Origin of the sequence: Bacterioplanoides sp. (genome assembly GCF_965219715.1) — a bacterium.
GTDB lineage: Bacteria > Pseudomonadota > Gammaproteobacteria > Pseudomonadales > Oceanobacteraceae > Bacterioplanoides.
In genome coordinates this window covers 2,621,979-3,083,351 of sequence record NZ_OZ244785.1, presented here as the reverse complement: position 1 = coordinate 3,083,351, position 461,373 = coordinate 2,621,979, and the positions used below count along the sequence as shown (strand labels likewise).

The window sequence follows — 461,373 nt, the reverse complement described above, 5'->3', positions numbered from 1 at the left end:
TACCAGCTGAAAAACCACATCCGTTTTAATACGCAGGTCGAAAAAGCGGAAAAAACGGAAGCCGGTTGGCAAGTTAAATTTAAAACCGGCAACGAAGACAACATCCAACAACAAAACTTCCGCTGGCTGGTGTGTGCCAACGGCACCAACTGGCACCCGAATCGACCAAGTTTTAACGGTGAAGAAAACTTCAACGGCGATATCATGCATGCGGTGAATTATCAGGATACTGATCAGTTAAAAGGCAAACGGGTTTTAGTGGTTGGCGCTGGTAACTCAGGCGTGGATATCGCCTGTGACGCGGCCTTCTCGGCAGATCAGGCGTATATCAGTCTGCGTCGTGGTTATCACTTCTTACCAAAGCATATCTTTGGCGAGCCAGTTGACGTATTTGGCTCTAAATCGGGCTGGCTACCCATGTGGGTTCAACAGCAGACCTTTGGTTTGTTGTTACGTTTAATTAACGGCGACCTAAGTCGTTTGGGCTTACCAAAACCAGATCATAAAGTGTTGTCGAGCCACCCGATCGTCAACGGCCAGCTGCTGCATTATCTGCAACACGGGGATATCAGCGCCTGTGGTGATATTCAGCAATTAAACGGTAACACCGTTACCTTCCGCGACGGCAAGCAGGTGGAAGTGGATCTGATTATTCTCGCCACCGGCTACAACTGGCAGTTGCCGTATCTGGATGCTTCCGTTTTCCCGTGGAAAAATAATCGCCCACAAACCTTTATGAAAATTTTTAACCCGCAGCAAAACGATGTATTTATTAACGGCTTTGTTGAAACCAATGGTGGTGCTTACAAGTTATTCGATGAGATGGCGCTGTTGATTGCACACAGTATCGAGGCGCAACGTATTAACGGCCGTGAAGCTGAGAAATTACAGAGCTACATCAACGGCCCTGAACCACAGCTGAGTGGCAGCGTCAGCTATGTTGATAGCCCACGACACACCGGTTACACCAACTCCGATGCCTATCGCGCAGCGATGAAACAAATGCGTGCCCATATGAACTGGCCAGCGGCGGAAGAGTTTTATTCTTCACCAGAAAACGTTTTAACCGCTGCTGCGGTGTAACAGGAACATCCAGATGACAGCTAATAACAATAAAAAGACGGCCTTTATCAGTGGTGCTGCCGGTGGCTTAGGTCAGCAAGCAGCAGCTCTGTTCGACAAGTTGGGCTACCGCTTATGGCTGAGTGATTTTAATCAGCAACAGCTGGATGACCTGAAACAGCGCTACCCGGATGCCATTATCGACCAGACCGATCTGACTGATCCGCAACAACTGGAAGCGCTGTGTCAGGTACTGGAAGCATACTCGGATGAACTTGCCATTGCTTACATCAACGCCGGTATTTCTTTACCCGGTCGGGTCATTGATCTGCAGCGCAATCAGCTCAAAGCTCAGTTGGATATTAATCTAAATGCGGCTGTGTTTCTCATGCATGCCTGCGCGAAAAAAATGGCCGTTCAAAAAAGCGGCCACATCATCGCTACCGCTTCAACCGCTGCGCTGATTTCACTACAAGATGGCGCTCCCTACAGCGCCAGTAAGTTTGGCTTACGGGGATTTTTAATTGCGCTGGCGGCCGAGTTAAAACCCTTGGGCATCAGCGTTTCGGCCTTGTACCCCAATGCCATCGATACCCCCATGTTGCGCTTTGAAGCAGCCAATGGCGGCAGTTCATTAAATTTCCTCGGTGATCCATTAAAGCCAGAACAAGTTATTGCGGCACTGGAAAAAGCATTAAAAGGTAAAAAGCTGGAGTATTTTATTCCGGCCGCCGATAGCCTTACCGCCAGATTGGTCTGCACCTTTCCTGGTCTGCTGAACCGCTTTTATCCGTTGCTGAACTGGCTGGGAGAAAAAGGCCGGAGCAAGTATCTGCGTAGCCTGAAGTCCTGATCAGGCAAAACAAAAAAACCTCTGACGCCTGTGCGCCAGAGGTTTTTTATTGGCCTCGTTTTATCTGGCCGACTATTTAAATACGCTCAGCGGCAAACGCGCGCCTTCAATAATGCCCGATGTACGTACTTCACCGGTAAGCAGCAGGCTCTTACCATCATTGCTCAGTCGCAGCAGCCCCAGGCGATCACCAACACGAGCCTCGGCTGATAATTGTGTACCACCCTTCACATCCCGCAGAATCAAACGATTCAGACCAGTGTCGTTAGCCGGAGAAATTACAGCGATACGATCACTCGATGGAATAAAGATGAAACGACCATTATCTTCCGCCGCGACCTGTTTTTGCCAACGACTGTCCGTCAACGAAACCTTATAAAGTTCGCGACCCGGCAAGTTGCCTTTACCCATTTCAGCCAGGACGTAACTGCCATCCTGACTCAGAGTCATGCCGGTTAAAAGCAGCGCCTCATCAACTGCCTGGGTAATCTTTTGCGCCTGGCTGCCATCCAGATTTACCCGGTAAATACTGCTGACAGCATCGGCGTTGCGGGAACGGTAAACAATGGTTTGGGTTGCTGGAATCTGTGCAATATTCATCGCACCGGAACCATTCGCGGCACCGTATAACAACACACTTTTGTCGTCTCCCTGTCCGCTGATTTGTCGCGCGGTACCGCCGTTAACACTGATCGCTTTTAACACCGCATTGCTACGATTGTTCTCTTTAACCTCGAAGCGATACACCAGAGTTTGCTGGTCTTCACTCAGCCAGAAAGATCGATACGACGTGTTGTGATACACATCATCCACCAGGCGGATGGTTTCGGAGCCATCGATACGGCTTTTGTACAGAATCGAGCGATTGCGTTTCACCGGATCCATCAGGGTGTAATACACCCAGGTTGAATCTTTTGCGATCAGCGGCCAGAAGAAATTACTCGAACTGAAATCAAACATCCGCAGATTATCCGGCGACAACTTTTTATTGTTACTGCCATCGATATCAGCCACATACAGTCGGTCTTCAATACCATCACGCGCAGGCCCGCGACCGGAGTGATACAGCACTTTGCGACCGTCCGGCGTCAGCTGAAACGCGCCCTGATTACCGGTATCAACGGCAACACCACCCTGCTGTTTGGCATTCAGCACCTGAGTTTGGCCAGCTTTGAGCAGGTACAACAAGCCGTTATCAGACGACAAAATAAATCCGCCAGCCACCGGCTTGGCTCGGAAAAATCTGGCCTGGTGCTCGCCGTTGGCAGCAAAGGTAATCGGCTGTCGCTGGCAGTTATCTGCATTAACCAGATACAAAGCAGACTGATCACCCCGCATGGTATTCAATACTAACTGGTCTCCGACTGCAGAAAAAATCAGCGTACCTGAGGAAGTAATGATGTGTTCATCGGACGCCAGACTGACGCTGCATTGGTTGCCTTTATGGTTGATATGTAAGGACACCGGGCGGTAAGTAGAAGAACGGCTGATCAGCGCCACAGACTCCCCTTTGGCACTTTCAATCATCAGCTCAATGTCATCGTCGATCAACTTCGCCATCGAATCGCTGACATTCACCAACTGTGATGAAGTCACATCGTAGCGATACAACAGCTCGCGAAAGTTGAGGTCTGCCTCGAAAGAAAAATAGTAATGATTACCCAGCCAACCCACGGCATTGTTGTCTCCGCCACCCGCTTTTACCTCAGGTGAAATTTTCTTATTCAGGCTGCCGTCCATTGCTGCCAGATAAATCGCTTCCGGAACCGGCTGATCACCATAAACCTCACGGGTTCGGTAACTGATAAAACGTCCGTCAGGGGAGACACGCGTGCGTCGTAGTTGATCAACCCGAGCTGACTCCGATAATCCATTGCTCAGGTGAACTTTATTGCCATCATCGGCAATGGCGTAAAGCTGATAATCTTCGATCAGCAGCAGCCGACCCGCAGCTTTGGAATATTGGACTTCAAGGCCTCCTGTGCTTTCCACACTGCCCAACTTGCTTAATACGCTGGTCTGTTTATCCAGGCGGTAAATGTTTTTATCCGTGCTGGTGAAGAAGAAGTTATCTTCATCATGCTCAGGAGTGCGCAATCTCGAAACAGCCGCATCACCACTGGCGGCAGTCATCGTCGCACTATCCAGTGCAACGCGGTAAATCCGGCTGGCCGTATCCGTATCGGCATACCAGCGAATCCAGGCCTGATTATTATCAATGGCTAACAGCGGGTCCGTCAGGCTGGAATAATCACGGTGATATCCACCAACCTGCTTCTTATTACCGCCGCGAATATCGCTGATAAACAACCGCGCATTGTTGTCTTTATCATCCTCACCGTAATGCAGATACAGCAGCTTCTGACCATCCGGCGTCGCAGCAAACGCAAAACTTTCGTTGTAGCCAAAACTGCTGCCAGAGGTGATATCCGTGGCGATCTGCTGCGAGTCGCTGCCATCGACCGCCACAGACATCAGCGAGTACACCGAGCGGTAACGGCCGTCGACAACCTGCCTTTCGCGAACCATATAAACCACCCGCTGACCGTCAGCGGTTAATACTGGTTTGCGATTCCAGCGAGCACGGGCGTCGTCATAACTGCTCGGGCTTTCGACCGAATGGATATCGTTGGCCTGGCTGAGTCGGGTTGTCTGCTTACTGTTACGATCATAGATATACAGATCATTCAGGTAGGTTTGCTTGCCCTCAACCCGGCGGACGACGGTAAACAACAGCTTTTGATCATTAGCCACTGACCAGGCGTTTTTTACTTCAAGCTCACCACTCAGCACTGTTCGGCCGCTGGCCCGCTCAATCACCAGTTGGTCGGTTTTCGTATCAACAGCGATAAACTCGGTCGCCGTAGCGTTCATTGCGATTAGTTGGTTATCGTTGGCATAAAACGGAACAGGACGAATATCACCCGCGGCGTTCAGTGCCATCAGGTGCAATTCCTCGGCGGCCGATGTAAAACCGCGAACAAATAGCTGATTAGCCCCTTGGGATACCTGGGTAAAGCCATAGGCGGGAGATTGATGGCTCAAGGGTGGATGCAACACCTCCATCTGCTCACTGCCCGGCAACAAACCCGAATTGTCGCCCTCCTTACCACCACCTGACGATGACGAGCCGCCACACGCAGCCAGTAATACTGCCGAGGCGATCGCCCCGGCTCCCAATAAACGTCGCGCTGTCTGACCAGATCCCATCGTTGCCCTCCCCTAAACTGACTAAACTATTAGTTTCAGATTCAGCGCCCATTCAAGCATCAAGGTCAGGTGGACTCCAGTGAAATTAAGACAATTCAGCTGTGACTTTTAACCCAGATCATGGAATAGCGGACAGGTTCTGCCACGGGTTAGAAAGGTTTGGATTTAACAGACAGATGTAATGTGAAAACTCAGCCGCAAGGTTGCTCAGACCAGGCTTCGACACAGCCAAGATCTTCCTTTTTAGCGCGATACATGGCGATATCAGCTTGCTGCAATAATTCCTGACCACCACGACCGTGAATTGGCCAGACAGCGATACCAATGCTGACACCCAGCGTGACTTCCTGCTGCTTCAGCAACATGGGTTGCTGACAGGCGGCGAGGAGTTTCTTCGCCACCTGGTGGGCTTCCGCCGCCTCGGTTTTGGGCAGAACCACAGCAAACTCATCGCCTCCCATGCGACACAGAGTGTCTGATGCGCGCAGTTGTTGCAGCAGTCTGGGGGCAACGGTGGTCAGCGCGTCGTCACCGGCGGCATGCCCCAGCGTATCGTTAATGTCTTTGAAGTTGTTGAGGTCCATCACCATCACAGCAAAAGGATCGGCGCGGCGACCAGCAGCTGCAATGGTGTTCTCCAGCGTAATAAACAGACTCTTGCGGTTCGGCAGACCCGTCAGCGAATCATGCAGCGACTGCTCGGCATATTTCTCGGCGATGTCCTGGATTTTATTGAGACTGGCGAGACTCATACGCGTCACCATAAAGACAAACCAGCCACCACCGGCAAACACACCCGCAATGATCAGACTGATCTCCGGCAACATATCTTTGTTCAGCATGTAATACAGCACATAGAGGTAGCCACCGATAAACCCCATCACCATAAAAAACAGCACGCGCCAGCCCAGCTGCTGTCCGGTGCGATGACGGCATATATCGGTTAACGGGCCAAGGCTGAGTAACAGCCCGAACAGGCCAAAGATAAACAGAAAACTAACGATGATGGACTCCCCCGAAATCGGGTAATACAAGGAGTATAACCAGCCAACAAGGGAGAAAAATCCGAAATAGTTAGGATTTGTTAACCAGCACCCAACTATTTTTGTAACAAGTGATCAATAAAACTAGTTGCTCAGCTCGGCTTCAAGAGCGGCGAATAATTCTTCGATTTTCTCCAGTACCGGATGGCCTTCGACGGCGTACTGCGACGAGTAATCGGCTGCTGTCTGATGCAGCAACTGGGTTTGACCGCCGTTACTGACAAGCGCCAGGCGAATAGGCAGATCCAGCGCCATGGTGATGTCTTTCTGCATCAGTTTCGTGCCCGCCAACGGGTTACCAAAAATCAGTGTGCGCGCTTCCGCCAGTTCCAGCTCGACACCCTGTGCATTCGCCTGATGGTCGATTTCGGCAAAAATGGTAAAGCCTTTTTCGCTCAAAGAGTTGCGAACGTGGGCAACGGCTTCGGCGACGGACAGATTCAGGTTGGTGGTTTTCATAACGGCTACCTCAAAACAATTGAGGTAGTCAGACAGCAAACGTCCCTGTTTGCTTCAAAAAGCGCCGATGATTTTGCGGATCAGACTGTTTCAGTCTCTTTTCTCATAACTTTTTATCGTTTTGTACTTCCTGAGGCACGCGCCAATTAAACACTGAGGCATTTAACGCTTGTTGCTCCAACTTATGCCAAAACAGAGTATAGGAGCCGTCACTGCGCAATTCCGCACTCTCTGTACTGGTGCCGACAGATTCAAGAAGACCTGCACTCTTCTTCGTTGAAACCGTCAGATTCTCAATAAAAGAACGATCATCCTGATTATCAATTAACAACACTTCGTCTTTGTTCAGCTGAACAATATCGGTATAGGGTTTCTTAACACCTTTCAGAAAACCTGTCTGACCATTGGAAATTTCATAGATAAAACTCTTACCGATGCTCCCTTTAGCCTTGATTAACAATGTTTCGTCGAACCAGCCAAAAGAAACTATTTGCTCCGGAATTGTTGACGGCGAAGTTAATTGCTCAGCGAAACTACCATCCAGATTCACGCTGAAGATATCACTGCGACCTTCTCCACTCCGGCCCGCATAAACTACCTTACCGGTATCTGTTACCAGCCATCGGCCTATGCTATCGATTCTGGAAAAAACAGTCGCACCATCAACATTTTCTTTTAATTGGCCAGTAATCTGTTTTGCATCTCCGTTAGTAGTAGAAACAGCAAAGAGGCTAGCCTTACTATTATTGCTACCTTCAAGCAGCAATAACCCACTGCTTTCCAGTAACTGCCAATCATTCAGTACAGTGATGTCTAAATTTGTGGCCAGCTCGGTACGACCATTCTCCTGAAGGTCATATTTAAACACCGATATTCCATCATCCCCCTCACGTAAAGCAGTGAAATATAACCATCGTTTATCGGTACTAAAATGTACTCGACGACTCCAGAAGTCATCCAGTTCTTTGTCAAAGAGTGGAGAGTTTTGTTCAAGAAAAAGAGTGCCACCAGGGTTCAGTTTGCGTGCATTCTTGCCATCATCTCCGATATAGATAAGGTCTGCTGCCAAGCCCGATGCTAGTGAAGAACGTGCAACAAAGAATAACCGACCTTCCTGGCTCAAAAAGTACTCGCTACGCTGAAGTTTAAATTTATTTTGATCCGGGTTGTTCAACTGCTTTGCAGCCTGACCATCTATTCCGATTACAAACAAATCTCCTTTATCGTTGGCCAGCCTCAATTTTCTGTCTCCCCCCAACTCTAGCTTTAACGGGCGTGATAAGGCGCCATTGTTACCGAAAGAGCCCAGCAGACTTCTGTTTTCACAGGTACGGCTATCAAGTCGGCGTAAGTCATTTGACTCCCTTACACCGGATTGGTACATCACCTGATAGAAAATATAATTGCCGTTAGCCTGGACTAAAGCCTCCCTATTGCCATAGGGAATGAATGCACGAGAAGGAGCATTAATCGTACAGCGCTTACCGCTATCCATCCGGTGGCTTTCGAGCCTTACTGCTCCAGACTTATTGTCCTTAATAAAGACTGCATCAACAGCCGAATTTGAAGAAGTTAAAGTTGAAGCGACATACTCAGTGACAAACTTACCCTCCCGGATGGCAACCGGGATAATACTCCCTGAGTTGCGATCAAACTGATACAACGTTTGTTCAGCGCCGTAAGTGAAGAGAACCAGACTCCCCGACCAGGCCAACAGTCTATTATCTGCGGGAAGTGATTTGGTAACTCTGCATCCGTAGGGGTAATTGATACAAGATTTTCGCCATCGATATCAGAGACGTAAAAACGCGATAAAGACAGCGGATTTGATCCGTAACGAGCCTGAATAAACAAGCCCTCAGCTGATGGGATATATTGATAGTGCAGACTACTGAAACCACGCATAACACCCAGGTCGATAACTTTTGTGGTTCCATTTAAAAAAGTCAGTACTGGTTGGAAATACGAAGTGGCCGCAGCCACTTGTTGTTTTTCGTATAAAACTGCATTTATAGATTTAATATACTGCAGGTTCTGATATCGAAATGCGCGATCAGTCGCACCAGCATTGAGAGCAACTAGCGCTCCATCAGACTTAATCTGGTACAAAGTTTCTGGCTCAGCATCTTGACCAAACCGAAGTAGTGTAGAGAAAAATATTTTGCCATCAGCAACGATGGCATTATTAACTTTTTTGTCACCACTAATTTTCATTAAGCCGGAGCCATCCGTGCTCACCTTATAGAGAGCTACCCCAGCCTGAAAAATCACAGTGTTTGTATTCAAATACATGACATTGGATAACTCTGTATCCAGGTCCAGTCCCTGCGATAGTTGCGAAGGTACCGCACCGTCGAGCTTGCTCAACCAGAGCTGGTACTTTCTGTCGTCGGACTGAGTTTGATAAACCACCGACGTTTCATCAGTAGTTAAACGAAAGCCATGTCCTGATTGAATGGGCTTAACCTGGCTCGCCAGTAACTTGTGACTTGTACCATCAGATACGTATAACCCATACAAGGACAATGACGTTTCATGCTGAGCTCGTTTAAGGAACAATACTTGACCATCTGAGTTAACCAATGGTCTTGTCAGAATTGAATGTCGGTTATCTCCAGATACTTCCCCCGATTGCCCCTGATCAATCAGAACCAGTTCTTTGTTTTGCAGAGCATATGAATAAAGATTAGAAGGCCTGTTATTTTCTGACTCAGAGATAAACAGCAGGTATTTTTGATCCTTACTAAACCAGAATTTATCATCAGCAACTCTTTCGGTGCTTATCTGCTCTTGCCCACTGGAGGAGTGGCGATACAGTAACCCCTGCACATCACGGAAGACGCTAATACTGCCATCGTTCGTATAAATCTCCGTGGTGTCTCCACCTGGATCAGGTGCATGCAAAAGCTCCACACTGGCCTGCGGCAGCTGAAGCGTAAAAGCACGTGCCTTATTACTGCCATCAAGCACACCAGACAATCCAACGAGAGGGCTGGTCTGAATTTTCCCGGGGGTCAGAGGGCGAATCTGATATGGCTTCTTGTTCCCAACAAACTCAGAGTTAAGCGCAGTTATACCGGGCTTTGCCGGATAAGGAGCAGATCCAAGATCAACAGTGGTAGCAGGATCCGCTGACCCCGAAGTGGGCGTGGATGATCCCTCGCCGGAACAAGCGGATAAACCCAACGTTAATATCAAAGTGAAGCAGTGTAACAATCCTGAAAATGGTCGCAGCACCATGAAAATCCCTATCTAACGAATGTATAAGCAGCTGAGTAATCTATCACATCAGAGGATTTACAGCCTGCCGGATAGGGTGATACATGGTGTAAAAGCAGAACATATAGATGCTGCATCAGATTGCTAACAAAGGAGATTCGAATTATTTCATGCCAGAAGTGGTTTGCTTCCCAAACCACTCTTGAAAGCATCAATTATTAACTGAGTACTAAGCCGACTTATTACTGTAACTTGCCATTAATCCTGCCGCCGCTACAAACATGCCGCCGAAGATACGGTTCTGTAATTTCTGATGTTGTTCGCTCTTCATCCAGCGTGATAAACCCGACGCCAGGCTGGCGTAACCAATCATCACCAGCACATCAACAATAATCAGGATGCTGCCCATGATGCTGTATTGCAGCACCAGGTTGTCAGCATTCGGATTTACAAACTGCGGGAATAACGCCAGCAGGAATACAGTCGCTTTCGGATTCGTAAGGTTCACAAACGCCGCCTGCCAGAACTGTTTCCCGCTGCTTTCGGTTTTACCGCCCAGCAGCTCCATCTCTAGTGGTGGTTGGGTCCACTTCTGATAACCGAGATACACCAGGTATAAAACACCGAACCATTTGATCAGCTCGAACGCCAGTTGCGACTGAGATAACAACGCACCCAGGCCAACACCAACCAGCACCACCTGAACGCCATAACCCAGCTGCAGACCCATAATCGCAGGCAAGGCGCCTTTAACGCCATAACGCAGGCCAGTGCTCATGGTATTCACCGCACCGGCACCGGGTGACACTGAAATCAGGATGGATGCGGCTAGAAACGCCAGGAATACTTCTAAAGCCATAACAACTCCGCTGGAAAACTTATATAGCTGGATCTGGAAGTGTGAACTTTAGCTCAGGCGACTGTTCTGGTTAAGAGACAGTTTTGGGGTTATGAAGCGGTACAGATGGTGGAGGCGTGAGCCGAATAGCGCTTCTAATCGGCTCACTGGATGAGCCGATTACGGGAATTATTCGGCTCATCTTAAAAATTCCTCATTTGTTCATTTCGTTTATTTCGATTAACCTTCAATCTAACTGTTTCGTTTATTTCGAATAAGGAGGGCTTATGTCAGCCAATCGCGCTAACAATGTCGATAAGCTGCCCAGTAAGGATGACGTTGAAACTGCCCGGGTATCCAGCCGTACTCTGGCAAAATATGCTGATCAATCCCGGGTAAAGCTCAGTATCGAAGGGGGTCAGGGAAAAGATGAACTGATTCTTCCTGGCCCGGCACTGGATCTGTTATTGAATATTCTGGGCGAAATTTCCCAGGGTAATGCAGTTAACGTGATGCCGGTTCATGCTGAACTCAGCACTCAGGAAGCAGCCAATCTGCTGAATGTCAGCCGTCCGCATCTGGTGAAGTTGCTGGAAAGTGGTGAGATCGGTTTTACTAAGGTTGGAACACATCGGCGAGTGTTGGCAAAAGATGTGATCGCCTATAAACAGGCAACCGATGCCAAACGTACTGAAGCTCTGGATGAGCTGGCTGAAATCGCGCAACTCAATGGAATGGGATATGACTAGTGGCCAAATTCACCGTTATCTTTGATGCATGTATTTTGTATCCCGCCGTCGTGCGGGATTCAGCCATGCGGCTGGCGATGACGGGCCTCTTTAAAGCGCATTGGACAGATCAGATTCATGATGAGTGGATTAACGGCCTGAAGCGCGAAAAGGATGAAGAGGGAAACCAGCGAATTCCTGATCATGTTCTGCTTCGCACTCGCGAGCTGATGGATGCACACGTCTACGACGCCAAAATCGAAAACTATGAACATCATATTGAACATGTTCAGCTACCCGATCCAGACGATCGCCACGTAGTTGCAGCGGCGATCAAAGCCAATGCCGATGCGATTGTTACCTACAACCTGAAAGACTTTCCCGCCGAATACTTATTGCAGAACTTCAATCTGGAAGTGATACACCCTGATGATTTCTTTCGTTATCAGTTTGATCTGCATCCAGCTGTCGCCATTGCAGCATTTAAGAACCAATGGCTTGCTCTGAAAAAACCACCTATGGCTCGGGAAGAGTTTTTGGTCAGGTTGAAGACAAACCAGCTAATTCAGACCGCTGGTTTTCTCGAAGGGTATTTATAACTTCAATTCTGAGGGAGCTCGCCCTCACCCTCTCCCCAGTTCGTCAGCCAATCACCGACTTCTTCTGCACTGATCTGGTGGTCCGGAGACTGGCCTTTCTGCTTCAGCTCTTCTCTTTCGACATAATCGTTAATGGCGAGTTGAAGTAGCTCGGAAACACTAAGGTTTTGAGCTTCAGCTAATTGCCTGACTCGTTGTTCCAGATCTTTATCCAGTGTGATTTTGGTTTCCATTACCGGATCTCATTGGGTGAGCCGCTAAAATTTACAGCTTCTTTGGGGGAATGTCGCGCTGGCTTCAGGTTAGGGAGGATGAACTATTTTGATTAAGCGTCAACCATCCGGAAATTCCGGATGGTTGCGAATTGATCAGGTTAAATCTGAGGCCATATCAATTAGGTCCATGTAATCCTGACCTTTAATTTTAAATACCTCATAAAGATTCGAATACAACCTTTTCAAAAAAACATTGGAAGCCGAGTTACTTGCTTCTACAACGTTATGTAAATCACTTGCATAGAAAAGCTTCGACATCTGTAATAGATGATTAAAGTGAAGACTAATCGTTTCTCTTTCATATCTTCTAATAAAGTTTCCAGAGACACTTCTGTGAACAACCCCAAATTCCAAACTTAGATTTAAGTTATTCATGCGATTGCTAATACTTCCATAACTCTGAGAAAAATCCATTGAGTCATGGGAATTTGCACTAAACCCAACAGCTTGGTTTACAAATAATTTTTCATACAACTCCCTACTCGATATCTGCAAGGCAGAGGTCAATGCAATATAAATCCAGACATACTTCTTCCTTTTGTTTTCGGTATTTATTGACGCCCACAATCGCTCTAACCATTGCCCGGTAGTCCTCAAATCAAAGTCATAAACCGATGCCAAATTCGTTAAATTAGTTAGTAGTTGTTGCTCAGTTAAGAGCAGCGACTCGTCACATGTATTAAGAAGTACTTTACTTAAATATTGTTCGTAAGTTGGATGCGATTTTATATATTCCCTTAAGCTTGGTTTTTTCAAAGAAAAGCTTCTGGAAAAGAATCGATATAAATATTTAACTGAGTTAAACCCCTCTCCATAAACAGCTTTGATTGAATGCTGAAGCTGACCTGTATCAGTGGCTATTACAAATACCATACCTTTGATATCAAACAGATGCTTAACCGTTTCTAACAGTTCAATTGCGTAGGTAGGTCGACAGCGATCTAGCTCATCAATAAATACAAACATTGGAAGATCAAGTTCATCGTTTGAATCAACAACTTCCTTTAGCCAGCCTTGAATGGCGTTTTTAAAAAACTCTAATTCGTTCACTTTCTCGGAGTGATCCGCCAGAGCTACTTCAAATACTTTCCCAGCAAAGAGCGAGAAGTCTTCTGCGCCATTAGTATCACTTCCGTCGTACTTTAAGTCGGAAATAGTCTGGACTTCATCGTCACCAAATTTGGTGATATCAATACCAGAAACTTTTTTGGTTATCCCACGCATTAATTCTGGTGCGACTTTTTTGCTAAAGCGCCAGCCTTTCTCTGCAAGGTTTTTAGCCTTTTCAGCTCCACTTTCTGGGGTCTTTGATTTGAGGTAATTAGATATAGCAGAGATTACCGCCAGCAAAGGTTCATCTGAAAAATCATGTTTCCAGGCATCAATATAAACGGCAGGATGGTCTTCCTTGATCGTGTGATACCAACGCTGTAAGAAGTAGGTTTTTCCAGCTCCCCACTCAGCATTGAGATTCATCACATAGTTTTGGTTATCTAACGATGATAAAAAATCAGTGAGAAATTCAGCGTATTTACCACGATCAAGTTTGTCAGAGCCGATGTGAATGTTAGGCAGATCACCTTCAACATCTTCGGAGAAAGGTTTGCTCCAATCAAAATCCATTTCTATTACCTACAGAACTATTAATTAATTAGCCGTAGGTTACGGTAAATCTGCCCATACCGACAAACAAAAAAGGGAGCCATCGGCTCCCTTTCTTATGCTAAGCGTTCGCTGATAAATAATCGCTCTGAATCAGAAATCCAGGTTCGATACATTCAGCGCATTCGCTTCAATAAACGCACGACGTGGTTCAACGTCATCACCCATCAAGGTGGTAAACATCTTATCCGCGCCGATGGCGTCTTCGATGCTCACTTGCAGCATACGACGCGCTTCTGGATCCATGGTGGTTTCCCACAGCTGTTCCGGGTTCATCTCGCCCAATCCTTTATAGCGCTGGATGTTGAAGCCTTTTTTCGCTTCGTTCAGCAGCCATTGAACCGCATCCCAGAAATCTTCGATTTCATGGTGGTTACGATCGCCTTCACCACGCTGGATGTAAGCGCCCGCTTCCAGCAGACCAGACAGTTCTTCGCTCATGCCAGCCAGTTTCTGGTAACCAGAGCCGGAGAAGAAGTCCTGATCCAGGATGTATTCTTTCGGAATACCGTGGGTAATCACGTTGATGATGACTTTGTTGTTGCCGCGCTCTGCGTCAGCACCGGAAGTCACTTCAAAGTGAGAGCCGCTACGGCCAGCGTCCGGCAGGTTAGTAGCCAGCTTATTCGCCCACTCTTCCACCTTGGCAGAGCTGCTCAGGTCTTCCACGGTTAACCGCGGCAGAGTCAGCATCTCGTGTAATGCTTCACGTGGAACAAGGTTGCTCATGCGAGTCACCGTGTCTTGTGCGTCGCGGTAGTCATCAACCAGCTTGGCAAAGGCTTCATCAGAGATCGCTGGCGCGTCTGCATTCGGGTACAGAGCCGCTTTCTCCAGTGCAACGTGGGTCAGGTAGCTTTCCAGCGCTGCTTCGTCTTTGATGTACTGTTCCTGCTTACCACGCTTGATTTTGTACAGCGGTGGCTGAGCAATATAGACGTGACCACGCTCGATGATTTCCGGCATTTGACGGAAGAAGAAGGTCAACAGCAGCGTACGAATGTGCGCACCGTCGACGTCGGCATCGGTCATGATAATGATGGAGTGGTAACGCAGTTTGTCCGGGTTAAATTCTTCGCGGCCAATGCCACAACCCAGTGCGGTAATCAGGGTGCCCACTTCGGCAGACGATAACATCTTGTCGAAGCGTGCTTTTTCTACGTTCAGGATCTTACCTTTTAACGGCAGAATCGCCTGGGTACGACGGTCTCGGCCTTGTTTGGCGGAACCGCCGGCCGAGTCACCCTCCACCAGGTACACTTCGGAAAGTGCCGGGTCTTTTTCCTGACAGTCAGCCAGCTTACCTGGCAGACCTGCGATATCCAGAGCGCCTTTACGACGGGTCATCTCACGTGCTTTACGGGCCGCTTCACGGGCACGGGCAGCGTCGATCATTTTACCAACCAGCTCTTTCGCAGCTTGTGGGTTCTCTTCCAGATATTCTTTAAACAGACGACCCATTTCCTGCTCAACCGCAGGCTTCACTTCGGAAGATACCAGCTTGTCTTTGGTCTGAGAGCTGAACTTAGGATCCGGCACCTTAACCGAGATAATCGCGGTTAAACCTTCACGAGCGTCGTCACCGGTGGTGGCAACCTTGTTCTTCTTGTCCAGGCCTTCAGCGGTGATATAACCGTTCAGGGAGCGGGTCAGCGCCGCACGGAAGCCTGCTAAGTGGGTACCGCCATCGCGCTGTGGAATATTGTTGGTGTAGCAGTGAATGCTTTCCTGGAAGCTGTCGTTCCACTGCATGGCCACTTCTACCGCCATACCGTCTTCACGTTCAGCATTGAAGTGGAAGACTTCGTTCAGGGCGTTTTTGCCTTCGTTCAGGAATTCCACGAACGACTTCAGGCCACCTTCAAACTCGAAGATATCTTCTTTGTCGGCAACACGTTCGTCTTTCAGATGAATTTTCACACCTGAGTTCAGGAAGGATAACTCACGCAGGCGCTTGGCCAGGTAGTCATAGGAGAATTCGGTTTTGGTGAAGGTTTCCTTAGAAGGCAGGAAAGTCACCATAGTGCCGTTAGTTTCAGACACGCCTACTTCTTTCAGCGGGTAATCAGGATCACCGTGGGTGTATTCCTGCTCGTAGATTTTGCCGCCACGACGAATGGTCAGCTTCAGCTTCTCAGATAAAGCGTTTACAACCGAAACACCTACACCGTGCAGACCGCCGGATACTTTATAGGAGTTATCGTCGAACTTACCGCCGGCGTGTAATACCGTCAGAATAACTTCAGCGGCTGAGCGCCCTTCTTCCGGGTGCATTTCGGTTGGAATACCACGGCCGTTATCGGAAACCGATACCGAGTTATCCGGGTGAATTACAACAGTGACCGTATCACAGTGACCAGCTAACGCTTCGTCGATGGAGTTATCTACCACCTCAAACACCATGTGGTGCAGACCTGTACCGTCGTCGGTGTCACCGATATACATACCGGGGCGTTTCCGTACGGCATCCAGTCCCTTCAGGACCTTAATACTCGACGAGTCGTAACTCTGCTCTGACATTGGTGTTCCTCTGTTCTTTTTAGTCTTTCAGGCCTGTATGTACCTGGGCTGAAATTCGACATAACAAATCGGAGAAGTGTAACAAATTTGACGGCACAGTGCTTGTTTTAGGAGGCTTGTTTTAAGCGATATCAGCAGCTTGGATGGGGTTCGTAGGGTTACGCACTGAATCATTGGGATATTGCCTTACGGGGCGCTACAAGTTCATCCCTGAAGGCTAATAAATCACGTCCCTGTAATTTACCCCTGCAGGCAACAACACCAATGCTTCACCGCAACCTAACGCTCAGGACTCAGGGAATTCAGACTGCCGATTCTTCAACAACCACGCCTTGTTCCACGTGGAACATTTTGCTGGCGGTGGGTTGCCAAACGTCCGTGAGCTTCTCTTTATCGATGCTGGTGATAAAGACCTGACAGTCGAGATCTTCCAGCAACTTACATAATGCATGGCGGTGTTTTTCATCCAGCTCAGACGCCAGGTCATCCACCAGATAAATAGTGCGACGTTGGCTCTCTTGCTGGAACAAGGCCCCCTGGGCAATCTTCAGCGCGGAAACCACTGTCTTTTGCTGCCCACGGGACAAAATCTCTGCAGCCGGGAGTTTACCCACCTTGATGCGTAACTCGGCTCTGTGAGGCCCTGATTGGGTGTAACCGATAACTAAATCACGCTCCTGCTGTTTCTCCAGCACATCAGCCAGTGGAGTGTCTTTATCCCAGCCACGGTAATAGGCCAGCTGCACATCAATGCTGTCATCGAGCTGATTCAGGATACGTTCGAATTCCGGCTTAAAACGCTTCAGATAGGTTTGGCGATGTTTATCGATCACTTCAGCACTTTCGATAAAACCGGAAGTCCAGGTTGGCAACCATTCCAGTTCTTTTTGCTTCAGCACCGAGTTGCGCTGTTTCAGCTGTTTACGGAACGTTTTCCACTGTTCCATAAACTTGTGTTCCACGTGGAACACTCCCCAGTCGATAAACTGACGACGCTCTTCAGGAGAGCCGGACAACAGCTTAAAGGTATTGGGGTCGATAATCTGAACCGGCAGCCAGTGTGCGGCTTCCGCCTGGGAAGTCAGCACAGAGCCGTTCAGTTTTAATAAGGTATCGCCACTTTTTAAGCGCAGACTATCCATGGTGCACAAACCACGTTCTTCATCGTCGACTTCGAGAAACATCTCGATGCGATCAGACTCGTGATTCAATACATGCTGAATTTTGGAGGTACGGAAGGATTTTCCAGAGGCCATCAGAGCAATGGCTTCTAACACGCTGGTTTTACCGCAACCGTTGTTGCCGTAGATAAAATTAACGCCCTCGTGGGGCGTTATTTCCAGCGGCTGCAGATTGCGCACACCGCTGACTTTTAATTGCCGAATTGGCATAGAGTCCGAATCCTACAGACGCATTGGCATAACAACATACATCGCATCGCCACCTTCTGGCTCTTCTAACAGCGCAGAAGAGTTAGCGTCGGACAATGTCATTTTCACCTGCTGAGTATCCAGTACGCTCATCACGTCCTGCAGGTAAGATACGTTGAAGCCCATTTCCAGTGAATCACCGTTGTAATCCACACCTACGGACTCTTCTGCTTCTTCCTGTTCCGGGTTATTCGCAAACACTTTCAGCAGTTCTGGTTCCAGTACCAGACGAACGCCACGGTACTTCTCGTTCGACAGAATCGCAGTACGAGCGAATACAGAACGTAATTCCTGACGGTCAGCCAACATTACATTGCTGCCATTTTTAGGAATCACACGACCGTAATCCGGGAACTTACCGTCCACCAGTTTCGAGGTGAAGGTGAAGTTTTCAGTGGTGGCACGCAGGTGGTTGGTGCTCAGCGCCAAAGAAACGCTGGCTTCCGGATCGGTTAACAGCTTAGCCATTTCCAGCACACCTTTGCGTGGCAGGATGATTTGCTGTGCGGTATCCGGACCGGCAATTTCTACCGTAGCAGTCGCCAGGCGGTGACCATCAGTGGATACGGTACGCAGGCCGTTAGCCGTGACTTCGAACAGCATACCGTTGAGGTAATAACGCACGTCCTGCTGAGCCATGGCAAAGCTGGTGCGGTCGATAACACGACGCAGCTTGTTTTGCTCCAGCACAAAGTGCTGCTCGCCAGAGATGTTTTCCACATTCGGGAACTCGGTCGCTGGCAGCGTAGATAAGGTGAAACGGGAGCGGCCGGAGCGTACGTTTACGCGCTGATCGTCCTGTTCGATGGTGATTTCTGCACCGTCCGGTAAGGAGCGGCAGATATCCATCAGCTTTTTCGCGGGTACAGTGATCTCACCTTCCTGGCCAACTTCGTCGAGAGTGACACGACCAACCAGTTCAACTTCCAGATCTGTACCCGTTAAAGACAGCTGCTGACCCTGAACTTCCAACAACACGTTGGACAGTACCGGCAGCGTTTGGCGTTTTTCCACCACGCCGGCTACCAGTTGCAATGGGCGCAGAAGGGCTTCCCTAGAGATAACGAATTTCATGGTTCTCCACTCAGATCTAGGTTGTCAGTGAACGCAGTAAGTTCTTGTAATCTTCACGAACGTCTGCAGTCGTTTCCTGTAACTCTTTGATTTTACGGCATGCGTGCAGAACTGTCGTGTGGTCTCGACCACCAAACGCAGCTCCGATTTCCGGCAGGCTGTGATTGGTCAGTTCTTTGCTCAAAGCCATCGCAACCTGACGAGGTCGGGCGATGGAACGCGTGCGGCGCTTAGATAATAAATCAGACAACTTCAGTTTGTAATACTCAGCCACAATTCGCTGAATATTATCGATACTGACTTGCTTATCCTGCAGAGCCAACAGGTCTTTTAGTGATTCTTTAATAAAAGGAAGAGTAATGTCACTGCCGGTAAAATGCGAGTTCGCAATTACCCGTTTCAGTGCCCCTTCCAGTTCCCGTACGTTAGAACGGATTTTCTGGGCAATAAAGAAGGCTGCGTCGTCTGGCAGGTGCACATTACTCTGCTCTGCCTTCTTCATTAAGATAGCTACCCGGGTTTCCAGCTCAGGTGGTTCAACCGCAACGGTTAAACCCCAGCCGAAGCGGCTTTTCAGTCGTTCTTCCAGGCCATTAATCTCTTTTGGATAGCGGTCACAGGTCAGAATCATCTGCTGCCCGCCTTCTAATAAGGCATTAAAGGTGTGGAAAAACTCTTCCTGGGAGCGTTCTTTACCGGCAAAGAACTGGATGTCATCAATTAACAGCGCATCCAGACCGCGGTAAAAACGTTTGAATTCGTTGATGGCGTTCAGCTGTAGCGCTTTCACCATGTCCTGCACGAAGCGTTCGGAATGCACGTATAACACTTTGGCATTCGGATCTTTGCTTTGCAGATAGTTACCCACAGCGTGCATTAAGTGAGTTTTACCTAAGCCCACACCACCATATATAAATAGTGGGTTGTACGAGCCACCGGCGTTCTCCGCTACCTGACGAGCCGCGGCATGGGCCAGCTGGTTCGATTTACCCTCAACAAAACTCTGGAAGGTAAAGTTGGTATTCAGGAAGCTCTGATGCTGTAGGCCACCTTCTACCTGCACTTCACGCTTGGGTTTTACCGGCTGACGCGGAGCAGGAGCCAGATTACCACTATTAAAAGGTGCAAATGCCGGCGCCTGACTGACAACCGGAGGGGCTTCGTTAAAACCACTGTTGTCTGCCGCTAATAAATCCCCTTGCTGTGGCGCGTTATCGGCCATCGAAGGTGTTTGAGCCACCTGGGAGAAATCATCAGCATCAAAACCGGTTCCGGCCGATGCAGTAGGCTGAGCAAAGGCAAACTCTTCTTTTGCCGGAGCAGGAGCAGGCGCAGGAGCGGGTTGAGGACGCGGAGCCGGCGCACGCTGCGGCTGACTGGCCATTTGTGGACGCTGGAACATCGGGCGCGCCTCGCCTACCACCACATCAACGTGAGTAATCCGGCCGCCATTCAGCTCCGACATAATCTCCTGAATGCGCTGCAGGTATTTATCCTTAACCCAGTCTTTAACAAAACGATTAGGTGCACTCAGGCTCAGCTGGCCGTTGTCGTCGGTGCTGGCAACCAGTGGTCGTATCCATGTGTTGTATTGCTGTGCGGGTAATTCGTGTTGTAACTGACCCAGACAGTCTTGCCACAAACCTGTCACGGCTACCTCAATTATCAATATTTAAGCGAGCCGCATAGTGTACCCAAGGCGAACTGGGTTATCCACAGAGATTAAGAGAAAATTCGTTTGTTGCCGGATTTCTTGTGGATAAGCGCCTTAAAAAACTGCGCATGGAATTGAGGACATCGTGCTGACGAATCCGCGCTGTGTATAAAAGGCCATTTCATACACCAGATCCTCCCAGATAATTCTAAGCTTAAGCGCAGCTAATACCTGACTTATGATTCGTTTAAGGTATTGTTTTATATAGGTTTTTTTTGGTTTTCCACAGAAAGTCGGTCCCTAAGAAATAAAAATAACGAACTTCTATCTTCTTTTCTTCAATACATATTCATTCATATTTTCTTATTCAGAGTGAGACAGAAAAGTAAAAAAACAGGCTTTGAGAAAATTCATGCATTTGAACAAAAATTCACCATTGCTATTGGTTTGCCTTTCTCATACAATTGCCGCCCTCAAAAATTTGGCTATTCACTTAACTAGAGTGACAGTGTTATGAAACGTACTTTTCAACCAAGCGTATTAAAGCGTAAGCGTACTCACGGTTTCCGTGCTCGTATGGCTACTAAAAACGGCCGTCAGGTTCTGGCTCGTCGTCGTGCAAAAGGCCGTCACGTTCTGACTGCTTAATTGCCCGGTTACTCCTGATAACTTCGATCAATGTCCGAGTTTGAGTTTTCCCGACAACTGCGTTTATTAAAACCAGCCGAGTTCAAACGAGTATTTGATAATACGGAGTTACGTGGGAGTACTCCCCAAATGCTGGTGCTTGCATCGGCAAATGGGCTTGATCATCCGCGAATTGGCTTTGTATTGGCGAAAAAGCAAATCAAGCATGCGGTGCAACGTAATCGGGTTAAACGACTTGTCCGCGAGTCTTGCCGATTAAATCAGCATCAATTGCCTGCTGCAGACTTTGTCATTCTGGCCCGTTCCGGGATCACTGAGCTGGACAACCAGCAAATACGTGAGATGATTGACGCCCTTTGGTTCAGATTGAAGCGCCCATCCCATGGCAGACCATCCAACGGCAAACGCAAAAAGCGGCGTTAACCCTATCGCCAGACTTATGCTCGCCTTCGTTGCAGTCTATCGCTACGCAATCAGTCCCTTATTCCCCAGTCGTTGTCGTTATTACCCAACTTGTTCAGCTTATGCCGATGAAGCCATTCGTCGATATGGTGCTTTGCGTGGTGGTAAGTTAGCCTTACAGCGATTGCTCCGGTGCCATCCGTGGGGTTCCCATGGTGTGGATCCGGTACCTGATTTATCCAACCCTCAATCCAACTGTTGTCAACGGAAAGCCTGATCATGGATATCCGCCGTACGGTTATATTTATTGGCTTAGCCATAAGTACTTACTTTTTAATTCTCGCCTGGAACGATGACTACGGTCAGAACGCTCAGGTTAATGCGCCAATCGCGGCGGTTTCTGATGCTCAGGATGCTCCTGTGCCGGTTGAAGCCGTACCTGCAGCAAATGCAGACGCCGGTGCTGATGTTCCTCAGGTGGATGCACCTGAAGTTGCGCCTGAACAAATCGATGTGGCTAAAGCTGACGGTCAGCTGGTTCAGGTAAAAACCGACGTATTACAGGTAACCATTGATCCACGTGGTGGCGAAGTGGTGCAGGTATTACTGCCAGCTTATCCGGCTTCTATTGAACAGAAGGATGTGCCTTTTGTTCTGATGGAAGAAAACAGCCGTCGTACCTATGTTGCCCAGAGTGGTTTATTGGGTAAAGACGGTGTCGATGCTAAAGGTCCTGCGCTGTACAGCGTTGCAGAAACCAACTACGAGCTGGGTGCAGATGCTACCGAGCTGACTGTGGTACTGAGCACGGCAACCGACAAAGGCACGGTCGAGAAAATCTTCACCTTCCGTCGCGGTGACTACCTGATTGATGTGACTTACCGCATCAACAACACCTCAGATCAGAACTGGCAAGGCGTGTTTTATGCACAGCTGAAGCGTGATAACTCGGCTGATCCGTCTGCCGGAAACAGCATGGGTATGCAGTCTTACCTGGGTGCGGCACTGACCACCAAAGAAAACCGTTACGAGAAAATCGGTTTTGACGATCTGACTGAAGCGCCATACAAGTCAGTTCAGCAAGGTGGCTGGGCTGCGATGCTGCAACATTACTTCCTGGCAGCCTGGATTCCGGCTCAGGATCAACCGCATACCTACAACGGCCGTTCGGTTAAAGGTAACAACGTCTTTGGTTTCTACGATGCGCCAACCACGGTAGCTCCGGGTTCTATTGGCGAAGTGGGTGCTTCTTTATACGTTGGTCCTAAAGATCAGAAGCACCTGGCAGAAATCGCTGAATATCTGGATCTGACCATCGACTATGGCTGGTTATGGTGGGTAGCTAAGCCATTGTTTTCAGTTCTCAACTTTATTCAGTCTGGTGAGATCAGCGTTTTTGGCTGGTTTGATATCGATTTAGGCGGTGGTGTTGGTAACTGGGGTGTGGCGATTATTATTCTGACCATCCTGATCAAACTGGCATTCTTTAAGCTGTCTGCTGCGTCTTACCGCTCCATGGCGAACATGCGTAAAGTGGCGCCGAAGATGCAGGAGATCAAAGAGAAGTACGGTGATAACCGTGAGAAGCTAGGCCAGGAAATGATGGCTCTGTACAAGAAAGAGAAGATCAACCCACTGGGTGGCTGCTTACCAATTCTGGTTCAGATGCCGGTATTCATCGCCCTGTACTGGGTACTGATGGAGTCGGTAGAGCTGCGTCAAGCGCCGTTCTTCCTGTGGATTGAAGATATGTCGGTGATGGATCCATACTTCATTCTGCCACTGATCATGGGTGCTTCTATGTTTATTCAGATGAAGCTGAACCCAACACCGCCAGACCCGATGCAGGCGCGTGTGATGCAGTTTATGCCAATCATCTTCACTATCTTCTTCCTGTGGTTCCCGGCTGGTCTGGTACTGTACTGGGTAGTGAACAACATTCTGTCGATTGCACAGCAATATGTGATCACCAAGCAGATTGAAAACAGCTAAACCTTACGGTCAATCGGTGTTTGTTGCGCCGATTAACCGCTAAGCTGGAAAGGCCTCTGAGAGATCAGGGGCCTTTTTTATTGATCAGAAAGCAGACCTCAGATGTTTCGTTATTGGATTTCTACCTTGCTGTTGTTGTGTTGTCTCAGTCTTGAGGCCGAACAAAGTGTAGAGAAAATCACCATTTTGCGCAGTCAGGATGACTGGGGGCCGAACGAGTTTATCGACAGTAACGGCCAGTTAGCGGGTTACCACATTGATTTGATTAAACTGGTGGCAGCCGAGTTAGGCGTTGAGGTCGAGTTTGTTTCGATGCCCTGGAAGCGGGTATTAAACTCAATGCAGGATGGTCTGGCCGATGCCGTCAGCTATGTTATCCACACCCCGAACCGTGAATATTTCCTGATTTATAAACCCGGCAATGTCATCAGCCAGGGCAGTTCCCGCTTTGCTTATCTGAAAGACAGTGGCTTTCACTACGACGGCGATCCGGAGTCGGTTAAAGATCTCAGAATTGGTGTGATCAACGGCTACAACTATGGCAAACAGTTCGAACGTGAGCGGTTTAATCAGCTGATTGAGCTCAATAGTGGTCGCCAGCAATTACAAATGTTGTTGGGAAAACGAGTGGATCTGATCTTAGTGAATATTGAACATCTGAGGTTTAAATTTGGTCACACTGCCGGTTTTGACCAGATCGAAACCGCCGACATCAGCAGCGTCAGTAATGACATCTACCTGGCCTTTTCCAGAAAGCGTGGTCACGACAAACTGGCAGAGCGTTTTGCTCGTGTTATTCCACGTATTCGTGCCAGCAAAGCCTTTAACCAAAAGGTAGAGCGCTATTTCCAACAGCCGGCTGACTGAGCCTGTCGGCCCGCAGCATCGCTTGATGTACAATGCCGCAACTCTTTTATTCAGTCACACCCGGAAATCACTATGACCACTGCTGTTCACCAGGACACCATCACCGCTGTTGCCACCGCTCCCGGGCGTGGAGGCGTTGGTATTATTCGTGTATCCGGTGAGTTAGCACTAACTGTGGCGGAAAAGATCCTCGGTTTTCAGCCTAAGCCACGTTATGCCCACTACGGCCCGTTTACGGCGGCCGATGTCACGGTACTGGATGAAGGCATTGCTCTGTATTTCCCTAATCCGAATTCCTTTACCGGTGAAGATGTACTGGAGCTTCAGGGTCACGGTGGCCCTGTGGTACTGGATCTGCTGTTAAAAGAAGTGGTGGCACTGGGATGTCGTCTGGCGCGTCCGGGTGAGTTCTCTGAGCGCGCTTTCCTCAACGACAAAATGGATCTGGCCCAGGCCGAAGCTATTGCCGACCTGATTGATTCTGCCTCTGAGCAAGCGGCTCGTTGTGCGTTACGTTCGATGCAGGGGGAATTCTCGAAAAAGGTGCACAGCCTGCTCGATCAGTTGGTCCATTTACGCATGTATGTTGAAGCTGCCATCGACTTCCCGGAAGAAGAGATCGATTTTCTCTCTGATGGCAAAGTTTCCACGATGTTATCCACAGTCGACGGTGAATTAAAATCCGTGTTGCAGGAGGCCAATCAGGGGGCTCTGCTGCGTGAAGGAATGAACGTGGTGATTGCCGGGCGTCCAAACGCTGGTAAGTCCTCACTACTGAACGCGTTGGCGGGTCAGGAACGAGCGATTGTGACTGATATTGCCGGTACCACCCGTGATGTTCTGAAAGAGCATATTCATATTGACGGAATGCCGCTGCACATCATAGATACCGCGGGTTTGCGCGATGCACCGGACGAAGTGGAACGTATCGGAATTCAGCGTGCCTGGGCGGAAATCGAGCAGGCCGATCGGGTGTTGTTGATGATTGATTCGACCACCACCGAAACGGACCCTGAAGCTCTGTTACATGCCCTGTACGATGAGCAGGGATTGGCCTCTGAAACCGATTCTTTGCTGGCATCTGGTCGCCTGACAGTGATCCGCAATAAGGCGGATATTTCAGAAGAAAGCATGGGGTTATCCACAACCGGGGATTTCCCGACGATTACCCTGTCAGCCAAACACAATCAGGGCGTTGATGATCTGCGCCAGCACCTGAAAGACGTGATGGGTTTTGAAGCCGCGTCCGAAGGTGGTTTCCTCGCCCGTCGTCGTCATATTGATGCGCTGAATCGTGCCCAGGAAGCGCTGGATTTTGGTCGTCAGCAGCTCGAAGGCATGGCGGCAGGTGAGTTACTGGCGGAAGACCTGCGTATGGCACAACACGCACTGAACGAAATCACCGGTGAATTCACCGCCGATGATTTATTGGGTGAGATCTTCGGCAGCTTCTGTATCGGTAAATAACCGGGCTTAGAGAGATTTTCGGCAGAAAACAAAAACGGGGCTTAATGCCCCGTTTTTTGTTTGCTGTTGTTATCGGCTCTGGCTGATGGTTAAACCGCTTTGTAAGACTGAGCTTCGGCGATCCAGCTTTCCAGATATTCACGGTTATCGTGATCCCACGGATGGAAGCCCGGGCGATAGTAGTCGAGATAGTTCTTAAAGATGCTGCGGGTCAGGCCACCTTTACCGAAGTAGAACTTAAAGCCATCAATCCAGGTGGACGGCTTGAACAGGTTGCCGTCTTTCCATAGGAAGATGCCCTGTACGATGCTGGCGCGCAGACAGAACATAATGGTGACAATCAGCATGTTAAACACGCGGCGGAAGTAACCACCTCCAACGGCCTGGTAAACATCAAAGGCAACCGCTTTGTGCTCGGTTTCTTCGATTGCGTGCCAGCGCCACAGCTGTTTGAAGTTCTCATCCACACCATCTGAACGTTCCGGATTTTCCAACAGATCATGCGCCATAATCGCGGTGAAGTGTTCAACCGCGCAGGTGACGGCTAACCGATCAATCGCCGGAATCCATTTTTTCATCAGACGTTTTTCTTTCTTCTCAAAGGCTTCAACCTTCGAAGCCGGATAACCCATGCTGTCGAGATATTCGTTAAACAGGTGGTGTTCGTGGCCGTGAATCGCTTCTTGTTTGATAAAACCTTTGATCTGCTCCAGCAACTTGGGGTCAGTGACCTTATCTTTGTTGTCACGCACCGCGTCGATAAACATGCGCTCGCCTTCCGGGAACAGGCATGACAACGCATTCATATAGGTGCTTTTAAAGGCGTTGTTGTCGTACCAGTAACGTGGCAGCTGCTTCAGATCGAATTCGAAATGCATCTTACGGCCGGGTATTTCCATATTACGGCTGATCTGTTGGGCGCGGCTGCTCATGGTTGTTTTCCACAGGTTGAAGTGAGGTGAGTACTTTAGTACTGAATGGCCATCTGGCACAGGTTGCAGCAAGACAGTCTTACTCCATCGCGGCTTATTCAGATGGCGCTTGTGAACACGGAATTGTTTATCAGTTTTGCTCAGCTGCCAGTGCTGCCATAGCGTGTTCTATCTGCTGCATCATCGAATCCGGGTTTTGATAATCGATGTTGATCGACGCGATCTGTTGGTGATTGTGCAACGCCAGAGACGGGAAGGAATTGAGCCCAAGCTGACGTGCCTGCTGGACTTCTTGCTCCAGCAATTGATGTTGCTCAATGGCCTGCATCCGTTCGCTGAAGACATCGGCCGCGATGCCAATATCTGTGGCGCATTGGGTGAGAGTATCCAGATCGGACGGGTTCTTTGCCTGCAAATAGTAAGCTTGCTGGATCTGGCTGATCATCGCTTCTTCCTGGTCGAACTGACGAGCCACCATACAGGCGCGGCAAGCAGGATAGGTTGAGCGCCGGGGTTGGCACTGCTGCCAGAAATCGAAGTTAAATTCGGTGCCCAATTGTTGCTGAATGGCGCTCCACACCGATTGCAGTTTGCTCTGCATCTCGACGGGCATTGGCTGATCGTTGTCCGGTGCTAAACCACCCGTGCGATATTCAATGGTTAAGGTCCCCTGCTCTATCAGCGGCGCAAGTTGCTGTTTTAATCTGGCCCAGGTTGGCTTAAATCCCCAGCACCAGCTGCACATCGGGTCGTAACAATAGATCAGTGTATAAGGCATGAGGTGCAACTCCGGTTAAATCAGACGATAACAACAGAACCTGTTGTTGCGAATTTGTTCCCTAACGCCAGCAAAACTCCGGCCGATAGCTATCTTTAGAGAGTAATGTTTGTAGCGGAGTTTCTGTGAAATATCTAACCCTATTCGTTGTTGTACTGCTGAGCGCCTGTATTGCGGAAGACGACAAGAAAGACTCAGTCACCAATAAAGATGGCGAAGACATCAGTTCCCAAACTCAGGATCTGAATGGCTTCTGGTCGGGCCAGTTTAACCAGGCCGGCGATGTCAGGTTCCTGATTTTTAATGGCGATGTGTATGGTTTCGACGATAAAAACGGCTTCGCTGGCACAGTCACATTTGATGCCAATACGCTGGAAGGCAAGTTCACCCTGGCAGGACGCGCTTTTTCTGAGGAAGACACGGCTGCCAAGCAGTTTGTCGCCGAAGGTGGCAGCGCGGTGGATTATGAAATGTCGCCACTGTTAACCACGGTTAAAGCCAAATCGGACACTTTGGTGGGCGATTTCAGCAGTGGCGCCGGCAGTTCGCAGCAAAACGGCACCATTCTGTTAACCAACGATGGTACCTGGCCAAACAATTCATCCTTGTCGTCACTGCAGGGGAAATGGACTGCAACCGGCTTCGAACTGTATGTGCAGCAAGCAACGGATAAATCGGTATTTGAAGGTATTGCGCTGGGCGACAGCGGTGGTGGTTGTACCTTCAGTGGTGATATTACCATTATCGATAAAGATTACGCCCTCTACCGGGTGGCACTACGTGAGCGTAAAAACTGCAAAGGCTTTAATACCACCGCTGCGACGGGCTATGCCGCTGCGACGGGCTATGCCGCTGTGAATAAAGATAAAGAGCTGGAGTTCTACCTTAAGAAAGGTGATGACCAACTATTTATGAAATTCACTGCACCGTCGTCTGGTTCAGATGACAGCAGTGAAACGCCAGCAGAAGGCGGTGATACCCCGGCACCAACCCTAACGCCATAAAATTTATCTTCACACTTGTGGAAAACCTTGTGTTTTCTCAGCTTAAAACCCGGGCAAAGCCTGGGTTTTTTTATGCATAAAGTTATGCTTCAGCCTGTTGATAGTAACTTATCTACAATTGTATACAGCTTTACGCACAGTCTAAGTATTTGTTTTTATTGAATAAGGTAGAAATAAAAACAGTCTGTGGGGAAAAATTAACACAGCAGAAAACGCCATGTGGATAAAGTGGATAACTTTGATGGTTAAAATTTGTTCAATGCTATGCCCTATTGATTGCACTCCTGATATAATGCGCGCCCTTTTCGCTCAGCTGAGTCTATGAAGCAGCTATAAAGTTGGGCGCAAACAACAAGATTTGAGGTGAGTTGTGGATTATCCGGTTCGGTACGATGTGATTGTGGTTGGCGGCGGACACGCTGGTACAGAGGCGGCGCTTGCGGCGGCACGTACCGGTTGTAAGACGTTGTTATTAACCCACAACACCGACACCGTGGGCGTGATGTCCTGCAACCCGGCGATTGGTGGTATTGGTAAAAGCCACCTGGTGAAAGAGATTGATGCCCTGGGCGGCGCCATGGCGCGCGCTACTGACCAGGCCGGTATTCAGTTCCGTACCCTGAACAGCCGCAAAGGTCCGGCCGTTCGTGCGACTCGTGCCCAGGCTGACCGTGCGTTATACCGCACCGCCATTCGTAACATCGTTGAGAACCAGGACAACCTGGATATCTTCCAGGCCTCCTGTGATGACCTGATAGTTCAGGGTGACGGCGTAGGTTCAACCGCTTGTGGTGTGGTGACCAATACCAATATGCGTATTCACGCCACTACTGTGGTGCTGACGGCGGGTACCTTCCTCGGTGGACTTATCCACATTGGGATGGAAAACCACAAAGGTGGCCGTGCTGGAGATCCACCGTCGATTGCTCTGTCTGAGCGTCTGCGTGAAATGCCGTTTAATGTTGGTCGTCTGAAAACCGGTACTCCGGCGCGTATTGATCGTCGGAGTGTCGACTTCTCCGTGATGCAGGAACAACCGGGTGATACGCCGCTGCCCGTGATGTCCTTTATGGGGTCGGTGGACGAGCACCCTGAACAGGTCAGCTGCTATATCACCCACACTAACGAGCAGACCCACGACATTATCCGTAACAACCTCGATCGTTCGCCTATGTATGCCGGTGTGATCGAAGGCGTTGGTCCACGTTATTGCCCATCGATTGAAGATAAGGTGATGCGTTTTGCCGATAAAGACAGCCACCAGATCTTTGTTGAGCCGGAAGGCCTGAACAGCAACGAGTTATACCCGAACGGGATTTCTACCTCGCTGCCATTTGATGTGCAGTTGGATTTAATCCACAGCATGAAAGGTTTCGAAAACGCCCATATTACCCGTCCGGGCTACGCCATCGAATACGATTATTTTAATCCGCAGGATCTGAAGCACAGCCTGGAAACCAAGTTTGTGAACAACCTGTTCTTCGCCGGTCAGATCAACGGCACCACCGGTTATGAAGAAGCCGGTGCCCAGGGCCTGCTGGCGGGAACAAATGCCGCATTACGGGCACTGGAAAAAGACGCCTGGATTCCACGTCGTGATCAGTCTTACATCGGTGTATTGGTCGACGACCTGATCACCATGGGGACCAAAGAGCCGTACCGTATGTTCACCAGCCGCGCGGAATATCGCCTGGTACTGCGTGAAGACAACGCTGATTTACGCTTGACGGAAGTGGGTCGTAATTTAGGTCTGGTCGATGACGAACGCTGGGCGGCTTTCTCTGCTAAAAAAGAAGGCATTGAACGCGAAGCCGAACGTCTGAAAACCACCTGGGTTCAGGCTGGTACCGACGAAGCGAAACAGCTGGAAGAAATGGGTGAAGCCGCGATTGCCCGTGAATATAACTTGCACGATCTGCTGAAACGTCCGGGTCTGAATTATTCACAGGTCGCTAACCTAAAAGGCGAAGCAGTAGCCGATACTCAGGTAGCTGAGCAGGTGGAAATCCAGGCCAAATACGACGGTTATATCGCCCGTCAGCTGGAAGAAATCGAACAACTGCGTCGTTACGAAAACACCAAGCTGCCAACCGATCTGGAATACGATGCTATTGGTGGTTTATCCAACGAAGTAAAACAGAAGTTGCAAACGGTACAACCAGAAACATTGGGTGTTGCTTCACGTATTTCCGGTGTGACTCCTGCAGCGATCAGCCAGATTCTGATTCACCTGAAGAAGCGTAAGCTGGCGAATCAGATGACTGCGTAAGATCTGGAATATTGCACATGATGAAAAATGGCCGGTTAATCCGGCCTTTTTTATGGGTCAAGTAAAGCAGCTCTGTGCAATATAGTGCTCAATACCGACGGTAAACCTGAGGAATGTGCAGTAAATTGCATCTATCAATTTGTTTGTTTAGAGCCAGATTTCAGAAAGTCAGCTGAAATCATTCTGGTTATTCTATATCGAGTGTTACCAAATAGGTTACACTTTGCAAATCAACAAGGAGTGTTGATGGCGATCAAAAGCTTTAAGAGTAAAGCGCTGAAGCGATTCTGGCAGGGAGACCCGAGCAAGGTGCAGCCGAATCACATCGGTAAAATCACCGATATTCTATCTACTATGCATGCAACTCATAATCCCCAGGACCTCAAGGCGGTTTTCCCGTCTTTGGATAGTAAGAAAGGTTCAGGGCTTGGCGTTTTCAGCATCCAGGTAAACGGAAACTGGCGTATTACATTTGAAATTGAAACGGATGGTGCGGTATTAGTGGATTATTGCGACTACCATGGCAAGCAGATCAAAGCGGTAAAATAGGGGAAATTTATGAGTACATCCGAGATGGTTGAAGCCCCGAAGTTTAAGCCTTCCCACCCGGGAGGTGTGTTTAAACGTCAGTTGTTAGAAAGTTATGAACTGAGTATTTCTGAAGCTGCCCGGCGTTTAGGCGTTTCCCGTAAGCACTTAACTAACTTCTGTAATGAACATGTCCCTTGCTCTCTGGATCTGGCTCAGAGAATTGCAGCTGCAACCGGGTCCGGGGTAGCCATGTGGATTAATCTGCAGGCTAACTACGATACCTGGATAGCAGAGAACAGTGAGGCTCCCGAGGTTAAAGCGTTTGCCTGAGCCTGACATTCGGCACATCTGCCCCGCTTCGAATCACCCGGTTTTGATACTCGTCAAAACCGGGTTTTTTATGTCCGCCATACTAGTCTCCTGATTGCTTAAAGAGGTAACGACCATGAGCGGTGAACTACACCTGATTAAAGAGCTGCTGGCAGAACTGGATGACAGCACGGATAAACAGCTGAATCCTCAATATGCGGAAGACTTATTATTCACCGAACTGCTGACCCGTTTAGGCCAGCGTCGTAAAGCATCCGACATTCTGCAGCAGGCGCAATATCATCTGGATAATCTTGATCAAGATGAGTTTGTGGTTACCCGCGGCTGCTGATAACTCTCGGCCTGTGCTGCTTCTGCTCAGCTTAATCAAGTCGTTCTGAGCAGAACGGACACCCCATCTGCACGTTTTTCACTCTTTTCTCGTCCCTTTCTTTCGCTTAAGGTTTACGTTAACGTAAAGGTAACTTTGAGATTGTATTAAGTTGCCTGAGAGAGCTATGAGCCAGACCTACAGCATCCGCGATTTGGCGGATGAGTTTGATATCACCACCCGCACCATTCGTTTTTACGAGGCTGAGGGCATGTTGCAGCCACAACGTGAAGGCCAGACGCGGATTTATTCGCCCCAGGACCGGGTGACACTCAAACTGATTCTGCGTGGTAAACGGCTAGGTTTATCGCTGGCTCAGAGTCGTGAGTTGATTGAAATGTACACCCCGGGCCAAACGCCCGAGGCTAACCGGCCACAGTTGGAAAAGCTGCTGGCGGTGATTGAAGACCGTCGTGCGCATCTGCGTCAACAGTTACACGATATCGAGCGCATGATGGAAGATTTGGATGATGCGGAGCTGAAAGCACGGGAAGCGCTTTCCTGAAACTATCTGCGTTATCACCTGATTAACCGCCTCGCTAATAAGTGCGGCGGAAAAATAAAAACAAAAATCACAATTTAGATTTGGGCAAAACCCAACAGGAGTTTGACTATGAGCGATTTAAATTTCGGCTTAGGCGAAACCATCGATATGTTGCGCGACCAGGTGAACGGCTTCGTTCAGAGCGAGCTGGCGCCAATCGCGGCTGAGGTGGATAAGGAAAACCGTTTCCCCAATGAGATGTGGAAACGCTTTGGTGACCAGGGTCTGCTGGGCATCACCGCAGAAGAAGAATACGGCGGCGCTAACATGGGTTATCTGGCCCATGTAGTTGCGATGGAAGAAATCTCCCGCGCTTCCGCCTCAGTTGGCCTGTCTTATGGCGCCCACTCCAATCTGTGTGTAAACCAGATTTCCCGCAACGGTAGCGCTGAACAAAAAGCCAAATACCTGCCAAAACTGATCTCCGGTGAGCATATTGGTGCGCTGGCGATGAGTGAACCAAACGCCGGTTCTGACGTGGTGAGCATGAAGCTGCGCGCCGACAAACAAGGCGACAAATACATTCTGAACGGCAGCAAGATGTGGATCACCAATGGTCCGGATGCCAACACCTATGTTATCTACGCCAAAACCGATATCGAAAAAGGCCCACACGGGATTACTGCCTTTATCGTTGAGCGCGACTTTAAAGGGTTCAGCCGTGGCACCCACCTCGACAAGCTGGGCATGCGTGGTTCCAACACCTGCGAACTGATCTTTGAAGACTGTGAAGTGCCGGAAGAAAACATCCTGGGTGGTTTAAACCAGGGCGTGAAGGTGCTGATGAGTGGTCTGGATTACGAACGTGTGGTGCTGTCTGGCGGCCCAACCGGCATCATGATGGCCTGCATGGATATCGTGAAACCTTACATCGTTGATCGTCAGCAGTTTGGTAAGTCGCTGGGTCAGTTCCAGCTGGTACAGGGCAAACTGGCGGATATGTATACCAATATGAACGCTTCCCGTTCTTATCTGTATAACGTCGCTGCCGCCTGTGATCGTGGCGAAACCACCCGCAAAGACGCGGCTGGCGTAATTCTTTATACCGCTGAAAAAGCTACCCAAATGGCGCTGGATGCCATCCAGTTATTGGGCGGCAACGGCTATATCAATGACTTCCCGACCGGGCGTTTATTACGGGACGCCAAGCTGTATGAAATTGGTGCCGGTACGTCTGAGATCCGCCGCATGTTGATCGGCCGTGAAATGTTTGAAGAATTGAAATAACCCCAGTACTGCGAGAACGAGGTAAGCGTTATGCCAATCATTCAGACGCGTCTGGATACACATTCACCCGACTACGAAGCCAACCGCGCCCATATGCAGTCGTTGGTTGATGACCTGCGCGATAAGCTCGCCACCATCCGTGAAGGTGGTGGAGAAGCATCGATGCAGCGCCATATCAGCCGTGGAAAATTGCCGGTACGCGAACGTATTCAGCACCTGCTCGATCCGGGCAGTGGTTTTCTGGAAATCGGCCAGATGGCGGCCTTCGAAGTGTACGAAGGTGAGCATGTTCCTGCCGCCGGAGCCGTTGCCGGTATCGGTCGGGTTAATGGTGTGGAGTGCATGATTGTCGGTAACGACGCCACGGTAAAAGGTGGCAGTTATTACCCGCTGACGGTGAAAAAACACCTGCGCGCTCAGGCGATTGCTGAGCAAAACCGCTTACCTTGTATTTATCTGGTGGATTCCGGCGGTGCTAACCTGCCGCGCCAGGATGAAGTATTCCCGGACCGCGAACACTTCGGTCGTATCTTCTTTAATCAGGCCAATATGTCGGCCAAAGGTATTCCACAAATTGCAGTGGTAATGGGCTCCTGTACTGCTGGTGGTGCTTATGTTCCGGCGATGGCAGACGAAGCCATTATTGTGCGTGAACAAGGCACTATTTTCCTGGCGGGCCCACCGCTGGTGAAGATGGCAACGGGTGAAGAAGTGACGGCCGAAGAGCTGGGTGGTGGTGAATTACACACCACAGAATCCGGCGTAGCTGATCATCTGGCGGAAAACGATGCCCACGGTTTGCAGCTGGCGCGTAACGCAGTGGATCGTCTCAATTGGCAAAAGCCACAGCAGATGGATCAACGCGAGTCGGTAGAACCTAAATACCCCGCGGAAGAACTGTACGGCCTGATTCCTCAGGATACCCGCCTGCCTTACGATGTGCGTGAAGTGATTGCCCGCTTAGTTGATGGCTCAGAATTTGATGAATTTAAAGCCCGTTTTGGCACCACGCTGGTCACTGGTTTTGCCCGGTTATACGGCATGCCGGTGGGCATCGTCGCCAACAACGGCATTCTGTTCAGTGAAGCCGCGCAGAAGGGAGCGCACTTTATTGAGCTATGTGCCCAGCGCAAAATCCCACTGATTTTCCTGCAAAACATCACCGGCTTTATGGTTGGCCCGAAATACGAAGCCGAAGGTATCGCCCGTCATGGCGCCAAGATGGTCACCGCCGTGGCCTGTGCCAAAGTGCCTAAGTTAACCCTGGTGATTGGTGGTTCCTTTGGCGCCGGTAACTACGGTATGTGTGGCCGTGCTTATGATCCGAACTTTATGTTTATGTGGCCCAACGCCCGTATCTCTGTGATGGGTGGTGAACAGGCCGCTGGTGTTCTGGCTCAGGTGAAAAAAGACGCGCTGGCTAAGAAAGGTGTTGAATGGCCGGACGACGAAGTCGAAGCCTTTAAACAACCGGTACGTGACACCTACGAAAAACAAGGCCATCCGTATTACAGCTCTGCCCGTCTGTGGGACGACGGCATTGTTGATCCGGCTGACAGCCGCCGGGTATTGGGTCTGGCGTTATCCGCTTGTCTGAATAAACCGATGGAAGACACGCAGTTTGGCGTGTTCCGGATGTAAGGAGGCGGATATGGAACCAAATTCTTTAAACACAGTTGCTTTAAATATCGAAGGCGGAATTGCCCGCTTAACCCTGAACCGCCCGGAAGTTCATAACGCTTTTAACGCCGAAACCATCTCAGAGTTACGCGAAGCGCTGGCCAGCCTGGCAGCGGACGATGCTGTACGGATTTTGGTGTTACGCGGCGAAGGTAAACACTTCTGCGCCGGTGGTGATCTGAACTGGATGAAGTCGCAGAAAGAGGCGTCGCTGGAAGAAAATCTGGCTGATTCTGGTCGTCTGGCAGACCTGCTGGATGAACTGAACTCCTTCCCGAAACCGACCATTGCTGAAGTTCAGGGGGCTGCTTTTGGCGGAGCTCTGGGTCTGATCAGCTGCTGCGATATGGTGGTGGCATCGGATGATGCGCGCTTCTGCCTGAGTGAAGTGAAACTGGGCCTGAGCCCGGCAACCATCAGCCCTTATGTGATTGCCGCCATGGGCGCGCGTCAGGCTCGTCGTTATTTCTTAACCGCTGAACTTATTAATGCCGAAAAGGCATATGAAATCGGTTTGATACATCAAATTGTTTCACGTGAAACGTTATCGGAAGTGACTTCTGGCTGGATTAAAAATCTGCTGAATAACGGCCCACAAGCCATCGCTGCTACCAAACAACTGATTCGTGACGTCAGTAATAAGCCCGTCGACGATGAGTTAAAAAATTACACCTCAGAACTGATTGCCCATCTGCGTGTGGGTGATGAAGGTCAGGAAGGTTTAACCGCATTTTTTGAAAAGCGTAAAGCTTCATACGCAACAGGAGATAAATAATATGTTCGATAAGATCCTGATTGCTAACCGTGGCGAAATTGCCCTGCGGGTGATGCGTACCGCTAAAGCCATGGGCATTCGTACCGTGGCTTTGTATTCCGAAGCTGATCGAAAAGCTCAACATGTTTTAGCCGCTGATGAAGCCGTATGTGTTGGCCCGGCGGCGGCCAGCGAAAGTTATCTGCAAATCGATAAAGTGATCGCGGCAGCAAAACAAACCGGCGCCCAGGCAATTCACCCGGGTTATGGTTTCCTTAGCGAAAACGCGGCGTTCTCCCGCGCCTGTGCCGAAAACGGCATTGAATTTATCGGCCCTCCGGCATCCTCCATTGAAGCCATGGGTGATAAAGCCAGCGCTAAAGCCTTGTTATCCGACAGCGCTGTACCATTAGTTCCTGGCTACCACGGCGAAGATCAATCCGATGATTTGTTGTGTGTCGAAGCCGAACGTATTGGCTTCCCGGTACTGCTAAAAGCCAGCGCCGGTGGCGGTGGTAAAGGTATGCGGGTGGTGGAAAAAGCCGCTGACGTGTTGGAAAACGTCATCAGTGCTCGTCGTGAAGGTTTATCGTCTTTTGGTGATAACCGCCTGCTGATTGAAAAATATCTGCTGAAGCCGCGCCACGTGGAAGTGCAGGTGTTCTGCGATAAACACGGCAATGGCGTTTACCTGTTCGAGCGTGATTGTTCGGTGCAGCGTCGTCACCAGAAGGTGATCGAAGAAGCACCGGCTCCGGGCTTTAATGAAGACGAAGATTTGCGTCGCCGTATGGGGGAAGCCGCCCTCGCTGCTGCCCATAAGATTAATTACGTTGGTGCCGGTACGGTGGAGTTCCTGCTCGATAGTCGTGGTGATTTCTTCTTTATGGAGATGAACACCCGTCTGCAGGTGGAGCACCCGGTTACCGAAATGGTTACCGATCAGGATCTGGTGGAATGGCAGCTGCGTGTCGCAGCGGGCGAAACCTTACCTGTGACTCAGGACCAGTTGAGCGTAAATGGTCACTCGATTGAGGTGCGGATTTACGCCGAAGATGCCGACAACAGTTTCTTACCAGCAATTGGTGATCTAAGCCGCTTGCGCTGGCCTGCCGCCTGTAACTTCGACCGAACCTCCTCTATTCGTGTTGATAGCGGCGTGATCGAAGGTGATACCGTATCGCCGTATTACGATCCGATGATCGCCAAGCTGATTGTCTGGGGCGCCGATCGTAACGCTGCGATTGTTCGTATGCAGCAGGCGCTGACTGAATTGGAAATCGACGGTATTAAAAACAACCGTGACTTCCTGGCACGTCTGATGGCAGAGCCTGGTTTTATCAACGCCGATTTATCCACCGACTTTATTGATCGTCATGAGCTGGATGCCGAGCTGGATGCCGACTGGCTGTTAGGCGCACTTATTGAACTGGCTGCAGTTGAATTAGAGAGTGAAGCTCAGCCTGCGACTGCAACGTCTTCCGATCCATGGAATATCAATGATCAGTTCAGAATGAATCTGAATGCTCGCGAAACGGTTTATCTGAATACCGCTGGCGGTGATTCCTGTGTCGCCAAGGTTCAGCACCAGGCGGATGGCTCGCTTCAAATCGACATCGAAGACGAGTCTTACAGGGTTAACGGCCTGAGCCTGAATAACGCTGTTTTAAGCTACGAGCTGGATGGCAAAATTCAACGTCATAACGTCAAAATCACCGACGACGAAGCCATTGTTTGGTTGGAAAAAGCAACCAAGCGTTACGCTCGTAATGTCTGGCTTGGTGAAGGTGCTGGAGACGACCATGGTGGTTTAACCGCTCCGATGTCGGGTCAGGTGCTGGAAGTAAACGTCAAAGCTGGTGATCAGGTTGAAGCCGGTCAGGTGCTGATGATTATGGAAGCCATGAAGATGGAGCACAGCATTCGTGCCGCCGAAGACGGTGTGGTTGAGCAGGTGTTCTACGGTGCTGGCGACCAGGTGTTTGAAGGTGCTGAGTTGATTGCTCTTCAGGGTGAGGAGTAAACGAATACTGAATGCCAATGGCAACGAACATCGAGTTATCACCCGTTTTTTCAGCCGCCGCTAAATCGGCCGGTCGCAGTGTCCCACTGCTGCTTTGAAAAAACAGCTGACAACTCAACATTCTTGATTCAGCCGATTGAGACTGAAGTTGCTGACAAAAGGCGAAAGGATTTGTCGGTTTAACATTAAAGTCTGGTGACTCGTTGCTTTTTCAAAGCCAGCAACAGGATGTTGCGAGTGCATAGAGATCACAGGGATGTGGCTTTCTATGCACCGACTGAAAAAGTAATGGGTTGTCAGGCTTGGTGTCGAACCCCGAAAGGTTTGCGAATGATGAAAAAAGAAAAAATAAAAATCGTCGAAGTAGGCGCCCGCGATGGCCTGCAAAATGAAAAGCAGGAGCTGTCGGTTGAACTGAAGGTTGAGCTGATCGAACGTCTGGCAGCGTGTGGTTTAACCACCATCGAATCAGGCAGCTTTGTCTCACCGAAATGGGTACCACAAATGGCGGGCAGCGATCAGGTGCTGCAACAACTGAATGCCAGTCCTAAGCGCAGCAAAGCGGTGAAATACGCAGCGCTGACGCCTAACCTGCAGGGATTAGAAGGCGCGTTAGCCGCTAACGCAGATGAAGTGGCAGTATTCACCGCCGCCTCCGATGTCTTCACGCAAAAGAATATTAATTGCACGGTTCAGCAAAGTCTGGAGCGAATTCGCCCGGTGCTGGATCACGCCCGTACCGTCGGTTTGCCGGTGCGCGGTTATGTTTCCACTGTGATGGGTTGTCCGTATCAGGGCGAAGTGGATGTGAATAAAGTTGTCGATGTTGCCCAGGCTCTGCTGGATATGGGCTGCTATGAAATTTCCCTCGGCGACACCATTGGTGTCGGCACGCCAGCCAAAACCCAACAACTGATTCGTACGCTGGCGATGCATTTGCCGATGTCGCAGCTGGCGGTGCATTTCCACGATACCTATGGCCAGGCGCTGGCCAATATCTACGCCGCACTGGAGCTGGGTATTCGTACTGTGGATAGCTCGGTTGCTGGTCTGGGCGGTTGCCCTTACGCCAAAGGCGCCTCTGGTAATGTCGCCACCGAAGACGTGGTGTATATGCTTAACGGCCTGGGTTACGACTCGAGTGTGGATCTGCAGGCGCTGGCACAAACCGGAGCCTGGATTAGTGAACAATTAAACCGTCCGAACGGCAGCAAAGCCGGTCTGGCTATCGCGGCGAATCAATAAGCGGGTAAAGAAACATGACTCAGGATTTATTGTGGCAAGCCAGCACGGAGCGCAAACAAGCATCGAATATGCAGGCTTTCCTCGAGCGGGCCAACAGCGAATATTCCCTTAATCTGAGCAGCTATGCAGAACTGCATCAGTGGAGTGTGGAGCAACGCGAAGCCTTCTGGTCTTTGTTGTGGCGCTACGCTCAGGTGGAAGCCCAGACTCCTTATGACAGCGTATTAAGCAACGGCGATAAGATGCCGGGTGCAAGCTGGTTTGAAGGCGCACGATTAAACTTCGCTGAGAACCTGCTGGCGCCCGCCAACAATTCTGATCTGGCAAATAAAGCCGCTCTGGTTTTCCGCAATGAAGACCCTGATACCCGGGTTGAGATCAGTTACGCCGAACTGTATCTGCAGGTCGCCAAAGCGGCTCGCGCTATGCGTGCTTTGGGAGTGGTTGCTGGTGATCGTGTCGCAGCCTTTATGCCTAACTGCCCACAAACATTGATCGGTATGTTGGCTGCAACCAGCATTGGTGCGGTGTTTTCATCCTGTTCGCCGGACTTTGGTATTCAGGGTGTGTTGGATCGTTTTGGTCAGATCAAACCTAAGTTACTGCTGGCTACCCAGGGCTATTTATACGCTGGTAAAAAGATCGACTGTGGTGAGCGGGTTCAGGCCATTGCTGAATCGTTAAACCTGGATGCTGAGCAATTAATCTCAGTGCCTTATGTTGGTCTAGAGAATGAATTTGCTCAGCCAGAGCAGTCGATCCTTTGGAGCGATTTCTTAAACTCTTCCCTTAATAACGATGCCAGCGATATTGATTTTGAAGCTCTGCCTTTCGACCACCCGCTTTATATTATGTACAGCTCGGGTACCACCGGCGTGCCGAAATGCATCGTGCATGGTGCGGGTGGCACTCTGCTGCAACACAAAAAAGAACTGCTGCTGCACACCGATGTAAAAGCAGATGATGTGCTGTTCTACTTCACCACTTGTGGCTGGATGATGTGGAACTGGCTGGTGTCGGGCTTATCCACTGGCGCAACCGTGCTGCTGTTTGATGGTTCGCCGTTCCATCAGGATGGTGAAGCTAACCCTGAGGTGATGTGGAATATTGCCCAGCAGGAAGGCATCACGATTTTTGGTACCAGCGCCAAATACATCAGTGCGCTGGAAAAGGCTGGTGTTAAACCTGCGGCCTCTCACGAGCATAAAGTTCGCACCCTGCTCTCCACCGGCTCACCGCTGGCTCACGAAAGCTTCGATTATGTGTATCGTGATATTGCGGTTGAATCTGATGGCCAGGCCGACCTGGCGTTATGTTCGATCTCCGGCGGTACCGATATTATTTCCTGCTTCGCCTTGGGCAATCCGTTGTTACCTGTGTATCGCGGTGAACTGCAGTGCTTTGGTTTGGGGATGGACGTTCAGACCTGGAATGACGATGGGAGCAAGTCCAACGTCGGCGAAAAAGGCGAACTGGTATGTGCCCAGGCCTTCCCTTCGATGCCAGTGGGTTTCTGGAACGATGACTGCTCTGAAATACCTTACGGCCAGAAATACCATAACGCTTATTTTGATCAGTTCACGAATGTGTGGGCGCATGGAGACTATGCAGAGGTGACCCCACACGGCGGCCTGATTATTCATGGTCGCAGCGACGCGGTGTTAAACCCGGGTGGTGTGCGTATTGGTACCGCCGAGATTTATCGTCAGGTTGAGAAGCTGGATGAAGTGGTGGAAAGTCTCGCCATCGGCCAGCAATGGCAGGACGATGTCCGGGTTGTGCTGTTTGTCGTTTTATCCAAAGAAGCTCTGGCATCTGGTTTGCAAAACAACGAAATGACTGATGAATTGCGTCAGAAAATCCGTCAGCAGATCCGCGCTAACTGCACTCCACGCCATGTTCCGGCGAAGGTGATTGCGGTACCGGAATTACCTCGTACCATTTCCGGCAAGCTGGTGGAACTGGCAGTGCGCAATGTGGTGCATGGTGATCCGGTGAAAAACACCGATGCTTTGGCCAACCCACAGGCACTGGCGCACTTTAAAGATATTGAGGAGTTAGCACATGACTGATCCTTTAGTCATTGAACGAGTTCAGGACGATGCCGGCAATAACAGCATTGCTCTGATTACTCTGAACCGTCCGGAGATTAAAAACGCGATTTCCGATGCCGATGTGATCGACGCCTTTGATGCCATGGTCGATCAGCTTAATGCGGATGGCAGTGTCAAAGTCGCTGTCTTCACCGGTGAGGGAGATATCTTCTCCGGCGGCGGCAATATCAAAGCGATGAAAAATCGCACCGGTATGTTTGCGGGCGATGTTGAGCAACTGCAGAAAAACTATAAGCAGTTTATTCAGCGAATTCCGCTGGCTTTTGCTCGTCTGCAAGTGCCGGTCATTGCTGCGGTAAATGGCCCGGCGGTTGGTGCTGGCAATGATATGGTGTGTATGTGTGATATCGCCATCGCCAGTAACAAAGCCACCTTCTCCGAGAGTTTTATCAAGCTGGGTATTATCCCCGGTGACGGCGGCGCCTGGTTATTACCGCGCCGAGTTGGTATGCAAAAAGCGATGGAAATGGCATTAACCGGTCGTGCATTTTCTGCCGATGAAGCCTTAGCCATGGGACTGGTATCCCGTGTGGTAGAACACGATCAGCTGGTGGGTAATGCCTTAGGTCTGGCGCGTCAGATGGCGACTAACGATGCCCGTTGTTTACGTGAAACCAAACGCTTATTCCGTGAGGCGCAAAGCCAGACGCTGGAGCAGGCGCTCGATAGTGCCGCAACGATACAAGGCATTTTGCATCACGAACCATCTTTTAAGTTATAAAATCCGTAGGTTGGGGTGAGCTTTGCGAACCCCAGCGATCAAATTTTAAAAAAGAGGTCTTTTTGTTCTCATGTTGGGGTTCGCAGAGCTCACCCCAACCTACACAATTATTTGATCAGGCCCATCTCTGCATCACGGTACAGGCGACCAAATCCCCGGTCACGTTAACTGAGGTCCGGCACATATCGAGAATCCGGTCGACACCTAAAATCAGTGCAATGCCTTCCGCCGGGATGCCCACGCTATTCAGCACTGTCGCCAGAATCACGATACCAACACCCGGTGTTGACGGTGAGCCAATCGAGGCACCAACGGTCGTTACCGCCAGCAATAGAATTTCCTGAATCGATAAATCGACACCAAAGATCTGCGCCAGAAATACCGCGGCAATCACCTGGTATAGCGCTGTGCCGTCCATATTGACCGTGGCCCCCAGCGGCACAACAAATTTAGCCGTGCTGTCGTCGACTTTTAATTCTTTCTGGGCAGTTTGCAGCGATAGCGGCATCACAGCAGCGGAACTGGAGGTAGAGAATGCCAGCAGCTGAGCCGGACGAACCGCTCTGGCAAACGCCAGCACCGGGCGCTGAGCTAAGACTTTTACGATGGTCAGATAAGTTAAATACAGGCAGAACAACCCCAGTAATACGGTACCAACATAAGCCGACATACCCAATAAAACTTCCAGACCGACCTTGATGGAAATTTCGGTTAATAAACCAAATACCGCGTACGGTGCCAGCAGCATGGCCCAGCCGACGACTTTCATGGAAATTTCCTGCACGCCTTCCACCATATCGCGCAGCGCCGATACCCGTTTACGTGGCACGCTGGCCATCGCCAGCCCCATAAAGATGGCAAAAATAACCAGCTGCAACATGCTCTGCTCGTAAATCGCCCGGGTAATATTGGTCGGGATTAAACGCGAAATCTGGTCCGGTAGGGAGACATCCGTTGCCGGTGCTATCGAGGTTGGTACTGCTGTGTTGGTGTTAGCCATTAACGCATCGACATCGACGTAGTTACCCGGCTGAATCACCAGTGCCAGGGTAATACCAATGGTCACCGCTAAGGTGGTGGTTAATACAAAATACGGTGCGATTTTTAAACCGATGGATTTCAGGTTAGAGGTATCGCCGTTGCCGCCCACACCGAGCATAATCGAGCTGATCACCAGTGGAATCACCACCATCTGAATCATATTCAGGAAGATAGTGCCGGGCAGTTTCACCCATTCGGCGATGGAATAGGCGGTTTCTGCGGCGACCGCCTGGCCACCTTCCGGCGACAGCCAGGTACCAAACGCCACACCTAAAATCAGTGCTAATAAAATCTGAATCCACAGTTGGCGCTGTACCAGTTTGGCCAGATGTTCGACGCCCTCTCCTTCGTAGGTTTCCGGTACGTCTTTGTTAAATAACTTCATGAATCGTTTCCCTGGATTATCTGGCGCCATTTTAAGTAGCTGAGTATGGCGTGCGCTTAATCCAGATCAATCGACATAGCAGACAACAAGGTGAAACTGATTGTTGCGATTTGAGAACGGTAGTGAATGGGGAGTGGCAGAAAACGGAGGAAAAAAGCCCCACGGCAAAGTCGCTGTTGAGTGCCGTGGGGTTGAGGTTAAGAGCGAGTTAGGCAGAGAGTTAACGCATTACAAACGGGTTGCTCATCGGTTCGGATGAAGTGTTGATCCAGGTGGTTTTGGTGCGGATGTAATCCTGCACCGCCTGAATACCAGCCTCACGGCCGTAACCTGACTGGTTAATACCACCAAATGGTGCAATCGGAGAGGTCACCCGATAGGTATTAATCCAGCAGATACCCGATTGAATCTTGGCGGATACGCGATGTGCCCGGGCGATATTCTGGGTAAATACGCCGGAGCCGAGGCCATAAACACTGTCGTTTGCCATGGCGATGGCTTCTTCTTCGGTATCAAAAGCAACAATCGACATCACCGGGCCAAACATTTCGTTTTCCAGTGTGGCGATTTTGGTGTTCGGACATTCAACAATCGTCGGTTCGAAATAGTGTTCTGAACCATGTTGTGGTGCACGACGACCGCCGACACGAATGTTGGCGCCCTGCTCAACTGCGGTTTGCAGTGTGCGTTCGATACCTTCGATCTGCGCCATGGTGCACAGCGGTCCAACGTGGGTAGAGCTGTCCAGCGGGCTGCCAATGACGATCTGGCGAGTCTTTTCTTCAACCTTGCTCAGCACTTTTTCCAGTACTGAACGTTGAATAAAGGCACGTGAACCGGCCACACAAGACTGGCCGGAAGCACCGAAGTTACCGGCAATCAGGCCGTTAGCAGCACTTTCCAGGTCGGCATCTTCAAACACGATAATCGGCGACTTACCGCCCAGCTCCAGCGAGGTAACGGCGAAGCTTTCGGCGCTGTTACGCACCACGTGTTTGGCGGCTTCCGGACCACCGGTAAAGGCAAGGCGATCGATATCCGGGTGAGAGGTTAACGGAATTGCACAGTTCGGTGCGTCTCCGGTAATCACGGATACCACGCCATCCGGGAAACCTGCCTGCTGAATCAGCTTGGCTAATTCAAACATCGGCGCGGGTGCCATTTCAGAGGCTTTTAAGATCACAGTACAACCGGCAGCCAGTGCCGGGCCCAGTTTGGCAGCCGTCAGGAACATCTGAGCATTCCAGGGTACTACCGCAGCGACAACACCAATCGGAACCGGTGTGGTGAACACATGCATATCCGGCTTATCGATCGGCAGAGTCACACCTTCGATCTTGTCCGCCAGGCCTGCGTAGTAACGGTACCAGTTGCCAACGTAACGCGACTGGCTGACGGTTTCGGCGGCCAGCTTGCCGCTGTCGATGGTTTCAACTTCACCGATCTTTTCGGCGTTTTGTTCCACCAGTTCAGCCAGGCGGTACAGTAATGCACCACGCTGAGTCGCGGTCATTTCCGCCCATGGACCTTCGGTCAGGTTACGGCGTGCGGCGCTGACAGCACGTTCAACATCGGCGTGGCTGGCGCAGGCGAAGGTCGCCCAGGTTTCGCCGGTCGCCGGGTTGCTGGTTTCCATCACCTGTTGTTCGGAGCCATCAACCCAGTCGCCATCGATAAACAGCTGATAGTGAGGTAATTGATTTGTCATAGTCATTTCCCGTAGCGGATCAGCTGAAGGCTGGCATCACTTCGTCGATAAAGCGTTTCAGAGAAGTCTCTTTCTGCTCACGGCTCATGCCGCTGTCAGACCAGTAAGAAAACTCGTCATACCCCAGGTCTTCGTAGTGCTTCAGACGATCGATAATCTGCTGCGAAGTACCAATCATCAGATCACGACGCATGGCATCGGCGTTGTACATCGGATGAGCATCAATTTCTGCCTGGCTCAGCTGCTGGATCAGGCCTTGGTTAATCGGACGCTCATTTTTGAACCAGGCGCCAAAGTAACAGTAGAACTCATTCAGCTGTTTTGCTGCCTGGGCCAGCTCGGCTTCGTCTTTACCAACATAGGCGTGCTGCAGAATCATAATTTTCGGACGTTTTTTGTAGGTTTCGCAGGCCTGATTAAACTTCTCGATCAGACCTTCGACTTCCTCAATACCCTGCCACAGCGGTGTCACCTGCACGTTACAGTCGTTTTCAACAGCAAACTCATGGCTGTTGATATCACGTGCTGCCACCCAGATTGGCGGACCATCTTCGGTCAGTGGTTTTGGCGCCGAAGTGGTCTTCGGGAACTGGTAATGTTTACCGTCATGGGCGTAGTCACCGGCCCACAGGCCTTTAACCGCCGGCACCATTTCACGCAGACATTCACCTGCCTGCCAGGCATCCAGGTTGTCGGTCATACGCTCGTATTCAAACGAGTACGCACCGCGGGCGATGCCCAGCTCCAGACGACCCTGAGTCAGGATGTCGGTCATGGCCGCTTCGCCAGCCATTTTGATCGGATTCCAGAATGGTGCGACAACAGTACCTGTGCCCAGACGAGCATTCTTGGTGCGGTGTGCCAGATCCACCAGATTCAGAAACGGGTTGGGCGCGATGGTAAAGTTCATACCATGGTGCTCACCGGTCCAGATGGTGCACATGCCGCCCTGGTCGGCCATATCACACAGAGATAAAAACTCCTGATACAGCTGTTCCTGGGTTTGCTGTTCGTTCACCCGTTCCATGTGTGCAAAAAGAGAAAACTTCATGGGGTATCTCCAGAATTATTATTAGTGGATATCACCGGACTTTTCGTCACCGACGTATAAACGGAATACGCCGTTATGTTTTTCGTGCACGTAACGCAGCAGCATGCTTTGCACATCGGCGGAGCAAAACTGGATGTTTTTCAGTTCGTTAATACTGACGTATTCACAACCTTCAGTAACAACATCGTTGTCGGCTACGGCGCGGTAATAGCTGCTGAATGCCTGGGCTTCGGGGTTTTCATACACCGAATATACCGAGCTCACTTTGCAGCTCAGGCCCTTCTCTTTCAGGTATTGCTGAATGGTGTTTTTAGAACCCTGATCTTTGCTGGTGGATACCTGAGGCACGGTGTAACCCTGCTCGGTTTTCTTCAGCAGTAACTGGTTGTTGTGCTCAATAATGGCGCCCACTTTACCAATCAGGTGAGTCAGCTCTTCGGCTTTGTGTTCCATACCGAGGCTGAAGTAACCACCGCGGGAATAACCCAGACCTGGCTTATCATTGGCCGCAAAGTCCTGAATTTCACCAACCAGTAAAATATGGTCGCCCGCTGGAATGGTGTTAAAGGTCGAACAGGAGAAGTGCGCCACGGATCCGGCAATAATCGGACAACCGTTTTCGTCAGCGTGCCATTCGATGTCAGCAAAACGATCGCCCTTAGCGCTGGCGAAGGTGTTGGAAATATCCTGCTGATCTTCCGCCAGAATGTTAATGGCGAAATGTTTGCACTGATTAAACACTTCAAAGCTGGATAACTTATTGGATGGGCAAACCAGCAGTAGTGCCGGATCAACCGAAACCGAAGTAAAAGAGTTTGCGGTAAAGCCGACTTTTTCGCCGCTGTCGCTCACTGCCGTTACAACGGTTACACCCGTCATAAAAGAGCCAAAGGCATTGCGTAATTCGCGGGTATCGATTGTGCTCATACGTTGTTCCTCGCGTGTTGTTCACACTGGTCTGCAAATTCGAGCAGCAGCAGATTAATTTCGACCGGGTGCGTCATTTGCACCATGTGTCGGGAGTCTTTGATCACGGCGTAACGACCGTTGGCACAACGCTGCGCCATTTGCTGCGACATTTCTCCGGAGGAGTTGCTGTCGCCATCACCGGTAATAAAGATCGCCGGTACCGTCAGGGATGCCAGGTCATCATCGGATGGCCCGTCTTCCAGACTGAAAATCTGATAAGCCTGGGCATAACCGGCTGCCGGAGCGATGCTCAGCCACTGGCGGCACAGTTCAGCCATTTCCAGCTCAAGGCCTTGAGGCTCGGTGTTAAACCAGCGCGAAATCGGTGCGCTGACACGATCCAGCTGCGGGTTCTCGACCATCTCACGAGCACGTTGCTGCACCGCCTGGCGGGCTGTATCGCTGCGGCGGAAAATGGCATTCAGCGCAGCCACGCCGTTACACAACTGTGGGTAGCGGCTGGCAAAATCCAGCGCAATCATGGAACCCATGGAGTGACCAATAATGATCACCGGCGCCTGAATATCGGTTTCGATCCACTGGGCGATAGCGTCAACGTAACCGTTCAGTGTGGTTGAGCTGGCTGCTTCCAGCGAGCTGTCACCATGGCCCGGCATATCGACGGCATATACCGTGTGTTGTTTGCTCAGTTGCGGAATCTGGTGCAGCCAGGCTTCAGCCCGCAGGCCAACACCATGAACCAGCACCACCGGAGAGCCGGAGCCGACGCGAAAATACGCCAGCCCGTTGTCCGCCTTAAACCGCTGCAGGGTTGTCAACGTCATGGCCTAACTCCTGAAGTTCCTGATAGCGGTCACCAATACGGTGATGTGGACGGCCAGTGGTTGCACCACCCAATACAACAACGACTTCATCCGGACCCGGTGCATCGTTGATGTTGAATTGCAGGGTCAGGTAGTGGGAACGCTTACCACCGTCGTTCTTATCCATCATAGGTACCATAATCGGCGCGTTTGCCGGACCACGGGTATTGGTGAATGACAGGAAAGACTTAGCGCCGACGGCTTCACGGAAAATATTGCCGAAGTGCAGTGTGTGGATCAGTGCAGAGGCGTGTTCGATCTCACCATTCATACCCACTACGGCTGCTTTACCAAATGCTTCTACCTTTTCAGCACCACCGGCCATGGCAGCAATTTTGTCGGTCAGGATCTGACCTAATACCGGGCCATAGGCTTTTACTTCCGGTTTCAGGTCTTCAACAAAACGTCCGGCCCATGGGTTTTTAACAATGGCTGCGGCAGCAAACATGCGTGCTGGAGTCTCTGCTTCTTTAAAGCCTTCAATAAGTGTCTCTTCTTCAAAGCAGACGATTTTTCTGATTTCAGGTTTCATTTTGTGCTCGCTTCTGTCACATGTCGTTGTACGTTGTATTATGGTATACAATCATATAATCTGAACGCATGCAAACAAAGGTTAAGAAATATAGTAGTCTTGGTTCCTTAAATGCCTAGCGCAGAAAAACACGTAATAACTGTTTAAAAACCGGAATCGATGAGCAATATGTTGAAGGTAAGCCGTCCCAAAACACTGAAAGAGAGCGCCCTGGAATCACTGCGTGATGCTATTACCAGTGAAGTATTTAAGCCGGGTGAACGTCTGGTCGAGCGCACCCTGTGCGAAAGCATGGGTGTCAGCCGTACCGTCGTGCGTGAGTGTATTCGCCACTTAGAGAGTGAGCGTCTGGTGATTGGTGTCGCCAACGCTGGGTTTGCAGTAGCAACCATCAGCGAAGATGAAGTGAAAGAAATTTATGAGATCCGCACCATGCTGGAATGTTCAGCGGTGCAGGCTTGTGCAGAAAAAGCCGACAAGGCTGTGGTCGCCGAGCTGCGGAACCTGCGCAAGGAAATTGCTCAGTGCCTGAAAAAAGAAGACGTTATAGAAGGCCTGAAATTAACCACAGAATTTTATCACCTGATTTTTACCACCGGTGGCAAATACGTCGCCTGGGATCTGGTGGAACGTTTAAATGCACGGATCTCGCGCTTGCGGGCATTAACGCTGAGTACTGCTGAGCGCCGCACTAAAGGTCCGGAAAATTTAAACAGCATGATTGATGCAATTGAAAACAACGATTCTGAGCTAGCCAGAGAAATCTGTATCCGCCATCTGACGGAGGCTGCTGAGATTGCCTACCAATTAAATTAACGAGATACCAATATGGATAAAGCACTGTTTGAACTGGGGTTAAGCAAGCGACAAGCAACCCTGGGTGAAGATTACGTCAATGCGAATCTGGCAAAGGCGGATGAATTTAATTTGCCGTTCCAACAGGCAATGACCGAATGGTGCTGGGGTTTTGGCTGGGGTGACGAAGCCATTGATATGAAAACCCGCTCGTTAATGAATCTGACCATGATTGCGGCCCTCGGCAAAATGCACGAGTGGGAATTGCATCTGCGTGGCGCCGTGACCAATGGCGTAACCGTTGAAGAAATTCGCGCCGCGATTCATGCCATCGCCATTTATTGTGGTGTGCCTCAGGGCGTGGAATGTTTCCGTATCGCCCGGGACGTATTACAGGAACTGGAATTACTGTAACCGGCTCTTGGCTTATTACCGGCTGATTTAACGGTAACCGGGTATGACTGATGACTGCTTGTTGTGCCCGGTTAAATCCCAATATCTGTTCGCCCACGTTGATTAATCAGCACCTGAATACGTTTTATTTAGTGTATTCGGGCGGGTTCGCAGTGCTTTTTTCAGGATAAAACCATGTCCATTTTAAATTTAAACGATAGCGCGTTACTGAAAACCCAGTCTTATATTAATGGCCAGTGGCTGGATGCCAGCAGTGGTGACAGCTTTGCGGTAACCGATCCGGCAACGGGTGAAATCATCGCCCGTGTTGCCGACCTGGGTGCCAGCGAAACTCAACAGGCGATTGCCGCCGCGGACCAGGCATTAGCTGCCTGGAAAAATAAAACCGCCAAAGAAAGATCACAATTATTACGCGCCTGGTACGACCTGATGATTGAACATCAGGAAGACTTGGCGGCGATTATGACGGCGGAACAAGGCAAGGTGATCAGTGAATCCCGCGGCGAAGTATTATATGGCGCGTCTTTTGTTGAGTGGTTCGCGGAAGAAGCCAAACGGGTTTATGGTGATGTGATTCCACACACCACTCATAACCGTCGCTCGCTGGTTATTAAACAAGGTGTGGGTGTGGTCGCTGCGGTAACGCCGTGGAATTTCCCCAATGCGATGATTACCCGCAAAGCGGCGCCAGCGTTAGCAGCAGGCTGCACCATGGTATTAAAGCCTGCAGCAGAAACACCGCTATCGGCGTTGGCTCTGGCTGAATTAGCCGATCGTGCCGGTATTCCTGCCGGTGTATTTAATGTGGTTGTTGGTACCAATGCGGTTGCCATTGGTGGTGAATTAACTGCGAGTCCGATCGTTAAGAAATTTACCTTCACCGGTTCTACGCCGGTAGGCAAATTATTAATGAAGCAATGTGCCGATACGGTAAAACGTACGTCGATGGAATTAGGCGGCAACGCCCCGGTATTGGTGTTTGACGATGCTGATCTGGATAAAGCGGTTGATGGTGTGATTGCAGCAAAATATCGCAACGCCGGTCAGACCTGTATTTGTGCCAACCGGATTTTTGTTCAGGATTCCATCGCTGAAGCGTTTACCCAGCGCCTGACGGAAAAAGTAAATCAGTTTGTCTTAGGAAATGGTTTCGACGGCGCAACCACCATTGGCCCGTTAATTACTGAAAAAGCGGCGGCTAATGTGCATTCCTTAGTTGAAGATGCCAGAAGCAAAGGCGCAAATATTCACACTGGTGGCAATATCGATGGCCAGGGCGATTGTTTTTATCAGCCGACGGTTTTATCCAATTTAAATTCTGAGATGCGCATCAGCCGCGAAGAAATTTTTGGCCCGGTGGCGCCGATATTTACCTTTGCGACTGAAGAGCAGGCGATTGCGATGGCGAACGATACCGAGTTTGGTCTGGCGTCGTATGTGTTCACTAAAGATATGTCACGTATCTGGCGCGTTTCAGAAGCGATTGAATATGGCATGGTGGGTGTTAACGAAGTCGCGATCAGCTCGGAAGTGATTCCGTTTGGTGGTGTAAAAGAATCCGGTCAGGGGCGTGAAGGTTCTAAATACGGCCTGGAAGATTATCTCGAAGTTAAATACATCTGTATGGGTGATATCTGATGCCCTACTGTGATCTAGCGACGGCAGAATAATCGTACGATCGCGCAATAATAAATTCGTTATTGCGCGATTTTTTCATCGCAGTTTTTCCATTGTCTGAGATATAGCAGAAGCGTATTTCAGCCTTTTTATTAATGCATTTCCGCCGAAAATTATCGTTTTTCCGGCTTTTCCCGCCATTTTTTCCGCTTTAAAACCGACCAGATAAGTATGCAGTAATTTGTTCTCTGTGATTGGCATCTTATGGACTAAAACAGGGTTTGCGTGTTCGAGTTGTAGTATGGTATACCATATGACAAGTAGTTAATTTCTGCGATGGTTTGTTGATCTTACGACTCGTAAGTGGGTGCAGATGATCAACACAAATGAACAAAAATAAGAATGGAGCGTGCGTTATGCGGCCCAGTAAGTTGATAGCCAGTCAGGGTGTTTTCCACGGAATTCATCCAGGCATGGGAATCGCGTCAAAAGCCATGGTGCTGGCTTTTGTGTTATTCACCGTGCTGAATGTTGATTTTGCCAATGGCATCTACAGTGATGTCAAAAACTGGATACAAACCACCCTCAACTGGTATTACATTACCGTGGTGAGTCTGGTGTTGTTTTTCTCGGTTTGGGTAACCTTCAGCCGCTTCGGCAGTATTCGTTTGGGGAATGACGATGAAAAGCCGGAGTTTGGATTTGTTACCTGGTTCTCCATGTTATTCAGCTGCGCCATCGGTACCGGCATTTTGTTCTGGAGTATCGCTGAGCCAATTACCCACTTCCAGGGTAACCCTTTTATCGATATGGCCGGTATTCAGGCCAGTACCGCCGAAGCGGCTCAGGTCGCGATGCGTATCACTCTGTTCCACTGGGGTCTGCATGGTTGGGCTATCTATATTCTGGTTGGCTTGGCGCTGGCCTACTTCACCTACCGCCGTGGTTTACCACTAACAGTACGTTCGGCGCTGTACCCGATTCTGGGGGATCGTATTTACGGGCCAATTGGCCATGCGGTCGATTTGCTGGCGATCTTCAGTACCTTATTCGGTACCACCACCACACTGGGTTTGGGTGTGGCACAAATGAATGCCGGTCTGAACCACCTGTTTGATATCGAAATTTCCACGGCGACTCAGGTGGTTCTGATTGCTGTGATTTCGGTGATTGGTACTTTGTCTGCAGTTTCCGGTGTGGAAAAAGGCATTAAATTCCTCAGTGTCTGGAATATCCGCATCAGCGCCATTCTGATTCTGTTCTTCCTGTTTGCCGGTCCGACGGTATTCCTGCTCAGCATGTTTGTGACCAGTGTGGGCGACTATATGTGGAATATGATTCCGATGGGCTTCTGGACCGATACCAAACCGGGTAGCCAATGGCAGGGTTGGTGGACCATTTTCTATTGGGGCTGGTGGTTATCCTGGGGTCCGCTGGTAGGTATGTTTATCGCGCGTATTTCCCGTGGCCGTACCATTCGCCAGTTTATGTTAACCGCGCTGATTATCCCGCCACTGGGTGGCTTTATGTGGATTGTGATCTTCGGTGGTACCGCTCTGCATATGGAACTGTACGGTGTGGGTGGCATTGTTGAAGCGGTGAATAACGACATGACCCTGGCGCTGTATAAAACCATTGAAGCACTGAACGTTGAAGCGTTAACCGTACCAATGGCGGCACTGGCGACGCTGATGATCATCACCTGGTTTGTTACCTCCGCGGATTCCGGCACGTTGGTTATCTGTACCATTCTGTCGATGGGTGAGCGTAACCCTCCACAGCGTTTCCGTATTTTCTGGGGCCTGGGTCTGGGTGCGGTTGCGGCTGTATTACTGATGGCCGGTGGCCTGAAGGCACTGCAAACCGCCTCGATTGCCGCGGCACTGCCGTTCTCCGTGGTATTGCTGGCAATCTGTGTGGCGCTGGTGAAAGGATTAAACGACGAAGCTAACGGCGTTGTTTATGTTCCGCTCCCGGAAGAAGCGCAAGACGATCAGGATGAAACAACGATGGCGAAGTCGCCGGGTTAAATAAAACAGTGCAACCTGCCATGGAATTAGCTGGCAGGTTGCACCTGTTCCTCACTGGGCGTGACTAGTGTTATTCGCCAGCGTGACTAAAGCGCTGGAGCAACAAAGCTGCTGATGATACTCAGGTTCTGAATCCGGCGATCATCTTTAGCGGCCGTATCGGCGACGTTAAATGCCTTGGTGGCATTCGGGAAGTTGGCGATAAAATATTCCGCAACCGCATCCTGCTCACCACCGGTGTAGCTGAAGTTTGATTGCATACCAAAATCACAATTGCTTAATACCGGAAAATCTGGCGCATCGTTGTTGTCAGTGTCCGGGTCACCAAAGCCCACTGAGTTATACAGCTGACGACGGTTAGGCGCAGCCAGTTTGTCGAACGGGTAATCATCGCCACCGTTGGCCAGGAAGTTTAATGTCACCACCTGATAGGTGTTGGTTGCAGCTGCCTGAGCAACACCGCCAGTGTAAAGTGCGGTATCCGGGCTGCCATTGGCATCACTGTCGACCCACAGGTCAGCGATACGTGAGCCCGCTGTCTGTGCCGGGTTGAATGAGAACGAGATGCCACCCACTTGTGGGAACTGCCCTGGGGTAGCGCCATCTGAGGTTGCCGAAACGGCATGTTCCAGCAGCGTTTTCAGCTCGGTACCCGTTACATCAAGTACCACCAGACCATTGTCGAAACGTAATGTGCCACGGAAGTGACCTTCACTTACGTCGCCTGCTGCGGCTGCAACACCGTCGTTAAATGGCGGGAAAAATTCAGTGGTAACACCTGTGGTAACCGCGTTGCCGATTTCCGCACGGATACCACCACCGTTACGCAGCGCCAGTACATTGGTTAATTCATCGCAGTTTTTGGCGTAGGCAATCATGGCGTCGGACGTCAGGTTGCCGAGATTGGTTTCCTGAGTACGAACCTGGCTACGACGGCCTTCAAGATAGACATCGGTATGACCAACGACATTTTCGAACTGGGTTTTAATCACGGTCTGTACCGCGTCGCGGGTTTCAACCACGCGGCTATTGGCGCTACCACCCGACTTATTGACGTTTGCTGCTGTGCTGGCCCAGGCACCATTGATCGCTTCATCCAGTGATGCAGCAATAACATTGCCCTGATTATCAAACGGTACAACAAGACGTCCCAGATATTTGTAATCACCATCGACGTTAACCACCAGTGTTGGCTTGCCGTTCGCATCCGTGGTCTGGAACGGATAGCTCTCAGCAAAGGCATTATCTCCCGGGAACAGGCTATCGGTTGTATCACCCATACGGGTGTTCGAGCCGCCGGCAACAATGATATCGACGTCTTTCAGTTCTTTGGCTAATGCTTTTTCGATGCTGATTTGTTGCATGTGCGACAGCACGATGATTTTGTCTACGCCGTTTGCAGTCAGGGCATCAATAGCTGGTTGCAGGGCTGCCGCCAGTTCTTTAATCGCTTCGGTACTGCCGGCAATTTTCAGATCGCCGACGGACGTAATGTTCGGTAGTTGTGGCGTTGATGCGCCGACCAGACCAACTAATTCACCAGCAACCCGAACCACGGCGCTGGCCGCTACTTTGCCAGCTAGGCTGGTAGCGTGTTCGCCACTTTTACCGATGCTGAAGTCGCTCTCGCCAGTGAAGTCGATATTCGCTGCCAGATACGGGAATTGAGCGCCCGGGAAAGTTACGCCGTTACGGGATTCGCTGGAGATAGCATCTGCCAGTTCGCCCGGGCCCTGATCCAGCTCGTGGTTACCAACGGCTGAGGCAGCAACACCAAACTCATTCATCCACAGGTGATCAACATGACCCGGCTCGTTGCTGCCGGTCATCGCACGAACCGCGCTGTTCTCAGCGGCAAACCAGCGTGGCCCGGGAATGACGTTATCGCCCGAGGAAACAACCAGAGTGCTCTGACCGTATTTATCGTCATTGCGGAAACCATCGACCAGTGCTGAGAATTCGTCGACAGATGCCAGTGCGGTTGCTTCATTGCCATCGACATCGGCGAAGTGCAGCAGCTGCAACCAGAAGCCGTCTTTACACAGGTAGCTGGTGGACTCAATTTCGCTGGCTTCCAGTTTTTTGTTGGCGTTGGCATCAATTCCACTATCAACCTGAACACCGCCAAAGGCACACTGACTGCCAGTACCAATATTGGTGTGGGTAATCAGAGAATTCAGGCCGCTTGAACCGTTGGCTCCGCTGGCGCCATTGCTTCCGTTTTTACCATTTGCGCCGTCTTTGCCATCATCGCTGCCACAGCCTACCAAGGCGGTACACATTGCCAGCGCAAGCGTTGATTTCTTCCAACTCAGAGTATTCATCAGCATTCCTCTCTTCGGATTAACAGTTATTGAGATTGTGATGAACACTGACAAAGCTTTATGACAAACAGTTAACCGTTAGATTGCGGTTTGGTTTAGCCGCCCCTGCCGGGTTATTCAATCGCTGAGAACAGCGGCTTTAGCGGCCTTTTATGCTAAGATGCGCGGCTTTTCGTTGATAGCTTGCGAGCGAGATTTCCATGACAGTGCCTATAGAACAACTGACCGAGCAGATTGCCCGCGGTGCTCAGGCGATGAAGGTCGATTTATCGGTCGAGCAGCTGAATAAGCTCAGTGATTATCTGGCGCTGTTTATTAAGTGGAATAAGGCCTACAACCTGACCGCCATCCGTGATCCGCAACAAATGGTACCGTTGCACCTGCTTGATAGTCTGGTGGTGAACCGCTACGTGCAGGAAGCCAGCCTGATTGCCGATATCGGTACTGGCCCTGGTCTGCCCGGCATTGTGCTGGCGATCATGAATCCGGATAAAGAGTTTATGTTGCTCGACAGTAACGGCAAAAAAACCCGTTTCCTGTTTATGGCAAAAACCGCTCTGGGCCTCGACAACGTCACCATAGTGAACGATCGGGTTGAGGCGTATCATCCGCCGAAACCTTTCGATATGATTGTCAGCCGCGCCTTCGCCTCGTTATACGATATGACCCATTGGTGCCGACATCTGCGCGCCGAAGACGGTTGCTTTATGGCCATGAAAGGTCAGTATCCGGATGATGAAATCGCCGCTATCGAAAGCGACTTCAAGGTGGTGGAAAGCTTTAAGCTGGAAGTGCCGGGTGTTGATGGCGAACGTCATCTGTTACGAATACTGCCGAAATAACGTGCGCTGCATAAAGGAAGATTCCTGTGAGTAAAATTCTGGCGATTGCCAATCAGAAAGGTGGTGTGGGTAAAACCACCACAGCGGTGAATCTGGCTGCATCTCTGGTCGCCACTAAGCGTCGTGTTTTGCTGGTGGATCTGGATCCTCAGGGTAACGCCACCATGGGTTCCGGCATCGATAAGCACGATCTGGAATTATCGTTGTACGACGTATTAACCGGTGGTTGTCGTACCGCTGCTGCACTGCAAAAGGCAGAACCGGCAGGTTACGACTTATTGCCAGGCAATGGTGATCTGGTTGCTGCCGAAGTTGAACTGATGGAAGCCAGCCGCAAAGAGAGTCGTTTACGTGATGCACTGGGTGAAGTTCGTCCGGATTACGATTACATTCTGATCGACTGCCCGCCGTCATTAAATATGCTGACTCTGAATGCGCTGGTTGCCGCTCAGGGTGTATTGATTCCGATGCAGTGTGAATATTACGCACTGGAAGGTTTAAGCGCGTTGTTGCAAACCATCGAATCATTAAAAGAAAGTATTAACCCGAAACTGGAAATCGAAGGCCTGCTGCGCACCATGTATGATCCGCGTAACAGCCTGACCCAGGATGTGTCGGCGCAGTTGACCGAACATTTCGGAGATAAGGTTTATGGCACTGTGATTCCGCGTAACGTGCGTTTGGCGGAAGCCCCGAGCCATGGTTTACCAGCGCTGATATACGATAAAGCTTCCCGTGGTGCGGTGGCTTATCTGGCGCTGGCCGGCGAAATGAATCGTCGTAATAAATAATTGAGTTAAGTGTAAGAAGAATGTCGAAGAAGAAACGCGGATTAGGACGTGGGCTGGATGCCCTGATGGCCAGTTCAAAAGCAGCAGCGGCAGTTGAGCCGGTTGAAGTTGCGATTGAGCCAGCTGCAGAGGTCGCCGCCGATGAAACTGCCTCGCAGACTATCGCTGAATCAACAACGGATTCTGTGAAGGATGGCGAGCTGAGACACCTTCCTGTTGAATGGATTCAGCCGGGCCAGTACCAGCCGCGTAAAGACATTCAGCCGGAAGCGTTAGAAGAACTGGCTGCCTCCATTAAGGCCCAGGGCCTGATGCAGCCAATCGTGGTTCGCCCGATTGCCGGTGGCACACCAGAAACACCAAAGTACGAAATTATTGCTGGTGAACGTCGCTGGCGTGCCTGCCAACTGGCGCAGATGGAATCGGTTCCGGCGTTAATCCGTGATGTGCCGGACGAAGCGGCCATTGCGATGGCGCTGATCGAAAACATCCAGCGTGAAAACCTGAACCCGATGGAAGAAGCGATGGCGTTACATCGCTTACAACACGAGTTCGAATTGACGCAAATGGAAGTGGCGGAAGCGGTCGGTAAAAACCGCGCGACCGTGGCCAACCTGCTGCGTTTAATGAATCTGAACGATGATGTAAAACGCCTGTTGGAGCATGGCGATATCGAGATGGGTCATGCCCGTGCCCTGCTTGGCCTGCAAGGTGGTCAGCAATCCGAAGCCGCCGCTCAGGTGGTGACCCGTGTATTAACCGTACGCCAAACTGAAGCGCTGGTGCGTAACCTGCAGAACGGTGGTGATAAAAACCCGGAGCAGGCGAAAGCCAATCCGGATATTCAGCGCTTGGAGCGTCTGCTGGGTGATCGTTTAGGTGCCAAGGTTGCGATTAAGCACAGCGCTAAAGGCAAAGGCCAGTTGGTGATTAACTACACCAACCTGGATGAGCTGGATGGGATTCTGCGTCATATTCAGTGAATGTGATTTGCCAAATTGCAGATACTAAAAAGGAGCCGGATGGCTCCTTTTTAGTTTTAGTAAACATAATCAATCTTAAAGAACGGCTTAAATTTCTCTTTTTCTGAATCACGAGTTAGTTGATTTTTAAGAGATCCCCATTCGTCGTATTTACTGAAAAATTGATAACCAAATTCTCCCTTAGCATTTCTTTCTGTATATATTTCTGACCGATCAGGCCGGTTTAATTGTATCGATGCTACCCGGTCCAGATTACCGTCTCTGTAGGTTGAGGCTGTTTCCATGTCGCCATACTTGTTGTATGTATATACCGTCTTTTCCGCTTCTTTATTTAAATCAGGCTGTCTAAAGGTCGCTTCTTCAGTTTTATTATCGTGAGAGTCAAATACTCTTGAAACGATAGTATCTATTTTTCCATCGCCATTATAATCTGTTTCAGTTCTGAGGTGGTTGTCGCGTTTGTCACGAATATGCACTATTTGTCTTGTAAGCTGATTGTGTCTGTTCCTTGTCTCGGCAGTTACCGTTCTTCCGTCTTTTGAGGTGATTAACGAAAAGGTTTCGATAACGTTTTGGTTTTTCAGGTCCGTGGTGACAATGCTTGTAGCGACTCCAGAGTTATCTCTTTGATATACATCTTTTCTGTCAAATACATTGTCGCCATCAACGTCGGAAAATTTCTCTGATATTAGTCCGTTTAAATACTCGTATCGGTAATTTTCGATTCTCTTTGGTAAAGTGAACTCCGTATTCCATGGCTCAAAGCTTTGATCTGAGTAACGCAAAGTATTGCCATATTCGTCCATTTTATAGATGGTCTCGGATTCCAGTTCACCGCTGTTAGGGAAGTAAAATTTAAAGGTCATGGATTCTGGATAATTCGCTTCAAACTGACTGATATATAGGATGTCTGTTTTCTTGCCATCTTCGGCGATCACCTGAAGAGTACACTTGCTGTATATCCCTTCCTTCTTTAGCAACAGCTGGATGCGGTTGACTTCTTTGTGCGCAAACCTTTTAGAAGAGCGGCATTCACCACTCATTTCTATCTTGCCTTCGATGGGGCTATAGAACAGGTAGTCCGGCTCGTTGGATGCTGTTTTGTTGATAGCCCGGACTTCGTGTATGCCTTTATTTTTGGACGAGTCACTCCCACAAGCTGTGAGCATTACGCTGGTGAAAATCAGCAGAAGATATTTCATGTCGGTCCCTGATATCAGAATCAGGGCGCATTCTATTTACATTTCAGTTAATAATCGAGTCATGCTGCCTCTCAGGTTAGTGTGACTTCGTATCAAGATACCTCCTTCTTCTCAACATCAATTGACACATTGTCAATTGAGCTTCGCTTGGCTACTATGCGCCATATAACTATTCCTAAATATTCATTCTCATTAAGGAGCTTTTGTTATGAAAAAGCCTGTGTTCCTGCGTGCGCCGCTGGCAGCCGCGATTCTGGCCAGTGCTTCTGCTATTGCAGTGGCTGCCCCAACGGCCTGGAATGGCTCAGTATCGAATAACTGGTTTGAGCTGAAAAACTGGGATGACAACCTGGTGCCAACCAATAACTTTGCGGTGCAAATCAGCAACGGCGATACGGTTCAGTTAAGTGGCAATCAGCCGGCTGAAACCAAGCATTTGTATCTGGGTCTGGAAGGTGAAGGCCATCTGGTCAGCAAGGGTACTGACCTGAACGCCACTGAAATCACTCTGGCCTATATCGAATCTCAGGCAACCAATGCCAAAGCCTCCGTTAATGTTCAGAATGCGGATATTAATGCGCCTGAAGGTATTAACCTGATGAAGGCGACCCACGCCGGTGATAAAACCGTCAGCTTTAAGCACAGTAACGGTACGCTGAATGCGGAAGAGTTTGATCATCAGGCAGATCTGACTAACGTCCCGCAGGCTAATCTTAATACCGAATTAGAGCTGCGTAATGTTGTGGTTAATACCAGTACCCGGGAAAATATCCTGGCTGGTGATACTGATATTGAGCGTGGTTCCAACGGCTCGGTTGTGAATGCTGAAGCCAAAATTGGCTTATATGACGTCACCTGGACCAGTCAGCCAAAGCTGGATTTGGAAATCGGTAGCGATATTCATATTGCGCCGGGCGTGGAAAACTCCACGATAAATTCCAAAGTTGATATGACGGTTGAGCGTTCAAAAATTGTCGGCGATTGGCTGGAGTTTGCTGAGTACACTTCGGCACGCACATACTCTGATAATGTGTCCCGTAATAATAATGTCGACAACCAGGTGAAAGCGGTTTTCCGTGATTCAGATGTCGATCTGAATTTCCGCCTGATTATGGGCGATGTGGGTGCTTATGCTGAAAACAGTGTGGTAAAAGGCCTGGCCGACGTCAGCTTTATTAACAGTACCCTGGATGTGCGTTTTGATATTCAGCTGACCGATATCCGCGTCGAAGATAACTCCCGTGGAGAGGATCGTGCTTTCTTACGGGTTGATAACTCTGAGATCCGCGTGGGTGACCTGGTTGAGGTTGCTTCCTATGGTTCAATTTTGGAAAAAGGTTCGGCTGTACTCGAAGCTGGTGTTTACCTGAAAGATTCTTTGCTGGCGGTTAACGAAACGATTCAGGTTGCTGACGTTGAGCAGGAACTGGCATCAGGTCGTTATTTCTTTTTAAATGCCGATGATTCACTTTCCGGTGAGCTGATTGCCGAGTCTTCTTTAATTACCGCACAAACCCTGGTCGCCGGTTCTGCAGGCACTCGTGGTGTGGTATCGCTGAAAAACAGTTACTTGTCTCTGACCGATACCCAGGATGCCGACAACTCCGGTGACTTTAATTCACTGGACAAAGAAGAAGGTGTTCTGAAGTTGCTGGATGGCAACAAGCTGGTGATGTATGTCGACGGTCGTGAGCGTGCCACTGCCAGCAACGCCCGCAACGGAGAAGGTCTGTATTCTGCCATCGATGCCTTACAGGTAACGCTGGACGGTACGCTGGAAGTGAACCTGGCGGATAACCTGGGTAAAAAAGAAGCCATCATCGATCTGATCCGGGTTGAAAAGAAAACCGGTATTGAGCTGGGTGAAGAAGCCTTTAATGGCATTCAGGGCAACTTCGATAAGGTTGTGATTAACGGTTTGCCGAAAAAAGGTGAAGCGACTTATGCTATTGAGCAGGAAACGGTAGATGGCACCACTTACGATGTTTATCGTTTAAAAGTGGGCGGAGCTTTCTCTTATTACGCCTTTGCTTTCCTGCTGATTATGGCGGGTCTGATGCGTGGTCGTAAGGCAGCGAAGTAACAACTCAGTTAACCATGCTTTATTGAGTTTAAGGGCGTTGATACTTTATTCAGGTATCAGCGCCCTTTTTTGTAGGCTCGCTGTGGAGGGGTCAGCTTGTTGGTTTCGCTGCCAGGGCTATGACCGCATTTTCAATACTGTGCGTAATCAGCTGCTCAAGTGAAAAGTTTGCACCGGAAAGATGTAAATCGGTGCTGGCAGTGAGAATCACACCGTGCAACATACCGCGTAAAAAATACGCCGATTTCAGCGGGTCATGACACTGTTCAGGGTCAATACTTCCATCCTTCACACCATTGGTCAGTGCTTGCACCATAAACGCCATACAGGCACGGGATGTTTCCGCCAGGATATTCAGGGTTTGTAATTCCTGTGGCGACGGCTCACCCGGTAAATTGCTTAATAAAGCACGGGTATCAGCAAACAAGTGGAAGTATTTGGGCGTGTCACGGAAAAAGCCGTAATAGGCGTAACCCAGTGCAGTAATCTGCTGCAGGCCATTTTGCTGTTCATCAAACGCGTCAGCGAAGCGCTGCCTGAGTGTGTCACTGGCGCGCACCAAAATGGCCAGGCATATCTCTGATTTGTCTTTAAAGTAGACGTACATCAGCGCCCGGCTCAGGCCTGCTTGTTTGGCGATGCTGCCAACTGAAACCTTATCGTAATGGGTGATGAAAAATACCCGTTCGGCGGCATCGAGAATGTCTTCCCGACGTTGTGCCTTTTCTTCGGCACTGATCGAACGGCTTTGTTTGGGTTTGCTGGTCATGACGGCAATATATCACAGGCCGTTGATTTTCTGAGTGCCGATCGTGGCTGTAATTGATCGTTAAACTCTACACAGTAATTCCGCGGATGGCGGGCAGTAGAGATGACGACCATTATTCCCCCACTTTTTACACTCTATTCACGCGGTGAATGACACATATCATTCAAATACGACCAATTAACGCCTGTTTACATCCGGTTTCGGTTGATGCCCAAAGGTCGAGCCAATATAATCACGGCGCCTTAAATTTGGGCGTTGCAGATTTTTTGAACAGTGCGAGGCTTTTGTGTCATCGATTTTTCCTCGCCAGGCCGTGTACAAAGTGATGTTTGTACAGTTCGGATTAACCGCATTATCTGCAGTGGTAGCCTGGTTACACAGCGATGTAGCCGCCAAATCGGCGTTATTGGGAGGCCTGACTTGTGCCATCCCCAGCGCATATTTCGTTTGGCGAGCATTCCGCTACTCAGGAGCCCGCATGGCTGACAAAGTGGTTCAGTCGTTATACCAGGGAGAAGCCTGGAAATTTATGCTCACCGCACTGAGTTTTGCCGTGATATTTGTGCGAGTGGAGCCATTGAATGTTCCTGCATTGTTTATTGCTTTTATGACAGTGCAGCTGGGGCACTTAGCCTCCGCAAGAATTACTAATTTATAAACCTTTGGAATTGAGAGTGAACAATGGCTGGTAACTCCCAAGAGTATATCTCGCACCACTTAACCAACCTCACCTACGGCAAATTGCCGGCAGGTTACGTTCGTAAGAACGCTGACGGCACTGAAACTGAGCTGACTACTGACACCTGGACCATGGCTACGAGCGGCAAAGAAGCTCAGGACATGGGTTTTATGGCGTTCCACGTTGATTCCCTGGGCTGGTCTCTGGCAATGGGTATCCTGTTTGCCTGGTTGTTCCGTAAAGCCGCTAAATCAGCGACTTCCGGCGTTCCTGGTAAGTTACAGAACGTAGTTGAAACTGTGGTTGAATTTGTTGATAACACAGTAAAAGAAACTTTCCACGGTCGTAACCCACTGGTTGCACCGCTTGCCCTGACTATCTTCGTTTGGGTATTCCTGATGAACTCGCTGAAGTGGGTTCCGGTCGACATTATTCCTGGCATTGCCCACGCGGCTGGCCTGCCTTTCTTCAAAATTGTTCCGACTGCCGATCCGAACGGTACTCTGGGTCTGTCGTTAGGCGTATTCCTGCTGATTATCTTCTACAGCATCAAAGTTAAAGGTGTAGGTGGCTTCGCGAAAGAGCTGTCTCTGACACCGTTCAATCACCCGATTGCAATCCCGTTCAACCTGTTCCTGGAAGTTCTGGGTCTGCTGACTAAACCTTTGTCTCTGGCACTGCGACTGTTCGGTAACATGTACGCGGGTGAGGTTGTATTTATTCTGATTGCGCTGCTGCCGTTCTACCTCCAGTGGGTATTAAACGTGCCGTGGGCAATCTTCCATATTCTGGTGATTCCGCTGCAAGCGTTCATCTTCATGGTACTGACGATTGTATATCTGAGTCAGGCTCACGAAGATCACTAACAGCGTAATTAACAGACGATTTTAACCCTTTAATTAACTACTTAACTAAACCTTTAGGAGTCTCATATGGAACTCGTTTACATTGCTGCTGCAATCATGATTGGCCTGGGTGCACTGGGTACTGGTATCGGCTTCGCTCTGCTGGGCGGTAAGCTGCTGGAAGGTACTGCACGTCAGCCAGAGCTGGGTCCTCAGCTGCAAACCAAAACCTTCCTGATGGCTGGTCTGTTAGATGCCGTGCCTATGATCGGTGTTGGTATCGCGATGTACCTGATCTTCGTTGTTGCTGGTTAATAGCTTTTGGCTTTGGTGATCACGATCTCTGATCGTGCTCACACACCACACACCAACGAATTCGTAAGAGGTAAATCGCCGTGACTTTAAATATGACCATTATTGGTCAATTGATTGCCTTCGCGATTTTTGTCTGGTTCTGCATGAAGTTTGTCTGGCCTCCACTGACCAGCGCTATGGCAGAACGTGAAAAGAAAATCGCCGATGGTCTGGATGCAGCTAACCGCGCTGCTCGCGATCTGGAGCTGGCTCAGTCAAAAGTGGCTGATCAGTTACGTGAGAGCAAAGAGAAAGCTGCTGAAATCATCGACCAGGCTAGCAAGCGTGCTAACCAAATCGTTGACGAAGCCAAAGAACAGGCACGCGCTGAAGGTGAGCGTCTGGTAGCTGCTGCTCAGGCAGAAGTTGCTCAGGAAGCAAACCGCGCGAAAGAAGCACTGCGTGCTCAGGTATCTGAGTTAGCAGTAGCAGGCGCCGCCAAAATCCTTGCTAAGTCTGTTGACGCTGCCGCTCACGAAGAGCTGCTGAATCAACTGGCTGACGAATTGTAAGCGAGGTTTGGCATGGCTGAATTAACAACTCTCGCTCGGCCATACGCAAAAGCTGCGTTTGCTGAAGCACAAGAGAAAAATGCATTAGATGCCTGGTCTGCGGACCTGAGCGTACTGGCTGCTTTTGCAGCTGACGCTGATCTGGCGAAAGTACTGGTGCACCCTTCTCTGACCGCTGAACAGCAAGCGCAAGCGTTATTAGACGTATGTGGCGACAAGCTGAATGAAGCAGCCAAAAACCTGGTAGCCGTTCTGGCAGACAACAAGCGCCTGGCGCTGTTGCCGGAAGTAGCAGCTCTGTTTGAAGAGCTGAAGGCACAACTGGAAAACACGGTTGATGTTGTAGTAACAACCGCGTTTGAAATGACCGACGCACAACAAAGCAAGCTGGCTGAGTCTTTAAAAGCCAAGCTGAAGTGCGAAGTACGTATGAGCAGCGAAATCGATGAGTCTATCATCGGTGGTGCGATCATCCGTGCCGGTGACCTGGTAATTGACGGCTCGCTAACTGGCAAATTGTCCAAGTTAGCCGAAGCGATGAACTCCTAGTTTGAGGGACGATGCATGCAGCAACTGAATCCATCTGAGATCAGTGAAGTCATCAAAAAACGCATCGAAAGTCTCGATGTGACTTCACAAGCCCAGAACGAGGGCACCGTCGTATCTGTATCTGACGGTATCGTTCGTATTCACGGTCTGGCTGACGCCATGTACGGTGAAATGATTGAATTTGAAGGCGGCGTATACGGCCTGGCAATGAACCTGGAGCGTGACTCCGTAGGTGCTGTTGTACTGGGCGAATACAAAACTCTGGCCGAAGGTCAGACCGCTAAATGTACTGGTCGTATCTTAGAAGTACCGACTGGCGAAGCTCTGCTGGGTCGCGTAGTCGACACTCTGGGTAACCCAATCGACGGTAAAGGTCCGATCGAAACTAACACCTCTGCTCCGGTTGAGCGCGTTGCACCTGGCGTAATTGCACGTCAAGGCGTAGACCAGCCACTGGAAACTGGTTACAAAGCCGTTGACTCCATGGTGCCAATCGGCCGTGGTCAGCGTGAGCTGATCATTGGTGACCGTCAGACTGGTAAGTCTGCAATGGCCATCGATGCGATCATCAACCAGAAAGGTACTGGTGTTAAGTGTATCTACGTTGCAGTTGGCCAGAAGCAGTCAACCATCGCTAACGTAGTACGTAAATTAGAAGAACACGGCGCGATGGATCACACCATCATCGTTGCTGCTGGCGCTGCCGATCCTGCTGCTATGCAGTTCCTGGCACCATACGCTGGCTGTGCGATGGGTGAATACTTCCTGGATCGTGGTGAAGATGCTCTGATCGTTTATGACGATCTGACTAAGCAAGCATGGGCATATCGTCAGATTTCCCTGTTGCTGAAGCGTCCTCCTGGCCGTGAAGCTTATCCTGGTGACGTTTTCTACCTGCACTCCCGTCTGCTGGAACGCGCATGTCGCGTAAACGCTGACTACGTTAAGAGCGTAAGTGGTGTTGAAGGTAAAACCGGTTCCCTGACTGCTCTGCCGATCATTGAGACTCAAGGTGGTGACGTATCTGCATTCGTACCTACCAACGTGATCTCTATTACTGACGGTCAGATCTTCCTGGAGACCAGCCTGTTCAACTCTGGTATCCGTCCTGCAATGAACGCCGGTATTTCGGTATCTCGTGTAGGTGGTGCAGCCCAGACTAAGATCATCAAGAAACTGGGCGGTGGTATCCGTCTGGCTCTGGCTCAGTACCGTGAACTGGCAGCATTCGCTCAGTTCGCTTCTGACCTGGATGATGCAACCCGTAAGCAGCTGGAACACGGCCGTGCAGTAACCGAGCTGATGAAGCAAGGTCAGTACGCTCCGATGAAGACCGCTGAAATGGGTCTGTCTATCTTCGCTGCTACCGAAGGCTTCCTGGAAGACGTTGAAGTGAACAAGATTCAGGCGTTTGAAGCCGCCCTGTTGAGCTATGCAAACAGCGAGTACTCCGAGCTGATGGCACAGATCAATGTTAAAGGCGACTACAACAATGATATCGCTGCCGGTCTGAAAGAGCTGATTGAGAAATTCAAGAGCACTCAGACCTGGTAAGTCCGGTGCTGGTGCGGCCTAGCGGTTGCACCAGCTGGATTCACTAAGAAACGTAGGACAGTCTTATGGCAGTCGGAAAAGAGATTAAAGAGCAGATATCGAGTGTTCAAAGCACGCAGAAAATTACTTCAGCAATGGAAAAAGTTGCTGTAAGTAAAATGCGTCGCGCTCAGATGCGCATGCAAGCGAGCCGTCCATACGCGGATAAAATCCGTGATGTGATTGGTAATCTGGCGAATGCTGCACCTGAATATCGTCACCGTTATATGCAAGACCGCGAAATCAAGCGTGTTGGTTATATCGTGGTGTCTTCCGACCGTGGCTTATGTGGTGGCCTGAACAACAACATGTTCAAGACCGTCGCTAAAGAAGCACAGGACTGGAAAAACAAAGGCGTAGAAGTTGATTTCTGCGCGGTTGGTGCAAAAGCCGGCCTGTTTTTCAACAGTTTTGGCGGCAACGTAGTAGCAGCTAAAGCCCACCTGGGTGATGCTCCTGAGTTAGCCAGCCTGATCGGATCGGTTAAGGTAATGTTGGACGCATACGACGAAGGTAAGATCGATCGTCTGTTCATCGTTTATAACCGTTTTGTGAACACCATGACCCAAACGCCGACTTCAGTGCAGTTACTGCCTCTGAAGGCGAAAGAAGACGATTCACTGAAACGCCAGTGGGGTTACATCTACGAGCCAGCGCCTGAAGATATTATCGAAGGCCTGTTGATTCGCTACGTAGAATCCCAGGTGTACCAAGGTGTAATTGAGAATAATGCCTGTGAACAGGCTGCACGTATGTTAGCGATGAAGAACGCTACCGATAACGCGGGCAGCATGATTGACGACCTGAACATGCTTTACAACAAGGCTCGTCAGGCAGCAATTACTCAGGAAATTTCAGAAATCGTAAGCGGTGCCGCGGCTGTATAAGCCCGGGATTCAAGGTTTAAGATTAAGAGGAACCGAAAATGAGCGGATCTATCGTACAGATCATCGGTGCCGTTATCGACGTGGAATTTCCACGCGACAGTGTACCTAAGGTCTACGACGCCCTGACCGTTGATGGTACTGAAACTACTTTAGAAGTTCAGCAGCAGCTGGGTGACGGCGTAGTTCGTACTATTGCAATGGGCTCAACAGAAGGTCTGAAGCGTGACCTTCCTGTAACAAACACAAACGGTCCTATCTCTGTACCAGTGGGTACTGAGACTCTGGGTCGTATCATGGACGTGCTTGGCCGTCCTATCGACGAATGTGGTCCTATCGGTGAGAAAGAAGTTGCTTCTATTCACCGTGCAGCACCTACTTTCGACGAGCAATCAAACTCCACTGACCTGCTGGAAACCGGTATCAAGGTAATTGACCTGGTTTGCCCATTCGCTAAGGGTGGTAAAGTTGGTCTGTTTGGTGGTGCCGGTGTTGGTAAAACCGTAAACATGATGGAGCTGATTAACAACATTGCGAAGGCACACTCCGGTCTGTCTGTATTCGCTGGTGTTGGTGAGCGTACTCGTGAAGGTAACGACTTCTACTACGAGATGGCTGAATCCGGTGTTGTAGACCTGGAAAACAAGCCAAACTCTAAAGTAGCAATGGTTTACGGCCAGATGAATGAGCCTCCGGGTAACCGTCTGCGTGTTGCTCTGACTGGTCTGACTATGGCTGAGAAGTTCCGTGACGAAGGTAAAGACGTACTGTTGTTCGTTGACAACATCTACCGTTACACCCTGGCGGGAACCGAAGTATCTGCACTGTTAGGCCGTATGCCTTCAGCGGTAGGTTACCAGCCAACTCTGGCAGAAGAGATGGGCGTACTTCAGGAGCGTATTACCTCCACGAAGACTGGCTCTATTACTTCTATCCAGGCGGTATACGTACCTGCGGATGATATGACTGACCCAAGCCCGGCGACTACCTTCGCTCACTTGGACTCTACCGTATCTCTGTCTCGTGACATCGCTTCTAAAGGTATTTACCCAGCGATCGACCCTCTGGCGTCTACTTCTCGTCAGCTGGATCCACTGGTTATCGGTAACGAACACTACGACTGCGCTCGTGGCGTTCAGGGTGTACTGCAGCGCTATAAAGAGCTGAAAGACATCATTGCAATTCTGGGTATGGACGAACTGTCCGACGAAGATAAGCAGCTGGTTGCCCGTGCACGTAAGATCGAGCGTTTCCTGTCTCAGCCATTCCACGTGGCAGAGATCTTCACTGGTGCGCCTGGTAAATACGTGTCTCTGAAAGAAACCATCCGTGGTTTCCAGGGCATCCTGAATGGTGAATTCGATGAACTGCCAGAACAAGCGTTCTACATGGTAGGTACCATCGACGAAGCTATTGAGAAAGCGAAAAACATGTAATTGGGCTGGCGGCTCAATACTCACTGAGTAACGAGTCGCCTCTCTAACTGAGGATACGACTATGGCGATTACCGTCCACTGCGATATCGTCAGCGCCGAAGAGAACCTGTTCTCTGGCCTGGTAGAACGCGTAGTAGCTCACGGTGAACTGGGTGATCTGGGTATTGAACCTGGCCACACAGCACTGCTGACTCCGCTGAAACCTGGTCCAGTCCGCATTGTTAAGCAAGGCGGCGAAGAAGAGGTTGTTTACGTCTCTGGTGGTTATCTGGAAGTACAGCCCAATTGCGTTTCTGTTCTGGCTGACACTGCTGTTCGCGCTGACGACATCGACGAAGCAGCAGCTCTGGAAGCTAAGAAACACGCTCTGCAAGCGATGGAAAATCAAGGTGCAGACTTTGATTACTCCCGTGCGCTTACTCAGCTGGCCGAGGCCGCAGCACAACTGCGTACTATCCAGCAGATTCGCGAGAAACTGGGCAAGCACTAAGTTACCCACGTTTATCACGAATAAAAAAAACCGGCTTATGCCGGTTTTTTTATGTCCAGAAAACAGTCAAGATCATCTGAATGGGCAACGTGGTGTTCAGTTTGGACAGTTTATTAAAATGGCAAATAAATGTTGTTGAGCAACGTCTTTACAGCTATTGAGTGATCTCTTATATTTCCCGTCTTTCAACTTCTCATGGATGAGATGGTAGCTTCATTACTCTCTCATAATGGGTATCGAGGCGATATGTATAGAACTTACTTCCTTCTTGCTCTACTTGGTATGCTTTCAGGTTGTAGCACTACTCCGACTGCAGATAAATATGCTCAGGCACTTGTTGAGCAAGACTTTGAATTATTAAACGAATATGAAATTCAGGGACTGCGGCAGCAAGCTATTTTAGATATAAACTCTTCCTCTTCTAACATAGAAAGCACTAAATACCCTCTGCATGCAGCTATCTCCCTTGGAGATTCTGCTCTTGTTAAATTTTTTATTGAAAGCGGCTTGGATCTTAATAGCTATGATAATTCTGGCGATACACCACTTACGTTAGCTGTAAAGAAGGATAAAAGGGATATTGTTGATCAGTTATTGAATAGCGGAGTTGATATAAATCTAGCAACTAAAGGTGGCTTAACTCCTTTCATGAACCTAGTGAGCTTAGAGGGAGTTGATCACTCTTATGCAGCAAGGCTTATCACCAATAAAACAAACCTTGATATTGTGTCTGATGATAAAACTTTGGCCCAGTATGTTGATGCCGAAGCTCAAGGAGATACCAAAAAGACGTTAACTGGAATTATCAAGGCAAGAAAAATTTCTCGAGTGATTGCTCAGAACGACTTGCTCTTAGCTATTGAACACGGCTCTGCATCGGGAATAGAAAGATTCGTGAGTCAGGGGTTTGATCTGAACTTTAGATTCAAAGGAGGAAGTACTCCGATCACACAAGCGCTTTTGTCTGAAAAGTATGGACTAGTAAGAGAAATAATAAAGCATGGCGCTGATATAAACTACGCCAATTCATCTGGACAAACACCTTTGATATATGCGACATACTATAATCAAAAGAAACTGGTTGAGCTCTTAATAAAAAAGGGAGCTGATTTAGATCTTCAGTCAAATACAGGCTGGACAGCACTTCATTTCACTGCGAACTCTATTGAAAATCAAAGCCATGATGGAAGTGATATAGCCAAGTTACTGATAAAAAACGGCGCGTCTCTAGAGCTTAAAAACAATACGGGTGCTACTCCTCTATTTTTGGCAGCATCCAATGGCCGTATATCAGTACTTAATTTATTTATTAAAAACGGTTCGAATGTTAATGAAATTAAAGATAGCAACGGTCGGACACCTCTAATTGAAGCGATTGATGAAAATCATTATGAAATTTCCAAAATATTATTGGATGCTAAAGCTGATGCTAATAAGCCTGAAAAGAATGGTTGGGCACCGATACACTTTACCGTGAATGGAAGAGGCCAAAAGCATGATGGCAGCCAGCTGATTAGACTTCTCGTTGATCATGGTGCTGATATTAATCAACAGAAGTCAGATGGCTCAACAGCACTTCATCTAGCTGTAAGAAATAATAGAAAAAAAGAGTTAGCTGAGTTTTTGAAGCTTAATGCAAACATGAATATCTCCGATAATGATGGATGGACACCATTAATAACGGCTGTTTCAAAAAACAACTCGAAAATGGTAACTGATCTATTAAAGGCTGGTGCTGATATTAATAAAGCTTCAAATAAAGGATGGAGCCCACTTCACTATACTGTCAATGGAAAAAGCCAAAAGCATGATGGAAGTGACCTTATAAAAATTCTTGTAAGTCATGGAGCAAATATAAACCATCAAAAAGATAATGGTGATACTGCAGTTCACTTGGCTGTAGTGAATAATCGAATAAATGAGTTGAACGTTCTTATGTCTCTAAAAGCAGATATTAATATTCCTGATAAAGACGGATGGACTCCTTTAATCTCAGCTGTCTATTTTAATGACGTAAAATCTATCAAGTCTCTTCTGCGTTCGCGGGCTGCTGTTAATAAAGCATCTAATAAGGGCTGGAGCCCTATTCATTACACTGTAAATTCTGAGGAGAGTCAGAAGCACGAAGGCACCCAGTTAATTAATTTACTAGCAAGTAGCCAAGCAAACATAAATTCAAGAACGGACGCCGGCTATACACCACTAATGCTAGCTGCAGCAAATGGTAGAGAGAAAGAAGCTGAGCTGTTGATAAAGCTGGGAGCTGACTTATCTGCTGTTAACTGGAAGTCGTCTCGCCGCAGTGCTCTTGATTATGCTGTTAGTAATGAAAATTATAACGTCGCTGATTTGTTGAGAAGGAACAATGCAATAAGCGGTCTGGAGGAAGCAAGGTACCCCGCTAGACCTGCGCCGCCTTCACGGCCTGGATATGTTCGCTGCAATACAAGGTGCAATAATGCAGATTGTTACAGAACTTATTCTGACGGCCGGAAAGTTAGATTCAGAGCAAAACAGAAATACAACTCTCTGTCTGGGCAGTATGAGTGGGATTCAGGGAGCTGCTAATACATCTGAGCCCAGACAACTGGGCTCAAATTTTCCGAGATATAAGAGGCTAAGGTCTAGCTCTTAGCTCCTTTAGCCATCAGCATTAATCCGCTGAATCAACTCCCCTAAAACGCTCTCAGCTTTATCGTTATCCACCTGGCAGGTACCGGCATTACGATGGCCACCACCTTCATGCTCTAAGCACAATTCGCCAATATGCGTTTGGTGCGAGCGGTTAATAATCGAGCCGCCGATAGCAAATACCGTGTTTTGCTTTTTCAGCCCCCATAGCACGTGGATGGAAATATTGGTTTCCGGGAACAGGGCGTAAATCATAAAGCGGTTGCCGGCGAAAATCGGATCTTCCTCGCGCAGATCCAGCACTACCAGATTGTTATGCACCGTAGTGCAGCGACGTAACTGATCTTCGAATTTGTCTTTGTGATCAAAGAACAGCTCTACCCGCTCTTTCACGTCAGGTAATTCAAGAATCTGCTCGATGGTGTGGTCACGACAGTAGTCGATTAGCTGCATCATCAGCTGATAGTTACTAATACGAAACTCGCGGAAGCGGCCCAGACCTGTGCGGGAGTCCATCAGGAAGTTGAGTAACACCCAACCTTCCGGGTTCAGAATCTCTTCTTTGGAGAACTGCGCCGAGTCAGACTTATCCACAGCTTCCATCATGTCGTCAGAGATTTTTGGAAAGCGTTCTTTACCGCCGTAATAGTCGTACACCACACGGGCTGCTGAAGGCGCTTTGTCATCGATAATATGGTTATCGTAGCTCTGATCGCCACGGCGTTTTAACTCGGAAGCGTGGTGGTCGAAGCTGAGATGGCAACCTTCGACATAAGGCAGGTTGGTGGTGATATCCCGGCTGGTGATATCAATTTTGCCGTCTTGCATATCTTTGGGATGAACGAACAGGATGTCGTCGATCATACCCAGTTCTTTAAATAAAACGGCGCAAACCAGGCCGTCGAAGTCGCTGCGGGTTACCAGTCGGAATTGCTGCTCAGCCACGTGTCTCTCCATAATCCCTGCTAAAAATGAAACACTGCACAGCTATGTCTGGCGGGCAGCGTTGAATATTTTTAGCTTAGACGAGATTCAGCGACTGGCAGCTTACGCCACCTGACTTATTGCTCGAACAGGCCTTTGTGAGGGAACAGATCATCATACGATGCCGGTTGTTTGGTTGCTTTGGCCTGGAAGCTCTTCATCAGATCAACCGGACGGAACATGCCCGCTTGCCAGGTCGCCATATATTTCAGGCTGTCTTCAACACTGTGATCGCGGCTGTAGTTCAGCATTTCCTTGCAGCCGGTAACGGCCAACGGTGAATTCTGAGCGATTTGTTTGGCGATAGTCATAACGCCGTCCAGCATGGCTTCCTGACTATCGAACACCTGGTTAACGAAACCTAACTGTAAGGCTTCAGCGGCCTGGAACTTACGACCAGTGTAAGCCAGTTCGCGCACGATACCGGCTGGAATCAGTTTCGGCATACGCTGCAATGTGCCGACGTCTGCCGTCATACCAATTTCAGTTTCTTTGATATTGAAGTAACTGTCGGCGGTGCAGTAACGCATATCGGAAGCACATACCAGGTCCAGTGCGCCACCGATGCAGCCGCCCTGCACTGCGGTCAGAACCGGCAGGCGTACCTTTTCCAGAGAGCTCAGGCTGTCCTGTAACTGGAGAACAACCCGGCGCAGATTTTCAGCCATTCGACCCGGGTCGCCAGACATAGGCACGGCTTTGGAATCGGAAAATACGCCCAGATCCATTCCGGCGGAGAAGTGTTTACCAGTCGAGGAAATAACAATGACCCGGGCGTCCGAGTTAGTCTCGATATCACGGATCGCCTGTGGCAGCTCAAGCCAGAAGGCTTTGTTCATAGAGTTCAGTTCCGCCGGTCGGCAGAACTGCAGGTGGGCAATCTGATCGCTGACTTCGATAGCAAAGCAGCTGTAATTAAAGCTGGAGTTGTCGGACGGTTGGGCCATGATCTCTGATTCCTTGTTTATGCACTTATCGTTATGTTTACAGTGTCAATATAGGGAGATCATGGCGCCAGGTCAAAGCGACAAATGTTTCTGTTTATTGCCGCTTCAGAATCATCTGACCAACAAAAGCCCCGCTGGTACGGTGAACGCCGTTGTTAAAATCAGTTTCGTTAGCCTGTGTGGTAACCAGATGGATATTGCGGTCACCGCCCTCTTGATTCGCTGCGGTAAAGGTTTGGCCTTCATCGGTATCGGAATCATAAAGGCGCAGATCCACGGTGACTTCATCCAGCCATTCGCCACTCGGGTACAGGTTGACGTCACGAATACCGACAAACCAGTCCGGACTTGGTGCGATCATGCTGACAGCTGATACCAGTGGGAATTGAGTACTGAGCTTAATCGTCTGGGTTTGTGTACCCGGTGAATTAGTTGCGCCACTGCGAGCGAAAATAGAATCAATATGACCATCAGCCTGCTTGGCGGCAGTCAGCTCAGAGATAAAGGTCGCTGTTGAACCGGTTTCTGCTACCACCTCCAGACCTGCGGTTGTTTTTGCTCCGCCCTGATTTGCCGGACGCCAGATAACCACCTGGCTGTTATGAGTAGCTCCCACCAATGGAGAAAAGTGAGGGTTTCCCGGGAAGTTAGTTGGGAAATCGGTCTGATTCCAGGTTTGTTTAAAAGTCAGTGTGTAGCTAACGGTGCCGCTACCCGGATCAACCTTAGGCGCCGAGCTTTTATTGCTGTCACTGCCACAAGCCACCAGTGTTAAGGCGAAGGCGGATATAGCGAGAGTCTTGCGTACTTTATATTCCATCATGATGTCCCCTGAGCTGCATTTATGCGCATGTTGTCGTTGTGTGTGTTTTGAACAATGACGGGACACAAAGTTCCATCGTTATCCTCAATTGGCCGCATTGCTGATAACCTATTGATCAAATGAATTTATGGTTCAGCTGACAATGCAGGAAATTAATTTATCCCGAGTCGATCTCAATCTGTTTGTGGTGTTCGATGCAATCTATCGGGAAGGCAATCTGACCAGTGCTGCGCAGCAACTGCATCTGTCTCAGCCGGCAGTAAGTCATGCACTTGCGCGTCTGCGGGAGCGTTTTGATGACCCTCTGTTTGAGCGCGCAGGCAAAGGCATGGCGCCAACACCGTTGGCAAAAGCGATCGTGCAGCGGGTGCGATCGGCGCTACAGGATCTTGAGTCGACATTGGGTGAAGGTCTGGCGTTTGAGCCCGCGGAAGCCAGTCGGGTATTTACCCTGGCAGCCCGTGATGTGATGGAATTTACCGCCCTGCCGCCATTAATGGTTCACCTGCAGAAAACCGCACCCAACATTCAGCTGCGCAGTTTGCGGGTGCCGCGCCGGGATATGATCAATCAGCTCAGTCGTGGTCAGATCGACTTTGCTGCGGACGTGTTATTGCCGGTTAACAGTGATATTGAGCATCAGCCACTGGGCTGTGAACATCTTGCCGTTGCAATGCGGTGTGACCATAAGCTGGTGGGCCAGAAGCTCACTATGGAGCACTATGCGAAAGCGCGCCATATTCTGGTTTCCAGCCGTAATGAAGGGCCTGGTGTTGAAGACTTTGCACTGAGCCGGTTGGGTCTGAACCGCGAAATCAGCTTACGCTGTCAGAATTATTATGCGGCGCTGCAAGTGGCTAAAGAAACCGACTTACTGGTGACTTTGCCGTTGAGTTACGCCCGCCAGATGGAGCAGGCTGGTGGTATCCGTATAACTCCGTTGCCGCTAGAGACGCCAGCGGTGGAGGTTCATCTTTACTGGCATCGCAAGGCCAATCGTGACCCTGCGCTGATGTGGTTAAAGCAACAAATGCTGGAGTGTTTACCGAGAGTGATGAGTGATTAAGGTATTTGCAATGGAATAACCACGTTGAGCGATGTATTTGCCGTGGCGTCAATTGTGTTTGAATCACTCCCTAACTGCCCTGATATTGTCATTGTTCCGGTTATCAGGCTTTTACCAATGTTCATATTTATTTTAGATATATTTTGAGTGGTGTCAGAGTAGATCTGTTCGCGGATTGTATCCGAGTTAAGTTCGCTATCACCTTCGTCATAACGGAATAGTATTAGGTCGTTTACCGCCTGGTTTGATCCTCCAATACCAAGCTCAAAGCGCACTTTGCTATCCGCTCTGACAGTTAGCAGGGACGTTCTGCCACGAAAAACAGAGCTGTTTTTGCATTGAGCTAAGCTGTCCGTTAAAAGCGTTTGAGAGATGCAGTAAACATTTTCGTTGTTGTGATTCACCGTCCCATTTTCTGCGCTTAGTGACATGCTTCCTATAGGGCCAGTGTCCGCTGATATCTTTACTGCCTTTGTGAACTGATCGTAATACTCGACGCGCTCGACTATAGAGTTCTCGCCGCTGCCATCAATTGGAATGCCTACCATACGGGTATTGCTTTCAATTTTGAGTGGAGCTTTAAGCGTGACGTTGAATAAATTTAAATCTATTTGATCATTGAGGTTGGTTTTGTTCAGGTCAACAAAGCTATTAAGCAAATGACCACTTGAGTCACGTGCGGCTGTGCATTGAGAGTGTTGTATCTGACCATTTTGTTCCCTGATCACAAACACCATTCGCGTTTGTGACTGCTCGATTTCTTGCTCCCGGCTGTTTGTCGATTTTCTGGTTTGGTTATGTACCAGCAACCAGGTTCCGGTTAAATCAGTGTCAGCGGCAGTAACTTCCTGGCCCTGACGTATCGTGTAAGTGTCGCTGTTCAGAGATGTGCTGAGGTATTCAGTCAGGCTATAAGGTTGAGGCGGTTGGTAATCTGCCTGAGCGTATATACAGTTGCCGTCTATACCGTCGTTATTAACAGGTTTTCCGCCGCCGGTATTGCCGTCACCACCACCGGTATTGCCGTCCCCGCCACCGTTATTGCCGTCCCCGCCACCGTTATTGCCGTCACCGCCACCGTTATTGCCGTCACTGCCACCGTTATTGCCGTCACCGCCACCAGTATTGCCGTCCCCACCACCGGTATTACCATCACCACCATCGTTGCTTGTCGGTGGAGTTTCTTCTGGTTGTGCTGCTGACTTTGTGGAAGAGCCATTACCTGAACAAGCTGTCAGAGCCATAACGGAGGGAATTAATACAGTGAGAGCAAGGCGAGAGAGTTGCACGGTTTTAACCTTTGTTATTGTTTGATCGGTCAACGGCTTAACACAGTAAAACGGCACAAGTGTACTGTAAATGACCGGCTTAAGTCTTTGCTTAACCCTTGCACTCAGGTGCGAGAAAGTCAGCCTGTAGTCTTAATCCAGGTACTGATGAAACAGATGTGCAGCCGATTCGACAATAATCGCATGGCGTTTGGCCAGGCGGTTGTGGTCTTTGTCGTAGCCGCCGCCAATTACAGTGGCAACCGGGATATGGCGTTGCAGGCAGGTACTCAGTACCAGCTCGTCACGTTGTTGCACGCCTTCCCAGCTGATATCCAGATGACCTAACTCATCATCAATCCACACATCTGCACCGGCGTCGTACAGCACGATATCCGGCTGTTGTTCGTCGAGTAACTGCTTCAGGGTGTTTTCAACAATATTAAGGTAGTCATTATCTCCGAGATGTTTATCCAAACCGATGTCGAGATCGCTGGCGGATTTACGGAATGGAAAGTTCTTCTCGCAATGAATGGAGCAGGTAAAAGCGCGTGATTCGTTTTTCAGGATTGCGGCAGTACCGTCGCCCTGATGCACATCCAGATCAAAGATTAAGACTTTGTTAACCTCGCCTGTTTTTAATAGGGATAAGGCAGCAAATGCCAGATCATTCAACAGGCAAAAGCCGGAGCCAAAGTCGCGATGTGCATGGTGAGTACCGCCAGCCAGATGGCTGGCCATGCCATATCGCAATGCCAGCTGCGCAGTTAACAATGTGCCATTGGGTGCCGTGAAAGTACGATCAACCAACCCCTGACTCCAGGGCAAACCAATCCGCCGCCAGGCTTTTTTATTGACCGGGTCAGTGTCGTCATTCTGCTCGTTGATCATCTGCAGATAATCCATATCGTGAGCAATACTCATCACTGCTTTGCTGACTGATTCGGGCTGGAACAGATTGCTGCCGCCGATTAATCCTTGCTGATCGCAATATGCGTGCAGGCGGCGGAACTTAGACATCACAAAGCGATGGTTTTCCGGAAACGGGCAGGAATAATTCGGATGATAAACCAGTGGTAACACGTCGGTTCTCTGTAGGGTGTTAAAGCCGTTATTGTGCGGCGCATGGCCGGAAATTGCATCTGCTCAGGCAAGCTTGTCGGTCTTAGACTAAAGGCCAGTGTGACTGGTCCATAGGCTGTGGTCTGCTATCAGTTGAACAAAAATAACACAGCAGGTGCGACGGCATCTGCTCAGACGGGAGCAGGTTGATGGCGAAGAAGAGTAAAAAGACAGAGAAGAAAGTGGTAACCGAAGCGCCGGTTGAAGATAAAAACCCGGCGATATCACGCTTTGAGAAGGTGTTTTACCGCTTTTTTGCCTGGTTCCCGATTCTGGTTTTACCTGCCATGGTGTGGGATATGATGGCTGCTGGTGATTACGTCATGGGCGGCATTATCGGTTTTATCCACGCGGTTCTGGTGTTCCGCTTTGTGACGGTGGTGAATGTTGCCGGATGGTTTAAGCGCAAAGATGCAGTGTTAAAAACCGGTAGTTAATTTCTGGTTCTGACACCGGAATCAGCTCAAAAAAAGCCCGTTACAGATCGCTCTGCAACGGGCTTTTGTGTTTTAGAGCGCCGGTACTTAACGCTGCGCCAGTGCTTCTTTGGCACGAGCAGAAGCTGCACGCACCTGATTCGGTGCAGTACCACCAATATGGTCACGAGCAGCAACCGAACCTTCCAACGTTAATACGTCGAATACGTCGGCGGTGATTTCGTCCGAGAACTGTTGCAGTTCTTCCAGCGTCATATCACTCAGGTCTTTACCAGTTTCGATGCCGTAAGCCACGGCTTTACCAACAATCTCGTGAGCATCACGGAATGGAATGCCTTTGCGCACTACGTAGTCTGCAAGGTCGGTGGCGGTGGAGAAACCACGCTTGGCGGCTTCGTACATAAATTCTTTTTTCGGCTGCAGGTGCGGCGCCATATCAGCAAAAGCACGCAGGGAGTCACGCAAAGTATCGACAGTATCGAACAGCGGCTCTTTGTCTTCCTGGTTGTCTTTGTTGTACGCCAGCGGCTGCGACTTCATCAGCGTCAGCAGAGAAATCATGTGGCCATACACACGACCGGTTTTACCACGAACCAGTTCAGGTACGTCCGGGTTTTTCTTCTGCGGCATGATGGATGAGCCGGTGCAGAAGCGATCTGGCAGATCGATAAACTGGAACTGAGCCGAAGCCCACAAAACCAGCTCCTCCGAGAAGCGTGACATGTGCATCATGATCAGCGACGCCGCGCTGGTGAACTCAATGGCGAAGTCACGGTCGGATACCGAATCCAGGCTGTTCTCAGTTGGACGATCAAAGCCCAGCAGCTCAGCGGTGTAGAAACGATCAATCGGGTAAGTGGTACCGGCCAGAGCAGCAGCGCCTAATGGCAGGATATTGATACGCTTACGGCAGTCCATCAGTCGGGCGTAATCGCGCTCCAGCATTTCGTTCCAGGCCAGCAGGTGATGACCGAAGGTCACTGGCTGTGCGGTTTGCAGGTGAGTGAAGCCCGGCATAATGGTGTCGGCTTGTTTTTCGGCCAGCTCAACCAGACCTTGCTGCAGGCGAGTCAGCTCAGCGGCAATCACGTCGATTTCGTCACGCATATACAGACGAATATCGGTGGCTACCTGGTCGTTACGGGAACGGCCGGTGTGCAGCTTCTTGCCGGTGATGCCGATTTTGGCAGTCAGCGCCGCTTCGATGTTCATATGAACGTCTTCCAGCTCAACAGACCAGTTGAAGTTGCCGCTTTCGATTTCCTGGCGAACTTCTTCCAGGCCTCGCAGGATATCGTCACGCTCCTGCTCGCTCAGTACGCCTACTTTGCACAGCATTTTTGCGTGTGCCACTGAGCCCTGAATGTCCTGAGCGTACATACGCTGATCGAAGTTTACCGAAGCGGTGTAACGCGCAACAAAGGCGTCTGTTGGTTCGGAAAAACGGCCACCCCAAGATGAGTTGGTTTGGTTCTGATCAGTCATATCACACCTCTAATTGTTCGACGGGCACCTGCTCGTTTGGCAGGCGGACAGCGTTATGGCGGCGGATTATAACCAACCACTACGCATTCTGTCCCTGTTTCACCACCATTTGGTGACAGATACCTTGCGGTAATTGCTGACACATCGGAGACTAAGCCGTTATTCCAACCAGAAATCAGGGATCTCCGTGGCTTTCAGCAATAACGATAAAAAAGCCGAACACGAAAAACAGCAGGACTTGTTAGAAGCGTTTTTTCTGCCCGACCTGTGTAACACCCGGGCGGTGATGTTCCTGCTGATTCTCAGTGAAGCGCTGGTATTGGCGTTAACCCTGATCGAAACCGGATTGCCGCGTTTCTCCTGGCAGCGTTTTGCCATTGTTTCTTTATTTGTGCAGTGGGTGGCGTTGCTGTCGGTGGCGGCTTTGTGTCAGCTGCGGGTGCTGATGTCACGATTGCATGTGGTCAGTGCTTCAGCGTTGGCGATGTTGATTACGCAGGCGGTCACCGTACTGGTCAGCCTGATTGGTGAATATGTCTGGCCGATGGATACTCCGGGAATTGATTGGCCCTGGGTGCTGCGCAATCAGGTGATAGCCGCTATTTTTTCCATGATGGCGTTACGGTATTTCTATGTACAAAGTCAGTGGCGTCTGAAAACCCAGGCGGAGCTGAAATCCCGCCTGGCTGCGCTGCAGGCCAATATCCGTCCTCATTTCTTTTTTAATACTCTCAACACCGTTGCTTCTCTGATTGTGATTGATCCGGACAAAGCTGAACGTATGCTGGTGGATCTGGCGCAGTTGTTCCGTGCGGTATTAAAGGCTGACGACAAGCTGGTACCCATTGCCCAGGAGATTGAGCTGGGACGGCGATATCTGGATATCGAGCAGGTACGTTTGGGCGAGCGTATGACGGTTAACTTCGAACTGCCGCATGAATTACCGGAATTACAGGTTCCACAGCTGTTGCTGCAACCTTTACTGGAAAACGCCGTCTACCATGGTATTCAGCCGGTGATTAAGGGCGGCTCAATCACGATCACTCTGACTCAGAAAAATGGTGGTTGGCTGCTGGAAATCCTTAATTCCAAGGACCCTTCGGTCGCTACCAATCACGGTAACCATATGGCTCAGGCGAATATCCGTGCCCGCCTTGAAGCCATCAGCGACGAGTCGCAGTTGGCTGAGCTGCGAATCGAAGATTTAGGCCAGCAATATTTAGCCCAGCTGTATTTGCCGCAGGTACAGCCGGATGTGGGGGATAACTAATGGGATATCGCGTACTGCTGGTGGATGATGAGCCACTGGCGCGGGAACGACTGAAGCGATTATTACTCGAACACAGCGATTTTGAATGGGTGGCAGAAGCCGGTGATGGCGAGGCTGCCTTATCCTGGCTGCGTCAGCATAAATGCGATCTGGTGCTGCTGGATATTCAGATGCCGGGCAAAACCGGATTGCAGGTCGCGGAAGAATTACAGAGTTTTGATCATGTACCTCTGGTGGTGTTCTGCACTGCTTACGATGAACATGCGCTGCAGGCATTCCGGGTTAAAGCCATCGACTATCTGATGAAGCCAATCGCCAAGGACGATCTGAGCCGGGCACTGCAACGTGCCGTGCAATGGCTGGATCAGCAGCCGGAAGAACAGGAAGACAGCAATGGTTGCCGCACCCATATCAGTGCGCGCACCCATGCGGGTATACAGCTGATTCCATTAGCGGATGTGTTTTATTTCTACGCTGACCAGAAATACGTCAACGTTCACCATGCCCAGGGCGAAACCCTGATTGATGATTCGCTGAAACAGCTGGAAGAAGAGTTTGGTGATCAGTTCCTGCGGGTGCATCGCAGTGCTCTGGTATCACGCCAACGACTGGATCGACTGGAAACGCTGGAGGAAGGTGGGCACACCTTGTTTCTGAAGGGGCTGGAAGAAGGCATCGCAGTTAGCCGCCGCCATTTGCCGTCGGTCCGGCGGGCAATGAAATCGCTGTAAAACACGACTGATTAAATCGCGCCATATATTTGTACGTTCGTCTCGAATTGGCGCAGGCAGGGTTATATTAGCTGGTTATGATATGAACTCGTTTCATTCCTTAGAATGATGTTTATATCAATAAAATAATAACAATAACCCTGTCTGAGGTTCCTTATGAATCCACGTCTTAAATCACTTCTGTCCCTGGCGGTACTCGCGGGGGCCAGCAGCTTTGCCGCTGCAGAAGATAAAGTTTGTTTCTATGAACACCCGGAATACACCGGCGCCGAATGGTGCTATTCGCCGGGTAACGTTGGCTGGATTGGTTCTTCCCGCAACGACAAAATCTCTTCCATCAAAACCTATGGTAATGCCTACGCCGAGATCTTTGAGCACGGCAGTTATGGCGGTAAGCGCACCAACATCATGGGTAACACGTACAAGATGGATGACCTGAACGATGGCATCAGCTCGTTTAAGGTGAAGCTGCGCGCTAATAACGATTTTGTGTGTCTGTTTGAGCACCCGGGCTTCCGCGGTACGCCACACTGTCTGACGGCCGGTCAGTCGGAAGATGATATGAACCATGTGGCTCAGGGTCGTAACAACGCCTCATCGATCACAGTGTCTGGCAACGCAGCAGCCACCATTTATGAATACCCGGGTTTCCGCACGGATAAAAAATACACCACACTGAACCGCTCCAGTTCGAATCTGGATAAACGCCCGGGTAGCTGGGTTGAAGACAATATCGACTCATTTAAGGTGATCAGTCAGGCACCAAGCTCAACCGAAGCGGCAATCGATATTAACGAATCGTTAGCGGCAAAAGCACCAATTCGTCAGGCCAGCATTCTGGCATCGCATAATGCCTTTAACAGCACGGCGTATTTTGGTGGTCAGGCGATTCCTGGGCCAAACCACCGTCGTGCGTTGATTGAGCAGCTCCAGTTGGGTGTGCGTTTCTTCGAACTGGATGTGCGTGGCGGTGGCGATAAAACCAAAGTGTGTCACTCAGTGGATTGTAATTTCTCCAGCTTCACCACCAGTTTGCGTCGCATGCTGGGTGAAGTGGATACCTGGCTAAAAGGTGCCGACGATAACGACGCGGTGTTCTTCTTCCTTCAGGATGATATGGACGGCAATAGCGACGGTTATCGCCAGCTGCAGAAAGACGTCGCCTGGATGGGTGACATCGTCTACAGCGCTGGCAGCTGTCAGAACCTGCCGAAGCCTTTTAAGCTGGACGATATGATTGCCCAGGGCAAACGTGTGTTCTTCTATAAAAGTGGTGGCAGCAACGGCTGTAGCCTGGCGGCAAGTGTTCATGTGAACTTCGAAACCAATATTGGCGTGGCGGGCATTAACATCCATCAGAACCACTTCAATGAAGATCGTCTGCTGCGTTCCCAGGAGTGTCATAACAACTTCTGTAATGACGTGATCAGTGGCCCGGATGCCAAAATTGGTCTGGAAAACGGCGTTAACGGTTTTGGTCTGGATATGCTCGAAGAGTCATCGATTGATAACCAGGGCGCACCGCTGAATGCACAGCTGTGGGCGATTGGTCCGGAAGATACTTACAGTGCTTACGCCAATGGCCGTACCGTACGTTTTACCGTTTCCGGTGATCGTTATATGAAGCTGGCCTGGAACAGCCAGAAGCAGTTTGCTTGTCGTTTAACCAATGGCGACTGGGCGGTAACGACGGCCACCGGTAACGTCTGGGATGGTGGTAGTAAGTGTTCTGCTGAGTTCCCGGGTTCCCGTTACGACGTGCCACTGAGTGCTTATGAAGCTAAGAAGTTACGCGCTAAGCTGACTTCCGGTTCGGATATCCATGTGAACTTCGGTACTTCCAATGGTCGCTGGGTACCGGGTCGCTGGGGTGCGCTGGCTGAGCGTTAATTTGGCCAATCGGTAGCTGAGTTCGCTCTTTAACAGGGTCGTTCTTTAATTGGAGCAGCCCAGACAAAAAAGCCGCGTCAGTAATGACGCGGCTTTTTTGTTGTGCGGTGACATCAGGCGGTTGTTTCACTGCCGGTAACGGCCGACGGTTCAGCACTATTGCTTTCAGCTTCAGCCACACTGCTCTGCGGCAGCAAGGTGTTAAGAATAATCGCGCTCAGGCCACTGACGGTCACTGCCGAACCAAACAGGTTCTGCACCAGTTTGGGCATTTCCTGGAGCAGGTTCGGAACCATCGCAACCCCGAGGCCAAGACCAAAAGATACTGCCATAATCAGCATGGTACGGCGATCCAGCTCCAGCGTTGCCAGAATACGGATACCCGCAGCGGCGATGGTGCCAAACATCACCAGAGTTGCACCACCAAGCACAGGTTTTGGCAGCTGCTGGAAGATACCTCCAATCATCGGGAACAAGCCGAGCACAATCAGGATGCCGGCAACCCAGAAGGCGACATAACGACTGGCGATACCGGTCAGTTGAATCACCCCGTTGTTCTGACTGAAAGTGGTGTTCGGGAAGGTATTAAATACCGCAGCAATCATAGAGTTAACACCGTCGGCCAGAACACCGCCACGAATACGCTGACGGTAGGCGTCGTCATTAATCGACTGACGCGAGATCATCGAGGTAGCCGTCAGGTCACCTGATGATTCAATCGCGGTGATCAGGTAAATCAGGGCAACCGGGATAAAGGCTTCGATATCGAATGAGAAGCCATATTTAAACGGCATTGGCAGTGCAAACCAATCCATGTCCGCCAGTTTGCTGAAGTCGACCTTGCCCATAAAGAAGGCCGCAATAAAGCCAGCGACCAAGCCAAAGAAAATGGCGCCGGAGCGCAGGAAGGGATTGCTGCTCTGATTCATGATGATGATCAGCAGCAACACTGAGCCACCCAGCGCCAGGTTTTCCAGGCTGCCGAAGTCAGGTGCTTTAAAGCCTCCGGCGAGATCCGTCATCCCCACTTTAATCAGGTAAAAACCAATGGTGGTGATGACAATGCCGGTGACCAGCGGGTTAATAAAGGTTTTCAGTTTATGCAGAAACTGGCTGAGGAAAATTTCGATAAAGGCACCAAAGAAACACACACCAAAAATCAGTGACAGTATTTCTTCCGGGCCACCTCCCTTGCCCTTGGCGATAAACCCGGCAGCCAGAACAGCGCCGAGAAACGCAAAGCTGGTGCCCTGAATCGCCACCAGACCCGAGCCAACCGGACCAAAGCGGCGTGCCTGAATAAAGGTACCAACACCGGATACAATCAGCGCCATGCTGATCAGATACGGGATCTCTGCCCCTAATCCCAACACTCCACCAATGATCAGCGTTGGGGTAATAATACCAACGAAGCTGGCAAGCATATGTTGCAGCGCTGCCAGGAAGGCAGCCGGAGCGGGTGGCTTATCGTTTAAGCCGTATAGCAGTTCGGAAGGCGCAGAATCCGACATAAGTATTCTCCAGAGTATTTTGATTTATTGTCTGCGCTGTTATTAGCAATTAGCTGACCAACTGGTTATAATAGTAATGAATAAGTAGTAAGCCATTGATAAATATGGATAAAAGATAGGGTTATAAGCTTTTAGGCGGGAACGCGCTGGGCCGCAGAGGTTGTTACCATCCACCCCGAATCAGGGCAAATTACTGACTAAATGGTTACTTTTGGTGCACAAAAAAGCCGGGGCGGGTATTCCGCTCCGGCTTTGGTTGGTGTTGAAATCTTGCTTACGGCTTCCGTAATCCGAGGATTAACGGATTTCGTACACCGAGGTGGTACCACTGACTTCGTTACCAACAACCAGCAACGGCTTACCACTTGGGCTATCGCCAGCTGAGATAAACAACATGCCTTCCGGCGCCAGATCACCGGCAGCCGCAGCGTTGTTTTCGTCCGCTTCTACGGCGAAGTTACGATCGCTGAAGTATTGAACAAACTCAGGCAGTGCCGGATCGGTGATGTTGTACACCATGATGCCACCCTGACGTTCTAAACCGATGTAAGCAAAGGTCTGATCGCCCAGAGTCGCCAATGCCAGGCCTTCCGGTTCCGGGCCTTTGTTGTCACTGCGGTTATCGATTTTGTTTTTATCGTTACTGGCGTTGAAGTTATCCGGAGCCACTTCTTTTACTTTCTGTTCGAACTGGTCGCCGGAATCGAATACCAGCTGGATGTTGCTGTTCCAGATTGAGAAAGAGCGGGCGCCGTAAGCATAAACTTTATCGAAGTCGCCATCGTTGTCGCTGTCGCCGATGTTATTGGCAACGGTCAGGTCTCCAAGACCGTCCTTGTCACCCAGCTTGGTGCGCATGGCTGAACTGAAAGCCGCTGCGTCCAAGTTCAGGTCTTTCAGATCTGCTTCGTCTTTAAAACCATCGTAGTCACGGCCATCGCCTTCGTTAGCGGTGACGATGTAGGTTTTGCCGTCGTTGGCCATAAAGCTGGCGATTGAATCTGGCTGATACATGCCCCAGATCGGTAACAGTTCGATGTTGGCGGCTTTATCGTTTTTATTGGCGTCGAGGCCATTGCCCGCTTTGCTGTGATCTTTGTAGCCCAGTGGCAGAACCGATGTCACTTCTGCGTCTGCGATATTAACCACGGCAATGGCGTTGTTTTCCTGCAGAGCAACATAAGCCGTTTTGTTATCGCGATCGACGGTGATGTATTCCGGCTCCAGATCCTGGGCCACGCTGGTACCCGCCGGGCCGCCAATACGAACGCCCTTCTCGATCAGGCTTTGTTTATCCTGGTTGAACTCAGAGAAACCGGCGGTACGTACCGTCATATCAGAGACTTTGATGATGGAGACAGAACCTTCCGGGTCGTTGTCGTACGCATCGTTCGGCTCACCTTCGTTGGCACTTAATACGTACTCACCGTTTGGTGTAAAGGTCACCATATCCGGTAATGCGCCGGTTGCTGCAGCGCCAATAAATGCCATGCTATCGCTGTTATAGAAGTAAACCTGGCCGTTGCCCTGCTTGTTGTCGTTTTCAACCGCAACTGCCAGCTTGCCATTTTTTACCGCGACGCTGTTGGCTCCGCCTGCGGTAAAGCCATTTACGCTGGCTGCTTTAACATCGATGGTGGTCAGTTTTTGTGGGTTAGCCGGGTCTTTCAGATCGAGAACGTCGATGGTGGCATCACCGGAATTCACCACAAACAACTTATCCGTGCTGGCGTCGAAGGAAACAATCTCAGCACCGCCATCGTCGTAAATCCCCGACTGATACTGACCAATCTTAGTAATAGCGCCGGTCGCTTTTGCCGTTACCGGTGCTGCCGGCGCGCTCTGAGCACCGTCTTTATTGTCGTTTTTGCTGCTGTTGTTATCGTCACTGCCACAGGCACTTAACAAAGCGCCACTGATGGCCAGAGCCAGTAGTTTTTTACCCATGTCGAAACTCCGCTGATCCGATTGCTTAAAATTGGTTGCAGAGGTTCGCAGTGGAAAATGACAAAAAAATTACTGTTATATTGCGCTATGTAACAATTCGATGGATTGGCGAAATTGCACCAGCTGGTGGCAGGCGTTGACCTTTTACGGCGGTTAAATGCCGAACGAAAAAAGCCGTCAGCACAGTGTGCTGACGGCTTTTATAAACTGATGCGTGGAATCAGTGCTTAGCTGGTGTAACTACCGTTGTGGTAGATTTCCTGCACATCTTCCAGCTCGTTCATCAGGTTGATAAAACGCTCGAAGGCTTCAACGTTATCCGCTGTGATTTCGTGCTCAGCGTGTGGCAGGTAAGTGATTTCCTGCATTTCGAAATCGATGTTTTCATCCATTTCGGTCAGTGCGGTTTTGGTTTTGAAGAATTCAGTTGGCGGAACCTGAACAGAGATCATGCCCTCTTCACATTCGATTTCGCCCACATCGACGTCGGCCATCATCAGGGCTTCCAGTGCCGCTTCTTCGTCTTCACCCGGGAATACAAACATTGCACAGTGTTCGAAGCTGTGGCTTACCGAGCCCTGGGTGCCCAGCTTGGCTTTACACTTGGAGAAAACACCACGGATTTCACCAAAGGTACGGTTCGGGTTATCGGTTAATGCGCTGATCAGCACCATCGCGCCGCCAGGAGCCAGACCTTCATACAGCGCAGGCTGGAAATCTTCACCGGCGCCACCTTCTGCTTTAGCGATGGCTTTTTCGATAACGTGAGTCGGAACCTGGTCTTTCTTAGCACGGTCGATCAGGGAGCGCAGTGACAGGTTGCCAGATGGGTCAGAACCACCGGCTTTGGCTGTCATGTAAATTTCACGGCCGTATTTGGAGTAGACCTTGGTTTTTGCCGCGGCCGTTTTAGCCATCGACTCTTTACGGTTTTGATACGCTCTGCCCATGGGAAATCGTCTGTCCGTTTTGTTCTTTAAAGATAGGGTTCAAAAATCAGCGCTGATTGTAGCGCGACTGCGGGCTGGCTGCGAGTTCAGTTCTCTTGCTCGCTCAGATACGTTACTAAATCCGTACTTTGGTGCATGACCCGGACCAAGGTAACGCTGAATTTATCCGTTTGGCAGATCAGAACATGACGATTACAAAAAGCCATTCTTACGGATGGATTAAATTCGGATCTTAGTGGAAAAGTCAGAGGCTGTGACGCTACGCGATTGAGAGTATTCAGAAGCTCATCAATATATTCATCAGCTTTCTGCCCGCCCCAGTGCCGAGCGGTATAAAGCCAAATATCGAGAAGATCCCGCTCTGCTATGGGGAGCTTATTAATAGTCAGAGGTGTGTTCATGTCGCGCGGCCTCCTGCCGTGCTTTACGTTTAATCTCTTCCATGTTCAACGGAGTTGCCGGGCCACTGTTAAGCCCTTCATCGATTGCTGCCTGAATCTCGGCAATCTGTGACGAACGCTGCTGGTCACGACGAATCAGATCGCGGATGTATTCACTGTCATTAGTGAAGTCTCCGGCAGAGATACGGGATTTAACCCAATCGCTTTGTTGACTGGTTAGCGTAATGGTTTTACGGACGGTGCTCATACATCACCTGTGAGGATAATCATACTATTGGTGCAGTATGGCATATGACTGATCCACTAGGAACCGTACTTATTCGTTCAGAATCTCTTCGCCATAGGTTGCTTGCAAAGCTTTCAGCGCTTTCAATGCGGTTGAAGACATTCCTGATTTAACTTCTGTCTTGTTTGCCCGAGTTAGTAACCCAAGTTGCAATTTATTGTTATGTTCGTATTTATCAAAGAACTTTTCCAGTGAAGACCCTTCACTATTGGTATTTAAATGAATGACATATAGAAGTGCTTCGCATACCACCGTTGCTAGGTTATTTTCTGTTCTATTGCTCAATTGGCTCCTGTCGGTAGCTTCTAACCCAACTTCGAAGTAGTAATAGATTGCGTTGAACTCATTTCCTGTTTCCTGGTTGATTTGGGCCCAGTGCCTCGCCACTTCTTTGGTGTAATAGGTTCTGATTAGTGGCTCAATAATCACTTTGCGGTCATTCAAGGGACAAAGTAACGTTGCTCGAAACATCACATACAGCAGGTGAGAATATTGACCATCCCGATAGAGGTCGTTTAATGAGCATGCGATTACCTCGTGTGCCTTTCGTATGTGATTTGCTGTGAAATCTTCTATTTCATCGGGCCTCAATAACGACTTGGGTAAAACTGCGGGTTGATTGATCAATGAACCAAGAATTTTGTTGAAGAACTCTTTGTATCTGATCGATTTAGTATTCCCTTTGTATTTAATTGCTGCGGCAACTATCGGCAATAATGGCTGGGAAGACTGCCAGTGGTTCTTTTTTAGCCCCTCCAAAAGCTCATCTATGTAATCTGCTTTTAAGTCGAGCGTAGAATCACCTATTAACCCAGCAAATGCAGTTTGGCTGCCTTCTGCAATCTGGTTGAGGCAGGAAATAAATTTTTGGTCACTTGGATAACCCAGAATGCTGCCGCTATTCGCGATCATCGTGTATTTGTTCTGGTTTGCAGCTTTTGTGATTCTTATTCGTTGAATTGACATCGTTTCATACATATCTCGATGGCCATCAGCCAGGTAATAAGCGATTGTTTGTTGGTAGTGGTCGCCGGGATATTCCGACTCTTCGTTCTCTTTTTGACGACGCTTGACTCTATCTCTTTCGATAGTCCCTTCTTCTTTTTTACCGATAAAGAATGGGTCTTCAGGAGTGCCTGATTTGGGTAGATCCTCCTTATACTTCCCCAATACTCCAAGAATCTCGCCATCATGGATGGCTGTTCCATAAAGTAATAGGTCAATTAAATTGACCTCTCCTTCGAGGTTTTGCCAACGCTCAGAAACATATCTGAATACCAACTTTAGTTGGCGAGGGTTGGCTAAGCAGTTTGTCAGTGCATCGAGAAGCTGTTCATTGGTTCCTTTCGAATGAAGGCTTGCGTACAGCTCGTTCACCTCTCTTTCTAATTCGAAATAACGCAGTACATTTGAAGCAGATTCGGGAACGAAGTCTTTTTCCAGCCAAGGGATCACAACAGGTCTTTTTTCTCTTTCAGTATTCAGTGAATAATCGAGACAGAATTTCAGAAACTGCCCGATTACCAAGGGAGATAGGTTGTTCGCAAGCACTTCTGTGTAATCTGCGATACGTGCGACAGCAGGCAGTGGTAATTTTTCTCTTGAACCAGTAAAGATAAACCGAATCGATTCGAATTGAGATACTTGATCCAGTACAGAGGCAACGGAGTTTACTAAAGCCACGACGGCTGGTGACCTATCAATATTTTCAATGACTAACAGAAGCTTCAGGTCTTGAGCTTCTAATAACGTATCAATTCTTTTGAGAACTGTGTGTGGATTATGTTTTGGCAGAAATGGAGTGATCAGTTTGATCCAGGACGAAACCCCGTAAGCAACCTCTAGATAATCATCAGGAACAGAGTGTAGGCTAACGGCTTCCACTCTTTTGCCTATATCGGACACCACTTGCTCGAGGAGTAACTTGATCAACTGCTGCGGATCGTCACCATGCGCCCAGCAGTCAAAATATGAAGTTATCCATTTGTCAGGCTCTTGTTGGCGAACTTTTTTCTCAACTAATTTGATCAGTGTTGTTTTGCCGGTGCCAAATTCACCGAATAAAATCTGGCCGCGCTGTCCAGGCTTTATCTCCTTTGTTACTTGCCTCTGATTTTTAGTCTCGGCTTTAGAGGACGCCACAATGCGTGCTGTCATTCGGTCGACGTAGGGTTGTCGGTTGTAGAAATCAAGTTTCGATGATGGGAGGTCGTCAGTGATCCATTTTTCGAAATCTTTTTCATCACAGCTGTTGAGATTAAGTGTCTCCACCTCCGGAGTTTCGTTACCCGAAGCTTTATCTGAGTTCATGATCACTGTGATTGTATAGCTGCCAATCAAAGTGAATAACAAGAGTGTTGAAGATTGGTTCGGAATCAAAAAAACTTCGTTTGAGATTGCGAACCATAAAGCAACAACTGCGACTACCGCAGAGAAAAATAATGGTGGGTAACTCAGAGTTGCTGAAATGTTAAGAGGGTTGGTGGTATCCAGACCTTCGCGGCGAAGGCGAACCGAAAAAACGCTTTGGATTTGTTGTAATACCCATCCGTTAATCACTGCAAGTGATAGAAGTAGCCAGAGCGGCAAAGAAAGAAAAAAACTGTTGTAGTTGCGAACTAAAAGGTAAAAACAAAGTGCAGCAGTCAAACCGAGTAACAGTCTATCGAACCACCTGATGGCGTTGGTTCTGACCGATTTTGAGAAAGCTTTACCCGAGGTAAAAAAGTTGCGAATGGAAGCTAGTCGTTCTGAGATGCTGACTTTGCTGCTCATGGTGTCCCTTCGGTGAGTGCAAAATCAGCAGTTTATCAGCAAAGATTATTTATCAAACCCTTCATCCAGGTGTTTGTCTTTCAGGCGCACATAGTTACCGGCGCTGTAAGTGAAGAACTTACGCTCTTTCTCTGAAATCGGGCGGGCTTGTTTCGCCGGGTTACCTTTGTAGACGTAACCACTCTCCAGCACTTTGCCCGGAGTAACGACGGCACCGGCGGCAATGATTACTTCGTTTTCAACCACGGCGCCATCCATAATCATTGACTTCATACCGACTAAAACGCGGTCGCCAATGGTGCAGCCATGTAACATCGCCTGGTGGCCGATGGTCACGTCTTCGCCGATGATCAGTGGATAACCGCCGGGGTTAAAGTCGCTGGCGTGGGTGATATGTAATACCGAACCGTCCTGCACGCTGGTGCGGGCACCAATGCGGATATGATGCATATCGCCGCGAATCACGGTTAACGGCCAGACCGAGACGTCGTCGCCCATTTCAACATCACCAATGACCACGGCGCTGCGGTCAACAAATACCCGCTCGCCCAGTTTGGGTTCCTTGCCCTGGTATTTTCGGACGGAGCTTTCGTTAATATCAGCCATGGTGTTCTCTCTTTGTATTCGGGTTGGCAATGTCGTTATGCTTGAATTACTCGCTATTTGACCCAATCTGAATAACAAATGCTATTCACCTTTTTATCTAAGCACCCGGATACCCTTTGATATGACCAACCCGCTGTTAGAAGAACACCTGCTGCCGCCATTTTCGTCCATCAAAGCCGACCAGGTGGTTCCGGCGATTGAGCAACGGTTAAATCAGAACCGTGAGCGAATTAACCAGTTACTGGCCGAGCTGAAAGGCACTACACCAAGCTGGGATTCGCTGGTGGCGCCGATTGAGCAGTGGGATGACGAGTTATCCAAAGCCTGGTCACCGGTGGGCCATTTAAACGGTGTGTTAAACACTGACGAACTGCGTGATGCCTACAATGCGTGTCTGCCGTTGTTGAGCCAATACAGCACAGAGATGGGTCAAAACCGCGATCTGTTTGATGCCTATCAGGCACTGCGTAACAGCGATGAGTTCGGTACCTTATCCACAGCACAGCAAACCACCATTGAGCACGCATTACGTGACTTCCGTTTAAGTGGTGTGGACCTGGAAGGTGATAAAAAAGCCCGTTATGGCGAAATAAAGCAGCGCCTGTCAGAGCTAACCAGCAAGTTTGGCGAAAATGTGCTGGATGCTACCCAGGCCTGGAGCAAAGAAATTGATGATCCGGCATTACTGGCTGGTTTACCGGAAAGTGCCGTTGGTCTGTTAGCACAGCTGGCCGGTGAAGAAGGTAAATATAAGGTCACGCTGGATTTCCCATCTTATCTGCCGATCATGACTTACGCCGACAGCCGTGAGTTACGCCAGGAGGTGTATACCGCGTTTGTTACCCGCGCTTCCGAGCAGGGCCCAAATGCTGGTGAGTTTGATAACAGCACCAATATGGAAGAGATTCTGGCACTGCGTTACGAGCTGGCACAGTTGCTGGGTTTTGATAACTACGCCGAATATTCTGTCGCGACCAAGATGGCGGGTAACGCTGAGGAAGTGATCGACTTCCTTAATGATCTGGCCGCTAAAGCGCGCCCGCAGGCACTGCGTGAATTTGAAGAGCTGGAGCAGTTTGCCCGCGATGAGTATCAGGTGATCAAACTCGAGCCATGGGATGTCACCTACTACGCCGAGAAATTGCGTCAGAGCCGTTACTCTATTTCTCAGGAAGATATCCGCCCTTACCTGCCGATTGATACCGTTGTTAAAGGTATGTTCGAAACGGTTGCCCGTTTGTACGGCATTGAGTTTGAAGAGCAGACTGGATTCGACACCTATCACCCGGATGTACGTTTCTTCCACGTTTTAAAAGACGGCAAGCAAATCGCCGCCTTCTATCTCGACCTGTACGCCCGTGAGAAAAAACGTGGCGGTGCCTGGATGGATGACTGTCGCATCCGTCGTCAGACCGTTGATGGCGTGCAGCTGCCGGTGGCTTATCTGGTGTGTAACTTCAGCCCGGCGGTAGGCGATACGCCTGCGCTACTGACTCACGATGAGCTGACCACCCTGTTCCACGAGTTTGGTCACGGCTTGCACCATATGCTGACCCAGATTGATGTTGGTGCCGTTAGTGGTATCAATGGTGTGGCCTGGGATGCCGTCGAGCTGCCAAGTCAGTTCCTGGAGAACTGGTGTTACGAGCCGGAAGCGCTGGCGTTTATTTCCGGTCGTTTTGAAGCGGATGACAATCACCAGCAAGGCGAACCCTTACCGCAGGAATTGCTGGATAAACTGCTGGCGGCGAAGAACTTCCAGAGCGCGATGATGATGATGCGCCAGCTGGAATTTGCCTTGTTCGATTTCCGTATGCACCGCGAATACAGCCGCGAAAATCCAATTACACCGGATCAGATTCTGTCTCAGGTACGGGATCAGGTTACCGTTGTTCCAGTGGTTGAATTTAATCGCTTCCAGCACAGCTTCAGTCATATTTTTGCCGGTGGTTATGCGGCGGGTTATTACTCCTATAAGTGGGCTGAAGTGCTTAGCGCGGATGCTTTCTCGAAGTTTGAAGAGGATGGCATCTTTAACCGCGATACCGGCCTGAGCTTCCTCAATGAAATCCTCAGTCAGGGTGGCAGCCGCGAAGCCTCTGAGTTGTTTGAAAACTTCCGTGGCCGCCAGCCATCGGTGGAGCCGTTATTGCGTCACTCCGGTATTGAGTTGGAGGAAATCGCCTGATGGAATACCAACCAAAGAAAAAGCCAAGACGTTTTATCGCTGGAGCGGTTTGCCCGAAGTGCTCCGAAATGGACCGCACCGTGATCTACAGTAACGATGACGGTGAGGAAGTACGCGAATGTATCAGCTGTGGCTTTATACAAACGTCATCTGAGCAAGCCGCTGAAGATCAGGCCCGTCAGGAACAGGCTGAAGGTCTGGCGACACGGGTTACTCCAGTCGGCAAGGCGGTATTAGACGATGATGAAAAGCCACTGAAAATCATAGGGTTAAATGAATCTAATAAGTAATTATTAGACTTTTCGGGGTTGTTGTTAATTACATAATTAAACTTGTGTTCAAACTAATAACCCAGTAATCTGCTCAACAATGCTACGGCGCTGTTGACTCAGTCTGAAGCCTCTATCAGAGCGACTGATCAGCAAAACCGATACAGCACCCTAATCTGACCGGAGTCATTCCGGTCTAAAAAAAGCCCCGCTAACCAGGACGGTTAGCGGGGCTTTTTTGTGGCCATTAAACGCGTATTTTTTTGGTTGTGATTGGCTTCACTTTTTACAGATTTCACAAATCTTTTTGGGCGTATCCGCTAAGCTTAAAGAATGACAATTGAGGGTGAAATTTATGCTGTTAAGTCGAATGCTTTGGCTGTGCATTTTGCTGACAGGGACGCTCGCAGTACAGGCGCAACAAACGATCACTATGGGTACCGGCATCTCGATGCCGCCTTACGTTATTGCTGCCAAAGACCGCGGAATTGCGGTGGATCTGTTTCGTGCCGCGATGGAGCAGGTCGGAATCAAGGTAAAAATTGCGTACGACGACAACGCCAACGTGCTCGATTCATTTAATGATCGAGCGCTGGATGTGATTTTTGTCGCGAACCGTGAGCTTGCCCCAAATGCTTATTTTTCTGATCTGCCGCTGGTGGTGTTCCACAATCAGGCAGTTGCTCTGGAAGGTGGGGATGTGAAGCTGGAGCAGATTCGCGATTTACGTTATTACCGCCTGGGTGCTTTCCGTCTGGCAAATAAGCTGTTGCCGCCACCTTATGCTGCAACCAGTGAGCGAGCGGTGGATTATCGCGAGTATGTGCAACAGATCGAACAGGTACAGGATCTGTTCCGAAAGGATCGGCAAGTGCTGGTGATTGATTCAACCATCTTTCGCTATTACCTGAGTCAGTTACGTCGCCAGAATCCATCGAGTGAAATGTATCGCCAGCAATATAAGTATTTCGACCTGTTTCCGAAGTCGCGCTACTTTGCGGTATTTCACGATCCGGATATGAAAAAAGCATTCGATGAAGGGTTTGCCAAAATCCGTAAAAACGGCCGCTATGAACGTATTTTACGTACTTATCAGGCGTTGTTATCCGACTATCTTTTCCGCTAATCATTTTACCGGCACAAAAAAAACCGCGATCTCGGTTTTGAGTCGCGGTTTTTTCTGAAGCTTGCCTTGCCGCTACCGCTTATGGGCAGTACAAGGCTGAGTCATCTGTTACTCAGATGTCTTCGATAGACTTCAGTGGGTAGTTTGCAGGCAGTGGGCCAGCAGATACACCTGTGTCGATTGCAGCTTGTGCAACGGCAGTCGATACAATACCCAGCAGACGAGAATCGGTCGCTTTCGGGATGATGTAGTCTTTACCGAATTCCAGAGAATCCAGCTTGTATGCATCCAGAACTTCCTGAGTTACCGGCTCTTTCGCCAGCTCAGCCAGTGCTTTAGCAGCAGCCAGTTTCATTTCTTCGTTGATGCGCTTAGCACGTACGTCCAGAGCACCACGGAAGATGAATGGGAAGCCCAATACATTGTTCACCTGGTTAGGGAAGTCAGAACGGCCAGTTGCCATGATAGCGTCTGGACGAACTTCTTTAACGATTTCAGGCATGATTTCAGGAACAGGGTTCGCACATGCGAATACGATGGCGTTATCAGCCATAGTTTTGATCTGTTCGCCGGTAACCATGTTAGGACCAGACAGACCCAGGAAGATGTCAGCACCTTCGATAGCGTCATCAACGGTACGCTTGTCAGTATCAACAGCGAACGCTTGCTTGTACTGGTTCAGGTCATCACGGCCAGAGTGGATAACACCCTTACGGTCACACATGAAGATGTTTTGTGGGTTCATACCCGCCAGGATCAGCAGCTTGGCACAAGAGATAGCGGCAGCGCCGGCACCCAGAACGGCCATTTTAGCTTCTTCGATCTTCTTGCCCTGAATTTCCAGAGCGTTCAGAACACCAGCAACGGTTACGATAGCAGTACCGTGTTGGTCATCGTGGAATACCGGGATATCACACTGCTCGATCAGAGTGCGTTCGATTTCGAAACACTCAGGAGCTTTGATGTCTTCCAGGTTAATACCACCGAAAGTGTTAGCAATACGACGAACAGTGTCGATGAAAGCCTGTGGGCTTTCAGATTCAACTTCGATGTCGATAGAGTCTACGCCAGCGAAACGTTTGAACAGCAGAGACTTACCTTCCATCACTGGCTTAGAAGCCAGAGGACCCAGGTCGCCCAGACCCAGAATCGCAGTACCGTCTGTAATCACAGCAACCATGTTGCCCTTAGCGGTGTACTTGTAGGCGTTCTCAGGATCTTCTGCGATGGCTTTTACCGGCTCAGCAACGCCTGGGCTATAAGCCAGAGACAGGTCGCGGGCGGAATTAGCAGGGGTAGTCAGCTCAACGCTGATTTTACCTGGCTTAGGATTCGCGTGGTAATCGAGAGCAGCTTGTTTCAAATCTTCTGACATAGTACTCGTCCAGTCTTGTCGCATTGTAAAAAACCCTCAGGTGTACTTCAGTCCAATAGACACCCGGGTTAAGGGGGCGTATTTAATACCAAAAACTCCCCCTTGTTACCAGAAAAAACAGGGTTTTTACCCAGATTTGTCAGAGATAATCAGTTATTCCTCTTACGCGGTAATCGCATTGTGATACGCAGACCGGGTGATTGATTGGAAGCCTCAATGATTCCGTCGTGTAATTCAATAATCCGGTAAACCAGAGCCAGGCCAATGCCATAACCACCGGAAGCGTGGTCACGGGCAGAATCCACCTGAGTGAAAGGATCAAAAATGCGTTTCAGATCTTCTTCCGGAACCCCCGGCCCCTGATCCTGAATGGCTATCTCAATACTGCCGTCGTTGGTCAGGTGGCTGCTGACATCCAGTTTGCCGCCTTCGGGCGAGAAACGAATGGCGTTACGCAGGATGTTATCGACGGCACGCTCAACCAGAACCCAGTCCCAGTTGCAGTCGATGTCTTCTGCCGGCAAGCGGCTTTGCAGCTGGATCTGTTTTTCATCCATTTCGATTTCAGCATCTTTGATCCAGTTATCGAGCTGGCTGGCCACCGAACGGCGTTCCAGGTGCAGCTGATTACTGTCTTGTTGCTGTAAACGAGCCAGATCGAGGATCTGACCAACTAAACCATCGACCTGGCCAACGGCACGTTCGATACGGTCGTGTTCGTTTTGCAGTGAGCCTTCAGGGTCTTTTTTACGGGCAATACCCAAAGCGATCTGCAAGCGTGTCAGTGGTGAGCGCAATTCGTGAGAAACATCGCGCAGCAGTTGCTGGTGGCTTTGTAGCAATCGGTTTAACGCCTCCGCCATATCGATGACATCGCCGGATAACTCACCAATTTCGTCGTAGCGGCTGGCATCAGATTTAATTTCAGAAACGTCGAAATCGCCTTTACCCAGTTTTCGTACCGTGCGCTGCAGGCGGCGAATCGGCCGGGTCAGGCTCCAGACCAGAGCGATACACAACAGGGTAACGACCACCAGGAATACGATCGGCACCATCCAGCGCTGTTCGTCATCCCAGATGCTGCTCCAGTGCTGGCGGCGAATGCCTATATAAAGGTAGTCACCACGCTGAATCGGGCCGACCATCAGAAAATCATCTTCCTGACCCCAGAGAATTTTGCGCATGTCGGCGGCGGTGTCGACGAACTCTTCAACGTCGTGTGGCAGCTGGCTGACCATATCCACCGGAACCGCAACCAGGTTCCAGTCCGGGCGCAGCTTACGCCACAGTTTTCGGCCTTCAGCCATAATCGGACGTTTGAGTTCCATCAGCCGCAGCAGGTGAACCCGCTCCCGCTGGCTGGCTTCACGGACGTAATCGTCGGCGATCCAGTGGCTGGTGGAAACAGCGGAAAAGATGGCGAGAAAGATGACCGCCCAGAACCAGAAGAAAATTTTGAAGAAAAGAGTGCGGTGCCAGCTCATAGAATGGATTACTCAGCCGTTAACCAGCTGGTAGCCACGGCCACGCACGGTTTTTATCCAGTCGGAGTCGTCATCACGTTTGCCCAGTTTTTTCCGCAGGTTGCTGACGTGCATATCAATCGAGCGGTCATACGCCATTAACGGACGACCCAGTGCGGCAATCGACAGACTGTCTTTATCGACCAGTTCACCAACGTGATCCATCAGGCACTGCAGCACACCAAACTCAGCGCCGGTCAGCGCCAGTTCAACACCATCACAGGTTGCGACCCGTGTTGATGGATCAAGCTTCAGTACGCCCACTTCGTATTTGTTGTCGGATTTTTCCGGGGATTCACTGCTGATTTCGATACGGCGGAATAACGCCCGAATACGAGCAACCAGCTCGTGATGGTGATACGGCTTGGGGATGTAATCGTCAGCGCCGTGCTCGAGACCCAATACGCGATCGACACTTTCGCCGCGGGCCGTCAGCATAATCACCGGCAGGGATGACTTTTCGCGTAATGCTTTTAACACTTCGAAGCCGTTCATTTTCGGCAACATCACGTCGAGCAGAACCAGATTGTAGTCACCTGATAACGCCGCTTCGAGACCGGATTCACCATCCTGGCGGGTGGTCAGCTCAAAGCCTTCCATGCCCAGGTATTCCTGCAGCAGCTCGCCAAGTTCAAAGTCGTCGTCAATTAAAAGAATCTGGTACATAACATCTCCCGGGTATCTGCAGGGAGATTAGCGCCAGAAACTGCGCCAGAACAGCAGTTTTGACCCTTCCTTACGAAGGTTGAAATAAATATGGGAAGCCAGCCGCAGTGCGCGGCTGGAATCGCTGATTACTTTTTCAGTTCACCATTTACTGTGGTGTAGTCGACACCTAATAAACGGCTTAAAACACCAATCAGGGAGTCGGTATCGTTGGGCGTAGAGATCAGAGTGGTAACGGTTGCACCCGGCGGAACCAGTGCCATGGCTCGTTCCTGAGTGTCGCCACCCGGGAATTGCATAAACAGTAAATTGAAGTTTTCGGCGTGTGAAGAGAAGGTTTCGTCGGTGGTACGCAGACCCGAGCAGCCAGATAACAGAGCAATGGTCAGGGCGGAGAAAATCAGTTTTTTCATGGGGGTTCCTTTTTATTGTTTTGATGGCCGCAATGCGGCCATCGCCAACTTAAAAGGAGCTGGAAGGACGGTCAATGTCCGATTCAGTCATGATCCAGCAAGGTAGCAATCCAGCGTGACTGAGGGCGGCTTTCCAGCGCGATCTTCATCACCATGGTTAACGGAATCGACAGCAACATACCCACCGGACCCAGTACCCAGCCCCAGAAAACCAACGACAGGAATACCACCAGTGTTGATAGACCCAGCGAGCGGCCCATCAGGCGCGGCTCCACCACATTACCAAACACCGTGTTTACAACCACATAAGACACACCCACCAGAACGGCTTCGCCGACACCCAGCTGAATCAGAGCAATCAATACGGCCGGGATGGCCGCAATAATAGAACCAATGTTGGGAATGTAATTCAACAGGAAGGCCACTAATGCCCACAGAGCAAAATAGTCAACGCCGATAATCCACAGGATCAGGCCAATGGTGGCACCGGTGCCCAGACTGACCAGAGATTTAATCGCCAGGTATTGCTGCACTGAGTTGCTGAAGCGTTCAAACTGCACAAACGCGGTGGTTTGCTCGCCAAAGGCACGCTTTAATTTGGCCGGGAAGCTGCTGGCTTCCAGCAGAATAAACACCACCGTAAACAGAATCAGGAAGGTATTGGTTAACACACCACCAAGGCCGTTAAACACGGTGCCAACCATCTTCATTACAGCCCCAGGGTTAACGTATTCGGCAACGATATTGTCCGCTACTTGAACTCCCATATCACGCAGCCAGGTAACGACTTGTTGTACCAGCCCTCCCAGTTTGGCTTCGTAAGTAGGGACATCCTGATAAAACGAATTCAGCGTACTGCCGATAAACGTCGCCAGCATGGTTCCCACCAGAATAAAGCCACACAACAGGGTCAGAACGGAAACTACTTCAGGGACTTTATGGGAGGTTAACCAGCGCATCAGAGGGGCGCTGATTACGGCGATAAAGATTGCCAGTAAAAAAGGCACCAGCATGGCTGCGGCACTTTTAACGCCGGCAATAACAATCACAGCCGCTGCAGCGGTGAGGATGATATTGCTGGCCAGGTGGGTACGCTCCTGCGTCATAATCGGATTATCCACAAAACAATTTTCGCCACCTTAGCAAAAGCCAATGTGATGTGCAGTGGAAAAATATTGCATCAGGGGCTTGGCAAACGCGCTGCGCTTTATTAATATGCGCGCCCTGTCATGCGGAAGTGGTGGAATTGGTAGACACGCCAGATTTAGGTTCTGGTGCCGTAAGGTGTGAGAGTTCAAGTCTCTCCTTCCGCACCAATCATTATCAAAGAAGTAAAAAATAGTCTTCAATTGGTAATGTGTTCTATGTGCACCTCTGTAATCATTCTGTAACAAAGTCTGTGTAAATTCATATTCTGTTATGCTACTCAATAGTGCTGATTAATTATTAGACATAAGAAATCTGCTTTTTATACTGCGCTCTTCGTAGCATTGTTAATATGTAATCGGTATTAATTACTGAAATCGAGGCTAAGCACGGATGAAAAAAATCTCTCTAATTTTACTCCTACTCTCAATTAATATTTCTGCGTACTCTGCAAGTTGTCCCAGCGCATATAAAATAGACAGATTAGGTGCCGATGGTGGATATGTTTTTTTCTCTATTGACGCTGGTTCTAGCCTTGATGTTAGTGATGTAAACTTCTATATAAATACTAGCCTTTATCCTGATTTGGCAGATATGGCTAAACTGGCCTATTCAATGAATCACTATGTTAAGTTCCACTTTAATGGGGCGAATAACTGCAATGATAATCAAATGGAAGACCATGTTGATAGTGATGAAAAAGAGTTGCTTGTCTATAAACTAGAATTGTATGGAGTAAACGGATAGATATATTTTTATGCTAAATAAGTGTTTTTAGGTAAAGGACTGCATATGAAATACACCATTTTGATAATAATTTTTCTATGTAATTCAGCTTTTGCTGTATCAATTTACTCAGATGGTTTTATATCTAACTCTTATGGACAGTATCTGTCTGCCAAAAACTTGAAAGGATGTTTCGAGTATGAGCGTTCGCTAAGCCTTTTATGTACAGAGGCCTTAGAAAAAATTAATCGAAATCTTGCTCGAATGAATGGCCGTATTTTAGTTGGAGAAGAAATTGGTAGGATTCCTCTTCAACGATACGAAATTAGCGAAAATGTTGATTTTCGAAGAGGTTATTTTTCGTTCAAGTCTGATCAAAATAATACTGAGATATTCCCCGATGGGCTAAAGTTCTCTGGGGTTTCACAAGTTTATGCTCGAGAGATCAAGATTAGCTCTAACAGTATTGGCGGCGATGGAACTATCAGGAATCATAACGTAGATCTTGTTGGTTTGGGAAAGGATATTGACTACGATGTAGATTTATCTGCTGAAAGTGGGTGGGCTAAACTCGGTATTTTCATATCATTTTTTCCGAGGTTATTTGAACAACCTGATGGTAGTAAAGTCTTAGTGCTTGAGCCGACAGTAAGAGTTTTGACAGGAGAGTATGCTCTAGAAGAAATTGATTTTGACGTAGATTTTTATTTGCCTAATTTTTTATTCACTCTTGTAAACTTTATTGCAAAGAGTTGGCTTATGACAGAGTTTAAATGGCCAGAGAATTTAAAAAACGTTGCAACTTTATCTAAGTTTTTAACTTACTTGAAAGGCTTTATAGAGAGTGTGTGTTTACCTGGTGCAGATCCAAAGTGTAATACTGAGGAGTTTGGAATTGATACCGCTTTCATAAAAGATATCTTTTGGGATCAGTTTATTGAGCCTGTTGCTGTGTCAGCATCGGTATTCGCACTAGATCATGCAGAGTCAATGTTCGGAACGATGTTTCACTATCTGGCTCAAGGTGTGATCAATCATGATCATGATACTGTAACTAATAGGCCGTTCTTCAATTTAGAGCAAAAATTAGATGTTGAATTAAGAACCCTTATGGGTGCAAATTCTGATGGACTAGTCTTTATCGAGATAGATCAACTAGAAGATAAATGGGAAGAAGTCCGCACAGCTTCATTAGTATCAACTGGAATTTTTTGAATTGCATAATGCATACTTCTGGCAAAAACTAAAATTCACTTAGGCTTTTAGTTTTTACGTGGCGATTTAGTTGAATCGCCACGCATTGTCGGTTCATTAGTTGTTGTAGTATTTGAATATATCTATAGAATGAGGTAAATATTTAAGCATAAATGGCTCATGCTTGGTCTTCTCTTTCTTTTAGTCTTTCTTGTTGTTGGTGGCGCTCTTCAAAGCCAGTTTTCATTGCCTGTTCCGGCCGCTATTGTTGGCATGTTATTACTGCTGATTTTTCTCGTTATTCGCGGCAAAACCCCTGATTCTCTGCAGCAAACCACTAAATCGTTATCGCCGTTATTACCCTTATTCCTGATTCCCGTCAGCAGCGGCATCATCACCCAGAAAGAAATCATCAGCGACTACGGCTTTGAGCTGGTTGTGATTCTGGCTGTTAGCCTGGTACCCGGCATTCTGGTCACCGGACTGATTATGACCATGGGCAAGGGAGGCAAACAATCATGATCTCTGAATTGCTGAGCCTGCCGTTGTTCTGGGCAACACTGACCATTGCCGCGTTTGTAATTGGTCAGAACGTTTATAAAGCGACTGGCAACAGCCCGTTTCTGCCGCCTATTTTATCCAGTGTTGCGCTGGTGGTGACCACGCTGGAGCTCAGCGATACGCCTTATCAGGTTTATATGGAAGGCGGAAACCTGATCCATATTATGCTTGGGCCCGTGATTGTGATGCTGGCGGTGCCCTTGTATCAGTTTTTACACACCATGCGTGATCAGTGGCAACGCATAGCGCTGGCTGTGATTGTTGGCAGCGGTACTACGGTGGCTTGCGCTGTACTGTTGACCCAATGGTGGGTTGGCGATGAAATTCTGGCCAAAACCATTGCCACCAAATCCATTACCTCACCGGTTGCCATTGCCATTGCAGAACAGGTGGGTGGCATTGCAGCCATCGCCTCTGCTTCGGTTATAGTGACTGGAATTTTTGGCGCTGCGATGGCGCCGGCATTACTAAGAATGATGCGTCAGGATGATGCACAAACCGTTGGCTTAACGCTGGGGATTTGTGCCCATGCGATTGGCACCGCCCGGGCGCTTGAGCTGGGCTCTGAACAGGCTGCCTATGCGGCCATGGCGATGACGCTGACGGCTACCCTGCACGCACTGCTACTACCATGGATTGTTTAGCCATATAACGCTATGGTTAACGGACTTGCCCACAAAGGATATTTCATGGGCCGCAAGGTTTCGCTTTTCTGGCCATTGGCCCTGTTACTGATACTGCTCAGCGCTGTTGTTGGAGCCGGGCTTAATTATCAGCGCGCGCTGGATCAACAGGCGGGCGAGCTGCTGCGTAAAGCGAACTCTTATAAATCCCACCTGACCCGTTCCCCGTCCGATTTTAACTTTAATGCTGCAGAGCTCGAATACGACGGCTATATCCTGCGCTATGTGCGTCAGTCCCCCCAGGGCCTGCAGGTGTTGTGGGAAAACAATGCACGGATTCCTGCCATGGCGCTGCAGAACGCTGTTCGCGGCAGAGATACCCAGGAGCGTATCACCTGGCAACACCATAAATATCAGATTGTTGCGATCAGCCTCAGCTCCGGGTATGGCTTGTTTATGGCCGTTTCGTACCAGCCTTTACTGCAAGATGCGATGAACCTGGGGCTCTGGCTGTTGGGTCTGAACCTGGTATTAGTGCTGGTGCTGTACCTGATTGGCAGACGTTGGCTGGTTGAGCGACGCGATCAGAAGGTCAGTGAACTGGGTCTGGATCACATGACTGGCATCGCCTTTTTTGTCGGGCGCAATTTTTACTTTACCGATGGTAACTCCGCTTTCTGGAGCCTGTTTAATATGCAGGACTGCAGCAAGCTCGAGGATATTGTTACCGAAGAAGACTGGAACAAGGTTCAGGGATACCTGCAGCAGTCGAAGGAAGACAATGTCGCCATCGACTTCGAATGCAGTCTGCTCGATCAGTATCAGGAAGTGGGCCGCTGGGCATTGCACGTAAAACCCTGGTATCGCGAAGGTTACACCGGCTGGCTGGTGACCGGTGATGACATCAGTAAGCGTCACCACATGGAGCTGGAGTTACGTAACGAACAACAGCGGGTGACAGCCTATTTTGATTCGATGCAAACCCTGCTGGTGATTTGTGATAAGTACGGCAATATTGAGCGTATTAACCAGCAAACCCAGGCAATGCTCGACCTGCCCCAGTCGCAGTTAATTGGTTATCCGATCCGCAGTTTATTGCCCAACAGTGAAGCCGCGCGACTGCTGGGGATGTGGCGCGAACTACTGACGTCAGACATCGAAACCTTGTCGCTGGAATGTCCGATGATTTCTGCATCTGGCAAAGAATCCATCATCAGCTGGCGCATCACCAAGGTAGAAGATCCGGGAACCGGCCGGGTGGAAGTGGTGTTGGCGGGGCTGGATATATCCGAATCGGTGGCCAACCGCACGGCTCTGGAAGTGGCTAACCGCCGCATTCGCGAAACCTTGTCTCAGGCGGAAGCGGCGAACCAGAGTAAATCAATCTTCCTGGCCAGCATGAGCCATGAAATCCGAACACCCATGAACGGTATTCTTGGTGCTGCGGAGTTGTTACTGGAAAGCCCGCTGCAGGATGAACAGCGCAATTATCTGGAGATTATCCACAGCTCGTCGAATGCCCTGCTCGATATCATTAACGACATTCTCGACCTGTCGAAGATTGAATCCGGTAACCTGGAAATCGAGCGCATCGACTTTGACCTGAATAAGTTGCTGCGCGACGTTTATCAGCTGTTCTCCGAGCCATCACGACGCCGGGGCCTGGGACTGGTGTATTTATACGATTCTGCCCTGCCCGCTCGCTGGTTAGGTGATCCTAAGCGTATCCGGCAGATCATTACCAACCTAGTCAGTAATGCGCTGAAGTTTACTGAGCAAGGGCGTATCGAAATCCGGGTGTCCGGTGAAACAATTAACGATCACAGCCACCGTCTGAATATCCGTGTTAATGACACCGGGATTGGTGTTTCTCAGGAAAAAATCGAACAGATCTTTTCGGCCTTTCGTCAGGCGGATACCAGCACCAGCCGCAAATATGGCGGTACCGGCCTGGGGCTGACCATCAGCCGTCATCTGGCCCAGGCGATGGGCGGGGATATTCAGGTCAGCTCTGAGCTGGGCCAGGGCAGTTGTTTTACTCTGCAGTTAACACTGCAGGCGGATGACCAGAGCACAACAGAACCGGCGGTGAAAGACCGCGACGCCGCTCCGGCTGAAGTACCAAAAGATGAAATCAAGCTCAGCGGTTTGGTGCTGCTGGCTGAAGATAATCAGGTGAACCAGCGTATTGCAGAAAAGATGCTGCAGCGCTTAGGACTCAGCTGTCACATTGTTGAAAACGGCGAACAAGCGGTTGCAGAAGTGCTGCAAAAAGATTACGACCTGGTGCTGATGGATGTGAATATGCCGGTGCTGGATGGTATCGCGGCAACCGAACGAATCCGTGATTTATCCTATCCGAAAAATCAGGTTTCGATTATCGCCTTAACGGCCAACGCCATGATGGAAGACCGCAACCGTTGTCTGGCTGCGGGCATGAATGGCTTTGTCAGCAAACCGATCAAGCTTGATGCCCTGCGCGAAGCCATTGCCGGAATTCTGGAAAAAAACTGATGCGGCAATGGTGTTGCAGCTTTAGGGTCTGATCAGAGAGTTTTACCGTCGAAGCGCCCGGCCAGATATTCCTGCGCTAATACCAGGGCGGCAATGGCGCGGCCTTCTGTGCAATCATCGCGACCATACAATTCATGCAGGTTGGCCAGTTTCCATTCCACCAGTTCCAGCGGTTCCGGCTCATCGCCTTCAAGCTGCGACGGGTATAAATCCCGTGCCAGTACCACGTCGATACCACCACTCATATAGCTCGGCGACAGGCTCATCTTTTTCAGGTGAATAAATTCTCTGGCGGCAAAACCAATTTCTTCCTGTAATTCGCGGTTGCAGGCATCACGCATGGTTTCACCCAGATCCACTGCACCTTTCGGCAACGTCAGAGTGTAATCTTCTACACCACCGCCATATTCGCGAATCAGCGCAACGGTTTCATCATCTAACAGGGCCACCATCATCACCGCACCTGAGCCACCCGGAACCAGGCGTTCATAGGTGCGCTCCACGCCATTAGAAAACCTTAAATCAAACGATTCGATGCGGAATAAACGGCTTTGTGCCACCATAGAGCGATGCAGAATTTCGGGTTTCTTATGCATACCTGACCTGTTTTCCAAACACTGTGTGACGAGTATAACCCTATGAGCCTGCCCGATTGGCAACAAATTGATACTGTGCTGCTGGATATGGACGGCACGTTATTGGATCTGCATTTTGATACCTACTTCTGGCTGACCCATATGCCAAAAGCTTATGCCGATCATCATGACATGAGCGAGGAAGATGCGCTGGCGGAGCTGAATAAAAGTTTTGTTGGTTTAAAAGGCACGCTGAACTGGTATTGCCTTGATCACTGGAGTGAACTGACCGGCTTGCCGATAGCGGAGTTAAAGCGCGACGTCGAGCATAAAATTGGCTTCCGTCCCCATGTGAAAGACTTTCTGAAAACGCTGAAAGAGATGGGCAAACGCACGGTGATTGTGACCAATGCACATCGCGATAGCGTCGATCTGAAAATGGAACACACTCAGCTCGATCAGCTGGTGGATCGGGTGATTTCTTCCCATGACTATCAGGAACCGAAAGAGAGTCAGGCATTCTGGGATCATCTATTGCGCGAAGAGCCGTTTGATAAACATCGCACACTGCTGGTGGATGACAGTCAGGCGGTGTTGAAATCGGCTGAGACCTGGGGCATCCGCTGGTTATTAACCATTTATCATCCGGACAGCCAGCAGCCACCCAATACCGATAGCGAATTTCCCGGAGTACATCACTTCGACGAGCTGGACTTTTAAAGAGTGGATAAAGGGTTGAGCCATTAATCCGCAAAGCAGGTAAGTAATGGATGTGATGCATGGATAGCTTTTTGCCAAAGGTACAACGCAGCCTGATCTACGATGATCAGTTGAACCATATTGGTTCGCAAATGTGGATGGGCTCGCTGGGTTCGGTACTGCTGGGTGTTTTTTCGGTGTATTTGTTCTGGCATCCGGAGACCGAGTCGGGACTGTTGCTCTGGTTGCTTGCTGCTGGCATGGCCGGACTTGCTAACTATTTATTCGGCCTCTATTGCACGCATCTTCTGCGACACAATAAACCGCGTGATAGTAAAAAGCTGTTGCTGATTTTTTCCGGCTTCGGGGTTGTTACCGGTATCGTCTGGAGTGTGCCGCCACTGTGGATGATGACCGGGGTGCCGGAAATGGTGTCGCCCGGCTTTGGTACCTTTTTTATCACGGTTGCCATGATGGGCATGGCAACCACCGCCATGAGTTCCGCCGGAACCTACCTGCCGTTTTATTACGGTTCGGTCAGTCCTTTTATGCTGAGTGTTATTTTTGCCTGTTTTAACAGCGAAAAAACCACACTGGATATGACTCCCCTCGGCAATATGCTGATTCTGTTTACCATTGTGATTTTCTATAAAGTATTTCAGCAAAACAAAGGGCTGCTGCAATCGTTTGCCGCTCAACATGAGAACCTGCGCTTGGCGGAGTTACATCAGCAAGCCAAAGAAGAAGCAGAAGCCAGCAACCTGGCGAAGTCACGGTTTCTGGCGGCTGCCAGCCACGATTTGCGTCAGCCGTTACACGCATTAGGGCTGTATTCGGAATTACTGGAGCAGGAAAAAGATCCACAACAACTGCAACAGCTGGTACAGCGTATCCGCAACAGCACCGGCACATTGAGAACCATGCTCAGTGCCATTCTTGATTTATCCCAGCTGCAATCCGGCGACCTGCAACTGCGCCGCGAAGTGGTGGCGATGCAGGCTGTGTTTAACCAACTGCGCGATAACTTTGAGAACAGCGCTGCGGATAAAGGTTTGTCGCTGAAGTTTTACGGTGGCCATCATTGCGTGCACACAGACCCGGTGGCGATCTCGCGGATCCTTTCGAACTTGCTGAGTAACGCCATTCGTTACACTTCTGCCGGACGTATTATTGTTGCTTGCCGTCGTCGCGGAGATCAGTGCCTGCTGCAGGTCTGGGACTCTGGCATGGGGATCGCGACACATCAGCAACAAGCTATTTTTGCTGAATACGTGCAGTTAAATAATCCGCAACGTGACCGCAATCAGGGACTGGGATTGGGACTATCGATCGTCAAAGGGCTTTGTCACAGTATTGGCAGCGAGATTCAGCTGAGATCACAACCGCAGCATGGCAGCTGCTTTTCGTTTCTGGTTGATGCTGCAGTTGCACTGACGCCAGCTCCAGACGTTGCGCCATCTGCAACAAGCGACTTAGCGCTGACAGCGGTGCTGTTGGTCGATGATGATGAGGATAATCTGGAGGCGGCGCGGCAGTTATTAGAACGCTGGGGAATGGAAGTAACCTGTGTTTCCACAGCCTCACAGGCGCTGCAATATCTGAAAGGCCAACGCCCGGACTTAGTGATCAGTGATTACCGGCTGGCCGATGAAGATGGTGTAGCATTATTGCGGCAGTCTCGCGTTATTTATCCGGATCTGCCCGGTCTGCTGCTTACCGGTGATACCGACCCTGAGTTGTTAACCCGGATTCGCCATGCCGGGGTGCTGGTATTACATAAGCCGATTCGTCCGGCAAAATTACGACATGCCATTCAACGCCAGTTGCAACAAGCGGATTGTGCAGCTGTGGTAGAATGATGTTCTTTCCAATTACACATTTCAGAGCAATATGTCTGACAAAAACTCCTCCAGCAAAGTCCGGTTAGATAAATGGTTGTGGGCCGCCCGTTTTTATAAGACCCGCGCCATCGCTAAAGGAGCAATTGAAGGTGGCAAGGTTCACTACGATGGTCAGCGTTGTAAAGTCAGCAAAACCGTTGACCTGGATGCCCGCATCACTCTGCGCCAGGGATTTGATGAAAAAACCGTGGTGGTTAAAGCAATCTCTGATCAGCGTCGTGGCGCGCCGGAAGCACAAACGCTGTATGAAGAAACCGCAGAAAGTATCAAAAAACGCATGGACAATGCGGAACGTCGCCGGGTGATGAAGTCGGCAGCGTTTATTCCCGACCACAAACCCAACAAAAAAGAACGTCGCGATATGGAGAGGTTCCGCCAGGAACAGGAATTCTGATTGCCCCCATTTGGGGGGTACTCAATGAGAGATTGCAGATTAAACTGTTACCCTCAATGTTATTGAGCGATTGAAGGCAAAGGAAGCAAGATGCCCCGAGTTTTAATCCTGGATGACCATGAACTGTTTCTGGAAGGTGCGCATCTGATTTTCACCAGCCATGCCCCGGAACTGGAAGTGATTCCGGTATCGGATACTCAGCAGGCGCTGTCAGCTATTCACTCTGATGAAGTGGATTTATTGCTGGTGGATATTGATTTGCGCGACTGCGATGGCCTTACCTTCGTGCAGCAGGATATCCCTGAAGATGCGTTGATTCCGTTTGGTGTTCTCAGTGCCAGTGACGATCAACGCAATATCCGCCGCGCCCGTTCCGCAGGTGCCAGTGGCTATATCCCGAAAGATTGCTCTGGCAAACAAATGGTCAGTGCAGTGCGCCGTATGTTAGCCGGGGATCTGGTTTGGATCAGTCAGCCTGATAATCTTGAACAGACCGGGTTAAGCGAACGCCAGCTGGAGATATTACAGTTGCTGGCTGATGGCAAAACCAATAAAGAAATTGGTCGTCAGCTGGACGTCTCTGCGGAAACCGTGAAATCACATCTGAAAATCCTGTTTCGCAAACTCGACGTGGCTAGTCGCTCGGAATGCGTAAAACGAGCGCTGACAGAAAAACTCATCTGACCCCAAATCGGGGGAATGTTGCCACCACCGCGGTCCGTTAATATTCCTGCTTCTTGTGGTTCCGGTACTTCCAGGCGCTGGAGCCCCCTCGCAGGTTTTTACCTGCGAGGTCTTTTCTGCGCGATTTAAAATTTCTGCTTTTAGCCCTTGCCATTTGCTCTCGCTCCTACTGGTTTGAGCTAATCCGATAAATAAAAAATATTTATTAAGAAAATCTTCCCCTGTTTGGGGGATACCTCGCAATTGTTCACCTACTTAAACTGGATTTTCTCGAGGGAGAACTTGTTTACCTCTCGGACTTTAATTTTTTGAGGACCAATCAGGTTACCTCAATTTATCTATAGGGACTTATTATGCGCTTTCTGAAAAAAGCTTTTCCTATTGCAGCTTTAGCCGCAACTCTTGTTGTACCCGCTGCAAGTCATGCCATGAAGTATCACGATAATGATATCGACTTTCGATCATTAGTATCTGGTCTAAGCACTTCCAGTAGCTATTCTGTTGGTGGAAATTTCTATATTCGCAGTAAGCAAGACCCTGATCATCATATTAAGGGTAAGCATGGTTTACACAGTGGTGGTTACTTTCGATTTCGCTTAGGTCGCCATGGCGATAAAAGTACTGCCAAGTGGTTTAACAATCGCTTCGCGGGTGTGAAAAATACTCGAGATGGAAAACCAGGAAAGCTTAATTTCGCTATGCAGGGAAATCTTGAACTGGTTCTGAAAAACCATAAAAGCGGCTTTGAAAAATTACCAATGGGAAAATATAAGTTCAATGATATCGCTATTGCTCAGGGTCACAATAGCGGAAGCCGTAACGACTGGTGGTTTGGTGGCAAGCATTGCGACAATATGGGCAATAACAGTTATACCGTGCGCTGTGAAGGCACAGGACCTAACGGTAAAAAAGTTTTTGGTTATTTCTTTGCTTATAACCGTGCTGGCTCTTTGACAGATATATTAAGGTTTGCAGATAAGGCGATATCCATTGCTGGCTTGCATGATAACTTCCTATCGAAAGAAGTTCTTCATTATGCCGGAGGTAAAGTAAATCGGGTTATGTTGCTGAATATTCAGCCGCGATAGCAATCCAAATCCAGCGCAGCGATTAAAACCTGCGCTGGTCAAACATAGCGATTACTATATGAACGTCCTGATTAAGCTAATTAGATTTTCATTGTTACTGATTTTCTCAGTTGTTGCTGCATCATGTGTTTCGACGAGAGAGAACAGTGCCGTTCATATCGACGAAAAAAATATCGATATGATGGGTGTGCCGGCAGCGTACTCAACGGTTCAGATCAAAGAGAAAAGTGACATTCTCACCAGTTGCCATATTCCTCCACATGATGCTGTGAAGTCAGCGAGCGAATCGATCGGTTTCAAGATCCATGGTGTCGACAATGCCGTCCTGTCTGATGGTGACTCTGCCCTGGCGTTGGGAGGCCGCAACCCTGCCGTATTACTCACTCGCGAGCTATTGTTCCGTGCCTGTGAACTCAGCAGTAACTACGACTATGACAAAGAAGAAGTCCTGAAGATTTATGGGATCTTTCTCAATCATGTCGACAACATTGTTCGTGAGCAGAAGAAACTGGGCAGCGAGACCGTAAGTGGTAAACGCACAGAACTCAAAAGCCTCTCTGATGAAGGTAGTAAGTCAAAGAAGGACGCATACAAACTGAAGGAGGAAGAGGAAGAGGAAGAGGAAGAGGAAGAGGAAGAGGAAGAGGAGCGTTAAGGCTGAGTGTACAGGTCTTACAGGCAGCTTTTTTCTTACTGCCATTGAATTGCTGAAACGCAGCCCTAACATAGGGCGGAAGATTTTTGGGGATTCGCAATATGAACAGTGCCGACCAGTTACAACGCTTCAGTTTTGATCAGACCGATATCCGTGGCGAGATCACTCATCTGAATGCCAGTTATCGTGATGTATTAAAGCGTCATAGTTATCCAACCGTGATTGCGGTTGAACTGGGACAACTGATGGCTGCGACGGCATTGCTGAGTTCCAACCTGAAGTTTGCCGGGCGCCTGACGCTGCAGGTACGGTTGCCAGGCAATGTGTCTTTATTGCAGGCTGAAAGCAGCGATAAGGGCGAATTACGCGCCATCGCCCGTTACGACGAAAGCGTTGATGCCGAGCAACTGAGCTTCGAAGACGGCCAGCTGGTGATCACTATTGAGCCGGAGAAGGGGCAGAAATATCAGGGTATCACCGGGATTGAAGGCGGCAATATCGCTAAGGCAATGGAAGACTACTTTGAGCAGTCAGAACAGCTGGCATCACGTTTCTGGTTGGAATGTGACGGTCAAAACGCAGCCGGTTTTATGTTGCAGAAAATGCCAGCGGCAGAGACCAGCGATGTTGATGCCTGGGATCGCCTGACGCACCTGGCCAGCACCATCAAGCAGCAGGAACTGTTGGAACTGAATACCGATGTATTGCTGCACCGCTTGTACCATGAAGAACAAATCCGGGTTTATGAACCTAAGGATCTGAAGTTTTTCTGCACCTGCTCCAAGCCGCGTCTGGCAACAGCGCTGACGCAGCTGGGTTATGACGAGCTGGATACGATTCTGAAGGAAGCGGGCAAGATTGAAGTGAGCTGTGAATTCTGCCAGCAACATTACGCCTTCGATCGCCAACAGGTGGAAGAGCTGTTCCCTCAGCGTCACCCACATTGATCGTGAGCTAGCCGCGTTGCTAACACTTCAGGGGTTCAGGTCGTCTCAGACTAAAGGCGGAAGTATTCTGAATAGCGAATATTTCCGCCCTTTATGTTGATCTCAAATGCCTGTTTTTCCAGTGAATAACAGGTGACCAATCAGGACAGGGCGCGGGACGCTAAAAGACAAGGGTTATCGTTTAGCCGTTTTTCTGCCATAATCGCGCGCCTGAAATTTATGGATTCGCCCCTTCTGTTCATTATCCAGAGCAGTATCAGGGACGGTACAGCAGCTTTGATATGGCCATAAGCCGTACAGACCACATGAGGACCCACAGGGCACCGATATGACCACTGTTTATACTAACTTATCTTCAGCTCAACTGGTGGAACATGCACTGCAACGCGGCGAAGGTCGTCTGCAAGACACTGGCGCACTGGTTGTGACCACTGGTAAGCGTACTGGTCGTTCTCCAATGGATCGTTTCATTGTTGAAGAGCCAAGCAGCAAAGACGCTATCGACTGGGGCAACATCAACCGCCCATTCGACGCCGACAAGTTTGATGCGCTGTGGGAGCGTGTTGAAGAGTATCTGGCTCAGCACGACAGCTTTGTATCGACTGTTCATGTTGGCTCTGATCCGGCTCATTACCTGCCGGTTAAAATGACCACTCAGACTGCATGGCAGAACCTGTTCGGTCGTAACCTGTTTATCCGTCCTGAAAGCTTCAACCCAGCTGATAAAGAAGAGTGGCAGATCCTGAACTGCGCTGGTTTCGAGTGTGTACCAGAGCGTGACGGCACTAACTCTGATGGTTGTGTAATCATCAACTTCGCACAACGCAAAGTGCTGCTGGCTGGTATGCGTTACGCGGGCGAAATGAAAAAAGCGATGTTCTCTGTTCAGAACTTCCTGCTGCCAGAAAAAGACGTGCTGCCAATGCACTGTTCTGCCAACGTCGGTGAAGACGGCGACACTTGCCTGTTCTTCGGTCTGTCTGGCACCGGTAAAACCACCCTGTCTGCTGACCCAAGCCGTTACCTGATTGGTGACGACGAGCACGGTTGGGGCAAAGGCACCGTATTCAACATCGAAGGTGGCTGCTACGCAAAAACCATCGATCTGTCTAAGAAGAACGAGCCAATCATCTGGGACGCGATTAAGTTCGGCGCCATCGTAGAAAACGTAGTGATCGGTGATGACAACCGCACTGCTGACTACGCTGACACCAGCCTGACTGAGAACGGCCGTTGTGCATACCCACTGGAGCACGTTGAGAAGCGTGTTGCAGAAAACAAAGGTGGCGAACCTAAAGCTGTTATCTTCCTGACTTGTGATATGACTGGTGTACTGCCTCCAGTATCTATCCTGAGCAAAGAACAGGCTGCATATCACTTCCTGTCTGGTTATACCGCTCTGGTTGGTTCTACTGAGATGGGTGGCTCTAAAGGTCTGAAGTCTACCTTCTCTACCTGTTTCGGCGCACCATTCTTCCCACGTCCAGCGGGTGAATACGCTGAGCTGCTGATGAAGCGTGTAACTGAATTCGACTCTCAGGTTTATCTGGTAAACACTGGTTGGACCGGTGGTGCTAACGGCAACGGTGGTGAGCGTTTCTCTATCCCGACTACCCGTGCGGTAATCAGCGCGATCCAGAGCGGTGCTCTACGTGATGCAGAAACTGAAACTCTGCCAGTATTCGGCCTGAACGTACCTAAGTCTGTAGACGGCGTTGAAACCAAGTTGCTGAACCCAATCGCAGCATGGGATGACGAAGCCGCATGGACTGAATCTGCTAAGAACCTGGCAGCTCAGTTCGTTGAAAACTTCAAGAAATACGACGTTTCTGAAGGCATTCAGGCTGCAGCGCCTAAGCTGGACTAATTACGAAAGTAATACAGTCAGTTATTCGTTTTAACGAATAAAAAGAAACCGCTTTTTCTTACTGTCAGCAGTAAAGGAAAAGCGGTTTTTTATTGCCTGGATGCTTATCTATTGACTGCCCTTGTCTCTTTACTGACCCCTCTATAAAGTAACGCCTCTCTTCTGTAAAAGAACACAAGGAAAGATTATGGCTTTTTGGGGCATCTTAATTGGCGTTTTATGTATCGCCAGCATCATTGCATTAGGCTTTGTGCGCTCGTCACAAAAAATGAAGATTGAGCGGATGCGCTCCGAACTGGAGGGGCAAGGAAAAAGCCCGGAAGAGATTCGCGGACGCCTTGATGAAATCACCTACGATATTCCTGCACAAATAGTCCCAACACTGGTGAGTGCAGCCATTTTGTCGTTTGCAGTTGGCGCCTTTAACCAAATCTTTTTCTATGCCGAACCGGGTTATATCTACCATGTTCGTACCATCACTGGTGAAGAAAAAGTGGTTTCCGATGTGGGCTATAACACCTATTTATTTGGTCGTTACAACGCCTGGAAACGTGCCATGACCGTTCAGGCGGTTGCTGGTCGTCGTGAGCAACTGGAAGCCGAGAGTGATGATTCCGATGCCAGCGCAACTTTGCCGCCGATGAATATTATGTTCCTCGATCAGGTCGATGCTGATTCAGAAGCGACGGTGCGTTTTTCCATTCCGGAAGATCCGGATTCTTTCTTAAAACTGGCGCATGAATATCGTTCTCCAGCGAATTTATTACGTACTGCATTAATTCCAGCCTTTAAAGAAACCATCCAGGCAACTGCGTCATTGATGAGTGCCGAAGAATATTATTCCGGCGGTCGTTCTGAATTTAATTCTGAATTTGAAAATCAGATGTCCAGTGGGATTTATCTGGTGCGCCGTGAAGAGCAAATTAAACGTAGTGCGCGTAAAACCAAATCTTCCGCAAACGCTGCATTAGGTGAGAATCAGCAGGAATATGGCGACGAAACCAAAATCGAGTTTGTTGTTAATAAAGTACTGGATGACGAAGGCTCACCAAGACGCAAAACTCAGAAATTCACCAACTTCGGAATTACGGTTTTAGACGCTCGTGTAACTGATATGCGCCCGAATAAAAAGTTTGTTGAGCGTATGCAGTTAAAACAAAAAGCCTCGGCTGACCGTGCGATTGCACGTGAGCAACGTATTCAGGAAGAAGAACAACGTTTGTTAGCGATTGCTAAGGGTGAGCGCGAAGTGGCGCAACGTCAGGCCAAAGCCAAAGTGGAACAAATTCAGCGAACCACAGAAGCACAAACTGAAAAGCAATTGGCTTTAACCAATTCTCAGAAATTAAAAGAGCAGGCAGAAATTGCTAAAGACACGGCTCAGATTGAATTAGAAAAAGCGCGTATTGAAGCAGAGACTCAGCGCACGCTGGCAGATGCTGAGGCGTACCAGAAAGAAGTGATTCTGAAGGCGGATAACGCACTGGCGCAAAAGCTGGACGCAGAAATCGAAATTCAGAAACTCTGGGCAGAAGCCTTTGCTAAACGTCAGGTACCAACCAATGTCTTCGGTGGCTCTGGCAGCGGCGGAGCGCCGGTTGGCTCGGATGCTGAAACCAAGGCCTTTATGCAGATGTTAACGCTGGATGCGGCTAAACGTCTGAACTACAACCGTGAGGTTTCGGGTAAGAACTAGGTATGTACGAAGGCATAAAGCCCGATACAATCGGACCTTATGCCTTAAATGACACTTGTAGCAATTACAAGCTGACTATTTTGTCGATATCGATTAAAATTTGAGCGTTTTAAATTCGACAAGGACGCCAGATGAAAGCGCTTTCCTCCCTTTCAATGCTCGCTACAGTAGCATTGCTCACCGGTTGTATATCTGAAGATGAAAAGAAGAAGATTGAACAGGCCGGGGTTGACCTTAATAAGCTCGCGAATCAAATCATAGTAACTGCACCAGCAGCTGGTGCGACTGTTAACACAGCTGAAGTAATCGTTCGGGCTGATATTCCATCTGATGTAAAAGCCAAAAGTGTCACTTTATTAGTGGATGGTGTTGAAGTTGGTAAAGATGACGATGGTGCTCCCTGGGAAATCAAATGGCCTGCTTATTATTGGGGAGATGGTAATAAGCACTCGTTGTTGCTGAAAACAGTAAGTGGCAGTGGTGTTGAGCTTCGCAATGAGCCTACGTCGGTGACCGTGTCTCATTCTGTAAATACAGCTTTGAAGTTAACTTCCGATAGTTCTACGGAAAGCTATACTTTTGGTAAGTCGACCACGCTAACGTTTACCCCAGTCGACAATGCTAAGCATTATGAATTTGATGTTGCTGGTGACATTATTCAGTCGGACGAGCCCGAGGTAACGCTTGATTCCTTGTCTGTTGGCTTACATGAAATTAAATACCGTGCTGTGTTAGATAACGCTTCACAGCAAACTTTTACGGGTCCATACAGCACAGCCACAAATGTACAGGTACAAGCACCATATTCAGCTGATCAATTAGCGATTACTCCAGCTAAAGGGTCTCTGGCCATTAAAGATTCGAACAGCATCGAACTGAATTTGGCAGCAGTTGCAGGGGCCAAAAGTTACGAGGTTGTTTCAGGCTCTAAAAATCATGTAGTTACGGAACCAAAAGTAACAGTAGATCAGCTTGCGATTGGCTCTCATGAAGTTAAGTACCGCGCGAAGTTTGAAGATGATAAAGCGGGTGCTTTTACTGGCGCGTTCAGTGCGCCGGTAACAGTGGTTGTAGAAAAGCCTGGTTTTCCTGTGAATATAAAAGTTAGCGCCAATTTGGTTGATAAAGAGTATCAACTCGACTTTAGCTGGGATGCTATGGCGAATACTCAGGAATATGAAGTTATTCTGGAAGGTTTAGACAAACGAGAGAAGCCTTACACAACTAAAGAAAACAAACTAATTATCCCAAAAGTAGCATTAGGCACCTACAAGTGGACTATTCGTCGTAAAAATACGGTCAATCAGTGGTCGGATCGATCGGATAAAAAAGATGTAAATGTTGGTGTATTCAAGGCTCTTTTAGGCGGCGCTGGTATTGAATATGGCAAAGAAATTGTGACTGCTTCAGATGGTGGAGCAATCGTATTGGCCAATACACGTTCAAGAGGGGATGCACAGGGAGATGATTGGATTATAAAGTTAGATTCATCCGGCGCCGTTGAATGGGAATATGTTCTCAGAAAAGAAGGCACTCCGAGGTTAAATTATATAAAACAATTATCAGATGGTGCGATTTATGCCGTTGGGGACTCGGGGTCCTGGAGGAATTCTAAGGGGTATGCCGTCAAACTCTTCTCTGACGAAAATATTAACGAGCGATTAGCTTGGGAAACTGAATACCGAACTAATGTGAGTGGGGGTGAGAGATTCAAAGGAATAGCCGAAAAAAATAATAAGCTCTACATCGCAAGTGAAGAATATAGCTGTTTTGAAGTTGGCTCTAGGGTGGAGTGCCAGGTTAATAAGATGACAATTCTTGAACTTGCAACTCAAGATGGGAAATACGTTTCTAATATTACAGTTCCAGAGCTAAATGCTGGTTCTGCATATACTCGTATTGGCCACTTTACTTTAGCCAAAGATGGGGACTTTTTACTTGCCTGTTCAGCAGAGCCCTCACCTAAGCCAGCATCATATTTTGGAGATGGAGCCTGTTTGGTTAAATTTGATGTAACAGGTCAGAAAGCTTGGGAGCAGACCATGCTAAATGACGGGATGTTGAATGGTAGATTTGTATATGAAATGCCAGATGGAAGTTTTGTACTCTCCGGACAGAATGTTTTTTCAATAGATGGTGGCATTAAATTCGCTATTATTAAAGACGGAAGTGCTGTATCAGTACATACCAGGGGTAACGGAGGCTATTCAAATGCTAGAGAAAGAATGGTTAGCAATGGTCGTGGTGGTGCTAATTTCTTAATTACTAATCGGGATTCAGATTTACCGGAGCTATGGGAGTTGTCTTCGGATGGCAACACCAAGATGCTTAAGACTTTTGAAAGGTATCGTCAGAGTAAGCTTCACTTGAGATCTTTTGCCTTAAACCAAGAAAATGGTCTGTATATGTTATTTAGTATGATCCATCCCGATAGTCAGAATCGCGACCTTGTCATTATGAAAACTGATATTGACGGCGGAATTTGACTTGAAGAATTAGAAACCGCTTTCTAGAAATAGAAGGCGTTTTTGGGAAATCAGCAGTATTACGAATCTTAGTATGTAATTAGAGGCCTAACAGGTATTTTATTGTTCGTTAGGCCTAAATCTTCTTAGCTTCGGACGCAGGTCATTGGCACTCATCCAATCTCAAACTGAACTCTTTGCAATAAATCTCCGTTATACTCCCCTTCCTGTTTTACCGTTCCATTGATTGTTACAAGCTGTTTATCAAGGTAATAAGAAAAATATGTCTGTAGATCCTCGCGCCCAACAAATTGGCGCTCGCATTGCCGAAGAATTAACCATTCGCCCGCAGCAAGTCGCTGCTGCCGTTGCTTTGTTAGATGAAGGCGCAACCGTGCCTTTTATCGCTCGTTATCGTAAGGAAGTCACAGGCTCCCTGGATGACGCCCAGCTGCGTACTCTGGAAGAACGCCTGCGTTATTTGCGTGAGATGGAAGATCGTCGCGATACCATCCTGAAAAGCATTGATGATCAGGGCAAGCTCAGCGATGAGTTGAAGCGGGATATCCTGGCTGCAGACACCAAAACCCGTCTGGAAGATTTATACCTGCCGTACAAGCCGAAGCGTCGTACTAAAGGTCAGATTGCGATTGAAGCGGGCCTGGAACCATTAGCTGAGAAGTTAATCGCTGATCCAACCTTGAATCCGGAAGCGGAAGCTCAGGCGTTCCTGAATAGCGAACATAAAATTGACGACACCAAAGCAGCGTTAGATGGCGCTAAGTACATCCTGATGGAACGCTTTGCCGAAGATGCCAACCTGCTGGCGAATCTGCGCCGCTTTATGACCAACGAAGCGACTTTGTCTGTTCGTGTGGTGGCGGGCAAAGAAGCCGAAGGCGCCAAGTTCTCTGATTATTTTGAACATGATGAAGCGTTAAAAGGCGTGCCATCGCACCGTGCGTTGGCGATTCTGCGTGGTCGTAACGAAGGCTTCCTGAGCTTCTCTTTGGTGACGGGTGACCCAGACGATAAATTAGCCGCCAGCCCGTGTGAGAGCATTATTGCCGATCATGTGGGTATCGAAAATCAGGGTCGTGCTGGTGATCGCTGGTTAGCTGAAGTGGTGAAGTGGACCTGGCGCATTAAGCTGCTGACTCACCTGGAAACCGAAATGATGGGCAATGTGCGAGAAAGCGCGGAAGAACAAGCCATCAAAGTGTTCGGCGAAAACCTGAAAGATTTATTGTTGGCCGCTCCGGCAGGCACCAAAGCGACCATGGGTCTCGACCCGGGTTTGCGTACCGGGGTAAAAGTCGCGGTTGTGGACGCCACCGGTAAGGTGGTGGATCAGGCGACGATTTATCCAACCCCGCCGCGTAACGATCTGGCCGGTTCAGCGGCGGTATTAACGGCGTTAATTGCTAAGCACAATGTTGAGCTGATCTCGATTGGTAACGGCACCGGTTCGCGTGAAACCGACAAATTTGTCGGCGATATGATCAAGGCTCAGCCTGCGCTGAAAAACGTGCAGAAAGTGATGGTCAACGAAGCGGGTGCTTCGGTGTATTCCGCGTCTGAACTGGCGGCGAAAGAATTCCCGGATCTGGATGTGACGATTCGTGGTGCGGTTTCTATCGCGCGTCGTTTGCAGGATCCACTGGCGGAACTGGTGAAGATCGAACCCAAATCTATTGGTGTCGGTCAGTACCAGCACGATGTGAACCAGACTCAATTAGCGCGTTCGTTGGATGCCGTCGTTGAAGACTGTGTGAACTCGGTGGGCGTTGATCTGAATACCGCGTCTGCTCCTCTGCTGACTCGCGTATCTGGTTTAAATACCACATTGGCGAACAATATCGTTGCTTACCGTGATGAAAACGGTGCTTTCCAATCCCGTTCGGATCTGAAAAAAGTCGCACGTTTGGGGCCTAAGGCGTTTGAACAGGCGGCGGGATTCCTGCGTATTATGAATGGCAAAAACCCACTGGATGCCTCGGCGGTTCACCCGGAATCCTATCCGGTCGTGAAAAAAATCGCCCATGAGTTCAGCAAGGATGTTGCTAGCCTGATTGGCGATTCGGCCACATTGAAGTCGGTAAACGCATCGCAGTTTACCGAAGATGGTGTGGGTGAAATCACTGTTAAAGATATTATCTCGGAGCTGGAAAAACCGGGCCGCGATCCTCGTCCGGAGTTTAAATTCGCTGAATTTAAAGAAGGCGTTGAAGACATCAAAGACCTGAAGCCGAATATGGTGCTCGAAGGTGTGATCACCAACGTGGCTGCCTTTGGTGCTTTTGTGGATATCGGTGTTCATCAGGATGGCCTGGTGCATATCTCTGCGCTGTCTGACACCTTTGTTAAAGATCCGCGTGACGTAGTGAAGGCCGGTGATATCGTTAAAGTGAAAGTGATGGAAGTGGATGTTCCGCGTAAGCGTATCGGACTATCGATGCGCATGTCTGACGATGCTAATGAGCGCGCCAAGGAGAAAACGCCTGGTGAGCGCAAAGGTGGTAGCCGTCCAGGCTCTCAAGGGAATAGGGGGCGTGGGTCACAACAGCGTTCATTTGGTGGTAACTCTGGTGGTAATGACTCCGGCCAGAGTGCAATGGGTGGCGCATTTGCGGCGGCATTTGCCAAGGCTAAAAAGAAGTAAACTTTCGAAAATACTCCGGTCTGATTGTTTTCCTGCCGCCGCATCTAAGGCACGGCACTTGGCACATCCTTGTGCCTCGCCCTGCGGGTAGCTGAGCTGTGCAAAAATGCTATCCTGCACTTTTGTCCCTGTGCTGTAGATGCTCCGCGATGTCCTATCGCTGCTGCGGAAAACAATCAGACCGAAGAACTTCCGAGTTGAGGACGGCGGAGCCTGTTCCATTTATAACCACACGCTGTTCCGCCGACGCTCTTACCCACCTGTCGCCTTTGTCCTATAATCTCGGCACATTTGACAAGATACCGAGGCGACATTGGCCAACTCTGAATCACCTAGCCTGAAGCAAGCGCTGGCGCTGCTAAGCCAACCTGAACACCTTTCTCTGCTGGCCAATATTCAGCGTGGTATCGAAAAGGAAGGGTTACGTTGTTCTGATCAGGGGGTGATCAGTCAGAAGCCTCATCCAAAAGGTCTGGGCTCGGCACTAACGCACGAAAGCATCACCACCGATTATTCCGAGGCACTGCTGGAGTTTATTACGCCGGTATTTAACAGCGCCCACGAAGCGCTGGCCTATCTGGAAATTGCCCATCGTTACACCTACAGCCAGCTCGATGGTGAAATGATCTGGCCCAACTCCATGCCCTGTATTATCCAGGGTGAGATGAGTATTCCGATTGCACATTACGGCGATTCAAATCTGGGTAAACTGAAGCACGTTTATCGCCACGGCTTATGGCATCGCTACGGCCGTATGATGCAATGCATTTCCGGTATCCATTACAACGTGTCTATGCCAAAAGAACTGTGGCCTGTGCTGTTTGAACTGGAGCATCAGCGTCAGCCTGCTCCTGATAACAATGGCAAAGAGTTACAGGATTATATTTCGGCGAAATACTTTGGCCTGATCCGTAACTTCCGTCGTTATTCCTGGTTGTTGTTCTATCTGTTTGGTGCTTCTCCGGCACTGTGTAAATCTTTCCTTGATGGCCAGCCTCATCAACTGGAAAAACTGAAACAACACACGTTATATCTGCCTTACGCCACGTCTTTGCGTATGAGTGATCTGGGTTATCAGAACAGCGCTCAGTCGGATCTGACCGTGTGTTACAACACGCTGGACAGTTACGTCGATACGCTGGGTAAAGCTGTGAGTGACCCGGTTGCTGCTTATGAAGAGTTGGGTCTGCAGGATGAACATGGCCAATACAAACAGCTGAATACCAATCTTCTGCAGATCGAAAACGAGTACTACAGCGATATTCGTCCGAAGCGTGTTTCCCGTAACGGTGAAAAGCCGCTGGAAGCGCTGGCCAATGAAGGGGTGGAATATATCGAAGTGCGCAGTACCGATCTGAATCCGTTTATGCCTCTGGGTCTGGACGTACCACAGCTGCAGTTTATGGACGTTTTCCTGAGCTGGTGTTTATTGCAGCCGAGTCCGGATGTGGATAACGCCGAATACGGTCGTATCGAACGCAACCAGAAAAAAGCGGTGATGGAAGGCCGTAAGCCTGGCCTGATGCTGGAGCGTGGATATGAAGAAATCTCGCTGCAGCAGTGGGGCCTGGAAGTGGTGGAAGAAATGCGTGAACTGGCGCAACAGATGGATAAAGCCCGTGGCCACACTTTCCATATCGATGCGCTGAATCAGCAGAAACTGAAACTGGCCGACAGCACGTTAACGCCTTCTGCCAAGGTGCTGGCAGCATTGCAGGAACAAGATATCGAGTTTGCGGAACTGACCCGTAACCTGGCGCAGCAACATCGTAAAGAGTTATCCGAGCCTCTGGGGAAAGAGGTTAAGCAAAGCTGGAAAAACAAAGCGGAGCAATCGCTGGCAGCGCAGCAGGAACTGGAAGACTCAGACGATATAAGTTTTGATGAGTACCTGCAGAACTATCTGCAACGCTGAAACCGCCAGACATAAAAAAGGCCTCATTGTGAGGCCTTTTTTATGTCTGTATTTATCCGCTCAGTTCTGCACAACAAAGTTATTAAAATACAGGTCATCAACTGATGGCATACCTTCCAATTGGTTCATCACGGCCCTGACTTCATCGAGGCAAACACGGCGTAATGATTCGCGGCCCTTGGCGCTGTTCATGGTTTCCGGTTCCTGAGCTGACAGCAACAACACCAGATTATTGCGGATATACGGTTTGTGCTGGCTCACCATCGCCGCGGCTGCACCGCTGCTAACCTTAAGCGAGACCTCGGTTCTGAGGTACTTCATCCGCCCGGAACTGCCATAGTTCACCACAAATGCGGGTTCCAGATGAATATAGCGTGCTGCGGAACCACCACCGGCTTCACCTTCGGCGTGAACGGCAACAGAACAAACGACCAATAGCCAGCTCAGGGCCAAACGTAACATGTGCATCTCCTTGGAATACTCTGTGCGCTTTCTTTACGCATGCGCGAATAACTTTACGTCTGTATTGATCTTAGACCAGATAACTCAGTTCGCTGCCTGTGTTAGACTCGCTGGCACTAATAACTGACGTTTTTGCCGATAGCGGAGATTTTTTGTGTCTTCATTACAAACAACGGGTAACTGGTTTACTAATCCTCAGTGGCTGCATTGGGGCTATCTGGCAGGTTTCCTGACCTGTGCTGGCCTGATGGCGGCGGCGTATTATTTCGAATACGTGATGTACCTCGACCCCTGCCCTTTGTGTATGGCTCAGCGCTTAGGCACAGTAATGAGTGGTTTTGGTTTTTTGCTGGCATTTTTCAGCCGCAATATGCGTTGGCCATTGTTGCTGGCGTTGTTATTTACCCTCGGCTCTGCGCTCTTCGCCACCTGGGTCGCCGATCATCAGATCTGGATGCAGAACCTGCCAAAAGATGAAGTGCCTGCCTGTGGTCCAAGCATGGATTATCTGATGGAAACATTGCCGTTAACCGACTTATTAAGTGTGATGTTAAACGGTGATGGCAACTGTGCAGAAATTGTCTGGAGTTTATGGGGTATGAGCATGCCGGAGTGGACGCGTATATGCTTCCTGGGTTTTGTTCTGGCCGCGGCTTATGCCATTTTCCACACGGTTAAACAGCGTTTTATTAATCGCTGAAATCCGTTTATAAAACCTTCTTATACCCCGGCGCCAGCAAATTTTCACCCTCTTCTGGCGCCTTTTGTTAAAACTCACTGACAAGCACACCCTGTTACGAATGCAAGTCAAAAAAGTGAAAAAAGCTGCTTGATTCGGCCTTTTTATCGCGCATATAGTTTTCCCCGAGATAACAAAAAACAGCCCCTCCGGCTGTTACAGGATCGGGAGAGAATCCTATGTTAGAGAACTGCAAAAATGCCCACGAGCGCTGGGGCGGCGTTCATAAAATGATTGATTCCTGGCTGAACGAACGCCAGCAGCTGATCGTACTGTATTGCAACCTGTCGGCCAGCAAACCGCTGTCGGTTGAAGATCCGCTAGCCGAGAATATCGGTCGCTTCTGCCAGGTGATGATGGACTATTGTTCCGCTGGTCACTTTGAAATCTACGAGCAGCTGATTAACGAAGCCAAAGAGTTTGATGACGGTGGTGTTGAGCTCGCCAGAGAGCTGGTACCTAAGCTGGATAAACTGACTGGCCAATGTGTTGATTTTAACGACACCTACGATCAGAACTGTGCCTTCGAACTGTTGGCAAAACTGCCACCGGATTTATCCAATATTGGTGAAATTCTGGAAGAACGTTTTGAACTGGAAGATCAACTGATCGAACAACTGCACAACGTCCACAAAGATCAGGTTGCTGAAGAAGCCTGAGCTCTGTCTTTCTGATATCTCCTGATAGACGGTCTACACTTACAGCAGACTCTTTTGCATTAGCCGTTTATCAGGGACGACATCTATGTCATTGCTGACCCGCAGTATATTACTTTCCTCTGCTCTGTTATTGAGCGCGTGTGACGACGCCAAAGCACCTCAGAAAACCGAAGAAGTTGCCGTTCAAGGCGCTTACTCTGTGCGATTTTCTGATGATGGCAATAACGCCATGGTTGGCAGTTTGCATCATGGCGGCAGCTTGTGGTCCGTCAGCCCACTGGAGCGTCGTTATGACTGGAATCACCAGGCTGAGGGCTACAGTAATATTCTTGCCAGTGCGTTTTCTCCGGATGGAAATTTCATCGCCACCGCAGATAACCGCACCATCGTGTTATGGCAGAAAGATACCGGTGAAGCGGTGTGGTTCTGGAATGCGCCGGGCGATATCGAAGACATCGCGTTAACCGCTAACGGCAATCTGGCGTTGCTGGCCATGCAGGATTACACCGCCACATTATTCGATATTAAAAACGGTGGCATTCGCCAGCGGCTCGCCCATGACGGCATTGTTTATGACGTTTCAATTGCGCAGGACGGTGTGATTGCAGCCAGTGCCAGCGACGACTCCACCGCTAAAATCTGGAATCTGCAAAGTGGTAAGTTACTGAATACGCTGGCACACAAAAATCAGGTGCGTACCGTGCAGTTATCGGATGATGGTCGTTTATTGTTTACTTCGGAGTTTGGCGGTAGTGGCAAAATCTGGGATGTATCATCGGGTAAGATGCTGAAGGAAATCACCTCAATTCGCGGTCATTACAGTGCAGCGCGGTTTGTAAATTCGGCCAGTCAGCTGATCACCGGCAGCAGTTCCGGGAAAATTGAATTGTGGGATGTCAGTAGCGGTCAGCGTAAGAATGTCTGGCGGGCTGAACCCAGAGATACATGGGTCAGCAATAATGTGCAGGTGGAAGACGTTGCACGATCCGGCAGTGGCTGGATTGCCGCCGGATCGAACGGATTGCTGTATCAGCTGAAGTAAGGGCTACGGCAGTTTCTTTAATTGTGCCGCGCGGTCATCCAACAGCTGTTGTACGTTCTTGGCATCGTCCATCATCTCGCCAACTTTGTCCGGTGACACGGTTCCCGGGAAAGGCAGTGATGGACCACCACTCTTACCTTTACCGTCCTGCTCTTCCTCTTCGTTCTTCGCCAGCTTAATACTGCGAATCACATTGGCGGCGGTGTCGACGTTAACCACTTCGGTTGCTACACCTTCCGGCACAGAGTCGCCGAAATGCCAGACACCTTTTTCGTCCTGCCATTTCTGATACTGCTGACGGGTTTTCTCAGTCGATAAAATATCGAGCGATTGTTCGGCATCAAAGTTCTTCAGCAAATCACCACCACGACCCTGAATAAAATAAGGTGCAGCCATCGCAGCGCCGAGAACAACCAGCATCATGCCAATTTTAAACTTCATATTTCCATCCTTGAGGGCTATTTCTCATCCTTAAAGTATACCTTATGCTTTACTTAAGCATGGCAGATTTAAGTAATTGTTTATTATCACACATATGTAAGCAAAAGCAGGAACGCTAGTGGCTCACGAATCGACACACCAGAACAACCCATTTCGCCCTCATGCCCGTGTGGTCGGCATGACTGCGCCTGTGCGTGTGATGATTGCCAATGCCAAGGGTGGCTGTGGCAAAACCACGCTGGCGACTAACGTTGCCAGTCACTTTGCTCATCATGGTGAGCTGACTGCGCTGATTGATTACGATCCACAAGGATCGTCGATGGACTGGCTGGCTGCACGCGATGTACACCTGCCTACCATTACCGGTGTTGCGGCTTATCAGAAACACGCGCCACAAACGTCGACTAAAACCTGGTCATTGCGGGTACCGGCCAATACTTCCCGGGTAGTGATTGATACTCCGGCGGGTTTGGCGGGAAACGTATTATCCGATCTGATCCAGCAATCTGATGTTCTGCTGATTCCGGTTATTCCATCAGCGATTGATATTCGTGCTGCCACCGGTTTTATCCGCGACGTGCTGTTATCCCGTTCTTATCGTATGAACCCAAAACCGATTGCTGTAATCGCTAACCGGGTGCGGAAAAACACGCTGATCTACGCCAAGCTGGAAAAGTTTCTCAACAGCTTACAGATCCCTTTTATCACTGCCCTGCGTGATACTCAGTTTTATGTGCGGGCCAGCGAACACGGTTTAGGGATTGTTGATTTTGATCAACAAGACAAAAAAGATATTGCCGAATGGCAGCCTCTGGTGGATTGGTTAGACCAAACTATTGACCAGATTCGCCAATCTCAACAAGCTTCGCGATAAATTCATCTAAAATGCATAGATGAATTCAATGTAATTCGTATAATGCCCGCATTCGTTTCTATGTCCGAGGAATCTTCCTATGCCTGCACGTAAGACTACTGCAAAAACTGCTGCCAAAAAGCCAGCAACCAAAAAAGCACCTGTACGTAAAACAGCTGCAAAAACCGTTGCAAAAATTGTTTCTAAAAAAACGGTAGCTAAGAAAGCACCAGTTAAAAAAGTTGCGGCTAAGAAGCCAGCAGCTAAGCGCGTTGCGTTAACTGCAGTACAACAACTGCAGAAAGACATTGCAGCCTTACAGGTAAAACTGGAAAAAGCCCAGGCTAAAGAACTGACTGACGCTGAGAAAGCACTGGCGAAAGCAACCACTGTACAAGAACGTGCAAACACCAAAGTGGCTAAAGCGACTGAAGCTAAAGCAAAAGTCAGCGCCAAAATCAAAGTTAAGAAGACTCCGGCAGCCGTTCGTCAATTAGACAACGCTAAAGTGAAGCTGGAAGCTGCTAAAGAAGAAAAAGCAGCAGCTCGCGAAGTACTGGTTGCAGCAAAAGAAACGCTGAAAGTTCAGAAAGCAGCTGACAAGCAACGTACCGCTCTGGCGAAAATCGTAGCCAAGTTCGAAGCTGAGCAGGAAAAAGCACAAGCTAAAGCAGAAAAAGCTGCGGCGAAGAAAGCACCGGCTAAAAAGGTAGCCGCGAAGCCAGCTGCTGAAAAAGCTAAACCAGCAGCGAAGAAAGCGGCAACCAAAACTGCAGCAAAAAAAGCCCCGGCTAAAGCAGCAGAAAAGAAAGCGCCAGCTAAGAAAGCTGCAGCGAAGAAGGCAGTAACCAAAACTGCAGCTAAAAAAGCCCCTGCAAAAGCGGCCGAGAAAAAAGTAGCGGAAAAGAAAGCGCCGGCTAAAAAGCCAGCAGCCAAGAAAGCCGCAGAGAGACCAGCCGCTAAAAAAGCGGTTGCTAAGAAGCCTGCAGCTAAAAAGGCAGCAGCCAAGAAGCCAGTAGCGAAAAAAGAAGCGGCACCAAAAACCGTTGAAGCGCCTGCGGCTGTTGAAGAAACCAAAGTAGTTGAAGCTCCGGTAGCAGACGTAGCAGCAGCTCCGGTTGAAGCGCCTAAAGCGGAAGCTCCGGCAGTTGAAGCAGTACCAGCTGTTGAAGAAGTAAAAGCAGAAGCCGTGGTTGAGCCAGCGGTAGAAGCGGCTCCTCAGGCTGAAGAAAAATCAGCTGAAGAGAAGCCAGCAGAAGAAAACGCTGAAGGTTCCAGCCTGTTTGGTGCTAACTAAGCAAAGCGGAAACGATCTACTGGCTGACTAACAAGTCGGCCAGTTGTTGAAAAAGAGGCTCAAGAGCCTCTTTTTTTATGTCTGCTGTTTGATCAGACCCAGTTTGACCAAATTCGGTTTGACCCAGCTCGGCCTGGCTAAACAGATTACTCAGCGTTTGTTGCAGATCAACAGTCGTTGGCGCTTGATTGCCAGAGACGGCAGCATACAAACCATACAGCTGATGCAAAGCTATCTGCTCGGCTCGTATTTCATCTTTCTGAATCTGCTGACGCAACGCCAGTTGCTCCGCGGAGTCGTTATCTTTATTGATGGCTTTACGCGTCGCACGTAATGACCAGATCACATGCTGGCGCCAGTGTCGGTAATCCTCCAGCTGGGCATCGGCTAGTCGCCAGCTTTCACCTTCGCTCGCTAACCAAAGCGCAGTGAGCACCAACAAGGTATCCTGCTGATAATCATTCTGCAGTTTCAGTAATAACTCCTGAGCGTCTTTGCTGGCATAAAACGCCAAAGCAAAGTTCCACAGTGGGTTATCATCGACTTCTGTGGCACACTGCGCCGCCATTGTTGTGGTCCTTTCTTTAGTTTGTAGCGTTATGATCGAATTTAATCAGGTTTCTCTCCAGCGCGGTACTCAACCGCTGTTAAAACAAGCGGATCTGCGTGTCCACGACGGTCAGAAACTGGCGTTGATTGGCCCCAATGGTGCGGGCAAATCGAGCCTGTTTGCACTGTTAAATGGCGAGCTGCAAATTGATGGCGGTGAGTTATACATTCCGTCGAAGTGGCGTATCTCACACATGCGCCAGGAAGTGGAAGCCAGCGAACGTTCCGCGCTGGATTATGCGATGGATGGCGACAGCGAATACCGTCGTATCGAAGCCGGTATCAGTAACGCCAAAGACGATAACGATCTGGCCCACTGGCTCGATCAGATGGATCAGCACAAGGGTTACGAAGTGCCGGTTAAGGCCGAACAGCTGTTACACGGTTTAGGCTTTTCCCAGGACGATTTAAAACGTCCGGTGCAGGACTTCTCCGGTGGCTGGCGTATTCGTCTCAATCTGGCTCAGGCGCTGATGATGCCGTCCGATCTGATGTTGCTCGACGAACCGACCAACCACTTGGATTTAGAAGCCACACTGTGGCTGGAGCAGTGGCTGAAAAATTACCCCGGCACGCTGTTATTTATTTCCCACGATCGTGATTTTATCGACGGCGTTGCCGACCATATCGTGCACTTACACCAACAACAGTTAACCGTGTATCCGGGTAACTATTCGGCGTATGAGCGAATTCGTGCGGAAAAGCTGGCGCAGCAGCAAACTGTGTATGAAAAGCAGCAGACCCGGGTGAAAGAAATTGAAGCCTTTGTGACGCGCTTTAAAGCCAAGGCCAGTAAAGCCAAACAAGCACAAAGCCGCTTAAAAGAATTACAGCGTATGGAGCTGATTGCTCCGGCGCATGTGGATTCGCCGTTCCGTTTTGAATTCCCTTGTTATGAAAAAATGTCGTCGCCGTTGTTGGCGATTGATCATGCCGACCTTGGCTATATCGCAGGCAGTGAAAAAACCACCATTCTGCCGCAAGTAAAAATCTCTCTGGTACCGGGTCATCGTATTGGTTTGTTAGGTCCTAACGGTGCGGGTAAATCGACGCTGCTAAAAACCCTGTGCCGGGATATCGAAATGCTGAACGGCGAGCGCAGCGAAGGTGAACATCTTCGTTTGGGCTACTTCGCTCAGCATCAGCTGGAGTCACTCGATGTAAAAGCGTCAGGTGCACTGATTCTGCAACGCTTAAAACCACAAGCCTCGGAACAGGAAATCCGAAACTTCCTCGGTGGTTTTGGTTTCCATGGTGATAAAGCACTGGAAGTGATTGAGCCGTTTTCCGGTGGTGAAAAAGCGCGTTTAGCTCTGGCCTGTGTTGCCTGGGAAAAACCCAACTTATTAATTCTCGATGAGCCAACCAACCACCTGGATATCGAGATGCGCGAAGCGTTAACCGTTGCGCTGCAAAACTTCGAAGGCGCAATTTTAATTGTGAGCCACGATCGTCACTTATTAAAAGCCACTGTGGATGAATATTGGCTGGTGGATCACGGCAAGGTGCAGGAATTTGATGGCGATCTGGATGACTATCACACCTACTTGCAGCAACGTGATGAGCGGATTGCAGGAAGTGACTCTGGTAACTCAGAAGAAACAAAATCAGCTGAAGTAAAAGTTGATCGCAAAGAACAAAAACGACTGGAAGCAGAACGTCGACAACGTTTAGCGCCACTGCGTAAAAAACAGCAAGCCGCCGAAAAGCAGATGGAGAAACTGCAGACTCAGCTGGATACCATTGAAGAAAAAATGTCGGATACCGATTTGTATTCCGACAGCCGTAAAGACGAACTGCAACAACTGTTAACTCAGCAGGGGGATTTAAAATCTCAGTTGGAAGAGATTGAGATGGAATGGATGGAGCTGACGGAGCAGTTGGAAGAGGCTGAGTAAATAGGAAGTCGAATTTTCGTCATCTAAAAGTGGTTTTAAGTTGTTGGACTTCTTACTATGTTGCTGCATTATAAAGCCTTCGTCCTTGTAAGGTAGATGTAACTTACAAGGTAGGCGGCCTTGCAGGGTCGCACTATTAAAGTGTTATAGCGCGTGAGGCACAGGGCTAATAGTCGTAATGAATGCAGAAAACGCAATTGAAACTCATTATAGAAAGCTTGCTGGTGGTTTAAGCAATGAATATGAGGGTCTATATGAGCCTTTTGAAAACGAAAAGCTAAGAATTTTGTTTTCAACGCTTCATACGATGCTGATGAGTGCATTTGACTCGATGAATCATAGGTTGCCAACTGCAGAAGAATCCGCTCACTTCTGGGCAGATCCAAGTCGAGAATTAATTCAAGCTATTGAAATCGTCGAAGCTTTGGAGCGGTCTCTGAAAAGATCAGAATTTGCTTTTATGATCGAAGAGTATTATCGGGGGGCGCTATCTTTCTGCAAAACATTTCTAAGAAAAAGCGGTGGCAGTTCAATACCGCCCAATACACAAAAAATCGAGTTGTACTATACGATCCCCATCTTCTCTCCACAAAATTCTATCGTTATCGAAAATCAAAATAATGTTTCTGATCTGAAGTTGATTGGAAGAGGATCATATGCACAGGTTTTTAAATATTATGATAAGTTTTATAACAAAGTATTTGCCTTAAAGCGCGCTAATAAAGACCTAACCAACAAAGAAATTGAGAGGTTTAAGCGTGAGTTTGATCAGATGCACCACCTAAACTCTCCATACGTTTTAGAGGTGTTTGGGTATAACGAAACCAATAAAGAGTATGTGATGGAGTTTATGGATGCATCATTGGATGAATATATATCTAAGAACAATGCAAAGCTCTCTTTTGGTGAGCGTATGAAGCTTGGACTTCAAATAATTAAAGCTTTCTCGTATATCCATTCTAAAGCCATTCTGCATAGAGATATAAGCCCTAAGAATATTTTACTTAAAATATACGATGATGTAATTGTTGTAAAAATAGCAGATTTTGGTCTGGTGAAGATTGTCGATAGTAACTTAACATCGGCAAACACAGATTTTAAAGGTTACTTTAATGATCCTAATTTAGTAGTAGAGGGCTTTGATAGGTACGATACTCTACATGAGACATATGCGCTTACTAGAATTCTATATTACGTCTTAACTGGAAAAACTCGTACAGACAAGTTTTCCGAAAACATGAGAACGTTTATTGAAAAAGGTCTCAATAGTGATAAAGGGCATAGGTTTAAAGATATTGATGAATTGGGCAAAGAATTTCAAAAGATCAAGCCTAGTTGAAGGTTTCGTGAGCCATAACAAGGTGCTGTTGTCGGACAGTGATCTTGTCGCAATAACTCTGGCACCTTTAAATGACTTAAAGGTGCCACGCTTCAAAACTCTTACCCCGGCAAATAACGCGTAATGACATCACGCACCGCACGTGATTTATCCTTAATAAAATCACCCAGATAAGAACGGGTCTGCTGTTGCTCTCCCAGCATTTCCATCAATACCGTACGGTGTTTTGCATTAAGGAATTTCGCCGCTTTTTTCAGTTCACCACGCGCTGCGAGATCTACAAGCCATTGCTGGCAAGCTTCACTTTCAGAGTGCTTAACGCAATACAGCAATAAATGTTCAGGGCAGGTGTCGATCTGCTCAAGCCAAATCAGCAGGTTGGCAGTTGCTGCTTCTTCGTAATCTTCATCGCCTTCGTGCAAACCCAAACGTTCTTCGAACGGCATTTTGCCTTCGGTCACTAACTTATCGAGATAGCCGCCAACCAGCGTTTGCTCGAACATTTTAAAGCCACGATAGTTGGTGTTCAGGAACAGCTGCGTTAACCGATCACGGCGTGACAGATCAAGTTTACAAATAAATATACCCAACTGGAATTTGACGACACTAATATCGATGTTTACCCCATATTCTGTTTATTTATTGTCACAGCACCCTGTACTTGTTAGATTTGGGATTGAAACCCACTCCGCTGTTCGAGTTAAATTCTGATCAGAGAAGAATTCAAGAGCCAGGAGCGTATTTTTACTTCTGACTAGGTGCTGCTAACGACAGGCTTCACTTTACTCGTATAATCAGTAAAGAAAATAGTGGTTAATGATGGAAATTAGATCATACAAGTAGATCCAGATCGCGCCTAAGGCGCACTTTATTTAGGCGTTAATTAGGGAAAGGATTTAGTTATGGAAATGAATAAGCAGCGACTTTATGCATTTATTGCAATGGGGGTATATTTTTTCTTTGGGATCTTAGACGTTGCTATGCGTTTATATCTGTCTGGATTGGATATCGGTATTGTCACAACCATCAATGACCCAGGAAAGCACGTTTTTCATCTATTACTCGCTCCAATTACCGTTTTTGTAGTCGTTGATAGGTCTGATATTAGATCCTACAGGAAACTACTTGGAAGCGCATTGTCGCGTATAAGTATTATCTCAATTGCCTTGATATTAATTGTTCTATCTGCTCTGCATGCAATTTCTGATACTGTAGATTCTTACAATATTGACGCAATTAAAAACCCAGACTTCCCGAGCCCTTCTGAAGTTGCGGACTTAAATGGTAAAGGAAGAAAAAAGCTATTGGATGTTTTTGATAAAAATTGGCCACAAGATTTGACTCTGAGTGATAACAGCCAGGAAACCAACAAATATGCTGAAGATTACAAGCAGGCCTTTCGCCAAGTTCTTATTGATAACAACTTAGTATATTCTGATGATATATTTTTTAAGATTGCAAGTCCTAGAAAATATGTTCAAGGTATCAATAACTTTCTGGGTACTGTGTTAGCTGCATATCTCTTGTTCTCGGCGCTCTCTCTACTTTACAGTCGTACAATGTTCAGCGATGAACATTATTTTGCGAATTTATTTGGTACAGCTATGTTAATTCCTTGGATGATTCTTACTCTTTATTCAAAATGGTATTCGTCCTTTGGCACGTCTATTCAAATTAATACTGTTATCCTTGGTTTGACAGTTACTTTTCTTATTTTTCTTTCTCATTGGGTAGCTAAAAAAGGAAAGCAAGCAGCACTTTTAGTAACTGCATTTACTTTTTTCATAACAATTTCTGCTGTGATTTTCAAAGAGCAGTTTTCGCCAATATTTATTAAGTTTGCGGGGCTTAATCTGCTGCAATTTGTCATGATCTACTTTATTGTGATCATAACAATTGTTGGAGTTGCTATAAATTTGTACAGAAATATGGATGAAAAAACAAAGTAATATTTAATTTTCCTGAATGAGGCAGGTGAATAATTTTCCTGTATATATAAGATTTTTCCTTATTGGAAACTAAAAAGTGGCACCCGGAGGTGCCACACTTCAAAACTCTTACCCCGGCAAATAACGCGTAATGACATCACGTACCGCACGTGATTTATCCTTAATAAAATCACCCAGATAAGAACGGGTCTGCTGTTGCTCTCCCAGCATTTCCATCAATACCGTACGGTGTTTTGCATTAAGGAATTTCGCCGCTTTTTTCAGCTCACCACGCGCCGCGAGATCTACAAGCCATTGCTGGCAAGCTTCACTGTCAGAATGCTTAACGCAATACAGCAATAAATGTTCAGGGCAGATGTCGATTTGCTCAAGCCAAACCAGCAGACTGGCAGTTGCTGCTTCTTCGTAATCTTCATCGCCTTCGTGCAAACCCAAACGTTCTTCGAACGGCATTTTGCCTTCGGTCACTAACTTATCAAGATAGCCGCCAACCAGCGTTTGCTCGAACATTTTAAAGCCACGATAGTTGGTGTTCAGGAACAGCTGCGTTAACCGATCACGGCGTGGCGGATCAAGCACCCAGATAAAATTGGCCAGGCCCGTCATGCGATATTGCGGTGCCTGAAGTTCCAGCGTGTCGGTGGCTAATGTGTTTTGCAGTAAAGCTATGGTGTCGTTCAGATCGGCGCCGGGCTCCCCTTCAACATACGCCAGAATGGCATCACTGATGTGCTGCTGACGGAAATCGGGATCCGTCATTTCATACGCCCGTTGCAGCAGCGCATTCACATCCTGAGCGGCATCAACCACTAACGCGACACCGGAGTGTTGGCTGAGATCGATAGGCTGTTCACCAAGACGGCTGATGTCGGCACCACCCACCAGGCTGAAATGATTGCCACAATCCTGAATCAGCCACAGGTTCAGCCAGTCGGTATTGCAGGCATAAAAATCTTCCAGCTTGCGATAATCCGCACGAATCTGAACCGGTTTTTCTGCCAGCTCCGGCGCGGAGTTGGAGTAATCACGTACGGCAAATTCCTGCTGCAGAGTTTCCAGCAAAACGCTCCAGCCCACATCTTTAATATTGAGTTTGATGGTGCGCTGTAACACCCGGCGGAAGTCGTGTTGCAGTTCTTCGTTGTGGGCATAACCAAAGCGTGGATGCTCCAGCGCCAGTAATTGGTAAACCTCGGTTTTAAATGCCTCGTTGATGTAGCGTAATCCGTGCTGCAGTTGCTGCCCGCGTTTGCGCTCCATGCTGCCCATCATGGATGTGTCGTCGCTATCGACCTGGGCCAGCATATTCAGTCGGTGCTGATAAAACACCACGGCCTCATCGTGATTGCGGTTGCACTGGCTCATTTCCAGTGCCAGCAAATAGCCTTGTTCAATACCGGCACGTTCCAGTTCTTTGTAATGATCAATGGCCTGCAATTCGTCATCGAATTTAATGCGGTATTCACTGTGAGAATCGGCCTGTAATACCAGTCGTGCGACCCGTACCGGCGCCATGGTAATCATCAGTTGCCAGATACGATCAGCCTGAACCCGGCAAGGCAGCGGTAACTGGCGCAGCCAGAAACAAATCAGCAGGCAACGTTGATAGTCTTCATCGTGATCGTTGAGGAAGTGGTAACCAATCTGGTGCTCGCTGAAGGAATTCATCCGCAGGCTGACGCGGCGTACACAATCGTCGCGATGGGCGAACTCGTCAAACAGTTCGATGGCTTGTTGCTGGTTCAGCTCAGGTTGCTCGCTGGCGAAATAATCGAGCAGCTGAGCGACCTGCTGCTCGTCCATGCCCTGATCGGAAAAAATACCACTGCCGAGAATGTTCATGTTTTCGCGCAGATAATTGAACAGCGTCTGCCAGTGGTCGCGCTGATTGAGTGTCTCTGCCAGCGTTTCGGTATGGGCATCGGCGAATTTATTGCGGAAATCGCGGTACAGCTGATACGCCATCAGAGTGTACTGACCAACCGAAAAACGGTCGTCTTCTTTTGGCCAGCGGTTCGGGTCGGCCAACTCACGATCACTGCTCATTAAGCGCTCGGCGTGTTCGAAATTGGCGCGGTACAAGCGGCTGTCCATATCGCCAAACTGATCGCTGACGTCGGTTAATAGGCGCAGGTTGATTTCGTCTGCGGGCACCTGGGTATAACGTGAGAAATACTCACGCGCCGACATCAGTTCATAACGATCAACCAGCATACGACGCATAAAATCGTCGAATTCACGCTGGCCAAGGGCGTAATAAAAGATGTCGAGTAAGCGCAGGCATTGTTGCTGGCGCTGGTTCAGATCGGCTGATGGCATCACATCGGCGATGTATTCCGCGTCTTCATCGTCACACATTAATTCCGACAACAAATCACTGGTGATCGACCAGAGTTCGTCAATGAAGTCTTTGTTCTCTTCACCAAACAGCAGCTCGCCTTTAAAGCTGTTGTAAAACGTCTTCGCATGCTCTTTTGCGTGGGAAACCAGCGGGATTTCAGCGAGCTCCTTAACGGCTTGTGGATTGCTGCCATCCAGCACATAACGCCACAGTGTTTCGCCTTCCGTTAACGCCAGAACCAGCGGCTTGATGCTGCGCAGCAAATCGCCTTCATCTTTGTCGCGCTCCCTTTCCTCCAGACGCTCAATATTACGCTGGGCATAACACACCAGCGGCTGGTCGGTTTTTGCGGCGATCTGCTGTTGCAGGTCCATCGCTTCATCTTCGAGGCTGGCGCTGATAAAGGTCTGCTGGCGATGTTGTTCCATATCATCGTCTTCAAACAGATCGCCTTCCAGCGGCAATAGCGTGAGATACAGACTGAGTACCGGATTCGCTTCGTCGGCATCAACGTCTTCACTTTCCAGCAGCACCGGACGGCTCAACAGGCGCTCGGTCAGTGCCTGTTTAAACCATTCATACCGCTGTGGATGCTGACGTAAGTAGTCGCCCAGCGGTTGGTAATGCGTATCGGATTCCCATTCGATACCAAACATCTGATAGCGGATATTGTCGTTATCACACCAGAGGTAAGCCTTAATAACGTCGTCGCTCCAGCCGTGGCTATGGACAAAATGCTTGAGGTAATCGCTGTAGCCGGTGGCGTGTTCGTCATCCCAGTAGGGGATAAAGAACTGGCCGAGTAAATAAATCTGCTGCGGATTGTGGCAGCCGAGCACAAATAAAGCTTCGGCGGCAAAGACCCGCATATCGTCGACCCAGATGGAGTCGGTGTCGTTCATGCGGCGGGAATAATCCACCATAGCTTCGGCGGTGCGAATCACCTCCGCCTGCAGTTCATTGTATTGCAGGGCAATGGCAAAAATAATCGCTTCGGATACGTAGATTTCATCGTCGTCGGCAATCGGTTCGCGGTTCAGGAAGTTCCAGTCTTCCGGCCCCATACGCCAGGATAACAAGGCGTACTTGCGCAGTGTTTCATCGTTAATATCGCTGAACTGCAGACGTCTCTGAGTTTCTGGCTGGTTGCTGTCGTCAGTGTCTGACTGCGCCACAAACTCGATATTAAAGGAGTTGTTCTGGAAGGCGCTGCCATCGTTCAGATGTTGTTGATACTGCTGCAATGCTTGTTGAATTGAAGCGGGTTGGCCGAGGGTAACGGCAATACGGATGTCTTTATCGAACTGATTCATAACTCTCTTTACTGCTATATCACCATAACAGAATTCTTGATGACATTATTATCACTTGATAATAGCAGAGACCGCGTGAGTTATTTAATCAGATCGGTTAATGCGGTTTTTATCGCCCGGCTTAACGAATAAAGAATTCCACCGGTACGGCCATGGTTAACGGGTCGCCAGGGATATTTTCCGGCGGTGGCGGCAGCGGCTGGGCACGTTTGACCAGTGCCACAACTTCCCGATCGAGTGCCGCATAACCACTGGCACGGTGTAACGTGGCATCAAGCACATTACCTTCCCGATCCATCACAAACCGAACCCAGGGCACGCCTTGTTGATGGCGCATCCGCGCTTTGCGGGGATAACGTTTACGTCGTTCCAGGTGTGCCTGTAATTCGCTCTGCCAGGTCATGCGGGCTTCGTTAGCACGCTCATTAAGCGCGCCGACCTGAGGGGCAGCCGGTGCGTCGGCAGCCGGTGCCTCCATCGCCAGGGGCGCCGTGCTTTCTTCAACGCGTTGCTCACCGGTGGCTTCGCCGCTGTTGTTTTGTTGTTGTGCGGTTTGTGGCTGCTGCTGTTGTGGTTCTTCAGTGGGCTGTTCTTCCGGTTGCTCTTCCGTTTCCTGCTGCTGCAGCACAATGTCGGAATCATTGCTGGCTAATTCCAGCGGTTCTTCCGCCGCTTCAACCTGCTGTACCTGGCTTTGTTGTTGCGGTGCCGGAGATGACTCCTGCTGCTGTTGTTGATCAATCGGCAGATCACTGCTGGGAGATTCCGGTGCTGCCACCATATTGATCTCGAACACCTGGGGCGCTGCTGCTGGTGGCAGTGCCAGTTGTGAATCCGGCTGCCACCAGAAATACAGCGCAACTGCCGCATGCAGACCGATGGCCAGGGTCATGGCTGCGCCCCAGCCTAACCAGGCTGGCAAGGGTTTTCTGGCCGGAGCTGCAGAAGCTTTCATGACAGCAGTTGTTGCAGCAGCGGGTGATGATAAAGCGGGTTTCATAATGCGCTTTCAGACACCTGTTCCAGACCCACCAGAGCAATCTTGTGATAACCGGCTTCGCCGAGCAGATTCATAATGGTCATCAGCTCACCGTATTCGAGTTTATGGTCGGCACGCAGAAAAATGGCTTTGTCGGTCGGATGGCTTTGAGCGCTTAAAGCTTCGGCCAGCTGCTCACTTTCAAGCTGTTGTTTCTCACCCAGAGTCAGGGTCAGATCCTGCTGGATGGTGAGATACAGAGGTTTATCCACAGGGGGCTGCTGTTTCGCTGCACTGCTTGGCAGTTTAACCGGCACACTGACGGTTGCCAGTGGAGCCGCCACCATAAAGATAATCAGCAGCACCAACATCACATCGATAAAGGGGGTGACGTTGATATCGTGCTGTTCCGGCAGCTCGTCAGCGGCGTTGTCATTCAGGTTAAACGCCATTAGCCGGCGTCCTGCAATGCGCCGCTGGTCTGGCTTTTAGTGTGGTCGCCTGCGGGTGCTGCACGGCGATCCAGATCGCGGCTGACAATCACCATGACGGCGCTGACAATGTCCGCCAGTTGAGCGCGGTACACTGCAATCGCACGTGAGAAGTAGTTATAAATCACCACAGCCGGAATCGCTGCCACCAGGCCAATGGCCGTGGCTAACAGTGCTTCGGCAATACCCGGCGCAACAACCGCCAGATTGGTGGTGTTGGTTTGGGCGATGCCAATAAAGCTGTTCATAATGCCCCACACGGTACCAAACAAGCCAACAAACGGCGCGACCGAACCGATGGTGGCGAGAATGCCGGTGCCCTGATTAATCTTTCGGGTCAGCTGTGCTTGGCTACGATCTAAACGTGCTGCAACCCGTTCTTTAATGCCGTCGTCGCTGGCGTTGCCCTGGGCGGATAACTGCAGCTCCAGCTCGGTGGCTTGCAGTAAGGAAGTCACCTCACCTTTCAGTCCGGCGTTAAATGATGCCGCGCTGCCAAAGTTATCGCAGTGATTCAGTTGTTGCAGCAGCTTACCTGCTTCGCGCCGGGCCAGTTGTAACTGCAGTGTTTTAAACAGCAATACGGTCCAGGTTGCCACGGACGCCAGCAGCAACAGAATCATCACACTTTTTACGACAACATCCGCCGCCTGATACATGCCCCATGGGGATAAATCATGGCCGCTGAAGGCCGTTTCGCTCACCTGTGTTTCGTCTGTGACAGCGTCTGCTTCGACGGTCTCAGTAGTCGGCTCAGCTGCTTCTGTTGCTGTTGTTTCCAGTGCTTCGGGCTCTGTTGTTTCAGAGGTAGCAACGTCAGTGGTAACCGTTTTCGCATCAGCAGGTACAGCGTTTGCCGCCAGTTTGCTTACGACCTCAGTAGCAGGCGCTGCTTTAGCTGAGCTGTCTGGATTGGCGGCGCTGTCTGGATTCACAGCACTCGCTGGCGTAGCCGGATTGATCGGGCTGTTTGCGACATCGGCAGCTGCAGCCACCCCGGCGTTTAACGCCAGAGTGAATAACACAGCTGAAAACAGGTAAGACGGTTTGTTCATCAGATTACTCAGGTTTAGCTGCCACAGGTACCAGCAGCTGTTCGAAGTTATTGCGGGCAAAGGTAAACGCCTGACGAGCGCCTTCCAGTGCCGATTGACGTTGTTCTTCGGTTAACTGCAGGCCGTCCAGCGCCGCTTTAAACTGACGCCAGTGCAGACCACGACCGTCCTTGTGAGCCGCCAGGTGACGAGCGCCAAACTCTTCATTCAGATCGAGTTGAGTGCGGGCGTATTTCAACAGGAATGCCGCGCCCAGGTTTGAACCTTCTACGGTATAGAGCCAGCCGATGGCAGCATAAGGGTCGGACACCTGCATGGCTTCTGCAGCTTGTTGATCTTGTGCTAACTGCTCGTCAGAAATATCGAAATCACGACAATCCTGCAGCACCGCATCAAGGCGATCGCGTTGTTTCAGCTGTGGCAGTTGCTGCTGCATTGATTCGTGCTGGTACCAGTCAGATACCACCCGGTGTAACCGTGCCTGGGTGCGGACAAACTGAGCATACCCCTGACGATCAGCAAACGGATTCAGCGCCATAATGCGTTTATCCAGGCTCTCGTGTGTGGTGGTGGTTCCTTGCTTCAGCCAGTTAGAAAAAGTCTGTGCTTCGTCGCTGGTGGTTTGGGAGGCAGTCTGAGTCATGAGTTATCCGGCAATTGTTAGCTTCGATATGTAAGAGACGAACGAGCGTCGCTTTTCCTCACGTTTCCGTTAAAAATTTTTCTGCCCTCCTGGTCAGCTATTGCGAGAAAGTCATAACAAATTAGTTGTAAGTGTACTTTGAATGAGAATAAATATCATTTAGTATCTCGCGCCTTTCCATTAATTCGATCATTTTTGCATCAACGAGGCCCGTGTTTTGAGTCGCGAAACATCCACTCAGGCAGGATTTAATCAGCTATATCAGGAACATCATGAATGGCTGGTGCGCTGGATCGCACGTCGTACGTCGGGTTGGGACAATGCACAGGACCTGGCTCAGGATACGTTTCTGCGTCTGCTGAATCGCCCGGTTATGCCGGAGCAACTCAGTAGCCCACGTGCCTGGCTGGCCAAAATTGCCGGTAACCTGGCGGTGGATCAGGCACGTCGTCAGATCCTCGAAAAAAATTATCTGGCGACCCTGGCCAATGTGCCGGAAGCCGAACAGCCATCGCCGGAAGAGCAATGGGAAATGTTAGGCCTGCTGGAGCAGATTGATCAGTTACTGAACGGCTTGCGGCCGATTGAAAAAACGGCGTTTCTGATGGCCCGGCTGGATGGTCTGAGTTATCGCGAGGTTGCTGAACAGCTGAACGTGAGTTTATCGTCGGTGGAAAAATACATCGCCAAAGCCATGCTCAGGTGTTACACCGCCACCTATGGCGAACAAGACTGATCGGATTAACAGAGCGCAACCATGTCTACTTCTGAATCATCATTACCGGAAAATATCGTGCGCCAGGCCATTGCCTGGCAGATCCGGCTGGAATCGGAACAGGCGGCTGACAGTGATCGTCTGGCCTGTGAATTCTGGCGCGAATCCGACCCACAACACGAACTGGCGTGGCAGCGGTTACAGCGCATGAATGCCACGTTCGAGCAGGTGGCGAGCAAAGCTCCGTCACTGGCCAAACCAGCGTTACTGCAAACCGATGTTGATTGTCGTCGTATGGGCCGACGCCAGGCAATGCGGACGCTGGGCGGCAGCGCTTTCAGTGTTGCCGCACTGGCGTTACTGGCTGATCAGCAGGGGTTGTATCAGCGCTTGCGGGCGGACTACAGCAGTGGCGTCGATGCCGGACAATATCGCCTGAGTGACAACAGCCAGTTGTGGTTAAACAGCCACAGCGCGGTCGAGCTGGACTTTAACCCGCGCCAGCGTGCGGTGGTGCTCAGTCGTGGTGAAATGCACCTGTCCAGTTCTGACGACCCACGATCACTGCAGGTTCGCTCGAATGGCCGTTTGTTTATCTCAGACAATGCCCGTTTTACCTTGCGTCATCATGGTGACCAGTCGTTATTGCACGTTGTTCATGGCAATGTGCTGATTGAATCCGAGCAGGCCGACGTGCTGGGTCAGGCCCATGCCGGCCAGGCATTTCTGGTGAATCAGCAGCGAGTGGTGGAGCTCGATTCACGACGTTTCGATTACAGCAGCTGGGTTGATGGTTTGCTGGCAGTACGGGCGATGCCGTTGGGGGATTTGCTACAGGAGCTGGGACGTTATCGCAGTGGATTTCTGCGCTGTGATCCGCGTTTGCAGCAGCACAAAGTTTCCGGAGTGTTTCAGCTGCAGGATACCGATCTGATTCTGCAAACACTGGCGCGTGCTGCCGGTGCCGAGGTGTTGTATCGCACCCGTTGGTGGGCGCAAATCAATCCGACAGCAACAGCCTGACAAAATAAATAAAAAAAATTCTCATTTCGTTTACGGGTTTTCGAATCTCATCCGGCTAACAGGGTAAATACCCTTTAGAGAGGATGTGGTTTCGATGCCATCCCGCAGCGAATTTTATCTGTTGCCATTGTTAATGCTGGTGTTGCTGATCGTGCAACCTACCCCGGCTGTGGCTGAAACCCGGGCTGATGCCACAGCCATGGTTGAATTCCGTTTACCGGCCAGCAGTCTGGCGGATGCCTTAAGCCTGTGCTCGCGTCAGGCCGGGGTGACGTTATCCTTCGATGAGCAGCTGGTGCGTGGTTTTTCAGTGCCGGCATTGTCCGGCCGTTTCCGCGTAGAAGATATGTTATTCAGCCTGTTGCAGGGCACCAATTTGCAGGCCATTCCGGTCGGCAAAGGTGGCTGGCTGATTCAGGCGAGTAAGTCTGATGACCTGATGGTGCTGGACAAAATCGAAGTGCAAAGCCGTGCCAGTATCAAAGACCAGATGTACCGCGAATCCGCGTCGGTGAATATCATCACCCGCGATACCATTGAGCGTTTTCGTGGCACCAGTGTTGGCGATATTTTTCAGGGCACGCCGGGCGTACTGATCAGCGAAAACCGCAACTCCGGTGGCCTGGATGTGAATATCCGTGGCATGCAGGGTCAGGGCCGGGTACCGGTTCTGATCGATGGCAGTCGCCAGGAAACCACGGTGTATCGTGGCTATTCCGGTATTTCCAGCCGTAGTTACATCGATCCGGACCTGATTGGTTCAATGCGGATCGATAAAGGCCCGGTGATGACTGCCGATGGCACCGGTGCAACGGGTGGCGTGGTGAGTGTAAACACATTGACGGCGGAGGATGTCGTTAAGCCGGGGGAGTTGTCCGGGCTGCGTATTCGTCTGAGCGGTATCGGTAATAATTCCGCAGCCCCATCTCCTGGAACTAACGCCGGTTACTACCTGCCGCATAATGCCTATTTTTCGGACTGTTTCTCTCCTGATAAATGTACAGAGTCCCGGACTATGCCCGAGCGTTTTGCTCCGGAATCCGGTATGGACCGCCCGGAAGCTTATGAGTTTGCCGGATATGCATTCAGCCTTTCTGGTGCTCAGCGTTACGAATGGGGTGATCTGGTTGCCGCTTATGCCCAGCGTGAACAAGGGAATTACTATGCGGGTGAGAGTGGGCCTGCACCAAAGTTGATTATCAGTGAGCCTGAAAATCGCGGAACTCATGTTGAAACAAAAGTGGAACGAACCGGCGTCTCACGTTTTCGTGGTGGCGAGCGCATCCCTAATACCAACTTCTCAAGCAGTTCCCTGTTATTAAAAAGTAATTTATTTCTGCCTCATGATCAGGGACTGGAACTCAGTTATATCCGCTACGACAGTAAATTCGGTGAAATGATGCCGTCGCAAATCCGTGGCTTTGGTCCTGCCCGGCAATGGCTCGATAGTGAAGTGTTAAATCAGACTTACACCGCGCGGTACCGCTGGCAGCCTGTTGAAAATGATTGGGCCGATGTGAAATTTAATGTTTGGCATACCGATGCGGTAACCGACCTGAATACACCAGGGGTTAACTCTGTTGATCTGAAAGACAACACAGCGCGTAAAGACGATTACCAACGCTGGGGTACTGACCTGAGCAACCGTATGTTGTTCTTTCCCTATGGTGAATTACGTCTCGACTATGGTATTGCCGCCCAGTGGGAAGATATGGATACCGACACGCCGCAGGTGAGCGGTTTTTATGGCGGCTCGCGCAGTGGCTGGCGTAATGAGTTTAGCGTTTTTACTTCGTTGCGCTGGAAGCCCTGGCAGCAGTGGACTTTTGATATGGGTGTTCGTCACACCCGCTTTAACGCCAAAGACAATAATGCTCTGAAAATAGGCAGCAAAGATCCGGCATGTAAAGCCAACGGCCAGGGTGGCTGTTTGCCTATTTACTTCCGTAATAATCATTCTGGTTCTGCGCCGGTATTCGGGCTGACCTGGGAGCCACTGAAATGGCTGCAATTTTATGCTCGCCGTGCTGAAGCATTACGTATGCCAAGCCTGTTCGAAAGTACCTCTGGTTGGTCGGTCAGCCCTGCTCTGGATATTCCGCTAAAGCCTGAGCATGCCATCAATAATGAGTTGGGCATCAACTATATGGCGGATGATCTGATCAATAGTGACGATAAATTCCGCATTAAGCTGGCTTATTTCCGCAATCACGTTAACGACTATTTAACCCGCACCTACACCAATGCCTGGGAAGAAAAGAAGAACGGCGACGATTTTTTTCGGCTGCGTAATATCAAAAGTCTGGATTTAAAAGGCTGGGAACTGAACCTGGATTACGATGCAGGGAATTGGTTTTCCAGTATCAGTGGTACCCGCTACAACCTGATCAAAGTCTGTAATATCGGCAGTTTTGTACAAAATTACTGCAATGAATGGGGTGTTCGCGAGAGCTACATCAACAACATGATTCCACCTAAATGGCATGCCAGTGCCAATCTTGGGGGGCGTTTATTGCAACAAAAACTGGAGCTGGGAATGCGTGCAACCTTTATGGGAAAACGTACACCGGTTCCAGGCCGTGCTAAACCGGGCTTTGTAGAGCCGATTCAATGGCACAGTTACAACCTGCTTGATGTGTACGCCAAGTACCGGATCAACGATACCACAGCGATGGATTTTACCGTCGACAACGTGACCGACCGTTATTACCTCGATGCCCTGAGTCTGGGTCTGATACCGGCCCCTGGCCGTACTGCACGCCTGAGTCTCAACCTGCAGTTTTAATGAATTTTTTATGGAGAACACAAAGATGAAACGATTCCCCACTTTGTGGGCTGTTATTGGCTTATCACTGTTAGTGAGTGCTTGTGGCAGTGACAGTTCAAGTACCAAAAAACCCACTGCGGATATTAAACTGCAGGCACCGACAAGCACGGAGTTTTCACTCGAAAACGGCAACGTGACCGTGAGCCTGGATGGCAGTGGCAGTAGCAGTCCGCGCGATGGAGCAACACTGAAGTATCGCTGGCAACTGGTTTCAAACCCGTCATTCAGTGAGGCTGATTTGAGTGCGCCTGCAGCTGCAGCTACTGATCTGGTTGCCGATTTACCCGGCAACTATGTGATCAGCCTGATTGTTAATGACGGCACCATCGATAGCCAGCCAAGCCGTATCGAACTGACTGCAACAAGCCCTATTCCTGTGGCAATTACAGAAACAACTTACAGTTTACGACTGGGGGTTGCTACGTTGGGCCTGGATGGCAGCAAGAGCCTGTTGCCACACGGTAAAACCGGTGAGCTGGACTATAAATGGACACTGACCAGCAAGCCGGAAACCAGTGCCGGTTATATTTCCAATGAAGACAAGAGCAATGCAACTCTGCATCCGGATGTCGAAGGTAAATACCTGCTGAACCTGGTGGTGAGTTTTGACGGCAAGGCCAGCGAGCCTCGCCAGGTCAGCGTTACCGTCTCTGCTGGTGATGCGCCTCCGGTGGCTAAAGCTGATGACGTTACCGTGAAGCTGGGCGAAGTTGTTACTCTGGACGCCAGCAACAGTGAAGACCCTGATGGCAAAGCACTGCAGTACCGCTGGAAGTGGGGTTACAACTCACGCAGCCTGCCAATTCCTGAATTAAAAAACCGCACCAGTAAAACGGCGCAGTTCACTCCAATTGCAGCCGGCACTTATAATCTGAAATTGTTTGTATTTGACGGCAAATGGAAAAGTGAAGAAAAAGACGTTGTTGTCACCGTAGAAAAAGATCCTGCTGCTACCACTAACGCTATGCCTGTGGGTAAATTAGTCGCCACTGGTTATTACCCTTCCAATAGCGTTGGTGACCAAGAAGTAGGTTACCGTGCTGACTTTAAATTCGAAGGTTACGATCCGGAAGGTGAACCACTGCAGGTTATCAGTGCGACTCTGTTAGAAAAACCTGCTGGCAGCACCGTTGAATTAATTAACAACAAATTCTCTAAACTCGGTCACAAAATACAGAAGCTGGATACCGCCGGAACTTATAAAGTTGAAATGACGGTTTCTGATGGCGTCAATCAGGTAACCAGTCAGGCAACGATGGAAGCTAAGGTGGGTATGGTAAATAACCGTCCTTCAACAAGTAGAGTTGATACTGAGACGCCATCTGTAGTTGTGGGCCAACCATTGCTTTTTATTGCTAGCAGCAAAGACAAGGACAATGATCCGTTGACGTTCGAGTGGACGTTGAAAGATAAGCCGGATGGCAGTAATGCAACCATTGTAGCGGAAGTGGACCCTGATGAAGGCGATATGCGTCGTGCCAGAGTGGTTACTGATGTTCCCGGCTCTTACACTGCGGAATTGATCGTTAAGGATGACCGCGGTTTATACGCAAAATACAGCGCAGATGAAGAAGGTTTCGCTAAGCTGGAAAATCAGAAGCCAGAAATTCGCTCTGTGGTTTGGGCGCGTAACTGGGGTCGCTTGAAGCCAGGCGAGAACTACTACCAGATCCTGCCATGTATGTCGTTATTACATCGTGCGGTAGTTGTTGACCCTGATGGTGACAAAATTGATTTTGTTGATCACATTAAAGTTGAGCTGATCGAAAAGCCAGAGGGCGGTGCATTTACTACTCGTCCTTCTGCGGCTGATTGTCCGAACACTGTGGGTCAGGTTTTTACAAAACCGGGTCGTTATAAGTTCCGTTATATCGCAACGGATACGATTGAAAAGTCAGTTCCTTACGATTTCGTAGTGGATGTGGATTCACTCGACAATGCGAAGGGTGTGCGTCTGCGCAGTCGTTATTCTGATGGTGATAGCCTGTGGCGCCCGCTTCCTCATGAAAATAAGCCGCCGTTTGCCAGCGTTAGAAAGCCAACCACAAAGCCAATCGAGACGGAATCATCCATCTCCTGGTCATTACAAGCGGTTGATGGCGACTACACCATCGAGCAGGTAAAAGTTTCCCATATTAATGCTCCTGATCAGGAGCTGGTAAGCCTGAAGCCACGTTTTGAAAATGTTGCGGAAGGCACTGTGATTAAACAGGGCACTGAGCTGGACTTTAAAACGGTATTCCCTGCAGTTCCTTGTATCCGTACCGATGATCGTGCTGAAGGCTTCCATTTCTCCTTCCGTATTAAAGAGATTCCTGAAGTCACTTTCACTTACGAAGAATGGCTGGGTCCGGTTAATGGTTCTCTTAGTCAGTGGGATGAGTGTACTCCTGGTCAGATAAACTAAACGACCCTTTGCAAAACCCGGCTTCGGCCGGGTTTTTTATGGCTCATTACAATGGGCTGCCGCTCTTTCGTCCTGGCTACACAGCTCGCCCACTACACACACCAAACAACCCTTCCCTCCCACACACAACATAACCGGATAAAAAGATAAGGGTTTTGTCCGGGTTATTCGTCTTATAAAGAGGGACACTTATCCGGCAGGATCAGTTGTTATTTCAATCAGCAAAAAAACCGGGTTATTTATCGTTTGGCCATGAAGTTTATTTATCTGCTTATTGCCTATCTGGCGTTGGCCGTTGCCTTTATCGGAGTGGTATTACCTGGTTTGCCCGCCACCGAGTTTTTTCTGCTTGCGGCCTGGGCTGCAGGGAAAAGCTCACCGCGATTACATCGCTGGATGATGAACCATCGTTTGATTGGCCCGCCCTTACGTGACTGGAAACACAATGGTGTTATTCGGTTGCGGACGAAATTAATTGCCAGTGTCAGCATGTTGTTGGCGGCCATTTTTCTGTGTCTGAAAGTTGCCCATTTACCGTCGCTGATATTCTCTCTGGCAGGTATGTCTGTAGGCGCCATCTGGATCTGGAGTCGCCCTTCTCTATGACCTTAGTTGATCCATTTTTATGATGAAAATCACTGGATTTATTTTAGTTCTTTAATATAATGAAAATCATTCTCATTTAAGAAAAGAGAGCCGTAATGGACCCAGTTGAACGTGGTCACCGTATTCGTATGTTGGATGAATTCCGACGTGATTTTGAACAAGCCAATACTCGCCTGACGGTGTGTGGTTTTGCATTGCGTAACAGCGATGCGACACAAGCGCAGTTCAGTAGCTTTATTCAGGCAGCGCTGGATGTAAAAGCGGTGTGTGAGCGTCCCTATGCGTTGCACAATCCGCTGGACGTGTTGTTCTGGCTGAAGCAAAAGCTGGAAGATTTCTCGCAACAGTCGGAGCGACCGGAAGTGATTCGTGCCAGCTGTCGCCGTGAATTACGACTTACCGAAGAACTTATTCAGAATATTTGTGATGAAGTGGGTGAAGGCAAAGTGGTGGCTTTGTTGTAAGACAAAGAAAAAAGATAAACAAAAAGGCGTTTAACTTTCTCAAAATAAGAGAGTTAAACGCCTTTTTTATTTAATTAAAAAACCGCTGCGAGTTTTGGTACGCAGCGACTTTTAATTAATACACGTCACGCACGTAACGTTTTTCTTTCTTCAGCTTAGCAACGTAAGCATCAGCATCATTTGGACTTAACTTACCATGTTCGGCAATCAGCTGATGCAGCGCGTCGTCCACGTCTTTGGCCATACGATACGCATCACCACAGATATAGAAATAACCACCACGCTCCAACCAGGCGAACAGTTCCGCGCCGCTTTCACGCATGCGATCCTGAACATAAATCTTCTCGGTCTGGTCGCGGGAGAAGGCCAGATCCAGTTTGGTCAGCAGACCAGACTCTTGCATGGCTTCGATTTCATCGCGGTAGATAAAGTCGTTGTCTTTATTACGATCACCGAAGAACAACCAGTTATCGCCCTGAGCACCACGAGCCTGACGCTCTTCCAGGAAGGCGCGGAACGGTGCGATACCGGTACCCGGGCCAACCATGATCATTGGCAGGTTGTTATCTTCTGGTACGGCGAAGTTTTTATTTGGCGAGAAGTAACACTTAATCTTGTTACCTTCGTTGGCCACGTCCGCCAGGAAGGTAGAGCAAACACCGTTGTGGTCGCGGCCATCCTGGTTGTAACGTACGCTGCCGATGGTCAGATGCACTTCTTCGGCGTGGGCGTTGATACTGGAAGAAATCGAATATGCGCGCGGCGCCAGTGCCTTACACAGGGCACAGAATTCTTCGATGCTGATCTCACACGGATAGGCTTTCAGCAGGTCAACACAGTCTTTGCCCCACAGGAAGTCGTTCAGTGCTTCGTTGTCGTCGTTTTCCAGCAGACGAGTCAGTTCTTCATCACCGTTACGCTCGGCCAGTTCAGCAATCAGCTCTTTGCTTGGATTACGGATCTCCAGACCTTCGGTCAGTAACTGACCCAGTTTATGTGGCACGTCGTTCCACAATACGCTGTCGTCGGTTTTAACACCGAAGTGTGCGACTACTTCGCCCACCAGATCCGGGCGGTTTTCAGCGATCACATTCAATGCATCACCGGCGTTGTAGCTTTCGCCACTGCCTGCCAGAGAGAACTCAAAATGCATGATTTCTTTACTGGAGCCTTTGCCACTGAGTACTTTTTTACAGGTCAGTTCGGCTTCCAATGGATTGCTGCGGCTGTACTTGGATTTAGCCTTTTTTGGCGCGCCACCTGCCGGAGCAGTTGTACCAGCACCTGCGTCAGAGCCTTTGGACGCGATAACCGGAACCACAGCTTCGATCCAGGCTTGAGACGGCGCTTCGAAGTCGACGTCACAATCAACGCGATCACCGATACGCTGGGCACCTAACTGCTCCAGACGCTCATCCCACAGCTGGCCAGCCACACAGAAACCGTCGTAGTTGGTGTCACCTAATGCCAGTACCGAGAAGAAGGTATTCTCCAATTTGGGCGCATCGTCGGCACTCACCGCACCCCATAACGCCTGGGCGTTATCCGGCATTTCGCCTTCGCCATAGGTACTGGTCACAATCAGCAGACGTTCCATCGCGGGCAGTTGTGCCACGTCAACGTCGTCCATATCCAGAACTACGGGCGCCAGACCCTGAGAGCGCGCGGCTTCTGCGGCTTCTTCGGCCATGGCTTCACTGTTGCCAGTTTGCGAACCGAACAGAATGGTCAGTGGTTTTTGTGCCGCCGCAGTGGGTGCCGCAGCAGCGCCACCTGCGCTGGCCTGAACCAGCATGCGGCTGTGCAGACCGGCCAGAAAACCACCCATCCACTGACGTTGTTCTTCATTGAATGGAATATCTTGCGGTAAAAACGGAACCTGCTGTGCAGTGTCCTTATTCTTGTCGCTAGAGCTCATAATGTTTCCCCCCGATTTTTGCCTGAGCAAAATCATCGATAGTTTTTAAATCTTTTTAAGCCGCGTTTGCCGCCATCACTTCCGCCAGCACATTGGCGTATACGCTTGCCAGTGCTTGTTCTAATGCCGGGAATTCCGCCAGCTCACGGTGGTTGTCATGGTCACGGGCCATAATCCACACCGCCGTACCCCAGGCACGGGTATCCCAGACTTCACGCTTGCTCAGCGACTCTTTGTAGTCACGCACGCGCTTGTCAGCCAGCAGGGCTGCCAGAGCTTCATCTGAGTATTCCGCCAGGGCTTCTTTAACGTCTTTAAACAGCTGTTCCAGTAGTTTGCGGTCTTCGCTGACCAGCAGGTGACGGGCGATGGTTTCAACATCCTCGCGTCCGGATTTCACCAGCTCGTGTTTCTCCGCGGCTTCGCGGGCACGACGCAACACCCCCATGGCGTTGGCATAACGGCAGATCAGATCGGTATCGCAGTCGCCGTAACCCGGCAGCTGACCATCAAACATGGTGCTGTTATTGCGGTAGGCTTCTGCCAGACGGCGCAGGTGCCACAGGCCCCAGCCATGGGACAATTCTTCCACCATGGCTTTGCGGTTGGACTTGGCCAGAATCTGGTCACCACAGTGATAGCTGTACAGTGCCAGCGGAATCAGCACAAAGAAGTGCTCGCGGCTTTGTTGCCAGTTATCCAGTAATTGTTGGGTCAGCTCGGAACCGGTCGCCTGCAGGTGTTGCTCCAGGTGCAGGCGCAAGACCATTTCCTGGCCCTGCATCAGCTCAGATCCATCGGCTAAGCGTGTGGCTTTCACCGAATCGTGGGAACAACGCTCTTCAATCAGGCCACTTGGATCGTACTGGTAAGCGGTACCACCACTCATACCATTACCAAAACCTTTACCGTAGCTGCCGAGGTTGATGATGCTGCCGTTGGTCATGTATTCGCAGCAGAAGTCACCCACACCTTCAACCACAGCCACTGCACCGGAGTTACGCACACCAAAACGGTCGCCAGCCTGGCCTTCAACAAACAGCTCACCGCCGGTGGCGCCAAACAGGGCGAAGTTACCGACTAATACATTGCCTTCGTCTTCACAGGTGTCGGATACCGCAGCGCCGCTGATACCGTCTCCAGCAGGAATACCACCGCCCGCATTGGTGACGATAATGCGGCCACCGCTGGAGCCTTTACCGACACCGTCGTTACAGGTGCCGCTGTGGCGCAGGGTAATACCGGAGTTATTGAAAGCGCCGAAGCTTTGACCGGCGGAGTTAGTGCTGGATACCTGCAGACTATCGTCACGCAGGATCACACGGCCATTGGCCAATACGTCAACCGCTGGGTGAGCAGCACGTTGTTCATCCGTCATCTCGTAGTTAAGGTGACGTTCCACGTCGATGGCAAACTGGCCACCAGTGGTTTTATTACAGTTGTTCAGGTTCGGGCCTTCGATGCTCAGGCTGGAAACCGCCTGATCGAAGAACCTCTCCAGCGCCTGCTCGATATAGTTGTCGTCCGGAGTAAAGTCGGCTTCCAGAGCAACGGCATCCGGCAGGTGTAACGCATCCGCCGGGCGCAACATAGCACTCATATCCAGCTGACCATTCATCGCCGGGTGATCCACTAACTGCAGCAGGTCACTGCGGCCACGAATATCACGCAAGCTGCGGTAACCCAGGCTGGCCAGAATCTCGCGTACTTCGTGGGCCAGGTTGATAAAGTACTGCGCCAGGGCGCGCGGATCACCTTCGTAAACTTCCGGGTTGGTCGTCAGACCCGCCGGACATTTCACGTTACAGTTCTTCGCCATCACACACTTCAGCATCATCAGTGCGGTGGTACCGAACTCAAAGGAATCACCACCCAACATGGCGGATTTCACCACATCAAGGCCGGTCTGGTGAGCGTTTGAACAACGCAGGATAACGCGCTCACGCAGGCCGTTTTCAGCCAGCGCCTGATGCACTTCAGCAATACCGATTTCCGCGGCACGGCCGGTGTTTTTCAGACTGGTCACCTGAGCCGCACCGGTACCGCCGGTATTACCAGCAATGTTGATCACGTTGGCGCCGGCTTTGGCGACACCCACGGCGATGGTGCCAACACCTTCCGACGACACCAGCTTCACGATCACACGTACACGCGCCGCCTTGGCGTCGTGGATCAGCTGACCCAAATCTTCAATCGAGTAGGTATCGTGGTGTGGTGGCGGAGAAACCAGTTCCACACCCGGCGTACCACCACGGGCAGCAGCAATTTCGACGTTCACTTTGGCGGACGGTAACTGACCACCTTCACCCGGCTTAGCACCCTGGGCGATTTTAATTTCAATTTCCTGCAGCGCAGGATCAGCCAGATAACCAACCCAGACACCAAAACGACCGGAAGCAAACTGCTTGATCTTACTGGCTTTTACCGTGTTGTAACGGCGTGAGTGTTCGCCCCCTTCACCGGAGTTACTCATGGCACCGGCGATGTTGGTGCCTTGTGCCACGGCTTCGTGAGCTTTGGCCACCAGAGCACCATGGCTCATGGCACCGGAGGCAAACATCGGGGTAATTTCGTGAGCCGGTTGTACTTCGGCCAGATCAATGGCACTTGGCACCGCTTGCAGGCGTGACAGCAGATCCCAGGCTTTTTTCTCGGTACTGTTTTTGGTATTGCTCTCGGCAGTTAGCTGAATGGTGTTGGCGTTCGCTTTAGCAGCGATGATGCCAGCACCTAAACGCTGTTGCAGGGCATTGAGCAGCGCTTCAGCACGCTTGGCGGTATCAGTGTCATCCGTTTTGTGCAGAGTCAGCGTAACGCTGTTTTCGGCGTCGTTAACTTCAATATCCACACCCTGGAACGCACAAACCGCATTGCCTTCCAGCGATACCCGGCTCAGTTCAGCCACAAAGTCGGCTTCAGAGGTACATACCGCCAGATTGATTGGCAGGGTTAATACATCACGAATCGTCGCAGGACGGGCATCACGCTCGGCATACATCTCTTTGCAGAAAGTACGGTAAGCCGGGGTGATTTCGAAGTTATCGATCTGCTCCGGAGTACAGGCTTCAAAACCCAGCTTGCGGTAACCGTCGTCTTCCGGAACCGTCAGCAGCGGTGCTTCTTCCTGCTCTTCGGCATACTGAATCGGCTCTTCGGTCATGTTGATAAATTCACGTACCGAAGTGGTACCGAAGCTGTGACCAGCACCATCGCTGCGTTCTTTAAACAGACCCAGCAGCGGGATTTCGTTTTCACCCTGAACTTGCGCTACACGGCCATGCCATTGAGTGGCATTGGCGGCGATATCGGCAAAACGCGCACCGCCCACCGGCGAGTGAATGTTCGGGAAGATGCGGTGTAATACCGGATCTTTGGTATCGATAAAGTTGGCTTCGAAGAACTCACCACCGATATAACTTTCGGCGGTACACAGGCCAAATTTACCCATGGTCTTCATCAGCGCTTTTTGTACCGCTTTCTGGAAGTTGTTCACCGCTTTGGCGACCGCCGCATCGTCGTTATACAACTCCTGAGCGCGGTAATAGACACTCAGTGGACATACGGCTGAGGCACCAAAACCCAGAATACAGGCGATATCGTGGGTCGAGCAGGCCTGACCGGTTTCGACAATCAGGCTGGAATTAAAACGCAGGCCTTGTTTTATCAGGCGCTGGTTAGCGGCTGAAACAACCAACAGTGAAGGCAGAGCCGCATACTGGTGGTTCACGTCGCGGTCACTGAGAACAATGATGTCCCAGTTGTTGCGCGCCGCGGCTTCCACATGGCTGCAAACCCGTTCCAACGCTTCGAGCATATTGGCTTCATTCTGCTCGGCATTATCGAAATCCGGGTGATACAGGGTGCTGATGCGTTCTACGCGCAGCGCTTTTTGTTCTTCAATCTGCAGCATCTGTTGTGGCTGCAGAATCGGCGATTGCACCACTAACTGACGAGTGGAGCCATCCGAGAAGTTTGGCTTGCGGCCCAGGGCAACACGCAGGGTCATACCGTCCGCTTCACGGATACTATCCAGCGGCGGGTTGGTGACCTGAGCAAAACGCTGGCTGAAGTAACGCGACATGCCACCTTCATCACGCGCCAAAGCGTTCGGTGCCAGGCCGTAACCCATGGCGGAAATCTTCTCTATGGCGTTTTGCAGCATGGGGTCGAGCATAAACTTGAAGCTTTCCTGGTTGAGGCTGTAGGCCACATGGCGGGCGGCAATGTTCAGCGGGCTGCTGATCTGGACGTCTGCCAAAGATTTTTCCGGCAGGTCTTCCAGATCAATATGGGCATCGGCCAGCAGCTTGGAGTAATCCGCTTCTTGCGCCAGACGCTCTAACACATCATGGGTGTATTCGATACGCTGATGTTCGTGATCGAACACAATCATGCCACCGGCTTCAATACGACCACGGCGGATAACCGTGTCAGCCGGGAAGTCGATCTGACCGGCTTCACTCATCACCGCCAGGTAGTCGTGTGTTTCAACGCTACGCAGCGGACGCAGACCCAGGCGGTCAAGGCGGGCGCCGACTTTAATGCCGTCACCAAAGATCAGTGCCGCCGGACCATCATTTTTCTCTTCGTACAGGCTGAAGTATTCCAGCATGTCACGTACGTTGTCTGGCAGGCGTTCGTCGTTTTCCCACGCCGGAGGCATCATCGCCAGCGCGGCAGTATCGATTTCCAGCTGGTCTTCGATGATACGGCGGGCCATGGTCTGGTCGAGACGAGCAGAATCCGACTGACCGTTCGGGAAGATGATGTCTTTGCCATGAGAACGGGCAATGGCGTCTTCACTCAGACGGTTCTTACGGTCGGTGTTTAACTCACCATTGTGCGCCATACGGCGGAACGGCTGGGCGAACATCGGGTTCGGCGCCGTGTTGGTGGAAAACCGGGTATGGAAAAATAAGGTGTGAATCTGGTGCTCAGGATCGTTTAAGTCCTGGAAGTACGGCACCACTTCCCAGCTGTTCAGGCGGCCTTTAAATACCTGGGTGCGTGAACTCATCGACAGCGGATAGAAGCCGTCCAGTTCCGGACGCTTAAAGGCCGGGTATTCGATGTCTTCCAGCGCGTCGTTCAGCAGGGCTTCAAACGCGGTCTGATCTTGGATATGCGCCGGGCGGGCAAACACCAGCTGGTGGATGACCAGCTGGGCGGCAGCACTGGCTTCGTTCAGTGCATCCGGGTTAACCGCCACATCGCGCCATAACAGGATATCCAGCTTATGCTGGGCGAACACCTCGCGCAGAATCTTTTCAGCTGCATCGTGCTGAGTTTCATCACGTGGATAAAAGAAGTTAGCAACGCCAAATTCACCGGGTTGCAGATCAGGATTGCCAGTCAGGTGGCGATAGAAATTAAGGGAAATATCAACGTTAACACCGGCACCATCACCAATGCCTTCAGCGTTGAACCCACCACGGTGGGGAATCTTGCATAACGCCTGATGGGCGTGTTCTAACAGTTCGTGGGTCTGGAGGCTGTGTTTGTGGGTGATAAAACCAACACCACAGCTTGAGTAATCCAGATCCCGATCAAATAAATAACGCATCGGCTATATAACTCTCGTCTGGCAGCTCAGCCCCAACCTCAGACACCCGGTGTCAGTGGGACTAACTGGTTGAAATATATAGTTTTAACAACTGCATCAGGGTTGCTTAACCGCCTTAAAAATATCCACCTGAAAACAAGGGCCGTGCAGGATACACATTGAAACATTTAATCGCAAATGAAAATTGTTTTCATTATCAGGTCTGCCTGTGGCTCACAGAGCATGGCGAATCATGGACGTCAGTTGAGAATCAGCGGCAGGAGGCGGCCGGGAAAAGAAAGATGTGATCAGCCAGGCCCCGGAGGCCTGGCTGATCAGTGGTTGAGTCAATGGCTGTATCAATAGCCGGTATTGCGGCTGTTACTCAACCGTACGTCGTGGATCCCACATGTTTGGCTGATAGCTGAAGCTCCAGCCCGGCATTTCGGCAATTTCGAATGCCCATTCGACATCACGAGTGACATTGCTTTCATAGCGGAAAGGATCATCGCCCGCTTTACGGAACTGATTAACCGGCATATCGGCTGGTGTGGTAATCATCAGGTCAAAGGTGACAGTCTCCCCTTTTTTGATCACCTGGCCTGCCGTCAGACCTTTAAAGCTGGCGATGTAATCGTCCTGACCACCGGCATTCAGGTTGGTGATGGTGTAATCACGATCTTTCGCGCTCAGGCTATAACGCTTGATCATATAAGCACGGCTGCTGCTCAGCCCGGTGATGCTCAGCTCAGAGCTACCACTGCGAGCCTTATGCTGGAACGGGAACAGTTGATGGCGATAGGCACCGGCACTGCGTGCTTCCACTTCATCATGTTCAGCCGCCAGGGCATCTTCCAGCAGCAAGGTCGGGTAGTTGTCCGGGGTTACCGCCGGAATGTTAAAGACCACAGCTTCGGTGGTATCAATGCCGTCGGATGCCAGTAACTGCAATTCATAGTTGCCAGCGGTATCCGGCGAGAAGCTGATATTGCTGCAGGTCCATTCGGAAATCGCCAATACACCCTGGTACCAGTCTTCCCGTGTCGGGTAAGCACCCTCAGCACGGATCTGATAACCATTGGTGCAGTTTGGCCCGGAGGTTGGGCCGGTAACGCTGTGTGGATACATGCTGCTGCCTTGTGGGCGGCTGGTTAAGGTCCATAGGTAACTTAACGGATCGGCGTCCGGATCGAAGGCGTCACTGTGCACACTGATAAAGGAGTTCAGTGCGGTATCCGCCAGCTGGGTGTTGCGCTCACTGTCGTATTTAAAGGCCAGAGCGTTTTTCGGATAAATCACATAAGGCTGCTGGCTGTCATAAGCGCTCGCCAGTTTCGGGCGCAGTATCGGCAGATTGTTCTTTGTTTTGGCTAAAGCACGAACCACGGCCTTACCGTTTGCATCACTGCGTGCGCCATGGCTGTCGGTTACGTACATCTCAACTGCATACGGGCCAGCAACATCGGCAACCAGTTGCGGGTTAGCGGTATCCGTTTTGGTCAGGGTGGCGTTACTGCCGTCTGGTTTGTCGATCAGCTGCCAGTGCCAGCTGATGGCATTGTCGTCCGGATCTGTGCTGTTGCTGCCATCAAATGTGATGGTCTGGCCAACACCGACACCACCACCGGCACCTGCCAGGCGGGCACTATGTTGCGGAGCACGGTTGGCACCGGTACGGGCGGTGAATGTTTTAACGTCGGGCTCACTCCATTTGCCATTCACCTGTACCCGCAGCTGAATCTTGTATTCCCCGGCGGGTTGCAGTGACATCACAATGGCGTACGGATTCTGGTACATAACGCCAGCGGTGTTAAAACCATCCGGGTAAGACAGGAAGGTCCATTCGGCGTTTATATTGCCATTCAGATCCGAGAAGCTGGTTTCACGGTCGTAGCTGCCGTTACCGGTCAGGTACAACATATCTCCCAGTTCAATATCATAGGTGCCACTGGTAAAGCCCGGATCAATCATGGCTACCGGTGCACTGTCCACATGATTCGCTGGCAGCGCTTTGACCGTAATTTTCTGGCTGACGGTGCGGCGAATTGTGCCGTCATACACCGCCAGCTCAATGCTGTAATCGCCGAAACGATCCGGAGTGAAGCTAATCTGCTCACCTGCGGTTGCGCTCAGGTTAACGTCCGACCCTTCTGGCCCACGTGCTGACCAGCGGTACTGCAATGCATCGCCATCGGCATCGGTGGTTGCGCTGGCGTCGAGTGTCACAGGAGTACCCAGTACCCAGTTATCAGCGTTGCCGCCAGTGACAGTCACTTTGGGGTTCGGCATGGCGTTCACTTCTGACGCCATCACGGTAACCTGTGCCACCGGGCTGACTTTATCGAGGTATTTCACTACCAGTTCTAATTGATAGTCACCCGCCAGGTCGGCGGTAAAACGTGGCTGTGCCAGGCTTGCGTTATCCAGTTTGGCGACGCTGTTTTCCGGTTTGCTGGTCAGCGTCCACTGATAGGTTAATAAACGCATATCGCCATCGGTTGGTGGCAGGCTGTTAATGGCATCCAGCTGCACCTGTTGACCCGGCACAGTACCCACCTGTTTCAGAGTAACGGCGGTTGGATTCGGGTTGGTTGCGGTCAGTTGTTGGCAATCCGGTGCACTGCTGGCTTTGTCATCAGTGACGGTCAGACACAGTTGATAGTCACCGGCGAGATCTGCACTGAAGGTTGTTTGGGCGGTATTGGCGGCAACCTTGGCCTGGCTATTGGCCGGTGCGGTTTTGACCTGCCAGTTCCAGCTGCGAATGCTGCCATTCGGCGAGGTGCTGGCGCTGCCATCGAGGCTGATGGCCTGGTTGATATCGCTGACCGCAGCCGACAGGCTGGCTTTAGCCCTAGGTGGCACAACGGTATCTTTTTTGTCGTCACTGCCACAACCGGCCAGCAACAACACCAGCGAGCTGACCAGCCCGGTGGTAACAGGTGAAAAGTGTTTCATCATGCAAACATTTCCTTTTAATAAAACAAACAACGGAGTTTGAAACTAATAACTGAAGGTGAGGCCCAGCCGCGCGGTGCGTCCGGGAGCGGGCACCAGGCCGAGGCTTAAGGCATCGAGGTAGTACTGGTCGGTCAGGTTGTCGACATTCAAATCGACGCTGAACCGCTCGGATGGCTGGTAACTGAGAAAGAAATCCAGCAGGCGGTAGCTGTGCCAGGCGATGGGCAATAAACGCCCTTGCTTGGTGGCATCATCATTGTCTGGTGTTGAGTTGCGTTTCCCCATCCAGGTAAAACGCAGTCCCAGCTCCAGTTCACGGTTGAACCAGCGACTCCCCAGGGTGGCGCTGGCGTTATGATTTGGTGGAATCATGTTATTGACGTAGCTGTTGGCGACGCCGTAATCGTTACAGCGTTCCGGGCGATAACTGCCGAAATGACAGACTTCGATATGGTCGTAATAGGTGAAGCCAAATTTTGTGAACAGCCAGTCGATGTCGTACTCACCACTGATTTCCGCACCATGTAACTCCAGGCTATCGATATTGCGACTGACGAAGGTGTTTTTACGCGCGTCTTTTTCCCACTGGTTGGGTGAGGTACGGGTCAGATAGTCGTTGGTGCGGTTACGAAAATAGGCCAGCTTCAGACGCAAGCGGTCGGCGTTCAGCAGCAGGTTATCGCGCATCACATTCAGGCCGATTTCCTTGTTATAGGTATGCTCGGGTTTCAGGCCGACATCCAGCGCGGGCTGGGTGGAAAAACCGGCTGAACTTTCGAACAGACTAGGCATACGTAAGGCTTCGGCGTACCTCAGATAGAGCTGTAGTCCCGGTGCAAACTGCCAGGACAGACTGGCCAGTGGCGCTGAGCCGGAGAAGTTATTGCTGTATTTCAGCGTACGGCAGGTATCTGTGCCGGGAATCAGCTGACAAAAGTCACTGCTGTCATCAACCCTGATTGGTTTATTGTCTTTAACATCGAAGCGCGTATGACGCAGACCAAACGATAGCGTCAGGTTATCCATAAGCTGCCAGTCGAGATTGATAAAGGCACTGTATTCGCGGCGTTCGCCATTACGGCCAAACTTATCCTGCCCTGGTGTTGGCTGGGTATCGATGTGCTCCCGCTGCCACGACAGACCATAGTGAAACGCCAGCTCCGACCAGCGGTTACGGTTGCTGATATCGCTGCCCCAACGCTGGTAGTCTTCAGTTTCTGCCAGGCCGTTGGTGAAAGTCTCGCTGTAACTGTGGTTGGTGCTTTCGGTATCCGTGTGCCACAGATTGGCTTCCAGATCGAGCCAGTCACTGTCTTGTGATTGCTGGTTATAACGCAGGGTGTAAGTGTCGGCGTTGACCTGACTTCCCGGTGTTTGTCGTACCTGGCCAAGCCACAACAACTGTGACGGCATCAGCTCGCCGTAGGTACTGTCGTAGTTCTGCCAGCCAAGCTTGAGGGTTTGGTAATCGCTCAGGTAGAACACCCCTTTCACCAGGCTGGAGGTGCTTTCGTAGTTGGTATTGGCGATCATTTCTTCGGCACGGAAGCGGCTGGCGCCTAGCAGCTCTGGAATCACTTCGGTGTAGAAGCCTTTAGCCACCTGATTGGACAAATCCAGCTTGGGTGCTGGTCCGTGTTTACCGGCGAAATAGTTACCCTGCTGGCGGCGGGCATAAGCCAGGATCAGGTCCATCTGATCGAAGCGTTTGGCCATTGCCAGACTGCCCGCCCAGCTGCGCATATCGAGCAGATCCGGACGACTGAAATTGTCCTGGGGGCCAAAGGCTTTGCGAATATCATAATCACCGCTGCACAGTGATTCGGTAACGCAATTGATTCGATACGACTGATCACCAGCATCGCTACGGGGGTTAAGACCGGATGGTGTGCCGGGATCGACGGCGCGGCTGGTGCTGTTGCCTATCACACTGGTTTTCAGACGGATGGCAAAATCGCCGTCATCGGTGATCAGATCACTGGCTTCCAGCGTGCGGATGTTAACCACCCCGCCGGTGGCACCGGTGCCCTGTGCCGACATCTCCGGACCCTTGTGGATATCAACGCCACCAATCAGATCCGGGTCGATGTAGGTGCGGCTGGCAACGCCGGCGTAACCTCGATACACAGTGGTTTCCTGGCGACTACCGTCCAGTAACACAGGCACCCGACCCTGGCCCTGCATGCCGCGGATATTGATGTCGAGGCCGCCCGAGTTACGGTTTTCTCCGATTAATACGCCACTCTCGCCCTGAAAAATATCGCCGACCGAGCTGCCGCGAAAACGCTGAATGTCTTTCTGGCTGATATAACTGGCTGAAGCCGGGGTCTGATACGGCTGATCAAGCGCCGCTGCCTCGGCTCCAGCCTGCACCTTTACCGCCGGTAAAACCGTCAGCTGGTCATCCTGCTGGCTATTGGCAATCACAACCGTGTGACCGGCGCTGATAAACCAGCTCAGGCCGGAACCCTTTAACAAACCATCCAGTGCCTGGCGCAAGCTGAGCTCACCGGCAATGGCTTGAGACTGTTTACCATTCAGCGCTTCGCTGTCGGCCGATACCTGATAGCCGCTCTGACGGGCAAATAAATCCAGCGCCATTGGTAACGGCTGGGCCGGAATATCAAAGCGGAAATTGCTCGCCAGGCTGGTGGCTGCACACAGGCAGGCAGTCAGCAACAGGGTGATGAATGTGAGATGACGTGGGCCGGTAAACGCACCTGTCATTGTTAATACCTCATAATAATTAATGCGAAGCATTCGCGTTATGAGGTATTAACGAGTAGCCCGGCGTTTTTTTTCGCCGTGTAGCAAAATTATTTGGCTAATCGGGCGAAATTTCGCAGAGCAAAGGGGTCAGGAGCGGGTAATGATGCGCAGATATGGACTGATGTGGATAACTTCTGCGCCGTATGGACGAACCAGTGCATCGAGCGCATCGTCGATGTGTTGTAGCTGATACGAGCCGGTAACGCGCTTATGTTTTAACTCGTCATGTTGCAGCACAATCAGCCCGGAGTAATAACGCTGTAATGACGCGATGACGTCGGCAACCGGGCGGTTATGCACAAACAGCCGCTGTTCGCGCCAGGGGGCCACCAGTTCACTGGCGAGCTGTTGTGTCTGCATCTCACCGCTGGCGTTGATATTCAGTAATTGACCGGGGCGAACCTGCTGTTGCTGCTCTCCCTGACTGACCGCGACCAGTCCGCTGGCAACACCGACGTAGGAGTGTTCGTTGCCTGCTTCAACGTCAAATTCGGTACCAAGAACTTTTACCTGCAGTTGGTTGGACGTCACCACAAATGGTCGTTGTGGGTTATGGCTGACCTGAAAATACGCCTGGCCCTTTAGCAGGGTAACGGCGCGCTGCTGTTGCTGGAAATTAACCGCCAGTGCACTGTCGGCGCCGAGGTAAACCTGACTGCCGTCTTCCAGTGTCACCTGCTGGGTTTCGCCTTTTCCGGTGATGGCATCGGCCTGCCAGTACAGTGCCAGCCATGGCCACATCACCACAACCAAACAGGCAGCAATTGCCGCTGGCAGCCAGCGTTGCGGCCTGATGGATAAGGTGTGTAATTCGCCGCGCTGGGGCTGAGTTTCTGGTTGTGGTAACTGCCCCATCAGCTTCCAGGCACGCAGAGTTTGTTGCCAGATTCGCTGGTGTTCATCCGATTGCTGTAACCAGCTGGCAAACGCTTCCTGCTGTTGCTCGCTGGCGTCACCATTAAGAATCAACAGCCAGTCTGAGGCTTGCTGGTGAATAGATTCCGCATCTGACGCTGATGGTTGGTTGCTGTGCTGTTCCATAATTAATTCAAGCGGGTCCGTTACGGTTAAAACGATTGGCCAGGTATTGTTGTTTCATTGTGTTCTGCCCGTGACTGCGTTGGCATCGGGGTTTTGATTGACGTCATGATGCTGGCTCATCAAGCGCCTGGCTGATTTTACTCAGAGCATTGCGGATCAGGCGGTGCACCGTTGCTGGCGATACCTCAAGGCGACGAGCGATTTCGGTCATACTGTGCCCGCCAAAACGATGCATTTCAATTGCCCGACGCTCGCCTTCCGGTAGGCGGCTGATGACATCGGCGATACGCTGCAGCTCATCGTGTTGCGAGGTCATATCTTCCGGGCTGGTGGCCGCCATTGGTTCCAGCCAGCTGACGCGATCGGCGTCCTGATGGCGGTCTTCCATGGCCGAACGGCGCACCAGATCAATCGCCAGATTGCGCACCGTACGATACAGATAGGCAATGGCATTCTGGGGTTTATGCTGCTCTTGAGGCAGAACTTTGAGATAGGCTTCCTGGACGATGTCTTCCGCTCTGGCACGACAGCCGGTAATGGGAGTCGCGTAATTCACCAGGGCATCCCGGTGACTGAGGTAGGTGTCCAGCTCTTGGTTATCGCGTTTCACAATACAACCAGATCCGCGCAGGAATAATAAAAAATCATGAGCAAATGATAATGAATATCATTTGTGAGTAAACCTGTTTTTATCTACAGATACAAAAGTCAGCAACTGGTAACAGTTTGTTCTGATCGCTGGTTTATCCGCATCGGTGGTAATTTCTGGTATTTTCAAATGATGGCTGGCATCGGGTTACAGCGGCACAACATTCGGAGTGCCAGGGTGAGCGGCTGTGTTATTCATTAATCTTTGTGATCTGAACTGAAACCGTATGGCTTTTACCTGGACGTTTATCGAAGTGTTTGCTGCAGCACTGTGGCTGATTTCACCGGTACTGATTTTTTTATCGGTGATTGTGTTGTTGTTGAGTCAGTTGGCTGGCCGCGTTGAAAACTGGAAAGCGTTTGACGCTTTTTATTGGGGCATCGTCACCGCGACCACCGTTGGTTATGGAGATATCCGGCCACTACAGCCGCTGTCGCGATTAATTTCTCTGGTCATCGCCATTGTTGGTTTAACCTTTACCGGCATCTGGGTGGCCATTGCCATCGAAGCAACCACCGCGGCATTTGAACTGCACACAGATCCCCAAGTCATCGAACAATTAAAACAAGAATTTGAGCCAGGCCGATGAGACGATTCATATTAATGTCATTACTGCTGAACAGTATGCATACCCAGGCTGAGCTGGAAGCCGGTATTGGTATTGGTTATGCGCATGTGCCGGATTATCTCGGCAGTGATGAAGCTGAAGATTACGTTTTACCTTTCCCGTATATCCGTTACCGCAGTGAAAAGCTGAACATCGACCGTAATGCCATTCAGGGGAATTTGTGGCACTCAGGAAACTGGTCGCTGGAGCTGAGTTTTGGTGGTGCCATCCGGGTGGAGAGTGATAAAAACAAAGCCCGCGAAGGCATGGACGATATCGACTTTATTGGCGAGGCTGGCCCGGCACTGCATTATTATTTTCGCGGTGATCGTAATAACGATAATGCGCTGTTTTTAATTTTGCCGCTGCGTTCGGCGGTGAGTACCGATTTCACATCGGCGGAATTTCGTGGAGCAACATTTAACCCTACGTTACGCTGGCGCCGCTCTTATATGATGGATCGGGTAGAGGTACGACCACAGCTCAGTGTGGAATTACGTTCAGCGACGGCGGCGTATCACGATTATTTTTATGGCGTGGAACAAAAATTTGCCACTCCACAGCGGCAACAATATTCAGCAGAAAAAGGATTTGGTGGTTATGGTGTCAGCTACAGTACAGCTTTGGTCTGGGATCATTATTTATTAGCCGGATTTATCCGTTATGTTGATGTGTCCGGTGCCAGCTTTGCTGACAGCCCACTGGTGCTACAGAACACTAATTTGTTTTTTGGAGTGGCTGCCGCGTATTTATTCTGACGTAATTCGAGTAGGGATGCATGAACGTAAACACGCAACAAAAGATATTGCTGGTCGAGGATGATATCAGTCTGTCGCGCATGATTGCTCATGCATTGAGAGATCAGGGATATCTGGTAGAGACTGCCAGTACCGGGTTACAAGGACTAAAAGCAGTACGCGAGCAACAACCCGATATCTTATTGCTTGATATGATGTTGCCACATTTCACCGGACTGGAATTGTTGTCAAAAGCATTGCCTGAGTATCAGGGGATTGTGCTGATGATGACAGCCAGTAGTCAGGAAAACCTGGAAGAAGTGGCATTTGAGATTGGTGTGCATGATTTTATTCAGAAGCCGGTTCGCCCACATATTCTGTTTGCCAAACTCAAAGCGCTGACCCGGTTGGTTCAGGGAGCGCAGCCAGAATCCGCAAATGGGAAACACCTTCAGGTGCAAAATCTTTTACTGGATAGCGATGCCAGACAGCTGTTGATGGATGACCAGCCGTTATCGCTAACCGATGCAGAATACGCCATTGCTGAATATTTTATGCGTAAACCAGGCCAGGTACTGCAGCGCAGTGATCTGGTGGCTGCGATTCGTGGTATCGAATATGACGGCCTTGATCGCGCCATTGATATGCGGATTTCGACTTTACGCAAAAAAATGAGCGATTTATCTCCACCGTATAAATACATTAAAACCATTCGTGGTCAGGGCTATATGTTGTCGCAATCATGAATTTTTTTGGACGGTTATTCTTATATTTCACGCTGGCACTGATGTTGGGTGTTTTATTAGCCGTTGTGGCATTTGATCAGCTGTATATCACTGCCGTTGCTGAAGAAGAGCTGATGCGTACTACGGGAATTTTACGTCTGGTGCAGGCCTTCCCGGTGGCGGAACGCGTCGCACAACTGGACAGTTGGCAGGGTCAATTTGGTTATCTGATGCAGATTGTCCCTGTACAGGAAACCTTACTCATTGACGATGTTCAGTTGTTGCTGATGGCCCAGGGTTATTGGGCTGACGTTGTCAGTGGTTGGGCTGCGGACGATGTGACGGTGTATTACTGGCTGTCAGATATGCAGCAGGCTTTGGTGCTGACCAAGCAGTATCAGACTCAGGCGACTCATCATATGTACAGCAATGGATTATTTTTTATGATGTTGCTGGTTCTTGCTTTATTTCTTGGTCGGTATGTTTATCAGCATAAGCGCCATATCGACCAGTTGCTGCAAACCTATTCAGCCTATGGCAACGGCGATTTTAATCAGAGAGCTGATGTATCGATGCCACAGCCGTACACTCAGCTAGCGTGTAATTTTAATCAGATGGCTGAACAGATTGCGTCTTTGCTTGATGAGCATAAGCTGATGGTAAATGGCGTTTCTCATGACTTAAAAAGCCCGTTAGCACGACTGCGTTTTGCGCTGGATATGACCCGTGGCTGTGACTCTGTTGCCGGGCTGCGACAATTTATCGAACAAATGGATAATGATCTGGATGATTTGTCGGATTTATTGGATGACTGGTTGCTGTATGCCCAGATTAACAGCAACGCGCTGCAACTGAACCAGAAGTCGTGTGAGCTGGAGTCATTGGTCAATAATATCCTCGCTAATCACAGCGGTGCTTACCCAACACTGAATGTTGTTTTTTCCAGCGACAAAGTGAGCGCCGATGTCGATAAAAAACTGTTTTCACGTGTGATTGAAAACCTGCTGGTAAACGCGTTTAAATTTGCACAATCTCAGGTCGTCATAGAGATTCGCAGTAATGCCGGCCGTTTCTCGCTGTCAGTCTGTGATGATGGCCCTGGTATTGGCGATGAAGATAAAGAGCGGGTTCTGCAGCCTTTTGTGCGACTGGATAAAAGCCGCACCACACAGGGGGGAGGTTTGGGTCTGGCGATTGTTAAAAACCTGACTGAGCGCCATCAACTGAAACTGAATATCTGTGACAGTGAAATGGGAGGAGCCTGCTTCATGATTTCCGGCTTATTACGTGCAAATGAGCGTGGCTCCGGTGAAACGACTAAAATCGATAATTAACAGCCAGACTGCTGTTGATGCTGTTTTTCCGATCAACTAACGGGCTTGCTGTGATGTTTTTGCCAAGCTGGGTAATACTGCTTTGCAGATATAATTTCCAGTGACGTGACATGGAGTAACGTAACTCCAGAGAAGCACCATAATTCGTTGTACTTTTTCCCTGATAAAAAGGCCGGTCGGAGCGAACTTCTGGTGTTCTGACACCGTAATAATAGTCGACCAGGTCATCACTCATCCGACTGATAAAAAGACTGGGCGTAATGCCGATTTTCGGGCCTTCCAGAGGAAAGGCGTAGAGCAGTGATAACTCGTTACCTTTATGGGTACTACTGATGTCATACAGCCATTCAACTCCGGTGAAACCAAAATCACCCAGATAATAATTGATGCTGAAACCGGCATCTAAACTCTCATTACGCTTTTCAATGCCAACGGTTTTATCGCTGGTCTTATCACTCAGGTTTTGTAAACGAAAAGCGGCGATGGTATCGACCCACAGATTACTGGTTATTGGCAGGTGGTATTCTGCCCGGATTGTGGTGACGGTCCAGCTGTCGCTGTTATAGCGTACCAATGGCAGCAAATAAGACTGTGTATCGCTGTTGATGTATTCACCTGATGAATTGGCGGCCACCGCTCCGACACTGAAATCACCCGCATGTAACAGGGTCGGGCATGTTATACACAGAAACATCATAACTATTCGACGGCAACTAATTGCGCATAGCCGATGTAATTTTTTTACCAGATTCATAACAGCGTCTCCTTAATTTAATGAACGACTCGGGTTATTGCAGGTTGATAAAAACCTGGGCTTTATCGCTGTCGAATTGAAAAGCGCTTTGTTCAAACGTTGGCGAATCGTTATTACTTAAATCAATACTACTAATTGCCAGCTTTTCAGTTGGAGCTCCAACAAAGTTCTCATCGAGGTCCTGATTATTATTTTCATCATGAAAAATAAATAATGCGTAATTGCCATGCTTCAGATCGTTAAAATGACAATAAGCTTTTTGTTGCTGAGGTGGCTGGCGGCAGGTGCGTAACGGCGGTTGTTGATTCGAAAACTGTTCTGCAGTTTCCAGCAGGCTGACATCTACGACACCATCGTCGCTGGCCGTTGCGTTTACAACGACAATCAGCTCGCCGAAAGTGCTGGCCTCCGATGTGTTGTTTTCGTTGGCATACAGCGAGTGTGATGACAGTAATAATCCTGCGGTGGCTACTATCGCGGCAGAAATCATCTTCATTCGTTTGTTCCTTTATTGCATTGAGTCGTTGTTTCACAGCATGGCTGCTGCGATGAATATTCAGTGTATGAAGAGGTTTGCCAGCCTTCAGTAAGCCTTTGTAAGAGCTCAGGGGTGAGGCGTATCTCTGCGGCTTGTTGCTGCATACACTGTTTGCCAGTGATGAGTTAACGCAGGAGTGCATTCACCATGTCGAAGTCGGTAAAAATCAGTCTGGTATTTTTTCTTAGTGGATTGTTCGCCATTCTGGTGTTGTTTGATACGCCTTACCGAAGCCGGGACATTAGCTTCCAACACCATGATTATTCGCTGGCGGGTTCGTTGTTACTGCCTGAAAATACAGCCGGGCCCTACCCTGCGGTGATTTTTGTTCATGGTGATGGCCCGTTGGGTCGCAGCAGCGCCGGTTATTACCAGCCCTATTTCGATGCTTTGACCGATGCTGGCTTTGCGGTGTTGTCGTGGGATAAGGCCGGTGTTGGAGAGTCGGGTGGTAACTGGCTGAAGCAAAGTATGTCTCAGCGCAGCACAGAGTTGCAGTCGGCCATTAGCTGGTTGCGCAAACAGCGGGATATTCAGGCCGAAAATATTGGTTTAATTGGCTTTTCTCAGGCGGGATGGGTATTGCCAGAGGTTCTCGCAGAAGACCAGACTCTGGCCTTTGCGGTATTTGTATCAACCGCGATTAACTGGTTACAACAAGGCGAGTATCAGACCCGACAACGGCTTAATTCTCTGGCGCTGTCACAACAGCAAATTCAGCAGGCACTGGACTATAACCGCAAGGGTGATGAGCGATTATTAGCGGGTATGAATTACCCGGAATATCGTCAATGGCGTCAGCTGAATGAGCCGGACTTTTATCAGGGCAGTGAAATGTCGGCAGCACGTTTTCACTTTGTCAGTCGTAATGTGACTGCTGATGCGCGTGAGTATTTACCTCGAATCAGCCAACCGGTACTGGCATTGTTTGGCGCATCGGATAGCGTTGTTGATGTACAGCAAAGTGCAGAGGTTTATGCACATCATCTCGGAGGTGTGTTTAAACACCGGGTTTATCCACAAGCAGATCACGGACTATTCCGCGATGAGATTTTTGCCGGTCAGGCCAAAGACACGCTCTGGTTTGCTTTAAAGATGAACTGGTTAGGAGGAGAAGGCCTGGCTGATGGCGTGATGACAGAGCTTGTTACCTGGTGTCAGCAGCATATCAAAGCAGACGCTACTCAAGCGATGGTAAACCCATGACACGTGAGCTCGTTTTCTTGCTTCGGCTAACGGCAGAAATTACAGGTATCTGTTTATTATTTTCGATCGCAAATGGACGGTTTGAGTTTGCCGCAACCAATTGGACAGCTGTTGCATTCTTCTGGATGATCTATGCAACCTCAGAAAGTTATTTTTTTATACGTTCTTCTGTTAGGAATTCAATAATCAGCCAGCTTATTACTGCCTTGTTAACGGTTCTGGTGGTCTGGCTGGTGGTGTCTGTGTTCCAGAGCTATCTCACGCTGTGGCAGGTTTTACTGGGCTTTATGCTATTGAATATTGCTGCTTTTAGCCTGGCGCATTTGCTGAAACTACACCGACCTGCCGCCCGTTTTAAGTTATTGTCCCGCTTTTTATCCGTCGCTGCAGAAGTGATATTAGTGTGGCAAGTCACAGCAACATTTCTTTATGGCTGGCGCAGCGAACGGGTTTGGTTATCGTCGTCAGAGTTTGTGCTTTTAAACTATTTTCTGGTTGCGGTGCTGTTGGTATTTACCCACCTGCGGCATTTCCCGGAAGGGCTGAAATCCTGGATTGTTATGAGACTGCAACAACACGTCACTGTTTTTAGTTGTGTTGCCATTGCTGCTGTGATTGCACCACTAATTCTGGTGAAAACATTATTCAGCGCTGAATTGTTTTATCTTGATGACATGAATAGCTGGGGGATACTGGCTGGCGTATATGCAACCTTACTGGCGCTTATATTTTCCTGCTTAGCCGCGTCAGTTAACACTAACGCGGCGGGAAGTTAGCAGTGGGTCACACCTGGAATTTATTCAGATTGGTGTGTAAGTCGATCAGGCGTTTAGCAATATTCTCGTTCGACTCCGAAGTCGCTTTCGCACCCTGGCTGGTTGTTTCGGCAATTTTGGCGATGGTGCTGAGGTTAACGCTGACTTCTTTCGATACTTCGGACTGTTGTGCCGCGGCGGTGGAAATCTGCTGATTAAAGTCGTTAATTTCGTTAACCGCATCGCGTGCTTCGGCAAAAATCTGACTGGTTTCCAGGCTATGATTCAGGCATTCGGTACTGATTTTATTACCTTTCTCCATGCTGTTAACGGCATTGTTAGCTTCCGTTTGCAGTCGCTGTACCAGGTTCTGAATGTCTTCGGTCGACGACTGGGTACGTTGTGCTAATGAGCGTACTTCGTCGGCAACCACCGCGAATCCACGGCCGGTTTCGCCGGCGCGGGCCGCTTCAATTGCCGCGTTTAACGCTAATAAATTGGTTTGCTCGGCAATTCCCTGAATCGATTCCAATACACTGCCGATGCTGTTGGTTTCAGTCACCAGCGATTGAATAACCTGAGATGCCTGTTGAATTTCCTGTGTCAGGTTTTCAATAACCCCCTGAGTTTCTGCTGCACTGTCACTCCCCAATGCAACCCGGTCACGAACACGGGCGGTAATTGCCGAGGCACTGGAAGTACTCTGTGCAACTTCTTCAATGGTGGTATTCATCTGATTAACCAGCGACGCAACCTGATCGGTTTCATCGCGTTGGCGTTCAACATTTGCCAGGGTGGTTTGCATCACCTGTAATGCGGTTTCCGAGGAGCGCCCAAGCTCATCGGCCTGGGTATTGGTGTTAATAATCATGTTGCGTAACACTTCAATAAAATGATTAAACGCCTTGGCAACTTCACCGGTTTCGTCATTGCTGCTGACGGTTAATTGCTGGCGCAGGTTGCCATCGCCCTGGGAAATTTCCTGCAGACGGTCACGCAGATTATTAATGGGTCGGACAATGGTTGCGCTGATGACAAATGGCAGTACGGCGCCAATCAACAATGCAATAACGGCAATGGTGCCAATCAGTTGTTGTCCTGCCTTTTCATCGGCTTCCGCTTTTAACGCTGACTTCAAGGTAAAGTCCTGAATGCGTTGCTGCATGGAAATCAGTTTTTTCTCCAGCTGATCCTCTGCTTCTTCAATGCGACTGATTTCTGAGCTAATGCTGGTAACACCGTTACTACGCGCCTGGGAAAGCAGATTATTAATATCAACGACTAAACGCTGATAAGCCCCTTCTGCTGACCTCAGGTCTTGTTGCAGGCTGCTGAATTCCCGGCGGGCGTTTTCATCGTGCAGCAATGGAATTGCGGTAGAAATAAACTGATCGGCATCGGTAATTTCGTCGGCAACCTTTTTCTGCAGCTTCTGTAATTTGCTGATGCTGCTATCGAGCTCGCTGCGATATTGGCTTTGTCCCTGTTCAATCAGCGAGGCTTTTAACAAACCTCGTTCAAATAAAATCGCCTGCTCCAGCTGGTGCTCGGTTAACGTGGTTAGTTTATTCGCCAGTGGAATATCTTCTTCTGCAATATCGATCAGCTCTTTACCGATTTTGCTCATCTGGCTGTAGGACACTGCCGCAGTAATCAGCAGCAACATCAGTTGTAAGAACCCCAGCAGGTAAATTTTGTGTGCGATTTTCAGGTTTTTCATAGGGTGGTTCCGCTGCTGCTGGAATTAAGTTGATGGGTCTGGCGAAAATAACTGAACAGGGACAGTGCGAAGTTATCTAATTGTTCACTGTCTCCGGCTGCTGGTTCCGTCAGCCAGTTGCTGTAGCCGTCGGGCAGAGTGACCGGAGCATCGGAAAAATAATGGAAGCCCATGCGCCAATCCGGGAAGTTTCTCTGTGTTAAAGGCTGTCGCGACAGAATGTGTATATGAGTGTGTCGTGAATCCTGCTTAATGGTATGCAGCAGAGCATCGACTTTGTCTTCTTCCCCTTCCAGGCACTGAATAAAAGTGCCAAAGCCGTCGTAGAGCAGTAGCCCGGTAATGTCTTGCAAGGTGTTGTTTTTTCGACAAGTGAACAGCAGCTGTTCAAGTTGCTGGTTGTCCAGACGTTCTGAAGACTTACTTACATACATCAACTCGATAACCATCAAAAGCCCTTATGCTTCGAAATACTGATTGATCAGTAGTGGCTGTTCACTAAGCCCGGAACTGGAGAATTGTGTATTAAAACCTAGTTGATACCTCGGGCTTTGCAACCATTTGGCTCGAGATAGGCCTGAATGGCAGGCGGATTGAGAGGGGCGCTGAAGTAAAGGAGGGGGAGAGAAGTTGCTCCGGTTAAGGTGAACCCTGTAACCGGAGGCTGAAGAAGATTCTTATGGGGTGATCAGGCAGCGGCTTGTGGACGACCAATGATGATCGAAATCACCAGAGCAGCGCCCAGTGCCCAGCAGTACACAACGGAATCAATCAGTTGCAGTGGCGACAGCTTGGCAATAGATGCCGCCAGTAACATCTGCGCGCCCCAGGGGATAATGCCCTGTACCACACAGGAGGTGATATCCATCAGGCTGGCACTGCGACGAGGGTCGACCTGGTAGCGGCTGGCAATGTCTTTCGCCAGGCCACCACTGATCAGAATGGCGATGGTATTGTTTGCGGTGCACAGGTTCGACAGCGCAACTGCCAGGCTGATGCTGGTTTCGCCACTGCGTTGTTGTTCGCCATCGTTGCTGTTGCGGCGGCTGAGTTTATCGATTTGTTGCGCCAGCCAGTCGAGGCCACCTGCTTGTTTCATCATATACGCCAGACCACCAATCAGCAGCGACAGAATCATAATCTCCTGCATACCGGTATATCCGGCGTAAATGTCTTTTGCCCACTGCGCGACGTGATAATCATCCACCAGTAATAAACCGGTGACACCTGCCAGCACAATGCCGCTGAACAACACCACCAGAACGTTCAGACCGGATACCGCCAGAATCAACACCAGCAGATACGGCAAGACTTTCAGCAGGCTGTGGTCTTCGAGGTCGTTGATCTGGACTTCACTGCCCTGCAGATACAACCAAACCATGGTCAGTACGGCTGCAGGCAAGGCGATTTTCAGATTCATACGGAATTTGTCAGCCATCGAACAGCCCTGAGTACGGGTTGCGGCAATGGTGGTATCGGAAATGATCGACAGGTTGTCACCAAACATGGCACCACCAATGACGGTACCAACGGTGAGTGCCAGCGACAGATCAGTGGCTTCAGTCAGACCCACGGCAATCGGCGCAACAGCGGCAATGGTCCCCATCGATGTGCCCATGGCGGTGGCCATAAAAGCGGTCATCAGGAATAAGCCCGGTAATACCAGTGATGGTGGAATAATACTCAGGCCGAGGCTGACCGTGGCATCAACACCACCGATAGCTTTAGCAACACTTGCGAAGCCACCGGCCAGCAGGAAAATCAGCAGCATGGTGATCAGGGTTGAATCGCTGCAACCTTTGATAAACTGCTCAACCCGTTGGTTGAGAGAGCCTCCGGCAAGTAATATCGCCAGCGCAATAGCAGGCAGAATGGCCACTGGTGCAGAGATTTCATAGAAGGCAAAACCAACGCCCTGAGCCTGGTAATACAGGCCGCTGCCGATAAACAGCGACAGGAATAACAGCATTGGCAGGAGTGCCAAAGGAGATAGTCTGGTCATAGCAGGCTCCGAAAAAAGCGCGCTATTCTAATGAAACCTGACCGTTTGGATAGTAATTTTTCGTTATGAGCTAATGCCGCTTTGGCTGGCGATCAAAATGAATAAACCGCCAGGAGAACAGCCATTAAAAAAGGGGCGCGAAGCCCCTTTCTTAGCTTGCGATGTTGCTGTTACTCAGCACCAGCCGCTTTTAAGATCTCAGCGTATTCAGCACCCTGAGCGTGACTGGAGATGGTTGCCAGCAGGCTCTCACCTTCCAGGCTTTTTGCGTTCAGGTTGTGGCCTTCAGCAACAAACAGGTTGATGTATTGTTGGAAAGTAGCCGGAACCATATGACGGTACGCACGGATGACTGCGGTGTAATCGGCTTCGGTGCCATCGTGGCTTTCTACGTCGATAAATGCACGCAGTTGTTCTTCAGTCCAATCACCGCCAAATACTTTTTCTTTATCTTTCTTTTGCATGTTTCTGCTCTGTTTCTAGTTTATAAAGCTCTGATCGCTGCAGCCTTAGCTGACTTTGCGGTACATAATATCCCAAACACCGTGTCCTTTACGCTCACCGCGTTTTTCAAACTTGGTGTACGGACGGTGATCCGGACGATCAACACACTGGCCTTTGCCTGCGATGTTTTCGTAACCTTCCGCCACGTCCATCACTTCCAGCATATGTTCGCTGTATGGCTCCCAGTCGGTGGCCATATGGAAGATACCACCCGGCTTTAAAATACGACGCAGGGTCTGGGCGAATTCGGCATTCACAATACGGCGCTTGTGATGCTTCTTCTTGTGCCACGGGTCCGGGAAAAATAATTGCACGGTGTCGATGCTGTTATCCGGTACCAGTTTTAATACTTCGATGGCGTCATCTTTGTAAGTACGTAAGTTAGTAACACCCGCTTCTTCAGCATGGTGCAGTAATGAACCGACACCTGGCAGGTGCACTTCAACACCAATAAAGTCTTTGTCTGGTGCCGCTTGTGCCATCTGCACCAGTGACTGACCCATGCCATAACCAATTTCGATGACGACGTGACTGTCGCGGCCAAATACCTGTTCAGGATCGATCGGCCCGTCTTCCAGCTCCATACCCATGTTTGGCCACTGGCGTTCGAGCGCACCTTCCTGGCCTTTGGTTAAACGACCGGCACGGATAACAAAGCTTTTAATACCACGGCGGTATTCTTTTTTGCCTTCTGGTTTACCTTCCTGGCTCAGGGCTGCTTCTTTTTCCGCAGAGGTGCTTTCTTCTTGTGGAAGATCGTTGTTCTGGTTTTCTTCAGTCACGGTAGTTCTCGGGTACAAGTGTCGAAAAAGGTCTCGAAATTTAATTCAATCAATGTTCTGGCTTGCTGGCATTTTAAACGCAGCAACAGCAATCAGGCCCCAGGCAATTAACCAGCTGACGCCACCAATCGGGGTAATCATCCCCAGCGGCCGGATGCCCGTCAGTGCCATCAGGTACAGGCTGCCACTGAATAACAGCAGACCTGCCAGCATCATGCTGGACGAGCGTTGCAACCAGATCTTTATATCGCTTTTCGGCGAAGCCATCAGTGCAATTGCCAGTGCTAACAGCACGACGCTGTGTACCAGATGATACTGCACGGCGGTTTGCCAGACGGTCAGCATCTTGGCCGATAACACATTCTTCAGGCCATGAGCGCCAAACGCGCCCAGAGCAACACCGCTAAAACCAGCGATGGCGGCAGAAATCAGAGTGGCTCGTGCTTGCATAAAGGGTGTTTCAACCGGGGAACACAGAAAGCCGCTGATTATACAGCAGTTATACAGCCTAGCCAGTCGGAAGCTGTTAGAATGCCGCAGCGAAAAACCGGATCAGACATAAGAGGCAGGCAGTGAAATACAAAGATCTGCGCGACTTTATCAAAATGCTGGAAAAACGCGGTGAGCTGAAACGCATCAGCTACCCGGTGGATACCTATCTGGAGATGACCGAAATCTCCGATCGGGTGCTGCGTGCCAAAGGCCCGGCATTATTGTTCGAAAATCCCAAAGGCCATGATATGCCGGTGCTGGCCAACCTGTTTGGTACGCCTGAGCGGGTGGCTATGGGCATGGGTGAAGAATCCGTCGAAGCATTACGCGAAGTGGGTAAGTTACTGGCCTTCCTGAAAGAGCCTGAGCCACCCAAAGGCATGAAAGACGCATGGGCTAAGCTGCCGATTTTCAAAAAGGTTCTGAGCATGGGACCAAAGGAAATCAAGAATGCACCCTGTCAGCAGATTGTGCTGGAAGGCGACGATGTCGATCTGAGCAAAATCCCGGTGCAACATTGCTGGCCTGGCGATGCCGCTCCGCTGGTGACCTGGCCGTTGGTTATCACCAAAGGCCCACACAAAGAACGTCATAACCTGGGTATTTATCGCCAGCAGGTAATTGGTAAAAACAAACTGATTATGCGTTGGTTAAGCCATCGTGGCGGTGCGTTAGATTTCCGCGAATGGCAGCAAGAGCGTCCGGGCGAACCTTTCCCGGTGACGGTTGCTCTGGGTGCCGATCCGGCAACCATTCTTGGCGCGGTAACTCCGGTACCGGATACCTTAAGTGAATACGCTTTTGCTGGTTTATTACGTGACAGTAAAACCGAGCTGGTGAAAAGTATCGGCAATGATCTGCTGGTGCCTGCTTCGGCGGAGATCGTACTGGAAGGTGTTCTTCTTCCCGGAGAAATGGCGCCGGAAGGTCCGTTTGGTGACCATACGGGTTATTACAACGAAGTGGATGAGTTTCCGGTATTTACCGTCGAACGAATCACTCATCGCAAAGATCCGATTTATCACAGCACCTATACCGGCCGTCCGCCGGATGAACCAGCGATTCTGGGTGTGGCATTAAACGAAGTGTTTGTGCCGATTCTGCAGAAGCAGTTCCCGGAAATTGTTGATTTCTATCTGCCGCCGGAAGGCTGTTCCTACCGTATGGCGGTGGTGAGCATGAAGAAGCAGTATCCGGGTCACGCCAAACGCGTGATGATGGGTGTCTGGTCGTTCCTGCGCCAGTTTATGTACACCAAGTTTGTGATTGTGGTGGACGACGATGTCGATACCCGCAACTGGGAAGATGTGATGTGGGCGATTACCACTCGTATGGACCCGGCGCGTGATACCACCATGATTGAGAATACGCCGATTGATTATCTCGACTTTGCTTCGCCGGTGTCTGGCCTGGGTTCCAAGATGGGGATGGATGCAACCAACAAGTGGCCGGGTGAAACTGACCGTGAGTGGGGTACGCCAATCGTGATGGATCAGGAAGTGAAAGATAAGGTGGATTCAATTTGGGATGAGCTTGGGCTTTAAGTTCATTCCGAAAGCCTGGTGCCAGATAGTTTTTTGAAAGCAGTCACATGGATGTGACGTTAGCATCTAGCTACAGGGATGTAGTACAGATGCGGCGGCTGAAAAACTATGTGGTAGTTGGCTTCCCTGATAAATGGATACCTGAAGCAGGTGTTATTTTTCTCCACCGGATCAGTGGGCCATCCATGGCCATTGATCCTACCGAAACATCCTGTTTCTGCTGCGAAAAGCAACACCAGCCTCAGGTATCACCAGATACCGAGTAAATTATGAAATCTCACAAAGTTACTTTCCAGCCAAACGGCGTCACCATTTTATGCCGCGAAGATGAAGCCATTGCGGATGCTGCGTTACGTCAGGGCGTCATCGTGCCGGTGAGCTGTGAAAACGGCATCTGCCATATTTGCCAGGGTGAACGAAAGTCGGGTGAGGTTGATTTTGGCAATTCCCTGGGACAGTCCATACTTGAGCAAGAGAATCAGGTATTATGCTGCGTCGCTAAACCCAAGACTGATATTGAGATAATTATGAATGATGTTTTTGCGCCCAATCACAAAGCGGAAGTGACCCTGGCTTGTCAGGTTCCGTCGGTGACTTTAATGGCCGACAACATCTACCGTGTTGAGCTGATGGCTCCGGCCGGTAAAAAGTTCGATTATTGGCCAGGCCAGTACCTGATGCTGCTGGTGGAAGACGAAAACGGTGAGCCACAACAGTTCCCGTATTCCATTGCCTCGGCACCTGGCGATATCACCGGCGGTGATAGCCGTCGTCTGGAATTGCATATCGCTGCCAACAGCCCAACTGCCGAAGCTGTGGTTAAGTTTTTACAGAATGCGGTGGTGGTTCGTGCGACTTTGCCGGGTGGCGATTGCCTGTTAAATCAGTCTTTCCTCGACGGACATAAAGACCAGCCGCTGTTAATGGTGGCCGCTGGTAGTGGTTTCTCACAGATGAAAGCCCTGATTGAAGGTGCTCTGGCATTAAACCCAAAACAGGAAATTCACCTGTACTGGTCAAACCGTGCGGCGATTGGTTTTTACCTCAGCGATCTGCCGCAGCAATGGGCACACGACTTCGAAAATTTCCATTATCACCCGATCATTGAACAACACGCGGATGACTGGAATGGCCGTGCAGGCTGGATTTATCAGGTCATCCATGAAGATTTTGATGATTTGAGCCAGGTGCAGATGTTTGCCTGTGGTTCTCCGAATATGGTGTACGGCACACTCGATCAATTGGAAAAACTTGGGTTAACTCAGGCCAATATGCATTCCGATGTATTTGCCTATGCGCCCCGTCCTGAGTAACTGATCAATTCTTAAGCCCGCGCTCTGCGGGCTTTTTTATACCTTCCTTTTCTCCCGCTTATTTTTTCGGTTTCTGATTTCTGCGACTAAAGGCTAGAAGTCAGCTGATCTTCTGATACGCCAAGATAGTGTGTTCACTCCGTCAGTCTGCAGTCGTCGGGGTCTGGTTCGGATGGCGTCGAGCATCCGCAACGAAAACAATCTTGAATGCACAACAAAAACAATAATGGCGGTGGTCGTGTGATGAGTTGTACCGAGGGCGATATGAGTTGGCAGGGGATAAAACAATGGTTACTGGTAACGCTACTGAGCTCCGTTACCGCGTATGAAGCGATGGCTGCAGACCCGATTAAACTGGGGCTGAATTATCCATCCACCGGACGTTATAAAGAGCAGGGTCTGATGCAGGCACGGGGTGCTCTGATGGCGGTGGATGAAATTAATAAAGACGGTGGTGTTCTGGGTCGGCCGTTAGATCTGCTGCTGGCCAACTCCGCCTCAAAGCCCGCTAAGGCCGTCGCCAACGTGAATAAACTGGCTGATCAGGGGGCGGCGATGTTGTTTGGTGGTGCTTCCAGTGCCGTCGCTATTGCTGCGGGTAAAGAAGCGGCAAAACGCGACCTGATTTATTTCGGCACTCTGACTTATGCCAATGGCACCACGGGTGTCGAAGGCCAGAAATATATGTTCCGCGAAAGTTACAACGCCTGGATGGCATCCAAAGCGCTGGGGCAATATCTCAGCGACGAGTTAAAAGATAAGAAGCTGTTTTATATCACCGCTGATTACAGCTGGGGTTGGTCGACAGAAGAAAGCCTGCGTACGTTTACCAATACCACCGACCTGAAGCAGCACGAAGGTGTGACGGTGCGTTTCCCTCGTCCTCGTGAATCCGATTTCACTGCCGCTCTGGAAGCAGCTGAAGCATCTGGCGCTGATGTATTAATGCTGATTCAGTTTGGTGACGATATGGCGCGGGCTTTACGGCTGGCGCATCGCAAAGGTCTGAAAGATAAAATGACCATTATTGTTCCCAACCTGACGTTGGGCATGGCAAAAGCCGCAGGCTCTGGAATTATGGAGGGCGTTATTGGTGCGGTGCCGTGGAGCTGGCAGGTGCCGTATAAATACGATTATGCCGAAGGGAAAAAATTCGTCGAAGCTTTTGTAGAAAAATACGACGCGTATCCGTCCAGTGCAGCAGCATCGGCTTACAGCATTGTGTATCAGTTTAAAGATGCGGTTGAACGGACGCGTTCGTTAAACACCAAAAAGCTTATCCGTACGCTGGAAAATTATTCTTATACCGGTGTGAAAGATCAGCAAACCTGGCGTAACTTCGACCATCAGAATGTTCAGAGCGTTTATGTGGTGCGCAGCAAACCCCGTAACGACATTCTGAAAAGCAACTTACATGAAGACTTTTTTGAAGTACTGATGAAACTACCGGCGGATGAAGCAGCCAGAACTCAGAAAGAGTGGCTGGCGGTACGTAAAAAAGCCGGTAAACCTCTGACTCTGCAATAGAACTTGCTGCTGTCGTACAGAAAATAAAAAACGCCGTTATGACCTCACCTTAACGGCATTTCCATAACGGCGTTTTTATTTGTCTGGCGCTTTTATTTATCAGACGGCGGTATTAACGCCCCAATGCCAGCTGGAAATGTTCACAAGCCAGCGTTTCTTCACCCTCAGCCATTAACACTTTACCCATAGCGGCATGCAGCTCCGGCATCCCCTTAATTTTCAGGCCGGTTTTCAGATATTCACGGGCTTTTTCCAGATCATGCTGACGCAGTGCCAGACGACCCAGTGCCAGCAATAACATTGGATCATTCGGACGCTCAGTCAGTTGCTGTTCGGCAAACAATAACTGCTTATCGGTATCGCCGTGTAAGCGGCCATACAGGCACACTAATTCATCGTGCCAGACGCTCGACATCGCGGTACGTAATTCCTGTTCGGCCAGCTTTTCCTCGCCCTGCTCTAACAGCAATTCGACATAACGTTTGACGATTGGCAGAGACACGCGGGAATTACGTGGCATATCGTGGAAGGTCGATTTTAATTCCTGCACGCTGCGGATACCGTGTGCTTTTACTGCACGATCCAGCAACTGCAGCTGAACACGTTCTTCCAGCTCTTTTAACTTATCGGCCGGAATTTTCGACGCTTTTTTAACGGTTGGCAGTAAGTCGTTCAGGGCCACCCAGTCTTCCAGATCCTGGTAGGTTTTTACCAGTAACTTCAGCACATAAGCGTGTTTTGGGTTTTGCTGACGCAGACGTAATAGCACCGCCAGTGCCTGCTCGTTCTGGCCACGCGATTGTAATAACTGCACCTGAGTAATACCCACCGCCAGCTCCGAACCTTTAGTGCTCTGGCTGGCTGCTTTTAATAGCTCGTCGGTTGCATCAGTTTTACCCTGCTCATAAGCGGCACGGGCAGCTGCCAGATAGTTAATCAACGGGGTGTCTGACGCTTCAGCGGAAGTACGTAGCTGACGTTCTGCACGACGCCACTGGCCCTGCGCTAATGCCAGGAAGCCACGAGTGGTCTGGCGACGAGCGCGAACGCTGCGACGCTGGCGACGCCATTCGTTAAAGCGCCAGTCGCTGCCCAATACCAGCAGACTGGAACGAATCAGTAAATACACAGCAGCCGACGCTGCGGCCAGAATCAGCAGGAAAAACCAGAGGCTGGTTTCTAAGGTGTAAACATCCCAGCTCAACAACACATAGCCGGAATCGATGTTAATCACAGTGCCGATTAATAAACCAACGGTGAGGGTGATTAATAAAAACAGCAACCAGATTCTCATGCTGCGTTCTCCTCAGCAGCGTTGGAAACGACAGTGCCGCGACGTTGCTGTTCAACCAGTTTACGCAGCTGAATCAGAGACTCGCTGATATCCGGAACCGCCGGGTTAACATCCCAGTTTTGCAGTTCGGTTAATGCCGCGCGGGCAGCACGAGTACGTTCGTCTTCGATCACCAGATACTGGTCCAGCCAGTTAGATACACGCTTCAGGCTGCTCTGATACAGTTCGGCCTGTTCGCGCAATAACGCAACCTGGGCTTGCTCCAGCATCAGGTTCATATTCTGTTGCAGGTAGTACTGCTGGTCTGGCGTCAGTGGTGCCGCAATCGGCGCATCGCGTTCAGTAATACGTACCATACGGCTGATGCTGTCGCTGATGTTGTTCCACAGCTGCCAATACCATTCCTGTTTATCCAGCGTTTCCACCGGCTGTTCGGTGACTGGATCCAGGATCAGTTTCTCCGGCATCCAAGGCAGGCTGGTGACTTGTTCCTGCATCGCTTGCAGGCGGGCAATGGCACCCACATTGTCGATCGCAGGCACAGCACGCAGCGCTAATAATTCACGGGCAATTTCACTGCGTACCATATTCATACGCGGGTTGCGGGTTTCCAGCAGCACGTTATCCGCAGCGGTTAGCATGCTGATTGCACCGTCCCAGTCGCGTTCCAGTTGCAAGCGCTGATTGGCCAGGCGCAACAGGTATTCGGCTTCCGCTAATAACCAGTCCTGGCGCTCGGCACCGGGCAGTTTGCCTAAACGATCGGTATTGTGTGCCACCTGCTCCTGCAGGCTATTGGCTGACTTGGTCAGGCTTTGCGCCTGTTGCAGCAGGTCCTGTTCACGCTGACCCAGAGCATCGGCTTTGGCTTGTGCCTGAGCCAGACGGTCGCGTAACACCGCCACTTCACCGCTGGTCTTCTGCTGTTGTTGCCAGCCGAGGAAACCGGCATATCCGGCAACGGCGAACAGGCCCAGCATCAGTACCAGGTTGATCCAGGATAATGGGTGTGGTCCGCTGCGCTGAGGTTTTTCGGCTTTCGCTAGTTTGGCTTTAGCGCTTACCTTCGGCTGATTGGTTTCTGGCGTGGAGTTCGGGTTATCGATAGGTGTATCGTTGCTCACGCTGGTTTTCCTTTAAACAGATCGTTAGTCAGAATCGTGTGTGCGGATTTGTCTTCACTGACCAACCCAGTTCCGCAGCTGGGCCAGTACATCCTGATCACGGGCGCTGGTGGCAACCAACACCTGTTTATAACCTTTGTTTTTTGCTTTTTCTGCCACCCGTTCACTGGGTACCAGAATGGCCGAAACCTGCCCGGCCAGATTGTCTACCTGCTGCTCAACAATATCCAGTGCCTGACCGCTGCTGAGCAGTAACAACGGCTGATGCTGCAGCGCTTGTTGCCATTGTTGCGATGAATAGCCGATCTGGCGGCGTTCATATAATTCGGCATAATCCACCTGGGCACCGCGCTGACGCAGTTCAGTTGCCAGCGTTTCACGGCCACCAATGCCGCGCCAGATGAGGATTTTCTGATCCTCAACCTGCTGCAGTTTATCCAGCTGCAACAAGCCTTCGCTGTCAAAACGCTGTTCCGGCATATACACCGGGTGTAACTCACGTTTCAGTTCATCGGCAGTGGTGGGTCCAACACCGTACCAGTCAACGTATACCGGTGGCTGTGGCCAATACTTATCGAGCCATTGCAGACCAATTTCTGCGGCATTTTTGCTGATGGCAATCACTGCCTGGTAGTGATCGATATCGAGCATGCGCTGACGTAAAACCGAACTCTCGTCGTCGCTGACCGGCACAATATCGATCAGCGGCTGGTGGATGATATCCAGCGTTGCATCAAGGGCTTTGATACCGGCAATCAACTCATCCGCCTGGCCTGCCGGACGGGTCACAATAATGCGTTTGCTCACGTCCGTCTGAGTCACAGGTTACTTAACCTCGTGACCGTACACTTCTTCCAGAATCTTACCGGCGCCCTGTTGCAACAGATGTTCTGCGGCAGCAATACCAATGGCTTCGGCATCAGCTTTGTTGCCGTTTTTATCGGTAGTCAGCATTTGCTTACCATCGACGCTGCCAACCAGGCCACGCAGGTTCAGTTGCTCACCATCCAGCTCCGCATATGCAGCAATTGGCACCTGGCAGCCACCCTGAAGGCGTTTGTTCAGCGCGCGTTCGGCAATCACACAGGCCGCCGTTTCAGCATGGGCGAGGGGTTTTATCAGATTGTGGATAGCTTCGTCATTGGCTCGCCATTCAATGCCCAGGGCACCCTGGCCACCTGCCGGAAGCGATTGTTCGGCGGGAATAAAGCTGGCGATACGATCGTCCATTTCCATACGCAGCAGACCGGCAGCAGCCAGGATGATGGCATCAAATTCACCAGCGTCCAGTTTGCCTAAACGGGTCTGTACGTTGCCACGCAGGCTTTTGATTTGCAGGTCCGGACGCAATTGCTGAACCTGACACTGACGACGCAGGCTGGAAGTACCCACAACCGCTCCTTGTGGCAGTTCATCGAGCGACTTATAGGTGTTCGAAACAAAGGCATCGTGTGGGTTTTCACGTTCGCAGATAACACCCAGCTCGAGGCCTTCAGGGAACTCCATAGGGACATCTTTCATTGAATGCACCGCGATATCGGCATCACCGGCAAGCATGGCAACTTCGAGCTCTTTGACGAACAGGCCTTTACCGCCGATTTTCGCCAGTGGCGTATCGAGGATTTTATCGCCTTTGGTGGTGAAGGTGATCAGCTCAACTTCCAGGCCTTCGTGCATGGCTTCCAGGCGGGCTTTGATATGTTCCGCCTGCCACATGGCCAGAGGACTTTTACGGGTGGCAATACGTAATGTTGTTGGGGCAGACATACACTTCCTTCACTCGGTAATACGGCCCTGAGCCGAGTATCTCAGAGCCGCCATTCAAAAAATTACCGGGCATGATACCAGTGCTGGCCTGGGATCAGAAATGATGTGGGTCGTTTTGTCGGTGATCAGAGTTCGCCGGGAGTTAAGAAGGAGATATCCAGCTCCCTTGGGTAACCGTTTGGCTGAAAACCTTTGGACGGGTTATCCAGAAATAAGATAGGTCTCTGTGTTGCCCTGTCAGTTTCGTGCCGGACAAACTTCAGTTGCTTACGCTGTACCAGGCTGAACAGTGGCAGACATTTGCTCAGGTCTGATACATCAACGGCGACGCCAGGTTGCCAGTTTGTCAGATCACAAATTTTGGCTTTATTCCGTGCATCAGCAAACTTCTGAGTATGCACAGAGGAGAATGACTGGGTATAGATAACCTCGAAGGTATTCACTTCGTCATTGCCGATCGTTGCAGGGCCATTCAGTTGATATTGGCCAATATAAGTGTCGCGTGTATGCAGGGTAGTACAGCTGCTGTCGCCGTATTCAAGGGCGACGACTGTGATGCTTTTATCGCCGAAAGTAATCTGTTGGCGTTTGGCGATATTCCCCTGGACCGAAGTACAGTCTTGTGACCAGGTGCCCTTAATCTGAGCAACAACGGCAGGGTCGTTATTATCCCCGTAACCTTCCGGAATGGTTGGAATATCCGATGGTATTTTTTTGTCGTCGCTACCACAAGCGGTGAGCAAAGTTGCCAGAAGTAATGCGGTGACGGTTTTATTATTGGTGTTAAACATGATGATACCCGTACAAACTCTGCTGAGATTGTACGGAAAATCAATCGACGATGTTATCTATATTGTGTCAAGGAATTTGCAGCGCTAAAAATAACATCGTTCTATTTGTTATTTACGGACCAGTGTACTGTTCTGCTCCAATACTAATGGATAACCGTCGGCCCCTTTTTCTTGATCATCATCACCCAGGAATAAGCTATTACCTTCTACTTTGAAGATATCCTTGCTTTGTTGAGGTAGGAAATCAAATGCTGCACAAGTTGTGACATCTTTTAGCTCATGCTTCTTCCAGTCCGTATAACCGCAGAGCTTTACCGCATTCGCATTAGTAGCTTCCGACTCCGAAGGTGGTGTCACTTCTTTTTTCGACAATCTGATTTCAATTTGCTGTGCTTTCTCGCCATTAGATAAAGTGATCTCGTTATGAATAAAATAGTTGCCGCTTACACGAACTATTTCGTCCAAAACAGTGCAATTAGAATCTGTGTACGAAGTGTTGGTGATCGCGACGTTGCCGCTATTGAATTCGAGTAAAATTTTCTCTGAAGTATTTCCAGTTCTTTCACAAGACTGCTTATCCTGCCAGGTTCCCTCGATAGGACTGCTATCTTTGTTATCGCTACCGCAGCCTGCCAGTAAAATTGAGCTGGTTACAGTTGTTAAAAGTAAACTTAACTTTGTCATTCCGGATCTCTCTTCCATGTCCATGTTAGTGCGGGCGCATCCTGTCAGAAAAGAGCGTTATTTTCAATTTACATTATAATTAATGGCAACTTTAATGGTGTCATTAATACAAAAAAGCCCAAACCTGTCATACAGGTTTGGGCTTTTTTGTTGCGCTGTGATCAGCGAATGTTTACTCCACCGTCACCGATTTTGCCAGGTTACGTGGCTGGTCTACGTCGGTGCCTTTAATCACGGCAACGTGGTAGCTCAGTAACTGCAATGGCAGGGTATACAAAATCGGCGCAACAATATCGTCGCAGTGTGGCACGGCCATTACCTGCATATTGCTTTCGGGGCGAATGTCGGCGGCTTCGTCAGCAAATACGTAGAGCTCACCACCACGGGCACGTACTTCTTCGATATTTGATTTCAGCTTTTCCACCAGATCGTTGTGTGGCGCGACCACTACGATTGGCATTTCGGCGTCGATCAGTGCCAGCGGGCCGTGCTTCAGCTCTCCGGCGGCGTAGGCTTCTGCGTGAATATACGAAATCTCTTTCAGCTTTAGCGCTCCTTCCATGGCGATTGGGTATTGATCGCCACGACCAAGGAACAGTGCGTGATTCTTCTCTGCGAACTGTTCCGCCAGCTTTTCAATATCGGCATTCATTTGCAGCGATTTATCGATCAGACCTGGCAGGCGTTTCAGGGCATCGGCGATGCGTTTTTCGCCGTCGACATCCAGACCACGGCCACGACCAAGCGCTACAGTTAAAAGCAACAGGCCAACCAGCTGAGTGGTGAACGCCTTAGTGGAGGCCACACCAATTTCAGCACCGGCACGGGTCATCAGTGCCATATCGGATTCACGCACCAGTGACGAGCCAGGCACGTTGCAGATGGTCAGGGACTTAGCGAAACCTAATTCTTTTGCCAGGCGCAAGGCGGCAAGGGTGTCAGCGGTTTCACCACTTTGGGAGATGGTTACCAGTAACGAATTCGGACGAACGACGGATTTGCGATAACGGAACTCAGAAGCAATTTCGATGTTACAGGCAACACCCGCCAGCTCTTCGATCCAGTAACGTGCTGTCATGCCTGCATGATAAGAAGTGCCACAAGCAATAATCTGAACCTGTTCGATATCGCTCAGATCGCCGAGAGCATCGAGGTTTAACTGGTCACCAACTAAACGGCCTTCCAGTGTGTTGGCAATGGCCTGCGGCTGTTCGTAAATTTCCTTCATCATGTAATGACGGAATTCACCTTTGTCACCGGCATCGTGTTCAACGTTGCTTTCTTTCGCTTCACGTTCAACCGGCTGGTTTTCCAGATCGTAAACCTGTACCTCGTTGCGGGTAATTTCAGCGACATCACCTTCTTCCAGGAAGGCAAAACGGCGGGTTACCGGCAGCAGTGCTAACTGGTCGGAAGCAACAAAATGTTCGCCAATACCATAGCCAATCACCAGCGGTGAACCGGAACGGGCAACAATCATGCGCTCCGGATCTTTGCGATTGATCACGACCATGCCATAGGCACCTTCCAGCAAGGTTCGGGTCGCCATAACGGCTTCACGCAGAGAGGCCGCACTTTTTAATTCGCGCTCTACCAGGTGGGCAATCACTTCGGTGTCGGTTTGTGAGGTAAACACATAACCCTGGGCTTTTAATTCATCACGCAGGGTTTCGTGGTTTTCGATAATACCGTTATGCACCACGGCAATATCGCCGGACACGTGTGGATGAGCGTTGGCTTCAGACGGTTCGCCGTGGGTTGCCCAGCGTGTATGGGCGATACCGGTACCACCTGGCAGTGGCTGTTCGGCAACGGCATCAGCCAGAGCCTGAACCTTGCCTAAGCGTCGCAGACGCCCCAGCTGTTCCTGGCCGTCGATAACGGCAACACCGGCAGAGTCATAACCGCGGTATTCCAGGCGCTTCAGGCCTTCTAATAAAATCTGAACTACATCCCTTTGCGCAACCGCGCCAACAATGCCACACATGTGTTTTGCTCCGTTTATTAATTCTGTTCAGGCGTTGTACAGATAACCTGCACGCCCTGATCTTCTAAAAGTTGTTGATGCTCGTCGGTTAAACGCTCATCGGTAATTAATTTGTCGACCTGCGCCCAAGGCAGCTCCAGATTAGGAATGCGCCGGTTTACCTTCTCGGCTTCCGCCAACACAATCACTTCCCGCGCTGACTGCGCCATCACCCGGCTTAAGCCTAGTAATTCATTAAAGGTGGTGGTGCCACGCTCCAGATCGATACCATCACAACCAATAAACAGCTGATCGAAGTCGTAAGACTGCAGTACCTGCTCGGCGATCTGCCCCTGAAAAGACTCGGAATGAGCATCCCAGGTGCCGCCGGTCATTAACAGCGTAGGCTCGTTTTCCAGTTCGCGCACGGCATTGGCGACAATCAGAGAATTGGTCATCACCACCAGGCCCTGTTTGCGATTCAGACGCGGGATCATGGCGGCGGTGGTTGTGCCGAAATCGATAATAATGCGGTTATGGTCGCGAATGCAGGCAGCGGCTGCAGCGGCAATCGACTGTTTGCGTTGTGAGGTTTCCGGCTGTTGCTGATGCTGGTCTTCTGGCATCAGTTCCTGCGGCAATGGAATGGCACCACCGTAGCGACGTAGCAGCATGCCGCTTTTTTCCAATGTTGCCAGATCTTTTCGAATCGTAACTTCTGATGTTTCGAAATCACGCGCCAGCGATTCAACCTGAACCTCTCCCAGTTCCTGCAGGCGCTGAAGTATGCCTTGGCGGCGTTGCACTGTGTTTCGTTTTGGCATGATGATGCGTTTTAAAGGAGTAAGTTTCGAATCGAAAGTTTTGTCGAGCGACTTTATCAAAACGAAAGCAGAAGGCAACTTTTTAGCAGGAAAGTAGGATGTAAATCACACATTCCGGAGGGTTTCGCTTTTGTAGTCAGCAAAACCAACCGGAACAGGCCGATGAAGGGGGGTTGTTTCTTAGCTCACAACACAACGATTGCGGCCTTCGGCTTTAGCCTGATAAAGCGCTTTATCAGCTCGTTCAAACACGGTTTCACCATCTTCCAGTGTCTGAAATTCGCTGATACCAAACGACATGGTGATGGGCACACGTTCTTTGCGGAAGTTAAACGGGCTGGCTTCAACTTTGGTGCGCAGCTTTTCGGTAGCCGCCAGAGCTTCCTGAGCATTGGTTTCCGGCATCAGAATGATAAATTCCTCGCCGCCATAGCGGCCAATAAAGTCGACGTCGCGTAACGATTTACGCATGGCTTTGGCCAGCAGCTGTAAAACTTTATCCCCGGCAAGGTGTCCGTAGTTATCGTTGATGCGTTTGAAGAAATCAACGTCGGCCACCACCATGGTGAGCGGACCGCCGTAACGCGCTTTGCGATTCAGTTCTTCCTCCAGACGCTGCTGGTAAGCATCACGATTGGGTAAGCCGGTTAAGCCATCGTGGGTGGCGCGGCGTTTGTGCTCTTCGATGATCTGACGTGCCTGGCTGGCTTCCTGCTCCATCTCATTCAGTCGTGCCTGTAGCATCTCCAGCTTTTCTGCCAGACGTTGCTCGCGACCACGTTCTTCGGTCTGGTATTTCTCCATAGCCCGGACGATCAGAGTCAGGTGTTCGCTGACGCTGGAGCCCAGCTCTCCCAGATCACCGGAGCCGGTAACCACTGAACGGATATCGGCGATCTGATCCCGCACCAGGGTATCGAGATCTTTACGGGCCTGTTCGCGTTCGGCCTGCCCGGCGGTGGCGTCATTCACCAGTACCTGAATTGCCTGCAAACGCTGATCGAGATTCTGTAAGAAACGCTCAAATTCCTGCTGGCCACTGCCGAGGCAATCGATCAGGAACTCCGCAGTGTCCTCCAGTAACGGCACCAGTTCATACCAGTTCAGGCCCTTGCCCAGGCGGGTTTGCAGGCCGGTAGCAATACCCGCTAGGCGATCGGGAATCACCAGTTGTGACAACAGATTGATCAGGGTATCGGATACTTCCTGAGCGATATGCGAAAAGCCGGGTTCTTTACCCTGGTGCTCTTCAGATTCCTCCAGGCTGACATCGCTTTCGTCTTCAAATTCTTCCGAGTTTGGTTTGAACCAGCGTTGCCACCATTTGGTTTTCTGCTCTTCGTAGCCTTCCAGGGTCGCCAGTTCACCAACGATCTGAATCCAGCTCTGCAGCTGAGCGGTGTAACCCGACCAGCTTTGTAATTCGGTCGTGGCTTGCTTCCGCACTTGTTTGATGCGTTTCAGCAAAGGGCGCGGTAGTGGACACAGCAGCAGCTTGGCCGCGGCATCGCCGAGCTGGCCTAACAAGACTTCCGCCTGGGCGGTGTTCTGGGCTTCAAAACGCTGAACCGCTCGTTCGAGCTCATCCATCGCTTTGTTCATGCCGCTGTTATTGTTATCTGCTCCGGGTTTGATGGCTTCACGCAGGGTCGCCAGCGGTGTATCAACACTGCCAGCCTGGCCTTCCGCCAGTAACGACACCATAACCAGGCCGCGGCGATATTGGTCGAGATCCTGAGCGCTGGAGCGTTTCAGTTTTTCGTGTTCATCGATCAGGTTGAGATATTTATCGCGCCAACGACGGGCAGAGTCGGAGCCTGCTCCCTGAGCCATACTGCATCACCATGGAAAGAAAGTTGCCCGCTAAGTATAGAAGAGCTTTATCAAAATGCGTTGTTGATAAAGGCGTTAAATGGCCTGAGGAAGCAGAATCTCGGCCGCAACCGGCAGGTGGTCTGACTGTGGATGATCGATCACCGCAATGCGTGATAATTCGATACTGTCGCTGACCAGAATATGATCCAGTCCACGCTGAGGCTGCCAGCTGGGAAAGGTCTTCAGTTCGCTGTCGACCGGGTGCAGATTCAGGCGTTTCAGCGGGCTCTGACGCAGCAGGATTTCCGCCTCCTGATTCAGGTCACCCATAATCACCAGATGTCTGGCATCGGCAACGGCTTCAACCAGGTAGTCGAGTTGGCTGAACTGGGTATTTTTGCCTAACGCCAGATGTGTCACCGCAATAACCAGTGAGTCTGGCCCTGTGCCATAACGCAGCAGCATCATGCCACGTCCAGGCAATAAACCGGGCAGTGCGTGGCGTTCAATTTTTTCCGCCGGGTAACGCGACAGCACACCGTTGCTGTGTTGTGCCAGCTTGCCCAGGTTGCGATTAACCTGCTGATACCAGTGAGGGAATTGTGCTTGTTGTGCCAGCGCTTCAACCTGGTTCTGATGTTGGCTACGCCAGCTACCACCGTCCGCTTCCTGTAATGCCACCACGTCAAATGGCTGCACCAGCCTGGCAATGGCACTCAGCGCTTGCTGTCGTTGTTTGTTAGGCAGCAGATGTTGCCAGCTTTTTAACAGATAGTGATGGAAGCCTGCGGTCTGAATACCGACCTGCATATTAAAGGAGAGAAGTCGCAGGCTGTTGGCGGCTTTGGGAGCCGCCACGAAGTCCTGCAACGATGAGTAGAAACTCACAGATTATTTGGCTTTCAGCGCCTGACGTTCTTTCTCAATCAGGTAGTCCGCTACGTCGACCATTTTTTCCTGGCCACCGGCAGAGCTGGCAGAAATCACGTATTTGCCCTGTACGATCAGTGCAGGAACACCGCTGATTTTGAACGCACGGATACGTTGGTCGCCTTGCTTCATACGGCTTTTAACGGTGAATGACTCGTACGCTTTGTCGAAGTCTTTGGCTGCGATGCCGGCTTTTTCTACTAAGAAATCACGCTGATCATCACGATCCAGCAGGCGCTGCTTGTCGATGTGGATTGCACGGAAGATAGCGTCATGAACTTTTGGCAGCACACCCAGTACGTCTGCCACGTAGTACAGCTGAGCATGCACAACCCAGGCACGGCCAAACATTGCTGGTACACCTTCGAACACGACGTCAGCTGGCAGCTTGGCTTTCCAAGGCTTCAGCGTGCTTTCCAGGTGGAAGCAATGTGGGCAGCCATACCAGAAGGCTTCTTCAACATGGACTTTGCCATCAGCCAACACAGGAACCGGCTGGTCCAGTACGGTGTAATGTTTACCTGCTTCATATGCCGCAGCTTGTGCCAGTGAAGCTGTAACCATCAGGGTGGCAGCCAGCATCCATTTCTTCACCTGAGAAAACATGGGTTACTCCAGTTGTTCGTAATTGTTGATTTTTGTTAGCTGCATTCTTGCATAAAAGCCGCACAGGCGCCCACTGCATTGAGTGAAAAGCTCTGTAAAGCGCTGCAACAGGGTGTTTTCTTTGATCGACGACTATTACCTGGCGCGCAGGAAACGTCCCCGGGCTTTTTCCGGATCGACCGCAACGGCTGACTGGCCATCCCAGACCTGCTGTCCGGCAACAAAAACCTGGCGGACAACGCCGTCAGAACGATTCACCATCTGATCATGATTAAAGATCTCACGGTGAATGGTGGTACGGCTGCTGTTGGAGTCCCATTGTTGCAGCTGTGCCGGGTCGATCAGTATCAGATCTGCCTGGGCGCCTGGTTCAAGTGTGCCAACGTCGAGTCCGAAAAACTCTGCAGGCTCACGGGTCAGGCGTTTCACCATTTTGGCAACCACTTCCACACCTTGTTGTTGTGCCAGCTGTAACGACGCCAGATTGGCATCGAAGAACGACAAGTTAGTGAGGTGGGCGCCAGAGTCGTTAAAGCCCGGCAGGGTATTGCGGCTCAGCAGTAATTCCAGCACTTTGCTCGGGCGGGTGTTCGCCACATCTGCCCAATAGCGGAACCCTTTGTCGTAATGACGCATCAGCTCAAGCATAAAATCGGCTTCATCATTCACCTGGCTGAAGCGCTGGAATTCCTGAGCTTCGAGTTCGGAACGGCAATGTTGTGACTGACCGCGCTGGAACAGCTGCAAACGCAGCATTACCTGATGCAGGCTTTCGCCTTCCCATTCGTGAATCGGGGCGCCATCAAAAATCAGCCGCTTAAGATCGCGAATCACCATGTTATCTGGAAAGCCCAGTCTGGTTTTCAGGTGTGCCAGGTTCCAGCCTTTGCGACCGTGAAACCAGTCGCGGCGGAAATCTTTGATAAATGCCGGGTCATTTAACAGTGCTTTACGGCCCTCAACATCATCGTATTCCTTGGCGATCAGGCGGCAGGTGGAGTCGAGCTCTTCGAAGATCGGCGAAACAATGCCATCGGACCAGATACGGAAGTTGGTTCCCAATGCCTGAAAATGAATTCGGCCATCAAGCAGACGACTGTTGAGTAAGTTCGCCAAACGCAGAAATACGTTAATCACTTTGGGCGCCAGCACGAATTCGACGGCCGATAAGGCAGAGGTCTTCAGGCGTTTGCCAAACAACCGGCCACTGGTCAGAAAGAAATAACCGATCGCTTTTAAGCGGTTATCGAGAATCGGGGTGGTTTGCCATACCCGGTCGTATTTCCTTAACACGGCGGTCAGGCGTTTTAACTCTTTGAAGTTGGCGAACTGGGTCGGGATTCGTTTGTCGGTGTTGGGCTCATTCGCCATGTAGTGAAATGGCAGGCCGTCGGTGCTGAGGCCGAGGTAGCCTTGCTGCATGGCCTGATCAAGCAAGGTTTCCATCTGTTGCAGTTCCTGCTCGTTGGGCTCGCGTTGCAGGCTGGCCTGCAGTCCCATAACTTCAACACGCAGCATAGAGTGAGGAATAAAGGCCGCGATATTGGCTCCAAGGCTGAGCCCATCGAAGTGGTCGGCATAATCCTTGGTGTTATCCCAATGGATATTGTTACTGGCGGCGCGTAATACCGACTTCGGCATATTTTCGACCCGGGTGAAACAATCCACAATGGGTTCCTGGTCGTTTTTACTCTGAGTGCCAAAGGCAGTCCCCAGACTGCAATTGCCGATCAGCACTGTGGTGGTACCGTGGCGAACCACTTCACTGAGTGCCGGATCCAGTTCTACTTCGAGGTCGAGGTGGGTGTGGATATCGAGTAACCCGGGCATTAGCCACAGGCCCTGGGCATCAACCACGCTGGCAGCTTCTGAGGTCGGGAGGTTTACGCCGATGGCAGCAATTTTGCCAGCAGCGATGGCGATATCCTGAGGTTTTGGTGTGGCGCCTGTGCCATCAAACATCAGGGCATTGGTTATTAGCAGGTCCCAGCTTTTACCGGACATCAGCATCACTCTTCATTAATTATTATTGATAGCCGGTTAGTGTATCTGTCTGATGGTGGTGGAAAGTATCCGTGGGTGGCAAAAAAGTTGGCCAAAACGATCATTGGCTGATTTCAAAAGGAATGTTCAGGGCGAATTGCGGGCACAAAAAAAGCGGCCGTAGCCGCTTTTTTGATTCAGGATGCGATATTAACGCAGACCCTGAATGTATGAAGATACTGCTTCGATCTCAGTTGCGTGCATACGCTCAGCAATAGAACGCATTACGCGAGTATCGCCATCGTTAGTACGCTGGCTCATGCTGAACTTGTTCAGCTGAGCTTTGGTGTAAGCATCGTGCTGACCCGCTAAACGAGGGAAACCAGCTGCTTCGACACCACCACCGGCAGGACCGTGACATGCCAGACAAGCCGGGATGCCTTTCTCTTCAACACCTGCCATGTAGATGCGCTTGCCTTTTTCTACCAGAGCTTCGTTTGCACCGCCGCCAGTTGGCACCTGTGCAGCAAAGTAAGCAGAAATATCAGCGATATCTTCATCGCTCAGACCCGCTACAAAAGCAGTCATTTCAGGAACCTGACGAGCACCGTCGCGAATGTCTTTGATCTGTTTGACCAGGTAACGCTCGCCCTGACCCGCAATTTTCGGGAAGGTAGGCGCTAGGCTGTTGCCGTCAGCACCGTGACAGGCAGCACAAGTAGCAGATTTTGCTTTACCAGCGTCTACGTCACCGGCATGTGCAGCAGACATCAGTCCGGCAGAAACGATCAGGCTAATCAACAGGTTTTTCATCATCAGGTCCAGGTTGTAAGTGAATTCGTGTTATTGCTTTGGTGCAGCCATATGGTTAATCAGCTGCTTGTACTGGTCTGGGGTACAGTCCATGCACAAGCCACGTGGAGGCATAGCACCTTTACCATTCGTAACGCTGGCGACCATTTTGTCCATTCCTGTTGCGATACGCGGTTCCCAGGCAGCTTTATCGAAAGCTTTCGGAGCCCCGGCAACACCCATGGCGTGGCACGCTGCACAAGCTTGCTTGTACTTAGCGTCTACATCGAATGCGTTAACGTTTGCGCTCATTGCCACTACTGCGGCAGCCATCACAGCCAGTTTTTTCATCGTGAGTCTCTCTCTTTTTGCTTGCTTTAAAACAGCTTAGCCTCGAACTCACCACCCTGTGATAGAATGAGTGCGTCATTCAAAGGCGCTGCATTATATAACATTAATTTCCAGACGGTCATTACGTTTACCCCATGTTAGATAAAGAATCATTGACCTATACCAATACTCACTTCGTTAAGAGCGCGGCAAAACTGAGCCAATGCCCTACCGATGTGTTGCGCGAGGTCGCATTTGCGGGTCGTTCTAATGCTGGAAAATCCAGTGCCCTGAACACCCTGACGCAAAACAAAAAACTGGCGCGCACCAGTAAAACTCCGGGCCGTACTCAGCTAATTAACTACTTCCAGCTGGGCGAAACACCACTGTGTCTGGTGGATTTGCCGGGATATGGCTTCGCCAAGGTGCCGGTTGCCAAGAAAAACGAATGGCAAAAAGAGCTGGGTAACTACCTGGAGAAACGTGATCCGCTGGTGGGCCTGGTATTGCTGATGGATATTCGCCATCCGCTGAAAGAATTCGACAACTCCATGCTGGATTGGGCCCGTGAGAAGCAAATGCCTGTGCATATCTTGCTCACCAAGGCCGACAAGCTGAAGCGTGGTCCGGCGCAGAATACTCTGCTGCAGGTGAAGAAAGCGGTGAAGGATCTGGGTGATCTGGTGACTATTCAGACTTTCTCGTCACATAACGGCGAAGGCCTGAAGATTCTGCAGAAGCGTTTGAACAGCTGGTTACTGCCACCGGAAGAGGAAGCCGCGGAAGATCTGTCAGTGGGAGTACCTGGCCCGGAATAAGCGCTCTAGGTGAAGACACTTAGATCGAAATCTACCGAAAAGGGCCAATCTCGTGATTGGCCCTTTTTTTATGCTCGTGAACTATTGGAAGTTTCTTGCTGATTGCAAAAAACAATGAAGTTTTTTATCGGATCAGCCCAAAGCCGGAATCAGTGTCTATAGTGAAAGTATTCCCGTTGGGAACAGAGTGGTGGGATGCCATTCACTTCTCCATAGGTAGTTCTTTTTCTTCGGTACTTCCCCAATGATCCGAAGTTGACCCAAGCGTTTGCCCCCAATGGCGCTTGGGTCTTTTTTTGCCCGCTTACTTTTAACCCAAGCGCCAGAGCAAACGGCGTTTGCCGCAACATCCACTGGACCGCTCGGATCTTTTTTGCTCTCTATGTCTCTTTTAGCTTCAACTAAGGCATTAATGCCAATATTTATTCACTGCTTTGCGTCCGATACTAAATAAAAAATAGTCATGTCGGAGTGATCAAATGTCCAAGCTGGTAAACCCAAAAGATCTCGAGTTTCTGCTGTATCAGGTGTTTAACGCAGAGCAACTGACGGAGCTTGAGCGCTTTCAAGATCACGATCGCACCACTTTTGACGGCATCTTGAAAACCTCTGAGCAAATTGCCGAGAACTATTTTCTACCGCATAACGCCAAAGCCGATGAACACGAACCTCAGTTTGATGGTGAAAAAGTCACGACCATCCCGGAAGTGAAAGAGGCCTGGAAGCATTTTGCTGAATCCGGACTTATGTCGGCGCGTCACAGTTTTACTGATGGTGGAATGCAGTTGCCATCGCTGATTCACGCTGCGTGTAACGCCTATTTTATGGCAGCTAACCCGTCGACTGCAGGCTATCCGTTTTTAACCAGCGCGGCTGCGAATGTGATTCATGCTTTTGGTAGTGAACAACAAAAAGCAACGTTTTTACAACCGATGTTTGATGGTCGTTTCTCCGGCACCATGGCATTAACTGAGCCGGATGTTGGTTCATCGCTGGGTGATCTGACCACCAAAGCCATTCCTCAGGATGATGGCAGTTATCGTATTAAAGGTCAGAAGATGTATATCTCCGGTGGTGACCAGGACATCACTGAAAATATCGTGCATTTAGTACTGGCACGAATTGAAGGAGCTCCAACCGGAGTAAAAGGTATTTCGCTGTTTATTGTGCCGAAGTTTTTAACTAACCCGGACGGCTCACTGGCGGAGCGTAACGACGTCAAACTGGCTGGCCTGCTTCATAAGATGGGTTATCGCGGCACTACCTCTACCGTTTTGAACTTTGGTGAGCAGGATAACTGCCACGGCTATTTAATTGGCGAAGCCAATAAAGGCCTGTCGTATATGTTTAAGATGATGAACGAAGCGCGTATTGGTGTCGGTTTAGGTGGCGCCATGATCGGCTATCGTGGTTATCTCGAATCGCTTGATTACGCCCGTAATCGTCCACAAGGCCGCAGAGCTACCAATCGTGATCCAAACAGCAAGCCAATTAATATTGTTGAACACACCGATGTAAAACGTATGTTGCTGGCACAAAAAAGTTATGTCGAAGGCGCCTTGGCGTTGTGTTTATTTGCTTCTCGTCTGGTGGACGAAATGGAAGGCGAAGCCGATGAAAACAAAGCACAAGACAGCGCAATTCTGCTCGATTTATTAACGCCAATCGTTAAATCTTTCCCATCGTATTACGGCCCGCGTGCGAACGACCTGGCGATTCAGGTATTGGCGGGTGCTGGTTATACCCGTGAATACCCGGTGGAGCAGTGTTACCGCGATAACCGCTTAAATCCGATTCATGAAGGTACTCATGGCATTCAGTCATTGGATTTATTAGGCCGGAAATTGTGGCAACACAATGGTAAAGGCCAACAACTATTAATGGCCCGGGTACAGGCAACACTGAAATCAGCTCAACAAAAACGAGCGTTAAAACCGTTGGCAGATTTGTATCAGAAACATCTGAATACACTGATGCAAACCGTGATGACGTTAGGTCAGTCGTTACAAAAAGGTGAGGTGGAATTATCCCTGGCGAATTCGGCTGTTTTCCTCGACCTGATGAGCAAAATGGTGATTGGCTGGTTGTGGTTAGAAATGGCCGATAAAGCGATTGAGACATTTGGCGATTCAGAAACTGCCGAAGACCAGCAATTCCTCGCCGGTAAATTACAGGCGGCGCAATATTTTATTCGCTGGGAATTAGCGGAAATTGATCATCAGGCGAAATTGTTAACCTCGTTCGATACAACCTGTCTGGATATGCAGGCAGATTGGTTCTGATTATTGATTAGTATTAGGGGAGCAGAGTGATGCCTGAAGACAATAAATTATTAATCGATATCAGCGAGCATATCGTTACCATTACCTTTAATCGTCCGGAAAAACTGAACGCACTGGATCCGGATTCTTATCATCTGTTAGCGCAGACCCTGTACAAGCTGCAACATGATAATGAATTACGGGTTGCCGTTATTCAGGCAAATGGCAAACACTTTACTGCTGGTTTAGAGCTGGATAAATGGGCGCCTATTTTTGCGGCAGGAAAAATGCCGGAGCTGGCGGAAAATGAAATCGACCCATATGGTTTACAGGGCGAGCGTTTAACTAAGCCGGTGATTATTGCTACCCAGGGGATTTGTTATACCTCGGGACTGGAGCTGTTATTAAACACCGATATTCGTATCGCCACAGCCGATGCGCGTTACGCTCAGTTGGAAGTGCAACGAGGTATTTACCCCTGTGGTGGTGGCACTATTCGTTTACCGGAGGCTATTGGCTGGGGGAATGCCCAACGTTATCTGTTAACCGGTGATGAATTCTCCGCAGAGCAGGCGTTGCAGTGGGGATTAATTCAGGAAATTGTTGATGTGGATAAGTTACATCAGCGTGCCCGTGAGTTGGCGACCAAAATAGCTAAAGCGGCACCGTTAGGCGTTCAGGCTGCACTGAAATCTTCTAAAGTGTCACGGTATCAGGATCAGCAAACGGCCATTGCCGACGTGTTTAAGGACATGCCTGCGGTGATGACCAGTGAAGATGCCAAAGAAGGTGTAGCGTCATTTCTGGAACGACGTGAGGCGGTGTTTAAGGGGCGATAACTGCTCTTTATTCCTCAACAACTTATTCCGCAACAATTTACTCCGCAACAATGCCTGAAGCACTCATAACGGTCTGCTTCAGGCTTTGTAGCCTGGCCAACTCCTTTTCAGAGTCTTGCTCAAACTTTTCCACAGGTAACCCATCTGAAGAAATTTGCTGCAATACGTAAATTTTCAGTTGCTTGATGCTTTCTATCTGACGGTCAATATTACGAATCAGTAGTTGAAGATCTTCCGCGGTCATCGGGTTTCTTTCACCAGTCTCCGGATCGTGGCTCAACATGAAAGCTTGCGGAAATAACTCAGGCTCTGGTAACGAAGGAATTTCAGACTCCGCTGCAGCATTTAAGGCTTCCTGGTATGCGACTTTATCCGGGTCAAAACCGTAGTGAAGAACTCTCTCCTGCCATTCTTCATTCCTTATTGCAGCAGGACTATCGAAACTGCCGATGTCTGCCGCTTTAATATCGTCTGATATCTTCAGGCGCTGATCTGATGTTTTGCTGGAGTAATCTACTTCGGTAATAACAACCTGAGTGTCAGGCAATAATTCATGCCATGGCAGAATATTCAGCATTAAACCGGTAGCGGCAAAAATCAGTAGTAGTATTAAAGTGTTTTTCATGAGGCCAGAACTACAAGTTAATAAAGCACTAAAGAGGCTTGCGCCCCTTTAATGAATTAACAATCCATTAGATATTTATGGGTTGCCCCAATGCCATTGCTGATTTGAACCGCCATGTTTCTGCCATAACACAACCGGTGCATCATTTGCGCTACCAGTGGCATCCAGTACCGGACCCTGGCTACCGCGAGGCTGCAGTGCACCATTTACAAAGTCCCACTTCTGGTTGGTGCTCCAGTCATAACAAGTCCACATATGAACGTATTCGCCGTTGGCATCGCTGAATTTTCCACGATGATCCAGGCACATGGATGGGTTGGCTTTATTTCTCAGCAAGCCGGTCATTGGGTCGTAATTCCATTTCTGCCAGTCAACACCGGCACAGTTGTAGATAAATACGGAGTCACGCTCTTCCACAGTACTGCCGGAAATATCCAGACATTTATCGGATCTTTGGTCGCGTAATTCGCGGTATTGCTTTGGCAGCTTCCACTCCACTTTATCCGTTGGGTGGATTATTACGTCCGTGCCGGAGAAAGTCAGATAGTAATTGCAGCGACTGTCGCCCACCTCGCAACCCCAACGGGTGCGGATGTAATAAGTGTCTGCTTTGCCAGCGACCGGTTCGAATAACCAGGGAACCATTTCTGCATCGGCTGCATTAATCACGACATCGGTGCTGCTGTCAGAATAAGTCAGCCAATCATCACAACGATTATCGCTGTCGCAATTCCATTTATTCCTCAGAAAAAAGACACTGCCGCTGTTGTCTGCCGGTAACATTTCCCATTGTGTCAGGTCGCCACCAATACGTGCATCACTGCCGCCAAATTCCAGGTATTGATTGCAACGACTATCACCAGAATCACAGCCATAAGTGCTCTGAATTGGCGTTTGATAACCCGATTGAGTCAGTGGTTTATAGCCACTGAATTGTTTGCTTACGTTCATAAAATTCACGGTATCCCAGGCCGGGTCACAATCAAACTTGGCGTTACGCTCATTGCCGGATTTACCAGCATCCCATTGCAAGCCACAGTTATTAGCTGCAGTGGTAATAATAGCTTTGTCCAGCTGACCCGGAGATAACGCACTGCGGCTGGTAATAATCATATCGTCGGTGGCAGGATCACAATCGAATTTGGCATTACGCTCACCACCATCGGTATCTCCGCCAGCCCATTGCAGACCACAGCCGCCATTAAGGGTGTAGATTTTTACTCTGGATTGATAATTCCCTTGGCTGTTCAGTGTTGGCTTTGTCAGTATCTGCATTGTCATTGGATCACCGTTGGAGGCGCAGTCCCATTTCGCATTACGTTCGCCATCATCCAGGCTGCCGTTCCATTCCAGGCGACACTGTTCACCATCGTTATCCGTGGTGTTTAATTTAAAGCTGTATTGATCTCCAACTTCCATGGTTGCCAGATCGGCATCCGTTGGTGCTGCCGCGTTGGCTTTAAAGTTTACGCTTGCCCAAATTGGTACATGATCCGATAAGGTATTTTTATCGCGGCATTCAGAACCACAAACACCGGCACCGGATGTTGAACCACCTTTAACAAAAATAAAGTCCAGTAATAGCGTCCAGTCGTTATCGGCTAATCCAGCCTCAGATGTAATTCGCGTATGGGTTGGTAAGTGATCGTGTGCGTCTTTATAACCACGCTCAAAAATTGGATTCAGCGAAATGTCATGCAGGCCCAGCGGATCCGCAAAAATATGGCCAATGGCGTTTAAATCGCCACCAACAATTTTGGTGAAACGTTTGGCTTCAGCGTGAGCAATGATTTCAGCATGTTGCCCCTTGCGTGCTTTATCCCCTGCAATGCCAAAAGGTGATGCCGTATGTGTTGAAAATACATGAACAATATCGTCCCCCACTTTCAGATCGGCAACAACGTATGAACGGCCACTGCTGGTTTCTGAAGTGCCTGACAGGTCGCCGTGCTGAGTTTTAAAACGAATTTTTTCAACATTGCCTAATGGGTAACGTGAAACAATGGCATTACCGGTTTGGCAAGAGCGGGCGGAATCTTCATTACCGTTAATATAATAAGCATTAAAGGCTTTGGCGTATTCACGTGCTACATCCGCACCACAGCTTGAACCACGAACGGTTTCACTTAATAAAATAACATCCGGCCCCTGAACTCCGAATTTGTTTTTCAGCCAGTTAATCTGATTTTGTATTCGCTCTGGGCCTGCCCGTAATACGTTGTAAGAAACAACTGTCAGAGAATCTTTTGCAGCAGGTGGAGCCGAGGCAAACTTATCCCCTTCAACACATGGGCTGCTGCCGTTACAGAGCGGAGTATTCTGATCCGTGCCTGTGCCCCAGTTGAATTCCGTAAATTGATATGGGCCTTCGTGATTCAGACGAATTGTATTGTTGATTAATCGCTCGCCCGGGAAGTCAGCCATAACCATACCGGCACGTGCACCACCATTAAGGAAACCGGATGTCACCATGTGGTCGGCGGTTAAGGTATTGGTACCTTCAAATGAAATGGTGCAGATTCCTATAAAACAACTGGTGCGTGGAAAGTCCGGATATTTGTTTTTCCAGCCCGGAGTTGTGAATCCAGTCGAAAGCCGTGCGGAATTTGTACTGTTAGTAAAGTGACCGCTGGCAACAAAATACGGGAAAGAACCACCGGCACCACTGAGGTAGTTCATATAGATGGTGTTTTTGTCACCGTTACGGGATTTATTCAGATGGTTTTTAACTGATGTCCATTTATCGTACAGATCCCAGTTGGTGGTGAATTTATATTCATCCTGAATATCCAGATTACCGTAAGGAATACCATAATCGGCACCACCGAACTCCTGCAGAATAACAAACTTACCGCGAACCTCATTCAGGGTCGGGTTGTCACTACTGCCGGTATAACGTTTGCTACCGTTAGCCGCCAGATATTCATCCAGAGTTTCGCTGTAACTGCGGCTATTACCTTCAGCGGTATGTTCTGAGCGCAAGCGGAATAAAACGGTTTCACTTGGATTAGCTGTCAGGAAAGCATCGATGTCTTTTAACACATCATCGAAATAAGTGTCCTGGGCAATAATGCCGTGATGCATACGGAACTTATTATTGATATGGCGTGTGCGCATATCAAACACACGGATTCCGGACTCAAGTTGCTGACTCAGCGTCATGGTTTGGTTCTGCCAGATCACTCCACTCTTGATTGACATCGTATCGTGGGTGCCAGGAATGGATAACTCGCTGATGCGTTTATTACCATCGACAAACTTCATCCATGATGGATTCGAAGCAACAGCCTTTGCTTCGTGAGCATAAGCTCCATCGGTATGAGCGGTCGTGGCAGGAGAAAATGAAACCGCTGCACCAAGCAGTGCAGTCGACAAAAGCATTTTTTTGTTCATTGTTATTCTCTTTGCTATCGATCAATGATGCTTGTTTAAGCAGGTATTGTGAGAGTTAACATTGAAACAACCGACGCCCAGATGGGTAATCCCTGCAGAGATCGTAGCGATTCCCTTGCAGCTCAGTCATGCGACTTGGCTCATTTATTCCTGAATTGTGCCGGAGTCATACCGCTGGTATTTTTAAATGCCCGGAAAAAAGCAGAAGGTTTACTGTAGCCCAGATAATAAGAGATTTCGTTGATGGATAAGGTTTTGTTACGCAACATCTGTTTTGCCATTTCTGTTTTCAGCTCCAGTGATAATTTGTTGTAGCTGGTACCGGAATCACTCAAACGTCGCTTCAGTGTGCTGGCGCTGAAATTAAATGTTTTGGCTACCTGCTCCAGCGTCAGAGTCTGGGGCAATGTTTTTTTAATCAGAGTCTGAATCTCATCTTCCAGCTGACTTTTATCGCGTTTGATGCCTAATTGCTCCATAAACAGCGACAGTGAGTTGGAATCGGCGGTGTAGATTTCCTGGGCAAAAATTGCTGGGGAGCCAGTGATATAGGTTTCTTTTTGGTTAAAGCGAACCGGGCAACCTAACACTCGTTGATATTCTGCTTCTTTGCCGCGGGCAGAAAATGGAAAAGATACTTCGCTGAATAGTGGCTGATTGCGGAAATTAAAATTGGTCAGATGGTGATAATGGGATTTCCAGCCTGCGGTAGTGAATTCAATCCAGGGACGAATCTGCTGAATATCGTCTTTGCAATCCAGCGTCATTTTAATCAGGCCATCGATAAAACTCAGAGAAAAATGAACACTGTCGTTGCCATAACCATGGTTGTTGGAGGATAACACCAGATACAAGGCATCTTTGATGGTGGCGCAGTTACACATGGCGTACCCGAGTAGTCCCATGTTCGACGGATGTAGCCATTCACCGATATGCAAACCCAAGAGGTCATCACCGGTTAATTCCATGGCCAGCTGATAAGCCTGGTAGAAACTGTCTTTCTGGCAGTTCTCAATATGTGAGCCAAGTTGCTCTGCAGCCACTCCGGCACTTTGTAATACCTTGTCGCCGATATGTTCCATATCGTGTTGTTTCAGGTAGTTATACAGAGGTTTAAAAGCGAGGGTGTTGACGTACATGATTAAGTCAATCTGTAGAATATACGGTCATTTTAGTTTAGAGGGTTTCAAACTAAAGTGCGTAAAAATGACATATAAGGGACGAAAGGCGACATCTATTAGGCTGTGTCATTGGGTTGAGTCGCAACCAGGCTGAATGGCCTTCAACAGGTTTATAAACCGGAAAAAAGGTGGCTTATTTTATTAACTTAACCACCTGATCATTTACCTTCATTAGCAGCTAGTAAAGGCCATTTTTTATATGCTAGTTTACATCACAGGCTTAGGTGACCAGCGCGGTTCATAAGCGTTGGTCGATTGAATAACCGCTCCGGGGGTTGCTTGCTTGGTATTAAAACGTGCGATACCTGCTTTGCGATTCTCGTCACCCACTTCGAATAAAATAAAGTTACCGTCAGGGGAGAGAGTTCCTCCTGACACTTCACCATCGATACCGGATACATTCAGTTGTGTTGTGCCTTTCTCTCCAATAGTGTGACAAGCCATACGAAGGAAACACATCATCTTACCATCGAACGACCAGATTGGCATATCCTGATTTTCCAGTACTAGTTTTTGTTCGCTGCCATCGGCACGAATGGTATATGCGTGTGTATAAGAAACGTCATCTTCGTCGTAACGCCAGGTTTTGGTGTACGCCAGAACGGGGTCCCCACCGTCGTTTGGCATTTGTGGGTTCCAGTTGAGTTCTTCATACCAGAATTTCTCCGCCGCTGGCGAGCTGACCAGCTTTCGTAAATCTTCTAATTTCAGTTGTTTACCGCTGCTCCAGATTGGCTCAGCCGTCGACATCTCGATAATATAAAGATCAGTGTGGAATTGAGTCAGGTTGTTATTGTTGCCATTAATGTTGGAATTGCCACTCATGATGGATAGCGCAAGGTACTGGCCGTCGGGTGAAACGCCGAGCGAGCGGACATCTTTACCGAAGTTCGTCAGCTTGGTTAATTTTTTCGTACGCACGTTGACCCGGAACGCCTCCCATGCGCTTCCTGTAGACCCCTTAGCACTGGCAAAGTAAACGTACTGTGCTGTAGGTCCCCAGGCAACATAACCTGAGATCGGGCTACCATCTGCCAATAACTCTCGATTACTTCCATCAGGGTTCATCATGTAAATGTTTTGCAGATCACCAAAGGCAATTTTGTGTCCGGCATGAGCACTGTTGGCGTCGCTCAGAATAGTAGCGGGGGTTTGAGCATTGTTATCGCCACCAGAATCTTTGACGTTACTTGTAATCTTGAAGTCTTTAGCAGTGTAATCGCCATCAGGAAGTTTACTTGGCAGCGCATACTGGGCATCCGTCAGAATCTTGTAGGCTGCGGTATCAGTGGTGCGTACCAGCTCTTTGGTATTTAATTTCCACTCTTCCTGAATATCTTCCTTACGCCCTTCAAACGCTTGGCCACCCAAAATGGAGGTTAATGCCCAATAGGTGTATTCCGTGACCATGCAGTCATAGTTGCAGGTTTTATCGTTATAGGTATACCAAGCGCCGTCTGGATAAGATTCAGGTACTTTTGTGAATTTTCCACCTCGTGCGATATCCATGGCATCTGCGAGTGCAGAGCCTGAGCTCTCACCAAAAACACTGGGGTATACCTTTGAAAAACCTACATGGGTGATCAGGTGCAATACTTCTTCAAGTGAACCATCAAACTCACCGCTGGCGGCTCCATTGAGGTGCGTTTCACTTGCCTGGAGATCCTGAATGTTGTCACCCATTGCACTTTGCGGCAGAGAGCCGGACAGCTGCCCCAGCTCTGTTTCATTCGCTGCCATGACCAACGTAGCTTTGGACTTTACCAGTTCATCAACCACCGCTTGGTTGTCCGGAATGCCATCTTCATTATTATCGAGATACTCGGCCATGATCTGAGCGGCATGCAGGATTTTGGTATTAGGAACTTTGCTGCTAGCGACGATCTTCACACCAAAAACATTGGTACTTTTTGGAAATGCTTTGCTAAAGGCAGAAGTTTCCTTATTCGCTCCATTTCCCGAGTTTGCGCCGTTCGTTGAAGGAGATACAGACGTTTTGTTGCTATCGCTGCCGCACGCAGTTAACAACGCGGCCGATAAAAGAGAAGTGAGTACTTTAGGTTTTAATAACTGATATTTGTTTGCGTGATGGTTTTTCATATAAAGCCTGCTGACATCAGTAAAGGTGAAATAAGACTTTAAGTTGGTTCATATCAAATACATATAGTGAAAGCGTCAGCCGTTGTCAGCAGATGTCAGCCACCAACGGCTTGTTTATGGTAATAGAATATGCGGAGTTTTATTTGAAGGAGTCTGATATGACGGTGGACTCGATTCCCTGCCAGTTAGGCTATAAAGATTTTTCCAGCGTTCCTAGTGCTTTTAAAAGCTGGTTTGTCTATTCGCCCACTAAATATAGAAAGGCCCACCGACGCTAGCAGGTGGGCTAATTTTTCTTACTTTTGCTTCAACTCTGAAATGATTAATGTATCGTAGGAAGGTGCACAATCCCACTTAGCATTACGCTCTCCGCCGGACTCAGATCCATCCCATTGTAATCCACAGTTGTTAGAGCGAATGATGATCTCTGCAGAACCCTTGCCGGTCGTCACTAGCGTCAAAGGATCTGATGATCCACTACAATCGAATTTAGCATTACGCTCTCCACCGGACATTGAACCATCCCATTCCAAACCACAGCTCTCGTTGTTGGTCATGATGCGACCGTCAATCGAATAGGTACCATCACCGTTGTGGTTCGGATTACTGGTCGCAATAAATGTCATGGCATCACCATTTGAGCGACAGTCAAATTTCGCATTTCTCTCACCACCTGATACTGAGCCATCCCACTCAAGACTACAGTGATTCTCTCTAGCACGAATTTTCATGTCGTAGTGATAACCGGAACGCATTGTCTGTACTACAGAGGCAATGGCAGATGCAGGATCACGTTTACCCCAGTACCAATGTTGCTGGCTGCCACCATGGGAAGACCACTGGCTTACATTCGCACCATCGGAAGTACCATTGGCATCCAGTACATACTGATTGTTGGAACCACTTTTAATACGATCATCGTCCAGATCAAAAATCAGGTCTTTGTGGTTTTCACAGGGCCATAACTGGACCTTGCCTCCATTCCAGGCGTGACTGGCATGATCCAGACAATAACCTGTGTCGGCCTTATTGATGATATGTTTGGTGTCCAGATCGTAAGCCCATTTTTGCCAAGCCACATCGGCACAGCCATGCAGTAATACATTGGCGCGGGAGTAAGGAGAGCTGCCCTCAAAGTCCAGGCACTTGTTGGCCTTGCCGTCACGCAGTTCAGCATAACCAACATTCTTCGCTTGCAAATCAATATTGGTGGCACCATTGATAAGAACATTATTGTTATTATCGTCCACGAAATAGCGTTCGATCGCCATCTGGTTATCACGTACGGAAGCTTTTACATAAATACCGTTTAACGCACCGCCAGCCACAATGTTAGGTAATGACTCCGGACCTTTGGTTGCACCTGCAGGACGCTGAGTAGTTCGATACCAACCACCGCCTTGGCCGTAATGAATATGACCACTAAAAATCGCGACCACGTTGTAACCTTCCAGAGCATTCCACATGTCTGCAGCTTGCTGATGCGACCAGGCCGCAGTGTCACCAATATCACTGTCGAACGTATAATGCATTACCAGTACAACGGGTTTTCCTGAAGGCCCAACCCTTTTGGCTAAATCATCTCGTAAAAAGTTAAGGCTGGAATAAGGTTCAACAGAACTCGCCCACCCTGCATCGTGATTACGATTACCACCGAAGTTTCCTAGTTGTACAAAGTGTACGCCCTGCCAATCCCATGAATACACGCTGCCTTCGGAATGCAAGTTTATTTTGGTATTGCGGCTGCGGTTGCGAATTTCCTTGATGATGCGATCTTTATCAACACAGTAAGTGGTGCCGAAGCTGCAGCCAGATGCCTGAACCCAGTCGGCTACATGCTCATCGTGATTACCCTGACCATCATAAACATACTCTTTGAATGAGCTGATGGCATTTGAATAGAATTTATATTCATCATTAGGGCGAGTATTTTGAGTGAGGTCCCCTGCGATCAATACACCCTTATTGTGGTTAGGATCATTTTTAATTTGATTACCAATTGCCGAAAGCGTTCTATCAGAAACCGCATTGCGACTAAAAGCAGCATTATCATATTGAGGGTCAGCCGTAACAAAGAAATCAAAATTTCGTGGGGCGGCATTCAGATTACAGGCGAATGCGAGCGCCGGGAGCAGCGCCAGTTTTAATATACGCATAATATCTCTTGTGAGTGATGAATCAGTAGTTAAGGACTGAAGGTGATCCCGATTCTTTTGTAATTATCTGGAAGGATCTATTCAGTATAAATTGAAGCTATTGACGATAAAAAGGGCAGGAGAATTCTGCCCATTTTATCAGTTAGTCTGTGGAAATTAGTGACCCAATAACCACTGCTGGTTGGAACCACTGTGGTGAGACCATAAACCCGCCTGTGCTCCGTTATCGCTGCCGAAGGCATCCAGAACAAAGGAGGTGCCGTTACGTGGGCGCAGAGAATTACCTGCAACATCCCACTTCTGGTTGTCGCTTGAACTCACACATGCCCACATATGAACTAGACCACCATTGCCTAGGTTGCTGCCGTGATCCAGACAGTAGTCTGGGTTTGCCTTGTTACGCAACAGGCCTGTTTCAGGATCAAACTTCCATTTCTGCCAGGCAACATCAGTACAGTCCCATACAATGGCCTTAGCACCATTAGATGGATCGGAACCTTCAAAATCCAGACATTTTCCAGTGCCAGCATTACGAATTTCCACATATGTATCTGGCTTCACCAGACGCCATTCAACTGGATCAGTTGCATGGATTTTTCCGCTGGTACCCGAGAAGGTAAGGTAGTCGTCGCAACGTTCATCACCAGTCTCGCAACCATAGCGACTTTGAATATAGAAAGTATCGTTTTTACCTTCAATTGGAGTCAATTTCCAGGCGACCTTGTCAGCGCCATCAATAATTACATCTGTACCACTAAAGGTTAACCAATCGTAACAACGAGCATTACCATTATTACAGCCATAAGTGCTGCGAATGTAATACTGATCTGTAGTACCTTCAACCGAGATGAACTCCCACTTAACGTCAGTAGCTGCAACTTTCACGTCATGCCCAGAAAATTCCAAGAATTTGTCGCAGCGAGCATCACCTGAATCACAGCCATAAGTATTCTGGATGGCTCGAGTCATTTTCACGCCAACAGTAGACATCCCATAAAGGCGCATGGCATCCCAAGCAGGATCACAGTCAAACTTGGCATTGCGCTCATTATTTTCAGCATCACCACCGGCCCACTGCAGACCACAGTTGTTGTCGGTAGTAATACGCACATTGGCAGTTGTGCCTTCAGAATCACTGATGATGGTCACAGGGTCAGCGCCACCAGAGCAATCCCACTTGGCATTGCGCTCATTGTTATCCAACGAACTGGCCCATTCCAGACCACACAGATAGCCCTGCGCTTCTGCTTTAATGTAGCCTCGTACACTGGCTTTGCCGCCAGTAGTAGTCGGTTTTTCAATAGGCACAAACAGCAGAGGGTCCCCCTTACTGGCGCAATCAAACTTGGCATTACGATCAGCAGATCCGGTATAACCACCATTCCACTCAAGCTCACAAGAGCCAACAACAGACTTCATGAAAAATTCATAAGTTTTGCCTGGCAGTATTTTTGAAACATCAGCAATACCATCACGATAATCCACTTCATGTTCTGGGGTTAACCAGATGCCTTCATTGGCTTTATCACTGTAGTTTAACCAGATATTTTCATGGCCTGTTGCTGCCTTGGCAATTTTCAACAGCTCATTTTGCATACTGTTGGTTGGTACCGCAAAGTGCCACTGTGAACCTGTTGCCTGGCAAGCTGCTTGACCTGCTGAAGGTGAGTTTTCAGAGCCAGCACTGTTAGAAACGGTCCACTGCTTGCCATCTGCTGTTTTACAAGCGTAATGACCATCATCAGAGCAATTGGAATCTCGGAATAAGCCATCTGGGCCATGGTAAGCACAATCGTATACCGCATCAGAAGCGCTAGGGTAATTTTCAGCCCAACTCCAGATAGAGGCTTTCATCCCTGAGTCATTGATTACGAGCTTGTCGTAAGATACCTGATTGACGCCACACTTCTGAGCTTTGCGGATTTGATCATCAGAATAAAGACCATTGTCATTTCCAAAGGTCGTACCAAAGAAGGTCTGCTGCTCAAAAATACGCTGTACACCACCGCCATTCCAGCTGGCGTTAGCGGTTAAACAGTTGTCAGCTTGAGAGGCTGCAATTGAGGTATAACCCCAACCACCTTTATAAGCCGCAGCGGCCCAATCGCCGGTAGCACAGTCACCATTCAACAGCAGCACCTGCTTGCCAGCTTTTAATACATCCTCTTCAGTCAGGGTTTTGGCTGCTTCTAAGAAATCCGTACAAGTGCCCGGCTTATAAATCAAATCATCGATGGGCGCCAAAGCTTCAAGCATCTTGTCTTCGTTGTTTGCCCAATAGTCTTCAAAGCCCATATAAACTACGGCACGAGGGTTTTTACGTAACCAATCGTTAACCTCAGCGACTGCGTCAGAAAAATAGCGTTCTAAGGCACTACAGCCACGCTGACCACCGAAGTGACATAACAATAGAGCATCACCATGAGGAATGTCTTTCATCTGGTGCGTCCAGTGGACATCAAGTTCCAATGCTCGTACACCGATATCCAACTGCTCTACGATTGACAGACTATGGTTCGGGTCAATGTAAATCGAACCATAGGCGGAACTGTTAAAAGCGTTGTGGGAGCTGCTGTTGTAACCCTGGGCAATAGGTGCTGCGTTATCCAGCAGGTCTTGTTTTTGATAAGCCTGGTAAGCCCATGTTTGCTGATGCTGTGCCATGGCAGTGTTATCATTCTCTGCAGTAGGAACAGCGCTTAAAGAGAACGCTTGGGAGGCGATCAACAGCGAGCTAAACGCCGCTGCGGTTGTTATTTTTTTCATAGATCCGGCCTGATTGTAATATCGGCCTTCAATATATCCGCAGGGATTTCGCCATGTATCCCCTTGTGGTTTATAATAATAACCTAGAAGCTCAGAGGGATGGATTGGCTTAAAACTTCCTATCAGATATTGATATTAGCTTTATCACCACTTCTTCAACGCATCTTTGTCTTTCTGTAGCGCTTCCACCCAGCGGTCGCTTTTTTCGCCATCAAGTTCAGAAGAGGTGATGGTTTCTTTTTTCCAGAAAGGGGCACGGTTTTTCAGGAAATCCATAATAAAATGGCAGGCTTCAAAAGCCGCTTCGCGGTGGCTGCTGCTGACGGCAACAAAGACAATCTGGTCGGAAATATGTAATTGGCCGACCCGGTGTATCAGACGAATACGGTTTAGTACCGGCCAGCGCTCACGTGCCTGCTCAACAATGCCCTGCAACGACTTTTCGGTCATCGCCGGGTAATGTTCCAGATATAAACCTGTGACTTCCGAGCCCTGATTCATTTCCCGCACCTGACCGACAAAAAAGACGATAGCACCGTCTTCGCGATTGTCTTCGCGCATGGCCTGGTATTCGGCATTAATATCGAAGTCGGCTTCCTGTACGCGAATATAATCCATGGTTTTATCCACTATTAACCGCCGGTAACCGGTGGGAAAAAAGCGACTTCATCGGCAGCGGTGATGGTCGCTTTTTCGTTGTTAATTAATTCCTGGTTGATGGCAACCAGTGCTTTGCCATCTTTTAACAAATCAGCATGATCCGGGAACTGAGCAATTAACGCGTCACGTACATCAGTAACCAGAGTTGGTAATTCGATATCCAGCTCGGTACTGTCGCAGTTTAATCGTTCACGCAGTTGGGCAAAAAATAACACCTTCATAATTTTTAAACTCCCGTTAGTTACCAGCCTGCCAGTGGCCTGTTTTTCCGCCCTGCTTTTCCAATACTCGTACGCCTGTAATTTCCATACCCGGATCAACCGCTTTGCACATATCGAACAGAGTTAATGCCGTAACGGAAACCGCTGTTAACGCTTCCATCTCCACACCGGTCTGACCGGTTAATTTACACATGGATTCGATACGGACACGGTTGTGTTCCGGTTCTGGCTGAAACTCAACCGCGACTTTGGATAACATCAGCGGGTGGCACAGCGGAATCAGATTGCTGGTTTGTTTTGCTGCCTGAATACCGGCGATGCGGGCAACAGAAAATACATCACCTTTGTGGTGATCGCCGGCGAGAATTTTCGCCAGAGTTTCAGCGCTCATATTTACATAACCTTCAGCACGGGCGACACGCACGCTGGCTTGTTTGTCGCTGACGTCGACCATATTGGCTTCGCCGTTGGAATTTACATGGGAAAACTCAGACATAGTAATTCTCGATTTCTGATTTCGTGTGCAATTAACTGCGGCTTCTGCAAGGTGCCAGTTCTGCTTGTTTCAGTTGTGGCACGAAGTTACAGGGGCGATGGGTGCTGTTCAGCTGACTTTCAATGATTTCGTCCCAGGCTGTACGACAAGCGTTAGTAGACCCCGGCATACAGAAGATTACCGTGCCGTTCGATAGTCCGGCAATAGCCCGGCTTTGAACAGTAGAGGTACCTATTTGTTGGTAGGAGATCTGGCGGAACAACTCTCCAAAGCCATCGATGGTTTTATCAAACAGTGGAGTGACGGCTTCTGGTGTGGAGTCGCGACCGGTAAACCCGGTGCCGCCGGTAACCAGAATAGCTTGCGTAGTTTCGTCTGCAATCCAGTTAGCAATTTGTGCCCGGATTTTATACACGTCGTCGATCACGATTTGTTTGTCGCTCAGGTGGTGACCTTGTTTGGTTAACTCGGCAACCAGCAACTGACCGCTGGTATCGGTTTCTTCTGTGCGGCTATCGGATACGGTTAGGACGGCGATATTCAGTGGAATAAATTCGTCGGTAAATGTTTTGGCCATGATAGTTCCTTTCGATTATATCTGTAGAAGTTGGAGCACCTTGTTTTTCTAAGCAGCGACACGATGTCGCGGTAGGATCGCCAGCACAGGGATGTGCTGTCCGATCCGGCGGCTGAAAAATAATGTGTTTTAACTTCTCTTTCTTCGAATTCACAGAAGACAAACAGAGTAAACTTTTGACCGCCGCGCCGAAGGTACATCCCTGTACCTGCCGCGCTACCGCGATATCCTATCGCTGCTATAAAAGTTCACTCTATTCGTCTTCTTATTTAACTTTTAAATCTGCTTCTGAATAGCCTGCCATTGTTCGGGCGTATTGGCGTTGGTCAGAAACTTCTCATCTTCGTTATAGGTTATTGCCTGGCTACCCAACTCAGTTAATAAACCACGAACTCTCAAATTGCCTTCGGCATGACTGAGCTGCAGGCTGAGATATTCGAGTAGTTGTTCAGAAAGTGGTAAAAACAGCGGCAAAAAATGATTCTGATAAAAACAGGCTGACTGCTTTTTCAAACCCTGACCAATCAGGGTATTCAGATTTGATGACTGAATAAAAGGCAAATCTACCGGCAATAACAGCAAATAATCACACTGATTTTTTAACGACTGCGCCAGAGAATAAATTGCTCCCAGCGGTCCTTTTTCTTCGACCAAATCAGGAATAAATTCACAGCCCAATAGTTGTTGCTCAGCAGGGTTTAATGCTCGGCTAACAACCATCTTCTGAATCACACCATCCGCAACCAAAGGCTCAACAACAGCACAAGCTCGTTGCAGCTGGCTGCGCTGCTGATTATCAAGCAACAAAGCTTTATCCATGCCCATACGGCTGGACAAGCCGCCGGCGAGAACCGCAGCGACTACTCTGGGATTATCCGATTGCATGCCCATGCCTCGCCTCTGTCAGCCGCCAATCTGAGCGAAGTGCTGAATGGCACCGGTCTGACCGTCATGCAGGAAGTGAGTCGCTTTTTTATCGCGTAATAATCCCTGAATAGCAGTCTCCAGCTGAGCCTGTTTACCGTCGGCCATTAAATGGCGCAGGTCATAACCCTGCTCACCAAACAGGCATAAATGCAGTTTGCCCAATGCTGAGATTCGCAGACGATTACAGCTGGAACAGAAGTCTTTGCTGTACGGCATAATCAGGCCAATGCTGCCCTGGTAGTCCGGATGATCGAATTCCTGAGCCGGGCCCGCGTCTTTGTTGCGGATTTTATGCTGCCAGCCATTTGCCAATAACTGCTGTTTAATCTGCTCACCGCTGAGGTGATTTTTAGCGAAATAATCCGGGTTTTGTCCGGTTTCCATCAGCTCGATAAAACGTAAGGTGACAGGCGTAAATTTAATCCAGTCAAGGAAACTGTCGAGTTCGTTAGCGTTGTGGCTTTTCAGCAGAACCGCATTCACTTTCACATCTTTAAAACCCAGCTCAAACGCACGATCAATGCCTCGAAGAATTTCCTGCAGGCGATCATGGCCGGTGATGGTTTGAAAGACTTTTGGGTCTAAGCTGTCGATGCTGACATTCAGCTGATCCAGGCCGGCAGCTTTCCAGCTATCGATATGCTGATTGATCTTATAGCCGTTGGTGGTTAGCGCGACGGTTTCAATGCCGGGTGTTTGCTTCAGCGCGGCGATAATTTGCGGCAAATCTTTGCGCAATACCGGCTCACCGCCAGTAATGCGAATCTTACGGGTACCGTGGGCGGCAAAGGTTTTGGCCAGCTGACGGATTTCTTCCAGCGATAACGGCTCGGTTTTATCCGAACACTGGTAACCATCGGGCAGGCAGTAGTTGCAACGGAAGTTGCAGACATCGGTAATCGACAGGCGCAGGTAGCTGAAACGCCGACCGTGCGTGTCTTTAAACTGGGAGTCTATAACTCGGGAATCTGTGGGCTGCTCATGACCTATCACAGACGTAACAGGCAGTGACTCCACAGACCCATAGGGTTCCAGCTCTACGGCCGGAATCCGGGTATATGTATTCATCTCTCTACACCTTTCCAAATGCGGGAGGCCCGGTGGTTTCCCACAGAACCCTGGTGATGCAGCTGTCAGACGGTATGCCTGGAGCCATCACGGCTGACACGTCATATTCGGGCTCACAGAGGTATGTGAAGGCCAAACTTAGACGAGGCAGCTTCGGCGTTAAGTCACCATTCTATGTGAGACTGGCTGAGAAGGGAAAGGTTCAGAACGGTCAGGGAGCTGTGATATTCAGCAGTTCAAACAATCGGTCCGGGTCTTCATAGCCCTGAACAGATTCAGGTGCGTTGCCTGAAACATTAATCCGGATAAAACGAAAGCCAAGCTGCTTGCTGGCCTTCTCATCCCAGTCACCATCGCCAAAATAAACAACGTCATCTGCAGCACCAGCCATTGCGCGCTGAGCAACTTTCATAATTTCAGTTCGTGAATAATGATCGTCAGCGGATGCTATGGGAATGCCGCAGGTATCTATGCCTGCTGAATCCAGTTTTAGCAGAGCGCTGGCATGCCAGCCTCCAGTTGCGATTGATACCTCGATATCTGAGCGTTGTTTTAGCCATTGCAGGAAATCGTTGGCCCCCGGAATTGGTTTGATTGGCTGGCTCACGATTGCTTGCTTCAGGCTGGCAACAAAACCAGCCTGAATCTGTTGCGAAAATTCCTCATATGGAAGAGCAGAGTTCATCTCGTCATACAGCTGTTGAACGATACCTGAGTCGGTGACGTTCTTATAACGACTCCAGTTTGAATCGATAACGGAGCCAGTAACTTTCTCAACGGCAGCTACAAAACACTCGCTATCGAGCTGGTAAGAATCGATCAGAGTACCATCAATATCGAACATGATATGGAGCATGTGGTTTCCTTAATGTTGAGCTTGATGCCTGGGAGGACTCATTCCCTCAACTGCGCAACTTCACAATCCAGTGCCTCCGCCCAGCAGCGTAAGGTCTCTATATGCGGTTTATTGCCCAGCTTCTCAGCCTGGGCAATTGCTCCCTGAGTGACTCCCAGCTGCTGCGCCAGCTGGGCCTGTGATAAGCCCCGATACTTACGCCAAGCAGCCATCGCACTCAGATCTTTTTCGATCATCAGCCCAACCACTTCATGCGGAATTGTGACCTTATTGTCGGCTGCAATCAGCTCCTGATACTCCTCATAAGGCACAACCGCATACAGCGGGTTGCCTTGCGAATCGCGGATCACCTGAGGCTGGCTGACTGTATTGCTAACCGCTGAAGTATCAATATGTTCGCTCATCTCGTTTTCTCACTTCTTGCACCGTCAGGATGCGTACACCGTTATCCAGATCAAACAATACCCGGTAATTGCCAACTCGCAGCCGATATCCAGCCGAATGATTTTTCAGAGCTTTAACGTTAGCGGCATTAGTCGGACAATCTTTTAAGCCGTCGACAGCAGCAAAGATGGCCTTACGCTGCTTGTCTGGCTGTATCTTGCGCAGCTGCTTAACTGCGGTTTTCGTCCATTCAATTGAATACATGCAACCACTCCCTGGTTGAGTTCATGCTACTCGGAGGAGGGCTGATCGCAATAGAAATATTAGTAAATGCATAAAATGTTCTAATATTTTTCAGGATGAAGCTAATTCAAGGCAGGACATGCTGGAACAGAGCATTACCTGATATCACCTTGCCCCAGGCCCCCGTAGCCGCTAGCCTTCAGGCACTTATCCACACCATTATTTCTATAAGAAGATCCTTATGCTGCGCTGGCTCTGGCAATTTGTTCGCCCTTATAAACTCCGTTTAACCATCGCCATTGTGGCGTTGGTGATGACCGCAGGCCTGACCCTGGGGCTGGGTCAGGGCGTACGTCTTATGGTCGATAACGGTTTTGCTGCGCAGTCCACCGAAGGTCTGGCGGACGCATTAAGTATGTTTGGTGTGTTGGTGGTGCTGGTTTCCATTGGTGCTTACTTCCGCTTCTTTATGATTTCCTGGCTGGGTGAACGGGTGGTGGCTGATATTCGTAAGCAGCTGTATCAGCATCTGGTTAGTCTGCCGCCGAGCTTTTTTGAAGATAACCTTGCGGGTGAAATTCAGAGCCGGGTGACCACCGATACCACGCTGCTGCAAACCGTGATTGGTTCGTCGTTCTCTTTTGCCTTACGAAATGCGCTGACCTTTATTGGTGGCATAACGCTGATGTTTATCAGCAATTTAAAGCTCAGTTTAATTGTTTTGATTGCTGTGCCTTTGATTGTTTTTCCGATGATTTATTTTGGCCGAAAAGTGAAAAAACTCTCCCGCGACAGTCAGGATAAAATCGCCAGTGTTGGTGCCTGGGCCGGAGAAAGTCTGCAACATATTAAAGTGGTTCAGGCTTTTACCCGGGAAGATATCGTAACCCAACAATTCGGCGATGCCGCCGAAGGTGCATTTGATGTAGCTCTGCGTCGAATCCGTCAGCGTGCGTTTTTAATTATGTTGGTGATGATGTTGGTGATGGGGTCTGTTGCAGGCATGTTGTACATCGGCGGCAGCGATGTGATTGCCGGTGAACTGTCCGGCGGTGAGTTGGCCGCCTTTGTGTTTTACGCCATTATGGTGGCAGGCTCATTAGCGGCTGTTACCGAAGTGTATGGTGAAGTACAACGCGCTGCCGGTGCAGCAGAACGTATCCGCGAGTTATTAGCCACCGAAGCTGAAATACAATCGCCTGAACAGAGTGAACCCGCGCCCACTGCAAGTGAAGCCGAGTCATTGTTAAGTTTTCAACAGGTGGGTTATCACTACCCATCCCGGCCGAATCATCAGGCCATCGCTGATTTAACATTGGATATTAAACCCGGTGAACGAATTGCTCTGGTTGGCCCTTCTGGCGCCGGTAAATCCACTCTGTTTGATTTATTACTGCGTTTCCGTGACCCACAGCAGGGCGATATTTTATTACACGGCAAAAAAATCAAAGACTGGAATCTGCAGGAGCTGCGCAGCCAGTTTGCACTGGTGCCACAACAGCCGGTGTTATTCAGTGCCAACGTCTGGGATAACCTGAGATACGGTAAACCGGACGCCAGTGAAGCAGAAATCCTGGCGGCAGCCAAAGCCGCTCATGCCGATGAATTTATCGAACAGCTGCCAGAGCAATATCAATCGTTCCTCGGTGAGCAAGGCGTTAAATTATCTGGCGGCCAGAAGCAACGGTTAGCCATTGCCCGGGCGATATTACGAGATCCGGAAATCTTATTGTTAGACGAAGCCACCAGTGCGTTAGACGCCCAGAGTGAACATCTGGTGCAGCAGGCGTTGGATGAGTTAATGAAAGACCGTACGACCTTTATTATTGCCCATCGCCTGGCCACCGTGGCTCATGTTGATCGTATCGCTGTGTTTGACCATGGTCGTCTGGTGGCGATTGGCAGCCATCAGCAATTATTAAACGATTCACCGCTGTATAAACGTCTGGCGGAACTGCAATTTAATAATGAATCTATGTCGCAGGAATCTCAGGATGCCTAAGCTGCTGCTACCTTTTTTACTGCTAATGTCTGCATATACTCAGGCGGAACAATGCCCACAACAAGGTGTGTATTTGCAGGTATTGGGTTCTGGTGGCCCGGAAATCAACGATGGTCGGGCATCGTCTGCTTATTTGTTATGGCAGGATGGCAAAGCTAAAGTGCTGGTGGATTTTGGTGGTGGCGCGTTACTACGTTTTGAACAAAGTGGCGCAAAAATAGAAGATCTTGAAGCCGCTGCTTTTACTCATTTCCATCTGGATCACAGCGCGGATTTTGCGCCATTAATTAAGGCCAGTTTTTTCACCAACCGCTCAAGTGATTTACCAATCTTTGGCCCGCAGGAAAATCACTTATTGCCATCGGCGAATAGTTTTATCGAAAGGTTATTTGCTGGCTCAGAAACCGATAAAGGTGTTTGGCCTTATTTATCCGGCTACATTGATGGCGGAGAAAGCTATCGTATTGTGCCAACCACCGTTACCAATACCCAAGGAAAGGTACAGGAGGTTTGGCAATCGAAAAATGGTCAGATCAAACTCTCTGCCATCAGTGTTAATCACGGGCCGTTGCTGGCGCTGGCCTGGCGTATTGATGTGAAAGAAAAGCAAAAAGACCAATCGGTTGTAATCAGTGGTGATATGTCAGATAACTCAGGGAATCTGATCAAACTGCTGCAAGGTGCCGATACGTTTGTTGCTCATCATGCCATACCTGAAGGCGCTAAAGGTGTTGCCCGGCGATTACATATGCCGCCGTCACGCATCGCTATTAATGCGCACCAGTCAGGGGTGAAGTCGGTGGTGTTGTCACATCATATGAGCCGTTCTCTGGCGGATCTGGAGAACAGCAAAAGGGTAATCAGGAAGCAGTTTGACGGCTCTCTGGCTGTGGCTGATGACCTGGAGTGTTATGCTGTGCAATAAATTTTGCCAGCTCTTCAATCGTCAGAGGTCTGCCAAACCAATATCCCTGGCCAAACTGAGAACCCAGACTGGCCAGATATTGATTTTGCTCTTCGGTTTCCACACCTTCCGCAACCACCAATAAATTCAATTGGTGAGCAATATCCATAATGGCGGTTAATAAGTTGGGTTCGCCGGGCTTGGCAGACCAGACAAATGATTTATCGATTTTCAGGTAATCAATGTTCAGGTCTTTCAGGTGCTGAAAATTCGAATAACCGGTGCCAAAATCGTCGATCGCAATACAAACACCGGCTTGCTTTAATTGCTGAATCCCCATTACCAGCGCATTTTTATCTTCTACTTCCCGTTCCGTCAGCTCGATGGTGATGTTATCCAATAAATCACTGGCGTAATCACGCAAAGTGGGTAGCAAAGTGCCACCGGTTATATCGTTAGGAAAAGCATTAAAAGAGATACGAATATCCGACTGGATACCAAGCTTTTTTAATTCATTCAGAGCTTTGCGTATCATTAACTCAGTCAGCTGTGCTTGCTGATTATTTTTTTCAATTAACGGTAAAAACTCATCAGGCATCACCATCTTTCCGCCCGACGGCTGCCAACGACATAACACTTCACAGCCGGTTACCTGGCCTTTTGTCAGACTGACAATGGGCTGGTAGCGACAAATAATGGAATCGTAATCCAGCTCGCGGCTGATGCGCCGTGCCGGACGCTGAAATTCCTGATACAGAAATGCACCAATGGCTGCAGCCAGCGTCAGTCCCAGCAATAACATCAGAACGGTCAGAGAGATCAGTGAGTTCTGCGATTTAAAATAGCTCACCAGATCAAGCGCAATCAGAGCGCAGGTTTCCGGTCGGAAGCACTGGCCGCTGACACGATAGCCGCTTTCGTACCAGGACTGCATTTCTCCGGTATTAAGTGAACGTTGCGGCAAAATGCCATCAAAACCGGCGACGTACACCAGCTGTTGATTAACGCGCTGAAACTCGGCCAGCTGAATCCACGGATGCTGGGGTTTCGGTAATTCACTCTCGCGCAGGAATGCCTGGAAACGACCAACCCGAACCAGCGGCCTGAAGGTGTCGTCTAATAACGGAACTTTTGCTGAACGAGTGAAGCCAACGCCGGTATCCGGATCACCGATATCCAGATCAACCACCGGTGTTGGTTCTGCTAATCGTCCCTGACTGCTTGTACACACAACCTGATCATCAACGATCAGAGCGAATTCGTGCAAAAACGTTGAGTGAAATTCAGCCTTGTGCATGGCACGCACTACTTTGTCACTGCAATTCAGTCGGGGGAAATGGCGGTTAAGTTGACCGAGGTAAAGATTGACGTCAGCCAGAATCGCTTGGTCGAGGCGTTTCAGATTCTGGTATTCCTGCTCGCTTTGTTGATTCCAGTCACGCAGCAGAATGCTGCCAACTACGAGTAAAATTATCAATAATGCAGAAAGTATGGCTCCGGTGATCATTGCCCAGCGGCGTTGCAACGTCCAACGTATAGGGGCACTGCTGATCAGTCGGTTCAGGGGCATGCAAACTACCTTATGCCATAATGTAGTCCCATTGTAGTACAGACTGATACGCTCCGGCTGCACAAATCATGGGCCAGGCTGTTTCATCTGTTAGTACTTTGTGATCGTAGCAAGCGTATTGATTCTGAGTTGTTACAGGCCGTAAGCTAGCACCTTAATTCTTTAACACCGCAATCCTCTGAGGTATCTATGGCCCGACCACGACGTAGCGAACACAGCCGCCAGCAGCTGCTGGAACTGGGTGGCGCCATGCTGTCGGAGAAGGGATATAACGGCACCGGTATCAAAGAGATTCTTGATGCAGCGAATGTTCCGAAAGGTTCGTTTTATAATTTTTTCAGTAGTAAGGAAGATTTTGCCGCCGAAATTATTGCCAATTATGGAACGGATTTATTCGCTAAGATGGATGCTTTTCTCGCCAGTTCGGAGAACTATCCAGCGGCTGAAGTGCTGAAAACCCTGCAAATTGCCGCGTTGAAAGTGATCGAAAGTAAGGAATATCGCCAGACCTGTCTGATCGGCAGTATGGCGTCTGAAATCGCCGCCAGCAGTGATCAGTGCAGGCAACAGCTGGATAACCTTTATGAACGCTGGGTTGCCCGTTTAGAGAAAGTTATCGGTCGTGGCCAGCAGCAGGGTGATTTCCGCCAGGATATTGAGGCCAGAGTGCTGGCTGAGCTGTTCTGGAACCAGTGGCAGGGTTCATTGGTGCGTATCAAGGTGGAGATGAACAGTGATGGGTCGCTGCAGACGCTGGACGCTATGCTGCAACTGCTATACAGTTCTGAGCGTTAATTTGTGATTCGGGCCTGTTGGCCTTTTTTTAAAATCAATTCCAAGACGACCGGTCTAATAGGCTGATCTGAGAGGTGATACATGACGGCAACCATCGATAAAAACAATGACAGCGCCAGCCAGCGTGATGCCGCGAGACTGGGAAGCCAGCTGACGTTGGCAAACGGTGTCGTAATCCGTAATCGGTTCTTTAAGTCAGCCATGAGTGAGCAGCTGGGTGACAACAATCACAACCCTAAACCGGGTCTGGCAACGGTTTATCAGCGTTGGGCTGAAGGGGGTATTGGTATCAATATTTCCGGCAATATCATGGTGGATCGTACTGCGCTGGGCGAACCCAAAAATGTGGTGCTGGATGAACAGAGTGACCTTCAGGCGTTTCGTCACTGGACTGCAGCGGCTACCCAGGGCGGCGCGCATTTATGGGCACAGCTGAATCACCCGGGCAAACAGAGCCCGATGTTTTTATCGCCGCAGCCGGTGGCACCATCCGCTATTGCATTAGGAGCCGGGCTGGATAAAGCCTTCAAAACCCCACGTGCGCTGGAAGATGCGGAAGTCTGGCAAGTCATTGGTCGTTACGCCACCGCGGCACGACTGGCTAAAGACGTAGGCTTTACCGGTGTGCAGATTCACGGTGCACATGGCTATCTGGTTAGCCAGTTCTTGTCGCCACGCCATAATCAGCGAGACGATCAATGGGGTGGCAGTATCGAAAATCGCATGCGCTTTGTGCTGGAAGTGTATAAAGCCATTCGTAAAGAAGTGGGCGATGACTTCCCGGTGGGGATTAAATTAAATTCTGCCGATTTCCAGCGAGGTGGTTTTACCGAAGAAGAATCGATGCAGGTGGTTAAAGCATTAGCCGATGCCGGAATTGATTTAATTGAAGTGTCTGGTGGTACTTATGAAAATCCGTCGATGATGGGTTCAGAAAAAGGCCGCGATGAAACCGTAAAAGAAAGTACGCGTCAGCGAGAAGCGTATTTTCTGCATTACGCTGAAAAAATACGGACGCTGGTGGATACTCCGCTAGCAGTAACCGGAGGTTTCCGTAGCGCTAAAGGGATGCAGGAAGCATTGGATTCTGGCGCCACTGACTTTATTGGTATCGCCCGGCCATTGGCACTGGTACCGGATCTGCCTAATCAGGTGATGACCAATGTGAATTATCAAATGAGCTTTACGGTACCCAGCACCGGATTGAAAGAACTGGATCGTATGATGATGATTGACCTGGTGTGGTTTGAGCAACAGATTCATCGTATGGCAGATGGCAAAGCGCCAAAAGAAAATCTGTCCGCCTGGAAGTCGGTCTGGATGACGTTAAAAGGCATGGGTGGCCATGCTTTTAAAACCCGTCGCGCCTGATTCTTTCTGTTAAAGAAGCAATAAAAAATGCCAGCATTTCCGCTGGCATTTTTTATTCAGGTGGGTGATTAATCACGACTTTGATGCTCAGCGGCAATACAGTTAATAATCGGGTATTGCTGGTTACTTCCCATATTCCAGATGGCCGTATTTTCATTGTCCTGAATGACGCCATCACCATTATCATCACAATAAACCCGCAATTTTTCGTCATTGGTGGTGGGCGTCCAGTCGGTCGGTAGCCAGTGATAAAATGGTGCATCAAAGGTTGCTGACGCATCGGTGCGATAACCTGGCGTTTGGTTATTAACAGCTTCTGATCCTTTCAACTGATTGGCGCTATAACCCACGCCGTGACTGGAACGAATCACTTTCTTTTTAGTTTGGAAAGACGTCACCGTGCCGTCTTTGGTTTTATCGATATCCCAGTAGCTGTTCTCAACAACAGGTCCAAGGCCCCTGCCGTTAAACAGCCCGGCGGAAAACCCATGAATAAAACTGCCACCATTAATATTCTGGCTACGGGTGTAGCTGTTTAATATCCTGGATTTTTGTGTCGTAAATCCGGAAGAAGACGACCACTGACCAACAAAACCAGCGGCTTTTTTATCCGAAGCAACTTTGTTATTGGCACTGTAGCTGGCAATGATTTCGGTGTCTAAATATTGGATACCAACCAGGCCACCGGCAACGGCACCTCGTTGGGTGGTCAGTGAGTTATTGGCCATGCTCGATACAATACGATTTTTATGTTCCTTCGGCCCTGGTTTTAATTCGCCAACCAGACCTCCAAGGGTTGCATATTCACTTTCGATAACACCTTTCGCAAAAGATGACACCAGACTACCGCCGGATTTAATACCAACCAAACCACCTACCCGGCCACCACGGGTGCGGATATTTACTTCTGACGAAACAGCGATAATTGTGGCGGCAGGAATATCGATGATTTTATCATCGCACGGTAATGGGGAGCAGTATTCAACAGCGTAATATCCCGAGCGTTGCTCACCAATTAATGCTCCGGTTGCACGACTGTTATTGGCCGTAATCTGACCGGATACATGAACATTACGAATGATACCTGCGGAGGGACTGTTCTTATCCGGCGAGCGGATAAAGCCAGCCAACATACCAATGAATTTTGTATCACCTCTGTCAACCAGTTCGCCTTCGATATTCAGATTAACAACGGAAGCATCCTGCAGTGCGCCAAACAGTCCGGAATATTCCAGGTTCTGATTGATATAAAAGTTTTTCAGAGTGAAGTTGTTGCCATCAAATTTGGCTTTGAATGGCGCTTTATAGTTACCGATGGCTTGCCAGCCAAGATTATCGCCCTTGCCTTTAGCGAATTCTGATTGGCTGAAATTCAGAGTTTGAGTTAACTCGTAACCGTTACAACCTTTGATGGTTTCCGTATTTGGGCAGCCACTGGTTATAGCCTGATCACCATCGTGATAGCTGCTGCCTGTCAGGTTATAGCGAATGTTATTAAACATGGCGATTGATGAGATTTCGATTAAACCATCGTTATCATCATCAATATCCTGCTCGTTCAGTACTCCGTCATTATCATCGTCGTTGCTGGGGGCTGGTGGCTCAGGCTGAGGATTTGGTTGCGGTTTATCACCGGGAGACGTTGGCTGTTGCTGACCGGGCTTTTGCGAAGTGGGTGACGACGAGCCGTCACCGCCGGAGCTGCCGCCACAGGCACTTAACAGCGCGGCAGATAATAACAGAGGTAAAGTTGAGTGTTTGATTGCCATTCGTTACTCCGGAACAGGCTCATATTCGCTGAGGACGTTATCAGAAAGGCAGATAACGCCATAGGATTATATGAGACACATTTGTTTCGTAACGTTAAGGCGGTCTTATCTGCTCAGAGCGCTCCATGATCCAGTAGTAACTGGTGTATACCCTGTGCCATCTGCTCGTAGCCCCGGGCGTTAAGGTGAACCGGGTCTGATTTCAGTGAGCGTTGATGTAATAAATCACTGATCAGATTATTGTCGTAAACCAGCTGATGCTTGTCAGCAAGTTGCTGATAAAACGGAGCGGCAGATGAGAACAGCTTTTTCTCCGGTACACCTAACAATACGACCTGAATATTTTCACTCCTGGCCAGAGTGATCATGTCGTCCAGATTTTGCTGTATTTGTGCGTAATTTTTATTGCGCAAAATATCATTACCACCTTCGATCAGAATCATCAGATTCGGGCTGGTTTTACCGATGACTTTTGGCAAGCGGGCCAGGCCCTGGGTGGTCGTTTCTCCGGAAATTCCGGCATTAATAATTTCCAGACCGGTTAATGACTCCAATACCGCTGGATAACTTTTATCTTTGCTGGTGCCAACACCGGCCGTCAGGCTATCACCAAAAGCCAGAATAACGCCGTCTGACGCAAGTGGTTCGAGTGCCGGCTTACTACAACCCCAAAGTAGAGTTGTAGTAACCAGTAGCAATAGCAGGCGATAATTGTATTTTCTCAGCGTCATCATTTTTGCTCGAACAACCCGGGTACCGGGCTCTCCAGAATTGCTGCCATAGTTCGTACCAGGTCCAGCTCAATACCACGTAATTCGCCATCGGCATTTATACAAGCGGCCATCGCTTTAATGGCGCGCCCTTTCACGTGTGGATAGGCCTCGGTTAATGTTGCCAGTGCCAGGTTAAGCGGCTTCAGTGTTTTACTGTCGACGGTTTGCAGCTTGAGTTTTTCGGCATCAAAACCGGCAGCCTCTACCGCAGCAGAAAAAGCTTGTTCGGCGCCTTGTTGTGAATCGTGGCCGTAATGGGCCAGATACGACAGTACTACGGCTAACTCCGGGTAGAGTTTTTCAGGCTTGCTGTGTTTGGCTTTAACGGGTTTTACATCCTCAAACGTTGGTTCGAGATAACGTAAAATAAGACGATATAAACACCATTCAAAAATATCGATTTCACCATCGGCTTTGGCCAGCTGAACAACGGTACGGCGGAAATCCTGATATTGATCTGCAGATAATTGTTTCAATGCCGGGATGGCTTTTTCAACCAGTGGCAAACGCTCTTTATCATCCAGAGATTTGCTTAACTGAAGTAAGCGCAAACAGCTTTTGAATAAATCCTGGCCGTGATTCTGGCGAATTAAATCCAGTTGTTGCTCATGTACCAGGCGTGTTTCAGGTGCCAATAATAATACGAAGACTAAGGCTCGGGCGTTGTAAGTTTCGTGTGCGGCATCGGTGAGTTTTTGCAGTGCTTGTTCGGCTGTTGGCAAGGAGCTGGCGGTACTCGCTTGTGCTGGCGCATCGTTCGCCATATCGCTTATAACGGAACCTGCTACCGCCACCGTTCCGGCAATGGCAGCGAGCTTTTCAGCCTGACTGCTTTGCTGAGCAATTTCCGGCGATTCCTGTTCTGCCTGCTGACGTGATTGTGGTGCCAGGAACTGACCATCCCAGTGTTTATCAACACGTTGAATACGTTCTTCAATCGGTGGGTGTGTCTGAAACCAGCCAAAGCGGAATGGCAGCGCCTGACCAAAGAATAAATGTGATGTTTCATCACGCTCCGGCGATGCGATTTCAGAACCCGCGCCATGGCCAATTACTTTTAGTGCACCACCAATGCTGGATGGATCACGGGTAAATTGAACGGCAGAAGCATCGGCCAGGAATTCACGCTGACGTGACACCGCTGCTTTAATTAAATTACCAAAAAATACCCCGCCATAACCAATAACAATCAGAGCAAACCCCAGTGCCAGAAACGGAATTGGATTACTTTTTTCGTTGTTAGAGCGACGGCTGCCACCGCCACGTAATGCCGCTTCAAAAATAAAGCGACCAATCATGCCGATAAATAAAATACCGAATAAAATTGCCATCAGGCGGATATTCAGCCGCATATCACCGTTAAATATATGGCTGAATTCGTGGGCGATTACTCCTTGTAACTGGTCTCGGCTTAATTGCTCCATGCAGCCTTTTGTTACACCAATCACAGCATCAGATGGTTGGTAGCCAGCCGCAAAAGCGTTAATGCTGTGGTCCGGCAGAATATACACAGGTGGTACCGGCATACCGGAAGCAATGGCCATTTCTTCGACCACATTTAATAAGCGTTTTTCGTAAAACTCCTGGCTGTCCGGATTTAATAAACGTCCACCCAACGATTCGGCAATGGTTTTTCCTCCGCCGCGCAACATCAGCCATTTAAACAGGCTGGCGCCACCAACCACCACCAATACACCGGCACTGACCTGAATCCATAATGCGGGTGTCATATAGCGGAGAATGGCCTGCAAAATATTGTCACCGCTTTGTATATATTGGCCGTCGCTGTACCAGAATACCGCGGCAAGCAACAAATTCAGTAATACGACTAATGTAATAACGGCGAAGGAGAATAAAACGACCAGCTGACCAGTGCGTTTTCTTGCCTGATCCTGATGGCTGAAAAAATCCATAGGTAAACCTTGAATAGATGGAGCAAAGAACAACTTCCCGGCAAGAGCCGGGAAGGATAGAGATTAAAAAGAAACTTTAGGCGCTGCCTGAATCTGAGCGCTGTCTTCAAACTCGAGTAATTCAGCATCCGTGGGATGACCAAATTTGCTGGCAAAAAATACCGGTGGGAAAGACTGACGATAAGTATTGTAAGCTGTTACGGCATCGTTAAACGCCTGGCGAGCAAAGGCAATTTTATTTTCCGTGCTGCTCAGCTCTTCCGATACCTGCATCATATTCTGATTGGCTTTCAGATCCGGGTAGGCTTCCATGGTGACATTTAATCGACCCATGGCACCGGCCAACGCACCTTCTGCACCGGCCAGTTGTTTCATCGCATCGGCGGCACCCGGGTGTTGTGCAGCAGCTTTTAAACCTGCAGCGGCTTCATTACGAGCAGCAACAACGGCTTCCAGAGTTTCACTCTCGTGCTTCAGATAGGCCTTCGCGGTTTCGACCAGATTCGGGATCAGGTCGTAACGGCGTTTCAGTTGCACCTCAATCTGAGAAAAGCCATTTTCGTAGCGGTTTTTCAGGGTAACCAGTTTGTTGTAGATACCGATGATATAAACAATCAGCAGCGCAACCACAACCAGTACAATGATGGTATTCATATCCATGTGAAGGCTCCTTACTTCTTCCAGCTGCCGCTGGCATCCTGATAAGCCTGGCCTGCGGCTTTGGCTTTAGCGGTTAATTTTTCACCGGCAATTTTTTCGATGTTAGCCAGCTGGGTGTTTTGCTTGTTGGCAATGCTCTGATATTTGGCTTTGCGCTTACGGTTAATGTCTGCAATCAGAGCAGCAGCGTCAGTATTGCTGCTGACGATTAACCCGAGGTAACCATTATTTTTTTCGCCAACCAGATTCTGGCTTTTTGCTTGTGACAGATCCAGTGCCCAGCTACTGACAGAAACCAGCAGTGCAGAGATCAACAGAGTGATTTTTTTCATGATGTGTTTCCTTATGCTGTTATCAGAACAGATCGCTGTCTTCTTCAAACAGGTTTTCCAGATCTTTTTCGACTTTCACCCGAACTTCGTGCTCAATTTTCACGTTCAGGTTAATGGTGATGGGTTTTTCCGGGGCTGCTACTTTCAGAGTGCAGGCGCTAAGCGGTGCAATCAGAAGCAGAGCGAACAGAGTTGCTTTCATAAGCGTCAGGTTCCTGTGATTAATAACATTACTCTAACCTCACCATTGGCCAATGCAAGCTACACTGGAAGAAGTTTACTTTTTATCGCAATCGGGAGGTGAACGCTGTGAAATGGTTCCGTACTCTGATGTTGATAGCCGCGCTGTGGCTGCCGTTGGCGGCCGTAGCGGAAAAGATCTCCATGGTGATTGGCCTGGCATTACCGCCTTATGTTATTGCAGATCGTGATACCGGTATCGAGCTGGAAATTGTCCGGGAATCATTGGCTTATCGTGGCCATGAGCTGGTGCCGGTTTATGTGCCTTTCTGGCGGGTGTTATCCATGCTGGAGCAAGGGCTCACCGATGCTGCCATGACGGTGAACGAAGACTCTGGCATCAGTGATGGCGTGTTCTACTCCCAATCCCACATTACTTATCAGAATCAGGTGATTGGCCTGAAATCACGTTCTTACCCCATCACTGAGATTAAAGATTTAGCCCCTTATTCCATTCTGGCGTTTCAGAGTGCCCGCAAATATCTTGGAGATGAGTTTGCTGCCATGGCCAGCGAGAATCCGCAGTATCAGGAGATCGCACGGCAGGCGAAGCAGGTCACCATGCTGTATTCCGGGCGTATTGATCTGGTGGTTATGGATAAGAATATTTTTAACTATTATCGCCAGCAGGAGGTGCGGGTTGGAACTGATGCTGGGATAGAGCGTTTTGAGCTGTTTCCACCGTCACACTACAAGGTTGCCTTTATCCGTGCGGATTGGCGTGATGACTTCGATGCTGGCCTGCAGCACCTGATCGAATCCGGGCGCTACCAGGCCATTGTTAACCGCTTTATCACACCGTCTGACCAGCCTTAAGCCTGATAAGCAGGCATCGCCTTAGTGACTTTATAGAGATAGTTACGGGCTTCTTCGTACTTCAGGTTTTTGCGCAGGTGTGCGTAAACCTGAGGCGGCGTCATACGGTTAATCTTTTTCGCGGCGGAGCTGACCGAGGTGTTTCCGGTAAACGCCCGGGCAACGTTGCCAGCACCCGTGTTATATGCAGCAATCGCGCAATAAAGACGACTTTTCGGGTCTTTAATTGCTTTCAGATAGCGTTTATCCAGCAGGTTCAGATACGCACAACCCAGTTCAATATTGGTCTTTGGCTGAAACAGTTCACGGCCCGACAATAAGCGCTCTTTACCGTAAGCGTGCTTACTGGCATCACGCCCGGCACTGGTCGGAACAATCTGCATCAGGCCAAATGCCGGAATATGGCTGCGCGCCATCGGATTAAACGAAGATTCCGTCTGCATTATGGCCAATACCAGTGGTACCGGCACACTCCACTTATTGGCTGCTTGTTTGACCGTCGGCAGATAACTACGGGCACGTTGCGGCACGGCATCAGCCTTTAACGGAATGGTGACGGTGACGACATCGCCTTTGCGGGTCTTCTGCTGCTGACGCTTTGCTTTGGCCAGTAACGCCCGAATCTCATCCTGGCGGATCTGACTGACACTCTCGGGTGCCTGGGGTGCTTTCTTACCTGTGGCCTGGGTTAATACCGGGTCTTTCCGATAGGAATCGCCAATGGTGGCGCGGATAACCTTTTCAAACTCCTTGCGAATGGCATCCTCGCTGAGCCTGGCGTCTTCGGTATTGGCAAACGAGATACGCACTTCGTTGCTTTTGAAGTCCATCACTCGCTTGGTTTTGAGGTTATCTCCGTATTCTACCCATTCGGTACGGTTCGACAGCTCCGGATCGGCCCAAACTGCGCCGATCTTGCGCTTATAGTCGCGGTAGGCGAGCAGGTAGTTTTTACGATATCGCTTCCATTCGTTTTTAATCTTATCCACACCCGCCTGCTGCTGACGCTTGTAGCGCTCAAACTCACTCTCAGCACGGCTTAAAGCGGGCTGCAGAGCCAGAATGGCACCGGTGGTGGGTAATAATTTCAGTAATTGACGACGTTTCATCGGCGCTTCCCTGTTAACTGGTATCGCTATTTTGCCCGACCCAGCTTAACCACAGCTGACCACTTGCTCCAGATTCAATTCCAGAATTTGTCGATAAATTCCCGATCTTTTGAGTTTGATCAGTGGTTTCTCGCCGATCAGAATTTAAACCCCTACAAAATGCCGCTATAATGCCCGGCGATTTTAACCTTACGATTAAAAAAATGTGTGGGCCGTCAGCGGCTTATGAGAGGACACTTCCGTGAAACAACTGAAAGCTTTGATTATGGCTGCAGCTGCTCTGGTAGCGGCGCAAACCTTCGCTAACACTGAGGCTCAGAACGACAAGATTCGTGAACGCATCAAGCCAGTTGGCGAAGTGTGTGTTGGTGCAGAATGTGGCGGCGCTGCAGTAGTGGCTTCTGGCCCTCGCTCTGGCGAAGAAGTTTACAACGGTGCATGTACTGCATGTCACGGCCCTGGCATCCTGGGCGCGCCGAAAAATGGCGATAAAGCAGCATGGGATGAGCGTCTGGCGAAAGGTCTGGACGAGTCTCTGGCAGTGGCCATCAAAGGTATCAACGCAATGCCACCTAAAGGTAACTGTGCTGACTGTTCTGATGATGAGCTGATGGCTGCAATCAAATTTATGTCTGGTCGTTAATCCGAACCCGATATATACCTGATACAGAAAAAGCCGCGGCAAATGATGAGTTTGCCGCGGCTTTTTTGTGTCTTGCGATTAAAACGCCGAAGATCAGCTGCGATGCTTTTCCAGCTTGGCCTGGTATTCACCCGGGTCTTTAATTGCGGTCATCTCGGCGCCGGATTGCTGTTGCTTACGGCGATTGGCAAGACGGCCCACCCACCACCGCAGTGCGCCAGCGCGTAATGCCTGATTCCAGCCTGCCAGTTCGGCATCGGTCAGTGGCCGAACGGAGCTGTAACCGTCGAGCAGGGATTGTTGCTTGTTGCCTAGCCAGTTGCCCTGTTTATCGCAGCACCAGTCGTTGGCGATGATGGCGATATCCATCAGCAGTGTACCGGAGCTGGCGTGGTACAGATCGAGAATGGCACCCACTTGATCGCTGCCTGCGACAAATAAGGCGTTGTCGTGAAACAGATCGCCATGAATCCAGCCCGTTGGCAGTGCCTGCCATTGAGCCTGATTGGCTTGTTGCCACTGTACTTCGTCGGCGAGCAGCGATTTTTCTGCTGTGGATAAATCATCCGCCAGTTCATCCAGCATCGTGCTGGCCCACTCCAGACCGTGATCATCCGGGCGGCTTTGCTCAAGACTCTGTGCCGCCAGATGCAATTCAGCCAGAGCTGCACCAATGGCATAACAGTGGGCTTCCGTTGGTTGTTCGATGTGCTCTCCGGGCAGGCGTTTACACAAGATGGCCGGTTTATTTTCTAGGGTATGTAACCACTCACCTTGCTTGTCTTCTAACGGTGCCGGTACCTGCAGGCCAGCCTGGCCCAGGTGGTGTGCCAGGGTGACCAGCTCGCGCACTTCGTCGTATTGGTGCTGCTCGAATAAAGTAAGTACAAACTCACCTTGTGAGGTATTCACAAAGAAATTGGTATTTTCTACGCCAGCTTCGATGCCTTTGTAGCTTTGCAGTTCACCCAGCGGAAAGCCTGACATAAAGGCTTCGACCTGCGGCTGAGTGAGCGGGGTATATACGGACATATTTTCAAACTTCGTTATGTAAGCAGCCCACAAACAGGGCCGTCAGAGGCGACTGTCAGCGGGAGATTACCAGCGGAAGATGACCCAGCTCGGCACCCGCATCTCCGGGTTATCCTTGCGCATAAAGTCACCATCTTCTTCATGGGTCGGAATCAGGTAATACGGTTTGCCGATTTTAGGCACTACCTTGATCTCACTCACCTTACCGTTCACCCGAAACTCATAGTAGGTATTGTCGCCATCATTGCGGATGGTTACGGTTTCACCAATCGGGTCTGCGGCCAGGGCATTCAGGCTGAGCAGGGATGCGGACAAAGCGGCGGCAAGCGCCAGTGTTTTGGTAAACGTCATGGTAGACTACTCGCATTTCAATTAATGCCAGTGTATCGCGTTGCCGGGCCTGTTTACACCAATTCGATACGCTCTGATAAAAGCCTAACCAAGGATTTGATTAATATCATGTCTCAGCCTGTCATTCTTGTTGATGGTTCTTCGTACCTGTTCCGAGCCTTCCATGCGATTCCTCTGCTGACCAACTCCAAAGGTCTGTATACCAACGCCATTAAAGGTGTGATCAGTATGATCAAACGGTTACAGAAGGATTATCCACAGTCGGAAGTGGTGGTGGTGTTTGATGCCAAAGGTAAAACTTTCCGCAACGATATGTATGGCGAATATAAAGCCAATCGCCCTCCGATGCCGGAAGAGCTGCGTGAGCAGATTGAACCGATTCACAACATCATCCGTGCGATGGGTTTGCCGCTGTTAATTGTTGAAGGCGTGGAGGCGGATGACGTGATTGGCACGCTGGCCGCCCAGGCGACCGAACTGAAGCGCGAAGTGATTGTGTCCACCGGCGATAAAGACATGGCACAGCTGGTGAACGAACACGTATCTCTGATCAATACCATGACGGACACCTTTATGGACGTCGAAGGTGTGAAAGAGAAGTTTGGTATTGGCCCGGAATTTATTATCGATTACCTGGCGTTGATGGGCGATAAAGTCGATAACATTCCAGGTGTACCGAAAGTCGGTGAAAAAACGGCCGTTGGCCTGATTGCCGGTTTAGGCAGCCTGGAAGATGTTTATGCCAATCTGGATGAGGTTAAAACCTTAAGTTTCCGTGGAGCAAAAACATTGGCGCCACGTCTGGAAGAACATAAAGAGCAGGCATTTTTATCAAAACAATTAGCGACCATTAAATGTGATGTGGAATTAGAAAAGCCATTGCAGGAATGGGTCGCTACAGCGGCTGATAACGACAAGCTGCTGGAAATTTTCCAGCACTTTGAATTCAAAGCCTGGACGGCCGAACTCAGTGGTGGTGCTGATAAATCGTCTACCGGTGGTTCTGCTGTGTCGGCTGGCGCTTCTGTTAGTTCTCATGTTGAAGGTGACGACGATGAGTTGCCAGCAAAGATCGAAGGCGACTACGACGTTATTTTTGATCAGGCTGAACTCGATAGCTGGCTGGAAACGCTGAAAGCGTCTGAATTATTTGCCTTCGATACCGAAACCACATCGCTGAATTATAAAGACGCTGAAATTGTTGGTGTATCTTTTTCTGTGGAAGCGGGAAAAGCCGCGTATGTACCCTTAGCGCACGATGACGACTGTCTGCCGGAAGGGAAAACGCAGTTGGATCGTGCCGCAGTATTGGCGCAGCTAAAACCTGTTCTCGAAGATGAGAACCAGAAAAAAGTTGGCCAGCATATGAAATACGATATGCACGTATTGGCCAATTACGATATCCACCTGAAAGGCGTCGCGTTTGATACTCAGCTGGAATCTTATGTGCTGAATTCCGTGGCGACACGCCACGATATGGACAGCCTGGCATTAAAATATCTGGGGCATAAATGCATCAGTTTTGAAGACGTTGCCGGTAAAGGTGCGAAACAGAAAACCTTTAATCAGATTCATATCGATGTGGCTGGCCCATATGCGGCAGAAGATGCCGATATCACTCTGCGCCTGCACCAGACGTTGTGGCCAAAACTACAGCGTGAAGAATCACTGAGTAAGGTATTCTCCGATATTGAAATGGGTGCCATGCCGGTACTGTTTGGCATGGAAGAAACCGGTGCGTTAATCGACGGCGATTTATTACACCAGCAAAGTGCTGAGATCGAACAGAAACTGCAGCAGCTGGAGCAGCAGGCTCACGATGTGGCGGGCGAAGTATTTAACCTGGCGTCACCAAAACAGTTGGGCGTTATTCTGTTTGAAAAGCTGGAATTACCGGTTCGTAAAAAAACGCCTAAAGGTGCACCCTCTACAGCAGAAGAAGTGCTGGTGGAACTGGCGGAAGAATTTGAGCTGCCACGAATTATTATCGAACACCGTGGACTGGCAAAATTAAAAAGCACCTATACCGATAAATTGCCATTAATGGTGAATGGTCGCTCCGGTCGGGTACATACGTCTTATCATCAGGCGGTTGCCGCGACTGGGCGTTTATCGTCTACCGACCCTAACTTGCAGAATATTCCGGTTAAGAGCGAAGAAGGCCGTCGTATTCGTCAGGCATTTGTTGCCCCTGAAGGTTATAAACTGGTGGCCGCGGACTACAGTCAGGTTGAACTGCGTATTATGGCGCACTTGTCTGATGATGAAGGTCTATTAAATGCCTTTAATGACGGTCGCGATGTTCACCGTGCAACCGCTGCAGAAGTGTTTGGTGTCAGTGAAGATGAGGTTACCGATAACCAGCGTCGCAGCGCCAAAGCCATTAACTTCGGTTTAATTTATGGTATGTCGGCTTTTGGTCTGGCGAAACAGCTGGGCATCGGCCGTGGTGAAGCGCAGGACTATGTGAATCTGTATTTCCAGCGTTACCCTGGGGTGCAGGCCTATATGGATAACACCCGTGAAAATGCCAAAGAAAAAGGTTATGTGGAAACCATCTTTGGTCGTCGTTTATATCTGCCGGATATTCGTGCGAAAAATGCACCTCGTCGTCAACATGCAGAACGCACCGCGATTAACGCCCCGATGCAGGGAACGGCTGCGGATATTATCAAACGTGCAATGATTCAGGTGGCTGACTGGTTACCTGAATCGGGTTTTGATGCGCGGATGTTAATGCAGGTACACGATGAACTCATTCTCGAAGTACGTGAAGATCAGGCCGAAGCCTTTGCCGCTGAATTGCAGCAGAAAATGCAGGATGCTGCAGAAATCAAAGTACCGTTATTGGTTGAAGCGGGTATCGGTGATAACTGGGATCAGGCGCATTAATTAACGTCGTTCAGGGAAGATAGCATGAGCAAACTGATTTTATCCCTTGATGGTGGCGGCGTTCGTGGCGCTGCCACCACTGAGTTTTTAACCCGTGTGGAAAAAGAACTTAAGCGTCACGGTAAAAATCTGCGTGACGAAGTTGATTTCTTCGCCGGCACCAGTGCCGGTGGCACCATTGCTTTAGCGCTGGCAACAACCAATAAAAGCATGGAAGAAATTGATGAGCTGCACGGCGGCCATACCGCGCAGACGTTATTCTCAAAAAGCAGTCGCTGGCCTTTTATCCCCGGTATTCTGCGTCCTAAATATAGCCGCGCAGGCAAGCTCGAGGTATTAAACCAGATACTGGGTGATGCCCGCTTAGGCGATGTTGCTCCAGGGAAAGAAGCTCTGGTTGTGACCTATGGCATACACAACCGCAAACCGCTTGTTATTAAATCGACCAAAGCGGCGCATCGCTCTATTCAATGCGTACAAGTTGTCGATGCAACGTCAGCCGCGCCGACGTATTTTCCAACCGCAGAGCTGGATATTAACGACCAGCATGCCTGGCTCATTGATGGTGGCGTGATTGCCAATAATCCAACCATGTGTGCCATTACCGAAGCGAAAAAACAGTTTCAGATCCCGATCGATGATTTAAGAGTATTGTCGGTTGGTACCGGTTATTTAACTGAGCCGTTAAACGGCAACGCATCGCAGAAATGGGGCGCTCTTCAGTGGGCATTAAAAGGTAAGATTCTCGATATATTATCTGACCAGCGTATTGCCGCTTATCAGGCGTTAACCTTGTGCAAGCCAGGTAATTATATTCGGGTTAACAGTGAACTGGTGAAGCAACCAGGTTTAGCCAATCCGCCGGTCCAGGCGATGGATTGTGTCACACCAGAGAATATTAAGCGTATTCGTGATCTGGGTAAGTTCTGGTTCGACCAATATGGTGAGCAAACCGTGCAATTGATTCTGAATCAGTATCAGGGACCATCGCTGGATTATATAGACCCGGATAGTGGTCAACCGATTTGTGAATAAACGAAACCGATAAAACGTAAAAGCCCGCTGCAGTTATGAACTGAGCGGGCTTGAATGGAACTGGTAGTAGTGATCTGTATGAATAACAGAATGTCTTCTGCTATTTGCAATTAAGTTTTACAGCAAGTCCCGAGATCCGAGCGATACCTGTTGTTAAAATATCAACTTTAGTTGCGTAGTTCTCCTTGTACTCGATACCACCTGCACCACCGAGATATGTCTTACGGTACCCGAGCACAGTATTCCAGCCATATTTTTTGAGTTCCTTGACCAGATCTTTTTCGAGATTGGTATACAGTTTTTGCAAGTCTTGAGCTGTAGCATTGCCCAGGGTATTTTCGCTTGCCACGGCTAAAAAGTTGGTAATTTTACAGTTCTTATGTGGAAAAGTTTCTATTGGCAACAAGCCATACCATGGTTTTTCATCTTTGGCATGCACAGGGCTGGCCAAAGTGATGGCAGAAACAGCCAGTAGAGTTAAAAGTCCTTTTTTCATATGTATTCCTTCTTGTTAGATAATTATTCCGCGATGGAATTTTCCTGTTGCTCTTCTTCGTCATCATGGCGTTTCACAGTTCGTGAAAACAACACGCCAATTTCAAATAATAAGTACATCGGCAGCGCCAGTACCGTTTGAGAAATTACATCCGGTGGTGTCACCAGCATGCCGACAACAAAACAGCCGAGGAAGATATACGGACGCTTTTCACCCAGAGACTTCACGGTAGTAATGCCGGTTAATACCATCAGGAAGGTAGCAATTGGAATCTCAAAAGCGATACCAAATGCGAAAAATATTTTGAGAATAAAGTTCAGAATATTGGTGATATCCGGCAGGAAAGAAATGCCTTCTGGTCCGGCGGCGGTGAAGAAACCAAACACCAGTGGCAGCACCACGTAATAGGCGAAGGCGATACCGGCGTAAAACAAAATCACCGAAGAAATCAGCAACGGAATACCAAACTTCTTTTCATGCTGATACAGGCCCGGTGCAATAAACGACCAGATCTGGAACAGAATAAACGGCACCGATAATAAGATCGCCAGCACCAGCGTCATTTTAAATGGCACTAAGAATGGCGATGCCACACCAGTCGCAATCATATTGCCGGTATCCGGCAGCAGGGTCGACAGCGGTTCAACCAGGATCAGATACAGATCGTTGGCAAAATAAAACATACCCAGGAATAACGTCAGCACCACTAAAACAGATTTCAGCAGGCGGTTACGCAATTCCACCAGATGGGTAACGAGGGGTTGTTCCTGATCGCTCATGAAGGTTTGGATTCGTTAGCAGCTGGCTTGTCGCTGGCGTCTTCGCTTTTGGTCTCAGTCGCACTGGCAGCCATTTTTTCTTTTTGATCGTCGTCCATAAAGGTTGCGTATGGGTCTTTCAGTTTTTCCCGCAATTCTTCGGTACGAGCGTGGCGCTCCAGATCATCCTGGATGTTGCTCATGGTACGACGTACTTTACCAATCAGCAGCCCGAGGCTGCGTGCCGCTTTAGGCAGTCGCTCCGGTCCCAGTACCAGCAGGCCCAGGATGGCAACCACCATCAGCTCAAGAAAACCAATGTCGAACATCAGGCTTTATCTTGCTTGTCGTTCTTTTCGGCAGTTTTTTCGGTGAAATCCGCGTCTTTTTCCAGCGCTTCACCTTTCTCGTGAGTCAGGTTTTTTGCTTCTTCTTCGTCTTTTTTGTCAGCTGGTTCGTCGTTCATGGCTTTCTTAAAACCTTTGACTGCACCACCTAAGTCACCACCCAGTGAGCGCAGTTTTTTCGTACCAAAAATCATGATAACGATGGCCAGAACGATTAACAGTTGCCAGATGCTGATACCACTTAGCATGGGATTACCTCTTATTTTTCTACTCTGATGAGTTTATTCAATCGTTAAAACCCCGGCAGGCGTTTGCCACCCAGGATATGAAAATGCATATGAAAGACTTCCTGACCACCTTCAACGCCGGTGTTGGTGATGGTGCGGAAGCCTGTTAACCCTTGCTGCGCTGCAATCTCAGGCAGTTTCAGCATCAGGTGTGACATCAGTTCAGCATCGCTGTGGCTGAGGTCGTTCAGATTCTCAATATGACGCTTTGGAATCACCAGCAGGTGGGTTTCTGCCTTAGGGGCAATATCGTGAAACGCCAGCAACTGCTCGTCCTGATACACAACCTTGGCCGGGATTTCTCCGGCAACAATTTTGCAGAACAGACAATCGGTGTGTGAGCTCATAAGAATCCGCTGTTTTAATCTTTGGCTGTGCGGGACGCTTTTTCTTCCAGTCCGGAAATATCAAAACGGCGCGCCAGTTCTTCGAGCACGACTTCCGGGCGCTCGCCCAGTTTTGCCAGTGCTACCAGACTATGAAACCACAAATCGGCGGTTTCGTAGATCACATCTTTGTTATCGCCGCTGGTTTCTGCGTCTTTGGCGGCCAGAATGGTTTCAGTGGCTTCTTCGCCCACTTTTTCCAGGATTTTGTTCAGGCCTTTGTGATACAGGCTGGCTACATAGGAGGAATCTTTGGAGGCGCCTTTGCGCTCTTCCAGAATATCGCCCAAAGCAGAGAGAATATCGCTCATAGCTGTTTCAGTTTCATTAACTCAGTGAATGTTGGATCAAGCTTAGTAAATATCTTTCGGGTCTTTTAACACCGGGTCTGTCGCGACCCACTGGCCGTCTTCATACACCTGATAAAAACAGCTCTCTCGTCCGGTATGGCAAGCGATGCCACCAATCTGCTCGACCTGCATCACAATCACATCGGCATCGCAGTCGAGGCGCAGTTCATGCAGCTGCTGAACGTGGCCAGACTCTTCGCCTTTGCGCCATAACTTCTGGCGGGAGCGGGAATAGTAGATAGCGCGGTTTTCCTGTGCGGTCAGCTCCAGCGCCTCACGGTTCATCCAGGCCATCATCAGAATGCGGCCACTTTTATGATCCTGGGCGATTGCTGGTACTAAACCATCGCTGTCCCATTTCACAGCATCTAACCAGTTGCTCATTGTGTTCTCTTGCTCTGTTACTGCAGGTACTTCGGCAGGTTCTTTTGCCCGTTATTGGCGGCAAAAGAGAAAAATCAGGTGGTGCAGGATACCCCATGGCGAGGAAATGCGGAAGTTATCCGCCGGGATGGTGAATGAACAGCAAAACCCGCTCTCCGCAGGGGGCAGAGAACGGGTTTTATCTGGTCAGCCTGATGGCTTATCCGGTTGGTGTCGTCCGGGTTATTTAACCCGGGTAACCCGGATGGCAACCGCTGGCTGGTCAAAGCGGTGGGCAACGGTCAGTACTGAGCTGGACAGACCCTCCGCCTGGGTGATTACACCCGGATGGAATACCACTTTGTTGTTGAGGTCGTTACGCTCAGCGTTAAACCCTTTATCCGCAGCAGAGCTGGTATCGGCAGGGCCAGGAATCGTGCCCGACGCTTCGCTGTTCAACTCAGTACCGGCATCCCATACCGGGCCGTTCCAGCGTTTGCTTTCGCCCACTGCCAGATTCCCCAGCGCCACGTTGTTCACACCGGTAAAAGCATCGTTGGTGTTAACCAGCATGGTCAGGCTGGTGAGATACAGCTCGGCGGTATTATCCACACCATCAACCTTCATGGTGAAGGTACGGTTGGCACCCGGGCCAACGGCCGCCGGGCCTTCATAGGTTTTTAACACCTGGCTGTTGGCATTGGCTTCCGCCAGCAGGGGCTTAGCGTCACCACCTTCTGCCATTTGCTCAATCGCAACCGAGGCGGCTTTACCTTCGTCGAATGCCAGGTAACCACTGCGATGAACAATCACGCCGGAAGGCGATTGAGGTTGGCCAGCCGTCAGGTTGGTGATGGAAATCTGCAGCTCAACTGACTTTGGTTCCGCAACCGGTGGTTTTGGTTTGCTGCTGTTATTGTCGTTATCACTGCCACAGGCGACTAACAGCGCACTGGCCAGTGGTACAACAGCGAGTTGTTTTAATGTTTGTAAGCGCATATCGGCTCTCCTCACTTAACGACTTATTTAACAACAACGGTTAAGCGAGCGACCGGGTTTAACCAGCGGTGCAGGGAGCTGTTGATATCGGATACACCTGCGGTGTTGTTCAGATCACCCAGGTTGCCAGCGTGAATATGGACCACGCCATTTTCGTCACCCGCTGCGGTTACACCAGTACCACCGGAAGTAACGGCGTTGCCCTGGCCACCCGGAGTACCAAAGCTGGAAACGAACGGTGCATTTGGAATCGATGCTGCCAGTTCATCATTGTTTTCGGTACCGGCATCGTAAGCATTCAGATTGATGCGGTAAGTGCCTGCAGTTGTTGGGATTTTCCAGTTGCTCAAACCAACAAAACCATCGTTGGTTGGCAGCAGCATGGCAGCTAATGATAAATAATCGTTACCGCTGTCGGTATTAATGGTGAAGGTGACGCTGTTGCCCGGGCCAACCGGACCATTGGAAGCACCTGGTGCGCCACTGTTACCGCCGTCAGCAACGTTGGCTGAAGCGTTGGTCGCAGCCGTTACCAGGCCAGAGATGTCGCCACCTTCTGCCATGGACTCTAATGCGTCGCTGGCGGCGCTGCCGCTTTGGAAGATGCTGACGGTGTTATTGTGCGCTGCTGCAAATACCGGCGTGAAATATACGCCGTGTGTGGCGTTGGTCAGTGTGATTTCTAATTCTGCAGCCTGAGTTACGCTGGCGGCAGCCATTAAACCCACTGCAGTGGCTATTTTCTTGATCATGGTCGTGTGTCCTGTCGTAGAGATGTATTTTTTATTGTGCGCACGAAAGATCAGAGGGGGCTTTTTTGCAGGAGTTCAGAAAATAAATAATTTATTTTCCGGGATTTTTTTTGCACTTTTACAGTCGCGTTGATTTACATTTTTCTGAATAATTTTTCGGGAACTAACAACAAAAAAGCGGAAGTAGACCACTACTTCCGCTTTGTTCCAGTTTTGTTTTTAGTGTTGGTCAAACAGCTGCTTTTTAATTAATAAACACCAATAAAATCATCGCCGGACACAGGTATTTAACGTAGGTCGGCCAGATTTTCCAGAACAGACTCTGCTCCAGTTGTGGATTGCCCTGCTTTAATTCCTTTAATAAGCGATCGCGTTTTAATACCCACAATAAGAAAATACCAAAACACATGGCTAATAAGGGTTGGGCGTAAACAGTCGTTGCGGTAATCACCAGACCAAACAGTGTTTCAAAGTTGATAACAATAACGGCTGAAGCCAGGGTGATTATTCCACCACACAACCAGCTCATGGTTGAACGCGGCTGGTTTAATTGCTCGCAGGCCATATTAACCGGCGACTCCAGCATCGAGATGGTCGAGGTAATTGCAGCGATGGTTAATAACGCAAAAAACGCGATAGCGACAAACGGACCTGCTGCTCCCATGGTATCGAACATGGCGGGTAAAACTGTGAACACCAGTGTGTCGGACGATAACAGCGTGCCGTCTTCAGCGTAAATCGTGACGCCATTTTTCTGTGCAACAAACATCGCGGGAATAATGAGTAATCCCGCCAGAAACGCCACAAAGGTATCGAGCCCGGCAACAATTGCTGCAGAGCCTGGCAGGTTTTCTTTTTTCGATAAGTAGCTGCCATAAACCATCATGCCGGTTACACCAAGCGACAAGGAGAAAAACGCTTGCCCCATCGCGCTGACAATCAGGTCGGCATTTAATTGTGAAAAGTCCGGCAGCAGATACATCGTCAGTCCGTCCATGGCACCGGGTTGCGACAGAATGTAACCAGCCAGCAGTACGAGCAGTAACAGCAGCGTCGGCATCAGCCGTTTAGACCAGCGCTCGATACCTTCGCTAACTCCACCTCTGACCACCAGAACCGTGAGCAGCATAATCACCAGCATCATGCTCAGGTTGCGGCTGACAGAGAAGTTGGTCAGCCAGTTTGCCGTATCGTTTAAGCCGATTAATTCCAGTGCCGGAGCCAGCATAAAAGCAACCAGCCAACCGGCTACAATGGCGTAGAAACTCAGGATTAATGACAGTGCCGTCACGCCCAGTAAACCGCTGAAGCCGGCCAGTCGTTTGGTTGTTTTACCGTCGGCCAGGTTTTGCAGGGCCGCAATGGGGTTTTGTTGGGATAAACGGCCAATGGTGAGTTCGGCGACCAGCATCGGGTAGGCCAGTACAAATACCATCACCAGATACATCAGCAAAAAGGCGCCACCACCATTTTGTGCCGCCTGGGTCGGAAAGCCCCAGATATTACCTAAACCAATCGCGGATCCGGCAGCCGCAAGAATAAAACCGGAACGGGAGGAAAAGCCGCCGCGCTCTGACGCAGCAGGAGTATGAGAATTCGCCATAAATGGCTCCTGATTGTGTATCGAGTAAAGTGGTGAAAACAATACGTTTCCAACCAGGGCTGGCAGCTCTTTGCCTTGTGAGCGGGAGCTGTTCAGCCGTAACCAAACCGGCCGGGTAGGCCGGGTGTGTTAAATACTGCCGCTGCGTTGCGCAGCCTCAGGATTTAATAAGCAGCCAGAGCAGGCCAACGCCAGCCAGACTCAGACCTGCAATTTCGGGAAGTCCGAGGACAAACGCCTGCCACCAGAGAAACAGACCCAGGCCAGTGGTCAGGCTGCCAAGGATATGATGACGTTTTTTCTGGCTTTGTTTTTCCAGTTCAAGTCGCAGCTGAGTGAGCTCTGACTGCAATGCCTGCTGGTTTTCGTCCATGTGGTTCAGGCGCGACAGGGCGCCGTGTACCAAACCGGGAATCTGAGGCGCTTTTTCGATCCAGCCAGGGAGCTGGCGCTTCAGTTCTGTGAAGGCGGCTTTAGGGCCAAAGCGATCGCGCATCCAGCGTTCCAGATACGGCTTGGCTGTGGTCCATAAATCCAGCTGTGGATAAAGCTGGCGACCCAGGCCTTCAATATTCAGCAGGGTTTTCTGCAACAGCACCAGTTGTGGCTGCACTTCCATATTAAAGCGGCGAGCAGTGCTGAATAACTGAATTAACACCTGGCCAAATGAAATCTCAGCCAGCGGTTTATCAAAAATCGGTTCACACACGCTGCGAATGGAAGCGGCAAATTCATGCACCTTGGTGGTTGGCGGAACCCAGCCGGAATCGATGTGCAGTTGTGCGACCTGATGATAATCCTGATTAAAAAACGCCAGCAGGTTCATCGCCAGGTAATGCTGGTCTTCTTCAGTCAGAGTACCGACGATGCCACAGTCGATGGCGATGTATTGCGGTGAAGACGGGTTTTCGCGAGAAACAAAAATATTGCCCGGATGCATATCGGCATGGAAGAAGCTGTCGCGGAATACCTGGGTGAAAAAGATCTCAACACCACGCTCGGCGAGTAATTTCATGTCGGTGTTCTGGGCATTTAACTCAGGAATGTCGGCAACCGGAATGCCATAAATGCGTTCACTCACCATGACTTTACTGCGGGTGTATTCCCAGAATACTTCCGGCATATAAAGAGAGTCAGAACCTTCGAAGTTGCGTTTTAACTGAGTCGCATTGGACGCCTCGATCTGCAGGTTTAACTCGCCATAAATGGTGTGACGATAATCTTCCACCACTTCCAGTGGTTTCAGGCGACGGGCATCAGCGGAGTATTTCACCAGCAGACGCGCCATTAACTCCAGCAATTGCAGATCGCGCTCGATGGTGTTTTCGATGCTAGGGCGGACCACCTTGACCACAACCTCCTGATCACCGTGTTCGCTGTCTTGTGGCAGGCGGGCGGCATGCACTTGTGCAATAGACGCCGAAGCTAAAGGCTCAGTCGAAAACTCCGAAAACAATTCACTGATTTTTTTACCCAGCTGATCTTCAATCATGGCGATGGCCTGATTGTTATCAAACGGCGGTACGTTATCCTGCAAGCGACGCAACTCGGAAACGATGTCGTCCGGAATTAAATCCGGGCGGGTCGACAGAATCTGGCCAAATTTAACGAAGATCGGCCCCAGGGCTTCCAGTGCTAAGCGCAATCGTGCGCCGCGGCTCAGCTTGCTTGGTACCGGATTTAGACGCCAGGGTGCCAGCCACAGCGCGATGCGCAACGATAATGGCAGTTGCTCAACCGGTACCAGACTGTCGAGGCGGTATTTGGTGAAAATAAAAAGAATTTTCCACAGTCGCCAGAGATTGGCCATAAAGGGAAGTCCTGAAATTAATTAAGACGGGTCGGCAGGTGTATCGCGCTGATCTTCCTGCTGACGGGTTGGTTGGGCGTTCGCGGCACATTTGGCAGCTAATGCATTAATACGTGCCTGCAGGCGATCACTGGCGAAGCGCAATTCATCAACCTGATCAGCAAATTCTGCCAGCAAGGGCTCCGGAGTAACCAGCTGCGCTTCGTCTTCGAGATAATCTTTAGCGGCCATCTGGTAGCTGGCGCCGGTGGACTTACGCCACTTCATCAGGTTGCGCACACTTTTGCCAATCTGATGCGCCATCAGGCTGCCGGTCAGCGGCTGGATCAGCGCTTCCCAATCGATATCAAGGTTCTGCACGACCTTGGTCAGGCGAATCGACAGTTCAGTATCGCCGTCCATATCAATGCCGCTGTTTATCAGCTGATTAGCTTTGTTATCGGCTTTCGCCAGCGCGGCAAAATCGACCAGCGAGCCACGCATGATGACATCGGCTGCGGCTTCGTTACTGAAGCTGAAACTGACACCGTTATCCAGCAATTGGACATACACCGGGGTAAAGTCATCAATCTCGACACACACCAGGCGACCGGAATCGGCGGCAATGGTTTTCAGCGTTGCACCGTCGTGCTGCAGCAGTTGATTAACCGATAACTCCAGCGGTACCAGTACCGCCTGAGACAGCATCAAGTTGCTGTTCAGGCTGGTCAACAGCGATTCAAACATGAGCAACCGTTACGGCTTGATGCCGCGGTGCAGGGCAACCACACCACTGGTCATATTGTGATAGGAGCAACGTACCAGGCCGGCTTCTTCCATCATGCCTTTCAGGGTTTCCTGATCCGGATGCATACGGATGGATTCGGCCAGATACTTGTAGCTTTCAGAATCGTTGGTCACTACTTTGCCCATAAACGGCAGCGCAGTGAATGAATACAGATCGTACGCTTTGCTCATCAGCGGATTGGTTGGCTTGGAGAATTCCAGCACTAATAAGCGGCCACCCGGCTTTAATACCCGTGCCATGGAGCGCAGCGCTTTGTCTTTGTCGGTAACGTTACGCAGGCCAAAGGCGATGGTAATGACGTCGAAGGTATTGTCTTCAAACGGCAGGCATTCAGCGTTGGCCTGAACGTATTCGATATTGCCGACGTAACCCTGATCGGTCAGACGGTCGCGACCGACATTCAGCATCGACGAGTTGATATCGGCTAATACCACACCGCCGGTTGGGCCAACGATCTTAGAGAACTTTTTCGTCAGGTCGCCGGTACCGCCAGCCAGATCCAGGACTTTATCACCCGGGCGTACACCACTCATATCAATGGTGATACGTTTCCACAGACGGTGAACACCAAACGACATCAGGTCGTTCATCACATCGTACTTCGCTGCTACTGAGTGAAATACGTCGGCCACCATGGCCTGCTTCTTCTCAGTATCAACGGTTTGATAACCAAAGTGAGTCTTGTTGTCTGACATGCTGACCTTCTCTGCTGGTCGCTGACCTGTTGTGATCACAGGACGAGCAAAATGGAAATTGCAGGCATTTTACCCAGCTGGCTGGCGAATGTCTTGTGCTGAGTCAGCGCCCTGGCTGATGACGCTGAGGCCAAGGTTGACGCCATTGCACCTAGGCAGGCGTGGCTGCTTCAGGCAAGGTGCTCAACACTATTACAAAAGCGATAACACAAGGTATTCCTATGATGGTAACGATGAATAAAATTGTCACTCTGGTGTTCTGGCTGTTAGCAGCCGTTGCCTGGGTTCAGGGCTGGCAGGATTGGCTGGGGTTATTGCCGACCATTGCCTTAGCGGTAGCCGGTATTCATGTGTTGGAAGTGATCTATTTCTGGGTTGCGCTCAAAGATCGCAGCGCTAACCCAGCGTCAGATGCATTACAGATTTTTATTTTTGGCATCTTCCATATGCAACGTTTTATTAAACAAGAAGCTGTCTGACCTTACTTCCTTTGGTTGGCTCCCACGGTTAACCCCTTCGAGAAGCATCCTTCGTGATGTTTCTCAATTTCTTTTAGTCCCGATTTGTTAGCCTGAAGTGAATAACAAGAGGGACGTTGTATGACTTTAAGACTCGAGAACAAAATAGCTTTAATTACTGGTGCTGCAAAAGGCATTGGTGAAGCGTGTGCGCAGTTGTTTGCGGTACAGGGCGCTCAGGTCATTGTTACCGATATCGATGATGCAACCGGACAGCAGGTTGCTGACGAGATAAAAGAGCTTGGGGGGAATGCCGAATATCGTCATCTGGACGTTGCCGAGGAGTCACAATGGCTACAACTGGTGACTCAGCTGGAGCAGGATTACGGGCATCTGGATATCTTAATTAATAACGCCGGGATTATTGGCTTTAATGAAATGCCCGGGCCGCATGACCCGGAAAATATGGACATGGCTGCCTGGCATAAAGTGAATCAGGTTAATTCCGACAGTGTTGCTTTAGGCTGCAAATATGGACTGCGATTACTAAAAAAATCCAAAGCCGCCAGTATTGTGAATATGTCTTCCCGCTCCGGTTTGGTCGGGATCCCCGCAGCAGCTCCTTATGCCGCCAGTAAAGCCGCTATTCGCAATCACTCGAAATCCGTTGCGCTGTATTGTGCCCAGCAAAAATATCCGGTGCGATGTAATTCTATTCACCCTGGCGCAATCATCACACCGTTATGGGACGCCATGCTGGGAGAAGGTAAAGCAAGAAAAGAAGCCATAAAACACATTGCGGCTGATATTCCGATTGGCCACATGGGCGAACCAATGGATGTTGCCTACGCAGCACTTTATCTGGCGTCCGATGAAGCAAAATATGTAACGGGTATTGAGTTAAATCTGGATGGTGGAATCTTAGCGGGAAGCAGCGCGGCGCCAGGGAAAGAATAATAGATTATATTTTGCACTTACGTACAAAAACCTTCCGATGTGAAACTAATGACCCTGTCAGTATAGTCATTAGCCATTTTCACCTATGGAAGGAATAATAATGAAAAAAATGGTTTTGGCAGGAGTGCTTTCGTTGGGAGCGATGAATGCTGATGCATCTGAATATTTAGATATTGCATATCTTGCAAACCCCGCTGGACAGTCACCAGGTGCATATATTGGCACTACGAAAAATGGTATTACACTATTGAGTATTCAGTCGCATGGTGGCCTGAGTTCTAGGCTTATTGACACTAGGAAGAAAGTAACTCAAGAAGAAATAATTGAAAATTCTGATACTGTTTTACGTGCTCTACCTTGGCCCAATGGATATCAAAGTGGTCTACTTGCTAACTACCCTGCACTACCAGCTAATGCTGAACGGTTTCAGCATTTAGGTGTTGTTCCAAGTATGAATGAAGGTGAATTTCAGGAGGTTGTACAGCCACTCATAAAGATGATTGAGTCATATGTAGTGGGTAATGACTATTTATACGATTCTTCAGAAACACAAGGATATCGTGCAGTAAGTGTTGGAGGGGATTGGGTTGCGTTTGCCGATGGGCCAAAAGGAAGTTCTTCTAATATATACTCATGTGATATTTCTGGTTGGAATTTATCTGATACATTTCAAAAAATTTAGATACTTGTATTTCAACTAACTTTCACTCGTCAGATAACTCTAGTTTTATATTTGAATACGCTAGGGAAACCATGAACTCTAGGGGAACTCAGATAGTTAAAGCAACTACGAATTCTGGTGAACAATTTAGTGAAATAAAGATTTTTAATCCAGAAAAAAGAATATACGAAATCTATAATCTCGGCCGAAATTTTTCCTATAGCAATTCAAAGATATACCTCTCTGATAGCGAGAACCAATTTTTTGTCATTAGTGGATCTGAGAACAGCAGTAATATGGTTCGATGGATAGGTAGTGGTGTACACCCTGTTGAGGTTTTAGATAATGATATCGCAAATGGTATTGTTAACGTGGAAGATAAGTACATAAACTACTTTTCAGAGGATGGATTATATACTTGTGAGAATAATATTCAGAATTCTGCTGATTTCAGTTATCGGGATTATATAGAGCTAATGATCTCAAAAGATAATCCGCTATATGATTTCTATTATTCTTACCCTTTACTTCCAAATAATCTTGACTCGCTTATTCGTTTAGGTGAGTTTGAAGATCGGCTTCCGATTGGAAGCGGTATCGAGGATTATAAGAACTTCGTAGAAACCTACATTCTTCCAGATGTTAATGATGATCTTCAACAATATAAAGATACTAGAACTAAGTTCATATCTTGTGTTGAAGGAAGCAAAACTCTTATAGCAACAGGAGTTTCAGCAGTCGCGGAAACAATGATAGTGGATGGTAGCCTGCGTACGTTATATTTTAAAAATTTAAAAACTGGCGATACTAATTTTCTAATACCCAATTCTTTAGTTTCCCTAGTGTATAATCATGAAAGTAAATTAACATCTTCTATATCTGAAGAAATACTAAATCTAATGGAAGGTAGTGACTATCTTGGTCTTATTGAAATTTCTCGCAATGTTAATTCTGAAGAGTTTGGTGAGCTCTTTGAAGAATTTCCAAATCTTGGAAGCAATCATGAAGAATATGGGCTTAATCCTAATACCTCCAAGGAGGAGTATGTTGGATATGTTGCAAATATATTAATTAATAATATTCCCTTTAATAAATCTTCTAACAATGCTCCTTTTAGGCTTCCTTATGTATTTCATTATAATGATGGACAGATTGGGTTCAATGCAGGTTTAATTAATTTTAACGGAATCTCAAAGGTAAATGCATCTGTAACTGTTGCTTCAAAATCACTATTAATTGACCCTTACACTAACCCCATAAGCTCAATCGATATTGTCACCAACGGCGAACTCTTCGCCGCAGACGTCAGCTGCACAGTGGCTGGCCCAATGGATATTACCTCCGCAGAATACGGCAACTGGGGTGGCTCCGAGCGATTAACACTACCACTACAATGGACAAGTAAAGATGCTAAAGGCGTTGTTTCTTTAAAAGGGGATGTTGACTCAGTATCCGGCGAACAGCAGCTACTGGTACTAGATACTTTGGCTGAAGTTACAACAGCGGATGTCACCATTAATTGTGCTGCAACCTTATCGGATAAAAATGGTAATCAGCTTAACGTAAATCTGATCCCAGCAACCATTCGTCTGAATGTTGATGAAAACGGTCGCTTTGAGTTCGATGAGCTACGTGATGGTGACTTCACCATCAACGTAAAATCTGAGCACTACACCCAGTCTTGTATTAATACGCAGACAACCGGTAGCCAGATTGATCTAGGTAATATTGAATTAATCGCTGGTGACGTGAATAACGACGGTGAAATTAATATTGATGACTTCACCTACCTCGCTGGTCGTTATGGCTCAGCTAAAGGTGATGAGCGTTACACCACTCTGGCTGATTTAAATTCAGACAACAAGGTTAATATTCAGGATCTGGCGATTCTGGGTAGTCACTTTGGCTCGCGACAGTGTAACCCTTGATTGTTTTTTTAGTTAACTGCATCGGGCGAAAGTCCGATGCACGGTTTCAACACGGAGTAGTAATGAAATTTCTGCATATAATTTATCTGAGTTTATTTTGTCATTTTGCCTTTGCTGGCCCTCAGTTGGAGGTACAAACAGAAGATAAAAATGGTGTGCGTTGGTTGTATTTCATCGTGAATGGCGTTGAGCAGATTTACGGAGCTGACCTTGAATTGAAGTACGATCATCAGACGATTCAGGTAGTCGATGTCGATGATAAGCAGTCTGGCATTCAGGTTGCGCGTGGCGCGCTGTTTGGTGAGCAGGCTTATGAAGTCTCAAATTATGCCGACCCAAGAACCGGTTCCGTGCGAATTGCTGCCAGCATTCTGCACCCGGCGGAGCCTGTTAGTGGTAATGGCGCTGTTGCGGTAGTTGGCTTTAAACATTCTGGTAAAGGAGAGGGAAAAGTCGAAGTAACACGTTTGCAGCTGGGGGATAAAGAGGGACGTTTAACGGAGGTCGCTTATCCTAAAATGATTGCGGTTGAGAAGGCACTTTCTGAAGTCAGCAGTGAGCAGCAGCCAATAGGAGCTTATGTTCCCGGCACTGCACAAGTGGTTCAGCCAGCCATCCAATCGAAAGATGATATGCTGATTTATGCGGTTATTGCACTGCTGGCGATTATTATCATCCTGCTCGCAGTTTTATTGTTACGTCGTCCGCAGGCGAACGCTTAATAATATTTCATGCCTAAAAAAACCGGAGAGGATTTAATCCGCTCCGGTTTTTTCGTTGCTCAGAGTTGTATTAACCCTTAGCTAACCAGCCATTCAGTACTGTAATGTCGTTCTCGTTCAGAGTACCGGCATAGAACTTCAGGTTTAATAAGTTAGCGATGTAATCGTAACGGGCATTAGCGTAATCGCGTTGTGCCTGAAAAAGATTACGTTGGGCATTTAACACTTCTACGATGTTACGTGTGCCAACTTTGTAACCGGTTTGAGTCGCTTCCAATGCACTTTCTGCAGAAACAATCGCTTGTTTACGGGCTTTAATATTTAACACATCGGTTTTAACTTTGCGGAACAGACTACGAATATTTTGTTTCGTGCTGCGACGCTCGCCTTCCAGGTTGTATTCCGCAGCTGCGTAATTCTGTGCTGCTTGTTTGGTGCGGCTATAGTTAGCACCGCCAGCCAGCAGAGGCATGGATAATTGAATACCAATCGCCGTTGTTGTGTTATCCAGAGTCTTATTGTCTACGCGAGGAGCTTGGTCGCCGTCTGTGTATGATGCTGTCAGGCTAACGGTCGGTAAATGGTTAGAGCGGGTAGCATTACGTTGCAGGCGAACGGAGTCTTTATTCGCTTCTGCCAATTGCAGACCTGCGTACTTAGCCAGTCCGGATTCCACCCAGCTTTCAACATCTGCAGGAGCAGGCATTTCCATCGCTACTTCGGCACGTAATGGAGATACTTTGTCGAAACGTTGACCGGTTAATTGCTCCAGCGCTTCGTAACTGATATCCAGGTTAGCTTCCTGGCCTAACAGGTTTACGTAGGAAAGGTCGTAACCTGCTTGTGCTTCATGTACGTCGGTAATTGCAATCAGGCCAACATCGAAGCGTTGCTTGGTTTGTTCCAGCGAACGTTTAACGGCTTTTTCTTCGGCTTGTGCTGCTGACAGGTTGTCCTGGGCACGCAGAACATCGAAGTAGGCTTTGGCCGTTCGGGTTAACAGCTGTTGTTCGGCCAGTTGCAGTTGCAAAGCCGCAGCTTCGTCACCAGCCACTGCTGATTTGTAGGTGTACCAGGCGTTCAGATTAAATAATGCCTGGCTGGCCTGAATCTGAAGCTGGTTTTGAGTGTAATCAGAATCAACGTCTGTTTTAGGCGTACCAGTTGCAAAAACACCGGATGTTTCGCTATCAATCTCAGTGATGCTGTAGCTCAGGCTGGCGTTTGGTAATAAGCCACCACGCGCTGCGCCAACGCCATAACCACTGGCTTCGCGAGTTGCGCGAGCTGCAGCAATCTCAGCATCGTTGCTGGCCGCTTGTTGATAAATGGTGCTAAGGTCGGCGGCGTTGGTCAGGCTGGAAGCCAGAATTGCAACGCTCAGAGTCAGTAGTTTCTTCATATTAATCGGGCCTTTGGCAGCCTGGTGAATAAAATTTCGTCGATTCTAACAGATTAAATGTCGCACAAATTGCACTTATTGTTCCAATTATAATAACAGACTGTGCAATTGCTCCGTAGAATATTAGTTAAGTTTAATATTCTTCTCTAGTTATATTTGGAGGTCAAGTTATGAACCCAAAGCAAACTTCAGTGCTGACTGAGCCTGAGTATAGTCAGGAGCAGGTCGAGATCGTAAGTAAGAAACGGTCATTTAATGGTTTTTTTGCAATTGATACTCTGACATTGCGTCATAAGCGCTTTGACGGACGCTGGACCGGCAACTTTACCCGCGAATTATTTGAGCGTGGCGAAGCTGTGTGCGTACTGTTATACGACCCGAATAAAGATTGCGTCGTTCTGGCAGAACAGTTCCGGATTGGTGCTCTGGCAGATCAGCGCAGCCCGTGGCTGCTGGAGCTGGTTGCTGGCATGGTTGAGCCTGGTGAGTCTTATGACGATGTTGCTATGCGGGAAACGGAGGAAGAAGCCGGATGTCAGTTCTATAAATTGCTGCCAATCTGTAATTACTGGGTGTCTCCGGGCGGAACCTGTGAACGGGTTCAGCTGTATTGCGGCTTAATCAACAGCGAGGGTGTCTGCGGCATTCACGGTTTAGAGCAGGAAAATGAAGACATCCGTCTGCACACTCTCGGTTTCGATGACGCTTATCAGGCCGTTGCTTCTGGCGAAATTAATAACGCAGCCACGATCATGGCGTTGCAATGGCTGAAGATCCATAAAGCCGATGTGCTAGCTGACAAAGCGATATAGAAACGCTGGCATTTAGCTGAATTTATTCTTTGTCTGGCACTGATCGGGGCCTTTGGTTAGGCTGCTGATGTTAATCTGTATGCAATACAATCCGGAGTAAAAGTTGTTGCGTAAAAAGCGTTATGTACCCGATTTGCAGGAGTTATCGACCCTCGCGGAAAAAAACTACCTGCGTTTTTTTAAACTGTTCCCTGAAATGGAAGCGGGTAGCGAACGTGTATTTGTGATCAGCAATATCAATGATCACCAGGCGCGCATTATTATGCGTGTTGAAGAAGTTCATCCTTACACCACGATGTTGCAGATCATCCAGCAGGGCCTGAGCCCTGAGTGGATCCAGCCTCCAAGAATGCAGGTGCGCCTCTACCACGATGCAAATATGGCAGAGGTGCTAAGCTATCAGAATGAAAAGCGGTTTGAAGGGCGTTACCAGTATCCCAACCCCACCATGCGGATGCCGGACGAGAAGTTACAGCTGAATCGCTTTCTGGCGGATTGGCTGGATCATTGTTTACAATATGGTCATATAGATACGCCGTTTGAATTTATGCCGGATCTGTCATAGCGGGAAATATGGCCGGTTCAGGCAAATACCCAGTGTAAAAAGCCGTTAATTCAGGTGTCTGAAGTAAGTTTTTGTGAACTTGATCCCTGTTGTGTGATGGCGGCTCGGTTTAAAGTGGAAGTTACTACCAGAATAGGGAGTGGGTGCGATTTGTTTGCGCTGAATACAAATGGGCCGGTGAGACTGGTTCAGATAACTGATACTCACCTGAACGGGCCGGAAGATGGCCACTTATTAGGCATGAAAACGCTGCACAGCCTGCAGTGTGTGCTTGATATTGTGCGTGATCAGCGTGACGCTATTGATGCCTTTCTGGTTACCGGCGACTTATCCCAGGATGGTTCCCTCCAGGCTTATCACCATTTGCAAAACGAACTGCGTCCGTTTGACTGCCCGTCTTTCTGGCTGGAGGGTAATCACGATTATCCGGACAATATGGCTGAAGCCGCCAAAGGTCATGAACATCTTGATCGTGTCATTCGCACTCCCCATTGGCAAATCATCATGCTGAATTCTCAGGTGGTCACCAAGGTACATGGCTATCTGGAGCAAGATCAGCTGGAACTGTTACAGCAAGCATTATCTGAGCGTCCTGATCTGCATTCTCTGGTTTGTTTTCACCATCACCCGATTGATATGGGCTGCAAATGGATCGACACCATTGGTGTTAAAAACGCTGATGAATTGTGGAAAGTGATTGATCAGCATAAAAATGTCCGTGCCGTATTATGGGGCCATGTTCATCAGGACAGTGACCAGATGCGTGGTGACGTACGCTTGATGTCGACGCCTTCTACCTGCATCCAGTTTGAACCAAAAACCGAAGACTTCTCGATTGATCAGGTTGCGCCAGGCTATCGCTGGCTGGACCTGCATCCGGATGGCTCAATTGATACCGCCGTTAGTCGGGTTGAAGGTATCGAGTTTGAAGTCGATTATTCCGTTAAAGGTTATTAAACGCTTCTAACGTCTGAGGAATTCCCTTGAGTGCTTGTCTTTATCTGCATGGCTTTCTGAGTTCGCCACAATCTCAGAAAGCACAGCAGCTTGTTTCCTATTTTCAGCAAAATCTGGCCAGTGATGAACTGGTTATTCCTGCATTGCCGTTTGAGCCAGCCGCCGCTATCCAGTTAGCAGAACAAACGCTGCAGCAGCTGCAACAAAAGCATGATCAGGTGTATCTGATCGGCAGTTCGCTCGGTGGTTTTTACGCCACCTATCTGGCAGAAAAATATCGCCTTCCTGCTGCGCTGATTAATCCGGCGGTCAGGCCTTTTGAGTTATTCGCTGATTACCTCGGTCCGAATACCCACTTTTATACCGGTGAAGTGCATGAGCTGACGATGGAGCATATCGACCAGCTTCAGGCGCTGAATATTGACCCGATTCAACAGCCGCAAAATCTGCTGCTGTTACTGCAAACCGGTGATGAGACACTGGATTATCGCCAAGCAGCGCAGTTGTACCGGGCTTGCCCTTCCTGGACCGAAGGTGGTGGTAATCACAGCTTCGAAGACTTTATCAGTCGTATGCCGATGGTGCTGGGCTTCGTTCATCGACATTACAACCCCGCCGAATAGCCGCTAACCCGGCACGAATCATCATTAACCCGGTATGAATCACTTTAAGGCTCTGGAAAATCAGCCAGAGCCATCGGTATACTCGCTATCTGATTTTTATACCCGACCTTTTAATAATAAGCGTCATCCTGTTTCAGAGGTTTGAATGTCCAAGCAATACACGGCGTCTTCGATTGAAGTCTTAAGTGGTCTTGATCCGGTTCGTAAACGTCCCGGTATGTACACTGACACCACCCGGCCAAACCATTTGGCTCAGGAAGTTATCGATAACTCGGTGGACGAAGCGTTAGCTGGCCATGCCAGCACCATTGAAGTGACTCTGCACGGTGATGGTTCTATGACTGTGTTGGATGACGGTCGTGGTATGCCAACCGATATTCACCCGGAGCACGGTGTCTCCGGTGTTGAACTGATTCTGACCCAGTTACACGCCGGTGGTAAGTTCTCTAACGATAACTACCAGTTCTCTGGTGGTTTGCACGGTGTGGGTGTTTCCGTGGTAAACGCCTTGTCCAAAGTACTGGAAGTTACCATCTGGCGTGATGGCCAGGTGCAGCGTATTGGTTTCCAGAACGGTGATAAAGCGTTGGATCTGCAGGTGGTGGATACCTGTGGTAAGAAACGCAGCGGCACCAGTGTTCGTTTCCTGCCTGATCCACAATATTTCGATTCACCGAAGTTTTCTGTTCCGCGGTTAAAACACGTCTTACGTGCCAAAGCAGTTTTGTGCCCGGGTTTGCGTATTAAATTTAATGCGCCGAATGCGGAAGACAGTGCCGAGTGGTATTACGAAGACGGTTTAAAAGATTATTTAAAAGTCAGCTCCACCGGTTACGAGGTTCTGCCCGCGGAACCTTTTACCGGCAGCATGACCGGCGAAACTGAAGGTGTTGATTGGGCGGTTCAATGGCTGCCGGAAGGTGGCGAGTTATGCCAGGAAAGTTACGTTAACTTAATTCCAACCGCTCAGGGTGGTACCCACGTAAACGGCTTCCGCTCCGGTTTATTGGATGCTCTGCGTGAGTTCTGTGAATTCCGTAATTTATTACCCCGTGGTGTGAAATTAACGCCGGACGATTTATGGGAGCGTTGCTCTTACGTATTGTCGGCCAAACTTGCTGATCCACAATTCGCCGGACAAACCAAGGAGCGTTTGTCGTCACGTGAAGCTTCATCGTTTATTTCCGGCGTAGTAAAAGATTCCTTTGCCTTGTGGTTAAACGAACACACAGCAGAAGCGGAATTGCTGGCGGAGATGGCGATTTCCAGCGCCCAGAGCCGGTTACGTAAATCGAAAAAAGTTGCGCGTAAAAAGATCACCCAGGGCCCGGCGCTGCCAGGCAAGCTGGCTGACTGTACCGGTCAGGACAGCGAACGCACTGAATTATTCCTGGTGGAAGGTGACTCTGCTGGTGGTTCTGCCAAGCAGGCCCGTGATCGTGAGTTCCAGGCGATCATGCCTTTAAGGGGTAAGATCCTGAATACCTGGGAAGTGGATTCTGGTGAAATTCTCGCCTCGGAAGAAGTTCACAATATCGCCGTTGCGTTAGGTATCGACCCAGCGACGGATAACCTCGACGGTTTACGTTACGGTAAAATCTGTATTCTTGCCGATGCCGACTCGGATGGCCTGCATATCGCCACTCTGTTGTGTGCCTTGTTTGTGCGTCATTTCCGCAAGCTGGTGGCGGAAGGGCATGTGTATGTTGCGATGCCACCGCTGTATCGTATCGATGTTGGCAAAGACGTTTTTTATGCATTGGACGAAGCGGAAAAATCTGGTGTATTAGAGCGTATTAAAGCTGAGAAAAAGCGCGGTAAAGTGAACGTACAGCGCTTTAAAGGTTTGGGTGAAATGAACCCGATGCAGCTGCGTGAAACCACCATGGATCCAAATACTCGTCGCCTGGTTCAGTTGTCGCTGGAGCCGGGGGACGGCACAAACGAATTGATGGATATGTTGCTGGCGAAAAAACGTGCGTCTGACCGTAAGAGCTGGTTAGAAACCCGTGGCAACGAAGTTGATATTGCCTGATCGATTTATTTTGAAAAGCTCATTCTTTAGCCCGGTTTTTAACCGGGCTTATTTTTGCCTTCGTTAAGGCTTTATTCACCTTTCTTCAGTAGAATTCCACGTACTTTTTTTTAATCTGGAAATTTCTATGCGAAGTATTTTCCTATTAGCCGTAATCGCTATGGCGGGTTGTGCCCGGCTCGACAGCGTTCAGATCGGCTCAATCGATCAGACTCAGGGAGATCTGACTCCGATCTCAGTACGTTTCAGTGAAACGGGTTTTGATGCCGCAGCAGCAGCCGAAATTGGTCGAATCGCCAGCGATGGCCAGGCAGCAGAGAACTTCGAAGATCTGCGTAATATTCTGGCATTAATGAATATGGGACCACGCACGGGTAATCCGGTTTACGACGATACATATGCTGAGAAGCTGCTGGCATATCTGCGAAATGAATGTCGCAGCGGAAAAATTACCGGTATTCGTGCGATTCGTGAAGCCAAAGCCGCAGGTCCGGTTTCCGGCGAAATTGTTGGTGTTGATGCTTTTTGTATTCGTAATTCATAACAACACTTGATAACGAGAAAATTAATAGGGTTTGATCATGTTACAACGTATTTTTGCTTTTTTATTTTTATCCGTCGCGTTAACCGGCTGCGTTAGCCTGAATTCAGTTTCTCTAACTCAGGTGCCACAGGAGCGTTCTAATGAAGTAACAGCTTCCGCTGATCACTGGGCCATTCTGGGTATCGCTTTTGACAACGAATTTGTTGATGAAGCCATTAACGATCTGCGTAACCAGTGTCAGGGTGGCAAGCTGGACGGCGTGTTAACCAAGTTCCAGAACACGGTTTATTTCCTGGTTGTTAAACGTGAAGTGGTTGCCACTGCGTATTGTCAAAAGGGGTAAGTCGTTATGAAACGTTTACTGACTCTGGCAATGACATCCATGCTGGCGGTGGGTTGTACCCACTCGATTCACCAGCAGCACATCAGTGATATCGACCCTGGCCTGGCAGCCGATAAAAGTGCTAAAACCGTCGTGGTTACCACTGAGCAAAAGGTCGTGCTGTGGTTTGCTTTTGATACCGATTATGTCGATCAGGCGTATCGTGAGTTGCAGCAAAAATGCCCGGGCCGTATTGGTGCGGTTGCGACTCAGCACTCGACCAGTCACGGTTTTATGAGCTGGACCAATAAAATCCGCATGGAAGCCATCTGTACACAATAAGTCTGATGCTTTTCTGTACAGTTTCCCGGCAGTGATCACTGTCGGGAAATCTCCCCATTTCCTGATCCAAATCTCACCTTTTAGCATTGTCCTTCGCCGGTTAGTCGGTCACAATCTCTGCCAACCTTTTTCGATACCCTGATAGCCGGGTAGAGCTGAACTCAGACAGAAATTCGACAGAACAGCGAGTCTTATGACGGATCAGATTAGTTACACAGACGACGGCGTAGAGCGCCAGTCGCTGAAGCAATATACCGAAAGCGCGTACCTGAATTATTCCATGTACGTGATTCTCGACCGGGCGCTGCCACACGTGGGTGATGGTCTGAAGCCGGTACAGCGCCGTATTACCTACGCCATGAGCGAGCTGGGCTTAAAGCACACCGCCAAATACAAGAAGTCGGCCCGTACCGTTGGTGACGTGTTGGGTAAATACCATCCACACGGTGACAGCGCCTGTTACGAAGCTATGGTGTTGATGGCTCAGCCGTTTTCCTACCGCTATCCATTGGTCGATGGTCAGGGCAACTGGGGTGCACCGGATGATCCGAAGTCGTTCGCGGCGATGCGTTATACCGAAGCCAAACTGGCCAACTACGCCGAGGTGTTACTCAGCGAATTAGGCCAGGGTACGGTTGACTGGCAGCCGAACTTTGATGGCACCATGGACGAGCCTTGTACCTTGCCAGCCCGTTTACCAAATATCCTGTTAAACGGCACCACGGGTATTGCGGTTGGTATGGCGACCGATATTCCGCCACATAATATCCGTGAAGTAGCCAGTGCCTGTATCCACTTGCTGGATAATCCTAAAGCCGAAATCGATGCTTTATGTGAGCATGTGCAGGCTCCTGATTTCCCAACCGATGCGGAAATTATTACGCCAAGAGAAGATCTGCGTAAGTTATATCGCACCGGTAAGGGCAGCGTAAAAATGCGTGCGGTCTACTCCATCGAAGATGGCGATATCGTTGTGACTGCACTGCCACATCAGGTTTCAGGTGCAAAAATTCTGGAGCAAATTGCGGCACAAATGACAGCGAAAAAGCTGCCATTGGTAACGGATTTACGCGACGAGTCGGATCACGAAAACCCAACCCGTTTAGTCATTGTTCCTAAATCCAATCGTGTTGATACCGATGCTGTGATGGCGCATTTATTCGCCACCACCGATCTGGAAAGAAACTATCGCGTCAATATGAATGTGATTGGTCTGGACGGTCGCCCGCAGGTGAAAAACCTGCAAATGATGTTAACTGAGTGGCTGGAATACCGTACCGGCACTGTACGTCGTCGTTTGCAGCACCGTTTGGATAAAGTGTTAGCTCGTCTGCATATCTTGGAAGGTATGTTGGTAGCTTTCCTGAATATCGACGAAGTGATCGAAATTATCCGTACCGAAGACGAACCAAAAGCGGTGCTGATGCAGCGTTTTGGTGTATCGGATATTCAGGCCGAAGCCATCCTCGAATTGAAATTACGTCACCTCGCCAAACTGGAAGAAATGAAAATCCGTGGCGAGCAGGATGAGTTAGAAAAAGAACGCGACGCGTTAGAAAAAACCTTAGGGTCCGAGCGTCGTTTAAAAACCCTGATCAAAAAAGAATTAACAGCAGACGCTGAAAAATACGGTGATGACCGTCGTTCCCCTGTGGTGGTTCGTGGCGAAGCGAAAGCCTTCTCTGAAACCGAACTGGTTTCTGCTGAAGCTATTACCGTAGTGCTGTCTGAAAAAGGCTGGGTGCGTGCTGCCAAAGGCCACGATATCGATGCCGAAGGTCTGAACTATAAGTCCGGCGATAAATATTTATTGTCGGCACCGGGTAAAAGTAATCAGAACGCAGTATTTATCGACAGTACCGGACGTTCTTATGCTCTGCCTGCCCATACCTTGCCGTCAGCTCGTGGTCAGGGTGAACCATTAAGTGGTCGCCTGACGATGCAGGCTGGTTCGCAATTCCTCGGCCTGGTGATGGGGCCTGACTCCGATCAGTACCTGATGGCCACCGACGCCGGTTATGGCTTTATCGCTAACCTTGGCGATATGCAGAGCAAAAACAAAGCTGGTAAAAACCTGCTGACAGTACCGGATAACGCTCGGGTATTAATTCCGGCTAAGATTATTAATCCTGAGAAAAGCTGGATTGCGGCGGTCAGTAACGAAGGCCGTATGCTGGTATTCCCGGCGGCTGACGTACCGGTAATGGCTCGTGGTAAAGGCAACAAGATGATTAATATTAATTCGGCTAAGGCGGCTGCCCGTGAAGAATTAATGGTTGCTTGTGTCGCCTTCAGTGAAGATGACACCATTCTGGTTTACGCTGGTAAGCGTCATATGAAACTGAAGTTTGCTGACCTTGAGCACTACCAGGGTGAGCGTGGTCGTCGTGGTAATAAGCTGCCACGTGGCTTCCAGAATGTGGATGCGATGGAAGTGGTTCGTAAGGACGACTGATTAATCGTAAACAATTAAACCGCCTTCGGGCGGTTTTTTGTTGTCGCTATTTTATTGCTCAGCAGTATTTATTTTTCAGCCGCCGCATCAGTGCCACATCCCTGTGGCTTGATGCTATCGCAACGTCCTGTTGCTGCTATGAAAAACAAATACCACTGAAAAATCTGAAGATAAGTAAGTAGAAAAATAATGTCGCTACAACCGATTAATAATATTGAATTAAATATCCTTGATAGCCAGCCGGACAATAAACAAAGCGCACTGGTTTGGGCGCACGGTTTAATGTTTTGTACCGCAGCGGATATCGAATCCGGTTTGTTTGCCTGGAAGCAAACGTCACAACAACATCGTGTGATTCGGTACGATGCCCGCGGTCATGGTGAATCTCAGGCGACCGACAATATTGCCGATTATCAGTGGACTCATCTGGCAAAAGATATGTTAGCGGTTGCTGATCATTCTGAGGCCGGGAAACTGGTGCTGGGTGGTGCATCCATGGGTTGTGGAACCAGTTTGATTGCGGCGCTGGATCTTATTAACTCAGGTCAGAAAGATAAGCTGGCAGGCGTGGTATTGGTGATTCCGCCAACGGCCTGGAAAACCCGCCCGGCACAGGCGCGTAAATACAAGTTATTAGCTTTACTGAACAAACTGAAACTGGTGCCAGCACTAATTCCCCAGTTAACGAAAAACAAAGTCATTGCCGGATTTCTGAATAAATCGATGCCTTATTGCGAAACTGTATTGCATCGCTATATGGCCAGCCACAAAAAAGAAGCGTATCACCCGATTCTGATGGGGTCTGCGCAATCGGATTTACCGGTGGAAGAAGAGCTGAAGAAAATTGATATACCAGTATTAATTCTCGCCTGGACAGATGACAACAGTCACCCTGTAAGTACGGCAAAACAATTACGGGAGTTATTGCCAAACAGTGAGATTCATCTGGCTAATGAAGTACGTCATGTGGATCAGTGGGACTCACAGATTTGTGAGTTTTTAAACCGGCTGTCCTGAGCCACGGAAGCTGTATTAACAAGGAATTTAAAAAGGGCGCCGCAGCGCCCTTTTTTAATCATCAGAACCAAGCTGAAAAGATCAGTTGCCCCAGATCAGACCAACCAATTCCGGGTGATCAACAAATGGGTTACGGTTGCCCTGGTGGTTTTGAGCGGCATTGTTACGGTCAATTTCCTTCTGACTCACCGGATCACTGTTGTGCCATTGCAACAACATCGCCAGCTTCCAGCTTTCGAATACCTTGTTGCTGCTGCCATCTAATACAGCATTGCTTTCGGAGCTGTTATTTTCCCAGCTGGCAATACGGTCCTCATAGCGAGTAGCCATGTAGAAGTAGGCACGTGCCAGGTCGCCTTTGAACTCGTCGATCGGCTCAAACACAGTACCACTGTGACCCAGGTTGGATGCAGCAGAGCCCAGCTTGGAACCATTCTGAGACGTCCAGCTGACGGAACCTACCAATCCGTATGGATGGCTGCTACGACGGCCGTTTACATAACCATCGGTGGCAAATACATGGTGTACGTCTGAATTCATCGGCTCAACGCCGCCACCAAACCAGCTGCGCGGGAAAGCATGCTCGCGATTGTAACAGCTGCCTTCGCCATTGTAGGAACCACATTGGTCTGTGCTTTTGGTGAATGAATACGGATCGCTGGCATTCGGACGCTCGGAGTAGATATCGAGAATCTTGCCATCTTTTTCGTAGTAGCTGTCCAGTTCATGGTTGTTATAGAAGGTCCACAGCGCACTGTAACCATGGCTGGTGTGATTATCGATAATGTCGTGAAGCGCTGACTTCAGGGCGTAACCAGTTAAACCCTCCGCTGCCTGATAGTAAGGAATCAGGTCCGTTGCTGTACCAGAGCCATTTCCCGGTACGGTTGGAGAACCACCGGTTGTGATGCTGAAGTTGACAGACTTACTGGTTGTGAAGTTTGCACCACTGAACAGCTCATTGCCGTTCGCGACCATGCGGTAGGAACCATTACCATAAGTGCAGCAGATACCGTCACCATACGAATCATTAATGGTGAAGGTATACGAACCCTCCGCCAGGCAGAAGTTCTCGGTGTTGGTTGTATTGCCTGCATAACCACTGCCGGAGTGCAGTGTGTTGCCAGCACTGCTGATGGTCCAGCTGGTTTCACTGCCATATTGATCGGTTACCAGCGTTAATGTGGTGTTGGTGCAGCTTGGGGTATTGCCGTTGCCGGGCTCTGAAACACTCACTTCGGTAATGTTGCTGACGCTTTCAATACTTGGCTCGCCAGCGTAGCTATCCCGAATGCCGGATACCTGGATGGTTTTGCCAATCACGGCGGCATTGTTTTGTGGGCTCCAGCTATCACGCTGGTTCGCTTCCAGCCTGACAACAATGCTGACCTTGCTATCGTTCTGATCTTGCAGACGCAGGGCATAAATTCCGTTTACCGCCTCACTGATTACTCCAACCGCGGTTAAAGAGGTACCCGTCGCGGCAGACAAAGCCTGAGTAACACTCATCGAATCGCCAGGGCTATCGGTTCCCGTGCTCGCCGGTGCAGTATATGAAGCGGTTAACGCGACATCGGCAAAGGTGCGGTAACCACGAACCTGAATGTGATAAATACCAGCAGCAGGCGCTTCAACGCTGCAGCTTTCGTTATTGCCTTTCAGATATGGGCGACAATCATAGCTGCTGCTTGTTGGTTCACTGTTGAAGCGGGTGTATAAATCGGCATCACCGGTACCGCCGGAGATTGCGATTTGCAGATTGGCAGCTCCCGAGGGTACGGTAATTGTATGGCTCTGTTGTGAGCCGCTGTTGCCGCTAATATTGAGTGAAGCACCGTTGGACAGTGTCTCGGCGGATATTTGTGATGACAGCACAGAGGCTGCAACCAATAGCGCGCCTGCCATTGATTTCATGGACGTTCTCTCCTGAGGACCGGGTAATTTTAGTAATGCAAAGTGCTGGACTGAGAATCAGGCGATAGCGCCTTTTGTGTCAGGTTTAAGCGTGGTGAGTATTGCAGGCGCGCATTTCAACAAAAGTTTTTATCTGCTGCAATTGCTGCAGCAGATTGTGACTGACAATGATGGTCAATTCAGCTTTGTTCAGTCACTTCAAATAATCGAAAGCAAAATTCTTTGGTGTTTTTGCTTTTTCTCTCGTTCCAGTTTTCCGGGAAGTCAGGTTTTAATTTCGCTTCGTGTTCGATATACACCAGAGCTCCGGGCAATAACCGCAGTTTTTCAATGGCGGGTTGCAACAGATCTTTATTAAAGGGTGGGTCGAGAAATACCAGATCATAAGGTTCCGGATTCTGATCCAGCCATGCCAAAGCATCTCCTGCCCAAACCTGAGCATTTTTTGCTTCCAGCGTTTGCAGGTTATCTTTTAACTGCAACGCGGCTTTGGCATTTTTCTCAAGAAAGATCACTTCTTTAGCGCCACGAGACAAAGCTTCAAACCCTAACGCACCACTGCCAGCAAACGCATCCAGTACGCGGGCGTTTTCGACATCGAACTGCAGCCAGTTAAATACCGTCTCCCGCACCCGGTCCATGGTTGGACGCAAGCCATCAATCGACGGAAAACGTAACCGTCGAGAACGCCACTGGCCGCCAATAATCCGAAGCTGTTGGGTGGGAGTGGATTTACTCACGTTATTTTCCTGTTGCTTTGCTGTTACTTAAATCGGGCTGGAGGCTGATCTACTGAGCCGCAATTTGTTGTTTGCAGTCGAGGTATTCCTGCGCCGCGGTTTTCTGACTATCACCCAGTTGCTGGTAAAGCGTCTGGTAATAGTGAGCGGGTGGGCGATGGTAGGCAATGTCGCTTTGAATGTCGAGCTGACCGCTATTCGACAGCCAATGCTGGCGCATAGCCCGGGTTTGTTGTGTGCGGAATTCCTGCCACTGTTGGCGCAGGGGCAGAGCTTTATTCAGCTGGACTTCCGCTGCCGACCATTGATTACGGAACCAGCGCGAACCGGCGACATAGGTTTGTTCACAATGACCAAGCGTTGGCAGGCGTTCAGGATCAGATCCAGGCTTTTGCAGCTGTAATTGTTTAATCAGATAAGCCGCAATGGCCTGCATTTCGATCTCTGCCCAGGGACCCTGAATCAGAATCGCAATGGTGTCGGGTTTTGGGTTTCCAGCGGTTGTTATGTGTTGCTGTAATTCATCCGACCACTCCTGCGCTGGTAAAGGCCAGTCAATTTGTTGGTCGGCCAGCAGAATCCGTACGTTTCCATGATCGGCACTGACTTGCTGCCAATAACCCGGAATACCTTCCTGCGATAACCAGTTCTGCCAGTTCGCCTCCGATAATGTTGCCAGCTTTAGCGGCTCTAACGGCTCTAGTTCCGGATCGGTTTTGCCCAGATGAATCCAGCTGATGATGCCAAGACAGCAAAAGATAATGATATTCAGAGTTCGGCGGCTGAATCTCACGTCCGCATCCTTATTCGCAGTAGGGTTTAGTGGTAGGATAGCGGACTTTGATTATTCACGGTTAGCAGTTGCGCTGGCCGGATAACATCTGATGAGTGCGAGCAACCGATGTTTGATTTTTTTAAGCGCAAAAAGAAAGCGCCAGAAGAGCAAAAACCTGCAGTTGAGCAGGTGTTAGAAACACAAGAACAAACCGAAGTAGCAGAAACAGCAGCCGCTGATCATGCCAGCGACGTGGAAACTGCAGTACAAGCTGTTGAAGAAGTGGTGGCCGAAGAGCAGGCACTGCAACAGCCAGATCAGCAAACACAGCCAGAGCATCAGGCACAACCGGAACCACAAGCTGAGCCAGAAGTGGAGCAACAGCCTGAACCTCAGGCAGTTGAACCGATTGTCGAAGAGCCAGCTGTAACAGAAACTGCGGCACCAGAAAGCAGTGAAGAACTGAGCTACTTCGAAGAAGCGGGTGAGCAGGAATCACCAAAAGAAGAGAAGAAAAAAGGTTTCTTTGGCCGTATCCGTGATGGTCTGAGCAAAACCCGCAGTGGTTTAGCCGATGGCCTGGCAGACCTGTTGGTTGGTAAAAAAGAAATCGATGATGACCTGCTGGAAGATCTGGAAACTCAGCTGATTATGGCTGACGTTGGTATGGAAGCGACCCAGGAAATCATGGAGCGCTTAACTGGCCGTATTTCCCGTAAAGAACTGAACGATTCCGATGCACTGTTTGAAGCGCTAATCGAAGAACTGCGCGCCATGCTGGATGTTGCCCAGCAGCCATTGGTGGTCGACGGTGAAAAATCCCCTTATGTGATCCTGATGGTGGGTATTAATGGTGTGGGTAAAACCACCACCATTGGTAAGCTGGCCAAGCAGTTCCAGAATCGCGGTAAGAGTGTGATGCTGGCAGCGGGTGATACCTTCCGTGCCGCTGCGGTTGAGCAGTTGCAGGTCTGGGGCGAGCGTAACGACGTTCCGGTTGTGGCTCAGCATACGGGTGCCGACTCTGCGTCGGTCATTTTTGATGCGGTTGAAGCGGCGAAATCCCGTAATGTGGATATCCTGATTGCCGACACCGCGGGTCGTCTGCATAACAAAGATAACCTGATGCAGGAGCTGGAGAAGGTTGTTCGGGTGATGAAAAAACTCGACGATACTGCGCCACACGAAGTGATGTTGGTATTGGATGCCGGTACCGGTCAGAACGCCATTAACCAGTGTAAGCAGTTCCTGCAGTCTGTGGGTGTTACCGGTCTGACATTAACCAAGCTGGACGGTACCGCGAAAGGTGGCATCATCTTCGCTTTAGCCAAACAGTTTGAGATTCCGGTACGTTTTATTGGTGTTGGTGAAGGCATCGACGACCTGCGTCCGTTTAACGCCGATGAATTTACCCGTGCTCTGTTCAAACAAGACGATTGAGCACGGTTACTCAGAAAGACACCTGAAAACAATAATATGAGGTGAGGATGGCAGATTCCGATGTGATGGTTCGTTTTGATCGCGTCAGCAAGCGTTACTCCGCCGGCACTGGTGGTGGTAACGAAGCGTTGAGTGGTGTGAATTTTGAACTAAAGCGAGGAGAGTTCGCCTTCCTGACCGGCCACAGTGGTGCCGGTAAAAGTACCTTATTAAAGTTGATGATGCTGATGGAACGGCCAAGCCGTGGCCAGGTCATCATTGACGGTCAGAACCTGGCGCGGTTGCGTCAGTCTCAGGTTCCTTACCATCGCCGCAAGGTCGGTGTGGTGTTCCAGAACCACCAGTTATTATTCGATCGCAGCGTATTTGATAACGTTGCTCTGCCATTGCAGATTGCCGGCTATACCCCGGCCGAAGCTGGACGTCGGGTGCGTGCGGCGCTCGATTCCGTTGGCCTGTTGGGCATGGAAAAACGTAATCCAATCGAACTGTCCGGCGGTGAACAGCAGCGCGTTGGTATTGCCCGTGCCGTGGTGAATAAACCACCACTGCTGCTGGCGGATGAGCCAACCGGTAACCTCGATCCGGAACTGTCTGAAGAAATCATGAACCTGTTCACTCGCTTCCAGCAAGTTGGGGTCACCGTCTTAATTGCTACCCACGATATCGCGTTAATTGAACGTATGGGTCATCGCCGGTTGATTCTGGATCAGGGCAAAATGGTACAAGGGCAGTTAAAGGAGGCGACATATGGCGCCGTCTAAAACATCCAAAGCCAATAGCCAGGGCGCTTCGGGTCACAAGATTGGTGTGGCTGCACGGTTTTCTGCCTGGTTTGCTCATCATCAGCTGACTGCGGTGGAAACTCTGGTGAAGCTACTGGCAAATCCGGCTGCTGCATTATTAACCTGGCTGGTGGTTGCGATAGCCCTGACGTTACCCGGTGCACTGTGGATGACGCTGGATAATATGGAGCAGCTCAGCGGTCGCTTTCAGGCATCCGGGCGTATCACTCTCTACCTTGAGCCGCAAACATCCGCTGCTGCGGGTAATCAACTCAGTGAACGTATCAGTGCCTTGGGCAATGTCAGTTCCACTGAATACATTGATGCTGATACCGCATTGGAAGACTTCCGCCAGAACAGCGGCCTGCAACAAGCCCTCGACTTCCTGCCGGAAAACCCGTTGCCTGCGGTGATTCTGGTTGAGCCGCCGCTGGGGATTTCTGCTGCAGACGTTAATCAACTGGTTGAGCAGTTGAGTGCTTACCAGATTGTGGATTCTGTTCAGTTGGATATGGCCTGGGTGGAACGGCTATTGGCGATGCTTGCTCTGGGTGAGCGACTGATCTGGGTGTTAGGTATTTTACTGGCGCTGGCAATCTTGCTGGTGGTTGGTAACACCATTCGCCTGGCGATTGCCGCGCGAGTCGATGAAATTCGCGTTACCAAGCTGGTGGGCGGAACCAATGCCTATGTTCGTCGTCCCTTCTTATATACCGGTCTTTGGTATGGCCTGGTAGGCGGTTTGTTAGCCTGGGTGCTGCTGGCGACCTGCTGGTTCCTGTTATCTGGCCCGGTTGATGAACTGGCGCGTCTCTATGGTTCTGGCTTTGAGCTGAAACCTTTATCGGCTGCTGCTGCTATGGCTTTGTTGTTGTCTGCCATGCTTCTCGGCTGGCTTGGTGCCTGGTGGTCGGTGTCTCGTCATCTTGATCAAATCGAACCTTGACGCCATTGGGTGTCGTAAAAGTCGTAATTGGCTAAAATTAAAATAGATTGTTCCAGTAAGGAACTGCAAAGAGGGATTGGTTGTCTGAGAAATCCGATGCTAAACTCTTTTTCCGTTAAAGCCCTATTGTGGGGCGAGATAATTGAAGCTCAAGCTTCAGGAGTGTTTGATGAACCAAGGTTTATTAGCCGTTAATGCTTTGTCACCAGGTGCCAACCTGGAGGCTTACATCACGACGGTTAATGCGATTCCGGTACTGTCTGTTGACGAAGAAAAAGCGTTAGCAGAACGTCTTCATTACGAAGGTGATCTGGAAGCAGCCCGTCAATTGGTTATGTCGCATATGCGCTTTGTGGTGCATATCGCTCGCAGCTATTCCGGTTACGGTCTGAACCAGGGCGACCTGATTCAGGAAGGTAACGTTGGCCTGATGAAGGCCGTTAAACGCTTTAACCCGGAAGTGGGTGTGCGTCTGGTGTCGTTTGCAGTGCACTGGATCAAAGCGGAGATGCATGAATTTATTCTGCGCAACTGGCGTATCGTAAAAGTCGCCACCACCAAAGCTCAGCGTAAGCTGTTCTTTAATCTGCGCTCGAAGAAGCAACGTCTGGGTTGGTTAAGCCAGGACGAAGCTAAGTCCATCGCTGAAGATTTAGGCGTTGAGACAAAAACTGTATTTGAGATGGAAGGTCGTCTGAATGCTCACGATGCCGCGTTTGATGGTGGTGTGGATGACGATAACGACGAAGCCGCGCCGCAGGCACCGGTATATTATTTAGAAGATCACAGCGCCGACCCGGCCACTGTGGTTGAAAACGACAACTATGAGCAAGACGCTCATGGCCGCTTAGCCAATGCCATGTCTGAGTTAGACGAGCGTAGCCGCAATATTCTGCAACAACGCTGGTTGGCGGAAGAAAAAGCCACTCTGCATGATCTGGCAGCTGTGTATCAGGTATCGGCGGAACGTATTCGTCAGCTTGAGAAAAACGCTATGAAGAAACTGAAGAACGCCATGGGCACCGATCTGGTTCTCGCGTAATCGGCTTCTCATCGAGACAAAAAATGCCGCAATTGCGGCATTTTTTATGTCTGTTTTTAGCTGTACTTACTGAGCTTATTCACAGGTCTTTTGGCTGATCTTTTTAATGACCTTGGCCGCTGCCCGAAGGCGTTGGCTGTGACTGCCAGGTCGCCAGTAATTCATCTTTAGGTACTGGGCGGCAATACAGGTATCCCTGGGCAAAATCGCAATCTTGCTGCACCAGAATATTCTGATGTTCGGTGGTTTCTACACCTTCTGCTAACACTTTGATATCCAGCTTATGCGCCATGGCAATAATGGCGTTTACGATGGCCTCATCGCTGGCATCAACCAATAAATCCCGGATAAACGACTGATCGATCTTGAGAATGTCGATGGGTAACTGCTTCAGATAACTCAGTGATGAATAGCCGGTACCGAAGTCATCAATGGCAATGGTGATCTGGCGTTTGCGCAGCTCTTCCAGCAGCTGGCTGGCTTCACGAATGCCATCAATCAGCAGGCTTTCGGTCACCTCCAGCGACAGACAATCAGCCGGCAGGCCGCTGTCTGCTAATGCCTGGTCAATCACCTCAGCCAGATGTTGGCCATGATGGAATTGATAGGCGGAGACATTCACTGCCACTTTTACCTTTGGAAAACCCTTGTCCTGCAGTTCTTTTAACTCACGGCAGGCAGTTTCAATCACCCAATCACCAATCGGGCCGATCATGCCGGTGTCTTCTGCCAGAGGAATAAACTCGACCGGCGAGATCATGCCACGCTCAGGGTCGTTCCAGCGGATTAACGCCTCAACACCACTGATCAGTCCGCTGGTTAAATCGATCTGTGGCTGGTAGTACAGCTGGAAGTGTTGGGCCTCGATTGCCTGGCGCAGCTTGTTTTCCATCTCCAGTCGTAACTGCGCTTTTTCGTTCATATTGGCAGTAAAAAACTGGAAGTTATTTTTGCCTTCGCTCTTGGCGTGATACATGGCGATATCGGCGTTACGGATCAGTTCGTCCGGATTGTGGGTATCTCCCGGGTATACCGAAATACCAATGCTGGTACCAATCACGACCTGGTGGCCGGAGACATCGAGTGGCTTTTTCAGCAGCTGAATAATAGACGCGGCGATCTCTGCGATTTTCTCAATACCTTTCATATTATTGAGAATGATGGTGAATTCATCGCCACCAAGGCGTGCAACCGTATCTTCTTTGCGCACCTGCTGGCTGAATAAATCCGCGACCTGCTGCAACAACTCGTCGCCCAGGTTGTGACCTAGTGAATCGTTCACCGTCTTAAAGTTGTCCAGATCGAACATCAGGATGGCCACCATGCTGTCGGTCCGGCGTTTACAGCTTTCGATGGCCTGATTGAGGCGGTCGGCGAGTAATCTGCGATTCGGCAAATTGGTGAGCGGATCGAAGAACGCCAGTTTTTCGATGGTCTGCTGGGCATGATGCAGACTGGTGATATCTTCGAACGTCGACACGTAATTCACGATCTCACCGGTATCGTCCATCAGCGGGGAAATCGATTGTGAGGCCCAGAACACACTGCCATCTTTGCGGGTGATCTGCAGTTCACCATCCCACTGGCGGCCGGAGCGAATCACCCGTACCAGCTCGTGAATCGGTTCTTTGTCTTTGGTGTTGCTGTATAGAATCATCGGGCTGTCGTGTTGCATTTCAACCAGCTCAAAGCCGGTCATTTCGACAAAAGAACGATTCACATATTCCGCATGAAATTCGATATCTGTGATAACAATGGCATTGTCACTTTGCTCAACCGCCATCGATAGCTGACTGAGTTTATGCTGGGTTTCGGCCTGTTTGGCTTTCTGTTTCAGGCGCTCTAATGCCAGACTGATGTCTGCTCCCAGGGTGGCCAGCAACGCCAGCATTTCAGGATCAAAAGTATCGGACTGAGAGGAATAGAACGCACAAATACCAATCACGCTGCCGTTGTTATGCAGCGGCACCGAGGCCAGTGAGCGGTAACCACGTTCTTTGGCTGCCTGGCGCCAGGGAATAAAGCTTGGGTCGGTAATGGTGTTGTTGACGCAGGTTACGCGGTTTTCCCGCGCTGAGGTACCGACCGGTCCATGGGCCAGCGGTGAATCATCGATGCGCATTTCAACCCGGCCAAGATACCCTTTGTCGTCACCTGCAGAGGCTTTTGGACGGATCACCTGGCCTTCAATCAGGCCGATCCAGGCCATGCTGAAACCACCGTAACGCTGGGCAATAAAACAGATATCAGAGAACACTTTCTCCACTGAATCCGCCTGAGCAATTACCTTGTTGGCCTGGGTCAGAACGCTGTAGAGACGATTCAGCGTCATCGAACGTTTTTCAGCTTGCTTCGTCGCTGAAATATTACGACGCACGTGCACCATGCCTGCGGTTGAGGCGCCATGACGAATATTCGACAGACTGATTTCATACCACTGTTGATGACGCTCATCGAAGTACTGATAATCCTGCAATGGCTCCGACGAGAATATCGATTGGCAAATCATGCATTCCTGCTGATTGACGCGACTGTCGTGCTGCAGCTCGTGGCAATGACGGCCCACCATTTGTGCTGAGCTGAGCCCGGACTGTTTGCGCACTGCCTGATTCACCTGACGGATGATGGCTTTGTTATCCACCAGAATGGTTTCGTCTGGAATGGCATCGTAGGTATTGGCGTCACGTGCCAGGTTGCGGAATGGCTCACGCAGGCTGGATTCAATCAGGGCGATATAAATAGCCCAGAACGACGACAGCTTAAAAAAGTGTCCAACGACCAGGCTCAGGCTGTGCAGGTCGGCATACAGGGTAAATGCGAGTTCGGCGGCGACTGTCATTGCAATCGAGACATAAGTGAGCAGCAGTACCCGGGAATCCAGCTGGTGACGGTGGTGGTGCAATACCGCTGCCGCCAGCAGCAGAATCAGAATAATCAGATACTCACTGATAACTTTGGTCTGGGTCAGGCCTTCACCGGCGTTAAACATCACAGGCAGCAGATCAAAGACCACCAGAGAGGTCGCAATCAGCAATACCAGCAGCGATACCGCCAGAATGACCTTAGGACGATATTGGCGATACAGCGACAGCGGTGCCAATAACAGCATCAGAGCTTCGGTGAAGCGCGAAACAATCCAGAACTGGATCGTCACGTTATTATCGATACTCGGGAAGAACGGCATACCGCCAAAGGTCAGGGCATGCATCAGGTCCAGCATGCCAACGCTGTAATAACCACAGCCGAGAATCAGTAGGTATTGATTATGCGCGAGAGAGTGGGTGTTCCAGGCAACGATAAAACACACCAGCGCAATGCCGGAGGCAAACAGCTCAACCAGAGTGTGGAATAACAGCGAGTCAAACTGAACGACGGGAATCAGCGCCACAACCATCAGTGCGGGCATCCACCAGTTCTGGCGGAGGTGGGTGAGCAAGTCGTGTACGGCTTGTGACTGCGACAAAGGGGCTTCCTGTTGAAAAACAATCTTCTGGAATGCTTTTAAGCATAGAAAAGAATGCTTACTCAGCAACCAGAAGACTTCGTAGGAGGGGCTATTTTTTGTACAGCAGTCCTTTTTTCTCTTCCGGATTTACCGGCGTCTTAAAGCGCTTATGCAGCCACAGATATTGTGCCGGGTGTTGGCGAATGTACTTCTCCAGTACTTCGTTACACAGACGTGCATCTTCGGCATCGTCGCCGCTTGGAATTGCCAGGGGGTCGTGCACTTCAACCACGTAGCCTGAGTTATCGGCTTTGCGATACATATTAATTGGCATCACCACCGCCTTACCGGCTTTCACAATACGCGAGGTGGCATTGGTGGTTGCTGCTGGTACGCCAAAGAAGTCGGCAAATACACTGTTTTTACGACCCAGATCCTGATCCGGCGCGTACCACAGTACCTGGCCTTTACGCAGGGTGCGGATAAAGCCACGTACGTCTTTGCGGGTGATGCAGTCCTGATAGATATGCTGGCGACGGCTTTCCATCAGGTAGTTAACCACTTCGTTATCCTGATGGCGGTAGCTGATCACCACGTCCTGGATATTACTCACCAGCGCGCCAATCAGATCCATCATTGGATAATGAGCACCCAGCAGCATCACACCGCGGCCTTCGGCTTGATGCGCTTTAACGGCATCAAAGCCTGAAAATTCGGTGTGCTTCAGCATATAGTCCGGCGCGCGGAACCAGGCCATCATGGTTTCGATCAGGCCAATACCGTTATCGATAAAGGTCTGGCGCACCAGAGCTTCACGTTCGGCTTCGGATTTTTCCGGGAAGCAGAGGCGAATGTTTACTTCAGCAATACGACGGCGGCTGGCCGCCAGCTTATAGGCCAGTAAACCGACGCCCTTACCGATGCTCAGCTGCCAGCGATACGGCAGGTGTACTACGGCAAAAATCAGCCCCAAACCCAGCCAGGTTGGCCAGTATCTTGGCTTTAAAAGATGCTTAGGAAAGGCCTGGGAGGTTGTTTCGTGCTCAGCCATTTAACCAATCCATGTAAGCGAACACACCTTGTTCTACGTTGGCGAATGGCTCGCTGTATCCAGCGTCACGTAACTTCTGAATATCCGCTTCGGTGAAGCTCTGATAAGCGCCTTTCAGGTGATCCGGGAAAGGAACGTATTTTTTGCTGCCGGAGGTACCTTTATTGCCATGCCATTTGATCACGGCATCAGCTACATCGTTAAAGCTCTGGCAGTTACCAGTACCCAGATTAAAGATACCACTTTGTTGTGGGTTCGCCATAAACCACAGGTTTACCTTCACCACGTCGCCAACAAAGACGAAGTCACGGCGTTGTTCGCCGTCACCATAACCGCCGCTGCCGCCGAACAGTTTGCAGATGCCGCCGTTTTTAATTTGATTATTAAAGTGGAACGCCACCGATGACATTGAGCCTTTGTGTTGTTCGCGCGGGCCGTAGACGTTGAAGTAACGGAAACCCACTACCTGACTTTCGAAGGTATGTTCGATCGAACGTACATACTGATCGAACTGCCACTTGGAGTAGCCATAAACGTTTAATGGCTTCTCGTGGGAACGTTCTTCTTTAAACACATCGCTGCCGCCATAAACCGAGGCACTGGAGGCGTATAAGAACTGGATCTTTTTCTCCAGGCAGGCGTGCAGCAGAATTTTCGAATATTCGTAGTTATTTTCCATCATAAACTTGCCGTCCCACTCGGTGGTGGAAGAGCAGGCGCCTTCGTGGAAAATTGCTTCAACGCCGTCGAGAATGCCGTCGTCTAATTGCACACGCTGAATAAAGTCGTCTTTATCCAGGTAATCGGCGATATCGCAATCGCTGATGTTGTAGAACTTTTTACCGTCGCTTAAATCGTCGACCACGATGATGTCTTTACGGCCCTGTTCGTTCAGGGTCTTTACGATGTTGCTGCCGATAAATCCGGCACCACCGGTAACAATAATCATATTTTTCACCTCAAATTGTTATGGGGTATCTGGTTATTGTTGTTGCTCGGGGCGTGTGCTGCAGGGAGCAGCACCCGAGCGTACAGGGACGTATTTACCGCGTCCCCGACAATAAGAATGACCAGGTGCCCTAAATCTTTAATTAATCAGTGGCTTCTTCGGCCTGAATTCGTTTCACAATGGCGGTAGTGGAGCAGTTATCTTTAAAACTCAGAATAATGACCTCGCCACCATTCTTTTGCACACAGCTGCCACCGGCAATTTCTTCAATTTTGTAATCGCCGCCTTTTACCAGAATATCTGGTAATACACTGCAGATCAGACGTTCTGGAGTGTCTTCACTAAAAGGCACCACCCAGTCGACACTCTCCAGACCAGCCAGTACTGCCATACGGTGATCCAGTGGATTAATCGGGCGGGTTGGGCCTTTTAAGCGACTGACGGATTCATCGGAATTCACCGCCACTAATAAACGGTCGCCTAACGCCTTGGCTTCTTTCAGGTACTGCACATGGCCGGGGTGAATAATGTCGAAACAACCGTTGGTCATCACCAGAGTTTCGCCACGGGCACGGGCTTCTTCCACCAGTAATAACAAACTCTGTTCGTCGAAAATACCGGCGCCCTGATGGCTTTCACTGCGGATTTCCTGGCGCAATTCTTCGGTGGAAACGGTAGCGGTACCCAGTTTGCCAACCACAACGCCAGCAGCGGTATTCGCCAGTGCAGTCGCTTGTTGCAGGTTTTGTTTCGCCGCTAACGACGCTGCCAATACCGAGATCACGGTGTCACCGGCACCGGTGACGTCGTACACTTCGCGCGCTTTGGTTGGTAGGTGGAATGGCTCCTGATCTCGCTCAACCAGCGTCATACCTTTTTCACTGCGGGTAACCAACACTGCTTGTAGGTCGTAGTCCTGAATCAGGGTGCGGGCTTTGGCGACTAAGGTTTCATCATCCTGAGCTTTACCAACAACCGCTTCGAATTCACTCAGGTTTGGCGTGATTAACGTCGCACCACGATAGCGTTCAAAATCGGTACCTTTAGGATCGATCAGCACAGGCACCTGGTGGCGGCGGGCGCTTTCGATCAGACGTTGTGGATTGCTCAGTGCACCTTTGCCGTAGTCGGACAGAATGACCACGCCTGAGGCAGCCACTTTTTCATCAAATGACAGGTAGATGTTGGTCAGGTCTGTCGCATCAAATGCTTCTTCAAAATCGAGGCGAATCAGCTGTTGATGGCGGCTCATAATCCGCAGTTTGGTGATGGTTGGATGTAACGGATGTTTGAGGAAGTCGCAGTCGATACGCGCTTCGTTTAGCATGTTTTCCAGTGCCGCACCATTGTCGTCATTACCGATGATGCCCATCAGGTCGACGCCTGCACCCAGGGTGGAGATATTCAGCGCTACGTTACCTGCGCCGCCGGCACGGTTTTCGATGTCCTGAATTTTAACCACAGGTACCGGTGCTTCCGGAGAAATACGCGAGGTTGGGCCCTGCCAGTAGCGGTCGAGCATTACATCACCAAACACCAGAACTCTGGCCTGGTGGAAATCGGGAATGGTTACATCCATCTCTGAGATCACACACAATTTTTGAAGGCGGGCAGTGTACCACAACGTGGTTATGCTCCATACGCTATGGTCATGCCTCTGTGCTAAACTAACGCGCTGTTTTTATCTGATGTAAGGCTTGGTGTGGCTCGTTTCCTTTACACTGTGTTGTATGCACTTCTGCTGCCGGTTTTTGTTGCCCGTTTATGGTGGCGTGGACGCCTGAATCCTGGCTATCGCCAGCGTATTGCTGAACGCTTTGGCTTATTACCACACCGACCTGCAGCCAATGGTTTATGGGTGCATGCGGTATCGGTTGGCGAGACCCTGGCGGCGGCGCCTTACATCAAAGCAATGCAAAGCCAGTATCCTGACCTGCCAATCATCGTAACCACCACCACACCAACCGGTTCTGAACAGGTTAAGCGTTTATTTGGTGAACGTGTTTTCCATATGTTTTTGCCGTATGACCTGCCGGTGTTCTGGAAGCCGTTTCTTAATCGTATTCAGCCAGGTCTGCTGGTGGTGATGGAAACCGAGCTGTGGCCTAACTTAATGGCTGCCTGTGAAAACAAAAAGATTCCGGTGATGCTGGCCAATGCCCGGTTGTCGGAAAAGTCAGCTCGCGGATATGCCAAGTTCTCTGCGCTAACCACTCCGATGTTACAACGCCTGAATCTGGTGGCGGCGCAAAACGCTACCGATGGACAGCGTTTTATTGGCCTGGGTCTGCCTGACAGCAAAATGGAAGTGACCGGCAGTGTGAAATTTGATGTCGACTTACCGGCTGATCTTACAGACAAAGGAGCTGCATTACGTCAGCAGTGGGGAGCCGATCGTAAGGTTTTAGCATTGGCTTCCAGTCACGCGAATGAAGATGAACAGCTGCTGGCGATTTATCCACAATTAAAAGCGGCGTGCCCGGAGTTATTACTACTATTGATTCCGCGCCATCCGGAACGTTTTGATGCTGTAACCCAGGCGGCAAAACAAGCCGGGTTACAGGTGTGTCGCCGTAGCCAGAGTCAGGCTGACGGCCAGTGTGAAGTGTATATCGCTGATACCATGGGCGAGATGTTGCAGTTATTGTCTGCAGCGGATCTGGTGTTGATGGGAGGCAGCCTGATTGAGCACGGTGGCCATAACCCAATTGAGCCTGCGGCATTAGGCAAGGCGACATTAACAGGTCCGCACTATATGAATTTTGCTGCGATTGTCGACACCCTGGTAGAAGAGCAGGCCCTGGCGGTTGTGCAACCGGAATCATTATGTGAGGACGTATTGGCGTTTCTTAATGATGACGACAAACGTAACGCCATGGGTGAGGCCGGTTTAAAGACAGTCGCCAAAAACCGTGGAGCGGTGCAGCGTTTGGTGGAAATATCCGGCAACTTTTTATTTGATTAAAAGCCAACCGCTATCGTTGGCTCAAAGACACTGTAACTCGAAGGTGGTTTCAAAGCGGAAAGAAGAGTGCACGCTGTGGCGCTCAGCAAAAAACAGATCGAACGAATAAGTGTTATTTGGCTCGATGCCCAGTTCATCCGCCACTTCATCCAGATACACGGTTTTTTCGGTTGCCCCGTGTACCCCACCAATATCAATGGCTAATTTACCATTAATAAAAATCCATAAATCGTCATCGCCATTAAATTTAAAATGGCCACCTTCGACATAAAAGAATTTCAGGTGAGTTTCCAGTGTGAAATGATAATTATGGGCAAAGCCCTGATTGCCAAAACCTTCACCATCAATCGGGAAAAACGCGGAATTGGTATAACGATAAAACCCGGGAGTGATCTCATTCATTTCCAGCGTCTTTGACATCGCCATATTGACGCCAGGCACGTTGCGATACCACTGGTTAAAGTTATCTTCCCCGTGAGTTGTAAAACTTTCCCCGGCGTACACCGGACGACCATCTGCCCCTAAATCTTTTTTGACGATGCCATAATCCCAGCCAAATACGCCGCCCTCGAAATCAGGGTGGCTGGATTTAAAATCACGAATTAAAACCGGGATTTGCCGTACGCCACTGTCTGGGTTTACACAGGTACATATTTTATCGTAATCCCCTGGCTGAGATGACTCTGCACCGTCTGCTGCAGCGAACTGAGCAGTTAGCAGCAGTGGAGCAATAATACTGAATAAAGTAACTGTGCCAGACGATTTCATAAGCTCACCGACTATAAACACTCAAGTTCAAAACTGGTTTCAAAGATAAACCTGGAAGCGCCGGTATGACGCTCGGCAAAAAACAGATCGAATGAATAACTGTTGCCCGGCTCAATGCCCAGCTCATCAGCGATATCATCCAGATTAACGATTTTTTCCAGCGCCGGGTGTAAGCCACCCAACTCAACCGCCATCTTACCGTTAATAAAAATCCATAAATCATCGTCGCCGAGGAAACGGAAGGTTCCACCTTCAACGTAATAAAACTTCAGGTGTGTTTCCAGAGTGAAGTGGAAATTACGTTCCGTCCCTTCGTAATCATAAGCTGAGTTGCCAAAGCCATCGCCATCAATCGGGAAGAAGCGCCAGTTTTCATAAGTGTATTTGTACGGGCTGTCGCTGCTGCTTGGGCGCATCGTTAGCGTTCGCGACAGGGTTTTATTCACACCCGGCACATCACGATACCACTGATCAAAGTTGGCTTTACCACGAGTTGTTTCGGTGCCTCCCGGACGATCGCGATAAACCGGGCGTCCATCCGGGCCCAGGGTATCTTCTGTAATGCCAGCATCGCGCGGGTCATGTGTGTATTCGCTCGACGGAATTTCAAAGTCAGGATGTGCTGCGGTAAAATCGCGAATGGTTACCGGGATTTGTCGCAGGCCACTGCCTTCCTGTACGCAACTGCACACCTGGTCGTAAACAGCTGGTTGGCTTTCATCCGTAGCTGACACCGACGTTGTCAGCATCAGTGCCAGAAATCCGCAAAAGTAATGTATCTTCATAATAAGCCCTCGGGTTTCTGCTCAGAAGAAGGCCGTAATGCCAGTGGTGAATTCCAGGTTGTGGTTACGCTTTTTATCCGCCGACAATTCAGACTTAAAAGTATGATCACGGAAATCAATATTTACGGTTAACCAGTCCTTCAGAATAATTCGATAACCACTGCCATAAGTCAGAGTGAAATGTTTATCACCGGCAAACTCGGTATTGCCTGCTCCCGCTACAATATAAAATGCGCTATTAAAGGCTAATGATTGTGTGACGAATGTCTCACCCGGGAAAATATTGTAGCCAACCAGCAGGTTGTAATAGGTGTATTTACGGTCATCTCCGGCTAAAAAGCGCACTCCGTCGCCTGCTTGTTCTTCCGCATAAGAGATACCGGCTTCAGCCCGGCCTAAATTAGCCTGCAGGAAAAAGTCTTCGGTCGCATGAAACGATGTTTTCAAACCGAACACTTCACTACTGGTGAAATCTTCAATTGAAAGAATGCCGACGTAAGCACCTATCTCGAAAAACTCAGTGTCAATCTGGGCTTCGTATGCTTCACGCTGCTCACTGTCAGGCTCAACCACCACGATAGGTTTAATATCGACGGAGCCGTCCGCACCATCAGCATGCGCTAATGTTGCACCTAAAAAAGCCGAAGCTAAAAGAAACTGCTGAAACCGATTCGCCATGCGGAATTACTCGTTGAACCATTGTCACCGGAAATGTGCACTTTGCGATATTCGCCGCGCACTACAAAGTTGAGGCCGATGTAATAATTGATACCAGCGCCGGTAAAACGGTAGTCACTGTCGAAATCATTATTTCGGCCAACGTTCAGCGTTTCCTTCTGCTGAAACTTCTGCTTACCATATCCGTGGCTGATAAAAGGGGTAAAAGCCAGCGATTTAATCGGTTCCAGCAAAAGACTGCCACCGTAGCTGTAACCTTCTACGTCATCGGCAAACACCTGGCCGATTTCTGCTTCCACACTCAGGAAACTGAATAACCGATATCCCAGTAGCACACTGGCGGTTTCATCATCGTCCTGCTGGCCCAGAGCAAAACCAATATTAAATTTCTGGGCTAAATAATCGCCATGGTGAACTTCCGGCAATGCGGCGGGTAAGCCGGTTGATGCAATGGTTCGCGCCAATTTCTCTTGTGGTACCCAGCCTTCGCGCAAACGCCGGTCAGAAACCAGATACCAGTTACCACGGCGTTTGTAGACGTTAACCTGATCACCCTGCTCAATGGTGTTAATAATCGGATAACCACGGCCAGGACCACTGTGCAGTTCAATGTAAGAGTCGATCACCGACAGCTGAATACGCTCGGATTCGTTTTTATCTGTTTGTGTACCGGAGGTTAAAAAACGATCAAAAAAAGACGTTGAGGCTTTAGATTCAGCCTTGTTCGTGTGCTGGTCTTCGGCATTAACGCTGGCGGAAAACAACAAGCCAAAACCGCAAAGCAGGGTGATAAATCTGCGCCAAAACACACTTTCTTTTCCAGCTAATAAACCGAACTGATGACCGCAAAAAAACAAAACTGCTACGCTCCCATTGTTCGAAAAACCACTAAAAAACAGCTCATATGCAGAGCCGGCAAGTTATACGGTAATTAAATTTTGCTGTCTAATTTAACCGTTTTTGCAACACGGAACTGTGCGCTGATTAATGCTTTGCACAGGTAAAAACACAAACAAAACAACAACAAATATTTCTCAAAATGTCCTTTGTGGCCATTTTTGACTAGCGGGCGCTGGCGCAGTTTTTCCGATTATTACCTTTTATTCTCGTTTTTGTGCGTTTGGTCTAAAACTGCGATTTTGGCCGCTTGAGCTTGAAAAATCGCTATAGTAGTCTACCAGCCCTTTCGCTGAATAACTGTTTTGTCAGTAGTTATTTCGCGTCATATTGATTTTCTGAGGTGTCGCAATGGGAGTAAACAAGGCATTTTTTTGTTGCTTATTGCTATTTGCGACGACCCTGTCACAAGCTGAAAAAATTGAATTTGCCGGTGAGCAACGCAAGCAAACCGCGCAGCAAGCGTTGGATACAGTGAAAGATCTGTCGCGTGAAATTCAGCAACTAAAAACCAATATCGTTGGCCTCAACAAAGATCTGCGCCTGATGGAAGAAGAACTGCTGTTCCCATCAAGTTCTCAGGTGTCGGTATTTGTATCGTTGGATATTGGTCAGTTTTTTAAACTGGAAAGCATCAAGGTCAAACTCGACGGCAAGCAGGTCGTCAGTCATATCTACAGTGATAAGCAACGGAATGCACTTGCCCGGGGTGGCGTACAACGACTGTACTTGACCAACCTTAACCTGGGTGAACACACACTGTCGGCGTTTTTTACCGGCATCGGCCCCAATGGACGGCCCTATAAGCGTGCTTCTGAGCTGAATTTCACTAAACAAAAAGGCAGCCATTATATTGAGCTGGCGGTAGTGGATGATTTCAGCAAACAGGAGCCCACGTTCGTTATTAAGCAGTGGTGATTTATGCGCTGCTTTCTGCTCCTCATCCTGGCATTAATCCCGCTGCAATCCTGGTCTGAAGAGAATGTCCGCGACCTCAAGTTCGGCACCATCCTGTTCGATTATTACCAGCAGAATTATTTTAACTCGCTGATTGGTTATGAAGTGGCCAAGGCCCGTGGCGAGCTGAAACATCAGAAAAATGAAGCGCGCTTACTGCAGGGTGGGATGACTCTGTCTTACGGTTTACCACAACAAGCCGAAGATATTTTTCTCGATTTGTTAAAGCAGCAGGTATCAGAGCCTGACCGCAACAAAGCCTGGTTTTATCTCGCTAAGCTTTATTACCAAAAAGGTGAAACTGATAAAGCAACTGAAACACTGGCGCTGGTAAAAGGCGAAATTCCACAAGAAATTAAACGCGAATTTAACTATCTCGCGACTCTGATCAATATCCACAATGACCATTTAGATATTGCCGAACAAGCCATCGCAGCCAGTGCCAAAGGCAGTGTTTATGAGCCTTATCTGATGTTTAACCTGGCGGCATCACAATTATCCCGGGGGTTAATCGGTGACAGCGAAATCAATTTCCAGCGTGTGATTGATTACACCAAAACTCACAAAGACGAAGAATTTGCCGTACTGGCTGACCGCGCTAAACAAGCACTGGCACATGTGGATGTTGAGCAAAACGATTTGTTATCAGCCTGGGGACACCTTCAGAATGTCCGCACTACCGGTTTATACAGCAACCGGGCATTACTCAGTTATGGCTGGACCGCCATTAAACTGGAGCGCTACACCCAGGCAATTCCTGCTTTAAAAGCACTCGATCAGCGCTCCATCAGTATTGCCGAAGTTCAGGAGGCCAAAGTATTACTGGCTCACCTGTACGAACAACAAGGCGCACACCGTACTGCACTGAAACACTATTTATTAGCTGAAAAAGCATTCGCTTCCGGAGTTGATGCCATTGGTGGTGCACGCCGTGTGATTGCCGGGCAACGAATTCCGCAAGAATTCGTACGTAATCTCGAAGCCATGATGGATGAAACCGACTGGTACGGTAGCGAGCCGAGTCTCGACTACAACAAGCTGACTCCCTTCCTGATCGAACTGATGTCGAGTAACCCGTTTCATATCGTGATTAAAGAATTACGTGACCTTTATGCGCTGCAGGACAACCTGAATTACTGGCGCCGCCAGGCTGACGAACACCAGCTGATTATTCGTCACCGCCAGCAGGGCTGGAGCAGTGACTCACTGGCGAAATTCGTCGAAGAAAATCAGGCCATGAAAGATCAGATGGAAACTAAAGTCAGCGAACTGCAGCTGCACAGTGTGGCTTTAAGTGTGGAAGAACAGCAACGCTTTGAACCCATGCTGGATGCAGTGCGTGATGATTTTGATCAGATGGAAAAAATGCTGAAAAAGATTCGCCGTATCGAAAAGCCGTACCGCGAATCGGAACAGAAGCTGGCCTGGATGGCTCAGCTGCACCAGGAAATTGATAACAAACTGGCACAGGTCGACCAGCTGATTCTTAAGCTGGAGCAGGTCATGCGCAAAGTTGTTAACGCCGAATTAGATAAACACGAAGAGCGAATGAAGTACTACTGGGCCCAGGCCCGGTTAGGTAAGGCTCGATTGTACGACCGTACTCTGCTCAATCTGGAACAGGCTGCTCCTGTTCCGACCGAGGTGAATTAATCATGTTGAACCGACGCCTGTTATTGACGATCGCAATCAGCTCTGCCGTTGCTGCCTGTAGTTCACAGGGCACCATTGGTAGTCTGAATCAGGTAGAAACTGAAGACTTAAAAGAAGTCGAAATCGATCAGCTCAGCCATCAGCAGATACGCGACCAGTATCAGGAAATTCTTGGTCTGGTGGACGACGACTACATCAAAGAACAAATTGAACGCCGTATTTCCGGGGTTCATATGCAGGAAGGTGATGCTCAGTCTGCCAACCCGAATACGCCTCCGGCTCAGGGTTATTATCGCAATGCCATCGCCAGCTATCGCGACATTCTGGAAAAATATCCAAACAGTCCGGATAACGCCGAAGTGTTATATCAGCTTGCCAAGGCTTATGACATTGAAGGTCAGCCAGAAAATGCACTGGCGATGATGCGCCGTCTGGAAACCTACCACCCGGATTATGAGCACATGCCGGAAGTTTATTTCCGCATGGGCGATTTGCATTTTAATGCCGCACGTTATCCTCAGGCCGAAAAGGCGTACCGCAAAACCGCCAGCTATAACAAAGCATCTTTGAACAATAATGCGCACTATATGCTGGCCTGGACTCTGTATAAGCAAGGCGCGTTTGATAAATCTCTGGGCGAATTTGCGTTGGTGCTGAATGCCCTGTATCAGGAAGACGGCACAACCAGCGGCCTGAATAATGTCGAGCAATCGTTAATTGACGATACGCTGCATAGCATGAGTCTGGCACTGGTTAATCTCGGTGGTGCTCAGGCCATTCGCGATGTTCCTGAGTTGCGTAACAAAGCCTATATCTGGCGCCTGTACCAACAACTGGCCGGGTTTTATTTAACCAAAAACCTTTATTCCGACAGTGCTGCCACGTATCGAGAATTTATTGATCGTTTCCCTATGCGGGAGCGTACCAGTCGCTTCCATACCGAATTAATTAAGGTATACGTCAAAGGCGCTTTCCCGAAACTGGTGCTGGAAGAAAAAGAAGTTTATGCCAACAACTATGGCCCGCAGAGCGATTATTTCGCACGTTTCCCGCAATTGCAGCAGGGTATCCGTGAAGACCTGCAGGAATATTATGTTGAACTGGCCAGCCACTATCACAGCCAGGGCCAGCAGGCGCTTAGCAAGGCCAAGCGTAAATCTGCAGAAGCTCACCTGGCTGAACTGGGCGAAAAATCTCTGACCAGCGCGACGGATTTTTATCAGCGTTATCTGACTTTATTTGTTAACGATAAAGCCGCTGCAGATATCCGTTATAAAAAGGCGGAAGCCCAGTTCGAGAATCAACAGTTTGGTGCAGCAGCTGAAGACTATCAGCAGGTTGCCTACAACAATAACGCCGATTATGAGTTAGCCAACAAAGCCGGTTACGCCGCGATTGTTTCCTATCAGAAGCACATTGATAGCCTGGAAAAACAGCAGGCTGATCAGAGTGATGTTGATAACTGGCGAGCGACATCGCTGAAAAGCATGTTGCAGTTCACCGAAGTATTCCATAAAGACAGCCGTTCGACGGCGGTATTAACCAACGCTTCCCAGGCGATGTTTGCGCTGAAGCAATATAACCGTGCGATTAAAGTCGCCAGCGGCCTGCTGGAAAATGTTCAGGATCTGAATAACGATTTGAAAAAGACCGCGTTTGGTATTCTGGCGCAGTCACGTTTCAGCCTGAAACAGTATCAGACCGCCGCCAGCAACTATCAGGCACAGCGTAATTTCACAAAAGCGAACAGCAAAGAATATCGTCAGATCAGCGACAATATTGCCACCTCGGTTTATCAATACGCTGAGCAGCTAAAACAGCAAAATAATAATGACGAAGCCATTCAACAATTGCTGTCGCTGAAAAAGCTGACGCCAAATGCCAATACCCGAATTGTTGCCCAGTACGATGCTGCATCACTGTTGCTGGCAGCAAAACGCTGGGATGCCGCCATTACTGAGCTGCAACAACTGAAAGCACAATTCCCACAACACAAACTGGCGCCGGAGTTTCCACGAAAACTGGCCTTTGCCTATGAAAATAAACAGGACTGGCCAGAAGCATTGGCTGCCTACGAGTATCTGTTTAATAAAGATCCGGACGCAGGTGTACGCCAGGAAGCATTATTTATTTCCGCCGGTTTAGCCGAGAAGCTGGCCGACGTAAATAAAGCCATCAGCTATTACCGCGACTATGCCCATAAGTACGAGCAGCCATTCGATAACCGCATGGAAGCCCGTTACAAACTGTCTGTGTTGTATGAAAAGAAAGACGATAAAAATCGTCAGTTATTCTGGTTACGACGCATTATTGCCGGTGATAAAAACGCCGGTGAGCAGCGCACCGAACGCAGCCAATGGTTAGCTGCCTGGGCCAACAGTAAATACGGTGATTATTTTGCCTGGGAGTTTAATCGTCGCAAGCTGCGTCTGCCGATTGAAAGCAGCATCAGCCGTAAAAATGGTTTCCTGCAGGATGCCGCAACTCGTTACGGCATGGCAGCAGAATACGGCATCCTCGAATTTGTTAGCCAATCCAATCTGAAGCTGGCCAACCTATATCAGAAATTTGCCGGCGAACTGTTAAAAGCGCCAACTCCGGCGGGTTTATCTGCCGCTGATCAGGCGTTGTATGCACAGGTATTTGAGCAACAATCCGAGCCACTGCAGCAGCTGGCGCAGGATTATTTTATGGCAAATATCGAACTGGCCTGGCAGGGCCATTACACCACTTGGATTCAGCAGAGTTTTGATGCCATGCGTCAACTGGCTCCGCTGCGTTTTGACCAGACAGAACAGGTAGCGAAATATGGCGATGAAATCCGTTAATTACAGCACTGGCCTGCTGACTCTGGTCGCCACCTTGTGGTTGTCCGGTTGTGCCACCAAGGTTGCGCAGCCAGAACAGGCAGAACCCGAAAGCCAGGACAAAATCAGTGCGTTGCTGAAACCTGCTAGTGATAAGCCGGAGCTGCAGCCAACTGAATCTTATTTACCACGTCAGCAAAAAGATCCACAAGGTCAGTGGTTGGCGTATGAGCCACAGAAAAATCCATACCTGGTGAATAAGTCTCAGGTAAATAAAGGCTCTGTGCTGTTATTTATTGAAGCTCAGCAAGCCTGGCGTGCAGAAGATTTCGCCACCGTGGAACAAAAACTCGGTGTCATCATTAATAACGATAAGAAGTTATCCGGCCCCTGGGTGATGAAGGCCCGGTTGGCATTGCGCAATGAAAAGTATAAAGAAGCTGAACAACATCTGCTGCAAGCCATCAGCCTGAACAGCAATAACGTTAATGCTTACACCTTGCTGGCGCAGACCCAGCGTTTACAGGGTAAATACTTTCACGCCCAGAATACTCTGGCAGAGGCACTGAAGTTGTGGTCGGACTTTCCGGAAGCGCATTACAACCTGGCCATTATTTATGATGCCTATCTGAATAAAGAGCCGCAGGCGCAGCAACACCTGGAAGCTTTTATGTTCCTGGAAAAAGATGTTGATCCAAAAGACTTTAACTGGTTGCAGGATATTGCCAGTCGTACCGGCATCCGCGAAAGCCAGGTTGGACAATTGACGAACCCAAGTAAATTTCTGCAACAAGCGGCGGATACTGTCGCTGTCGAGCAGTAGGAGGGGCTGTGAATTATCGTAAACGACTTTGTCAGATTGCGCCGTTATTGGCGTTTGTGACCTGTGTCAGCGCCGAAGAACCGATAAAACTGGAGAGTAGTTTTGTTGGTGATAAGGAGCAGCCGGCTGTCAGTTATTTTGTTCCCTGGAAGGGCCCGGAAGGTGCCGACAAGCTCTACCAGAAACAAGAAGATAAGTATGAAAAAAGCATCGACAGTGTAGATCGTGAAGTGATGTTGAGGTCGATGCGTATTTATAACGAAATGAATTTAGAAGGTCGTGGCCAGCAATAGGCGACGAAACAGATCTGAGGTTTTTATGGAATTTTATTCAGCGATTGTCACCTTTTTCCAGCAAGGTGGTTTCTTTATTTATCCTATCGCTTTGGTGTTTGCCCTTGGTCTGGCAATTACGGTGGAACGCTGGCGTTTTCTGAAACGCGAGAAAGTTCGCAACCTGAAAGCATTTGATGACTTTCTGCCGTTATTACGAACTGACGATCATGAAAAAATGACTTTGTTTACCCGTGACAATACCGCACCGGTGTCACGCATGATTGGTTGTGGCCTGGATATGATGAAGGTTACCAAAATGCGTGCGGATGTTGAGCAGGCGATGAGTGAAGGCATGATGGAATCGGTACCACGTCTGGAACAACGTACCGGTTATTTAGCCGTGCTGGCTAACGTGGCTACTCTGCTCGGCCTGTTAGGTACCATTATTGGTCTGATTGCCGCTTTTACCGCGGTAGCCAGTGCTGATCCAGCGGAAAAATCCCGGCTGTTATCTGAATCGATTTCGGTTGCGATGAACACCACTGCATTTGGTCTGATTGCGGCCATTCCATTACTGGTTTTCCACGCAGTTTTAACCAATAAAACCAATGCCATTATCGGCAGCATTGAAATGGCAGGTGTTAAGTTCCTTAACGTGATGACCCTGAATCGTGCTATCGAAGCCGGTATGCCGAAGTCGCAGTAAGCCAACGCCAGTGGAATAAGCCCATGAGCTTTAAAATAAAACGGTTAGAAACTGACGCCGCTGAAATCGATGTAACCAGCTTTATGAATCTGATGATTGTGCTGGTACCCGTGCTGCTGATGAGTATGACCTTTACCAAAATTACGGTGATGGAAATTAACCTGCCGGAATTATCCGGTGGCAGTGGCAGTACATCACTGGATCAGTCACAGCTCGAAGTTGTTGTTCGTGACAGTGGTATGGCGGTGTATTTCCCGGCCGGTTCATTGGTAAAAGACATTCCTAAAACTGAAGCGGGTCAGTATGACTTTGACACCTTGTCGCTGGTACTGCGTGAGGTAAAGAAAAAGGTCAGCGATAAACGCGATGCGTTAATTATGGTGGGTAAAGATCTCGAATATCAGACTCTGATCAACACCATGGACACCGTTAAGTCTTATCAAACGGTGATTGCCGCTGATCTGGCTGAAGTTGAATTGTTTCCGGAAATATCTCTGGGTGACGTCACCGATAAAAAGAAGGCGAAGTCATAATGCAGGGTACTTCTTTATATAAACGTCCGGACAAGAAAAAAAGCATGGGATTAAACCTGGTGTCACTGATGGACATCTTCACCATTCTGGTTTTCTTCCTGCTAATGAACAGTGGTGACAGTCAGGAAATAGAAAGTGCCAAGTTTATTACACTGCCGGATTCTCAGGCCAAGAGCTCGTTCACCAATGATTTATTAATCACAGTGACTAATAACGACATTCAGATCGACGATATGCCTGTGGTATCCATTGATGCAGTGATCGCTGCTGATGGTAAGGCCGTGGATCAGCTGATGGACGTGCTGAAAGAAAAAGCCGAAGAGCGTGGCGAGTTAAGTGACTTCGAAAAACAATACGGCCGCTCCGTTACCATTCTTGGCGACCAGGAAATTCCGTATGCCATCCTGCGCAGCGTGATGGCCAGCTGTTCACAGCAAAACTTTCGCGATATTGCGCTTGCGGTTAATCAGGTGGTTGAAGGCGTGGTATCGGTATCCAGCGGACCGGCACAGGTGGCGAGCGAATGACTGATTTAAGCGCAAAACCACTCGACCATTTGGCACTCGACGTTGTCCTGCCCTGGCACGAAGATGAACAGCAGGCCAGCCGTTTTAAAAAGCTGGCCCAGCGTATCGTTATTCCGTTTATGGCTTTTATGCTGGTGATGCCTTTATTGCCGGATTTAACCCCGGAAAAAGAAATCGAGAAAAAAGTTGTCACGCGTTTGATGCTCGATCAGCCAGAGCCGGAGCCAATTCCGCAGCCTGATCCGGAGCCGGTTAAGCCGAAGGCCCCGAAGATAAAACCAAAAGCGGCGAAAGAAACACAAAAGGCAGGAGCACCCGATTCACGTCCGAATCTGCAGGCATTAACGCAACAATTAAACGCGTTACGCAGCAGTGCTAACAGTGTGAAACGCCAGAAGAAAAATGTACTGGTGGCGAAAAGCGGCAAAGTGCAAAAAAGCAGCCGTTCGTTATTGGGACAAAAAAATGCGGTGACCACCAGTAGTGGTTTGGCCAGCAGTGAATTAACGGTGAATACCCAGGGCGTACAGTTAGCCGGGCATGAATCCGGAGAAATCGACAGCCCGATTATGCCAATTGAACTGCCAACGGAAGATGAATATCTCGATCCGAAACAGGAAAGCCGACGAGATATGCAAAGCATCCGTCGCACACTTGAGCGACATAAAGGATCGGTTTATGCGCTTTATACCAAAGCGTTAAGAGTTAATCCGGAATTGAATGGCCGCTTTATTTTTGAGTTCACGATTTCACCTAATGGTGAAGTCACCGGACTGAAAATTAAAAGCAGCGAACTAAATAATAAGGCTCTTGAGAGTCAGATGTTGGATAAAATACGCCGTATAAGTTTTGGTCAACAAGACGTTATTGCAACGGCGGTCCAATACACATTCACCTTCGTTCCTTCGTAATAAAGCGCCATATTGATATTTCTATGGCTGTGTTGAACTGATACCCGACGAATCCTGAGGGGGAAACAGGATAAGTCTTTAACCTGCGTCACATAATTAATCGACAAAAGGTTAGTATGCTACCGCTTGTTGTCGGCTTTTTAACATAAGTCTGACCGCTAGCGGGTTAGCCAGAATGCGTCGAGGTATGTAGCTGTGAAAAAAATAACGATGCACAAGAATCTGTTGGCGATGTTGGTGCCTTTAACACTGACCGCCTGTAACAACGAAATAACTTCCGAAGGCTCAACGGATCAGGAAGCGGTGATTGCTTCCAATACTCCGTTTGCTTATGTGTACCGTGACGGTGATGCGGTATTTCGTGATGCATCCGCCCCTGAAGAATATTATCCCGGTGCCAAACTGGTGGTGCGTCCGGCATTAAGTTCCGAAGCCAGTGAACAACAGATTCTCGATTCCGTTTTTGCCGGTCAGAATTACGATGTGAAAGATCTGACGGTTTCTAACGACGGTAAATTCCTGCTGTTCAGCGCCCGCAGTGATCAGGATCAAAGCTGGAATATTTACGAATACTCGTTTGAACAGCAGCAGCTGCAACGCATTATTCGTGATGACGATATTGCTGAAGCCGGTAACGACACTGCACCGGTTTATAGCAACGAACAAATTGTTTTCTCTTCTGACCGGCCAACCCAAGGTCAGGACGATACCTCCAACAATACTCTGTTATTTGCCATTGAACGTGATGGCTCAGCATTACAGCCGATCACCAGCGGCGAACAGCAACAGGATATTCAGGCCGCTGCCCTGGGAAGCGGCGACGTGGTTTTCACTCGCGAATCCTCTGCCCGACAGTTAAGCGCTTTTTCGACGGACACAGCTGCCAACAACAATAGTCAGCTGATGCAGATCAGTGCATCTGGTCAGACATTACAGCCACTGACTAAACAGTTATCTCTGCCACAACAACAGTTGTCGGCACTGGTTCAGGGTCGTAGTGGCCGGTTGATGGCGTTGTCCGGCGCTCAGAATTCCCCCATGGGTGGTGGCCAGATTATTGAGCTGCTGGGATCTTCTGCCAGCACATCGGGTAAGTCGGTCGCCGCCCAAGACACGGCTGCCGATGCCAGCGCTGTGTATCAGGAACTGCGCAGTCGTTCGCTGACTTCCGACACCACCACAGCAAGCACCAATCAGGTGAGCACCAATGGTTGGTACAGCGCTTTCTGGCCATATCGCGATGGCACCAGCCGTATGCTGGTGAGCTGGTCACAATGTCTGAAAACTGATGGTGGAGCAGCGCGTCGTTGTGAAACCGGTGAAAATCTGGATGGTGTGGAACCGCGTTACGGTATCTGGGTATTCGACGCTAATGAAAACTCCCGCCGCCCCGTGTTGCGGGCTAAACGCGACCGCATATACAGCGAAGTTGTGTTGGGTTACCCCAATCAAAATAAAGGCTTACCGTTCGAAACACTGCCTCCTGGCAAGCCGATTGAGCCACCGTTTGTGCCCAAGGATCCTGCGGGCCAGGCTATTTCAGCTCAGCTGACGACCAACGAAGATCAGGCGGTTGCGCTGAACCTGACCAGCCAAACACTGGTCGGTCTGGATCAGCTGACCTCGTTAACTATTTCTGCACTCCCTACCGGTGCCAAACTGCAGCCAGCAACCCGACTGGACAATGGCGACTGGCTGGTGAATCCACAACAGCTGGGGTCGCTGAGTTTTGTACCGGCGGCAGATTCTGCTGCAGATGTGTCGTTAACCACGACGGCAACGTATACCGAATTTAATCTGGAAGGCAGTGCTGACGACCGTAGCCTGAGCTTTAACGGCAATATTAAGATTGCTGTGCACGCTGTGGCGGATAAACCAGCACTCAGCCTGTCGCAGCAGACAAGCGATAATAACCGTCTGCTGAAAGTGAAACTTGCCACCACACTGGCCGACAGTGACGGCAGCGAATCGATTGAAGGTGTTCGCGTAACCGGTGTACCTGCAGGCTCCAGCGTAGCCAATGCCAGCGAGAATAACGGTGGCTGGGTATTGAGTGACCCGAGCCAGACAGAAATTCTGCTTAATCTGGCAGCGGAACAGAAAGACAACTTCAGCATCACGGTTGAACTCACCGTGAACGATATTGATGCCGATGATCAGCAGGCCGGCGCCGATAATGCACGACCAATTAGTCAGCAAAGTGTTAGTGCTGCCATTAGCCTGACCGTGAACAATGGCGGTGATGGCGGTGATGGCGGTGATGGCGGTGATGGCGGTGATGGCGGTGATGGCGGTGATGGCGGTGATGGCGGCGATGGCGGCGATGGCGGCAATGGCACCACTCCGACACTGGGACAGGCGATTTCTGTCTCAGCCGTTACTCAGGAAGATCAGGCCATTACCCTGGCGATTGATACAAGCACAATCAAAGACTTCGCTCAGCTGCAGTCTGTGACGGTTGGTCCTGTTCCGGCCGGTACCAGCATCACTCCGGCAACTGATTTGGGTGAAGGTATGTGGCAGGTGAGCGCCGCTCAGCTGAGCCAGCTGATTGTTCTGCCTGCCAGTGACAGCAGCGTCGATCTGAGCCTCAAAACCACTGCGTCGTTCACCAAAGGTGAAACCAGTCAGCAACATAATGGCCAGCTAAAACTTGCGGTGCAGGCGGTTGCTGATCAGGCTGATCTGGAGCTGAGCCAACAGCCATCTGGCGATGACTATGTTGTTCAGGTTGCTCTGACAGCCACTCTGAACGATAGCGATAACAGCGAAACCATTGATCGTATTGAGTTGCTACAACTGCCTTCTCTGGCGACGGTCGATAATGCCACCAAGCAAGGTGATGTCTGGACTCTGAATAATCCACAGTCACAATCGCTGACCATTCGCCTGGCACAACAGCAACGCGATGCTTTCACGCTGCTGGCTCGTCTGCAAAACAGCGATGTTGATAATGACGATCAGGCCGGTGGTGACGCTTCTCAACGTCCGATCAGTATCAGTCAGAGCGAAGCCAGTCTGGCGATCAAACTGACGCCTCTGCCGCAGGATCCAAGCGGCCAGGCAATTAATGCAAATCTGACCAGCAACGAAGATCAGTCTGTTGCTCTCGGCATTGATGTTTCTGCTCTGACCGGAGGCGACCAGTTACAGCAGGTTGTGATTGGCAACCTGCCGACCGGAGCCAGTCTGTCGCAGGGGCAGAATCTGAATAATGGCCAATGGCGACTGACCGCAGCACAACTGGCCAACGCAGAACTGAACTTGCCGGAACACAGTGGTAACGACTTTGTATTAACCACACAGGCAACCTTTACCGAACTTAATGGTCCGGGTGCAGACGATGATCGTAGCCTCAGTTTTAGCGGCGAGATTCGGGTTACTGTGTATGCCGTTGCCGATAATCTCACACTGACTGCAGAGCAACTGGCGAATAACGACGAGCAACCGAATCAGGTGCGGATCAGCTTCCGTGTCACTAACCCGGATGCCGACGGCAGCGAAAGCCTGAAATCTGTGTTGTTAAGTCAGGTACCTTCCCAGGCCACGGTTGTTGGTGCAACTCAGCAAGCGAATGGCTGGCTGCTGAACGATAGTAATGCTACGAATGCAGAGATTAACCTGCACGCCGATCATCGTGAGAACTTCAATCTCAAGCTGACCGTGGTGAATCAGGATATCGACAGCGATGATCAGACTGCCGATGGCAACAACCCTCGTGCAATCAGCACTCGTCAGGCTGAAACCACCATTGCCATTGTCACTGCGGATCTGCCCAATGAGGCAAACGGTCAGGCGATCAGTGGCGATTATCAGATTAACGAAGATCAAAGCCTGAATTTTGCTTTTGATAGCAACGCGATCAAAGGGTTTGATCAGCTGACACAAGTGGTGATCAGCCAGGTTCCCGCCGGTACACAACTGGCACCGGCAACCGACTTGGGTTCTGGTCGCTGGCAGGTTGCTGCGGCTGATTTGACCAGCCTGAGGCTGACACCCATTGCCCATTCGGGTGACGATCTGACGCTGCCAACCGAAGCCACCTTTGTTAACGAAAATGGCCCGGGCAATGCAGATGATCACAGTCGTAATTACAGTGGTGTGATCAATGTTGTGATACTCGCTGTTGCTGATACTCCGGCGCTGAATGCTCAAGTGTTAGCCCGCAATGACGAACAGCCAAAACAGGTAAAAATTGGCCTGAGTCGCGCGCTGGCGGATACCGATGGCAGTGAGACATTTGTTGATCTGACTTTGTCCGGTTTACCGGCAACCGCGATTGTGACCGATGCAGCATTGCTGGCAGACAACCGCTGGCGCCTGGAAAACCCGGTTACAGATCAGCTGCAGATTAATCTGGCTGACGATTATCAGGGCGACTTTAACCTGACCCTGACTTTGAGCAACCAGGATATCGATAAGGATGATCAGGCGGGTGGTGATGCATCAGTTCGCCCTGTCAGCCGCAACCAGGTTCAGGTCAGCCTGAATATCGATATCAAAGATGATTCCACTGCAGACAATGCGGCTCTGGTTCATCTGCGCTCGGTTTACGCCAAAGGCCTGAGTGATCAGAGTGCCGCGGGAATTGCGACATTGGCAAACCCAACGGTGTCGCCGATGTCGCTGCGCAGCGAACGCTTTGTGCGGGTACTGGCCGAAAAAGCGGAAGGCAATGAACAGTTCGACATCATTGGCTACAGCCCAATCCAGCCGGATGGTTCGGTGTTGTTCGAAGCACCGGCGGGTGTACGTGTCACTCTGGAAGTGGTTAACCGCTACGGTAAAGCGCTGAATGAAATGGACGGCAGCGACTTCCCGTATCAGAACTTCGCCCGCGGTGACTTTTATGCCCGAGCCGTAGAGGGTGAAAACCAACAATTTATTGGTTTCCGTAACAGCGGTGATCTGCGCCCGTACGAAGGTAATGTGGGTGCTCACTCCGGAGCGACATCCAGCAACTGGCCAGGTGTAACCACGGGTTTAACGGCAGAAGTGGGTGAAACCATGGCGCAGACTCTGGCACGTCATAATCCGGCCAGTACTCAGCTGACCATGGATCTGATTTATAACAATCCATGGACGGCCAATAACGCAGATTCTGTTGCTGTAGAGTTAAGCCAGCTGAGCACAGAAAAACCAGTCAGCGCTGCTTGTGAAAGTGATTGGCAACAGGGTTGTGTGATTGATATTCGCTATGAGGAACATATCGTACCGGTGCTGGAGAAGGTTAATCATGTCTTTACCGAATTGACCTTGCTGACCTACGGCAGCGCCGATGGTTCGATGATTACCTACGATGAGTTGTTCAGCGAAGGTGCGCCATTTATGTTCCTGCTGAATCAATACAGCCGCGTTAATCCGGCCAGCTGTCGTCGTAATCTGGCGCCACCGATGACAGAACCTGCGAATGACTGTTTCACCTGTTATTCCCGGGCGCTGATGAATAAGGATGGCGCGGTACTGAGTGCCAACTTCTTCAACCTGTTTGATAACGATAGTGACGATGATCACAGCTACTTCCGTCCACTGGAACTGAGCGAAGAACAGCGTGAACGTTATAAAGGGCTGTTATCGGCTGCGGAGCTGCGTTTGGTTGCCGAATGGCTGGATCAGGGCGCAAAACGTTAACCCCTTTATTGCCATAAAAAATGCCCCGTTTGTTCACTCAAACGGGGCATTTTTTTTTGTTACGACTTTTAATCAGAGTAAAAGCGGAAACTGTTTTTTCCCGCCGCTTTGACCTGATACATCGCCTTATCTGCGTTGGCGATTAATTGTTTAATATCATCTCCATCGTCGGAATACATGGAAATACCAATGCTAGCACCCAACTGAATATCGGCTTCCTGACAGTCAAAAATTCCGGACAATACACCAACCGCTGCAATTAATTTGGTTGAGATTTCTTCCACTTCATGACGCTGATTGATATTGGTGAGAATCACTAAAAATTCATCACCACCAATGCGCGCAACTGTATCCATCGTACGCACACAGGTGCGGAGATTATCGCCCACGGCTTTTAGCAATGAATCACCGGCCTCGTGGCCATAGGTATCGTTAACGGCTTTAAAACCATCAAGATCTACAAATAAAACAGCGACCTGTTTTTTCTCCCGTTGCGCCATATTGATGGCCATTTTAATTCGGTCTTTAGCCAGCCTGAGTGTTGGTAAACCGGTAAGCGCATCATGGTTAGCCAGGTGTTTGATTTTTTCTTCGGCTTGTTTGCGTTCAGTAATTTCCTGATGAGTGCCGGCCATCCATTCGGGCTTGCCATCTGCGGTCCAGCTATACACCTTGCCCCGGTCGTGTACCCACACCCAATGACCATCTTTATGCTTCATGCGTGCTTCGGTGTCGTAGAATTCCAGCTCGCCGTTAAAATGTTGCTCCAGCAGCTCGCCCGATTTTTCCAGATCGTCCGGGTGGGCATAGCTCATCCAGGTGTCGATAGAGACCGGCTGTAGCTCTTCAAGGGAGTAACCAATGATCTCTGCCCAGCGCTGATTAAACACCGTTTCTCCGGTCTGAACGTTCCATTCCCAGCTGCCGACGTTGGTTCCCTCAAGAATATGATTTAACCGTTCCATATGTAATGCCAGGCTTTTTTCGGCCTCCTGGCGTTGTGACATTTCAGCTTTGAGGATCTGCAGATTGCTTGCAGCTAACACTTTAGCGCGGCTGACTTTCTGGTAGAGCCTGACCATCAGACTGAGTATCACCGTAAAAAGCAGACCAGAAATTAATGCTACTTCTGCAGCGTATGATTTATGAGAACGATAAAATTCCGGTGTCGGTTGAATAAACGCCGATACCTGGTGCGCCATAAAAAACTGCGCTGAGCTGAATGCCTGAGACTTAAGCCTGGTATCAAAACCTTTGTCACGAAAAACAACATCATCCTCAAATAATACCTGAATCAATAAGTCATCATTGCGTTGATCCGATTTCGGATTTTGCAGATTCTGGTCGTGCAATTTGTGATTGTGCAGCAGGTTTTCCAGCCAGCTGTCCGTGTTCAGAACCGCAAGCACAAAACCATTAAATTCTTTTTGTACATACAAAGGGAAATAGATTAATACGCCGGTGCCGCCCTGAACCAATTGAATCGGGGAGCTGAGTGTTGGTGCATTCTTCTTTTTTGCTCGTTCCAGAGCTCGCAGACGTCGCTCTTCAAATGCTAAGTCGAGATTAATTGCTGCTTCATTACCTTTTTCCGGCACAACCCAGCGAACGTGATAGCTTTCATCCACCCAGTCGATTGCCTGATAGCCAATATCATCGATGACGTAATTTGTTGCATCGGCGTAGAACTCTGGTCTTGGCGTACCGCCGCGTAATTGCCAGCGATCTGCGAGCCGCTGCACGGCCTGAATCCGTTTATTAATATCATGGCGAATGGCAACCACAATCCGTTCTGAGTGCTGCTGTAAGGTGTGTTCGAGAAACGCCTGTTCACGCTGGTAAACGCTGAACCAGAGAACAAATGACATTGCGGTGAGAAGAATGCCAGCCAGCCATGGTAATAACGGTGAATACATCCATCCGGATGGGCTTGGCGAACGAAGTTTGAGCATCTGAAGTCCCTGCACACAACATATTTGCAGTATAGGCAGAGAATGTTGAATGGCGGTGTATTGGCCTGAATCAGGTCGCAGGTTTCAGCCGGGAGCCTTACTCCCGGAGAGTTTGCTCTGTATGGTAGAGGGTCAGGAGGTGCTACCAAACATGGCAAAGACTTCTGCACCGGTCATATCCTTAGTGTTTTGTGAGAAGCAGTAGAACCCCGGTCTTTCATCAATAAATACCTGATGGTCAAGAACGAGTTGATCGCCTTCCTGAAACAATCCCACAGGCATAATATGTTGCTGGTTTTGCTTTAAACGGTAGAACAGGTGGGTACCGCAACTTTTGCAGAAACCACGTTCGGCCCACTCCGATGAATTAAAGATGCCAATATGATCGTCGCCTGTGAAACTCACTTCCGATCCGGCATCAACCGCCAGAAACGGACCTCCGCCCCATTGGCGGCACATATTGCAATGACAGGCACCAACTCCGGTACTGACCTGGCTGGCTGCGACAGTGACTGATCCACACAGGCAGTTTCCTTGCATTGCGATTTTCTGATTGTTGTTCATAAAGAGTCTCCCTGATTCTGAAAACATCATCTGAACATACTGGAAGTGACAGCAGCTGTCAGCAGAGAAACGTTTGCGAGTGAGAATGGCAAATGTAATGCGACGGGCGAAGCGGGTTTCAAAACGGTTAGTAAAAGTGTAGGGCCGTGCAACCGCTGGTGGCATTATCTGGCGGTTTTTTAAACCTTGATGTTTGTCTTCTTGATTATTCAAGATGGGGTTTGAAAATAAAATTTCAGGGTTTTCCAGGCAAAAGGAAACATTATTTTTTCACAGGTAAAGCTGATGTTTTAATTGTTAGATTCAGCGCGAAAATAATAACAGTCGATCGAGTTGTTTGATGGTCTCATTAATATCCAGTTCCGATTTCCGGAAGTTGTAGAGATTTTGTTCCGTTTTTATATATAAGGTCCTTTCGTGATTGAGTGAGTCTTTAACCTCTTCAGGACTGATGCCGTAAGACGATATAACGTCTTTCCGTATTCGGTGGTCTGCCACTTTGATAAATTCTATTAGCATTTATAACTCCATTTGGTTCATCCATTTTATAAGTTAACTGGTGGAAACCGTGGTTATAGCAAAGAATGTATCGAAAACGAAGATAAATGGACATTGCACCTTTTTGACTAATAAAAAAGGATTGTTGATGTCGGCTTTGGCAGCAATGGAATCCGGATTCCAGACCCCGGATTCAGATTACAGCTGATATTTATCTTCGACTTTCTGAATCAGGTCGTTGGTTACCCGCAGGCTTTCGAGTAAATCCAGCAGGTTGTAGTCGAGATTCACATTCAGGTGAGTTGCCTGACCATCAAAGAAGCCAGGGTTATGACCCTGGAATTGCAACGCCAGATTCAGCTGACCATCGGGCTGATATTCAACACCGGATTCCAGCTGGTCGTAATGAAAGTTCTCCAGCAATTGCAGCGCCAGACCAACCGTTTGGTCAGAAGCTTTGAGTGCCTGGCTGGTGGAATTGTTGTATTGAATAATGCCACCCGGAGCACGAGCGAATAACGTACCGCCGGGCACTTGTGGCCCTTCCTGGGTTAAAACAATGGGCAGAACGCCGTCGAGTACACCGGTCGCGGATATCTCAGCATTCGGCTCCAGCTTAGCTAATTCACTTAACTGAATATTTTCGACTTCGATGCCAAACGCGTTGATCTCTTTACTGGTATCAAACCGTATTAAAGGCGTATGAACCCGGCCGCCAAGTACATTGGTATGCATCTCATACACTTCGATCAGTGCTGAAGAAAAGTCTGCCGGAATTTTCGTCTGGCTGCGTGCCAGAATATTCGAAAGTTTAACCCCGCTGTTCAGGCTGTCACCGGCCACTTGCGCATCAACAATAAAGTCGCCGGGCAGGTTACTGGAGAAATCAATCGGGCGCCGTACGGCAAATAAACCGCGCCATTTTTCCAGTGACAGCGAGTTATCATAGGTTGCGCTGACGTTGTCAAAACGCAGGGTTAAATCCGGTTTAATCTGTAATGGCTGGTCGCCTTGTTGTTGCCAGTCAATCCAGCCCTGACCCGATAACGCACCGTCGAGCAGTTGCATCTGAGTCAGCGTTGTCATTTCGCTGAGATTGAGACTATCCCAGTTAAGGGGCACATCATTCATATGCCATTGCAACGAACCCTGCTGCTCCTTCCCGGCTTGCTGATGCTGCAGCTTGGAACGCAGTTTGAGCTGTTGGTTGGCAGCCAGCAGATTCAGCTCAGCGTTAATAGCAAGGTTTGCCGGGTCGCTGTCTGAAGTTGTTAGTGCAATATTTAACGGCCCTTGCAGGGAAGCGTCGGGTAGTGGCCACTCCCCAAAGCGTGATGGCGATAAGTTCAGGCTTAACTGGCACAGGCTATTAATATGACGTTCGGCCTGACGGTCTTTAATTTCGGGAATACAGGCAATACTGCTGTCGGCAATCTCTAGCTGAGCAATGTCGGTGCTGCGCTTTTTATTTTGCTGCTTAACATTAATTGACAATGCTCCCAGGCCGATATTCAGTGGTTTGAAATGCCACTCTCCCTGGTTGTTCTCAACCAACAAATCGTTCAGTAGTGTTAAATGAATGTCGGAAAAATCAACGCTTTTTTCTGCATTTTTCTTGGTGCTTTTGTTGGAAGCCGTTTCACCTTCAGATTTATTTTCATCCGGCAACTGAAGTGTTTGCAGTGCTAACCGGTTGCTGATTCCTTTGGCCGACCACAGACGCCAGTTACCGTTAACGTCAGCAGCAAATTCAATCTGGCCACTGCTGTTTAACTGACCCTGGGGAAGCGATGCTTGTTGTTGGTCTGCACTCATATCCAGTTTAAGTACACCGCTTAGTCCGGTGGCGAGCTTCCACTCTACTTTTGGTGATAGAGACATTGTGAGTTGCTGTTGCTGCGCGGTGACTTCCCAGTTTAATAAACCGTTGGCGGAGCACTGCTCGAAGCGACGATCACATTGCGCTATAAATGCCGGTTGCTGCGATGATTGTTGAATCTCGTAACCTTGCTGATCATTCAACAAAGACAGGTGATGCTGATTAAATACTGTCAGATCCAGACCCTGATCGTGTTTTTTATCCAGTGTCAGTTTGCTGAAACCCGACAGCCAGTTTAACTGCTGACCAGATTCTTTATCTGTGAACAATCGGGTTTGTTCGCTGTTGAATGTCAGCGTACTGTGAACTTCGATACCCTGGGGAATACGCAAGCTGGCGGGTAAGCGAATATCTGCATCCAGCTCAGCGGTGGTTAATGGCAGTTGCGCGGAAATATCCAACAGCAGACGCTGACTGAGTGCTTTCAGGTCGAGATTATTATTCAGTTTAATTCGGGTTGTGCCCGCGTTGTCCTGCTCGATATTGGCATGCAGCTGGGCCAGTAATTGCTGACTCTCAGATATCAGAATTAATAAATCGCCGCTGTTCTGCAACTGCATTTCCAATTGCCATGGCAGCGGGCTGTTATCCAGTTGGGTTTCCCCCCATACACGCCATAGCTGTGGATTAACTTCAGCCTGAAGGCCAGCACTGATCGTCGGGTGCTGTAAATTAATTTTTGCAATATTGAGCGATTCCAGCGGCAGAGTTAACCACTGTTTAAACGCTGGAATTTCTATAAGCGGGTTTTCTTTTAAGGTCTCATTAGCCGCGTGTTTGGCTCCGGCCGCTGCAACACCAGCAATCTTTTTACCGCTGTCTCCAGCCAGTGATAATGTCACTTCCTGAATGGATAAACTTTTCAGTTGGCCACGGATGACTTCCGCCGGTGAATAGCGCAGGTTGAAATCCTGCAAGGCGAATAAGCTGCCATCAGATAATGGCATTTGTAGTTGTTCGATATGAAGGCGTTGCCAGGAGAAGTGACTAACCCGGATGGTACCGTTTTCAATACCGGCTGTTTGCAGAATATCCGGTAGCCAGCGGTTCAGGGCTGGTTTCAGCAGGGTTGGCAGGAAAACAATCAGCAGAGATAAACTGACCAGTGTGATGCAAAGTCCGATTAATAATGATTTAACCCAGCTTTTCATCGGGCCTCCCTGCAACCGTATGAGTTTTTATAAGTACGATTGTGTTTTATCGCAGCAACGGGATGTCGCATTGGCATCGGGCCACCAGAATGTGGCACCGATGCGGCGGCTAAAAATAACCGTATTTGTGCAAACGAATTATTTATTTAGTGATGGTTTTTACACCGTCCTGGGTACCCAGCAATAAAACATTCGCCGGGCGCAGAGCAAATAAACCGTTAGTAACAACACCGGTAATCTGGTTGATTTTCTCTTCCAGCTCCAGCGGTGAAGCAATACGCAGGTTGTGAACGTCAAGGATATGGTTACCGTTATCGGTCACAACTCCGGTGCGGTATACCGGGTCACCGCCGAGTTTTACCAGTTCACGGGCAACATAAGAGCGAGCCATCGGAATCACTTCAACCGGCAGTGGGAATTCACCCATGGTATCAACCAGTTTGCTTTCGTCGGCCACACAGACAAACTCTTTGGCAACGGCAGCAACAATCTTTTCACGCGTCAGGGCGGCGCCACCACCTTTGATCATTTCCAGGTTGTGGTTAATTTCATCGGCACCGTCGATATAGAAATCAAAACCGGCAACCTGATTCAGGTCGTACACTTCGATACCATGATCTTTCAGACGTTGCGCTGATGCTTCGGAGCTGGCCACTGCGGCTTCAAAGTCATGCTTGTATTTGGCCAGAGCATCAATAAAGCAGTTGGCGGTAGAGCCGGTGCCAACACCAACGATGCTGTCTTTTTCCAGTTTCGGCAGAATGTATTCTGCAGCAGCTTCGCCGACGGCGCGTTTTAATTCGTCCTGGTTCATTTAGTCTTGCTCTTGGCTAATAACGGGGTTGGTTTCGGGGAATTATATGCGTTGATGGGGTACAATGCGCCCCACGAACCGCAAAAGTAACTAAAAAATTCTGTAAAACGGCCATCTCATGTCGAATCCATTGCTTAACGATTATCTGAAGAAAATACTCAGCGCCCGCGTTTATGACATCGCGATTGAATCTGCGCTGGATAATGCGCCTTTTCTCAGCGAGCGTTTAGGTAACCAGATTTGGCTGAAGCGTGAAGATGAACAGCCGGTTTACTCGTTCAAGATCCGCGGTGCTTACAACAAGGTTGTGCAGCTCAGTGACGATGAAAAAGCCGCAGGTGTTGTTGCTGCCTCTGCCGGTAACCACGCCCAGGGACTGGCCTTGGCCGCGAAAGAGCTGGGAATTAAAGCAACCATCGTAATGCCCCGGACAACACCGGAAATTAAGGTGCAGTCGGTAAAAGCACGTGGTGCCAAGGTGGTGTTACACGGTGACGCTTTTGACGATGCCTTTGCGTACTCGCAAAAGCTGGTTGAAGAAAAGGGCATGACTTATATCCATCCTTACGATGACCCGGAGACCATTGCTGGTCAGGGCACGATTGGCATGGAGATCCTGCGTCAGATGCGTCAGCCGGTTGATGCGATTTTTGTTCCGGTTGGTGGTGGTGGCCTGGCGGCCGGTGTTGCCGCTTATGTTAAGGCGCTGCGCCCGGAAATTAAGGTGATCTCGGTGGAGAGCACGGAATCGGCTTGTCTGGCGGCGGCGATGGCCGAAGGCGAGCGTGTGATTCTCGATCAGGTTGGCATCTTTGCCGACGGTGTGGCGGTGGCTCAGATTGGTGAAAACACCTGGGAAGTGTGTAAAGACCATATCGATGAGTGTATTACGGTTACGCCGGACGAAATCTGTGCAGCGATTAAAGACATCTTCGACGATACCCGTGCGGTGTGTGAACCCGCAGGTGCGCTGGCGGTTGCCGGTATGAAGAAATACGTCGAGCAGGAAAGCTGCGAAGAGCAGAACTTTGTTGCCATCATGAGTGGCGCTAACGTGAACTTTGACCGTCTGCGTTATATCTCGGAGGTTGCCGAGATTGGTGAAGGCCGTGAAGTGATTCTGGCGGTGACGATTCCGGAGCAGGCGGGCAGCTTCCAGCAGTTCTGCAATCTGCTGGGCAAACGCCCGATTACCGAGTTTAACTACCGTTATGGCGATGACGATAAGGCCCGCATCTATGTTGGTGTAAAAGTCGGCGCAGAAGGTAATGCCCGTCAGGAGCTGTTAAACGAGCTGCAGTCGAAGGGTTATCCGGTAATGGATATTACCGATAATGAAATTGCCAAGTACCACATCCGTCATATGGTCGGTGGTCATGCGCCGGATGCGGTAAATGACGAGCGTGTGTATCGCTTTGAATTCCCGGAGCGTCCGGGCGCGTTGCTGAACTTCCTGCGTAAGCTGGGTAAGCGCTTTAATATCTCGCTGTTCCATTATCGTAACCATGGCGCTGCGTTTGGTCGGGTGCTGGTTGGTCTGCAGGTGCCGGAAGATAAGGTGCCGCAGCTGGAAGGCTACCTGAACGAGTTGGGTTACCGCTTCTGGGATGAAACCAATAACGAAGCCTACCAACTGTTCCTGCGCTGATTGCAGCCGCATCCAGTGATGGTGCTCTGACAGAAAAGACAGGTTATTGCCTGTCTTTTTTGCTTTTGGCCTGCAGTTCGCCAGGTTATTTCGTTAACGGAATAACAGCTTTGGCCAGAAAAACTTGCGCCAACCCCGCTAACATCAAATAATTGCAGTATTGTTACAACCCCATTAACACCAAACCGGAATGGATTCTGCAGAATAATAATGAGAAGAATCTTATGCTGTTTTATATTCGCGCCGTTCTGTTAACCGGCTATTTTCTACTGGCCTGTTTTATCGGTCTGGTTGTCTGTTTCGTTCGCCCTTTCCATCAGAATAATACCCGCGACTGCGCCCGTATTCTCGGCTGGGGCCGTCATCTCTTGGGCATTCGTCTGGAGCAGGCCAATCACAATCCAATGCAGGGAAAGCAAGCGGTTTATATCTCGAACCACCAGAATAACCAGGATGTGTTTGTTTACACTGAGATGATTCCTGGCAATGTGGCGATTCTGGGAAAAAGCACGCTGAAATACGTGCCGATTTTTGGCTTATTGTTCTGGTTGGCGGGCAATATTTACATCAACAAAAAGAACCGTGCCAAAGCCTGGGAAACCATGGCAGCAGTGGCTGATGATGTGAATCGTAAGCAATGTTCTGTGTATATCTTCCCGGAAGGTACCCGCAGCCGTGGTCGTGGTTTGTTACCTTTTAAATCCGGTGCCTTTGCGCTGGCGATTGAAGCCGGGCTGCCGATTGTGCCAATTATTTATTCGTCATCCGACAAGAATATTGATCTGAGCTGTCTGCATGCCGGTACCGCCATGGTGAAATTCCTCGATCCGATTCCAACCGACGGTCTGGGTGAAGATGATGTGAAAGCGCTGGCTGAAAAGTGTCGCACCATTGTCGCCGATGCGATTGATGAGATGGACATGGAACTGGCCGCACGCCGCAGCCAACCCAAGGTATCGTATCATTCCTGACCCTGAAACAACTCCGGAAGCTAAAAAGCCAGGACTTGTTCCTGGCTTTTTTTGTTTCTGGCTGAAATAAGCTGGCACGGCCTGATCTACCTGAGCCAGCTACACTGATGACACGCAATTTAAGGTGAATACACGTTGAGTGCCGATGATTTTTTAAATAAACGGAAATTTATTATTCGGCTGGGCAAGGCGCTGCATAAGTTCGGTACGCCGGCGTATCGGCTGGAGGCTCACCTGCAGAATGTGTCTGCCAAGCTGGGTCTGGAAGGTTATTTTCTGGTATCGCCCACTTCGATGACCTTTGTGCTGAATCACGATGAGGATCCGCAAGGTGCTGCAGCAAACGGTGTTCATACTCAGGAATACACCCATATTGCCCGGGTAACTCCCGGAGAACTCGATCTCGGCTCTCTGGCCCGTTGTGACAAGCTGGTGGACGAACTGGCTTCCGGAGAACGTAATCTGCAGGAGGCGATTGAGCGCCTGGCCGATATTGAATCACGCCCGAACCCTTACGGTGTGGCGTTGACTTGCGGTTCATTTACCGCCGCCGCCGCAGCCTTTGCCATGCTGATGGAGACCAGCTGGAATGATGTTATCTGGTCCGGGCTGTTTGGTTTTATCGTCTACTGGTTGGTGTTTATCGCAGAGCGTTCCCGCCGTATGGCGGAAATGCTGGAGCCACTGTCCGCCATTGTTTGTGCCCTGGGGGCGTGTGCTATTTCGGTGTTTGATCCCGGCATTAATATTCCGGTGGTGATTCTGTCCGGCATTATTATTTTTATTCCGGGCCTGGCGCTGACGATTGGTTTGGCGGAACTGGCAGCGCGCGATCTGATTTCCGGAACGGCACGGGTGATGGACGCCATGATGCTGTTGTTTAAGCTGTATTTTGGCGCTGTACTGGGGATGACTCTGGGGCGCGCGCTGTTTGGTGATGTTGCCTATATCGCGCCGCCTTCGGTGCCGGAAATTGCACATTGGCTGGCGGTACCGATTTTATCCATCTGTCTGGTGTTTATTTTCCGGGCGCGTTTAAAAGACGCATTCTGGGGAATACTGGCGGGTGTGATTGCGTATTCCTGCGCCGAGCTGGCGATGGTGTATTTCACCAGTTCCATCGGGATCTTTTTTGGAGCATTAGCGGTCGGAGTATATGCCAACCTGTACGCGCGCTGGATGAAAGCCCCGGCTTCCATCGCTTTGCTGCAGGGTATTGTGATTCTGGTGCCGGGCAGCAAAGCCTATATTGGTTTAAATGCGATGATTTCCGGCGAAATGATGCTTAACCAGGTGGCGATTGGCTCCCAGGTGTTTTTGATTTTTATGTCGCTGATTGCCGGGCTGATTTTTGCTAACGTATTAATGCCACCGCGACGAACTTTATGATCTTCTGATCGGAGAATGTATGAAACGATTTTTCTGGCCACTGCTGATTGTCAGCCATTTGGGTATTGGTTTTATCGGTTTTGCTTTAGGGATTTATGCCTTACCCATTCTGATTGCGCCAAAGTCACCGGACAATCTGGAAATGATGCAGAAAATTACCCATACCGAGTTTATTGGTGAGTTTCAGCGAGACCTGCAGGACAGCGATTTCCTCCATTGGGGAGAAGGCAAGTTACGTGTGGGTGATGGTTTTATCGCCTTTGAAGGTGAGCTGGCTCCAGGGCCAGACTATAAGCTGTATTTATCGCCACAGTTTGTTGAAACCGAAGCCGATTTTAATCGTCTGAAATCCGACATGGTGCAGGTCGGTGATGTGCAGACCTTCGATCGGTTTATTTTACCGTTGCAGCAGAATATCTCGTTGGATAACTACAACACCGCCATTGTCTGGTGTGAAACCTTTGGCCAGTTTATTTCGGCAGCGCAGTTTAAGCCCTGACGGCAGGGTACGTTCTCTACAACAAAAAAAGCCTGCATTGATGCAGGCTTTTTTGTATCTGGCATACAGCCAATCAGGCTAATGCTGGGCTCAGGCGTTTAATAAACGTACCAGCGCTTCGCCAACTGCGTGGGCACTGGAAGGGTTCTGACCCGTAATAACGCGTTCGTCTTCGATAACAAACTCGCCCCATGGCTGAACCTTAGAGTATTTAGCAGCTGTGCGTGCCAGCGACTCTTCCAGCAGGAACGGGATGTCGTTGATGGTGCCGTAATCCACTTCTTCCTCACGGGTGAAACCAGTGACCGATTTGCTTGCCAGCAGTTTTTCGCCGTTAGATAAGGTGATTGGCAGCAGGCTCGCAGGACCATGGCATACCGCAGCCAGAATACCGCCAGCTTCGTAATGTGACGCGGCTAGGTCAGCAACTTGTTTGTTTTCTGCCAGATCAGACAGCAGGCCAAAACCACCCGGATAGAAGATCGCAGCGTAATCGTCGATATTGATCTGGGAAGCCGGGATGGTGTTGTTCATACGGTTGCTGAAGTTGTCGTCAGCCAGTACCTGATCGTTCACCGGATCATTTTCAATATCGGTACCGTAGATTGGTGCTTTGCCACCCTGGATCGAAATGATGTCGTAATCGATGTTGGCCTTATTCAGCAAATCAACAACGTGGGTCAGCTCTGGCGAGTAAGTGCCGTTGGCCTGATCGGTATCGCCCAGTGTGGCGTGGTTAGTAACGGGAATCAGAACTTTCTTCATAACAGGTGCCTCATTAGCGGAGATGCGTTAACGGTGATTATGCTAAAGCTTTGCTGGTCTGGTTATAATCTGGTAGATCGACAAATCATTATTGCTGTTTGGCAAAAGTAGAGGAATGGAACGGTGGATAGCTTCGATGGAATTATTGAGTTTGTCGCCGTCGCAGAAAAGCAGGGGTTTTCTGCCGCAGCGCAAGAGTTGGGTTGCAGCACCAGCCATGTCAGCCGTCAGGTCTCCCGCCTCGAGCAACGACTGGGGTCGGCATTGGTGGCCCGAACCACTCGCTTGGTGAGCCTGACCGAAGCCGGTAATCTCTATTATCAGCAGTGCCGGGAGTTACTGAATGGCTTACAACAGGCCAATGAGCAACTGGGATCGCAACAGTATCAACTCAGCGGTGTGTTACGTGTCAGTCTCGCCGGAACGTTTTCCGAAACCTATGTGATGCCGGCGTTGATGGAGTTTGCCCGTCAGCATCCGGAGCTGAAGTTACAGCTCGACTTTAATACGCATATCGTTAACTTTGTTGAGAGCGGTTTTGATTTTGCCATTCGTTTTGGCCAGTTACAGGACTCTGGACTGGTGGCAAGGAAGCTGGTGCAGAGATCAATGATGGCGGTTGCGAGTAACGATTATCTGCAGCAATTCGGTACTCCGGAGCATCCGGATCAGCTACGCCAGCATCAGTGTATTTACAATAACGATCAATGGACCTTTCAGCTGGCAGACAGAGCAACGTCGGTCAAAGTCAGTGGCCGTATTCATACCAACAATCAGCACGCGCTAGTGAATGCCTGTAAAAGTGGCTTGGGCATTGCGTATATGCCACGACGTAACCTTCAACCGCTGGTGGATCAGGGGCTTGCGGTACCGGTACTTGAACCCTATTGGTATCAGGGAATTAACAACTGGGTGGTGTACCCGAATCGTCGCTTTTTGCCAGCCCGAGCACGTCTGGCGATCAATTATCTGCTGCAGCACTTTGCTGATTGGCAGGAGTAATTGAAAAACATTTGTTATTCAAGGTAATTGCTGATGTAACAATGTACGCAGTTTTTTCCGTTTTTCTTTGCCATATACAGGGCTGCGTCAACGAACTGAAAAAGTTCGCAAAGCTCTGGTGTTGCGGTGTGTTGATCAAGAGCGTAGGCACCGATACTGGTGGTGATTGATAGTGAATGATTTCTGACGTCTATCGAAGACTTACCGATATTGCGGTTAATGGTTTCGGCTATTCCTCTGATTTGCGATTTGTCTACTCCTGGCATCAGTATAAGAAATTCGTCGCCACCATAGCGGCCCAATAGGTCGTTCGGACGGATCATGTTTGATAGTAATTGCGAAAATTCAACCAGCACCTGGTCGCCAACCTCGTGGCCGAGGGTATCATTAATCTTTTTAAAATCGTCGACATCTAACATCAGGCAGGCGATTGGCATGCTATCGCTGCGTGCTAACAAACGTTCAGCTAATTCCAGAAACTTCCGGCGAGAATAAACACTGGTCAGAAAGTCGAAGCTGGCGTGATGCTGTAGCTGTTGTTCCAATTCTTTTTGTGCCGTTATGTCATACCAGATAACGGTAGCAGCAATGATATTGCTATCATCATCATATACAGGTGCAGCGCTGGCTAATGCCCATTTTTTTCGGCCATCGTCCAGTTCTACAATCACAATTTCATTTTCAACAATTTCTCCATGAACCAGAGCCCTACCGAGCGGCATTTTCTCTCCTGTAAGTAGCTGACCATCTTCGGAATATTCCTTCCATGATTGCATATATTCTTCAATGGGTATGCCAAGCAAACGAGAGTCCGTCTGGCCACGAAAACGCACAACGGATTCATTGATATAAATAATCTCTCCATCAGGAGCTTCTGCGATGATGATGCAGGCAGGTGATGTATCGATCGTGCTTTGCAGGTGGGATAGAAATTTTTGATCCAGCTTTCGGCCAACAACAGTCATAACAATACCGAGGTCCAGTAAGAGCGCCTGTACCGGATCAGGTTAGGTGAAATAAGCTATAGGCGCACTATTTATAAGAAAATGGTCTATATAGAAGCTTTGCGACAAATATTGCCATAAGCCTATGCGGCGTTTGTTGAGGTCAAGAAAAGTTTCTGGAGGTATTATGTCAATAATGAATACATTAATTCTCTGAATTTCTTCACAGACTTATCACACTGCTCCAGATGTTGCCGGGTTAGCACTACCTGCCAGCCGTCATCATCAAGCCCAAGAATGCAGGGCGCGCGATCTTTAGCCAGTTCCAGTTGCCCGGCTTCCAGTTCATCCAGGTGGCGATTAAAAAAAGGAGCGGGGAAGTTTTCCTTAAAAGCGGTGAAACTCTCTTTTTCTGCTGCCAGTACATGGCTGATATCACACAGGGCGCAACTGCGGGTGCCGGTCAGTTTGCCAACAACATATCGAATTTCACCCAGTAGTGAACCTTCTGCGTTATAAACGCCAACAAATTCGCGATACGCCATCACTCAGTCCTCTGCAGTTGTTACTGTTCAGGCTAGCGTTATGTATCGCGAAAGGCCAGCGGTGTCAGCTGTTGGCAATGGTATCAACCCGCAAACCACCGACGCCCTCTACAACAGCGGGTGGGCCTGATAAAATCAGGTGTTTTGCACTTCCTGTAACGGATTCCACTGTCATGCCGGAACAAATCCCCAACGATTCTGTTGGCCTGGTTACGCCTCAGGTACATCACTTTGATCAGCCGCTGACATTGCGCAGTGGCCGGGTGTTGCCGAGCTACGACCTGGTGTACGAAACCTATGGTGAGCTGAATGCAGATCACTCCAACGCCATTCTGATTTGCCATGCCTTAAGTGGCGATCATCATGCCGCCGGTTATCACAGCATGGACGACAAAAAGCCAGGCTGGTGGGACAGTGCGATTGGTCCGGGTAAGGCCATCGATACCAACCGCTTTTTTGTGGTGGCGCTGAATAATCTGGGGGGCTGTTCGGGATCATCCGGGCCGACCAGTATCAATCCCGAGACGGGCAAGGAATACGGGCCGGAATTTCCGATTGTCGCCGTCCGTGACTGGGTTAACTCCCAGGCACGTTTAGCTGATGTCTTAGGCATTCAGCAATGGGCAGCGGTTGTTGGTGGCAGCTTAGGCGGAATGCAGGTTTTACGCTGGTCGATTCAATTTCCTGAACGTTTACGCCATGCGGTGGTAATTGCCTCAGCACCTAAGTTATCGGCGCAGAATATTGCCTTTAACGAAGTGGCACGCCAGGCGATTGCCAAAGATCCGGAGTTCCACGACGGCAACTACGCAGCACATAACACCATTCCGAAAACCGGTTTAATGCAGGCGCGTATGCTTGGACATCTGACTTATCTGTCTGATGATGCGATGAAACAGAAATTCGGCCGGGAATTAAAAGAAGGCAAACTGAATTACAGTTTTGCACCGGAATTTCAGGTGGAAAGTTATCTGCATTATCAGGGTGAAAAATTCTCCACCCGGTTTGATGCCAACACCTACATGTTGATGACCAAAGCGCTGGATTATTTTGATCCGGCTGCCGATTACGACAATGATCTGGTGAAATGCCTGAGCAATGCACAATGCGATTTTATGGTGATGTCATTTACCACCGACTGGCGTTTCTCTCCGGAACGATCGCAGGAAATTGTGGATGCATTAATTCATGCCGACAAAAACGTCAGCTATGCCTGCATCGAATCTGATAACGGTCACGATGCATTTTTGCTGCCGATTCCACGTTACCTGGATATCTTTTCGGCTTACATGGAACGTGTTGCCTGTGATATTCCGGCTTTATCTGAGACAGGAGTGGCGTCATGACAACAGCAACAAGCGAACTGCTGCGAGACGATCACGCATTAATTCAGCGTGGTGTTAAACCTGGCAGCCAGGTACTGGACTTGGGTTGTGGCCAGGGAACGTTACTGCAATATCTGCAGCGCCATAAAAATGTACGCGGTTATGGTCTGGAAATTAACCCGGATAACATTACGGCCTGCATTCGTAATGGTGTAAACGTCATTGAGCAGGATCTGGATAATGGCCTGCGTAACTTCGAAGATAACAGCATCGATACCGTTATTATGACTCAGGCGCTGCAGGCCGTTGAGCGCCCGGATTTATTGCTGGATGAGATGTTGCGCATCGGTAACGAAGCGATTGTTACTTTCCCTAACTTCGGTTACTGGCGCACCCGTTTTTATCTGATGCTGAAAGGCCGTATGCCTATGTCAGAAACTCTGCCATACAACTGGTATGACACGCCGAACATTCATATGTGTACGTTTAAGGATTTTGAGATTCTTTGCCGTGAGAAAGGTATTAAAATTCTTAATAAAACCGTGGTTGATGATCAGCATAAACAACACTGGACGATTCGTCTCTGGCCAGCCATGCTAGGAGAGATCGCGGTTTACCACATTACCCGACGCTAACGGAGATAACATGATGAGAACATTTCTACTGGCTGTGTTAACCCTGATTTCATCCATGAGCTTCGCCCTTGATCGCGGAGAGCAGAAGCAGGTGTTTGGCGATTATGAAGTTCACTATATTGGCCTGAACTCTACCTTCCTGACACCCGATGTGGCGGAAGCCTACGGTATTACCCGTTCCGGTGCGCTGGGTTACCTGAGTATTTCGATCCTGAAAAAAGGTGGTAAAGGTGAATTGGCTTCGCCGGTTAGTGGCAAGGTGGAAGGCCAGCTGCGTAATTTAATTGGCCAGTCAAAAACGCTGGAATTTAAAGAAATTAAAGAAACCAATGCGGTTTACTACATCAGCACTTTCCGTTTCGACGACGGTGATATGTACAACATCTCACTGCAAGCAACGCCTGACGGTCAGACGCGTACCTATGATGTGAAGTTCAGTCAGCGTTTTTACGAAGAATAACCCCTCAAGCGCCGAAGTTTCGGTGTCAGATGACAATCAACAATAGTGTTCCTGTATTTGTTTTCTGGCCGTCTGCCGCATGGATGCGGCGGCCGAGCGTACATGGAAGTATTTACCGCGCGTCAGAAAATAAATACAGGAATGCTGTTGTGTGCTCAGTGTAATAATATGAAAAAAATAGTGATCGCCAGTGGTAATGCTGGCAAATTACGCGAATTCTCAGCGATGTTTTCCAGCCATTTCGCGAATGAAAAAATCGAAGTGATTCCGCAGAACGAATTTAATGTCGAAGAAGCGGAAGAGAATGGTTTGAGCTTTGTTGAAAATGCCATTATCAAAGCCCGCAATGCCGCCCGCCAAACGGGTTTGCCAGCGCTGGCTGATGACTCCGGTATTGAAGTGGATGCGATTCAGGGAGCGCCGGGTATTTACAGTGCACGTTATGCATCACGCGCTGGTTATCAGGGAAGTGAAAGTGGTGATGCGGCGAATAACGCTATGCTATTACAGGCATTAGCGGATGTTCCACAAGCAGAACGCAGCGCACGATTCCAGTGTGTGCTGGTATATATGCGTCATGCTGAAGATCCAACACCGCAGGTATTTCAGGGTAGCTGGGAAGGCCGTATTGTTGTTAACCCGGAAGGTAATGAAGGCTTTGGTTACGATCCGCTGTTTTTTGTAGAAAGTGAAAACTGTACGGCGGCGGAGCTGTCTAAAGAACATAAAAACCGCATTTCTCACCGCGGCATTGCGATGCAGCAACTGATTAAAAACATCAAGTTATAAGTTTGAAGAAGCAGAACGATTATTTTGGATATTTTAGAACAACTCGAAAGCAAAATTCTTAACACCATTTCTTCGGTAGAGGATTTGCAGCTGGAAAATATGCAGTTGCAGGAAGACCTGAAGGAAAACCAGGATGCTCTGCAAGGAAAACAGGAGCAACTTTCGAGCAGTAACGCCCAGTTAATTGAAAGTGATGCCGAGCGTCTGTCTCTGCGTGCTCAGCTGGAAGAAAAGTCTCAGGAAGTAAAAGCCTTAGTGCATGAGAAGACTCAGTTGACTCATGAACGTGATCAGCTGGAGCAGGAACACACCGAGCTGAAGCAGGAACATCAGCAGTCAGAGCAGGAGCGTAATCAGCTGGAACAGGATATTGAAAAGTTACAGCAGCTACGTACCGAACTGCAGGATGAAAAAGTTCAGCTGATGGAAGAAAAGCAGCAGTTTGTTGCTGAAACCGAGCAGCTGAAAAAAGACATCATGCGCCTGAATCACGAGAAGAATGAGTGGGCAAATAAAGCTGCTTCCATTCTGAAAGTGCTGGAGAGCGCAGACTTGTTAAAACAGGATCTGGCTCAGCAGGGTCAGGATGCTCCGGCTGACGTCGCCTGAGGTTAATGACGGATGCTGCAACTGCCACCACTAAGCCTTTATATCCACGTTCCCTGGTGTATTCGTAAGTGCCCGTATTGCGACTTTAACTCCCATAAAGCCGATGATACCTTGCCGGAAAAAGAATACGTACAGGCGCTTATTGCTGACCTTGATCAGGATCTATCCTGGGTTCAGGGGCGTGAAATAAAGAGCATCTTTTTTGGTGGTGGCACACCCAGCCTGCTGTCAGCTAAAGCGTATGAGAAGCTGTTTCGTGAGTTAAAAAAACGCTTACGTTTTGCCGATGATATTGAAATTACTCTGGAAGCTAATCCGGGGACGTTTGAGGCGAAGAAGTTTTCTGATTATCGCAAACTCGGAATCAACCGGTTAAGCATTGGTATTCAGAGCTTCCAGCCCCGTCATCTGCAAAAGCTGGGACGAGTACATGATCGAGACCAGGCATTAAAAGCGATCAAAAAAGCGAAAAAAGCCGGGTTTGATAATTTTAATCTCGATCTGATGCATGGCCTGCCAGGACAAACTCTGGAGCAGGCGATGGATGATCTGAAAACGGCACTCAGTTTTGAGCCGAACCATCTGTCCTGGTATCAGCTGACTATTGAACCAAACACTGAATTTTATAAGCGTCCGCCGGTATTGCCGGAGGATGACACCCTTTGGGACATTCAGGAAGCCGGGTTCCGCTTATTGGCGGAACATGGGTTTGAGCATTATGAAATATCAGCATTTTGTCAGCCAGGTAAGGCGTCGCAGCACAATCTGAATTACTGGCAGTTTGGAGACTACCTCGGCATTGGTGCCGGAGCTCACGGGAAAATCACACTTGCAGATGCCAATACCATTCTGCGTACCAATAAAACCCGTTTACCAAAAGACTATTTAAATCCGGACAAGAACTTCCTTGCCGGTAAACAAACGATTGATCCGGAAGACATTGGTCTGGAGTGTTTGATGAATGGTCTGAGACTGCGTCAGGGAATTGCGGTTGAACAGTTTGAGGCTTATACCGGTCTGACACTGAGTGCGGTCGCTGGGCCGCTACAGAAAGGTCAGCAGTTAGGTTTGCTGAAAATTGACAAGCGCATTACCACAACAGAAAAAGGCCAGCAGTATCTGAACGAAGTGCTGGCCTTATTTCTCAACGATTAAGCGCTAATCTTCTTCTTTTTCCTGAATCAGCACCATCTCCGTAAATTGCTCATTTTCCTTCAGGCTGTCGAAACTGACGTCTTCGCCAGCCTGAATTCTGAGAGATTCGGAGCGATTAATCGCCTCGTTTAAATCTCTCAAAGCTTCTTCAATAAATCCGGATTCTGCATAGGCACAAGCCCGCTGATAAAAGGCGTGGCTGTTTTCAGGGTCAATTTCCAGAGCACGGTTTGCCAGGCTGGTTGCCCATTCGGTTTGACCCAGCAATAACGCAGCGTCTGCTTTATAGGTTAAGGCTTCTAAGTCTTCCGGGCGTAACGCCAGAATCTGGTCATAAATAGAAATCTTATTCTGTGGACTATTTTCCTGTGAGGCTTTTAACCACAGGGAATGAATTTCATTGGTTAACTCAATTTCATCCTGAGCCGCTTTAATATGGCGGGATTTGCGGTGCAGTTCTTTTTCCAGATTGGCTAAGCGTTCTTCATAAGATTCGGTGATCCGGCTGATCTCTTCATTAGCGTATGAGCCAACCCGCTCTTTAACATCGCGCAGAGAGTTCCAGCCAATAATCACCAGCAGTGACGATGCTCCCGCTAATAAATAGAAAAAGTAAGTGATGGTATCGGTGGCGTAGACCAATGCGCGATCGGCCACGGTCAGCTCTTTAGCAACAATTTTTTCCGTCAGGTCGACGCGCACATCGGCAATTTCCTGGCGTAAATCTTTTACCTCCCCGAGGATATAAAGCTCCGTGAACGGGTTGTACATCTGTTTGTTGAGGTTATCAGCCTTCTCTTGTGCCAGTTGATCGCGTTGTGCCTGGGATAGCTGTGCCGCTAATGCCGCTTGCTGCGATGGCGTCAGATTCAATGTACTGCTGGAAGCCGCAGATGGATCTGCGGCTACAGCGGCTGTGCTGCTCAGAATAATCAGCAAAATAGCGAGGGCAGATTTTAATGCAGGCAGTAATGATTGCTGCCAGAACGTGTTTGTCATACTTCGGACTCTATAACGACGAAATCTGCCTTCAGGATAGACTGTCGATAACAAAAGTTGAAGACACCGCCGTTGTCAGAAATTCAGCTGTGCAGCCACGCTCAGGCCCAGCCAGCGGCTGCGGGACACATTCCAGCTCTCAGTCTGTAACTCGAGAGAAAAGTTGTTATGAGCAAAGCCCAGAGTCCATGCGTTGCCGTTCAGCTGATGCAGCAGTCTGAGCCGGAAGTCGGGTTGATAATATTGCACACCCAGGGAATGATCCGGCCGAATGGTATTTATCCAGGAGCGGGCCGCGACTCCCCATTGTGAATTCAGTTGGTAGCTTTGGTGGATTAAATGAAATACCGGCGGAGTAAATCGTTTATCTTCTTCAAACTCATAACCAAAGATAAAAAAAGGGCCGCTGGTACTGGCCTTGGCTTTGGTTACTGGCAGGTCACGCCAATCAATTTCCGCGGCGAGATTTTCACCCTGATAATCGATCTGATAGCCCTGCCATTGCCAGCTCAGATCAAGTCCCAAGGTCAGCAGGCGACCATTGCCTGGATCAAGTGGATTGCCCGGATCCGTACCACGGCGAATTAATTTATCTTCGGTGTAGTAATAATTAATATCCAGGTCGATGTCCCAGTCATTGCGGTTTTTATAGCTGAACTCGCCGCTCCAGCGTCCCCAGATAATACTGCGCAATTTCAGCCAGCTGATGTGGGGTTTGATTTTCAGATTGGAGAAATCAAATTGATAGGCAACTTTAACCCCTTCGCCACGGTAGTCTTTTGCCTGTAACGATGCGGTTGTTGTCAGGCGCTGATCCAGTTCGATATTGCGGTTGAAGTTGAGAAAGATTTCCGCTGCGCAGTGGGGCATATGATATTCCGCATGAAGGCGTCTTATGCGGGAAATGGAAAAGCCACCAATGTGGAAGCCATATTCACCCTGCAGAAACAGCACACCATCATCGCTGCGACGAAACTTACCTTTCCAGTTATTAGCCAGCTCCAGTGGAGCCATCGGGCCAGCAAAACCGCTAACCGTTTGTTGATAAAAATGCCGCCATTCAGCGCCTGAGATGAAAAAGGAAAAACGCTGAGAAAAATAACAAGGAAAAATAAGCCGGATGGTTTCATAACAGCAGGAGGTCTCTGAGCCTCCGTCTTCAGAGAATGAGTCGGCGGGGATTAGGCACGACCTTGATTAGGTTGTCAAAGAGGGGAAGCAATATGGACAGTTCTCCGGTTCCGTGGCTAATTCTTTGGTACTTTGTTCTTAATGTCTTTCAGTAGAGTCAGTGCTTTCTGCCGCTTACAGTGAATAATCTCCAGCTTCTCCTCCAGTGCGGTCTTTTCGTCATCAGACTGGCAATTGGCTAACTGCAGAGATAAATCCTGTGATTTATGCTTCAGCTTCTTAAGCACCTTTTTCAGCTCCTTAGCGGAAACAGGCTGGCTGTCGCTGGCGTTTTCCAGCAGGCGATTAAGGCGTTTGATCAGTTTCATCACAGCCTCCTTCTGTCCGGTTACTTTTCAGTTTCTGGTTCAGTGCGTCGAGCTCACTGTCTTCCAGAGATAATTGTGGGTTCACGTTAACACCTTCCAGCGAACGTATTGCCTTGGTGAGTTTTTTGCCGATGCGAAAGGCGTACTCTTTGTCGTTCATTAAAGACGTCGCCATGGTTGGGGTGATTTGCTGTTGCCTGATCATATGATCTATATCGTTGTCATAGGCTTCATGGCGTCGTTGCAACAACAGTTGCTGATGCTCCAGTTCCAGCTGTAACTCGTCATAGTCCTGATCCTGTTCGAATTTCTTCTGGGCGTGATCAAGATTCAGCACGGTGCGGGCGATTTCCTCCCGCAGTTGTTGATAAGCCATTGCCAGGTGCCGGTTATCACCATCGCAATAACGCAGCATGTTGGACTGCATGTGCTTGGTATCTTTAACAGCTTCGATCATATGGAAGCAGGCAACACTGAGTTGTCGCAGTTGTTCGCTGCGTTTATTGCCCGCACCGTCGCGCGCCAGGCTGATAAAGCGTGTGATGGCGCCATGCAGTTGTTTCAGGCGGATATCATAGGCGTGCTGAATATCGTGATGGGTAATTTCATGCTGAGCAGATATCGCTTCCGGCAGGCGTTGTTGACGGAACTCTGCGCTGCTCCAGCCAATTCCACGAATTACGGTATCGCGACTGAAGCGGTACAAGCGACTGCTTTCCTGTTGTGCAACTTTGTAGGCGCCTTTCGCCGATGATAAGGCTGCGTCGTTTAAATATTTCGGCTGTTTAATACTGACCTGTTGTGGCGGCAACCAGCTCTGCAACAGTTTCACCAAGCGTGACATCAGAGGCAGCATGACAAGGATGCCAAGCAGGTTAAACAGGGTATGAAAGATTGCCAGACGTAAGGTGAAATCGCCGTTCGCCAGTCCAATCAGCCGTGCACACCCTTCAACCAGCAATAATAATTGCGGTAATAATAAAAACGCTAAGGCACCGGTAATCAGATTAAATAGCAAATGGCCGATGGCTAATTGTTTACCGGCGGTATTGGCGCTGATACTGCCCAGCAATGCCGTGATTGTGGTGCCAACGTTAGCGCCGATGGCGAGTGCCAGCGCATCAAGATAGGCAATATGACCGGCGCCTAAGGCGGTGAGAATTAATACCAGTGTGGCGTGGCTGGATTGCATAATAACGGTTGCTACCAAACCAATGGCGATATAAAGCAGCTGGCCGCTCCAGCCTTGGCCCTGATACAGACTCAGGTCGACACCTTGCTGGAAAGTGGCAAACCCTTCCTTCATATGGTGAATACCAAGAAATAAAAATCCGATGCCCGCCAGTACCTGGCCAATGCCTTTTATCGATTTTTTGTCCTGAAACATCAGGGCAACGCCGAATACCAGCATCGGCATGGCATAACTGGCCAGCTTTATTTTCAGGCCAAAGGCGGCAATTAACCAGGCACCGGTTGTTGTGCCTAAATTGGCTCCGAAAATAATTCCGAGACCCATAAATAAATTAATCAGGCCAGCGGATAAAAATGATATTGCGAGAATAGAAACCAGCGAACTGGATTGCATCAGGCTGGTTGTGATGATGCCGAAACTTAAGGATTTCCACAGACGGTTGGTGCTGTAATGAAGAGCCTTTTCTAACAAGCCGCCGGAAAAAGCCCGAAAGCCTTGTTCCAGCGATAACATACCAAATAAGAAAATAGCGACGCCGGCTGCGATTTGTTGAAACTCGTGGCTGTTCCATAAACCCAGTGCCAGCAACAGCAAAATAGACGGTAAAATCAGACGCTTTAATAAATCCAAAACGGCCCCTGTTTTCTCTAACGCTTAGTTTCAGTTAAGCGCTGACCGTCGTATTGGGCAAGTTGTTGTTTTTAGAAGTTAAAAAGAAACCCGGATCACCTGTTAAGGTGCCGGGTTTGGAGATCAATCTGTCTGGCAGATATCAGGCTTCGAGAGCAGCCTTCAGCGGCTCATGCTGTTCAGCGTTCAGACGAGGGCCAAACTGGCTGACAACCTGAGAAGATGCTGCACTGGCCAGACGACCTGCTGCCGCAAAATCATGGCCGTGAGTAATGGCATACATGAATGCTCCTGCAAACATATCGCCAGCACCATTAGAGTCTACCGCAGTGGTTGGGTTTGGAATTACCGGGTGCATCAGTTCGCCGTCGAATGCCAGTGCACCTTTGGAACCCAGGGTAACTGCAAATGTTTTAGCGATGCCTTTCAGGGCATCAATCGCGTCATCCAGGTTATCGGTATCCGAGTACAGCATGGCTTCCTGCTCGTTACAGAACAACAGGTCTACGCCTTCGCCAATCATTTCTTTCAGACCATCTTTGAAGAACTGAACCATGGCCGGATCAGAGAAAGTCATTGCGGTTTTAACACCGTGCTTTTTCGCCAGCTGAATCACTTTAATGGCTGCAGCGCGCGAGGTTTCAGAAGTCACCAGGTAACCTTCGATATAAACCCATTCTGAGTTTTTCAGCGCTTCTTCGTTGATGTGCTTTTCGTGCAGATCAGCGGTAATACCCAGATAGGTATTCATCGTGCGCTCGGCATCCGGAGTCACCATCACCAGGCAGTTGCCGGTGGTGCCTTCGTCACGGTTGGTTTCTGTATTGGTATCAACACCTGCAGCCGTCAGATCGGAAATGTAGAAATCTCCCGCTTCGTCGTTGCCCACATTGCAGCTGTAGTAAGTTTTTGCACCAAAATAGCTGGCACCAATAATGGAGTTGGCTGCGCTACCACCACAGGCACGTTTTTTCAGGCCGTAATCGCTGTTCAGGGTTTCCAGCATGGTGTGCAGCTGATCTTCTTCGATCAGGGTCATCATGCCTTTTTCGATACCGGTTTTGGCGAAAAACTCATCGGTAACTTCAAACTCTTTGTCGACCAGTGCGTTGCCGATGCCATAAATGTGGTATGCCATGGATGTTCTCATTCTTGGTTTATTTGGGCGGGCAGTTTATCGCTATGGGTAGGCAGATCAAGTTCTGATGACTTTGACTGTTCAGATATTGCCTGACTGTTATGATGGCGCCATGAATAAAGTAACCCGTTTTATCCGCCATCATCAGCGTGTACGCCATGCGGTGTACCAGACCGACGATAATATTCGTCGCGCGGTCGTGCGGACGGCTCTGATCCTTTTGAGCTTCGTTACGCTGCATATTTTTGCCATGGTATGGCTGGAAGAAATGTCTGCCTGGTCGGCGATTTGGGTGACCTTAACCACCATTACTACGGTTGGCTATGGCGACTTGTCAGCCTCAACTCCATTGGGGCAGCTGGCGACCATCGTACTGATGTACGTTTGCGGCATTACTTTGATGACCTTTCTTATCAGTGACTACGTCGATTACCGCATTGCGCGGAGAGAGCGTATTCGCACCGGACACTGGGACTGGAATATGGCCGATCACATTCTGATTATTAATTCGCCGAAATATAACCGTGAGGCCTATTTTCTGCGGCTGATCAGTCAGATTCGTGAGAGTGGTGAATACCCGGAAACCCCGATTATGTTGTTGAATCAGGAGTTTGCTGATGGCTTACCCGATAGCCTGCGTCAGCTTGGGGTGGTGCATGTGACTGGTCTGGCCAGTCGCCCGGATGATCTGAAGCGGGCAGGGGCAGAGCGCGCCAGGCATATTGTGGTGCTGGCCCGGGATGAATACTCCACTGACAGTGACAGCTACAGTTTCGATATTGCTCACCGGCTGTATTCGCTGCACATCAATCACAAGGTGATGATTGAATGTGTTGATGATGCTAACCGTGAGCGCCTGCGTGAACTGGATATTCCGGTGATTCTGCGGCCCATCCGTTCTTATCCGGAGATTATTGTTCGTGCCATGGTTGCTCCTGGTGCCGAGCAGGTTATCGAAGATATGTTTACTCACGCCAACGATCATACGGTGCGTTTCCCGGTGTGGCTGGAGGGCGAACGCTGGGCAGATGTGGTGAATGCTGTGGTTCAGGCCAACGTTGGTACGCCACTGGCTTACGTTACTAAAGATGGCCAGGTAGTGACCCACCCGGATGGCGATCACCATGTACATGCTCAGTCGCTGATTATGCTGGTGCACACCGAGAAAGACTCTTGCGTGCGTGATGTGCAGCGAGCGATTGAAATTCATTTTAATAAAGAGATGAAAGACCTGGTCTGACTGTCGACCCTGACAGCTCCTTGCCCTGATTCTCTGCGGTAATGGAAATTCACGGTGCCAATGGAATGACAGGTTGAGCCAGCTGGTCTGGCCTGTCTTAGGCTTTACTCTGAGTTATCGAAGTGACACTATTTGTAATCTTATAACGTTAAGATTTCGAGTTGGTATGCCACTTCGCCGTCGTACATCCTGGTTAGCTCTGCTGTTCAGTACCTTGTTGGTACTGCTCGCCAGCGCCCAGAGTTTGCATGAGCAACTGGCCCATCAACATCTGGCAGAGCAGTGCGAATATTGTCTTCAGGCGGTTGATCCAAACAGTCTGCTGCCGCCACTGCTGATTGCCTTGCCAGCGCTGATTATTGATCTGGCTCCCTCTGTTTTACTTACTTTTGCCGCTCCGCGACGTGTTACGGCGGGAGTGGGTGCGCGTGCCCCGCCGCAAATGGCTTCTACCTATAACTACTAATAAATAACAAAGCCAAACACAAAACCCATGCGGGAAAATTAATCATGCGTATTCGTTTATTAGCGCTGGCGGTAGTCGCTGCGCCTTTCTTTACCCTGTCTGTTACTGCTCAGGCTGAAACTGAACTCGACACCATCGAGGTAACTGCCACTCCGGGCAATCAACACCAACACGAACTGATTCAGCCATCTTTAGTGCTTACCGGTGAACAACTGGATCGCCAGCGGGCCGAATCGCTTGGGGAAACCCTGTCGCAACAACCCGGTGTCAGCAGCTCCAGCTTTGGTGCAGCTGTTGGTCGTCCGGTGATCCGTGGTTTAGGTGGTGCCCGGGTTAAGGTATTGCAATCCGGTATGGAGGCTGTTGACGCTTCCACGGTGAGTCCTGACCACGCGGTAGCTGTGCATACTCACGGCGCCAAACAAATTGAAGTACTGCGCGGCCCGGCGACTTTGCTGTACGGCAATGGTGCATTTGGTGGTGTGGTTAACGTGGTGGATGATCGCGTTCCGCATGCAGACGAACATGATGGTTCTGAAACTCAGGTGCGTCTGGGTGTTAACAGCGTGAACGACGGCAAAGAAATCGCGCTGCAGCATGAAGGCAAAAAAGATGCACTGCATTGGCATGTAAATGCCTCGCAGATATCCAGTGACGACTACCGTATCCCATCCGATGCCGGCGAAATTCACCGCGAAGATAATGGTGAAATTGAGCAACACAAAGCCGAAGGTAAGCGCCAGGAAAACAGCGATATTGATCACAACCGTTCGTTATCTCTGGGTGCAAGTTACGAGCTTGGTGATGGTGGCCATGTCGGTATCGCAGTGAGCCGTATGGAAGCCAAGTTTGGTTTGCCGGGTCATGGTCATGCTGAAGAGGAGCATGAAGGTGAAGAAGCGGGGGCTGAAGAAGAGCACCACGAAGAAGAAGGCCCGGCACGCGTCGACCTGGAGCAGACCCGGGTTGACCTTGATGCGTTAGTCGCCAGCCCGTTTGCGGGTGCAAAATCTCTGAGCGCTCGTCTGGCGCTGACGGATTACGAGCACACCGAAGGCCATGAAGAAGTTCACTCTGAAGAAGAGCAGGAAGAGGAAGAACACGAAGAGCATTCACCAACCACCTTTAAAAACAAGTCGCAGGATCTGCGTCTGGAGCTGGTGTTGGATGAATTTGCCGGTTTGCAGCACGTTGTTGGCAGTCAGCTGACGCTGAAAGAATTCTCAGCCATTGGCGGCGAAGCCCTGGTGCCAAAAACGGACAGTCAGGATGCTGCATTGTTTTGGCTGGGAGAAAAACAATGGCAACAGCTGACTCTGGAATTGGGCGCTCGTTACGATTCTGTATCTTACAATCCGGAGAAGCCTGGTAGCGTTGCAGCGCAATGTGGTTTCGCCATTAATGATGTTAAAGATAAAGATTTTTCTAATGTCAGCCTGTCGGCCGGTGCGATTTATCAGCTGACTGATGCCTGGCAGCTGGCCGGTGCGTTAACTTCTGCCAAACGAGCGCCTGCTACAGAAGAGTTGTTCTCGTGTGGTGCGCACGAATCAACCCTGAGTTACGACATCGGTAACCCTGACCTGAAAGAAGAGAAAGCTCTGAATGTGGATCTGTCGCTGCGCAAAACCACAGGCCTGGTGACTGGCTCGCTCAGTGTGTATCGCAATCAGATAGATGACTTTATCTTCCAGAATGCGGTGGTCCAGAACGGCGCCTTGTTAGAAGTTGAAGAGCTGCAGGCTTATCGTTTCCAGCAGGATAAAGCGACACTGACGGGTGCTGAATTTCAGCTGGCTTACGAACTGGCTGGCTTCTGGCAGCTGACTGCGATGGGTGATACCGTGCGTGGCAAGCTGGATAATGGCGATTATTTACCACGTATGCCTGCTGATCGTATCGGCCTGGGTGTGAACTTTGCCTCACTTAACTGGGGTGGTTTCGTACAGCATATGCTGGTGGCTAAGCAGGATCGTCTGGCAACTTTTGGTCGTGCTAATGACGGTACTGCGTTAAAAGAAATCGAAACCGATTCTTACAATCAGCTGAATGCTGGCATCAGCTATCGCATCGATACCAGTAACGCGCAATATCGTATCGACCTTATTGGTTCCAACCTGCTGAACGAAGACATCCGTTACCACACTTCCTTCGTCAAAAATCAGGTGGCTCAGCCTGGTCGTGGCTTTAAGTTAGCGTTTAACGCTACTTTCTGATCGATACCAAAATGTGTGCGGCTGATCTGACGGGTCAGCCGGACTCACCATTCATACGCCGGAAGTTGAATCAGTTAACTTCTGGCGTCTTCTCCGGTTGTCTGCTTCTGTTATAGTTTGAACTCTCGTCGATTGACGGGCAGGAGGAGGTAACCATGTTAAATAAATTATTAGCGCAACTGGCGGACGGTCAGTTTCATTCAGGTGAAGAGCTTGGCGAAAAGCTGGGAGTGAGTCGTGCGGCTGTGTGGAAGCAGCTGAAAAAGCTCGACGAGCTGGATATCCCTTATTCATCGGTCAAAGGTAAAGGTTACCGCCTGCACGATGCGATTGAGCTGCTGGATGATGAATCTGTGCGTGGCCATATCAATCAGCGTCTCGATATTCTCGACATACTGCTGGATGTCGATTCCACCAACTCCTACCTGTTTAATAAAGCCTCTGATCACATGGGCAAGCGCTACGCCGTGCTCGCTGAAAAGCAGGCCGCAGGGCGAGGCCGCCGTGGTCGGCAATGGGTCAGTCCGTTTGGCAAAAATATCTATTTATCTCTGTTGGCTTCTTTTTCCGGTGGCATTGCTGCGCTCGAAGGCCTGAGTCTGGTAACAGCCGTTGCAGTGGAAAAAGCGCTGGTTAAATTGGGAATCGATGGCATTGGCCTGAAGTGGCCGAATGATATTTATGCCGATGGTAAAAAGCTTGCTGGCATTCTTCTCGAGGTGACTGGTGAATACAACAGTCACTGTCAGGTGGTGATTGGCATTGGGCTTAATCTGGCTTTGAGTGATGAAGATGCTGCCGATATTGGCCAGCCCTGGGCAGCGTTAAAACAAATTCGTCCGGAGTTGTCGCGCAATCAGGTTGCTGGTGTTTTGATTAATGAGTTGCTGGTGGCACTGGATGAGTTTCAGAAGCAGGGCTTTGCCGCGTACCAGGAGTACTGGTCGAAGCGCGATATTTATCAGGGTAAGGAAGTTCGTATTATCAGTCCGGGCAATGAGAAGAGTGGCGTGGTAAAGGGCGTTAATCGCAAAGGCGAATTGTTGCTGCACACTGATAAAGGTATGGAAGTGATTACGGCCGGAGAGATCAGTGTCCGCCCCGTCGAATGACCTGTTTATAGATATCGGTAATACCCGGATTAAATGGGGGTATCGCAATAAGGGTCAGTGGTTGACTGGCAGTTGCGATCATAATGCGTTTACCGCGCTGCAGTGGCCTTTTGAAATAGCCAGGGTACTTGTTGCCAGTGTTCGGGATCAGCCGCGGTTAAAGCAGGCTTTGGAGCATCAGTTTGGCGACCGACTGGTTTGGCTGGCAACCCCGGTAAAAGACTATCCGGCGTTTCAACATTGTTACCAGGATAGTCAGCGCCTTGGCGTTGATCGTTGGTTGGCAATGCTCGGTGCTGCGCACCATTGGGCGGATGACTTGCTGGTGGTGGATGCCGGAACTGCGGTGACGCTTGATTTGCTGAATAAACAGCAGCAACATCTCGGTGGCTGGATTGTCCCTGGTTTGCAGCTTGCTCAGCAGGCGTTGTTCCAGCAAACCCAGAGGGTGAATCCTTATCAGGATGAAGAAGATGCCAGTCATGCTGGTCCGGGTCAGGATACGCTCAGTTGTGTGTCATCCGGAGTAAAGCGCCAGCTACTGATGCTGGTTTCTTCAGTGATTGCAGACTACCCACAGTTCAAAGTGTTTATTTGTGGTGGTGATGGGGAATGGCTCGCCCGTGAATTGGAGCTGAGTGGCATGGCTGATGTAGAAATACAGTTTGCGCCAAATTTAGTTTTTGATGGTATGGAATCCTTATGCGCTGGATCTTTTTTGCCCTAGTGTTTGCCAATCTGTTGTTGCTGGCCGTGTTCTGGCAGCAGCAGACTCTGGAGCAGACACCCATGATCGCTGAGTTCGAAGTTTCTGACAGCAGCAGGCACATACAGCTGATCTCTGAGTTGGAGCAGCCGCTGGTGGCTGTGGTTGAGCAGGCAGGTGAAGGTCAGGTTCGTGCGCCAAGTTGTTACGTCGCCGGACCTTACGCTGATGAGATAGATGCACGTCACCTGGTGGCCCGCGCCGAGGCATTGGGTCTCGACGGAATTATCAAAGCGGTGGATATTGCCACTGATAAACCATCGGAATATTGGGTGCATGTGCCACCAAGAGCGACCCGTTCAGAAGCGCTGCGCATTCTGAAAGAGCTGCAAAAGCGGAAAATCGATTCGTACATCATCACGCAGGGTGAGTTAGCGGAAGGGGTATCGCTGGGATTATTCCGCAATAAGAACTCAGCAACCGGCTTACAAAAGAAGGTGGAAGGTTTTGATATTCCGGTTGAGATTAAAATCATGCACCAGTCGAAGAGAGAGTTTTGGGTCGAGATTGCCCAGGTATCTCAGCTGAATGAAAAAATGCGTGAGCGCATCCGTGCAGGGGATGATGCAATTGATTGGCAGCTGGCTGCCTGCGGTCATTCACCGGCGAATCAACTTTCTGAGTTAAGTCGATAAAAAATAAGTAAAAAAATTGTTGACAGGTATGCGTATCGACCATATAGTACGCGCCACTTCGGTGGGGTTCCCGAGCGGCCAAAGGGATCAGACTGTAAATCTGACGCGAAAGCTTCGCTGGTTCGAATCCAGCCCCCACCACCAATATTTTGATAGCTGTCGGAACGGCTATTGGAGCAAGCAGGTAGGCTTGGTCATTGAAACTACCTGTTGTGTTGCGGGTATAGTTCAATGGTAGAACCTTAGCCTTCCAAGCTAATGATGCGGGTTCGATTCCCGCTACCCGCTCCAGTTTGCTGATATAGCTCAGTCGGTAGAGCGCATCCTTGGTAAGGATGAGGTCGGCAGTTCGAATCTGCCTATCAGCACCATTATTTATTCAAAAAGGTAGACCATTGGTCTGCCTTTTTGTGTATGTGAAAAAGAAATTGTTAAACCTCAACTAAAGAGAAATGAGTCATGGCAAAGGAAACGTTTGAGCGCTCCAAACCGCACGTAAACGTAGGCACCATCGGTCACGTTGACCATGGTAAAACCACTCTGACCGCAGCACTGACCCGCGTATGTGCGGAAGTATGGGGCGGCGAACTGGTTGCATTCGAAGGTATCGATAACGCACCAGAAGAGCGTGAGCGTGGTATCACCATCTCGACTTCTCACGTTGAATACGAATCCCCAAGCCGTCACTACGCACACGTAGACTGCCCGGGACACGCGGATTATGTTAAGAACATGATCACTGGTGCTGCTCAGATGGACGGCGCTATCCTGGTATGTGGTTCTACTGACGGCCCAATGCCTCAGACTCGTGAGCACATCCTGCTGTCTCGTCAGGTTGGTGTACCGTACATCGTGGTATTCCTGAACAAAGCTGACCTGCTGGCTGAAGACTGCGGTGGCGCAGACTCTGAAGAATACGCAGAGATGCTGGAACTGGTTGAAATGGAACTGCGTGACCTGCTGTCTGAATACGACTTCCCAGGTGACGACACGCCAATCATCCCAGGTTCTGCTCTGATGGCTCTGAACGGCGAAGACGACAACGAAATGGGTACTACTGCTGTTAAGAAGCTGGTAGAAACTCTGGACGAGTACATCCCAGAGCCAGAGCGTGCGATCGACGGCGATTTCATTATGCCAATCGAAGACGTATTCTCTATTCAGGGTCGTGGTACTGTTGTAACTGGTCGTGTTGAGCGCGGCATCATCAATACTGGTGAAGAAGTTGCGATCGTTGGTATCAAAGAGACCACTACTACTACCTGTACTGGTGTAGAGATGTTCCGTAAGATTCTGGACGAAGGCCGTGCAGGCGAGAACGTTGGTGTTCTGCTGCGTGGTACTAAGCGTGACGAAGTTGAGCGTGGTCAGGTTCTGGCTAAGCCGGGTTCTATCACTCCTCACACCAAGTTCAAGTCTGAAGTATACGTACTGGGTAAAGACGAAGGTGGCCGTCACACGCCATTCTTCAAAGGCTACCGTCCACAGTTCTACTTCCGTACTACTGACGTAACGGGTGCTGTTGAGCTGCCAGAAGGTGTTGAAATGGTAATGCCAGGCGATAACGTAACTCTGGAAGTTACTCTGATCGCTCCGATTGCGATGGACGAAGGTCTGCGTTTCGCAATCCGTGAAGGCGGCCGTACTGTAGGTGCTGGTGTTGTTGCTTCTATCGTTGAGTAATAACAGCTGAGTGAGAAATCACTCTGGAGTGGTTGCGATTGTGACCACTCCGAATGAATGTTTGCAAAGAATAGAAGGTCGTTTTTGACCGGCTCTTGGCGCTTTTAGCGAAAAGGGTGAAAAAATCTTGAGAAATCAAGGTGAAAGACTTGATTAATGAGGGATCTGCCGTATACTTCGGCGCCCTAATTAAGTGACTTTAGGCCAGTAGTTCAATTGGTAGAGCGTCGGTTTCCAAAACCGAATGTCGGGGGTTCGAGTCCCTCCTGGCCTGCCAACATTCCTAAATGGCAGCTTCGGCTGCCTTTTTTGGCTTCAGGGAATAGTGATGAGTACCGAAAGCAAAGCAAATAGTTCGCCGCTGGATATTGTTAAGTGGCTGTTGGTGATTGCCTTTTTTGCCGCTGCTGTGGTGGGTAATTACATGGCTCCTGGTTTGTACCAGGAAGCGAATGGTGAAGAATTACCACTGCTGTTTCGCGTATTAGGTGTCGTTGTATTGATGCTGGTGTCTGCGGGCATCGCTGTGACAACTGTAAAAGGCCAGGCTTTTATGCAGTTGTTGAAGGAAGCCAATATTGAGCGTCGTAAGGTTGTATGGCCAACGCGCCAGGAGACAACGCAAACCACGATGATTGTGGTTGTGGTTGTTTTTGTGATGGCACTGATTCTGTGGGGTTTGGATACTCTGCTGGGTTGGTTGGTTTCTCTGATCGTAGGCTGAGGTAAGACAATATGGCAATGCGCTGGTATGTGGTACACGCCTACTCAGGTTACGAGAAGCGTGTGCAGAACACGTTAAAAGAACGTATTGAATTGCACGATATGCAGGACCAGTTTGGTGAGGTTCTGGTTCCAACCGAAGAAGTGGTTGAGGTTCGTGAAGGTAAAAAGCGCAAGAGTGAGCGTAAGTTCTATCCGGGCTACGTACTTGTGCAAATGGATATGAATGATGATACGTGGCATCTGGTTAAACAGACTCCGCGTGTTATGGGTTTTATCGGCGGAACTGCTGATAAGCCAGCGCCAATCACTGAACGTGAAGCGGATGCCATTTTGCAACGTGTTCAGGATGGTGCAGAGCGTCCTACGCATAAAACCATCTACGAGCCAGGTGAAGTGGTTCGTGTTATTGACGGCCCATTCGCCGACTTTAATGGTGTGGTTGAAGGTGTGGATTACGAAAAATCCCGCCTGCAGGTTGCTGTTACAATTTTCGGTCGTTCTACGCCGGTTGAGCTTGAGTTTACTCAGGTCGAAAAATCCGCGTAAGAATGCAACTAAATGGCTGGCTTCTTATTGGAGCTGGTCGGGAAGCCGTAAGGCGTTATACCCATTTGGAGTAAATCATGGCTAAGAAAGTCGAAGCTTATATCAAGCTGCAAGTTGGTGCGGGTAAAGCAAACCCAAGCCCACCAGTTGGTCCAGCTCTGGGTCAGCACGGTCTGAACATTATGGAATTCTGTAAAGCGTTCAACGCTCAGACTCAAGGTCTGGAAGCAGGCGCACCAGTTCCTGTAATCATCTCTGTATACAACGACCGTAGTTTCTCATTTGAACTGAAAACTCCACCGGCGTCTTTCCTGCTGAAAAAAGCAGCGGGCATCAAGAGTGGTTCTGGTCGTCCAAACACTGAGAAAGTGGGTACTGTTACCCGTGCTCAGCTGGAAGAGATTGCAGAAGTTAAGGCTAAAGACCTGACTGCTGCTGATATGGACGCAGCTGTGCGTACTATCGCAGGTTCTGCTCGTGCAATGGGTCTGAATGTGGAAGGTGTTGAATAATGGCTAAGCTGACTAAGCGCCAAAAGCTGATTGCTGAAAAAGTAGAAGCTGGCAAAGTTTACTCTGTAGAAGAAGCAGTAGAAGTTCTGGCTGCTCTGCCTGCTGTAAAATTCAAAGAGTCCGTTGATGTTGCTGTAAACCTGGGCATCGACGCGCGTAAATCTGACCAAAACGTTCGTAGCTCTACTGTACTGCCAAACGGTACTGGTAAAACTATGCGTGTTGCTGTGTTCACTCAGGGTGCTAACGCTGACGCTGCTAAAGAAGCTGGCGCAGACGAAGTTGGCATGGATGAGCTGGCTGCAAAAATGAAAGAAGGTGATCTGAACTACGACGTAGTGATCGCTTCTCCTGACGCAATGCGTGTTGTTGGTCAGCTGGGTCAGGTTCTGGGTCCACGTGGCCTGATGCCAAACCCGAAAGTTGGTACTGTAACTCCAGATGTTGCTACTGCGGTTAAGAACGCAAAAGCGGGTCAGGTTCGTTACCGTAACGACAAGAACGGTATTATTCACACCACAATCGGTAAAGTTGATTTCACTGCTGACGCACTGAAAGAAAACCTGACTGCATTGCTGGCTGATCTGAAAAAAGCCAAGCCTTCTTCCGCCAAAGGCGTATTCATGAAGAAAGTGACTCTGTCTACGACTATGGGTCCTGGCTTGACTGTTGATCATTCTGCTCTGGACATCTAAGCAGAAGGTCAAAATCATCTTTGGGGTTATCGCTGGATTCTGTTTTGCAGAGTTGTTCCGGCGGTAGCTATCAAAGACCGCAGGTGTGAAGAAACTCCCGGTTTTCTAAACCAGATTTCAGAACTTAATAACTAACCTGCGTAGATGGTGTGTGGCCCCTTCAGAATTCTGAATTGTCACACCGAGACTGGCTCGTAAGAGCTCAATTTAACTTGTAGGAGTTAATCGTGGCCTTAGGACTCGAAGATAAGAAGGCGATTGTCGCCGAAGTCCAGGAAGCAGCTCAAGGTGCTCTTTCTGCTGTTGTTGCCGACTCTCGTGGCGTAACAGTAGAAGCCATGACCGCTCTACGTAAAGAAGCACGTGAAGCTGGTGTTTGGATGAAAGTTGTCCGTAACACTCTGGCACGTCGTGCTGTTGAAGGTACTGATTACGAGTGTTTAACCGACTCGTTCAAAGGCCCTACTTTAATCGCATTCAACACTGAGCACCCAGGTGCAGCAGCTCGTATTTTTAAAGAGTTTGCTAAAGGTAACGACGCGTTTGAAGTTAAGGCTGGTGCCTTCGAAGGTGAAGTGGTAGACGTAGCGATGCTGGCAAGCCTGCCAACATACGACGAAGCTATCGCGAAACTGATGAGCGTTATGAAAGAAGCATCCGCTGGCAAGCTGGTACGTACCATTGCTGCTATCCGCGACCAAAAAGAATCAGAAGCTGCTTAATCGACTTTTTAAAAAGTCCTAGCAACTTCTTCAGTAATTTAACGAGCTATTTGAAAGCTCCTTTAAATTTAGGAATTGTCTCATGTCTCTGACAAAAGAAGATATCATCAATGCTGTAGCTGAAATGTCTGTAAAAGACGTTGTTGAGCTGATCGAAGCGATGGAAGAAAAATTCGGTGTATCCGCTGCTGCTGCTGTAGCTGCTGGTCCTGCTGCTGGCGGTGCTGACGCTGCTGAAGAGCAAACTGAATTCGACGTAATCCTGAGCGCTGCAGGCGACAAGAAAGTTAACGTGATCAAAGCTGTTCGCGGTCTGACTGGTCTGGGTCTGAAAGAAGCTAAAGCTATCGTTGACGGCGCTCCTGCTGCTGTTAAAGAAGGCGTATCTAAAGAAGACGCTGAAGCAGCTAAAGCAGAGCTGGAAGCAGCTGGCGCAGTTGTTGAAGTTAAGTAATTTGCGCATTGTTGCAATGCCGTTACTGTCGCATTAAAGTCTGATGCGGCGATTGGCTGGCGGGTTCTACCCGTCAGCCTTTTCGCGTTATGCCTTTTCATAAAAAGGTGCGAGATTTTCCAGCCTTTGCTGGCTCAATTTGGCAAGCTGATGCTTGTACATAGGTCCAATGACGACCCAATCGGGGCAACAGTCCGGGGATAACTGATGGCTTACTCATATACTGAGAAAAAACGTATCCGAAAGGATTTCGGTAAACTGCCGAATGTCATGGATGTGCCATACCTTCTGGCCATTCAAATCGACTCTTATCGCAAGTTCCTGCAACAGGGAGCTAACGCAGAAGATCGTATCGATCTTGGTTTACATGCTGCATTTAAATCTGTTTTCCCAATCGTAAGCTATTCCGGGAATGCAGCGCTTGAATACGTAAGCTACCGCCTGGGTACACCTACGTTTGATGAAAAAGAATGTATGCTGCGTGGCGTAACTTACGCGGCGCCGCTGCGTGTGAAGGTTCGTTTAATTATTTACGATAAAGAATCTTCCACCAAAGCCATCAAAGATATTAAAGAACAAGAAGTCTACATGGGTGAAATGCCTCTGATGACTGACAACGGTACTTTCATTGTTAATGGTACCGAACGTGTGATCGTATCCCAGTTACACCGTTCTCCGGGTGTATTCTTCGATCACGATAAGGGTAAGACTCACTCTTCCGGTAAGCTGCTGTATAACGCACGTGTTATTCCTTACCGTGGTTCCTGGCTGGACTTCGAATTCGATCCTAAAGATCTGGTTTACGTACGTATTGACCGTCGTCGTAAGTTGCCTGCGTCTATCCTGCTGCGTGCACTGGGCTACAGCACGGAAGAAATTCTGTCTGAGTTCTTCGAGAACGACAGCTACCGTCTGACGGCTGACGGTGCACTGCTGAAACTGATTCCTAATCGTCTGCGTGGTGAAACTGCCGCATTCGATATTATGGATAACGACAGCAATGTAATCGTTGAAAGCGGTCGTCGTATTACTGCGCGCCATATCCGTCAGCTGGAAAAAGCCGGCGTTGAAGAGCTGCAGGTTCCGGCTGAATACCTGCTGGGCAAAGCGATTGCTAAAGACATCGTTGATGGTCGTACCGGTGAAGTACTGGCGCCAGCCAACGCTGAGATTTCTGCTGAACTGCTGGCTACCATTGCTGAAGCTGGTATTGATGCCTTTGAAACGATTTACACCAATGAGCTGGACTGTGGTCCGTTCCTGTCGGATACCCTGCGTACCGACCCAACCAGCAACCAGCTGGAAGCTCTGGTAGAAATTTACCGCATGATGCGTCCTGGCGAGCCGCCAACCAAAGAATCTGCGGAAGCGCTGTTCGAAAACCTGTTCTTCACTGACGAGCGTTATGATCTGTCTGCGGTAGGTCGTATGAAGTTCAACCGCCGCATCGGTCGTGAGGAAATTCTGGGTGCTGGCGTTCTGGATAAAGGCGACATCATTGAAGTACTGCGTACTCTGATCGAGATCCGTAACGGTAAAGGTGTGGTGGATGATATCGATCACCTGGGTAACCGTCGTATCCGTTCTGTTGGTGAAATGGCCGAGAACCAGTTCCGCGTAGGTTTAGTACGTGTTGAGCGTGCAGTACGTGAGCGTCTGTCGATGGCGGAATCTGAAGGTCTGATGCCTCAAGATCTGATCAACGCTAAGCCGGTTGCTGCTGCTGTTAAAGAATTCTTCGGTTCTTCCCAGCTGTCTCAGTTTATGGACCAGAACAACCCGCTGTCTGAGGTAACTCACAAGCGTCGTATTTCTGCATTAGGCCCTGGTGGTCTGACCCGTGAGCGTGCTGGCTTCGAAGTACGTGACGTACACAACACTCACTACGGTCGTGTATGTCCGATTGAGACCCCTGAAGGTCCAAACATTGGTCTGATTAACTCGCTGGCAACATACGCCCGTACGAACGAATACGGTTTCCTCGAATCCCCATACCGTAAAGTGAACAACGGCGTTGTTACCGACGAAATTATCTACGTATCTGCGATTGAAGAAGCCGACTACGTTATTGCACAGGCGTCGGTACCAACTGACGAAGAAGGTCGTCTGCAAGGTGATCTGATTTCTGTACGTCATAAGAACGACACCACGGTAATGTCTCCGGACAATGTAACCCTGATGGACGTTTCTGCACGTCAGGTTGTATCGATTGCTGCTTCCCTGATTCCATTCCTGGAACACGACGATGCTAACCGTGCATTGATGGGATCGAACATGCAGCGTCAGGCTGTACCAACGCTGAAGTCCGAGAAGCCTTTCGTAGGTACCGGTATTGAGCGCGCGGTAGCAGCTGACTCCGGTGTGTGTGTGGTTGCTAAGCGTGGTGGTGTAATCGACTCTGTGGATGCATCCCGTATCGTGGTTAAGGTTCGTGATGAAGAAACCATGGCTGGCGAAGCCGGTGTGGATATCTACAACCTGACCAAATACACCCGTTCTAACCAGAACACCTGTATTAACCAGAAGCCTCTGGTAAAAGCCGGCGATATCATTAATCGCGGCGACATCATGGCTGACGGCCCATCCGTTGACCTGGGTGAACTGGCTCTGGGTCAGAACCTGCGTCTGGCGTTCATGCCTTGGAACGGTTACAACTTCGAGGATTCCATCCTGTTGTCTGAGCGTGTTGCTCAGGAAGACCGCTTAACCACTATCCACATTCAGGAACTGACCTGTGTGGCACGTGATACCAAGCTGGGTGCTGAAGAAGTGACTTCCGATATTCCAAACGTTGGTGAGTCTGCGCTGAACAAGCTGGACGAGTCCGGTATCGTTTATATCGGTGCTGAAGTTAAGCCGGGCGATATCCTGGTTGGTAAGGTAACACCTAAAGGTGAAACCCAGCTGACTCCGGAAGAAAAACTGCTGCGTGCGATCTTCGGTGAAAAAGCCTCTGACGTTAAAGACACCTCTCTGCGTGTTAAGACCGGTACTACTGGTACGGTTATCGACGTACAGGTATTTACCCGTGACGGCGTTGAAAAAGACGCACGTGCACTGGAAATCGAACAGTCTCAGCTGGACGAAATCCGTAAAGATCTGAACGAAGAGATGCGTATTGTTCAGGGCGCTACCTACGAGCGTCTGCAACGTGCTCTGGTTGGCCAGACTGTTAACGCAGCTCCTGGTTTAGCGAAAGGCGCGGTATTAACTGAAGAATACCTGCAAAACCTGGCGGGCGACGATTGGTTCAAGATCCGTCCACAGGAAGAGTCTCTGGTAGAGGTTCTGGAAAAAGCGGAACAATCTCTGGTTGATCGTCGCAAAGAACTGGACGACAAGTTCGAAGATAAGAAGCGTAAGCTGCAAACCGGCGATGACCTGGCTCCTGGCGTACTGAAGATTGTTAAGGTTTACCTGGCAATCAAACGTAAGATCCAGCCGGGTGACAAGATGGCAGGTCGTCACGGTAACAAAGGTGTTATCTCTGCGATCAAGCCAATCGAAGATATGCCATACGACGCTAACGGTGAGCCGGTTGATATCGTGCTGAACCCGCTGGGTGTACCGTCGCGTATGAACGTGGGTCAGATCATGGAGACTCACTTAGGCATGGCCGCTAAAGGCCTGGGCGTTAAGATCGACCGTATGATCAAAGAACAGCAGGAAATCGCTAAGATGCGTGAATTGCTGAACGAGATCTACAACGGTGGTGACGGCCGTATCGAAGATCTGGACAGCTTCTCTGATGCTGAAATCATGGAGCTGGCCAACAACCTGCGTAAGGGTGTGCCTATGGCAACTCCTGCGTTTGACGGTGCTAAAGAAAGCGAAATCAAGCGTATGTTGCGTCTGGCAGATATCCCGGACTCCGGTCAGGTTACTCTGTTCGACGGTCGTACCGGTGAAGCCTTCGATCGTCCGGTAACCGTGGGTTACATGTACATGCTGAAACTGAACCACCTGGTAGACGACAAGATGCACGCGCGTTCTACTGGTTCTTACAGCCTGGTTACTCAGCAGCCGCTGGGTGGTAAGGCACAGTTTGGTGGTCAGCGCTTCGGTGAGATGGAAGTGTGGGCACTGGAAGCATACGGTGCTGCATACACCCTGCAGGAAATGCTGACTGTTAAGTCGGATGACGTGGCTGGTCGTACCAAGATGTATAAAAACATCGTTGATGGCGACCACCGTATGGAAGCCGGGATGCCGGAATCCTTTAACGTATTGGTTAAAGAGATCCGTTCCCTGGGTATCGACATCGAACTGGAAAACGAATAAGGGCGTGGAGCTAAAGCAAAATGAAAGATTTAGTTAATTTTCTGCGTAATCAAAACAACGCTGACGAGTTCGATGCAATCCGCATCGGCCTCGCCTCGCCGGATATGATTCGTTCCTGGTCTTTTGGTGAAGTTAAAAAGCCAGAAACCATTAACTACCGTACCTTCAAGCCAGAACGTGATGGTCTGTTCTGTGCGCGTATCTTTGGTCCTATCAAAGATTACGAATGTCTGTGTGGTAAGTACAAGCGTCTCAAGCACCGTGGTGTGATCTGTGAGAAGTGTGGTGTTGAAGTAACTCAGGCCAAAGTACGTCGTGAGCGCATGGGTCACATCGACCTGGCGTCTCCGGTTGCGCACATCTGGTTCCTGAAGTCACTGCCGTCCCGTATCGGTCTGATGCTGGATATGACGCTGCGTGATATCGAACGTATCCTGTATTACGAGTCCTTCGTAGTAACTGAGCCTGGCATGACGACTCTGGAAATGGGTCAGCTGCTGAGTGATGAGCAATACTACGAAGCGATCGAAGAGTTTGGTGATGAATTCGACGCCAAAATGGGTGCCGAAGCGATCGAAGCTCTGTTAGGTCAGATCGATCTGGAAGACGAAGTTAACCGCCTGCGTGAAGAAATTCCGGCGACTAACTCGGAAACCAAAATCAAGAAGCTGTCTAAGCGTCTGAAGATCTTAGAAGCTTTCCACCACTCAGGTAACGATCCTAAGTGGATGATCATGAAAGTTCTGCCGGTTCTGCCGCCAGATCTGCGTCCTCTGGTACCTCTGGATGGCGGTCGTTTCGCAACGTCTGACCTGAACGATCTGTACCGTCGTGTGATCAACCGTAACAACCGTCTGAAGCGTCTGTTAGAGCTGAATGCTCCGGACATTATCGTACGTAACGAAAAGCGTATGTTGCAGGAGTCGGTTGATGCGTTGCTGGATAACGGTCGTCGCGGTCGTGCCATCACTGGCTCGAACAAGCGTCCACTGAAATCTCTGGCTGACATGATCAAAGGTAAGCAGGGTCGCTTCCGTCAGAACCTGCTGGGTAAGCGTGTTGACTACTCTGGCCGTTCGGTAATTACCGTTGGCCCACAGCTGCGTCTGCATCAGTGTGGCCTGCCGAAGAAAATGGCTCTGGAGCTGTTCAAGCCGTTCATCTTCTCCAAGCTGGAACACCGTGGCTTAGCGACCACCATTAAGGCCGCTAAGAAAATGGTTGAGCGTGAGACTGCTGAAGTCTGGGATATCCTGGCCGAAGTGATCCGCGAACACCCGGTTATGCTGAACCGTGCACCAACACTTCACCGTCTGGGTATTCAGGCGTTTGAACCTCAGCTGATTGAAGGTAAAGCGATTCAGCTGCATCCGCTGGTTTGTGCCGCGTATAACGCTGACTTTGACGGTGACCAGATGGCGGTACACGTACCGCTGACCATCGAAGCACAGTTAGAAGCTCGTGCACTGATGATGGCAACCAACAACGTACTGTCTCCTGCGAACGGTGAGCCAATCATCGTACCTTCTCAGGACGTGGTACTGGGTCTGTACTGGATGACCCGTGAGCGTATCAACGCTAAAGGCGAAGGTATGTTCCTGGCGGATCTGGAAGAAGTAAGCCGTGCTTACCAAACCGGTTCTGCTCATCTGCAGGCCAAAGTTAAAGTTCGTATTACCGAAACGGTTGCTGACATTGATGGCAGCATGGTTACTGAAACCAAAGTGGTTGATACCACCATCGGTCGTGCGTTGCTGTTCCGTATTGTGCCTAAAGGTCTGCCTTACGAGCTGGTTAACCAGCCAATGAAGAAAAAGGCGATCTCTAAGCTGATTAACACCGCTTATCGTCGTGTTGGTCTGAAGGATACCGTGGTATTCGCTGACCAGATCATGTACACCGGCTTCCAGTTCGCTACTAAATCCGGTTCTTCGATTGGTGTTAACGACTTTGTGATTCCGGATGAAAAAGCCGAAATTATCGCGAATGCTGAAGCAGAAGTTAAAGAGATCGAAAGCCAGTTCGCTTCCGGTCTGGTAACCCACGGTGAGAAATACAACAAGGTAATCGATATCTGGTCTCGTGCAAACGAGCTGGTAGCGAAAGCCATGATGGACAACCTGGGTAAAGAAGGTGTGATCGACCGCGAAGGTAACGAGGTCGAGCAGGAATCCTTCAACTCCGTATATATGATGGCCGACTCTGGTGCACGGGGTAGCCCGGCTCAGATCCGTCAGCTGGCGGGTATGCGTGGTCTGATGGCTAAGCCGGATGGCTCCATCATCGAGACGCCAATTGTGGCGAACTTCCGTGAAGGTCTGAACGTACTGCAGTACTTCACCTCGACTCACGGTGCTCGTAAAGGTCTGGCGGATACCGCACTGAAGACGGCTAACTCCGGTTACCTGACGCGTCGTCTGGTAGACGTGGCACAGGATCTGGTTGTTACTGACCGTGACTGTGGTACCGAGAAAGGTCTGGTAATGACGCCGCTGATTGAAGGTGGTGACGTTGTTGTAGCACTGGGTGACCGTATTCTGGGTCGTGTAGTTGCTACTGACGTATACAAGCCAGGCTCTGAAGGTGACGTGGTAGTACCGGCCGGTACTCTGATCGACGAAGCCTGGGTACAGAAGATTGAAGCAGAAGGTATCGATGAAATCATCGTACGTTCCGCCATCAGCTGTGACAGCCGTGTTGGTATCTGTTCTGCTTGTTACGGTCGTGACCTGGGTCGCGGTCATCAGGTGAACGTGGGTGAAGCTGTTGGTGTTATCGCAGCACAGTCCATTGGTGAGCCTGGTACACAGCTGACCATGCGTACCTTCCACATTGGTGGTGCGGCATCGCGTGCTTCCGCTGCGGATAGCGTACAGGTTAAGAACAAGGGTACCGTTCGTCTGCATAACATGAAGACGGTAACCAAAGACAATGGTGACCTGGTAGCGGTTTCCCGTTCTGGTGCCATTGCCGTTGCTGACGACCACGGTCGTGAGCGTGAGCTGTATAAACTGCCATACGGTGCAGTGATTTCAGTACAAGACAACGCTGCGGTAGAAGCCGGCCAGAAAGTGGCAAGCTGGGATCCGCACACTCACCCAATCGTAACTGAGGTGAAAGGTCGTATTGAATTCGTTGGTATGGAAGAAGGTATCACCATTAACCGTCAGACTGACGAGTTAACCGGTCTGTCTTCTATCGAAGTAATCGACGCTAAGGATCGTCCGGCGGCGGGTAAAGATATCCGTCCAATGGTGAAACTGGTTGATGCTTCCGGTAACGACGTAATGCTGCCTGGTACTAATACCCCGGCACAATACCTGTTACCTGCTAACGCACTGGTGAGCCACGAGAACAACGCTGAAGTATCTGTGGGTGACGTAATCGCACGTATTCCACAAGAATCTTCTGGTAACAAGGACATCACCGGTGGTCTGCCACGGGTTGCTGACCTGTTCGAAGCGCGTAAGCCGAAAGAGCCTGCGATTCTTGCCGAAATCACAGGTACTGTGAGCTTCGGTAAAGAGACCAAAGGTAAGAAGCGTCTGGTAATCACTCCGAACGACGGCAGCGAGCCGTATGAAGAGCTGATTCACAAATGGCGTCACATGAACGTGTTCGAAGGCGAACAGGTAGAGAAGGGTGAAGTGATCTCCGATGGTCCTTTCAACCCTCACGATATCCTGCGTCTGAAAGGCGTTGGTGACCTGGCCATGTACGTGACCAACGAAGTGCAGGAAGTTTACCGTCTGCAAGGTGTAGGCATTGACGATAAGCACATCGAAGTTATCGTACGTCAGATGTTACGTAAGGTTCTGATTACTGAAGCCGGTGATTCCAGCTTCATTCCAGGTGATCAGGTTGAATACTCTAACTTCCTGGCTGAAAACGAACAGCTGGAAGCAGACGGCAAGATCACCGCAAAAGGCGATCGTGTGCTGCTGGGTATCACCAAAGCGTCTCTGGCAACCGAATCCTTCATCTCGGCTGCATCGTTCCAGGAGACCACGCGTGTTCTGACCGAAGGTGCAGTAACCGGTAAGGTTGATACCTTACGTGGTCTGAAAGAGAACGTTGTTGTAGGTCGTCTGATTCCTGCGGGTACTGGTCTGGCTTACCACGAAGAGCGTAAGCGTAAGCGTCAGGATCGTGAGAATGAGCGCCTGAAAGCAACGCCGGAAGGTCTGAGTGTTTCTGCAGAAGATATGGAAGCCAAGCTGAGCGAAGCGTTCAGCGACAAGCTTTAATATCGCCTGATGTTTCAGCCTTCTTCGGAGGGCTGCAACAGAGACAAATAAAAACCGCTGTTTCCGTAAGGAGGCAGCGGTTTTTTCGTTTGGTTGCAGGCAGAAATTTGTTTGTACGGATTTCACTCACAGGCTGTCGAAATAGTTGAATTTTTAACCTGATCCGAGTATGCTTCCGGCCCCTTTTCTTGCACCCGCATGAAAAGGTTCGTTTAAAGACATTTTGGAGTTAGCTAAATGGCTACAATCAACCAGTTGGTTCGTAAGCCTCGTAAGCGCAAAGTGGCTAAGAGCGACGTACCTGCACTGCAGGCATGTCCACAGCGTCGTGGCGTATGTACTCGTGTATACACCACTACCCCTAAAAAGCCTAACTCGGCACTGCGTAAAGTATGTCGTGTGCGTTTAACGAATGGTTTTGAAGTGACTTCCTACATTGGTGGTGAAGGTCACAACCTGCAAGAGCACAGTGTTGTTCTGATCCGTGGTGGTCGTGTTAAAGACTTACCAGGTGTGCGTTATCACACTGTTCGCGGTACTTTGGATACTTCTGGCGTTGCTGATCGTAAGCAAGGTCGTTCTAAGTACGGTGCTAAGCGTCCTAAGTAACATCCTTTCTTTGCTGGTGACAGCAGTGAAGGGGTGTCTTAAGACACCGATAAGAGTAAGGCTGGGCGAATGTGTCAACATGCTCAGGCTGACCTGAAGACCTAAAGAGGGCTTATCATGCCAAGAAGAAGAGTCGCCGCAAAACGCGAGATTCTGCCAGATCCGAAATTCGGAAACGTTACTCTGGCAAAATTCATGAACCACGTAATGATCAGTGGTAAGAAATCCATCGCCGAAAAAATCGTTTACGGTGCACTGGATGCAGTTGAAGCTAAGCAGGGTGGTAACCCGGTTGAGCTGTTCGATGCTGCTTTAGAGGCTATCCAGCCTATCGTGGAAGTTAAGAGCCGCCGTGTTGGTGGTGCTACTTACCAGGTTCCTGTTGAAGTACGTCCTGCTCGTCGTATGGCTCTGGCTATGCGTTGGTTGGTAGATGCTGCTCGTTCCCGTGGTGAAAAATCCATGGCTCAGCGTCTGGCTAACGAAATGATGGACGCTGCTGAAGGCAAAGGCGCTGCGGTTAAGAAACGTGAAGACGTTCACCGTATGGCTGAAGCTAACAAAGCTTTCTCTCACTACCGTTTCTAAGTGGTTTGAGAAACTGGGCGCTGCTCTAATGCGCCCAATGTTAAGGTCGGCTCCATTCGCGAGCCGTCTTAACTGACCCCAAGACCAACCAGTAAGGACTCTATTACAGTGGCACGTACTACTCCGATCGAACGTTACCGTAACATTGGTATCTGTGCGCACGTGGATGCGGGTAAAACCACAACCACTGAACGTGTTTTGTTCTACACCGGCGTTTCTCACAAAATTGGTGAGGTACATGATGGTGCAGCAACAATGGACTGGATGGAGCAGGAGCAGGAGCGTGGTATTACCATCACCTCTGCAGCAACTACCTGTTTCTGGTCAGGTATGGGGAAACAGTTCGACGAACACCGTGTAAATATCATTGATACTCCTGGGCACGTGGACTTTACCATTGAGGTGGAGCGTTCATTGCGTGTGTTGGATGGTGCAGTTGTTGTTTTGTGTGGATCGTCCGGTGTTCAGCCTCAGACTGAAACCGTTTGGCGTCAGGCCAATAAATACGAAGTGCCACGTATGGTCTTCGTTAACAAAATGGACCGTGCCGGTGCCGACTACTTTATGGTGGTTGAGCAGCTGAAAGAGCGTTTAGGCGCAAATGCGGTTCCGATTCAGATCAATATTGGCGCTGAAGATGAATTCAAAGGCGTGGTCGATCTGATCAAAATGAAAGCCATTATGTGGAACGAGGAAGATCAGGGTACTACCTTCACTTACGAAGATATCCCGGCTGATCTGACTGACGTTGCTGCTGAATGGCGTGAGCATATGCTCGAATCGGCTGCTGAAGCTTCTGATGATCTGATGGAAAAATACCTGGAAGAGGGTGATCTGTCTGAGGAAGAAATCAAAGCTGCGCTGCGTCAGCAAACGCTGGCGAATGAAGCGGTTCTGGTGACCTGTGGTTCTGCCTTTAAGAACAAAGGCGTGCAGGCGGTGCTGGACGCTGTTATCGAATTTATGCCGTCTCCGACTGAGGTGAAGGCAATCGAAGGTATTCTCGACGACAAAGATGAAACCGTTGCTGAGCGTCATGCCTCCGATGAAGAGCCTTTTGCTTCCCTGGCATTCAAAATCGCAACCGACCCATTTGTTGGTACTCTGACTTTCGTCCGTGTTTATTCCGGCGTATTGCAGTCAGGTGATGCGGTATGGAACCCGGTAAAAGGTAAGCGTGAGCGTGTTGGTCGTATGGTGCAGATGCACGCCAACTCACGTGAAGAAATTAAAGAAGTGCGCGCGGGTGATATCGCTGCACTGATCGGTCTGAAAGATGTGACCACGGGTGACACCCTGTGTAATCAGGACCAGAAAAATCGTATCACGCTTGAGCGTATGGAGTTCCCGGAGCCGGTTATTTCGGTGGCGGTTGAGCCTAAGTCTCAGGCGGATCAGGAGAAGATGGGTATTGCACTTGGCAAGCTGGCTCAGGAAGATCCATCTTTCCGTGTTGAAACCGATGAAGAGTCTGGCCAGACCATTATTTCTGGTATGGGTGAATTACACCTGGACATCATCGTTGACCGTATGAAGCGTGAATTCAAAGTTGAATGTAACGTTGGTAAACCACAGGTGGCTTACCGCGAGAAGATTACTTCTACGGTCGAAATCAACCATAAGTTTGCTAAGCAATCTGGCGGTCGTGGTCAGTATGGTCACGTCGTGGTGCGCTTTGAACCTTCAGAAGATGAGTCGGAAGAAGGTCTGGAGTTTGTTAATGAGATTGTTGGTGGTGCGATTCCGCGTGAATACATCCCGGCAGTTCAGAAAGGCATCGAAGAGCAGATGAAAAACGGTGTTCTGGCCGGCTACCCATTATTGGGCCTGAAGGCGACGCTGTTTGATGGCTCGTTCCATGATGTCGACTCCAATGAAATGGCATTTAAAATTGCAGCTTCCCAGGCCACTAAAAAGCTGGGTCAAGAAGCAAATCCGGCCCTGATGGAGCCGATGATGAAGGTCGAAGTTGTTACTCCTGAAGATTACATGGGTGACGTCGTTGGTGACCTGAACCGTCGTCGTGGTTTGATCAGTGGCATGGAAGATTCTCCATCCGGTCGTGTTGTGAACGCCAGTGTGCCTCTGGCAGAGATGTTTGGTTATGCCACAGATCTGCGCTCGGCATCTCAGGGTCGTGCAACCTATTCGATGGAATTTGAAAAGTATGCGGAAGCGCCTTCCAGTGTGGCCGAAGCAATTATTAACCGTTACTAATTTAAAATAGTAATCACTTTATTATTTAACGAGGTGTTTCATGGCTAAGGAAACGTTTGAGCGTTCCAAACCGCACGTAAACGTTGGCACCATCGGTCACGTTGACCATGGTAAAACTACTCTGACTGCTGCACTGACTCGCGTATGCGCGGAAGTATGGGGCGGTGAGCTGGTTGCATTCGAAGGTATCGATAACGCACCAGAAGAGCGTGAGCGTGGTATCACTATCTCGACTTCTCACGTTGAGTACGAATCCCCAAGCCGTCACTACGCACACGTAGACTGCCCGGGACACGCGGATTATGTTAAGAACATGATCACCGGTGCTGCTCAGATGGATGGCGCTATCCTGGTATGTGGTTCTACTGACGGCCCAATGCCTCAGACTCGTGAGCACATCCTGCTGTCTCGTCAGGTTGGTGTACCGTACATCGTGGTATTCCTGAACAAAGCTGACCTGCTGGCTGAAGACTGCGGTGGCGCAGACTCTGAAGAATACGCAGAGATGCTGGAACTGGTTGAAATGGAACTGCGTGACCTGCTGTCTGAATACGACTTCCCAGGTGACGACACGCCAATCATCCCAGGTTCTGCTCTGATGGCTCTGAACGGCGAAGACGACAACGAAATGGGTACTACTGCTGTTAAGAAGCTGGTAGAAACTCTGGACGAGTACATCCCAGAGCCAGAGCGTGCGATCGACGGCGACTTCATTATGCCAATCGAAGACGTATTCTCTATTCAGGGTCGTGGTACTGTTGTAACGGGTCGTGTTGAGCGCGGCATCATCAACACTGGTGAAGAAGTTGCAATCGTTGGTATCAAAGAGACCACGACTACTACCTGTACTGGTGTAGAGATGTTCCGTAAGATTCTGGACGAAGGCCGTGCAGGCGAGAACGTTGGTGTTCTGCTGCGTGGTACTAAGCGTGACGAAGTTGAGCGTGGTCAGGTTCTGGCTAAGCCGGGTTCTATCACTCCTCACACCAAGTTCAAGTCTGAAGTATACGTACTGGGCAAAGACGAAGGTGGCCGTCACACGCCATTCTTCAAAGGCTACCGTCCACAGTTCTACTTCCGTACTACTGACGTAACTGGTGCTGTTGAGCTGCCAGAAGGCGTTGAAATGGTAATGCCAGGCGATAACGTAACTCTGGAAGTTACTCTGATCGCTCCGATTGCTATGGACGAAGGTCTGCGTTTCGCAATCCGTGAAGGCGGCCGTACTGTAGGCGCTGGTGTTGTTGCGAGCATCGTAGAGTAATAAGAAATTACAATTTCTTATTCTCGGTAAGTTGCTGAAATATCAGTGACTTACAACAAAAAGAAAAAGGCTTCATCCCTTGTGGGGTGCGGCCTTTTTTTATTGGCTTGACACTTTTTGTACAGCCGCATACAATTCGCGTCCCTTTTATTAGGGGAAATTAGAGGAATCGCTAGCCAACGCGGTTCTGGTTCTTTGATTTTGGGAGTTTGGTGATGCAAAACCAACGTATCCGTATCCGTTTGAAAGCTTTTGACCATCGTCTGATCGATTCTTCGACTCAGGAGATTGTTGAAACTGCAAAACGTACGGGCGCTCAGGTTCGTGGTCCTATTCCACTGCCTACTCGTAAAGAGCGTTTCACCGTTCTGATCTCTCCGCACGTTAACAAAGACGCGCGTGATCAGTACGAAATCCGTACACACAAGCGCATGCTCGACATTGTTGAGCCGACTGAGAAAACAGTTGATGCGCTGATGAAGCTTGATCTGGCTGCCGGTGTGGAAGTTCAGATCAGTCTGGGTTAATCCGAAAGGTTTTTTCCAGAACACACAGTGCTCTGTGTAACGCCCGTTCAACTGGGCGGCCATAGTGGGTTAAAGCCCCGTACACGAGAGGAAATACAAAATGGCAATTGGTATTGTCGGTAAAAAAGCGGGCATGACTCGCGTATTTACCGAAGCAGGTCAATCTGTTGCTGTAACTGTTCTTGAAGTAGCGCCTAATCGCATTACTCAAGTTAAAACCGCCGAAACTGACGGTTACAGTGCACTGCAGGTTACTTATGGTGAGAAGAAAGCTTCTCGCATTTCTAAACCAGAAGGTGGTCACTTCGCTAAAGCTAACGTTGAAGCGGGTCGTGGTCTTCTGGAATTCCGTACTGAAGAAGAGCTGGCAGTAGGCGAAAACCTGACTGTTGAGCAATTCGAAGCAGGTCAGAAAGTAGACGTAACCGGTACTTCTAAAGGTAAAGGCTTCCAGGGTGGTGTTAAGCGCTGGAACTTCTCTACTCAGGATGCTACTCACGGTAACTCTCTGTCTCACCGTGCTCCTGGTTCTATCGGTCAATGTCAGACTCCAGGCCGCGTATGGAAAGGTAAGAAAATGGCAGGTCACATGGGTGCTGAGCAGGTAACTACTCAGGGCTTAGAGGTTGTTCGCGTAGACGCTGAAAACAACCTGCTGTTGATCAAAGGTGCTGTTCCAGGTGCGACTGGTTCCGATGTAATTGTTAAACCAGCTGTTAAGGCTAAGGGGTAAGCAATGGAACTGAAAACTAACTCTGGTGCAGCGGTAGCTGTTTCCGACGTAGCCTTTGGTCGTGAATTTAACGAATCTCTGGTTCACCAGGTTGTAACTGCATACTTGGCTGGTGCTCGTCAGGGCTCTAAAGCTCAAAAGAACCGTTCTGATGTTGCTGGCGGTGGTGCTAAGCCATGGCGTCAAAAAGGAACTGGTCGTGCCCGTGCTGGTACTGCTAGCTCTCCAATCTGGCGTTCAGGTGGTGTTACTTTCGCAGCTCGTCCTCGTGACTTCTCTCAGAAAGTAAACAAGAAGATGTATCGCGCAGCGATGCAGGCCATTCTGTCTGAACTGGTTCGCCAAGAGCGTTTGATTGTTGCTGATTCTTTCGCAGTTGAATCTCATAAGACGAAAGAATTTGTTGCCAAACTGAACGAACTGAAGCTGGACAACGTATTAATCGTTGCTGGCGAAGTAGACGAAAAACTGTATCTGGCAGCTCGTAACGTACCACACGTTGGTGTTACTGAAGCTTCTGCTATCGATCCGGTTAGCCTGATTGCTTTCGATAAAGTTCTGGTAACTGTAGACGCTCTGAAAAAACTTGAGGAGACCTACGCATGAACCAAGAACGTATCTATAAGGTATTAGTTGCTCCGCACATCTCTGAAAAAGCAACCATCGTTGCAGAGAAAGCTGGTCAATACGTTTTCCGTGTTGCTCCTGATGCGACTAAGCCAGAAATCAAAAAAGCTGTTGAAGCTCTGTTCGAAGTGAAAGTTCAGTCCGTACAGACCGTTAACATCAAAGGCAAAACCAAGCGTACCGCTCGCGGTATGGGCAAGCGTAACGATATTCGCAAAGCCTACGTTCGCCTGGTTGATGGCCAAGACATCGACTTTGCAGACGCGGAATAAGGGGAGCTAAGTTATGGCATTAGTAAAAACTAAACCGACTTCAGCTGGCCGCCGCCACCTTGTAAAAGTCGTTAACAGCGAACTGCACAAAGGTAAGCCTTTTGCAGCTCTGTTAGAGAAGAAGTCAAAGTCTGGTGGTCGTAACAACAACGGTCGTATCACCACACGTCACATTGGTGGTGGTCACAAGCAACACTACCGTGTAATCGACTTCAAGCGTAACAAAGATGGTATCCCGGCAGTTGTTGAACGTCTGGAATACGATCCGAACCGTAGCGCCAACATTGCTCTGCTGAAGTATGCAGACGGTGAGCGTCGTTACATTCTGGCACCAAAAGGCGTTTCTGCTGGTGATCAGATCATGTCCGGTGAAGAAGCTCCGATCAAACCAGGTAGCGCGATGTCTCTGCGTAACATCCCGGTTGGTTCTGTAATTCACAACATCGAATTGAAGCCTGGTAAAGGTGGTCAGATCGCTCGTTCTGCGGGTACTTCTGCACAGCTGGTTGCTCGTGAAGGTGCTTACAGCACTCTGCGTCTGCGTTCCGGTGAAATGCGTAAGGTTCTGTCTGACTGTCGCGCGACCATGGGTGAAGTTGGTAACTCTGAGCACGCTCTGCGTGAACTGGGTAAAGCTGGTGCTTCACGCTGGCGTGGTGTTCGTCCTACCGTTCGCGGTGTGGTAATGAACCCGGTAGATCACCCACACGGTGGTGGTGAAGGTCGTACCTCTGGTGGTCGTCACCCAGTTACTCCTTGGGGCGTTCCAACTAAGGGCTACAAGACTCGTAAGAATAAGCGTACCGACAAGCTGATCGTACGTCGTCGTTCTGCGAAATAATTAGAGAGGATTGAACTGTGCCACGTTCATTGAAAAAAGGTCCATTTATTGACCATCACTTAATGAAGAAGGTAGAGACTGCTCTTGAGAAGAACGACAAACGTCCGATCAAGACTTGGTCTCGCCGCTCCACAATCTTTCCGGATTTCGTGGGGCTGACGATTGCTGTACACAACGGTCGTCAACACGTACCTGTTTTCGTAACTGAAGACATGGTTGGTCATAAACTCGGCGAATTCGCTCTGACACGTACCTACAAGGGTCACGTGGCAGATAAGAAAGCCAAACGTTAATAGGAGGGGTGAAATATGTCTGAAGTAGCCGCTGTATTACGTGGTGCTCGCTTATCTGCACAAAAAGCACGCCTGGTTGCGGATCAGATCCGCGGCAAAAACGTAGCTGAAGCGCTGGATATTCTGGCATTCAGTGGTCGTAAAGGCGCCGACATCATGAAAAAAGTATTGGAATCTGCGATTGCCAATGCTGAGCACAATAACGGTGCTGATGTCGATGAGCTGAGCGTATCAACTGTGTTTGTTGATGAAGGTATGACTATGAAGCGTATCCGTCCACGTGCTAAAGGCCGTGCGGACCGTATCTTCAAGCGTACTTGTCACATCACTGTGAAAGTTTCTGAATAGGAGTTGGTCAGATGGGTCAAAAAGTTCATCCAACCGGTATCCGCTTAGGTATTACTAAAGACCATAACTCGGTCTGGTATGCCGGTAAGGATAAGTATGCCGACAACCTGCTGACTGACATCGCTGTTCGTTCTCTGATCGAAAAGCGTTTAGAAAAAGCTTCAGTGAGCAAAGTTGTTATCGAGCGTCCTGCGCAAAACGCCAAAGTAACCATTCACACTGCCCGTCCAGGCATCGTGATTGGTAAAAAAGGCGAAGACGTTGAAGTTCTGCGTAAAGACGTAAGTGAACTGATGGGTATTCCGGTACACATCAATATTGAAGAAGTTCGTAAGCCAGATCTGGATGCCAAACTGGTAGCACAAAGCGTTGCTAGCCAGCTGGAGCGTCGTGTGATGTTCCGTCGTGCTATGAAGCGTGCAGTACAAAACGCTATGCGTGGTGGTGCTGAAGGTATCAAGATCCAGGTGAGCGGCCGTTTAGGTGGTGCTGAGATCGCTCGTTCTGAGTGGTATCGCGAAGGTCGTGTACCGCTGCACACTCTGCGTGCAGACATCGACTACGCAACTTACGAAGCACACACTACCTATGGTGTGATTGGCGTTAAGGTTTGGATCTTCAAAGGTGAGATCCTGGGCGGAATTCAAGAAGTCCGTGACCGCGCTAAGAGCAGCCAGGGTAAAAAGAAATCCGGTCGTTCATAAGGGGAATTAGATATGTTGTTACCAAAACGTACCAAGTTCCGTAAGGTTCAGACCGGCCGCAACCGTGGCCTGGCGATCCGTGGCTCTAAAGTGAGCTTCGGTGAATTCGGCCTGAAGGCAACTGGTCGTGGTCGTATGACCTCACGTCAGATCGAAGCCGCACGTCGTGCTATGACCCGTAAGGTTAAGCGTGGCGGTAAAATCTGGATCCGTGTTTTCCCAGACAAACCTATTACCGCTAAGCCTCTGGAAGTTCGTCAGGGTAAAGGTAAGGGTAACGTTGAGTACTGGGTTGCTCAGATTCAGCCAGGTCGCGTTCTGTACGAAATGGAAGGTGTTCCTGAAGAGCTGGCGCGTGAAGCGTTCTCTCTTGCTGCAGCAAAACTGCCTTTCAAAACTGAATTTGTTAAACGGACGGTGCTGTGATGAATGCAAGTGAGCTGAAAGAAAAATCAGTGGCTGAGCTGCAATCTCAGCTTGAAGAACTGTTGAGCGATCAATTCAAACTGCGTATGCAGAAGTCTACTGGTCAACTGGGTCAGTCCCACCTGATCAAGCAGACTCGTCGTGATATCGCTCGCGTTAAAACCGTGCTGGCACAGAAGGCAGGTGAATAATCATGACTGAGACAACTGTTCGTACCCTGAGTGGTCGTGTCGTGAGCAACAAGATGGACAAGTCCATCACCGTTCTGGTTGAACGTCGCGTAAAGCACCCGATCTATAAAAAGTTCGTGAAAAAATCAACCAAGGTTATGGCCCACGACGCCAATAACGAGTGTCAGATTGGTGACACAGTTACTGTTAAAGAGTCACGCCCTCTGTCTAAAAACAAGACTTGGGCGCTGGTAAGTATCGACGAGCGCGCCGCCAAGGTTTAATACCAGGCGCAGTTAGTAAGGAGCGATAGGCATGATCCAAACGCAAACCATGCTTGACGTTGCTGATAACAGTGGCGCGAAGCGAGTTCAGTGCATCAAAGTACTGGGTGGCTCGCATCGTCGCTACGCTGGCATCGGCGACTTGATCAAAGTATCCGTTAAGGAAGCAATTCCTCGCGGTAAAGTTAAGAAAGGTCAGGTGATGACCGCAGTAGTTGTACGTACCCGTAAAGGCGTACGTCGTCCAGACGGTTCTATTATCCGTTTCGACGTCAACTCTGCTGTACTGTTGAACGCATCTAATGCGCCAATTGGTACCCGTATCTTTGGCCCTGTTACTCGTGAACTGCGTTCTGAGCAATTCATGAAAATCATTTCCCTGGCACCAGAAGTGCTGTAAGGGAGGGGTGACTATGTTAAAGATTCGCAAAAATGACGAAGTAGTAGTTATTGCTGGTAAAGACAAAGGCAAGCGCGGCAAAGTACAAAAAGTACTGGCTGACGGTCGTCTGATCGTGTCCGGCATTAACATGGTGAAAAAACACCAGAAACCAAACCCGTACCTGCAACAGCCAGGCGGCATCGTTGATAAAGAAGCTGGTATTCAAGCTTCTAACGTTGCTATCTGGAACGCTAAAACTGAAAAAGCTGACCGCGTTGGCTTTAAAGTTGAAGGCGACAAAAAGGTACGTATCTTCAAATCCACAGGCGAACAACTGGACGCCTAATCGGACCTGGATACTGCTATGTCACGTTTAGAAAAACTGTACAAAGAAGAAGTAGTAGCCAAGCTGAAAGAAGAGTTTGGTTACGATAATGTAATGCAAGTGCCTAAGATCACTAAAATCACCCTGAACATGGGTGTTGGTGAAGCTTTGGGTGACAAGAAGCTGCTGGACAGCGCGGTTGCCGATATGGAAACCATCGCTGGTCAGAAAGTTGTTGTTACTAAGGCACGTAAGTCAGTAGCGGGCTTTAAGGTTCGTGAAGGCTGGCCAATTGGCTGTAAAGTAACCCTGCGTCGCGACCGTATGTGGGAATTCCTGGACCGTCTGGTAGATATCTCTCTGCCACGTGTTCGTGACTTCCGCGGTATTAACCCGAAATCATTCGATGGTCGTGGTAACTACAGCATGGGTGTGAAGGAACAGATTATCTTCCCGGAAATTGAATACGATAAAGTAGACAAAATCCGTGGTATGGATATCACCATCACTACTACAGCTAACACTAACGACGAAGGCCGCGCTCTGCTGAAAGCGCTGCAGTTCCCGTTCCGTAACTAAGGAGTTTGTAACATGGCAAAGATTGGCATGAAGCAGCGTGAACTGAAGCGTGAAAAGTTGGTCGCTAAGTTCGGCGCTAAGCGTGAAGAACTGAAAGCCATCATCAAAAACCCTAACTCTTCTGACGAAGAGCGTTGGGATGCACAAATAGCACTGCAAAAGCTGCCGCGCGATTCTTCCGCCAGCCGTCTGCAGCGCCGCTGTCAGATGACAGGTCGTCCTCACGGTGTATACCGTAAGTTCAAACTGTCTCGCATTAAGTTGCGCGAAGAAGGCATGAAGGGTAATGTCCCTGGCCTGAAAAAAGCTAGTTGGTAAGCAATTCCCAAAAGCTGTAGAATGCGCGCCTGTTTTCTAATCCGTTGATGATTTTTATCGGCAACGGTTGATAGGTGCGCGTTCTTATCGCTGTATGGGGCGCTGTACAACCGAGGTATATTTAAAATGAGTATGCAAGACACGTTGGCGGATATGTTCACCCGCATTCGTAATGCCCAGCAAGCTGGTCATACGAATGTGAGCATGCCGTCTTCAAAGATCAAAAAATCCGTAGCCCAGGTTCTTGAAGCCGAAGGTTACATCAGTGGTTTTTCTGTCGAAGAGTCTGTTAAAGCAACAATGACTATCGACCTGAAATACTACGAAGGTAAGCCAGTTATCGAGCGTATTGAACGTGTTAGCCGTCCAGGCCTGCGTCAGTACAAAGGTGCTGCTGAGCTGCCAAAAGTAGAGGCAGGCTTAGGCGTTGCTATCGTTTCCACTTCTAAAGGCGTTATGACTGATCGTGCTGCTCGTGCTGCGGGCGTTGGCGGTGAAGTTATCGCGACCGTATTCTAAGGAGTATTAACGATGTCTCGCGTAGCAAAGGCTCCTGTCGCTATCCCAGCCGGTGTTGAAGTAAAACTGGCTGACGACAAAATTTCTATTAAAGGTAAGCAAGGTCAGTTAGACCTGGACGTTCACGCTTCTGTGGCTATCAGCCAGGAAGAGAGCGTACTGAAGTTTGCTCCAAAATCTAACGACAAAGCGTCTAACGCTTTGGCTGGTACTTTCCGTGCTCTGGTTAACAACATGGTTAAAGGTGTATCAGAAGGTTTTGAGAAAAAGCTGATCCTGCAAGGTGTTGGTTACCGTGCGAAAGCATCCGGCAACACTCTGAATCTGTCATTAGGCTTCTCTCATCCTGTAGATTATGAGCTGCCAGAAGGCGTTAAAGCCGAAACTCCTAGCCAAACTGAAGTCGTTATCAAAGGTATCGACAAGCAGAAAGTTGGTCAGGTTGCAGCTGAAATCCGGGGCTACCGTCCACCAGAACCTTATAAAGGTAAAGGTGTTCGTTATGCTGATGAAAATGTGCGTCGTAAAGAAGCCAAGAAAAAGTAAGGTCTAGGCCATGAATGAGAAGAAAAAAGCTCGTTTGCGCCGTGCTCAGAAAACTCGCTCACATATCCGTGAGAAGAGCGCGGTACGTCTGTGCGTTCATCGTACGCCCAGACACATTTACGCACAGATCATCTCTGCCAATGGCGCTACCGTCCTGGCAACTGCTTCGACTGTAGAAGCCGATCTGCGTAACGAAATCACTGGTAATGTTAACGCTGCTTCTAAAGTAGGTCAGCTGATCGCCCAACGTGCGAAAGAAGCTGGCGTAACTAAAGTTGCGTTCGATCGTTCCGGTTTCAAATACCATGGTCGTGTTAAAGCTCTGGCTGATGCGGCTCGTGAAAACGGCCTGGAATTCTAAAGGGTAAAGATCATGGCAAATAATGAACGTGTAGAACGTAACGAAAGCGAACTGCAAGAGAAGCTGGTTCAGGTTAACCGTGTAGCCAAAGTAGTAAAAGGTGGTCGTATCTTCGCCTTCACTGCTCTGACCGTGGTTGGCGATGGCGCTGGTCGTGTAGGTTTTGGTCGTGGTAAGTCTCGTGAAGTGCCGATGGCAATTCAAAAGGCTATGGAACAAGCAAAACGCAACATGGTTACCGTTCAGCTGGACGGCAGCACTCTGCAATACCCAGTTAAAGCCCGTCACTCCGGTGCACAGGTTTACATGCAGCCTGCATCTGAAGGTACTGGTATCATCGCCGGTGGTGCGATGCGTGCAGTACTGGAAATGGTTGGTGTTAAAAACGTACTGGCTAAGTGCTATGGCTCAACTAACCCGGTGAACGTTGTTCGTGCAACTTTCAACGGTCTGGCTCAGATGAAATCACCTGAGCAAGTTGCAGCTAAGCGTGGCAAGTCTGTTGAAGAGATTCTGGGGTAATTGTTATGGCTAAGAAAACCGTAAAAGTAACCCAAACTCGCAGCACGATTGGCAAACTGCCTAAGCACCGTGAAACCATGAAAGGTTTGGGTCTGCGTCGTATTGGTCACACTGTAGAACTGGAAGATACTCCTTCTGTTCGCGGCATGATCAACCAAGTTCAATACATGGTTAAGGTCGAAGGAGAGTAATATGCGTCTCAATGAATTGAGCCCAGCTCCTGGTTCCAAGCCTGTTGCTAAACGTGTTGGCCGTGGTATCGGCTCCGGTCTGGGTAAGACTGGTGGTCGTGGTCACAAAGGTCAGAAGTCTCGTTCTGGCGGTAAGGTTGCACCAGGTTTTGAAGGCGGTCAGATGCCTATTCACCGTCGTCTGCCTAAGTTCGGTTTCACCTCGCGCAAAGCACAATATGTTGCTGAAATTCGTCTGAACGAATTAGCGCTGGTTGAAGGCGACGTGGTAGATCTGGCTGCACTGAAAGCTGCTGACGTGATCGGCGAGAAGATTAAAGAAGCTCGCGTGATTCTGTCCGGTGAAGTGAAGAAAGCTGTAACCGTAAAAGGTTTAAAAGTCACTAAAGGCGCTAAAGCTGCTATCGAAGCGGCAGGTGGAAAGGTCGAAGACTAATGGCTAGGCAAGGCTCATTACCACAGGGTATGCAATCTGGATTAAGCGAGCTTTGGGCTCGTATCCGCTTCGTACTCCTGGCAATTGTTGTATATCGAATTGGTACCCATATCCCGGTACCTGGGATTAACCCGGATGCGCTGTCGCGTCTGTTCGAACAAAATCAGGGCACGATCCTGGAAATGTTCAACATGTTTTCCGGTGGTGCACTGGAGCGCATGAGTATCCTGGCACTGGGTATCATGCCGTACATTTCAGCATCGATTATCATGCAATTGCTGACGGCAGTGAGCCCGCAACTGGAACAACTGAAGAAAGAAGGTGAGGCTGGTCGCCGTAAAATTACGCAATACACCCGTTACGGTACGGTATTGCTGGCGACTATCCAGGCCTTTGGCGTCTCGGCTGGCTTAGCCGGCCAGGGCGTTACTTTCTCTGCTGGGTTAGACTTCTACATCGCAGCGGTACCATCTTTTGTAGCTGGTGCGGTATTTATGATGTGGTTGGGTGAGCAGGTTACCGAACGTGGTATCGGTAACGGCATCTCCATTCTGATCTTCGCGGGTATTGTTGCCGGTTTGCCAAGTGCAATTGGTCAGGCTTTCGAGTCTGCGCGTCAGGGTGACCTGAATATTCTGGTATTGCTGGTAATTGCTGCTCTGGCAGTGGTTGTGATCGGTTTCGTTGTGTTCGTAGAACGTGGTCAGCGTCGTATCACTATCAATTATGCTAAGCGTCAGCAGGGTCGTCAGATGATGGCAGCCCAGTCCAGTCACTTACCGTTAAAACTGAATATGGCCGGTGTAATTCCAGCGATCTTCGCCTCTTCTTTACTGCTGTTCCCTGCATCTCTGGGTCAGTGGTTTGGTAAGGGTGAAGGTATGGAATGGCTGCAGGACGTTAGCCTTGCGTTAGCGCCAAGTCAGCCGCTGTACATCGTATTGTTTGCTGCCGGTATCATATTCTTCTGCTACTTCTACACAGCGTTGATGTTCAACCCGAAAGATGTAGCTGAGAACCTGAAGAAGTCTGGTGCTTTTATCCCGGGTATTCGCCCTGGAATTCAGACTGCGAAATACATTGATGGTGTACTGGGTCGTCTGACTCTGTTCGGATCGCTGTATATCGCTGCAGTATGTCTGATGCCGCAATTCCTGGTAGTTGCTGCTGATGTACCTTTCTACTTCGGTGGAACCTCGCTGCTGATCGTCGTGGTTGTAGTAATGGACTTTATGGCTCAAGTGCAATCGCACCTGATGTCACACCAGTACGAATCGCTGATGAAGAAAGCAAACCTGAAGAATTTTGGCTCAGCTCGCTGAGTCAGATTTAGGAGACTGTCATGAAAGTACGTGCGTCTGTTAAAAAAATCTGCCGTGAATGCAAAGTCATTCGTCGTAACGGTAGTGTGCGTGTGATCTGCTCTGTAGATCCTAAGCACAAACAACGTCAGGGTTAATATCCCCGACAAGTCAGGTTAGTCCTGACAAGGCGGGTGCCAAAATCTTCAGGTGGCTTGATTTTTAATCAGGCCGCCTGTAGTATTTCGCGCCCTTTCATTAAGTAAGTGTAACGGAGTTAGACATGGCCCGTATTGCCGGTGTCAACATTCCTGACAACAAGCATGCAGTTATTTCTTTGACCTATGTTTTTGGCATTGGTCAAACAACTGCCCAGAAAATCTGTGCCGCTACAGGCATCGCTGAGAGCACCAAAATTGGTGATCTGAGTGAAGATCAGCTGGATGTTGTTCGTAACGAAGTCGCTAAATACACGGTAGAAGGTGATCTACGTCGTGAAGTACAAATGAACATCAAACGTTTGATGGACATGGGTTCTTTCCGCGGTATTCGCCACCGTCGTAGCCTGCCACTTCGCGGTCAGCGTACTAAAACAAACGCACGTACCCGTAAGGGTCCGCGTAAGCCGATTCGTAAGTAATTTTTATTACTTGAATCGGTCTTTTAGTGTAGCTGCATTCGACTTGTTGCAGTGTTGATATTAAAAGCAGGATTTAAAAATGGCTAAGCCAACTAGATCAACAAAGAAAAAAGTTAAAAAGACGGTCGTCGATGGCATTGCGCACATCCACGCCTCTTTTAACAATACCATCGTAACCATTACCGACCGTCAAGGTAACGCTCTGTCTTGGGCTACCGCCGGTGGTTCTGGTTTCCGTGGTTCTCGTAAGAGCACTCCTTTTGCAGCTCAGGTAGCTGCAGAGCGCGCTGGCGAGGCGGCTAAAGAGTATGGCCTGAAGAATCTGGACGTAGAGGTTAAAGGCCCTGGTCCAGGTCGTGAATCAGCCGTCCGTGCTCTGAACGCATGTGGTTATAAGATCAGCAACATCACCGATGTAACGCCGATCCCACATAACGGTTGTCGTCCACCTAAGAAGCGTCGCGTATAAGGAGGCAGAAATATGGCACGTTATATTGGTCCTAAGTGTAAACTGTCTCGTCGTGAAGGAACTGACCTGTTCCTGAAGAGCGGTGTTCGTCCACTGGACTCAAAATGTAAAGCAGAAACCAAACCTGGTGTACACGGTGCTGGTCGCGGACGTCTGTCAGACTACGGTCTGCAGCTGCGTGAAAAGCAGAAAGTACGTCGCTTGTACGGTGTTCTGGAAAAACAATTCCGTGGCTACTACAAAGAAGCAGCTCGCCGTAAAGGCGCAACCGGTGAAAACCTGCTGCAACTTCTTGAGTCACGTCTGGACAACGTTGTTTACCGCATGGGCTTCGGCTCTACTCGCGCGGAAGCACGTCAATTAGTTTCTCATAAAGCGATCGTTGTTAACGGCACTACCGTTAATGTTGCTTCTTTCCAAGTGAAAGGCGGCGATGTGGTATCGATTCGTGAGAAAGCTAAGTCACAGGATCGTATTAAAACTGCGCTTGAGTTAGCAGGCAACCGTGCTGATTGCGGTTGGATTGATGTTAACGCTAGCAAGATGGAAGGGACTTTCAAAGCGGTTCCTGAGCGCGCTGATCTCCCAGCAGAGATCAACGAAAACCTGATCGTGGAACTTTACTCTAAATAATAGAGGAACTTAAGGGGCAGCTATGCAGCGTGCAGTTAATGAGTTTTTAACTCCTCGTCATATCCAAGTTGACGAAGTAAACACTACCCATGCCAAGGTTACTCTGGAGCCACTGGAACGTGGTTTTGGTCATACTTTGGGCAGCGCATTACGTCGTATCCTGCTGTCGTCCATGCCGGGCGCAGCGATCGTTGAATGCGAAATCGATGGCGTATTGCATGAGTACAGCGCAATTGAAGGTGTGCAGGAGGACGTAATCGAAGTCCTGTTGAACCTGAAAGGCGTTGCAGTCAAATTGCACGAACGCGACGAAGCGACTCTGAGCTTAAGCAAAATGGGTCCTGGCGCAGTCACTGCTGCCGATATTCAACTGGATCACGGTGTTGAAGTTGCAAACCCAGATCATGTCATCGCTCACCTGGGCGAAGGCACTGAACTGAAGATGAACCTGAAGGTTGCTTCTGGTCGAGGTTACGAAACTGTTGAAGCTCGTAACCAAAACGATGAAGAAACCAAAGCTATCGGCAAATTGCAATTAGACGCTACTTTCAGCCCGGTTAAGCGTGTCTCATACAGCGTAGATTCTGCGCGTGTTGAACAGCGTACCGATCTGGACAAGTTGGTTATCGATTTAGAAACCAACGGTACTATTGATCCGGAAGAAGCGATCCGTCGTTCTGCGACCATCTTGCAACAGCAATTAGCTATCTTCGTGAACCTGGAAAACGAAGAAGTTGTTGAACAGCAACGCGAAGAAGAAGAGATTGACCCGATCCTGCTGCGTCCAGTAGATGATCTGGAGTTAACTGTTCGTTCGGCTAACTGTCTGAAAGCAGAAAATATTTACTACATCGGTGATCTGATCCAGCGTACTGAAGTAGAGCTGTTGAAGACTCCAAACTTAGGTAAGAAGTCTCTGACTGAAATCAAAGACGTTCTGGCTTCCCGTGGTCTTTCGTTGGGTATGCACTTAGAGAACTGGCCGCCAGCTTCTCTGCGTAACGACGATAAGGTTTTAGCGTAAGCTTTAACGTTCAGTTAGTAAGGAATTAAACCATGCGTCATCGTAAAAGTGGTCGTCACTTCAATCGTACAAGCGCACACCGTCAAGCTATGTTCAAGAACATGGCGGTGAGCTTGTTCGAGCATGAAATCATTAAGACTACTCTGCCAAAGGCAAAAGAGCTGCGTCGTGTAGCTGAGCCACTGATCACTCTTGCAAAAGAAGATTCAGTTGCTAACCGCCGTCTGGCCTTTGCTCGTACTCGTAGCAAAGAAGCAGTAGGTAAATTGTTCACTGATCTGGGTCCTCGTTACCAAGACCGTCCAGGTGGTTACATTCGTATTATGAAATGTGGCTTCCGTGCGGGTGATAACGCCCCAATGGCTTATGTTGAGCTTGTAGATCGTCCAGTTGTTGAAGCTGACGTTGAAGAAGTTCAGGAAGAAGCCGGCGAGTAACATTAAGTTGCTTGGCGTTCAGTCCGAACATAAAAAAACCCGCTTTTAGCGGGTTTTTTTATGTCTGTTATTTTTCCCGGTTATCCGTCGATAAACGCTGCGAACTCTTTTAACGCTTGTTTAGCCTCTGGCATATAGCCGGCATGGAGCTGAAATACATGCCACATTTCCGGGTATTCACTGAGTACCACTGACACATTCGCAGCCGCCATTTTCTCCTGTAGTCGGATGCTGTCTGAATAAAGAATCTCTTCACTGCCAACCTGAATCAAAGTTGGCGGGAAATCCTTAAAGTCTGCATTTAATGGCGACACTTGAGGATGGGTTAAACCAGCCTCTCCAGCGTATTTTGGGGCCATTTGAGACACCCAGTCAGGTGTCAGTAGTTTTTCCCGTTCAGCACGTTCTGAGAAGGATTCACCGCTACAGTTTAAGTCGATCCATGGTGAAAAGAGGACCAGTGCGTCTGGCATCGGCAATTCTGCATCGCGAATCGCCTGGGTGACGGCCAGCGACAAGCCACCACCGGCTGAGTCGCCTGCGATCACCACTGACCCATCTTTAATCAACTCTTTGTACGCGATCAGAGCGTCATCGACGGCAGCGGGAAACACGTTCTCAGGCGCCAGACGATAATCAATCAGGGTGGTGGTTAAACCGGTTTGCTTGGCGATGCGGGCGACCATATCACCATGGCTTTGTGGCGAACCGGAAACGTAGCCGCCGCCGTGTAGATAGAGCAACTGCTTACCTTTGCTTGCTGCCAATGGCGTCAATCGCCATGCTGGAATACCCGCCAGAGTGATTTCGATTTTCTCTACGCCCAGCGGCATAGGCGCAAACTTTTGCAGGAAATCCAGGCGTTTACGCTGCCTGGCAATGGGGTAGTCGGGCTGGAAAGTCGGTTGTACGAGCTTTTGGATCAGAGTGCCCGTAATACGTGCCATTAGGCTGGCCATAGCGTTCCCTGTTTAGTTGAATTTATTGTTATCAGAAATAAAAAACGGACAACAGGTTAACCTGTTGTCCGCCGGAGAGAAAGTACACTCGTCCTTGAGCGAGGATCATGAACATGGCAGAAACCCCGCCTAAAAGGTCTCAACCACGGAAGATAATGTACCTGATGTCACTGTCAGTTTGGGCAAGAGCCCGTCAGGATAAGAAAGCCGCAGTAAAGAAATGTCTCTGATTGATATGTGTGCCGCGAACAGAGTGTTCCCTGACTTCGTATGCGTTACGAAGTCAGGGATTTTCAGTGGCATCAAATGCAGATCACAGCAAGGCTAAGCTAAGCTGTGGCACGTAGGTGATGATTAAGACGGTAATCAACAGGATGAAGAAGAACGGCAGTGTTGCCCGATACAGAGTCATAACCGGCTGATTAAAGCGGAAGCTGGCAATAAACAGATTCATGCCCACTGGCGGCGTGAAATAACCCAGCTGCATATTGGCGAGGAACAAAATGCCAAGATGGATAGGGTGAATACCATACTCAATGGCAATTGGCAGAATGATCGGAATCATAATGACAATAGCCGAGAAGATATCGAGCATCATACCTAACACCAGCAGGAACAGAGTTAACAGCAACAGGAAAGTAAACCCATCACTGACGTGCTGTTGAATAAAATCAAAAATCTGTTCAGGAATACCCGCATCAATCATGTAATTGGTCGACGCCAGAGACACCGCCAGAATTAACAGGATGGCTCCTACCAGTTTCATGGAATCGCGCATAACATCAGGTAATTCAGTGAAAGTAATTTCCTTGCGGATAAACACAGTAACTACCAGCACGTACATGGCTGTGATTGCAGCGGCTTCGGAAACGGCAAAGAAGCCGGAATAAATTCCGCCCAGTACTACAATCGGCAAAGGGATTTCCCAAACGGTATCTTTCAGCGCCGCCCAGGCTTCAGCTTTGTCGAACTTATGGTCTGTTTGCTGGCTGTCACGTGGCTGCAGAGCAGCATAGATCGATAAAGCGATCAGCATCAGGCTTCCCGGGATTAAACCGGCGAGAAATAAATCATCAATGCTTACTGGTGTATCCAGTGCCATTTGTTGTGCTACCACACCGTATAAAATTAACGGCAGAGAAGGCGCAAATAACAGACCCAGACTACCGGACGTGGTGACCAGGCCGAGATTAAATTGTTGGCGATAACCGGCCTTTTGCAGTGCAGGAACCAGTAATGCACCTAAAGCCACAATGGTGACGCCGGAAGCTCCGGTAAATGCAGTAAATAAAGCACAGGCAACCAGGGCGACAATCGCCAGGCCACCAGGCATCCAACCCAGAAAAGCATCAGTAATGCGAACCAGTCGCTGTGGCGCCTTACTTTCACCCAATAGATAACCGGCAAAGGTAAATAACGGAATGGCGATCAGAACCGGCATTTCCGCCACGCGGAAGATTTCTACGGCCATCACCTGTAAGTCGACGTCCGTCTGGTAGAAACCCCAGAGCGCTGATGCTGCAATCACAGCAAACAAGGGGGCGCCGGCAAGTGCCAGTAGTAACAAAATCAGAGGGAACAGAATTGTCATGCGGCCGCCTCTTCAGTGTTTGCAGGCTGTTCTGTGGTCACGCCGTAAATTGCCGATGACACAGCCTGAACAACGAAGCGTAACGCCATTAACGCAAAGCTCAGTGGAATAACAATTTGTAATGGCCAGGCAGGCACCTGACCAAAGGCGATGTCATCGTATTCCAGTGAGCCTTTAACAAATTCGATGCTGTGCCAGGCGATTAAGCCACACACAATTGCAGCAAAGGTTGCAGTGATCACTGTGCTGATGCGTTTAACCGTATCACCGGCCATACGATTAATAATGTCGATGGCTATATGTTCGCGGGTTCTGGTCGCCAATAACGCACCTAGTAGTCCCAGCCAAAGCACCATCACCCGAAGTAATGGCGGCACCCAGACAATGCCGCCACCAAATACCGCGCGGGCAATAATGTCGACGCCAGCGAGAATAATCATCGCCAGCAACAACAAAATTAACACCGCATCTTCGGCTTTATGAATCCAGTGCGTCAGTTGTTTCATTCCGCCGTTGCCGTTTGTTGCGAGCGGAATTGTTGCAGGCGTTGCTGCAGGCGGTCATAAACATCGGCCGGGTAAACATTTTTCGACTTCAGTTCTGCCAGCGCTTTATTCGCCAGTTGCTGCCACAGCGCTTTATCGGTATCGCTCAACTCAACAAATTCCATGCCGTTTTGTTGTAAGGCCATACGAGCTCCGGCTTCATCTTTCTCGTTTTGCGCGTCCATGGCTTTAAAAGTTTTGTTCATGGTGTCGCGAACAATTTTCTGATCAGCGGCCGATAATTTTTTAAAGGCACGCTCATCAACAATCATCATGCCGAACAGGAATACCAGCGGGAAGTCGGTGGCGTGGGTCAGCTTGGTGTGCCACTGCAGCGCAATGGAAGCAGATGGTGTTGCAGCAATGGTATCGATTAAACCAGTTTGCAGGCTGGTGTATACATCGGAAACCGGCAGTGAAATAGGTTCAACGTCGCCGCTGGTGAAAGTGGTTTGTGAGACAACGTCACCTTCCGGAACCCAGACTTTCTGAGTGCGAACGTCGGCAGATGTTTTTAACGCCTTGTTTGACATCAGGTAGGCAAAACCACCTTCGGATAAGCCTAAAACGATGTAACCTTTTTCTGCCAGAGCGTTTTTAATAATCGGGTCGAACTCTTCACGTACCGCACGGACTTCATCCAGATTACGGAAGGTAAAAGGCAGGTTATAAAGCAACGAGGCATTAGCGATATGAGCCATTGCCCCCGTGGAAACTGCGCCGCCCTGTAGCTGGCGGATACGCATTTTACGAATCACACTTTTATCGCTGCCCTGTACACCACCGGGGAAATATTTAATTTTTACCCGGCCTTCGGTTTGCTTTTTTATGTCCTTGGCTGCTTTGCGCATCATTTTCATCCAGTTGGTACCGTCGGGTGCCAGGGATGCAATTTTCAGAGTTGCGGCATAACCGGTTGGGCTGATTAATACCAATGCCAACAGCAAGCTGGTTAAAATTTTCATAGAAACTCTCTCTAACGTTTTTAAACGTGTTTTTATTCAAAATACTCTGCAGATTCAGCCAGCAATTCAGCAGCCTGGCGTTGGGCAAGGCGGTTAATCAGAGTCAGACCTTCAACATGAGGATCTGCCGCCAAGGTTTGTTGCAATAACTGGTCATGAAGTTCCTGATCAAACAACATACGAGCGTATTGTTTAGCGAACAGTACTTTCGCCATCAGGTGTTTGTCGTCGGTCAGCTGCAACGCTGTTTCAAAATAACTACGCCCCAATTCTGGTTTACCACCCAATGATGGTGGCAGCTGTGTTTCCAGCACACCCAGATACACCTGAACGGTAGCGTTATCGTAGCCCGGCTCGTGACGCGCAACCCATTGCATCAAAGCTTTAACTTTGCCGACCTGAGCAATGGCGTTCCAGTCGTCGGTGTTGGCTTGTATCCAGCCAGCCCATGCAGCTGCAAAGGCATAAATTACCGGTACATCGTCTTCGTCGTAATCTTCATCCAGGGCAACCACTAACGGATCGAGTTTGCCGTCCATTTTTTCGCACAATTCTTCGTCGTATTCGCACAGAGCGCGACGGGCGTAGCCCATGGCTTTGTCGGCCATGTGTTTAGCCTGTTCTTCATCCTGGGCAAAAACGCCAGCATAAGCACCGTACAGGCGTGCACCGGCGAGCAGGAAATCTTCGTTGTCCGGGTAGGTCAGTACCAGGGCGTCGAGTAACAGCAGATAAGCCGGTGCGCCAGCGGCGACAACCGCCGGATCGTCCTGGTTCATCATCGAGCGGGAAAGGTTGGCAGGCAGGTTGCTGACAGAGCAGGCGCTCAGCAGCAATAACAAGCTAAGGCTGGTAATTAATTTCATAAAGGACAGCAGCTAAATTTCAGGAGCGCGAATTGTACACTGCCTGATCGGAAATGTTCATTAGCCAGACCGTCATATTTCGACGGTCATGCGGGGAATAATCTGTTGCAGCGCCGCAACGAACGCTGGCAACAGAGTTTTGATGGTCAGACGTTCTCAGCCAGCTGAGACAGGGTCTGATGTTCTTCAGAGCTGCCGGCGCTGAAATCAATACCGATACTTTGCAGGATATCCCAGGCATTGGAACTACTGCTGTATTCGGCAATTGTCTTTTTCGCCATAAAGTGGGTGATGTCGTGGATGGATTTAACCAGTGCGTAATCGGCCGAGCTGGTATTCAGATTGTCGATAAAGCTGTGGTCGATTTTTACATAATCCACTGGCAACGAACGCAGGTACTCAAACGATGACTGGCCGGTACCGAAGTCAGACAACACAAACTGGCAACCAAGGTTACGCATTTCGTGCATAAAGTCGGCGGCATCGTCCAGATCTTTGATGGCGGTGGTTTCGTTTAATTCGAAACACAATTTTTCTACCGGGACGTCTTTTTCACGTGCTTGTTCGAAAATATAGGTCAGCAGGCCTTCGTCATTTATTGCATGGCCGGAGAGGCGTAATACGAAACGATCGATGGCGGCCGCCTGACTTTCATTTTCGTGTAACCACTGAATCATCTGTTCTAATATCCAGCGATCCAGTAGGTACATGCGGTTATAATTTTCTGCGGCTTGCAGGTATTCCAGTGGTGGAATCTGTGAACCGTTTTCATCCTGAATACTGATCACGATTTCATACTGAACTTCGTCTTTAAAACGATCCTGAATCGGTTTGATCGGAATACATAAAACCTTCAGCTGATTATTGGCCAGGGCCTGATTAAGCTTGTTACCCCAGGCCATAAACTCGTCCTGGCGCTGGTGTGAGGCATCGTTTTGTTCGTAGCGAATAATACGACTGCCGCCTTTATCTTTGGCTACCAGGCAAGCGGATTCGGCCTGTTCAATCAGGTCGGACGCATCGCTCTGATCATTATTCAGCTCTGATAAACCTACACTGATGTGGACCCGGAATTTCTGATCTTCGCTGTAAATATCAAAGTCTTCGATGCGCTGTTTCAGGGTGCGCATGATGGCTTCAGCCTGCTCGATATCTGCGCGGCGTAACAACACGGCAAACTCATTGCTACCAATACGCGCACATACGCTGTCGGGCTCCTGATCTTCCAGCATGGTGGCCAGAGTTTGCAGACAGGCATCACCGCCTTCGACGCCGTAGTTCTTATTAATCAGTTTGAATTGATCAACGTCGATCATACACAGCGTTGTTGGAACCGGGTTACGCAGGTTCTGGGCAAAGGTTTCGTGCAACTGGCGAACAAAGTGCTGGCGATTCATCAAACCAGTTAATGAGTCGATATTGGCTTGTTCTGACAGGTCGTGATAAATCTGCTGCACCAGTTTATCGACGCTCTGATCAACGGCGGATTCATCCTGCTCGTATAGGCGTTTCACGTCGCCGTTATCGAAGGCAATGGCCAGCTCTGCCAGCGTAAAATCGATGACCTTCATACCGCTGTGATTGACACAGGCAAATTTAGAGCAGTCCGGTGCAATCCAGACAATGGATACCGCCTGGTCCTGACGGGTTAACAGTAACCAGTCGCCAACCTGCAGATTCTGAGCTTTGCGGGTACCACGACCCTCCGGCACAATTTCTTCCTGATCGGCAACAAAGGTTGGCAGATCCACGGTCTCGCGCACTTCACCCTGATTCAGGTGTTCTTCGGCGGCACTAAGAATGTCGTTGTACCACTTTTGATGCTGCGGCAGGCTGCCGTTTAACTGGTCGAGTTCACGTTGTGCCAGCTCCAGCATAGGTGTGAAGCGTTGTAATAGTTCTTTGCGCCCGGCATTTTTAGGACTGAACAGCGCCAGCACCTGACGGTACAGTTTTACCGCCCCTTTAAAACGCTTACTGTCGACGCCTTCGCGTAGCAGCAGCAAGCTCAGTAGTTGTTGCCAGCCTTCGGTTAACCACTCAACCACGCAGTTTGGCAGGGTACGACCAGAGCTGTCTTTACCGATTAAATGCTCAATTTTTTGTCGAGCCTGCTGCAGTTTGTGCTCACCTTCTGCGGCCTGGGCAACCCGTTCGGCATTTTGCTTGGCTTTACGTTCGGCGTTAGAAACCAGGCCCTGCAGATCTTCTAATAAATCATCCAGCGAGGTCTCGTCACTTTCAAGGTTTGCGACCAGTGGTTCAATCAAATCGTTGAGGCGTTTGCTCAATTGGTTCTCACCGCTGGTGGTGAGCTTGCCTAACTTCGCCAGATGATTCAGAACCTGACGCCCCGGATGTTCCGGGTTAAATAACAAGCTGGCATCTTTCAGCATCAGACGCAGCAGCGGCCAGCCGAGTTGTTCAATATGAGGTTTTACAAAATCAGCAACCTGGCCACTGGACAGCAAATTCTGAGTAACCTGCTCGATGGTTTCGATCGCATCCCGTGACTCTTCCGGCAAGCTGGTTTCCTGATCTGCCAGCGCCTGTTCCACCTGCTCACGAATGTTGTCGGGCAAGGTGTCTTCTTTGCTCGCCAGATCGGTAACGATATTGTTAACGGCTTCAGGGGGAGCAACCGGCAGCGTCACGGTTTGTGTCTGGTTTAACTCCTCAAAGCGCTGATATCGCAATTGCAGTAATGACTGAATGTTCGAATACGCCTGCTGTGCTTCCTGCTGGTGGCGACGAAAATTCTGCATGGTTGAGGTGGCTGGAGCATTACCCGCGGCCATGTTGGCGGCCATCACCGTTGCTGGTTGTTGCTCATTAGCCGCCTCCGGCACGGTGGCGGGTTGCGGGGAAATCCGTACTACTTCAGCCGGACCATTGTTGGCGGCACGACGGCGGTAACGCATCGACATCGGGATATCGATATCGCGACAAATTTCCTGATAGCAGGTTTGCAGAGTGGTGTAGGCAACCTGCTCAAAAATATCGAATGCCAACGCTCGTGCTTCCTGCGGCAAGCTCAGTTGTTCCAGAGCATCACGGAAAGCATCCGTTACTGTGTTGGGACCAATGGGGTTAAAGCAGTCTTCGGTTTTTGCGCTGGATAACGTATCGAGCAGCTGACGAACTTCGAAACTGACGTGACTCAGGCGAGATTGCAGGTGGGACGCTGCTACTTTTGCTAATAACCAGTCTTCAAAGTCGGCCTGTTGCACCAGTGACAGATTCTGGGTTTTGTCCTGATTGTTTTGTTCTTTATTGGCTTTGGGTTTGCCATCCAGCCACAACATGATCTGCTGTTGCAGGTTTTGTTTAAAGCTCTGATAAAACTCACTGGCGCCGTCTTTGGCCTGTTTCTCCAGGCGCAACCATAATTGCTGTTCTGCTGTGTTACGTGCCAGATTGGCCTGATCAAAGGTGTTTTCGAGAAATTCAGGAAGCCAGGCTTTGGGCAGACGATCGACAACATTGGCAGCCAGTTGCTGGAACGTGTGGCGATGCTCGCGGCGGGATTCGTCTGACAGTCCATCCTGAGCTTTATTGTTCTGATTAAACTCCTGCAATTGCAGGAAAATCTTATCGTTTGGAGTGTCGAATTTCAGACCAACTTCTTTGCCTTTCTGGTGCACCCAGCTGACCTTTACTTCCAGCAGCTGTTGCTCCAGCTGCAGTTTCAGCAACAGCGGTTCGTCGGGTGTCTCTATGGCGTTATGTGGCCAGGCCAGCTTCATTCCGGAATGGGAGTAATCGGTCACCGTACAGTCATGCCAATGACCATCGGGCAGGCGCAGTTGAGCGATAAACTCGCTGTTAAACCTGGGGTGTTCTCTGTGTTCGGCTGCCATATTGATTCCGTTATATGCTGCGTGAGCGCTGACTGATGCACCCAGTCGCCTCTAGTATAGGTAACTCCCCGGTCGCCGCCTGATGGCTTTAGTCGCAATCCGGACCGGTCTGTTAACTAAGTTGCTGAATTATCGACTTTTTAGCGCGCTTAGATTAATTGGTTCATAAAACAGTCGTTAGTAAAACAAAGTAAAAGCTCAATAGCGGTTATTTGCGCCTCAGTATAGCGACTGACGGGGGTCGCATTGGTCTAATTCTGTTTTATGGCTTTCAGTTTTCGATACAGGGTGCGCTCGCTGATCTGTAGCTTACTCGCCAGCGTGGCATTATCACCATCAAAACGAGCGGCGATACGGGCCAGATAATGCTGCTCCACCTGGTCCAGTGGAATAATCTGGTCGCTTTGCTGTACTTGACTGAATTCAATCATGTCCGCCGCTGGTTGTTCACTGAATGCCCCCATGTCCGGTTGCAGCTGTGTCACGCCAATTTCATCGGTGTCACACAATAAAACGCTGCGTTCAATCAGGTTGCGCAGTTCGCGGATATTGCCGGGAAACCGCTGTTGCTGCAGCCATTGTTGAGCTTCGGCAGAAAAGGTTAAGCCGCGATTGCTGGTGAGATTGTGCAGCAGGTGTTGTGCCAACGGCAGTATGTCCTGCTGGCGTTCTCGCAGTGATGGCAATATCACCGGAAATGGGCTGATGCGGTAATACAGATCCTGGCGGAATTTTCCTTGTTCAACCAGTTGTGGCAGCTGCCTGTGAGTGGCACAAATCAGGCGGAAATCGGCTTGTTTCGGATTCACGCTACCAACCGGGCGATAACTGCCGGACTCGATCAGGCGCAGCAGTTTCACCTGCATCGTCAGTGGGATATCGCCGACTTCATCGAGGAACAGTGTCCCGCCTCGTGCGGCTTCTACCAGTCCTTCTTTGCGATGGATTGCACCGGTAAAAGCCCCTTTCTCGTGGCCAAATAATTCGCTCTCGAATAATGATTCGGTCAAGCCGGAGCACTCAACTGTGACAAACGGTTTGTCGGCCCGATCGCTGTTGCTATGCAGATAATGAGCGGCTAATTCTTTACCGGTTCCGGACTCTCCTAACAGCAACACGCTTATATCTGCCGGGGCTGCCCGGCTTAGCAATTCCAGCATGCGGGTATAGGCTGGGCTGAAACCAATCATGGCCTTGTGGTGTTCTGATGGGCGGCTGGCCGGGTGCATGATTTCGACGAAATACTGGATGTCACCGTTTTCGCTGCGGATCGGGTTCAGCTCAACATCAACGTGCTCCCGTCCTTTGGCGGTGTTGTGGATATGCAGCAAGCGCTGGCGCTGGCCGCTTTCCAGGCATTGTCGCAGCGGACAGGTTTCCCCAGCCTGATCGCAGGGCACCTTATAACCGTGTGAAACTTCATAACATTTTCGCTGCAGCCTGGGATCACCTTCCGTGAATGTCTGGCGATAGGCCACATTGCTGGCGCAGATGCGGTAATCGCGATCGATCAATACCGCTGGAGCAGAAATAGCGTCCAGCAGGGTGGATATGGCGGGAAGTGAGGGGGACTGCTCGGTCATGGCTGTCAGATCGTTGCGGAACCAATATGCCAAATTTGGCATATTGGTTGACTGGGGTAAAGCTGTGCCTTGGTCGAATCTGTTCATCAGTCGCTTTTAACAACCTAAGTTGAGCTGGCCTGTACCTTGCTCAGGCAGGGGGAGGGTGTGTGAACTCGAGAAAGATAGCGCGGAAAAACAGAAAGTTGATCTGAGGGCTTTTCCGGTTTTTATAAATTGCTAATATAACGGTATGTTTATTTAAATATCTTTTGGAGTGAACAAGATGGCTTTAACCAAAGAAGATCTGCTGGCCCAGGCACGTGATTCGGTCAATCCGGTAACTGCTGACGCCGCTGAAGCATTACTGCAACAGGACGGTGTCGTGGTGCTGGATGTGCGTGAACCAGCGGAGTTTGATATGGGCCACTTGCCGGGTGGAGTGAATGTACCGCGCGGCTTGCTGGAATTTATGGTGGGTAATCATCCGGCGTTAGCCAACCCGCAAGCGAATATCTTGTTGTATTGCAAAAATGGCGGGCGCTCGACGTTGGCTGCCCACACCTTAAAACAAATGGGTTTTGATCAGGTACATATGCTGGTGGGCGGCTTTGATGGCTGGTCTGGCAGTGTGCATAAGGTTGAAGTTGATCCGAACATCTATCAGTAATTGATGATAACAAGGCAGTCATGCCGGGACGCAAAAATAATGAAACGCTTGATGATAATGACAGTGCTGGCTGGCGTGATTCTGCCAGCGCAGGCTGATGACACACTAATAAAACAGGCGCGACAACACACCAAGCAGTTGGCGACGCAATTACAGCAAACGCTGAAAAAAAGCATGAAAGCCGATGGCCCGGCGGCGGCGATTCAGGTTTGCAATATTCAGGCGCCGATAATTGCCGCTGGCCTGAGCCAGGGAGATTGGCAGGTGGGCCGCACGGCGTTGAAAATCCGCAATGGCGACAATGTTGCGGATGCCTGGGAAACATCGGTGATGCAGGATTTCTCGAAAAAGTTACAAGCCGGTGTCGATCCGAAAACTCTGGAAGCCAGTAAAACGGAAAATGGCCGGTTTCGTTATATGAAAGCGATTCCAACCGGAGGCGTTTGTCTCGCTTGTCACGGTGAAAACATTGCAGCACCGCTTGCCGCCAAGTTAGATGCGCTATACCCGCATGATCAGGCACGTGGCTTTAAGCCAGGCGAATTGCGCGGTGCTTTTACAATGAGTAAAAAATTACAGGAGCAATAATCCAGATGGCCAGTCATATCGCGAAAGTACGATGGTTAAAAGACGGCGAGTTCAGCCATGAAGGATTTGAACGTCGCCATCAGATTCATTTTCAGGATGACGTCAGTCTGACAACCGGTGGCGCCAATAATGATTTTGGTGCTGATCCGGAGCAGCTCCTGGCGGCGGCCATGGCCAGCTGTCATATGCAGACATTTCTGGTGCTGGCATCGAAAAAACGACTGCAGGTTGCCAGTTATCAGGATGATGCTGAAGCCATTTTAGGGAAGCGTGAAGATGGTAAATTCTGGGTGGAGAAAATCATCCTGAATCCACAAGTCGAATTTTGTGGTGACAAAATTCCCGACCCTGAAACGATTAAAGCAATGCACGAAAAATCCCATGCTCATTGTTTTATTGCCAATTCGGTGGCAGCCGAAATGAGTGTTGAAGTACGCTTCTGAGCCAGCATGGTTGTTAAGTCAGTGTAAGTTGTTACATCTGGCTTAACGGGCCTCATCTGAAAGTGTGGGTTTTGTAACCGTTAATCCTCTCACCAGTATCAGGTTCTCGTATAGTGACTGCCTTGTTGTGACAATAGCGCACAGCTTCATTCAGCCAAAGGGCACACTATGTTTCTGCAACGACTGGTTTTTGTTTCTTCTGCGTTACTGGCAGCGTCGCTGGCAACCGCTTCCAAATCTGAAGGCATCCATAAGTTCTGGATCGATAAAACCTACGAAAATACCAGTAAGGTTAAGAATTATCGTGCCCTGGTTGAACAGAACCATCCGGATGGTGTGATTACAACCGCGGTTCAGTTTCGCCAGCCAGCCGATTTTTACATGCAGGTTGAACAGCCGCTGGATTTTAAGGGTGTGACCTTCAGTTATCAGAATGGTCAGCTGCAATATTATTCGCCCCAGAGCAACCAGGCGTTATTAGTGAAAGGTTTAGCTGGCCCTTCCGCCGACAGTGCGAAAGTCCAGGCTGAGGATATGTACTGGGCCAACCATGAATATTATCAGCGCACTTTTACGCCATCGATCGAAGTTGCCAGTCGTATTTCTGTGGGAGTGGATCTAAATGCCGAAGATAATGAGCGCGAGATCCAGAAAAGCCAGCTATTTATTGATTACGATTATTCGTTGTTAATGAAAGGCGATTTTTATTTTCGCGATGGTTCGGTGTTATCCATGGAAAATAAAAAAATCGATTTTAATCTGAATGATTTTTCTCTGCCGGATGCGCAGTTACCCGCGACAACACAATTGCGCTCCTGGAATCTCTCAACTCATGCTTTGAATGCCGATCAGTTTAAGAAATCGGCCGTATTTACACCTGCCTGGCCTAAGGTTGAATCCGAGCGCTGGAAGCTTGCAGAACCAGGCTACTTTTTCAGTGATCAGGGTAAAGATGGTGCTGCGGTTTATTATAAAAATTCTCACTATTTTCTGTTGATGACGGCTGAGCAAGCATCACCAATGGCAGCAACACCGGCTGGAGCCAGAGTAAAACTTGATAACAACCTGGATGGCCAGTTATTGCAGGCGCCATCGATCAGCAGTGTAGAACTGCAGCGCGATGGTATTCACTACCAGTTGCTGTCGAACATCCATCTGGAAGATTTATTGCTGTTGGCGCGGCAGTTGAGTAACTGACAGCAGCGGGGTTCTTAACTATTATTAACGGATATGTTTAATGGATTTCAGAGAACCCCATGGTTTCCCCTCTGCCAAATATTATTGGTCTCTCCGGTGTTGGCCCATACGAAAATAAACGCGCAATAAAACTTGGCCGTGCGTTTGAATGGCCGATGATTTTTATTGCCATGTGGATCGTGTTCGAGTGGTACCTCGAATCCAAGGCGGAAAAAAGTATTGCTGTTACGGCTTTCACTGACTGGTTTATCTGGGCTTTCTTTCTGCTGGAAACCCTGGTTCTGACTCTGGCCGTTGATCACAAAAAACGTTATCTGATTAATAACTGGGCCAATCTGGTTATTGTCGCCGCCGGGCTTCCCGTATTGTGGGAGACCTTACCCCATGCCGGTGGTTTGCGGGTATTACGACTGCTTGCCATCTTTATTGTACTGATGAATATGTCCGGTACTTTCCGGAAAATTATGGGGCGAAATCATTTGGGCCCCACCCTGATGGTCAGTTTTATTATTATCGTGATTGCCGGAACATTAATGGCCGTGATCGACCCGAATGTCGAAACTCCGTTTGATGGCATCTGGTGGGCCTGGGTTACGGTTACGACTGTGGGTTACGGTGATATTGTTCCCGGCAGTACCGCCGGGCGCTTATTCGGATCAGTTCTGATACTGATGGGGATTGGTTTATTTGCGATGTTAACCGCAAGTTTTTCTTCGTTTTTTATGCAGCAGGACGAAGAAGAACTGATTAACAAAGAGAAGTCCAATACCGATCGGTTGAGTGAAATGGCGGATCGTATTGAAGCGTTGGAAGGCAAACTGGATCGCTTAATTGCGTATTCGGAAGAGGTAGAAAAGCGCAGGGCAGAAAATGCCAGCCAAACCTCTGGCAACAGCCGCGAAACCGGCGTTGATTAACGCGTCGGCTAAGCGGCGACGGCTCATTGTATAAGAGCGAGGTCGGTTACTGGATTAAGCCGTTTGCTCCAGTTTTTCAGCGCATTTGATGCAAAGCTCAGCGTAAGGCACTGCCGCCAGACGTAACTCATCAATGTCATCACCACAGCCCTGACACTCACCATATTCATCCTGTTCCAGACGATGAAGCGCTTTATTAATCAGATCAATTTCATGACGTGACTCTTCACCAATGGCGGTGAGCACATCGTCGTTTTCACGCTCAACGGCCTGTTCTGCAAAGTCAGCTGACAGCGGTTGGTCACGATGGCTGGCATCACGCTCCACTTTGTCAGCGCGTTTTTCCAATAACGCTTTACGTTCTGTTAACTCGTTTTTAATCGCATCTAAATTCATATTGTTATCCCTGCGTTTTGACTCTCTCTACGAGCTTAGAGGAGCTCTATTGATCAGCTATTGACCTGTATCAGTGAGTCACCGGATTAATCACCTAGGCTGTAAACTGCGATGATTTTTCTGATCTTAGAGGTTCGAACAAGAGCTGCTTAAACAGAGGCCCATGAATGCCCAGGCTGCTTTGTAAACGTCGCAGTAAGTATTGCTGTCACGGGAGAATATGATGTCTCAGCCATTGTTGATGACCGACCCTTATCGGGCTCTGGGAGAACACCAGCCATTTATGGAGCGCCTGGAGCATATGTATCGGGTGCTGCGTGAGCAGTACGAAGGGGTGCATCGCTTTGCGCTGGCGCTGTTTGATGAAGAAGAGCAAACCGTTTCTTCGTTTATGTACGAAAGTGACGAAGCAACACCATTGTTGGGTTATAGCCTGCCACTGGAACAGGCGCCGTCACTGGCATCGTTGGCCGACAGCAACAGTGTGCGGGTGGTTTCTGATATGCGGGTTTTTCGTCAGGAACAGAATCTTTCGGATCATTCCCAGGCGTTGTTATCGGCGGGCTTACGTTCCAGTTTTACCATGCCATTACGGCACGGCGGACAGCTGCTGGGCTTCCTGTTTCTGAATTCTAAGAAGGCGGATTATTTCCGGCCGGAAATGGTGGCCTACTGCAATCTCTGGGCACACCTGATAGAGCAGTTGCTGGTGCAGGAACGTCAGGGAGTGGCACAAATTCAGGCGTTAATTCGTTTTGCCACGGATATCTCCGGACGGCGCTCAACAGAAACCCACAGCCATGTACGGCGTATGGCGCTGTTGGCACGACTGATTGCCCGCGGTTTGCAAACCAGCCATCGGCTGAGCGACGACTTTATTGAATACATCACCCTGTTTGCGCCGATGCATGATATTGGCAAGGTGGCGATATCGGATGCGATTTTGCACAAGCCGGAAAAGCTGTCTGCAGAAGAGTTTGAGGAGATGCGCCAACACATCACCATCGGTCGTGACATTGTTGATGGAGCGTTGCAGGCGTTTGCGCTGGGAGACATGGAGCATTCTGAGATGTTGCGCAATATTGTCATGTACCATCACGAAAAAATGAATGGCAGTGGTTATCTGGGCTGCGAAGGTGAGCAGGAGATTCCATTGGAGGCGCGGATAGTTGCCGTGGCTGATATTCTGGATGCCTTGCTGAATCAGCGCAGTTATAAACCGGCATGGTCGATGAAGCGTAGCCTGGAGGAATTGCAGCAAATGGCTGACAGTCAGTTAGACAAAGATTGCGTTGCGGTGATTGTCGAAAATCAGGAAAAGATTATTGAGATTCAGCGGCGTTACCCATAACGCCGCTCAGTTTGCTGGTCGCTACTGGTGTGGCAGCAGGTCCAGCGCCAGTTTGACAAAGTCCTGTGATGTCAGGATCCCCTGTAAAATTCCGTCTTCATCCACCACCAACAAACAACCTTGTTTCATTGAGTGCAACGACTCTCCGGCTTCACGCAGATCGGTTTCCGGGTGGACGGTGGTCAGGGTGGTTTTCATACAGTCTGACAGCTGGGTCTGGGTCAGATACTGCGCCAGCTGGTGGGCGCCAAATTTATCGGTAATGCGAAACGCTTCGGCCAGAAACTCTTTCTGGGTAATTAACCCAAGTAACTTCTGATCGTCATCGGTCACCGGAATGTGGCGGATTTGGCGGCTGGCCATCATGGCTTCAACGTCTTTCAGATTGGACGTTGGTTTCAGCGTGATCAGATTGCGAATCATGATATCACTGACCTGTTTCATATCAGCTCCGTACTGCAGTAAATGTTGTGCCTTTCAGTAAAGCAGGAATTTGCCCCGGTGCTATGCTGAACACATCGATTTTGCTGAAAACAGGCGGCCTTTTTATGAACATTACCAATAATATTCACAACTATTATGAGCAGCTGGTAGCCGAAGAGGTATTGCGGCGCTTACCGGAAGAGGGCGACCACGGCTATCTGGCTGATGTTGCCTGCGTTGCGTTAAATCATTTACCGCCACGTTATATTCGCCACGAAGTGGATATGGCGTTTTATATGTCGCCCAATGAACTGCACGATATCAGCGAGCGGGTGAAAGAAGCGGTGGCCGAGGCGATTGAGTTTATTGCCGCTCATCGCCGCGACGATACTGAATAACCCATGGCAATCTTTACAAAACGTAAAGACGAGATTCTGAACTTGATTGTTAAGGCGGGAATCCAAGACACTGTGGCCAACGTTTTGGGGGAACTATGAATATTCTGCTGGTTGATGATGATCTGGAATTGTGCGAACTGTTAAAGCGCTATCTGGAGCGCGAGTTATTTAAAGTAACTCTGGTGCACGATGCCCGTAATGGCCTGGAAGAGGCTTTAACCGGTAAATATCAGGCCGTTATTCTGGATGTTATGTTACCCGGCGGCAACGGTGTCGAAATTCTGCGATCGATTCGTCAGCGCAGTGATTTACCGGTATTGATGCTGACCGCCAAAGGCGACGAGATGGACCGTATTGAAGGTCTGGAAATCGGTGCCGATGACTACATGCCTAAACCGGCAAACCCACGCGAATTAGCAGCCCGCTTGCGTTCAGTATTACGCCGCAACCGTACCGCCGATGTGGCCGACACCAATATCGAATTAGATGAACTGATGATCAACCTCGATCAGCATCAGGTCAGCCGCGAAGGCAATGTACTCGACCTGACTGCCACCGAATTTAATATCCTGTGTGTACTCGCTCGTGAAGCCGGAAAAGTGGTGGAAAAAAACCGCTTAGCAGAGCAGTCGATGCAGCGTTCGTTAACGCTCTACGATCGCAGCCTGGATATGCATCTGAGTAATTTACGCAAAAAACTTGGCCCTAACCGTAATGGTGACCAGCGTATTAAAACCGTGCGCGGTATTGGTTATATTTATTCCCCTGAGCAGGGCGAAGATGCAGCCTGATTTTTCACTTTCCTAGAAAGAAGCCCTATTACTTTTTGACGCAGCAACAGGATGTTGCGGTAGAATCTCAGGCACAGGGATGTGCCTTGGATTCGGCAAGAAAAAAGTAATGGGGCTTTTTTCTGCCTGCCAGATATTCAGTTTTTGGGAAAATTATATGCGCGGTATTTTTGTAAAAATATTTCTCGCTTTTCTATTAACCAGCGTCGTCGCGACTCTGGTAACTCTGGTTCTGGCCGCCTATTACCGCGAATGGTCAAACGAATCGATCAACCTGATTGCCCCGACCGGTGGCTATATTTCTGCGGCTGAACTGACGCTGCAATACGGTGGCGAACCGTTATTAATCGAATGGCTGTTAACCTTCCAGCGCCATCCCAGTGTAAATGCGTACGTGTTCGACAGCACCGGTATCAGCCTGCTCGATAATGTGCCGGATCAGGTGCGTGAATATGCATTCTCGTCAGAATCTTACGAAGCCCGTGTTGACCCATTGGGCCGTTCTGAAATTATCGTAAAAGCCCCTATTGAAAGTTACGACGGGCGTTTTTATTTACTGGTGGTGGAGTTTGTTCATCCGCTGGCAGTATTTAATTTACCTACGTACCTGGCCTGGGGTTTTGGTGCCTCGCTGGCATTGTTTGCGGTGTTGGGTTTTTTATTGTCCGGTTATCTGACTCAACCGTTACGCCATATGCAACGCAGCGTAAAAGCGATGGCGAAGGGTGACTGGTCTGTGCGAATTCCGCGAAATCTGCGTCTTCGCCAGGATGAGATTGGTGACCTGAGCCGCGAATTTAATCAGATGGCGGGCAAATTAGAGCGTTCAATTCAGGATCAGCGTCAGCTGGTACGAGATGTTTCTCACGAACTGCGCTCGCCGCTGGCTCGCTCGCGGGTGGCACTGGAACTGGCGCGGCTGGATGCGGTGCCGGAGCAGGAAGAATTTCTCGATCGTATTGAACTGGAAACTCAGCGCCTGGATGAATTAATTGGCGATCTGCTGGGTATGGCGCGGCTGGAAATTGAACAGGACCAGAAACACTGGCAGGCGATTAACTGCGAACAGCAACTGCGCCATATTGTTGAAGATGCCCGTTTTGAGCGGCCGGACGGCTCGCTGCAGATTAGCTCCCGTGCGGCACGGTCGCTGGTATTGGCTGATCCACGCCTATTGGCGGCGGCATTCGAGAATATTATCCGCAATGCCTTGTTACATACTCACCCGGGAACGTCGGTGGACATTCTGCTGGCCGATGAAGACGACTGGCTGCTGCTGAATATCCGCGACCATGGCCCCGGTGTTCCGGAGGATAAACTGGACGACCTGTTACGGCCGTTTGTTCGTAATGAAGATGCCCGTCAACGCAGTGAGGCGTCTCTGGGCCAGGGGCATCGTGGCTTTGGCCTTGGTTTGGCCATTGCCGATAAGGTGGTGCGTGCCCATGGCGGTTCGCTGGAACTGAGTAATCATGTTGATGGTGGCCTGCAGGCAGATATTCGTTTGCCTTTGGTTGAGGAGCAAGCCTGAGGCTTGCTCAGTGTCAGGTAATTTGCTGGCTTTTTTGCTATGATGCCGGCCAATTTTTCACTCGTTAGTTTCTGGAATCCCATGTCTGAGTTAAAAAACGATCGCTTTCTGAAGGCGCTGATGCGCCAGCCGGTTGACCGTACCCCGATCTGGATGATGCGTCAGGCGGGCCGTTATCTGCCTGAATACAAGGCGACCCGTGCCCAGGCCGGTGACTTTATGTCGCTGTGTAAGAACCACGAACTGGCCTGTGAAGTAACCATTCAGCCGCTGGAACGCTTCCCGCTGGATGCTGCGATTCTGTTCTCCGATATTCTGACCATCCCGGATGCGATGGGTTTGGGTCTGTATTTTGAAACCGGTGAAGGCCCGCGTTTTAAAAAGATCATCCGTACTGAAGCAGACGTAAACAGCCTGAATGTGGTGAACACCAAAGCCGATCTGGATTATGTGTTAAAAGCCGTCAGCACCATTCGCACTGAGCTTAATGGTCGTGTACCGCTGATTGGTTTCTCCGGTAGCCCGTGGACGCTGGCGACTTATATGGTTGAAGGTGGTTCATCAAAAGACTTCCGTCACGTAAAGGCCATGATGTACGACACGCCGGAAGTGATGCACCAGTTGCTGGATACTCTGGCGAAATCGGTGATTGATTATCTGAATGCTCAGATCGAAGCGGGTGCCCAGGCGGTACAGATCTTCGATACCTGGGGCGGTAGCCTTAGCGATGTGTGTTACCGCGAGTTCTCGCTGAAATACATGCAGCAAATCGTTGCTGGCCTGAAGCGTGAGCACGAAGGCAATAAAATCCCCGTTATCCTGTTCACCAAAGGTGGTGGTCAGTGGTTAGAAGCCATGGCCGATACCGGTGCTGATGCGCTGGGTCTGGATTGGACCACCGATATAGGTAACGCCCGTGGTCGTGTTGGTGATCGTGTAGCGCTGCAGGGCAATATGGATCCATCGGTACTGTACGCTTCGCCGAAAACCATTCGTGCGGAAGTTAAGCGAATTCTCGAAAGCTACGGTAACGGTTCCGGCCAGGTATTTAATCTGGGTCATGGTATTCACCAGTTTGTGGATCCGGAGCATGCCAAAGCGTTTGTTGAAGCTGTGGTTGAACTCAGCCCTGAATACCATCAGTAACCGCACGGATATGGCTTAAGTAATTGAAAAAACGGTGTCTTTCAGACGCCGTTTTTTTTCGCCCGATTGTTACTTTGTCTGATAATTCTTTACTCTGATGACCGGCAGCCATATAGGGCTTGTGCAAGGATCGTGCTATCTTTCTTATAGCACCCCGATCTTTCATTTAACCTGACTATTCGGACGACCGATCTCCAGGAATGAGGCGCTTCTTTTTATGACATTGCTTTGGATTCCTCTGCTTCCGCTGTTTGGAACCCTGGTTCCCCTTTTGGCTGACCGTTTTGGTCGGCGGGTAACCTTAGCCACCACGGCCTTTGTTCCGGCTATGGCGCTGGTGTGTTTATTTGCACTGATGCCACAGGTGTTGAACGGTGAAGTAATTCACTGGCAAACCAGCTGGATACCTAATGCCGGATTATCACTGGCATTCCATCTCGATGGCCTCGGGATGCTGTTCTGTTTACTGATTCTCGGCATCGGCCTACTGGTTTTACTGTACGCCCGTTATTACATTTCTGACGAAGATCATATGGGGCGTTTTTACGCCTTTCTGCTGTTATTCATGAGTGCCATGCTGGGTGTGGTGTTATCCGATAACCTGCTGCAGTTATGGGCTTATTGGGAACTCACCAGTATCAGCTCGTTCCTGCTGATCAGTTTCTGGTCGGATAAAACCGAAGCACGTAAAGGCGCTCGTATGGCGCTGACCATTACCGGCGCTGGTGGTCTGGCATTGTTAGCCGCCTTTATTGTAATTGGCGAAACCGTTGGCAGTTACAGCCTGACCGACGTTTTAAACAGCGGCGATCTATTACGCGAGAGCGCGGCTTACCCGTTAATTATTGTGCTGTTCCTGTTGGGCGCCTTCACCAAGTCTGCGCAGTTCCCGTTCCACTTCTGGTTGCCACACGCAATGGCAGCACCAACTCCGGTATCGTCTTATCTGCACTCGGCGACCATGGTAAAAGCCGGTGTATTTCTGCTGGCGCGTTTTTATCCGGTATTGTCCGGTACTGAATTGTGGTTTGGTGTGGTATCGCTGGTGGGTCTGGCGACGCTGTTGGTCGGCGCTTACACCGCGTTATTCAAACACGATTTAAAAGGCCTGTTAGCGTATTCCACGATCAGTCATCTGGGTCTGATTACCTTGCTGTTTGGCCTCGATACACCGTTGGCGGCCATTGCCGCAGTTTTCCATATTATTAACCACGCGGTATTTAAAGCATCGCTGTTTATGGCGGCGGGTATCATTGATCACGAAGCCGGTTCTCGTGATATGCGCCAGCTGAACGGACTGTGGAAATACATGCCGATTACTGCGTCTCTGGCGATGGTTGCGGCGGCATCGATGGCCGGTGTGCCGTTGTTAAATGGTTTCTTATCGAAAGAAATGCTGTTTGCCGAAACATTGTCGCAGCATACGCTGGGTTCTCTGTCGTGGATTATTCCGGTGTTAGCGACTCTGGGTGGTGCGTTGGCGGTCGCCTACTCGCTGCGCTTTATTCATGATGTGTTCTTTAATGGTGAACCGATTAATCTGCCAAAAACGCCACATGAGCCTCCGCGTTATATGCGTGTGCCGGTGGAAATTCTGGTGGTGATCTGTTTGCTGGTGGGCATCGTGCCGAATATTACCGTTGGTGCCTTGTTAAATGCCGCTGCCGGGGCAACGCTTCAGGGGCCTCTGCCTGAATTCAGCCTGGCAATCTGGCACGGCTTTAATATGCCGTTGCTGATGAGCTTACTGGCTGTAGTCGGTGGTAGCTTGTTGTATATCAATCGTCGTCATCTGTTTAATTTCCAGGGACAGTTTAACGAGATTGACGCCAAGGTTGAGTTCGAAAGATACATTCAATATCTGGTGGCTAAAGCCACTCAGCTGCAGGAGGCGTTTGATAACGGCAAGTTGCAGCGTTACATCACTTATCTGGTGGTGATTTCTCTGGCGGTTGCCGGTTGGCCGTTACTCGAGTTGGCCGAAGCGCATGGCAGCCGACGTGAACAACCGATGGAATGGCCGATGCTGGTGGCGACGATTATTGTGATTGTTGGCACGCTGGCGACCATGATCTTCAGCCATTTACGACTGCTATCGCTGGTGATGATTTCGATCGTTGGTTTAGTCGTTGCGGTCGCTTTTGCGTATTTCTCGGCACCGGATCTGGCGCTGACGCAGCTGTCTGTGGAAGTGGCCACCATTGTGTTATTCCTGCTGGCATTATTCTTCCTGCCACAGAAAACACCGCTCCAGGAAAGCTCAATTCAGCGTATTGTGCGTGACCTGGGCATCGCGTCGGCCATTGGTGCGGTTATTGGTACCTTGTGTTACGCCATGCTGACACGTCCGCTGGATACTATTTCTGACTACTTTGTGGATAACAGCAAAACTGGCGGTGGTGGCACCAACGTGGTGAACGTGATTCTGGTTGATTTCCGTGGTTTCGATACCCTGGGTGAAATTACCGTGCTGGCGATTGCTGCGCTGGGTATTTTCAAGTTGTTGGCGGGTATGCGCTTATTTGTTCCGACTGCGGATCAGGACGGTGTTGCCTGGTCGAAAGATAAACACCCAATGATGCTGGCGCTGGTTTCCCAGAGTTTATTACCGCTGGCGTTATTAATTTCTGCTTATATTTTCCTGCGTGGTCACAACCTGCCAGGTGGTGGTTTTATTGCGGGTTTAATTACGGCGATTGCCCTGATTCAGCAATATATCGCTCACGGTGTGTCTTGGATGAAAGAACGTATGGATTTCCCATACCACTATATGATCGCCATTGGTTTATCGCTGGCGATTTTGTCGGGCCTCGGCAGCTGGTTGTATGACCGTCCGTTCCTGACAACCTGGTTCGATTATTTCTACTGGCCAGTGGTGGGTAAATTTGAGTTGGCCAGCGCCATGGTGTTTGACCTGGGTGTGTATTTCACCGTGATTGGCGCCACCATGCTGATTCTTGCCAACCTGGGTAAATTAACCACCACAGAACGTCCGACCGCGGGAGGTAAATAACGTGGAAACTTTATATGCCGTGTGTGTCGGAGCGATCACTACCGGGGGAATTTTCCTGGTATTGCGTGGTTATACCTTCGCTGTTGTTTTGGGTTTAACGCTGCTGTCTTATGCGGTGAATTTATTTTTATTCGCCAGTGGCCGCCTGGTTATTAATGGCGCTGCCATTTTGGGTGAAAGTGAGCAGTATGCTGACCCGTTACCCCAGGCTCTGGTGTTAACGGCAATTGTGATCGGTTTTGCTATGACAGCATTTGCGTTAATTCTGGCGTTACGTGCACGCTCCGATTTAGGTAATGATCAGGTGGATGGCAAAACAGAAATCCACGATGATCTGCCACAAAAAGCTCGTCGTCAGGGAGGTGAAGATAAATGAGCCTGATGGATCATCTGATTTTCTTCCCGGTATTACTGCCTCTGGTTGCCGGCGTATTATTACTGCTGCCGCCATTGCATGAAGATTTACCGCGTCAGCGAGTCATGGCATTCGCTGTTAATGCGACGCTGGTGCTGGTTGCTCTGGTGTTACTCGGCAACAGCCTTAAACACGGCACCCAGGTTTATATGATGGGTGACTGGCAGGCACCGTTTGGTATTGCCCTGGTAAACGATACGCTGGCGTCGGTGATGCTGGTGTTAACTTCCGTTCTGGCGATGGCTGCCCATTTATACGCCTGTGCCGGTGAAGATGAAAAAGGCCCGTTTTTCCAGCCGCTGTTTATGTTTCAGGTCGTTGGTATTAACGGTGCATTTTTAACCGGTGATATTTTTAACCTGTTTGTTTTCTTCGAAATTTTATTAATCGCATCTTATTCGTTGCTGATTCACGGTGGTGGTAAACAACGCACTCAGGCAGCGGTGCATTATGTGTTATTAAACCTGGCGGGTTCCGCGATGTTCCTGTTTGGTCTGGGGATGATTTACGCGTCGTTCGGTACGCTGAACATGGCTGACATGGCGTATAAAGTAGCCCATCTGAATGAAGAAAATATCGAGCTGGCCAAGTCCGGTGGCTTGTTATTGTTAGTCGTGTTTGGTTTAAAAGCGGCATTGTTGCCGATGCACTTCTGGCTGCCCCGCACTTATGCATACACCTCAACCCCTGTGGCGGCGCTGTTCGCCATTATGACCAAGGTGGGTATCTACAGCATCTGGCGTGTCCACACCGCGATCTTTGGTGATCATGCCGGTGAACTGGCAGGGCTGGCAATTGGCTGGTTATGGCCGCTGGCTCTGATGACTCTGGTTGCCGGAATTATTGCTGTAATGGCAAGTCAGACATTAAAAATGCTGGCGGCGAATCTGGTGATTGTTTCCGCTGGTACTTTATTAATTACCCTGGCGTTAAATACACCGGAAGCCACCGCAGCAGGTTTGTATTATTTAATTCACAGTACTCTGTTGTCGGCGGCGTTATTTTTAATTGCCGGATTAATTCAGGAGCAACGTGCCCAGGCGCAGGACCGGTTTGTTAAAGGTCGTCCGGTATCGCAGCCACTCTTGATTGGCGCTTTCTTCTTTATTGCCGCGTTGGGTTTAATTGGTATGCCGCCTTTTTCTGGTTTTGTTGGCAAGATCCTGATTCTGCAGGCATCGTCAGATGTGCTGGAGGCTTCCTGGATCTGGGCGCCATTATTAATGTCAGGCCTGACCGCGATGGTGATGTTAACCCGAGCGGGCAGCACCTTGTTCTGGCGCGCTGCTGGTCAGCCTGCACAGGAAACCAAAGCGCATAAGCTACAGGTGACTGCTGTGGTGATTTTGCTGTTATGTTCACCTCTGATGGTGATTTTTGGTGGGCCACTATCTGATTTAACCATTACTGCAGCACAACAACTGCATAAAGTTCCTATGCCGGTGATCGCCACCGGAGGGTTACCGGTAGTGGAGGTATTGCCATGATTGCGCGCCTTCTTCCTATGCCGATGCACAGCAGTTTATTGCTGGTTGTGTGGTTGTTATTAAATGGTTTCTCTGCGGGACAGTTATTACTGGGTACTATTCTGGCGATTGGTATTCCGTTGCTGACATCGCCGTTTGCGGACCGTCAGAGCAAAGTTGAAAAACCTTTTGCTATGGCTGTTTATGTATTGCGTCTGCTGTGGGATATCTTTGTTTCTAATCTGGAAGTTGCGCGTCGTGTATTGCGCAGTAACCGCAAGTTAAACCCAGGATTTATTGCTTACCCTCTGGAGTTAACCGGCGACTTCCCGTTAACCGTACTGGCCAGCACTATTTCGTTAACGCCAGGTACTGTGAGTGTCGACTTTTCTGAAGATAAGCAGTGGCTGTATATCCATGCATTACATATCGATAGCGAGCAGGAAATTATTGATTCTATTCGTGAGCGTTACGAACAGCCGCTGAAGGAGATTTTCTCATGAGCAGTGCAGACGTACTCAGTTACGCCATCCTCGGTACCGGGCTGTTAGTTCTGGTGTCGTTGCTTTTAAATGTTTGGCGTATTTTATTAGGGCCGGAAATTACCGACCGTATTCTGGCATTAGATACTTTATATATTAACAGCATCGCGCTGATTATTTTGCTGGGTTTATACAATGGCTCAGCACTGTATTTTGAAGGGGCGTTGTTAATTGCCATGCTGGGCTTTGTCAGCACTGCTGCGCTAAGTAAATACCTGCTGCGTGGGGATATTATTGAGTGATGGAAAATTCAGATCTGTTTAATTATCTGGTTGCCGGCTGGCTGATTATGGGTGGCTTTTTTGTATTTGTTGGCTCATTAGGGTTAGCTAAGTTGCCAGACTTTTTTACCCGCCTGCATGCGCCTACTAAAGCCACAACGCTTGGTATTGGTTCTGTACTGGTGGCTTCTATGTTGGTGACCAGTGTGCGGGAAGGTGGCTTCAGTGTTTATGAGTTGGTGATCAGCTTATTCCTGTTTATTACTGCACCGGTTTCTGCACATATGATGGCTAAAGCAGCATTACACAAAAAGATAGGGATGCTGGAGCGTACGAAAAATCGTGAAATGACCCCTCGGATTGCCGCGCAGCAGACACCGAAAGAAGAACCTAAGCCGGAAGATTCTCCCGCCTGAAGTCTTCCTTGACCATATTGCATTCGAAAGCCCTGTTGGTGTTAATCAATAGGGCTTTTTTGTATACAAACCTGCAGACAACCAGTGACTGAAAAAATGATAAAAGAATATCCGGTTCAGCCGAAGCGGCTCAAAGACCTGAATGGTTTTGGTCCTCGCAGTGAAGAAATACTGGCAGAGGTTGGCATCCATTCTGTTGAGGAGTTTATGGCGATTGACCCGTATGAGTTGTACGCTGTACTTAAGCCGATGAAAGGCATGGGGCTGAATTCTATTTACGCCATCCTGGGTGCCAGAGAAAATATTTCCTGGATTGAGATTAAAAATACACGGAAAACAGAAATTCTGATGCGTCTGGATGATCTTGGCTTGGCTCCTAAATAGTTACGGCGAATTTTAGATACACAGGAAATGATTTTGATATCCAGCCAGATTACCTTAAGAGCGTTTAACCTCAGTGACGCTAAGCGTGTTGCTGAGTTAGCCGGCGATGCTGAAATAGCCCGCTGGACGGCCAATATTCCCCACCCTTATCACGAATCGGATGCACGGCAGTGGATTCAGCGCATGACGGCAGACGTTGAGCGTTTTCCATTTGCTGTTGAGTCCGACGGTGTTCTTGTGGGCTGTGTTTCTTTCTGGCCTTACCGGGATCAGTGTGTAGAAGTTGGCTATTGGATTGGACGAAATTACTGGGGAAACGGAATCGCCAGTAAAGCGCTGAGAATTATGCTGGCAGAAAAGCTGCCAGGAGATATCACCCATGTTGTCGCGAAAACAATGGCAGGTAATATCGGTTCGCAGTCAGTACTCATTAAATGTGGTTTCAGATTTGAATCCGAATGCGATGTAATTAAAAAAGGGGAGCACGTCCCCGGGCACTTCTACAGCAGGTTATGTGATAGCTGACCATCACTGCTCGGGCGAAAACCACGGGCGCATACTCGCCAGAGTAGTTAAAGGCTGTTTCAGTAATTGATGTGAGTTGCGTTGACAAGCTATAAAGCCATTGTCAGCAGACTAACTTTTCTCATACGAATTTCTTAAAAGGCTGATAAAAGCATTCTTGGCGGCTTATTGTGGTGATAGCTTGGAAACTAGTCCGTTTGGCCTAGTTTTGCCCGGCTATACGGACAGGAATCCACTGCCATGGAAAGCGCAATGAAGAAGTTTTGTTTTACCTTCGTCCTGCCACTGTTGTTATCCGTATTGCCATCAGTATCTGTTGCTGAAGTATTGATTGCTAAAGACCAGTATCTGTTTGTGCCTAAAAGTGAAGCGCGGCGTTTATTGCTCGAACCCGGAGCGATTCTGCTGCGGCTACCTGTTGCCAAAGATCAGGTTTATAAAAAGCGTACCCGCGTAGTGACTCTTGGTGGTGTTGAAGGTGAGGTGCGGGCTAAAGGTGTCGATAGCGTACATCATATGTCGGGATCGCTGGCGTATGTAAAACAGGAAATACAGATCAAAGGCACCAAATATCCTATTGGTACTATTTTCCCGGTCAAAGTCATCGAAGATGAAGACGAGACCCTTTATCGCGTTACCTATCCCAAAGCCAGTTACAGCGTTAAAGACGATGGCTTTGTTACTAAAGAGCGCGAAAAAGAACTATCCGCAGCAGAGTTCTCCACATCATTTAATTTAATTAACCCGGCAGAGGTATCACAGAGCCGATTTCCTTTCTGGCGGAAATCATCTTTTTCTCCGACAGAATGGGGATGTGGTGAATCAAAGACCGTAGAAAAAACCGTCGATGCCAATGCTGCTGCAAATGTCAGTGGAGAGGGCGGGTTCTTCAGCTTCTTTCAGGCGAAAGCAGAAGCATCTGCCGGAGCAAGTACTTCAACCACCTATCGTAAAGTGCTGGAAGATGAAGCCTTTAAACATCGGGTCACTTACTGGAATCTTATGGCCGGTAATAAATCCGATAAATTGTTACTGCAGGTTGCTTTGGAGAAAGTCAGCGTCTGTGATAGCAGTAAAGGCGTGAATAATAGTTACATTATTCGTTTTGATAAAAAGCTGAACCGCGATGATATAAAAATAAATTCTGTTTGGGCGGGTGATAATCAGTTCTCCCGTGGTGGTGGATCTCCGGTGCGGATCGACAACCAGAACCATCTGAAAATGTTTGAAAACGCTCTGAAGGATTTTAAGTTAATTCACACCATTGATGGCTACGATGCCAATCGGGCTATCTTCGATTTTTCGGTGTGGTTTACCACAAATCTGAATTATGCAGGTAGAACCTGAACGTTAATTATTTAACCCAAAGGCGCATAGTATGTTTGGCATAAAATCCACCTTAATAACAGCTGGTATCGGTATTACCGCGGTCGCTGGCGTTGCATTTTTATGGAAGGCAGAAGAGCTGAAAGCGGCAAAGCTGGAAACTCAGCTGGAGATGATTCGTACGGAACTGGTGCAGTCCGAAAGTAATAATCTGTCGTTGAAAACTCAACTGACAAAACAAAATAAAGATATAGCGCGTTTGCAGACGCTGGCAGAAGTGAATCAGGAGAAAATTAATGAACTCGAAAATGATCGTGATGACGCCCGTGAAGAAACTGCAAAAGCGATTGATCAAATTAACCAGCTGCGGGCAAAAGAACTGGAGCTCGCACGTCAAAAACCATTTGCGCGCGGTAACCTTGCTCATAAGCGTTTGTCTGACAGCATGCAGCGGATTGCCGGAGCGCAAGATTGAGCGCATCCAGGTCGTCAGCATTCCGGCATTACCGCCGGTCATTAAGCTCGACCCACCATCACCTCCAACTTCAACCTTGCCACCGGTACTGGTAACCACGGCTGAAGATGTGGCGTACTACATTGAAGCCTGTGACGCCTTCACAGACGTCGATGATGACGACCCTGACGCCATGGCGGAGTTGCAGCAAGATTACCCTGGATTGTCACGCAGCTCCGCCTGCGACTGGGCAGTGTATGGCTTTACTGTGCAGGGCTGGCTCAACTTTGAAGCCTATATGGCAGAGTTAGCCAGCTACGTCGAACAGTTACGGGCGCATATTGATTATCAGAATCGTGTAATGGAAGAACGCCAGAAAATTGTGACCGAGCGTGATGAGGCACTGGTTGATATGCAATCCAGTCGTGAAACCAGCAGTATTGAATAAGCCTTTTTTGCTTTGACTGGACTATCTTTATATTCTGAGAGATGAATATAGCGGTGTGACCAACGGGCTTATGAAAGAGATTAAATCGTTACAACTCCAGCTGGAGCGCAAAGTACTGATTCTCAGCCATCGTATTCACGATATCTTTGCCTCGCTGGAGCATCTCAACACCATTACCGATATTCTGTTTACGATGACCCCCGAAGATCCACAGGCTGTTTCTGACTGGGTGCAGCAACGTGGCTTTCAAGCGGATGACCAGGGTTACGTCACCAGTGCACAGGAAGATGCTCTGACTTACCAATGGCCAGCCCGTTCTTTCCATTCTGAATCATTAGCGCGGCGTTATTATGCGCTGCGTAATATCGGCAGTGTTCTGAACGATATCAGCGCTAAGCTTGATGAGGTCACTTTTATTTATTATCAGGATCTGGAGCACAGTGCTTCACTGGCGTATCCATATCGTGATATCCGCAGCATGATTCCGGCTGATTTTAACTGGCTGGAGTATTTCAGTTATCTCAGCGTGAATGCTGACGTTAATCCACAACGGGAAATCCGCTGGTCACCACCAAATATCGATTATGGTGGCGAAGGTCTGATCTCGATTGCATCCATTCCGTATTATCAGGATGAACGTCTGATCGGCATCTGGAGCATTGATGTTCCTTTGCATGCTATTCACAAAAACTGCGTACTGGACACCATATTCCCTGAACAGGTTAATTTTATCGCCGATTACAATGGCAGGATTATTACTCACCCATCAGTTGAAACAGAAATCGATAAAGAGAAGGGCTCTTTTTGTCAGCTGACTCTGGAGCAACTTCAGGGAGGTTTTGACGAGTTGGATCTGGCCGAACTGATTGCACAACAAAAGGGTGTATTACATTTAACGGATGATCAAGGCAATCGTCAGATTTGTATTTATCAGACCGTGCCCGGCATTAACTGGATTATCTTCGCTACCTTGCCGGAAGATGTGGTGTTCGAAAACGTTCGGGCAAAAATTGCTAAAGCCTTTAATACGATTAATCATCAGCCTTTACCGGATGTGATTGATTTTGATGTTGGCGATGAAATGCGTTTGTTGGTCGACAGCTATAACGACATGGTTAAGGTGCTGGCGTTTAATCAGAAAAAACGTGAACAGGCGCAACAACAGGCTTTTGAAGCTCAGCGCGTGTTAAACGAAGAATTGGAAAAACAGGTGGCCGAACGAACCGAAGAGTTGCAGCGACTGAATAGCGAACTGGCTAAACAGGCACAAACGGATTCGTTAACCGGTATCTTAAACCGGCGCCACTTTATGTATCTTTCCGATGAGGTTCTGAAAATTCAGCGGCGTAATACCAAAGCTTCCAGTCTGCTGATGATGGACATCGATGACTTTAAAGCCATTAACGATGAATATGGCCATGATATTGGTGATGAAGTGATTGTCAGTCTGTCTGAATGTGTATCGTCCAGTCTGCGAGATAGTGATTTATTTGCCCGGTTTGGTGGTGAAGAATTCGTTATTCTTTTACCTGAAACCCGATTGCATGGTGCCCTGACGCTGGCAGAAAAAATCCGTAAGAGTATTGAACAATTACAAACAAGCAGTGGTGTGACATTCACACTCAGTATTGGTGTATCTGAGCTGTTTTCGGATGTTGAGGATGCCATCAGTCGCGCGGATAAAGCGCTGTATCTGGCGAAAAGCGAAGGGAAAAATCAGGTCGCTCCTTACGTTGGTTAACTACTGAAAAACCATTGAAAACCATCAATATAAAAAATCCCCATTTCAGAAATCTGAAATGGGGATTTTTATTGGAAGAATGAAATTGTAAGCCTGAATTAATCAGGCTTTATTGCCCTTAATTTTCTCCCTCATGGTTTGCATCATTACGTACAGTGCCGGAATCAGGAAGATACCAATCACAGTTGCAAACAACATCCCGGAGAGCACAACAAAGCCGATTGAGATACGGCTCATGGCACCTGCACCACTGGCAGCAATTAATGGCGCAACACCCAGAATAAAGGAGAAGGCGGTCATCATGACTGCGCGGAAACGTAAGCTGGCGGCTTCTTCAGCAGCTTCGAGAATCGATTTACCTTCTTCCCGTAATTGCTTGGCGAATTCGACAATCAGAATGGCAGATTTACTGGCCAGACCAATTAACATCACCAGGCCGACCTGAGCGTACAGGTTGTTATCCAGACCGTTAATTAAATACAGCGGAATTAACGCGCCCATAATGGCAACCACTACCGACAGAATAACCGATACCGGAATTGTCCAGCTTTCGTATTGCGCTACCAGGAACAGGTAAGCAAACAATAATGACAGTGAGAAAATAAGAACCACATAGCCGGCAGATTCACGCTCCTGTTGCGCGGTACCGGTCCACTCCAGCACATAGCCGGATGGCAGAACATCCGTGACCAGGCGTTCAACTTCCTGCATCACGTCACCACTACTGAAACCATCCGCCGGAGTAATGTTGATACCAGCATTACGGTAGGTGTTATAGCGGTCGAGTTTCTGTGGCCCTAACACCTGGCGGATATCGAGAATGGACCCGGCAGGTACCAGAGCACCACTGTTGGACTGAATATAAATACCACTGATGTCAGCGATAGCATCACGGTATTCACTTTCAGCCTGGAGCATAACGCGGTAATTGCGGCCGTACAGGGTGAAGTCGTTGACGTACGACGAGCCCAGCTGGCTTTGCAGGGTATTAAATACTGCGGCCGGTGAAACGTTGAGGGTCGCCGCTTTCTCACGATCCAGAATCACTTCCAGTTGCGGATTGTTGGCGTTGTAGAAGGTGAACGCCTGCTTAATTTTATCCGAGCTGTTCAGCGCCAGAATTAAACTGTTGGCCACCTGAGCCAAAGCCTGTGGTGTATCGTTTGCCTGATCCAGCAGGTTGGCTTCGAGACCGCCGGCATTACCTAAACCCGGAATCGGTGGCGGTGGGAAGCCAAAAGCGTTAGCTCCGGGTACCGCCTGCAGTTCTTTTGTCATTTGCTGGAAGGTAACGTACCAGGGTGTATCCGGACGCTCATCCCAGTCTTTTAATACCGGCAACATAAAGGCGTTATTGGAAGCTGCGCCGCCAATTAAACCAAAGCCACTAACAGTCATCGTGCGTTCAATTTCCGGAATTTCCAGCAGAGTTTCATCAATACCCGCAGCCAGTTCAGTTGTACGGTTAATCGATGCGCCCTGTGGTAAAGAAATATCGACAAAAAATGCGCCCTGATCTTCGTATGGAATAAAACCGGTTGGCGTATTTTTGAATAAGAATCCGGTTGCTCCACAAATAATCGCCAGTAACGACAGCGTCATAATGATGCGTTTATTCAGGAATACTGCACCACGCACGTATTTTTTCCGGGCACCATCGACACGACGATCAAACCAGGCAAAGAACCCCTTGGCTTCGGTTTCTGGTTTCAGCAACAAGGCACATAATGCCGGTGACAGGGTTAATGCGTTCAGAGAAGACAGTGCAACAGCAACGGAAATGGTAACTGCAAACTGAGTGTACAATTTGCCGGTTAAGCCCGGCATAAAAGCAACCGGAACGAATACCGCTAGCAGCACCAGAGTTGTGGCGATTACCGGACCAATAACTTCGCCCATTGATTTAGCGGTTGCCGTTGGTGCATCGAGATTATCTTCCTTCATATGGCGTTTGACGTTTTCCACCACCACAATTGCATCATCCACCACAATACCAATCGCCAGAATCAGAGCGAATAAAGAAATGGTGTTAATCGAGAAGCCTGCCGCCTGCAGTGCCACAAAGGTACCAATCAATGAAACCGGAATGGTTGCCGATGGAATTAACGTGGCGCGCCAGTCGCCCAGGAACAGGAAGGTGACGGCAATTACCAGAATAAAGGTCATCACCAGAGTATCGACAACTTCTGAAATTGATGCTCGGACAAAGCGGGTGGAGTCATAAAATACCTGGTATTTCATGCCTTCCGGAAAGTACTCGCTGAGGCGCTCCATCTCCGCGATCACTTCGTCAGCAACATCCAATGCGTTCGCGCCGGGGCTCTGATAAACCGCAAATGGCACACCTGGCTTGCCGTTTACACGCATATTAAAACCGTACGTTTGTGAACCCAGTTCTACGCGGGCGACGTCTTTTAAATAAATACGCGAGCCATCGCTGCTGGTTTTTACAATAACGTTTTCAAATTCTTTGGCGTCACTTAAGCGACCTTTGCTGGTAATGGTGAACTGGAACTGCTGATCACTGGCTACCGGTGGTGCGCCAATCTGTCCCAACGCTGCCTGGACAGACTGATTCTGAATAGCGGAGCTGATGTCGTTAGGTGTCAGATCCAGTGCCTGCAGGCGATCGGGATCCAGCCAGATACGCATACCGTATTCCATGCTGCCGAACTGAGCGGCACTACCAACACCGTTAATACGGGAGATAGCATCTTCCACATAAATCGACGAGTAATTACTCATAAACAGGTTATCGAGACTTTCATCCGGCGATGTCAGAGCAATCACCATCAACATTGAGCTGGACTGTTTCTGGGTCGTCACACCACGGCGAACAACGTCCTGTGGCAGGCTGGCTGTTGCCAGCGCGACCCGGTTTTGTACATTCACTGCAGCCTGATCCGGATCGGTACCAACTTTAAAGGTTACAGTCAGGGTATAGCTGCCATCGTTACCACTGGTGGAACTCATATACAGCATATCGTCGACGCCGTTCACCATGGACTCGATCGGCGTGGCGACCGTTTCTTCCACGGTTTGGGCATTGGCACCTGTGTAGGTGGCTTTAACCTGAACCTGAGGTGGGGTGATATCCGGATACTGAGTGACAGGCAAGCTGACCACTGCCAGCAAACCTGCAATCATGATGACAATGGATATCACCAGTGCAAATTTGGGGCGATTGATAAAAAAGCGTGAAAACATAAATTATTGCTCCACTGCTTCAACGGTCTGACCGTTTTTCACTTTCTGCAGACCCTGAGTAATAACACGTTCACCGGCTTTTAATCCGGAGATAACAATCCAGTCTGAGCCCATCTGTTCGCCCAGAGTCACACGACGTTGTTCAACCACCTGCTGATCGTTAACCACCAGTACCATAAAGCCATCGCGATCACGCTGAACCGCTGCCTGGGAAACTGTGATGACATCTGGTGCGTTTTTAGGCTCCAGTGTTACCCGGACAAATTCGCCTGGCAGCAGCAGTTGATTCGGGTTAGGGAACTTGGCGCGAATAGCAACCGAGTCGGTTTCTTTATTCACTTCGGGAGAAACAAAATCGAACTGTCCGGCGAACTCATATTTTTCACCATTCGACAGCAGCAGGTGAGGAATCATGTCGGCTTCCTCAAGCTCCGGAGATTCGCGGCGTGCTTCCAGCAGAATTTTATTGGATACCGAGATATCAACATAAACCGGATCGGTCTGGACAATGGTGGCCAGATTGCTGCTGTTGGCAGCGATCAGGTTGCCGGTATTAATACTGGCACGACCAATTTTGCCATCAATCGGGCTTTTAATATCTGTGTATCCCAGGTTGAGTTGCGCTTGTTGTAATTGAGCTTCGGCCTGTAAAACCTGAGATTTTGCCTGGTCACGTTGTGCTTCTGCACTTTCTAACTGAGCTTTAGAAGCGGCGCCACTTTTACGTAATTTCTGCTGACGACTTAATTCTGCACTGGCTTGTTTTAGCGAAGCTTTAGCACTTAATAGCGACGCTTTCGCTTGTTTAAGCTGAATTTCGTAGGTGACCTTTTCAATTGAGAACAGTGGTTCACCTTTTTTAACCCGGGTGCCTTCAACAAAATGACGTTGTTCAAGGATGCCACCCACGCGTGGAATAATATCGATACGCTGTACGGCACGAATACGCCCGGCAATTTCAATATCCGGCGTCGCCTTTTCTTTTTTGATGGTATTAACAATAACAGCAGGGCCTTCCGCAAAGCTGGAATAACTCAGCAGCAGCGCAACGGCCATAATCAAAGGTTTCATGCAAATCTCCAGTGCATAGGTGGGAACAGGTCTATGAAATCAGATTAGTTCAGGAATAGCGAATATGCTTGCGGAGCATAATAATTGGCCCAACCCGATCTGGTTAGGGCAGAAATGCAATTAAATGTATAAAAGCGGGAACTTATTGTTTTAAGTCAGTGTTGGTAAATCGGAGCGCTCAGATGCGCTCCAATGCCTGCTGCAGTTTTTCGACGGCAATAACTTCCATCCCCGGTATTGGTTGGCGTGGCATATTTCCTTTTGGCACTATGGCGCGTTTAAAACCATGTTTTGCGGCTTCTTTAATTCGTTCCTGACCTGAAGGAACCGGGCGAATTTCCCCGGACAGGCCAACCTCACCAAATACGATTAAATCCTGAGGTAACGGCTGATTACGGAACGACGACAGAGCGGCCAACAATAACGCCAGGTCGGCACCGGTCTCTGTGACTTTTACGCCACCCACCACATTAATATAAACATCCTGATCGCCCAGGTGGATGCCACCATGGCGATGCATCGCTGCCAGCAATAAATTTAACCGGTTCTGATCGGTACCCACGGCTACCCGTTTCGGGTGACCAAAATGGCTGTCGTCGACCAGTGCCTGAATTTCTACCAATAGCGGTCGGGTGCCTTCCCAGATCACCATGACGGCACTGCCAGCGGTGGGTTCTTCGCTGCGACTGAGGAAAATGGAAGAAGGGTTTTTGACCTCCTTTAAACCCTGATCGAGCATGGCAAAAACGCCAAGTTCATTAATCGCTCCAAAACGGTTTTTAATACCACGCAGAGTACGGAAACGACTGTCGCCGGAGCCTTCGAGCATGATTGAGCAGTCGATCATATGCTCCAGCACTTTTGGGCCGGCGATGGTTCCGTCTTTTGTCACGTGGCCGACCAGAAATAAAACCGTGTCAGTTTGTTTGGCGAAGCGGGTTAAATACGCCGCACTTTCACGAACCTGAGAAACGCTGCCGGGTGCCGACTCAACGCCATCAACGTGCATAACCTGAATCGAGTCAATCACCACAATTTTAGGTTTGTGCTGCTGCAGGGTTTGCACCAGGCGCTCAACATTGGTTTCGCTGAGCATGTTTAATTGGTCTGTTGGCAGTCCCAGACGCTGAGCACGACGAGCAACCTGCTGCAGACTTTCTTCACCGGTGACATACAATGCCGGCATTTGTGTCGCCAGATGACACATGGTTTGTAGCAACAATGTGGATTTACCGGCGCCAGGGTGGCCACCAATTAAAATCGCGGAACCCGGTACCAGACCACCACCAAGAACCCGGTCGAACTCCAGCATGCCGGAGCTGAAACGCGGTACTTCGTTCAGATCCACTTCGGCCAGGCGTTGTACGCCCTGGCTACCGGCGCTGCCCGCATAACCACCAACGGCAGCTTCACGAGCCTGAGCTTTGGTGCTGGCGACAACAAATTCCTGCAACGTATTCCAGGCGCCACAGCCGGTGCACTGGCCCTGCCATTTGGAGTGGTCGGTGCCACAGTCATTACATACGTATGCGGTTTTTTTCTTGGCCATGATGGTAAAACTGAACTGTAAGTGAGTGTTTTGTGAACGAATCGACCGTTTCGCGCTAAAAACGAAAACTAAAGGCGTCCACAGACAAGGCGTTTCATTGTAGGATTGATGTCCTGCAAGGTAGCTACCTTAACTCACTGTTCACGAATTATCATGATGAAAATTCTCCACCTGGATGACCACGTTCTGTTTACCGAAGGATTAAAGGCCATCCTGTCCAATCAATATGGCTATCAGGTCAGCTGCGCTAATACCATCGAACAGGCACTAACTGCGCTGGAGCAGCAGACAGACTTCGAGTTAATTCTGGTCGACCTCAGCATGCCGGGTCTGGATGGCATTGCATTTATTGATAGTTTGATTGAGCGCCAGATATTTATTCCTTTTGTGGTGCTGTCGGCTTCCGAGGATTTGTGGGCTATTCGTCATGCGATGGATAAAGGCTCTGCCGGTTTTATTCCGAAAACGTACAGCAGTGAAACCATCGTTGATATTATTCAGAACATCATGGCGGGTGACATTTATGTGCCGCAGGGAATTCAGGAAGGTTTAGCAAATCTGCCTGAGCAGGAACCGTGTGATGCGTTAGAAAAGCTGATGGTGCGTTACCGCATCAGTAAGCGTCAGATGGATGTACTGAAATACATGCAGCAGGGTTATTCAACCGAAGAAATTGCCCGGGTACTGAACCGTTCGGTAAATACCGTTAAATCGCATAGCAAAGCTTTATTTGCGGCATTTGAAGTGAATAATCGTCTGGAATGTGTGCGTTACGCTGAGCGGGTAGGATTACTGCAGTAACCTGTCTGACTTCAGTAAAAATATAAGCACTGCGTAAAAGCAGTGCTTATATTTATGCTAACGGGTGTTAGCGTTCTTCGATAGCCACAACAACTTGTGGCGCACCAACCAATAACGGGTTGCTTGAATTGCTGCCGTTACTGATATCTTTAACCATCTTAGTGCCGGCAAAGGTCCCATCAGTTACCCACAACTCATTACCATGAGTCGCGCTTGAAGCGGTAAAATATAATTTTCCGGATACCTGTTTAAACTGACTGATATTGGCAGCCTGGTCATTAATTTTAATGGTGTTATTGGCCGTGCCGTCGGTTACCCAAAGCTGCTCTCCTGCACGTTGTTCTCCTACCTGCATACCTCCCGGTGCGCCATCTTTAGCAACAAATATGGCCTTGTTACCCAGTGCTACCATATCGCGGATATCACTGTCGGCATTACCCGTGCGGATATCTTTGACCCGTGTGGTGCCGTTAAAGAAACCGGACGTAATCCATAGCTCTTCACCACCGTTATCAGCATCGACCGCAAACAATAATTTATCCCCGATTGCAGTCAGGTTGGTTGGCCTGGATACACCCTGGCCGAAGGTAGTGACGGCACGTCGTGCAAAATTATTTTTTGCATAGAACCCGGCAATGTCACCTCCGCCAAAGTTGTAGCTGTAAGCAACACCTGCGTTGTCAGATGCAAAAGAAACCAGCTCCAGTTCGTTGATACCAGAATCACTACCTAAACGCTGCACATTGTTGTTGGTGTCGATGCGCAGTGCAGCAAAGTTTGCGTTAACAGCACCATTGTTTCCGATAAAGAATAAGCTGTTGTCGTTAGCCACCATCTGGCGAATACTGGCCCCGATGTAAGGTGTTACAATGCCAGCAGGCAGACCGTCGCTTGGCATACGATTCGGGTTCACACGATGCAGTTGTGTTCCGGCAGTTGTACCGTCGGTCGACCAGAGTTCAGATTGTATGGTGCCTTCTGCGCCCGCGGCAAAATACACTTTATTATTAAACGCCACCATTTCACTGGGTACCCCTGGCTTTACACCGGTTGAACCATTGGTGACGCGTACGGTGCCGTCAGCAGTACCATCAGACACCCAAATTGCACGATCGGTATCGTCGCTGGCAACAAATATCAGTTTGCTGCCCAGCGCTGTTAACAAGGCCGGGTTCGCGTCACCGCTTGGATGGATGTCTTTCACCAGAGTTGTGCCCGCTGCTGTACCGTCGGTTTTCCACAGCTCTTTGCCATTAACATTATTGCTGGCGACAAAAAAGTGAACGTTACCCGCTTTAACGAAGTTGTGAGGATTACTGCTGCCAGCCTCATTCAGATCTTTAATCAGGCGAGTACCGGCTTCTGTTCCATCACTTGCCCATAATTCAGCTCCCTGGTTAATGTCACCAGTTGCGCTGAATAACAGGCCGGAAAATGCGGTGGCCGGAACTTCATTGGTTGGTGGGGGGTTATCGCCTGTCGATGGGTTCGTGTTGTCGCCAACCGATGGGTTGTTCGTTGTATCCGGGGATGAACTTCCGCCACCTCCACCACCACATGCTGCCAGTAAGGTTGAGGTTAACAGTAACGATGATAGCGTCAGTTTATTCTGCATAGTTTTAGCCTTGTTAATTAAATCTCTGTATTCCAAGCAGGTTTTTCGCCTTATGAATCATCAGTGGCCTGGAGATACACGGTGTAAACAGATCATTAAAGTGCTGCGTTGCAACGCTTTAATGATCTAGGAGTGATTTTTCAGGTGTTTTAGCATTAATATCAGGCTGGTGGTTGATTGGCCTGATTGTTAGTGAAGGTTGGAGTGCTGGAGTCAGACCCGGTACGAATATCTTTCAGCAGCATAGTGCCCTCGCTGGTACCGTCAGTTATCCATAGTTCCTGACCGACACTGCCGTTATTCGCAGAAAATAATATTTTATTCCCCAGGCGCATAAACTGCTGCATACTGTTGCCATCGGTAAGAGTAAGAATCTTCTGCGTACCGGCGTCAGTACCATCACTTACCCACAGAGAGTCTTCATCCCCTTGTATGCGCGCAACAAAAATCACTTTGTTACCCAGTGCTGTAATATTACGGATGCGCGATCCAGCAACACCGGCGTTGATATCTTTGACCACGGTTTCATCACCGGCAACCCCTTCCGACATCATCAGTTCGTTGCCTGCGGTAGCAGTGGTTGCCGCAAAAAACAGTTTATTACCCGCTGCCACTAAAAAGGTTGGCCGAGCGCCTGCGTCATCAAAGTTGGTCAGCTTGGATGCGCTGCCATTTTTATGAACCCAGATCTCGTTACCACTTCCGGCATTGGCGGTAAAAGCCGTTGCACGCCCTGAAGCAAAATCGACCTGAAGGTAGTCCGCTGGCATGCTGCCATGAAAGCCGCTGCGCAGATCGCCGCCACCGATTGCGGTACCGTTTTGCAATACGATATGAGGCTCGAGATTGCTCGGGTCGCTACGATTGGTGCGCGTGTTATTTTTAGCGGTTAAAAACAGCTGGCCGTTGCTGACCGCTAACTGTGACGGAATACTGCCTTCGTACTTATTAACAAGTGGAACCTTGCCTGATGAAAAACGCTTGGTAATTTTTGTGCCGGCTTCAGTACCATCCGACTCCCATAACTCACTACCCAGTGTTTCGTTGTCGAGAGCAGAAAAATACAGTTTGTTATTAAATGCTGTCAGTTCCTGAGGACCAGAGCCGCCGCTTCCTGGATAAATATCTTTTACTACATGGGTGCCAGCCTCAGTACCATCGGAAACCCATATTTCACTGCCATGGACTGGATCAATTGCTCGAAACATCAGTTTGCCATTCACGGAAGCTAATAACGCCGGATAGCCATCACCATTCGGATTGATATCTTTTAGCAGACGGGTGCCTGCATCGGTGCCATCTGTTACCCAGAGCTCACGACCGTTAACACCATCATCGGCGCTAAAAAACCATTGGTCGCCAACCTTGGTGAATTCAATCGGGCTGCTATCACCTGATGCATTAATATCTTTCACTGCGGTGGTACCTTCGGTGGTGCCATCGGTAATCCACAACTCTGCGCCGCTGTTTATGTCAGTGGTAGCGCTGAATAGTAGTTGTGGTTTCGCTGCGGTGGGAGGTGTTGTTGTGCTGCCACCACCGTTATTATTGTTGCCAGTGCCAGTATTGTTGTCACCGGAACTGCCGGAACCACCACAAGCGGTCGCCATCATTGCGGCAACCGCTACGGCCATCAGTTTTATTTTGGTCGACATAAACTATTCCTGAGTTTGAGTGAGTCGTTTACAGGCGTAGTTTATTGAAGGTGGTTAAGAAGAAATCACCCTGGAGGGTGATTTATGAGTTTCGGCCAGAGAGTGAGAAGCAGATCACATCAACAGATCACTTCAGCAATCGTTGAATCACCAGGCGCAGCTGAGCAGCACGAACAGGCTTATGCAGCACCACCAGGTCACTGTTTTTAGCCTGCTCAATCCGCTGTGGGTCGGTATCGCCTGTGATTAACAGTGCCGGAATGTCTTGTTCATAATGGTCTCGAAGCGTGGCAATGGCATCGATGCCGTTATTGTTCTCACGTAAGCGGAAGTCAGAAATAATCAGATCAGCCGGCTGCGTCTCGGTGGGTAACACGGCCTGTATCTGGCTGGCACTTTCGCCATCAATCACCTCTGCTCCCCAGCTGGAAAGCAACTCGATTAATGCTTCGCGAACCTGTTGATCGTCTTCAACCAACAGCACCCGTTTATCATTTAACAATTGTTGGTTCACTTTGACCGGCTTGGGAGTAGCGACCTGGCTTTGATCACCCAGTGGCAGAGTCAGGGTAAAACAGCTGCCTTTGCCTGGAGTCGACTGCAATTCAATATCCCAGTTCTGCAATACGCATAAACGGCGCACAATCGACAGACCCAGACCAAGACCTTTTTTCTGATCCCGCTCCGGATTATTCAGCTGGTGAAACTCCGTGAAAATAGCCTGTTGTTGATCGGCCGCAATGCCTATCCCACTGTCACGAATTTCGATCTGATAATGTTGGTCGACGACTTTTCCGTTTAACTCAACACTGCCTTTGTGGGTGTAGTTCACGGCGTTACTGAGAATGTTACTGATCACTCGGTGGAATAACACCGGGTCAGCGTGCAGGGTTGCTGCGGTTAAAGAGTGCTGGAATTGCAGGCCTTTATCTGAGCATAAAGCCCGATAATCGTTTGCCAGTTTATCCAATAGCAAACTGCTCGGCAGGTGTTGTGGGTGTGGCTCGATGCTGTTGGCGTCCAGTCGGGATACATCGAGCAAGCTGTCCAGCAATTGCGACATGGAATCAATGCTTGATTCCATTTTATCCGCAGTGATCTGAACATCACCCGTAGGCAATTTTTGTTTAATGACGTTAAAAAATAAACTGATCGCTTGCAGTGGTTGACGTAAATCGTGACTGGATGCTGCAAGAAATTTAGATTTGGCCACGGTTGCAGACTCTGCTTGCCGACGGGCTTCATCGACTTCCAATCGCAGGCGAATCGAGTCGATTAGTGTCTGATGTAAGCGCCAGCCATAACCGACGGCTGTGATCCAGAAAAATAATAAAAATGAAATTAACAGCAGGTTGTATTCCAGCTGGTACAGACGAATAAAGACGCCCCATAGTGGCAGTGTGGCAAAGATAAAATAGCCAGCCGGGTAGTACACCATCGCTGGTGCGGGGGTGATGGTCAGGGCAATGGTGATAATCAACAGCGCCGCAACATAAATCATATTTTGTTGTTCAGAGAAATGCTGTTCTTGCAGAAAGATAAAGGGTGCTAATGCCCAGGTAACTCCCCAGATAAGAGAAACCAGAAAGATGATTCCAGACCACTGTGAGCCCGAAAATATATTATGAAATTTATGATTCACACCGTAAAACGTCAGCGTACAGCTCAGTAATATAAACTGCAGTACAAACCAGCTGGCAATTGCGCTACTGCTGCTAAAAGAGCGATAAACCAGGAAAATCAGAAAACCCGTGAGCATTCCACCAATTAAATGCGGCAGTGCTTCACGCATAAACTGGCGATGGCGCTCATTATCAATTTCACGGGCAAGAGGATGATTTTTAAATGAATAGAGCATCATGCTTAACGGGTTCAGCTTCCTGTGGTGAGGGCGGCACTATAACAAGTGTATTTAAATCGGAATACTGTAACTCAGCTCCACACTGATAATACTCGGGCTGAGCTTATGCTCTTTTTTATGAAAGGATAAGGTAGTTGCAGCAACTCCCAGTTGCCAGCGATTAATTTTGCCACGGAAAAATAAGGCTGCGCCGGACGCAAAGCGACGTTCGTCAAAACGAACCTGTTCGCAGTTTTGTTTGATTGCCTGGCTGCTGCCGTTATCAAATAAATCGCTGCCAGCCTGGTAACAGGCAACGTTGCTTTTGTCTTCGGTAATATAAGCATTGCCACGTACCGCAGCGTATCCGAGTGCCAGACCAAAGCCCGCGCGAAAATAGCGTTTACTCTCTCCCCACTGGTAAAACAACGACGGTTCAGCTGCGATCATGGTGGTTGTGATGTAGCTGCCAAGATCGACGTCTTTATTTTTTCCGGAGCGGCGAATTCGTTGCTCTAAGGCATAGCTGTCGTCGTAGGTAAAACCGAGACTCCAGCCAAACCGGCTGTCGCCAAAGAAGCTCGGTGCCAGACTTAACGAGATACCCGGAGAAGGAACTCCGGTACTGGTCATATGCGCTTCCAGGTCGCCAGAGCTTTTGTCATGCACATTAATATTGGTGCCTTTTATCGCCAGAGATATGTCGATATGGGCGCCATCAAGAAACCCCTGAACCGGTTCAGCGCAGCCTGACGCTTTGGCAATTTCCACCACTTCCGCGCAGCTGAGTTCTTCAATCGGTTTATTCAGTTCCAGCGCCATGCTCACTGGGGCGAGAAGGCTTAATCCATATGCCATGTAGCGCATGACGTTCTCCCGTTTCAGGTGGTTTTTTACTGTTCAGGCTCTGATACACTGTCGAGCGTTTTGACAATGATATTTATTAAACATAATAAGGATAGCCTCCTATGAAAATTGAGACTCAGGCCATTCACGCGGGCTTCAGCGAAGATCCAACGACTCGCGCGGTTGCTGTGCCAATTTACCAGACCACGTCTTACAGTTTCCGTGACACACAACACGGTGCTGACTTGTTTGACCTGAAAGAGCCAGGCAACATTTACACCCGTATCATGAACCCGACCAACGATGTGCTGGAACAGCGTATCGCTCAGATGGAAGGTGGTATTGCGGCTCTGTGTATGGCGTCTGGTATGGCGGCTATCACGGCATCGATTCAGACTGTTGCAGCGGCAGGCGACAACATCGTTTCTGTGAGCCAGCTGTATGGCGGCACTTACAACCTGTTCGCTCACACCTTCCCACAGCAGGGTATCGAAGTGCGCATGGCGTCTGGCGACGATATCGCAGCGCTGGAAGCTCTGATCGACGACAACACCAAAGCGCTGTTCTGCGAATCCATCGGCAACCCGGCGGGTAACGTAGTTGATCTGAAAGCTCTGTCTGACATGGCTCACAAGCACGGTGTTCCGGTTATTGTGGATAACACGGTTGCGACCCCTTATCTGTGTCGTCCGTTCGAACACGGTGCAGACATCGTGGTTCACTCCCTGACCAAATACATTGGTGGCCACGGCACTACCGTTGGCGGCATCATTGTTGACTCCGGTAAATTCCCTTGGAAAGACAACCCACGTTTCCCTCGTTTCAATGAGCCGGATCCGTCTTACCATGGCGTGGTTTACGCTGAAGCACTGGGCGAAGCGGCGTTTATCGGTCGTGCGCGTGTGGTACCTCTGCGTAACATGGGTGCCGCTCTGTCGCCAATGAACGCCTTTATGATTATCCAGGGCCTGGAAACACTAGCACTGCGTATGGATCGTCACGTTGAAAACGCACAGAAAGTGGCCCAGTTCCTGAGCACTAATGAGCAGGTTTCCTGGGTGAACTACGCGGGTCTGGAAACAGATAAAAACTACGAAGTTGCTCAGCGTATGGTGGGTGGTAAGCCTTCTGCGATTCTGAGCTTCGGCATTAAAGGCGGTGCAGAGGCCGGTGCTAAATTCATCGATGCACTGCAGATGATCAAACGTCTGGTGAACATTGGTGATGCGAAGTCTCTGGCTTGTCACCCGGCCACCACCACTCACCGTCAGCTGAATGAAGAAGAAATGAAGTCGGCTGGTGTGAGCACTGATCTGGTTCGCCTGTCGATTGGTATCGAGCACGTTGACGATATCATCGCCGACGTTGAGCAGGCGCTGGCTGCAGCTAAGTAATCGCCCGAGCACATAGCCTGATTCCGCAGAATCAGATGTTTTTCGTGAGCAGCAGCATGGATGCTGCGTTAGGATCAGGGGCCAGGGATGGCCCATTGATCCGGCGGAAGAAGAATATCTGGTTTTCCGGAATAAAAGGCTTTGCTTAAGTGTATAGAAAGCCCCTTACTTGTATTGGTAAGGGGCTTTTTTATTTATACTGCGACACAACTTTCAGTCTTAAATCCGGAAACGTTTTATGTCTTTTGGTCAGTCGATTGCTGCGCTGAGTTTTATCCTGTCGATGGGCACCATTGCCGTGACTTATTGGGTTGCAGCCATGCAGGGCACCGCTGAGATCTGTAATCCTTTTATTGATGGTTGTACCGACATCACCCATACCGGCATGAAGGGCGACGGTGGTTTTATCTTCCGTGGCGGAATGATTGCAGCAACCGCATTTTTTGTTGTCTGGTGGCAGATCATGCGTAGCTGGCTGCAACCTTATAGTGGCAAAACCGCACTGAATTTTATGCAGGTTTTTGGCACACTAGCTGCGATTGGTCTGCTGGTGGGAACCGCGGTGTTATTACCGGAGAAAGACGGCACACGCTGGTGGGTGCATGTCAAAGGCGCCAATCTGTTCTTCCAGGGAATGTTGATCGCATTGACGATTAATTATGTGCTGATATTCAAGGCCCGCAAACAAGGACTGGAAGTACCGTCATTTATTGCTAAGTCCGTTTTGATCGCCATCCTCTGGTTTATGTTTGTCTCGTTTGCCGGCGTCACTGTTGGTATCGAAATGAGTCATGGTAAACGGATTATTGAGTGGTGGGCGACCTTGTTCATCGGGATTTATTTTTTAACCGCTTATTGGGATTGGAAAAAAGTACGAATCTCGGTAAGTTAATAGTCGTATAAATAACGCTCTGCATTACTCACTTTCATTCAGTCAAACACAAGGAGGTGTATATGACGTTGCCACAACGTGTTGCACTGTTCTCTTTTATTTTCCCGGTCGTCATCATCGCCATCTGCTATTACCTGAGCTGGAAGGGCGGTCATGTTGACCTGTGTAATCCTTATATCACCGGCTGTGAAGCCATTACCGCAACGGGGATTTATTACCCGGCGGCCTATGTGTTTCGTGGGCTGATCGTCGCTTATGTTTCCTTTGGTTTATGGTGGTACTGCGCTGGCGCCTGGTTGCAGAGTGTCCGTGGTGAACCGCTGAAACCGTGGGTGAAAAACATGGTTCTGGTTGCCATGAGTGCCTCTGTACTGGCTGTTGCTTCATTGGCTGTGCTGGGCGAAAACATGGTGCCGAAAGCCGAGCACCGCGATCTCTGGCGTTTTCATGTAATTACCGCGTCACTGTTTTTTCTGATCACCTCTGCGTGTCAGATCATGATGGCTTATCGCATGAATCAGCTGAAACAACAGCTCGATATTAAAGACTGGAGCATCCGCCTGAAAGTGGCTTTGGGTGTGATTCAGCTGATTATGCTGGTGGCCTTTGTTGCGATTAACCTGCTTGGTCTTAAGGCCAGTGGCGTCGAAGAAATTTTCGAATGGTGGCTGGCGACTTTCTGTGCGATTTTCTTCCTGACTGGCTTCTGGGACTGGAAAGACTTCCGCTTAACCCGCTTGGAAAAAGCAGAGGCTGAGCAACAATCGCTTAAAGTGGATGCCGAGTTTCAGGGGGTACAGTCATGAGCACATTGCCGCAACGTATTGCTCTGGGAAGCTTTTGGTTATCCCATGCTTCCTTCTGGTTCACCCTATTGCTGGGCATGTATCTCGGGAATACTCCGGTTTGTATTCCATACATCAGTGGCTGTACCAGTATTACGGCAACCGGTATTCCTGATCCGCAGGCGTATTTCTTCCGCGGCGGATTAATCTCTGCCTGTGCCTTATTTATTTTCTGGTGGTATTGCATGAAAAGCTGGTTGATTCAGCTGGCACCTGAAAAACCGATTCTGACTGTGCGCTGGATGGTGGCGATTGGTATCTTCAGTTCGGTATGCCTGATTGTGGCTACCGCTGTTTTACGACCTGAGAAAGGTGAATTGCCCTGGAAGGTTCACACCATCGGAGCGGTGCTGTTTTTTGTAGTGTCATTATTGGTGCAGACCCGGGTAACTTTATATCTGCGCCAATTGGCGAAAAAAGGTATTGATATCGGCACCAGCCTGCCATTTAAAACCAAGCTGATTCTGGCTCAGTGGGGATTTTTACTGGTGATGATTGCGCTGCAGTTAATGGATACCAGTGACGACCCGAAAAACGTGGTGGAGTGGTGGATGGCACTGCTGATTGGTTTGTTTTATCTCAGCAGCGCCCAGGACTGGCGCCATTTTAAGTTAACCGACAGAGAGTAAGCCCGGTGGGGCGATTAAAAGTCGCCCCATTGAAACTGGAACACACTTAATGCCGCCAGTGCCGCTGTTTCCGTTCTCAGTACTCTTGGCCCCAGAGTTAAACCATTAAACTCCAGTGCCAGACTTTGCTCCACTTCGGTTTCAGAAAATCCACCTTCCGGCCCAACTAATAAAGCCAGACTGGCAGGTGCCTTATACTCCGATAAAGGCTTTTGTTTGTGTGGGTGTAGAGTGAACTTCAGCTCGGCGTTGCTGTTTTTACACCAATCTGCAAAATGCTGAGGTGCCAGAATTTCCGGCACCTGATTTCTTCCCGACTGCTCACAGGCCGAAATAGCCACACGGCGCCAGTGCTCGAGCTTTTTCTCCAGCCGCTCGCCTTTCAGTTTCACTTCGCAGCGTTCGCTCCACAGTGGAGTAATCGTTGCTATCCCCAACTCGGTTGCTTTCTGGATGGTGAAATCCATCCGGTCACCTTTAGAAATAACCTGCCCGAGATGCAATGCTAAAGGCTGTTGAGCATCGTTTTTCAGAATTCCGCTAATACGGGCATTCGCGCGTTTTTTACTGACATCACACAGCTCGGCGGCATATTCGTTGCCGTCACCGTTAAATACCCGAACAGCATCGCCATCATTCAGGCGTAATACCCGGATTAAATGACCAACTGCAATGTCATCCAGTTCGATGGTTTGTTCAGGTGCGAGTGGTTGTGAGCAATAAACGCGTGGGCCGGACATAACTGCGACTCAGAAAACAAAGAAGGAGATTATAACCAAAAATGTGATTGAGGATGTGAACCGGCCTTACGGAGAGGAACGGCACAAGGAAGTCATAAGGTTTCTGACGCCGGGTAAAGTACTGCCGGCGTCGGAAAGCCCGTGGTCAACAGAGCTTACGTTCGAGTTCAGGCATCGTTAGCCGAATCTTCGTTACGTAATTTGAGGTGGCGATTCTGCAGCTGGAACAGATGCTGAATTAATACCTCTTGCTCGGCTTCTTTCAGATCTGAGAAGTCGATACGAACCAGGTTTGGCTCTTCCGGAGTTTTGCTTTCTTCAATCGAGACAATGGTGCCTGTCAGAGACAGTTCTGCATTCGACGGTTTAAGCTGCATATGCAGCAGTAAATGGTCATCTTTATCGACGTTTTCATGGGTATAAAACGCCATGCCACAAGCACTCAGGTTAATCCGCGTGCGTGCTTCGGTTGCGCTCATATCTCGCTTGGCAGCGCCCAGCAGCTGGCTGCTGCCGAGCAGGTTTATCTTCTGGTTAAATAACTCAAACAGTCGTGCGATGGCCGGGTCCTGAGACTTCATCTGACTGATGTGATTGCCGATGTCCTGCTCCAGCTGGCTCAGTTCGTCTTTATGTTGCTGATGTCTTTCCTTCCAGGCCGATACTTCTTCGCGGCTGATGGTCTGGAAATCCAGTACAACTTCGTCATCGAGACGAAAAAAACGGCGTCTATCTTCCATCACGTTATGTTCTTCCTGTTTTATAAGCGCTTTAGAAAATTTCATTCGGACGTAATTCGAAATCTTCTGGTTTGGCATTTAATGCTTCTTCTACACGGTTATCGTCGGTTTTAATTTCAGGCTTATCGTCATCGTCGCCTTCACGCTTGCGCAAAATAATGATTTCAACGCGACGGTTACGAGCGCGGGACTCAGCGTCGACGTTTTCAACTAATGGCACTTTGTCGGCGTGACCAACAATCTGGAAACGCTCTTCATCCATTTCCGGAGCAATAAACAGCTCTTCTGCGAATGCTGCAGCACGAGCAGTCGACAGTCCCCAGTTTGAACGGAAGCGGCCACCCTGAATCGGAATATCATCGGTGTGACCTTCGACAGAAATTTTGCCAGGTACCGTGACCAGTACCTCACGAATCTTGTCGATAACCGGTAAAAATTTATCTTCGATATAGTCCGAACCGGAACGGAATGCGCCACGTTGCTGAATACGGATAATGATTTTTTTACCGGAGGTTTCTATTTCCACCTGACCTTCGGCGATTTCATCTTCCAGCTGAGCAGCCATTTCCATGGCTTCCTCTTCTGTTTTCTGAGTTTCCAGCTCACTGCTTTGCACCACAACTTCGCGTGTCAGCTTGCCTTCTTCACCCTGGGATTCTTCCTGTTGGGTAACTTCGTCCTGACACAACACTTCCAGTGAACTTTTGGTGATATCACTGGTTTTCTGTCGGATTTCATTGATTGGCGTAGGCTCCGGAATCGATGGGCTGAAGTGCCGCGCGATAACCGAGGTTCCTTTTGGAGGATCACTGACGTTAATTAGTGTCTGCACACCAAATGCCTCACGTAATTCACCGGCGAGACGTTTAAATTTCAGCGCATCCATTTCCGAGAACGACAGCAGCAGTACGAAGAAACACATCAGCAGAGACATTAAGTCTGCGAAGGTCATTACCCAGGCTGGTATCCCCGCGGGGCAGGGAGGACATTCTTCTTCTTCAGCGGACATATTGCGTTTTGCCTTTTATTAACTTATCCGGTGTTTGCCTGATTATTCAGAAACAACACGTTTGCCTTCCTGAATGTAGGACTGCAGCATGGTTTCGATGACGCGTGGGTTTTGTCCGCTCTGAATTGCCAGCAGAGCATCAATGATCATGGATTTAAGGCGGTCCTCTTCATCCATACGCAGTTTCAGTTTGTCGGAAACCGGCAGTGCAAACATGGTTGCCATCATGGCGCCGTAGAGAGTCGTTAACAGTGCTACCGCCATTGCCGGGCCAATAGACTTAGGGTCATCCATGTTGGCCAGCATCGCTACTAGACCAATCAGCGTACCAATCATGCCCATGGCCGGGCCGACGTCACCAAGCGCGAGAAAAATAGAGGAGCCCAGGTCGTGGCGATCGGTAGAGAGTTTCTTTTCTTTATTAAGAAGAGTACGGACAACATCCGGATCGTGGCCGTCGACCAACAGCTGGATGCCTTTGCCAAGAAAATCATCGCTGACTTCTTTGCCTTCCAGCGACAGCAGACCACCTTTACGGGCCAGCCCGGCCAGTTCGACCACTTCTTCAATAATGGCTTCTGGCTTGCTCAGTTTAAAAGAGAAGGCTTTGCCGAGAATCTTGGCGGCACCAAGAATCTGACCAAGTTCAAATTTCATCATTACGGCAAACAAACTGCCGACAATAACAATCAACAGCGACGGTACGTTTACAAACATACTGATGTCGCCGCCAAGTACCATCGAATAAATTACGATACCAAAGGCGCCGACAAGTCCGACCAGGGTTGCGAGATCCACTACTGCTCCTTGCGCTTTCCATTGGATTGAGACAGGTCTGAGATTGAAACTCAGTTTGTTGTTCCTGAAGTTTAGTCAAACTTTGCGGTTCTTCCTGTCCGGATTCGCAATAAGCCGAATAATTGCATTCTGATGCGCCTGGGTTTAGTGTTGCCGCACTCTAAACAGGCGTGCGGATATGACTGAACAAACCCCGGCAACTCCCGATAACTTCGAATTTGAAACGGCTCTGCAACAGCTTGAGCAACTGGTACAGCGCATGGAAAGTGGTGAGTTATCACTACAGGATTCCTTACAGGCATTTGAACAGGGCGTACGTCTGACAAAACAATGTCAGCAGGCGTTGTCATCGGCAGAACAGCGGGTGCAGATTCTGATGGAGCAGAATGGTCAGTCCCAGGCGTATCCGTTTAACGGCGGAGAGCAGTAATGCAGCAGCAGTTAGCAAGCGCACAGCAGCGTATTGAAGAACAGTTGCTGTCGGCATTGGCGTCGTTAAAGCTGGCTGATCAGCGCCTGGCGGATGCGATGCAATATGGTTTGTTAAATGGCGGCAAACGTTTACGCCCGTTTCTCGCTTACGCTACCGCAGAAGCCCTGGGGGGCGAATGGCAACAGGCAGATGTCGCTGCATGTGCGTTGGAAATGGTGCATAGCTATTCATTAGTACATGACGATTTACCGGCGATGGATGACGATGATTTACGTCGTGGTAAACCAACCTGTCATGTTGCATTTGATGAGGCGACTGCCATTCTGGCGGGAGATGGCTTATTAACCGCAGCTTTTGAAGTGCTCGCCGGCGCGCCAACAAGTGATCCTCAGCGACTGACGCTCATCCGCTTATTGGCTCAGTCCGCCGGTGGTGCTGGTATGGTTGCCGGGCAAGCGATTGATCTCAACCACGTTGGTAAATCGATGACCCTGGCAGAGCTGGAAAATATGCATCGCCATAAAACCGGAGCGTTGATTCTGGCGGCAGTAGAAATGGGCGCTTATTCGGTATCGGCAACGCTGGACGATAAAATTGCCGCTGCATTGCGTACTTATGCAGAAGCCATTGGCCTGGCGTTTCAGGTGCAGGATGACATTCTCGATATCGAAAGTGATACCGAGACACTCGGCAAAGCCCAGGGCGCAGACGTTGCTCTGAACAAACCAACGTATCCGGCGTTACTGGGACTGGATGGTGCTAAACAGAAAGCGCGTGAGCTGGTGGAGCAGGCTCAGCAGGCACTGGGGGCCTTACCGGGCGACAGCTCGACTCTGGCGGCGCTGGCACAATATATTATTGAGCGCGATCACTGACCTTATCCGGCAACTGGCGGTCATCACAGTCAGTCCATTTACGACACTATTGCCTAAGTAAACCTACTCATCGGGCGCACGAAACGTTAGAATGTGCGCCTTTTTTATGGGCGATAATTCTCCCCGCCGGACTCGCCACAGGCGCTTTCCGGCAACTACAATAAGCCCACTACCGGATTCGTGATTAGCTGATGTTTACTGAGATTCCAAGCTCCAGACCGTCTACGCCGTTGCTCGACACTGTTGAAGTGCCGTCCGACCTGCGTGCTTTGACTGTTGAGCAACTGCCGCAGTTGTGTTCTGAGTTACGTGAATACTTACTCTACAGCGTTGGTCAGTCTGGTGGACACTTCGGTGCAGGCCTGGGTGTGGTGGAATTAACCGCCGCGCTGCATTACGTGTTTGATACTCCCAACGACAAACTGGTGTGGGACGTTGGTCATCAGGCTTATCCGCATAAGATTCTGACGGGTCGTCGTGAGCAGATGACCAAGATCCGTGCCGAAGATGGTCCGGCAGCTTTCCCGCTGCGCAGCGAAAGTGAATACGATACCTTTGGTGTTGGTCACTCCAGTACCTCCATCAGTGCTGCTATGGGCATGAGCCTGGCAATGGCAGCTCAGGGCAAAGACAACCAGGCAGTCGCCATTATTGGTGATGGTGCCATGACTGCCGGTATGGCATTTGAAGCGTTAAATCACGCCGGTCATGAGAAGTCCGATCTGCTGGTGATTCTTAACGACAACGATATGGCCATTTCCGATAACGTTGGCGCACTGAACAAATACTTCACCCGTTTGTGGTCGAGCCAGACTTACAACACGCTGCGTGAAGGTGGCAAAAAGGTTCTGGGCAAACTGCCGGCTGGCTGGGAACTTGCCCGTAAAACCGAAGAACATATGAAGGCCATGGTTGCTCCGGGAATTATTTTCGAAGAACTGGGCTTCAACTATTACGGTCCGATTGACGGCCACGACACCGATGAACTGGTGCATACACTGGAAAATCTGAAAAAACTGCCAGGACCTAAGTTCCTGCATGTGATTACCAAAAAAGGTAAAGGCTTTGCTCCGGCAGAGAATGATCAGATTAAATACCACGCACTGAAGAAGCAAAACGCTGCCAGTGGCGGAGTCTGCAAACCAACCTATTCCAATGTGTTCGGTCGTTGGTTATGCGATATGGCTGAGCATGATGACCGTCTGATGGGTATCACGCCAGCGATGCGTGAAGGTTCAGATATGATTCGTTTTTCTGAGTTGTATCCGCAACGCTATTTCGATGTCGCTATTGCTGAACAACATTCGGTAACCCTGGCTGCGGGTCTGGCGTGTGAAGGCGCTAAACCTGTGGTTGCGATTTATTCGACCTTCCTGCAGCGTGCCTACGATCAGCTGATTCACGATGTCGCGTTACAGAATCTTGATGTTTTATTCGCCATTGACCGTGCCGGTCTGGTCGGCGAAGACGGCCCGACTCACCATGGCGCTTACGACCTCAGCTATATGCGTTGTATTCCTAATATGGTGGTGATGACGCCGTCGGATGAAAATGAATGTCGCCAGATGTTGTACACCGGCTATCACTATCAGGGGCCAGCGGCGGTGCGTTACCCGCGTGGCTCCGGCATGGGGGTGGTACCGGACAGTGACATGGCTGAGCTGGAAGTGGGTAAAGGGTTTATCCGTCGTCAGTCTCAGGCTGAAGCAGGGCAACGGGTTGCTCTGCTGGTATTTGGTGCTCCGATGCAGGCCGCATTACAAGCGGCTGAACAGCAGGACATCACCATTGCAGATATGCGTTTTGTGAAACCTCTGGATAAAGCTCTGATACAACAACTGGCTGCAGAGCATGACCTGTTAATCACTCTGGAAGAAAACGCGTTGGCCGGTGGTGCAGGCAGTGCAGTGCTGGAATATCTGGCCAGTGAAAATATCAACACCCCGTGTAAGAGCCTTGGTATCGCCGATTCTTACGTTGAGCATGCGGCGCCTGCGGCACAGCTGGCCAGCTGTGGCCTGGATGCGGCGGCGATTTTACGCGAGATTGAACAGTCGCTCTGAGGCTGGCTTGATTTCTCTCAGAAAGCGGGCTGACTTTTAACTGAGTCGCTCGTTTTTTTGCCCTCAGCTGCTTAACTGATAACAGGATAAAGTTATCAGGTACAGTCATGTGTTATGGCGAACACACACATCTAATTTTCTCTTAACGGTTGTATTTGGCGCGGTTGCCTATGTGTTGCTGGCGGCGGTGGAATACAGCCGAGATCAGCATATTGCCGACCATCTGCTGGAGCAGATTCACAGCCGCGCGCTGCAGGACTTTTACGAGCTGGCCAGCCATGTGCGGGAACAGCTGGATGCTGAAGAGCTGCAGTTACCCGCGAATCTCGAACCCTTCGTCTCACAACGACTGACCCGTGAGGCCTGGCAGCTGCAGATTAATCTCGATAACCTGGCTTTAAATGTTATTCCTGCGGCGAGTCAGAATGGCACTGTGGATATGCAGTTTGCTTCCAGTGCCGGCAACCAGCGCTTAATCTTTGATGCCGAGGCCTGGATTCAGGCATTGTGTGACGATCTGGGCTATGGCGATATTCCATTTTCTCTGCAATATCGCGATCAGCCGATTTTTCAGCTGTCTGACAGCAGCAGTTGGGATCTTTATCGCCAGGATGAATTTATCTTCACCGACCTGTCGTTACTGTTTGATCGTCAGTCATTGATTACACAAATGTCGCTGGGAGTGTACGCCGGAATTTCTGCAATAATCGCCAGCGTGTTGATGTGGATGATGTTGTCACTGCTGCATAAAAAGAAAACCGACCTGGTAAGAGCTGACCAGAAGCTAACGGATGTGCAGCATGAGTTGCAGGAAACCAATCATATTTTGTCGCATCAGATGCAGGTTGCGGCACAAAATCAGAAAGAATTCCTTAAAAAGAATTACGAACTGCAGGACCTGAATCGCTCGCTGGAACGCGCCAAAAGTCAGATGCAGTTTTCCGAACGTCTGGCCAGCCTGGGCGAGATATCCGCCGGAATTATTCACGAAATTAATAACCCGGTTGCTTATATCGGTAGCAACTTGCGTGAGCTGGAAGTGGATATGCAGGCGCTGCGTAATTTTATTAATACTCTGGATAAAGCGTCTGATCATCTTGATATTCGTTCGGAATTTTATCAACAACTACTGGCCTCGTACCAAACATTACATGTACAGGATGCGATGGCCGAAGCGCCGCTGCGGTTGGAAGATTGCCTTACCGGTATCGAACGGGTGCGGAAAATTATTCAGGACATGAAACGTCTGAGTAACAGTGGTGCATGTGAGAAAAAACTGAGCAATATAAATGACGATATCGACAGCGTCATTAATATTGCCTCCAGCCGGATCAAGGATGGTATTGAATTAAAAACCTTTCTGATCGACCTGCCGGATCTGTACTGCAATTCCTCTCAGATATCTCAGGTTCTGACCAATATTATTGTTAATGCCATTCAGGCGCTTGAGGATGACGGCGGTGAAATTTGTTTGTCTGAACGAATCGAAGGTAACAGCATTGTGCTGGAAATTTCAGACAACGGTCCGGGGATTCCGGAAGAAATCGCTAATCAGGTGTTTGAACCATTTTTCACCACCAAAGATGCCGCTAATGGTACCGGGATGGGATTAGCATTGTGCTACAAATTAGTTGCTGAGCACGGTGGTTGGATTGATCTGGAAACATCGCCGGGTAACGGTGCCAGTTTCAGCATTCACCTGCCGATGGAGCATGAAGGGAGAGAAACATGTTAAGCCAGGAAAATAATACCTACCTGGAAGAAAAGCGCGGCAGCATTTTAATTGTTGATGATGAGGAACCGGTACGTCAGGCGCTGAAGCGTTTATTCCGTCGTCATTACAATGTTGAAGCGGCTGCCAGTGGTGATGAAGCGTTGCAGTTACTGAATCAGGAAAGTTACGACCTGGTGATTTCTGATATGCGTATGCCGGGTATGACTGGTGCTGAATTATTAAAAAACTGTTATCAGAAATGGCCGGAGATGATCCGTATTTTATTAACCGGTTTCTCTGAACTTGAGTCCGCCGTCAGTGCGATTAATGAAGGACGTATTTATCGCTATGTCACCAAGCCCTGGGATAACGATGAGTTAAGGGCGTTGGTTATTGAAGCACTGGATCTGCGAGATCTGAAATCGGCTAATCAATCCCTGAACGCCCATATTGTTGAACAAAATAAAGAGCTGGAGCGCCTTAATTCAGAGCTGAAAGAAAAATATCAGGAAAAGTCTGAGCAGGTTGGTGAAACTGAAGGAAAACTACGCGAAGCGTATCGCAGTCTGCATCAGGAATTTAACAGCATGGTGCATATCCTGGTCGGGATGATTGAGGCCCGGCTCGGTGAAGACGAAGGCAGTACAGAACAGCTTGCCCGGCTGGCAAAAAGTTTTGCTGAATTCGGTGGCTTACAAGGTGAGGCCATTCAGGATCTGTATTATGCCGCTTTGTTAAAAAACTTTGGCAAAGTCAGTTTATCGGACTCCGTAGTGACCAAATCACTGACGCAGTTGAGCACCAGTGAAAAACGAGAATTTGCCCGCTTTGGTATTAACGGACAAACATCACTCATGATGCTGGAGCCACTGCAGAACGCCGCCAATATCATTCGTTCTCATACCGAATTGTACAATGGTCGTGGCTTTCCGGATCGGCTGGCGGCGGAAGCTATCCCCAAAGAATCACGTATGCTGAGAATCGTCAGTGATTATGCTGAAATTCAGAGTGAGCCTAATTTTCTCGGCCAGAAATTATCGATTGCCGATGCCCAGGCGTATTTATTAAAAATGTCGGGCCAGCGTTACGATCGTGAGCTGGTGGATATTTTTATGGAAACACTGAAAGATTTCGACGGCGGTCTGGTTTCCAATATGGAACGTATTCCGATTACCGATGCCCGCGAAGGTATGGTACTGGCAGATAATCTGATCAGCCCGGCGGGGGTGGTATTACTGTCTGCCGATACCCAGCTTAATCAACGTCATGTGGATAAACTGCAGATGCTGGCACGCCAGTTTGAAGGGCATCAGATTCTGCTGCATATCCATCGCAGTGAAAACGCAGAATCTCTGGTCTGATGTTTTTGTTCGGCTGCCGGGAATTTTCTGGTTAGTATGGCGTCTGAAGTCATCCTGCATATTCGTGGTCGTTCATTATGAACCCCAGTATTACCGTTCCGGGCAAACTCAGAATTCGCCTGCACCTTATCCCTTTTATTGCGGTTTTATTCCTGGCGCTATACAGCCAGGTTGTCTGCCCGTTTTTATCCAGTATTAGTCTTGAACAGATTATGGTTGGATTGATGGCGGTTGCTTTGTTGCAACTGGGGTTACGTGAATATCTGTTTTTGTATTTCAGCCAACGCGATGAACAAGCGCCGGTACTGGTGACACAAAAAGCCTCGGTAATTTCCTGGCTGGTGGTTGGTGCTGTTGCGTCTTTTTATCACGCCTGGAAATACCCTGATTTTCCCGTCGAAAGTCATCTGAAGCTGCTGGTGGGTTACTGGGCCTTGGGCGCGGGTATTCTGGCTCAGGTCGACCATATGGCCGTGGAGCGCTATTGCCGCAAGCAAGGTGTTAATGCCATGGGGAATCGGGTGGAACACATCTCCCGCCGGTTGATGCAGCTGATTGCCATTTTTGCTCTGGTTCCCGGACTGGTGATGGCCATTATGGCGTTTCGTTTTGTCAGCGAAGGCTATGCCACACCGATGGTGGCGTACGAAGTCAGTTTTCTGGTGGCTGTGTTTTTCCTGTTGGCTACCTTAGTTGCTTGGCAATACGGTCGCACGTTGCGCCAGGATACTCAGGAAATATCGAAAGCGCTGCAGACCATTCGTGACGGAGAATTTTCGGTAAAGCTGGATACCAGCCGTGCAGATGAACTGAGCCGGGTCGCACAGGGAATTAATCAGATGGCCCACGGCCTGGTGCAACGCGAACAGATCCGTGATTTGTTTGGTCGTTTTGTTAATCCACAAATTGCTGAGCAGGTGATCGCCAGCGCAGAACAACAGCAGAATGGCTGTTTAACTCAGGTCGGTGAGCATAAGCAGGTAGCGGTTTTAATGTGTGACATCCGCGACTTTACCGCGATCACTGAAACCATGGCACCGGAAAAACTGGTGAGCCTGTTAAATGGTTATTTCGCCGAGATGGTCAGTGCGATTCAGAATCATAACGGCGTAGTCGCGGCGATGCAGTGATGGCGGTCTTTGGCTTAACCGACGAACAGAGTGACGCGCAGGTTTGTAATAATGCGGTGGCTGCGGCGACGGAAATGCGTCAGCGTCTGGCGAGCTACAATCAGCGCCTGGCATCGGAGTCTCAGGTCACATTGGAGAACGGTATTGGCATCCATTTTGGTGATGTGGTGGCAGGTTGTATCGGCAGTAGCGAGCGGGTCGAATACACGGTGATGGGCAGTACCGTTAACATGGCTGCGCGAATTGAAGGTCAGTGTAAAAAAGAAGGGGTGGCACCACTGCTGTTCAGCAAAGAAGTTGCGGAGCATGTTGCCGGGAGTCGCCAGTTAGGAGCTTTCGGGTTAAAAGGCCTGGCTCAGCCGGTGGATTTATTTACCACCGACTGAATCGTTTGAGTTCAGGCTTCGTCGTCTTGATGGCTGACCAGTGATTCTTCACCGTCTTTCGGTAAAAAGTGGCCAAGCTTGCTGGCTTTGGTTTTCAGGTAACCATCGTTGTGGGGATTACGGCCTACCTGCAGCGGAACACGTTCTTCGATGGTCACGCCGGCATCCGCAAGTGCTTTCACTTTACGCGGATTGTTGGTCATTAGACGAATGGTCTTAATACCCAGTTCTTCCAGCATTGGCTGACACATGGAGTAGTTACGCATATCGGCGCCAAAACCCAGCTGTTCGTTGGCTTCAACGGTATCTGCACCCTGGTCCTGCAGGTTGTACGCTCTGATCTTGTTCAACAGACCAATGCCACGACCTTCCTGACGCAGATATAACACCACGCCACGGCCAGCTTCTGATACTGAACGCAACGCTTCTTCCAGCTGATAACCACAGTCACAACGCATCGAAAATAATGCATCGCCAGTCAGACACTCGGAATGTGCACGAGCCAGAACCGGTTCACCGCTTGCGATATCACCCATGGTCAGCGCCACATGTTCTTTGCCTGTTGCTGTCTCTTCAAAGCCATGCATGGTGAAAACACCAAAGGGTGTTGGCAGTTTGGATGAGGCGATGAATTTAATGGTCAAAGTACTAACCTCTGGACTATCCAGCGTATAAAACAGGGCGCGTATTCTAACAGTGAAGCAGCCTTGTGACTAATTTAGCGATAGAATTGATTGTCTCATGGCTAACTGAACGGATAGAAGTGCGCTGATATGTTGTGGTTTATTTTGTTCCTGACATTGCTGCTGACCCTGAGCTTGCCCGGTATCTGGGTACAGCATGTGTTGAAGAAACACAGCGGTCAGCGCGATGACTTTCCCGGTAATGGCGGTGAAATGGCTAATCACTTGTTGGCAAAACTGGCGATCGATGATGTCAGCGTCGAAGAAACCGATCAGGGCGATCATTACGACCCACAGAGTCGGGCGGTGCGGCTGACTAAAGATAAGCTTGAAGGTAAAAGCCTCACAGCTGTTGTGGTTGCTGCTCACGAAGTGGGTCATGCGTTACAACACCATAAAAAAGAAACCCTGTTTCAGAGCCGGACCCGGTTGGCGCATATCGCTTATTGGGCACAAAAAACGGCGCCGCTGGCACTGGTTGTTGCGCCAATGCTGATCAGTGTTGCTCCGGGAGCGTCACGTTGGGCGTTATTCGCTGCCGTAGGAGCAATGCTGCTGGGTACGCTGATGCACTTTCTGACGTTGCCTGTGGAGTGGGATGCCAGCTTTAACAAGGCCTTACCACTGCTGGAGGAAGGTAAATACTTTAATCAGCAGGACATGCAGTCGGCTCGTCAGATTCTGCGCGCAGCCGCTTTCACCTACGTTGCCGGGTCGCTGGCCAGTCTGTTGAATATCTGGCGCTGGTTGCGTTATCTGCGGCGTTAGCCCGCTTTACGGCAACAGAAACTTTCTGCCCCTTATCCTGACCTGTAATGACCTTGATTGATTTTGCTTGTAATGGAACGATTGGTTCAGAACTGGGTCGAACGGCCTGCTTTAACTGACTATTCATAAGAAACGAGAACTCACCATGAAAATCCTTGCGAGATTCGGCTTGTTATTCGCAGCCGGACTGCTGTCTGCATGTGCCACCAATACGCCACTCAACCTGATGGGATATCACCCACATTACGAACCGGAACAGCAGCTGAGCTTCACTAAAGGCCGGGCGCTGGTGATTACCACCAGTCAGGCAACGCTGGGTGAAGATGGTGATGCCACTGGCGTCTTTGCTTCGGAAATGACCGGCCCTTACTACGTTTTCCAGGACAGTGGTTTGCAGGTGGATGTTGCCAGTATCAAGGGTGGCGCAATTCCGGTCGATCCGGTGTCGTTCTCCTGGTACGTCATCGCCGAGTCGGATCAGCGTTATCAGCAGGACGATGCTTTTCAGGCCAAAGTAGAGAATTCTATTAAGATCGACGATGTTGATATCAGCGATTACGACATTGTTTATATCGCGGGTGGCTGGGGAGCTGCGTACGATCTGGGGTATTCCGATGTGCTGGCAGACAAGATGTCTCAGGCCTATGCCCAAAACAAAGCAATTGGTGCGGTGTGTCATGGCCCACTGGGTTTATTAAAGGCGCACAAGCCAGATGGCTCTTTGCTGGTGGAAGGCACACGATTAACTGCGGTATCCGATCGTCAGATTGCCCAGTTGTTTGTGACTGAAACACCTCAGCATCCTGAGAATGAACTGCGTAAAGCCGGTGCTTTGTATGAAGCCGACTGGTCGCTGCTGGATATTCTGTCTAATCACGTAGTGGTTGATGGCCGTATTGTGACGGGCCAGAACCAGAATGCCGGTGAAGAAGTGGCTTATAAGCTGCTGCAGTTAGTCGCTGGTGAGACTCCACAACTAGTCGCTGGCGAGGCTCCACAATAACCGGCAGCGGTTCATATAAGCCGGAAACATCTCGTCATCCATGGCTGGGCTGGTCGTCGCACTGTCGGCACATAATTCGTCGATCAGTACCTCTGACTGCTGGTTCAGCCGGGCGATTTGTTGTTGCAGTTTCAGCGTTTGATTACGTTCAACATACAGCTGCTTATCAACCCGGGCTAACGATTGCTGCAGTTGCTGGGATGCCAGCTGCTGCTGTTCAATCAGGCTCAGTTGTCGCTGCAGCTGATCTTGTTGTTGCTGATTGATATTGGTCCAGCGCAGGCGCTCTTCGTTTTGTTGCTGCAGGCTGTGCGTCAGAGTTTGCTGCAGTGCCAATTGCTGTTGCTGAAGCTGTTGGCGCTGATCTTTTAAGTCGCCCAGTTGCAGCTGCAGTTGCTGTAAATGTTGCGACTGACTCCAGAGTTGTGAGCCAGATACGGCCAGCAGGGCAATCAGTAATACCAGTGTGGAAGACAGCAGAATGTTGGGCAGCTGCTTGACGGGGTGTAGCGTGCTGACTTTTTCACTGTCAGTCACCGGAGTGGTCAAACTTTCGCCCAACAGCAGGCTCTGTGCCTGGCGCAGCTGGCTTAAATGAAACTCCAGTTGCTCCTGTTCACTGCGGGTATCGGCACGGGTTAATTCCAGTGCACAGCTACGATATTGATGCAGATAAGCGGCGCGGATGTCGTCGCGATGGCGGCTCAGTGTGCCGAGTAGCTGCTGTGCCTGCTGTTCATCCATTACGGTATCTGGTTGCTGTTCCATGATCTGACTCCCTGCGCGATGACGCCCATCTGATATTGGCTGCATGATATTAGGCAGACTGCGCCGTCATACAATCAGGCAAATTGCCGAGATCAATCGGGTTATCCAACTCGGTCGTACAATTGTCACATTCCCTGTTTACCATCGGGTTTGCTGCTACAGGGAGATTGCGGCCAGAGTTACAGACACTCTATAACTCTGTTTAAGCTGCCTGGGAGGTTTGTCGCGCCCGGCGGCTTATGCCTTATTCCATGCGGCTTCGCGCCCGGTCCCAGACTTCTGACTGTCATAAATATGAAACCCAATTGTCATAATTCGGGGTGCTGTCATATTTTTGTAACATTACTGTCAAATAATGCCTGCCATCAAAATGATCCACTATCTAATGCCGCAAGGGCGGTGAAAGAAGGAAGTTACTATGAAAAAAGTACTGTTGACTGGCGCCGCTGTAATGGCAGCTGCACTGAGCACTACCGCTCAGGCTGAACGTGATTACATCAGCATTGTTGGTTCTTCAACTGTATACCCGTTCTCAACTGTTGTTGCTGAGCGTTTTGGTAAGTCGACTGACTTCCGCACGCCTAAGGTTGAATCAACCGGTTCTGGCGGTGGTCTGAAGCTGTTCTGTTCTGGTGTGGGTGATGCAACTCCGGATATCACTAACGCTTCTCGTGCGATTAAAGGTTCTGAGATCAAGCTGTGTGCAAAGAACGGTGTTACTGAAATTGTTGAAGTAAAAGTTGGCTACGACGGTATCGTTCTGGCAAACACCAAAGCTGCTGATCGTATGGAACTGACCCGTAAGGACATCTTCCTGGCGCTGGCGAAAAACGTTCCAAACCCGGACGGTTCTGAAACTCTGGTTGAGAACCCATACAAGACCTGGAAGGACGTAAACCCGGCTCTGCCAAACCGCAAAATCGAAGTATTAGGTCCTCCACCAACGTCCGGTACCCGTGACGCATTTGTTGAGCTGGCAATGGAAGGTGGCTGTAAGAAAGTTCCTTTCATCAAGGCGATCAAAAAGCAGGACAAGAAGAAGTTCAAAGCAATCTGTCACGGCATGCGTGAAGACGGCGCTTACGTTGAAGCAGGCGAGAACGACAACCTGATCGTTCAGAAGCTGGTTGCTAACCCGAAAGCACTGGGCATCTTCGGCTTCAGCTTCCTGGAGCAAAACTCTGACAAAGTACAGGGTTCTAAAGTTGACGGTCAGCTGCCTACTTTCGACGCGATCTCTGAAGGTGATTACCCGGTTAGCCGCTCTCTGTTCTTCTACGTTAAGAAGGCACACGTTGGCGTGATTCCTGGCATCGAAGAGTACCTGGCTGAGTTCACTTCTGAGCGTGCCATGGGTGAAGATGGCTACCTGGCAGACAAAGGCATGATCCCGATGATGGATGAAGAGCGTGCTGAAGTGGTTTCTAATGTGAAAAATCTGAAACCAATTGCTGCTAAATAATTAGACACCGCATACAATGCGGGCCTTTGATCGACGCAAAAGCCGGGGTTTTATACACCTCGGCTTTTGTACGTTAAATACACACCTAACTGAAAACGCCATGAGCTAACATCATGAACTACAGTAGCTTGCTAATTGCGATTCTGATTTTCTTCGGTGGCGCCTATTTATTAGGCCGCAACCGAGCACGAGCAATCGCAAACCAGGGCGGCAGCCTGCACTCTCTGCCGACCCATTATGGTGCCCTGATGGCACTCTGGACAGGTCTCCCGGCTTTAATCCTGCTGATTATGTGGAGTCTGTTACAGGGGCCAGTGATTGATGGTTTGTTGGTTGCCCAACTGCCACAAAACATTCAGCAAGGAACGCCAACCGATATTCAACTGGCGCTGAGTAAAGTTCATAATCTGGCAACAGGGGCTGGTGTATCAGCCGATGCTTCGCTGGAACCTGCGGTTCAGCACCTGCTGGCACTGGAAGAGCGTACTAAGTTACTGAACGCCGGTGCGGTAGTGATGTTGGCGCTATTAGGTCTGGGTGTCAGCTGGCGCCGGATTAAGCCAGAAATGCGTGCCCGTACCGAAGTGGAAAGCATTGTCAGCATCCTGCTGCTGTCCAGCTCAGGTGTAGCGGTATTAACCACGGTGGGTATTCTGGCGTCGGTACTGTATGAAGCCTGGATGTTCTTCCAGAAGGTCAACGCGATTGAATTCCTGTTTGGCACCACCTGGTCGCCACAGGTGGCTCTGCGCGCTGATCAATCGGGTTCTTCCGGTAGTTTTGGTGCGGTGCCGCTGTTTGCCGGTACGTTATTAATTTCCCTGATCGCGATGATCATCGCGGTACCTGTTGGTCTGATGTCGGCGATTTACCTGTCGGAATACGCGACTGAAACCGTGCGTAAATATGCAAAACCAGCTCTGGAAGTATTAGCTGGTATCCCAACCGTTGTGTATGGCTTCTTCGCCGCCTTAACCGTGGCGCCTGTGATTCGTAATCTGGGTGAAAGCATGGGCCTGGCTGTTTCGTCTGAAAGTGCGCTGGCCGCTGGCCTGGTAATGGGTGTGATGATTATTCCGTTTGTATCGTCATTATCCGATGACGTGATTAACGCGGTACCTCAGTCTTTACGTGATGGCAGCTACGGCTTGGGTGCTACCCGCAGCGAAACCGTACGCCAGGTGGTTATCCCGGCAGCTCTGCCAGGTATTGTTGGTGCGATTATGCTGGCGGTTTCCCGTGCCATTGGTGAAACCATGATTGTGGCCATGGCCGCTGGTCTGGCAGCTAACCTGACGGCAAACCCACTCGACAGTGTCACCACAGTAACGGTACAGATCGTAACTCTGCTGGTGGGTGACCAGGAGTTTGATTCTCCGAAAACCCTCGCCGCCTTCGCTCTGGGCTTAGTGCTGTTCCTGGTAACTCTGGCACTGAACTTCTTCGCCCTGAAAGTTGTACAGAAATATCGAGAGCAATATGACTAATCAAACTCACTCAAGTCTTTCGACACGCGAAAAAGTAGAAAAAAGCATGGCTAAGCGTCGTGCAGCAGAAACGCGTTTCCGTGTTTATGGTATGGCCTCGATTTTGTTTGGCCTGTTGTGTCTGGTGGTGTTATTTGGCGATATTCTGTCAAAAGGTACCTCAGCTTTCAGTCAGACGGTGGTTAAACAAACCATCATGCTGGATGCGGACTATCTGGGTCTGACGGCACAGTCGACGGATAAAGAAATCCGCCGCGCCAACTTTGAAGGTCTGATTAAAAAGCACCTGAAAAAGTCTTATAAGCCAAAAGGCCGTAAAGCCCGCCGTGCGCTGTACGGCATGATCAGTGCCGGTGCAGCCTGGCAACTGATGGAAGCGGTGCAGGCCGATCGTGAATTACTCGATAGCGAGTTGACCATTGCGATGCTGGCGGATGATGCCGTTGACCAGTGGTTTAAGCACGATCGGGACCGTGGTTACAACGACCAGTTTTCTGAATTCCAGCTCAGCGTATTAAACAGCTGGGTTGAAAGCGGTGATTTATATACCCGTTTCAATAAGCTGTTTTTCACCAATGGTGATTCACGTGAGCCTGAGCTGGCCGGTATTCACGGTGCTATTAAAGGTACTCTGCTGACTCTGTTAGTGACCTTCCTGTTGTCGTTCCCGATTGGTGTGGCAGCGGCGATTTATCTGGAAGAGTTTGCTCCGCGTAATCGTCTGACCGAGCTGGTGGAAATCAACATTAACAACCTGGCGGCGGTACCTTCGATTACCTTTGGTCTGTTAGGTCTGGCGATCTTTATCAATATGTTTGGTGTGGCGCGTTCCACCCCGCTGGTGGGTGGTCTGGTATTAACCCTGATGACGTTGCCAACCATTATTATTTCCGGTCGTGCGGCGATTAAAGCGGTACCACCAAGCATCCGCGAAGCGGCGTTTGGTCTGGGTGCATCAAAAATGCAGGTGGTTTTCCATCACGTGTTGCCACTGGCACTGCCGGGTATGTTGACCGGTGCCATTATTGGTATGGCTCAGGCACTGGGTGAAACAGCACCACTGCTGATGATTGGTATGATTGCCTTTGTTGTTGACGTACCTGGTTTTATTAACGATCCGTCCACCGTGTTACCGGTACAGATTTTCCTTTGGTCAGACAGCCCAGAGCGTGCCTTTATGGAACGTACCTCCGGCGCCATTATCGTGCTGTTAGGCTTCCTGATTGTGATGAACACCGCAGCGGTTTGGTTACGCCGCCGTCTGGAGCGTCGCTGGTAAGCGACGCTTTGGTACGAATGCGAGCAAAGAATTAACGAATATTGGATTTATTATTATGAGCATCATCGAAAACCACCAAACCAATGGCACGCCGTTTTCTGACAATGCCAAACTGCGCGCCCGCGACGTTCAGGTGTTTTATGGCGAGAAACAAGCCATTTATGACGTAAGCCTGGATATCGGTGCCAATGAAGTAATCGCCTTAATTGGCCCTTCCGGTTGTGGTAAGTCGACCTTCCTGCGTTGTTTAAACCGTATGAACGACACCATTGATATCTGTGATATCAAAGGTGAAATTCTGCTCGACGGCGAAAACATCTACGATCCGAAAGTCGACGTAGTACCGCTGCGTGCCCGTGTTGGTATGGTATTCCAGAAGCCGAACCCATTCCCGAAATCCATCTACGACAACATTGCTTATGGCCCGCGTATTCACGGTCTGGCTAATTCCCGTGTTGATCTGGATGAGATTGTTGAAAAGAGCCTGCAACGTGCTGGCCTGTGGAACGAAGTAAAAGATCGTCTGCATGCACCAGGTACCGGTTTATCCGGTGGTCAGCAGCAACGTCTGTGTATTGCCCGTACTATTGCGGTAGATCCTGAAGTCATTCTGATGGATGAGCCATGTTCTGCACTGGATCCGATTGCAACTGCTAAAATTGAAGAGCTGATTGACGAATTGCGTGAAAACTACACCATCGCTATCGTAACTCACTCAATGCAGCAGGCAGCGCGTGTTTCTCAGCGTACGGCTTATTTCCACATGGGCCAGCTGATCGAAGTGAATCCGACTGATCAGGTATTCACCACGCCGCAGCATTCATTAACAGAAGCCTATATCACAGGTCGTTTCGGATAAGGCCTGCACTTAAAAGGACAAACCCATGGAAATGAATTTTAACCAACATATTTCAGGTCAGTTTAATGCTGATCTGGAAGCCATTCGTAACCACATGATGGGTATGGGTGGCCTGGTAGAGCGTCAGGTGGCCAACGCCATCGATGCTATCTGCTCCGGTGATACCAGTCAGGCAGACGATATTATCCGCCGTGAAGACGAAGTGGATAAGATGGAAGTCACCATCGATAACGAATGTACCCAGATTCTGGTACGTCGTCAGCCAGCGGCTTCTGACTTGCGTATGGTACTGGCGGTTTCCCGTGTGGTACGTGACCTGGAACGTATCGGTGACGAAGCCTGTAAGATCGCGATCCATGCTTTGGAAGTTGCTGATAAAGGTCGCTCTGAGATCTGTCAGCAGGCGATGCGTTATATGGGCGCGGAAGTGACCAAGATGATTTCCGGTGCATTAGATGCCTTCGCCCGTCACGACGTTGATGGTGCGATCGAAGTGGTACGTGCCGACAAGCTGGTCGACAATCAGTACGCCGCCGCACTGCGTGAGCTGATGACCTATATGATGGAGGATCCACGCTCAATCTCCCAGGCTATTAACATCCTGTGGATTCTGCGTGCGATTGAACGTATTGGTGACCACGCCCGTAACATCTCTGAGCAGGTTATCTACCTGGTGAGTGGTGCTGATGTGCGTCACAGCTCTCTGACAGAAATCGAAGAGCAAGCTGCAAAAGACTAATATCCCCCGTCATTATTAAACGGTTGCCGGAGTCTCTGCGGAGGCGCTGGCAGCCGTTTTTTTGTATCTATCCTGTCTGTTTTTTCAGCAATCCACACCTGAGCCGGTTCTGACTGCTAACCTGAATTTGCCGTTGTCTTTATCAGTTATTCGCCAAAAGCACTAGTTTTCCAGTGTTAAATGCCGTCGCTGGTAATGTGGGTGAAATATTAATGTCATCTTTCTGAAATATATCGAGCCGATGTAACAAAGATGTAACATTAGTGAAATAAATTTGTCACCAATTCGGCGGGCACAACAACTTCCTGTTTGTGCTGCCAGATGCTTTGATAACTTTGGATGTATAAAGATGAAAAAAACTGCTTTATTCCTGGCTCTGACTGTTCCTGCTCTGGCACAAGCCGAGAAAATCGAAATCGATATGCCTGACTTCTACGGCAAACTGAATCTGACTGTTCAGAACGCTAACGAAGATGGCAACAGCTTCAGCGAAGTGAAATCAAACGCTTCCCGCGTTGGTATCAAAGGCAAAGGCGAGCTGAACCACGGTCTGACTGCTATCTACAAAATAGAATACGAAACAAACCCGGACGACGGTGACAAAGGCGGTAAAACCTTCACTCAGCGTAACACTTACGCCGGCATTAAAAGTGACTACGGTACTGTTCAGGTAGGTCTGTTCGACACTCCTCTGAAAAAACTGCAGAAGAAAGTTGACCTGTTCAACGATCTGGAAGGTGATATCAAAAACGTGATCACCAAGAGCGATAACCGTGAAGAGAACAGTGTTCAGTACACCTCTCCTAAGTTCGCTGGCCTGCAACTGAAAGTTGACCAGATCGCTTCTGAAGACAAAACCAGCGCTCGTAAAGACGCGACTTCTACCAGCCTGACTTACACCCGTGGTAACTACTACGTGGGTGTGGCTTACGACAGCAAAGTAGAAGCGAACACAACTGACGTGTTACGTGCGGTAGCTCAGGCCAAAGTAGCCGGTGCTCAGATTGGTGTTCTGTGGGAAGAGCAGGATAAAGACGGCGATAAGTCTGAAGGCTGGTTACTGTCTGCAGCTTACAAGCTGGGTGGCGTTAAGCTGAAAGCACAACACGGCGAGTCTGAAATCAACAACGCAGAAGGCGCTAACACAACTTCTGTTGGTGCAGACTACAAGCTGGGTAAAGGCGCTAAAGCATACGTTTACTACACTGAAAACGACTTCCGCGCTAAGAAAGACACCAACTACGCTGGCGTTGGTATCGAATACAAGTTCTGAGTTTCGCTAGCCTGAGACTCAGGCGCAGAACGTAACGACGAACCTCAAAAGCCCGGAGCTGATATCAGCTCTGGGCTTTTTTGTTTGGCCGGATGTGTGGATTACTTATGTCGGTTTATTGTTGCTGTATAGCAATAGTTTGGTGATCTGTCGTGTATATATCAACAAGCTACTTCTGCCTAAACTGGTTACATATTCATTGATCAGCCATCAGGCAGGAGATACAGACATGAAATCACTTGTTGTTATTACAGGCGCCAGTTCCGGTATTGGTGAAGCAATTGCTCGTCGTTTAAGTGCAGCAGGCCATCCGCTGCTGTTGTTAGCCCGTCGGGTTGAACGTTTAACCGCACTGGCGTTACCTAACACTTTGTGTGAACAGGTTGATGTGACTGATAAACAGTCCTTCGAAGCCGCTATTGCCAAAGCCGAAGCACAATATGGCCCGGCGGATCTGCTGGTAAACAATGCCGGTGTGATGCTGTTAAGCCAGCTTGACGTACAGGATCCACAAGAGTGGAAAACCATGTTTGATGTCAACGTCATTGGTTTAATGAATGGCATGCAGGCGGTACTGGCACCGATGAAAGCGCGTAAAGGTGGCTCCATCATCAATATCAGCTCTGTTGCTGGCCGTAAAACCTTCCCGGATCATGCAGCTTATTGCGGTACTAAGTTTGCGGTACACGCGATTTCTGAAAATGTACGTGAAGAAGTGGCTAACTCGGATGTACGGGTAATGACCATTGCACCAGGCGCGGTAGAAACCGAGTTGTTATCGCATACCACTTCTGACGACATTATTGATGGTTATCAGTCGTGGAAAGACGATATGGGTGGTGTATTGGCGTCTGACGATGTTGCCCGTGCGGTGGAGTTTGCATATCAGCAGCCTCAAAACGTATGCATTCGTGAGATAGTTCTCGCACCTACTCGTCAGCAGCCGTAAAAGCTACTTTAAAAGCTGGCGATATTCATCCCAGCTTTTACCCGATACACGCGTCACCAGATTTTTCAGGGCGCGGCTATCAGCCAGCCCGGTGTGATACAAAATGCGCTGGGTATCGGCATCCTGGCGTAATAACTCTTCAATTTTTTCCAGCCGGACTTTGGCGCCTAATTCACGATAACTGCAGTTTTCCTGCTTTAATTTGCGTTGCAAAGTGCGGGTCGTCATACATAAAAACTTGGCGGTGAGTTCTGCTTCCGGCAGTTGTTTATTCTGCTCCAGATAGGTTTTGATATGACTGGTGACGGCCATACGGAAAGAATGCTCCTGGGAATAACGTGACAAGGCTTCGTGGGCTTGTTGTTCCAGTACCTGGCGGATTAACGGGTTACTGATTCGCAGTGCAATATTCAGATCATCACTAGCAAAAACGACGTTGGATATCGCTTGTAAGCTTCGTTCCGCCGGTTGAATTAACTCACTGAGTTTATCTTCGTATTCAAATAAGCCGGTTAGATTCTTATCACTGACAATACGTTTGGGTAACACTTCGGTGCCGGTTAACCAGAAAATCAGATCCAATAAATGTTGTAGCGTCAGGCTCAGATAATGGCGGGAGTATTCCAGATCGTTGACCACATCACTGATTTTAATCGTTACTTCATCTGCATGTTTCTGCAGTACAAACTGAATATCACTGCCAACGTTTTTCAGAGCAATTAACGCTTCTAAGGCTTCCAGTAATGTCGTGCAGCTCATGGCCACCAATACCACCGGGCTGAGGCTTTCCGGCTGTAAGGACTCATTGCTGTTAAGGCGGATTTGTTCTGGCGGATAGCTTAATAAATGACGCCAGATCAGATCATGGCTGTGATGATCCAGCCGACCGTTAGGATCGGACAAAAATTCGGCATTGATATCCTGCTGCTGCAGAAAGTCAGAAATATCGATCTGGCGCTGGTTTAACACAGCCAGATATTGGCGAAAGAAGGTGGTGGAGATCATAACCAGCAAGTCCCGGAACAGGGCTCAATTAGACAACATGAACGGGCTTTGACACAAGATTGTCGTTTTAGTGCGTTTATCTGTCGTTTCGCTGCCTCCTGTTGTGCCCGGGCTTTGCTCTAATGTTGGCATACAACAGGAGCATCATGATGAAAAAACTCACCACAGTACCGGCGGAATTGTTCGATAATCTGGAGCTGTTTCCAGAGCCGTTTTTTAAGCGTTTTAATCTTGAAAAAGCAGAGCAGGCGGTAACTTTCCCGGAGCAGGAATCCAAAATTTATTCCTTTCCAACCCTGTTTAACCAGGTGCAGTTTGGTATGGGTGTATTTACCTGTGACTACAACAATGCACAATCCTTATTGCCAGCTGGTCTGAAGCCGGTTAAAGCTTTTGGCGGGCGTGCGTTAGTTATTATCTCCAGCTACGAATACCGCAAAATTCACCAGATGACGCCGTACAACGAGTTATTGGTGGTACTACCTGTGTTGAATACCAATACACCGGGCAAGGTGTGGGACCTGCCGATGTTGCCGTCCATGGTGCCGGGTTATAACGGTTTTGGTTTTTTCACCCTGGCCTTGCCAATGAGTTCGGAAGAGAACAAACATCGTGGCCTCCAGTTATGGGGTTTGCCAAAAACCTTACACGATATCGAAATTGGTCAGGCCGATGGCAAGATGACGACCACGGTATTTGATGATAATGGCGAGAGCATTATTACGTTGAAAATTCCGATGGCGGGTAAAACCAAAGCAACCACCATGGCGAATAAATTATTCAGCGAAAAAGACGGCAAGCTGGTGATGTCACAGAATCATCTGTATGCCGATATGAATGAAAATAAACATTTATCGCGTTTGTTTTCGGTGAGTGATAAAACCGACACAGTGAAGTTGGGGCAACATAAAATCGCTGATCAGCTCAGGTTTCTGAAGTTATCCCACGACCCGATTATTACCCGCTATACCAATGATCTCAAGTCCTGTCTGTTTTTACCTAACCAAGACAAGTAAGCAAGGTAAATAGACAAAAGAAGTAAGCAGTGCTTATAACTGCTGAAACTTTTCCTGAATAAATTCGATAAAGGCCCGCAACCGTGCGGGCTGATATTTATCCTTATGATAAATGGCGTAGAAGGGCACCAGGGGAATCTGCCAGTCCGAAAATACTGGCTGCAACTTACCTTGTTGAATTTCATCCCGGCAATACATCACAGGTACACGAATCACCCCATTACCATCTAACGCCCCTTGCACCAGAGCGCGGCCGTTTTTACAGCTCAGACGACCATTCACCTGGACCTCGATGGTTTTACCCGGTTTATCTATCTGCTGAAACTTCCAGCTTTTTACCGAACCGGTTAAGCAGGGCAAATCCGCCAATTGTTTCGGGTGAGTAACCCCGGGGTATTGTTGCAACAACTGCGGGCTGGCCAGGGTATCGAGTTTTAAATCGGTGAGTTTTTTACCGATAAATCCGGCATCACTCAGCTCGCCCATGCGGAAAGCAATATCGAACTCATCCTGAATTAAGTCGACCCGGTTGCTGGAGAAATCCAGCTCGATGCTGACCTGTGGGTGTTGACGCATAAATTCACTGGCCATCACTGCAATCAGGTCTTCACCAATATGACCACCAACACAATTCACCCGGATCAAACCACGGATTTCTTCGGTGTTATCCACCGCTGCCATTACTGCCTGCTCAAGCTGTTGTAAGGCGTTTTTCGCCTGCTGATGAAACTGCTTACCGGCATCGGTCAGTTTTAATGAGCGGGTAGTACGAATCATCAGAGTGACGCCCATCTGCTTTTCTAACGCACTGAGCTGACGCGACACGTGGGAGCGGGATACATTCAGTACCTCTGCAGCGTTGGTAAAGCTGCCTTCATCGGCAATCAGCACAAAGGTGCGGATATCGGCGAGGTTAAGTTGGTTAAGCACGGGAATCCTTTTAGTGATTACTCTGAGCGTCGATCGTTTGATTGTATCTCAGTCAGGCTATAACAGCAGGTATCAGACGTTAGAAACTGGCGTAATATCATAGTGCGTTTGCAGCTTCCTGAAGGTAGAGTGATTCTCGCTGATAACTACCAAGCTCTGCAGCTCTTATAACAACAACAGAATCACATTCGAACGCTATGACACATTCTCTGTTTGATCATTATCCACAACTGGCAGAAACCATCCCTGTGATTGAATTTGCCGACTTACCAACACCGGTTGAGTCGTTTGCCGGAACAGGTAGTGAGGTTCCGCTGCCGGAAAATTTGTGGATAAAACGTGATGACCTGACCAACAGCGATTACGGCGGCAATAAGGTCCGTAAACTGGAGTTTATTATTGCCGATGCGCAGAAACAGAAGAAACACAGCATTGTGACCATGGGAGCTACCGGTACCAATCATGGTGTTGCTACGGCGACTTTTTGCCAGGCAAATCAGCTCGACAGCAAGGTCTATTTGTTCGAACAACCGGTAACCGACACGGTACTTAAAAACCTCAAAGCTATGGTGCGCCACGGAGCCAAATTACAATATCGTGGCTCTATTCTGAAAACCGCGCTGGCTTATTACGCCTCTCATATATTGTCACCACGCAGTTACCACTTACCGGCGGGTGGTTCGAATATTATGGGTTGTATTGGTTTTGTGAATGCCGCGCTGGAACTAAAACAACAAATCGATAATGGTGAATTGCCGGAGCCGGACAAAATAATTTGTCCTGTGGGTTCCAGTGGCACTCTGGCAGGTTTAACGCTGGGCTGTCAGCTATTGGGGTTAAAAACCGAGGTGACTGGCATTCGGGTAGCGCCGTCTCATCTGGGGCCTATTCCAATCTGTACTGCCGAAACTGCACAAAAGCTGATGCAACAAACCTATCGTTTTTTACGCAAAGCGGATAACCATATTCCGACATTAACGTTAAATAAAGTTAACCTGAGTGATGATTATTATGGCGACGGTTATGGGGTCGCCAGTGACGCCGGGGACGTCGCAAAAACCGCCTTTAAAGCTTCAGGCATTGAACTGGAATCAACTTACACTGCCAAGGCAGCTGCCGCAGCACTTGAATGCTGCCGGGCGAATCCACAGCAGAATATTCTCTATTGGCATACCTTTAACTCTGTCGATCAGGACAACTCAGCGGTTGATTGCCAACAGCAGCAGCTGCCGCAATCGTTAAAACAGCTGATTGGTCGATAAGACAACAGATCAGTAGCTGATCTATCCTGCCTGCCCGGGTAAGCGAATCCGTTATATTCCCCTATCTGTGAGTGTGCAAAAATGTGGTTAACTTTCTCTTCAGGCAGGAAACCCGATGAAATTAGCACTCACAGAAGAACAACAGCTAATTCAGGACACTGCAAAAAACTTTGCTGAAACTGAACTGGTTCCCAATGCGGCGCCGCTGGACGAACACCAGCCGGGCAGTCGTGACACTTTTTTATCTAATCTGAATAAACTGGCACAGCTGGGCTTTATGGGCCTGAATGTTGGTGCTGAACACGGCGGCAGTGAAGCCGGTGTGGTGGCCTTCAGTTGCGCCATTACCGAGCTGGCACGTGGTTGTTCTGCTACGGCGGTGACCGTTTCTGTTACCAATATGGTGGCGGAGGTTATCGAGTCGGTGGGCAGCGATGAACAAAAAGCTTATTACCTGCCAAAAATCTGCGAAGGCACTTATCCCGCCGCAGGTTTTTGTTTAACCGAAAACAGCGCAGGCTCTGACCCGGCGAATATGAAAACCCGAGCCATTCGCGACGGCGATGATTGGGTAATTACCGGCAACAAACTCTATATCACCAGCGCTGAATACGCTGGTTGTTTTGTCGTTTGGGCGGTGACCGACGGTGATGCCAAACGGGGTAAAGGCATCAGTTGTTTCCTGGTGGAAGCCGATAATCCGGGTATTGAAATTGCCAAGGCCGAAGAAAAAATGGGTCAGCGTGGTTCAGCGACCAATGAAGTGATTTTCACCAATTGTCGCGTACCTGCCAGCGCCATGTTGGGTAACGAAAACCAGGGTTACGCCATCGCCGTGGGCGAATTGGCTGGTGGCCGTATTGGTGTGGGTTCATTGGCATTGGGTATTGGCCTGGCGGCAATGGATTATGCCCGTAACTATTTAGGTGAGCGCGAACAGTTCGGTCAGAAAATTGGTAATTTCCAGGGCCTGCAATGGATGTTGGCGGATCGTTATACCGAATTAGAAGCTGCACGTTTATTGCTGATGCAGGCAGCCTATTTAAAAGAAAATAAACAGGACTTTGGTTCGGCGGCGTCGATGGCAAAACTATTTGCCAGCGAAAAAGCCAATGATGCCTGTTATAGCGCATTACAAATGATGGGTGGTGCCGGTTATATCCGTGAATATCCGTTAGAACGCCATGCCCGTGATGTGCGTATTACCAGTATTTATGAAGGCACCAGTGAGGTTCAGCGGTTAATTATAGCCCGGGGCCTACTGAAAGATATTCTTTAAAAGCTATCTGCGTTGCTTCTGCGGTGTTAAAAATAAATTCAAACTGCTTATTTATGACTTATAAACTCCGCTTTTGAATTTATTTTTGCCTTGCATTAGCTTCCTCGATGACGCTTTTCGACAAATTATTTTAAGAATTACTAATTAAATAAAATTAAGGATTTAAAATGGAAGCCAATAATAAAGTTGCGGTCGTTACTGGCGGTTGTTCTGGTTTAGGTAACGCCACGGTTAAAGTGTTGCTGAAAGCAAACGTTAAAGTTGCGATTTTTGATTTAAACGAACAGCAAGGTGCTGCAGTTGTTGATGAATTTGGCGCTGATAATGTGATGTTCGCCAAAGTTGATGTTAGCAGTGCTGAATCAGTTTCCTGCGCGATGGATGCCGTAATCGAAAAATTCGGTGCCTTACACATCTGTGTGAACTGCGCCGGTATTGCGCCAGCCAAACGTCTGTTAAGCCGTGAAGGTGAAGCTATGCCACTGGATAACTTCAAGAAAGTGGTGGATGTAAACCTGGTAGGCAGTTTTAACGTTGCGCGTTTAGCGGCAGAAAAAATGGCAAAAAACGAGCCATTTGGTGAAGCTCAGGAGCGTGGCATTATTGTTAACACCTCTTCTGTTGCTGGTTTTGAAGGTCAGGTTGGCCAGTGTGGTTATTCCGCCAGTAAAGGTGGCATCCTAGGTATTAACCTGCCGATGGCGCGTGATCTGGCACCATGGGGCATTCGCGTAAATGCCATTGCACCGGGCATTATGGGTACACCTATGCTGCTGGGTATGCCGGAAAATATTCAGGAAGCGCTGGTAAAAGATATCCAGTTCCCGAAACGTTTAGGTCAGCCGGAAGAGTTCGGTCGCCTGGTATTACATATGGTGGAAAACAGCTATCTGAATGGTGAAACCGTACGTTTAGACGGTGCAATTCGTCTGCAGCCAAAATAATTATTTCAGGGTCTGTTAACAGGCCGACCTCTTTGCAGGTACCGGTGCTGGGGAAGTTGTAAATCTCCGGTACCTGCTTCTTAAGTCATATTCATCTGGTTAATCCACGCCAGCAAGGGCGCCAGAGCCCGTTTATATTATTTTACCTACACCCGATCAGAACGGTTATTTCGCCGGAAAATCTTCTTTTCGATCAGTTTTCTATTTCTTAAGCGAGCAAAGACTCGTATTGTGTATTGAGCCCTGAATATCCGGGATGACAAACGGCTATCAGAGCCAAAAATAAAAACAGTCGATAACTGAGTATTGATAAACGGGAGGTTCTTTAATGGATCGACGTAAGTTTCTGGCAGGCACTGTGACAGCAGGTCTGGGGTCTCTGGCTTTCTCAAATAGCGTTTTATCTCAGGAAGATATTGCCACTAAGCGTAAAAATAAATTTCGTTTGGATATGGACGCTGCAACAGCAGATGGCGAGTTCCCTTTTGAAAAAGCGGAATATCTTCAGCGAACAGAAAAAACCCGCCAGCTAATGCGCAAGCAAGGTATTAATACCTTGTATGTCACGTCGCCGGAGGGGATGTGTTATTACACGGGTTATACCGCCACCTGGTATCGCGGCCAGTCGTCTTCTAAGTGGCCTGCGCTGGCCGTGGTTGTGATCCATGTTGATCATGATGAACCACTACATTACGACACGGAATATGAAGACTATGTGCATAAGGCGACATCGGTATTCGATACTCAGGTATGGATTCCGGATGAATTTATGGAAACGGGTGGTGGTGCTCAGGGTGGTATCGAATTTATCTTAAAAGACCTGAAGCAACGTGGCTGGTTAAAAGGCCGGGTTGGCATGGAGCTGTTGAGCCATGTGCCAAACCCGGTTGTTTCACAGCAGATCCGCGGCGGTATTGAAGCTTCTGGCGCAGAAGTCGTGGATTCTTCGCTGCTGATTCGGGGCGTGCGCCGCGTTAAATCTGCCAGAGAAATTCTGTATACCGAACAGGCGGCTAAAATAGCTGATATTGGTTTTGCTGCAATTCGAGATCATTTTTATCCGGGTGTTACACCGCTTGAACTTCATGGTGTCGCGATTCAGGCGATGCTGGCAGCTGGAGGAGAATTACCTGGTCTTAATCAGGGGGTGATTTCAGGACCTCTGGCCGCAGCTCATGCGTATTCTTCGCGGCGCCCGATCGAAAAAGGCGAGTCATTTGCAGTAGATCTCAGTGGTGTTGTTAACCGTTATCACGCCAATATCTGTCGCTCGTTTGTCGCCGGTGATCCCTCCGAAGAAACGTTAAAAATGAGCCAGTCGTCCGGCAACGGTATTCGTCTGTTATGTGAACATGCCAAGGCTGGTCGTAAAGTTTCTGAAGTGGCGAAACTGATTAAACAATCTTATGAAGAAGCTGGTGTTTGGGGAGATAAACATTTTGTTGGGGGCTATGAGTTAGGTTTGGCGTTTCCACCGGACTGGGTTGGCGAATGGTTGTTTGATCTGAGTGCCGCCAATAGTGACGATATTTTCGAAGAAAATGTTGTTACTAACTTTGAGAGTGTATTTGCAGGCCTGGACAATGGTTTGATAGCTCTGCTGACTTTAAGGCCCGCAATCGGCGTTAATATCGACACAATTATTTATGGTAAAGAAAAAAGTCGTTCCCTTTCTCAACTCGATTTTATGCCGATTGTTGTCGGCTGAGCGATCTGTTCATGCCTGATGGTGAGGTCAGGCCTTTTGGCCAGGCAGAAATGCCTGGCTCTTTTTGGGTTGTTCTGAACGCTTTTCTCTGGCAATCACGACATGGTACATTTCCAGTTCTGTGGAAATAAAGAACTCAGCAGGTAACCACCATGCAAACCACTGCTCAAACTGCCAGTGCCTCTAACATCGAAAGCGCCGCCAAAATGCTGGCCGAGCTGGGTCATGCTACCCGCCTGAGTATCTTTCGTTATCTGGTGAAGGGTGGTCGCAATGGCGTGCCGGTGGGTGAGATTCAGGCAGCGTTAGAGGTACCCGGTTCCACGCTTTCCCATCATATTACCCGTCTGGTATCCGTAGGTTTGGTGATCCAGCGCCGCGAAGGCCGCACCTTGTATTGTGTGCCGCAATACGACGCGTTGGATGGCCTGATCGATTTCCTGCAGGACGAATGTTGCGTCCATGAAGAGCCTAAGCCTGACAGCTAAGTCATAACTGCCCATTAAGTTCTATCTTCCTCAGATCTTTATTTCTATATTTCTAGAAATATATTGACTGGATGATATCTCTACTTTTATATTTCGATAATCTTAGAAATAAAGTGAGGAGATCAATCATGTTATCTGAACTGTTATCCGGGCTAAGTCCGGAACTTCAACAGCAGGCCTGGCAGGCACTGGATATGTTTCTGTTCCTGGCGGCTGAGCTGACTATTCTGTTTTTGGCCATTAGTTATCTGGTGGGTGTATTGCAGGACTTTATTACCCCGGAGAAGGTACAGAACATTCTGACCTCGCGTAATGGTCGTGGTTATGTGGTTGCCGCGTTACTCGGGTCGATTACGCCGTTCTGTTCCTGTTCCACCATTCCGTTTTTAAAAGGTTTGTTACGTGCCCGGGCAGGTTTTGGCCCTATGCTGGTGTTCCTGTTTTCCAGCCCGTTATTAAATCCGATTATCATCGGTTTATTTGTGGTGACCTTTGGCTGGCAAGTGGCGCTGTTTTATTTTCTGATGGCGATGGTTGTTTCGGTATCGGCGGGTTTCCTGCTGGAAAAACTGGGCTTCGAACGTTATGTCAAAGCTGATGCTTATGGTGAAGTAACAACCAGTTCATGTGGTACCAATACCGCTTGCTCCGAACAGTCAGAGCCACAGCTGAAACCACAAGAGTCGACCAGCTGTTGTGCTACTAAAACAGAAGCTCAGCCAGCACAGGAGAATAAGCCGGAGCAAGCCAGCTGCTGCGTTTCCGAACCCAAAGCGGCAGAGGTGAAACAAGATAGCCGATGGTTACGTATCTGGAAATCAACCTGGAGTGACTTTAAGCAAGTACTGCCTTACCTGTTGTTAGGCATCAGTATTGGTGCTCTGATTTATGGCTTTATGCCAACCGATTTAATTGCGCAATACGCTGGAGAAAACATCTGGTACGCCATTCCGATTGCTGCTGTGATTGGTATCCCATTGTATATCCGAGCTGAAGCTGTGATTCCGTTAAGTGCAGCGCTGGTGAAAAAAGGTATGGCGTTGGGTTCGGTAATGGCGTTAATTATTGGCAGTGCCGGTGCCAGCTTAACCGAGGTGATCTTGCTGAAATCGATATTCCGCAATCAGATGATCCTTGCGTTCCTGGCAGTAATCTTATCCATGGCTATTTCAGCAGGGTACTTATACGGATTTTTATTTGCCTGAGATCATGATTCTCAGATGAATCACCGAACGATTAAGACAGGCTCCTTGTGGGCCTGTTTTGTTTTTGTTATCGTCTAGCCGTTATTAGTAAATTTCTGGAGGGTAAGACGATGATTGTAGCAACCTTCCGGGCCGCAGATCTGTAACTGGCTTCTTTAACTTAATTTTAACTTAGTTAAGAACACAAGATCTCTTCCGCCCGGTTTATTCAAAAACCGGGGCTTCCATAGGAAACAACCAAACTGTTCATGGTTTTGTTTCCAGGCCCCTGATTAAATTTGATCATGACGTGAAAACGTCAGGGGTTACTATGTCTTTTTTTACCCTTAACGAGCTGGGTTGGCAGCCGTTTTTTCAGCAACAATTGTCTTTATCTGAATGGGAATCCTGTATTCCTGCACGTGTCAGTGAACGGCATCGCTCACAATTAGTCGTGTTATCTGAACAAGGAAAACACGTGATTTCCATGTGCCCGGAACTGGCAAACAGTGCCGTGGGTGACTGGTTATTAGTTGATGAATACCAGCGCTTCGAGCGCTTGTTAGAGCGCTCAACTTCTTTTAGTCGCAAAGCCGCAGGCAGCAAAATAGAACTGCAGCAGATCGCTGCGAATGTCGATACCGTATTTATCGTTTGTGCGTTAAATAATAACTTTAACCTCAATCGAATCGAACGTTATCTGGCACTCACGAACGAAGCCGGAGCAGAAGCTGTTGTGGTGTTAACCAAAGCAGACTTGTGTGATAACCCGGGTGACTACCAGCAGCAGGTTCAGGCACTGGATCCTGTGTTGATGGTAGAAAGTGTGAATGCGCTTTCGGCAGAGACCCTGCAGCAATTATCGCCGTGGATAAAACCCGGTAAAACGGTGGCTTTATTAGGTTCATCCGGTGTGGGTAAGTCCACTCTGGTGAATACCTTATGTGGTGAAACTCAGCAGAGTACTCAATCTGCCCGCGCAGATGATGACAGAGGACGACACACGACCACGTCGCGCTCTTTGCATTTATTAAAGAGTGGTGGTTTATTGTTGGACACGCCAGGAATGCGTGAATTGCAGTTAAGCGATTGTGAACAGGGAATAGAGCAAACTTTTATGGATATTGAGCAGTTAGCCAAACAATGTCGCTTCAGCGATTGCCATCATCAGGAAGAACCAGGCTGTGCCATAAAGGCGGCAATCAGTCGTGGAACTCTGCAACAGCGACGTTGGGAAAATTACTTTAAATTATTGCGCGAACAAGCACTGAACTCCGAATCCCTGGCGCAAAAACGCGCCAGAGAAAAAGATACTACCCAGTATCATCACCGGGTACAGCAACAAGCGCGTTTTGATAAAAACCGGTAATTTCTGAATCGAAGCAACTCTCTGGTGAAAACCCAGGAGTTGCTTTTCCTGTCGACCTAAAATACCGGATCAAGCCAGAATTTCGCGATAATTCTCACGTTTCATCGGGTGTTTGATTTGCAGGTTTTTAAACGCTTCACCGTTGACGCTATCCAGCCAGTTATCCACATCGGACTTCTGTTCATCCGACAGCTGAGAATAAATATCGTGGGAACGTTGCACCTTCCATTGCAGGAAGCTGAATTCCTTACGTTTACCGCGAATACCACCAATGGTGAATTCACCTTCACCAACAATACGCGATACCCGTTTTGCGCCAGGTTTAGCCGCAACAAACTGATTAATCTTTTCGATAACGCCAACATTAAACGGAAACTGCTCAGCAAATATCAGTTGGAATATCGGTGTTAAGGTTGCCGGAATTTCATCATTTTCCAGAAAGTTATTGTTGGCGCTGGCAGCAGGTGTTGCTTCAGAACCATCAGTGTCCAATAAACGTTGCATCCAGTCGATGACATGGGGAGCATCGATAAACAATTTGCGTGAGCCAGGGTCGCGATATAGGTGTGCGAAGATCGGGCCGAAGAAGGCAAAGTCACCCACACACGGGCGGTTGCCGAGGAAATACTTGTGATTCTTGAAATGATCTTCCAGTAAGGCAATCAGGTTCTCGGTATAGCGTCGTACACCTTTTTCGGTTTCGCCAATAATGCCAAAGCGTGGCATATAACTCATCATCATTTTGCGGATCTTATTGCCCGCCATGTCCCGGATAAATTTTGGTAACCAGGGCAGAGCATACTTACCGAATTCACCAACAATAAACTTACGGCTTTCCGGTTCGGTCCAGCGATAGTGCAACGCGGGTAAAATCAGCCACTCATCACCGTGCAATTCCAGCAGGTGAGCAGCGATGCGTTGTTTTGGCGTTGTTGGCTCGATACTGTGTTGTGGAAATTGAGCTTCAAAATAATCAATGATTTCAGCCGAATCCTGTAACCATTCGCCCTGCGGTGTCACCACGGTTGGCATGATTGGTTTGCCCACATGTTTCGGGATAGTGCGCATTAATTCGTAACCATTAGGAACATGGTTAAAGTGGGGAATACCCTTGTATTTCAGGTAGGCCAGAGTTTTCTGAGAGTAGGGAGAGACGATCCAGCCATTATGTTGATACTGGTTTGCCGGGCCATTTTGCCGTGAATCTGTCACTGTCCATATCCTGTTGCTGCTTATTATTATTATTATTGAAAGTTATATCAGGCTCAGTGTGTCAGGTATAGGTTCAATCGGGGCAGATTTACTGCAGTGCTGTTATCGCATCTTCCACAGCAAATTTCTGTTGTGGGGTTTCAGGTTTGATGGATCTGAGAAACTCCAGTGACTGCTCTTTATTGTCGAGGAAGCTGCCGATTACTGTGATCAAACGTCTCTGTGCGGTTGGTTTTAATGTTGGATAGTGTTGCCGGATTGTCTCAAGTGCCTGGCCGCCGACCAGTGTCAGTGACTGTTCGGCCTTTTTGCTGATGTTGCGTTCGAGGTCGCCGGTAAACCAGACCATCAGTTCGACGGATTTAGCATCTTTGGCTTTGATATTATCCAGTACGGTCAGCAAAGAGACGACAAAATCACGCGGACTTTCGACTTTATTAATTTCCTTAATGCGCGATAGCACTTTCTGAATCTTAGGTTTGATCGGCGCGGCTCGTTCATCAAAAGCCAGCAGATAATCTGCACCGCTTTGCCGTTCACGGCGATGTTCAGAAAATAACATCCGGGCATAATCTTCCACAGGCAGAATACTGTCATGGGCCAACTGATACTCAATCAGCATTTGTTCCTTAGCCTGACGGTTATAACGCCCGGAGATAATCACCTCGGTCATTTTATGCGGATGATTTTTCAGTAACCGGGTTAATGCTGGTTTAAATTCAGCTTTTCCTAAACGATTCTTGCGCAGATCAAGAATTAGACTGAAAAACCAGCGTTTGCTGTTACGATCCAGCTCGATTGTGCCGACATAGAAATCGAGAAAATCGACTTTGTCGTTGTTGGGGTGATTTTTAAAATCCTTTGCCACGGTATTCGCCAGGCCCTGAATAACACTGATATCCAGTTGTTGGTGAACCTGTTGGTAATAACTCATAAAGAACGCTGGCATACGGTTAATGCTGCTGTTTAGCACTGAGGATGCCAGGTCACTGACTGTAAAGGGTTTCAGCGTCCCAAGTTTTCCCTCAGCAGCCAGTTGAGTCAGTTGTTGCAGCTGTTCTTTCAGGCGGCTCAGCGGCTGATATTGTTGGCTCTTTTCAATCAGCTTTTTATGAATATTGGCCTGCTTTTCGGCCTGGGTGTGATTTACCAGAATTCTGACGGTGGAGTTATTGACCTGTCTGGTCGAGCGCTGCAAGGTCTCAACCACGATTAACCATTCCTGTGGATAAAGCGGCTGAATCGCTAAAGCATAAGGTAAAACAGCTAACATCAGATCTCCGGCATAAGACGACCCCTGTTGTTCGATACGTTCAAATAAATGACTGCGATAACCAGCCGGATCAAGCTCCAGGCTGGTGAAGGTATTGAGAATGCCAAGCTGCCAGCGATAACATGTTTTATCGATCGGATATTGCTGCGAATATTCCACCAGTTGTTTTACCACCTCCGGGCGATTGGCTTCTGCCAGAATATCAATTGCACGGTTGTGAATGGTTTTACAGTCGGCTGGGTTTGGTGTTGATGGATTATTCTGTGAAACCGTGATTAAACGGATTTGTTCTGTGAGGCTATCGTTATCCACCGTGATAAGTGCTTTCAGATAAAATGTTTCGCCATCCCATTTTTGTTTCAGGATTTTGGTTTTGGTGAGAGCGCGGGAAAAGGTTTGATAGTTGGCCTGTACCTGGCGGCTGAAAGCATCGTTATCCAGGGTTTCTGTTTGCTCAAAGGAAGCGTGAACCTGTACCCCCACTTCCTGAATCAGCAGCGATTGCAGCTGTTGCATCGCGGCGTTACGGGCACTGACTTTGGAGTCATTTTCACTGGCTTTATAGGTATATTCGCGCACGAACTCTTGCACTTCTGAGGACCAGCTGAATGGACTGAACAGCAAACAGAATACGGCAATAAACTTCATAAACGGTCCTTGTTTTATTGATACGGTAAACCACATAAAGCGGCTTACCGCAGAGGCTATGGTTTTGCTACCTGAGCATGATATGCCAATCGGTATATTGTTTCAGTAATTCAATAAAAGCCTTCACCTTCGGGGTTTTGGTCATATCCCGGTGCACCAGTGTCCAGGCTCTGGCTGGCCACTCTAATCCAGCCAGGACTGGTTGAAGTCCGGTGTTGTTATTGGCCATTTCCACAGGCAATGCGCCAATACCACAACCAGAGAGAATAGCGTGACTGATGATCTGTTGAGTTGACCCCTTTACTACAATTTTGTCTGCAGGCACTGTGTCATAAATCCATTCGTTCCAATACAACACGGCGGGACGATCATTCATGGCAACAAAACGATGTTTGTTCAGGTTCCCCAATGTGGGTTCACCAAACTGCTGCAGATAGCTCTGGTGTGCCATGAGTACCATCTGAGTTTCGAACAATGGCATAACCACATTGTCCGGAGTTTCCGGCTTGTCGCCACCGCGAATAGCGACATCCGCTTCACCGTATTCCAGATTAAAATTACGTAAGTCGCCGATTATCTCTACTGTCATTGCCGGATGTTGTTGCTGATATTGTTTAATCACCGGCATCAGCATTGGCGCAAGTTCGCTTACGGTGGTGATGGTTAACTTGCCTTCAAGATGTTGTTCTTTGTTTTGCAGACGCTGCGGCAGGTTTGAGAAATGACTATCGGTGACTTCTCCCAGGCGCATTACCTCAACACCGGCTTCCGTGGGCAAATAGCCTTTGTCGTTACGTTGGAATAATACGACCTCTAGATGGGCTTCCAGAGCATCGATATGGCGCATCACGGTTGAACGATGAATCCCCAGCTCGGTGGCGGTAGCGCTGAGCGTGCCGAGTTTGGCCAGCATGTAAGCGGTGCGTATCTCGTTCCATTTATCCACAATTGAGCTCTCACGCGGGCGTAGTTTGGGGCGTGCATAAATGCACGCTGCTGTCTTATATTCGCTCGTTCACACTGTTTTCGCAACAATCTAATATCAAACCATCTGATTGTTCAGGTCCGGGTTGGTAATCCGCAGCAGGCCTGATGATGGTGAAATTAATACGTGAGAGCGAACAAAATGCAGACAGATGTGTTGATTGTGGGTGGTGGTTTTGCCGGAGTTACCGTGTCCCAGGAGCTGGCAAAAAAAGGTGTGACAACCTTATTGCTGGATAAAAAGGATTACTTTGAAGTGACCTTCGCTAACCTGCGTAATATCGCCGCGCCGGATGCAACCCGGTTGCAGTCACGCAAGCATTATCGCGACTTTCTCAGCGGTCGGTTTATGCAGGCGGAAGTCGCTCAATTGTCGGCGAAGCAAGCCCGGTTGGCCGATGGTCAGGTGATCCACTTTAAGCATGCCGTGATCGCCAGTGGTAGCCGTTATCCGGCGATGGCCGTTGCAAAAACACACTCAGCACTGGATATCGCCAGCCGTACCGCAGAAATGCAGCAATCTTTTCAACAACTGCAGCAGGCGAAAAAGGTATTGGTGATTGGTGGCGGCGTGGTCGGTGTTGAGCTTGCCGGAGAAATTGCTCATGCGTTTCCCGATATTGAATTAACCCTGGCCCATGGTGGCAGCCAGATCCTTGATGGTTTTAAAACCAAAGCCCAACAAAAAGCCCGACAGCAGCTGGAAAACCTGGGAGTTAACCTGCAGTTGAATCGTCGCTATCAACAACAGGATGATAGCTATATTGACTCTGCGACCGGTGAAAAAGTGGATGCCGATCTTGTGTTTGCGGCCACCGGCGCGCAACCCAATAACGAATTTTTGCAGGCCGAGCTGGCTGATATTCTTAACGAACGTGGTCTGGTTAAAGTGAATGCTCAGCTGAAGGTTGAGGGTTATAACAACCTTTATGCTCTGGGCGATGTTGCCGACTCCGGCGAAGCCAAGTTGGGATATCTGGCGGTGGAGCAGGGCAAGCATCTGGCGAAAGTTATTCACAATACGCTGAAGAATAAATCCTCCAAAACCTATAAACGCCATCCGTTAATGGCGCTGATTCCGGTGGGCCAGAAACAGGGCGTGGTGCAGCTGCCGTTTGCAGTGACCACCGCCAATCTGCTGGTGAATATGAAACAGAAAGACCTGTTTATTAATAAAATCTACAAGGGGTTTGGTACTAAGCCGGATATCGCCCGATAACTCTTTAGCTCTGACACTTCCATGCTTCCCAACACCTGTTGAATTCTCTACCATCACGGCAGTTCAGAATAAAAACAAACAGGTGACATATGGGCGAGTTTTATATTGCCAACGAATACTGGTTCTCGGTATTTCAGTTGGTAACTGCCATGGTGGGCATGGGAGCAACCTTAACCTTAAAAGATTTCCGGGAATTATTGCTGGAGCCGAAAGCCGTTGCCAGCGGCACCGTGATTCAGATGGTGATGGTGCCTATGATGGCGTTTGCGGTGATTTCTGCTTTTGGTCTGGCCGGTGGCATTGCAGTTGGCCTGGCATTAATTTCATCGGTACCGGGTGGTTCTACTTCGAATATCTTTACTCATTTTGCTGGCGGTAATATCGCCTTATCGGTGGCGATTACCGCGGTCACTACGCTGGCCTGTTTGTTCTCCACTCCGATTGTGCTGGATCTGTTAATCAGCGGTTATATGCCGGGTGATTTTGTGATGCCCAAAGCACAAATCATGAAAGAAATTGCCCTGACGTTATTACTGCCGCTGGGTATCGGTATGTTAGTGCTGCAGTTCTTACCAAAAATCGCCGAGAACTTTTCTAAGTGGTGTATCCGTATTTCTCTGGTTGGTTTGCTCGGCATTGTCGTCGGTGCTGCCAGCTCCGGTCGTCTGGATCTAAAAGCGTTTGGTTTTGATAACGTGGCTCTGGTGGTTGGCTTTATTCTGGTGATTACTTTAATGAGCTGGTTAGTTTCCCGGGGCCTGTTACGCCTGTCGAAGCGAGACTCCATTGCGGTCGATATGGAAGTCGCGGTACGTAATATCAACTTAGGCCTGATGTTAAAAGCGATTATTTTCCCGGCGGTTCTGGGTCAGAAAGACCCGGTGGGTGATACCGTGTTATTGGCGCTGCTGTTATATGGTGGTGTGATGTTGTTTGTGGCCGGTGCACTGATTGCGTTGCATCGTTTAAAAAGGCAAAAAAATAATCAGTCACAAACGGCCTGAGCTCATAAGTTTAACCAATATCAGAGTGGTGATATTCAGCCAACACTTTGAGTCATTACTTTGTTTCACCGCGGAGAAGTCAAAGCGATGTCTTGAGATAGGCGATGATCATCATCGGGGCTTCTAAGTATGGTTTAAGGTCTTGATAAGTGAGTGTTTCAACAGACTCTCAGATGAACACGACCACACTATGTATTAATTTGTGTTCGATATAGTGATACCGTAATACGATTAAAATCAGTTATAATTCTGCCAGTTATATTACTGGCGAGTTTATACTGATGACAAGTTATACGGACTTGAAAAAAATATTTATTGCATTTTCAATGCTTGCTATTAGTCAATTCACAGGTGCTCTAGATATGTCACAAACTAAGATTGCAACAGCATACTACAAAGCACTTTATTCAGGTGATCATGATCTGGTACAAAAGGTCGCTTCACCTGATATGGTGTTTGAAGATCCTTCAGCCCCCGCTGAATTTGAAATCCCCCCAGTGATTAACAATCTGGAGGATTTCTTGAGTTTCATGAAAGCGAACCTTCAGGGTGAGGTGATGGTTACCATAAAAGATAGCTTTGTATCCAATGACAGGGTTATTTTAATGGTAGAAGTAAAGGGTATGCTTCCGGCATCGAGTGTAGGATTGAAAGGGAGCATGGTTCGGTATGAAACTTCAGGTGTTACTGTATTGCATGTGGTCAATGGAAAGGTGATACGACATACGGATTTTATGGATTACCCTGGGCTTACTAAAAGTTTTAAACCAATTAATCAATGAATCTGATTTTCTATTTGAGTGCCCATAGTGATCCAACTGTTTTAATCATAGAGTTTACACTTCTGGAGCGTACGAGAACTGGAATGTCATTGTTTTAAAGAGCATAGTCAGCTTTTCTATGGCTGCTCTTGATACACTTCGTCAGATCAGGAATGACTCTGTAGATTCTTTCGTAGAGCGCCATCAGGAAGTCATCGCCCGTTTTTGCTGTTTCCTTCGCTGTAATCAGGCACTCTTATCTGAGCGGGTATAAACCTTATCGTTGGTTTGGTATTGGAACTTCGGTTTTCTGGCTAAAGTTACTGATAATTTATTTCAATTAAGACCATAAAAATTAAAAATATTTCATGTGCTCATATAGAGCAATTATTTTTCAGATCTTTTTCGCAAGTTGAGTCTTGATGAATATGAGGAGAACGACATCCCCACCTCTTTCAAATCATCCCAAAAGAGGTGGGGTTGTATAGCTTTGGAATTAATATGAGAGAGTCTATTAATTCCAATATTTTTTAGTTTGTAGCGGGTATGCTGACACTGTCTACAACAGGCAGAATTAAGCGTGACTGATGGGCAGCATCATGCAGTATTACCTGCTTCGCTACGCGGGTCTCTGATGTTGTCAGATTAGATTTTCCAGTATTCAGGTTTCTTGCATATTTAGGGAAGTTAGAAGAGCTTACCTGAAGGCGTATTTTGTGGCCTTTAGGGAACATCGTGGCGATATTACCGAGCTGAATCTCGTATTCGTACGTTCTGTTCGGCTCAACCAACTCAGGTGCGTTTTTCGATCCTGAGCGTAATTTAGCACGAACAATACCATCGATTAGATTATGGGTTTTACCGTCAGGACGTACTGCTACTAATTTAGCCGTAAAATCTGTATCCATTCCGTCAGTTTTGGCAAATAGTCTTACACTGACGGGTCCGATAACTGCCATATCATCATCCAGTGCTGGTGTTGTGTAAACCAATACATCGGCTCGTTCTTCAACCGCTGTTTGATCGACAGCACCTGACTGTGGCGCCATTGAGTCTAATTGGCGAATCTGGTCATTACCACAGCAAAGGTTTCCGCCTGTAGTTGGCACAGGGTTGGCCGGATCATACATAAACACATCCGCAGCAGCGCTACCAGCAGCAACACTTCCTACAAAAGGAATATTGCCGTTTGCCATGCTTGGGCTTTCAGATAAAGCTCCGCTGCCAGCACGGTCATTTGCATCTCCGCTGCTTTGCAGGTAGAAGGATTTGTATTCCGTATCAGGTAATGGATACTCAGTGCCGGTTACCTGAAAGGTGCTGCCAGTTTCGCCTGCATTGGGTGGGACCAGAACGGTCAACTGAACGTTTGGTGTAGAGTTAAACCCGTTTTCCATTCCTTTTAAATGAAAGTTAAAGAAATCGAGATCATAGGGTTTAAAAGATGCCAATGCACTTTCATCCTTTGCTGCAGCGGCAGCAGCCACCGTTGCAAAGTCTCTGAAATAGCCGTAAGCAGGCAGGCCAAAGCTTGGCGTGCTCTGATTCATAGAATGGCCGTATTGGCTCATGAGCAATTTGGTGCCCTCCTGTGCTTCTTTGCTTCCGGCGTGCGACTTCATGTTTTTATAAAGTTCCACAGTTCCATTTGCAAAAACATCGTACCAGGCACCGTGTATCAGTGCTGGCACTTTGATGTTGTCGATTTTTTCACCGACATCAACGCGTCGCCAGTATGGGTCATAATCAGGATTCGCGATTGTCTCATTCCAGAAGTTATCGATATCCAAACCGTCGAAAATATCAATAGAGGACACCGGAAGCTTTTGAGCATGCTCGCTATATAAACGGGAGAGGATGGCTGCACGTGCGCCAACTTTGGCTTGAATGTCTTCCGCGCTTGAACCTGCTGCGGTCTCTTTCCTTATGATGTTGTCGGCTACAAATGAAGTTTCAAACCAGCTCAGTGTGGTGTTAAGAGCAAAAACACCATCATTATAAGCCGCGTCTCTATGGGCATCTTCCGGTGTGACCGAGGTTGATATTGCTTTCAAAGCCGCTGGCGCTTCAGTGGCAGCTTGCCAAGTATTGATACCCGAATAAGATGGTCCGCGCATACCAACATTACCGTCAGACCATTCTTGTTTACTGATCCAGTCGATAAGTTCTGCACCATCTTTTGCCTCATCAACAAAAGGTTTGAATAAACCCTCAGACGCATTCGTGCCTCTGTTTTCTTGTATTACATAGACATAACCTGCTCGAACAAAAGTAGCGCTATCGATCGGGATTGCGCCTCCAAAACACTTCAGGTTTAAAAGTCTGCCATAAGGATCTCTTTGAGCAATGGCTGGCAATTTAGTGTCTTCTGATAGCTCAGTTGGAGTATAAATATAAGCCGTTAGGTTATTCCCACTGGTTGTAGAAACACTTACCTTCTCACATGAAACACCAGGAAACTGTTCAGAAGTAATTCTGTTATCTGCTTTTGGTGTTGGTGTGGGAGCGCTAGATGAGCTGTTATTATCACCGCCGCAGGCAGAAATTGCCGCTACTAATGGAAGTAATATTAAATACTTTTTATCCATCTTGTTTTCCTCTTTTAGGGTTTTATCTTTATTCTTTTAAAAGATTTAGGTTTTTATGGTTATTAAATTTTCTCTGGGACAGAAGGTTTTTGATATTAATCAAAACTGACTGTCGACTGTTCTATAGATTTCCGGTTTTACAGTAAGCCCCATTTAACGAATGATAAATGGGGCTTGCTTATCAGCGCTTTGCATTCCGGCGAAGCGCAGATGGGGTGTAATCTTTATGCGATGCCTGGAATTCAAAATTCACTGGTTTTTCTTCATTCGTCAAACCCATCGCTATATATCGGCCGGATTGCAAATCATGAATGATTTCTCCTGCACTCCATGGAACTGTGGCTGATGTATATTGAAGAGCGTGCGCTTCTGCTACTCGCCAAATCTCGCCACGGCCATCATAGTGATCTACAACGGAAATTTGCCATGTATCTTCATCAACAAACAATGTTCGTTTGGCATAGATGTGGCGCTCACCTTCTTTCAGCGTAGCTTCTACCACCCAGACTCTATGCTTTTCGTAACGTGTATGTTCCGGGTTTACATGTCCCGCCTGGATCAGGTCGTCATATTTGACTGAAGAAAATTCAAAACTGTTGTAAGGAATAAGCAGTTCTTTTTTGCCAACTAATTTCCAATCGTACCGATCCGTTGCACCGTTAAACATGTCGTAATTGTCTGACGTACGAAGACCGTCAGCCGCTGTTCCTGGTCCGTCGTAAGCTACCTGAGGAGCCCGACGAACACGACGTTGCCCAGAGTTATATATCCAAGCCAAACGTGGTTGACTAATTTGGTCAAGTGTTTCATGTACCAGAAGTGTTGTTCCCGTTAGGCGGGCTGGCGACTTAATTTGTTGTTTGAAATAAAACAGGATGTTTTCATCTTTTTTAGGATCAAAACCACCTTTCATATACCATGGAAAAATAAACTCATCGCTCATTTTTACTGGAGTGTAGTCGCCATTGCTTTGAACGGCCGCCTGCATAATATCACGTGATGCAGTACCGCCACGGTAGCGGAGAAGGTGGTTCCACACCACTTCTTCTCCGGTTTTCGGGATGGGAAAAGGCACGGCTTCGTCAAAGTTGGCTGCTGCACCATTTTTGACGGTGGCTGTCAAGGCATTAGCCTTGGCCTTGTCATAAATTTTCTGTGGTAATGCCGCAGTTCGATGTGACTGATAAACGGGCATGCTGTAAGTATCAGAATACTTATTAAACAGAGCAATCTGACCTGGGCTTAACAGGTCTTTATACTGATCTTTATTCGCATTGGTGATTACGTATAAAGGCTTTTCGTCACTGAAAGGATTCTGACCTTTTTCAATAACAGTGGTCAGGCCTCCTTCCCAGCTAGGAATTGAACCATCTGCGTTGCCAGCTTTCTCTGCACCTATTGGCGTTAGCGTGTTTCCGAGTAGATGGGCTTCTTCTTCACTCACTGCTGCCTGAGTGTTAAAACTTGTAACAGCCAGCGTAGAAAAAATTGCACAGGTTAAATTTCTTAAATTAAATACCTGTTGTTTCATTATTTTTATCCTCAAGAATATTTAGTTTAGAAAGACATGCCGAATGTGATGGAAGCAAAGTCTTTATCGCGTGAGTCGTTAAATTTTCCACCGAAGAAACTGGTAAATGAAATTCCAGCATCGTAGATACCGCCGTAGTCTGCATTGAGTGCAAAGGCAAAAGATTTCCGGCCTTCCTGGAATTGCCCATTACCTGCAAAGCCAGAAACATCATGTTTAAATGTGACGGCAGGGTTTACATTGATGCCAGCGACCACGTTGTTGTAGTTGGCTGTCGTTTTAAGTGCATAGCCCCATGCAAAAGACGTTACATATCCATCATCGCATTTTACCTTTCCAGTGCCATCATCATTGGCACCCTGGGAGTTGTTGCCACATGCTCCATAAGTAATGGAACGCCCATATCGGGTTGTATCAGGATCAGCATCGGCATCCTGAATATCTGCGGTGTAGGTAGCACCGACTTCGCCGATAAAGGTGACGCGGCTTGCTCCCCAGGTTTGATCGAAGAAGTTCAGGAAGGTGGCTTGAAGTTGTTGTAAGTCTTTCTCGTCATAGCCTGCTATAACCCGGTCGCTCCCTACAGCGCTTGATATCTTTTCATTGATATGACTACCGGTATAAGGTGACTGTCCATTAAAGAGCCAACCGAACAATAGCTCGCTAGAGTTGTAGGCAACGGGGTAATCAGGCTGGTATGAGAACTCTCCCGATACGGCCCATGAGCCAATTGTCGTTTGGGCACTTAATCCAAATAGTTGAAGATCTTCTGGATAATAAAGACCATAAGTACCGACTTTGCCGTTAGAAGGAAGTGTGACACCGAAATATGGAATTCGGCTATGATAATTCAAGTAGTACGCACCAAACTCTGCATCGATACTATTAGCATAATGCCGTGTAGCAAAACCATATTGGCCGTTATCCGATGGTTCGAAATCAGAACCTGCGCGTTTAGCGACATCTTTGCCACCTGCCACTGAGGCAGGGCCTCCTCCATCATAATATGGGCCGTCAAAACTATTCTGAGAGTCATTTCTGCCAGCTAAGGAACCTGCGTTGACGCCTTCGCAACCAGGGGCGGCAATATCACTGCTTGAAAAAAAAGTACCACAACCATCGATAGCGAATGGCTGCCACTCTAATTGATAAAATGCCTCAATTGTTGTGCTATCGGTAATTCCAAGGGAGCCGTAAGCCAAGCCGACAGGAGTCAAAGCTTCTTTTAACGTTGCTCCCGGCCGACGCAAGGCGGAAACGTCTACAGGGTTAATTTTATTGATGCCATGAATGAGAAATGTAGACTCTCCCCAGCTAATAACCTGGCGCCCTAAACGAAGATCCAAAGGCATATCATTAGCTTCAAATTCGCCGTAGACAAAGGCATCCATTAGTTCGATACCAGAAAACTTTGCCAAATCATCGAAGCCATCATCTGATAGCCGGGTTTTTGAGTTATTCTCCTGTGCGGAATAGCGATTCGGGATGTTACCGTGACGTTGCTTGCCGTCTTTTAGCTCAAAGTCGTACCAGTACTTAATACGTGCAAAGGCACCTAAATTATCTTTCTTGAGCTCTAGACCATGCACACCTTTGAAGACATTGCTGATCACATCTCCTTTATCAAAGTTCAGGTTTCCGTCGTCGGTTGTCGCCGACTCAGAGCGCCCAAGCCTATCACCTTGAGGGGTATTGACTGCGTGATATAAATCTACATTCCGCTCTGAAGTTCTGACGCTCGCTCCTAATGAAAGTTGCGAATCAATAGTGCCCTCGATATCACCAATATTAAACTCAAAAACTGCATGGGCAGAGGCTGAAGATAATAAGGATGCAATTATAACTGATGTGCTCAATGGCGTTCGAAGGAAGCTTCGGCCTTGTTGAAGAACAGGCCCTTGGAAAACCTTGTTTGTCATTTTTAAGTACCATGCATAATTTTTTTTTTATAAACGGTTATATATGCGTCACTAGACATCTCTTTTTCTTGTTAGACGGAGCTGAATAGATTTGCTAATCAGATCCTACTGGTACTTTTAGATGTGGGTTATTCCCTTGGCGCCAAAGTGTTGTCTCTGGGTTGGTTTTAATGATGAATATTATTCACAAATTATGTGATCGATCGGTTTTTATTGCTGTATTTTTTATATTGATGTTGTCGGTATTTCTGTTTGTGAAGGAGTGGATCTTAATATTTCGGTAAGATTTTGATGAAGGCACGTCTATGTTTTACTTGCTCTCCACTCTGCTGGGGATACTTGAGTCCATCTTTTGAAGGCTCTTGAAAAATTACTAACGTGGGAAAATCCCAATCGATAGCTGATTTCACCGAGTGGCATATGAGACTGCTGTATATACTGGAGTGATAATTCTTTTCGAACGCCATCTAATAGCGATTTAAAATTAGTGCCACTTTCCTTAAGCTTTCTTTGTAAGGATCGGGAGCTGACGTTTAAAGCTGTGGATACTTCATCCATTGATGGCTCGCCATCAGACAGTGTTTCCAGAAGCAGGTAATATACCCGACTGGCAAGATCAGATTTATCGAATCTAGCGATATATTTAGCGCAGAGCTGATCATTAATTTGGGCCAATTCTGGATTGGCAGTGGGTAGTCGTTGCTGTGCGGTTTTCTTATCTATCTCAATCCAAACGCTGCTCTGGTTGAATTCAATATGACACTGAAAAATATCATTAAATGGTGTCATGTCTTCTAAGGGGATAGCTCTAGGTAGTCCGACTTTTAGTGGCCTGAATGTACCCGGGTATAGGTTGCGGCAAAGCAGAGCAATTGTTGCTAAGAAGGCTTCATATTGAGCATTGGACAGAACTGGTTTATAGGCTGGATAGGCTGAGCCGGATAAACGAATTCTGTCATCCTTTTCATCGATGTTGGCGCGAGCCGCAGTCGTAAATATTTTTATATATTTAGTAATTCTGTCTAAGGCTTCATGGAGGTTATTGCTGGACCATAAAGCAAAGCCTAGTGAATGCCAGGAGGTCGGCCGCATCATTTTACCGACTCTCAAGCCAAAGCACGGGTCATTGCTCTCTTTTAATGCGTAATCAAATAGTTTGGTTGACTTTATTACTTCAAAGCGTGCGTTGGGGTCATATGCTTTGTCAATATCTATGTCTGCTTTTGGCAATATTTCATTTGCGTCAATGTTGTAACTTTCTAATGCCCTGGCTATAGCAATAACCCAGCCACCATAACTCGTCGCTGTCATGACCATGAATGTTTTCCTGTGCTTTTGTGTAAGGTCAAGTTGCTGTTTATACAATATAGAAACCCAGGCCTTCAGGTTATTCCTTAGGCGCCAAATTCATATCGCCTTGATCTTTGGGTGTTGAGCTGGTGCTGGAATGCTGGCAGGTTTGTTTAATCATAGCACGACTGTCGGCTTCTGTGCTGTGTATCCTCAGATTCAGACTAATTTCAGGTAGATAATGATAAATATGAAATTTCAACGTGCTTCGTCAGCTTATAATTATCCACTATTAATAAAAAGCTTGCTTACCTCTGATCAGCGATATGAAGAACAAAATGCTATCGTATATCGTGGTGTCGAAAGATTTAGTTATAAGGAGTTCAATGAAAGGGTTTGTAAGTTAGCGAACGTCTTGAAGGATCTAGGTGTAAAGCCAGGTGATGCTGTTGCCGTCTTGGACTGGGATAGTCATCGTTATTTGGAATGTTACTTTGCAGTGCCCATGATTGGCGCGATTTTACATACTGTAAATATTCGCTTGTCGCCCGATCAGGTTCTTTACACGATTAACCATGCTGAAGATGCTGTATTGCTTGTTCATGATGACTTTTTTCCCATGGTTGATAGCATCTATAGCGAATTTGAAACCGTACGCGGCATTGTCCGTTTGAATGAGTTTGACCAGCCTGAGGAACCAACTTCAAAATTCAAGGTTGTTGGCGAATATGAAGGTTTGCTGAGTAAAGCTTCCAAGCAGTACGAATTTCCGGACTTTGATGAGGACACCGTTGCTACCCTATTTTATACGACTGGTACAACTGGTAATCCAAAAGGTGTTTTCTTTTCCCATCGGCAATTGGTTCTTCATACCTTACATGTAGTCAATGCTCTATCTACCTGCTCTCTTCAGCCGATTCTGGGTGTGGGTGATGTTTATATGCCTATTACGCCAATGTTCCATGTACATGCCTGGGGCATTCCTTATGCGGCTACCATGATGGGAGTCCAGCAAGTTTACCCTGGGTGTTATGAGCCAGATGCTATTGTTCGGTTAATACGGGAGGAGGGCGTTACTTTTTCACACTGTGTTCCTACTATTTTACAAATGGTCATGGACAGCGGGGAGGCACAAGATACTGACTTTTCGGGTTGGTCCGTGATTATTGGTGGTAGCCAGTTGACCGAATCATTAGCGCTTAAGGCTTTGGAGTTGGGCATTGAGCCATTTGTTGGCTACGGAATGTCTGAGACATGTCCGATTATGTCGCTTACCAAAATTAGCCCGTCGTTAGCTAAGCTCCCATCTCGTGATCAGATTCCTTATCGAGTTAAAGCAGGTCAACCAACGGTATTGGTGGACATTGATATATGGGATGCAAGCAATAATCCACTGCCTCATGATGGCCTTGCGGTAGGGGAGGTTGTTGTTCGCTCTCCCTGGTTAACTCAGGGGTATCTTAAGGAGTCGGAGAAAAGTGAAGAGCTTTGGCAGGGGGGGTGGTTACATACCGGAGATATTGCTTGTATACACCCAAATGGGTTTATAGAGATACGTGACAGGATAAAAGACGTTATCAAAACCGGAGGGGAATGGGTTTCCTCATTGGAATTGGAGAATCTTATCTGCCAGCATCCATTGGTAAGCAGTGCAGCTGTGATTGGTATTCCAGATGAGCGATGGGGGGAGAGGCCTTATGCTATAATCGTTCCGGAGTCAGATGAGTGTGATAAAAATTTAATACAAATACACTTAGAACAATTTGTTAAAGCCGGGAAAATAAATAAATGGGCAATCCCTCAGGTAATCGACTTTGTCAATGAAATACCAAAGACAAGTGTTGGGAAAATTGATAAAAAGAGAATAAGAAGATCGATCGGTCGCAGCTATTAGTGTCAGGTTTATATCCTTAATTATTGTTAATGATAAATATTATTTTATGGAGTCCTTAATGGCGCATAGGGATAATTTATTTTTTAAATTTTGGTTTATTATCTCAGAGATTTTTTAGTGTTTTTTTATGATGCATAACCATTACAGTTTTAGCTTGGGCTTATATGGTTAAGAATTATGTGATCTGAATTATTGTCTAATGCTCTTTGCTACCTAAGAACATGGAAAGGTTCTATCTTAACTTTGCGCCAGGGATGGTGTTTTTTTAATAATTAATATATCAATATTTCTGTTAATGACAGAATTTTTTATCTGTAAAGATCGTAAGCTTAGGCCGTAGTGGCTTTTCTGGAGTTAATAAGTATGAGTGAATACAGACATCCTTATAAAGATGTAGAGTTTGTTCTTGATAAACTGGTCGATTTTGATGCGCTTTGCTGTGATGCAGGCCTGGATGGGATCAATTCCGAGTTAGCTTCAGTTATCTTGGCGGAAGCAGGAAAATTTGGGGCCGGCGTCCTGGCTCCTTTGAATATTATTGGGGATACTGAGCATCCTACGTTAGGTGCTGATGAGGTCGAGGAGACACAAGGATTTTCTGAAGCTTATCATCAGTTTATGGAGGGAGGATGGAGCTCTCTTACGTGTGACGAAGCTTTTGGTGGGCAGGCTTTACCCAGTGTTCTGGGTACAGCTGTAAACGAGATCTGGCAGTCTTCTAATATGGCATTTTCACTTTGCCCAATGTTATCTGCCGGTGCTATTGAATCGATTTATCACCACGGTTCGGAGTCTTTAAAGCAAGCTTATCTGCCTAAAATGGTTAGTGGTGAATGGACAGGTACCATGAATCTGACTGAACCGGATGCAGGTTCAGATCTCGCGGCTATAAAAACTAAAGCAATTGTAAATGATGACCACTATCTGATTGCCGGTCAGAAAATATTTATTACCTGGGGTGATCATCAGATGACGGAAAATATTGTTCATCTG

General features: G+C 49.2%; 415 protein-coding genes, 5 tRNA genes, 1 pseudogene and 1 riboswitch (2 of these 422 running past the window's edge). Of the genes and pseudogenes, 249 read left to right on the top strand and 172 right to left on the bottom strand.

Features of this window, described 5'->3' with window-relative positions; genetic code table 11:
- Both ACOQOZ_RS14500 and ACOQOZ_RS14495 read left to right on the top strand, forming a co-directional pair.
- Nucleotides 1–1,083, top strand: partial view of a flavin-containing monooxygenase gene (locus ACOQOZ_RS14500; protein WP_420588866.1) — the 3' portion only. Its footprint begins 303 nt before the window's first position; only the last 1,083 of its 1,386 coding nucleotides appear in the window; its start codon lies off the left edge, out of view; the stop codon is at nt 1,081–1,083.
- A 13-nt stretch (nt 1,084–1,096) separates the two neighbouring features.
- Nucleotides 1,097–1,915 (top strand): SDR family NAD(P)-dependent oxidoreductase, encoded by an 819-nt coding sequence (locus tag ACOQOZ_RS14495; RefSeq protein ID WP_420588865.1) that lies wholly within the window; start codon nt 1,097–1,099, stop codon nt 1,913–1,915.
- Between the two features lie 72 nt (nt 1,916–1,987).
- Here the strand turns inward: ACOQOZ_RS14495 and ACOQOZ_RS14490 are convergent, their stop codons facing one another.
- From ACOQOZ_RS14490 to rhtB, 6 genes are all read right to left on the bottom strand, one after another.
- Nucleotides 1,988–5,125, bottom strand: a complete 3,138-nt coding sequence (locus ACOQOZ_RS14490) for a hypothetical protein (protein WP_420588864.1) — start codon at nt 5,123–5,125, stop codon at nt 1,988–1,990.
- A 191-nt stretch (nt 5,126–5,316) separates the two neighbouring features.
- Complete coding sequence (locus ACOQOZ_RS14485; RefSeq protein ID WP_420588863.1) at nt 5,317–6,159, bottom strand: diguanylate cyclase domain-containing protein; 843 nt, start codon at nt 6,157–6,159, stop codon at nt 5,317–5,319.
- A 93-nt stretch (nt 6,160–6,252) separates the two neighbouring features.
- The gene (locus tag ACOQOZ_RS14480; RefSeq protein WP_420588862.1) at nt 6,253–6,627 is read right to left on the bottom strand and encodes a DUF302 domain-containing protein; all 375 of its coding nucleotides are present in this window, start codon (nt 6,625–6,627) and stop codon (nt 6,253–6,255) included.
- A gap of 103 nt (nt 6,628–6,730) precedes the next feature.
- On the bottom strand, nt 6,731–8,290 hold the full coding sequence (locus tag ACOQOZ_RS14475; protein WP_420588861.1) for a hypothetical protein: 1,560 nt from the start codon (nt 8,288–8,290) through the stop codon (nt 6,731–6,733).
- On the bottom strand, nt 8,200–9,867 hold the full coding sequence (locus tag ACOQOZ_RS14470; RefSeq protein WP_420588860.1) for a hypothetical protein: 1,668 nt from the start codon (nt 9,865–9,867) through the stop codon (nt 8,200–8,202). Before ACOQOZ_RS14470 ends, ACOQOZ_RS14475 begins: the two co-directional genes overlap by 91 nt.
- A 208-nt stretch (nt 9,868–10,075) precedes the next feature.
- Complete coding sequence (rhtB, locus tag ACOQOZ_RS14465; protein WP_420588859.1) at nt 10,076–10,705, bottom strand: homoserine/homoserine lactone efflux protein; 630 nt, start codon at nt 10,703–10,705, stop codon at nt 10,076–10,078.
- A 266-nt stretch (nt 10,706–10,971) separates the two neighbouring features.
- Between rhtB and ACOQOZ_RS14460 the strand changes: the two genes are divergently transcribed.
- Together ACOQOZ_RS14460 and ACOQOZ_RS14455 are read left to right on the top strand one after the other, a co-directional pair.
- A complete protein-coding gene (locus ACOQOZ_RS14460; protein ID WP_420588858.1) occupies nt 10,972–11,433 on the top strand; it encodes a helix-turn-helix domain-containing protein in 462 nt (153 codons plus the stop codon).
- The gene (locus tag ACOQOZ_RS14455) at nt 11,433–12,011 is read left to right on the top strand and encodes a PIN domain-containing protein (protein WP_420588857.1); all 579 of its coding nucleotides are present in this window, start codon (nt 11,433–11,435) and stop codon (nt 12,009–12,011) included. The genes ACOQOZ_RS14460 and ACOQOZ_RS14455 overlap by 1 nt, the downstream gene beginning before the upstream one ends.
- A 2-nt stretch (nt 12,012–12,013) precedes the next feature.
- Here ACOQOZ_RS14455 and ACOQOZ_RS14450 read toward each other — a convergent pair whose 3' ends face one another.
- The 6 genes from ACOQOZ_RS14450 to dnaA all read right to left on the bottom strand — a co-directional run bounded on the left by ACOQOZ_RS14450 (nt 12,014) and on the right by dnaA (nt 20,623).
- A complete protein-coding gene (locus ACOQOZ_RS14450) occupies nt 12,014–12,244 on the bottom strand; it encodes a ribbon-helix-helix protein, CopG family (protein WP_420588856.1) in 231 nt (76 codons plus the stop codon).
- Between the two features lie 135 nt (nt 12,245–12,379).
- A complete protein-coding gene (locus tag ACOQOZ_RS14445; RefSeq protein ID WP_420588855.1) occupies nt 12,380–13,909 on the bottom strand; it encodes a KAP family P-loop NTPase fold protein in 1,530 nt (509 codons plus the stop codon).
- A 132-nt stretch (nt 13,910–14,041) separates the two neighbouring features.
- Nucleotides 14,042–16,468 carry a DNA topoisomerase (ATP-hydrolyzing) subunit B gene (gene gyrB, locus ACOQOZ_RS14440; protein ID WP_420588854.1) on the bottom strand — a complete coding sequence of 809 codons (2,427 nt, stop codon included), beginning with the start codon at nt 16,466–16,468 and terminating at the stop codon, nt 14,042–14,044.
- Nucleotides 16,469–16,770: 302 nt separating this feature from the next.
- On the bottom strand, nt 16,771–17,859 hold the full coding sequence (gene recF, locus ACOQOZ_RS14435; RefSeq protein WP_420588853.1) for a DNA replication/repair protein RecF: 1,089 nt from the start codon (nt 17,857–17,859) through the stop codon (nt 16,771–16,773).
- A 12-nt stretch (nt 17,860–17,871) separates the two neighbouring features.
- On the bottom strand, nt 17,872–18,972 hold the full coding sequence (gene dnaN / locus ACOQOZ_RS14430) for a DNA polymerase III subunit beta (protein ID WP_420588852.1): 1,101 nt from the start codon (nt 18,970–18,972) through the stop codon (nt 17,872–17,874).
- Nucleotides 18,973–18,988: 16 nt separating this feature from the next.
- Nucleotides 18,989–20,623, bottom strand: coding sequence for a chromosomal replication initiator protein DnaA (gene dnaA, locus ACOQOZ_RS14425; protein WP_420588851.1), 1,635 nt, complete (start codon nt 20,621–20,623; stop codon nt 18,989–18,991).
- Nucleotides 20,624–21,139: 516 nt separating this feature from the next.
- On the opposite strand from dnaA, the gene rpmH reads away from it, so the two are divergent.
- The 6 genes from rpmH to mnmE all read left to right on the top strand — a co-directional run bounded on the left by rpmH (nt 21,140) and on the right by mnmE (nt 26,002).
- Nucleotides 21,140–21,274, top strand: coding sequence for a 50S ribosomal protein L34 (gene rpmH / locus ACOQOZ_RS14420; protein WP_068657478.1), 135 nt, complete (start codon nt 21,140–21,142; stop codon nt 21,272–21,274).
- 30 nt (nt 21,275–21,304) lie between these two features.
- A complete protein-coding gene (rnpA, locus tag ACOQOZ_RS14415; RefSeq protein ID WP_420588850.1) occupies nt 21,305–21,697 on the top strand; it encodes a ribonuclease P protein component in 393 nt (130 codons plus the stop codon).
- Nucleotides 21,657–21,953, top strand: coding sequence for a membrane protein insertion efficiency factor YidD (gene yidD / locus ACOQOZ_RS14410; protein ID WP_420588849.1), 297 nt, complete (start codon nt 21,657–21,659; stop codon nt 21,951–21,953). The genes rnpA and yidD overlap by 41 nt, the downstream gene beginning before the upstream one ends.
- A gap of 2 nt (nt 21,954–21,955) precedes the next feature.
- The gene (gene yidC, locus ACOQOZ_RS14405; RefSeq protein ID WP_420588848.1) at nt 21,956–23,668 is read left to right on the top strand and encodes a membrane protein insertase YidC; all 1,713 of its coding nucleotides are present in this window, start codon (nt 21,956–21,958) and stop codon (nt 23,666–23,668) included.
- 102 nt (nt 23,669–23,770) lie between these two features.
- Nucleotides 23,771–24,535, top strand: a complete 765-nt coding sequence (locus ACOQOZ_RS14400) for a substrate-binding periplasmic protein (protein WP_420588847.1) — start codon at nt 23,771–23,773, stop codon at nt 24,533–24,535.
- A gap of 72 nt (nt 24,536–24,607) precedes the next feature.
- The gene (mnmE, locus tag ACOQOZ_RS14395) at nt 24,608–26,002 is read left to right on the top strand and encodes a tRNA uridine-5-carboxymethylaminomethyl(34) synthesis GTPase MnmE (RefSeq protein WP_420588846.1); all 1,395 of its coding nucleotides are present in this window, start codon (nt 24,608–24,610) and stop codon (nt 26,000–26,002) included.
- Nucleotides 26,003–26,091: 89 nt separating this feature from the next.
- On the opposite strand, the gene ACOQOZ_RS14390 is transcribed toward mnmE, so the two are convergent.
- Complete coding sequence (locus tag ACOQOZ_RS14390) at nt 26,092–26,934, bottom strand: metal-dependent hydrolase (RefSeq protein WP_420588845.1); 843 nt, start codon at nt 26,932–26,934, stop codon at nt 26,092–26,094.
- 130 nt (nt 26,935–27,064) lie between these two features.
- Complete coding sequence (locus ACOQOZ_RS14385) at nt 27,065–27,712, bottom strand: DsbA family protein (RefSeq protein ID WP_420588844.1); 648 nt, start codon at nt 27,710–27,712, stop codon at nt 27,065–27,067.
- Nucleotides 27,713–27,837: 125 nt separating this feature from the next.
- Here ACOQOZ_RS14385 and ACOQOZ_RS14380 point away from each other — a divergent pair, with 125 nt between their 5' ends.
- From ACOQOZ_RS14380 to ACOQOZ_RS14320, 13 genes are all read left to right on the top strand, one after another.
- Nucleotides 27,838–28,716 carry a hypothetical protein gene (locus ACOQOZ_RS14380; protein ID WP_420588843.1) on the top strand — a complete coding sequence of 293 codons (879 nt, stop codon included), beginning with the start codon at nt 27,838–27,840 and terminating at the stop codon, nt 28,714–28,716.
- A 370-nt stretch (nt 28,717–29,086) separates the two neighbouring features.
- A complete protein-coding gene (gene mnmG, locus ACOQOZ_RS14375; protein WP_420588842.1) occupies nt 29,087–30,985 on the top strand; it encodes a tRNA uridine-5-carboxymethylaminomethyl(34) synthesis enzyme MnmG in 1,899 nt (632 codons plus the stop codon).
- 246 nt (nt 30,986–31,231) lie between these two features.
- Nucleotides 31,232–31,534 (top strand): type II toxin-antitoxin system RelE/ParE family toxin, encoded by a 303-nt coding sequence (locus ACOQOZ_RS14370; RefSeq protein ID WP_420588841.1) that lies wholly within the window; start codon nt 31,232–31,234, stop codon nt 31,532–31,534.
- A 9-nt stretch (nt 31,535–31,543) separates the two neighbouring features.
- On the top strand, nt 31,544–31,846 hold the full coding sequence (locus ACOQOZ_RS14365) for a HigA family addiction module antitoxin (protein WP_420588840.1): 303 nt from the start codon (nt 31,544–31,546) through the stop codon (nt 31,844–31,846).
- Between the two features lie 115 nt (nt 31,847–31,961).
- Nucleotides 31,962–32,177 (top strand): hypothetical protein, encoded by a 216-nt coding sequence (locus ACOQOZ_RS14360; RefSeq protein WP_420588839.1) that lies wholly within the window; start codon nt 31,962–31,964, stop codon nt 32,175–32,177.
- 166 nt (nt 32,178–32,343) lie between these two features.
- Nucleotides 32,344–32,721: a MerR family transcriptional regulator gene (locus tag ACOQOZ_RS14355; protein ID WP_420588838.1), complete on the top strand. Its 378-nt coding sequence runs from the start codon at nt 32,344–32,346 to the stop codon at nt 32,719–32,721.
- A gap of 108 nt (nt 32,722–32,829) precedes the next feature.
- The gene (locus ACOQOZ_RS14350; RefSeq protein WP_420588837.1) at nt 32,830–33,987 is read left to right on the top strand and encodes an isovaleryl-CoA dehydrogenase; all 1,158 of its coding nucleotides are present in this window, start codon (nt 32,830–32,832) and stop codon (nt 33,985–33,987) included.
- Nucleotides 33,988–34,017: 30 nt separating this feature from the next.
- Nucleotides 34,018–35,628 carry a carboxyl transferase domain-containing protein gene (locus tag ACOQOZ_RS14345; protein WP_420588836.1) on the top strand — a complete coding sequence of 537 codons (1,611 nt, stop codon included), beginning with the start codon at nt 34,018–34,020 and terminating at the stop codon, nt 35,626–35,628.
- A 10-nt stretch (nt 35,629–35,638) separates the two neighbouring features.
- Entirely contained in the window at nt 35,639–36,442 is an 804-nt protein-coding gene (locus ACOQOZ_RS14340) for an enoyl-CoA hydratase/isomerase family protein (RefSeq protein ID WP_420588835.1), read from the top strand.
- A gap of 1 nt (nt 36,443) precedes the next feature.
- Nucleotides 36,444–38,444, top strand: a complete 2,001-nt coding sequence (locus tag ACOQOZ_RS14335) for an acetyl/propionyl/methylcrotonyl-CoA carboxylase subunit alpha (RefSeq protein ID WP_420588834.1) — start codon at nt 36,444–36,446, stop codon at nt 38,442–38,444.
- Between the two features lie 330 nt (nt 38,445–38,774).
- A complete protein-coding gene (locus ACOQOZ_RS14330; RefSeq protein ID WP_420588833.1) occupies nt 38,775–39,689 on the top strand; it encodes a hydroxymethylglutaryl-CoA lyase in 915 nt (304 codons plus the stop codon).
- Nucleotides 39,690–39,703: 14 nt separating this feature from the next.
- Nucleotides 39,704–41,761: an acetoacetate--CoA ligase gene (locus ACOQOZ_RS14325; RefSeq protein WP_420588832.1), complete on the top strand. Its 2,058-nt coding sequence runs from the start codon at nt 39,704–39,706 to the stop codon at nt 41,759–41,761.
- The gene (locus tag ACOQOZ_RS14320; protein WP_420588831.1) at nt 41,754–42,524 is read left to right on the top strand and encodes an enoyl-CoA hydratase-related protein; all 771 of its coding nucleotides are present in this window, start codon (nt 41,754–41,756) and stop codon (nt 42,522–42,524) included. Before ACOQOZ_RS14325 ends, ACOQOZ_RS14320 begins: the two co-directional genes overlap by 8 nt.
- Before the next feature lie 115 nt (nt 42,525–42,639).
- Here the strand turns inward: ACOQOZ_RS14320 and ACOQOZ_RS14315 are convergent, their stop codons facing one another.
- The 6 genes from ACOQOZ_RS14315 to ACOQOZ_RS14290 all read right to left on the bottom strand — a co-directional run bounded on the left by ACOQOZ_RS14315 (nt 42,640) and on the right by ACOQOZ_RS14290 (nt 49,034).
- Complete coding sequence (locus ACOQOZ_RS14315) at nt 42,640–43,950, bottom strand: dicarboxylate/amino acid:cation symporter (protein ID WP_420588830.1); 1,311 nt, start codon at nt 43,948–43,950, stop codon at nt 42,640–42,642.
- 220 nt (nt 43,951–44,170) lie between these two features.
- On the bottom strand, nt 44,171–45,658 hold the full coding sequence (locus tag ACOQOZ_RS14310; RefSeq protein WP_420588829.1) for an aldehyde dehydrogenase: 1,488 nt from the start codon (nt 45,656–45,658) through the stop codon (nt 44,171–44,173).
- A gap of 19 nt (nt 45,659–45,677) precedes the next feature.
- Nucleotides 45,678–46,709: an LLM class flavin-dependent oxidoreductase gene (locus ACOQOZ_RS14305; protein ID WP_420588828.1), complete on the bottom strand. Its 1,032-nt coding sequence runs from the start codon at nt 46,707–46,709 to the stop codon at nt 45,678–45,680.
- 21 nt (nt 46,710–46,730) lie between these two features.
- The gene (locus ACOQOZ_RS14300) at nt 46,731–47,636 is read right to left on the bottom strand and encodes a flavin reductase family protein (protein ID WP_420588827.1); all 906 of its coding nucleotides are present in this window, start codon (nt 47,634–47,636) and stop codon (nt 46,731–46,733) included.
- The gene (locus ACOQOZ_RS14295) at nt 47,633–48,463 is read right to left on the bottom strand and encodes an alpha/beta fold hydrolase (protein WP_420588826.1); all 831 of its coding nucleotides are present in this window, start codon (nt 48,461–48,463) and stop codon (nt 47,633–47,635) included. Before ACOQOZ_RS14295 ends, ACOQOZ_RS14300 begins: the two co-directional genes overlap by 4 nt.
- Nucleotides 48,435–49,034 (bottom strand): amino acid synthesis family protein, encoded by a 600-nt coding sequence (locus tag ACOQOZ_RS14290; protein WP_420588825.1) that lies wholly within the window; start codon nt 49,032–49,034, stop codon nt 48,435–48,437. The genes ACOQOZ_RS14295 and ACOQOZ_RS14290 overlap by 29 nt, the downstream gene beginning before the upstream one ends.
- 159 nt (nt 49,035–49,193) lie before the next feature.
- Here ACOQOZ_RS14290 and ACOQOZ_RS14285 point away from each other — a divergent pair, with 159 nt between their 5' ends.
- The 4 genes from ACOQOZ_RS14285 (at nt 49,194) to ACOQOZ_RS14270 (ending at nt 53,890) form a co-directional block, all read left to right on the top strand.
- Nucleotides 49,194–49,850, top strand: coding sequence for a GntR family transcriptional regulator (locus tag ACOQOZ_RS14285; protein ID WP_420588824.1), 657 nt, complete (start codon nt 49,194–49,196; stop codon nt 49,848–49,850).
- A gap of 12 nt (nt 49,851–49,862) precedes the next feature.
- Nucleotides 49,863–50,243 (top strand): carboxymuconolactone decarboxylase family protein, encoded by a 381-nt coding sequence (locus ACOQOZ_RS14280; protein WP_420588823.1) that lies wholly within the window; start codon nt 49,863–49,865, stop codon nt 50,241–50,243.
- A 174-nt stretch (nt 50,244–50,417) separates the two neighbouring features.
- Entirely contained in the window at nt 50,418–51,881 is a 1,464-nt protein-coding gene (locus tag ACOQOZ_RS14275; protein WP_420588822.1) for an NAD-dependent succinate-semialdehyde dehydrogenase, read from the top strand.
- A gap of 395 nt (nt 51,882–52,276) precedes the next feature.
- A complete protein-coding gene (locus ACOQOZ_RS14270; RefSeq protein WP_420588821.1) occupies nt 52,277–53,890 on the top strand; it encodes a BCCT family transporter in 1,614 nt (537 codons plus the stop codon).
- 86 nt (nt 53,891–53,976) lie between these two features.
- Here the strand turns inward: ACOQOZ_RS14270 and ACOQOZ_RS14265 are convergent, their stop codons facing one another.
- Complete coding sequence (locus tag ACOQOZ_RS14265) at nt 53,977–56,214, bottom strand: bifunctional metallophosphatase/5'-nucleotidase (protein ID WP_420588820.1); 2,238 nt, start codon at nt 56,212–56,214, stop codon at nt 53,977–53,979.
- A 200-nt stretch (nt 56,215–56,414) separates the two neighbouring features.
- Between ACOQOZ_RS14265 and rsmG the strand changes: the two genes are divergently transcribed.
- From rsmG to ACOQOZ_RS14250, 3 genes are read left to right on the top strand one after another with little or no spacing between them, the layout of a single operon-like run.
- Nucleotides 56,415–57,056: a 16S rRNA (guanine(527)-N(7))-methyltransferase RsmG gene (gene rsmG / locus ACOQOZ_RS14260; RefSeq protein ID WP_420588819.1), complete on the top strand. Its 642-nt coding sequence runs from the start codon at nt 56,415–56,417 to the stop codon at nt 57,054–57,056.
- Nucleotides 57,057–57,082: 26 nt separating this feature from the next.
- On the top strand, nt 57,083–57,847 hold the full coding sequence (locus ACOQOZ_RS14255; RefSeq protein ID WP_420588818.1) for a ParA family protein: 765 nt from the start codon (nt 57,083–57,085) through the stop codon (nt 57,845–57,847).
- 20 nt (nt 57,848–57,867) lie between these two features.
- Nucleotides 57,868–58,830, top strand: a complete 963-nt coding sequence (locus tag ACOQOZ_RS14250; RefSeq protein ID WP_420588817.1) for a ParB/RepB/Spo0J family partition protein — start codon at nt 57,868–57,870, stop codon at nt 58,828–58,830.
- 56 nt (nt 58,831–58,886) lie between these two features.
- Here the strand turns inward: ACOQOZ_RS14250 and ACOQOZ_RS14245 are convergent, their stop codons facing one another.
- Nucleotides 58,887–60,032 (bottom strand): hypothetical protein, encoded by a 1,146-nt coding sequence (locus ACOQOZ_RS14245; protein WP_420588816.1) that lies wholly within the window; start codon nt 60,030–60,032, stop codon nt 58,887–58,889.
- A gap of 208 nt (nt 60,033–60,240) precedes the next feature.
- On the opposite strand from ACOQOZ_RS14245, the gene ACOQOZ_RS14240 reads away from it, so the two are divergent.
- Nucleotides 60,241–62,115 carry a hypothetical protein gene (locus ACOQOZ_RS14240; protein ID WP_420588815.1) on the top strand — a complete coding sequence of 625 codons (1,875 nt, stop codon included), beginning with the start codon at nt 60,241–60,243 and terminating at the stop codon, nt 62,113–62,115.
- Nucleotides 62,116–62,206: 91 nt separating this feature from the next.
- Here ACOQOZ_RS14240 and ACOQOZ_RS14235 read toward each other — a convergent pair whose 3' ends face one another.
- Nucleotides 62,207–62,884 carry a TetR/AcrR family transcriptional regulator gene (locus tag ACOQOZ_RS14235; RefSeq protein ID WP_420588814.1) on the bottom strand — a complete coding sequence of 226 codons (678 nt, stop codon included), beginning with the start codon at nt 62,882–62,884 and terminating at the stop codon, nt 62,207–62,209.
- 286 nt (nt 62,885–63,170) lie between these two features.
- On the opposite strand from ACOQOZ_RS14235, the gene ACOQOZ_RS14230 reads away from it, so the two are divergent.
- The 10 genes from ACOQOZ_RS14230 (at nt 63,171) to ACOQOZ_RS14185 (ending at nt 72,794) form a co-directional block, all read left to right on the top strand.
- Entirely contained in the window at nt 63,171–63,542 is a 372-nt protein-coding gene (locus ACOQOZ_RS14230) for an ATP synthase subunit I (RefSeq protein ID WP_420588813.1), read from the top strand.
- 23 nt (nt 63,543–63,565) lie between these two features.
- Entirely contained in the window at nt 63,566–64,429 is an 864-nt protein-coding gene (atpB, locus tag ACOQOZ_RS14225) for a F0F1 ATP synthase subunit A (protein WP_420588812.1), read from the top strand.
- Nucleotides 64,430–64,495: 66 nt separating this feature from the next.
- Nucleotides 64,496–64,723, top strand: a complete 228-nt coding sequence (atpE, locus tag ACOQOZ_RS14220; RefSeq protein ID WP_255858220.1) for a F0F1 ATP synthase subunit C — start codon at nt 64,496–64,498, stop codon at nt 64,721–64,723.
- A gap of 80 nt (nt 64,724–64,803) precedes the next feature.
- The gene (locus ACOQOZ_RS14215) at nt 64,804–65,274 is read left to right on the top strand and encodes a F0F1 ATP synthase subunit B (RefSeq protein ID WP_420588811.1); all 471 of its coding nucleotides are present in this window, start codon (nt 64,804–64,806) and stop codon (nt 65,272–65,274) included.
- Nucleotides 65,275–65,286: 12 nt separating this feature from the next.
- Nucleotides 65,287–65,823 carry a F0F1 ATP synthase subunit delta gene (locus tag ACOQOZ_RS14210; RefSeq protein WP_420588810.1) on the top strand — a complete coding sequence of 179 codons (537 nt, stop codon included), beginning with the start codon at nt 65,287–65,289 and terminating at the stop codon, nt 65,821–65,823.
- 15 nt (nt 65,824–65,838) lie between these two features.
- Entirely contained in the window at nt 65,839–67,377 is a 1,539-nt protein-coding gene (gene atpA / locus ACOQOZ_RS14205; protein WP_420588809.1) for a F0F1 ATP synthase subunit alpha, read from the top strand.
- Between the two features lie 65 nt (nt 67,378–67,442).
- The gene (gene atpG / locus ACOQOZ_RS14200; protein WP_420588808.1) at nt 67,443–68,303 is read left to right on the top strand and encodes a F0F1 ATP synthase subunit gamma; all 861 of its coding nucleotides are present in this window, start codon (nt 67,443–67,445) and stop codon (nt 68,301–68,303) included.
- A 38-nt stretch (nt 68,304–68,341) separates the two neighbouring features.
- Nucleotides 68,342–69,736 (top strand): F0F1 ATP synthase subunit beta, encoded by a 1,395-nt coding sequence (atpD, locus tag ACOQOZ_RS14195; protein ID WP_255858215.1) that lies wholly within the window; start codon nt 68,342–68,344, stop codon nt 69,734–69,736.
- A gap of 61 nt (nt 69,737–69,797) precedes the next feature.
- Entirely contained in the window at nt 69,798–70,226 is a 429-nt protein-coding gene (locus tag ACOQOZ_RS14190) for a F0F1 ATP synthase subunit epsilon (RefSeq protein WP_420588807.1), read from the top strand.
- A 204-nt stretch (nt 70,227–70,430) separates the two neighbouring features.
- Nucleotides 70,431–72,794, top strand: coding sequence for an ankyrin repeat domain-containing protein (locus ACOQOZ_RS14185; protein ID WP_420588806.1), 2,364 nt, complete (start codon nt 70,431–70,433; stop codon nt 72,792–72,794).
- A 72-nt stretch (nt 72,795–72,866) separates the two neighbouring features.
- Here ACOQOZ_RS14185 and ACOQOZ_RS14180 read toward each other — a convergent pair whose 3' ends face one another.
- From ACOQOZ_RS14180 to ACOQOZ_RS14170, 3 genes are all read right to left on the bottom strand, one after another.
- Nucleotides 72,867–73,814 (bottom strand): exopolyphosphatase, encoded by a 948-nt coding sequence (locus ACOQOZ_RS14180; protein WP_420588805.1) that lies wholly within the window; start codon nt 73,812–73,814, stop codon nt 72,867–72,869.
- A gap of 104 nt (nt 73,815–73,918) precedes the next feature.
- The gene (locus tag ACOQOZ_RS14175; RefSeq protein ID WP_420588804.1) at nt 73,919–74,788 is read right to left on the bottom strand and encodes a crotonase/enoyl-CoA hydratase family protein; all 870 of its coding nucleotides are present in this window, start codon (nt 74,786–74,788) and stop codon (nt 73,919–73,921) included.
- 94 nt (nt 74,789–74,882) lie between these two features.
- Entirely contained in the window at nt 74,883–75,611 is a 729-nt protein-coding gene (locus ACOQOZ_RS14170; protein ID WP_420588803.1) for a spondin domain-containing protein, read from the bottom strand.
- A gap of 127 nt (nt 75,612–75,738) precedes the next feature.
- Here ACOQOZ_RS14170 and ACOQOZ_RS14165 point away from each other — a divergent pair, with 127 nt between their 5' ends.
- Entirely contained in the window at nt 75,739–76,677 is a 939-nt protein-coding gene (locus ACOQOZ_RS14165; protein WP_420588802.1) for a LysR family transcriptional regulator, read from the top strand.
- On the opposite strand, the gene ACOQOZ_RS14160 is transcribed toward ACOQOZ_RS14165, so the two are convergent.
- A complete protein-coding gene (locus ACOQOZ_RS14160) occupies nt 76,674–77,966 on the bottom strand; it encodes a hypothetical protein (protein WP_420588801.1) in 1,293 nt (430 codons plus the stop codon). The genes ACOQOZ_RS14165 and ACOQOZ_RS14160 overlap by 4 nt on opposite strands.
- 132 nt (nt 77,967–78,098) lie before the next feature.
- A complete protein-coding gene (locus tag ACOQOZ_RS14155; protein WP_420588800.1) occupies nt 78,099–79,028 on the bottom strand; it encodes a histone deacetylase in 930 nt (309 codons plus the stop codon).
- Nucleotides 79,029–79,216: 188 nt separating this feature from the next.
- On the opposite strand from ACOQOZ_RS14155, the gene ACOQOZ_RS14150 reads away from it, so the two are divergent.
- Nucleotides 79,217–79,504, top strand: coding sequence for a hypothetical protein (locus tag ACOQOZ_RS14150; RefSeq protein WP_420588799.1), 288 nt, complete (start codon nt 79,217–79,219; stop codon nt 79,502–79,504).
- Nucleotides 79,505–79,591: 87 nt separating this feature from the next.
- On the opposite strand, the gene argH is transcribed toward ACOQOZ_RS14150, so the two are convergent.
- Nucleotides 79,592–80,989 carry an argininosuccinate lyase gene (gene argH / locus ACOQOZ_RS14145; RefSeq protein WP_420588798.1) on the bottom strand — a complete coding sequence of 466 codons (1,398 nt, stop codon included), beginning with the start codon at nt 80,987–80,989 and terminating at the stop codon, nt 79,592–79,594.
- 187 nt (nt 80,990–81,176) lie between these two features.
- Here argH and ACOQOZ_RS14140 point away from each other — a divergent pair, with 187 nt between their 5' ends.
- From ACOQOZ_RS14140 to ACOQOZ_RS14130, 3 genes are all read left to right on the top strand, one after another.
- Complete coding sequence (locus ACOQOZ_RS14140) at nt 81,177–82,259, top strand: sensor histidine kinase (protein WP_420588797.1); 1,083 nt, start codon at nt 81,177–81,179, stop codon at nt 82,257–82,259.
- Nucleotides 82,259–82,990, top strand: coding sequence for a LytR/AlgR family response regulator transcription factor (locus tag ACOQOZ_RS14135; RefSeq protein ID WP_420588796.1), 732 nt, complete (start codon nt 82,259–82,261; stop codon nt 82,988–82,990). Before ACOQOZ_RS14140 ends, ACOQOZ_RS14135 begins: the two co-directional genes overlap by 1 nt.
- Before the next feature lie 156 nt (nt 82,991–83,146).
- Nucleotides 83,147–84,880 (top strand): peptidase inhibitor family I36 protein, encoded by a 1,734-nt coding sequence (locus ACOQOZ_RS14130; RefSeq protein ID WP_420588795.1) that lies wholly within the window; start codon nt 83,147–83,149, stop codon nt 84,878–84,880.
- A gap of 113 nt (nt 84,881–84,993) precedes the next feature.
- On the opposite strand, the gene ACOQOZ_RS14125 is transcribed toward ACOQOZ_RS14130, so the two are convergent.
- The 7 genes from ACOQOZ_RS14125 to ACOQOZ_RS14095 all read right to left on the bottom strand — a co-directional run bounded on the left by ACOQOZ_RS14125 (nt 84,994) and on the right by ACOQOZ_RS14095 (nt 93,356).
- Nucleotides 84,994–86,391: a nucleobase:cation symporter-2 family protein gene (locus ACOQOZ_RS14125; protein ID WP_420588794.1), complete on the bottom strand. Its 1,398-nt coding sequence runs from the start codon at nt 86,389–86,391 to the stop codon at nt 84,994–84,996.
- A gap of 297 nt (nt 86,392–86,688) precedes the next feature.
- Nucleotides 86,689–88,338, bottom strand: a complete 1,650-nt coding sequence (locus tag ACOQOZ_RS14120; protein WP_420588793.1) for a choice-of-anchor I family protein — start codon at nt 88,336–88,338, stop codon at nt 86,689–86,691.
- Nucleotides 88,339–88,565: 227 nt separating this feature from the next.
- Nucleotides 88,566–89,288 carry a YebC/PmpR family DNA-binding transcriptional regulator gene (locus ACOQOZ_RS14115; RefSeq protein ID WP_420588792.1) on the bottom strand — a complete coding sequence of 241 codons (723 nt, stop codon included), beginning with the start codon at nt 89,286–89,288 and terminating at the stop codon, nt 88,566–88,568.
- Nucleotides 89,289–89,374: 86 nt separating this feature from the next.
- Nucleotides 89,375–89,689 (bottom strand): type II toxin-antitoxin system RelE/ParE family toxin, encoded by a 315-nt coding sequence (locus ACOQOZ_RS14110; RefSeq protein WP_420588791.1) that lies wholly within the window; start codon nt 89,687–89,689, stop codon nt 89,375–89,377.
- A complete protein-coding gene (locus tag ACOQOZ_RS14105) occupies nt 89,667–89,936 on the bottom strand; it encodes a type II toxin-antitoxin system ParD family antitoxin (protein WP_420588790.1) in 270 nt (89 codons plus the stop codon). The genes ACOQOZ_RS14110 and ACOQOZ_RS14105 overlap by 23 nt, the downstream gene beginning before the upstream one ends.
- A gap of 69 nt (nt 89,937–90,005) precedes the next feature.
- Nucleotides 90,006–92,750, bottom strand: coding sequence for an AAA family ATPase (locus ACOQOZ_RS14100; protein ID WP_420588789.1), 2,745 nt, complete (start codon nt 92,748–92,750; stop codon nt 90,006–90,008).
- 45 nt (nt 92,751–92,795) lie between these two features.
- The gene (locus ACOQOZ_RS14095) at nt 92,796–93,356 is read right to left on the bottom strand and encodes a gamma carbonic anhydrase family protein (protein WP_420588788.1); all 561 of its coding nucleotides are present in this window, start codon (nt 93,354–93,356) and stop codon (nt 92,796–92,798) included.
- A 121-nt stretch (nt 93,357–93,477) separates the two neighbouring features.
- Between ACOQOZ_RS14095 and prlC the strand changes: the two genes are divergently transcribed.
- The 3 genes from prlC to ACOQOZ_RS14080 all read left to right on the top strand — a co-directional run bounded on the left by prlC (nt 93,478) and on the right by ACOQOZ_RS14080 (nt 96,939).
- On the top strand, nt 93,478–95,544 hold the full coding sequence (gene prlC / locus ACOQOZ_RS14090; protein WP_420588787.1) for an oligopeptidase A: 2,067 nt from the start codon (nt 93,478–93,480) through the stop codon (nt 95,542–95,544).
- Nucleotides 95,544–95,834 (top strand): YheV family putative zinc ribbon protein, encoded by a 291-nt coding sequence (locus ACOQOZ_RS14085; RefSeq protein WP_420588786.1) that lies wholly within the window; start codon nt 95,544–95,546, stop codon nt 95,832–95,834. Before prlC ends, ACOQOZ_RS14085 begins: the two co-directional genes overlap by 1 nt.
- Nucleotides 95,835–96,168: 334 nt before the next feature.
- On the top strand, nt 96,169–96,939 hold the full coding sequence (locus tag ACOQOZ_RS14080; RefSeq protein ID WP_420588785.1) for a substrate-binding periplasmic protein: 771 nt from the start codon (nt 96,169–96,171) through the stop codon (nt 96,937–96,939).
- Between the two features lie 112 nt (nt 96,940–97,051).
- Here ACOQOZ_RS14080 and ACOQOZ_RS14075 read toward each other — a convergent pair whose 3' ends face one another.
- The 5 genes from ACOQOZ_RS14075 to ACOQOZ_RS14055 all read right to left on the bottom strand — a co-directional run bounded on the left by ACOQOZ_RS14075 (nt 97,052) and on the right by ACOQOZ_RS14055 (nt 102,037).
- Nucleotides 97,052–98,314, bottom strand: a complete 1,263-nt coding sequence (locus ACOQOZ_RS14075) for a malic enzyme-like NAD(P)-binding protein (RefSeq protein WP_420588784.1) — start codon at nt 98,312–98,314, stop codon at nt 97,052–97,054.
- 149 nt (nt 98,315–98,463) lie between these two features.
- Entirely contained in the window at nt 98,464–99,798 is a 1,335-nt protein-coding gene (locus tag ACOQOZ_RS14070) for an ATP-binding protein (protein WP_420588783.1), read from the bottom strand.
- A gap of 12 nt (nt 99,799–99,810) precedes the next feature.
- Nucleotides 99,811–100,503, bottom strand: a complete 693-nt coding sequence (locus ACOQOZ_RS14065; protein ID WP_420588782.1) for a response regulator — start codon at nt 100,501–100,503, stop codon at nt 99,811–99,813.
- 128 nt (nt 100,504–100,631) lie between these two features.
- Nucleotides 100,632–100,916 (bottom strand): lipoprotein, encoded by a 285-nt coding sequence (locus ACOQOZ_RS14060; RefSeq protein ID WP_068654125.1) that lies wholly within the window; start codon nt 100,914–100,916, stop codon nt 100,632–100,634.
- Nucleotides 100,917–100,999: 83 nt separating this feature from the next.
- Nucleotides 101,000–102,037, bottom strand: coding sequence for an AI-2E family transporter (locus tag ACOQOZ_RS14055; protein WP_420588781.1), 1,038 nt, complete (start codon nt 102,035–102,037; stop codon nt 101,000–101,002).
- A gap of 110 nt (nt 102,038–102,147) precedes the next feature.
- On the opposite strand from ACOQOZ_RS14055, the gene ACOQOZ_RS14050 reads away from it, so the two are divergent.
- From ACOQOZ_RS14050 to ACOQOZ_RS14025, 6 genes are all read left to right on the top strand, one after another.
- Nucleotides 102,148–102,232 (top strand) — tRNA-Leu (locus ACOQOZ_RS14050).
- Nucleotides 102,233–102,455: 223 nt separating this feature from the next.
- Entirely contained in the window at nt 102,456–102,809 is a 354-nt protein-coding gene (locus ACOQOZ_RS14045) for a hypothetical protein (protein WP_420588780.1), read from the top strand.
- Between the two features lie 45 nt (nt 102,810–102,854).
- Nucleotides 102,855–104,003 (top strand): hypothetical protein, encoded by a 1,149-nt coding sequence (locus tag ACOQOZ_RS14040; protein WP_420588779.1) that lies wholly within the window; start codon nt 102,855–102,857, stop codon nt 104,001–104,003.
- Nucleotides 104,004–104,162: 159 nt separating this feature from the next.
- The gene (locus ACOQOZ_RS14035) at nt 104,163–104,504 is read left to right on the top strand and encodes a CidA/LrgA family protein (protein WP_420588778.1); all 342 of its coding nucleotides are present in this window, start codon (nt 104,163–104,165) and stop codon (nt 104,502–104,504) included.
- Nucleotides 104,501–105,187 (top strand): LrgB family protein, encoded by a 687-nt coding sequence (locus ACOQOZ_RS14030; protein ID WP_420588777.1) that lies wholly within the window; start codon nt 104,501–104,503, stop codon nt 105,185–105,187. Before ACOQOZ_RS14035 ends, ACOQOZ_RS14030 begins: the two co-directional genes overlap by 4 nt.
- Before the next feature lie 45 nt (nt 105,188–105,232).
- Entirely contained in the window at nt 105,233–107,680 is a 2,448-nt protein-coding gene (locus ACOQOZ_RS14025) for an ATP-binding protein (protein ID WP_420588776.1), read from the top strand.
- Nucleotides 107,681–107,712: 32 nt separating this feature from the next.
- Here ACOQOZ_RS14025 and nudE read toward each other — a convergent pair whose 3' ends face one another.
- Nucleotides 107,713–108,276, bottom strand: a complete 564-nt coding sequence (nudE, locus tag ACOQOZ_RS14020) for an ADP compounds hydrolase NudE (RefSeq protein WP_420588775.1) — start codon at nt 108,274–108,276, stop codon at nt 107,713–107,715.
- A 42-nt stretch (nt 108,277–108,318) separates the two neighbouring features.
- On the opposite strand from nudE, the gene yrfG reads away from it, so the two are divergent.
- The 12 genes from yrfG to gshA all read left to right on the top strand — a co-directional run bounded on the left by yrfG (nt 108,319) and on the right by gshA (nt 125,228).
- Nucleotides 108,319–108,975, top strand: coding sequence for a GMP/IMP nucleotidase (yrfG, locus tag ACOQOZ_RS14015; protein ID WP_420588774.1), 657 nt, complete (start codon nt 108,319–108,321; stop codon nt 108,973–108,975).
- 59 nt (nt 108,976–109,034) lie between these two features.
- Nucleotides 109,035–110,813 (top strand): hybrid sensor histidine kinase/response regulator, encoded by a 1,779-nt coding sequence (locus ACOQOZ_RS14010; RefSeq protein WP_420588773.1) that lies wholly within the window; start codon nt 109,035–109,037, stop codon nt 110,811–110,813.
- A gap of 31 nt (nt 110,814–110,844) precedes the next feature.
- Nucleotides 110,845–111,249, top strand: coding sequence for a ribosome-associated heat shock protein Hsp15 (gene hslR / locus ACOQOZ_RS14005; RefSeq protein ID WP_420588772.1), 405 nt, complete (start codon nt 110,845–110,847; stop codon nt 111,247–111,249).
- Nucleotides 111,250–111,339: 90 nt separating this feature from the next.
- The gene (locus tag ACOQOZ_RS14000; protein ID WP_420588771.1) at nt 111,340–111,933 is read left to right on the top strand and encodes a LuxR C-terminal-related transcriptional regulator; all 594 of its coding nucleotides are present in this window, start codon (nt 111,340–111,342) and stop codon (nt 111,931–111,933) included.
- A 353-nt stretch (nt 111,934–112,286) separates the two neighbouring features.
- Nucleotides 112,287–113,021 carry a hypothetical protein gene (locus tag ACOQOZ_RS13995; protein ID WP_420588770.1) on the top strand — a complete coding sequence of 245 codons (735 nt, stop codon included), beginning with the start codon at nt 112,287–112,289 and terminating at the stop codon, nt 113,019–113,021.
- A gap of 58 nt (nt 113,022–113,079) precedes the next feature.
- Nucleotides 113,080–113,676 carry a hypothetical protein gene (locus tag ACOQOZ_RS13990; protein WP_420588769.1) on the top strand — a complete coding sequence of 199 codons (597 nt, stop codon included), beginning with the start codon at nt 113,080–113,082 and terminating at the stop codon, nt 113,674–113,676.
- A 101-nt stretch (nt 113,677–113,777) separates the two neighbouring features.
- Entirely contained in the window at nt 113,778–114,623 is an 846-nt protein-coding gene (gene hslO / locus ACOQOZ_RS13985) for an Hsp33 family molecular chaperone HslO (RefSeq protein WP_420588768.1), read from the top strand.
- 328 nt (nt 114,624–114,951) lie between these two features.
- Nucleotides 114,952–116,490, top strand: coding sequence for a phosphoenolpyruvate carboxykinase (locus ACOQOZ_RS13980; RefSeq protein ID WP_420588767.1), 1,539 nt, complete (start codon nt 114,952–114,954; stop codon nt 116,488–116,490).
- 187 nt (nt 116,491–116,677) lie between these two features.
- Nucleotides 116,678–118,186, top strand: a complete 1,509-nt coding sequence (locus ACOQOZ_RS13975) for an SPFH domain-containing protein (protein WP_420588766.1) — start codon at nt 116,678–116,680, stop codon at nt 118,184–118,186.
- 131 nt (nt 118,187–118,317) lie between these two features.
- On the top strand, nt 118,318–120,672 hold the full coding sequence (locus ACOQOZ_RS13970; protein ID WP_420588765.1) for an Ig-like domain-containing protein: 2,355 nt from the start codon (nt 118,318–118,320) through the stop codon (nt 120,670–120,672).
- A gap of 262 nt (nt 120,673–120,934) precedes the next feature.
- On the top strand, nt 120,935–123,313 hold the full coding sequence (locus ACOQOZ_RS13965) for a Tex family protein (RefSeq protein WP_420588764.1): 2,379 nt from the start codon (nt 120,935–120,937) through the stop codon (nt 123,311–123,313).
- A 313-nt stretch (nt 123,314–123,626) separates the two neighbouring features.
- Nucleotides 123,627–125,228, top strand: a complete 1,602-nt coding sequence (gene gshA, locus ACOQOZ_RS13960; RefSeq protein WP_420588763.1) for a glutamate--cysteine ligase — start codon at nt 123,627–123,629, stop codon at nt 125,226–125,228.
- A 60-nt stretch (nt 125,229–125,288) separates the two neighbouring features.
- Here gshA and ACOQOZ_RS13955 read toward each other — a convergent pair whose 3' ends face one another.
- Nucleotides 125,289–125,690 (bottom strand): flagellar basal body-associated FliL family protein, encoded by a 402-nt coding sequence (locus tag ACOQOZ_RS13955; protein ID WP_420588762.1) that lies wholly within the window; start codon nt 125,688–125,690, stop codon nt 125,289–125,291.
- 154 nt (nt 125,691–125,844) lie between these two features.
- On the opposite strand from ACOQOZ_RS13955, the gene ACOQOZ_RS13950 reads away from it, so the two are divergent.
- The 3 genes from ACOQOZ_RS13950 (at nt 125,845) to ACOQOZ_RS13940 (ending at nt 128,130) form a co-directional block, all read left to right on the top strand.
- Nucleotides 125,845–126,390: a disulfide bond formation protein B gene (locus ACOQOZ_RS13950; protein ID WP_420588761.1), complete on the top strand. Its 546-nt coding sequence runs from the start codon at nt 125,845–125,847 to the stop codon at nt 126,388–126,390.
- Between the two features lie 218 nt (nt 126,391–126,608).
- Nucleotides 126,609–127,088 (top strand): sigma D regulator, encoded by a 480-nt coding sequence (rsd, locus tag ACOQOZ_RS13945; RefSeq protein ID WP_420588760.1) that lies wholly within the window; start codon nt 126,609–126,611, stop codon nt 127,086–127,088.
- Between the two features lie 85 nt (nt 127,089–127,173).
- Nucleotides 127,174–128,130 carry a WD40 repeat domain-containing protein gene (locus tag ACOQOZ_RS13940; RefSeq protein WP_420588759.1) on the top strand — a complete coding sequence of 319 codons (957 nt, stop codon included), beginning with the start codon at nt 127,174–127,176 and terminating at the stop codon, nt 128,128–128,130.
- Nucleotides 128,131–128,133: 3 nt separating this feature from the next.
- Here the strand turns inward: ACOQOZ_RS13940 and ACOQOZ_RS13935 are convergent, their stop codons facing one another.
- On the bottom strand, nt 128,134–128,571 hold the full coding sequence (locus ACOQOZ_RS13935; protein WP_420588758.1) for a DUF4124 domain-containing protein: 438 nt from the start codon (nt 128,569–128,571) through the stop codon (nt 128,134–128,136).
- 118 nt (nt 128,572–128,689) lie between these two features.
- On the opposite strand from ACOQOZ_RS13935, the gene ACOQOZ_RS13930 reads away from it, so the two are divergent.
- Nucleotides 128,690–129,445, top strand: a complete 756-nt coding sequence (locus ACOQOZ_RS13930) for an AAA family ATPase (RefSeq protein ID WP_420588757.1) — start codon at nt 128,690–128,692, stop codon at nt 129,443–129,445.
- A 79-nt stretch (nt 129,446–129,524) separates the two neighbouring features.
- Nucleotides 129,525–130,721, top strand: a complete 1,197-nt coding sequence (locus ACOQOZ_RS13925; RefSeq protein ID WP_420588756.1) for a hypothetical protein — start codon at nt 129,525–129,527, stop codon at nt 130,719–130,721.
- Nucleotides 130,722–130,737: 16 nt separating this feature from the next.
- Here ACOQOZ_RS13925 and ACOQOZ_RS13920 read toward each other — a convergent pair whose 3' ends face one another.
- Nucleotides 130,738–131,289: a TIGR02444 family protein gene (locus tag ACOQOZ_RS13920; protein WP_420588755.1), complete on the bottom strand. Its 552-nt coding sequence runs from the start codon at nt 131,287–131,289 to the stop codon at nt 130,738–130,740.
- 31 nt (nt 131,290–131,320) lie between these two features.
- Between ACOQOZ_RS13920 and ACOQOZ_RS13915 the strand changes: the two genes are divergently transcribed.
- Together ACOQOZ_RS13915 and ACOQOZ_RS13910 are read left to right on the top strand one after the other, a co-directional pair.
- Entirely contained in the window at nt 131,321–133,228 is a 1,908-nt protein-coding gene (locus tag ACOQOZ_RS13915) for an ATP-binding cassette domain-containing protein (RefSeq protein ID WP_420588754.1), read from the top strand.
- Between the two features lie 178 nt (nt 133,229–133,406).
- On the top strand, nt 133,407–134,567 hold the full coding sequence (locus ACOQOZ_RS13910) for a protein kinase family protein (protein ID WP_420588753.1): 1,161 nt from the start codon (nt 133,407–133,409) through the stop codon (nt 134,565–134,567).
- Nucleotides 134,568–134,668: 101 nt separating this feature from the next.
- Here ACOQOZ_RS13910 and ACOQOZ_RS13905 read toward each other — a convergent pair whose 3' ends face one another.
- Entirely contained in the window at nt 134,669–135,070 is a 402-nt protein-coding gene (locus ACOQOZ_RS13905; protein WP_420588752.1) for a hypothetical protein, read from the bottom strand.
- A 399-nt stretch (nt 135,071–135,469) separates the two neighbouring features.
- On the opposite strand from ACOQOZ_RS13905, the gene ACOQOZ_RS13900 reads away from it, so the two are divergent.
- Complete coding sequence (locus ACOQOZ_RS13900; protein WP_420588751.1) at nt 135,470–136,516, top strand: hypothetical protein; 1,047 nt, start codon at nt 135,470–135,472, stop codon at nt 136,514–136,516.
- Between the two features lie 108 nt (nt 136,517–136,624).
- On the opposite strand, the gene ACOQOZ_RS13895 is transcribed toward ACOQOZ_RS13900, so the two are convergent.
- The 5 genes from ACOQOZ_RS13895 to ACOQOZ_RS13875 form a co-directional block, all read right to left on the bottom strand.
- Nucleotides 136,625–140,170, bottom strand: a complete 3,546-nt coding sequence (locus ACOQOZ_RS13895; RefSeq protein ID WP_420588750.1) for a hypothetical protein — start codon at nt 140,168–140,170, stop codon at nt 136,625–136,627.
- 121 nt (nt 140,171–140,291) lie between these two features.
- Nucleotides 140,292–141,170, bottom strand: a complete 879-nt coding sequence (locus ACOQOZ_RS13890) for an energy transducer TonB (RefSeq protein ID WP_420588749.1) — start codon at nt 141,168–141,170, stop codon at nt 140,292–140,294.
- Nucleotides 141,167–141,601: a TonB system transport protein ExbD gene (gene exbD / locus ACOQOZ_RS13885; RefSeq protein WP_420588748.1), complete on the bottom strand. Its 435-nt coding sequence runs from the start codon at nt 141,599–141,601 to the stop codon at nt 141,167–141,169. The genes ACOQOZ_RS13890 and exbD overlap by 4 nt, the downstream gene beginning before the upstream one ends.
- On the bottom strand, nt 141,601–142,695 hold the full coding sequence (gene exbB, locus ACOQOZ_RS13880; protein WP_420588747.1) for a tonB-system energizer ExbB: 1,095 nt from the start codon (nt 142,693–142,695) through the stop codon (nt 141,601–141,603). The genes exbD and exbB overlap by 1 nt, the downstream gene beginning before the upstream one ends.
- A 4-nt stretch (nt 142,696–142,699) precedes the next feature.
- Nucleotides 142,700–143,338, bottom strand: a complete 639-nt coding sequence (locus tag ACOQOZ_RS13875) for a biliverdin-producing heme oxygenase (RefSeq protein WP_420588746.1) — start codon at nt 143,336–143,338, stop codon at nt 142,700–142,702.
- 217 nt (nt 143,339–143,555) lie between these two features.
- Here ACOQOZ_RS13875 and ACOQOZ_RS13870 point away from each other — a divergent pair, with 217 nt between their 5' ends.
- From ACOQOZ_RS13870 to ACOQOZ_RS13845, 6 genes are all read left to right on the top strand, one after another.
- Entirely contained in the window at nt 143,556–144,074 is a 519-nt protein-coding gene (locus ACOQOZ_RS13870; RefSeq protein ID WP_420588745.1) for a sigma-70 family RNA polymerase sigma factor, read from the top strand.
- A 21-nt stretch (nt 144,075–144,095) separates the two neighbouring features.
- Nucleotides 144,096–145,076 carry a DUF4880 domain-containing protein gene (locus tag ACOQOZ_RS13865; protein ID WP_420588744.1) on the top strand — a complete coding sequence of 327 codons (981 nt, stop codon included), beginning with the start codon at nt 144,096–144,098 and terminating at the stop codon, nt 145,074–145,076.
- A gap of 94 nt (nt 145,077–145,170) precedes the next feature.
- The gene (locus tag ACOQOZ_RS13860) at nt 145,171–147,861 is read left to right on the top strand and encodes a TonB-dependent receptor domain-containing protein (RefSeq protein WP_420588743.1); all 2,691 of its coding nucleotides are present in this window, start codon (nt 145,171–145,173) and stop codon (nt 147,859–147,861) included.
- Nucleotides 147,862–147,886: 25 nt separating this feature from the next.
- Nucleotides 147,887–150,310 (top strand): PKD domain-containing protein, encoded by a 2,424-nt coding sequence (locus ACOQOZ_RS13855; protein WP_420588742.1) that lies wholly within the window; start codon nt 147,887–147,889, stop codon nt 150,308–150,310.
- Between the two features lie 252 nt (nt 150,311–150,562).
- Nucleotides 150,563–150,916 (top strand): YbaN family protein, encoded by a 354-nt coding sequence (locus tag ACOQOZ_RS13850; protein WP_420588741.1) that lies wholly within the window; start codon nt 150,563–150,565, stop codon nt 150,914–150,916.
- Nucleotides 150,917–151,011: 95 nt separating this feature from the next.
- Nucleotides 151,012–151,380 carry a hypothetical protein gene (locus ACOQOZ_RS13845; RefSeq protein WP_420588740.1) on the top strand — a complete coding sequence of 123 codons (369 nt, stop codon included), beginning with the start codon at nt 151,012–151,014 and terminating at the stop codon, nt 151,378–151,380.
- A gap of 115 nt (nt 151,381–151,495) precedes the next feature.
- Here ACOQOZ_RS13845 and ACOQOZ_RS13840 read toward each other — a convergent pair whose 3' ends face one another.
- From ACOQOZ_RS13840 to ACOQOZ_RS13815, 6 genes are all read right to left on the bottom strand, one after another.
- Complete coding sequence (locus ACOQOZ_RS13840; RefSeq protein ID WP_420588739.1) at nt 151,496–153,298, bottom strand: diflavin oxidoreductase; 1,803 nt, start codon at nt 153,296–153,298, stop codon at nt 151,496–151,498.
- Nucleotides 153,299–153,353: 55 nt separating this feature from the next.
- Nucleotides 153,354–158,861 carry a glutamate synthase-related protein gene (locus tag ACOQOZ_RS13835; RefSeq protein ID WP_420588738.1) on the bottom strand — a complete coding sequence of 1,836 codons (5,508 nt, stop codon included), beginning with the start codon at nt 158,859–158,861 and terminating at the stop codon, nt 153,354–153,356.
- 360 nt (nt 158,862–159,221) lie between these two features.
- Nucleotides 159,222–161,801: a PKD domain-containing protein gene (locus tag ACOQOZ_RS13830; protein WP_420588737.1), complete on the bottom strand. Its 2,580-nt coding sequence runs from the start codon at nt 161,799–161,801 to the stop codon at nt 159,222–159,224.
- A 42-nt stretch (nt 161,802–161,843) separates the two neighbouring features.
- Entirely contained in the window at nt 161,844–164,528 is a 2,685-nt protein-coding gene (locus ACOQOZ_RS13825; protein ID WP_420588736.1) for a TonB-dependent receptor domain-containing protein, read from the bottom strand.
- Between the two features lie 129 nt (nt 164,529–164,657).
- Nucleotides 164,658–165,611 (bottom strand): FecR family protein, encoded by a 954-nt coding sequence (locus ACOQOZ_RS13820; RefSeq protein ID WP_420588735.1) that lies wholly within the window; start codon nt 165,609–165,611, stop codon nt 164,658–164,660.
- A gap of 103 nt (nt 165,612–165,714) precedes the next feature.
- Nucleotides 165,715–166,221 carry a sigma-70 family RNA polymerase sigma factor gene (locus ACOQOZ_RS13815; protein WP_420588734.1) on the bottom strand — a complete coding sequence of 169 codons (507 nt, stop codon included), beginning with the start codon at nt 166,219–166,221 and terminating at the stop codon, nt 165,715–165,717.
- Nucleotides 166,222–166,486: 265 nt separating this feature from the next.
- Between ACOQOZ_RS13815 and ACOQOZ_RS13810 the strand changes: the two genes are divergently transcribed.
- The 4 genes from ACOQOZ_RS13810 to ACOQOZ_RS13795 are packed head-to-tail and all read left to right on the top strand — an operon-like array spanning nt 166,487 to nt 169,663.
- Entirely contained in the window at nt 166,487–166,849 is a 363-nt protein-coding gene (locus ACOQOZ_RS13810) for a potassium channel family protein (RefSeq protein ID WP_420588733.1), read from the top strand.
- Nucleotides 166,846–167,625 carry a MipA/OmpV family protein gene (locus ACOQOZ_RS13805; protein WP_420588732.1) on the top strand — a complete coding sequence of 260 codons (780 nt, stop codon included), beginning with the start codon at nt 166,846–166,848 and terminating at the stop codon, nt 167,623–167,625. The genes ACOQOZ_RS13810 and ACOQOZ_RS13805 overlap by 4 nt, the downstream gene beginning before the upstream one ends.
- A 20-nt stretch (nt 167,626–167,645) precedes the next feature.
- Entirely contained in the window at nt 167,646–168,350 is a 705-nt protein-coding gene (locus ACOQOZ_RS13800; protein WP_420588731.1) for a response regulator transcription factor, read from the top strand.
- A complete protein-coding gene (locus tag ACOQOZ_RS13795) occupies nt 168,347–169,663 on the top strand; it encodes an ATP-binding protein (protein WP_420588730.1) in 1,317 nt (438 codons plus the stop codon). Before ACOQOZ_RS13800 ends, ACOQOZ_RS13795 begins: the two co-directional genes overlap by 4 nt.
- Here ACOQOZ_RS13795 and ACOQOZ_RS13790 read toward each other — a convergent pair.
- Complete coding sequence (locus tag ACOQOZ_RS13790; protein ID WP_420588729.1) at nt 169,647–170,360, bottom strand: MipA/OmpV family protein; 714 nt, start codon at nt 170,358–170,360, stop codon at nt 169,647–169,649. The genes ACOQOZ_RS13795 and ACOQOZ_RS13790 overlap by 17 nt on opposite strands.
- Before the next feature lie 91 nt (nt 170,361–170,451).
- Nucleotides 170,452–170,913: a DUF2141 domain-containing protein gene (locus ACOQOZ_RS13785; protein ID WP_420588728.1), complete on the bottom strand. Its 462-nt coding sequence runs from the start codon at nt 170,911–170,913 to the stop codon at nt 170,452–170,454.
- 189 nt (nt 170,914–171,102) lie between these two features.
- Between ACOQOZ_RS13785 and ACOQOZ_RS13780 the strand changes: the two genes are divergently transcribed.
- Entirely contained in the window at nt 171,103–172,161 is a 1,059-nt protein-coding gene (locus ACOQOZ_RS13780; protein WP_420588727.1) for an alpha/beta hydrolase family protein, read from the top strand.
- A 206-nt stretch (nt 172,162–172,367) separates the two neighbouring features.
- Nucleotides 172,368–172,937 (top strand): hypothetical protein, encoded by a 570-nt coding sequence (locus tag ACOQOZ_RS13775; RefSeq protein ID WP_420588726.1) that lies wholly within the window; start codon nt 172,368–172,370, stop codon nt 172,935–172,937.
- A 7-nt stretch (nt 172,938–172,944) separates the two neighbouring features.
- Here ACOQOZ_RS13775 and ACOQOZ_RS13770 read toward each other — a convergent pair whose 3' ends face one another.
- From ACOQOZ_RS13770 to ACOQOZ_RS13745, 6 genes are all read right to left on the bottom strand, one after another.
- Nucleotides 172,945–174,636 carry a methyl-accepting chemotaxis protein gene (locus ACOQOZ_RS13770; RefSeq protein ID WP_420588725.1) on the bottom strand — a complete coding sequence of 564 codons (1,692 nt, stop codon included), beginning with the start codon at nt 174,634–174,636 and terminating at the stop codon, nt 172,945–172,947.
- On the bottom strand, nt 174,633–175,085 hold the full coding sequence (locus ACOQOZ_RS13765) for a BLUF domain-containing protein (RefSeq protein WP_420588724.1): 453 nt from the start codon (nt 175,083–175,085) through the stop codon (nt 174,633–174,635). The genes ACOQOZ_RS13770 and ACOQOZ_RS13765 overlap by 4 nt, the downstream gene beginning before the upstream one ends.
- Nucleotides 175,086–175,324: 239 nt before the next feature.
- The gene (locus ACOQOZ_RS13760) at nt 175,325–176,638 is read right to left on the bottom strand and encodes a Na+/H+ antiporter NhaC family protein (protein WP_420588723.1); all 1,314 of its coding nucleotides are present in this window, start codon (nt 176,636–176,638) and stop codon (nt 175,325–175,327) included.
- Nucleotides 176,639–176,808: 170 nt separating this feature from the next.
- Nucleotides 176,809–177,102 carry a PA4642 family protein gene (locus ACOQOZ_RS13755; protein ID WP_420588722.1) on the bottom strand — a complete coding sequence of 98 codons (294 nt, stop codon included), beginning with the start codon at nt 177,100–177,102 and terminating at the stop codon, nt 176,809–176,811.
- Between the two features lie 45 nt (nt 177,103–177,147).
- Entirely contained in the window at nt 177,148–177,855 is a 708-nt protein-coding gene (gene trmB / locus ACOQOZ_RS13750; RefSeq protein WP_420592422.1) for a tRNA (guanosine(46)-N7)-methyltransferase TrmB, read from the bottom strand.
- A gap of 114 nt (nt 177,856–177,969) precedes the next feature.
- The gene (locus ACOQOZ_RS13745; RefSeq protein WP_420588721.1) at nt 177,970–178,374 is read right to left on the bottom strand and encodes a DUF423 domain-containing protein; all 405 of its coding nucleotides are present in this window, start codon (nt 178,372–178,374) and stop codon (nt 177,970–177,972) included.
- Nucleotides 178,375–178,496: 122 nt separating this feature from the next.
- Here ACOQOZ_RS13745 and ubiD point away from each other — a divergent pair, with 122 nt between their 5' ends.
- The 3 genes from ubiD (at nt 178,497) to ACOQOZ_RS13730 (ending at nt 182,800) form a co-directional block, all read left to right on the top strand.
- On the top strand, nt 178,497–179,960 hold the full coding sequence (ubiD, locus tag ACOQOZ_RS13740; RefSeq protein WP_420588720.1) for a 4-hydroxy-3-polyprenylbenzoate decarboxylase: 1,464 nt from the start codon (nt 178,497–178,499) through the stop codon (nt 179,958–179,960).
- A gap of 269 nt (nt 179,961–180,229) precedes the next feature.
- Nucleotides 180,230–181,273 carry a 2Fe-2S iron-sulfur cluster-binding protein gene (locus tag ACOQOZ_RS13735; protein ID WP_420588719.1) on the top strand — a complete coding sequence of 348 codons (1,044 nt, stop codon included), beginning with the start codon at nt 180,230–180,232 and terminating at the stop codon, nt 181,271–181,273.
- Nucleotides 181,274–181,480: 207 nt separating this feature from the next.
- Complete coding sequence (locus tag ACOQOZ_RS13730) at nt 181,481–182,800, top strand: ABC transporter substrate-binding protein (RefSeq protein WP_420588718.1); 1,320 nt, start codon at nt 181,481–181,483, stop codon at nt 182,798–182,800.
- A gap of 112 nt (nt 182,801–182,912) precedes the next feature.
- On the opposite strand, the gene ACOQOZ_RS13725 is transcribed toward ACOQOZ_RS13730, so the two are convergent.
- The 14 genes from ACOQOZ_RS13725 to ACOQOZ_RS13660 form a co-directional block, all read right to left on the bottom strand.
- On the bottom strand, nt 182,913–184,094 hold the full coding sequence (locus tag ACOQOZ_RS13725; protein WP_420588717.1) for a heme biosynthesis HemY N-terminal domain-containing protein: 1,182 nt from the start codon (nt 184,092–184,094) through the stop codon (nt 182,913–182,915).
- A complete protein-coding gene (locus ACOQOZ_RS13720; protein WP_420588716.1) occupies nt 184,091–185,218 on the bottom strand; it encodes a uroporphyrinogen-III C-methyltransferase in 1,128 nt (375 codons plus the stop codon). The genes ACOQOZ_RS13725 and ACOQOZ_RS13720 overlap by 4 nt, the downstream gene beginning before the upstream one ends.
- A 54-nt stretch (nt 185,219–185,272) precedes the next feature.
- The gene (locus ACOQOZ_RS13715; RefSeq protein WP_420588715.1) at nt 185,273–186,040 is read right to left on the bottom strand and encodes a uroporphyrinogen-III synthase; all 768 of its coding nucleotides are present in this window, start codon (nt 186,038–186,040) and stop codon (nt 185,273–185,275) included.
- A 3-nt stretch (nt 186,041–186,043) separates the two neighbouring features.
- Complete coding sequence (gene hemC / locus ACOQOZ_RS13710; protein ID WP_420588714.1) at nt 186,044–186,985, bottom strand: hydroxymethylbilane synthase; 942 nt, start codon at nt 186,983–186,985, stop codon at nt 186,044–186,046.
- Between the two features lie 125 nt (nt 186,986–187,110).
- A complete protein-coding gene (locus tag ACOQOZ_RS13705; RefSeq protein ID WP_420588713.1) occupies nt 187,111–187,776 on the bottom strand; it encodes a hypothetical protein in 666 nt (221 codons plus the stop codon).
- A gap of 108 nt (nt 187,777–187,884) precedes the next feature.
- Complete coding sequence (locus ACOQOZ_RS13700; RefSeq protein ID WP_420588712.1) at nt 187,885–188,460, bottom strand: hypothetical protein; 576 nt, start codon at nt 188,458–188,460, stop codon at nt 187,885–187,887.
- A 172-nt stretch (nt 188,461–188,632) separates the two neighbouring features.
- Nucleotides 188,633–190,447, bottom strand: coding sequence for a glutamine--fructose-6-phosphate transaminase (isomerizing) (glmS, locus tag ACOQOZ_RS13695; RefSeq protein WP_420588711.1), 1,815 nt, complete (start codon nt 190,445–190,447; stop codon nt 188,633–188,635).
- 17 nt (nt 190,448–190,464) lie between these two features.
- Complete coding sequence (locus ACOQOZ_RS13690; protein WP_420588710.1) at nt 190,465–191,232, bottom strand: DeoR/GlpR family DNA-binding transcription regulator; 768 nt, start codon at nt 191,230–191,232, stop codon at nt 190,465–190,467.
- A 198-nt stretch (nt 191,233–191,430) separates the two neighbouring features.
- Nucleotides 191,431–193,083, bottom strand: coding sequence for a GGDEF domain-containing protein (locus tag ACOQOZ_RS13685; protein WP_420588709.1), 1,653 nt, complete (start codon nt 193,081–193,083; stop codon nt 191,431–191,433).
- A gap of 75 nt (nt 193,084–193,158) precedes the next feature.
- The gene (locus ACOQOZ_RS13680) at nt 193,159–193,953 is read right to left on the bottom strand and encodes an endonuclease/exonuclease/phosphatase family protein (protein WP_420588708.1); all 795 of its coding nucleotides are present in this window, start codon (nt 193,951–193,953) and stop codon (nt 193,159–193,161) included.
- 3 nt (nt 193,954–193,956) lie between these two features.
- Complete coding sequence (locus tag ACOQOZ_RS13675) at nt 193,957–194,601, bottom strand: thiol:disulfide interchange protein DsbA/DsbL (RefSeq protein WP_420588707.1); 645 nt, start codon at nt 194,599–194,601, stop codon at nt 193,957–193,959.
- A 135-nt stretch (nt 194,602–194,736) separates the two neighbouring features.
- Complete coding sequence (locus ACOQOZ_RS13670) at nt 194,737–196,605, bottom strand: N-acyl-D-amino-acid deacylase family protein (RefSeq protein ID WP_420588706.1); 1,869 nt, start codon at nt 196,603–196,605, stop codon at nt 194,737–194,739.
- A 189-nt stretch (nt 196,606–196,794) separates the two neighbouring features.
- Nucleotides 196,795–197,397 carry a c-type cytochrome gene (locus ACOQOZ_RS13665; RefSeq protein ID WP_420592421.1) on the bottom strand — a complete coding sequence of 201 codons (603 nt, stop codon included), beginning with the start codon at nt 197,395–197,397 and terminating at the stop codon, nt 196,795–196,797.
- Nucleotides 197,398–197,427: 30 nt separating this feature from the next.
- Nucleotides 197,428–197,727, bottom strand: coding sequence for a c-type cytochrome (locus ACOQOZ_RS13660; protein ID WP_420588705.1), 300 nt, complete (start codon nt 197,725–197,727; stop codon nt 197,428–197,430).
- A gap of 134 nt (nt 197,728–197,861) precedes the next feature.
- On the opposite strand from ACOQOZ_RS13660, the gene yihA reads away from it, so the two are divergent.
- From yihA to ACOQOZ_RS13645, 3 genes are all read left to right on the top strand, one after another.
- Nucleotides 197,862–198,524: a ribosome biogenesis GTP-binding protein YihA/YsxC gene (gene yihA, locus ACOQOZ_RS13655; protein ID WP_420588704.1), complete on the top strand. Its 663-nt coding sequence runs from the start codon at nt 197,862–197,864 to the stop codon at nt 198,522–198,524.
- Between the two features lie 479 nt (nt 198,525–199,003).
- On the top strand, nt 199,004–200,806 hold the full coding sequence (locus ACOQOZ_RS13650; protein WP_420588703.1) for an acyl-CoA dehydrogenase: 1,803 nt from the start codon (nt 199,004–199,006) through the stop codon (nt 200,804–200,806).
- 29 nt (nt 200,807–200,835) lie between these two features.
- Nucleotides 200,836–201,624, top strand: coding sequence for a crotonase/enoyl-CoA hydratase family protein (locus ACOQOZ_RS13645; RefSeq protein WP_420588702.1), 789 nt, complete (start codon nt 200,836–200,838; stop codon nt 201,622–201,624).
- A gap of 37 nt (nt 201,625–201,661) precedes the next feature.
- On the opposite strand, the gene ACOQOZ_RS13640 is transcribed toward ACOQOZ_RS13645, so the two are convergent.
- The 15 genes from ACOQOZ_RS13640 to ACOQOZ_RS13570 form a co-directional block, all read right to left on the bottom strand.
- A complete protein-coding gene (locus ACOQOZ_RS13640) occupies nt 201,662–202,249 on the bottom strand; it encodes a hypothetical protein (RefSeq protein ID WP_420588701.1) in 588 nt (195 codons plus the stop codon).
- A gap of 75 nt (nt 202,250–202,324) precedes the next feature.
- Nucleotides 202,325–205,642: a phosphatidylinositol-specific phospholipase C domain-containing protein gene (locus ACOQOZ_RS13635; RefSeq protein ID WP_420588700.1), complete on the bottom strand. Its 3,318-nt coding sequence runs from the start codon at nt 205,640–205,642 to the stop codon at nt 202,325–202,327.
- 140 nt (nt 205,643–205,782) lie between these two features.
- Nucleotides 205,783–206,781, bottom strand: coding sequence for an AraC family transcriptional regulator ligand-binding domain-containing protein (locus ACOQOZ_RS13630; protein ID WP_420588699.1), 999 nt, complete (start codon nt 206,779–206,781; stop codon nt 205,783–205,785).
- A gap of 249 nt (nt 206,782–207,030) precedes the next feature.
- Nucleotides 207,031–208,923, bottom strand: coding sequence for a hypothetical protein (locus ACOQOZ_RS13625; RefSeq protein WP_420588698.1), 1,893 nt, complete (start codon nt 208,921–208,923; stop codon nt 207,031–207,033).
- 296 nt (nt 208,924–209,219) lie between these two features.
- Nucleotides 209,220–211,079, bottom strand: coding sequence for a ricin-type beta-trefoil lectin domain protein (locus ACOQOZ_RS13620; protein ID WP_420588697.1), 1,860 nt, complete (start codon nt 211,077–211,079; stop codon nt 209,220–209,222).
- 156 nt (nt 211,080–211,235) lie between these two features.
- Nucleotides 211,236–213,845, bottom strand: a complete 2,610-nt coding sequence (locus tag ACOQOZ_RS13615; protein WP_420588696.1) for a ricin-type beta-trefoil lectin domain protein — start codon at nt 213,843–213,845, stop codon at nt 211,236–211,238.
- Between the two features lie 144 nt (nt 213,846–213,989).
- On the bottom strand, nt 213,990–214,463 hold the full coding sequence (moaE, locus tag ACOQOZ_RS13610; protein WP_420588695.1) for a molybdopterin synthase catalytic subunit MoaE: 474 nt from the start codon (nt 214,461–214,463) through the stop codon (nt 213,990–213,992).
- A gap of 14 nt (nt 214,464–214,477) precedes the next feature.
- Entirely contained in the window at nt 214,478–214,726 is a 249-nt protein-coding gene (gene moaD, locus ACOQOZ_RS13605) for a molybdopterin converting factor subunit 1 (protein ID WP_420588694.1), read from the bottom strand.
- 16 nt (nt 214,727–214,742) lie between these two features.
- Nucleotides 214,743–215,222 (bottom strand): cyclic pyranopterin monophosphate synthase MoaC, encoded by a 480-nt coding sequence (moaC, locus tag ACOQOZ_RS13600; protein ID WP_420588693.1) that lies wholly within the window; start codon nt 215,220–215,222, stop codon nt 214,743–214,745.
- Between the two features lie 31 nt (nt 215,223–215,253).
- A complete protein-coding gene (gene moaB, locus ACOQOZ_RS13595) occupies nt 215,254–215,799 on the bottom strand; it encodes a molybdenum cofactor biosynthesis protein B (protein ID WP_420588692.1) in 546 nt (181 codons plus the stop codon).
- Between the two features lie 276 nt (nt 215,800–216,075).
- Nucleotides 216,076–216,690: a molybdenum cofactor guanylyltransferase gene (gene mobA, locus ACOQOZ_RS13590; protein WP_420588691.1), complete on the bottom strand. Its 615-nt coding sequence runs from the start codon at nt 216,688–216,690 to the stop codon at nt 216,076–216,078.
- Nucleotides 216,691–216,702: 12 nt separating this feature from the next.
- Entirely contained in the window at nt 216,703–217,794 is a 1,092-nt protein-coding gene (moaA, locus tag ACOQOZ_RS13585; protein ID WP_420588690.1) for a GTP 3',8-cyclase MoaA, read from the bottom strand.
- Nucleotides 217,786–217,965: riboswitch (molybdenum cofactor riboswitch) on the bottom strand. Its footprint overlaps the gene before it by 9 nt.
- A 40-nt stretch (nt 217,966–218,005) precedes the next feature.
- Nucleotides 218,006–218,650, bottom strand: a complete 645-nt coding sequence (locus tag ACOQOZ_RS13580) for an HAD family hydrolase (RefSeq protein ID WP_420588689.1) — start codon at nt 218,648–218,650, stop codon at nt 218,006–218,008.
- A 38-nt stretch (nt 218,651–218,688) separates the two neighbouring features.
- Entirely contained in the window at nt 218,689–219,054 is a 366-nt protein-coding gene (locus ACOQOZ_RS13575) for a helix-turn-helix domain-containing protein (RefSeq protein WP_420588688.1), read from the bottom strand.
- The gene (locus tag ACOQOZ_RS13570; RefSeq protein WP_420588687.1) at nt 219,038–219,298 is read right to left on the bottom strand and encodes a type II toxin-antitoxin system RelE family toxin; all 261 of its coding nucleotides are present in this window, start codon (nt 219,296–219,298) and stop codon (nt 219,038–219,040) included. The genes ACOQOZ_RS13575 and ACOQOZ_RS13570 overlap by 17 nt, the downstream gene beginning before the upstream one ends.
- Before the next feature lie 220 nt (nt 219,299–219,518).
- On the opposite strand from ACOQOZ_RS13570, the gene ACOQOZ_RS13565 reads away from it, so the two are divergent.
- Together ACOQOZ_RS13565 and ACOQOZ_RS13560 are read left to right on the top strand one after the other, a co-directional pair.
- The gene (locus ACOQOZ_RS13565) at nt 219,519–221,279 is read left to right on the top strand and encodes an ABC transporter transmembrane domain-containing protein (RefSeq protein ID WP_420588686.1); all 1,761 of its coding nucleotides are present in this window, start codon (nt 219,519–219,521) and stop codon (nt 221,277–221,279) included.
- Entirely contained in the window at nt 221,272–222,204 is a 933-nt protein-coding gene (locus ACOQOZ_RS13560) for an MBL fold metallo-hydrolase (RefSeq protein ID WP_420588685.1), read from the top strand. The genes ACOQOZ_RS13565 and ACOQOZ_RS13560 overlap by 8 nt, the downstream gene beginning before the upstream one ends.
- Here ACOQOZ_RS13560 and ACOQOZ_RS13555 read toward each other — a convergent pair.
- Nucleotides 222,140–223,753, bottom strand: a complete 1,614-nt coding sequence (locus ACOQOZ_RS13555; protein WP_420588684.1) for an EAL domain-containing protein — start codon at nt 223,751–223,753, stop codon at nt 222,140–222,142. The genes ACOQOZ_RS13560 and ACOQOZ_RS13555 overlap by 65 nt on opposite strands.
- Before the next feature lie 189 nt (nt 223,754–223,942).
- On the opposite strand from ACOQOZ_RS13555, the gene ACOQOZ_RS13550 reads away from it, so the two are divergent.
- Nucleotides 223,943–224,548: a TetR/AcrR family transcriptional regulator gene (locus ACOQOZ_RS13550; RefSeq protein ID WP_420588683.1), complete on the top strand. Its 606-nt coding sequence runs from the start codon at nt 223,943–223,945 to the stop codon at nt 224,546–224,548.
- A gap of 81 nt (nt 224,549–224,629) precedes the next feature.
- Entirely contained in the window at nt 224,630–225,919 is a 1,290-nt protein-coding gene (locus ACOQOZ_RS13545) for an NADH:flavin oxidoreductase/NADH oxidase family protein (protein ID WP_420588682.1), read from the top strand.
- 68 nt (nt 225,920–225,987) lie between these two features.
- Here the strand turns inward: ACOQOZ_RS13545 and ACOQOZ_RS13540 are convergent, their stop codons facing one another.
- The 6 genes from ACOQOZ_RS13540 to ACOQOZ_RS13515 all read right to left on the bottom strand — a co-directional run bounded on the left by ACOQOZ_RS13540 (nt 225,988) and on the right by ACOQOZ_RS13515 (nt 231,568).
- Entirely contained in the window at nt 225,988–227,688 is a 1,701-nt protein-coding gene (locus tag ACOQOZ_RS13540; RefSeq protein ID WP_420588681.1) for a hypothetical protein, read from the bottom strand.
- A gap of 113 nt (nt 227,689–227,801) precedes the next feature.
- Nucleotides 227,802–228,422 (bottom strand): GDSL-type esterase/lipase family protein, encoded by a 621-nt coding sequence (locus ACOQOZ_RS13535; RefSeq protein WP_420588680.1) that lies wholly within the window; start codon nt 228,420–228,422, stop codon nt 227,802–227,804.
- Entirely contained in the window at nt 228,419–230,374 is a 1,956-nt protein-coding gene (locus ACOQOZ_RS13530) for a M48 family metallopeptidase (protein WP_420588679.1), read from the bottom strand. The genes ACOQOZ_RS13535 and ACOQOZ_RS13530 overlap by 4 nt, the downstream gene beginning before the upstream one ends.
- Nucleotides 230,375–230,437: 63 nt before the next feature.
- Nucleotides 230,438–231,034, bottom strand: coding sequence for a LemA family protein (locus ACOQOZ_RS13525; protein ID WP_420588678.1), 597 nt, complete (start codon nt 231,032–231,034; stop codon nt 230,438–230,440).
- A gap of 11 nt (nt 231,035–231,045) precedes the next feature.
- Nucleotides 231,046–231,366 (bottom strand): YdbL family protein, encoded by a 321-nt coding sequence (locus ACOQOZ_RS13520; protein WP_420588677.1) that lies wholly within the window; start codon nt 231,364–231,366, stop codon nt 231,046–231,048.
- 22 nt (nt 231,367–231,388) lie between these two features.
- Complete coding sequence (locus ACOQOZ_RS13515; RefSeq protein WP_420588676.1) at nt 231,389–231,568, bottom strand: YnbE family lipoprotein; 180 nt, start codon at nt 231,566–231,568, stop codon at nt 231,389–231,391.
- Nucleotides 231,569–231,675: 107 nt separating this feature from the next.
- Here ACOQOZ_RS13515 and ACOQOZ_RS13510 point away from each other — a divergent pair, with 107 nt between their 5' ends.
- The gene (locus ACOQOZ_RS13510; protein ID WP_420588675.1) at nt 231,676–232,422 is read left to right on the top strand and encodes a substrate-binding periplasmic protein; all 747 of its coding nucleotides are present in this window, start codon (nt 231,676–231,678) and stop codon (nt 232,420–232,422) included.
- On the opposite strand, the gene ACOQOZ_RS13505 is transcribed toward ACOQOZ_RS13510, so the two are convergent.
- A complete protein-coding gene (locus tag ACOQOZ_RS13505; protein ID WP_420588674.1) occupies nt 232,419–233,531 on the bottom strand; it encodes a transglycosylase SLT domain-containing protein in 1,113 nt (370 codons plus the stop codon). The genes ACOQOZ_RS13510 and ACOQOZ_RS13505 overlap by 4 nt on opposite strands.
- Nucleotides 233,532–233,772: 241 nt before the next feature.
- On the opposite strand from ACOQOZ_RS13505, the gene ACOQOZ_RS13500 reads away from it, so the two are divergent.
- On the top strand, nt 233,773–234,174 hold the full coding sequence (locus ACOQOZ_RS13500) for a c-type cytochrome (RefSeq protein ID WP_420588673.1): 402 nt from the start codon (nt 233,773–233,775) through the stop codon (nt 234,172–234,174).
- Between the two features lie 93 nt (nt 234,175–234,267).
- Here ACOQOZ_RS13500 and ACOQOZ_RS13495 read toward each other — a convergent pair whose 3' ends face one another.
- Nucleotides 234,268–235,206, bottom strand: a complete 939-nt coding sequence (locus tag ACOQOZ_RS13495) for a homoserine kinase (RefSeq protein WP_420588672.1) — start codon at nt 235,204–235,206, stop codon at nt 234,268–234,270.
- A 66-nt stretch (nt 235,207–235,272) separates the two neighbouring features.
- Nucleotides 235,273–235,557, bottom strand: coding sequence for a DUF2782 domain-containing protein (locus ACOQOZ_RS13490; protein ID WP_420588671.1), 285 nt, complete (start codon nt 235,555–235,557; stop codon nt 235,273–235,275).
- Between the two features lie 108 nt (nt 235,558–235,665).
- Here ACOQOZ_RS13490 and polA point away from each other — a divergent pair, with 108 nt between their 5' ends.
- Nucleotides 235,666–238,449, top strand: coding sequence for a DNA polymerase I (polA, locus tag ACOQOZ_RS13485; RefSeq protein WP_420588670.1), 2,784 nt, complete (start codon nt 235,666–235,668; stop codon nt 238,447–238,449).
- Nucleotides 238,450–238,473: 24 nt separating this feature from the next.
- Nucleotides 238,474–239,484, top strand: coding sequence for a patatin-like phospholipase family protein (locus ACOQOZ_RS13480; RefSeq protein WP_420588669.1), 1,011 nt, complete (start codon nt 238,474–238,476; stop codon nt 239,482–239,484).
- A gap of 100 nt (nt 239,485–239,584) precedes the next feature.
- Here ACOQOZ_RS13480 and ACOQOZ_RS13475 read toward each other — a convergent pair whose 3' ends face one another.
- The 13 genes and pseudogenes from ACOQOZ_RS13475 to ubiE form a co-directional block, all read right to left on the bottom strand.
- Nucleotides 239,585–239,980: a hypothetical protein gene (locus ACOQOZ_RS13475; protein WP_420588668.1), complete on the bottom strand. Its 396-nt coding sequence runs from the start codon at nt 239,978–239,980 to the stop codon at nt 239,585–239,587.
- Nucleotides 239,981–240,003: 23 nt separating this feature from the next.
- Nucleotides 240,004–240,759, bottom strand: coding sequence for a twin-arginine translocase subunit TatC (gene tatC, locus ACOQOZ_RS13470; protein ID WP_420588667.1), 756 nt, complete (start codon nt 240,757–240,759; stop codon nt 240,004–240,006).
- Nucleotides 240,756–241,067, bottom strand: coding sequence for a Sec-independent protein translocase protein TatB (gene tatB, locus ACOQOZ_RS13465; RefSeq protein WP_420588666.1), 312 nt, complete (start codon nt 241,065–241,067; stop codon nt 240,756–240,758). The genes tatC and tatB overlap by 4 nt, the downstream gene beginning before the upstream one ends.
- On the bottom strand, nt 241,067–241,333 hold the full coding sequence (tatA, locus tag ACOQOZ_RS13460) for a Sec-independent protein translocase subunit TatA (RefSeq protein ID WP_420588665.1): 267 nt from the start codon (nt 241,331–241,333) through the stop codon (nt 241,067–241,069). The genes tatB and tatA overlap by 1 nt, the downstream gene beginning before the upstream one ends.
- 44 nt (nt 241,334–241,377) lie before the next feature.
- On the bottom strand, nt 241,378–241,719 hold the full coding sequence (locus ACOQOZ_RS13455; protein ID WP_420588664.1) for a histidine triad nucleotide-binding protein: 342 nt from the start codon (nt 241,717–241,719) through the stop codon (nt 241,378–241,380).
- A 14-nt stretch (nt 241,720–241,733) separates the two neighbouring features.
- On the bottom strand, nt 241,734–242,069 hold the full coding sequence (locus ACOQOZ_RS13450) for a phosphoribosyl-ATP diphosphatase (RefSeq protein ID WP_420588663.1): 336 nt from the start codon (nt 242,067–242,069) through the stop codon (nt 241,734–241,736).
- 42 nt (nt 242,070–242,111) lie between these two features.
- A pseudogene (hisI, locus tag ACOQOZ_RS13445) lies at nt 242,112–242,495 on the bottom strand (phosphoribosyl-AMP cyclohydrolase); the annotation flags it as partial.
- A 219-nt stretch (nt 242,496–242,714) separates the two neighbouring features.
- Nucleotides 242,715–243,470 (bottom strand): spondin domain-containing protein, encoded by a 756-nt coding sequence (locus ACOQOZ_RS13440; RefSeq protein WP_420588662.1) that lies wholly within the window; start codon nt 243,468–243,470, stop codon nt 242,715–242,717.
- 23 nt (nt 243,471–243,493) lie between these two features.
- On the bottom strand, nt 243,494–244,222 hold the full coding sequence (locus ACOQOZ_RS13435) for a spondin domain-containing protein (protein WP_420588661.1): 729 nt from the start codon (nt 244,220–244,222) through the stop codon (nt 243,494–243,496).
- Nucleotides 244,223–244,466: 244 nt separating this feature from the next.
- Complete coding sequence (locus ACOQOZ_RS13430) at nt 244,467–245,825, bottom strand: sodium-dependent transporter (protein WP_420588660.1); 1,359 nt, start codon at nt 245,823–245,825, stop codon at nt 244,467–244,469.
- A gap of 157 nt (nt 245,826–245,982) precedes the next feature.
- Nucleotides 245,983–247,635 (bottom strand): ubiquinone biosynthesis regulatory protein kinase UbiB, encoded by a 1,653-nt coding sequence (gene ubiB, locus ACOQOZ_RS13425; protein ID WP_420588659.1) that lies wholly within the window; start codon nt 247,633–247,635, stop codon nt 245,983–245,985.
- A gap of 21 nt (nt 247,636–247,656) precedes the next feature.
- Nucleotides 247,657–248,361: a ubiquinone biosynthesis accessory factor UbiJ gene (locus ACOQOZ_RS13420; RefSeq protein ID WP_420588658.1), complete on the bottom strand. Its 705-nt coding sequence runs from the start codon at nt 248,359–248,361 to the stop codon at nt 247,657–247,659.
- Between the two features lie 9 nt (nt 248,362–248,370).
- Nucleotides 248,371–249,117 carry a bifunctional demethylmenaquinone methyltransferase/2-methoxy-6-polyprenyl-1,4-benzoquinol methylase UbiE gene (gene ubiE, locus ACOQOZ_RS13415; RefSeq protein WP_420588657.1) on the bottom strand — a complete coding sequence of 249 codons (747 nt, stop codon included), beginning with the start codon at nt 249,115–249,117 and terminating at the stop codon, nt 248,371–248,373.
- Between the two features lie 221 nt (nt 249,118–249,338).
- Between ubiE and ACOQOZ_RS13410 the strand changes: the two genes are divergently transcribed.
- From ACOQOZ_RS13410 to ACOQOZ_RS13390, 5 genes are all read left to right on the top strand, one after another.
- Nucleotides 249,339–249,596: a DUF1145 domain-containing protein gene (locus ACOQOZ_RS13410; protein ID WP_420588656.1), complete on the top strand. Its 258-nt coding sequence runs from the start codon at nt 249,339–249,341 to the stop codon at nt 249,594–249,596.
- A gap of 120 nt (nt 249,597–249,716) precedes the next feature.
- Entirely contained in the window at nt 249,717–250,532 is an 816-nt protein-coding gene (locus ACOQOZ_RS13405) for an SDR family oxidoreductase (protein ID WP_420588655.1), read from the top strand.
- Nucleotides 250,533–250,632: 100 nt separating this feature from the next.
- Nucleotides 250,633–251,214, top strand: a complete 582-nt coding sequence (locus tag ACOQOZ_RS13400) for a hypothetical protein (RefSeq protein WP_420588654.1) — start codon at nt 250,633–250,635, stop codon at nt 251,212–251,214.
- A 275-nt stretch (nt 251,215–251,489) separates the two neighbouring features.
- Entirely contained in the window at nt 251,490–253,121 is a 1,632-nt protein-coding gene (locus ACOQOZ_RS13395) for a dockerin type I domain-containing protein (protein WP_420588653.1), read from the top strand.
- 62 nt (nt 253,122–253,183) lie between these two features.
- Nucleotides 253,184–253,843, top strand: a complete 660-nt coding sequence (locus ACOQOZ_RS13390; protein WP_420588652.1) for a cohesin domain-containing protein — start codon at nt 253,184–253,186, stop codon at nt 253,841–253,843.
- Between the two features lie 70 nt (nt 253,844–253,913).
- On the opposite strand, the gene ACOQOZ_RS13385 is transcribed toward ACOQOZ_RS13390, so the two are convergent.
- Complete coding sequence (locus ACOQOZ_RS13385; RefSeq protein WP_420588651.1) at nt 253,914–255,245, bottom strand: TolC family outer membrane protein; 1,332 nt, start codon at nt 255,243–255,245, stop codon at nt 253,914–253,916.
- 170 nt (nt 255,246–255,415) lie between these two features.
- Here ACOQOZ_RS13385 and ACOQOZ_RS13380 point away from each other — a divergent pair, with 170 nt between their 5' ends.
- From ACOQOZ_RS13380 to ACOQOZ_RS13335, 10 genes are all read left to right on the top strand, one after another.
- Entirely contained in the window at nt 255,416–256,057 is a 642-nt protein-coding gene (locus tag ACOQOZ_RS13380; RefSeq protein ID WP_420588650.1) for an NUDIX domain-containing protein, read from the top strand.
- A gap of 103 nt (nt 256,058–256,160) precedes the next feature.
- Nucleotides 256,161–256,622, top strand: a complete 462-nt coding sequence (locus tag ACOQOZ_RS13375) for a DUF1249 domain-containing protein (RefSeq protein ID WP_420588649.1) — start codon at nt 256,161–256,163, stop codon at nt 256,620–256,622.
- Nucleotides 256,623–256,799: 177 nt separating this feature from the next.
- Nucleotides 256,800–257,579, top strand: coding sequence for a 3',5'-cyclic-AMP phosphodiesterase (gene cpdA / locus ACOQOZ_RS13370; protein ID WP_420588648.1), 780 nt, complete (start codon nt 256,800–256,802; stop codon nt 257,577–257,579).
- A 26-nt stretch (nt 257,580–257,605) separates the two neighbouring features.
- Nucleotides 257,606–258,202, top strand: coding sequence for a YqiA/YcfP family alpha/beta fold hydrolase (locus ACOQOZ_RS13365; RefSeq protein WP_420588647.1), 597 nt, complete (start codon nt 257,606–257,608; stop codon nt 258,200–258,202).
- A gap of 145 nt (nt 258,203–258,347) precedes the next feature.
- Entirely contained in the window at nt 258,348–260,237 is a 1,890-nt protein-coding gene (parE, locus tag ACOQOZ_RS13360; RefSeq protein ID WP_420588646.1) for a DNA topoisomerase IV subunit B, read from the top strand.
- A gap of 127 nt (nt 260,238–260,364) precedes the next feature.
- Nucleotides 260,365–260,781, top strand: coding sequence for a hypothetical protein (locus ACOQOZ_RS13355; RefSeq protein WP_420588645.1), 417 nt, complete (start codon nt 260,365–260,367; stop codon nt 260,779–260,781).
- Nucleotides 260,782–260,818: 37 nt separating this feature from the next.
- Nucleotides 260,819–261,124, top strand: a complete 306-nt coding sequence (locus tag ACOQOZ_RS13350; protein ID WP_420588644.1) for a hypothetical protein — start codon at nt 260,819–260,821, stop codon at nt 261,122–261,124.
- 6 nt (nt 261,125–261,130) lie between these two features.
- Nucleotides 261,131–261,445, top strand: coding sequence for a hypothetical protein (locus tag ACOQOZ_RS13345; protein WP_420588643.1), 315 nt, complete (start codon nt 261,131–261,133; stop codon nt 261,443–261,445).
- A gap of 193 nt (nt 261,446–261,638) precedes the next feature.
- Nucleotides 261,639–263,900: a DNA topoisomerase IV subunit A gene (gene parC / locus ACOQOZ_RS13340; RefSeq protein ID WP_420588642.1), complete on the top strand. Its 2,262-nt coding sequence runs from the start codon at nt 261,639–261,641 to the stop codon at nt 263,898–263,900.
- A gap of 189 nt (nt 263,901–264,089) precedes the next feature.
- Nucleotides 264,090–264,917: an alpha/beta fold hydrolase gene (locus tag ACOQOZ_RS13335; RefSeq protein ID WP_420588641.1), complete on the top strand. Its 828-nt coding sequence runs from the start codon at nt 264,090–264,092 to the stop codon at nt 264,915–264,917.
- 81 nt (nt 264,918–264,998) lie between these two features.
- On the opposite strand, the gene ACOQOZ_RS13330 is transcribed toward ACOQOZ_RS13335, so the two are convergent.
- From ACOQOZ_RS13330 to ACOQOZ_RS13320, 3 genes are all read right to left on the bottom strand, one after another.
- The gene (locus tag ACOQOZ_RS13330) at nt 264,999–266,831 is read right to left on the bottom strand and encodes an endonuclease (protein WP_420588640.1); all 1,833 of its coding nucleotides are present in this window, start codon (nt 266,829–266,831) and stop codon (nt 264,999–265,001) included.
- 179 nt (nt 266,832–267,010) lie between these two features.
- Nucleotides 267,011–267,571, bottom strand: a complete 561-nt coding sequence (rsmD, locus tag ACOQOZ_RS13325; RefSeq protein ID WP_420588639.1) for a 16S rRNA (guanine(966)-N(2))-methyltransferase RsmD — start codon at nt 267,569–267,571, stop codon at nt 267,011–267,013.
- 49 nt (nt 267,572–267,620) lie between these two features.
- Nucleotides 267,621–268,364 (bottom strand): hypothetical protein, encoded by a 744-nt coding sequence (locus tag ACOQOZ_RS13320; protein WP_420588638.1) that lies wholly within the window; start codon nt 268,362–268,364, stop codon nt 267,621–267,623.
- Nucleotides 268,365–268,472: 108 nt separating this feature from the next.
- On the opposite strand from ACOQOZ_RS13320, the gene ftsY reads away from it, so the two are divergent.
- The 4 genes from ftsY (at nt 268,473) to rpoH (ending at nt 272,559) form a co-directional block, all read left to right on the top strand.
- Nucleotides 268,473–269,786, top strand: a complete 1,314-nt coding sequence (gene ftsY / locus ACOQOZ_RS13315) for a signal recognition particle-docking protein FtsY (protein ID WP_420588637.1) — start codon at nt 268,473–268,475, stop codon at nt 269,784–269,786.
- Between the two features lie 65 nt (nt 269,787–269,851).
- Entirely contained in the window at nt 269,852–270,550 is a 699-nt protein-coding gene (gene ftsE, locus ACOQOZ_RS13310) for a cell division ATP-binding protein FtsE (protein ID WP_420592420.1), read from the top strand.
- Nucleotides 270,537–271,517, top strand: coding sequence for a permease-like cell division protein FtsX (ftsX, locus tag ACOQOZ_RS13305; protein WP_420588636.1), 981 nt, complete (start codon nt 270,537–270,539; stop codon nt 271,515–271,517). Before ftsE ends, ftsX begins: the two co-directional genes overlap by 14 nt.
- 169 nt (nt 271,518–271,686) lie before the next feature.
- Nucleotides 271,687–272,559 carry an RNA polymerase sigma factor RpoH gene (gene rpoH / locus ACOQOZ_RS13300; RefSeq protein WP_420588635.1) on the top strand — a complete coding sequence of 291 codons (873 nt, stop codon included), beginning with the start codon at nt 271,687–271,689 and terminating at the stop codon, nt 272,557–272,559.
- 103 nt (nt 272,560–272,662) lie between these two features.
- On the opposite strand, the gene ACOQOZ_RS13295 is transcribed toward rpoH, so the two are convergent.
- The 4 genes from ACOQOZ_RS13295 to hldE form a co-directional block, all read right to left on the bottom strand.
- Nucleotides 272,663–276,022: an EAL domain-containing protein gene (locus ACOQOZ_RS13295; protein ID WP_420588634.1), complete on the bottom strand. Its 3,360-nt coding sequence runs from the start codon at nt 276,020–276,022 to the stop codon at nt 272,663–272,665.
- 91 nt (nt 276,023–276,113) lie between these two features.
- Nucleotides 276,114–277,055 carry an LpxL/LpxP family Kdo(2)-lipid IV(A) lauroyl/palmitoleoyl acyltransferase gene (lpxL, locus tag ACOQOZ_RS13290; RefSeq protein ID WP_420588633.1) on the bottom strand — a complete coding sequence of 314 codons (942 nt, stop codon included), beginning with the start codon at nt 277,053–277,055 and terminating at the stop codon, nt 276,114–276,116.
- Complete coding sequence (rfaD, locus tag ACOQOZ_RS13285) at nt 277,048–278,004, bottom strand: ADP-glyceromanno-heptose 6-epimerase (RefSeq protein WP_420588632.1); 957 nt, start codon at nt 278,002–278,004, stop codon at nt 277,048–277,050. Before rfaD ends, lpxL begins: the two co-directional genes overlap by 8 nt.
- A gap of 142 nt (nt 278,005–278,146) precedes the next feature.
- Nucleotides 278,147–279,583: a bifunctional D-glycero-beta-D-manno-heptose-7-phosphate kinase/D-glycero-beta-D-manno-heptose 1-phosphate adenylyltransferase HldE gene (gene hldE / locus ACOQOZ_RS13280; protein WP_420592419.1), complete on the bottom strand. Its 1,437-nt coding sequence runs from the start codon at nt 279,581–279,583 to the stop codon at nt 278,147–278,149.
- Nucleotides 279,584–279,706: 123 nt separating this feature from the next.
- On the opposite strand from hldE, the gene waaA reads away from it, so the two are divergent.
- Entirely contained in the window at nt 279,707–280,969 is a 1,263-nt protein-coding gene (gene waaA / locus ACOQOZ_RS13275; RefSeq protein WP_420588631.1) for a lipid IV(A) 3-deoxy-D-manno-octulosonic acid transferase, read from the top strand.
- Between the two features lie 21 nt (nt 280,970–280,990).
- Here waaA and ACOQOZ_RS13270 read toward each other — a convergent pair whose 3' ends face one another.
- From ACOQOZ_RS13270 to ACOQOZ_RS13255, 4 genes are read right to left on the bottom strand one after another with little or no spacing between them, the layout of a single operon-like run.
- On the bottom strand, nt 280,991–281,737 hold the full coding sequence (locus ACOQOZ_RS13270) for a fibro-slime domain-containing protein (RefSeq protein WP_420588630.1): 747 nt from the start codon (nt 281,735–281,737) through the stop codon (nt 280,991–280,993).
- Between the two features lie 11 nt (nt 281,738–281,748).
- Nucleotides 281,749–282,522, bottom strand: a complete 774-nt coding sequence (locus ACOQOZ_RS13265; RefSeq protein WP_420588629.1) for a fibro-slime domain-containing protein — start codon at nt 282,520–282,522, stop codon at nt 281,749–281,751.
- Nucleotides 282,523–282,543: 21 nt separating this feature from the next.
- The gene (locus ACOQOZ_RS13260; protein WP_420588628.1) at nt 282,544–283,200 is read right to left on the bottom strand and encodes an outer membrane beta-barrel domain-containing protein; all 657 of its coding nucleotides are present in this window, start codon (nt 283,198–283,200) and stop codon (nt 282,544–282,546) included.
- Nucleotides 283,170–284,009, bottom strand: a complete 840-nt coding sequence (locus tag ACOQOZ_RS13255; protein ID WP_420588627.1) for an SH3 domain-containing protein — start codon at nt 284,007–284,009, stop codon at nt 283,170–283,172. The genes ACOQOZ_RS13260 and ACOQOZ_RS13255 overlap by 31 nt, the downstream gene beginning before the upstream one ends.
- A gap of 439 nt (nt 284,010–284,448) precedes the next feature.
- On the opposite strand from ACOQOZ_RS13255, the gene ACOQOZ_RS13250 reads away from it, so the two are divergent.
- The 10 genes from ACOQOZ_RS13250 to ACOQOZ_RS13205 all read left to right on the top strand — a co-directional run bounded on the left by ACOQOZ_RS13250 (nt 284,449) and on the right by ACOQOZ_RS13205 (nt 298,920).
- On the top strand, nt 284,449–285,015 hold the full coding sequence (locus tag ACOQOZ_RS13250) for an AraC family transcriptional regulator (RefSeq protein ID WP_420588626.1): 567 nt from the start codon (nt 284,449–284,451) through the stop codon (nt 285,013–285,015).
- Nucleotides 285,016–285,018: 3 nt separating this feature from the next.
- On the top strand, nt 285,019–286,707 hold the full coding sequence (locus ACOQOZ_RS13245; RefSeq protein ID WP_420588625.1) for a tetratricopeptide repeat protein: 1,689 nt from the start codon (nt 285,019–285,021) through the stop codon (nt 286,705–286,707).
- A gap of 2 nt (nt 286,708–286,709) precedes the next feature.
- A complete protein-coding gene (locus ACOQOZ_RS13240; RefSeq protein ID WP_420588624.1) occupies nt 286,710–289,535 on the top strand; it encodes a tetratricopeptide repeat protein in 2,826 nt (941 codons plus the stop codon).
- Nucleotides 289,516–290,337 carry a tetratricopeptide repeat protein gene (locus tag ACOQOZ_RS13235; RefSeq protein ID WP_420588623.1) on the top strand — a complete coding sequence of 274 codons (822 nt, stop codon included), beginning with the start codon at nt 289,516–289,518 and terminating at the stop codon, nt 290,335–290,337. The genes ACOQOZ_RS13240 and ACOQOZ_RS13235 overlap by 20 nt, the downstream gene beginning before the upstream one ends.
- Before the next feature lie 8 nt (nt 290,338–290,345).
- The gene (locus ACOQOZ_RS13230; protein WP_420588622.1) at nt 290,346–290,630 is read left to right on the top strand and encodes a hypothetical protein; all 285 of its coding nucleotides are present in this window, start codon (nt 290,346–290,348) and stop codon (nt 290,628–290,630) included.
- A 25-nt stretch (nt 290,631–290,655) separates the two neighbouring features.
- Entirely contained in the window at nt 290,656–291,318 is a 663-nt protein-coding gene (locus ACOQOZ_RS13225; protein ID WP_420588621.1) for a MotA/TolQ/ExbB proton channel family protein, read from the top strand.
- Nucleotides 291,319–291,341: 23 nt separating this feature from the next.
- The gene (locus ACOQOZ_RS13220; RefSeq protein ID WP_420588620.1) at nt 291,342–291,851 is read left to right on the top strand and encodes an ExbD/TolR family protein; all 510 of its coding nucleotides are present in this window, start codon (nt 291,342–291,344) and stop codon (nt 291,849–291,851) included.
- A complete protein-coding gene (locus tag ACOQOZ_RS13215) occupies nt 291,851–292,378 on the top strand; it encodes an ExbD/TolR family protein (RefSeq protein WP_420588619.1) in 528 nt (175 codons plus the stop codon). Before ACOQOZ_RS13220 ends, ACOQOZ_RS13215 begins: the two co-directional genes overlap by 1 nt.
- Complete coding sequence (locus ACOQOZ_RS13210) at nt 292,375–293,289, top strand: AgmX/PglI C-terminal domain-containing protein (protein ID WP_420588618.1); 915 nt, start codon at nt 292,375–292,377, stop codon at nt 293,287–293,289. The genes ACOQOZ_RS13215 and ACOQOZ_RS13210 overlap by 4 nt, the downstream gene beginning before the upstream one ends.
- Before the next feature lie 195 nt (nt 293,290–293,484).
- Nucleotides 293,485–298,920, top strand: coding sequence for a hypothetical protein (locus tag ACOQOZ_RS13205; protein WP_420588617.1), 5,436 nt, complete (start codon nt 293,485–293,487; stop codon nt 298,918–298,920).
- Between the two features lie 68 nt (nt 298,921–298,988).
- Here ACOQOZ_RS13205 and ACOQOZ_RS13200 read toward each other — a convergent pair whose 3' ends face one another.
- From ACOQOZ_RS13200 to rpiA, 4 genes are all read right to left on the bottom strand, one after another.
- Nucleotides 298,989–300,872 (bottom strand): diguanylate cyclase domain-containing protein, encoded by a 1,884-nt coding sequence (locus ACOQOZ_RS13200; protein ID WP_420588616.1) that lies wholly within the window; start codon nt 300,870–300,872, stop codon nt 298,989–298,991.
- Between the two features lie 132 nt (nt 300,873–301,004).
- The gene (locus ACOQOZ_RS13195; protein WP_420588615.1) at nt 301,005–301,436 is read right to left on the bottom strand and encodes a GFA family protein; all 432 of its coding nucleotides are present in this window, start codon (nt 301,434–301,436) and stop codon (nt 301,005–301,007) included.
- 696 nt (nt 301,437–302,132) lie between these two features.
- Nucleotides 302,133–304,964 carry an intermembrane phospholipid transport protein YdbH family protein gene (locus tag ACOQOZ_RS13190; RefSeq protein WP_420588614.1) on the bottom strand — a complete coding sequence of 944 codons (2,832 nt, stop codon included), beginning with the start codon at nt 304,962–304,964 and terminating at the stop codon, nt 302,133–302,135.
- Nucleotides 304,965–305,106: 142 nt separating this feature from the next.
- The gene (gene rpiA, locus ACOQOZ_RS13185) at nt 305,107–305,778 is read right to left on the bottom strand and encodes a ribose-5-phosphate isomerase RpiA (RefSeq protein ID WP_420588613.1); all 672 of its coding nucleotides are present in this window, start codon (nt 305,776–305,778) and stop codon (nt 305,107–305,109) included.
- A gap of 118 nt (nt 305,779–305,896) precedes the next feature.
- Between rpiA and ilvA the strand changes: the two genes are divergently transcribed.
- From ilvA to ACOQOZ_RS13165, 4 genes are all read left to right on the top strand, one after another.
- Nucleotides 305,897–307,426: a threonine ammonia-lyase, biosynthetic gene (gene ilvA, locus ACOQOZ_RS13180; RefSeq protein ID WP_420588612.1), complete on the top strand. Its 1,530-nt coding sequence runs from the start codon at nt 305,897–305,899 to the stop codon at nt 307,424–307,426.
- A gap of 224 nt (nt 307,427–307,650) precedes the next feature.
- Complete coding sequence (locus ACOQOZ_RS13175; protein WP_420588611.1) at nt 307,651–308,397, top strand: 1-acylglycerol-3-phosphate O-acyltransferase; 747 nt, start codon at nt 307,651–307,653, stop codon at nt 308,395–308,397.
- Nucleotides 308,398–308,532: 135 nt separating this feature from the next.
- Nucleotides 308,533–309,786, top strand: coding sequence for a threonine/serine ThrE exporter family protein (locus ACOQOZ_RS13170; RefSeq protein ID WP_420588610.1), 1,254 nt, complete (start codon nt 308,533–308,535; stop codon nt 309,784–309,786).
- 19 nt (nt 309,787–309,805) lie between these two features.
- Nucleotides 309,806–310,285: a DM13 domain-containing protein gene (locus tag ACOQOZ_RS13165; protein WP_420588609.1), complete on the top strand. Its 480-nt coding sequence runs from the start codon at nt 309,806–309,808 to the stop codon at nt 310,283–310,285.
- Nucleotides 310,286–310,375: 90 nt separating this feature from the next.
- Here ACOQOZ_RS13165 and ACOQOZ_RS13160 read toward each other — a convergent pair whose 3' ends face one another.
- Entirely contained in the window at nt 310,376–311,050 is a 675-nt protein-coding gene (locus tag ACOQOZ_RS13160) for a type 1 glutamine amidotransferase domain-containing protein (RefSeq protein WP_420588608.1), read from the bottom strand.
- A 123-nt stretch (nt 311,051–311,173) separates the two neighbouring features.
- Between ACOQOZ_RS13160 and ACOQOZ_RS13155 the strand changes: the two genes are divergently transcribed.
- On the top strand, nt 311,174–312,052 hold the full coding sequence (locus ACOQOZ_RS13155; protein WP_420588607.1) for a LysR family transcriptional regulator: 879 nt from the start codon (nt 311,174–311,176) through the stop codon (nt 312,050–312,052).
- A 14-nt stretch (nt 312,053–312,066) separates the two neighbouring features.
- On the opposite strand, the gene ACOQOZ_RS13150 is transcribed toward ACOQOZ_RS13155, so the two are convergent.
- Together ACOQOZ_RS13150 and ACOQOZ_RS13145 are read right to left on the bottom strand one after the other, a co-directional pair.
- Nucleotides 312,067–313,017: a diguanylate cyclase gene (locus ACOQOZ_RS13150; protein WP_420588606.1), complete on the bottom strand. Its 951-nt coding sequence runs from the start codon at nt 313,015–313,017 to the stop codon at nt 312,067–312,069.
- Nucleotides 313,018–313,181: 164 nt separating this feature from the next.
- Nucleotides 313,182–313,541: a hypothetical protein gene (locus ACOQOZ_RS13145; RefSeq protein ID WP_420588605.1), complete on the bottom strand. Its 360-nt coding sequence runs from the start codon at nt 313,539–313,541 to the stop codon at nt 313,182–313,184.
- A gap of 173 nt (nt 313,542–313,714) precedes the next feature.
- Between ACOQOZ_RS13145 and metX the strand changes: the two genes are divergently transcribed.
- The 6 genes from metX to hemW all read left to right on the top strand — a co-directional run bounded on the left by metX (nt 313,715) and on the right by hemW (nt 318,514).
- On the top strand, nt 313,715–314,887 hold the full coding sequence (metX, locus tag ACOQOZ_RS13140) for a homoserine O-succinyltransferase MetX (protein WP_420588604.1): 1,173 nt from the start codon (nt 313,715–313,717) through the stop codon (nt 314,885–314,887).
- A gap of 20 nt (nt 314,888–314,907) precedes the next feature.
- Nucleotides 314,908–315,501: a methionine biosynthesis protein MetW gene (gene metW / locus ACOQOZ_RS13135; RefSeq protein ID WP_420592418.1), complete on the top strand. Its 594-nt coding sequence runs from the start codon at nt 314,908–314,910 to the stop codon at nt 315,499–315,501.
- A 10-nt stretch (nt 315,502–315,511) separates the two neighbouring features.
- The gene (locus tag ACOQOZ_RS13130) at nt 315,512–315,961 is read left to right on the top strand and encodes a DUF4426 domain-containing protein (protein ID WP_420588603.1); all 450 of its coding nucleotides are present in this window, start codon (nt 315,512–315,514) and stop codon (nt 315,959–315,961) included.
- A 168-nt stretch (nt 315,962–316,129) separates the two neighbouring features.
- The gene (gene rdgB, locus ACOQOZ_RS13125) at nt 316,130–316,750 is read left to right on the top strand and encodes an RdgB/HAM1 family non-canonical purine NTP pyrophosphatase (RefSeq protein ID WP_420588602.1); all 621 of its coding nucleotides are present in this window, start codon (nt 316,130–316,132) and stop codon (nt 316,748–316,750) included.
- 24 nt (nt 316,751–316,774) lie between these two features.
- The gene (locus tag ACOQOZ_RS13120) at nt 316,775–317,359 is read left to right on the top strand and encodes a hypothetical protein (RefSeq protein ID WP_420588601.1); all 585 of its coding nucleotides are present in this window, start codon (nt 316,775–316,777) and stop codon (nt 317,357–317,359) included.
- Between the two features lie 12 nt (nt 317,360–317,371).
- Complete coding sequence (gene hemW, locus ACOQOZ_RS13115; RefSeq protein ID WP_420588600.1) at nt 317,372–318,514, top strand: radical SAM family heme chaperone HemW; 1,143 nt, start codon at nt 317,372–317,374, stop codon at nt 318,512–318,514.
- A 3-nt stretch (nt 318,515–318,517) separates the two neighbouring features.
- Here the strand turns inward: hemW and ACOQOZ_RS13110 are convergent, their stop codons facing one another.
- From ACOQOZ_RS13110 to ACOQOZ_RS13090, 5 genes are all read right to left on the bottom strand, one after another.
- Nucleotides 318,518–319,513, bottom strand: coding sequence for a TPR end-of-group domain-containing protein (locus ACOQOZ_RS13110; RefSeq protein WP_420588599.1), 996 nt, complete (start codon nt 319,511–319,513; stop codon nt 318,518–318,520).
- Between the two features lie 75 nt (nt 319,514–319,588).
- Nucleotides 319,589–320,527 (bottom strand): hypothetical protein, encoded by a 939-nt coding sequence (locus ACOQOZ_RS13105; RefSeq protein WP_420588598.1) that lies wholly within the window; start codon nt 320,525–320,527, stop codon nt 319,589–319,591.
- Nucleotides 320,528–320,760: 233 nt separating this feature from the next.
- On the bottom strand, nt 320,761–321,012 hold the full coding sequence (locus ACOQOZ_RS13100; RefSeq protein ID WP_420588597.1) for a hypothetical protein: 252 nt from the start codon (nt 321,010–321,012) through the stop codon (nt 320,761–320,763).
- Nucleotides 320,990–322,834, bottom strand: coding sequence for a Na/Pi cotransporter family protein (locus tag ACOQOZ_RS13095; RefSeq protein ID WP_420588596.1), 1,845 nt, complete (start codon nt 322,832–322,834; stop codon nt 320,990–320,992). The genes ACOQOZ_RS13100 and ACOQOZ_RS13095 overlap by 23 nt, the downstream gene beginning before the upstream one ends.
- A gap of 142 nt (nt 322,835–322,976) precedes the next feature.
- Entirely contained in the window at nt 322,977–323,972 is a 996-nt protein-coding gene (locus ACOQOZ_RS13090; protein ID WP_420588595.1) for an adenosine kinase, read from the bottom strand.
- A gap of 112 nt (nt 323,973–324,084) precedes the next feature.
- On the opposite strand from ACOQOZ_RS13090, the gene ACOQOZ_RS13085 reads away from it, so the two are divergent.
- From ACOQOZ_RS13085 to rplQ, 51 genes are all read left to right on the top strand, one after another.
- Nucleotides 324,085–325,212, top strand: a complete 1,128-nt coding sequence (locus tag ACOQOZ_RS13085) for a potassium channel family protein (RefSeq protein ID WP_420588594.1) — start codon at nt 324,085–324,087, stop codon at nt 325,210–325,212.
- Nucleotides 325,213–325,378: 166 nt separating this feature from the next.
- Nucleotides 325,379–325,678 carry a hypothetical protein gene (locus ACOQOZ_RS13080; protein WP_420588593.1) on the top strand — a complete coding sequence of 100 codons (300 nt, stop codon included), beginning with the start codon at nt 325,379–325,381 and terminating at the stop codon, nt 325,676–325,678.
- A 44-nt stretch (nt 325,679–325,722) separates the two neighbouring features.
- Complete coding sequence (locus ACOQOZ_RS13075) at nt 325,723–327,894, top strand: TonB-dependent receptor (RefSeq protein ID WP_420588592.1); 2,172 nt, start codon at nt 325,723–325,725, stop codon at nt 327,892–327,894.
- Between the two features lie 155 nt (nt 327,895–328,049).
- The gene (birA, locus tag ACOQOZ_RS13070) at nt 328,050–329,006 is read left to right on the top strand and encodes a bifunctional biotin--[acetyl-CoA-carboxylase] ligase/biotin operon repressor BirA (protein WP_420588591.1); all 957 of its coding nucleotides are present in this window, start codon (nt 328,050–328,052) and stop codon (nt 329,004–329,006) included.
- A complete protein-coding gene (locus tag ACOQOZ_RS13065; protein ID WP_420588590.1) occupies nt 328,987–329,733 on the top strand; it encodes a type III pantothenate kinase in 747 nt (248 codons plus the stop codon). Before birA ends, ACOQOZ_RS13065 begins: the two co-directional genes overlap by 20 nt.
- On the top strand, nt 329,709–330,407 hold the full coding sequence (locus tag ACOQOZ_RS13060; RefSeq protein WP_420588589.1) for an SPOR domain-containing protein: 699 nt from the start codon (nt 329,709–329,711) through the stop codon (nt 330,405–330,407). The genes ACOQOZ_RS13065 and ACOQOZ_RS13060 overlap by 25 nt, the downstream gene beginning before the upstream one ends.
- Nucleotides 330,408–330,467: 60 nt before the next feature.
- Nucleotides 330,468–330,551 (top strand) — tRNA-Tyr (locus ACOQOZ_RS13055).
- 73 nt (nt 330,552–330,624) lie between these two features.
- A tRNA-Gly gene (locus ACOQOZ_RS13050) sits at nt 330,625–330,698 on the top strand.
- Between the two features lie 4 nt (nt 330,699–330,702).
- Nucleotides 330,703–330,778, top strand: a tRNA-Thr gene (locus ACOQOZ_RS13045).
- Nucleotides 330,779–330,866: 88 nt separating this feature from the next.
- A complete protein-coding gene (gene tuf / locus ACOQOZ_RS13040) occupies nt 330,867–332,090 on the top strand; it encodes an elongation factor Tu (protein WP_420588580.1) in 1,224 nt (407 codons plus the stop codon).
- A gap of 201 nt (nt 332,091–332,291) precedes the next feature.
- A tRNA-Trp gene (locus ACOQOZ_RS13035) sits at nt 332,292–332,367 on the top strand.
- A gap of 51 nt (nt 332,368–332,418) precedes the next feature.
- Complete coding sequence (gene secE, locus ACOQOZ_RS13030; protein WP_420588588.1) at nt 332,419–332,814, top strand: preprotein translocase subunit SecE; 396 nt, start codon at nt 332,419–332,421, stop codon at nt 332,812–332,814.
- 11 nt (nt 332,815–332,825) lie between these two features.
- Entirely contained in the window at nt 332,826–333,362 is a 537-nt protein-coding gene (gene nusG, locus ACOQOZ_RS13025) for a transcription termination/antitermination protein NusG (RefSeq protein ID WP_420588587.1), read from the top strand.
- Nucleotides 333,363–333,439: 77 nt separating this feature from the next.
- The gene (gene rplK / locus ACOQOZ_RS13020) at nt 333,440–333,874 is read left to right on the top strand and encodes a 50S ribosomal protein L11 (protein WP_420588586.1); all 435 of its coding nucleotides are present in this window, start codon (nt 333,440–333,442) and stop codon (nt 333,872–333,874) included.
- On the top strand, nt 333,874–334,569 hold the full coding sequence (rplA, locus tag ACOQOZ_RS13015; RefSeq protein WP_420588585.1) for a 50S ribosomal protein L1: 696 nt from the start codon (nt 333,874–333,876) through the stop codon (nt 334,567–334,569). Before rplK ends, rplA begins: the two co-directional genes overlap by 1 nt.
- A 227-nt stretch (nt 334,570–334,796) precedes the next feature.
- Nucleotides 334,797–335,291 carry a 50S ribosomal protein L10 gene (rplJ, locus tag ACOQOZ_RS13010; RefSeq protein WP_255858389.1) on the top strand — a complete coding sequence of 165 codons (495 nt, stop codon included), beginning with the start codon at nt 334,797–334,799 and terminating at the stop codon, nt 335,289–335,291.
- 82 nt (nt 335,292–335,373) lie between these two features.
- Nucleotides 335,374–335,745 (top strand): 50S ribosomal protein L7/L12, encoded by a 372-nt coding sequence (gene rplL, locus ACOQOZ_RS13005; RefSeq protein ID WP_420588584.1) that lies wholly within the window; start codon nt 335,374–335,376, stop codon nt 335,743–335,745.
- A gap of 207 nt (nt 335,746–335,952) precedes the next feature.
- Nucleotides 335,953–340,026, top strand: coding sequence for a DNA-directed RNA polymerase subunit beta (gene rpoB / locus ACOQOZ_RS13000; protein ID WP_420588583.1), 4,074 nt, complete (start codon nt 335,953–335,955; stop codon nt 340,024–340,026).
- A gap of 20 nt (nt 340,027–340,046) precedes the next feature.
- Nucleotides 340,047–344,273 carry a DNA-directed RNA polymerase subunit beta' gene (gene rpoC, locus ACOQOZ_RS12995; protein ID WP_420588582.1) on the top strand — a complete coding sequence of 1,409 codons (4,227 nt, stop codon included), beginning with the start codon at nt 340,047–340,049 and terminating at the stop codon, nt 344,271–344,273.
- Between the two features lie 237 nt (nt 344,274–344,510).
- On the top strand, nt 344,511–344,882 hold the full coding sequence (gene rpsL, locus ACOQOZ_RS12990; protein WP_068655045.1) for a 30S ribosomal protein S12: 372 nt from the start codon (nt 344,511–344,513) through the stop codon (nt 344,880–344,882).
- 117 nt (nt 344,883–344,999) lie between these two features.
- Nucleotides 345,000–345,470 (top strand): 30S ribosomal protein S7, encoded by a 471-nt coding sequence (gene rpsG, locus ACOQOZ_RS12985; RefSeq protein WP_068660962.1) that lies wholly within the window; start codon nt 345,000–345,002, stop codon nt 345,468–345,470.
- Nucleotides 345,471–345,578: 108 nt separating this feature from the next.
- On the top strand, nt 345,579–347,687 hold the full coding sequence (gene fusA, locus ACOQOZ_RS12980) for an elongation factor G (protein ID WP_420588581.1): 2,109 nt from the start codon (nt 345,579–345,581) through the stop codon (nt 347,685–347,687).
- 40 nt (nt 347,688–347,727) lie between these two features.
- The gene (gene tuf / locus ACOQOZ_RS12975) at nt 347,728–348,951 is read left to right on the top strand and encodes an elongation factor Tu (protein WP_420588580.1); all 1,224 of its coding nucleotides are present in this window, start codon (nt 347,728–347,730) and stop codon (nt 348,949–348,951) included.
- A gap of 215 nt (nt 348,952–349,166) precedes the next feature.
- Nucleotides 349,167–349,478, top strand: coding sequence for a 30S ribosomal protein S10 (rpsJ, locus tag ACOQOZ_RS12970; protein ID WP_068655016.1), 312 nt, complete (start codon nt 349,167–349,169; stop codon nt 349,476–349,478).
- Between the two features lie 100 nt (nt 349,479–349,578).
- A complete protein-coding gene (gene rplC, locus ACOQOZ_RS12965) occupies nt 349,579–350,211 on the top strand; it encodes a 50S ribosomal protein L3 (protein WP_420588579.1) in 633 nt (210 codons plus the stop codon).
- Between the two features lie 3 nt (nt 350,212–350,214).
- Complete coding sequence (gene rplD, locus ACOQOZ_RS12960) at nt 350,215–350,817, top strand: 50S ribosomal protein L4 (protein WP_420588578.1); 603 nt, start codon at nt 350,215–350,217, stop codon at nt 350,815–350,817.
- Nucleotides 350,814–351,110: a 50S ribosomal protein L23 gene (rplW, locus tag ACOQOZ_RS12955; RefSeq protein ID WP_420588577.1), complete on the top strand. Its 297-nt coding sequence runs from the start codon at nt 350,814–350,816 to the stop codon at nt 351,108–351,110. Before rplD ends, rplW begins: the two co-directional genes overlap by 4 nt.
- A 13-nt stretch (nt 351,111–351,123) precedes the next feature.
- Entirely contained in the window at nt 351,124–351,951 is an 828-nt protein-coding gene (rplB, locus tag ACOQOZ_RS12950; protein ID WP_420588576.1) for a 50S ribosomal protein L2, read from the top strand.
- A 17-nt stretch (nt 351,952–351,968) separates the two neighbouring features.
- Entirely contained in the window at nt 351,969–352,244 is a 276-nt protein-coding gene (gene rpsS / locus ACOQOZ_RS12945; RefSeq protein WP_420588575.1) for a 30S ribosomal protein S19, read from the top strand.
- A 15-nt stretch (nt 352,245–352,259) separates the two neighbouring features.
- Entirely contained in the window at nt 352,260–352,592 is a 333-nt protein-coding gene (gene rplV, locus ACOQOZ_RS12940; protein WP_420588574.1) for a 50S ribosomal protein L22, read from the top strand.
- 11 nt (nt 352,593–352,603) lie between these two features.
- Nucleotides 352,604–353,296, top strand: a complete 693-nt coding sequence (rpsC, locus tag ACOQOZ_RS12935; protein WP_068655003.1) for a 30S ribosomal protein S3 — start codon at nt 352,604–352,606, stop codon at nt 353,294–353,296.
- Nucleotides 353,297–353,308: 12 nt separating this feature from the next.
- Entirely contained in the window at nt 353,309–353,722 is a 414-nt protein-coding gene (rplP, locus tag ACOQOZ_RS12930; protein WP_068655001.1) for a 50S ribosomal protein L16, read from the top strand.
- Nucleotides 353,722–353,913, top strand: a complete 192-nt coding sequence (gene rpmC / locus ACOQOZ_RS12925; protein WP_068654154.1) for a 50S ribosomal protein L29 — start codon at nt 353,722–353,724, stop codon at nt 353,911–353,913. The genes rplP and rpmC overlap by 1 nt, the downstream gene beginning before the upstream one ends.
- A 2-nt stretch (nt 353,914–353,915) precedes the next feature.
- Nucleotides 353,916–354,176: a 30S ribosomal protein S17 gene (gene rpsQ, locus ACOQOZ_RS12920; protein ID WP_068655000.1), complete on the top strand. Its 261-nt coding sequence runs from the start codon at nt 353,916–353,918 to the stop codon at nt 354,174–354,176.
- Nucleotides 354,177–354,207: 31 nt separating this feature from the next.
- Entirely contained in the window at nt 354,208–354,576 is a 369-nt protein-coding gene (gene rplN / locus ACOQOZ_RS12915; RefSeq protein ID WP_068654997.1) for a 50S ribosomal protein L14, read from the top strand.
- Between the two features lie 13 nt (nt 354,577–354,589).
- Nucleotides 354,590–354,904: a 50S ribosomal protein L24 gene (gene rplX, locus ACOQOZ_RS12910; RefSeq protein WP_255858402.1), complete on the top strand. Its 315-nt coding sequence runs from the start codon at nt 354,590–354,592 to the stop codon at nt 354,902–354,904.
- 18 nt (nt 354,905–354,922) lie between these two features.
- Complete coding sequence (gene rplE, locus ACOQOZ_RS12905; RefSeq protein ID WP_068654994.1) at nt 354,923–355,462, top strand: 50S ribosomal protein L5; 540 nt, start codon at nt 354,923–354,925, stop codon at nt 355,460–355,462.
- Nucleotides 355,463–355,474: 12 nt separating this feature from the next.
- A complete protein-coding gene (gene rpsN / locus ACOQOZ_RS12900) occupies nt 355,475–355,780 on the top strand; it encodes a 30S ribosomal protein S14 (protein ID WP_068654992.1) in 306 nt (101 codons plus the stop codon).
- Nucleotides 355,781–355,906: 126 nt separating this feature from the next.
- Nucleotides 355,907–356,299, top strand: a complete 393-nt coding sequence (gene rpsH, locus ACOQOZ_RS12895) for a 30S ribosomal protein S8 (RefSeq protein ID WP_420588573.1) — start codon at nt 355,907–355,909, stop codon at nt 356,297–356,299.
- A 12-nt stretch (nt 356,300–356,311) separates the two neighbouring features.
- A complete protein-coding gene (gene rplF, locus ACOQOZ_RS12890) occupies nt 356,312–356,845 on the top strand; it encodes a 50S ribosomal protein L6 (protein ID WP_068654989.1) in 534 nt (177 codons plus the stop codon).
- 10 nt (nt 356,846–356,855) lie between these two features.
- A complete protein-coding gene (rplR, locus tag ACOQOZ_RS12885) occupies nt 356,856–357,206 on the top strand; it encodes a 50S ribosomal protein L18 (RefSeq protein ID WP_420588572.1) in 351 nt (116 codons plus the stop codon).
- Nucleotides 357,207–357,218: 12 nt separating this feature from the next.
- Nucleotides 357,219–357,728 carry a 30S ribosomal protein S5 gene (gene rpsE / locus ACOQOZ_RS12880; protein ID WP_068654985.1) on the top strand — a complete coding sequence of 170 codons (510 nt, stop codon included), beginning with the start codon at nt 357,219–357,221 and terminating at the stop codon, nt 357,726–357,728.
- 5 nt (nt 357,729–357,733) lie between these two features.
- Entirely contained in the window at nt 357,734–357,919 is a 186-nt protein-coding gene (gene rpmD, locus ACOQOZ_RS12875) for a 50S ribosomal protein L30 (RefSeq protein WP_068443059.1), read from the top strand.
- A gap of 1 nt (nt 357,920) precedes the next feature.
- On the top strand, nt 357,921–358,355 hold the full coding sequence (rplO, locus tag ACOQOZ_RS12870; RefSeq protein ID WP_255858409.1) for a 50S ribosomal protein L15: 435 nt from the start codon (nt 357,921–357,923) through the stop codon (nt 358,353–358,355).
- A complete protein-coding gene (gene secY, locus ACOQOZ_RS12865; protein WP_420588571.1) occupies nt 358,355–359,677 on the top strand; it encodes a preprotein translocase subunit SecY in 1,323 nt (440 codons plus the stop codon). The genes rplO and secY overlap by 1 nt, the downstream gene beginning before the upstream one ends.
- 20 nt (nt 359,678–359,697) lie before the next feature.
- Nucleotides 359,698–359,814, top strand: coding sequence for a 50S ribosomal protein L36 (gene rpmJ, locus ACOQOZ_RS12860; protein WP_255858411.1), 117 nt, complete (start codon nt 359,698–359,700; stop codon nt 359,812–359,814).
- Nucleotides 359,815–359,939: 125 nt separating this feature from the next.
- Entirely contained in the window at nt 359,940–360,296 is a 357-nt protein-coding gene (gene rpsM / locus ACOQOZ_RS12855; protein ID WP_420588570.1) for a 30S ribosomal protein S13, read from the top strand.
- Nucleotides 360,297–360,375: 79 nt separating this feature from the next.
- Complete coding sequence (gene rpsK / locus ACOQOZ_RS12850) at nt 360,376–360,765, top strand: 30S ribosomal protein S11 (RefSeq protein WP_068654977.1); 390 nt, start codon at nt 360,376–360,378, stop codon at nt 360,763–360,765.
- A 12-nt stretch (nt 360,766–360,777) separates the two neighbouring features.
- On the top strand, nt 360,778–361,398 hold the full coding sequence (rpsD, locus tag ACOQOZ_RS12845; protein ID WP_420588569.1) for a 30S ribosomal protein S4: 621 nt from the start codon (nt 360,778–360,780) through the stop codon (nt 361,396–361,398).
- 22 nt (nt 361,399–361,420) lie between these two features.
- Nucleotides 361,421–362,422 carry a DNA-directed RNA polymerase subunit alpha gene (locus tag ACOQOZ_RS12840; RefSeq protein ID WP_420588568.1) on the top strand — a complete coding sequence of 334 codons (1,002 nt, stop codon included), beginning with the start codon at nt 361,421–361,423 and terminating at the stop codon, nt 362,420–362,422.
- 32 nt (nt 362,423–362,454) lie between these two features.
- Nucleotides 362,455–362,859, top strand: coding sequence for a 50S ribosomal protein L17 (gene rplQ / locus ACOQOZ_RS12835; protein ID WP_068654971.1), 405 nt, complete (start codon nt 362,455–362,457; stop codon nt 362,857–362,859).
- Between the two features lie 80 nt (nt 362,860–362,939).
- On the opposite strand, the gene ACOQOZ_RS12830 is transcribed toward rplQ, so the two are convergent.
- From ACOQOZ_RS12830 to ACOQOZ_RS12800, 7 genes are all read right to left on the bottom strand, one after another.
- Entirely contained in the window at nt 362,940–363,818 is an 879-nt protein-coding gene (locus tag ACOQOZ_RS12830) for an alpha/beta hydrolase (RefSeq protein WP_420588567.1), read from the bottom strand.
- A 313-nt stretch (nt 363,819–364,131) separates the two neighbouring features.
- A complete protein-coding gene (locus tag ACOQOZ_RS12825; protein WP_420588566.1) occupies nt 364,132–365,409 on the bottom strand; it encodes a TRAP transporter large permease in 1,278 nt (425 codons plus the stop codon).
- Nucleotides 365,406–365,915, bottom strand: a complete 510-nt coding sequence (locus tag ACOQOZ_RS12820) for a TRAP transporter small permease (protein WP_420588565.1) — start codon at nt 365,913–365,915, stop codon at nt 365,406–365,408. Before ACOQOZ_RS12820 ends, ACOQOZ_RS12825 begins: the two co-directional genes overlap by 4 nt.
- Nucleotides 365,912–366,919: a TRAP transporter substrate-binding protein DctP gene (gene dctP / locus ACOQOZ_RS12815; RefSeq protein WP_420588564.1), complete on the bottom strand. Its 1,008-nt coding sequence runs from the start codon at nt 366,917–366,919 to the stop codon at nt 365,912–365,914. The genes ACOQOZ_RS12820 and dctP overlap by 4 nt, the downstream gene beginning before the upstream one ends.
- A gap of 32 nt (nt 366,920–366,951) precedes the next feature.
- Nucleotides 366,952–367,785 carry a TRAP transporter TatT component family protein gene (locus ACOQOZ_RS12810; RefSeq protein ID WP_420588563.1) on the bottom strand — a complete coding sequence of 278 codons (834 nt, stop codon included), beginning with the start codon at nt 367,783–367,785 and terminating at the stop codon, nt 366,952–366,954.
- Nucleotides 367,786–367,931: 146 nt separating this feature from the next.
- Complete coding sequence (locus ACOQOZ_RS12805) at nt 367,932–371,645, bottom strand: DUF1631 family protein (protein ID WP_420588562.1); 3,714 nt, start codon at nt 371,643–371,645, stop codon at nt 367,932–367,934.
- Nucleotides 371,646–371,896: 251 nt separating this feature from the next.
- Nucleotides 371,897–373,270, bottom strand: coding sequence for a sigma-54 interaction domain-containing protein (locus ACOQOZ_RS12800; RefSeq protein ID WP_420588561.1), 1,374 nt, complete (start codon nt 373,268–373,270; stop codon nt 371,897–371,899).
- Between the two features lie 223 nt (nt 373,271–373,493).
- Between ACOQOZ_RS12800 and ACOQOZ_RS12795 the strand changes: the two genes are divergently transcribed.
- The 5 genes from ACOQOZ_RS12795 (at nt 373,494) to ACOQOZ_RS12775 (ending at nt 377,022) form a co-directional block, all read left to right on the top strand.
- Nucleotides 373,494–373,877, top strand: coding sequence for a rhodanese-like domain-containing protein (locus ACOQOZ_RS12795; RefSeq protein WP_420588560.1), 384 nt, complete (start codon nt 373,494–373,496; stop codon nt 373,875–373,877).
- A 39-nt stretch (nt 373,878–373,916) separates the two neighbouring features.
- Nucleotides 373,917–374,465: a Tll0287-like domain-containing protein gene (locus tag ACOQOZ_RS12790; RefSeq protein WP_420588559.1), complete on the top strand. Its 549-nt coding sequence runs from the start codon at nt 373,917–373,919 to the stop codon at nt 374,463–374,465.
- Nucleotides 374,466–374,470: 5 nt separating this feature from the next.
- A complete protein-coding gene (locus tag ACOQOZ_RS12785) occupies nt 374,471–374,908 on the top strand; it encodes an OsmC family protein (protein ID WP_420588558.1) in 438 nt (145 codons plus the stop codon).
- A gap of 168 nt (nt 374,909–375,076) precedes the next feature.
- Nucleotides 375,077–376,105, top strand: a complete 1,029-nt coding sequence (locus tag ACOQOZ_RS12780; protein WP_420588557.1) for a hypothetical protein — start codon at nt 375,077–375,079, stop codon at nt 376,103–376,105.
- A 59-nt stretch (nt 376,106–376,164) separates the two neighbouring features.
- Nucleotides 376,165–377,022, top strand: coding sequence for a potassium channel family protein (locus tag ACOQOZ_RS12775; protein WP_420588556.1), 858 nt, complete (start codon nt 376,165–376,167; stop codon nt 377,020–377,022).
- Nucleotides 377,023–377,076: 54 nt separating this feature from the next.
- On the opposite strand, the gene ACOQOZ_RS12770 is transcribed toward ACOQOZ_RS12775, so the two are convergent.
- Nucleotides 377,077–377,418 carry a TraR/DksA family transcriptional regulator gene (locus ACOQOZ_RS12770; protein ID WP_420588555.1) on the bottom strand — a complete coding sequence of 114 codons (342 nt, stop codon included), beginning with the start codon at nt 377,416–377,418 and terminating at the stop codon, nt 377,077–377,079.
- A gap of 220 nt (nt 377,419–377,638) precedes the next feature.
- On the opposite strand from ACOQOZ_RS12770, the gene ACOQOZ_RS12765 reads away from it, so the two are divergent.
- Nucleotides 377,639–378,769: an HD domain-containing phosphohydrolase gene (locus ACOQOZ_RS12765; protein ID WP_420588554.1), complete on the top strand. Its 1,131-nt coding sequence runs from the start codon at nt 377,639–377,641 to the stop codon at nt 378,767–378,769.
- Between the two features lie 21 nt (nt 378,770–378,790).
- Here ACOQOZ_RS12765 and ACOQOZ_RS12760 read toward each other — a convergent pair whose 3' ends face one another.
- On the bottom strand, nt 378,791–379,213 hold the full coding sequence (locus tag ACOQOZ_RS12760; RefSeq protein WP_420588553.1) for an HPP family protein: 423 nt from the start codon (nt 379,211–379,213) through the stop codon (nt 378,791–378,793).
- A 104-nt stretch (nt 379,214–379,317) separates the two neighbouring features.
- Here ACOQOZ_RS12760 and ACOQOZ_RS12755 point away from each other — a divergent pair, with 104 nt between their 5' ends.
- From ACOQOZ_RS12755 to ACOQOZ_RS12680, 16 genes are all read left to right on the top strand, one after another.
- Nucleotides 379,318–379,590: a late competence development ComFB family protein gene (locus tag ACOQOZ_RS12755; protein ID WP_420588552.1), complete on the top strand. Its 273-nt coding sequence runs from the start codon at nt 379,318–379,320 to the stop codon at nt 379,588–379,590.
- Nucleotides 379,591–379,685: 95 nt separating this feature from the next.
- Nucleotides 379,686–380,381, top strand: a complete 696-nt coding sequence (locus ACOQOZ_RS12750) for a response regulator transcription factor (protein ID WP_420588551.1) — start codon at nt 379,686–379,688, stop codon at nt 380,379–380,381.
- Nucleotides 380,382–380,538: 157 nt separating this feature from the next.
- The gene (locus tag ACOQOZ_RS12745; RefSeq protein WP_420588550.1) at nt 380,539–381,912 is read left to right on the top strand and encodes a sensor histidine kinase; all 1,374 of its coding nucleotides are present in this window, start codon (nt 380,539–380,541) and stop codon (nt 381,910–381,912) included.
- Between the two features lie 81 nt (nt 381,913–381,993).
- Complete coding sequence (gene hemE, locus ACOQOZ_RS12740) at nt 381,994–383,058, top strand: uroporphyrinogen decarboxylase (RefSeq protein WP_420588549.1); 1,065 nt, start codon at nt 381,994–381,996, stop codon at nt 383,056–383,058.
- Nucleotides 383,059–383,275: 217 nt separating this feature from the next.
- Nucleotides 383,276–386,071, top strand: coding sequence for a monovalent cation/H+ antiporter subunit A (locus ACOQOZ_RS12735; RefSeq protein WP_420588548.1), 2,796 nt, complete (start codon nt 383,276–383,278; stop codon nt 386,069–386,071).
- Between the two features lies 1 nt (nt 386,072).
- Nucleotides 386,073–386,447: a Na+/H+ antiporter subunit C gene (locus tag ACOQOZ_RS12730; protein ID WP_420588547.1), complete on the top strand. Its 375-nt coding sequence runs from the start codon at nt 386,073–386,075 to the stop codon at nt 386,445–386,447.
- Nucleotides 386,444–387,973 carry a monovalent cation/H+ antiporter subunit D gene (locus ACOQOZ_RS12725; RefSeq protein WP_420588546.1) on the top strand — a complete coding sequence of 510 codons (1,530 nt, stop codon included), beginning with the start codon at nt 386,444–386,446 and terminating at the stop codon, nt 387,971–387,973. Before ACOQOZ_RS12730 ends, ACOQOZ_RS12725 begins: the two co-directional genes overlap by 4 nt.
- Nucleotides 387,970–388,455, top strand: coding sequence for a Na+/H+ antiporter subunit E (locus ACOQOZ_RS12720; protein ID WP_420588545.1), 486 nt, complete (start codon nt 387,970–387,972; stop codon nt 388,453–388,455). Before ACOQOZ_RS12725 ends, ACOQOZ_RS12720 begins: the two co-directional genes overlap by 4 nt.
- A complete protein-coding gene (locus ACOQOZ_RS12715; protein WP_420588544.1) occupies nt 388,452–388,736 on the top strand; it encodes a K+/H+ antiporter subunit F in 285 nt (94 codons plus the stop codon). Before ACOQOZ_RS12720 ends, ACOQOZ_RS12715 begins: the two co-directional genes overlap by 4 nt.
- Nucleotides 388,736–389,131 (top strand): Na+/H+ antiporter subunit G, encoded by a 396-nt coding sequence (locus ACOQOZ_RS12710; protein ID WP_420592417.1) that lies wholly within the window; start codon nt 388,736–388,738, stop codon nt 389,129–389,131. Before ACOQOZ_RS12715 ends, ACOQOZ_RS12710 begins: the two co-directional genes overlap by 1 nt.
- Before the next feature lie 84 nt (nt 389,132–389,215).
- A complete protein-coding gene (locus ACOQOZ_RS12705; protein WP_420588543.1) occupies nt 389,216–389,515 on the top strand; it encodes a TfoX/Sxy family DNA transformation protein in 300 nt (99 codons plus the stop codon).
- A gap of 33 nt (nt 389,516–389,548) precedes the next feature.
- A complete protein-coding gene (locus tag ACOQOZ_RS12700; protein ID WP_420588542.1) occupies nt 389,549–390,040 on the top strand; it encodes a GNAT family N-acetyltransferase in 492 nt (163 codons plus the stop codon).
- A 240-nt stretch (nt 390,041–390,280) separates the two neighbouring features.
- The gene (locus ACOQOZ_RS12695) at nt 390,281–391,387 is read left to right on the top strand and encodes a hypothetical protein (protein ID WP_420588541.1); all 1,107 of its coding nucleotides are present in this window, start codon (nt 390,281–390,283) and stop codon (nt 391,385–391,387) included.
- Nucleotides 391,388–391,418: 31 nt separating this feature from the next.
- Nucleotides 391,419–391,841: a hypothetical protein gene (locus tag ACOQOZ_RS12690; RefSeq protein WP_420588540.1), complete on the top strand. Its 423-nt coding sequence runs from the start codon at nt 391,419–391,421 to the stop codon at nt 391,839–391,841.
- Nucleotides 391,822–392,268 (top strand): hypothetical protein, encoded by a 447-nt coding sequence (locus tag ACOQOZ_RS12685; protein WP_420588539.1) that lies wholly within the window; start codon nt 391,822–391,824, stop codon nt 392,266–392,268. The genes ACOQOZ_RS12690 and ACOQOZ_RS12685 overlap by 20 nt, the downstream gene beginning before the upstream one ends.
- 70 nt (nt 392,269–392,338) lie before the next feature.
- Nucleotides 392,339–394,009, top strand: coding sequence for a sensor domain-containing diguanylate cyclase (locus ACOQOZ_RS12680; RefSeq protein ID WP_420588538.1), 1,671 nt, complete (start codon nt 392,339–392,341; stop codon nt 394,007–394,009).
- Nucleotides 394,010–394,111: 102 nt separating this feature from the next.
- Here the strand turns inward: ACOQOZ_RS12680 and ACOQOZ_RS12675 are convergent, their stop codons facing one another.
- The 3 genes from ACOQOZ_RS12675 to radA all read right to left on the bottom strand — a co-directional run bounded on the left by ACOQOZ_RS12675 (nt 394,112) and on the right by radA (nt 399,836).
- Entirely contained in the window at nt 394,112–397,216 is a 3,105-nt protein-coding gene (locus ACOQOZ_RS12675; protein ID WP_420588537.1) for an efflux RND transporter permease subunit, read from the bottom strand.
- A 3-nt stretch (nt 397,217–397,219) separates the two neighbouring features.
- The gene (locus tag ACOQOZ_RS12670) at nt 397,220–398,287 is read right to left on the bottom strand and encodes an efflux RND transporter periplasmic adaptor subunit (RefSeq protein WP_420588536.1); all 1,068 of its coding nucleotides are present in this window, start codon (nt 398,285–398,287) and stop codon (nt 397,220–397,222) included.
- 178 nt (nt 398,288–398,465) lie between these two features.
- Entirely contained in the window at nt 398,466–399,836 is a 1,371-nt protein-coding gene (gene radA / locus ACOQOZ_RS12665; protein WP_420588535.1) for a DNA repair protein RadA, read from the bottom strand.
- A gap of 153 nt (nt 399,837–399,989) precedes the next feature.
- Here radA and ACOQOZ_RS12660 point away from each other — a divergent pair, with 153 nt between their 5' ends.
- Nucleotides 399,990–400,637: a response regulator gene (locus ACOQOZ_RS12660; RefSeq protein WP_420588534.1), complete on the top strand. Its 648-nt coding sequence runs from the start codon at nt 399,990–399,992 to the stop codon at nt 400,635–400,637.
- A gap of 67 nt (nt 400,638–400,704) precedes the next feature.
- Here the strand turns inward: ACOQOZ_RS12660 and ACOQOZ_RS12655 are convergent, their stop codons facing one another.
- From ACOQOZ_RS12655 to ACOQOZ_RS12640, 4 genes are all read right to left on the bottom strand, one after another.
- Nucleotides 400,705–402,252: an ELWxxDGT repeat protein gene (locus ACOQOZ_RS12655; RefSeq protein WP_420588533.1), complete on the bottom strand. Its 1,548-nt coding sequence runs from the start codon at nt 402,250–402,252 to the stop codon at nt 400,705–400,707.
- A gap of 161 nt (nt 402,253–402,413) precedes the next feature.
- Nucleotides 402,414–403,907: an ELWxxDGT repeat protein gene (locus ACOQOZ_RS12650; RefSeq protein ID WP_420588532.1), complete on the bottom strand. Its 1,494-nt coding sequence runs from the start codon at nt 403,905–403,907 to the stop codon at nt 402,414–402,416.
- Between the two features lie 127 nt (nt 403,908–404,034).
- Nucleotides 404,035–405,768, bottom strand: a complete 1,734-nt coding sequence (locus ACOQOZ_RS12645; protein WP_420588531.1) for a hybrid sensor histidine kinase/response regulator — start codon at nt 405,766–405,768, stop codon at nt 404,035–404,037.
- Between the two features lie 51 nt (nt 405,769–405,819).
- Complete coding sequence (locus ACOQOZ_RS12640; RefSeq protein ID WP_420588530.1) at nt 405,820–406,614, bottom strand: hypothetical protein; 795 nt, start codon at nt 406,612–406,614, stop codon at nt 405,820–405,822.
- Nucleotides 406,615–406,715: 101 nt separating this feature from the next.
- On the opposite strand from ACOQOZ_RS12640, the gene ACOQOZ_RS12635 reads away from it, so the two are divergent.
- The 4 genes from ACOQOZ_RS12635 (at nt 406,716) to ACOQOZ_RS12620 (ending at nt 410,353) form a co-directional block, all read left to right on the top strand.
- Nucleotides 406,716–407,987 (top strand): bifunctional O-acetylhomoserine aminocarboxypropyltransferase/cysteine synthase, encoded by a 1,272-nt coding sequence (locus tag ACOQOZ_RS12635; RefSeq protein WP_420588529.1) that lies wholly within the window; start codon nt 406,716–406,718, stop codon nt 407,985–407,987.
- A gap of 238 nt (nt 407,988–408,225) precedes the next feature.
- Entirely contained in the window at nt 408,226–408,879 is a 654-nt protein-coding gene (locus ACOQOZ_RS12630; protein ID WP_420588528.1) for a hypothetical protein, read from the top strand.
- 62 nt (nt 408,880–408,941) lie between these two features.
- Nucleotides 408,942–409,685, top strand: coding sequence for a hypothetical protein (locus tag ACOQOZ_RS12625; RefSeq protein ID WP_420588527.1), 744 nt, complete (start codon nt 408,942–408,944; stop codon nt 409,683–409,685).
- Entirely contained in the window at nt 409,682–410,353 is a 672-nt protein-coding gene (locus ACOQOZ_RS12620; RefSeq protein WP_420588526.1) for a hypothetical protein, read from the top strand. Before ACOQOZ_RS12625 ends, ACOQOZ_RS12620 begins: the two co-directional genes overlap by 4 nt.
- Before the next feature lie 14 nt (nt 410,354–410,367).
- Here ACOQOZ_RS12620 and ACOQOZ_RS12615 read toward each other — a convergent pair whose 3' ends face one another.
- The 4 genes from ACOQOZ_RS12615 to pomA all read right to left on the bottom strand — a co-directional run bounded on the left by ACOQOZ_RS12615 (nt 410,368) and on the right by pomA (nt 413,640).
- Nucleotides 410,368–411,093 carry a 16S rRNA (uracil(1498)-N(3))-methyltransferase gene (locus tag ACOQOZ_RS12615; protein ID WP_420588525.1) on the bottom strand — a complete coding sequence of 242 codons (726 nt, stop codon included), beginning with the start codon at nt 411,091–411,093 and terminating at the stop codon, nt 410,368–410,370.
- A 167-nt stretch (nt 411,094–411,260) separates the two neighbouring features.
- Nucleotides 411,261–411,833 carry a PilZ domain-containing protein gene (locus tag ACOQOZ_RS12610; protein WP_420592416.1) on the bottom strand — a complete coding sequence of 191 codons (573 nt, stop codon included), beginning with the start codon at nt 411,831–411,833 and terminating at the stop codon, nt 411,261–411,263.
- A 31-nt stretch (nt 411,834–411,864) separates the two neighbouring features.
- Entirely contained in the window at nt 411,865–412,842 is a 978-nt protein-coding gene (locus ACOQOZ_RS12605; protein ID WP_420588524.1) for a flagellar motor protein MotB, read from the bottom strand.
- A 42-nt stretch (nt 412,843–412,884) separates the two neighbouring features.
- The gene (pomA, locus tag ACOQOZ_RS12600) at nt 412,885–413,640 is read right to left on the bottom strand and encodes a flagellar motor protein PomA (RefSeq protein WP_420588523.1); all 756 of its coding nucleotides are present in this window, start codon (nt 413,638–413,640) and stop codon (nt 412,885–412,887) included.
- Nucleotides 413,641–413,818: 178 nt separating this feature from the next.
- Here pomA and ACOQOZ_RS12595 point away from each other — a divergent pair, with 178 nt between their 5' ends.
- The 7 genes from ACOQOZ_RS12595 to ACOQOZ_RS12565 all read left to right on the top strand — a co-directional run bounded on the left by ACOQOZ_RS12595 (nt 413,819) and on the right by ACOQOZ_RS12565 (nt 421,602).
- A complete protein-coding gene (locus ACOQOZ_RS12595) occupies nt 413,819–414,070 on the top strand; it encodes an exodeoxyribonuclease VII small subunit (RefSeq protein ID WP_420588522.1) in 252 nt (83 codons plus the stop codon).
- On the top strand, nt 414,070–414,948 hold the full coding sequence (ispA, locus tag ACOQOZ_RS12590; RefSeq protein ID WP_420588521.1) for a (2E,6E)-farnesyl diphosphate synthase: 879 nt from the start codon (nt 414,070–414,072) through the stop codon (nt 414,946–414,948). Before ACOQOZ_RS12595 ends, ispA begins: the two co-directional genes overlap by 1 nt.
- Before the next feature lie 191 nt (nt 414,949–415,139).
- Entirely contained in the window at nt 415,140–417,011 is a 1,872-nt protein-coding gene (gene dxs / locus ACOQOZ_RS12585) for a 1-deoxy-D-xylulose-5-phosphate synthase (RefSeq protein ID WP_420588520.1), read from the top strand.
- Between the two features lie 109 nt (nt 417,012–417,120).
- Nucleotides 417,121–418,746: a sensor histidine kinase gene (locus tag ACOQOZ_RS12580; RefSeq protein WP_420588519.1), complete on the top strand. Its 1,626-nt coding sequence runs from the start codon at nt 417,121–417,123 to the stop codon at nt 418,744–418,746.
- On the top strand, nt 418,740–420,086 hold the full coding sequence (locus ACOQOZ_RS12575) for a response regulator (protein WP_420588518.1): 1,347 nt from the start codon (nt 418,740–418,742) through the stop codon (nt 420,084–420,086). The genes ACOQOZ_RS12580 and ACOQOZ_RS12575 overlap by 7 nt, the downstream gene beginning before the upstream one ends.
- A 77-nt stretch (nt 420,087–420,163) precedes the next feature.
- A complete protein-coding gene (locus tag ACOQOZ_RS12570) occupies nt 420,164–421,216 on the top strand; it encodes an adenylate/guanylate cyclase domain-containing protein (protein WP_420588517.1) in 1,053 nt (350 codons plus the stop codon).
- Nucleotides 421,216–421,602, top strand: a complete 387-nt coding sequence (locus ACOQOZ_RS12565; RefSeq protein WP_420588516.1) for an adenylate/guanylate cyclase domain-containing protein — start codon at nt 421,216–421,218, stop codon at nt 421,600–421,602. Before ACOQOZ_RS12570 ends, ACOQOZ_RS12565 begins: the two co-directional genes overlap by 1 nt.
- An 11-nt stretch (nt 421,603–421,613) precedes the next feature.
- Here ACOQOZ_RS12565 and ribA read toward each other — a convergent pair whose 3' ends face one another.
- Complete coding sequence (ribA, locus tag ACOQOZ_RS12560; protein ID WP_420588515.1) at nt 421,614–422,246, bottom strand: GTP cyclohydrolase II; 633 nt, start codon at nt 422,244–422,246, stop codon at nt 421,614–421,616.
- 129 nt (nt 422,247–422,375) lie between these two features.
- On the opposite strand from ribA, the gene ACOQOZ_RS12555 reads away from it, so the two are divergent.
- Nucleotides 422,376–423,053, top strand: coding sequence for a zinc metallopeptidase (locus tag ACOQOZ_RS12555; RefSeq protein ID WP_420588514.1), 678 nt, complete (start codon nt 422,376–422,378; stop codon nt 423,051–423,053).
- Nucleotides 423,054–423,198: 145 nt separating this feature from the next.
- Nucleotides 423,199–424,056, top strand: coding sequence for a type 1 glutamine amidotransferase domain-containing protein (locus ACOQOZ_RS12550; protein WP_420588513.1), 858 nt, complete (start codon nt 423,199–423,201; stop codon nt 424,054–424,056).
- Here ACOQOZ_RS12550 and ACOQOZ_RS12545 read toward each other — a convergent pair.
- Nucleotides 424,030–424,824 (bottom strand): hypothetical protein, encoded by a 795-nt coding sequence (locus tag ACOQOZ_RS12545; protein ID WP_420588512.1) that lies wholly within the window; start codon nt 424,822–424,824, stop codon nt 424,030–424,032. The genes ACOQOZ_RS12550 and ACOQOZ_RS12545 overlap by 27 nt on opposite strands.
- Before the next feature lie 418 nt (nt 424,825–425,242).
- Between ACOQOZ_RS12545 and ACOQOZ_RS12540 the strand changes: the two genes are divergently transcribed.
- From ACOQOZ_RS12540 to ACOQOZ_RS12510, 7 genes are all read left to right on the top strand, one after another.
- Entirely contained in the window at nt 425,243–426,286 is a 1,044-nt protein-coding gene (locus tag ACOQOZ_RS12540) for a PstS family phosphate ABC transporter substrate-binding protein (RefSeq protein ID WP_420588511.1), read from the top strand.
- Nucleotides 426,287–426,399: 113 nt separating this feature from the next.
- Nucleotides 426,400–427,773, top strand: coding sequence for a phosphate ABC transporter permease subunit PstC (gene pstC, locus ACOQOZ_RS12535; RefSeq protein WP_420588510.1), 1,374 nt, complete (start codon nt 426,400–426,402; stop codon nt 427,771–427,773).
- Nucleotides 427,766–429,052, top strand: a complete 1,287-nt coding sequence (gene pstA, locus ACOQOZ_RS12530) for a phosphate ABC transporter permease PstA (protein ID WP_420588509.1) — start codon at nt 427,766–427,768, stop codon at nt 429,050–429,052. The genes pstC and pstA overlap by 8 nt, the downstream gene beginning before the upstream one ends.
- A gap of 55 nt (nt 429,053–429,107) precedes the next feature.
- A complete protein-coding gene (gene pstB / locus ACOQOZ_RS12525) occupies nt 429,108–429,911 on the top strand; it encodes a phosphate ABC transporter ATP-binding protein PstB (RefSeq protein ID WP_420588508.1) in 804 nt (267 codons plus the stop codon).
- A gap of 25 nt (nt 429,912–429,936) precedes the next feature.
- A complete protein-coding gene (phoU, locus tag ACOQOZ_RS12520) occupies nt 429,937–430,650 on the top strand; it encodes a phosphate signaling complex protein PhoU (RefSeq protein WP_420588507.1) in 714 nt (237 codons plus the stop codon).
- A 349-nt stretch (nt 430,651–430,999) separates the two neighbouring features.
- Nucleotides 431,000–431,923 (top strand): porin, encoded by a 924-nt coding sequence (locus ACOQOZ_RS12515; protein WP_420588506.1) that lies wholly within the window; start codon nt 431,000–431,002, stop codon nt 431,921–431,923.
- A 229-nt stretch (nt 431,924–432,152) separates the two neighbouring features.
- The gene (locus tag ACOQOZ_RS12510) at nt 432,153–432,872 is read left to right on the top strand and encodes an SDR family oxidoreductase (protein ID WP_420588505.1); all 720 of its coding nucleotides are present in this window, start codon (nt 432,153–432,155) and stop codon (nt 432,870–432,872) included.
- A 3-nt stretch (nt 432,873–432,875) separates the two neighbouring features.
- Here ACOQOZ_RS12510 and ACOQOZ_RS12505 read toward each other — a convergent pair whose 3' ends face one another.
- A complete protein-coding gene (locus ACOQOZ_RS12505) occupies nt 432,876–433,877 on the bottom strand; it encodes an AraC family transcriptional regulator ligand-binding domain-containing protein (protein ID WP_420588504.1) in 1,002 nt (333 codons plus the stop codon).
- Nucleotides 433,878–434,023: 146 nt separating this feature from the next.
- On the opposite strand from ACOQOZ_RS12505, the gene ACOQOZ_RS12500 reads away from it, so the two are divergent.
- Complete coding sequence (locus tag ACOQOZ_RS12500; RefSeq protein WP_420588503.1) at nt 434,024–434,893, top strand: acetoacetate decarboxylase family protein; 870 nt, start codon at nt 434,024–434,026, stop codon at nt 434,891–434,893.
- 33 nt (nt 434,894–434,926) lie between these two features.
- On the opposite strand, the gene ACOQOZ_RS12495 is transcribed toward ACOQOZ_RS12500, so the two are convergent.
- The gene (locus tag ACOQOZ_RS12495) at nt 434,927–435,823 is read right to left on the bottom strand and encodes a LysR family transcriptional regulator (protein ID WP_420588502.1); all 897 of its coding nucleotides are present in this window, start codon (nt 435,821–435,823) and stop codon (nt 434,927–434,929) included.
- 197 nt (nt 435,824–436,020) lie between these two features.
- Between ACOQOZ_RS12495 and ACOQOZ_RS12490 the strand changes: the two genes are divergently transcribed.
- From ACOQOZ_RS12490 to rsgA, 7 genes are all read left to right on the top strand, one after another.
- On the top strand, nt 436,021–437,085 hold the full coding sequence (locus ACOQOZ_RS12490; protein WP_420588501.1) for a 1-aminocyclopropane-1-carboxylate deaminase/D-cysteine desulfhydrase: 1,065 nt from the start codon (nt 436,021–436,023) through the stop codon (nt 437,083–437,085).
- A gap of 115 nt (nt 437,086–437,200) precedes the next feature.
- Complete coding sequence (locus tag ACOQOZ_RS12485) at nt 437,201–438,364, top strand: acyl-CoA dehydrogenase family protein (RefSeq protein ID WP_420588500.1); 1,164 nt, start codon at nt 437,201–437,203, stop codon at nt 438,362–438,364.
- Between the two features lie 167 nt (nt 438,365–438,531).
- A complete protein-coding gene (locus ACOQOZ_RS12480; RefSeq protein WP_420588499.1) occupies nt 438,532–439,308 on the top strand; it encodes a 3-hydroxyacyl-CoA dehydrogenase in 777 nt (258 codons plus the stop codon).
- 328 nt (nt 439,309–439,636) lie between these two features.
- The gene (locus tag ACOQOZ_RS12475) at nt 439,637–441,016 is read left to right on the top strand and encodes a M24 family metallopeptidase (protein ID WP_420588498.1); all 1,380 of its coding nucleotides are present in this window, start codon (nt 439,637–439,639) and stop codon (nt 441,014–441,016) included.
- 152 nt (nt 441,017–441,168) lie between these two features.
- Nucleotides 441,169–441,504 carry an ArsR/SmtB family transcription factor gene (locus tag ACOQOZ_RS12470; protein ID WP_420588497.1) on the top strand — a complete coding sequence of 112 codons (336 nt, stop codon included), beginning with the start codon at nt 441,169–441,171 and terminating at the stop codon, nt 441,502–441,504.
- A 128-nt stretch (nt 441,505–441,632) separates the two neighbouring features.
- Entirely contained in the window at nt 441,633–442,709 is a 1,077-nt protein-coding gene (locus ACOQOZ_RS12465; RefSeq protein WP_420588496.1) for a permease, read from the top strand.
- Nucleotides 442,710–443,019: 310 nt separating this feature from the next.
- Complete coding sequence (gene rsgA / locus ACOQOZ_RS12460; protein WP_420588495.1) at nt 443,020–444,057, top strand: ribosome small subunit-dependent GTPase A; 1,038 nt, start codon at nt 443,020–443,022, stop codon at nt 444,055–444,057.
- Between the two features lie 69 nt (nt 444,058–444,126).
- Here rsgA and ACOQOZ_RS12455 read toward each other — a convergent pair whose 3' ends face one another.
- From ACOQOZ_RS12455 to ACOQOZ_RS12445, 3 genes are all read right to left on the bottom strand, one after another.
- The gene (locus ACOQOZ_RS12455) at nt 444,127–445,269 is read right to left on the bottom strand and encodes a glutathione S-transferase family protein (protein ID WP_420588494.1); all 1,143 of its coding nucleotides are present in this window, start codon (nt 445,267–445,269) and stop codon (nt 444,127–444,129) included.
- Between the two features lie 88 nt (nt 445,270–445,357).
- The gene (locus tag ACOQOZ_RS12450) at nt 445,358–447,190 is read right to left on the bottom strand and encodes a hypothetical protein (protein WP_420588493.1); all 1,833 of its coding nucleotides are present in this window, start codon (nt 447,188–447,190) and stop codon (nt 445,358–445,360) included.
- A 67-nt stretch (nt 447,191–447,257) separates the two neighbouring features.
- Nucleotides 447,258–448,136, bottom strand: a complete 879-nt coding sequence (locus ACOQOZ_RS12445; protein WP_420588492.1) for a LysR family transcriptional regulator — start codon at nt 448,134–448,136, stop codon at nt 447,258–447,260.
- A 180-nt stretch (nt 448,137–448,316) separates the two neighbouring features.
- Between ACOQOZ_RS12445 and ACOQOZ_RS12440 the strand changes: the two genes are divergently transcribed.
- The 3 genes from ACOQOZ_RS12440 (at nt 448,317) to ACOQOZ_RS12430 (ending at nt 451,179) form a co-directional block, all read left to right on the top strand.
- Complete coding sequence (locus ACOQOZ_RS12440; RefSeq protein WP_420588491.1) at nt 448,317–449,393, top strand: NAD(P)/FAD-dependent oxidoreductase; 1,077 nt, start codon at nt 448,317–448,319, stop codon at nt 449,391–449,393.
- A gap of 89 nt (nt 449,394–449,482) precedes the next feature.
- Nucleotides 449,483–450,397: a bile acid:sodium symporter family protein gene (locus ACOQOZ_RS12435; protein WP_420588490.1), complete on the top strand. Its 915-nt coding sequence runs from the start codon at nt 449,483–449,485 to the stop codon at nt 450,395–450,397.
- A gap of 281 nt (nt 450,398–450,678) precedes the next feature.
- Entirely contained in the window at nt 450,679–451,179 is a 501-nt protein-coding gene (locus ACOQOZ_RS12430; protein WP_420588489.1) for a nuclear transport factor 2 family protein, read from the top strand.
- A gap of 509 nt (nt 451,180–451,688) precedes the next feature.
- On the opposite strand, the gene ACOQOZ_RS12425 is transcribed toward ACOQOZ_RS12430, so the two are convergent.
- The 4 genes from ACOQOZ_RS12425 to ACOQOZ_RS12410 all read right to left on the bottom strand — a co-directional run bounded on the left by ACOQOZ_RS12425 (nt 451,689) and on the right by ACOQOZ_RS12410 (nt 458,513).
- On the bottom strand, nt 451,689–453,746 hold the full coding sequence (locus tag ACOQOZ_RS12425; protein ID WP_420588488.1) for a CocE/NonD family hydrolase: 2,058 nt from the start codon (nt 453,744–453,746) through the stop codon (nt 451,689–451,691).
- Nucleotides 453,747–453,927: 181 nt separating this feature from the next.
- Nucleotides 453,928–455,277: a DUF1329 domain-containing protein gene (locus ACOQOZ_RS12420; RefSeq protein ID WP_420588487.1), complete on the bottom strand. Its 1,350-nt coding sequence runs from the start codon at nt 455,275–455,277 to the stop codon at nt 453,928–453,930.
- A gap of 26 nt (nt 455,278–455,303) precedes the next feature.
- Complete coding sequence (locus tag ACOQOZ_RS12415; RefSeq protein WP_420588486.1) at nt 455,304–457,196, bottom strand: DUF1302 domain-containing protein; 1,893 nt, start codon at nt 457,194–457,196, stop codon at nt 455,304–455,306.
- Nucleotides 457,197–457,499: 303 nt separating this feature from the next.
- Complete coding sequence (locus ACOQOZ_RS12410; RefSeq protein ID WP_420588485.1) at nt 457,500–458,513, bottom strand: AraC family transcriptional regulator ligand-binding domain-containing protein; 1,014 nt, start codon at nt 458,511–458,513, stop codon at nt 457,500–457,502.
- A gap of 223 nt (nt 458,514–458,736) precedes the next feature.
- Here ACOQOZ_RS12410 and ACOQOZ_RS12405 point away from each other — a divergent pair, with 223 nt between their 5' ends.
- Both ACOQOZ_RS12405 and ACOQOZ_RS12400 read left to right on the top strand, forming a co-directional pair.
- On the top strand, nt 458,737–460,380 hold the full coding sequence (locus ACOQOZ_RS12405) for a fatty acid--CoA ligase (protein ID WP_420588484.1): 1,644 nt from the start codon (nt 458,737–458,739) through the stop codon (nt 460,378–460,380).
- A gap of 363 nt (nt 460,381–460,743) precedes the next feature.
- Nucleotides 460,744–461,373, top strand: the beginning of a protein-coding gene (locus ACOQOZ_RS12400) for an acyl-CoA dehydrogenase (protein ID WP_420588483.1). 1,149 nt of this gene lie beyond the right edge of the window; only the first 630 of its 1,779 coding nucleotides appear in the window; it begins with the start codon at nt 460,744–460,746; its stop codon lies beyond the right edge, outside the window.

What these genes read in the sequence shown, in the direction of transcription:
- ACOQOZ_RS14495 (WP_420588865.1), top strand. Translation starts at nt 1,097, where the DNA reads ATGACAGCTAATAACAATAAAAAGACGGCCTTTATCAGTGGTGCTGCC.
- ACOQOZ_RS14490 (WP_420588864.1), bottom strand. Translation starts at nt 5,125, where the DNA reads ATGGGATCTGGTCAGACAGCGCGACGTTTATTGGGAGCCGGGGCGATC.
- ACOQOZ_RS14480 (WP_420588862.1), bottom strand. Translation starts at nt 6,627, where the DNA reads ATGAAAACCACCAACCTGAATCTGTCCGTCGCCGAAGCCGTTGCCCAC.
- ACOQOZ_RS14470 (WP_420588860.1), bottom strand. Translation starts at nt 9,867, where the DNA reads ATGGTGCTGCGACCATTTTCAGGATTGTTACACTGCTTCACTTTGATA.
- rhtB (WP_420588859.1), bottom strand. Translation starts at nt 10,705, where the DNA reads ATGGCTTTAGAAGTATTCCTGGCGTTTCTAGCCGCATCCATCCTGATT.
- ACOQOZ_RS14460 (WP_420588858.1), top strand. Translation starts at nt 10,972, where the DNA reads ATGTCAGCCAATCGCGCTAACAATGTCGATAAGCTGCCCAGTAAGGAT.
- ACOQOZ_RS14450 (WP_420588856.1), bottom strand. Translation starts at nt 12,244, where the DNA reads ATGGAAACCAAAATCACACTGGATAAAGATCTGGAACAACGAGTCAGG.
- ACOQOZ_RS14445 (WP_420588855.1), bottom strand. Translation starts at nt 13,909, where the DNA reads ATGGATTTTGATTGGAGCAAACCTTTCTCCGAAGATGTTGAAGGTGAT.
- gyrB (WP_420588854.1), bottom strand. Translation starts at nt 16,468, where the DNA reads ATGTCAGAGCAGAGTTACGACTCGTCGAGTATTAAGGTCCTGAAGGGA.
- recF (WP_420588853.1), bottom strand. Translation starts at nt 17,859, where the DNA reads ATGCCAATTCGGCAATTAAAAGTCAGCGGTGTGCGCAATCTGCAGCCG.
- dnaN (WP_420588852.1), bottom strand. Translation starts at nt 18,972, where the DNA reads ATGAAATTCGTTATCTCTAGGGAAGCCCTTCTGCGCCCATTGCAACTG.
- rpmH (WP_068657478.1), top strand. Translation starts at nt 21,140, where the DNA reads ATGAAACGTACTTTTCAACCAAGCGTATTAAAGCGTAAGCGTACTCAC.
- rnpA (WP_420588850.1), top strand. Translation starts at nt 21,305, where the DNA reads ATGTCCGAGTTTGAGTTTTCCCGACAACTGCGTTTATTAAAACCAGCC.
- yidD (WP_420588849.1), top strand. Translation starts at nt 21,657, where the DNA reads ATGGCAGACCATCCAACGGCAAACGCAAAAAGCGGCGTTAACCCTATC.
- yidC (WP_420588848.1), top strand. Translation starts at nt 21,956, where the DNA reads ATGGATATCCGCCGTACGGTTATATTTATTGGCTTAGCCATAAGTACT.
- ACOQOZ_RS14400 (WP_420588847.1), top strand. Translation starts at nt 23,771, where the DNA reads ATGTTTCGTTATTGGATTTCTACCTTGCTGTTGTTGTGTTGTCTCAGT.
- mnmE (WP_420588846.1), top strand. Translation starts at nt 24,608, where the DNA reads ATGACCACTGCTGTTCACCAGGACACCATCACCGCTGTTGCCACCGCT.
- ACOQOZ_RS14390 (WP_420588845.1), bottom strand. Translation starts at nt 26,934, where the DNA reads ATGAGCAGCCGCGCCCAACAGATCAGCCGTAATATGGAAATACCCGGC.
- ACOQOZ_RS14385 (WP_420588844.1), bottom strand. Translation starts at nt 27,712, where the DNA reads ATGCCTTATACACTGATCTATTGTTACGACCCGATGTGCAGCTGGTGC.
- ACOQOZ_RS14370 (WP_420588841.1), top strand. Translation starts at nt 31,232, where the DNA reads ATGGCGATCAAAAGCTTTAAGAGTAAAGCGCTGAAGCGATTCTGGCAG.
- ACOQOZ_RS14365 (WP_420588840.1), top strand. Translation starts at nt 31,544, where the DNA reads ATGAGTACATCCGAGATGGTTGAAGCCCCGAAGTTTAAGCCTTCCCAC.
- ACOQOZ_RS14360 (WP_420588839.1), top strand. Translation starts at nt 31,962, where the DNA reads ATGAGCGGTGAACTACACCTGATTAAAGAGCTGCTGGCAGAACTGGAT.
- ACOQOZ_RS14355 (WP_420588838.1), top strand. Translation starts at nt 32,344, where the DNA reads ATGAGCCAGACCTACAGCATCCGCGATTTGGCGGATGAGTTTGATATC.
- ACOQOZ_RS14350 (WP_420588837.1), top strand. Translation starts at nt 32,830, where the DNA reads ATGAGCGATTTAAATTTCGGCTTAGGCGAAACCATCGATATGTTGCGC.
- ACOQOZ_RS14345 (WP_420588836.1), top strand. Translation starts at nt 34,018, where the DNA reads ATGCCAATCATTCAGACGCGTCTGGATACACATTCACCCGACTACGAA.
- ACOQOZ_RS14340 (WP_420588835.1), top strand. Translation starts at nt 35,639, where the DNA reads ATGGAACCAAATTCTTTAAACACAGTTGCTTTAAATATCGAAGGCGGA.
- ACOQOZ_RS14335 (WP_420588834.1), top strand. Translation starts at nt 36,444, where the DNA reads ATGTTCGATAAGATCCTGATTGCTAACCGTGGCGAAATTGCCCTGCGG.
- ACOQOZ_RS14330 (WP_420588833.1), top strand. Translation starts at nt 38,775, where the DNA reads ATGATGAAAAAAGAAAAAATAAAAATCGTCGAAGTAGGCGCCCGCGAT.
- ACOQOZ_RS14325 (WP_420588832.1), top strand. Translation starts at nt 39,704, where the DNA reads ATGACTCAGGATTTATTGTGGCAAGCCAGCACGGAGCGCAAACAAGCA.
- ACOQOZ_RS14320 (WP_420588831.1), top strand. Translation starts at nt 41,754, where the DNA reads ATGACTGATCCTTTAGTCATTGAACGAGTTCAGGACGATGCCGGCAAT.
- ACOQOZ_RS14315 (WP_420588830.1), bottom strand. Translation starts at nt 43,950, where the DNA reads ATGAAGTTATTTAACAAAGACGTACCGGAAACCTACGAAGGAGAGGGC.
- ACOQOZ_RS14310 (WP_420588829.1), bottom strand. Translation starts at nt 45,658, where the DNA reads ATGACAAATCAATTACCTCACTATCAGCTGTTTATCGATGGCGACTGG.
- ACOQOZ_RS14305 (WP_420588828.1), bottom strand. Translation starts at nt 46,709, where the DNA reads ATGAAGTTTTCTCTTTTTGCACACATGGAACGGGTGAACGAACAGCAA.
- ACOQOZ_RS14300 (WP_420588827.1), bottom strand. Translation starts at nt 47,636, where the DNA reads ATGAGCACAATCGATACCCGCGAATTACGCAATGCCTTTGGCTCTTTT.
- ACOQOZ_RS14295 (WP_420588826.1), bottom strand. Translation starts at nt 48,463, where the DNA reads ATGACGTTGACAACCCTGCAGCGGTTTAAGGCGGACAACGGGCTGGCG.
- ACOQOZ_RS14290 (WP_420588825.1), bottom strand. Translation starts at nt 49,034, where the DNA reads ATGAAACCTGAAATCAGAAAAATCGTCTGCTTTGAAGAAGAGACACTT.
- ACOQOZ_RS14285 (WP_420588824.1), top strand. Translation starts at nt 49,194, where the DNA reads ATGAGCAATATGTTGAAGGTAAGCCGTCCCAAAACACTGAAAGAGAGC.
- ACOQOZ_RS14280 (WP_420588823.1), top strand. Translation starts at nt 49,863, where the DNA reads ATGGATAAAGCACTGTTTGAACTGGGGTTAAGCAAGCGACAAGCAACC.
- ACOQOZ_RS14275 (WP_420588822.1), top strand. Translation starts at nt 50,418, where the DNA reads ATGTCCATTTTAAATTTAAACGATAGCGCGTTACTGAAAACCCAGTCT.
- ACOQOZ_RS14270 (WP_420588821.1), top strand. Translation starts at nt 52,277, where the DNA reads ATGCGGCCCAGTAAGTTGATAGCCAGTCAGGGTGTTTTCCACGGAATT.
- ACOQOZ_RS14265 (WP_420588820.1), bottom strand. Translation starts at nt 56,214, where the DNA reads ATGAATACTCTGAGTTGGAAGAAATCAACGCTTGCGCTGGCAATGTGT.
- rsmG (WP_420588819.1), top strand. Translation starts at nt 56,415, where the DNA reads ATGACAGTGCCTATAGAACAACTGACCGAGCAGATTGCCCGCGGTGCT.
- ACOQOZ_RS14250 (WP_420588817.1), top strand. Translation starts at nt 57,868, where the DNA reads ATGTCGAAGAAGAAACGCGGATTAGGACGTGGGCTGGATGCCCTGATG.
- ACOQOZ_RS14245 (WP_420588816.1), bottom strand. Translation starts at nt 60,032, where the DNA reads ATGAAATATCTTCTGCTGATTTTCACCAGCGTAATGCTCACAGCTTGT.
- ACOQOZ_RS14240 (WP_420588815.1), top strand. Translation starts at nt 60,241, where the DNA reads ATGAAAAAGCCTGTGTTCCTGCGTGCGCCGCTGGCAGCCGCGATTCTG.
- ACOQOZ_RS14235 (WP_420588814.1), bottom strand. Translation starts at nt 62,884, where the DNA reads ATGACCAGCAAACCCAAACAAAGCCGTTCGATCAGTGCCGAAGAAAAG.
- atpB (WP_420588812.1), top strand. Translation starts at nt 63,566, where the DNA reads ATGGCTGGTAACTCCCAAGAGTATATCTCGCACCACTTAACCAACCTC.
- atpE (WP_255858220.1), top strand. Translation starts at nt 64,496, where the DNA reads ATGGAACTCGTTTACATTGCTGCTGCAATCATGATTGGCCTGGGTGCA.
- ACOQOZ_RS14210 (WP_420588810.1), top strand. Translation starts at nt 65,287, where the DNA reads ATGGCTGAATTAACAACTCTCGCTCGGCCATACGCAAAAGCTGCGTTT.
- atpA (WP_420588809.1), top strand. Translation starts at nt 65,839, where the DNA reads ATGCAGCAACTGAATCCATCTGAGATCAGTGAAGTCATCAAAAAACGC.
- atpG (WP_420588808.1), top strand. Translation starts at nt 67,443, where the DNA reads ATGGCAGTCGGAAAAGAGATTAAAGAGCAGATATCGAGTGTTCAAAGC.
- atpD (WP_255858215.1), top strand. Translation starts at nt 68,342, where the DNA reads ATGAGCGGATCTATCGTACAGATCATCGGTGCCGTTATCGACGTGGAA.
- ACOQOZ_RS14190 (WP_420588807.1), top strand. Translation starts at nt 69,798, where the DNA reads ATGGCGATTACCGTCCACTGCGATATCGTCAGCGCCGAAGAGAACCTG.
- ACOQOZ_RS14185 (WP_420588806.1), top strand. Translation starts at nt 70,431, where the DNA reads ATGGTAGCTTCATTACTCTCTCATAATGGGTATCGAGGCGATATGTAT.
- ACOQOZ_RS14180 (WP_420588805.1), bottom strand. Translation starts at nt 73,814, where the DNA reads ATGGAGAGACACGTGGCTGAGCAGCAATTCCGACTGGTAACCCGCAGC.
- ACOQOZ_RS14175 (WP_420588804.1), bottom strand. Translation starts at nt 74,788, where the DNA reads ATGGCCCAACCGTCCGACAACTCCAGCTTTAATTACAGCTGCTTTGCT.
- ACOQOZ_RS14170 (WP_420588803.1), bottom strand. Translation starts at nt 75,611, where the DNA reads ATGATGGAATATAAAGTACGCAAGACTCTCGCTATATCCGCCTTCGCC.
- ACOQOZ_RS14165 (WP_420588802.1), top strand. Translation starts at nt 75,739, where the DNA reads ATGGTTCAGCTGACAATGCAGGAAATTAATTTATCCCGAGTCGATCTC.
- ACOQOZ_RS14150 (WP_420588799.1), top strand. Translation starts at nt 79,217, where the DNA reads ATGGCGAAGAAGAGTAAAAAGACAGAGAAGAAAGTGGTAACCGAAGCG.
- argH (WP_420588798.1), bottom strand. Translation starts at nt 80,989, where the DNA reads ATGACTGATCAGAACCAAACCAACTCATCTTGGGGTGGCCGTTTTTCC.
- ACOQOZ_RS14135 (WP_420588796.1), top strand. Translation starts at nt 82,259, where the DNA reads ATGGGATATCGCGTACTGCTGGTGGATGATGAGCCACTGGCGCGGGAA.
- ACOQOZ_RS14130 (WP_420588795.1), top strand. Translation starts at nt 83,147, where the DNA reads ATGAATCCACGTCTTAAATCACTTCTGTCCCTGGCGGTACTCGCGGGG.
- ACOQOZ_RS14125 (WP_420588794.1), bottom strand. Translation starts at nt 86,391, where the DNA reads ATGTCGGATTCTGCGCCTTCCGAACTGCTATACGGCTTAAACGATAAG.
- ACOQOZ_RS14120 (WP_420588793.1), bottom strand. Translation starts at nt 88,338, where the DNA reads ATGGGTAAAAAACTACTGGCTCTGGCCATCAGTGGCGCTTTGTTAAGT.
- ACOQOZ_RS14115 (WP_420588792.1), bottom strand. Translation starts at nt 89,288, where the DNA reads ATGGGCAGAGCGTATCAAAACCGTAAAGAGTCGATGGCTAAAACGGCC.
- ACOQOZ_RS14110 (WP_420588791.1), bottom strand. Translation starts at nt 89,689, where the DNA reads ATGAACACACCTCTGACTATTAATAAGCTCCCCATAGCAGAGCGGGAT.
- ACOQOZ_RS14105 (WP_420588790.1), bottom strand. Translation starts at nt 89,936, where the DNA reads ATGAGCACCGTCCGTAAAACCATTACGCTAACCAGTCAACAAAGCGAT.
- ACOQOZ_RS14100 (WP_420588789.1), bottom strand. Translation starts at nt 92,750, where the DNA reads ATGAGCAGCAAAGTCAGCATCTCAGAACGACTAGCTTCCATTCGCAAC.
- ACOQOZ_RS14095 (WP_420588788.1), bottom strand. Translation starts at nt 93,356, where the DNA reads ATGGCTGATATTAACGAAAGCTCCGTCCGAAAATACCAGGGCAAGGAA.
- prlC (WP_420588787.1), top strand. Translation starts at nt 93,478, where the DNA reads ATGACCAACCCGCTGTTAGAAGAACACCTGCTGCCGCCATTTTCGTCC.
- ACOQOZ_RS14085 (WP_420588786.1), top strand. Translation starts at nt 95,544, where the DNA reads ATGGAATACCAACCAAAGAAAAAGCCAAGACGTTTTATCGCTGGAGCG.
- ACOQOZ_RS14080 (WP_420588785.1), top strand. Translation starts at nt 96,169, where the DNA reads ATGCTGTTAAGTCGAATGCTTTGGCTGTGCATTTTGCTGACAGGGACG.
- ACOQOZ_RS14075 (WP_420588784.1), bottom strand. Translation starts at nt 98,314, where the DNA reads ATGTCAGAAGATTTGAAACAAGCTGCTCTCGATTACCACGCGAATCCT.
- ACOQOZ_RS14070 (WP_420588783.1), bottom strand. Translation starts at nt 99,798, where the DNA reads ATGAGCTGGCACCGCACTCTTTTCTTCAAAATTTTCTTCTGGTTCTGG.
- ACOQOZ_RS14065 (WP_420588782.1), bottom strand. Translation starts at nt 100,503, where the DNA reads ATGTACCAGATTCTTTTAATTGACGACGACTTTGAACTTGGCGAGCTG.
- ACOQOZ_RS14060 (WP_068654125.1), bottom strand. Translation starts at nt 100,916, where the DNA reads ATGAAAAAACTGATTTTCTCCGCCCTGACCATTGCTCTGTTATCTGGC.
- ACOQOZ_RS14045 (WP_420588780.1), top strand. Translation starts at nt 102,456, where the DNA reads ATGAAAAAAATCTCTCTAATTTTACTCCTACTCTCAATTAATATTTCT.
- ACOQOZ_RS14040 (WP_420588779.1), top strand. Translation starts at nt 102,855, where the DNA reads ATGAAATACACCATTTTGATAATAATTTTTCTATGTAATTCAGCTTTT.
- ACOQOZ_RS14035 (WP_420588778.1), top strand. Translation starts at nt 104,163, where the DNA reads ATGCTTGGTCTTCTCTTTCTTTTAGTCTTTCTTGTTGTTGGTGGCGCT.
- ACOQOZ_RS14030 (WP_420588777.1), top strand. Translation starts at nt 104,501, where the DNA reads ATGATCTCTGAATTGCTGAGCCTGCCGTTGTTCTGGGCAACACTGACC.
- ACOQOZ_RS14025 (WP_420588776.1), top strand. Translation starts at nt 105,233, where the DNA reads ATGGGCCGCAAGGTTTCGCTTTTCTGGCCATTGGCCCTGTTACTGATA.
- nudE (WP_420588775.1), bottom strand. Translation starts at nt 108,276, where the DNA reads ATGCATAAGAAACCCGAAATTCTGCATCGCTCTATGGTGGCACAAAGC.
- yrfG (WP_420588774.1), top strand. Translation starts at nt 108,319, where the DNA reads ATGAGCCTGCCCGATTGGCAACAAATTGATACTGTGCTGCTGGATATG.
- ACOQOZ_RS14010 (WP_420588773.1), top strand. Translation starts at nt 109,035, where the DNA reads ATGGATAGCTTTTTGCCAAAGGTACAACGCAGCCTGATCTACGATGAT.
- hslR (WP_420588772.1), top strand. Translation starts at nt 110,845, where the DNA reads ATGTCTGACAAAAACTCCTCCAGCAAAGTCCGGTTAGATAAATGGTTG.
- ACOQOZ_RS14000 (WP_420588771.1), top strand. Translation starts at nt 111,340, where the DNA reads ATGCCCCGAGTTTTAATCCTGGATGACCATGAACTGTTTCTGGAAGGT.
- ACOQOZ_RS13995 (WP_420588770.1), top strand. Translation starts at nt 112,287, where the DNA reads ATGCGCTTTCTGAAAAAAGCTTTTCCTATTGCAGCTTTAGCCGCAACT.
- ACOQOZ_RS13990 (WP_420588769.1), top strand. Translation starts at nt 113,080, where the DNA reads ATGAACGTCCTGATTAAGCTAATTAGATTTTCATTGTTACTGATTTTC.
- hslO (WP_420588768.1), top strand. Translation starts at nt 113,778, where the DNA reads ATGAACAGTGCCGACCAGTTACAACGCTTCAGTTTTGATCAGACCGAT.
- ACOQOZ_RS13980 (WP_420588767.1), top strand. Translation starts at nt 114,952, where the DNA reads ATGACCACTGTTTATACTAACTTATCTTCAGCTCAACTGGTGGAACAT.
- ACOQOZ_RS13975 (WP_420588766.1), top strand. Translation starts at nt 116,678, where the DNA reads ATGGCTTTTTGGGGCATCTTAATTGGCGTTTTATGTATCGCCAGCATC.
- ACOQOZ_RS13970 (WP_420588765.1), top strand. Translation starts at nt 118,318, where the DNA reads ATGAAAGCGCTTTCCTCCCTTTCAATGCTCGCTACAGTAGCATTGCTC.
- ACOQOZ_RS13965 (WP_420588764.1), top strand. Translation starts at nt 120,935, where the DNA reads ATGTCTGTAGATCCTCGCGCCCAACAAATTGGCGCTCGCATTGCCGAA.
- ACOQOZ_RS13955 (WP_420588762.1), bottom strand. Translation starts at nt 125,690, where the DNA reads ATGTTACGTTTGGCCCTGAGCTGGCTATTGGTCGTTTGTTCTGTTGCC.
- rsd (WP_420588760.1), top strand. Translation starts at nt 126,609, where the DNA reads ATGTTAGAGAACTGCAAAAATGCCCACGAGCGCTGGGGCGGCGTTCAT.
- ACOQOZ_RS13940 (WP_420588759.1), top strand. Translation starts at nt 127,174, where the DNA reads ATGTCATTGCTGACCCGCAGTATATTACTTTCCTCTGCTCTGTTATTG.
- ACOQOZ_RS13935 (WP_420588758.1), bottom strand. Translation starts at nt 128,571, where the DNA reads ATGAAGTTTAAAATTGGCATGATGCTGGTTGTTCTCGGCGCTGCGATG.
- ACOQOZ_RS13925 (WP_420588756.1), top strand. Translation starts at nt 129,525, where the DNA reads ATGCCTGCACGTAAGACTACTGCAAAAACTGCTGCCAAAAAGCCAGCA.
- ACOQOZ_RS13920 (WP_420588755.1), bottom strand. Translation starts at nt 131,289, where the DNA reads ATGGCGGCGCAGTGTGCCACAGAAGTCGATGATAACCCACTGTGGAAC.
- ACOQOZ_RS13915 (WP_420588754.1), top strand. Translation starts at nt 131,321, where the DNA reads ATGATCGAATTTAATCAGGTTTCTCTCCAGCGCGGTACTCAACCGCTG.
- ACOQOZ_RS13910 (WP_420588753.1), top strand. Translation starts at nt 133,407, where the DNA reads ATGAATGCAGAAAACGCAATTGAAACTCATTATAGAAAGCTTGCTGGT.
- ACOQOZ_RS13905 (WP_420588752.1), bottom strand. Translation starts at nt 135,070, where the DNA reads ATGTTCGAGCAAACGCTGGTTGGCGGCTATCTCGATAAGTTAGTGACC.
- ACOQOZ_RS13900 (WP_420588751.1), top strand. Translation starts at nt 135,470, where the DNA reads ATGGAAATGAATAAGCAGCGACTTTATGCATTTATTGCAATGGGGGTA.
- ACOQOZ_RS13895 (WP_420588750.1), bottom strand. Translation starts at nt 140,170, where the DNA reads ATGAATCAGTTCGATAAAGACATCCGTATTGCCGTTACCCTCGGCCAA.
- ACOQOZ_RS13890 (WP_420588749.1), bottom strand. Translation starts at nt 141,170, where the DNA reads ATGAAACCCGCTTTATCATCACCCGCTGCTGCAACAACTGCTGTCATG.
- exbD (WP_420588748.1), bottom strand. Translation starts at nt 141,601, where the DNA reads ATGGCGTTTAACCTGAATGACAACGCCGCTGACGAGCTGCCGGAACAG.
- exbB (WP_420588747.1), bottom strand. Translation starts at nt 142,695, where the DNA reads ATGAACAAACCGTCTTACCTGTTTTCAGCTGTGTTATTCACTCTGGCG.
- ACOQOZ_RS13875 (WP_420588746.1), bottom strand. Translation starts at nt 143,338, where the DNA reads ATGACTCAGACTGCCTCCCAAACCACCAGCGACGAAGCACAGACTTTT.
- ACOQOZ_RS13865 (WP_420588744.1), top strand. Translation starts at nt 144,096, where the DNA reads ATGTCTACTTCTGAATCATCATTACCGGAAAATATCGTGCGCCAGGCC.
- ACOQOZ_RS13860 (WP_420588743.1), top strand. Translation starts at nt 145,171, where the DNA reads ATGCCATCCCGCAGCGAATTTTATCTGTTGCCATTGTTAATGCTGGTG.
- ACOQOZ_RS13855 (WP_420588742.1), top strand. Translation starts at nt 147,887, where the DNA reads ATGAAACGATTCCCCACTTTGTGGGCTGTTATTGGCTTATCACTGTTA.
- ACOQOZ_RS13850 (WP_420588741.1), top strand. Translation starts at nt 150,563, where the DNA reads ATGAAGTTTATTTATCTGCTTATTGCCTATCTGGCGTTGGCCGTTGCC.
- ACOQOZ_RS13845 (WP_420588740.1), top strand. Translation starts at nt 151,012, where the DNA reads ATGGACCCAGTTGAACGTGGTCACCGTATTCGTATGTTGGATGAATTC.
- ACOQOZ_RS13840 (WP_420588739.1), bottom strand. Translation starts at nt 153,298, where the DNA reads ATGAGCTCTAGCGACAAGAATAAGGACACTGCACAGCAGGTTCCGTTT.
- ACOQOZ_RS13835 (WP_420588738.1), bottom strand. Translation starts at nt 158,861, where the DNA reads ATGCGTTATTTATTTGATCGGGATCTGGATTACTCAAGCTGTGGTGTT.
- ACOQOZ_RS13830 (WP_420588737.1), bottom strand. Translation starts at nt 161,801, where the DNA reads ATGATGAAACACTTTTCACCTGTTACCACCGGGCTGGTCAGCTCGCTG.
- ACOQOZ_RS13825 (WP_420588736.1), bottom strand. Translation starts at nt 164,528, where the DNA reads ATGACAGGTGCGTTTACCGGCCCACGTCATCTCACATTCATCACCCTG.
- ACOQOZ_RS13820 (WP_420588735.1), bottom strand. Translation starts at nt 165,611, where the DNA reads ATGGAACAGCACAGCAACCAACCATCAGCGTCAGATGCGGAATCTATT.
- ACOQOZ_RS13810 (WP_420588733.1), top strand. Translation starts at nt 166,487, where the DNA reads ATGGCTTTTACCTGGACGTTTATCGAAGTGTTTGCTGCAGCACTGTGG.
- ACOQOZ_RS13805 (WP_420588732.1), top strand. Translation starts at nt 166,846, where the DNA reads ATGAGACGATTCATATTAATGTCATTACTGCTGAACAGTATGCATACC.
- ACOQOZ_RS13800 (WP_420588731.1), top strand. Translation starts at nt 167,646, where the DNA reads ATGAACGTAAACACGCAACAAAAGATATTGCTGGTCGAGGATGATATC.
- ACOQOZ_RS13795 (WP_420588730.1), top strand. Translation starts at nt 168,347, where the DNA reads ATGAATTTTTTTGGACGGTTATTCTTATATTTCACGCTGGCACTGATG.
- ACOQOZ_RS13790 (WP_420588729.1), bottom strand. Translation starts at nt 170,360, where the DNA reads ATGATGTTTCTGTGTATAACATGCCCGACCCTGTTACATGCGGGTGAT.
- ACOQOZ_RS13785 (WP_420588728.1), bottom strand. Translation starts at nt 170,913, where the DNA reads ATGAAGATGATTTCTGCCGCGATAGTAGCCACCGCAGGATTATTACTG.
- ACOQOZ_RS13780 (WP_420588727.1), top strand. Translation starts at nt 171,103, where the DNA reads ATGTCGAAGTCGGTAAAAATCAGTCTGGTATTTTTTCTTAGTGGATTG.
- ACOQOZ_RS13770 (WP_420588725.1), bottom strand. Translation starts at nt 174,636, where the DNA reads ATGAAAAACCTGAAAATCGCACACAAAATTTACCTGCTGGGGTTCTTA.
- ACOQOZ_RS13765 (WP_420588724.1), bottom strand. Translation starts at nt 175,085, where the DNA reads ATGGTTATCGAGTTGATGTATGTAAGTAAGTCTTCAGAACGTCTGGAC.
- ACOQOZ_RS13760 (WP_420588723.1), bottom strand. Translation starts at nt 176,638, where the DNA reads ATGACCAGACTATCTCCTTTGGCACTCCTGCCAATGCTGTTATTCCTG.
- ACOQOZ_RS13755 (WP_420588722.1), bottom strand. Translation starts at nt 177,102, where the DNA reads ATGCAAAAGAAAGATAAAGAAAAAGTATTTGGCGGTGATTGGACTGAA.
- ACOQOZ_RS13745 (WP_420588721.1), bottom strand. Translation starts at nt 178,374, where the DNA reads ATGCAAGCACGAGCCACTCTGATTTCTGCCGCCATCGCTGGTTTTAGC.
- ACOQOZ_RS13735 (WP_420588719.1), top strand. Translation starts at nt 180,230, where the DNA reads ATGAAATCTCACAAAGTTACTTTCCAGCCAAACGGCGTCACCATTTTA.
- ACOQOZ_RS13730 (WP_420588718.1), top strand. Translation starts at nt 181,481, where the DNA reads ATGCACAACAAAAACAATAATGGCGGTGGTCGTGTGATGAGTTGTACC.
- ACOQOZ_RS13725 (WP_420588717.1), bottom strand. Translation starts at nt 184,094, where the DNA reads ATGAGAATCTGGTTGCTGTTTTTATTAATCACCCTCACCGTTGGTTTA.
- hemC (WP_420588714.1), bottom strand. Translation starts at nt 186,985, where the DNA reads ATGTCTGCCCCAACAACATTACGTATTGCCACCCGTAAAAGTCCTCTG.
- ACOQOZ_RS13705 (WP_420588713.1), bottom strand. Translation starts at nt 187,776, where the DNA reads ATGTTTAACACCAATAATAAAACCGTCACCGCATTACTTCTGGCAACT.
- ACOQOZ_RS13700 (WP_420588712.1), bottom strand. Translation starts at nt 188,460, where the DNA reads ATGACAAAGTTAAGTTTACTTTTAACAACTGTAACCAGCTCAATTTTA.
- glmS (WP_420588711.1), bottom strand. Translation starts at nt 190,447, where the DNA reads ATGTGTGGCATTGTTGGCGCGGTTGCGCAAAGGGATGTAGTTCAGATT.
- ACOQOZ_RS13685 (WP_420588709.1), bottom strand. Translation starts at nt 193,083, where the DNA reads ATGGCTCAGGGAGCAGGCTCCGACTCTGCCCGTCGTTGGCGCGATAAA.
- ACOQOZ_RS13675 (WP_420588707.1), bottom strand. Translation starts at nt 194,601, where the DNA reads ATGTTTTCTCAGGTGAAGAAATGGATGCTGGCTGCCACCCTGATGGTT.
- ACOQOZ_RS13670 (WP_420588706.1), bottom strand. Translation starts at nt 196,605, where the DNA reads ATGTCCGGTAAAAGCTGGGACCTGCTAATAACCAATGCCCTGATGTTT.
- ACOQOZ_RS13665 (WP_420592421.1), bottom strand. Translation starts at nt 197,397, where the DNA reads ATGAAAAACCTGTTGATTAGCCTGATCGTTTCTGCCGGACTGATGTCT.
- ACOQOZ_RS13660 (WP_420588705.1), bottom strand. Translation starts at nt 197,727, where the DNA reads ATGAAAAAACTGGCTGTGATGGCTGCCGCAGTAGTGGCAATGAGCGCA.
- yihA (WP_420588704.1), top strand. Translation starts at nt 197,862, where the DNA reads ATGTTAGATAAAGAATCATTGACCTATACCAATACTCACTTCGTTAAG.
- ACOQOZ_RS13650 (WP_420588703.1), top strand. Translation starts at nt 199,004, where the DNA reads ATGTCCAAGCTGGTAAACCCAAAAGATCTCGAGTTTCTGCTGTATCAG.
- ACOQOZ_RS13645 (WP_420588702.1), top strand. Translation starts at nt 200,836, where the DNA reads ATGCCTGAAGACAATAAATTATTAATCGATATCAGCGAGCATATCGTT.
- ACOQOZ_RS13640 (WP_420588701.1), bottom strand. Translation starts at nt 202,249, where the DNA reads ATGAAAAACACTTTAATACTACTACTGATTTTTGCCGCTACCGGTTTA.
- ACOQOZ_RS13635 (WP_420588700.1), bottom strand. Translation starts at nt 205,642, where the DNA reads ATGAACAAAAAAATGCTTTTGTCGACTGCACTGCTTGGTGCAGCGGTT.
- ACOQOZ_RS13630 (WP_420588699.1), bottom strand. Translation starts at nt 206,781, where the DNA reads ATGTACGTCAACACCCTCGCTTTTAAACCTCTGTATAACTACCTGAAA.
- ACOQOZ_RS13625 (WP_420588698.1), bottom strand. Translation starts at nt 208,923, where the DNA reads ATGAAAAACCATCACGCAAACAAATATCAGTTATTAAAACCTAAAGTA.
- ACOQOZ_RS13620 (WP_420588697.1), bottom strand. Translation starts at nt 211,079, where the DNA reads ATGCGTATATTAAAACTGGCGCTGCTCCCGGCGCTCGCATTCGCCTGT.
- ACOQOZ_RS13615 (WP_420588696.1), bottom strand. Translation starts at nt 213,845, where the DNA reads ATGAAAAAAATAACAACCGCAGCGGCGTTTAGCTCGCTGTTGATCGCC.
- moaE (WP_420588695.1), bottom strand. Translation starts at nt 214,463, where the DNA reads ATGGATTATATTCGCGTACAGGAAGCCGACTTCGATATTAATGCCGAA.
- moaD (WP_420588694.1), bottom strand. Translation starts at nt 214,726, where the DNA reads ATGAAGGTGTTATTTTTTGCCCAACTGCGTGAACGATTAAACTGCGAC.
- moaC (WP_420588693.1), bottom strand. Translation starts at nt 215,222, where the DNA reads ATGTCTGAGTTTTCCCATGTAAATTCCAACGGCGAAGCCAATATGGTC.
- moaB (WP_420588692.1), bottom strand. Translation starts at nt 215,799, where the DNA reads ATGGCCAAAACATTTACCGACGAATTTATTCCACTGAATATCGCCGTC.
- mobA (WP_420588691.1), bottom strand. Translation starts at nt 216,690, where the DNA reads ATGGGCATGCAATCGGATAATCCCAGAGTAGTCGCTGCGGTTCTCGCC.
- moaA (WP_420588690.1), bottom strand. Translation starts at nt 217,794, where the DNA reads ATGAATACATATACCCGGATTCCGGCCGTAGAGCTGGAACCCTATGGG.
- ACOQOZ_RS13580 (WP_420588689.1), bottom strand. Translation starts at nt 218,650, where the DNA reads ATGCTCCATATCATGTTCGATATTGATGGTACTCTGATCGATTCTTAC.
- ACOQOZ_RS13575 (WP_420588688.1), bottom strand. Translation starts at nt 219,054, where the DNA reads ATGAGCGAACATATTGATACTTCAGCGGTTAGCAATACAGTCAGCCAG.
- ACOQOZ_RS13570 (WP_420588687.1), bottom strand. Translation starts at nt 219,298, where the DNA reads ATGTATTCAATTGAATGGACGAAAACCGCAGTTAAGCAGCTGCGCAAG.
- ACOQOZ_RS13565 (WP_420588686.1), top strand. Translation starts at nt 219,519, where the DNA reads ATGCTGCGCTGGCTCTGGCAATTTGTTCGCCCTTATAAACTCCGTTTA.
- ACOQOZ_RS13560 (WP_420588685.1), top strand. Translation starts at nt 221,272, where the DNA reads ATGCCTAAGCTGCTGCTACCTTTTTTACTGCTAATGTCTGCATATACT.
- ACOQOZ_RS13555 (WP_420588684.1), bottom strand. Translation starts at nt 223,753, where the DNA reads ATGCCCCTGAACCGACTGATCAGCAGTGCCCCTATACGTTGGACGTTG.
- ACOQOZ_RS13550 (WP_420588683.1), top strand. Translation starts at nt 223,943, where the DNA reads ATGGCCCGACCACGACGTAGCGAACACAGCCGCCAGCAGCTGCTGGAA.
- ACOQOZ_RS13545 (WP_420588682.1), top strand. Translation starts at nt 224,630, where the DNA reads ATGACGGCAACCATCGATAAAAACAATGACAGCGCCAGCCAGCGTGAT.
- ACOQOZ_RS13540 (WP_420588681.1), bottom strand. Translation starts at nt 227,688, where the DNA reads ATGGCAATCAAACACTCAACTTTACCTCTGTTATTATCTGCCGCGCTG.
- ACOQOZ_RS13535 (WP_420588680.1), bottom strand. Translation starts at nt 228,422, where the DNA reads ATGATGACGCTGAGAAAATACAATTATCGCCTGCTATTGCTACTGGTT.
- ACOQOZ_RS13530 (WP_420588679.1), bottom strand. Translation starts at nt 230,374, where the DNA reads ATGGATTTTTTCAGCCATCAGGATCAGGCAAGAAAACGCACTGGTCAG.
- ACOQOZ_RS13525 (WP_420588678.1), bottom strand. Translation starts at nt 231,034, where the DNA reads ATGGATATGAATACCATCATTGTACTGGTTGTGGTTGCGCTGCTGATT.
- ACOQOZ_RS13520 (WP_420588677.1), bottom strand. Translation starts at nt 231,366, where the DNA reads ATGAAAAAAATCACTCTGTTGATCTCTGCACTGCTGGTTTCTGTCAGT.
- ACOQOZ_RS13515 (WP_420588676.1), bottom strand. Translation starts at nt 231,568, where the DNA reads ATGAAAGCAACTCTGTTCGCTCTGCTTCTGATTGCACCGCTTAGCGCC.
- ACOQOZ_RS13505 (WP_420588674.1), bottom strand. Translation starts at nt 233,531, where the DNA reads ATGAAACGTCGTCAATTACTGAAATTATTACCCACCACCGGTGCCATT.
- ACOQOZ_RS13495 (WP_420588672.1), bottom strand. Translation starts at nt 235,206, where the DNA reads ATGTCCGTATATACCCCGCTCACTCAGCCGCAGGTCGAAGCCTTTATG.
- ACOQOZ_RS13490 (WP_420588671.1), bottom strand. Translation starts at nt 235,557, where the DNA reads ATGACGTTTACCAAAACACTGGCGCTTGCCGCCGCTTTGTCCGCATCC.
- polA (WP_420588670.1), top strand. Translation starts at nt 235,666, where the DNA reads ATGTCTCAGCCTGTCATTCTTGTTGATGGTTCTTCGTACCTGTTCCGA.
- ACOQOZ_RS13480 (WP_420588669.1), top strand. Translation starts at nt 238,474, where the DNA reads ATGAGCAAACTGATTTTATCCCTTGATGGTGGCGGCGTTCGTGGCGCT.
- ACOQOZ_RS13475 (WP_420588668.1), bottom strand. Translation starts at nt 239,980, where the DNA reads ATGAAAAAAGGACTTTTAACTCTACTGGCTGTTTCTGCCATCACTTTG.
- tatC (WP_420588667.1), bottom strand. Translation starts at nt 240,759, where the DNA reads ATGAGCGATCAGGAACAACCCCTCGTTACCCATCTGGTGGAATTGCGT.
- tatB (WP_420588666.1), bottom strand. Translation starts at nt 241,067, where the DNA reads ATGTTCGACATTGGTTTTCTTGAGCTGATGGTGGTTGCCATCCTGGGC.
- tatA (WP_420588665.1), bottom strand. Translation starts at nt 241,333, where the DNA reads ATGCTAAGTGGTATCAGCATCTGGCAACTGTTAATCGTTCTGGCCATC.
- ACOQOZ_RS13455 (WP_420588664.1), bottom strand. Translation starts at nt 241,719, where the DNA reads ATGAGCTCACACACCGATTGTCTGTTCTGCAAAATTGTTGCCGGAGAA.
- ACOQOZ_RS13450 (WP_420588663.1), bottom strand. Translation starts at nt 242,069, where the DNA reads ATGAGCGATATTCTCTCTGCTTTGGGCGATATTCTGGAAGAGCGCAAA.
- ACOQOZ_RS13440 (WP_420588662.1), bottom strand. Translation starts at nt 243,470, where the DNA reads ATGCGCTTACAAACATTAAAACAACTCGCTGTTGTACCACTGGCCAGT.
- ACOQOZ_RS13435 (WP_420588661.1), bottom strand. Translation starts at nt 244,222, where the DNA reads ATGATCAAGAAAATAGCCACTGCAGTGGGTTTAATGGCTGCCGCCAGC.
- ACOQOZ_RS13430 (WP_420588660.1), bottom strand. Translation starts at nt 245,825, where the DNA reads ATGGCGAATTCTCATACTCCTGCTGCGTCAGAGCGCGGCGGCTTTTCC.
- ubiB (WP_420588659.1), bottom strand. Translation starts at nt 247,635, where the DNA reads ATGGCCAATCTCTGGCGACTGTGGAAAATTCTTTTTATTTTCACCAAA.
- ACOQOZ_RS13420 (WP_420588658.1), bottom strand. Translation starts at nt 248,361, where the DNA reads ATGTTTGAATCGCTGTTGACCAGCCTGAACAGCAACTTGATGCTGTCT.
- ubiE (WP_420588657.1), bottom strand. Translation starts at nt 249,117, where the DNA reads ATGTCAGACAACAAGACTCACTTTGGTTATCAAACCGTTGATACTGAG.
- ACOQOZ_RS13410 (WP_420588656.1), top strand. Translation starts at nt 249,339, where the DNA reads ATGATGGTAACGATGAATAAAATTGTCACTCTGGTGTTCTGGCTGTTA.
- ACOQOZ_RS13405 (WP_420588655.1), top strand. Translation starts at nt 249,717, where the DNA reads ATGACTTTAAGACTCGAGAACAAAATAGCTTTAATTACTGGTGCTGCA.
- ACOQOZ_RS13400 (WP_420588654.1), top strand. Translation starts at nt 250,633, where the DNA reads ATGAAAAAAATGGTTTTGGCAGGAGTGCTTTCGTTGGGAGCGATGAAT.
- ACOQOZ_RS13395 (WP_420588653.1), top strand. Translation starts at nt 251,490, where the DNA reads ATGGTTCGATGGATAGGTAGTGGTGTACACCCTGTTGAGGTTTTAGAT.
- ACOQOZ_RS13390 (WP_420588652.1), top strand. Translation starts at nt 253,184, where the DNA reads ATGAAATTTCTGCATATAATTTATCTGAGTTTATTTTGTCATTTTGCC.
- ACOQOZ_RS13385 (WP_420588651.1), bottom strand. Translation starts at nt 255,245, where the DNA reads ATGAAGAAACTACTGACTCTGAGCGTTGCAATTCTGGCTTCCAGCCTG.
- ACOQOZ_RS13380 (WP_420588650.1), top strand. Translation starts at nt 255,416, where the DNA reads ATGAACCCAAAGCAAACTTCAGTGCTGACTGAGCCTGAGTATAGTCAG.
- parE (WP_420588646.1), top strand. Translation starts at nt 258,348, where the DNA reads ATGTCCAAGCAATACACGGCGTCTTCGATTGAAGTCTTAAGTGGTCTT.
- ACOQOZ_RS13355 (WP_420588645.1), top strand. Translation starts at nt 260,365, where the DNA reads ATGCGAAGTATTTTCCTATTAGCCGTAATCGCTATGGCGGGTTGTGCC.
- ACOQOZ_RS13350 (WP_420588644.1), top strand. Translation starts at nt 260,819, where the DNA reads ATGTTACAACGTATTTTTGCTTTTTTATTTTTATCCGTCGCGTTAACC.
- ACOQOZ_RS13345 (WP_420588643.1), top strand. Translation starts at nt 261,131, where the DNA reads ATGAAACGTTTACTGACTCTGGCAATGACATCCATGCTGGCGGTGGGT.
- parC (WP_420588642.1), top strand. Translation starts at nt 261,639, where the DNA reads ATGACGGATCAGATTAGTTACACAGACGACGGCGTAGAGCGCCAGTCG.
- ACOQOZ_RS13335 (WP_420588641.1), top strand. Translation starts at nt 264,090, where the DNA reads ATGTCGCTACAACCGATTAATAATATTGAATTAAATATCCTTGATAGC.
- ACOQOZ_RS13330 (WP_420588640.1), bottom strand. Translation starts at nt 266,831, where the DNA reads ATGAAATCAATGGCAGGCGCGCTATTGGTTGCAGCCTCTGTGCTGTCA.
- ftsY (WP_420588637.1), top strand. Translation starts at nt 268,473, where the DNA reads ATGTTTGATTTTTTTAAGCGCAAAAAGAAAGCGCCAGAAGAGCAAAAA.
- ftsE (WP_420592420.1), top strand. Translation starts at nt 269,852, where the DNA reads ATGGTTCGTTTTGATCGCGTCAGCAAGCGTTACTCCGCCGGCACTGGT.
- ftsX (WP_420588636.1), top strand. Translation starts at nt 270,537, where the DNA reads ATGGCGCCGTCTAAAACATCCAAAGCCAATAGCCAGGGCGCTTCGGGT.
- rpoH (WP_420588635.1), top strand. Translation starts at nt 271,687, where the DNA reads ATGAACCAAGGTTTATTAGCCGTTAATGCTTTGTCACCAGGTGCCAAC.
- lpxL (WP_420588633.1), bottom strand. Translation starts at nt 277,055, where the DNA reads ATGGCTGAGCACGAAACAACCTCCCAGGCCTTTCCTAAGCATCTTTTA.
- rfaD (WP_420588632.1), bottom strand. Translation starts at nt 278,004, where the DNA reads ATGATTATTGTTACCGGTGGTGCCGGATTTATCGGCAGCAACATCGTA.
- hldE (WP_420592419.1), bottom strand. Translation starts at nt 279,583, where the DNA reads ATGGATGTAACCATTCCCGATTTCCACCAGGCCAGAGTTCTGGTGTTT.
- ACOQOZ_RS13270 (WP_420588630.1), bottom strand. Translation starts at nt 281,737, where the DNA reads ATGAAATCGTCTGGCACAGTTACTTTATTCAGTATTATTGCTCCACTG.
- ACOQOZ_RS13265 (WP_420588629.1), bottom strand. Translation starts at nt 282,522, where the DNA reads ATGAAGATACATTACTTTTGCGGATTTCTGGCACTGATGCTGACAACG.
- ACOQOZ_RS13260 (WP_420588628.1), bottom strand. Translation starts at nt 283,200, where the DNA reads ATGGCGAATCGGTTTCAGCAGTTTCTTTTAGCTTCGGCTTTTTTAGGT.
- ACOQOZ_RS13250 (WP_420588626.1), top strand. Translation starts at nt 284,449, where the DNA reads ATGGGAGTAAACAAGGCATTTTTTTGTTGCTTATTGCTATTTGCGACG.
- ACOQOZ_RS13245 (WP_420588625.1), top strand. Translation starts at nt 285,019, where the DNA reads ATGCGCTGCTTTCTGCTCCTCATCCTGGCATTAATCCCGCTGCAATCC.
- ACOQOZ_RS13240 (WP_420588624.1), top strand. Translation starts at nt 286,710, where the DNA reads ATGTTGAACCGACGCCTGTTATTGACGATCGCAATCAGCTCTGCCGTT.
- ACOQOZ_RS13235 (WP_420588623.1), top strand. Translation starts at nt 289,516, where the DNA reads ATGGCGATGAAATCCGTTAATTACAGCACTGGCCTGCTGACTCTGGTC.
- ACOQOZ_RS13225 (WP_420588621.1), top strand. Translation starts at nt 290,656, where the DNA reads ATGGAATTTTATTCAGCGATTGTCACCTTTTTCCAGCAAGGTGGTTTC.
- ACOQOZ_RS13220 (WP_420588620.1), top strand. Translation starts at nt 291,342, where the DNA reads ATGAGCTTTAAAATAAAACGGTTAGAAACTGACGCCGCTGAAATCGAT.
- ACOQOZ_RS13215 (WP_420588619.1), top strand. Translation starts at nt 291,851, where the DNA reads ATGCAGGGTACTTCTTTATATAAACGTCCGGACAAGAAAAAAAGCATG.
- ACOQOZ_RS13210 (WP_420588618.1), top strand. Translation starts at nt 292,375, where the DNA reads ATGACTGATTTAAGCGCAAAACCACTCGACCATTTGGCACTCGACGTT.
- ACOQOZ_RS13200 (WP_420588616.1), bottom strand. Translation starts at nt 300,872, where the DNA reads ATGCTCAAACTTCGTTCGCCAAGCCCATCCGGATGGATGTATTCACCG.
- ACOQOZ_RS13195 (WP_420588615.1), bottom strand. Translation starts at nt 301,436, where the DNA reads ATGAACAACAATCAGAAAATCGCAATGCAAGGAAACTGCCTGTGTGGA.
- ACOQOZ_RS13190 (WP_420588614.1), bottom strand. Translation starts at nt 304,964, where the DNA reads ATGAAAAGCTGGGTTAAATCATTATTAATCGGACTTTGCATCACACTG.
- rpiA (WP_420588613.1), bottom strand. Translation starts at nt 305,778, where the DNA reads ATGAACCAGGACGAATTAAAACGCGCCGTCGGCGAAGCTGCTGCAGAA.
- ilvA (WP_420588612.1), top strand. Translation starts at nt 305,897, where the DNA reads ATGTCGAATCCATTGCTTAACGATTATCTGAAGAAAATACTCAGCGCC.
- ACOQOZ_RS13175 (WP_420588611.1), top strand. Translation starts at nt 307,651, where the DNA reads ATGCTGTTTTATATTCGCGCCGTTCTGTTAACCGGCTATTTTCTACTG.
- ACOQOZ_RS13165 (WP_420588609.1), top strand. Translation starts at nt 309,806, where the DNA reads ATGAAACGATTTTTCTGGCCACTGCTGATTGTCAGCCATTTGGGTATT.
- ACOQOZ_RS13160 (WP_420588608.1), bottom strand. Translation starts at nt 311,050, where the DNA reads ATGAAGAAAGTTCTGATTCCCGTTACTAACCACGCCACACTGGGCGAT.
- ACOQOZ_RS13150 (WP_420588606.1), bottom strand. Translation starts at nt 313,017, where the DNA reads ATGACTGTTGTTGGCCGAAAGCTGGATCAAAAATTTCTATCCCACCTG.
- ACOQOZ_RS13145 (WP_420588605.1), bottom strand. Translation starts at nt 313,541, where the DNA reads ATGGCGTATCGCGAATTTGTTGGCGTTTATAACGCAGAAGGTTCACTA.
- metX (WP_420588604.1), top strand. Translation starts at nt 313,715, where the DNA reads ATGCCGGAACAAATCCCCAACGATTCTGTTGGCCTGGTTACGCCTCAG.
- ACOQOZ_RS13130 (WP_420588603.1), top strand. Translation starts at nt 315,512, where the DNA reads ATGATGAGAACATTTCTACTGGCTGTGTTAACCCTGATTTCATCCATG.
- rdgB (WP_420588602.1), top strand. Translation starts at nt 316,130, where the DNA reads ATGAAAAAAATAGTGATCGCCAGTGGTAATGCTGGCAAATTACGCGAA.
- hemW (WP_420588600.1), top strand. Translation starts at nt 317,372, where the DNA reads ATGCTGCAACTGCCACCACTAAGCCTTTATATCCACGTTCCCTGGTGT.
- ACOQOZ_RS13110 (WP_420588599.1), bottom strand. Translation starts at nt 319,513, where the DNA reads ATGACAAACACGTTCTGGCAGCAATCATTACTGCCTGCATTAAAATCT.
- ACOQOZ_RS13105 (WP_420588598.1), bottom strand. Translation starts at nt 320,527, where the DNA reads ATGGCTCCACTGGAGCTGGCTAATAACTGGAAAGGTAAGTTTCGTCGC.
- ACOQOZ_RS13100 (WP_420588597.1), bottom strand. Translation starts at nt 321,012, where the DNA reads ATGAAACTGATCAAACGCCTTAATCGCCTGCTGGAAAACGCCAGCGAC.
- ACOQOZ_RS13090 (WP_420588595.1), bottom strand. Translation starts at nt 323,972, where the DNA reads ATGGCATACCACATTTATGGCATCGGCAACGCACTGGTCGACAAAGAG.
- ACOQOZ_RS13085 (WP_420588594.1), top strand. Translation starts at nt 324,085, where the DNA reads ATGAATAAAGTAACCCGTTTTATCCGCCATCATCAGCGTGTACGCCAT.
- ACOQOZ_RS13080 (WP_420588593.1), top strand. Translation starts at nt 325,379, where the DNA reads ATGCCACTTCGCCGTCGTACATCCTGGTTAGCTCTGCTGTTCAGTACC.
- ACOQOZ_RS13075 (WP_420588592.1), top strand. Translation starts at nt 325,723, where the DNA reads ATGCGTATTCGTTTATTAGCGCTGGCGGTAGTCGCTGCGCCTTTCTTT.
- birA (WP_420588591.1), top strand. Translation starts at nt 328,050, where the DNA reads ATGTTAAATAAATTATTAGCGCAACTGGCGGACGGTCAGTTTCATTCA.
- ACOQOZ_RS13060 (WP_420588589.1), top strand. Translation starts at nt 329,709, where the DNA reads ATGCGCTGGATCTTTTTTGCCCTAGTGTTTGCCAATCTGTTGTTGCTG.
- tuf (WP_420588580.1), top strand. Translation starts at nt 330,867, where the DNA reads ATGGCAAAGGAAACGTTTGAGCGCTCCAAACCGCACGTAAACGTAGGC.
- secE (WP_420588588.1), top strand. Translation starts at nt 332,419, where the DNA reads ATGAGTACCGAAAGCAAAGCAAATAGTTCGCCGCTGGATATTGTTAAG.
- nusG (WP_420588587.1), top strand. Translation starts at nt 332,826, where the DNA reads ATGGCAATGCGCTGGTATGTGGTACACGCCTACTCAGGTTACGAGAAG.
- rplK (WP_420588586.1), top strand. Translation starts at nt 333,440, where the DNA reads ATGGCTAAGAAAGTCGAAGCTTATATCAAGCTGCAAGTTGGTGCGGGT.
- rplA (WP_420588585.1), top strand. Translation starts at nt 333,874, where the DNA reads ATGGCTAAGCTGACTAAGCGCCAAAAGCTGATTGCTGAAAAAGTAGAA.
- rplL (WP_420588584.1), top strand. Translation starts at nt 335,374, where the DNA reads ATGTCTCTGACAAAAGAAGATATCATCAATGCTGTAGCTGAAATGTCT.
- rpoB (WP_420588583.1), top strand. Translation starts at nt 335,953, where the DNA reads ATGGCTTACTCATATACTGAGAAAAAACGTATCCGAAAGGATTTCGGT.
- rpoC (WP_420588582.1), top strand. Translation starts at nt 340,047, where the DNA reads ATGAAAGATTTAGTTAATTTTCTGCGTAATCAAAACAACGCTGACGAG.
- rpsL (WP_068655045.1), top strand. Translation starts at nt 344,511, where the DNA reads ATGGCTACAATCAACCAGTTGGTTCGTAAGCCTCGTAAGCGCAAAGTG.
- rpsG (WP_068660962.1), top strand. Translation starts at nt 345,000, where the DNA reads ATGCCAAGAAGAAGAGTCGCCGCAAAACGCGAGATTCTGCCAGATCCG.
- tuf (WP_420588580.1), top strand. Translation starts at nt 347,728, where the DNA reads ATGGCTAAGGAAACGTTTGAGCGTTCCAAACCGCACGTAAACGTTGGC.
- rpsJ (WP_068655016.1), top strand. Translation starts at nt 349,167, where the DNA reads ATGCAAAACCAACGTATCCGTATCCGTTTGAAAGCTTTTGACCATCGT.
- rplC (WP_420588579.1), top strand. Translation starts at nt 349,579, where the DNA reads ATGGCAATTGGTATTGTCGGTAAAAAAGCGGGCATGACTCGCGTATTT.
- rplD (WP_420588578.1), top strand. Translation starts at nt 350,215, where the DNA reads ATGGAACTGAAAACTAACTCTGGTGCAGCGGTAGCTGTTTCCGACGTA.
- rplW (WP_420588577.1), top strand. Translation starts at nt 350,814, where the DNA reads ATGAACCAAGAACGTATCTATAAGGTATTAGTTGCTCCGCACATCTCT.
- rplB (WP_420588576.1), top strand. Translation starts at nt 351,124, where the DNA reads ATGGCATTAGTAAAAACTAAACCGACTTCAGCTGGCCGCCGCCACCTT.
- rplV (WP_420588574.1), top strand. Translation starts at nt 352,260, where the DNA reads ATGTCTGAAGTAGCCGCTGTATTACGTGGTGCTCGCTTATCTGCACAA.
- rpsC (WP_068655003.1), top strand. Translation starts at nt 352,604, where the DNA reads ATGGGTCAAAAAGTTCATCCAACCGGTATCCGCTTAGGTATTACTAAA.
- rplP (WP_068655001.1), top strand. Translation starts at nt 353,309, where the DNA reads ATGTTGTTACCAAAACGTACCAAGTTCCGTAAGGTTCAGACCGGCCGC.
- rpmC (WP_068654154.1), top strand. Translation starts at nt 353,722, where the DNA reads ATGAATGCAAGTGAGCTGAAAGAAAAATCAGTGGCTGAGCTGCAATCT.
- rpsQ (WP_068655000.1), top strand. Translation starts at nt 353,916, where the DNA reads ATGACTGAGACAACTGTTCGTACCCTGAGTGGTCGTGTCGTGAGCAAC.
- rplN (WP_068654997.1), top strand. Translation starts at nt 354,208, where the DNA reads ATGATCCAAACGCAAACCATGCTTGACGTTGCTGATAACAGTGGCGCG.
- rplX (WP_255858402.1), top strand. Translation starts at nt 354,590, where the DNA reads ATGTTAAAGATTCGCAAAAATGACGAAGTAGTAGTTATTGCTGGTAAA.
- rplE (WP_068654994.1), top strand. Translation starts at nt 354,923, where the DNA reads ATGTCACGTTTAGAAAAACTGTACAAAGAAGAAGTAGTAGCCAAGCTG.
- rpsN (WP_068654992.1), top strand. Translation starts at nt 355,475, where the DNA reads ATGGCAAAGATTGGCATGAAGCAGCGTGAACTGAAGCGTGAAAAGTTG.
- rpsH (WP_420588573.1), top strand. Translation starts at nt 355,907, where the DNA reads ATGAGTATGCAAGACACGTTGGCGGATATGTTCACCCGCATTCGTAAT.
- rplF (WP_068654989.1), top strand. Translation starts at nt 356,312, where the DNA reads ATGTCTCGCGTAGCAAAGGCTCCTGTCGCTATCCCAGCCGGTGTTGAA.
- rplR (WP_420588572.1), top strand. Translation starts at nt 356,856, where the DNA reads ATGAATGAGAAGAAAAAAGCTCGTTTGCGCCGTGCTCAGAAAACTCGC.
- rpsE (WP_068654985.1), top strand. Translation starts at nt 357,219, where the DNA reads ATGGCAAATAATGAACGTGTAGAACGTAACGAAAGCGAACTGCAAGAG.
- rpmD (WP_068443059.1), top strand. Translation starts at nt 357,734, where the DNA reads ATGGCTAAGAAAACCGTAAAAGTAACCCAAACTCGCAGCACGATTGGC.
- rplO (WP_255858409.1), top strand. Translation starts at nt 357,921, where the DNA reads ATGCGTCTCAATGAATTGAGCCCAGCTCCTGGTTCCAAGCCTGTTGCT.
- secY (WP_420588571.1), top strand. Translation starts at nt 358,355, where the DNA reads ATGGCTAGGCAAGGCTCATTACCACAGGGTATGCAATCTGGATTAAGC.
- rpmJ (WP_255858411.1), top strand. Translation starts at nt 359,698, where the DNA reads ATGAAAGTACGTGCGTCTGTTAAAAAAATCTGCCGTGAATGCAAAGTC.
- rpsM (WP_420588570.1), top strand. Translation starts at nt 359,940, where the DNA reads ATGGCCCGTATTGCCGGTGTCAACATTCCTGACAACAAGCATGCAGTT.
- rpsK (WP_068654977.1), top strand. Translation starts at nt 360,376, where the DNA reads ATGGCTAAGCCAACTAGATCAACAAAGAAAAAAGTTAAAAAGACGGTC.
- rpsD (WP_420588569.1), top strand. Translation starts at nt 360,778, where the DNA reads ATGGCACGTTATATTGGTCCTAAGTGTAAACTGTCTCGTCGTGAAGGA.
- ACOQOZ_RS12840 (WP_420588568.1), top strand. Translation starts at nt 361,421, where the DNA reads ATGCAGCGTGCAGTTAATGAGTTTTTAACTCCTCGTCATATCCAAGTT.
- rplQ (WP_068654971.1), top strand. Translation starts at nt 362,455, where the DNA reads ATGCGTCATCGTAAAAGTGGTCGTCACTTCAATCGTACAAGCGCACAC.
- ACOQOZ_RS12830 (WP_420588567.1), bottom strand. Translation starts at nt 363,818, where the DNA reads ATGGCCAGCCTAATGGCACGTATTACGGGCACTCTGATCCAAAAGCTC.
- ACOQOZ_RS12825 (WP_420588566.1), bottom strand. Translation starts at nt 365,409, where the DNA reads ATGACAATTCTGTTCCCTCTGATTTTGTTACTACTGGCACTTGCCGGC.
- ACOQOZ_RS12820 (WP_420588565.1), bottom strand. Translation starts at nt 365,915, where the DNA reads ATGAAACAACTGACGCACTGGATTCATAAAGCCGAAGATGCGGTGTTA.
- dctP (WP_420588564.1), bottom strand. Translation starts at nt 366,919, where the DNA reads ATGAAAATTTTAACCAGCTTGCTGTTGGCATTGGTATTAATCAGCCCA.
- ACOQOZ_RS12810 (WP_420588563.1), bottom strand. Translation starts at nt 367,785, where the DNA reads ATGAAATTAATTACCAGCCTTAGCTTGTTATTGCTGCTGAGCGCCTGC.
- ACOQOZ_RS12805 (WP_420588562.1), bottom strand. Translation starts at nt 371,645, where the DNA reads ATGGCAGCCGAACACAGAGAACACCCCAGGTTTAACAGCGAGTTTATC.
- ACOQOZ_RS12800 (WP_420588561.1), bottom strand. Translation starts at nt 373,270, where the DNA reads ATGCCAAATTTGGCATATTGGTTCCGCAACGATCTGACAGCCATGACC.
- ACOQOZ_RS12795 (WP_420588560.1), top strand. Translation starts at nt 373,494, where the DNA reads ATGGCTTTAACCAAAGAAGATCTGCTGGCCCAGGCACGTGATTCGGTC.
- ACOQOZ_RS12790 (WP_420588559.1), top strand. Translation starts at nt 373,917, where the DNA reads ATGAAACGCTTGATGATAATGACAGTGCTGGCTGGCGTGATTCTGCCA.
- ACOQOZ_RS12785 (WP_420588558.1), top strand. Translation starts at nt 374,471, where the DNA reads ATGGCCAGTCATATCGCGAAAGTACGATGGTTAAAAGACGGCGAGTTC.
- ACOQOZ_RS12780 (WP_420588557.1), top strand. Translation starts at nt 375,077, where the DNA reads ATGTTTCTGCAACGACTGGTTTTTGTTTCTTCTGCGTTACTGGCAGCG.
- ACOQOZ_RS12775 (WP_420588556.1), top strand. Translation starts at nt 376,165, where the DNA reads ATGGTTTCCCCTCTGCCAAATATTATTGGTCTCTCCGGTGTTGGCCCA.
- ACOQOZ_RS12770 (WP_420588555.1), bottom strand. Translation starts at nt 377,418, where the DNA reads ATGAATTTAGATGCGATTAAAAACGAGTTAACAGAACGTAAAGCGTTA.
- ACOQOZ_RS12765 (WP_420588554.1), top strand. Translation starts at nt 377,639, where the DNA reads ATGATGTCTCAGCCATTGTTGATGACCGACCCTTATCGGGCTCTGGGA.
- ACOQOZ_RS12760 (WP_420588553.1), bottom strand. Translation starts at nt 379,213, where the DNA reads ATGAAACAGGTCAGTGATATCATGATTCGCAATCTGATCACGCTGAAA.
- ACOQOZ_RS12755 (WP_420588552.1), top strand. Translation starts at nt 379,318, where the DNA reads ATGAACATTACCAATAATATTCACAACTATTATGAGCAGCTGGTAGCC.
- ACOQOZ_RS12750 (WP_420588551.1), top strand. Translation starts at nt 379,686, where the DNA reads ATGAATATTCTGCTGGTTGATGATGATCTGGAATTGTGCGAACTGTTA.
- ACOQOZ_RS12745 (WP_420588550.1), top strand. Translation starts at nt 380,539, where the DNA reads ATGCGCGGTATTTTTGTAAAAATATTTCTCGCTTTTCTATTAACCAGC.
- hemE (WP_420588549.1), top strand. Translation starts at nt 381,994, where the DNA reads ATGTCTGAGTTAAAAAACGATCGCTTTCTGAAGGCGCTGATGCGCCAG.
- ACOQOZ_RS12735 (WP_420588548.1), top strand. Translation starts at nt 383,276, where the DNA reads ATGACATTGCTTTGGATTCCTCTGCTTCCGCTGTTTGGAACCCTGGTT.
- ACOQOZ_RS12725 (WP_420588546.1), top strand. Translation starts at nt 386,444, where the DNA reads ATGAGCCTGATGGATCATCTGATTTTCTTCCCGGTATTACTGCCTCTG.
- ACOQOZ_RS12720 (WP_420588545.1), top strand. Translation starts at nt 387,970, where the DNA reads ATGATTGCGCGCCTTCTTCCTATGCCGATGCACAGCAGTTTATTGCTG.
- ACOQOZ_RS12715 (WP_420588544.1), top strand. Translation starts at nt 388,452, where the DNA reads ATGAGCAGTGCAGACGTACTCAGTTACGCCATCCTCGGTACCGGGCTG.
- ACOQOZ_RS12710 (WP_420592417.1), top strand. Translation starts at nt 388,736, where the DNA reads ATGGAAAATTCAGATCTGTTTAATTATCTGGTTGCCGGCTGGCTGATT.
- ACOQOZ_RS12695 (WP_420588541.1), top strand. Translation starts at nt 390,281, where the DNA reads ATGGAAAGCGCAATGAAGAAGTTTTGTTTTACCTTCGTCCTGCCACTG.
- ACOQOZ_RS12690 (WP_420588540.1), top strand. Translation starts at nt 391,419, where the DNA reads ATGTTTGGCATAAAATCCACCTTAATAACAGCTGGTATCGGTATTACC.
- ACOQOZ_RS12680 (WP_420588538.1), top strand. Translation starts at nt 392,339, where the DNA reads ATGAAAGAGATTAAATCGTTACAACTCCAGCTGGAGCGCAAAGTACTG.
- ACOQOZ_RS12675 (WP_420588537.1), bottom strand. Translation starts at nt 397,216, where the DNA reads ATGTTTTCACGCTTTTTTATCAATCGCCCCAAATTTGCACTGGTGATA.
- ACOQOZ_RS12670 (WP_420588536.1), bottom strand. Translation starts at nt 398,287, where the DNA reads ATGAAACCTTTGATTATGGCCGTTGCGCTGCTGCTGAGTTATTCCAGC.
- radA (WP_420588535.1), bottom strand. Translation starts at nt 399,836, where the DNA reads ATGGCCAAGAAAAAAACCGCATACGTATGTAATGACTGTGGCACCGAC.
- ACOQOZ_RS12660 (WP_420588534.1), top strand. Translation starts at nt 399,990, where the DNA reads ATGATGAAAATTCTCCACCTGGATGACCACGTTCTGTTTACCGAAGGA.
- ACOQOZ_RS12655 (WP_420588533.1), bottom strand. Translation starts at nt 402,252, where the DNA reads ATGCAGAATAAACTGACGCTATCATCGTTACTGTTAACCTCAACCTTA.
- ACOQOZ_RS12650 (WP_420588532.1), bottom strand. Translation starts at nt 403,907, where the DNA reads ATGTCGACCAAAATAAAACTGATGGCCGTAGCGGTTGCCGCAATGATG.
- ACOQOZ_RS12645 (WP_420588531.1), bottom strand. Translation starts at nt 405,768, where the DNA reads ATGATGCTCTATTCATTTAAAAATCATCCTCTTGCCCGTGAAATTGAT.
- ACOQOZ_RS12640 (WP_420588530.1), bottom strand. Translation starts at nt 406,614, where the DNA reads ATGCGCTACATGGCATATGGATTAAGCCTTCTCGCCCCAGTGAGCATG.
- ACOQOZ_RS12635 (WP_420588529.1), top strand. Translation starts at nt 406,716, where the DNA reads ATGAAAATTGAGACTCAGGCCATTCACGCGGGCTTCAGCGAAGATCCA.
- ACOQOZ_RS12630 (WP_420588528.1), top strand. Translation starts at nt 408,226, where the DNA reads ATGTCTTTTGGTCAGTCGATTGCTGCGCTGAGTTTTATCCTGTCGATG.
- ACOQOZ_RS12625 (WP_420588527.1), top strand. Translation starts at nt 408,942, where the DNA reads ATGACGTTGCCACAACGTGTTGCACTGTTCTCTTTTATTTTCCCGGTC.
- ACOQOZ_RS12620 (WP_420588526.1), top strand. Translation starts at nt 409,682, where the DNA reads ATGAGCACATTGCCGCAACGTATTGCTCTGGGAAGCTTTTGGTTATCC.
- ACOQOZ_RS12615 (WP_420588525.1), bottom strand. Translation starts at nt 411,093, where the DNA reads ATGTCCGGCCCACGCGTTTATTGCTCACAACCACTCGCACCTGAACAA.
- ACOQOZ_RS12610 (WP_420592416.1), bottom strand. Translation starts at nt 411,833, where the DNA reads ATGGAAGATAGACGCCGTTTTTTTCGTCTCGATGACGAAGTTGTACTG.
- ACOQOZ_RS12605 (WP_420588524.1), bottom strand. Translation starts at nt 412,842, where the DNA reads ATGTCCGCTGAAGAAGAAGAATGTCCTCCCTGCCCCGCGGGGATACCA.
- ACOQOZ_RS12595 (WP_420588522.1), top strand. Translation starts at nt 413,819, where the DNA reads ATGACTGAACAAACCCCGGCAACTCCCGATAACTTCGAATTTGAAACG.
- ispA (WP_420588521.1), top strand. Translation starts at nt 414,070, where the DNA reads ATGCAGCAGCAGTTAGCAAGCGCACAGCAGCGTATTGAAGAACAGTTG.
- dxs (WP_420588520.1), top strand. Translation starts at nt 415,140, where the DNA reads ATGTTTACTGAGATTCCAAGCTCCAGACCGTCTACGCCGTTGCTCGAC.
- ACOQOZ_RS12575 (WP_420588518.1), top strand. Translation starts at nt 418,740, where the DNA reads ATGTTAAGCCAGGAAAATAATACCTACCTGGAAGAAAAGCGCGGCAGC.
- ACOQOZ_RS12570 (WP_420588517.1), top strand. Translation starts at nt 420,164, where the DNA reads ATGAACCCCAGTATTACCGTTCCGGGCAAACTCAGAATTCGCCTGCAC.
- ACOQOZ_RS12565 (WP_420588516.1), top strand. Translation starts at nt 421,216, where the DNA reads ATGGCGGTCTTTGGCTTAACCGACGAACAGAGTGACGCGCAGGTTTGT.
- ACOQOZ_RS12555 (WP_420588514.1), top strand. Translation starts at nt 422,376, where the DNA reads ATGTTGTGGTTTATTTTGTTCCTGACATTGCTGCTGACCCTGAGCTTG.
- ACOQOZ_RS12550 (WP_420588513.1), top strand. Translation starts at nt 423,199, where the DNA reads ATGAAAATCCTTGCGAGATTCGGCTTGTTATTCGCAGCCGGACTGCTG.
- ACOQOZ_RS12545 (WP_420588512.1), bottom strand. Translation starts at nt 424,824, where the DNA reads ATGGAACAGCAACCAGATACCGTAATGGATGAACAGCAGGCACAGCAG.
- ACOQOZ_RS12540 (WP_420588511.1), top strand. Translation starts at nt 425,243, where the DNA reads ATGAAAAAAGTACTGTTGACTGGCGCCGCTGTAATGGCAGCTGCACTG.
- pstC (WP_420588510.1), top strand. Translation starts at nt 426,400, where the DNA reads ATGAACTACAGTAGCTTGCTAATTGCGATTCTGATTTTCTTCGGTGGC.
- pstA (WP_420588509.1), top strand. Translation starts at nt 427,766, where the DNA reads ATGACTAATCAAACTCACTCAAGTCTTTCGACACGCGAAAAAGTAGAA.
- pstB (WP_420588508.1), top strand. Translation starts at nt 429,108, where the DNA reads ATGAGCATCATCGAAAACCACCAAACCAATGGCACGCCGTTTTCTGAC.
- phoU (WP_420588507.1), top strand. Translation starts at nt 429,937, where the DNA reads ATGGAAATGAATTTTAACCAACATATTTCAGGTCAGTTTAATGCTGAT.
- ACOQOZ_RS12515 (WP_420588506.1), top strand. Translation starts at nt 431,000, where the DNA reads ATGAAAAAAACTGCTTTATTCCTGGCTCTGACTGTTCCTGCTCTGGCA.
- ACOQOZ_RS12510 (WP_420588505.1), top strand. Translation starts at nt 432,153, where the DNA reads ATGAAATCACTTGTTGTTATTACAGGCGCCAGTTCCGGTATTGGTGAA.
- ACOQOZ_RS12505 (WP_420588504.1), bottom strand. Translation starts at nt 433,877, where the DNA reads ATGATCTCCACCACCTTCTTTCGCCAATATCTGGCTGTGTTAAACCAG.
- ACOQOZ_RS12500 (WP_420588503.1), top strand. Translation starts at nt 434,024, where the DNA reads ATGATGAAAAAACTCACCACAGTACCGGCGGAATTGTTCGATAATCTG.
- ACOQOZ_RS12490 (WP_420588501.1), top strand. Translation starts at nt 436,021, where the DNA reads ATGACACATTCTCTGTTTGATCATTATCCACAACTGGCAGAAACCATC.
- ACOQOZ_RS12485 (WP_420588500.1), top strand. Translation starts at nt 437,201, where the DNA reads ATGAAATTAGCACTCACAGAAGAACAACAGCTAATTCAGGACACTGCA.
- ACOQOZ_RS12480 (WP_420588499.1), top strand. Translation starts at nt 438,532, where the DNA reads ATGGAAGCCAATAATAAAGTTGCGGTCGTTACTGGCGGTTGTTCTGGT.
- ACOQOZ_RS12475 (WP_420588498.1), top strand. Translation starts at nt 439,637, where the DNA reads ATGGATCGACGTAAGTTTCTGGCAGGCACTGTGACAGCAGGTCTGGGG.
- ACOQOZ_RS12470 (WP_420588497.1), top strand. Translation starts at nt 441,169, where the DNA reads ATGCAAACCACTGCTCAAACTGCCAGTGCCTCTAACATCGAAAGCGCC.
- ACOQOZ_RS12465 (WP_420588496.1), top strand. Translation starts at nt 441,633, where the DNA reads ATGTTATCTGAACTGTTATCCGGGCTAAGTCCGGAACTTCAACAGCAG.
- rsgA (WP_420588495.1), top strand. Translation starts at nt 443,020, where the DNA reads ATGTCTTTTTTTACCCTTAACGAGCTGGGTTGGCAGCCGTTTTTTCAG.
- ACOQOZ_RS12450 (WP_420588493.1), bottom strand. Translation starts at nt 447,190, where the DNA reads ATGAAGTTTATTGCCGTATTCTGTTTGCTGTTCAGTCCATTCAGCTGG.
- ACOQOZ_RS12440 (WP_420588491.1), top strand. Translation starts at nt 448,317, where the DNA reads ATGCAGACAGATGTGTTGATTGTGGGTGGTGGTTTTGCCGGAGTTACC.
- ACOQOZ_RS12435 (WP_420588490.1), top strand. Translation starts at nt 449,483, where the DNA reads ATGGGCGAGTTTTATATTGCCAACGAATACTGGTTCTCGGTATTTCAG.
- ACOQOZ_RS12430 (WP_420588489.1), top strand. Translation starts at nt 450,679, where the DNA reads ATGACAAGTTATACGGACTTGAAAAAAATATTTATTGCATTTTCAATG.
- ACOQOZ_RS12425 (WP_420588488.1), bottom strand. Translation starts at nt 453,746, where the DNA reads ATGGATAAAAAGTATTTAATATTACTTCCATTAGTAGCGGCAATTTCT.
- ACOQOZ_RS12420 (WP_420588487.1), bottom strand. Translation starts at nt 455,277, where the DNA reads ATGAAACAACAGGTATTTAATTTAAGAAATTTAACCTGTGCAATTTTT.
- ACOQOZ_RS12415 (WP_420588486.1), bottom strand. Translation starts at nt 457,196, where the DNA reads ATGACAAACAAGGTTTTCCAAGGGCCTGTTCTTCAACAAGGCCGAAGC.
- ACOQOZ_RS12410 (WP_420588485.1), bottom strand. Translation starts at nt 458,513, where the DNA reads ATGGTCATGACAGCGACGAGTTATGGTGGCTGGGTTATTGCTATAGCC.
- ACOQOZ_RS12405 (WP_420588484.1), top strand. Translation starts at nt 458,737, where the DNA reads ATGAAATTTCAACGTGCTTCGTCAGCTTATAATTATCCACTATTAATA.